Annotated in this window: 386 protein-coding genes, 11 tRNA genes and 11 pseudogenes (1 of these 408 running past the window's edge); 221 read left to right on the forward strand and 187 right to left on the reverse strand. The window is 43.4% G+C overall.

The features are described 5' to 3' along the window. Positions 1 to 37 precede the first annotated feature (37 nt). Complete coding sequence (gene copI, locus OCV30_RS19745) at positions 38 to 607, forward strand: copper-resistant cuproprotein CopI (RefSeq protein ID WP_065679959.1); 570 nt, start codon at positions 38 to 40, stop codon at positions 605 to 607. A gap of 135 nt (positions 608 to 742) precedes the next feature. Further along, positions 743 to 1,228: a hypothetical protein gene (locus OCV30_RS19750; RefSeq protein WP_065679960.1), complete on the forward strand. Its 486-nt coding sequence runs from the start codon at positions 743 to 745 to the stop codon at positions 1,226 to 1,228. Between the two features lie 161 nt (positions 1,229 to 1,389). Here the strand turns inward: OCV30_RS19750 and OCV30_RS19755 are convergent, their stop codons facing one another. The 3 genes from OCV30_RS19755 to OCV30_RS19765 form a co-directional block, all read right to left on the reverse strand. Further along, complete coding sequence (locus OCV30_RS19755; RefSeq protein WP_016788617.1) at positions 1,390 to 1,647, reverse strand: hypothetical protein; 258 nt, start codon at positions 1,645 to 1,647, stop codon at positions 1,390 to 1,392. A gap of 321 nt (positions 1,648 to 1,968) precedes the next feature. After that, positions 1,969 to 2,043: transfer RNA gene (locus OCV30_RS19760), tRNA-Gly, on the reverse strand. Between the two features lie 38 nt (positions 2,044 to 2,081). Next, positions 2,082 to 2,156, reverse strand: a tRNA-Gly gene (locus tag OCV30_RS19765). Positions 2,157 to 2,667: 511 nt separating this feature from the next. Between OCV30_RS19765 and OCV30_RS19770 the strand changes: the two genes are divergently transcribed. From OCV30_RS19770 to OCV30_RS19790, 5 genes are all read left to right on the forward strand, one after another. Continuing rightward, the gene (locus OCV30_RS19770) at positions 2,668 to 3,831 is read left to right on the forward strand and encodes a threonine/serine exporter family protein (RefSeq protein WP_065679961.1); all 1,164 of its coding nucleotides are present in this window, start codon (positions 2,668 to 2,670) and stop codon (positions 3,829 to 3,831) included. Positions 3,832 to 4,010: 179 nt separating this feature from the next. Next, positions 4,011 to 4,349: a zinc ribbon domain-containing protein YjdM gene (locus OCV30_RS19775; RefSeq protein ID WP_065679962.1), complete on the forward strand. Its 339-nt coding sequence runs from the start codon at positions 4,011 to 4,013 to the stop codon at positions 4,347 to 4,349. A 135-nt stretch (positions 4,350 to 4,484) separates the two neighbouring features. Then, positions 4,485 to 4,907: an N-acetyltransferase gene (locus tag OCV30_RS19780; RefSeq protein ID WP_065679963.1), complete on the forward strand. Its 423-nt coding sequence runs from the start codon at positions 4,485 to 4,487 to the stop codon at positions 4,905 to 4,907. A 47-nt stretch (positions 4,908 to 4,954) separates the two neighbouring features. Next, positions 4,955 to 5,449 (forward strand): GNAT family N-acetyltransferase, encoded by a 495-nt coding sequence (locus OCV30_RS19785; protein WP_065679964.1) that lies wholly within the window; start codon positions 4,955 to 4,957, stop codon positions 5,447 to 5,449. 92 nt (positions 5,450 to 5,541) lie between these two features. Continuing rightward, positions 5,542 to 6,012, forward strand: a complete 471-nt coding sequence (locus OCV30_RS19790) for a GNAT family N-acetyltransferase (protein WP_065679965.1) — start codon at positions 5,542 to 5,544, stop codon at positions 6,010 to 6,012. 47 nt (positions 6,013 to 6,059) lie between these two features. Here the strand turns inward: OCV30_RS19790 and OCV30_RS19795 are convergent, their stop codons facing one another. Further along, on the reverse strand, positions 6,060 to 7,169 hold the full coding sequence (locus OCV30_RS19795; RefSeq protein ID WP_065679966.1) for a helix-turn-helix transcriptional regulator: 1,110 nt from the start codon (positions 7,167 to 7,169) through the stop codon (positions 6,060 to 6,062). 20 nt (positions 7,170 to 7,189) lie between these two features. Between OCV30_RS19795 and OCV30_RS19800 the strand changes: the two genes are divergently transcribed. After that, a complete protein-coding gene (locus OCV30_RS19800; RefSeq protein ID WP_065679967.1) occupies positions 7,190 to 9,196 on the forward strand; it encodes a TonB-dependent siderophore receptor in 2,007 nt (668 codons plus the stop codon). Positions 9,197 to 9,413: 217 nt separating this feature from the next. Here the strand turns inward: OCV30_RS19800 and OCV30_RS19805 are convergent, their stop codons facing one another. From OCV30_RS19805 to OCV30_RS19830, 6 genes are all read right to left on the reverse strand, one after another. Then, complete coding sequence (locus tag OCV30_RS19805; protein ID WP_065679968.1) at positions 9,414 to 10,358, reverse strand: ADP-ribosylglycohydrolase family protein; 945 nt, start codon at positions 10,356 to 10,358, stop codon at positions 9,414 to 9,416. A gap of 192 nt (positions 10,359 to 10,550) precedes the next feature. Continuing rightward, on the reverse strand, positions 10,551 to 11,477 hold the full coding sequence (locus OCV30_RS19810; RefSeq protein WP_065679969.1) for an amino acid ABC transporter permease: 927 nt from the start codon (positions 11,475 to 11,477) through the stop codon (positions 10,551 to 10,553). 177 nt (positions 11,478 to 11,654) lie between these two features. Continuing rightward, a complete protein-coding gene (locus tag OCV30_RS19815) occupies positions 11,655 to 12,464 on the reverse strand; it encodes a transporter substrate-binding domain-containing protein (protein WP_065679970.1) in 810 nt (269 codons plus the stop codon). A gap of 12 nt (positions 12,465 to 12,476) precedes the next feature. Beyond that, entirely contained in the window at positions 12,477 to 13,274 is a 798-nt protein-coding gene (locus OCV30_RS19820) for an amino acid ABC transporter permease (RefSeq protein ID WP_065679971.1), read from the reverse strand. Next, positions 13,274 to 14,020, reverse strand: a complete 747-nt coding sequence (locus OCV30_RS19825; protein ID WP_012600470.1) for an amino acid ABC transporter ATP-binding protein — start codon at positions 14,018 to 14,020, stop codon at positions 13,274 to 13,276. The genes OCV30_RS19820 and OCV30_RS19825 overlap by 1 nt, the downstream gene beginning before the upstream one ends. Before the next feature lie 225 nt (positions 14,021 to 14,245). Beyond that, positions 14,246 to 15,394 carry an iron-containing alcohol dehydrogenase gene (locus OCV30_RS19830; RefSeq protein WP_065679972.1) on the reverse strand — a complete coding sequence of 383 codons (1,149 nt, stop codon included), beginning with the start codon at positions 15,392 to 15,394 and terminating at the stop codon, positions 14,246 to 14,248. A 193-nt stretch (positions 15,395 to 15,587) separates the two neighbouring features. Between OCV30_RS19830 and OCV30_RS19835 the strand changes: the two genes are divergently transcribed. The 9 genes from OCV30_RS19835 to OCV30_RS19875 all read left to right on the forward strand — a co-directional run bounded on the left by OCV30_RS19835 (position 15,588) and on the right by OCV30_RS19875 (position 24,998). After that, positions 15,588 to 16,472: an AraC family transcriptional regulator gene (locus OCV30_RS19835; RefSeq protein ID WP_065679973.1), complete on the forward strand. Its 885-nt coding sequence runs from the start codon at positions 15,588 to 15,590 to the stop codon at positions 16,470 to 16,472. A gap of 649 nt (positions 16,473 to 17,121) precedes the next feature. Further along, entirely contained in the window at positions 17,122 to 18,369 is a 1,248-nt protein-coding gene (locus OCV30_RS19840; protein WP_065679974.1) for a RidA family protein, read from the forward strand. 215 nt (positions 18,370 to 18,584) lie between these two features. Further along, positions 18,585 to 18,998 (forward strand): lysozyme inhibitor LprI family protein, encoded by a 414-nt coding sequence (locus OCV30_RS19845; protein WP_065679975.1) that lies wholly within the window; start codon positions 18,585 to 18,587, stop codon positions 18,996 to 18,998. Positions 18,999 to 19,099: 101 nt separating this feature from the next. Further along, positions 19,100 to 19,456, forward strand: coding sequence for a hypothetical protein (locus OCV30_RS19850; RefSeq protein WP_017101361.1), 357 nt, complete (start codon positions 19,100 to 19,102; stop codon positions 19,454 to 19,456). Between the two features lie 94 nt (positions 19,457 to 19,550). Next, complete coding sequence (locus tag OCV30_RS19855) at positions 19,551 to 19,703, forward strand: hypothetical protein (protein WP_017099010.1); 153 nt, start codon at positions 19,551 to 19,553, stop codon at positions 19,701 to 19,703. A 952-nt stretch (positions 19,704 to 20,655) separates the two neighbouring features. Next, positions 20,656 to 22,065 (forward strand): EAL domain-containing protein, encoded by a 1,410-nt coding sequence (locus tag OCV30_RS19860; RefSeq protein WP_083994630.1) that lies wholly within the window; start codon positions 20,656 to 20,658, stop codon positions 22,063 to 22,065. Positions 22,066 to 22,183: 118 nt separating this feature from the next. Then, the gene (locus tag OCV30_RS19865; RefSeq protein WP_244499057.1) at positions 22,184 to 23,644 is read left to right on the forward strand and encodes a hypothetical protein; all 1,461 of its coding nucleotides are present in this window, start codon (positions 22,184 to 22,186) and stop codon (positions 23,642 to 23,644) included. A gap of 210 nt (positions 23,645 to 23,854) precedes the next feature. Further along, entirely contained in the window at positions 23,855 to 24,370 is a 516-nt protein-coding gene (locus OCV30_RS19870; RefSeq protein WP_065679976.1) for a GNAT family N-acetyltransferase, read from the forward strand. 265 nt (positions 24,371 to 24,635) lie between these two features. After that, positions 24,636 to 24,998: a RidA family protein gene (locus tag OCV30_RS19875; RefSeq protein ID WP_009845504.1), complete on the forward strand. Its 363-nt coding sequence runs from the start codon at positions 24,636 to 24,638 to the stop codon at positions 24,996 to 24,998. Between the two features lie 143 nt (positions 24,999 to 25,141). Here OCV30_RS19875 and OCV30_RS19880 read toward each other — a convergent pair whose 3' ends face one another. After that, complete coding sequence (locus OCV30_RS19880; protein ID WP_065679977.1) at positions 25,142 to 26,728, reverse strand: BCCT family transporter; 1,587 nt, start codon at positions 26,726 to 26,728, stop codon at positions 25,142 to 25,144. A gap of 450 nt (positions 26,729 to 27,178) precedes the next feature. Between OCV30_RS19880 and OCV30_RS19885 the strand changes: the two genes are divergently transcribed. Together OCV30_RS19885 and OCV30_RS19890 are read left to right on the forward strand one after the other, a co-directional pair. Next, positions 27,179 to 30,346 carry a chitinase C-terminal domain-containing protein gene (locus OCV30_RS19885; protein WP_065679978.1) on the forward strand — a complete coding sequence of 1,056 codons (3,168 nt, stop codon included), beginning with the start codon at positions 27,179 to 27,181 and terminating at the stop codon, positions 30,344 to 30,346. A gap of 292 nt (positions 30,347 to 30,638) precedes the next feature. Continuing rightward, positions 30,639 to 32,102 (forward strand): annotated as a pseudogene (locus tag OCV30_RS19890) (sensor domain-containing diguanylate cyclase). Positions 32,103 to 32,192: 90 nt separating this feature from the next. Here the strand turns inward: OCV30_RS19890 and OCV30_RS19895 are convergent. Further along, positions 32,193 to 32,447 carry a YgjV family protein gene (locus OCV30_RS19895; protein WP_009845500.1) on the reverse strand — a complete coding sequence of 85 codons (255 nt, stop codon included), beginning with the start codon at positions 32,445 to 32,447 and terminating at the stop codon, positions 32,193 to 32,195. Between the two features lie 268 nt (positions 32,448 to 32,715). Here OCV30_RS19895 and OCV30_RS19900 point away from each other — a divergent pair, with 268 nt between their 5' ends. The 3 genes and pseudogenes from OCV30_RS19900 to OCV30_RS19910 all read left to right on the forward strand — a co-directional run bounded on the left by OCV30_RS19900 (position 32,716) and on the right by OCV30_RS19910 (position 35,146). Then, positions 32,716 to 33,300: a DUF4136 domain-containing protein gene (locus OCV30_RS19900; protein ID WP_009845499.1), complete on the forward strand. Its 585-nt coding sequence runs from the start codon at positions 32,716 to 32,718 to the stop codon at positions 33,298 to 33,300. A gap of 178 nt (positions 33,301 to 33,478) precedes the next feature. Beyond that, positions 33,479 to 34,656 (forward strand): annotated as a pseudogene (locus OCV30_RS19905) (serine hydrolase). A 196-nt stretch (positions 34,657 to 34,852) separates the two neighbouring features. Next, positions 34,853 to 35,146 carry a YkgJ family cysteine cluster protein gene (locus OCV30_RS19910; protein ID WP_083994631.1) on the forward strand — a complete coding sequence of 98 codons (294 nt, stop codon included), beginning with the start codon at positions 34,853 to 34,855 and terminating at the stop codon, positions 35,144 to 35,146. 168 nt (positions 35,147 to 35,314) lie between these two features. Here OCV30_RS19910 and OCV30_RS19915 read toward each other — a convergent pair whose 3' ends face one another. From OCV30_RS19915 to OCV30_RS19940, 6 genes are all read right to left on the reverse strand, one after another. Further along, positions 35,315 to 36,997: an RluA family pseudouridine synthase gene (locus OCV30_RS19915; RefSeq protein ID WP_065679980.1), complete on the reverse strand. Its 1,683-nt coding sequence runs from the start codon at positions 36,995 to 36,997 to the stop codon at positions 35,315 to 35,317. Positions 36,998 to 37,148: 151 nt separating this feature from the next. Continuing rightward, positions 37,149 to 37,769 (reverse strand): glutathione S-transferase family protein, encoded by a 621-nt coding sequence (locus OCV30_RS19920; RefSeq protein WP_065679981.1) that lies wholly within the window; start codon positions 37,767 to 37,769, stop codon positions 37,149 to 37,151. Between the two features lie 34 nt (positions 37,770 to 37,803). Beyond that, complete coding sequence (locus OCV30_RS19925) at positions 37,804 to 38,835, reverse strand: NADP-dependent oxidoreductase (RefSeq protein ID WP_065679982.1); 1,032 nt, start codon at positions 38,833 to 38,835, stop codon at positions 37,804 to 37,806. Positions 38,836 to 38,973: 138 nt separating this feature from the next. Further along, positions 38,974 to 39,564, reverse strand: coding sequence for a TetR/AcrR family transcriptional regulator (locus OCV30_RS19930; protein WP_065679983.1), 591 nt, complete (start codon positions 39,562 to 39,564; stop codon positions 38,974 to 38,976). Between the two features lie 154 nt (positions 39,565 to 39,718). Then, entirely contained in the window at positions 39,719 to 40,192 is a 474-nt protein-coding gene (locus OCV30_RS19935) for a BamJ family beta-barrel-assembly machinery protein (RefSeq protein ID WP_012600489.1), read from the reverse strand. A 42-nt stretch (positions 40,193 to 40,234) separates the two neighbouring features. Further along, entirely contained in the window at positions 40,235 to 40,861 is a 627-nt protein-coding gene (locus tag OCV30_RS19940) for a thioredoxin domain-containing protein (protein WP_065679984.1), read from the reverse strand. A gap of 271 nt (positions 40,862 to 41,132) precedes the next feature. Between OCV30_RS19940 and OCV30_RS19945 the strand changes: the two genes are divergently transcribed. After that, entirely contained in the window at positions 41,133 to 41,726 is a 594-nt protein-coding gene (locus OCV30_RS19945) for an OmpA family protein (protein WP_065679985.1), read from the forward strand. Between the two features lie 108 nt (positions 41,727 to 41,834). Here the strand turns inward: OCV30_RS19945 and OCV30_RS19950 are convergent, their stop codons facing one another. Both OCV30_RS19950 and norR read right to left on the reverse strand, forming a co-directional pair. Then, positions 41,835 to 42,194: a glutaredoxin family protein gene (locus OCV30_RS19950; protein ID WP_065679986.1), complete on the reverse strand. Its 360-nt coding sequence runs from the start codon at positions 42,192 to 42,194 to the stop codon at positions 41,835 to 41,837. Between the two features lie 89 nt (positions 42,195 to 42,283). After that, on the reverse strand, positions 42,284 to 43,876 hold the full coding sequence (norR, locus tag OCV30_RS19955) for a nitric oxide reductase transcriptional regulator NorR (protein WP_065679987.1): 1,593 nt from the start codon (positions 43,874 to 43,876) through the stop codon (positions 42,284 to 42,286). 349 nt (positions 43,877 to 44,225) lie between these two features. Between norR and hmpA the strand changes: the two genes are divergently transcribed. Next, complete coding sequence (gene hmpA / locus OCV30_RS19960; protein WP_012600494.1) at positions 44,226 to 45,422, forward strand: NO-inducible flavohemoprotein; 1,197 nt, start codon at positions 44,226 to 44,228, stop codon at positions 45,420 to 45,422. Positions 45,423 to 45,581: 159 nt separating this feature from the next. On the opposite strand, the gene OCV30_RS19965 is transcribed toward hmpA, so the two are convergent. Together OCV30_RS19965 and clcA are read right to left on the reverse strand one after the other, a co-directional pair. Further along, positions 45,582 to 46,562 (reverse strand): TDT family transporter, encoded by a 981-nt coding sequence (locus tag OCV30_RS19965; protein WP_065679988.1) that lies wholly within the window; start codon positions 46,560 to 46,562, stop codon positions 45,582 to 45,584. A 301-nt stretch (positions 46,563 to 46,863) separates the two neighbouring features. Beyond that, positions 46,864 to 48,270 carry a H(+)/Cl(-) exchange transporter ClcA gene (gene clcA / locus OCV30_RS19970; RefSeq protein ID WP_029225590.1) on the reverse strand — a complete coding sequence of 469 codons (1,407 nt, stop codon included), beginning with the start codon at positions 48,268 to 48,270 and terminating at the stop codon, positions 46,864 to 46,866. 540 nt (positions 48,271 to 48,810) lie between these two features. On the opposite strand from clcA, the gene OCV30_RS19975 reads away from it, so the two are divergent. The 3 genes from OCV30_RS19975 to OCV30_RS19985 all read left to right on the forward strand — a co-directional run bounded on the left by OCV30_RS19975 (position 48,811) and on the right by OCV30_RS19985 (position 52,048). Further along, positions 48,811 to 49,794, forward strand: coding sequence for a CobW family GTP-binding protein (locus OCV30_RS19975; RefSeq protein ID WP_065679989.1), 984 nt, complete (start codon positions 48,811 to 48,813; stop codon positions 49,792 to 49,794). Positions 49,795 to 49,976: 182 nt separating this feature from the next. Continuing rightward, on the forward strand, positions 49,977 to 51,263 hold the full coding sequence (locus tag OCV30_RS19980; RefSeq protein ID WP_012600498.1) for a DEAD/DEAH box helicase: 1,287 nt from the start codon (positions 49,977 to 49,979) through the stop codon (positions 51,261 to 51,263). A 164-nt stretch (positions 51,264 to 51,427) separates the two neighbouring features. After that, positions 51,428 to 52,048: a LysE family translocator gene (locus OCV30_RS19985; RefSeq protein ID WP_065679990.1), complete on the forward strand. Its 621-nt coding sequence runs from the start codon at positions 51,428 to 51,430 to the stop codon at positions 52,046 to 52,048. Positions 52,049 to 52,299: 251 nt separating this feature from the next. Here OCV30_RS19985 and OCV30_RS19990 read toward each other — a convergent pair whose 3' ends face one another. Beyond that, the gene (locus tag OCV30_RS19990) at positions 52,300 to 54,327 is read right to left on the reverse strand and encodes a PhoX family protein (protein ID WP_065679991.1); all 2,028 of its coding nucleotides are present in this window, start codon (positions 54,325 to 54,327) and stop codon (positions 52,300 to 52,302) included. Positions 54,328 to 54,579: 252 nt separating this feature from the next. On the opposite strand from OCV30_RS19990, the gene OCV30_RS19995 reads away from it, so the two are divergent. Next, entirely contained in the window at positions 54,580 to 54,921 is a 342-nt protein-coding gene (locus OCV30_RS19995; RefSeq protein ID WP_004731398.1) for a YggL 50S ribosome-binding family protein, read from the forward strand. Between the two features lie 240 nt (positions 54,922 to 55,161). Here the strand turns inward: OCV30_RS19995 and OCV30_RS20000 are convergent, their stop codons facing one another. Next, positions 55,162 to 55,644 (reverse strand): exoribonuclease R, encoded by a 483-nt coding sequence (locus tag OCV30_RS20000; RefSeq protein WP_065679992.1) that lies wholly within the window; start codon positions 55,642 to 55,644, stop codon positions 55,162 to 55,164. Between the two features lie 158 nt (positions 55,645 to 55,802). Beyond that, positions 55,803 to 56,732, reverse strand: a complete 930-nt coding sequence (locus OCV30_RS20005) for a DMT family transporter (RefSeq protein WP_065679993.1) — start codon at positions 56,730 to 56,732, stop codon at positions 55,803 to 55,805. Between the two features lie 149 nt (positions 56,733 to 56,881). Between OCV30_RS20005 and OCV30_RS20010 the strand changes: the two genes are divergently transcribed. Further along, the gene (locus tag OCV30_RS20010) at positions 56,882 to 57,340 is read left to right on the forward strand and encodes an Lrp/AsnC family transcriptional regulator (protein WP_065679994.1); all 459 of its coding nucleotides are present in this window, start codon (positions 56,882 to 56,884) and stop codon (positions 57,338 to 57,340) included. A gap of 270 nt (positions 57,341 to 57,610) precedes the next feature. Here OCV30_RS20010 and OCV30_RS20015 read toward each other — a convergent pair whose 3' ends face one another. Beyond that, positions 57,611 to 57,853, reverse strand: a complete 243-nt coding sequence (locus OCV30_RS20015; RefSeq protein WP_009845471.1) for a hypothetical protein — start codon at positions 57,851 to 57,853, stop codon at positions 57,611 to 57,613. Positions 57,854 to 58,113: 260 nt separating this feature from the next. Then, entirely contained in the window at positions 58,114 to 58,689 is a 576-nt protein-coding gene (locus tag OCV30_RS20020) for a hypothetical protein (RefSeq protein WP_017097491.1), read from the reverse strand. Positions 58,690 to 58,785: 96 nt separating this feature from the next. On the opposite strand from OCV30_RS20020, the gene OCV30_RS20025 reads away from it, so the two are divergent. Beyond that, positions 58,786 to 59,466, forward strand: coding sequence for an SH3 domain-containing protein (locus OCV30_RS20025; protein ID WP_065679995.1), 681 nt, complete (start codon positions 58,786 to 58,788; stop codon positions 59,464 to 59,466). A 214-nt stretch (positions 59,467 to 59,680) separates the two neighbouring features. On the opposite strand, the gene OCV30_RS20030 is transcribed toward OCV30_RS20025, so the two are convergent. The 7 genes from OCV30_RS20030 to napF form a co-directional block, all read right to left on the reverse strand. Continuing rightward, positions 59,681 to 60,880 carry a cyclic di-GMP phosphodiesterase gene (locus tag OCV30_RS20030; RefSeq protein WP_065679996.1) on the reverse strand — a complete coding sequence of 400 codons (1,200 nt, stop codon included), beginning with the start codon at positions 60,878 to 60,880 and terminating at the stop codon, positions 59,681 to 59,683. A 421-nt stretch (positions 60,881 to 61,301) separates the two neighbouring features. Then, entirely contained in the window at positions 61,302 to 61,439 is a 138-nt protein-coding gene (locus OCV30_RS20035) for a TIGR02808 family protein (protein WP_017097480.1), read from the reverse strand. An 11-nt stretch (positions 61,440 to 61,450) separates the two neighbouring features. Continuing rightward, the gene (locus tag OCV30_RS20040; RefSeq protein WP_009845456.1) at positions 61,451 to 62,032 is read right to left on the reverse strand and encodes a NapC/NirT family cytochrome c; all 582 of its coding nucleotides are present in this window, start codon (positions 62,030 to 62,032) and stop codon (positions 61,451 to 61,453) included. 29 nt (positions 62,033 to 62,061) lie between these two features. Continuing rightward, positions 62,062 to 62,523: a nitrate reductase cytochrome c-type subunit gene (locus OCV30_RS20045; protein ID WP_009845455.1), complete on the reverse strand. Its 462-nt coding sequence runs from the start codon at positions 62,521 to 62,523 to the stop codon at positions 62,062 to 62,064. 125 nt (positions 62,524 to 62,648) lie between these two features. Further along, on the reverse strand, positions 62,649 to 65,138 hold the full coding sequence (napA, locus tag OCV30_RS20050; RefSeq protein ID WP_065679997.1) for a periplasmic nitrate reductase subunit alpha: 2,490 nt from the start codon (positions 65,136 to 65,138) through the stop codon (positions 62,649 to 62,651). Beyond that, entirely contained in the window at positions 65,135 to 65,440 is a 306-nt protein-coding gene (locus OCV30_RS20055; protein ID WP_065679998.1) for a chaperone NapD, read from the reverse strand. Before OCV30_RS20055 ends, napA begins: the two co-directional genes overlap by 4 nt. Before the next feature lie 23 nt (positions 65,441 to 65,463). Continuing rightward, the gene (gene napF / locus OCV30_RS20060) at positions 65,464 to 65,943 is read right to left on the reverse strand and encodes a ferredoxin-type protein NapF (protein WP_017101835.1); all 480 of its coding nucleotides are present in this window, start codon (positions 65,941 to 65,943) and stop codon (positions 65,464 to 65,466) included. Positions 65,944 to 66,196: 253 nt separating this feature from the next. Between napF and narQ the strand changes: the two genes are divergently transcribed. Together narQ and OCV30_RS20070 are read left to right on the forward strand one after the other, a co-directional pair. Beyond that, positions 66,197 to 67,927 carry a nitrate/nitrite two-component system sensor histidine kinase NarQ gene (narQ, locus tag OCV30_RS20065; RefSeq protein ID WP_017097478.1) on the forward strand — a complete coding sequence of 577 codons (1,731 nt, stop codon included), beginning with the start codon at positions 66,197 to 66,199 and terminating at the stop codon, positions 67,925 to 67,927. Beyond that, the gene (locus OCV30_RS20070) at positions 67,914 to 68,546 is read left to right on the forward strand and encodes a response regulator (protein WP_065679999.1); all 633 of its coding nucleotides are present in this window, start codon (positions 67,914 to 67,916) and stop codon (positions 68,544 to 68,546) included. Before narQ ends, OCV30_RS20070 begins: the two co-directional genes overlap by 14 nt. A 219-nt stretch (positions 68,547 to 68,765) precedes the next feature. Here OCV30_RS20070 and dcuC read toward each other — a convergent pair whose 3' ends face one another. Beyond that, entirely contained in the window at positions 68,766 to 70,133 is a 1,368-nt protein-coding gene (gene dcuC / locus OCV30_RS20075; RefSeq protein WP_009845449.1) for an anaerobic C4-dicarboxylate transporter DcuC, read from the reverse strand. Positions 70,134 to 70,699: 566 nt separating this feature from the next. Then, positions 70,700 to 71,416: a GntR family transcriptional regulator gene (locus OCV30_RS20080; RefSeq protein ID WP_004731293.1), complete on the reverse strand. Its 717-nt coding sequence runs from the start codon at positions 71,414 to 71,416 to the stop codon at positions 70,700 to 70,702. A gap of 317 nt (positions 71,417 to 71,733) precedes the next feature. Here OCV30_RS20080 and mngA point away from each other — a divergent pair, with 317 nt between their 5' ends. The 4 genes from mngA (at position 71,734) to manA (ending at position 78,948) form a co-directional block, all read left to right on the forward strand. Then, positions 71,734 to 73,668 (forward strand): PTS 2-O-a-mannosyl-D-glycerate transporter subunit IIABC, encoded by a 1,935-nt coding sequence (gene mngA / locus OCV30_RS20085; RefSeq protein ID WP_065680000.1) that lies wholly within the window; start codon positions 71,734 to 71,736, stop codon positions 73,666 to 73,668. Between the two features lie 238 nt (positions 73,669 to 73,906). Then, complete coding sequence (gene mngB, locus OCV30_RS20090) at positions 73,907 to 76,546, forward strand: mannosylglycerate hydrolase (RefSeq protein WP_065680001.1); 2,640 nt, start codon at positions 73,907 to 73,909, stop codon at positions 76,544 to 76,546. Positions 76,547 to 76,591: 45 nt separating this feature from the next. After that, on the forward strand, positions 76,592 to 77,758 hold the full coding sequence (locus tag OCV30_RS20095; RefSeq protein ID WP_065680002.1) for a glycerate kinase: 1,167 nt from the start codon (positions 76,592 to 76,594) through the stop codon (positions 77,756 to 77,758). A gap of 2 nt (positions 77,759 to 77,760) precedes the next feature. Then, a complete protein-coding gene (gene manA / locus OCV30_RS20100; protein ID WP_017070588.1) occupies positions 77,761 to 78,948 on the forward strand; it encodes a mannose-6-phosphate isomerase, class I in 1,188 nt (395 codons plus the stop codon). A 230-nt stretch (positions 78,949 to 79,178) separates the two neighbouring features. Here manA and OCV30_RS20105 read toward each other — a convergent pair whose 3' ends face one another. Both OCV30_RS20105 and OCV30_RS20110 read right to left on the reverse strand, forming a co-directional pair. Next, complete coding sequence (locus OCV30_RS20105) at positions 79,179 to 79,469, reverse strand: putative quinol monooxygenase (RefSeq protein WP_065680003.1); 291 nt, start codon at positions 79,467 to 79,469, stop codon at positions 79,179 to 79,181. A 253-nt stretch (positions 79,470 to 79,722) separates the two neighbouring features. Beyond that, positions 79,723 to 80,865: an acyl-CoA desaturase gene (locus OCV30_RS20110; RefSeq protein ID WP_009845442.1), complete on the reverse strand. Its 1,143-nt coding sequence runs from the start codon at positions 80,863 to 80,865 to the stop codon at positions 79,723 to 79,725. A gap of 166 nt (positions 80,866 to 81,031) precedes the next feature. Between OCV30_RS20110 and OCV30_RS20115 the strand changes: the two genes are divergently transcribed. Further along, entirely contained in the window at positions 81,032 to 81,577 is a 546-nt protein-coding gene (locus OCV30_RS20115) for a GNAT family N-acetyltransferase (RefSeq protein ID WP_009845441.1), read from the forward strand. A gap of 185 nt (positions 81,578 to 81,762) precedes the next feature. Here the strand turns inward: OCV30_RS20115 and ylqF are convergent, their stop codons facing one another. Beyond that, positions 81,763 to 82,698, reverse strand: coding sequence for a ribosome biogenesis GTPase YlqF (ylqF, locus tag OCV30_RS20120; protein ID WP_009845440.1), 936 nt, complete (start codon positions 82,696 to 82,698; stop codon positions 81,763 to 81,765). A 528-nt stretch (positions 82,699 to 83,226) separates the two neighbouring features. On the opposite strand from ylqF, the gene OCV30_RS20125 reads away from it, so the two are divergent. Together OCV30_RS20125 and OCV30_RS20130 are read left to right on the forward strand one after the other, a co-directional pair. Next, on the forward strand, positions 83,227 to 83,748 hold the full coding sequence (locus OCV30_RS20125) for a hypothetical protein (protein ID WP_065680004.1): 522 nt from the start codon (positions 83,227 to 83,229) through the stop codon (positions 83,746 to 83,748). Between the two features lie 126 nt (positions 83,749 to 83,874). Further along, complete coding sequence (locus OCV30_RS20130) at positions 83,875 to 84,426, forward strand: hypothetical protein (protein WP_065680005.1); 552 nt, start codon at positions 83,875 to 83,877, stop codon at positions 84,424 to 84,426. Positions 84,427 to 84,641: 215 nt separating this feature from the next. Here OCV30_RS20130 and OCV30_RS20135 read toward each other — a convergent pair whose 3' ends face one another. The 10 genes from OCV30_RS20135 to OCV30_RS20180 all read right to left on the reverse strand — a co-directional run bounded on the left by OCV30_RS20135 (position 84,642) and on the right by OCV30_RS20180 (position 94,473). After that, positions 84,642 to 84,956, reverse strand: a complete 315-nt coding sequence (locus OCV30_RS20135; RefSeq protein ID WP_065680006.1) for a c-type cytochrome — start codon at positions 84,954 to 84,956, stop codon at positions 84,642 to 84,644. A 407-nt stretch (positions 84,957 to 85,363) separates the two neighbouring features. Next, positions 85,364 to 86,047: a helix-turn-helix domain-containing protein gene (locus tag OCV30_RS20140; protein WP_065680007.1), complete on the reverse strand. Its 684-nt coding sequence runs from the start codon at positions 86,045 to 86,047 to the stop codon at positions 85,364 to 85,366. Between the two features lie 95 nt (positions 86,048 to 86,142). After that, positions 86,143 to 87,024: a hypothetical protein gene (locus OCV30_RS20145; protein ID WP_065680008.1), complete on the reverse strand. Its 882-nt coding sequence runs from the start codon at positions 87,022 to 87,024 to the stop codon at positions 86,143 to 86,145. Then, a complete protein-coding gene (locus OCV30_RS20150) occupies positions 87,014 to 89,506 on the reverse strand; it encodes a fimbria/pilus outer membrane usher protein (RefSeq protein WP_244499058.1) in 2,493 nt (830 codons plus the stop codon). The genes OCV30_RS20145 and OCV30_RS20150 overlap by 11 nt, the downstream gene beginning before the upstream one ends. Then, positions 89,490 to 90,176, reverse strand: a complete 687-nt coding sequence (locus OCV30_RS20155) for a fimbrial biogenesis chaperone (RefSeq protein ID WP_065680009.1) — start codon at positions 90,174 to 90,176, stop codon at positions 89,490 to 89,492. Before OCV30_RS20155 ends, OCV30_RS20150 begins: the two co-directional genes overlap by 17 nt. Before the next feature lie 2 nt (positions 90,177 to 90,178). Then, positions 90,179 to 90,904, reverse strand: coding sequence for a fimbrial biogenesis chaperone (locus tag OCV30_RS20160; protein WP_065680010.1), 726 nt, complete (start codon positions 90,902 to 90,904; stop codon positions 90,179 to 90,181). Positions 90,905 to 91,019: 115 nt separating this feature from the next. Next, complete coding sequence (locus OCV30_RS20165; protein ID WP_017076027.1) at positions 91,020 to 91,517, reverse strand: hypothetical protein; 498 nt, start codon at positions 91,515 to 91,517, stop codon at positions 91,020 to 91,022. A gap of 77 nt (positions 91,518 to 91,594) precedes the next feature. Further along, a complete protein-coding gene (locus OCV30_RS20170; protein WP_209439705.1) occupies positions 91,595 to 92,119 on the reverse strand; it encodes a hypothetical protein in 525 nt (174 codons plus the stop codon). A gap of 794 nt (positions 92,120 to 92,913) precedes the next feature. Further along, complete coding sequence (gene ltaE / locus OCV30_RS20175) at positions 92,914 to 93,918, reverse strand: low-specificity L-threonine aldolase (RefSeq protein WP_065680011.1); 1,005 nt, start codon at positions 93,916 to 93,918, stop codon at positions 92,914 to 92,916. A gap of 39 nt (positions 93,919 to 93,957) precedes the next feature. Then, the gene (locus OCV30_RS20180; protein WP_065680012.1) at positions 93,958 to 94,473 is read right to left on the reverse strand and encodes an NUDIX hydrolase; all 516 of its coding nucleotides are present in this window, start codon (positions 94,471 to 94,473) and stop codon (positions 93,958 to 93,960) included. Positions 94,474 to 94,760: 287 nt separating this feature from the next. Here OCV30_RS20180 and OCV30_RS20185 point away from each other — a divergent pair, with 287 nt between their 5' ends. The 7 genes from OCV30_RS20185 to OCV30_RS20215 all read left to right on the forward strand — a co-directional run bounded on the left by OCV30_RS20185 (position 94,761) and on the right by OCV30_RS20215 (position 100,777). Continuing rightward, positions 94,761 to 96,416 (forward strand): ATPase RavA domain-containing protein, encoded by a 1,656-nt coding sequence (locus OCV30_RS20185; protein WP_012600558.1) that lies wholly within the window; start codon positions 94,761 to 94,763, stop codon positions 96,414 to 96,416. A 12-nt stretch (positions 96,417 to 96,428) separates the two neighbouring features. Next, complete coding sequence (viaA, locus tag OCV30_RS20190) at positions 96,429 to 97,874, forward strand: ATPase RavA stimulator ViaA (RefSeq protein WP_009845428.1); 1,446 nt, start codon at positions 96,429 to 96,431, stop codon at positions 97,872 to 97,874. A 196-nt stretch (positions 97,875 to 98,070) separates the two neighbouring features. Beyond that, positions 98,071 to 98,144, forward strand: a tRNA-Cys gene (locus tag OCV30_RS20195). Between the two features lie 48 nt (positions 98,145 to 98,192). Further along, a tRNA-Gly gene (locus OCV30_RS20200) sits at positions 98,193 to 98,268 on the forward strand. A gap of 80 nt (positions 98,269 to 98,348) precedes the next feature. Further along, a tRNA-Leu gene (locus OCV30_RS20205) sits at positions 98,349 to 98,435 on the forward strand. Between the two features lie 64 nt (positions 98,436 to 98,499). Further along, positions 98,500 to 98,573 (forward strand) — tRNA-Cys (locus OCV30_RS20210). 314 nt (positions 98,574 to 98,887) lie between these two features. After that, positions 98,888 to 100,777, forward strand: coding sequence for a methyl-accepting chemotaxis protein (locus tag OCV30_RS20215; protein WP_442478153.1), 1,890 nt, complete (start codon positions 98,888 to 98,890; stop codon positions 100,775 to 100,777). Between the two features lie 91 nt (positions 100,778 to 100,868). Here OCV30_RS20215 and OCV30_RS20220 read toward each other — a convergent pair whose 3' ends face one another. Then, entirely contained in the window at positions 100,869 to 101,657 is a 789-nt protein-coding gene (locus OCV30_RS20220) for a lipase family protein (RefSeq protein WP_065680014.1), read from the reverse strand. Between the two features lie 349 nt (positions 101,658 to 102,006). Here OCV30_RS20220 and OCV30_RS20225 point away from each other — a divergent pair. From OCV30_RS20225 to OCV30_RS20245, 5 genes are all read left to right on the forward strand, one after another. After that, positions 102,007 to 102,093 (forward strand) — tRNA-Leu (locus OCV30_RS20225). Between the two features lie 82 nt (positions 102,094 to 102,175). Further along, positions 102,176 to 102,249: transfer RNA gene (locus OCV30_RS20230), tRNA-Cys, on the forward strand. Positions 102,250 to 102,295: 46 nt separating this feature from the next. Beyond that, positions 102,296 to 102,371, forward strand: a tRNA-Gly gene (locus tag OCV30_RS20235). An 80-nt stretch (positions 102,372 to 102,451) separates the two neighbouring features. Then, positions 102,452 to 102,538 (forward strand) — tRNA-Leu (locus OCV30_RS20240). 64 nt (positions 102,539 to 102,602) lie between these two features. Further along, positions 102,603 to 102,676: transfer RNA gene (locus OCV30_RS20245), tRNA-Cys, on the forward strand. Positions 102,677 to 102,755: 79 nt separating this feature from the next. Here OCV30_RS20245 and OCV30_RS20250 read toward each other — a convergent pair. Further along, the gene (locus OCV30_RS20250) at positions 102,756 to 103,943 is read right to left on the reverse strand and encodes a hypothetical protein (RefSeq protein ID WP_065680015.1); all 1,188 of its coding nucleotides are present in this window, start codon (positions 103,941 to 103,943) and stop codon (positions 102,756 to 102,758) included. A gap of 206 nt (positions 103,944 to 104,149) precedes the next feature. Next, on the reverse strand, positions 104,150 to 106,180 hold the full coding sequence (locus OCV30_RS20255) for a hypothetical protein (RefSeq protein WP_065680016.1): 2,031 nt from the start codon (positions 106,178 to 106,180) through the stop codon (positions 104,150 to 104,152). Positions 106,181 to 106,314: 134 nt separating this feature from the next. Here OCV30_RS20255 and OCV30_RS20260 point away from each other — a divergent pair, with 134 nt between their 5' ends. The 5 genes from OCV30_RS20260 to OCV30_RS20280 are packed head-to-tail and all read left to right on the forward strand — an operon-like array spanning position 106,315 to position 112,338. Then, a complete protein-coding gene (locus OCV30_RS20260; RefSeq protein WP_141678307.1) occupies positions 106,315 to 107,388 on the forward strand; it encodes a cytochrome-c peroxidase in 1,074 nt (357 codons plus the stop codon). Next, positions 107,375 to 108,541, forward strand: coding sequence for a cytochrome-c peroxidase (locus OCV30_RS20265; RefSeq protein WP_065680017.1), 1,167 nt, complete (start codon positions 107,375 to 107,377; stop codon positions 108,539 to 108,541). The genes OCV30_RS20260 and OCV30_RS20265 overlap by 14 nt, the downstream gene beginning before the upstream one ends. Beyond that, positions 108,538 to 109,122 (forward strand): arsenate reductase (azurin) small subunit, encoded by a 585-nt coding sequence (locus OCV30_RS20270; protein WP_065680018.1) that lies wholly within the window; start codon positions 108,538 to 108,540, stop codon positions 109,120 to 109,122. The genes OCV30_RS20265 and OCV30_RS20270 overlap by 4 nt, the downstream gene beginning before the upstream one ends. Then, positions 109,123 to 111,885 (forward strand): molybdopterin-dependent oxidoreductase, encoded by a 2,763-nt coding sequence (locus OCV30_RS20275; protein WP_209439706.1) that lies wholly within the window; start codon positions 109,123 to 109,125, stop codon positions 111,883 to 111,885. It abuts the gene before it with no gap. A 9-nt stretch (positions 111,886 to 111,894) separates the two neighbouring features. Then, the gene (locus OCV30_RS20280; RefSeq protein WP_065680019.1) at positions 111,895 to 112,338 is read left to right on the forward strand and encodes a CopD family protein; all 444 of its coding nucleotides are present in this window, start codon (positions 111,895 to 111,897) and stop codon (positions 112,336 to 112,338) included. Positions 112,339 to 112,529: 191 nt separating this feature from the next. On the opposite strand, the gene OCV30_RS20285 is transcribed toward OCV30_RS20280, so the two are convergent. Beyond that, positions 112,530 to 112,985, reverse strand: a complete 456-nt coding sequence (locus OCV30_RS20285; protein WP_065680020.1) for a plastocyanin/azurin family copper-binding protein — start codon at positions 112,983 to 112,985, stop codon at positions 112,530 to 112,532. A 566-nt stretch (positions 112,986 to 113,551) separates the two neighbouring features. On the opposite strand from OCV30_RS20285, the gene nirB (OCV30_RS20290) reads away from it, so the two are divergent. From nirB (OCV30_RS20290) to cobA, 4 genes are all read left to right on the forward strand, one after another. After that, positions 113,552 to 116,110: a nitrite reductase large subunit NirB gene (gene nirB / locus OCV30_RS20290; protein WP_065680021.1), complete on the forward strand. Its 2,559-nt coding sequence runs from the start codon at positions 113,552 to 113,554 to the stop codon at positions 116,108 to 116,110. A 15-nt stretch (positions 116,111 to 116,125) separates the two neighbouring features. Next, the gene (gene nirD / locus OCV30_RS20295) at positions 116,126 to 116,449 is read left to right on the forward strand and encodes a nitrite reductase small subunit NirD (protein WP_065680022.1); all 324 of its coding nucleotides are present in this window, start codon (positions 116,126 to 116,128) and stop codon (positions 116,447 to 116,449) included. A gap of 175 nt (positions 116,450 to 116,624) precedes the next feature. Then, on the forward strand, positions 116,625 to 117,440 hold the full coding sequence (locus OCV30_RS20300) for a formate/nitrite transporter family protein (RefSeq protein WP_065680023.1): 816 nt from the start codon (positions 116,625 to 116,627) through the stop codon (positions 117,438 to 117,440). A 316-nt stretch (positions 117,441 to 117,756) separates the two neighbouring features. Next, entirely contained in the window at positions 117,757 to 118,533 is a 777-nt protein-coding gene (gene cobA / locus OCV30_RS20305) for a uroporphyrinogen-III C-methyltransferase (RefSeq protein ID WP_065680024.1), read from the forward strand. A gap of 144 nt (positions 118,534 to 118,677) precedes the next feature. On the opposite strand, the gene OCV30_RS20310 is transcribed toward cobA, so the two are convergent. Further along, the gene (locus OCV30_RS20310) at positions 118,678 to 119,196 is read right to left on the reverse strand and encodes a DUF4174 domain-containing protein (RefSeq protein WP_241810803.1); all 519 of its coding nucleotides are present in this window, start codon (positions 119,194 to 119,196) and stop codon (positions 118,678 to 118,680) included. Here OCV30_RS20310 and OCV30_RS20315 point away from each other — a divergent pair. The 4 genes from OCV30_RS20315 to OCV30_RS20330 all read left to right on the forward strand — a co-directional run bounded on the left by OCV30_RS20315 (position 119,132) and on the right by OCV30_RS20330 (position 122,046). Continuing rightward, complete coding sequence (locus OCV30_RS20315) at positions 119,132 to 119,293, forward strand: hypothetical protein (protein WP_244499060.1); 162 nt, start codon at positions 119,132 to 119,134, stop codon at positions 119,291 to 119,293. The genes OCV30_RS20310 and OCV30_RS20315 overlap by 65 nt on opposite strands. Positions 119,294 to 119,444: 151 nt before the next feature. Next, on the forward strand, positions 119,445 to 119,918 hold the full coding sequence (locus tag OCV30_RS20320; protein ID WP_009845414.1) for a LabA-like NYN domain-containing protein: 474 nt from the start codon (positions 119,445 to 119,447) through the stop codon (positions 119,916 to 119,918). Positions 119,919 to 119,998: 80 nt separating this feature from the next. Next, positions 119,999 to 120,664 (forward strand): response regulator transcription factor, encoded by a 666-nt coding sequence (locus tag OCV30_RS20325; RefSeq protein WP_009845413.1) that lies wholly within the window; start codon positions 119,999 to 120,001, stop codon positions 120,662 to 120,664. Beyond that, positions 120,661 to 122,046 carry a sensor histidine kinase gene (locus tag OCV30_RS20330; RefSeq protein WP_065680026.1) on the forward strand — a complete coding sequence of 462 codons (1,386 nt, stop codon included), beginning with the start codon at positions 120,661 to 120,663 and terminating at the stop codon, positions 122,044 to 122,046. The genes OCV30_RS20325 and OCV30_RS20330 overlap by 4 nt, the downstream gene beginning before the upstream one ends. Before the next feature lie 200 nt (positions 122,047 to 122,246). Here the strand turns inward: OCV30_RS20330 and OCV30_RS20335 are convergent, their stop codons facing one another. Beyond that, positions 122,247 to 123,551: a dicarboxylate/amino acid:cation symporter gene (locus OCV30_RS20335; RefSeq protein WP_012600580.1), complete on the reverse strand. Its 1,305-nt coding sequence runs from the start codon at positions 123,549 to 123,551 to the stop codon at positions 122,247 to 122,249. A 559-nt stretch (positions 123,552 to 124,110) separates the two neighbouring features. On the opposite strand from OCV30_RS20335, the gene OCV30_RS20340 reads away from it, so the two are divergent. From OCV30_RS20340 to OCV30_RS20370, 7 genes are all read left to right on the forward strand, one after another. Beyond that, positions 124,111 to 126,240, forward strand: a complete 2,130-nt coding sequence (locus OCV30_RS20340) for a TonB-dependent siderophore receptor (RefSeq protein WP_065680027.1) — start codon at positions 124,111 to 124,113, stop codon at positions 126,238 to 126,240. 178 nt (positions 126,241 to 126,418) lie between these two features. Then, complete coding sequence (locus OCV30_RS20345) at positions 126,419 to 127,186, forward strand: DUF3450 domain-containing protein (RefSeq protein ID WP_065680028.1); 768 nt, start codon at positions 126,419 to 126,421, stop codon at positions 127,184 to 127,186. Beyond that, complete coding sequence (locus OCV30_RS20350; protein WP_065680029.1) at positions 127,186 to 128,562, forward strand: MotA/TolQ/ExbB proton channel family protein; 1,377 nt, start codon at positions 127,186 to 127,188, stop codon at positions 128,560 to 128,562. The genes OCV30_RS20345 and OCV30_RS20350 overlap by 1 nt, the downstream gene beginning before the upstream one ends. Further along, positions 128,562 to 129,122 (forward strand): MotA/TolQ/ExbB proton channel family protein, encoded by a 561-nt coding sequence (locus OCV30_RS20355; RefSeq protein WP_065680030.1) that lies wholly within the window; start codon positions 128,562 to 128,564, stop codon positions 129,120 to 129,122. Before OCV30_RS20350 ends, OCV30_RS20355 begins: the two co-directional genes overlap by 1 nt. Next, on the forward strand, positions 129,119 to 129,523 hold the full coding sequence (locus OCV30_RS20360) for an ExbD/TolR family protein (RefSeq protein WP_004731145.1): 405 nt from the start codon (positions 129,119 to 129,121) through the stop codon (positions 129,521 to 129,523). The genes OCV30_RS20355 and OCV30_RS20360 overlap by 4 nt, the downstream gene beginning before the upstream one ends. Positions 129,524 to 129,542: 19 nt before the next feature. Further along, positions 129,543 to 130,163 carry an energy transducer TonB gene (locus OCV30_RS20365; protein WP_009845405.1) on the forward strand — a complete coding sequence of 207 codons (621 nt, stop codon included), beginning with the start codon at positions 129,543 to 129,545 and terminating at the stop codon, positions 130,161 to 130,163. Continuing rightward, positions 130,160 to 131,338 carry a tetratricopeptide repeat protein gene (locus OCV30_RS20370; RefSeq protein WP_065680031.1) on the forward strand — a complete coding sequence of 393 codons (1,179 nt, stop codon included), beginning with the start codon at positions 130,160 to 130,162 and terminating at the stop codon, positions 131,336 to 131,338. The genes OCV30_RS20365 and OCV30_RS20370 overlap by 4 nt, the downstream gene beginning before the upstream one ends. 175 nt (positions 131,339 to 131,513) lie before the next feature. On the opposite strand, the gene OCV30_RS20375 is transcribed toward OCV30_RS20370, so the two are convergent. From OCV30_RS20375 to OCV30_RS20385, 3 genes are all read right to left on the reverse strand, one after another. Continuing rightward, positions 131,514 to 131,834: a hypothetical protein gene (locus OCV30_RS20375; RefSeq protein ID WP_065680032.1), complete on the reverse strand. Its 321-nt coding sequence runs from the start codon at positions 131,832 to 131,834 to the stop codon at positions 131,514 to 131,516. Positions 131,835 to 131,999: 165 nt separating this feature from the next. Then, entirely contained in the window at positions 132,000 to 132,941 is a 942-nt protein-coding gene (locus OCV30_RS20380) for a hypothetical protein (protein WP_065680033.1), read from the reverse strand. Positions 132,942 to 132,947: 6 nt separating this feature from the next. Continuing rightward, a complete protein-coding gene (locus OCV30_RS20385; RefSeq protein ID WP_167351962.1) occupies positions 132,948 to 133,094 on the reverse strand; it encodes a hypothetical protein in 147 nt (48 codons plus the stop codon). A gap of 177 nt (positions 133,095 to 133,271) precedes the next feature. Here OCV30_RS20385 and OCV30_RS20390 point away from each other — a divergent pair, with 177 nt between their 5' ends. From OCV30_RS20390 to OCV30_RS20430, 9 genes are all read left to right on the forward strand, one after another. Continuing rightward, positions 133,272 to 133,901 carry a PepSY-associated TM helix domain-containing protein gene (locus tag OCV30_RS20390; RefSeq protein ID WP_065680034.1) on the forward strand — a complete coding sequence of 210 codons (630 nt, stop codon included), beginning with the start codon at positions 133,272 to 133,274 and terminating at the stop codon, positions 133,899 to 133,901. An 84-nt stretch (positions 133,902 to 133,985) separates the two neighbouring features. Further along, positions 133,986 to 134,504: a DUF2271 domain-containing protein gene (locus OCV30_RS20395; RefSeq protein WP_065680035.1), complete on the forward strand. Its 519-nt coding sequence runs from the start codon at positions 133,986 to 133,988 to the stop codon at positions 134,502 to 134,504. Between the two features lie 113 nt (positions 134,505 to 134,617). Next, positions 134,618 to 135,454 (forward strand): DUF4198 domain-containing protein, encoded by an 837-nt coding sequence (locus OCV30_RS20400; RefSeq protein ID WP_017102108.1) that lies wholly within the window; start codon positions 134,618 to 134,620, stop codon positions 135,452 to 135,454. A 116-nt stretch (positions 135,455 to 135,570) separates the two neighbouring features. After that, complete coding sequence (locus tag OCV30_RS20405) at positions 135,571 to 135,906, forward strand: hypothetical protein (RefSeq protein ID WP_012600589.1); 336 nt, start codon at positions 135,571 to 135,573, stop codon at positions 135,904 to 135,906. Beyond that, on the forward strand, positions 135,903 to 136,499 hold the full coding sequence (locus tag OCV30_RS20410) for a DUF6162 family protein (protein ID WP_065680036.1): 597 nt from the start codon (positions 135,903 to 135,905) through the stop codon (positions 136,497 to 136,499). Before OCV30_RS20405 ends, OCV30_RS20410 begins: the two co-directional genes overlap by 4 nt. Positions 136,500 to 136,548: 49 nt before the next feature. Then, the gene (locus tag OCV30_RS20415; RefSeq protein ID WP_029222760.1) at positions 136,549 to 137,484 is read left to right on the forward strand and encodes a metal ABC transporter solute-binding protein, Zn/Mn family; all 936 of its coding nucleotides are present in this window, start codon (positions 136,549 to 136,551) and stop codon (positions 137,482 to 137,484) included. Further along, complete coding sequence (locus OCV30_RS20420; protein ID WP_065680037.1) at positions 137,484 to 138,218, forward strand: metal ABC transporter ATP-binding protein; 735 nt, start codon at positions 137,484 to 137,486, stop codon at positions 138,216 to 138,218. Before OCV30_RS20415 ends, OCV30_RS20420 begins: the two co-directional genes overlap by 1 nt. Further along, positions 138,218 to 139,093 (forward strand): metal ABC transporter permease, encoded by an 876-nt coding sequence (locus tag OCV30_RS20425; protein ID WP_012600593.1) that lies wholly within the window; start codon positions 138,218 to 138,220, stop codon positions 139,091 to 139,093. Before OCV30_RS20420 ends, OCV30_RS20425 begins: the two co-directional genes overlap by 1 nt. Before the next feature lie 2 nt (positions 139,094 to 139,095). Beyond that, complete coding sequence (locus OCV30_RS20430; RefSeq protein ID WP_065680038.1) at positions 139,096 to 140,016, forward strand: metal ABC transporter substrate-binding protein; 921 nt, start codon at positions 139,096 to 139,098, stop codon at positions 140,014 to 140,016. A gap of 129 nt (positions 140,017 to 140,145) precedes the next feature. On the opposite strand, the gene OCV30_RS20435 is transcribed toward OCV30_RS20430, so the two are convergent. Next, positions 140,146 to 140,376, reverse strand: a complete 231-nt coding sequence (locus OCV30_RS20435; protein WP_065680039.1) for a DUF2986 domain-containing protein — start codon at positions 140,374 to 140,376, stop codon at positions 140,146 to 140,148. A 93-nt stretch (positions 140,377 to 140,469) separates the two neighbouring features. On the opposite strand from OCV30_RS20435, the gene OCV30_RS20440 reads away from it, so the two are divergent. Further along, positions 140,470 to 140,865 (forward strand): nitrous oxide-stimulated promoter family protein, encoded by a 396-nt coding sequence (locus OCV30_RS20440; protein WP_065680040.1) that lies wholly within the window; start codon positions 140,470 to 140,472, stop codon positions 140,863 to 140,865. A 119-nt stretch (positions 140,866 to 140,984) separates the two neighbouring features. Here the strand turns inward: OCV30_RS20440 and OCV30_RS20445 are convergent, their stop codons facing one another. Further along, entirely contained in the window at positions 140,985 to 142,382 is a 1,398-nt protein-coding gene (locus OCV30_RS20445; protein ID WP_065680041.1) for an MATE family efflux transporter, read from the reverse strand. A gap of 50 nt (positions 142,383 to 142,432) precedes the next feature. Between OCV30_RS20445 and OCV30_RS20450 the strand changes: the two genes are divergently transcribed. The 3 genes from OCV30_RS20450 (at position 142,433) to OCV30_RS20460 (ending at position 144,328) form a co-directional block, all read left to right on the forward strand. After that, positions 142,433 to 143,326, forward strand: a complete 894-nt coding sequence (locus OCV30_RS20450; RefSeq protein WP_065680042.1) for a helix-turn-helix domain-containing protein — start codon at positions 142,433 to 142,435, stop codon at positions 143,324 to 143,326. Between the two features lie 144 nt (positions 143,327 to 143,470). Next, positions 143,471 to 143,821, forward strand: a complete 351-nt coding sequence (locus OCV30_RS20455; RefSeq protein WP_065680043.1) for a winged helix-turn-helix domain-containing protein — start codon at positions 143,471 to 143,473, stop codon at positions 143,819 to 143,821. Between the two features lie 171 nt (positions 143,822 to 143,992). Next, positions 143,993 to 144,328 (forward strand): winged helix-turn-helix domain-containing protein, encoded by a 336-nt coding sequence (locus OCV30_RS20460; protein WP_012600601.1) that lies wholly within the window; start codon positions 143,993 to 143,995, stop codon positions 144,326 to 144,328. A 151-nt stretch (positions 144,329 to 144,479) separates the two neighbouring features. Here OCV30_RS20460 and OCV30_RS20465 read toward each other — a convergent pair whose 3' ends face one another. After that, positions 144,480 to 145,631, reverse strand: coding sequence for an MFS transporter (locus OCV30_RS20465; protein WP_017102114.1), 1,152 nt, complete (start codon positions 145,629 to 145,631; stop codon positions 144,480 to 144,482). Between OCV30_RS20465 and OCV30_RS22965 the strand changes: the two are divergent. The 3 genes and pseudogenes from OCV30_RS22965 (at position 145,631) to OCV30_RS20475 (ending at position 147,730) form a co-directional block, all read left to right on the forward strand. Next, positions 145,631 to 145,839 (forward strand): annotated as a pseudogene (locus OCV30_RS22965) (hypothetical protein). The gene OCV30_RS20465 and the pseudogene OCV30_RS22965 overlap by 1 nt on opposite strands. A gap of 88 nt (positions 145,840 to 145,927) precedes the next feature. Continuing rightward, positions 145,928 to 146,050, forward strand: coding sequence for a hypothetical protein (locus OCV30_RS20470; RefSeq protein ID WP_261879051.1), 123 nt, complete (start codon positions 145,928 to 145,930; stop codon positions 146,048 to 146,050). Positions 146,051 to 146,080: 30 nt separating this feature from the next. Continuing rightward, the gene (locus OCV30_RS20475) at positions 146,081 to 147,730 is read left to right on the forward strand and encodes a GMC family oxidoreductase (protein ID WP_065680045.1); all 1,650 of its coding nucleotides are present in this window, start codon (positions 146,081 to 146,083) and stop codon (positions 147,728 to 147,730) included. Between the two features lie 144 nt (positions 147,731 to 147,874). On the opposite strand, the gene trxC is transcribed toward OCV30_RS20475, so the two are convergent. Further along, positions 147,875 to 148,309 (reverse strand): thioredoxin TrxC, encoded by a 435-nt coding sequence (gene trxC, locus OCV30_RS20480; protein ID WP_017097619.1) that lies wholly within the window; start codon positions 148,307 to 148,309, stop codon positions 147,875 to 147,877. A gap of 122 nt (positions 148,310 to 148,431) precedes the next feature. Between trxC and OCV30_RS20485 the strand changes: the two genes are divergently transcribed. The 4 genes from OCV30_RS20485 (at position 148,432) to OCV30_RS20500 (ending at position 151,991) form a co-directional block, all read left to right on the forward strand. Continuing rightward, positions 148,432 to 149,529 (forward strand): ketoacyl-ACP synthase III, encoded by a 1,098-nt coding sequence (locus tag OCV30_RS20485; RefSeq protein ID WP_065680046.1) that lies wholly within the window; start codon positions 148,432 to 148,434, stop codon positions 149,527 to 149,529. A gap of 120 nt (positions 149,530 to 149,649) precedes the next feature. Beyond that, the gene (locus OCV30_RS20490) at positions 149,650 to 150,882 is read left to right on the forward strand and encodes a glycosyltransferase family 4 protein (protein WP_065680047.1); all 1,233 of its coding nucleotides are present in this window, start codon (positions 149,650 to 149,652) and stop codon (positions 150,880 to 150,882) included. A gap of 201 nt (positions 150,883 to 151,083) precedes the next feature. Next, a complete protein-coding gene (locus OCV30_RS20495) occupies positions 151,084 to 151,560 on the forward strand; it encodes a YeeE/YedE family protein (protein WP_065680048.1) in 477 nt (158 codons plus the stop codon). Next, entirely contained in the window at positions 151,560 to 151,991 is a 432-nt protein-coding gene (locus tag OCV30_RS20500; RefSeq protein WP_065680049.1) for a YeeE/YedE family protein, read from the forward strand. Before OCV30_RS20495 ends, OCV30_RS20500 begins: the two co-directional genes overlap by 1 nt. Positions 151,992 to 152,110: 119 nt before the next feature. Here the strand turns inward: OCV30_RS20500 and OCV30_RS20505 are convergent, their stop codons facing one another. Further along, complete coding sequence (locus tag OCV30_RS20505; RefSeq protein ID WP_065680050.1) at positions 152,111 to 152,986, reverse strand: endonuclease/exonuclease/phosphatase family protein; 876 nt, start codon at positions 152,984 to 152,986, stop codon at positions 152,111 to 152,113. A gap of 303 nt (positions 152,987 to 153,289) precedes the next feature. Here OCV30_RS20505 and nrdD point away from each other — a divergent pair, with 303 nt between their 5' ends. Continuing rightward, the gene (gene nrdD, locus OCV30_RS20510) at positions 153,290 to 155,410 is read left to right on the forward strand and encodes an anaerobic ribonucleoside-triphosphate reductase (RefSeq protein ID WP_065680051.1); all 2,121 of its coding nucleotides are present in this window, start codon (positions 153,290 to 153,292) and stop codon (positions 155,408 to 155,410) included. A gap of 171 nt (positions 155,411 to 155,581) precedes the next feature. Continuing rightward, a complete protein-coding gene (gene nrdG, locus OCV30_RS20515) occupies positions 155,582 to 156,052 on the forward strand; it encodes an anaerobic ribonucleoside-triphosphate reductase-activating protein (RefSeq protein ID WP_017090409.1) in 471 nt (156 codons plus the stop codon). A gap of 138 nt (positions 156,053 to 156,190) precedes the next feature. On the opposite strand, the gene OCV30_RS20520 is transcribed toward nrdG, so the two are convergent. Further along, on the reverse strand, positions 156,191 to 157,618 hold the full coding sequence (locus OCV30_RS20520) for an MATE family efflux transporter (RefSeq protein ID WP_065680052.1): 1,428 nt from the start codon (positions 157,616 to 157,618) through the stop codon (positions 156,191 to 156,193). Positions 157,619 to 157,708: 90 nt separating this feature from the next. On the opposite strand from OCV30_RS20520, the gene OCV30_RS20525 reads away from it, so the two are divergent. The 4 genes from OCV30_RS20525 (at position 157,709) to OCV30_RS20540 (ending at position 162,582) form a co-directional block, all read left to right on the forward strand. Next, positions 157,709 to 158,548 carry an AraC family transcriptional regulator gene (locus tag OCV30_RS20525; protein ID WP_065680053.1) on the forward strand — a complete coding sequence of 280 codons (840 nt, stop codon included), beginning with the start codon at positions 157,709 to 157,711 and terminating at the stop codon, positions 158,546 to 158,548. A 251-nt stretch (positions 158,549 to 158,799) separates the two neighbouring features. Continuing rightward, a complete protein-coding gene (locus OCV30_RS20530) occupies positions 158,800 to 159,984 on the forward strand; it encodes an amino acid aminotransferase (RefSeq protein ID WP_065680054.1) in 1,185 nt (394 codons plus the stop codon). An 11-nt stretch (positions 159,985 to 159,995) separates the two neighbouring features. Continuing rightward, complete coding sequence (locus OCV30_RS20535; protein WP_065680055.1) at positions 159,996 to 160,682, forward strand: putative ATP-dependent zinc protease; 687 nt, start codon at positions 159,996 to 159,998, stop codon at positions 160,680 to 160,682. Between the two features lie 292 nt (positions 160,683 to 160,974). Beyond that, a complete protein-coding gene (locus OCV30_RS20540) occupies positions 160,975 to 162,582 on the forward strand; it encodes an ABC-F family ATPase (protein ID WP_080518033.1) in 1,608 nt (535 codons plus the stop codon). A 240-nt stretch (positions 162,583 to 162,822) separates the two neighbouring features. On the opposite strand, the gene OCV30_RS20545 is transcribed toward OCV30_RS20540, so the two are convergent. The 3 genes from OCV30_RS20545 to OCV30_RS20555 form a co-directional block, all read right to left on the reverse strand. Further along, positions 162,823 to 164,709 carry a methyl-accepting chemotaxis protein gene (locus tag OCV30_RS20545; RefSeq protein WP_017098265.1) on the reverse strand — a complete coding sequence of 629 codons (1,887 nt, stop codon included), beginning with the start codon at positions 164,707 to 164,709 and terminating at the stop codon, positions 162,823 to 162,825. A 290-nt stretch (positions 164,710 to 164,999) separates the two neighbouring features. Next, entirely contained in the window at positions 165,000 to 165,524 is a 525-nt protein-coding gene (locus tag OCV30_RS20550; RefSeq protein WP_009845348.1) for a hypothetical protein, read from the reverse strand. Between the two features lie 112 nt (positions 165,525 to 165,636). After that, on the reverse strand, positions 165,637 to 166,044 hold the full coding sequence (locus tag OCV30_RS20555) for a YgiW/YdeI family stress tolerance OB fold protein (protein WP_065680056.1): 408 nt from the start codon (positions 166,042 to 166,044) through the stop codon (positions 165,637 to 165,639). 262 nt (positions 166,045 to 166,306) lie between these two features. On the opposite strand from OCV30_RS20555, the gene OCV30_RS20560 reads away from it, so the two are divergent. Genes OCV30_RS20560 through modC form a run of 4 tightly spaced genes read left to right on the forward strand, consistent with a single transcriptional unit; the run spans position 166,307 to position 170,399 of the window. Next, positions 166,307 to 167,773: a cobyric acid synthase gene (locus tag OCV30_RS20560; RefSeq protein WP_065680057.1), complete on the forward strand. Its 1,467-nt coding sequence runs from the start codon at positions 166,307 to 166,309 to the stop codon at positions 167,771 to 167,773. 56 nt (positions 167,774 to 167,829) lie between these two features. After that, a complete protein-coding gene (gene modA, locus OCV30_RS20565; RefSeq protein WP_065680058.1) occupies positions 167,830 to 168,588 on the forward strand; it encodes a molybdate ABC transporter substrate-binding protein in 759 nt (252 codons plus the stop codon). Then, positions 168,589 to 169,287, forward strand: a complete 699-nt coding sequence (gene modB, locus OCV30_RS20570) for a molybdate ABC transporter permease subunit (protein WP_065680059.1) — start codon at positions 168,589 to 168,591, stop codon at positions 169,285 to 169,287. Between the two features lie 5 nt (positions 169,288 to 169,292). Then, positions 169,293 to 170,399, forward strand: a complete 1,107-nt coding sequence (modC, locus tag OCV30_RS20575; RefSeq protein WP_065680080.1) for a molybdenum ABC transporter ATP-binding protein ModC — start codon at positions 169,293 to 169,295, stop codon at positions 170,397 to 170,399. Between the two features lie 447 nt (positions 170,400 to 170,846). Here modC and OCV30_RS20580 read toward each other — a convergent pair whose 3' ends face one another. After that, positions 170,847 to 171,284: a DUF3069 domain-containing protein gene (locus OCV30_RS20580; protein ID WP_017098271.1), complete on the reverse strand. Its 438-nt coding sequence runs from the start codon at positions 171,282 to 171,284 to the stop codon at positions 170,847 to 170,849. 131 nt (positions 171,285 to 171,415) lie between these two features. Here OCV30_RS20580 and OCV30_RS20585 point away from each other — a divergent pair, with 131 nt between their 5' ends. Then, positions 171,416 to 172,387, forward strand: a complete 972-nt coding sequence (locus OCV30_RS20585; protein WP_198299351.1) for a diguanylate cyclase — start codon at positions 171,416 to 171,418, stop codon at positions 172,385 to 172,387. 101 nt (positions 172,388 to 172,488) lie between these two features. Continuing rightward, on the forward strand, positions 172,489 to 173,475 hold the full coding sequence (locus OCV30_RS20590) for a Solitary outer membrane autotransporter beta-barrel domain (RefSeq protein ID WP_370736706.1): 987 nt from the start codon (positions 172,489 to 172,491) through the stop codon (positions 173,473 to 173,475). A gap of 79 nt (positions 173,476 to 173,554) precedes the next feature. Here OCV30_RS20590 and OCV30_RS20595 read toward each other — a convergent pair whose 3' ends face one another. Continuing rightward, positions 173,555 to 174,796 carry a GGDEF domain-containing protein gene (locus tag OCV30_RS20595; protein ID WP_065680062.1) on the reverse strand — a complete coding sequence of 414 codons (1,242 nt, stop codon included), beginning with the start codon at positions 174,794 to 174,796 and terminating at the stop codon, positions 173,555 to 173,557. Positions 174,797 to 175,172: 376 nt separating this feature from the next. Between OCV30_RS20595 and OCV30_RS20600 the strand changes: the two genes are divergently transcribed. The 9 genes from OCV30_RS20600 (at position 175,173) to OCV30_RS20640 (ending at position 183,854) form a co-directional block, all read left to right on the forward strand. Continuing rightward, positions 175,173 to 175,541 (forward strand): late competence development ComFB family protein, encoded by a 369-nt coding sequence (locus OCV30_RS20600; RefSeq protein WP_009845358.1) that lies wholly within the window; start codon positions 175,173 to 175,175, stop codon positions 175,539 to 175,541. Positions 175,542 to 175,579: 38 nt separating this feature from the next. Further along, a complete protein-coding gene (locus OCV30_RS20605; protein WP_065680063.1) occupies positions 175,580 to 175,861 on the forward strand; it encodes an HlyU family transcriptional regulator in 282 nt (93 codons plus the stop codon). A 299-nt stretch (positions 175,862 to 176,160) separates the two neighbouring features. Beyond that, positions 176,161 to 177,708, forward strand: a complete 1,548-nt coding sequence (gene pntA, locus OCV30_RS20610) for a Re/Si-specific NAD(P)(+) transhydrogenase subunit alpha (RefSeq protein WP_012600628.1) — start codon at positions 176,161 to 176,163, stop codon at positions 177,706 to 177,708. 10 nt (positions 177,709 to 177,718) lie between these two features. Continuing rightward, positions 177,719 to 179,116, forward strand: a complete 1,398-nt coding sequence (gene pntB, locus OCV30_RS20615; protein WP_009845361.1) for a Re/Si-specific NAD(P)(+) transhydrogenase subunit beta — start codon at positions 177,719 to 177,721, stop codon at positions 179,114 to 179,116. A gap of 345 nt (positions 179,117 to 179,461) precedes the next feature. Continuing rightward, positions 179,462 to 180,934, forward strand: a complete 1,473-nt coding sequence (vxrA, locus tag OCV30_RS20620) for a sensor histidine kinase VxrA (protein WP_009845362.1) — start codon at positions 179,462 to 179,464, stop codon at positions 180,932 to 180,934. Then, positions 180,909 to 181,568, forward strand: coding sequence for a response regulator transcription factor VxrB (gene vxrB, locus OCV30_RS20625; protein ID WP_009845363.1), 660 nt, complete (start codon positions 180,909 to 180,911; stop codon positions 181,566 to 181,568). The genes vxrA and vxrB overlap by 26 nt, the downstream gene beginning before the upstream one ends. Then, positions 181,568 to 182,446 carry a DUF2861 family protein gene (locus tag OCV30_RS20630; protein ID WP_017098137.1) on the forward strand — a complete coding sequence of 293 codons (879 nt, stop codon included), beginning with the start codon at positions 181,568 to 181,570 and terminating at the stop codon, positions 182,444 to 182,446. The genes vxrB and OCV30_RS20630 overlap by 1 nt, the downstream gene beginning before the upstream one ends. 59 nt (positions 182,447 to 182,505) lie before the next feature. Continuing rightward, entirely contained in the window at positions 182,506 to 183,660 is a 1,155-nt protein-coding gene (locus tag OCV30_RS20635) for a conjugal transfer protein TraF (protein WP_012600631.1), read from the forward strand. Positions 183,661 to 183,701: 41 nt separating this feature from the next. After that, the gene (locus OCV30_RS20640; protein WP_004731009.1) at positions 183,702 to 183,854 is read left to right on the forward strand and encodes a YoaH family protein; all 153 of its coding nucleotides are present in this window, start codon (positions 183,702 to 183,704) and stop codon (positions 183,852 to 183,854) included. A gap of 764 nt (positions 183,855 to 184,618) precedes the next feature. On the opposite strand, the gene OCV30_RS20645 is transcribed toward OCV30_RS20640, so the two are convergent. Then, positions 184,619 to 185,899 (reverse strand): GGDEF domain-containing protein, encoded by a 1,281-nt coding sequence (locus OCV30_RS20645; RefSeq protein WP_065680064.1) that lies wholly within the window; start codon positions 185,897 to 185,899, stop codon positions 184,619 to 184,621. A 407-nt stretch (positions 185,900 to 186,306) separates the two neighbouring features. On the opposite strand from OCV30_RS20645, the pseudogene OCV30_RS20650 reads away from it, so the two are divergent. The 5 genes and pseudogenes from OCV30_RS20650 to drt2 form a co-directional block, all read left to right on the forward strand. Further along, a pseudogene (locus OCV30_RS20650) lies at positions 186,307 to 186,498 on the forward strand (hypothetical protein); the annotation flags it as partial. Continuing rightward, the gene (locus tag OCV30_RS20655; protein WP_167351961.1) at positions 186,483 to 186,653 is read left to right on the forward strand and encodes a hypothetical protein; all 171 of its coding nucleotides are present in this window, start codon (positions 186,483 to 186,485) and stop codon (positions 186,651 to 186,653) included. The pseudogene OCV30_RS20650 and the gene OCV30_RS20655, both read left to right, overlap by 16 nt. Positions 186,654 to 186,831: 178 nt before the next feature. Then, positions 186,832 to 187,740 (forward strand): BstA C-terminal domain-containing protein, encoded by a 909-nt coding sequence (locus tag OCV30_RS20660; protein WP_141678308.1) that lies wholly within the window; start codon positions 186,832 to 186,834, stop codon positions 187,738 to 187,740. Positions 187,741 to 187,877: 137 nt separating this feature from the next. Further along, positions 187,878 to 188,546 (forward strand): hypothetical protein, encoded by a 669-nt coding sequence (locus OCV30_RS20665; protein ID WP_065680067.1) that lies wholly within the window; start codon positions 187,878 to 187,880, stop codon positions 188,544 to 188,546. A 439-nt stretch (positions 188,547 to 188,985) separates the two neighbouring features. Next, positions 188,986 to 190,269 carry an antiviral reverse transcriptase Drt2 gene (gene drt2 / locus OCV30_RS20670; protein ID WP_065680068.1) on the forward strand — a complete coding sequence of 428 codons (1,284 nt, stop codon included), beginning with the start codon at positions 188,986 to 188,988 and terminating at the stop codon, positions 190,267 to 190,269. Here drt2 and OCV30_RS20675 read toward each other — a convergent pair. Then, positions 190,270 to 190,816: pseudogene (locus OCV30_RS20675) on the reverse strand (transposase family protein); the annotation flags it as partial. It lies immediately after the preceding gene. Between the two features lie 175 nt (positions 190,817 to 190,991). Here OCV30_RS20675 and OCV30_RS20680 point away from each other — a divergent pair. Further along, positions 190,992 to 191,357 (forward strand): phage protein, encoded by a 366-nt coding sequence (locus OCV30_RS20680; RefSeq protein WP_065680069.1) that lies wholly within the window; start codon positions 190,992 to 190,994, stop codon positions 191,355 to 191,357. 65 nt (positions 191,358 to 191,422) lie between these two features. Here the strand turns inward: OCV30_RS20680 and OCV30_RS20685 are convergent, their stop codons facing one another. From OCV30_RS20685 to OCV30_RS20740, 12 genes are all read right to left on the reverse strand, one after another. Beyond that, positions 191,423 to 193,297 (reverse strand): NACHT domain-containing protein, encoded by a 1,875-nt coding sequence (locus OCV30_RS20685; protein WP_065680070.1) that lies wholly within the window; start codon positions 193,295 to 193,297, stop codon positions 191,423 to 191,425. A gap of 289 nt (positions 193,298 to 193,586) precedes the next feature. After that, on the reverse strand, positions 193,587 to 193,832 hold the full coding sequence (locus tag OCV30_RS20690; protein ID WP_065680071.1) for a hypothetical protein: 246 nt from the start codon (positions 193,830 to 193,832) through the stop codon (positions 193,587 to 193,589). Positions 193,833 to 194,378: 546 nt separating this feature from the next. Next, positions 194,379 to 195,746 carry a zonular occludens toxin domain-containing protein gene (locus tag OCV30_RS20695; protein WP_065680072.1) on the reverse strand — a complete coding sequence of 456 codons (1,368 nt, stop codon included), beginning with the start codon at positions 195,744 to 195,746 and terminating at the stop codon, positions 194,379 to 194,381. A 3-nt stretch (positions 195,747 to 195,749) separates the two neighbouring features. Further along, positions 195,750 to 196,091: a DUF2523 family protein gene (locus OCV30_RS20700; protein WP_017103183.1), complete on the reverse strand. Its 342-nt coding sequence runs from the start codon at positions 196,089 to 196,091 to the stop codon at positions 195,750 to 195,752. After that, a complete protein-coding gene (locus OCV30_RS20705) occupies positions 196,091 to 197,866 on the reverse strand; it encodes a hypothetical protein (RefSeq protein ID WP_065680073.1) in 1,776 nt (591 codons plus the stop codon). Before OCV30_RS20705 ends, OCV30_RS20700 begins: the two co-directional genes overlap by 1 nt. Before the next feature lie 128 nt (positions 197,867 to 197,994). Further along, the gene (locus OCV30_RS20710) at positions 197,995 to 198,192 is read right to left on the reverse strand and encodes a hypothetical protein (RefSeq protein ID WP_029222958.1); all 198 of its coding nucleotides are present in this window, start codon (positions 198,190 to 198,192) and stop codon (positions 197,995 to 197,997) included. A 42-nt stretch (positions 198,193 to 198,234) separates the two neighbouring features. Continuing rightward, positions 198,235 to 198,459, reverse strand: coding sequence for a hypothetical protein (locus OCV30_RS20715; protein ID WP_081324601.1), 225 nt, complete (start codon positions 198,457 to 198,459; stop codon positions 198,235 to 198,237). A gap of 3 nt (positions 198,460 to 198,462) precedes the next feature. After that, positions 198,463 to 198,810, reverse strand: a complete 348-nt coding sequence (locus OCV30_RS20720) for a DUF1293 family protein (protein ID WP_065679027.1) — start codon at positions 198,808 to 198,810, stop codon at positions 198,463 to 198,465. Further along, the gene (locus OCV30_RS20725) at positions 198,798 to 199,910 is read right to left on the reverse strand and encodes a replication initiation factor domain-containing protein (RefSeq protein ID WP_017103179.1); all 1,113 of its coding nucleotides are present in this window, start codon (positions 199,908 to 199,910) and stop codon (positions 198,798 to 198,800) included. The genes OCV30_RS20720 and OCV30_RS20725 overlap by 13 nt, the downstream gene beginning before the upstream one ends. Next, on the reverse strand, positions 199,900 to 200,100 hold the full coding sequence (locus tag OCV30_RS20730) for a hypothetical protein (RefSeq protein ID WP_017103178.1): 201 nt from the start codon (positions 200,098 to 200,100) through the stop codon (positions 199,900 to 199,902). Before OCV30_RS20730 ends, OCV30_RS20725 begins: the two co-directional genes overlap by 11 nt. 2 nt (positions 200,101 to 200,102) lie before the next feature. Continuing rightward, positions 200,103 to 200,414: a hypothetical protein gene (locus OCV30_RS20735; protein WP_065679026.1), complete on the reverse strand. Its 312-nt coding sequence runs from the start codon at positions 200,412 to 200,414 to the stop codon at positions 200,103 to 200,105. A gap of 2 nt (positions 200,415 to 200,416) precedes the next feature. Then, positions 200,417 to 200,620 carry a hypothetical protein gene (locus OCV30_RS20740; RefSeq protein WP_065679025.1) on the reverse strand — a complete coding sequence of 68 codons (204 nt, stop codon included), beginning with the start codon at positions 200,618 to 200,620 and terminating at the stop codon, positions 200,417 to 200,419. Between the two features lie 202 nt (positions 200,621 to 200,822). Here OCV30_RS20740 and OCV30_RS20745 point away from each other — a divergent pair, with 202 nt between their 5' ends. Beyond that, on the forward strand, positions 200,823 to 201,191 hold the full coding sequence (locus tag OCV30_RS20745) for a DUF3693 domain-containing protein (protein ID WP_065679024.1): 369 nt from the start codon (positions 200,823 to 200,825) through the stop codon (positions 201,189 to 201,191). A 170-nt stretch (positions 201,192 to 201,361) separates the two neighbouring features. On the opposite strand, the gene yciH is transcribed toward OCV30_RS20745, so the two are convergent. After that, positions 201,362 to 201,673, reverse strand: a complete 312-nt coding sequence (gene yciH / locus OCV30_RS20750) for a stress response translation initiation inhibitor YciH (RefSeq protein ID WP_009845368.1) — start codon at positions 201,671 to 201,673, stop codon at positions 201,362 to 201,364. A 4-nt stretch (positions 201,674 to 201,677) separates the two neighbouring features. Next, entirely contained in the window at positions 201,678 to 202,049 is a 372-nt protein-coding gene (locus tag OCV30_RS20755; RefSeq protein WP_029222765.1) for a DUF3319 domain-containing protein, read from the reverse strand. Positions 202,050 to 202,149: 100 nt separating this feature from the next. Here OCV30_RS20755 and OCV30_RS20760 point away from each other — a divergent pair, with 100 nt between their 5' ends. Next, positions 202,150 to 203,118, forward strand: coding sequence for a tyrosine-type recombinase/integrase (locus OCV30_RS20760; protein ID WP_065679023.1), 969 nt, complete (start codon positions 202,150 to 202,152; stop codon positions 203,116 to 203,118). A 200-nt stretch (positions 203,119 to 203,318) separates the two neighbouring features. On the opposite strand, the gene OCV30_RS20765 is transcribed toward OCV30_RS20760, so the two are convergent. After that, complete coding sequence (locus OCV30_RS20765) at positions 203,319 to 204,314, reverse strand: D-alanine--D-alanine ligase (protein ID WP_065679022.1); 996 nt, start codon at positions 204,312 to 204,314, stop codon at positions 203,319 to 203,321. 179 nt (positions 204,315 to 204,493) lie between these two features. After that, complete coding sequence (locus tag OCV30_RS20770; protein ID WP_009845372.1) at positions 204,494 to 205,057, reverse strand: SPOR domain-containing protein; 564 nt, start codon at positions 205,055 to 205,057, stop codon at positions 204,494 to 204,496. Between the two features lie 216 nt (positions 205,058 to 205,273). Between OCV30_RS20770 and OCV30_RS20775 the strand changes: the two genes are divergently transcribed. Continuing rightward, a complete protein-coding gene (locus OCV30_RS20775) occupies positions 205,274 to 207,955 on the forward strand; it encodes a bifunctional acetate--CoA ligase family protein/GNAT family N-acetyltransferase (protein ID WP_065679021.1) in 2,682 nt (893 codons plus the stop codon). On the opposite strand, the gene OCV30_RS20780 is transcribed toward OCV30_RS20775, so the two are convergent. Then, complete coding sequence (locus OCV30_RS20780; RefSeq protein WP_065679020.1) at positions 207,947 to 208,834, reverse strand: LysR family transcriptional regulator; 888 nt, start codon at positions 208,832 to 208,834, stop codon at positions 207,947 to 207,949. The two genes, OCV30_RS20775 and OCV30_RS20780, sit on opposite strands and share 9 nt — an antisense overlap. Before the next feature lie 224 nt (positions 208,835 to 209,058). On the opposite strand from OCV30_RS20780, the gene OCV30_RS20785 reads away from it, so the two are divergent. Further along, positions 209,059 to 211,197: a TonB-dependent hemoglobin/transferrin/lactoferrin family receptor gene (locus OCV30_RS20785; protein WP_065679019.1), complete on the forward strand. Its 2,139-nt coding sequence runs from the start codon at positions 209,059 to 209,061 to the stop codon at positions 211,195 to 211,197. A gap of 422 nt (positions 211,198 to 211,619) precedes the next feature. Here the strand turns inward: OCV30_RS20785 and galE are convergent, their stop codons facing one another. Continuing rightward, positions 211,620 to 212,633: a UDP-glucose 4-epimerase GalE gene (gene galE, locus OCV30_RS20790; protein WP_065679018.1), complete on the reverse strand. Its 1,014-nt coding sequence runs from the start codon at positions 212,631 to 212,633 to the stop codon at positions 211,620 to 211,622. A 460-nt stretch (positions 212,634 to 213,093) separates the two neighbouring features. Between galE and OCV30_RS20795 the strand changes: the two genes are divergently transcribed. The 3 genes from OCV30_RS20795 to OCV30_RS20805 all read left to right on the forward strand — a co-directional run bounded on the left by OCV30_RS20795 (position 213,094) and on the right by OCV30_RS20805 (position 215,702). Continuing rightward, positions 213,094 to 213,837: a 5-oxoprolinase subunit PxpA gene (locus tag OCV30_RS20795; protein WP_065679017.1), complete on the forward strand. Its 744-nt coding sequence runs from the start codon at positions 213,094 to 213,096 to the stop codon at positions 213,835 to 213,837. Between the two features lie 187 nt (positions 213,838 to 214,024). Then, positions 214,025 to 214,771 (forward strand): 5-oxoprolinase subunit B family protein, encoded by a 747-nt coding sequence (locus tag OCV30_RS20800; protein ID WP_065679016.1) that lies wholly within the window; start codon positions 214,025 to 214,027, stop codon positions 214,769 to 214,771. Beyond that, positions 214,764 to 215,702 carry a 5-oxoprolinase subunit C family protein gene (locus tag OCV30_RS20805; protein WP_065679015.1) on the forward strand — a complete coding sequence of 313 codons (939 nt, stop codon included), beginning with the start codon at positions 214,764 to 214,766 and terminating at the stop codon, positions 215,700 to 215,702. The genes OCV30_RS20800 and OCV30_RS20805 overlap by 8 nt, the downstream gene beginning before the upstream one ends. Before the next feature lie 187 nt (positions 215,703 to 215,889). Here the strand turns inward: OCV30_RS20805 and OCV30_RS20810 are convergent, their stop codons facing one another. The 3 genes from OCV30_RS20810 to OCV30_RS20820 form a co-directional block, all read right to left on the reverse strand. Continuing rightward, positions 215,890 to 217,344, reverse strand: a complete 1,455-nt coding sequence (locus OCV30_RS20810; protein WP_065679014.1) for an FAD-dependent oxidoreductase — start codon at positions 217,342 to 217,344, stop codon at positions 215,890 to 215,892. Positions 217,345 to 217,875: 531 nt separating this feature from the next. Further along, positions 217,876 to 220,314: an ABC transporter permease gene (locus OCV30_RS20815; protein ID WP_065679013.1), complete on the reverse strand. Its 2,439-nt coding sequence runs from the start codon at positions 220,312 to 220,314 to the stop codon at positions 217,876 to 217,878. A gap of 1 nt (position 220,315) precedes the next feature. Continuing rightward, on the reverse strand, positions 220,316 to 220,990 hold the full coding sequence (locus tag OCV30_RS20820; protein WP_009845334.1) for an ABC transporter ATP-binding protein: 675 nt from the start codon (positions 220,988 to 220,990) through the stop codon (positions 220,316 to 220,318). Here OCV30_RS20820 and OCV30_RS20825 point away from each other — a divergent pair. From OCV30_RS20825 to mrdA, 5 genes are all read left to right on the forward strand, one after another. Continuing rightward, positions 220,989 to 221,606, forward strand: a complete 618-nt coding sequence (locus OCV30_RS20825; protein WP_065679012.1) for an arylesterase — start codon at positions 220,989 to 220,991, stop codon at positions 221,604 to 221,606. The genes OCV30_RS20820 and OCV30_RS20825 overlap by 2 nt on opposite strands. A gap of 81 nt (positions 221,607 to 221,687) precedes the next feature. After that, the gene (gene fabV, locus OCV30_RS20830; RefSeq protein ID WP_065679011.1) at positions 221,688 to 222,887 is read left to right on the forward strand and encodes an enoyl-ACP reductase FabV; all 1,200 of its coding nucleotides are present in this window, start codon (positions 221,688 to 221,690) and stop codon (positions 222,885 to 222,887) included. A 178-nt stretch (positions 222,888 to 223,065) separates the two neighbouring features. Further along, positions 223,066 to 224,973 carry a sensor domain-containing phosphodiesterase gene (locus OCV30_RS20835; protein ID WP_065679010.1) on the forward strand — a complete coding sequence of 636 codons (1,908 nt, stop codon included), beginning with the start codon at positions 223,066 to 223,068 and terminating at the stop codon, positions 224,971 to 224,973. 118 nt (positions 224,974 to 225,091) lie between these two features. Beyond that, positions 225,092 to 226,753, forward strand: a complete 1,662-nt coding sequence (locus tag OCV30_RS20840; protein WP_065679009.1) for an ABC-ATPase domain-containing protein — start codon at positions 225,092 to 225,094, stop codon at positions 226,751 to 226,753. Positions 226,754 to 226,993: 240 nt separating this feature from the next. Next, positions 226,994 to 228,892, forward strand: a complete 1,899-nt coding sequence (gene mrdA, locus OCV30_RS20845) for a penicillin-binding protein 2 (protein ID WP_065679008.1) — start codon at positions 226,994 to 226,996, stop codon at positions 228,890 to 228,892. 183 nt (positions 228,893 to 229,075) lie between these two features. Here mrdA and OCV30_RS20850 read toward each other — a convergent pair whose 3' ends face one another. Together OCV30_RS20850 and OCV30_RS20855 are read right to left on the reverse strand one after the other, a co-directional pair. Continuing rightward, positions 229,076 to 229,696, reverse strand: coding sequence for a DNA-J related domain-containing protein (locus OCV30_RS20850; RefSeq protein WP_065679007.1), 621 nt, complete (start codon positions 229,694 to 229,696; stop codon positions 229,076 to 229,078). Between the two features lie 281 nt (positions 229,697 to 229,977). After that, entirely contained in the window at positions 229,978 to 230,817 is an 840-nt protein-coding gene (locus OCV30_RS20855; RefSeq protein ID WP_004730947.1) for an isopenicillin N synthase family dioxygenase, read from the reverse strand. A gap of 200 nt (positions 230,818 to 231,017) precedes the next feature. On the opposite strand from OCV30_RS20855, the gene OCV30_RS20860 reads away from it, so the two are divergent. After that, positions 231,018 to 231,626 carry a DUF2238 domain-containing protein gene (locus tag OCV30_RS20860; RefSeq protein ID WP_065679006.1) on the forward strand — a complete coding sequence of 203 codons (609 nt, stop codon included), beginning with the start codon at positions 231,018 to 231,020 and terminating at the stop codon, positions 231,624 to 231,626. A gap of 79 nt (positions 231,627 to 231,705) precedes the next feature. Here OCV30_RS20860 and OCV30_RS20865 read toward each other — a convergent pair whose 3' ends face one another. The 5 genes from OCV30_RS20865 to OCV30_RS20885 all read right to left on the reverse strand — a co-directional run bounded on the left by OCV30_RS20865 (position 231,706) and on the right by OCV30_RS20885 (position 235,496). Further along, positions 231,706 to 231,957 carry a hypothetical protein gene (locus tag OCV30_RS20865; protein ID WP_065679005.1) on the reverse strand — a complete coding sequence of 84 codons (252 nt, stop codon included), beginning with the start codon at positions 231,955 to 231,957 and terminating at the stop codon, positions 231,706 to 231,708. Between the two features lie 21 nt (positions 231,958 to 231,978). Continuing rightward, the gene (locus OCV30_RS20870) at positions 231,979 to 232,887 is read right to left on the reverse strand and encodes a DMT family transporter (protein WP_065679004.1); all 909 of its coding nucleotides are present in this window, start codon (positions 232,885 to 232,887) and stop codon (positions 231,979 to 231,981) included. Positions 232,888 to 232,917: 30 nt separating this feature from the next. Beyond that, the gene (locus OCV30_RS20875) at positions 232,918 to 234,609 is read right to left on the reverse strand and encodes an SgrR family transcriptional regulator (RefSeq protein ID WP_065679003.1); all 1,692 of its coding nucleotides are present in this window, start codon (positions 234,607 to 234,609) and stop codon (positions 232,918 to 232,920) included. Between the two features lie 154 nt (positions 234,610 to 234,763). Then, positions 234,764 to 234,997 (reverse strand): DUF3389 domain-containing protein, encoded by a 234-nt coding sequence (locus OCV30_RS20880; protein ID WP_009845322.1) that lies wholly within the window; start codon positions 234,995 to 234,997, stop codon positions 234,764 to 234,766. 73 nt (positions 234,998 to 235,070) lie between these two features. Further along, positions 235,071 to 235,496 carry a hotdog fold thioesterase gene (locus tag OCV30_RS20885; protein WP_009845321.1) on the reverse strand — a complete coding sequence of 142 codons (426 nt, stop codon included), beginning with the start codon at positions 235,494 to 235,496 and terminating at the stop codon, positions 235,071 to 235,073. A 184-nt stretch (positions 235,497 to 235,680) separates the two neighbouring features. Here OCV30_RS20885 and OCV30_RS20890 point away from each other — a divergent pair, with 184 nt between their 5' ends. Next, positions 235,681 to 236,469 (forward strand): M48 family metallopeptidase, encoded by a 789-nt coding sequence (locus OCV30_RS20890; RefSeq protein WP_065679002.1) that lies wholly within the window; start codon positions 235,681 to 235,683, stop codon positions 236,467 to 236,469. A 115-nt stretch (positions 236,470 to 236,584) separates the two neighbouring features. Here the strand turns inward: OCV30_RS20890 and OCV30_RS20895 are convergent, their stop codons facing one another. Beyond that, a complete protein-coding gene (locus tag OCV30_RS20895; RefSeq protein WP_065679001.1) occupies positions 236,585 to 237,667 on the reverse strand; it encodes a site-2 protease family protein in 1,083 nt (360 codons plus the stop codon). 357 nt (positions 237,668 to 238,024) lie between these two features. Between OCV30_RS20895 and OCV30_RS20900 the strand changes: the two genes are divergently transcribed. The 4 genes and pseudogenes from OCV30_RS20900 (at position 238,025) to OCV30_RS20915 (ending at position 243,447) form a co-directional block, all read left to right on the forward strand. After that, positions 238,025 to 239,284: an outer membrane protein transport protein gene (locus OCV30_RS20900; protein WP_065679000.1), complete on the forward strand. Its 1,260-nt coding sequence runs from the start codon at positions 238,025 to 238,027 to the stop codon at positions 239,282 to 239,284. A 13-nt stretch (positions 239,285 to 239,297) separates the two neighbouring features. Next, positions 239,298 to 241,740: pseudogene (locus tag OCV30_RS20905) on the forward strand (VolA/Pla-1 family phospholipase). 223 nt (positions 241,741 to 241,963) lie between these two features. Next, a complete protein-coding gene (locus OCV30_RS20910; RefSeq protein ID WP_009845316.1) occupies positions 241,964 to 242,521 on the forward strand; it encodes a PhnA domain-containing protein in 558 nt (185 codons plus the stop codon). 131 nt (positions 242,522 to 242,652) lie between these two features. Beyond that, the gene (locus tag OCV30_RS20915; RefSeq protein WP_065678999.1) at positions 242,653 to 243,447 is read left to right on the forward strand and encodes a hypothetical protein; all 795 of its coding nucleotides are present in this window, start codon (positions 242,653 to 242,655) and stop codon (positions 243,445 to 243,447) included. 258 nt (positions 243,448 to 243,705) lie between these two features. Here OCV30_RS20915 and OCV30_RS20920 read toward each other — a convergent pair whose 3' ends face one another. From OCV30_RS20920 to OCV30_RS20940, 5 genes are all read right to left on the reverse strand, one after another. Further along, on the reverse strand, positions 243,706 to 244,992 hold the full coding sequence (locus tag OCV30_RS20920; RefSeq protein ID WP_065678998.1) for a DEAD/DEAH box helicase: 1,287 nt from the start codon (positions 244,990 to 244,992) through the stop codon (positions 243,706 to 243,708). Between the two features lie 141 nt (positions 244,993 to 245,133). Then, complete coding sequence (locus OCV30_RS20925; RefSeq protein WP_065678997.1) at positions 245,134 to 245,874, reverse strand: DUF1223 domain-containing protein; 741 nt, start codon at positions 245,872 to 245,874, stop codon at positions 245,134 to 245,136. A 214-nt stretch (positions 245,875 to 246,088) separates the two neighbouring features. Next, positions 246,089 to 246,277 (reverse strand): hypothetical protein, encoded by a 189-nt coding sequence (locus OCV30_RS20930; protein ID WP_009845310.1) that lies wholly within the window; start codon positions 246,275 to 246,277, stop codon positions 246,089 to 246,091. 313 nt (positions 246,278 to 246,590) lie between these two features. After that, the gene (locus OCV30_RS20935; protein ID WP_065678996.1) at positions 246,591 to 247,592 is read right to left on the reverse strand and encodes a TerC/Alx family metal homeostasis membrane protein; all 1,002 of its coding nucleotides are present in this window, start codon (positions 247,590 to 247,592) and stop codon (positions 246,591 to 246,593) included. Between the two features lie 609 nt (positions 247,593 to 248,201). Beyond that, complete coding sequence (locus OCV30_RS20940) at positions 248,202 to 249,941, reverse strand: bifunctional metallophosphatase/5'-nucleotidase (protein ID WP_009845307.1); 1,740 nt, start codon at positions 249,939 to 249,941, stop codon at positions 248,202 to 248,204. 238 nt (positions 249,942 to 250,179) lie between these two features. Between OCV30_RS20940 and OCV30_RS20945 the strand changes: the two genes are divergently transcribed. Further along, positions 250,180 to 251,952: an ATP-dependent endonuclease gene (locus tag OCV30_RS20945; RefSeq protein WP_065678995.1), complete on the forward strand. Its 1,773-nt coding sequence runs from the start codon at positions 250,180 to 250,182 to the stop codon at positions 251,950 to 251,952. A 197-nt stretch (positions 251,953 to 252,149) separates the two neighbouring features. Here the strand turns inward: OCV30_RS20945 and OCV30_RS20950 are convergent, their stop codons facing one another. Next, positions 252,150 to 252,644 (reverse strand): DUF1097 domain-containing protein, encoded by a 495-nt coding sequence (locus OCV30_RS20950; RefSeq protein ID WP_012600670.1) that lies wholly within the window; start codon positions 252,642 to 252,644, stop codon positions 252,150 to 252,152. A gap of 203 nt (positions 252,645 to 252,847) precedes the next feature. Further along, on the reverse strand, positions 252,848 to 253,753 hold the full coding sequence (locus tag OCV30_RS20955) for a LysR substrate-binding domain-containing protein (protein ID WP_009845304.1): 906 nt from the start codon (positions 253,751 to 253,753) through the stop codon (positions 252,848 to 252,850). A gap of 273 nt (positions 253,754 to 254,026) precedes the next feature. On the opposite strand from OCV30_RS20955, the gene focA reads away from it, so the two are divergent. Beyond that, the gene (focA, locus tag OCV30_RS20960) at positions 254,027 to 255,478 is read left to right on the forward strand and encodes a formate transporter FocA (RefSeq protein ID WP_009845303.1); all 1,452 of its coding nucleotides are present in this window, start codon (positions 254,027 to 254,029) and stop codon (positions 255,476 to 255,478) included. A gap of 351 nt (positions 255,479 to 255,829) precedes the next feature. On the opposite strand, the gene OCV30_RS20965 is transcribed toward focA, so the two are convergent. The 3 genes from OCV30_RS20965 to OCV30_RS20975 form a co-directional block, all read right to left on the reverse strand. Then, on the reverse strand, positions 255,830 to 256,399 hold the full coding sequence (locus OCV30_RS20965; protein WP_029222775.1) for a YceI family protein: 570 nt from the start codon (positions 256,397 to 256,399) through the stop codon (positions 255,830 to 255,832). After that, a complete protein-coding gene (locus OCV30_RS20970) occupies positions 256,396 to 256,935 on the reverse strand; it encodes a cytochrome b (RefSeq protein ID WP_065678994.1) in 540 nt (179 codons plus the stop codon). The genes OCV30_RS20965 and OCV30_RS20970 overlap by 4 nt, the downstream gene beginning before the upstream one ends. A gap of 184 nt (positions 256,936 to 257,119) precedes the next feature. Further along, complete coding sequence (locus OCV30_RS20975; protein ID WP_017059821.1) at positions 257,120 to 257,365, reverse strand: DUF2164 domain-containing protein; 246 nt, start codon at positions 257,363 to 257,365, stop codon at positions 257,120 to 257,122. Positions 257,366 to 257,654: 289 nt separating this feature from the next. Here OCV30_RS20975 and OCV30_RS20980 point away from each other — a divergent pair, with 289 nt between their 5' ends. Both OCV30_RS20980 and OCV30_RS20985 read left to right on the forward strand, forming a co-directional pair. Next, on the forward strand, positions 257,655 to 258,290 hold the full coding sequence (locus tag OCV30_RS20980) for a hypothetical protein (RefSeq protein ID WP_009845296.1): 636 nt from the start codon (positions 257,655 to 257,657) through the stop codon (positions 258,288 to 258,290). A 570-nt stretch (positions 258,291 to 258,860) separates the two neighbouring features. Then, positions 258,861 to 259,598 (forward strand): EAL domain-containing protein, encoded by a 738-nt coding sequence (locus OCV30_RS20985; RefSeq protein ID WP_065678993.1) that lies wholly within the window; start codon positions 258,861 to 258,863, stop codon positions 259,596 to 259,598. 223 nt (positions 259,599 to 259,821) lie between these two features. Here the strand turns inward: OCV30_RS20985 and OCV30_RS20990 are convergent, their stop codons facing one another. The 3 genes from OCV30_RS20990 to OCV30_RS21000 are packed head-to-tail and all read right to left on the reverse strand — an operon-like array spanning position 259,822 to position 265,021. Further along, positions 259,822 to 262,881 carry an efflux RND transporter permease subunit gene (locus OCV30_RS20990; protein WP_065678992.1) on the reverse strand — a complete coding sequence of 1,020 codons (3,060 nt, stop codon included), beginning with the start codon at positions 262,879 to 262,881 and terminating at the stop codon, positions 259,822 to 259,824. Continuing rightward, positions 262,878 to 263,933 carry an efflux RND transporter periplasmic adaptor subunit gene (locus OCV30_RS20995; RefSeq protein WP_017097948.1) on the reverse strand — a complete coding sequence of 352 codons (1,056 nt, stop codon included), beginning with the start codon at positions 263,931 to 263,933 and terminating at the stop codon, positions 262,878 to 262,880. The genes OCV30_RS20990 and OCV30_RS20995 overlap by 4 nt, the downstream gene beginning before the upstream one ends. Continuing rightward, positions 263,933 to 265,021: an efflux RND transporter periplasmic adaptor subunit gene (locus OCV30_RS21000; RefSeq protein WP_065678991.1), complete on the reverse strand. Its 1,089-nt coding sequence runs from the start codon at positions 265,019 to 265,021 to the stop codon at positions 263,933 to 263,935. Before OCV30_RS21000 ends, OCV30_RS20995 begins: the two co-directional genes overlap by 1 nt. 149 nt (positions 265,022 to 265,170) lie before the next feature. Here OCV30_RS21000 and OCV30_RS21005 point away from each other — a divergent pair, with 149 nt between their 5' ends. Next, positions 265,171 to 265,902: a TetR/AcrR family transcriptional regulator gene (locus OCV30_RS21005; protein WP_065678990.1), complete on the forward strand. Its 732-nt coding sequence runs from the start codon at positions 265,171 to 265,173 to the stop codon at positions 265,900 to 265,902. A gap of 186 nt (positions 265,903 to 266,088) precedes the next feature. Here OCV30_RS21005 and OCV30_RS21010 read toward each other — a convergent pair whose 3' ends face one another. The 3 genes from OCV30_RS21010 to OCV30_RS21020 form a co-directional block, all read right to left on the reverse strand. Then, the gene (locus OCV30_RS21010) at positions 266,089 to 267,360 is read right to left on the reverse strand and encodes a DEAD/DEAH box helicase (protein WP_065678989.1); all 1,272 of its coding nucleotides are present in this window, start codon (positions 267,358 to 267,360) and stop codon (positions 266,089 to 266,091) included. Between the two features lie 57 nt (positions 267,361 to 267,417). After that, positions 267,418 to 268,029, reverse strand: coding sequence for an acyl carrier protein phosphodiesterase (locus OCV30_RS21015; protein ID WP_065678988.1), 612 nt, complete (start codon positions 268,027 to 268,029; stop codon positions 267,418 to 267,420). A gap of 206 nt (positions 268,030 to 268,235) precedes the next feature. Beyond that, positions 268,236 to 268,364: a hypothetical protein gene (locus tag OCV30_RS21020; RefSeq protein ID WP_017059831.1), complete on the reverse strand. Its 129-nt coding sequence runs from the start codon at positions 268,362 to 268,364 to the stop codon at positions 268,236 to 268,238. Between the two features lie 447 nt (positions 268,365 to 268,811). Between OCV30_RS21020 and OCV30_RS21025 the strand changes: the two genes are divergently transcribed. Beyond that, positions 268,812 to 270,035, forward strand: coding sequence for an aromatic amino acid transport family protein (locus OCV30_RS21025; protein ID WP_065678987.1), 1,224 nt, complete (start codon positions 268,812 to 268,814; stop codon positions 270,033 to 270,035). Positions 270,036 to 270,183: 148 nt separating this feature from the next. Then, entirely contained in the window at positions 270,184 to 271,608 is a 1,425-nt protein-coding gene (locus OCV30_RS21030) for a methyl-accepting chemotaxis protein (RefSeq protein ID WP_017100523.1), read from the forward strand. Positions 271,609 to 272,063: 455 nt separating this feature from the next. Here the strand turns inward: OCV30_RS21030 and OCV30_RS21035 are convergent, their stop codons facing one another. The 3 genes from OCV30_RS21035 to OCV30_RS21045 form a co-directional block, all read right to left on the reverse strand. Beyond that, positions 272,064 to 272,792 carry an HAD-IA family hydrolase gene (locus OCV30_RS21035; RefSeq protein ID WP_029222776.1) on the reverse strand — a complete coding sequence of 243 codons (729 nt, stop codon included), beginning with the start codon at positions 272,790 to 272,792 and terminating at the stop codon, positions 272,064 to 272,066. Between the two features lie 208 nt (positions 272,793 to 273,000). Then, positions 273,001 to 274,809 carry an HD domain-containing phosphohydrolase gene (locus OCV30_RS21040; protein WP_017097955.1) on the reverse strand — a complete coding sequence of 603 codons (1,809 nt, stop codon included), beginning with the start codon at positions 274,807 to 274,809 and terminating at the stop codon, positions 273,001 to 273,003. A gap of 60 nt (positions 274,810 to 274,869) precedes the next feature. Continuing rightward, positions 274,870 to 275,364 (reverse strand): hypothetical protein, encoded by a 495-nt coding sequence (locus OCV30_RS21045; protein ID WP_029222777.1) that lies wholly within the window; start codon positions 275,362 to 275,364, stop codon positions 274,870 to 274,872. A gap of 248 nt (positions 275,365 to 275,612) precedes the next feature. Between OCV30_RS21045 and OCV30_RS21050 the strand changes: the two genes are divergently transcribed. The 4 genes from OCV30_RS21050 to OCV30_RS21065 all read left to right on the forward strand — a co-directional run bounded on the left by OCV30_RS21050 (position 275,613) and on the right by OCV30_RS21065 (position 281,725). Beyond that, a complete protein-coding gene (locus tag OCV30_RS21050; RefSeq protein ID WP_065678986.1) occupies positions 275,613 to 276,089 on the forward strand; it encodes a CreA family protein in 477 nt (158 codons plus the stop codon). Positions 276,090 to 276,232: 143 nt separating this feature from the next. Next, positions 276,233 to 277,537, forward strand: a complete 1,305-nt coding sequence (locus tag OCV30_RS21055) for an inosine/guanosine kinase (protein ID WP_065678985.1) — start codon at positions 276,233 to 276,235, stop codon at positions 277,535 to 277,537. Between the two features lie 294 nt (positions 277,538 to 277,831). Beyond that, positions 277,832 to 279,580: a formate--tetrahydrofolate ligase gene (locus tag OCV30_RS21060; protein WP_017100522.1), complete on the forward strand. Its 1,749-nt coding sequence runs from the start codon at positions 277,832 to 277,834 to the stop codon at positions 279,578 to 279,580. A 240-nt stretch (positions 279,581 to 279,820) separates the two neighbouring features. Beyond that, positions 279,821 to 281,725, forward strand: a complete 1,905-nt coding sequence (locus OCV30_RS21065; protein ID WP_065678984.1) for a sensor domain-containing diguanylate cyclase — start codon at positions 279,821 to 279,823, stop codon at positions 281,723 to 281,725. 68 nt (positions 281,726 to 281,793) lie between these two features. Here OCV30_RS21065 and OCV30_RS21070 read toward each other — a convergent pair whose 3' ends face one another. Continuing rightward, entirely contained in the window at positions 281,794 to 282,399 is a 606-nt protein-coding gene (locus tag OCV30_RS21070; RefSeq protein WP_009845180.1) for a beta-phosphoglucomutase family hydrolase, read from the reverse strand. An 87-nt stretch (positions 282,400 to 282,486) separates the two neighbouring features. Here OCV30_RS21070 and arfB point away from each other — a divergent pair, with 87 nt between their 5' ends. Continuing rightward, complete coding sequence (arfB, locus tag OCV30_RS21075) at positions 282,487 to 282,897, forward strand: alternative ribosome rescue aminoacyl-tRNA hydrolase ArfB (RefSeq protein WP_012600691.1); 411 nt, start codon at positions 282,487 to 282,489, stop codon at positions 282,895 to 282,897. 176 nt (positions 282,898 to 283,073) lie between these two features. On the opposite strand, the gene OCV30_RS21080 is transcribed toward arfB, so the two are convergent. Further along, positions 283,074 to 283,391 (reverse strand): helix-turn-helix domain-containing protein, encoded by a 318-nt coding sequence (locus OCV30_RS21080; protein WP_009845174.1) that lies wholly within the window; start codon positions 283,389 to 283,391, stop codon positions 283,074 to 283,076. A gap of 198 nt (positions 283,392 to 283,589) precedes the next feature. Between OCV30_RS21080 and OCV30_RS21085 the strand changes: the two genes are divergently transcribed. Further along, a complete protein-coding gene (locus tag OCV30_RS21085; protein ID WP_065678983.1) occupies positions 283,590 to 283,928 on the forward strand; it encodes a hypothetical protein in 339 nt (112 codons plus the stop codon). Positions 283,929 to 284,068: 140 nt separating this feature from the next. Here OCV30_RS21085 and OCV30_RS21090 read toward each other — a convergent pair whose 3' ends face one another. From OCV30_RS21090 to OCV30_RS21100, 3 genes are all read right to left on the reverse strand, one after another. Continuing rightward, positions 284,069 to 285,223, reverse strand: coding sequence for a S1 family peptidase (locus tag OCV30_RS21090; protein WP_065678982.1), 1,155 nt, complete (start codon positions 285,221 to 285,223; stop codon positions 284,069 to 284,071). 314 nt (positions 285,224 to 285,537) lie between these two features. Continuing rightward, positions 285,538 to 286,671, reverse strand: a complete 1,134-nt coding sequence (gene gcvT / locus OCV30_RS21095; RefSeq protein ID WP_065678981.1) for a glycine cleavage system aminomethyltransferase GcvT — start codon at positions 286,669 to 286,671, stop codon at positions 285,538 to 285,540. 470 nt (positions 286,672 to 287,141) lie between these two features. Next, positions 287,142 to 287,765 carry a helix-turn-helix domain-containing protein gene (locus OCV30_RS21100; protein WP_012600696.1) on the reverse strand — a complete coding sequence of 208 codons (624 nt, stop codon included), beginning with the start codon at positions 287,763 to 287,765 and terminating at the stop codon, positions 287,142 to 287,144. Positions 287,766 to 288,205: 440 nt separating this feature from the next. On the opposite strand from OCV30_RS21100, the gene OCV30_RS21105 reads away from it, so the two are divergent. The 3 genes from OCV30_RS21105 to gcvP all read left to right on the forward strand — a co-directional run bounded on the left by OCV30_RS21105 (position 288,206) and on the right by gcvP (position 292,899). Beyond that, the gene (locus tag OCV30_RS21105; protein ID WP_017097964.1) at positions 288,206 to 289,498 is read left to right on the forward strand and encodes a serine hydroxymethyltransferase; all 1,293 of its coding nucleotides are present in this window, start codon (positions 288,206 to 288,208) and stop codon (positions 289,496 to 289,498) included. Positions 289,499 to 289,549: 51 nt separating this feature from the next. Further along, positions 289,550 to 289,930 carry a glycine cleavage system protein GcvH gene (gene gcvH / locus OCV30_RS21110; RefSeq protein WP_009845137.1) on the forward strand — a complete coding sequence of 127 codons (381 nt, stop codon included), beginning with the start codon at positions 289,550 to 289,552 and terminating at the stop codon, positions 289,928 to 289,930. A gap of 89 nt (positions 289,931 to 290,019) precedes the next feature. Beyond that, positions 290,020 to 292,899, forward strand: a complete 2,880-nt coding sequence (gene gcvP, locus OCV30_RS21115; protein ID WP_065678980.1) for an aminomethyl-transferring glycine dehydrogenase — start codon at positions 290,020 to 290,022, stop codon at positions 292,897 to 292,899. Between the two features lie 174 nt (positions 292,900 to 293,073). On the opposite strand, the gene OCV30_RS21120 is transcribed toward gcvP, so the two are convergent. The 3 genes and pseudogenes from OCV30_RS21120 to OCV30_RS21130 all read right to left on the reverse strand — a co-directional run. Next, positions 293,074 to 293,736 (reverse strand): M23 family metallopeptidase, encoded by a 663-nt coding sequence (locus OCV30_RS21120; protein ID WP_244499036.1) that lies wholly within the window; start codon positions 293,734 to 293,736, stop codon positions 293,074 to 293,076. Between the two features lie 132 nt (positions 293,737 to 293,868). After that, positions 293,869 to 294,306: a hypothetical protein gene (locus tag OCV30_RS21125; RefSeq protein WP_065678978.1), complete on the reverse strand. Its 438-nt coding sequence runs from the start codon at positions 294,304 to 294,306 to the stop codon at positions 293,869 to 293,871. A 565-nt stretch (positions 294,307 to 294,871) separates the two neighbouring features. Continuing rightward, a pseudogene (locus OCV30_RS21130) lies at positions 294,872 to 295,921 on the reverse strand (IS3 family transposase); the annotation flags it as partial. A gap of 163 nt (positions 295,922 to 296,084) precedes the next feature. On the opposite strand from OCV30_RS21130, the gene OCV30_RS21135 reads away from it, so the two are divergent. Next, positions 296,085 to 296,972: a tyrosine-type recombinase/integrase gene (locus tag OCV30_RS21135; protein ID WP_065678976.1), complete on the forward strand. Its 888-nt coding sequence runs from the start codon at positions 296,085 to 296,087 to the stop codon at positions 296,970 to 296,972. A gap of 257 nt (positions 296,973 to 297,229) precedes the next feature. On the opposite strand, the gene OCV30_RS21140 is transcribed toward OCV30_RS21135, so the two are convergent. Together OCV30_RS21140 and OCV30_RS21145 are read right to left on the reverse strand one after the other, a co-directional pair. After that, complete coding sequence (locus OCV30_RS21140) at positions 297,230 to 297,658, reverse strand: helix-turn-helix domain-containing protein (RefSeq protein WP_065678975.1); 429 nt, start codon at positions 297,656 to 297,658, stop codon at positions 297,230 to 297,232. After that, positions 297,655 to 297,966 carry a type II toxin-antitoxin system HigB family toxin gene (locus OCV30_RS21145; protein WP_065678974.1) on the reverse strand — a complete coding sequence of 104 codons (312 nt, stop codon included), beginning with the start codon at positions 297,964 to 297,966 and terminating at the stop codon, positions 297,655 to 297,657. Before OCV30_RS21145 ends, OCV30_RS21140 begins: the two co-directional genes overlap by 4 nt. Before the next feature lie 184 nt (positions 297,967 to 298,150). On the opposite strand from OCV30_RS21145, the pseudogene OCV30_RS21150 reads away from it, so the two are divergent. Together OCV30_RS21150 and OCV30_RS21155 are read left to right on the forward strand one after the other, a co-directional pair. Next, positions 298,151 to 298,387 (forward strand): annotated as a pseudogene (locus OCV30_RS21150) (IS110 family transposase); the annotation flags it as partial. Between the two features lie 53 nt (positions 298,388 to 298,440). Continuing rightward, positions 298,441 to 298,938 (forward strand): annotated as a pseudogene (locus OCV30_RS21155) (IS91 family transposase); the annotation flags it as partial. Between the two features lie 254 nt (positions 298,939 to 299,192). Here OCV30_RS21155 and OCV30_RS21160 read toward each other — a convergent pair. Then, positions 299,193 to 299,966, reverse strand: coding sequence for an NERD domain-containing protein (locus tag OCV30_RS21160; RefSeq protein ID WP_065678972.1), 774 nt, complete (start codon positions 299,964 to 299,966; stop codon positions 299,193 to 299,195). Between the two features lie 226 nt (positions 299,967 to 300,192). Here OCV30_RS21160 and OCV30_RS21165 point away from each other — a divergent pair, with 226 nt between their 5' ends. Continuing rightward, a complete protein-coding gene (locus OCV30_RS21165; RefSeq protein ID WP_261879041.1) occupies positions 300,193 to 301,080 on the forward strand; it encodes a tyrosine-type recombinase/integrase in 888 nt (295 codons plus the stop codon). Continuing rightward, positions 301,077 to 302,129: pseudogene (locus OCV30_RS21170) on the forward strand (IS91 family transposase). The gene OCV30_RS21165 and the pseudogene OCV30_RS21170 overlap by 4 nt, the downstream one beginning before the upstream one ends. 275 nt (positions 302,130 to 302,404) lie before the next feature. Here the strand turns inward: OCV30_RS21170 and OCV30_RS21175 are convergent. After that, positions 302,405 to 302,701, reverse strand: a complete 297-nt coding sequence (locus OCV30_RS21175; protein WP_050650569.1) for a hypothetical protein — start codon at positions 302,699 to 302,701, stop codon at positions 302,405 to 302,407. Between the two features lie 280 nt (positions 302,702 to 302,981). On the opposite strand from OCV30_RS21175, the gene OCV30_RS21185 reads away from it, so the two are divergent. Together OCV30_RS21185 and OCV30_RS21190 are read left to right on the forward strand one after the other, a co-directional pair. After that, positions 302,982 to 303,869 (forward strand): tyrosine-type recombinase/integrase, encoded by an 888-nt coding sequence (locus OCV30_RS21185; RefSeq protein WP_261879042.1) that lies wholly within the window; start codon positions 302,982 to 302,984, stop codon positions 303,867 to 303,869. Then, the gene (locus OCV30_RS21190) at positions 303,866 to 304,918 is read left to right on the forward strand and encodes an IS91 family transposase (RefSeq protein ID WP_261879043.1); all 1,053 of its coding nucleotides are present in this window, start codon (positions 303,866 to 303,868) and stop codon (positions 304,916 to 304,918) included. The genes OCV30_RS21185 and OCV30_RS21190 overlap by 4 nt, the downstream gene beginning before the upstream one ends. A gap of 303 nt (positions 304,919 to 305,221) precedes the next feature. Here the strand turns inward: OCV30_RS21190 and OCV30_RS21195 are convergent, their stop codons facing one another. Then, positions 305,222 to 305,572 carry a cupin domain-containing protein gene (locus OCV30_RS21195; RefSeq protein WP_054776241.1) on the reverse strand — a complete coding sequence of 117 codons (351 nt, stop codon included), beginning with the start codon at positions 305,570 to 305,572 and terminating at the stop codon, positions 305,222 to 305,224. A 323-nt stretch (positions 305,573 to 305,895) separates the two neighbouring features. Here OCV30_RS21195 and OCV30_RS21200 point away from each other — a divergent pair, with 323 nt between their 5' ends. After that, positions 305,896 to 306,783, forward strand: a complete 888-nt coding sequence (locus OCV30_RS21200) for a tyrosine-type recombinase/integrase (RefSeq protein ID WP_261879042.1) — start codon at positions 305,896 to 305,898, stop codon at positions 306,781 to 306,783. Next, positions 306,780 to 307,832 carry an IS91 family transposase gene (locus tag OCV30_RS21205; RefSeq protein ID WP_261879043.1) on the forward strand — a complete coding sequence of 351 codons (1,053 nt, stop codon included), beginning with the start codon at positions 306,780 to 306,782 and terminating at the stop codon, positions 307,830 to 307,832. The genes OCV30_RS21200 and OCV30_RS21205 overlap by 4 nt, the downstream gene beginning before the upstream one ends. 261 nt (positions 307,833 to 308,093) lie before the next feature. Here the strand turns inward: OCV30_RS21205 and OCV30_RS21210 are convergent, their stop codons facing one another. From OCV30_RS21210 to OCV30_RS21225, 4 genes are all read right to left on the reverse strand, one after another. After that, complete coding sequence (locus OCV30_RS21210; protein ID WP_049843906.1) at positions 308,094 to 308,819, reverse strand: hypothetical protein; 726 nt, start codon at positions 308,817 to 308,819, stop codon at positions 308,094 to 308,096. Between the two features lie 147 nt (positions 308,820 to 308,966). Further along, entirely contained in the window at positions 308,967 to 309,662 is a 696-nt protein-coding gene (locus OCV30_RS21215; RefSeq protein WP_065678433.1) for a hypothetical protein, read from the reverse strand. Then, on the reverse strand, positions 309,659 to 310,150 hold the full coding sequence (locus tag OCV30_RS21220; protein WP_065678432.1) for a hypothetical protein: 492 nt from the start codon (positions 310,148 to 310,150) through the stop codon (positions 309,659 to 309,661). Before OCV30_RS21220 ends, OCV30_RS21215 begins: the two co-directional genes overlap by 4 nt. Positions 310,151 to 310,341: 191 nt before the next feature. Continuing rightward, a complete protein-coding gene (locus tag OCV30_RS21225; protein WP_167351942.1) occupies positions 310,342 to 311,550 on the reverse strand; it encodes a hypothetical protein in 1,209 nt (402 codons plus the stop codon). Between the two features lie 399 nt (positions 311,551 to 311,949). Here OCV30_RS21225 and OCV30_RS21230 point away from each other — a divergent pair, with 399 nt between their 5' ends. Continuing rightward, on the forward strand, positions 311,950 to 313,332 hold the full coding sequence (locus OCV30_RS21230; protein WP_065678430.1) for an MATE family efflux transporter: 1,383 nt from the start codon (positions 311,950 to 311,952) through the stop codon (positions 313,330 to 313,332). Positions 313,333 to 313,434: 102 nt separating this feature from the next. Here the strand turns inward: OCV30_RS21230 and OCV30_RS21235 are convergent, their stop codons facing one another. The 9 genes and pseudogenes from OCV30_RS21235 to OCV30_RS21275 form a co-directional block, all read right to left on the reverse strand. Beyond that, positions 313,435 to 314,061 (reverse strand): LysE family translocator, encoded by a 627-nt coding sequence (locus OCV30_RS21235; protein WP_017099433.1) that lies wholly within the window; start codon positions 314,059 to 314,061, stop codon positions 313,435 to 313,437. Positions 314,062 to 314,334: 273 nt separating this feature from the next. After that, a complete protein-coding gene (locus OCV30_RS21240; protein ID WP_017097908.1) occupies positions 314,335 to 315,195 on the reverse strand; it encodes a delta-class carbonic anhydrase in 861 nt (286 codons plus the stop codon). A gap of 359 nt (positions 315,196 to 315,554) precedes the next feature. Beyond that, on the reverse strand, positions 315,555 to 316,034 hold the full coding sequence (locus OCV30_RS21245; RefSeq protein ID WP_065678429.1) for a hypothetical protein: 480 nt from the start codon (positions 316,032 to 316,034) through the stop codon (positions 315,555 to 315,557). 133 nt (positions 316,035 to 316,167) lie between these two features. Beyond that, positions 316,168 to 316,545: a VOC family protein gene (locus tag OCV30_RS21250; protein ID WP_065678428.1), complete on the reverse strand. Its 378-nt coding sequence runs from the start codon at positions 316,543 to 316,545 to the stop codon at positions 316,168 to 316,170. 123 nt (positions 316,546 to 316,668) lie between these two features. Further along, the gene (locus tag OCV30_RS21255) at positions 316,669 to 317,037 is read right to left on the reverse strand and encodes a YbbD-related protein (RefSeq protein ID WP_065678427.1); all 369 of its coding nucleotides are present in this window, start codon (positions 317,035 to 317,037) and stop codon (positions 316,669 to 316,671) included. 288 nt (positions 317,038 to 317,325) lie between these two features. After that, positions 317,326 to 318,154, reverse strand: a pseudogene (locus OCV30_RS21260) (hypothetical protein). Between the two features lie 169 nt (positions 318,155 to 318,323). Then, complete coding sequence (locus OCV30_RS21265; RefSeq protein ID WP_065678434.1) at positions 318,324 to 319,703, reverse strand: D-serine ammonia-lyase; 1,380 nt, start codon at positions 319,701 to 319,703, stop codon at positions 318,324 to 318,326. 124 nt (positions 319,704 to 319,827) lie between these two features. Beyond that, entirely contained in the window at positions 319,828 to 320,607 is a 780-nt protein-coding gene (locus OCV30_RS21270; protein ID WP_065678426.1) for a helix-turn-helix transcriptional regulator, read from the reverse strand. A 98-nt stretch (positions 320,608 to 320,705) separates the two neighbouring features. Beyond that, positions 320,706 to 321,239, reverse strand: coding sequence for a YbhB/YbcL family Raf kinase inhibitor-like protein (locus tag OCV30_RS21275; protein WP_065678425.1), 534 nt, complete (start codon positions 321,237 to 321,239; stop codon positions 320,706 to 320,708). A gap of 243 nt (positions 321,240 to 321,482) precedes the next feature. Here OCV30_RS21275 and OCV30_RS21280 point away from each other — a divergent pair, with 243 nt between their 5' ends. The 4 genes from OCV30_RS21280 to OCV30_RS21295 all read left to right on the forward strand — a co-directional run bounded on the left by OCV30_RS21280 (position 321,483) and on the right by OCV30_RS21295 (position 326,825). After that, complete coding sequence (locus OCV30_RS21280) at positions 321,483 to 322,892, forward strand: ATP-binding protein (protein ID WP_065678424.1); 1,410 nt, start codon at positions 321,483 to 321,485, stop codon at positions 322,890 to 322,892. Then, positions 322,870 to 323,520: a response regulator transcription factor gene (locus OCV30_RS21285; protein ID WP_065678423.1), complete on the forward strand. Its 651-nt coding sequence runs from the start codon at positions 322,870 to 322,872 to the stop codon at positions 323,518 to 323,520. Before OCV30_RS21280 ends, OCV30_RS21285 begins: the two co-directional genes overlap by 23 nt. After that, on the forward strand, positions 323,517 to 324,347 hold the full coding sequence (locus tag OCV30_RS21290; protein WP_065678422.1) for a DUF2861 family protein: 831 nt from the start codon (positions 323,517 to 323,519) through the stop codon (positions 324,345 to 324,347). Before OCV30_RS21285 ends, OCV30_RS21290 begins: the two co-directional genes overlap by 4 nt. Before the next feature lie 144 nt (positions 324,348 to 324,491). After that, positions 324,492 to 326,825 (forward strand): glycoside hydrolase, encoded by a 2,334-nt coding sequence (locus OCV30_RS21295; protein WP_065678421.1) that lies wholly within the window; start codon positions 324,492 to 324,494, stop codon positions 326,823 to 326,825. 106 nt (positions 326,826 to 326,931) lie between these two features. On the opposite strand, the gene OCV30_RS21300 is transcribed toward OCV30_RS21295, so the two are convergent. After that, positions 326,932 to 327,834, reverse strand: a complete 903-nt coding sequence (locus OCV30_RS21300; RefSeq protein WP_065678420.1) for a LysR family transcriptional regulator — start codon at positions 327,832 to 327,834, stop codon at positions 326,932 to 326,934. Between the two features lie 127 nt (positions 327,835 to 327,961). Here OCV30_RS21300 and OCV30_RS21305 point away from each other — a divergent pair, with 127 nt between their 5' ends. From OCV30_RS21305 to OCV30_RS21325, 5 genes are all read left to right on the forward strand, one after another. After that, positions 327,962 to 329,026: an HlyD family secretion protein gene (locus OCV30_RS21305; protein WP_065678419.1), complete on the forward strand. Its 1,065-nt coding sequence runs from the start codon at positions 327,962 to 327,964 to the stop codon at positions 329,024 to 329,026. A 3-nt stretch (positions 329,027 to 329,029) separates the two neighbouring features. Further along, positions 329,030 to 330,580 (forward strand): DHA2 family efflux MFS transporter permease subunit, encoded by a 1,551-nt coding sequence (locus tag OCV30_RS21310; protein ID WP_065112940.1) that lies wholly within the window; start codon positions 329,030 to 329,032, stop codon positions 330,578 to 330,580. Positions 330,581 to 330,867: 287 nt separating this feature from the next. Next, a complete protein-coding gene (locus OCV30_RS21315; RefSeq protein ID WP_065678418.1) occupies positions 330,868 to 332,457 on the forward strand; it encodes a response regulator in 1,590 nt (529 codons plus the stop codon). Then, complete coding sequence (locus OCV30_RS21320) at positions 332,451 to 332,783, forward strand: Hpt domain-containing protein (protein ID WP_009844988.1); 333 nt, start codon at positions 332,451 to 332,453, stop codon at positions 332,781 to 332,783. Before OCV30_RS21315 ends, OCV30_RS21320 begins: the two co-directional genes overlap by 7 nt. Before the next feature lie 394 nt (positions 332,784 to 333,177). Then, a complete protein-coding gene (locus OCV30_RS21325; RefSeq protein WP_065678417.1) occupies positions 333,178 to 334,074 on the forward strand; it encodes a sigma-70 family RNA polymerase sigma factor in 897 nt (298 codons plus the stop codon). 144 nt (positions 334,075 to 334,218) lie between these two features. Here the strand turns inward: OCV30_RS21325 and OCV30_RS21330 are convergent, their stop codons facing one another. Together OCV30_RS21330 and OCV30_RS21335 are read right to left on the reverse strand one after the other, a co-directional pair. Next, entirely contained in the window at positions 334,219 to 334,572 is a 354-nt protein-coding gene (locus tag OCV30_RS21330) for a hypothetical protein (protein ID WP_065678416.1), read from the reverse strand. Positions 334,573 to 334,793: 221 nt separating this feature from the next. After that, positions 334,794 to 355,739 carry a tandem-95 repeat protein gene (locus OCV30_RS21335; RefSeq protein WP_065678415.1) on the reverse strand — a complete coding sequence of 6,982 codons (20,946 nt, stop codon included), beginning with the start codon at positions 355,737 to 355,739 and terminating at the stop codon, positions 334,794 to 334,796. 196 nt (positions 355,740 to 355,935) lie between these two features. Here OCV30_RS21335 and OCV30_RS21340 point away from each other — a divergent pair, with 196 nt between their 5' ends. The 10 genes from OCV30_RS21340 (at position 355,936) to OCV30_RS21385 (ending at position 370,439) form a co-directional block, all read left to right on the forward strand. Beyond that, positions 355,936 to 356,298, forward strand: a complete 363-nt coding sequence (locus tag OCV30_RS21340) for a hypothetical protein (protein ID WP_065678414.1) — start codon at positions 355,936 to 355,938, stop codon at positions 356,296 to 356,298. 3 nt (positions 356,299 to 356,301) lie between these two features. Next, the gene (locus OCV30_RS21345) at positions 356,302 to 357,651 is read left to right on the forward strand and encodes an HlyD family type I secretion periplasmic adaptor subunit (RefSeq protein ID WP_009844977.1); all 1,350 of its coding nucleotides are present in this window, start codon (positions 356,302 to 356,304) and stop codon (positions 357,649 to 357,651) included. A gap of 3 nt (positions 357,652 to 357,654) precedes the next feature. Further along, complete coding sequence (locus OCV30_RS21350) at positions 357,655 to 359,886, forward strand: ATP-binding response regulator (protein WP_065678413.1); 2,232 nt, start codon at positions 357,655 to 357,657, stop codon at positions 359,884 to 359,886. After that, positions 359,861 to 361,285: a TolC family protein gene (locus OCV30_RS21355; RefSeq protein WP_065678412.1), complete on the forward strand. Its 1,425-nt coding sequence runs from the start codon at positions 359,861 to 359,863 to the stop codon at positions 361,283 to 361,285. Before OCV30_RS21350 ends, OCV30_RS21355 begins: the two co-directional genes overlap by 26 nt. Next, positions 361,275 to 362,861: an ABC transporter transmembrane domain-containing protein gene (locus OCV30_RS21360; protein ID WP_065678411.1), complete on the forward strand. Its 1,587-nt coding sequence runs from the start codon at positions 361,275 to 361,277 to the stop codon at positions 362,859 to 362,861. Before OCV30_RS21355 ends, OCV30_RS21360 begins: the two co-directional genes overlap by 11 nt. After that, entirely contained in the window at positions 362,858 to 364,996 is a 2,139-nt protein-coding gene (locus OCV30_RS21365; protein ID WP_017099379.1) for an ATP-binding cassette domain-containing protein, read from the forward strand. The genes OCV30_RS21360 and OCV30_RS21365 overlap by 4 nt, the downstream gene beginning before the upstream one ends. 109 nt (positions 364,997 to 365,105) lie before the next feature. Beyond that, positions 365,106 to 365,480: a hypothetical protein gene (locus OCV30_RS21370; RefSeq protein ID WP_065678410.1), complete on the forward strand. Its 375-nt coding sequence runs from the start codon at positions 365,106 to 365,108 to the stop codon at positions 365,478 to 365,480. Between the two features lie 215 nt (positions 365,481 to 365,695). Next, positions 365,696 to 368,899, forward strand: a complete 3,204-nt coding sequence (locus OCV30_RS21375) for a response regulator (protein ID WP_065678409.1) — start codon at positions 365,696 to 365,698, stop codon at positions 368,897 to 368,899. Between the two features lie 9 nt (positions 368,900 to 368,908). After that, positions 368,909 to 369,385, forward strand: coding sequence for a hypothetical protein (locus tag OCV30_RS21380; protein WP_009844970.1), 477 nt, complete (start codon positions 368,909 to 368,911; stop codon positions 369,383 to 369,385). Position 369,386: 1 nt separating this feature from the next. Then, positions 369,387 to 370,439, forward strand: coding sequence for a porin family protein (locus tag OCV30_RS21385; RefSeq protein WP_065678408.1), 1,053 nt, complete (start codon positions 369,387 to 369,389; stop codon positions 370,437 to 370,439). A gap of 114 nt (positions 370,440 to 370,553) precedes the next feature. Here the strand turns inward: OCV30_RS21385 and OCV30_RS21390 are convergent, their stop codons facing one another. Continuing rightward, the gene (locus OCV30_RS21390; RefSeq protein ID WP_065678407.1) at positions 370,554 to 371,645 is read right to left on the reverse strand and encodes a HEAT repeat domain-containing protein; all 1,092 of its coding nucleotides are present in this window, start codon (positions 371,643 to 371,645) and stop codon (positions 370,554 to 370,556) included. Between the two features lie 87 nt (positions 371,646 to 371,732). Next, entirely contained in the window at positions 371,733 to 373,064 is a 1,332-nt protein-coding gene (locus OCV30_RS21395) for an anaerobic sulfatase maturase (protein WP_065678406.1), read from the reverse strand. Between the two features lie 136 nt (positions 373,065 to 373,200). Here OCV30_RS21395 and OCV30_RS21400 point away from each other — a divergent pair, with 136 nt between their 5' ends. The 3 genes from OCV30_RS21400 (at position 373,201) to OCV30_RS21410 (ending at position 376,737) form a co-directional block, all read left to right on the forward strand. Further along, positions 373,201 to 373,989, forward strand: a complete 789-nt coding sequence (locus OCV30_RS21400) for a formylglycine-generating enzyme family protein (RefSeq protein ID WP_065678405.1) — start codon at positions 373,201 to 373,203, stop codon at positions 373,987 to 373,989. A gap of 217 nt (positions 373,990 to 374,206) precedes the next feature. Further along, positions 374,207 to 374,968, forward strand: a complete 762-nt coding sequence (locus OCV30_RS21405; protein ID WP_102552608.1) for an IS5 family transposase — start codon at positions 374,207 to 374,209, stop codon at positions 374,966 to 374,968. An 86-nt stretch (positions 374,969 to 375,054) separates the two neighbouring features. Further along, positions 375,055 to 376,737, forward strand: coding sequence for an alkaline phosphatase family protein (locus OCV30_RS21410; RefSeq protein ID WP_065679392.1), 1,683 nt, complete (start codon positions 375,055 to 375,057; stop codon positions 376,735 to 376,737). Positions 376,738 to 376,941: 204 nt separating this feature from the next. Here the strand turns inward: OCV30_RS21410 and OCV30_RS21415 are convergent, their stop codons facing one another. From OCV30_RS21415 to OCV30_RS21455, 9 genes are all read right to left on the reverse strand, one after another. Continuing rightward, complete coding sequence (locus OCV30_RS21415) at positions 376,942 to 377,847, reverse strand: LysR family transcriptional regulator (RefSeq protein ID WP_009844964.1); 906 nt, start codon at positions 377,845 to 377,847, stop codon at positions 376,942 to 376,944. A gap of 78 nt (positions 377,848 to 377,925) precedes the next feature. Beyond that, positions 377,926 to 379,320 (reverse strand): BatD family protein, encoded by a 1,395-nt coding sequence (locus OCV30_RS21420; protein WP_065679393.1) that lies wholly within the window; start codon positions 379,318 to 379,320, stop codon positions 377,926 to 377,928. Then, entirely contained in the window at positions 379,317 to 381,041 is a 1,725-nt protein-coding gene (locus tag OCV30_RS21425) for a vWA domain-containing protein (protein WP_065679394.1), read from the reverse strand. The genes OCV30_RS21420 and OCV30_RS21425 overlap by 4 nt, the downstream gene beginning before the upstream one ends. After that, positions 381,034 to 382,113, reverse strand: a complete 1,080-nt coding sequence (locus tag OCV30_RS21430) for a vWA domain-containing protein (protein WP_065679395.1) — start codon at positions 382,111 to 382,113, stop codon at positions 381,034 to 381,036. The genes OCV30_RS21425 and OCV30_RS21430 overlap by 8 nt, the downstream gene beginning before the upstream one ends. Next, on the reverse strand, positions 382,106 to 382,684 hold the full coding sequence (locus tag OCV30_RS21435; protein ID WP_065679396.1) for a DUF4381 domain-containing protein: 579 nt from the start codon (positions 382,682 to 382,684) through the stop codon (positions 382,106 to 382,108). The genes OCV30_RS21430 and OCV30_RS21435 overlap by 8 nt, the downstream gene beginning before the upstream one ends. Continuing rightward, the gene (locus OCV30_RS21440) at positions 382,685 to 383,647 is read right to left on the reverse strand and encodes a DUF58 domain-containing protein (RefSeq protein ID WP_065679397.1); all 963 of its coding nucleotides are present in this window, start codon (positions 383,645 to 383,647) and stop codon (positions 382,685 to 382,687) included. A gap of 12 nt (positions 383,648 to 383,659) precedes the next feature. Further along, a complete protein-coding gene (locus tag OCV30_RS21445; RefSeq protein ID WP_065679398.1) occupies positions 383,660 to 384,643 on the reverse strand; it encodes an AAA family ATPase in 984 nt (327 codons plus the stop codon). Between the two features lie 194 nt (positions 384,644 to 384,837). Then, on the reverse strand, positions 384,838 to 387,225 hold the full coding sequence (locus OCV30_RS21450; RefSeq protein ID WP_065679399.1) for a tetratricopeptide repeat protein: 2,388 nt from the start codon (positions 387,223 to 387,225) through the stop codon (positions 384,838 to 384,840). A gap of 206 nt (positions 387,226 to 387,431) precedes the next feature. Beyond that, positions 387,432 to 388,979, reverse strand: coding sequence for an arylsulfatase (locus OCV30_RS21455; RefSeq protein WP_065679440.1), 1,548 nt, complete (start codon positions 388,977 to 388,979; stop codon positions 387,432 to 387,434). A 346-nt stretch (positions 388,980 to 389,325) separates the two neighbouring features. On the opposite strand from OCV30_RS21455, the gene OCV30_RS21460 reads away from it, so the two are divergent. Both OCV30_RS21460 and OCV30_RS21465 read left to right on the forward strand, forming a co-directional pair. Continuing rightward, positions 389,326 to 390,888, forward strand: coding sequence for an arylsulfatase (locus tag OCV30_RS21460; protein ID WP_065679400.1), 1,563 nt, complete (start codon positions 389,326 to 389,328; stop codon positions 390,886 to 390,888). A gap of 289 nt (positions 390,889 to 391,177) precedes the next feature. Beyond that, positions 391,178 to 391,831: a DUF2057 family protein gene (locus tag OCV30_RS21465; protein WP_065679401.1), complete on the forward strand. Its 654-nt coding sequence runs from the start codon at positions 391,178 to 391,180 to the stop codon at positions 391,829 to 391,831. A gap of 105 nt (positions 391,832 to 391,936) precedes the next feature. On the opposite strand, the gene OCV30_RS21470 is transcribed toward OCV30_RS21465, so the two are convergent. Next, positions 391,937 to 392,431 (reverse strand): GNAT family N-acetyltransferase, encoded by a 495-nt coding sequence (locus OCV30_RS21470; protein ID WP_065679402.1) that lies wholly within the window; start codon positions 392,429 to 392,431, stop codon positions 391,937 to 391,939. 307 nt (positions 392,432 to 392,738) lie between these two features. Here OCV30_RS21470 and OCV30_RS21475 point away from each other — a divergent pair, with 307 nt between their 5' ends. Further along, positions 392,739 to 393,236: a fasciclin domain-containing protein gene (locus tag OCV30_RS21475; protein ID WP_017102596.1), complete on the forward strand. Its 498-nt coding sequence runs from the start codon at positions 392,739 to 392,741 to the stop codon at positions 393,234 to 393,236. Between the two features lie 127 nt (positions 393,237 to 393,363). Here OCV30_RS21475 and OCV30_RS21480 read toward each other — a convergent pair whose 3' ends face one another. The 5 genes from OCV30_RS21480 to OCV30_RS21500 all read right to left on the reverse strand — a co-directional run bounded on the left by OCV30_RS21480 (position 393,364) and on the right by OCV30_RS21500 (position 396,645). Then, on the reverse strand, positions 393,364 to 393,831 hold the full coding sequence (locus tag OCV30_RS21480) for a GNAT family N-acetyltransferase (RefSeq protein ID WP_009844952.1): 468 nt from the start codon (positions 393,829 to 393,831) through the stop codon (positions 393,364 to 393,366). Positions 393,832 to 393,884: 53 nt separating this feature from the next. Continuing rightward, entirely contained in the window at positions 393,885 to 394,199 is a 315-nt protein-coding gene (locus tag OCV30_RS21485; protein ID WP_017098960.1) for a cupin domain-containing protein, read from the reverse strand. Between the two features lie 121 nt (positions 394,200 to 394,320). Next, positions 394,321 to 394,824 (reverse strand): YgjV family protein, encoded by a 504-nt coding sequence (locus tag OCV30_RS21490; protein ID WP_017105975.1) that lies wholly within the window; start codon positions 394,822 to 394,824, stop codon positions 394,321 to 394,323. Positions 394,825 to 394,915: 91 nt separating this feature from the next. Beyond that, positions 394,916 to 395,716 carry a PhzF family phenazine biosynthesis protein gene (locus OCV30_RS21495; RefSeq protein ID WP_065679403.1) on the reverse strand — a complete coding sequence of 267 codons (801 nt, stop codon included), beginning with the start codon at positions 395,714 to 395,716 and terminating at the stop codon, positions 394,916 to 394,918. A gap of 278 nt (positions 395,717 to 395,994) precedes the next feature. Continuing rightward, entirely contained in the window at positions 395,995 to 396,645 is a 651-nt protein-coding gene (locus tag OCV30_RS21500; RefSeq protein WP_065679404.1) for a LysE family translocator, read from the reverse strand. A 370-nt stretch (positions 396,646 to 397,015) separates the two neighbouring features. Between OCV30_RS21500 and OCV30_RS21505 the strand changes: the two genes are divergently transcribed. Together OCV30_RS21505 and OCV30_RS21510 are read left to right on the forward strand one after the other, a co-directional pair. Beyond that, positions 397,016 to 398,047: an ABC transporter substrate-binding protein gene (locus OCV30_RS21505; RefSeq protein WP_065679405.1), complete on the forward strand. Its 1,032-nt coding sequence runs from the start codon at positions 397,016 to 397,018 to the stop codon at positions 398,045 to 398,047. 3 nt (positions 398,048 to 398,050) lie between these two features. Further along, entirely contained in the window at positions 398,051 to 400,483 is a 2,433-nt protein-coding gene (locus OCV30_RS21510; RefSeq protein WP_065679406.1) for a putative bifunctional diguanylate cyclase/phosphodiesterase, read from the forward strand. Between the two features lie 70 nt (positions 400,484 to 400,553). Here OCV30_RS21510 and OCV30_RS21515 read toward each other — a convergent pair whose 3' ends face one another. Together OCV30_RS21515 and OCV30_RS21520 are read right to left on the reverse strand one after the other, a co-directional pair. Further along, positions 400,554 to 401,579: a diguanylate cyclase domain-containing protein gene (locus OCV30_RS21515; RefSeq protein ID WP_065679407.1), complete on the reverse strand. Its 1,026-nt coding sequence runs from the start codon at positions 401,577 to 401,579 to the stop codon at positions 400,554 to 400,556. Positions 401,580 to 401,588: 9 nt separating this feature from the next. After that, positions 401,589 to 402,056 (reverse strand): putative pterin-binding protein, encoded by a 468-nt coding sequence (locus OCV30_RS21520; RefSeq protein WP_370736702.1) that lies wholly within the window; start codon positions 402,054 to 402,056, stop codon positions 401,589 to 401,591. A gap of 367 nt (positions 402,057 to 402,423) precedes the next feature. Between OCV30_RS21520 and OCV30_RS21525 the strand changes: the two genes are divergently transcribed. From OCV30_RS21525 to OCV30_RS21550, 6 genes are all read left to right on the forward strand, one after another. Further along, a complete protein-coding gene (locus OCV30_RS21525; RefSeq protein ID WP_065679409.1) occupies positions 402,424 to 402,819 on the forward strand; it encodes a c-type cytochrome in 396 nt (131 codons plus the stop codon). 15 nt (positions 402,820 to 402,834) lie between these two features. Then, a complete protein-coding gene (ccoN, locus tag OCV30_RS21530) occupies positions 402,835 to 404,259 on the forward strand; it encodes a cytochrome-c oxidase, cbb3-type subunit I (protein WP_065679410.1) in 1,425 nt (474 codons plus the stop codon). Further along, positions 404,260 to 404,874 carry a cbb3-type cytochrome c oxidase subunit II gene (locus OCV30_RS21535; RefSeq protein ID WP_065679411.1) on the forward strand — a complete coding sequence of 205 codons (615 nt, stop codon included), beginning with the start codon at positions 404,260 to 404,262 and terminating at the stop codon, positions 404,872 to 404,874. Beyond that, a complete protein-coding gene (locus tag OCV30_RS21540) occupies positions 404,871 to 407,027 on the forward strand; it encodes a c-type cytochrome (RefSeq protein WP_065679412.1) in 2,157 nt (718 codons plus the stop codon). Before OCV30_RS21535 ends, OCV30_RS21540 begins: the two co-directional genes overlap by 4 nt. A 266-nt stretch (positions 407,028 to 407,293) precedes the next feature. Then, positions 407,294 to 407,521, forward strand: a complete 228-nt coding sequence (locus OCV30_RS21545) for a PAS factor family protein (RefSeq protein ID WP_004730426.1) — start codon at positions 407,294 to 407,296, stop codon at positions 407,519 to 407,521. A gap of 263 nt (positions 407,522 to 407,784) precedes the next feature. Continuing rightward, positions 407,785 to 407,967 carry a hypothetical protein gene (locus OCV30_RS21550; protein WP_065679413.1) on the forward strand — a complete coding sequence of 61 codons (183 nt, stop codon included), beginning with the start codon at positions 407,785 to 407,787 and terminating at the stop codon, positions 407,965 to 407,967. Between the two features lie 167 nt (positions 407,968 to 408,134). Here the strand turns inward: OCV30_RS21550 and OCV30_RS21555 are convergent, their stop codons facing one another. From OCV30_RS21555 to OCV30_RS21585, 7 genes are all read right to left on the reverse strand, one after another. Next, positions 408,135 to 409,427, reverse strand: coding sequence for an alpha/beta fold hydrolase (locus OCV30_RS21555; protein WP_065679414.1), 1,293 nt, complete (start codon positions 409,425 to 409,427; stop codon positions 408,135 to 408,137). A gap of 363 nt (positions 409,428 to 409,790) precedes the next feature. After that, on the reverse strand, positions 409,791 to 410,531 hold the full coding sequence (locus tag OCV30_RS21560; RefSeq protein WP_065679415.1) for a DUF3726 domain-containing protein: 741 nt from the start codon (positions 410,529 to 410,531) through the stop codon (positions 409,791 to 409,793). Beyond that, on the reverse strand, positions 410,528 to 412,339 hold the full coding sequence (locus tag OCV30_RS21565) for a hypothetical protein (protein WP_065679416.1): 1,812 nt from the start codon (positions 412,337 to 412,339) through the stop codon (positions 410,528 to 410,530). Before OCV30_RS21565 ends, OCV30_RS21560 begins: the two co-directional genes overlap by 4 nt. Before the next feature lie 251 nt (positions 412,340 to 412,590). Then, the gene (locus OCV30_RS21570; RefSeq protein ID WP_065679417.1) at positions 412,591 to 414,198 is read right to left on the reverse strand and encodes a BCCT family transporter; all 1,608 of its coding nucleotides are present in this window, start codon (positions 414,196 to 414,198) and stop codon (positions 412,591 to 412,593) included. A 231-nt stretch (positions 414,199 to 414,429) separates the two neighbouring features. Further along, positions 414,430 to 415,425 (reverse strand): membrane dipeptidase, encoded by a 996-nt coding sequence (locus OCV30_RS21575; RefSeq protein WP_065679418.1) that lies wholly within the window; start codon positions 415,423 to 415,425, stop codon positions 414,430 to 414,432. Between the two features lie 208 nt (positions 415,426 to 415,633). After that, complete coding sequence (locus OCV30_RS21580; RefSeq protein WP_004730413.1) at positions 415,634 to 417,094, reverse strand: aldehyde dehydrogenase family protein; 1,461 nt, start codon at positions 417,092 to 417,094, stop codon at positions 415,634 to 415,636. 199 nt (positions 417,095 to 417,293) lie between these two features. Next, a complete protein-coding gene (locus tag OCV30_RS21585) occupies positions 417,294 to 417,692 on the reverse strand; it encodes a RidA family protein (RefSeq protein ID WP_029224053.1) in 399 nt (132 codons plus the stop codon). 157 nt (positions 417,693 to 417,849) lie between these two features. On the opposite strand from OCV30_RS21585, the gene OCV30_RS21590 reads away from it, so the two are divergent. The 10 genes from OCV30_RS21590 (at position 417,850) to OCV30_RS21635 (ending at position 426,443) form a co-directional block, all read left to right on the forward strand. Next, the gene (locus tag OCV30_RS21590; protein WP_017099346.1) at positions 417,850 to 418,731 is read left to right on the forward strand and encodes a LysR family transcriptional regulator; all 882 of its coding nucleotides are present in this window, start codon (positions 417,850 to 417,852) and stop codon (positions 418,729 to 418,731) included. Positions 418,732 to 419,543: 812 nt separating this feature from the next. Beyond that, a complete protein-coding gene (locus OCV30_RS21595; protein ID WP_017098977.1) occupies positions 419,544 to 419,945 on the forward strand; it encodes a hypothetical protein in 402 nt (133 codons plus the stop codon). Position 419,946: 1 nt separating this feature from the next. After that, entirely contained in the window at positions 419,947 to 420,717 is a 771-nt protein-coding gene (atpB, locus tag OCV30_RS21600) for a F0F1 ATP synthase subunit A (protein ID WP_009844934.1), read from the forward strand. Between the two features lie 45 nt (positions 420,718 to 420,762). Further along, entirely contained in the window at positions 420,763 to 420,999 is a 237-nt protein-coding gene (gene atpE / locus OCV30_RS21605) for a F0F1 ATP synthase subunit C (RefSeq protein WP_004730405.1), read from the forward strand. Between the two features lie 54 nt (positions 421,000 to 421,053). Further along, positions 421,054 to 421,524, forward strand: coding sequence for a F0F1 ATP synthase subunit B (locus OCV30_RS21610; protein ID WP_065679419.1), 471 nt, complete (start codon positions 421,054 to 421,056; stop codon positions 421,522 to 421,524). A gap of 11 nt (positions 421,525 to 421,535) precedes the next feature. Next, on the forward strand, positions 421,536 to 422,087 hold the full coding sequence (locus tag OCV30_RS21615; protein WP_004730398.1) for a F0F1 ATP synthase subunit delta: 552 nt from the start codon (positions 421,536 to 421,538) through the stop codon (positions 422,085 to 422,087). A 9-nt stretch (positions 422,088 to 422,096) separates the two neighbouring features. Beyond that, on the forward strand, positions 422,097 to 423,638 hold the full coding sequence (gene atpA, locus OCV30_RS21620; RefSeq protein ID WP_065679420.1) for a F0F1 ATP synthase subunit alpha: 1,542 nt from the start codon (positions 422,097 to 422,099) through the stop codon (positions 423,636 to 423,638). 47 nt (positions 423,639 to 423,685) lie between these two features. Further along, entirely contained in the window at positions 423,686 to 424,555 is an 870-nt protein-coding gene (atpG, locus tag OCV30_RS21625) for a F0F1 ATP synthase subunit gamma (RefSeq protein ID WP_012600781.1), read from the forward strand. Positions 424,556 to 424,599: 44 nt separating this feature from the next. Further along, positions 424,600 to 425,985, forward strand: a complete 1,386-nt coding sequence (atpD, locus tag OCV30_RS21630; RefSeq protein WP_065679421.1) for a F0F1 ATP synthase subunit beta — start codon at positions 424,600 to 424,602, stop codon at positions 425,983 to 425,985. A 14-nt stretch (positions 425,986 to 425,999) separates the two neighbouring features. Then, positions 426,000 to 426,443 carry a F0F1 ATP synthase subunit epsilon gene (locus OCV30_RS21635; RefSeq protein ID WP_004730391.1) on the forward strand — a complete coding sequence of 148 codons (444 nt, stop codon included), beginning with the start codon at positions 426,000 to 426,002 and terminating at the stop codon, positions 426,441 to 426,443. A 192-nt stretch (positions 426,444 to 426,635) separates the two neighbouring features. Here the strand turns inward: OCV30_RS21635 and OCV30_RS21640 are convergent, their stop codons facing one another. The 5 genes from OCV30_RS21640 to OCV30_RS21660 form a co-directional block, all read right to left on the reverse strand. Then, entirely contained in the window at positions 426,636 to 427,184 is a 549-nt protein-coding gene (locus OCV30_RS21640; RefSeq protein WP_065679422.1) for an RNA-binding S4 domain-containing protein, read from the reverse strand. Positions 427,185 to 427,300: 116 nt separating this feature from the next. Next, positions 427,301 to 428,953 (reverse strand): ABC transporter ATP-binding protein, encoded by a 1,653-nt coding sequence (locus OCV30_RS21645; RefSeq protein WP_065679423.1) that lies wholly within the window; start codon positions 428,951 to 428,953, stop codon positions 427,301 to 427,303. Between the two features lie 9 nt (positions 428,954 to 428,962). Next, positions 428,963 to 429,985, reverse strand: a complete 1,023-nt coding sequence (locus OCV30_RS21650) for an ABC transporter permease (protein WP_009844912.1) — start codon at positions 429,983 to 429,985, stop codon at positions 428,963 to 428,965. Between the two features lie 31 nt (positions 429,986 to 430,016). Then, complete coding sequence (locus OCV30_RS21655; RefSeq protein ID WP_004730359.1) at positions 430,017 to 431,105, reverse strand: microcin C ABC transporter permease YejB; 1,089 nt, start codon at positions 431,103 to 431,105, stop codon at positions 430,017 to 430,019. A gap of 12 nt (positions 431,106 to 431,117) precedes the next feature. Next, a complete protein-coding gene (locus OCV30_RS21660) occupies positions 431,118 to 433,013 on the reverse strand; it encodes an extracellular solute-binding protein (RefSeq protein ID WP_065679424.1) in 1,896 nt (631 codons plus the stop codon). Positions 433,014 to 433,416: 403 nt separating this feature from the next. On the opposite strand from OCV30_RS21660, the gene OCV30_RS21665 reads away from it, so the two are divergent. Next, on the forward strand, positions 433,417 to 434,460 hold the full coding sequence (locus tag OCV30_RS21665; RefSeq protein WP_065679425.1) for an endonuclease/exonuclease/phosphatase family protein: 1,044 nt from the start codon (positions 433,417 to 433,419) through the stop codon (positions 434,458 to 434,460). A 150-nt stretch (positions 434,461 to 434,610) separates the two neighbouring features. Here the strand turns inward: OCV30_RS21665 and OCV30_RS21670 are convergent, their stop codons facing one another. Beyond that, on the reverse strand, positions 434,611 to 435,246 hold the full coding sequence (locus OCV30_RS21670; protein WP_065679426.1) for a porin family protein: 636 nt from the start codon (positions 435,244 to 435,246) through the stop codon (positions 434,611 to 434,613). Between the two features lie 391 nt (positions 435,247 to 435,637). On the opposite strand from OCV30_RS21670, the gene OCV30_RS21675 reads away from it, so the two are divergent. The 7 genes from OCV30_RS21675 to OCV30_RS21705 all read left to right on the forward strand — a co-directional run bounded on the left by OCV30_RS21675 (position 435,638) and on the right by OCV30_RS21705 (position 442,614). Further along, positions 435,638 to 435,952 carry a winged helix-turn-helix domain-containing protein gene (locus OCV30_RS21675; protein WP_017099336.1) on the forward strand — a complete coding sequence of 105 codons (315 nt, stop codon included), beginning with the start codon at positions 435,638 to 435,640 and terminating at the stop codon, positions 435,950 to 435,952. A 279-nt stretch (positions 435,953 to 436,231) separates the two neighbouring features. Further along, positions 436,232 to 436,651, forward strand: coding sequence for a D-ribose pyranase (rbsD, locus tag OCV30_RS21680; RefSeq protein WP_009844907.1), 420 nt, complete (start codon positions 436,232 to 436,234; stop codon positions 436,649 to 436,651). 113 nt (positions 436,652 to 436,764) lie between these two features. Further along, on the forward strand, positions 436,765 to 438,270 hold the full coding sequence (rbsA, locus tag OCV30_RS21685; protein WP_065679427.1) for a ribose ABC transporter ATP-binding protein RbsA: 1,506 nt from the start codon (positions 436,765 to 436,767) through the stop codon (positions 438,268 to 438,270). Then, positions 438,267 to 439,259, forward strand: a complete 993-nt coding sequence (gene rbsC, locus OCV30_RS21690) for a ribose ABC transporter permease (RefSeq protein ID WP_009844905.1) — start codon at positions 438,267 to 438,269, stop codon at positions 439,257 to 439,259. Before rbsA ends, rbsC begins: the two co-directional genes overlap by 4 nt. 174 nt (positions 439,260 to 439,433) lie before the next feature. Continuing rightward, on the forward strand, positions 439,434 to 440,312 hold the full coding sequence (rbsB, locus tag OCV30_RS21695; protein ID WP_012600805.1) for a ribose ABC transporter substrate-binding protein RbsB: 879 nt from the start codon (positions 439,434 to 439,436) through the stop codon (positions 440,310 to 440,312). Positions 440,313 to 440,533: 221 nt separating this feature from the next. Next, entirely contained in the window at positions 440,534 to 441,460 is a 927-nt protein-coding gene (gene rbsK, locus OCV30_RS21700; protein WP_065679428.1) for a ribokinase, read from the forward strand. A gap of 152 nt (positions 441,461 to 441,612) precedes the next feature. Further along, on the forward strand, positions 441,613 to 442,614 hold the full coding sequence (locus tag OCV30_RS21705) for a substrate-binding domain-containing protein (protein WP_065679429.1): 1,002 nt from the start codon (positions 441,613 to 441,615) through the stop codon (positions 442,612 to 442,614). Positions 442,615 to 442,677: 63 nt separating this feature from the next. Here the strand turns inward: OCV30_RS21705 and OCV30_RS21710 are convergent, their stop codons facing one another. Further along, positions 442,678 to 443,118 carry a lysozyme inhibitor LprI family protein gene (locus OCV30_RS21710; protein ID WP_065679430.1) on the reverse strand — a complete coding sequence of 147 codons (441 nt, stop codon included), beginning with the start codon at positions 443,116 to 443,118 and terminating at the stop codon, positions 442,678 to 442,680. A 292-nt stretch (positions 443,119 to 443,410) separates the two neighbouring features. Between OCV30_RS21710 and OCV30_RS21715 the strand changes: the two genes are divergently transcribed. Next, positions 443,411 to 444,976, forward strand: coding sequence for a cyclic diguanylate phosphodiesterase (locus tag OCV30_RS21715; protein ID WP_065679441.1), 1,566 nt, complete (start codon positions 443,411 to 443,413; stop codon positions 444,974 to 444,976). A gap of 80 nt (positions 444,977 to 445,056) precedes the next feature. On the opposite strand, the gene OCV30_RS21720 is transcribed toward OCV30_RS21715, so the two are convergent. Further along, positions 445,057 to 445,932 carry a prohibitin family protein gene (locus tag OCV30_RS21720; protein WP_049779392.1) on the reverse strand — a complete coding sequence of 292 codons (876 nt, stop codon included), beginning with the start codon at positions 445,930 to 445,932 and terminating at the stop codon, positions 445,057 to 445,059. A gap of 161 nt (positions 445,933 to 446,093) precedes the next feature. Continuing rightward, on the reverse strand, positions 446,094 to 446,471 hold the full coding sequence (locus OCV30_RS21725; RefSeq protein ID WP_065679431.1) for a hypothetical protein: 378 nt from the start codon (positions 446,469 to 446,471) through the stop codon (positions 446,094 to 446,096). A 465-nt stretch (positions 446,472 to 446,936) separates the two neighbouring features. On the opposite strand from OCV30_RS21725, the gene OCV30_RS21730 reads away from it, so the two are divergent. Both OCV30_RS21730 and OCV30_RS21735 read left to right on the forward strand, forming a co-directional pair. Further along, complete coding sequence (locus tag OCV30_RS21730) at positions 446,937 to 447,062, forward strand: YHYH domain-containing protein (RefSeq protein ID WP_102257609.1); 126 nt, start codon at positions 446,937 to 446,939, stop codon at positions 447,060 to 447,062. A gap of 464 nt (positions 447,063 to 447,526) precedes the next feature. Beyond that, a complete protein-coding gene (locus OCV30_RS21735; protein ID WP_032555003.1) occupies positions 447,527 to 448,015 on the forward strand; it encodes an Sbal_3080 family lipoprotein in 489 nt (162 codons plus the stop codon). A gap of 41 nt (positions 448,016 to 448,056) precedes the next feature. Here OCV30_RS21735 and OCV30_RS21740 read toward each other — a convergent pair whose 3' ends face one another. The 3 genes from OCV30_RS21740 to OCV30_RS21745 form a co-directional block, all read right to left on the reverse strand. Then, entirely contained in the window at positions 448,057 to 448,344 is a 288-nt protein-coding gene (locus OCV30_RS21740; protein ID WP_170962756.1) for a hypothetical protein, read from the reverse strand. Next, on the reverse strand, positions 448,274 to 448,486 hold the full coding sequence (locus OCV30_RS22970) for a DUF2971 domain-containing protein (RefSeq protein ID WP_083783993.1): 213 nt from the start codon (positions 448,484 to 448,486) through the stop codon (positions 448,274 to 448,276). Before OCV30_RS22970 ends, OCV30_RS21740 begins: the two co-directional genes overlap by 71 nt. A 616-nt stretch (positions 448,487 to 449,102) precedes the next feature. After that, complete coding sequence (locus OCV30_RS21745) at positions 449,103 to 451,700, reverse strand: molybdopterin oxidoreductase family protein (RefSeq protein ID WP_065679432.1); 2,598 nt, start codon at positions 451,698 to 451,700, stop codon at positions 449,103 to 449,105. Positions 451,701 to 452,172: 472 nt separating this feature from the next. On the opposite strand from OCV30_RS21745, the gene nirB (OCV30_RS21750) reads away from it, so the two are divergent. The 4 genes from nirB (OCV30_RS21750) to OCV30_RS21765 all read left to right on the forward strand — a co-directional run bounded on the left by nirB (OCV30_RS21750) (position 452,173) and on the right by OCV30_RS21765 (position 458,810). After that, positions 452,173 to 454,755, forward strand: a complete 2,583-nt coding sequence (gene nirB / locus OCV30_RS21750; RefSeq protein WP_065679433.1) for a nitrite reductase large subunit NirB — start codon at positions 452,173 to 452,175, stop codon at positions 454,753 to 454,755. 139 nt (positions 454,756 to 454,894) lie between these two features. Further along, on the forward strand, positions 454,895 to 455,239 hold the full coding sequence (nirD, locus tag OCV30_RS21755; protein ID WP_065679434.1) for a nitrite reductase small subunit NirD: 345 nt from the start codon (positions 454,895 to 454,897) through the stop codon (positions 455,237 to 455,239). Between the two features lie 142 nt (positions 455,240 to 455,381). Beyond that, positions 455,382 to 456,851: a NarK family nitrate/nitrite MFS transporter gene (locus OCV30_RS21760; protein ID WP_065679435.1), complete on the forward strand. Its 1,470-nt coding sequence runs from the start codon at positions 455,382 to 455,384 to the stop codon at positions 456,849 to 456,851. Between the two features lie 168 nt (positions 456,852 to 457,019). Beyond that, positions 457,020 to 458,810, forward strand: coding sequence for a bifunctional protein-serine/threonine kinase/phosphatase (locus OCV30_RS21765; RefSeq protein WP_065679436.1), 1,791 nt, complete (start codon positions 457,020 to 457,022; stop codon positions 458,808 to 458,810). A gap of 56 nt (positions 458,811 to 458,866) precedes the next feature. On the opposite strand, the gene cra is transcribed toward OCV30_RS21765, so the two are convergent. Continuing rightward, a complete protein-coding gene (gene cra / locus OCV30_RS21770; protein ID WP_032499489.1) occupies positions 458,867 to 459,871 on the reverse strand; it encodes a catabolite repressor/activator in 1,005 nt (334 codons plus the stop codon). A 391-nt stretch (positions 459,872 to 460,262) separates the two neighbouring features. Between cra and fruB the strand changes: the two genes are divergently transcribed. Further along, on the forward strand, positions 460,263 to 461,373 hold the 5' portion of the coding sequence (gene fruB / locus OCV30_RS21775; protein ID WP_065679437.1) for a fused PTS fructose transporter subunit IIA/HPr protein. The gene runs 23 nt beyond the window's last position; 1,111 of the gene's 1,134 nt are visible here — the first part of the coding sequence; its start codon is at positions 460,263 to 460,265; its stop codon lies off the right edge, out of view.

Below are 461,373 nucleotides of genomic sequence, written 5' to 3' on the forward strand. Positions count from 1 at the left end.
TAACAAATAAATAACTGAATTAATCTAAGGAACGATCATGAAAAAGACACTTATTGCGATTGCACTGACGTTAACTACTTCAACGGCTTTTGCTGAAATGGACCACTCAAATATGGACCACTCAAATATGGATCACTCGATGATGAAGAGTGGAGAGATGGATCATTCAAAAATGGATCACAGCATGATGAAGGATGGAAAGATGGACCATTCAATGATGAATATGGAAGGCATGTCTGAAGTGGGTATGCCTGCGACAGGCGCAAAGCCGGATAAAGTGGTTCATGTTCTGCTAAGTGACGATATGAAAATCACATTTAAGAATAAGATTGATATTGAGCCGAACGACGTGGTGCAGTTCGTTGTGATGAACACAGGCAAGATAGATCACGAATTCTCGATTGGTTCTGCTTCAGAGCAATTAGAGCACCGTGAAATGATGAAAAGCATGGGTAACCACGCTCATGACTCAGGCAGTACAGTGACGGTAAAGCCCGGTAAAGCGAAGCAATTGCTATGGCATTTTCATGGCGACAACAACGTAGAGTTTGCGTGCAATATCCAAGGTCATGCTGAAGCGGGTATGCTGAAAAAAATTGAGTTGTAGTATCGATTAATAAAGCGCACCAGACTTATATTGATTAGTTTGGTGCGTTTTCTTGTTTTTCTCGTATTAGACGATTAAGTTTAATAGGTAAATAGAAAAAATTTTCAGTTAGAACAAGTAAGTAGGAGTTTAAGGATGAACAAAACAGTACTCGTCGTTGCCGTATCAAGTGCTTTACTATCATGGTCTAATTACAGCATTGCTGCTAAACCTGAGTGGGCTGGTAAAGGTAAGCCCAATTTAGAAGAAGTCAAAACGTTCGCTGAGGCAAAAAAAGTTGAAGGCGAAATTAACGATCGTGAGAAGCAGCTTGATTCAATGATCGAAGAGAAAAAGAAGAAAGCCAAAAAAAGTAAGAATAAAAAAGATAAGCAGAAGCTAGATAAAGAGCTCGACGATTTGGAAGACGAGAAAGAAGCCCTCGAAGAGAGTAAAGAGAAGCTCAAGGATAAGAAAGAAAAGCTTAAAGATGATATGGATAATGACGAAGCAAAGTCGGGATTAGAAAAGCAGAAAGACAAGAAAGCGGAACAAGAGCGTAAAGAAGAAGGAAAAGGGTCAGAGAAAGGCCAACAGCAGCGTGAAGAAAACAGCAAAAAGTGGTGGAACTTCTGGGAGTAATGCGAGGGTCTTACATCACCAATTCATTTCAACCTATCAGCACAGCTTTGTGTGACCGCTAAGTCATTGGTTAAACATTGTGACCAGTTAAAGATAAGTCTCAACCTGTTCAGGAATACATGAACTAACTTGTATTGGCTGAGGCTTATCTGTAGTTAGAATCACTGTAGCAAGATAGAAGTTTCAAGCAGGTGGTGTGCCTCGCCGCTCAGGTGTGGTAGTTCTGACATGATCTTCTTAAGTTTGTCGTCGATTGATTCCACTTCATTCAAAGAACGAAACGCAAGCACGGCCTGTTCTGGTTCGCTGCTCACATAACCTTTCAACGTATTAAGCTGAATCTTGTTCGCATTTTCGACTTTTGACAGTGCAACATTGATTGCTTCGATGTTTATTGTTAACTCATTGCTTTTAAACATTTTTAATTATTTTTGGTTGTTGCTAATGCGCGCACATTAACACAACTGTTTTTTCGGATATTGACCAAGATTATTAAATTGGAACAATTTTGAAAATCGTTCAAAGCTAGACTGCAATATGTGATGGGAAAGGTTTAAGAAATTCGAAGCGATTTATGGAGTTAATAGCGCTAGCTGCTTAATTAACGTTGGTTGATCAATCTAGACTTAACAAAATAGGCTTAAGCTATATGGATTAATGCTTATAGATTTAACGAACGGAGAAGTTTTCTGAATAGGGTGTCGCTGGTGGAAAGCACGTCATGGAGCTTAAGGAGAAGTTGGAGCGTGCAGCGGGAATCGAACCCGCATCATCAGCTTGGAAGGCTGAGGTAATAGCCATTATACGATGCACGCACACTGTCTTAAGAGTAAGACTGAGGCATCAAGAAGACTGGAGCGTACAGCGGGAATCGAACCCGCATCATCAGCTTGGAAGGCTGAGGTAATAGCCATTATACGATGTACGCACATCGTCTTAACGAGTTTGATAATGCCACATCTAACTGAAAACGAAACCTTTTTCTTTCATTTTTATTCTAAGTGCTCGCATAACCACCACTCCGCTAGTTTTTCCATCATGTTCGACGTTTTCAGAATGAATAAAATGTGACTAAACTCTCGTTAAGCATAGGGCGAGAAACAACAAAGAGCCTTCTCCAATGTCTAGGATAAACTCAGTTTGATTTAGAAACCTAGTTAGTGGTGTGCCTCATAACTAATACAGGCTATTTGACTGTTAACATAAACTGATTTCCATGCGTATTGTGACGCTCATTAATAACAATCCGGATGCATGATATTAACTTGGCAAGCCGTCAAAGCATTCACCAAGTCAATCTCAAACCAGTGGCATTATAGACTTATCAAAGTGTTCGAAGGGAAAAGTAACTAATTTAGTTGATAATTCGTGCAAAACTCTCGTCATTACGTCTATCGTTTGGTACATTTGCCGCACATTTTGTCTCCCCAAAAATTCCCATGCCTTCTCAGTTCCGAATTAACAAAATTGTTGAAATTGGTGACACTCTTCATCGCAGTGGTTGTGCTCCTTACAAGCTAGAGAAATACACCCAATTCTATGCAAAAAAGCATGGTGTTGATGTGATGATCCAAGCAACGCCAACCGCGATTAATTATCAATTTCCAGACGATAACAACGCCGTTATTCTTAAACGTCTAAAGCCCGCTTCGATTAACTTGAGTTTGTTGGCCAATACCATCATTCGTATTAACCAACCGAGCAGTGAGCCTGTGCCAGAGCCTGTCGGTTACTCTAAACTTGTGACGGCACTGGCCAATATGGGTATTCCGCCAGCGTATCTGATGCTTATTGGCAGTACGTTAGAAGCGGTTGGCTTTTCTGCGTTACTGGGTCTGATGGTTTGGGTATGCCAGCAAGTTCTTCATTCACGTCGCGCAATAGCGGTTGAATTCATTTCAGCATTATTGACGGGAGTCTTTGTGGCATTTTTGGCAAGCACAGGGTTGCCGATCCCAGTATGGGCGTTATGTATCGCTTCGATCGTCTTGTTTGTCCCCGGGTTATCCATAGCCAACGCACTAGAATGTTTGGCGTTTAATGATCTCGTCTCTGGTACCAGTTTGTTAGGGCAGAGTGCATTAACCCTGATAAAGCTGTTTGTCGGGATTATTATGGGGCTCAACATTGGTGAAGCGATATGGGGACAAGCGGTCTCCATTGACTATACGAATGCGGTTCCGACATGGATGCACATATCTGGTTTGGTGTTGATCTCGGTGTCGATTGGTGTGATGTTCAATGCGCGTCCTAAAGACATCTTGCTTGGCTTGCCAGTGGCGGTTCTGGGTATGTGGGGGCCGTTTTACCTCGGTTTTGATAGTGGTTGGGTTGTGGGTACTTGGGTAACCACGGTTCTTATTACTCTGTACGGAACTTGGATTGCCAAGAAGATGGAGCTCACAGGCTCTATTTATATCGTGCAAGGGATCATCATTTTGGTTCCTGGTAGCCGAGTATTAGTGAGTGCCAGCCAGTCGGTGTTTGAACAATCTATTTTGCCTATTCCAAGTATTGGTTTGTCGGCGTTATTCATGTTCTCTGCAATTGTGGCAGGGCAAATCACCGCTTACTCGATTTATTCGCCAAAAGTCGAACGTTAATCGGTTCCGCTTCCTAGGCCTTTAAACAAACACAGCTTAATGGCTGTGTTTGTTCGTTTTAGGTGCTGTTCTTTTCAACGTTAAGTTACGCTACCGAAAATTGGTTCGATTTGTGCTCGCTAAGCCTAACAAGAGTCATTAAAATGGGGACAAATTCTATTTAAATGAAGTATTAGCGTATGTCTTTACCTCCTTGTCCGCAATGCCAATCTGAATATGTCTACCCAGACCAAAACAACCTAGTCTGCCCTGAGTGTGCCTATGAATGGAACCCAGAAGAAGAGCGTTTAGAAAGAGAAGCTGCACGTGTAAAGGACGTTAATGGCGCAGTGTTAGATACCGGTGATAAAGTCACCTTCATTAAAGATTTAAAAGTGAAAGGCAGCTCTAGCGTACTGAAAATCGGTACCAAAGCGGTAATAAGAAGAATCAATGAAGGCAAAGATCACCAGCTAGATTGTAAGCTTGATGGTGGCGGTGAAATGCTCGTTACGGCGAAGTACGTTAAGAAGCAATAGCGGCCAATGGTATTGACCTATCATTGCCGTTCAATAATTCTGACTGAGACATTGTCGTAAATCTTCAATAACTTTACGTAGCTTCTCGGCATACTGGTTCGCCTATTAAACAGCATTAATTGCCTGAGAATTAAAATGATTAGAGAGTACAACCCAACCGATATTGAAGCCGTTTTAGATATTTGGTTAACCGCCTCGATCAAGGCGCATGACTTTGTGGTTCCTGAGTTTTGGGAGTCGCAAGTGGCTAAAATGCGCGACCTATATATTCCTGCATCAACAACTTACGTGTATCAAGTAGACGGTGAGGTTCGTGGCTTTTATTCGCTTTATGAAGGGATCTTAGCGGCGATCTTTGTCAGTACAGAACATCAAGGCAGTGGTATTGGTAAGCAGCTTATTCATCACGCGAAGCTTGAATGCCCGAACTTGTCATTGAATGTGTATAAAGAGAACCAAGCGACGATTCAATTCTACTTGTCCCAAGGATTTTCTATTGTGAGTGAACAAGTTGATGAACATACAGGGTATCAAGAATACACCATGCACTTAGCTTAGACTTGATAGCTCAACCCGAAAGAGCAGTAACTAGGAATCGAAACTATATGGACATGGTCAAAGCTGATATTTCGCACTCAAGAGCCTTTTATCATTATGTGAATGCTTGCTCTGAGGATGGGTTAGATATTTATACGGGCATTTCTGACAGTAGTGATACGTATTTAAAAAGGCGAGTCGCTTATTCAAAAGGTGAGGAACTGCCAGAAGGTTGGACGCCTGCTTCTACGTATTTTTGTATCGACTATGGTCAAATTCTTGGTGTGATAAGAGTTCGTCATGGTACCAGTGAATACATTCATAACGTTATCGGCCACATAGGCTACGAGACTTTGCCACAAGCGAGAGGGCAAGGTATCGCTAGTCATATGTTGTCTTGGGTTCAACGCCACGTACTGACCGAAAACGCTATAATTACTTGTGAGATAGGCAATATTGCTTCGCAAAAGGTCATTGAGAAGTGCGGTGGACAATTCTTGAATACCTTTTACTCGGAACAAGATAAACACGAAGTCTTACGTTACCAACTAGAACCAAAATGAACATTTAACCGTGGTATTTTTGGTTGTGTCGGGGGCTCTGAATTCCGGCTTAAACGAAAATGAAACCATAGCCAATTATTGTTGGAGATATTTTGAAGTATTCGACAAGACCCGCTCAGTCATCAGATTATGAATTTCTGTTCGAGCTAAAAAAGGCGGCTGAATTTGAGCCAATCAAAGCTGTTTTTGGCTGGGATGAGCAAATTCAACGAGATATACACGCCGAAGAGTGGGCTGAAGAACGGCCCGAGATCATTGAATATCACGGCAAAGCGATTGGTAGTGTTTTGCTGCAAGATAAAGGCGACCACTTCTATTTTTGCCGATTCTTCTTGCTGCCTGAGTATCATGGAAAGGGAATTGGTAGCCAAGTACTGAAAGACTTCTTAACTAAAGCTGATTGCTTAACCAAGGCTGATAGCCTCAATAAGCCTGTCGAACTATGCTATTTACAAGGCAATCGAGTTGGAGATTTGTATCTGAGGTTTGGATTTGAAATTACTTCGCAGAATGACCAGTTTGTTTATATGTGGCGATCACCTGGCCAACATAGCGGATGTTAAATCTAGCCTTTTAAAGTTATAGAACGGATAGTTTTATATCAATGTAACTAAGTCTTAATCGCTATATCTTGTGGCGGCACACCGAAGGTTTTCTTAAAAGCATTGGTGAAATTAGAAGGGTGCTGATAACCCGCTTCATAGGCGGCCTCGGTGATTGAAACCAACCCTCGTTCTAAATGCTGGCGTGCGATCTCTAATCGTCTCAAACGGATGTAACCGTTGATTGTCATGTTGTATGACTGCTTAAAACGCCTTTGAATATTAGATACACTCATCGAAAAGTGCTCCGCAAGCATTTTTAGGCTCAGCTCTTGGTCGAGATGAATTTCAATAAAGCAGATTACAGCCTCAATTCGTTCGTCATAACTTTGATGTTCAATGTTAGTTGCACGTGTCGCTGGTTTTGTTACTTTTGGTTTAGTTTGGTAAGCCAGACAGCAAGTTTGTGGTAGTTGATGCATCGAATTCTCAAGGATCTGTTGAGTTAAGGATTCTATATGTAACTTCTGATGGAAGTTATTGGGTGAAGAGCAAGTCGTCAATTCTTGTGTAAGCTTCCAGATTTCTTCTGTCACTTCTAATTGGAAGTTGGCATTATGTGTATTGATGAAGTTTCGGCATGTACACCCTTCGGTCACTCGAGATTCGAACCATTTTGGTTTAACTAAAATATTAATTTTATTGAGCTGATTATTTGCAGCCAGCACTCGGCGGAAGTTAGCAGGTTTGGTAAGGTTGACCACCACGCCTTGGGGTTGATGAGTGGCATCGAGATTGAATTCGAGATTATCGTAACCAAATGACAGCCTACCTTCCAAAAGAATGGTGATCAGAACTGACGCGTGAGCGGTAGAGATTATCTTGGTATCGACGAGCTCAACACAGCGGCTACCGTGGATAAATATTAGTTCATTATATTGATAAGAAAGAAATTGACCCTCAGCCAATGATGTCTGTGTCGTTTGACCTTGTGTGACAATAATCTGCTTTTCTGTTTGCTCCAATTTTTTAGTCAGAGTGACTTTGCCAATTTTAGCCCGTTTAGACGTTACTTCACTCATTTGACCGTTCCTCATAACAGCTGTGCGTTTTTGCATAAGAAAATCATCTGTGCATTTATAGGTTACAACTCTATCATGATTGATAATTATTATCATTTGTATCTAGGATTAAATCTATGGAAAGCCCAGTCAGATCAACAATTAAGCTTTCAGCCCTCTATATCGCAATCGCCAGCGCGTTTAGTAGCTCTGTTATTGCCGAAGAAAGTACGTCGCACTTCGATGAAATCGTCGTGTGGGGAACGAAAGTATCAAGTAACACTGAATCGATCATTGCTGATGATATGTCACTCAAGCAAGCTGATCATATGTCAGATTTACTGCGTGAAATTCCCGGTGTTGATGTTGGGGGAACGCACTCGATCAACCAGAGAATTACGATTCGCGGCCTAAGCGAAACTGACTTAGACATTCGATTAGATGGCGCTTCTCAGCACGCCAACATGTTTCACCATATCGGTAACTTAACCCTAAACCCAGACATCTTGAAGTCGGCGGATATTCAAGTGGGTAATAACTCGGTGACGCAAAGTGGGTTAGGTGGCTCAGTACTGTTTGAAACCAAAGATGCCAAAGACCTGCTTCGTTATGACGAGAGTTTTGGCGCTCGTGTTTATGGCGGCTACGCAACCAACGCAAGCAAGCAAGGTTCACTCACTGTGTATGGTTTGTTGTCAGATAACGTCGATGCCATGCTTTACAGCCATTACATGAGCCGTGACAACTTTGAAGATGGTGATGGTACTGAAACCTTTGGCTCAGAAGGGGATGTATACAATATTCTAGGTAAGATTGGTTTTGAGCCAAGTGACTTACACCGTTTTGAACTCTCTTATGATATGTACCGTGATAACGGTGATTACAGTCCACGCCCTGATATGTCGGGTGGTACGAACGTGGGTTTGTCTAAAAACATCCTCATTCCCACCGATTACAACCGTGACACCATCACGGCCAGCTATGAGCTGCGCGGTGAAAGTCATCAAGGTAACGTGACTCTATACAACACGGAAACTGAGATTCAGCGAGATGAAAGTGTTATGGCACCACGTTGGCCTGCTAATCGCTTATCCAAAAACACGGCTAAAAACCAAAACTTTGGTCTCAACGCAAAGTTCCAATCCGATTATCGCCTGATGTCGTTTGATAACATCGCGACTTATGGCTTTGACTATATGGACAAGTCATCGAGCAGCTATTACGGCAGCAGCAAGTTTATGGACGAGTCAGCAATCTCTACAGCCCTTTTTGTTGAAGATCAGTTCTACTTTACTCAAGCATTCTCGGTCACGGCAGGGCTTCGTTTTGATGATTACCAACGTAAAGCAGAAGTTGGTAGCGAAGATTTTGACGATGTAACTTGGTCGTTGGCCACTCAATGGGATGTTACTCAAGATTGGACGCTGTTCGCGAGTACACGTTCGTTGTTCAAAGGCCCGGAGTTGATGGAGAGCTTTATTGCTTACCAAGATGTCGCTTATTTGGCTAACGATCTGAAGGCTGAGACAGGGCAGAACACGCAAGGTGGTGTCCGTTTCGATAAGCGCTTGGATAATCACTTTATTGGTGCCAACCTGACAGTATTCCAAACTAATATTGATGACTATATTGCCGAAAAGTATCAACGTGCAAGTAAGAGTTATTTGATTTATAACCTAGGTGACGTTGAGATAAAGGGCTTCGAGGCGAGCCTATCTTATGGCTACGAGATGTTTAACAGTAAGCTGTCCTATGCGCTTTCAGAGACTAAAAATAAAGATACAGGCGGTGCAGTCGCAGGTGGCAATGGTCGAAGTATTGATATGGGTGACAGCATTACGCTGACACTCGATTATCAGTCTGAAGCGCTTGAGACTATCTTTGGTTGGAATTCGATGTTTGTTAAAGACGAAGACAACGTATTTGATGCTCAGCCGATCAAAGAAGGCTATGACGTTCATAACCTGTTTGCTCAGTGGGTGCCTTCGAATCTTGATGGATTGTCTGTCACCTTTGGTATCGATAACGTGTTTGATGAGCAATACACCTCACACGCTTCTCGTTCAGGCACGGCAAGAGGCTTTACCTTGGATGACTATGAACCAGGCCGTAACTACAAGCTTTCAGCTGCGTATCAGTTCTAGAGAAGGCTTTAGCGTTTAGGTTTGGTTAGCGCAATAAACTGGCGGTCGTAGGGATCCGCAAAGTTTAGCGCCCAAAACTGAAGCTATTCCTTTAAGTCAGTCGTTTAAAGCATTCTTTTATTTGATTACTTTAGGTGGCTAGTGAAAAGAAAAGCGTCTTTCGAGCTCTTAAGCAAGAAGCCGAGAGGCGCTTTAGTTTTATTTATTATTGTTTGAATCACTCAATAGGCAAAGACAGCACGCCACCATTGAGTTCGACTTGTTTTAGCCATTCGGTTGGAATTCCACCATCTTCTTCGTAGAAACACGCCGCTAATACCGCGCCAATCACAATCGCACGCCCGCAGCTGTCACCGCCACATAAGATATTGTCTCGAATACCTTGTTTATAGCTCTGAGCACCCGCAATGATGCGAATTAGCAAGGGAAATGCGGCACTCAGTTCACAATGCAATCCGAACTTCTTCGCGGCATCTGTTATTGAAAGTTCGGGATCAGCCAAAGCCATGTTGATTTGGTCGTGTACAAACTTGCTACAGGTTTGTCGCACCATTTCTACCGACTGCAATGGCGAGTTGCCTTGAATCGCCGCTTGAACCAGCAGGGTGATGGCTTGCGCCCATTCCACGGCCTTGTCGTTGTTGTTGGTCACTCGAACTGCGCTCTCGACCATTGCTGGTAAAGTATGAGAGGTGTAAGTACACGCCACCAATGGAATGATCTTTGAGACTGCGGGGAGCTGCGTGTCATCTGCGCCACAGGCCGTAATCGGGGCGTTTGCCAATTCCAATTGATGGATGTTCAGCAAGCTAATACGAGTGGCTTTATCAATGTAGCCTTGCCAACTACCACCGAAATCAAACCACTTGCGGAAATGTTGAATATAGCTCGCTTCATCGTATTTTTGGTTGTCGACTAAGCTTTCGACCATCGCCAATAACTGAGCTCCGTATTGCGATTGGTCGCCAGCGGTTTTTCCTTGGTGCGCAAAGTAGCCCTTGTCTTGATAATCGAACTGATTCGGTGAGCGAAATTCTGGCTCGAAACCAGCCACGTGTAAGATCCTCTCTTGGTCATACAGCCAGTGCAACCCCATGGAAGCGGCGTCTCCAACCAATGCGCCGACAACGGCGTAAAAAGCTCTTTCTTTATGATTGTCCATGTTGAGTGATGTCCTTGAGAAGAATCAACGTAGTTCGATACGTTAAGTATAGTGATTAGACGAGTTTTTTGCTGTGTTTCTAAGAAGAAATATGAAGGGATAAATCCCGATTGGTCAATAGCTTAAGCCAACCAGGTGAACTTGATAAGGGCAATGAATGGTCGGGCGAGTCGGTACTATTAATTAATGACGTTACTGATGGTTAAGGTAAACACTAGAGCGTTGCTCTATCACTTTGAACAGACGCGAAAGCGCAAAGCATAAAGCAAAATATACGAAGCCTACAATCAGCCAGATCTCGAAGATCAAACCTGACGAGTTTGCCATTTCAGTTCCAACAAACGTCATCTCTTGGATGGAAATCAGAGAAACAATCGACGTGTCTTTAACCAAGGAGATTGCTTGGCCAGCCAATGGTGGGGTGATGGCAGTTAATACTTGTGGGCCAACCACAAATCGATACTTAGACAATGCAGACAAGCCAAGTGAATCGGCCGCTTCCCATTGGCCTTTAGGAATACCTTCTAAACCCGCTCGAATCACTTCCGCAATATAAGCCGAAGAGAGCAAACCAATACAAATAACACCAGACGCTAAGTTTTCCCAAAGGTTAGCTGGGCCGAACAGGAAACCTTGAACAGCGTTAATCTCGCCATTATGTTCACGTAAGATACTTTCTAAACCAAGTAATGGAATCAGTTGGTTAGAAACGAAGAAATAGAAGATGAAGACAAACACCAGTGGCGGAATATTTCGAACCAACTGGATAAAAATCAGTGCAGGCGTTCTGAAGAAAGCAATCTTGGAGTGCCTTGCAACACCGAGTAATGTCCCAAAAGAAAGAGCTAACACCATGCTCCAGACACTCAAGCGCAGTGTAGCGATCAAACCTTGAAAAAAGTAGGGGATACTGCCTTGAGAAGGTGGAATGAAAATTAGGGTAAACGCATCTTCCCAGCGCCACTGGTAGTTGATACCAACAGCAGAACGATAATAAAGCCAGCCTGCAAACACACAAATGACAGCGAGTAACACGCCATCTAAAAGAGTAATGCGTTGATACCAAGGCTTCATATGAACGTTGGGCTTAGGTGTTGTTAATGCGCTAGTACTACTCACGTCATTCCTGTTTAAACATTAATTATTATTGGGTTGTTGCTTGGATCTAAAACGAATCAAATAAAGCGACTTAAAAAGGCTACTTAAATCGTCGATGAGAAGGCAGTGCAAACAGTGCACTGCCTTGATTTAGATTCGACAGATTAGCTCATATTAAAAAGTGAGCTCAACTTCAGATTACTGACCTTGAGCAATCTGGTCTTGCCAATCTAAAGTAGAGAACCAGTACTCGTAACGCTCTTTCAACCAACCGTCTTCAGTACGTGCTTTGATCCATTCGTTGAAGAATTCTGCCTTGTCAGCTTCACCTAGGCGAACTGCAAATGCTTCGTTACCTTTTGATAGACGCTCTTCAAATGGAATAAATAGCGTGTCTGCGTTTTTGATCGTTTCGTGTTCTGGTTTTGGGCTAGACGCAATAACCGCGTGTGCGTTGCCGTTCAACACTTCTTGGAATGCTTGAGCATCGTCATCGAACTGAAGTACTTTTGCTTTCGGGAAGGTTTCACGAGCCACTTGAACAGTGAAAGCGCCACGGCGTGCAGCAATTTTTACGCGACGAGAATCAAAATCAGAGATTTGAGTAAAACCTTCCGCTAGCTCTTTATTAGCCGCCAGTTGAACGCCAGAGTGCGAGTAAGGTTCAGTGAACAGTACGCTTTTAGCTCGCGCTTCAGTGATAGACATACCGCCGATGATCACATCAAATTTTTTCGATAATAAAGAAGGGATAATGCCGTCCCATGCTGTCGGTACAAATTCGACTTTCCAACCAGAATCTTCGGCAAGGCGTTTCGCCACGTCGATTTCAAAGCCAACGAGATCTCCTTGTTTGTTACGCATCGCCCAAGGAACAAATGTCGACATACCAACGCGCAGTGAGCCACGTTCGTTGATTTTATCGAGGTTAGGCGTTTCAGAAGCAAGTGCAGGCAAACTTACGGCAAGCGCAAGTAGGGCTGTAATCGCGGTTTTAAATAGCTTCATGCTGATAAATCCTTATTGTGTTCGCCAGTTAGATCCGAGCTTATGCTCAAGCCAAGCAGCAACGGCAGAAAGTGAAAGTGTGAGAGCAAGATAAATGATCGCCACAGAGAACCAAATCTCGAATGGCATCGCGGTTTCAGAAACGATGTTTCTGGCTTCGGTTGTTAGGTCAAAGATAGCCATGACACTCACAATCGAAGAGTTTTTAATAAGAGAGATTACTTCATTGGTCAAAGGCGGCAAGGTGCGTTGCACCACCTGAGGAAGAATCACATCCCAGTAAGTATAGGTCTTTGACAAACCCAAGGATTGAGCTGCTTCAAATTGTCCTCTCGCAATACCATTTAAACCGGCACGAAATATCTCGGCGGTGTAAGCGCCTTGGAAAAGTGCCAAGGCTAAAACGGCTGTGCTAAAGCGATCCAGCCCTAATACGGGGCCAAACACAAAATAGAGCAAATAAATTTGTACTAATAACGGCGTATTACGAATCAACTCAACATAGCTGGTGGCTAAGGTGCGTCCAACTACAGAATTTGAGTTTCTCAATAGCGCTGTCGTTAAGCCAATAATCAGCGTCGCGACCAAAGAAATCAGAGAAATATTGATGGTAACCAGCAGCCCTTCAACTAATTCTGCAGGCCACCATTCACCATCTTCATAGAAAGCAATATAGTCCGGCACACGCTCCCATTGCCAGCTGTATCCCATGGTTTGTGCGCCAGAGTCGAGAATCCAAACAACAGCAGCCACCAGTACAACAATCTGTACCAAAGCAGATAGGGCGGGTTTAATAATTCGAATCAACATCAATAAGTCAGGATCTGATTTAGGAACGCTTGAGTACGTTCATGTTGAGGGTTTTCAAAGAGCGCTTGTGGCGTATTCGATTCCACAATTTGTCCTTCATCCATGAAGATAACGCGGTCGGCCACTTGTTTCGCAAAGCCCATTTCGTGGGTCACACACACCATGGTGATACCTTCGCTCGCCAGTTCAACCATCACGTCGAGCACTTCGTTGATCATCTCCGGATCAAGCGCTGAAGTCGGTTCATCAAAAAGCAGTAATTCAGGCTTCATGCACAGCGAACGGGCGATAGCTACACGTTGTTGCTGACCGCCAGAAAGTTGTACTGGGTATTTGTTGGCTTGTTCAGCGATGTGTACGCGCTCGAGATAGTGCATTGCAAGCTTCTCGGCTTCTCGTTTGCTTTTTTTCAGCGTACGTATTGGAGACAGAGTCAGGTTTTCAAGCACGGTAAGATGGGGGAATAAATGAAAATGCTGAAACACCATTCCGACTTGGCCAGGTGTGTTGAATTTACTCGGAAGTACTTGTTCTAACACGCAAAGCTCGCCACTTTCGAAAGGTTCTAGCTGATTGATACAACGGATTAAAGTTGATTTACCCGAACCTGATGGCCCGCAAATCACCAGTATCTCTCCTTGTTCAATCTTTAAATCGATATCCTTTAGGGCATGAAAATCACCATACCACTTGTTAAGTGACTTAAACTTAACCATTTCCTTGAGATTGTTCAAATCGTTGTTCATACCTAATAAAGAGACAGGTTTACCTTAACAATATAGAAATATGATTGCACATTAAATTAAGGACTTATGAGAATTTAATAGCATCTTGTAGGGCAAATTAAAAAGCAGCGCCCAAAATGAACGCTGCTTTGTTTGTACGAAAGAAATAAGTAATGGGTTCAGTCAGATGTAAAAAATCATCTTTGTGTGAGCATTGTCTTTGCTTTCTCTCTACTTTAGCAATTCTTAGTGAATCGCAGACTCTAAAATCTCACGCGTTTTCTCTGGCGTGATTGCTTGGTTTTCGCCAAGTTGCAGGTAACCGTGTGATTCAAGTTGAGCAACAACGTTGTCGATTGCTGCCGCTTTAGTTGCTTCGTAACCGTCGAACATAGTTGCAACGTCTAGGCTGTGGTAGAAGGCTTCGATTGCAGCAATAGTGCGCTCGGCTAAATCAGCACCCGCTTCTAGGCCAAATACGTTGCGACCCATTTGCTCTAGCTTGCCACGCTTCGCTTCGATTTGATTACGAAGTAGTGAAGGTTGAACAATCGCAAGAGAACGTGCGTGGTCTACGTGCCATAGTGCTGTGAATTCGTGGCCAATCATATGTGTTGCCCAATCTTGAGGAACGCCAGTACCAATCAGGCCGTTAAGCGCTTGGTTTGCAGTCCACATTAGGTTTGCACGCCATGCGTCGTTGTCACGCTCGTCGTATTGCTTACCCAGTACAAGTAGGTTCTTAAGCAGTGTTTCTGCGTAACCGTCTTGAACCATCGCGTCTGTTGGCATTGTGATGTATTGCTCACATACGTGAACCCATGCATCAACTAAGCCGTTGATCAGTTGGCGCTCTGGCAGAGACTTCATTACATCTGGGTCCATAACCGCAAACTTCGGCTGTACCGCAGGGTTCATGAATGCCAGTTTCTCTTGAGTCTCTTTACGAGTGATTACCGCACCCATGTTAGATTCAGAACCTGTCGCAGGAAGTGTCAGTACCGCACCAATTGGTGTCGCTTCTGTTACTTGGTGTTTACCCGCTAGGATATCCCAACCGTCGCCGTCGTATTTAGCCGCCGCAGCAACGTACTTAGAACCGTCGATTACTGAACCACCGCCAACAGCGATAATGAACTCTACGTTTTCTTCTTTAACAAGAGCGACGGCTTTATCTAGTGTCTCTTTCGTTGGGTTAGCTTCAACACCAGCGAACTCAATCCAAGCGTGATCCTTTAGAGATTCGACAACTTGGTCGTAAACACCATTGCTTTTGATTGAACCGCCACCGTAGATGACTAATACTTTCTTCGATGTATCAACCGCTTGGCTGATAGCGTTGATTTGGCCTTGGCCGAAGTGGATAACTGTAGGGTTAACATAAGTGAATTGCATTAGAGATTCCTTGTGTAAAGCTCAATTTGTTATTTTATTTGATTGCTCAATTTCTATATTTGCATATTAGTACAGTAATCTAGGGTGATGAAGAGCTGATCCTCCAAATAAATTGCCTATTTCTACAAACTTGATATTCTTTCTCCGCTTTAGCTTACTTACTCTTAGCACTTGGAATGGAAAGTCGCCACTTATGAAAACACTCGCGCAGTTGTTACAGTCTTATGTAGAACACAAAGGTTGGGATGATCTCGAAGGGATCAGAGAAACTGAAATTGGCGGTGTGTGGTTGTATAGAAGCAGTGGCGGGAATCAGCGTCAGCCATTCACTTACCAGTCGGGTATTATCATGCTAGGGCAGGGTAAAAAGAACATCTATATTGGCGACAGACCCGTTACTTACGCGGCTGGTGATTACCTTGTGGTAGGCGTGCCAATGCCATTGGAGTGCGAAGCCTTGCCTGTAAATGGCGAACCATTGCTTGGTTTGTCGATCAGTATTGACTCTCAGCGCTTGCATAGCTTGGTAAAAAAGTTAGAAGACCAAGGCTTTCTAGAGAGCTACTGCAACAAGCACAAGCAGAATTCGAGCGGCTTAGAGTCGACGCCAATGGAAGAGCAAATGCTGGAGAGCTTTACTCGATTGGTCAAAATGCTGCATTGCGACATCGAAGCCAACATATTGGGTGATGCTATGGTCAGCGAAATTGTCTACCGTGCCTTAACCGGTTCAGAAGGGCGAGTGCTGTTTGATTTGGCTCATCATGACGGTCATTACGCTCGTGTCGCTAAAGCACTATCTAAAGTGCATGAAGAATACGACCAAACCATTACTGTCCAATCGCTTGCCGACGAAGCAAACATGAGCGTGTCTGCCTTCCACAATGCATTCCGTAATGTCACCTTTGAATCACCTCTTCAATATTTGAAGAAGGTAAGACTCAACAAAGCCAAAGAACTGATTCAGCTAGAAGGCCTGCGCATAAGCGATGCTGCACGCCGAGTCGGCTACTCCAGCCCATCCCAGTTCAGTCGCGAATTTAAGCGCCACTTCAATACCACTCCGAGAGCGGCTTAGTTCTTCTTTCAACGAAACTATCTGTTGAGAGCTATGGTGCCAAAAGCTATGGTGTCGATTGCTCATCGTTGACGCCATCGTGATTCCTGAAAGTACCATTTCTTGGTTGAACACCATACTTCTCATGTCATGCCCCTGAGTCTCATATTTGTTGAATTATATGAGTAAATGTATCTAATCATAGGCATTGTCAGATTGTAGGTATTTGATTCTCGAATATATTATTAACGTACTTATATAAAATAAGCTCTCAAAAATAATTAATTAAATAGCCTAAGAATTTATGCATGGGTATAAGAGGTAAAGTTACTAACCTAGCTAGTAACGGAGTTTTAGTGTGAACAACCTATCAAATATCATCTAAATTTTGGAAATTACTCATCGTATTCTCAGAGTGAGTATTCAGGATTATTGAATAGACTTAAAATTAAAGAGAATTTAGCAGTTGATAAAGCCTAGTGGGACGGATAATTAGTCGTTTGATGACTAATTATTCTGTAACCTGCTGATTTATAGTCAACTGAGAGTCTGATGTATATCACGTTTACCCCAAAATAATTCACTTAACATGGCGCTACTTTAATCATTCTTTCCAATACGATTGTTAAATATAAATACGTATTCCTATATTATTAAAAGGATAATTCCGATGAGTAGCGATATCATTAAAATTTCAAGAAATACTGAAAATGCACCAATTAATTCTGTATCTACACAAACGGTCGCTTTTTCTCATTATAATAACTTTTCAGCTCAATTACCTGTTGACCCTAAAACAGGTGAAGTAGTGATTGGTGATATTAAAGACCAAGCAGCACAATGCTTAAATAATATTAAGGCCATTGTTGAAAGCATCGACCATGTTATGGATGATGTTGTGAAGATTAATGTTTTCGTTAAGAATATTTCTGATATCGATGCTATTGATGAAGTTTACAAAAGCTTCTTCCAAAACAGCCTCCCTACACGCACAGTCGTGGGCGTAGCTGCGCTACCGAACAGTGACGCTTTAGTTCAAATGGATGCGCTTATTTCAAACGGCGAAGGCACTAAACCACAAGCACCTTGCGCGCTAGTTAAGGTATCAAGAAATACAGATAACGCGCCTCAAAGAACTGTATCGACGCAGACTGCGGCTTTTTCTCACTACAACAACCTTTCGGCTCAATTGCCTATCGATGTAAATACAGGTGAGTTGGTTTCAGGTGGTATCACAGAGCAAACGGCACAATGTCTATCAAACATTAAAGCGGTTCTAGAGAGTATCGGTCATGTCATGAATGATGTGGTTAAAACGACTATCTACGTGAAAAATATCGCAGATGCGGAAGTGGTAAATGAAGTATGTGCTAAATTCTTCCCAAGCTACGTTCCTGCTCGTACCGTTGTTAACGCCGCTGAACTACCAATGGGCGCTTTAATTCAAATTGATACATCCGTTTCACATGGTGACGGTACACCGCCACAATTACCAGAAGACACTCGCTTACTGGTTATTGAAGCTAATAATACTGTTGCTGCACCATTCATGCCTTATTCGCACACCGTTGCTTTCTCTCACTACAATCATATTTCAGGCCAATTACCTTTAGACCCGAAGACAAATCAAGTGGTTGCTGGTGGTGTAAAAGAGCAAGCTGAACAATGTTTGAAAAATATTAAGGCGATCATTGAAAGTGTTGATCATAGTATGGACGATACAGTGAAAATCAATATTCAGCTTAAAAATGTTTCAGACATTGATACAGTGAACGAGGTCTACACAACATTCTTTAATGCTGAATTACCGGCAAGAACGGTGGTTGGGGTTTCAGAGATTCCTATGAATGCTCTAATTCAAATTGATGCAGTCGTTTCCAACTGCGAAGGTACACCACCACAAGATGTTATTGCTTAAACATAATTAAACCCACTTCAAACTAAGCGGTCAGATTGTCGGTGATGATCTGATCTGCTCCTTCTTTAAATTGTCGGCTTGTGCTGAACACTCTCATACCGTTAGAAATAGTTAGTTAAACGTTTAGCTAGCCTGAGCCCGAAGAAATGATCAATACTGGTGATTCGAACTACTGCTTGTCGAGTAGATATCGCAGATTTTGAACTGTATTGGAGATGCTTTTGAAAAAGTCATTAATTGTACTGGCGTTAGTTACTACATCTTGTTTCGCTGTTGATGATGAAGACCCTTGTAACGTTGAAGGTGGAGGGGTTACTGCGGGTTATCTGTGTGTCGAAGAGAAAATGAAAGTAGCAAACATCGATCTCAATAAAACATACCAAGAAGCCATTATGCGAATAGTCGAGGAAGAAGCCGAATTGCAAAAAATCGAGTTTCACATCGATCTAGAAGAACCTTTCCGAAGAGCTCAACAAGCTTGGTTGAAATACAGAGACGCAGATTGTGAATTTATTGGTCAAGCGTATACGCCTTCTGTTTGGGCCGGGGTTCAAATCGAAGAGTGTAAGCTAAGAATGATTTTAGAGCGTATCGAGTATTTTGAAGGTACATATTCAGTTCCAGATTGAAGAAGCTTAAACTTGATTCTGGGTAATTAAGTTGGGGTTCATAGAAGCGATGTACCAAGAACCGAAAATAGAATTAGAATGTGAGAAAGAAAATTAAGTGTATGCAATTTCGAGTTATTTTATTGTTGTGCCTAGCGATAGTGGGGTGTTCATCTAATCAAGAGCTAACACCTGATCCGACAACTATCACGCTTTTTTATGGTGAGACGTCGATCTCGGCGGGTGTGTTAGAAGATAAAACATTTAATTCGGTTCTAGCCGATAGAAGAGAGAGTGTTACTCTCTCGGGCTCACTATCAAAGCAAAACTCAGGTTACTTAGTTGATATCTTAGTGATCAGAGAAAATAGAGCACCACGTTCAAAGCGCCAATTAAACACCTTACTTCTTATGAAGCCGGGAGAATTAGTGGATGTTGGCGGTGTGAACAATGATGTGTTCAGAGTCATTCTAGAGTAACAATCCCGAAGTAATCAATTAATGTGAAATTTTTCTTTACCTCAACCTAACTTCAAGTCTTAAGCTTCTCTTACCCAATAAGAAGGAGCTTATTATGCAAAATAACTACGTAAAAGAACTCGCCGTTAAAACTTACCAAGAAGAACTTCAGAAAGAGTACGTTAAATCTAAAGCTAGACCATTCCACGGCCCGAGTTTTATCGGCGGCGTACTGTTGTCAGTCGTGTTGGTTGGGTTGTTTTATTGACTTGAAAGCGTACAGGCCATTGAGATAACTTATTACAGGATACTAATAGCCGAATTGTTGTGAAAGCTAAAATAATCAGAGGTATCGAGATAAGCATAGTAACCTTAATTGCGTTATCTTCTACCGATGATTTGGCAAACTCACAGTAATACTGGCCAAATATATCCAGCGACTACACATTCGACAGTAACTTAGTGTAATTACACTAAACTATTCATTACAGCTTGCCTTGACCAGCCTTTATGTAGTTTTACTACCTCAGTGCTGATTTGTACTGGATGATTCTGCTAATACTTACAACAACGTTAGCTGTTGACGACTTTACGTTGCTATGAACTATGACTCTTCGTTAGTTTCTCTATCATCAATTATTGTTCAGTTAATTATACAGAACAGCTTCCTTTTTATTTGGTTTTATCCATCAAAATGTCCTGCTCTCTTTTCAATGGAGATTTCCCATCTATTCAGATGGTTGAGGTTAGGATTAGGTGTTTGCGTTAGGACTTAACTTACTCTCTAGCGTGCATTTGATTACATTTATGGTTTGTTTCACTTCCAAACAGATTGGTTTCATCAAGGGTATGTGGTGATGTAACCCAGATAAAGTTGCTGATTTCAATCCCTCCCCATTAAATATCGCGATCACTGTCAGTTTTTTATAGCGCAAATAAATACTAAAAAAAGCGATGCAATCATTACCCCCTGAAATGGCACTGTGGCGTAATTTGGTGGCTATTATGTTATGAAGTTGTCGGGATATTACGGTATGTATAATATACGGTTAGTAGTGTTTCCGTGCGTGATATTTATAAATGTGCACAATTACACTCAATTCAAGTAGATGACTATTAAGTGGTCAGATTTGTTTTTATTTGTGTGAATCTCATAAGTAAGAATACAATCATTCCGTTGCATCGCAAAATGCGATGCATATCACTTTATTCGGGGTGCCGTGTTGTCTACTGTTAATTTACTTTGTCTGTTTTTTATTACATTACTAATAATATGCACATCATTTCATTTGAAGTCGTCGGAAGGTAAAAAAAAGCTATCTTTTGTTCAGCAAAGACTTGAACGAGAACAAAATAAACAAAGGCTCAAACGTTTTTTCTGTGAAGAAACAGATTTACCTAACATCAACTATATTCAAGAAAAATTATTAAGAACAAACAGAAGTACCTACAAGATCATGCATGTAATCTGTGTTGGGAGATCTGCAGATTTCTATAAGTTTTTCGACTCAAAAACTAGTCGAATAGTTAAAACAGAATTACATCACTACCTAAGTGAGACACTTTCACCAAGGGTTATCGGTTTGTTTGAAGACAAATACATTGTTCTTGTATTTGAAAGCGATACTCCCTGGGAAGAAAAAAAAATCCTTGAGCAGCAACAAAAAATTCAATTCTCTTTGCCTCATGAAAAGAAAGTAGGCGATAAAACCCTAACTTTTGATTATTCTATTGCTAGCATGATCCTGTCTAATTTTGATAAACCCCAAGATAAAAATCAGTTGTTTAGAAGAATGGCTTACAGTGTTAAAAAGTCACTTCAATCTATTGATGGTGTCTACATATATAACATTAATGACTATGAAAAAAACGTTAGAACCCGTTCGGTAATCCAAGCTTTACATCACGATATAAAAAAGGGAGGGACTCAGTTCGAGCTTTTTTATCAACCCGTCGTTTATAGTATGAATACTTCTAAAGAGTACCTTTGGGAAATATTGCTTAGGTGGAAACGCACAGAGTTCGGAGGTCCTGGTGTATTTATGCCATTATTGGCAACGGAGCCGCACCTACATTACTCATTAACCATTATAATTTTTAAAAAAATAATTGAATACGCAAAAAACACTCAAGATACACTTCCTAATATCAGTGTTAACATTAGTCATGCAGATTTAAGTATCGTTGACTTTTATGATGATGTAATGGAATTAACCAAATTAGTTCCAGAGTTAAGAAGTAAGATAATATTTGAAACAGTTGAATATAGTGAGGGTCTTTTACATAGTTATGCTAAAGAAAATATAATTGCTCTTAAAGGGGCAGGTTTTCGATTTGCTATTGATGATTTTGGATGTGGTTACTCCAATTTTAACCTTTTATCAGAAAAATATTTTGATTTTATTAAGCTAGATAAGTCGTTACTACAAAAATGTCAGGAAGATATTGTGGCCAATGAGACACTTAAGTTTATGGTTAAGCTATCTGAGCGTATTGATGTAACCTTGATTGTCGAAGGCGTTGAAAATCCTCAACACCTACGACTACTTCCAAAGAAGTCTAACATATTATTCCAAGGCTTTCATTTTTCCAAACCAAGAAGGTTAATTAGCAATGTGAAAACAGGTTGATATATGTATGGGTAATAATATGTGAAGGCATGTAAACAACATAGAATTCGTTAACTAATTTAAGAGTATTACTATTTTAATATTTTTAAATCTCAACAAATAATAGAGAGCCATTTAAATGAAAATGAAAATGTTGATACCAATTTTGGGCGTTCTGGCCTTATCAGCTTGTGGTGGCGGCGGTGATGGTGGAAGTAACCCGACAATTCACAAAAAAGCTACTGGAAAAGTAATCGATGGTTATATTGTTGGCGCTACCGTTTTTCTAGATATAAATAATGATGGTAAGTATAACGCAAACACTGAACCTAGAGCTTTAACTACAAAAGGTGGTAGTTATGAGCTTGACCTAAATGAAACCCAGGATAAATGTCTTGGTTATGCTCCAACGATAGTAGATGTTCCTGTTGGTGCTATTGATGAAGATTTGGGGCCTGTGAAAAATGCTTATCGTATGGTATTACCCCCTGAATTTAAAGAACAGATCGATTTCAAGAACCGTTTTATCACCCCTTTAACTTCATCGTTATGGGCGACAGTAGAAACCAGTAATGGCAAAAGTAACTATACGTGTCAGGATCTAATGAGCGATATAGAAAAACAAACTAAACAGGCTCAAGCGTTAGAGCATGCTCTTACAGAAACAATTCGCACATATAATATTTCTGAGGCTAAAATTTATGGTGACTTTATTGCATCCGAAGATAGTGACCTTGCCTTAAAGGCCCAAAATATCGTAACAGGTCTAAAGAAATCGTTCACAGATACCAAAGATTTACAACAAACCAACCCCAATAGCTATGTGCAAGTTCATTACTACTTCAAAGATGAAAACGGCGCTAGGAATTGGTATAAAAAGGTTTATATTTCTTCTCTAGGTACTAATCAATCAGCAAAGCAAACAACCACAAAAATGAGCGATGATTTGTTAACAGAGGTGGAAGTGTTGTCTGAGTCCACATCGGTTAACCTTTCAACTCAGTGGGGTGTTTACAACAATACTTTTGATATTGCTAGTATTAACAATTTTAATAGCAGCATCCGTCCGGGGTGTACATTCACAGAGAAAATCATTATTAAAGATGATAAATTTGATAATGTACTATCTAACATTGCCTACGATGGTAATATACATAACTTAGTAAATTGTCAATCTCTGGATCTAACAAATAAAATAGTCTCTAGAACTACTTCAACTTGGAAATATAACAAGAGTATCAAAGAACAATTAAATCGTACTTATGTCGACTGGAATGAGCATACTTTTGGAAAAGGCGATGACTTTGGATTATCGACAGTCGTTAATGTTAAAAGTCATTTAAATAGTTTAGATACTGAAAATATCAAAACAAACATTATGGGTAGATATAAAGATTACTCTAGTAATGAATTAGGTGACGCATCTAAGGTCATACGGTCAAAGATAGTTAATGATCAGAGTAAAGAAATCACCTATTGGAAAACACTCTTTCGTGCATCTCCGACGACATATTCACGAAGAATAACATCGTCAGATCAAACTTCTGTATACGAAAAAAGTACTGACGGAACTAATTGGGTAGTATCGAGTAAACCGTAGTCGTTAAGTATGTATATAATTGATGGGGTGGGTTGCTTAAATGTCACGCCCTATTCACTTCTATTAAAAAATATCTTCCTATGCCCACTAGAACCTCACTTTCAGCTGCTAACTCTGAAATAAGTAGTGACGTACCGTTTACTCAGAGATTTGGGTACTCGAATTTCAATCGTAGGCAAGGCTTTCGAAATAACCATTGGGAGTACTCGTATGGATGTATTTTTGCATTTACTTCAAACAAGTGATGCTAGGGCGCTCTTGGAATTTGAAGTAGACAATAGAGATTGGTTCGAGATGTCTGTACCACCACGGGAAGAAAGTTTTTATTCACTTTCAGGTGTAGAGAAGCAGATTGCTAGTTTTTTAGCGGAATATGAAAGTGATGAGATGATTCCTATGTTGATAAAAGATGAACAAGGGATTATCTGCGGTAGGATTAATGTACGTGACATTGACGAAAACGGAGAGCGAGGAGAGCTAGGCTATCGAGTGAGTCACTTCTTTTGTTCTAAAGGCATTGCGTCTAACGCGGTGAGGAAGTTACTTATCTATTTGGCGGAGCATTCTTCCCTTAAATATGTAGATGCCTATGCGTTAGTGGGTAATGTTGGCTCCAACAAAATTTTATCTAAGGCTGGCTTTGGCTTAGTTGAGCGTGTAGAGAATTACGCGTTATTCAAAGGGCAAAATCAAGACGCTAATTATTATCGTAAGGTGCTAGCCTGAGTAGGTGAGTATCAGTGCCTTACTCATTAGAAGCTGGCAGCGTCCTTCTAGCCAGCTTATAGTTTTATGTTGCTTAAAGAAGATCTTTAGGTTTACGGCTATTTCAAAATTTACAGTGACTTCTGAGGTTTGTTACGTTCGATTACGCTAATAGCGATAGTGCTGTTTAGCAGGTACTACGAGCTTTCTAATTTTTGTTTTCAATGTTAGGAATTTGGATTAGATTACGCTGATGTGCACCCTAATTATAAGAAGAGTATAACCAGTGAAAATCCATAGAATTAACCCGACCAAACGTTGGTCTGATGTGACTGTGTTTAACGGTATTGCAAGCTTTGTTGAAGTACCAGAGACGGATACAACGGCAGGAATTAAGAGTCAGGTTCAGCAAATCTTCGAACAAGCTGAAGAAATGATGAGTTTGGTAGACAGCGATAAATCTCGTGTATTGTCAGTGACTATTTACCTAACGGATTTCGCTAACTTTGATGCACTCAATGAAGTGTGGGAAGAGTGGTTCCCTGAAGGTTGCGCGCCAAGCCGTGCGTGCGTGAAAGCAGAACTCGCTAACCCTGAACTATTGGTTGAGATGTCATTCATGGTTGCTGCTGGTGAAAAGTTTCAATAAGCCGAAATCTCGGTAGATACAAGCGCTAGTAGACATAACTATTAATAAAGTCGACAGCGAACAGATAAAAAAAGCCACTCAGGTGAATCACTTGAGTGGCTTTTTAGTGTTCTACGCTATCCGAAACTAAATCGGATTAGGTATTAAGCGAGACCTTGATCTCTTGCCATCTGCTTCGCGATCTTCGGTGCATGCCATAGACATGGCAGCAAGATAAACGAAACAGGAACGGCAGTGATCACAATGAACGACTGCAGAGCTGAGATGCCGCCAGAGCCCATTGAGATAAGCGCGATAGCCACTGCCCCCATAATGACGCCCCAGAATGTTCTAACTGCTGAGTTAGGTTCTGTTGTGCCAGTCATTACTACACTGATGGTGTAGGTCATTGAGTCACCTGTGGTCACGATGAACGTGGTCGTCAGGATAAGGAACAGGATTGCAATCAGAGTCGGGAACGGTAGTTGCGAAGTAATAGCTAGTAGTACAGCTGGAAGGTTGAAACCTTCGAATGCGCTAGATATTACGCCTGGGTTCTCTAATTCAAACGCTAAGCCACTACCACCAACAATGCTGAACCAAAAACAAGTCACAAGCGGTGCAACGATGCTGATAGAAACGATCATTTGGCGAATAGTTCGGCCACGTGAGATACGAGCAATGAAGATCGCCATCATTGGGCCATAACCTAAGAACCAACCCCAGAAGAATACAGTCCAGCCACCTAGCCACGCAGTATCTTGGCGGTATAGCGCCATTGGGATAAAGTTGTCGACCATTTCACCGATGCCTTGTAGGTAACCATCAATGATAAAGCTGGTTGGGCCAACAAGGAGAATGTAAACGATTAGGCACACCGATAAGATGATGTTGTAACGGCTTACCAGTTGGATGCCTTTACTTAGACCACTTAATGCCGACAGCGTATACATTGCAATAGCGAATAGAATAACGACGCTTTGGGTAGCAAAGCTGTCAGAAATTCCAAACAGCTCGCTCAACGCATAGCTGATCTGTAGGCCAAGGAAGCCGATAGGGCCGATTGTACCTGCGGCTACTGCCACAATGCTGCACGCATCAACGACGTTACCAATCCAACTGCTGATTGCCTTGTCGCCCAGTACTGGGTAAAGCAGGGTGCGTGGCTTAAGAGGAAGGCCTTTTTCGTAGTGCAAGTACATAAGCACAATCGAAGAGAGACCACCTAAGATAGCCCATGCAAGGAAACCCCAGTGCATGAAAGATTGTGATAGTGCATTGAATGCCATCGCTTGAGGGTCTGCATTGCCATACAGCGGTGGAGCTGAAACAAAGTGAGCAATTGGCTCTGCAGCTGCCCAGAACACGCCACCACCCGCAAGGAGTGTACATAGGACGATAGACATCCATTTAAACGTGGTCATTTCTGGTAGGGCAAGCTTCCCTAAACGAACATGGCCTGTGCGACTTAGTGCAAGCACTAAACCGATAATGAAATTGAGTAGTAGTAGGACTTGCCAGAAAGCACCGAACCATTTAGTTGAGTAACTAAAGCCGATGTTGACAAGTTCGGACAATACGGAGGTGTTGGTGAAAGCAAGGATGACAAAGAGGGTCAGGAAACTGCCACTCAGCCAAAAGACTGGGTTTCCGAGTTCCAGTTTTTCACCCAAAGATTGAGCTCTATTGAAATCGATAGAAGTAGATTCTGCGTTGATGTTTTCGTTGGCGACTTGCGTCAAGTTGGACATTATTTCTTCGCTATATTTGGCTCTTTCAAGCCTATGTATTTCTCCCACATTTGGATAAAAATGTGAGGCTCGTCAAAAAAGCCGCTGATACTAACATATTTGTAATCAAAAAGTGGGCGATTTCATAAAATAATCCCAAATCGCCAATAAACTCCTACTTTTTGGTTAGTTTTGATACGAATTTTTCTCAAACTCAAATCACATTTCTGACTTTTGAGACATTATTTTTTTAGCTTTCCGAAATAAATTAATATTAGTTGTTGGTGCAAAATAAGTGTCGAATCATTGCATGCTATAAACAAATTAATGCGAGTCATTTTATAAATAATAAATATTTTAGGTGTTTAATTGGCACTGTTACCTACAGTTGTTTTGCGAAGGAATTTAAGTGGCAAAAAAAGTGTCATTTACTTTAAATATCTTAAAACAACAACTTAAGGGACTGCTAACATGCACCTAAATCAAGGAAGAGTGGCCAAAAAGGTTTTTACACTCAGTACTCTCACTGCGTCATGCTTAATGGCTTTCAATAGCTATGCGGCTGTGGATTGCTCAACGTTAGAAGCGTGGGATCCTGCCACGGTTTACACCGGCGGCGATCAAGTTTCACATGACAGCAGCGCGTACTCAGCAAATTACTGGAATCAGAACAACAACCCAAGTCAATTTGAAGGTGACTACGCACAGTGGAAAAAGCTAGATGTGTGTAGCGGCAATGGAGGTGGAGGTACACCAAATGAAGCACCAACGGCTTCGTTAACGACTCCATCTGCCTCTGACATGTTCACTGAAGGCGATAACGTGGTGTTGAGTGCAACGGCGCTAGATTCCGACGGCAGTGTTACTTCGGTTGAATTCTTCATTGATGGAACTTCAGTCGCGGTTGTTACAGCAGCACCTTTCGAAGCGGTTTGGGCTGCAACGTCTGGTAGCCATCAGGTTTCGGTTGTTGCTACAGACAATGAAGGCGCGGCTAGCTTAGCGAGCGCGGTCTCTATTTCTGTCGATTCAGTTACACCTGGAAATGAAGCGCCGACAGTTTCGGTTGCGCTTTCTGCATCTTCGGTCGATGTTGGTGGTGTGGTGACGCTTACCGCAACAGCAACAGACAGCGATGGCACGGTTGATAAGGTCGATTTTTATGTGGCAGGTTCTTTAGTCGGAACGGCTGCGACAAGCCCATACACGCTTAACTACACAACCACTCAAGCAGGCTCTCTAGCGGTTTACGCGAAAGCGACAGACAATCAAGGGGCAACGGCTGAATCAGCACTGACTTCTTTGACAGTCAATGGCGGCACAACAGTGAGTACATGTCGACCTGATGGCTTGTATCAAACTCAAGGTGTCGATGTTCCTTACTGTACGATTTACGATGATGAAGGCCGTGAGAAAATGGGCGCGGATCATCCACGTCGTGTTATTGGTTACTTCACAAGTTGGCGTGCCGGGGATGACCCACAAGCCGCTTATTTGGTTAATGACATTCCTTGGGAACAACTCACACACATTAACTACGCTTTCGTGAGCATTGGCTCAGATGGCAAAGTAAACGTGGGTGATGTGAACGATCCGAACAACGCAGCGGTTGGTAAAGAGTGGCCGGGCGTGGAAGTTGACCCTGCATTAGGCTTCAAAGGTCACTTCGGTGCATTAGCGACAGCGAAGAAAAAACACGATGTTAAGACTTTAATCTCAATCGGTGGTTGGGCGGAGACCGGTGGCCACTTTGCCACTGATGGTAGCCGAGTGGCTGATGGTGGTTTCTATACCATGACGACCAATGCTGACGGTTCTATTAACCATCAAGGTATCGAAACATTCGCAACTTCAGCGGTTGAAATGCTTCGTAAATACCAGTTCGATGGTCTAGATATCGATTATGAATACCCAACGTCAATGGCGGGCGCAGGTAATCCGTACGATAAAGACTTTATGGAACCACGTCGTCAATACCTATGGGCTTCTTACCAAGTGTTGATGAAAGTGTTGCGTGAGAAGCTTGATGTAGCCTCTGCGCAAGACGGCAATCACTACATGTTAACGATCGCGGCGCCTTCTTCGGGTTACCTACTGCGCGGTATGGAAACATTCGATGTCACCAAGTACCTCGATTACGTAAACATCATGTCTTATGACCTTCACGGTGCGTGGAACGATCACGTAGGTCATAACGCTGCGTTGTTTGATACAGGTAAAGATTCAGAGTTAGCACAGTGGAACGTATACGGCACAGCGGCTTACGGCGGTATCGGTTATCTGAATACGGATTGGGCCTACCACTACTTCCGTGGTTCTATGCCAGCAGGTCGTATTAACATCGGTGTGCCTTACTACACACGTGGTTGGCAAGGTGTAACTGGTGGTGAGAATGGTCTTTGGGGCCGAGCAGCACTGCCAAACCAAGCTGAATGCTCAGCAGGTACTGGTGAAGGCGAGAAGAACAACTGTGGCCATGGCGCAATTGGTATCGATAACATGTGGCACGATACTGATCCGAAAGGCAACGAAATGGGTGCAGGTTCAAACCCAATGTGGCATGCGAAGAACTTAGAGAAAGGCATTTGGGGTTCTTATGCAGCAGCTTACAAGCTTGATCCTGTTAACGATCCTTCAGATGTTCTAACGGGGACTTACACGCGTAACTATGACAGCGTGGCTGTTGCTCCTTGGTTGTGGAACGCAGAGAAGGGCGTATTCCTTTCAACGGAAGATAAAGATTCTATCGATGTGAAAGCCGATTACGTTATCGACAAAGAAATCGGTGGCATCATGTTCTGGGAACTAGCAGGGGATTACAACTGTTACGTACTCGATGCGAACGGTAACCGAACTTCAATCGATACAACCGAACAGGCGTGTAATAGCGGAAACGGTGAGTTCCACATGGGTAACACTATGACGAAAGCTATCTACGATAAGTTTAAGTCAGCTACTCCATATGGAAACAAGGTTGCAACGGGTGCTATCCCAACGGAAGCATTAGATATTACTGTCTCTGTAGGTGGCTTCAAAGTCGGTGATCAAAACTATCCAATTAACCCTAAGATCACGTTTAAAAACAATACAGGTCAAGCGCTTCCTGGTGGTACTGAGTTCCAGTTCGATATCCCAGTGTCTGCACCTGATAACGCAAAAGACCAATCGGGTGGTGGCTTATCCGTTATTGCTTCTGGTCACACTCGTGCCAATAATATTGGTGGTCTAGATGGTCCGATGCACAGAGTAGCGTTTACGTTACCTGCATGGAAAGAGCTTCCTGCTGGTGGTGTGTATGAACTCGATATGGTTTATTACTTGCCAATTTCTGGCCCTGCAAACTATACAGTGAATGTGAATAGTGTCGATTATGCATTTAGCTTTGAGCAGCCGGATCTACCACTGGGTGATATCAGTACTGGTGGCGGTAATCCTGGTGATGGCGGTACCAACCCAGGTACATGCGATACTGCGGGTTTAGCTGTATATCCCGATTTACCTCAGAAAGATTGGGCGGGTAACCCAAGCCACGCAAACACGGGCGACCAAGTGGTTCATAACGGTAGTGTTTACCAAGCAAACTGGTGGACAAGTGCCGAGCCGGGTAGTGACGGCAGTTGGACCAAAGTGTGCTCTTAATTTAAGGCTAAGCAATGTATTTATAGACAATAGAGCGTAGTAATAGGTAATAAATGCGAATGCTTTTAAGTCGATTTATCAGGACGTTAGTATAAATTAAGTTATCAATTTAAACGTAAAATCAAAACGCCGAACTGAATCCAGTTCGGCGTTTTTGCTATAAGTCACAGATTGCACATGAAGGGCGCTATTAATATCGACTATCGTTCAGTAAAATAGATAAATGTGATATAAAACAGTCTGCTTATAAGAACATTAGCGTTACCTAAAATTTAAAAGCTATGAGGTAATTTTGAAAGTAAGACGTAAGTATATCCTCAACTTTTCCATCGTGTTGGCCCTACTATCTCTGGTCCTCTCCGCTATTCAATTTAACCGAACCAAAGAATCACTTTTAGAGTCTAATCAATTCTTCTTCCGTACTATTGTAAACGCAAGCTACGACATTGTAGACAACACAGTCAATGAAGCTATTAAAACCTATCTCAAAGGTGTGACTGATACTGTCGCTTCTCACACATTAGGTGTCACTCAAGAACAAGAAGTTAAAGAAGTCATCCGAATTGCTAACGAATTAGTGATTGGAGAGTCAGGTTATATCTATTTAATGTCACCACAAGGTGTCCACCTGTATCACCCGTTTTTACAAGGGCAAAATCGCGCGCATTTAATCCATATTCAAACGCAACTGACCTCAAAGTCTGGAATGACTCAGTATTCTCATGCTAATCCACATGAAGTCGGCAAGCGTGCGAAGGTCGCGTATTCAGTGAGGCTACCGAGTGGCAATACATTGGTGGCGACCACTTATAAAGATGAACTCATGTACTTGGTTGATCTCGAAGCGCTTAAAGATAAACTAAGGAAGTATTCATATGGCGATAGCGGTTATGTATATATCGTTGATTTACAAGGCGAGCTAGTCCTCCGACCCAATTTTGAACACGAACACTTGAAAGCCTTAATTGGTTATTCATCAGAGTTGCTCATCGATAAGGTCGTTGCTGAGCCTGAAGGGCATTTTAGTTACTCAATTTAAGATGACAACGGTACGACAAACAAAAACATTTTCTATAAGTTCTACCCATATCTGAATTGGATCATTTCTGCTGGAGTTTTGGAGCAAGAGCTCAATAAGAACCACAGTTTATTGCTAGTTAGTTTGATGACCTTGGTTATAAGTTTGCTTAGCATCATCGCCGTTTTGGTGCTTTACCTGCGGCACCGTCATTTAAAGATCTTAGATGTAGCTAGCTTAGATTATCTTACGGGGTTGAGTAATCGGCGGGACTTTATTTCTCAGGTTAAGATGAGAATTTTAGAGTGTTCGCCTTATCCGTTAAAAGGTGTTGGTATCATTCTTCTAGATATTGACCATTTTAAATCGGTAAACGATCTACACGGGCATAATGAAGGCGATAGAGTGATCTGTGCCGTTGCAAAAGTATTGAAGCAATTTGCAAATGAAAATCGTCTAATTGCTCGCTATGGCGGTGAGGAATTTATCTTTGTGACTTTTGATTGCAATGAATATCAATTGTACGAGTTGTCGGAAGAGCTTAGGCGTAGCGTCGAAAAAATTGAGGGGTTAGTGTTACCTGTAACGGTCAGTGTTGGGTGTCGCTATGCAAATGCACTGTTCCACATAGAAGGCACGATAGACCAAGCTGACAAAGCACTTTATCAAGCGAAAAAGAATGGACGCAATAACACACAGGTATACAGAGAGAGTCAATATCGTATTGTCTGTCATTGAAGTTTTCTAAAACTGATAAGCATGAAAAAGCCCAAATAGAACGTTCTATTTGGGCTTTTTTAGAATTGTTTGAAAGTGCTAGCCGTTAATCTAAGCTTTTGCTGCTTTCATCGCTTCATTTTTTTTTTCCTTTTGCATTTTTGCAAGGAAGTAGATGTTCACACAAGCGATGAAACCGTTGGTTGCAACCACTGGCCATGCATCAATCATAACGCCGTATGCTGTGAATAGAGTACAGCCAACAAAGTTAAGGACACGCAGACGCACGATATCTTTCATTGTTAATGAAATTGCGACCATAATAGATGCCGCGTAACCTAAAATTTCAACCATATTGAATTCCATTGTGTGACCCTCTTAAATTTGCCGATGCTTTATCGGTACCAATTCTTCTCTTCATGAGATGATTGAGGAAGCTCCGTGCCCCGAATGGTTTGGTTATGTTTAACTAAGTTTACTATACCGAGTCTATTTCTGTGGTTAAACCCCCAAAATGAGTAGAAGTGAAGGTTAGCGATTACGCAAACGTTTAATGATCTTTCTATTAATATAATTACTGTTTATGTTGAAGGTCAAATTGATAATTATTCTTGTATAGGAAAGGAAGCCGCGAATGATAAAACGATTCATATGTGCAACAAAAGGCGTAAATAAAGTCGCGTTGTTGGCTTTGATAGCGATTGGACTGACAGCGTGTACAACCAATGAAACGACTCCAACTCACAATTATGGCGTGGTGACCAGTGGTGACTTTGATTTCATGAAGCATGGGGTAGTCACGTACTCATGGCATCCCGAATCAGAGCAAGTGTACCTTTCTGAAAAATATGACAAGACGGTCGTCACTGATCTTGTACGCGAAGCGATTAAAGAACAACTTTCATTGAAAGGTTATCAGTTGAAATCCGGGGCTGGTGATGTCGTAGTGGGTTTTGGATTAGCTGAAGAATCTGAACTGAACGATGAATCGATCTTTGATGCGATTCAGCTATCTACAGGTGTGCCATTTTATAGTGATGATGGAAAGGTAAGCGAGAAAGGATCTTTGTATATTGCTTTTTTTGTTCCTAATTCGGAAGTTATACAGTGGCAAGCACTGGCGCAGTCTGGTATCCAACCTGATTTAGAGCCGAGCGAAAGCAAACAGCGGGTTATGGGCTTTGTTGAAATGTTATTTAGACGTATGCCCGAGAGGTAAAGCGAAGTGTTGAATGCATTCATTGAGTCAATCGTTTTTGTGTAAAAAACGGACAGGTCGCAGATTATACTTTTTTATTTGTAACGAACCGTACAAATACGTAAAGCAACGTAAAGTTCGCGCTTCTTTTGCTAGCATTTGTCTATACTGAACAAAACGTTAACTTAGGTTTAATTCAATGAAACGGTTCTCAAAATACTCTCTCCCTCTATTAAGTATGTTCATTGTAAGTAACGCAGCGATCGTAGCAAATACTGCTGTCGCGGCACCTTCTATAGTACCAAGCCCACCTAGCCTAGGCGCAAAAGGGTATGTGTTAATTGATTTTAACTCTGGTGATGTGCTGGTAGAAAAAAACGCACACACTAAGTTGAACCCAGCGAGTTTAACCAAGCTTATGACCAGTTATGTGGCTGGACAAGAGATGAAACGAGGTAACATCTCTGCGGATGATCAGGTGCGAATTAGCGAAAACGCATGGGCGAAAAACTTCCCTGATTCTTCAAAAATGTTCATCGAAGTGAACACTGATGTCGCGATGATGGATCTTTACCGTGGCTTGATTATTCAATCAGGGAACGATGCGAGTGTTGCGATTGCAGAACATGTTGCTGGCTCACAAGATGCATTTGTTGACTTGATGAACTCTTGGGCAGCTTCGCTAAAACTGGAAAATACCCATTTTGCGAATGCACATGGTTTAGATGCGGACGATCTCTATTCAACGCCTTATGATATCGCTCTATTAGGCCGTGCGATTATTCGCGATTTACCGGATGTGTATGGTTTATACAGCGAACGCTCGTTTAGCTACAACAAGATTACACAACACAACCGCAATGGCTTATTACGTGATAGAAGCTTGACGGTCGATGGCATGAAAACAGGCTACACCTCTGGTGCCGGCTACAGTTTAGCGAGTTCGGCGACACAAGGTGAGATGAGACTTATTGCGGTTGTGATGGGCGCATCAAGCGTCGTGAGTCAGACAGCAAACAATTGTTGAGCTATGGTTTTCGTTTCTTCGATACGCTAAACCCTCATCAAGGCGGTGACCAAGTCGCTGAAGAGAAGGTGTGGTTTGGTGCCCAAGATACGTTGAAGCTAGGCGTTGCAGAAGATACGTTTATTACGCTGCCTAAGTCAGACAGTAAAAAGTTAACGGCATCGATTGAACTAATCTCTGAACTGAAAGCCCCGATTTCAGAAGGCCAAACCTTAGGCGTTGTTCATTACACCGTTGATGGTGAAGATGTTCAAACTCAACCTTTGATCGCGTTGGAAGCGGTAGAGCAGGCTGGCTTGTTCAAACGCTTGATGGACTACGTAAAGCTATTTTTCGCTAGTCTGTTCTAAATCGAGGCTAGTCTGTTGTAAAGCGAGATAGTGGCGATAAGTCACGATGGAAAACCTAAATAGTATGGGCGTTGTGAGTAAATCACAGCGCCTATTTTTATTTCTACATCAATCAAAACACTGCGCCGCACTATCTTTATTAGCCGTAGCGGTCGGTTTCGATTACTATACGCAAAATTTAGCAGCGTAGTCACTTATGACGATTGAGATAAAGAACGTAACCGAACCCGAAGTAACATGTGCCAATTGTCAGGCATGCTGTTGTCGTTTAGAGGTTATGATCATCACAGATACCGGTGTTCCTGAAGAGCATATTGCGTATGACGAATGGGGCGGCGAAACGATGTTGCGACTCGACGACGGTTGGTGCTCTGCGGTAGATAGAGAAACACTGATGTGTACTATCTACGAAAACCGACCATGGATCTGTCGTGAGTTTGAAATGGGTTCTTTTGAATGCGTTGATCAGCGTAAAGATGTAATGGGCTAGGCATCTTCAGTATTGAAGTTAGTAACGAAAGTGCGTTACCGAGCTGTGATAAGCACATTAAAAAATTTAAATATCAGGGTTCTATATCTTAAGCAGATGTAGAACCTTGATGCGTTTTACGAAATCGAATATTTAGTGAGATAAGAGTTTTAGTTCGATAAAAATAACTTAGAACTCAGAAGGCACTTCAAACTCCATCCATTCACCGGTTGTTGGGTGAATCAGTTTTAGGTAGCCAGCGTGTAGATGCAAGCGTTCGCGCTTGTATCCGTATAAGTCGTCACCTCGAATCGGAACACCAAGCCCCAATGGATGAGCACAGTGCACTCGCAACTGGTGGGTTCGCCCTGTTTTAGGGTACAAGTGAACCTTGGTTTTCCCATTATGAGTGCCAACCACTTGCCAATGGGTCTCTGCGTTTCGTCCGTGATCATGGCAAACCAATTGTCTTGGTCTATCTGTTATGTCGCCGCGCAAGGGCAGGCTGATATTGCCAGATTTCCCGTCGATTTCACCATCTAACAGAGCTGTATATCGTTTCTCTACGGTTCTATCAATGAATTGCTTCTGGATGTGTTTATTGGACTCTGCGGTCAGCGCCAAGATCAATAAGCCTGACGTCGACATATCTAACCTATGGATAATCAAAGGGCCTGTTGCGTCGGGGTAGCGCGCTTTAATGCGGGTATAAACAGAGTCCTCGATAAACTTACCAGGAACCGATAAGAACTCCTCGGGTTTATTCACCACCACGATCTCGTCATCTTCATAGACAATATCAAACGACTTACCAACCGCAGGGTTCACGATAAGCGGGTTCTCTTCTAATTCGATGCCGTTTAGCTGGTGGTCGAGGATCTCGAAGCTTTTACTTTGGCAAACCGGGTACAGGTTTGCGTGCTGGCGAATGACAGCCGTTGGAGGCAATCCCCACCAAAACTCAGACAATGCTAATGGCTGAAAGCCGTGTTCAAAAGCAAAATTAAGCAGCTTAGGTAGGCAGCAGTCGCCAGAGCCTTCAAGAGCGTCTTTGCCATCTAACAATTCAAGCAGGTTCTTTGATTCGAGAGCTTGGTTGATAAAGCGATAATGAGACAACCGTTGCGCTTCTAATTCGGCTGAGATCGCTTGGTACTCTTGCTTACGGCTCGTGAGTTCGCTTTCGATAGCATCAACTTGCGACTGACGTTCTGCGATCTTTTGTTTCCACTCGATTCTAAGTGCTTTTAAGTCGCGTTTCTCTTGGCTGCTTTGATTGCCCAGTTGTTTGAGCAAAGTCGCTGCTGACTCTAGATTCCCCAATGCCTTTTCTTGATTGGCTTGTTCTCTGAGTTCGTTACGCTGAGCTTTGTTTGCTGCCATGGCTAATTGAAAGGCTTCGATAGATTGTGCTGATTCGATTTTTAACTCTTCAAATTCAGCCAATAATGCGTCTAGGTTGTGCGACTGTTGTAGTTTTTCAATGTCATCCGCTAGTTGCGATTGGCGAGCAAGGGTTGCACTGTTGTGAGATTGAAACTGTTCTGAATCGAAGGCTGATGGAACAAAGTTAATGTTGTTTAACTGAGAGGCCAAAGACGGTTCTAACTGCAAACCTGAAAACGCAGAAAGGTAACCTAGCTCTTGTGTAGTTGGGTTCTGAACAAGAAGCACGGCGTAGAGGTTGCCTTGCGATGTTTCATTCACACCGCAGTCGAGTAACGACTGCTGAAGTTGCTGCATGGCAAACTCACACGTTGGATGTGGTGTGTAGTAGTACGGAAACGTAAAACGAGTCGGTAGCGGTAAGTCTACATTCGTATTGTCGTTTTTTAGGTGCAGTGGCGTGTATTGAGCAAGGTTTGCTGACATGAAGATCAAACTCTATGGCTGTTCAGTTAGAGTTCGGTATTGTTGTCGAAATGAAGGCAAATGAGAAGCCAAAGCGAAAGATAAATCGGCTTTGGCTTCATTTAGTTGCTTGTGCTTATCCTAAGTGCGTCCGAGCTTGGTTGAAACTCGATCAGTTCGAGTGTTCTAGCTCTAGTTGCTCTGCTTTTTGGTAAGCTGGGTGGCTCTTTAAAAGCTCACCGTATTTAGCAATGTTAGGGTAAAGCGCAGTTGCACCAAAGTTACCCACGATTTCTACGATGAACGACATCATGAAATCGGCACCCGTCAGAGCATCTGCAACAAGGTAAGTTTTACCTTCAAGCGCTTCGTTGACAAAGGTTAGGACCTTTTGGTTTTCATCATCAGCGTAGCCGCCAAGGAAATTAGTCTCGCAACCGTCTTTCATCACAAAGATTTTAAGTAGCATTGGCAGAATACCAGAGCTTTCAGCGAAGTGAAGCCACTGTGAGTATTCCACGTAGTCAGCTGTGCCGCGCACTGGTGCGAACTTACCTTGACCGTATTTGTCGATCAGGTACTCGGTGATAGCACCAGATTCGCTGATCACAACGCCATCGTCTTCAATAACCGGAGATTTACCAAGAGGATGAACGGCCTTCAATTCTGGCGGCGCTAGAAACGTTACACTGTCTCGTTGGTATGGTTTGATTTGGTAATCTACTCCAAGCTCTTCCAATAGCCAGATGATGCGTTTTGAGCGAGATTTGTTTAGGTGATGCAAAGTAATCATGATTTTACCTAGTTAACTGGTTCAGTTTTTGAATTTATTTAGCTTCGTTTGTTTTGATAACAAGCTTACCGAAGTTTTGGCCTTCCAATAGACCCATGAATGCTTGTGGCGCCACGTCTAGGCCTTCAACTAGGTGCTCACGGTAATGCATCTTGCCTTGAGACAACCATTCTGTCATTTGAACAGCAAACTCATTGTAACGGTGTGCGTAATCATCAAAGATAATGAAACCTTGCATCTTAATACGCTTGACCAAAAGAGTGCCCATAAGGCTAGACATGCGATCTGGGCCTTCAGGAAGTGATGTCGCATTGTATTGTGAAATAAGGCCACAAACAGGAATGCGAGCACCAGTGTTAAGCAACGGCATTACCGCATCGAACACCTTGCCGCCAACGTTTTCAAAATAAACGTCGATGCCGTTGCTACATGCTTTAGCCAGTTGCTCCGCGAAGTCGTCGGCTTTGTGGTCGATACATTCATCAAAACCAAGCACTTCTTTCGCGTACTGACATTTCTCTTGACCACCAGCAACGCCAATGACACGACAGCCTTTTAATATTCCGATTTGGCCAACGGTTGCGCCTACTGCACCTGTTGCAGCCGCAACGACTAGCGTGTCGCCTTCTTTAGGTTGGCCGATATCAAGTAAGCCCATGTACGCAGTAAAGCCTGGCATACCCATGATGCCTAGTGCGTAAGAAGGGTGTGTTGGCTCTTTGCCTAGTTTGATTAATCCTTCACCGTTAGACACTCCAAGGTCTTGCCAACCTGTGTAAGCCAGAACCCATTCGCCAACTTCATAATCGCTGTTGTTTGACTCTTCAACCTGACAAACGGTTGCACCAACCATTACTTCATCAATCGCAACTGGATCAGCGTAAGATTTTGCATCGCTCATTCGGCCACGCATGTACGGGTCTAGAGAAAGGTAAACTGAGCGAAGTAACATCTCGCCGTCTTTAATTGTTGGTGCGGCTACTGTCTCCAAACGGAAGTTATCTTGAGTCGGTGCGCCTACTGGGCGAGAAGCCAATACGATGCGGCGATTGTCTTGTTGAGTCATTGGATATCCTTAATTTTATATTATGTTCATTTAGAATTAGACCAGTCGTCTAGTCTTGTTGTCTAAAAATCCCGCCGTCATCAAATTGATAAGAGGGCGGGTTATCTGTCGTTAATAAAAACTAAACACAGTACGTGGTTAGTTTTTACCTTTTAAAATCTGTTGGGTTAGGTTTAAAGCTGATTCTAAACTGCGTGAACTCTGGCTTAGTTTGCTTAATAAGCTTGCGCCTAACCACATAGAATATAGATTTTGAGCGGTTTCTTGGCTCTCTTCAACCTTTATCGAGCCATCATCAATACCACCGACAATGCACTGCTCGATGGTATGCGTCACTTTCTCAGCACCTTTTAATAGTGCTTGGCGCATAGGATCAGAAAGATCAGAAACTTCGGCGCTGAGCTTAACGACTAAGCATTTATGAGCGTTACAAGTACCGTTTTCAATCTGTGACCATCGAGTGAAGTAACTGATAATTCTCTGGTAATTGTTGCCTTCACCATGAACCAAAAGAGTTTCAACTCTGCTGATGTAGGTCTCAAAATAGTGCTGGATCAGAGCCTCGCCAAATTGCTCTTTAGATTTAAAGTAGTGGTAAAACGATCCTTTTGGGACATCCGCTTCTTTAAGCAATTGCGACAAGCCAACGCCGTTAAAGCCGTTGTTCACTATTAATTGGTAGCCAACATCTAAAACATGCAGGCGTGTGTCGTTCGTTTTATCGTTCATGGGCTTACTATAAGTTAAATTAGACCAGTCGTCTAGTGTTCGATTTTTGAAGGTATATTCCGTCGTTACAAAAGTGGCTTCAACTATTCAAACGTTCACATATAAAAAAGCCCCAACATAGCTCGTATGTTAGGGCTTAAATCAGTCTCTTCAATTATTTGATAGAGATTAACTCAACATCAAAAATCAAAGTTGCTGATGGTGGGATAGGCCCTGAACCACCTTTACCGTAAGCCAATTGGCTTGGGATAAACAGGCGAACTTTTTGGCCTTCGACCATGTAAGTCAAACCTTCTTGCCAGCCTTTGATCACTTGTTTAAGAGCAAATGAGATTGGCTCACCACGATCAACAGAGCTGTCGAAAACAGTGCCGTCGATAAGTGTACCGTGGTAATGAACCGTTACTTTGCTGTTCTTAGTTGGGTGCTCTGTACCAGTACCTTCTTCAAGAACTAGGTATTGAAGACCACTTTCAGTCGTAACAACCCCTTCTTTAGCGCCGTTTTCGATAAGGAATTGTTGGCCTTGTTCGATATTTTCTTCGCCGGATTTATGGTTCATCCAAGTGCGGTAGATCATGAAGCCAGCCAAAATAAAGACAATGACCGGGATGATAAATTTAGACATAGTAAAACCTATTTATTGTTGATTTTTTATAGAGAAAAGCCGTTAAGGCTGAGTCAAAAGGTAGTTGATCGTTTTTGCGATACCTTGAACATCTTGGTGACCTGCTGTCAGTACTTGGTATTTACCGTTGATGATAAATGTTGGTACTGAGTTGATTTGACCTTTAACCGAGATCTCTTCAGCTTTCTTTACGTAGTCAAATAGAGCAACTTGCTGTTCTTTGTTCAGTTGGTATGGGCTAACCAGACCGCGAGAAGTGAAAGCAGTCTCCAGAGCTTGCTGACGTTGTTCTGGCGTTGCATCTGCACCCATTTGAACGGCACCAAATAGGTCGTCCATGAACGCGTGATCTGGTGTCGCATCAAGTTGCATTACTGCTGTGTAGTAGATCATTGCGCTGATTTGAGCACTTTCATTGAACGTAACGTGCATCTTGCCAATAGTTTGGTTCGTTAGAGATTCGATCTCTGGAATTGCACTTTCCATTTGACGACAGTGACCACAATTTAGAGAGAAGATTTCAGTGATCGGAGACAGGTTAAATTCAGTTAGAGCAGTAGGCAGCGCTTCGTATTGAACGCCTTTCTGTGGCTCGTCTGTTTCACTACAACCCGCGATAATCAGTACGGCAGCAAGTGCTGTGATGAATTTAGTAAATGGTTTAAACATAATGTTTGCTCTAGCGTTGAGAAGTCGTGAGATTCTAACTATTTAGTACGAATTGGAAAACAATTATAAGGTAAATAAATGCAAACAGTTGGAACGGGCGGACGATGACAGGCGAGTTGACGGTGAACTGTGATCAAAAACACTTTTTTTGGACGTGCTTTCTTTTTGTGTAAAGTTTTTGTCTAAAGTTTTTCTCTCAGTGCCGATATAGACATTAGTGAATGGTTTATCTGCATAAGTGGTTGGTGAAGTAATGAGATATTTAGCGATAATGTTAAGCATAGCTTTGGCTGGGTGCGAAACTACGTTACCAACAGGGTTATTCGGTGAGGATATGTTACAAACTGCACCGAAAACTGATTATGACATTATGTACCCTGAATGGGGGGTGGTTCAAACCACTCATCAGCAAGGAACTATTACCACTAACTACGGGCGTGGTGTTTCGACCAATGATCCACTGGAAGTCTTTTTAAGACAAAACCGTATCGATTTTGAAGTTTTACCTGGCAACCATGTGATGGTAAAGCTTGTGCAGCATGTGAACTTTAAAACAGGTTCGACATCTCCTGAACCCGCTTACAACAATTGGTTGGACACGTTAGGCAGCTATCTTTCTCGACGCCAAGACATTGATGTCGTCATTGAAGGACACACGGATAATACAGGCAGTGATCGTGTTAATGATCCGCTCTCTGAACAGCGCGCAAAAGAAGTGAAAGCTCGCTTAGAAAGTAACTATGTTTCGAGTCGTACTATTTACACCCGCGGTTTCGGTGAGTACGTTCCCGCGTGTAACAACGCTTCAGCACAAGGTAAAGCCTGTAACCGCCGTGTAGAGTTGATGCTGATTGTGGCGAAATAGATGCGAGAAGCTTGATTCTTTGAATCGAAAGAGCGTATCGATTACAGACATAAAAAAATCCCTCATGAAGAGGGATTTTTTGTATTTAGCTTGTGTTGCTTTTTCCGCTTATGCGAACTGTTTTTCTAAGTAAGATACGATATCCGAAGATTCGTACATCCACTCAGTTTTACCGTCTTTCTCGATACGTAGACAAGGCACTTTCACACGACCGCCGCCAGCTTCAAGCTCTGCACGGTGTTGTTCATTATTTTTTGCATCACGAAGTTCAAATTGAACTGACTGACGTTTCATCGAACGTCGCACTTTTACACAAAATGGACATGCTTCGAATTGGTACAACGTGTGCGTTTTTGCCTGCTCGTTCACTTTGCTTTGTTCTTCTTGAGAACGCTTCACACCGCGTGGGCTGAAAACAAAATTCAACAGCAAGATGACGCGACCTAAGAACCAACGGATAAACTTCATAAATCTCTCTACATCTTTAAAATTAGCGTTACAATTTGCAGCATTATATACACAAGTTTTGTCAGATGCTCGCAACAAACCGCTAATATCTATTTTGTCCGTTCGATCGTGTGAGACTTCGCCACATTTAGCCCTAAACGTTTGGACAGTCGAGTCAGGTTTGCTCGGTCTGTTTTCAGAACTCGCCCTGCTTGCGCCCAGTTAAAGTTGGCATCTTCCAACACCTCAGTGATGATGCTGCGTTGAAAATCATCGGTAGCGCCACGTAAACCTGCAGATAGGTCGATCGTTGGTGTTGATAACGGTGTGTTTTTTACCTGTGTCGTCGCTATAGGCTGATCTTGGTCGAGTGGGCCACAATCTTCTTTAGTGATTGTCACGAGATTTTTGTTAGTGCTACGAGCTAATGCTTTTAGTGCTGAACGACTGATAACGTGTTCAAGCTCACGTACGTTACCTGGCCAACCGTAACGGTTTAGAAATGCCAGTACATCAGAGCGGAATTTAACTTGGTTGATACCGAGTTTACGACGTGCTTGTTCTAGGAAGAAGCCTGCTAGCAAGCTGATATCGTCACCTCGGTCTTTCAGAGCTGGCACTGCGATAGGGTACACACTCAGTCGGTGGTATAAATCAGCTCTGAATCGACCGTCTTCAACTTCTTGCTTTAAGTCTCGGTTGGTTGCAGCTAAAACACGAACATCAATAGTTTGAATGTTGTCTTGGCCTACAGGTTGAATTTCGTTGTTTTGCAGTGCACGCAATAGCTTACTTTGTGCAGCCAAAGGCAACTCACCAATTTCATCTAAGAATAGTGTGCCGCCATCGGCTAAAGCAAATTTACCTAAGCGGTTTTTGTCTGCACCAGTAAACGCGCCACGAACGTGACCAAATAGTTCACTCTCTACCAAGTTCTCAGGAATAGCAGCACAGTTGACGTAGACCAACGGATTACGTTTACGCTGGGATTGGTGGTGCAGGGTACGAGCAACGAGCTCTTTACCAACACCAGTATCACCATGAATCAGAATATTAAATTCAGAGGGTGCGACAACCGCGATATCGTTTTTAAGCGCGACCATGGTGTCACTATTACCAATCAATTCGCCGCCGTCACGTTCCCACGCTTCAACATTCAACTCTTCCAGTAATTGCTTTGACTGTTTTGCTTGATGTTCAAGTTGCGAGAAAGTCATCGCCATTTGCATCGTAGAGGCAGCAATAGCAGCGAGAACTTCTAGGTTCCGAGCAGGAATATTCGCGAAGACATCAGGTTTTAGGCTGTCGAGGGTTAGTACCCCTAACAATTTGTCACCAAATAGAAGAGGCAAACCCATACAGGCATGCATGGGCAAATCGCCATCGTGGTCGATCAGTAAGCCATCGAAAGGATCAGGCAATGAGCTATCCGCATCAAAACGAACTGGAGAACGCGAACCACAAATCGCATCAAAACGCGGATGTTCTGAAATAATAAAGCGGCGACCGAATGTATCTCGACTGAGCCCTTGCATTGCGATGGGTACTAGCGTGTCACCTTGAAGGCTTAAAAGTGCGACACAATCACACGTTATGGTTTTACGAATGGCATCGATTAAGCGATTAAAACGGTCTTGATCGTTCACACCGCTGGCTAAACCAATGGTCATTTCCATGAGAGTGGATGCTGAGATATCTTGCATAAAGGGCTCATACTGTTTGTATTTTTATACATGGTAGAGTCTTTATGACATAAAAAAAAGGTCTTTTTGACTAAAGTTTGAAGAGGTTTTTTGAAGGAATGCTAGGCACAACAAGCTTTCGCATGTTGGCACCGTTTGTGCAATGTGTCCATTGCGTGTTGTCTATATGACTGAATATCTGACCCATCATTGATTTGAATCAATTAATGCGAATTTATCAGTCCACGTAATTCTCATAAAAATAGTAGCCAAAGAGCTCATTGAGAAAGAATTAATATAAAGTCATCTTTAAATAAAATTAGTCAATTTGACATGAAAGGTCAAAAGACTAAGTGTTCGGAGTAAATCAATGCTAAACAATCTACATATCAACATCATCAAATCGACGATTCCTCTTTTAGAAAGCGCAGGCCCTGCTTTAACTCAACACTTCTATCAACGCATGTTCACGCATAACCCTGAATTGAAAGATATCTTCAATATGACTCACCAAAGAACAGGTCGCCAAGGTGTCGCACTGTTTGAAGCTATCGCGGCTTATGCAAAGAACATCGAAAATCTAGCAGCGTTAACCTCAGCGGTTGAGCGTATTGCACAGAAACACACAAGCTTTAATATTCAACCAGACCATTACCAAATCGTTGGTCTTCACCTAATTGAAACACTGCGTGAATTAGCTGCTGATGCATTCACCCCAGAAGTAGAAGAAGCGTGGACTGCGGCTTACCTATTCTTAGCGCAAGTATTCATCGACCGTGAAGCTGAACTTTACCTACAGCGCAAGCAAGCTGTTGGTGGTTGGGAAGCTGCACGTGCATTCGTAATTGCAGATAAAATTGAAGAATCAGCATTAGTAACAAGCTTCATCCTACAACCAAAAGATGGCGGTGACGTTCTGGATTATACGCCAGGACAATATATTGGTATCGAAGTGAAACCTGAAGGTGCTCAGTACAGCGAGATCCGTCAATACTCACTATCAGACAAGCCAAACGGCAAGCAGTACCGAATTTCTGTGAAACGTGAAGGCCAAGGTCAAGAAACTCAAGGCGTAGTATCTAATCACATGCACGATACTGTTGCTGTCGGTGATGAAGTTAGCCTATATGCCCCAGCGGGTGACTTCATGTATCAAGAGCGTAGCAAGCCAGTAACGCTTATCTCTGCAGGTGTGGGTGTAACACCAATGCAATCAATGCTTGAGTTCTTAAACAACCAGCAGAAAAACGAACCTGTACTGTACCTTCACGCTTGTGAAAACGTAGGTCAACACTCTTTCACGACTCGCGTTAAAGATATTGTTGCCGATAAAGGTTGGGAAGCGAAAACGTGGTACATGAACAAAGGCGAGTCTGCGTGTGAGAACACACATGAAGGTCAAATGGATCTAGCGTCTATCTCCGATACTAAAGGCTTTGAAGAGAGTGATTTCTATATCTGTGGCCCTGTTGGTTTCATGAAAAACATCGTAGAGCAGTTAGACGCACTTAAAGTAGATCGCTCACGCGTACACTACGAAGTCTTTGGCCCTCACGCTAATTTCTAATAGCTATCGCTAGTTCTATTAACACTCGCCTGAACTATTGACACCTTGCCTATTCAAAGGCCTCACATTGTGAGGCCTTTTTTCGTTTGGTTTGTCCAGCGAGAGACAATTGGAGATTGGAGTAGGGGGTGATCAGGGTAAGATCTTCTGGTGTTCGTTTTAAGAACGCTTAACCTTTTTGGACATGTAATCAGAATCAAAAAACTCAGGCCAGTACATTTTCACATAACCGCCTGCCACCCAAATCACTAGGATGGTCGCGATGGTTAATTCAAAGAAGCCGAATTTATGCAGCCAATACCATTGTGGGTATTCAGCACCGAAAAATGTGGTTAAGCGGTGCATCGCAATGGCGCTGATCACGGACGGGAAGGTGACGGCTGCAATCGAAGGTTGGAACTTAAGACGCATTAGACGGATGTAACATAAGTAAATCAATAGAGTCATGGTGATAGCAATGCCAGCCAATGCTCCTGTCAGAATCGGATCTGGGTTGTCGAAGTTCACCAAGTAAGCGGCTAAAGATAAGTTAACCGGAGCCGCCATGATTGCGAGTGTTGGTCTTGCTCGACGTGGCAGGTTTCCTTCGAATACCAAGCGGTACAACACCACTGGCAGCATTAGGAAATAGATACCGATACAAGTGGCCGCCAGTGTCTCTGAAAAAACGGTGTGTCCAAACTGTGTACCTGCTAAGGAACTGCTGATTAACCCCACGGGATACAGGAACCAACTCGGCACAATGTTCGACATTTTGAAATTGAGGATCTGGAAACTAAAGAACAACACCATCATGGTAAAATGCAATAACAACGCGCAGAACCAGACTGGGTAAGCAATGACTGGAGAGATTTCGGCTAAATAGTCGCATAGAATCAATAACGCCATGCTCATTGGTGCCATCAAGCTTCCACTAAGCGGGTGACGAATGTCATTGATGAAAGTATTAAAGCTGGTGAGATAACGAAGTAAAACGGGTAGCAATAACAGTGCGCCAAATGCAGCAAGGTAAGGGCGAATGATCTCACCAACCCCTGGCAGATATAATGCCCAAGCTTGCCCAAGCCCTATAACGCCAAGTGCTAAAGATGCCTGAGATGGTGGAACATTCTTTACTTGGGTTAATCTTCTCCAGTTCAACGACTTGCTCCACTCAGTTAAATGTAGAACGTATACTCTAATCAAAACGTTCAGTCATGCTCACCATCGGTGTTGTTAGGCATGTAAATAATTTCGTGGATAATAGCAAGTTTAACGTTTGCTTTTAAGGTTTTGATTCGAAATTGATATATAAAGCGCGATGAAAGTGTTTTTGATTTTCTTGAGTGTTCTATAAATATTGAGCTTGGTTTGCTTATTGTATTAGTGGGATTTGATTGTATTAGTGGAACTCAACGAGTTACGTTTAAGTCCCACATTTGAACTGACGTTTTCAATGTAATTAACGAACTTCCTCTTGCTGAGGGAGATCTTGCTGTCTTAGTTTCTCGTTTTTCAGCGTACGGTTAAGTAGTTGGCTGTAAATTGGCTGACCACCTAACATCTGAGCAATGATTACCGCGCCTAAGCAGGTGATGATCAACGGTAAGATGAGGTAGTAGTTATTGGTCATTTCAATAACCAACAGTATGCCAGTGATAGGCGCTCGCACGGTGGCGGCAAATAAGGCGCCCATGCCGGCAATCGCAAACATACCCGGCTCTATGTTCAGTTCAGGGAAGAATGCAGCCGCGATAAGCCCAAACGCGTAACCAAAGAGTGTTCCTAGAGCAAGCATTGGTGCAAAGATACCACCCGGTGCACCAGAGCCGAAACAAAGTAGCGTGGTGAGCACGCGCCCTAAGAAGATTAACAGCAGCACGTTTGCGCTGTAGTTGCCATTAGTGATATTCGGGATGATACCAATACCACCGCCAGTCAACTCCGGTATATAGAGCAGCAATAAGCCAAAGCAACCGCCCAATAGGGAGCCTGTCATTAAGTAGCGTTTACGGTCATTTTTGTGTATTGCCACAAACAGGTCTTGCGAAAGTGTAATCAGCTTATTGAAAATCACACCAAACAGGCCGAACAACACACCTAACAACAAGAATAACCACAGAGCATCCAGTTCAGGCGGTTGGTATTGAGGCATTGTGATAACGGCAGATTGGCCATTGATCGAACGAAATACAATATTGGCTGAAACCGCCGAGATGATGACGGCTTTGATTGAAATGAGTGAGTAGCGAAACTGTGGTCTCATTTCCTCGACTACAAACATGATTCCGGCGAGTGGTGCGTTGAATGCTGCGGCCAAACCACCTGCGGCACCCGAAGCCAATAGTGAATGTCGGGCGTCGTCATCTTTGACTCGAAAGATATCGGTGACCATGCGACCAATACTGCCGCCCATTTGAACGGTTGGTCCTTCTCGACCTAAAACCATACCAGAACCTAATGCGCCCATACCGCCAAAGAATTTTACTGGCAATACTCTCCACCATCGAACAGGGCGCATACCGTCCATCGCCCCTTCAATTTCAGGGATGCCTGAGCCTGCAGCCTCTGGAGCGAAACGGTGAACGAGGAAGTAACCAATAAAGGCAAATGCAGCACTAATAAGGAAAGCGGCGAGCCAAAGAGGTAAATAGCTACCGATTTCATCTTTAAGCCAATCGGTACGAGTTTCGGTGATGAAATGAACAGCGACTTCGAAATAGGTACCCACCACGCCAGCAAGTACACCTACAATACAAGAAAGAAAGAGAACGGAAGCGGGTGTCTTATCTCTTGAGAGAAATTGATTAATAGCATCCCTTGGCATTTTGGCGAGTAGGGACTGCTTAATTTTCTCTCTTCTGGTCATTGAGATAAGGCTCCTGAATGGGTTGAGGCGGGACTGCAATAAATTATACGCTTCCTCTGCATATCCTATAGCAGCAAAGATGCAAAGTTGAATTTCATTTATGGAATATACGTGTTACATAAATGGAATCTATAGGCAATAGTTGAATCGCCGTCACAATTTTGATCGATTCTCCGGTGGCGGCTTGAATATCCCCAAAAATGAACCATAGTTAAATCGTAAAGCAACATAACGAACCGCAAGGAGAAGTGAGGTTTTACACAAAATTTGGATGGATTCAGAATAAAGTTTTAGTTCCTCGTTAAATGTTCAGGTCGATATTTAAGGCTTCCTGATTCGCGAACTCACGATTGAGTAACGAGGGTGAGGCGTACTGAGTAAGTACGCCTTTAGTTCGTCTGGAGCATTCCTTTTTCATAGTTGCCCCCTTTCTAGTGACACTCATACAACTTCTGGCTTAAATCATTCTCCGTATAAACAAGCGATTGGGGTCAATTTCTCCGTGATTGTGTATATACTCCTAAAAAAAGGAGAACTGATATGACCAAAAAAGTTCCTACAAACATAATTACGGGTTTCTTGGGTGTTGGCAAAACGACAGCTATTTTGAACCTGCTCAAAAATAAACCTGAGAATGAAAATTGGGCTGTTCTGGTTAATGAGTTCGGGGAAATTGGCATCGATGGCGCATTGATGACAGATCAAGGTGCTTTGATTAAAGAAGTACCGGGTGGCTGCATGTGCTGTACCGCTGGTGTGCCTATGTCAGTGGGTATTAATGCTTTACTACGCCAGAAGCCGGACCGTTTATTGATTGAACCTACAGGGCTTGGTCATCCAAAGCAGGTTATTGCGACGTTAACTTCAGAGCAATACACACCTTACGTTGACCTAAAAGCGACGCTAGGTTTGGTTGACCCAAGAAATCTGTCGATTGAGAAATATACGTCTAATCAGAACTTCAATGATCAATTAGATAGTGCTGACGTGATTATCGGAACCAAAGTAGATTTGGTTCACTCTGAAGATATCGACGCATTCAATGATTGGGTGACGGATCAAACACCTGCAAAAGTGTTCCATAAGCTGATTCACGATGGTGAAGTGCCATTGGAAGTGTTGGACATTGAAAGAGTGTATGGCAGTGCTTCTTCTCATATTGAATCGCATCATCATGATCACGCTGAACAAGAGCCTCAATTCCAACTGCCTCCCGGTGAAGCGTTCATCCGTAAAGAGAATAAAGGGCAGGGCTACTTTAGTTGTGGCTGGTTGTTTGGCGCTGAACATAAGTTCGACTTCGATACGCTATTCTCTATGTTATCGGATCTAACGGCTGAGCGTGTAAAAGCCGTAGTGAACACCGACCAAGGTTGCTACGCATTCAATGTGGCGAATCAAGTGGTGTCAGTGAATGAAATTTCCCTTGATGGCTTTGAGTCTCGTCTTGAAGTGATCGACTCGCAGTTAATGCCTTGGGACGATCTCGAGCAGATTCTACTCAAGCTGTGTGGCATCAAATAGCCCTGTTTTTGCTGTTTGAACCAAGGATCTTGGTGTTTGCCTCGTTGAAGGTGGGGTAAACACCAGATTAAATGAGAAAGTTTGCGTTATATCACGATAAATGTGAGATAAATCACTCTAATTACTTTATAGTGCTCGGCTGAAATAAGAATGTAGGCTGTCTGCTTAAGGAACCCGTAACAATGTCATTTTCCTCTCAAGGTTTTGCTCCTGAATTAGTCAAAGCGTTGACTGAGTGTGGTTATGAAAAACTCACTCCAATTCAACAAAAAGCGATTCCAATGGCTCGTAAAGGCCATGATATTTTTGCTACTGCTCAAACCGGTACGGGTAAAACAGCGGCATTTTCATTGCCTGTTATCCAACACCTTTTGAACAGCGGCAAAAAGGCGTCTAGAGGAACGGCTCGCGGCCTTATTCTTGCTCCAACTCGTGAGCTTGCTGCGCAGATCGCTCAAAATATTAAAGACTACGTTAAATACACGGAACTAAGCGTTTCAGCGGTTTACGGTGGTAACAAAATGTCTTCACAAGTTCGTCAATTAGAGCTGGGTGTGGATATTTTGGTTGCAACACCTGGCCGTTTAGAAGAGCACTTAGAAGCGGGTAACGTGTCTATCGCAAACCTAGAATTTCTAGTATTTGATGAAGCTGACCGTATCCTTGATATGGGCTTCATTAATGCCGTTCGCAAGATCATGTTGGATGTGGAAACCTCTCCACAAATCATGATGTTCTCAGCTACAACATCAACTCAGTTAAACCAACTGTCCGTTGATATTCTGCGTAAACCAAAACGTATCAGTGTTGAGCGTGAAAACTCAACGGCTGCAACTGTTGGTCACGTGGTGTACCCAGTGGATCAAGAGCGTAAAACAGAGCTACTTTCTGAGCTGATCGGTCGTAAAAACTGGCGTCAGGTTCTTGTGTTCGTGAACTACAAAGAAACAGCAAACGATGTAGTTAAAGAGCTCAAGCTTGACGGCATTAAAGCGGTACTTTGTCACGGTGATAAAGCGCAAAGCGCTCGTCGTCGTGCATTGGATGACTTCAAAGAAGGCAGAGCACGTGTGATGGTAGCAACCGACGTTGCGGCTCGTGGTCTTGATATCGAAGACTTACCGCACGTAATTAACTACGACATGCCTTTCCTTGCGGAAGATTACGTTCACCGTATTGGTCGTACAGGCCGTGCTGGTAAACAAGGTCACGCAATCTCTTTCGTTAACCGCGAAGAAGAGCTGACTGTTGTTCAAGTCGAAAAACTGATTCAACAACGTATTCGCCGTGTTGAACAACCGGGTTATGAACCGAAGAAACGTGATGCTTACATCGAGAAGCTGAACACTAAATCGGCGTACAAAAACCGTCAGGGTCGTAAGAACAACGCAAACGAAGAGCCACAAGATCAAGCAAGTGCTGAACGTCGTTTGACTATGATGAAGCGAATTAAAAACCGTCGTAAGTAATTACGGATGGTGATTGAAAAGAGCCACTGTTATGTGGCTCTTTTAGTTTGTATTGTTCGCAATATTGGTTATTGTCATCACTACTTCGTTTCAACATCGCTTTATTTAAAGTCCGATCAAGAAGCAAAAGCCACTAAATAAAAATAAGCCAGTAAGGTAATAATATGGATAGCGCACTACTTTGGGCTTTTATTCCCACGTTTTTCTTCGTGTCAATCACGCCCGGAATGTGTATGACTTTGGCGTTGACACTTGGAATGAGTGTTGGATACAAACGTACATTATGGATGATGATCGGTGAACTGGGCGGTGTCGCTGTGGTTTCCATTGCTGCGGTATTGGGTATTGCATCTATTATGTTGAACTACCCGTGGCTTTTTACAGGCTTTAAGTTTGTGGGCGCAGCTTACTTGTTCTATTTAGGCGTTCAGATGTGGCGTTCGAGAGGCAAATTAGCGATCAGCACTGATAACCAAACAACCAAAGTCAGCAATGATTGGGATTTGGTGGTGCAAGGCTTCGTAACGGCAATCGCAAATCCTAAAGGCTGGGCATTCATGATCTCCTTATTGCCTCCTTTTATTAACAGTAATAAAGACTTAGCGCCGCAGTTGTTGATTTTAGTGTCGATTATTCTGGTTTCTGAGTTTGTTTGCATGACCTTATACGCGACAGGCGGAAAGAGCTTAAAGCATATGCTGGGCAAAGCCGATAACGTTAAGTTAATGAACCGTATTGCAGGTACGTTGATGATGGGCGTAGGTGTGTGGTTGTTCGTGAGTTAACTGTGATTAACGGTATTGCGATCAACGATAACGGTTAGAGATCCCCGACTCAGTCGTTTCTCCTTCTCGAGGATGACGAGTACTTGGGAGGATGATGAGCTGAAGGCTCAGATTCTTACTTAAATCCAAGATTGAATTGAATATAAAAAGAGCGATAGGGCATTTAGCCTTATCGCTCTTTTTGATTTTACTTAGCTAGCGAACAGAAACTAGATAACAGTAAGGTTGCTGATCTTAGCTAGATTTGCGTATTAAACCGCGATTTCACCGCCGTCTTCACGACGAATCACAACGGTAGATGCTCTTGGGCGAACATTGCCTTGAGTTTGTGCAGTTGCATCGTCTGATGATGGCCAGTTTGCAGGGTGTTGAATGTTCACGAATAGTGATTTGAAGTCTGGGCTGATGGTAAAGCCAGTTACTTCACATCCGTTTGGACCCACAAAGAAGCGTTTAAGCTGTGCTTGGTTGCTTGCATCAATCACCGCGCTGTTGCCGTTGTCATCCGTTAGCTGAGATGGAACCACCGCTAACATTTGGTCATTTGTGTAGCCCGTTACTTCATCTGCGCCGTTATCTGTCTGAATCCACAAGATGCCACGAGCATCAAACGCTAAGCCGTCAGGGCTAGCGAATTGGTTCATGTCTGTTAGACCTGAGCGGTTGATAGACTTGTCTTCCACTGCTGGAGAACCGAAGACAAAGATATCCCAATCGAACTCGCCTGCTGTCTTGCCTTCATCCCAACGAATAACATGACCGAACTTGTTGTCTACGCGAGGGTTCGCAGAGTTCGCTTCTTTACGCTTGTTGTTATTAGTCAGCGTAAGGTAAGCCGTCCCCGTCATTGGGTCAACAGAGCACCATTCAGGGCGATCCATTGGCGTTGCGCCTACAAGGTCGGCTGCGCCTGCTGTATTGATGATAAGCGCTGCTTGAGAGTCAAATGAATCGCCTAGCTTACCGCCGTTTGTGGTCTTACTGCTCAGAGTCAGTGGTAACCAAGTGCCTGAACCATCATCGTTGAACTTAGCCACATACAGTGTGCCTTTGTCCATGTACTTGTCACCCGCACTTAGACGGTTACTTGGCTCAGCGTCTCGCGGGTCCCATTTCTCTTCAGAAACGAATTTGTACAGGTATTCAAAACGAGAGTCGTGGCCAGAATAGAACACGATTGGCTCGCCTTCGGTCAACTTACCAAACGTACAGCCTTCGTGACGGAAACAACCCAGTGCAGAACGTTTCTTAGCGCGAGAGTTTGCTGTGTATGGGTCGATTTCAACGATGTAGCCGTGACCGTGTACTTCGTTACTGTAATCATCCATTGCTGATTCGCCTGCTGGTGTGACATCAAAGCGAGCAAACTCATCCAAACGTTCTTGTTTATCACCCGAAAGCGTGTCCCAGCCGTAGCGAGTTTTATCAGTTGCGATGCCGATACGCTCTTGAGCTGGTGTTGTTGTCCCTTTATTAACGAAGTAACCCGGCCAGTTCTCTTCACAAGTCAGATAAGTGCCCCATGGCGTGTAACCATTACCGCAGTTATTTAATGTGCCGCGCGCTTGGCTGCCGTCTTGTGAGAATTTCGTTTTGGTAAACTCACTGTGAGCAACAGGGCCAGAAAGATCCATTACGGTCGCGCCCGTGTAGCGGCGGTTAAGTGGATCGTTATCCACCATTATCCATTGATTACCTTCAAGCCTAACGCGAACAACACTCACGCCGTGTGCGTTGATCTCTTTGCGTACTTCATCAAGGCTAGGGCGGTTGCCTTCATCGTATGTTGGACCATTAGCGTGCAGTGCTTTTTGGTCGATGTATTCGTGGTTGATCACCAACAAGCCGTCGTTACTGTTGCCATCAAGCGGGAAGAAGTGCATGCCGTCGTGGTGCATGCCCAGTGAGTTCGCTTGATCTTGTGCGTTGTTGGTTCCATCTTTTAACCAAGCCTTGCCTTGCTTATTCAGTGGGGTACCCCAAGGAACCAATACTTGTGCTGTATAGCCTTTTGGTACAACGACACTGTCTGTCAAAGAGCCTTTAACCGATTCGAAGGCAAGTGTTGCGGTGCTTTTGTGCGCGCCCGTTGCTTGCATTGTCGTAGCGTTAGCCGTGCTGTGACCCGCTAAACCAAATGCGCCAAAGGCGGTCATTGCACTGATGCCAAGACCGCCTTTCAGAACGTTTCTTCTTGAAAGGTTCGCGTCTAGAACTTCTTCGAAGGGCTTGTTGTTACTCTTGTTAAAACGAGTGCTATCAAATGTTTCCTTGCTCATCGGGACTGCTTCCTGTTGGCTGACTTTATTATTCGTTATTCACGTGTAACCAAGCTATTTCTAATGAGTTAATAGCTGGTTCAATGTGTGACCAATCGTGAAGCAGTTAAGTGACGGATTTTTATAGTTTTGATTAAGGTTTTGTTTCTGCAGCACGATTTTTCCCGTTAAGCCTCTCGTGTAATACAAAACTCTTGGGAATTAACGAGGAACTGTGTATAAATGCTTTATCAAACGAAAAGAGAGACAGTTATGAAATTAGATAAAATCGAAAACAAAAATCGTCGCCTACGCAAGAAATTATACCTAGGTGAATTCGCTATTTTAGGTTTTGAAGTAAGCTGCACGACTTCGATTGCTGATTTTGACCAGTACGATGTGTTCATTGACGAATTCATCGATTTCATTGATAGCATCGGTCTGTGCTTTGGTGGTGGTGGCCTTGAGCTGTTTGAAGGTTTCTTATGTTCTATTGAGCGCTACCGTTCAGTAACAGAAGCAGAACAACTGCAAGTTGCACAATGGCTTGAAGCTCGCGCAGAAGTAAGCAAAGTTGAAGTAAGCGAACTTGTTGACGCAAACTACGCATTCTAATTTGGTGGTGTATGGTTCGCTCAGCTGAAATCGATTGAGCTTTCGTGAGAGAACTTTGACACATCAGATAAAAGGCCCAGTCGGTATGTCGATTGGGCCTTTTGCGTTTGGTCAGCTCAACACCAGACCTCGGGTTTCGAGTGTTGTAGGTTTCTTCGATTTAGAACCTGTACGACTTGTCCAAGGGGGAGCGAGCAACTTGTTGGAGTGTTTGAAGTAGAATTGGAAATATGCGCTTTTTCAATTCGTCCCGTGACTTAGTGCTCTGTACTTAGCGTCGTTTTCTTCGTTCACTTTTGCATAGAAGTGCAGCAACTCTGTGAGCTCTTTTACCCAACCAAATGCTTCTGTCGGTGCTTTCAACAAAATCTTCTCGACTTTGTCACAGTGAGCTTCAAGGCTGATCGCTTGTTCAAGGTTGAACGACATTGCATAGAAGTGCCAAAGTAATAGGCGAGTCATGCGCTCGATGTTTTGCTGTGAGTTATCCGACTCACTAAACGCAAGATTCACTTCACTCAGCGCGATTGCTGTCATTCGCAACATCGCATCAAACTTCGCTGATTGCATACGCTCTTCATTGGTCACTTCTTCCTGTTCGAACGTAAACAGTTCCGTCATTGCATCTTCAGGGACAAGGCGATGAATCATTCTTAAACTAAATTCTTCTAGTTCTTCACGAGGCATGTTGTTTAAGCAAGTTAAAGTGTAATCGCGTTGCATGGTGTTCTCTTGGATCTGCAAAAAGGTCAGACAGTTTAATGGAGAAGCGAGTTCAGAAAAAGCAGATTTTAGATAAGCCTACGTTTGTAGGCTTATCTATGTACTACAAGCCCTAAAATTGATGTTTAGGGAAACTGTATTTAGGTTTGAACGCAGTATCAGGCTTTGCTATGGCTTGGCGGTTGATATTGCATAGACTGGTCGTTTCTCATGAAAATGTTGCTCGCGACCAAGCTGCCGATACAAATTGAACCAAGCGCTAACCAAGTCATCGTATCCGGAATTTCGTTGAACAGTGGGATCGCCAACAAGGTTGCAACAGCAGGTGTTGCACTACCAAAAGCGGCTGAGCGTTCTGCTCCTAGTGTATTAACAGCATATAGATAAGTGAATGCTGCTATTAAGCCCGCACCTACACCTTGCACCGCAGAATGCACGGCAAGCTCTGCAACTGGCCATTGAGCAATTGGTGTTTCCATTAAATGGCTAGGGAGGGTTCCTGTAAAGATAAGGATCAGCAACAGCAAGGTGGAACAGAATGAAATAAAACCCGCACTGACAAGCGCATTAAGATTGGCAACACGTGCTGAGATGGTAAACGTCGCCCACATCAAGCTGCCAAACAAAAACAACACGTGACCTTTGGTATATTCAAAGTTGAAGCTGCTTAAGCTACTTCCCAGAAACAACAATATCCCAAGCGAAACCAGACCTAAACCAACGACACGGTGTCGGCTAAGCGGCTGCTTAAAAAAGAGTACCGCGATCCCTGTTACGAACAGAGGAAGCGTTCCCGGAACTAAAGCACTTCCGTGTGATACCGGAACGAACTGCATGGCTGTTCCTGCAACGAGTAAATAAGGTAACCCGCACCCCACAAACATACCGGCCAAGTATCGATTCGGGACAGCAGCGATCGTGCTACGTGCTTTCCACACCAAAGGTAATAACGCCAATGCTGGTATGAGGAATCGAGTCAGTGCGATGTCTGCAGGTGTTAAATCTGAATTTGCGCCGCCTTTAAGAGAAAGGAAAAAGCTCGCCCAGATGAGCAGAGTGACAGTAATTGATAAATAGCCAAGCTTCATAATAAACAAGGAAAGTGAATGATGATTAATTATGGGGTACTTGGTGTGCCATAGGTTGGCAATTTTTGTTCTAACTTGAGTTATCGTTGATGATTTCTGCTAATATCTTGCCAATTGTTAATGAATTTAACCAATAATTGGTATTTGCTATGGATAGGATTGATAGACATCTTCTTGATTTGCTTCAGAAAGACGGCAGGCTAACCACCGCAGAGTTAGCTGATGAAGTTGGCTTATCGGCTTCACCGTGCGCGAGGCGCATCAAAAGACTGGAAGAAAAAGGGATTATTGATGGTTACCGTGTGAGCCTGTCACGGGAACAGGTCGGCATCGCAATGAGCGTGTTTGTTGAGGTGAGCTTGAACAACCACCAAGAAGTGTCGATTGATAAATTTGAAAGTGCGGTTGTCGAGATGGAAGAGGTCATCAGCTGCCACGTTGTATCTGGGGCTTATGATTACTTGTTAGAAGTTGTCAGCCCTAACTTGATGGCTTACGAAGCATTTACCAGAAAGCTACAGCGACTCTCCAATGTAAAAGACATACATACCCATCTTGCGATTAGGCAAGTGAAAGGCAATGCGCCACTTCCGGTTTATACGGACTGACTGTTTATGCGAGCTAACGGTTTATACGAGCTAACGGTTTATACGAACAAACGGTTTATACGAACAAACGGGCTATACGAACTAACAGTTTATACCGACTAAGCCGTAGGTAGGTGACACGCTGCCCGATGACATGAGCTGAAAACGAAATGATTTTATGACTAATAGGAAGTACGGTCGCTATTAACGGCTATCTGACGAATGCGGATACGCAACAATAAAAAACGGAGCACCTCGTGAAAGGTACTCCGTATATGATAGGTGCAAAACTTAGTGATACTTAAAGTTAGAGATTGAACAATCCCCGGTTTGAGCGTTGATTCTGAATGAAAAAGCATGTGAATGATAATCCACACCGTCATTCCAAATCGTCTCTCCAAATATCTTACATAGCTCTAGCTCACTTACTGAACCGAACTCTTCCATGTGTTTAGCGACAGATAAAAGTTTACCTCTTATCTCTGCAGTCCCTTCCGTGTTACTCAAGCAGTTGAAAGCCATAGTTTTTTGCATATTACCTAGCCAAAATATTTCTTGTTATTAAGTTATATGAATAATCATGATAACAATTTTCTGGCGTTTGTAAATCTATTTTGTGATGAATATCTCACATAGTCGCTTGCATTGGTCGGAAATTGAACGTCATTGTTGATAGTTACCACATTAGTTTTACAACTTATTGATAAAGCTTTGATTGATTGTATTTCTGAATGTGTTGGTTTGTTCGAACTATGATTATTGGGATAATCAAGTTAAGCAAGTGAGTAATCATTTTAGTTTTGTACATCGTTTATCGGTTGGTTTGTGTGGCGAGCTTCGTCAATCATCGTCGCTTCTTTACGGTATTTTGAAGAGAGCTGACGAAATTTTTTACTGAGTGTATGAAGATCTTGCGAGAGTGATTGTGAGCTTTGTACATGTACCTGTGCACTTTCTGTTTGACGCGGTAGTCTTGCTTTAGCGCAGTGTTTAGCTATGGTTTGCCACGAATGCGTTAGAGACTCCGCTCCATCTAGTTCTGTAGACACAATATACGCTTGTTTTAATAGAACCTCAGAGACATCATAAGCGGTATGCATATGACTATTGAGCTGCACATTAAATCTTTGTTCGTACTTTGCCCAAAGCCCAATGATCTGCTTTTCGTTGAAATGTTTAGATAGCAACGTTTGTGATTCATAGGTCGAGAGAACTTGGTTAAATTCTTTGGTGTATTGATTATAGCGTTCTTCAAATGATAACTGGCGATCTAACAGTGTTTGCCAGTTTTCACGGTCACAATGGTCTGCTAACGCGATATCGGCACTCAGAGGTACACTTATAATGACAACCTTCACCAAAAAATTCATGATTTACCTCTACTTAACTCGCTCTCTATTAAGAGTATAGATGAGCAGCAACATGAGTTGATGTACACTTGAAACATACCTAAAACGGAAGAGCTGGTGGATTTGATGAAAAAAGCGCTGATCGCTTTACTTGTGTTATTAATATTGGGCGGAGGAGGGGCTGCATACTATTTCTTCGTCATGAAAAAAGACCCCACTCCGCCAGAGAAAGAGGAAGCGCCGGCTGTTGAAGTCGCGGCGCAATCTGAATCTGACCTTGCATCCCTCACTACTCCTCAGCCTGAGCCAGAACAGACTGAGTTCTACGTTTTAGATAGAAAACTAAAAGTAGTCGAGCAGCCCGAAATTGATGGTTTGATAACCGACTATCTTTATAAGGGTGAAAAGGTCGAACTACTAGAGAAGCAAGGCGAATGGGCTCGTATCTCTGACTATATTGTTTTAAAGGAAGGCGGACCACAGACGGCGGAATGGATTTCAATGTCTGGGCTATCTAGTGATGAAGTGATTATCTCTGAGCAAGAAAACAGAGAGATACTAGATTCATACTTATCTAAATCCGATGATCTGAAGCTCCATCAAGAGAAGTTCCGCAACACGGTAGCTAAACTTATCTCTGAAGGGGAGTGCGACCCAAGTGATTTTGAAGAGTTAGGCGGTTGGGTTAAATCAGTTAAATACAGTAACCGAGACGTTTATTTTATTTATTGTGGTGGGTTGTTACGTGAAAACAAAATTTATCTTGATGTAAATACGAATGAAACATTTAGGGAATAGGAGCCAATTTCTATCTAATATAAGTGTGCTGTTAGCGTTTAATTGGTGTTTGGTTATTAATTAAAATTTGATATGAATATGAGCTTGTAAGGTTTATGAAAGAACGGTTGAAAGCAAAGAAGCCACTGGAATCAGTGGCTTTTTTAGAATTGTCCGATTTATCAAACTAGGCCATACATGCAATGACCTCATAACCTTTGGAGAGTCGACTCTATTAAAAGAAGGGGGTTACATCAATTCCCGCTTTTGTTGGAGATACTGCTTTTACAATCGTATGCCAGCTGTGTTTTAAATCCACATACTTGACATCAATGAAACGTTTATTCTTTCTTGAATAGAAGCATTTAACGACCGGCTCAACAGGCGCATCATCATTTGATGACCAAACGATCCCAAGATGCCCATTACTCAGTTCAACAATAGCCCCGATAGGGAAAATACCAATGCAATTGATAAATTTGTACACCAATTGTCGGTCTAAGTGATTAGGTGTCATTGTTAACATGATCTTAAATGCTTCCGCAGGGCTCATCCCTCGTTTGTAGCAACGATCAGCCGTTAACGCGTCATAGACATCCACAATACAAGCCATTCGACCGTGCTGTGGGATTTGCTCGCCTTTTAGTCCATTGGGGTAACCGGTGCCATCTAATTTTTCATGGTGCATTAAACAGATATCACGGCTAACTTGACTTAAGCCTTCGATTTTTTTGATGATAGGTTTAGCAAATACTTGGTGTTGCTTGATGTGTTCAAATTCGTCCTCGGTTAAACGAGAAGGTTTTTGTAAGACATTATCATCGATATGCACTTTACCCACATCATGAATAATCCCACCGATCGCCAATGGTTTTAAATGTTCTTTTCCAAAACCCAAATGCTTGCCAAATGTAACCAAAAGTGTGGCTACGTTGACGGAATGTTCAAGCAAATAGGTATCTTTTTTGCGTAATGCGGAAACACATTGCAAAGCATCTGAATTAACAAGTGCAGATTCAATGAGTTCATCCGCCCAACCATCCAGTTCATCCGCAACAAATGTGTGTGAATCGAAGGTTGCAGTAATAATTTTTTGGGCAAGACCGCGCGCTTCTTTAATGATTCGCTCCGCATTTTTTTGTCTTACTTCTCGAGAGACAAATTTGTTGGGAGAGTTTTTATTACTATTTTGTTGGATCTCTGCCGTTTCATCATCAGGTACTGGATGAAACTCGCAACCTTTGGCTGAGAGTTTTTTGTCAACCCAGACATATTGAATGCCTTTATTAACTAATGTATCAATTCCTTTTTTTGAAGACACGCGTCCAGCGTTGGATAAATAAACACGCTCACTTTTCTGAATTGATGTAACAAACATTCCCACAACCAATGTGTCGATGGAAATTTTTACTGAGTCTTTAAGGTCGAACTGCATTACATCCAATTAAGTGTTGTCAAAAACAGTGTGATTCTAATCCAATTTCTCAGCGAATCTAGTCAAATATTGATTTATTGTTTCTTAATGCCGAAATTTAATGGTAATAGCCGGAAAATTCATCGAGTTATGCTTCGATCTCGACGATATTGTAAGCTCGGCTAAGCAACAGTGTCGTAGTCAATCAAACTAGTTGTTCGTTATTAACAGTGTGATTCTAATCGGAATGTCCAGAAAAGGACTATGTAGAAAGCTACTTTGCATGGTGAGTGTGTTGAAACCGGTGAAGTAAGGGGGAAATTTATTAATAAGAAAACAAAACGTCAGATATTAAAAAGCCACTGAGGTCAGTGGCTTTTTTGAGTTAATCCAATCAAAACGGATTACACATAGATGGCAAAAGTTGATGCAATCTTGGTTCTTAATCGATTTCTTTGTCTTTACCCATAGATAAAATCCAAAGAGAGACAGCAGCAACACCTGCAAAGCCACCAAGAATGATAACTGGCATAGCGCTGTAACCTAGGATGTGCCAAATTACGTTCTCTAAAGTACTCATTCAATCGCTCCTTATTGCCAGCCTTCAACGCCGTGCATGTCTGGTAGTTTGTGTGCGATACCTTTGTGACAGTCTACACACGTTTTTTCACCAGAAGCTAGCGCTGTCGAGTGTTGTTTCGCACTACGAGGGCTCTGCTCTGAGAAGTCCATGTAATCGAACTGGTGACAGTTACGACACTCAAGTGAATCATTCTTTTTCAATCGAGCCCATTCGCGTTCTGCTAAGTGAGCACGACGTGCTTTGAACTTTTCTTCAGTATTGATGGTTTTCGCAATAAAGTGTGCGTATAGCTCTTTAGAAGCCTGAACCTTACGAACAATTTTATCTGTCCACTCATGAGGTACGTGACAGTCTGAACAGATAGCACGAACACCAGAACGGTTAGAGTAGTGAATTGTTTCTTGGATTTCAGCAACGATAGGTGCGTGACAACCAGAACAGAACTCTTCCGTATTGGTTGCTTCCATACCCGTGTTGAATGCACCCCAGAACAAAAGACCACCCGAGAAACCCAAGAACAAAACAACGCCTACCGCTGCTTTACTTGGTGTCGCGAGTCTTTTCCAAAACGCTTTAAGTAATTTTATCATATATAGCCTCTCTTACAGTCCGGCTACGATTAACGCAGTGAATCTACAGGTTTGAACTCGTTCTCAACTAGCGGTTTAGCATTAGCTTGAGGTACGTGACACTGTAGACAGAAGTAACGACGAGGTGAAACATCAGCAAGTACCGCATCTTCGCGGTTCATGTAGTGAGTTACACTCACTTTAGTTGCACCCATTTCTTTTGCGTTTTTCCAGCTATGACAAGCAAGACACTTGTTAGCGTTAAGAGACACTTCATAGCTACGAATAGTATGAGGTACTAAAGGTGGTTGGTATACGTAGTCACTCTCAAGTACTTGGTCACGAGGAAACTTTTTGAAGTCATCTGCTGCGCGAGTTGCTTCAAGTTCACTTGCACCACGTAGAGATTCTACGCCACCAATGCCGCCTGGGTTATCCAGCTCAGCTTGAGCTTGAACTGCACCAGCTAGCAAAAGACCAGCTGATAGTAGGGCAGTAATCAGTTTTTTCATGGTTAATTTCTCCGCCTAAAGGCTAATTCTTTGAGTGGACTACTTCCTTTAAAAAGTAATGAAAAAAGTAGTCGCAATATTAAATACGTTAGATCTTGTATCTAGGTTCGAAAAGCGCTTGGCTCTTAAGAAACCTTAGTGATCTTAACTGGACACTTCTTGTAATCCGTCTGCTTAGACAGAGGATCCGTTGCATCCAAGATCAACTTGTTGATCAGAATTCTTGCATCAAAGAATGGTACGAATACCAAGCCTTGTGGTGGACGGTTACGACCACGAGTTTCAACACGAACGCGTACTTCACCACGTTTGTTTTCGATAAGAACTTCATCACCACGGCGAAGGCCACGAGCTTTAGCGTCAGCAGGGTGGATGTAACAAAGTGCATCCGGTACTGCTTTGTAAAGTTCTGGTACACGACGAGTCATAGTACCTGTGTGCCAGTGCTCAAGAACACGACCTGTACATAGCCACATGTCGTATTCGTCGCTTGGTACTTCTGGTGGCGCTTCGTAAGGAGCATTGATGATAAGAGCTTTACCATCTGGTTTACCGTAGAAATCCCAACCAGAACCTTTCTTAGCGTATGGATCTGAACCTTCTTTAAAGCGCCACAGTGTTTCTTTACCGTCAACAACAGGCCAACGTAGGCCACGGACTTTGTGGTAAGTGTCGTAAGGTGCTAAATCGTGACCGTGATCGCGACCAAAGGCTGCGTATTCTTCGAATAGACCTTTTTGAACGTAGAAACCTTGAGCTTGAGCATCGTCGTTAAGCTCTTGTGCTTCAGACAGTGGGAATGCATCAACGTTGCCGTTTTTGTACAGCACGTCGTACATCGTTTTACCACGATACTCAGGTGCTTTAGCTAGAAGCTCTTCGCTCCAAACTTCTTCAATAGTGAAGCGTTTAGAAAACTCCATGATTTGCCATAGGTCAGACTTTGCTTCACCTACGGTTTTAACTTGTTGGTACCATGCTTGTGTACGACGCTCAGCGTTACCGTAAGCACCTTCTTTTTCAATCCACATTGCTGTTGGAAGGATAAGGTCAGAAGCTTGAGCTGTTGCTGTTGGGTACGGGTCAGAACATACAATGAAGTTATCTGGGTTACGGTAACCTGGTAGACGTTCAGTGTTGATGTTTGGACCAGCTTGCATGTTGTTGTTACACATTACCCAGTACGCGTTGATCGTACCGTCTTTTAACGCACGGTCTTGAGCAACAGCGTGTTTACCCGGTTTAGGTGGGATAGTGCCTTCTGGAAGCTTCCAGATGTCTTCTGCAATCTTACGGTGTTTAGGGTTAGCAACCACCATATCTGCCGGTAGACGGTGAGAGAACGTACCTACTTCACGAGCTGTACCACACGCAGATGGTTGACCAGTTAGTGAGAATGGGCTGTTACCTGGGGTAGAAATCTTACCTGTAAGAAGGTGGATGTTGTACACAAGGCTGTTCATCCATACACCACGAGTATGTTGGTTCATACCCATAGTCCAAAGTGACATTACTTTGATGTTTGGATCTGCGTATTGCTTAGCCAGCTTGATAAGGTCATCTTGAGATACACCTGACATTTCAGATGCTTTTTCAACGGTGTATTCAGCAACAGAAGCTTTGTAGTCTTCGAAGCTGATATCAGTCATTTTACCTGAGTTAGGGTTCGCAGCGGCTTTCTGTAGTGGATCATCGTCACGAAGGCCGTAACCGATGTCTGTCGTTGCTTGCTTGAAGTTCGTGTGTTTGTTCACGAATTCCCAGTTAACCGCATCGTTTTGAATGATGTAGTTAGCGATGAAGTTAGCAATCGCAAGATCTGATTGAGGTTCGAAGATGTAACCTGTGTCTGCAAGCTCGAAAGAACGGTGGTAGTAAGTAGACAGTACGTTTACTTTAACGTGTGGGTGGCTTAGACGACGGTCTGTAATACGAGTCCATAGTACTGGGTGCATTTCTGCCATGTTTGAACCCCACAGCACGAATGCATCTGCGTGTTCAAAGTCATCGTAACAACCCATTGGCTCATCGATGCCGAAAGTACGCATGAATGCACCTACCGCAGATGCCATACAGTGACGAGCATTTGGATCGATGTTGTTTGAACGGAAGCCCGCTTTCATCAGCTTAACCGCTGCGTAGCCTTCCATTACTGTCCACTGGCCTGAACCGAACATACCAACGCCTGTTGGACCGTTCTTCTTCAGAGCGGCTTTCCATTTCTCAGCCATTACGTCGAAAGCTTTGTCCCAAGATACTGGTGCAAAATCACCATCCTTGTGGAACTCACCATCTTTCATACGAAGAAGAGGTTGTTCAAGACGGTCTTTACCGTACATGATTTTTGAAAGGAAGTAGCCTTTAATACAGTTAAGGCCTTTGTTTACCGGTGCTTCTGGGTCGCCTTGAGTCGCGACCACTTTACCGTTTTGAGTACCAACTAGTACCGAACAGCCCGTACCACAAAAACGACAAGGCGCTTTATCCCACGTGATTTTTGTTTGATCAGAGCTAGCAATCAGGTTGGTTGCTGTTGCTGGTAGAGTTACACCTGCAACGGCTGCCGCTGATGCAGCTGCGTTTGCTTTCACAAACGCGCGTCTTGTCATTTTCATACTTCACCCTCAAGTTGAGAATTGTTGCTTCCAGTTTCTAAATCCGTTTCGTCTAGTCCAGTCTCGATTTGGTGATAAACCAAAGCTGTCCCTAAAACGTTCGTAACATTATTAATTTCTTCGATGGTGTCCGTAACAAAACCTTGGTTCTCGGTTTCTAGGACCACGATGATTTTGCCTTCAGGGCTACTGCCGTAGATTTCCGCATTATCGTATTGCTCGATTTGTGCTTTGATCTCGTCTAGATGCTCTGGGCTCACATGCACGACTAAACTTGATATATGCACTTCATTTAGTGCCATAAATTGCTCTCGTTATTTTTGTTTTATGCATTACTCACAAGAATAGCCGAAGTAGGGCAAACTGCTACGCAGGCTCCACAACCGCTACACTCATCTAACTCGATTTTTGGTAGAGCAACACTGCCTGCTCTAAGTTGAAATTGAATCGCCATAGGTTCACACATGTCACCACAGCTTCGGCATTCAACATTTTGTTGGGCCAAGCACTTATCAGAGATAGTTGCTTTTGCCAGCCAAGGCGTTTCTTCCTTGGGTTTAAAAATTGGCTCTGGACAAACGTCTGCACATTGATAACAGAATGTACATTCGTCTTTTGAGAAGTCGACAGTAGGAAAACCACCGTCGCCGACAATGATGATGTGTGTCTCGCAACTTTCGATGCATTTACCACAACGTGTACAATCATCTGCGAAGCTTTCTAGACTTTTAATCCAAGGCAATCGAATCTGGCTTGAATCTACTTTGCGCCTAGAAAATAGGCGGCGTCTCGATAGGTCTACCACTAAATGCCCACTAATGTTGCTAAGATGTTGTAATTGTAGATCATTGTTTCGTTAATATCTTGTCATTTATCCTCACAAGTAGTGTAGTTTTAGAAATATTTGTATAAATACCCCTTAAGGGCTAAATAGGATCCTATATTGTCTTAGATCAATAAATTATGAAGCGTTTGGTCACATATTGAATGGAGCTCTGTTTTTTGATGTGTGACAATAGGTTCCCGACAGCCATTTTTATACCTTCAGGATATTAACTTTGCTTATTAAACCTGTTTCATCTGTAACGAGTACAATAGCTAAATCATTGCTATTTATATTGCTCCTTTCAGTTGCCACCACCGGTTTTGCTATTTTTACATTAGCGTCCAGCCTTAATGATGCCGAGGCGGTTAATGTGGCTGGCTCGATGCGCATGCAAAGCTACCGTTTAGCGCATGATATTCAAATAGAATCAGTGGATTACGATTCTCATATTCGTGAATTTGAAAGTTCCCTTTATTCCACATCGATGACTAATTTGGTGAGTTGGGAAGTGCCAACTGATATTACAAATGATTATTATTTAATAATTGGCCGTTGGCATGAATTGAAGCAGGTCTTAAATAGCGAAGATAGAAAACACTACCTGGTACTTGTTGAAAATTTTGTTATTGAAATCGACCGCTTTGTTTTTAAGTTACAAGAATTTTCAGAAAATAAATTAATTAAATTGGCATGGGCTGGTGGTATAGGTCTAGGTGGAATACTCGTCATATCTCTTTTTGTTGTTCATTTTGTACGTAAACAAGTTGTTAAGCCTCTACACGCTCTCGTTAGAGCTAGCCAGAGAATCAAAAATAGTGATTTCGAGGTTAAGTTAGAGGTTACCAACAATAATGAACTGGGCATTTTGACCAAAACATTTAACTCGATGGCGAAAGATTTAGGCGTGCTGTATCGAAACCTTGAAGATGTTGTCGATGCCAAGACGGTTGAGTTACAAAATGCTAACCAATCATTACAAGCACTCTATTATTCTTCCCAAGAGCTCACGGTAACACGTGTTGCACCGGAAAATTTCCGCGCCATTTTGCAGCACTTGGTCAGTCTAGAAGGGATTGAATCGCTAAGGTTAGAAATCGTCGATAATTCGGGACGTTCTTTGATTATGGATGAAGGTTACGACCCGACTTGCGATTATGAAAAGTTTGAAATGAAACTGGATGATAACGAGCTTGTTTTGGGCTATCTGTATTGCTCATATCATCACGGTCATTCAACTAAGACGCTAATTGAGAGTTTTATCCAACTGCTATCGAGAGCTATCTACTATAATCGTGCTCAAAAGAAAGCTGAGCAGCTTATTATTATGGAAGAGCGAGCGACGATTGCGCGTGAACTGCATGATTCATTGGCCCAATCGCTGTCGTATTTAAAAATCCAAGTGACATTGTTAAAGCGTGTTATTGGTAAACTTCCGGAGCACAAACATCGAGAGCAGTCAGAGCAGATAGCATCTGAGCTAGGGAATGGATTAGCGGGTGCTTATACTCAATTGAGAGAGCTACTCACCACATTTAGGTTATCCATCAAAGAGGGTAGCTTTGGAGATGCTTTGAGCACCATGCTAGAGCAACTCAGTGAAAGAACCGATGCGAAGATTAAATTAACTAATAACCTTTCATCGCTCGAGCTTGATGCACACAGTCAGGTTCACTTGCTTCAATTGATTCGTGAAGCAACAATAAACGCAATAAAACACGCCAATGCCGACTTGATAGATGTATGCTGTATCGATGAGGACGGACAAGTATTAGTCGTGATTAAAGATAATGGAGAAGGCTTTGACCCAAGTAGTTCGAAGATGAACCACTACGGAATGAGTATTATGCAGGAGCGTGCGGCAAGACTGAATGGTGACTTAACGATTGAAGCGGCTCAAGGTGAGGGCTGTACAGTCATATTGAAATATAAAAGTTTAAAGGAAGTTAAAGTTGACGATTTGTAAAGTAATGTTGGTTGATGATCATCCATTGATGCGCAGAGGTATAAGCCAATTACTGAGCTTTGAAGATGAATTTGAAGTGATTGCAGAAGCAAGTAACGGTACTGAAGCGGTCGCTCTTGCCCATGAAGAAGAACCTGATTTGATCCTGTTGGATCTGAATATGAAAGGCATGTCTGGGCTAGATACTCTGAAAGCACTTCGTACTGATGGTTCAAGCGCTAACATCGTTATTTTAACGGTTTCTGATAGCCCTGCGGATATCGAAGCGATTGTTAAAGCGGGCGCTGATGGTTACTTACTGAAAGATACTGAACCCGATGAGCTGATTGAACTGCTTAAGCAAGCACATAGCGGCGATAAGGCATACAGCAGTGTGGTCGCTCACTATTTGAATGATGCTGACAGTCGTAATGATATCTTCGACCAATTGACTGAACGTGAAATGCAAATTCTTCAAGAAGTCGCGAAAGGTTACCGTAACAAGCAGATCGCCGATCACCTGTTTATTTCTGAATCGACAGTTAAGGTACATATGAAGAGTTTGTTGAAAAAGCTGCAAGTGCCTTCTCGTACCGCTGCAACCGTTCTTTATTTAGAACGTTATGGTGATATGAAGTAGGGCTTGTTCTTTTTAAGTAATACTATTTAAAGCTGTGCTGTTTCAATCCCTGTGACATTTTTAGTGTCATACTCCAATAGATAGAGTTTTGAGTTCTCTAAAATAATATGACGTAAAAAAGGCGCTGAACTTGTTGAGTTCAGCGCCTTTTTGTTCGGGCATTTTATATCGGCATCTCTATCTTAATTTGTATCAGTCTAGATAGAGTGTTTCTTAACGTTAAGCAGCCATTGGAACCAATACCAGCGTACCAAAGATAACCGTGATAAGACCACAGATTACTGGAACAGAAGTACGTTTTACAACTTCAAACGGGCTGATTTTACCCATACCAGATGTCGCAACAATTACGCCAGATACTGGAGAAATGGTACGGCCTAAGTTAGATGCTTGAAGCATAGGGATGATTAGGAACGCTGGGTTCAAGCCCATTTTCGCCGCTAGTGATGGAGCCAGTTCTACGAATGCATAGAAAGGCGCGTTACCAGAACCTGTCGCGATAGCTGCAGCAACCGTTAAACCTGTTAGGATAAGCATCAATGCGATACCACCAGCACCTGCCGATTCAGCAAGACCGATTAGGTTATCAATCGCACCGATAGACATTAGACCTTGAGCAAATACGCCCGCCGCAACCAACAACATTACCACGCCTTTGAACGCGTCAGCCATGCCTTGGTAGCAAGAATCTAAGTCTTCTAATGTTTTCTCGCCGTCAAACTTCTTAACAACGTAATCGATAACTGCGCCCACGAAGATAGAACCTACGACAATGGTGTAGATATCAAGTGAAAGTCCCGGAATCGTACGACCGTTGAATAGGAAAACGCCGATGATAGGTAGGAATGGCAGTGCAGCGTAGAAAGCCGGTGCTGTTGTTTCGATTTCAGAAACGTCTACTTTTTCCATTGGCGTGTTTTCTTTTTTATCTAGGTATTTGTTCCAGAAGAAAGCCGCGCCAGCCATCACGATGATTGCACAGATAGAAACAGGCAATACTGTTTGAACAGCAAACACATCAAGAGACATACCTGATTTTTCAGCTGCGATAACCACATCACCAGAGGTTGGTGAAAGAATGATGGCTGCAGGTGATGCACAAACGGCAACCGCTGCTGGGCGTGAAATACCCATCGCCGTCATCATTGGGAATAGGGTCGCCATCAGTAACACACCAAGGCCTGTTGCAGAACTTACTGCTAGAGACATTAGACACGCTACGATGTAAGCCGCAACAAGAAGTACATAGGGAGATTTAATAGCAGCAAGCGGTTTAGAGAACTGTTTCACTACCACGTTGTTTGCGCCGATGTGGGTCATGTAAGAAGCAAAACCACAAAGAAGCATGATTTGCATGCCCAGGCCGCCCCCACGGTACTGAAGCATGTACTTAACAAATTCTAGTGAGTCGGTAACCATGTTACCTGTTGATGCGACTTTAGCTGGTAAGACTGTGTGACCAATAAGGCCGGTAATAAGAAGTAGGGCAAGGCCAGCAGTTAGTAACACGCCCGCTGCTTTATAGCCTTTTACAATAAAGTAACCAACAGCAATGGTAATCACTAATCCGATCAAGAGCTCTAACATAGAAATCTCCACAAAGTTTAAAAAATATAAGAAAGTGTTTCAGAATATGACAATGAATGTACAGAAAACTGAACTGTGGCACGAGACAAACTTGAGTTTGGTATGATCTAAGACAAACATTTTTTTTGATGTTAATTGTGGTTGTAAATATTGATTAACCACTGTTGTTTGGATGTTAATAAACAAATTTTGTGACTCCATAGAATATAACTTGGATCACCTTTGCTTGTTTTAGTTTCATATGACAGGAAGGGTTGGATGACTTTAGCCGTTGATGTGCAAATGGTGATAATAGCGAGAAAAAGAGAGTTATGTGGGGCAAGAGACGAACGGGCGATTTGATGTGAGGAGCACAATCAAAGTGTTACAGCCTTATGATGTTTTAGAGTGGTTTTAATGCTATCGAGCACTACGCGTTGAAGCCTGGAGGGAGATTTAATTCTCGGTGATCAAATCACACAACGCGTATCTGGTGTGTGATTTGGTATTAAAGGCAAAAGAAGCTCTAAGTGTGGAAGAGCTTCTTTGGTGCATTCGTTTAGGTAAACCAAAGCCTATAGTATTGCTTACCTTTGGCGTCTTGCGACCAGAGTAAATCGGTAATCGTTAGACGTGAAGTAGTTACGGCTGTATTCAAACACCGTGTTATTGGCGAGGTAACCGCGAGTACGTTTTTCAATGATAGGCTGAGCTGGGTCAATACCTAACTGTTTAGCAACGTCTTCAGGCGGAAGAATCGGTACCAATTCCTGCTCACTTCTATCAATCACCATGCCTTTGGTGTTCTCAATAAAGTCGTATTTTGATGTCTGCATCACTTGATAGGTGAGATCTGGGAATAGGGCAACAGGTAACCAAGTTTCTTCAACCGTGATTGGATTGTTGTCTATGAAACGAACACGTTTTACGTAGAAAACCAATTCGCCTTCTTTGATATCTAAATGCTCAGACATCGCCAAAGAACACGGCTTCATTTCAAAGGCCAGAACGTCACTGTGTGTAACCACATCCAAATGCGCCCATTTTTCTTGAAAGCTCGACTGTTTGTAGATGTCGTAATTGATCTTGTTCTCTTTGACGTAAGTGCCGCTGCCTTGAACGCTTTCAAGCTCATCGTTTTCGATCAGTAGTTTCAGCGCTTGTCTAACCGTTACACGGCTTACCGAGAATACTTCACGCAATTGCGCTTCTGTTGGGAGTGCTTCTCCAACTTTATATTCTCCAGAACTGATTTTTTCTCTTATTGCATCTGCGATTTGGCGATACATCGGGAGTCTTGCCATTTTTGCCTCATTTGTGCGCTAGAACAACTAGACTTTGATTAACAACCTGTACCTTAAATACGTAAATTTGCTCTATATAAGCCTTGCTTTAAAGGTTAGTGTGAGCGTCGTATCGGCGTTTTGTAGTACATATAATACAAATTAAACGATACATAACAAGCTTTCTTAAAGGATTTGCCAATACTATTTAAATACAAATTAAATACAAATGTGTATTGGTGAGATCGTGATCACGGATTAAATGTCTTGAAGTTGTATTATTATTCTCGTCGACAGGGACGACTGTCGTACTAATCCGTGACTATGGGACAAAGGTTATGAAACTTACTACTCTAACGAATAAGTCGCTCGTAAATCTGCAAACCACGTTTAGCAGTCGAGAAGAAGCGATTTACGCACTTGCTGACCAACTGGATCAGCAAGGCAAACTGCATAACAAGCAAGAGTATCTTGATGCAGTATTTGCTCGTGAAGAGCAAGGCCCGACAGCGCTTGGCGAAGGCCTAGCAGTACCGCATGGCAAGACTGACGCGGTTAAAGAAGCTGGCTTCGCTGTAGCAACGCTTAAAGAAGATATGAAATGGAAAGGCTTGGATGAAGACGAAGATGTAAATCTTATCTTCCTAATTGCGATTCCAAATGCAGAAGCGGGTTCTACCCACATGCATCTGCTCACTGCATTGACAACTACATTGGTTGACGACGATGTTCGCGAAGCGGTATTAAAAGCGACAACGGCTGAAGAAATCTTTGCGCTTCTTGATGGCGACAATCAACAAGAAGAAAAACAAGACAACTTAGATACAAATGCACCGACAATTGTATGCGTTACTGCTTGCCCTGCAGGTATTGCTCATACTTATATGGCGGCAGAATACCTAGAAAAAGCCGGCAAAAAGCTTGGCTACAAGGTTCATGTTGAAAAGCAGGGCGCAAACGGTATTGAAGATCGTTTAACTGCGGAACAACTTAACAATGCTGTAGCGTGTGTGTTTGCTGCTGAAGTTGCGATTAAAGAATCTGAGCGCTTTAATGGCATTCCTCGTGTTGAAACCCCAGTTGCAGAACCGATTAAGCACGGTGAACGCATTCTTAATGAAGCGATTGAAGAGTCGAAAAAAGGTAACGGTGCAGAACGTAAAGTTGCTACCGACGACAAACCGAAAAAACTACCGCTGAAAACTGAGCTTAAACAAGCACTGCTTTCTGGTATTTCTTACGCGGTTCCTCTTATCGTTGCTGGTGGTACTGTTCTTGCGGTTGCTGTTCTTATCGCGCAAATTTTTGACCTGCAAGAGCTCTACGCAACAAAAGATTCTTGGCTATGGATGTATCGCAAACTAGGTGGCGGCCTACTGGGTACATTGATGGTGCCAGTACTGGCGGCTTACACAGCTTACTCATTAGCAGATAAACCGGCACTTGGTCCTGGTTTTGCCGCAGGTATTGCAGCAAACATCATTGGCTCTGGTTTCCTAGGCGGTGTTGTTGGTGGTTTGATTGCTGGTTACGTGATGCGTTGGGTAAAAGAGCATGTTCGCTTAGGCCCTGCGTTTAACGGCTTCCTTACTTTCTACCTTTATCCGGTGATCGGTACTTTAGTGGCAGGTAGCTTGATGCTATTTGTTATCGGTAAACCTGTAGCGTTCCTAAACCAAGGTCTAACGGACTGGTTGAACGGTATGTCAGGCACCAATGCGCTGTTATTGGGTGCGATTCTTGGTCTGTTTGTATCATTCGACTTAGGTGGTCCGGTAAACAAAGCCGCTTACGCATTCTGTTTAGGTGCAATGGCGAACGGTGTTTATGGCCCATACGCAATCTTTGGTTCAGTAAAAATGGTATCGGCGTTCACCGTAACGGCTTCAACCATGATTGCTCCACGCCTATTCAAAGACTTTGAGATTGAAACCGGTAAATCTACATGGCTACTTGGCCTAGCGGGTATTACCGAAGGTGCAATCCCAATGGCGATTGAAGATCCAATCCGTGTAATCGGTTCATTCCTACTAGGCTCTGTGGTTACAGGCGCGATGGTTGGTGCGGCAGGTATCGGTCTATCGACTCCGGGCGCAGGTATCTTCTCTATCTTCTTGTTACACGATTCTGGTTTGGGCGCATTCTCTGCTGCGGCAATCTGGTTCGGTGCTGCGATTGTCGGCACAGTAATTTCAACCATTACTCTTCTGATGTGGCGTGGTCACGCTGTAAAAAAGGGTAAGTTTGAAGCAAGTACTGCAACACAGAACTAACTGAATTTTGAGCTCACTTATAGCTCGTAAGTAAAAACACCATATAAAAAATAACGAACAACTTGGCTGTCCTAAATACCTGTGCTCCTAACGGTTTTATTCACACAGATTCTGGGCGTGGTTTTCTGCACCCTAAATTTAGTGGCAGCCAATTTCACCCCCTTGAAAAACTTTAATTTAGTCGTATTTGAGTGCGAATTTTAGATTTACTCGAAACGACACATTTAGGTAAATGATTATGACTACATCACGCGTACATATTACTCCACACATGCACTGGGATCGTGAATGGTATTTCACAACAGAAGAGTCTCGTATTCTTCTAGTGAACAACATGGAAGAAATCATGAACCGCCTGGAGAGTGATCCAGAATACAAATACTACGTTCTAGATGGTCAAACAGCCGTTCTAGAAGATTACTTCGCAATCAAACCAGAGAACACAGAACGCGTAAGAGCATTGGTTGAAGCGGGCAAGCTAATTATTGGCCCTTGGTATTCTCAAACCGACACAATGCAAGTTTCTGGTGAGTCAATTGTACGTAACATGATGTATGGCATTCGCGACTGCATGAAATTTGGCGATGCAATGAAGATTGGTTACCTACCAGATTCATTCAGCATGAGCTCACAGCTGCCAATGATCTACAACGGCTTCGACATCACACGCGCAATGTTCTGGCGTGGTTGCTCAGAGCGTCATGGCACCAACAAAACAGAGTTCTTATGGCAATCAAACGATGGCAGTGAAGTGACTGCGCAAGTACTTCCGCTGGGTTACGCGATTGGTAAATACCTTCCTCAAGATGAAGAAGGTCTGCGTGCTCGTCTAGATAAGTACTTCCCAGTGCTAGAAAAGCCATCTGTGACTAAAGATATCTTGCTACCGAATGGCCACGACCAAATGCCGATTCAAAAAGACATCTTTGAAGTAATGGACAAGCTTCGCGAAATCTACCCAGATCGTGAATTCTCAATGAGCCGTTACGAAGAAGTGTTCGAGAAAGTAGAAGCGGCGCGCGACCAACTCGACACAATCAAAGGCGAGTTCAACGACGGTAAATACATGCGTGTTCACCGTACGATCTCTTCTACGCGTATGGACATCAAACTGATCCACGCAGAAATCGAAAACAAGATTGTAAATATCTTAGAACCGCTAGCGTCTATCGCTTGGACATTAGGCTTTGAGTACCACCACGGTTTGATTGAGAAAATGTGGAAAGAGAGCATGAAGAACCACGCTCACGACTCGATTGGTTGCTGTTGTTCTGACAAGGTTCACGCTGAGATCCTAAACCGCTACATCCTTGCGGACGACATGGCGACCAACCTGATTCACTTCTACAAGCGTAAGATTGTCGACCATATGCCAGATCGCGAAGGTTGCGACAAACTGGCGATGTTCAACCTTTCGCCATACGAGCGTGAAGAAGTGGTTAACACGACTATCACTATCCGTGCTCAAGAGTTCTCTATTTTTGATGACAACGAAAACCCTGTTGAATACTTCATCCAAGATAAACGCCAAATTGACCCAGGTAAAGTAGACCGTCAAATCGTTCACTACGGTAACTACGACCCGTTCATGGAGTTTGATATTCAGATCAAACGTACTGTGCCAGCGATGGGCTTCACCACGTTACACATCCAAGGTAACGAGAAGGGCGCAGTAAAAGTTGCAGAACAAAAAGACTACTTGCTAGAGAACGAGTACTACCGAATCAATGTAAACGACAACGGTACTCTGACTATTTTCGATAAAGAGACAGAGCAAGTATTCGACCAAGTACTTCGTTTAGAAGACGGTTCTGATGACGGCGATGAGTACGATTACTCTCCATCTCGTCAAGAATGGTTGCTGTACTCAGATGAGTTCCCGGTAGAAACATCGATTGATCACCAAGGCTTTCAATCGGTAGCGAACATCGCTTTTCGCATGAACGTGCCTGCAAACCTTGCAGAGCGTGAAGAACGTACGGGTCAAAACGGATTCGTTGAAGCGCAATGCCAAGTGGTATTGAAGCAAGGTTCTCGCCGCATTGAAGTTCGTATGGAGCTAGACAACCAAGCCGACGACCACCGTGTACGTGTGCTAGTACCAACGCCATTCGTTTCTGAAACTGTGGTTGCAGATAACCAGTTCGGTTGTATTACTCGACCAACCAATGACCCTGCTATGGCGGTTTGGGAAGAAGAGAAGTGGAAAGAAGCGCCAGTTCCTGTGTATCAGTTAATGAACTTTGCTGCGTTAGAAAACGGTAACGCGGGCATGGCAATCATGTCGAATGGTCTACGTGAATTTGAAGTGATTGCATCTCAAGGTGACGAAAACCGAGATACCTTCGCACTGACACTATTTCGTGGTATCGGTGTGTTGGGTAAAGAAGAGCTATTGCTTCGTCCGGGTCGTCCTTCAGGTATCAAGATCCCGACCCCTGATTCACAAGTGCGCGGCAAGCTAGTGTGTGAATTCACGCTGTGTGGCTTCTCTGGCAACCATATTGACGCCAACATCATGGCGCAAGCACGTGACAATGTCACTCAAATCGAATGCTACAACAAGATCCCTTACAACGCGATGAAGCTAAACGTAGGTGAGCAGAACCTACCGTTGAGTTTTAGCCTTTTGTCTAAGCAACAATCAGGCGCTGTGCTGAGTGTGCTGAAGAAAGCGGAAGATGAAGATGCGTTGATCATGCGTGTCTACAACCCGGCAGAAACAGGTTCAGTGTCAGATTCAATCTCCTTCACTCAAACCGTTTCGAGTTGGAAAGAGACAAGCATGGACGAGCGAGTACGCGAAGGTGATGTAGCATCTGAAGACTTCGGCCAGTTGGCATCTTGCCAAGCAAAAACATTCCAAATCAAATTCTAATTTCAATCACCCGCTCACCTTGGTGAGCGGGAATGGTGAACGACAATGAAAATTGTAATTGCCCCCGATTCATTTAAAGAATCACTCGACGCTCATCAAGTTGCGTCTTGTATTGAGCGTGGGTTTGCTGATGTTTTCCCTTATGCAGAGTTCGTCAAACTGCCTCTCGCTGATGGTGGTGAAGGCACGGTAGACGTGTTGCTACAAGCACTCAATGGTAAGAAACAACGGTTACAAACGACGGATCCAATCGGTCGCGAATGTACGGCTTATTGGGCTTCACTTGTACAACAGGTTGATGGCAAAAGCGTAAACACTGCCTTGGTGGAGTTTGCCCAAGCGTCGGGTTTAGATCGATTAATCGTAGAAGAAAGATCACCTCTTACAGCATCGTCTTACGGCACAGGGTTGCTGATTAGAGATGCGCTAGATCAAGGCGTTGAACAAATCATTATCGGCTTGGGCGGTAGCGCCACCAACGATGCAGGTGCAGGCATTTTACAAGCATTGGGAGGCAAGTTATTAGACAAGCAAGGCAACGAGCTATCTGGTGGCGGTACCGAATTAAGTCAGCTAGCAAGCATCGATCTTGATGGGCTGCACCCGAGATGTAAAGAAGTCACGTTCGTGGTCGCGTGTGATGTAAATAATCCACTGTGTGGCGAAAGCGGAGCAAGTGCTGTGTTTGGTCCACAAAAAGGGGCTTCACAAGCTCAAGTTGAACAACTTGATACTGCGATCGGTCACTTTGCCGATATCGCTCAAGCACATACGGGTACTAATCATCGCGACACAGCTGGTTTTGGTGCGGCTGGAGGCACGCCACTGGGGTTAAGTCTTGCATTCAATATCCAAATTAAAGCGGGTATTGAGATGGTATTAGATGCCTTGGGTGCAGATAAGGTTCTTGAAGGTGCTTCACTGGTCGTGACCGGAGAGGGGCAGATGGACAACCAAACCCTGCAAGGTAAAACACCTTTCGGCATCGCTCAGCGAGCTCAAAAGTTGAGTATTCCAACCATTGGAATTGCGGGCTCTTTGGGGCAAGACGTTGAAAAACTTTACGGCTCAATGTCTAGCTTATTTGGAACCGTACGTTCACCTCAGTCTTTAGACCAAGTTTTATCAGAAGCGAATCAAAACCTGACTCGCACTGCCCGTAATATCGCCGCCACGCTCAAGCTTGGCAGCCAGATTTTTAATGAGAAGTAATTATGTCTCTATTTAAACTCGACAACGTTATTCAAAACTACGCATGGGGAAGCAAAGACTCCATCAACCAACTGTTTGGTATTGTGAACCCAAACCAAGAACCGCAAGCAGAAATTTGGATGGGTGCTCATCCTAATGGTTGCTCAAAAGTAGGTGATACCGGTGAGTCGCTTTCTCACATGATTGATGAAAACAAAATCGATGTCTTAGGCGGGTACACGGCGGCACGTTTTGGTGAATTACCTTTCCTGTTTAAGGTGTTGGCCGCTGAAACACCATTATCAATTCAGGTTCACCCGAACAAGCGAAAATCAGAATTAGGTTTTGAGCGAGAGAATGCACTTGGCATCCCTTTGAATGCGTCTAATCGTAACTACAAAGATCCAAATCATAAACCTGAGTTGGTTTATGCGTTGACCTTTTACAAAGCGATGAATGGCTTTCGTCCAATCGACGATATTATTGCCTTGTTCGAAGAAGCGGATATTCCTTCGTTAGCGATTGAACTTAATGTACTAAAAGCCAATGCCGACAGTGATTCTCTAAAGTCTTTCTTTAGCGCAATTATGTCTCTTGAAGGTGACCGCAAAGCGTCTGCGCTTAATGAACTTTATGCTGCACATGCGCGACCAGCAAAAACGGTCATGGGACGTGAAGCTTTGCAATACAGCATTGAATTCAAACAGCACTATCCGGGTGATATTGGTTTGTTTGCACCATTGATGCTCAACACGGTTGAACTGGCGCCCGGTGAAGCGATGTTCCTGTTCGCAGAAACACCTCACGCTTATGTTCAAGGCACAGGTTTGGAGATTATGGCAAACTCAGACAATGTGCTGCGCGCCGGTCTTACACCCAAATACATAGACGTTCCTGAGCTTATCGATAACACGATCTTTGAGCCGATTAAGCCAGAAGATATTCGTCTTAAGCCTGTATTGAAAGAGGGCAAGATGAGCTATCCGATTCCAGTGGATGACTTTGGCTTTGATATCTTGTCTGCGACTGATGAGAGCAAGTCACAGTATCTACGTAGCGCGGAGATCTTGTTCTGTGTGGAAGGAGAGGCGACCGTCACCTCAGAAGGACGGTCAGTTTCTCTTAAGCCTGGAGAGTCGGTCTTTGTAAGTAGTAATTCAAGTGTTTACCAATATCAAGGGAATGGCATTTTGGCTCGTGCTTTTAACTAGTGCCCCCGTGCTAGCGGTCAGCAAAAGAAATGTCAGAGTGCCACTGTAAAGTGGTACTCAATATTGGATTGATGGTTGTTACCTATCTGTCTTTGACAGTCATGATTATTGACCATACCCGCTACTCTTGCGGGTTTTTTTATAAGTAGAATGAGCCGATATAAGTGTGTACAAAAGAGAAACCCTGCGTTGAGAGCAGGGCTTTTATTGAATCAGTAATGAGTGACTGGTTAGGCAATGTGCGTCATTTTATTAAGTACAAAGGTTTCGATACAGTCTTCAGTCGCAGCCATGTACTCAGCGATGTGTTGGCTCGCTAAGTGTTTCTCTAGATGAGCTTCAGATTCCCAGTTCTCATGAAAAATGAAGTGGGCAGGGTTACTGTTATCTTGGTGCAGATCGTAATTAATACAGCCGTCTTCAGCACGGGTTTTATCGATCAATTTAATCATCTCTGATTTAACAAGCTCAGTTTTGTCTTCTTTAGAGACGATCGTTGCAATAATAGTCAGTTTGCTCATTTTCAATTCCTTAGATTTAAACTCAGTAAGTTAAAGTAATATAAGTATAAATTCAGGTTGAAGAAAGAGTTCTGGAATCCAATAACTATGGTGCTGAGCGTCCACAATTTAAATCCGAGATCATAACGTTGGGGCGATCGGTTGCGCTCATAAAAAAGCCCTCATAGAAATATGAGGGCTTCAAATAAGAGTTAAGCAGTGTCGTTACTGGTACATTAAGCGGACTACTAAGCCTTAAGTATATTGTTCTACCTTAAGCATACTGTTCCACTGTCATTGCCCAATTTTTTTTCTGTTGCTCAAAATTCATTTTGATTTGTTGGTAACGAACTTTAAGTAGAGAGTGTTCGTACTTCTTCACAACATCTTCGCGTTTGCTTTCAAGTAGCTGCTTTTTGACTTCGTAATACTCGTTCATGTTTGATACTAGAGCATCGAATTCTTGTTGAAGTTTGTCCGCGATTTGCTGCTTGTCGGCACGATGCATGATCTTTTGCTGCGTGCGTTTAAGTAACATTGATGCTTCTGCTTTTTCGATACGAGCTTGAGGGGTTTTCTTAAGCTTGCTTGCCAATCCCATCAAAGAAGCACTCTTGATCAACCATTTTGTAGGATCGTATTGCCACCAGTAGATGCCGTTGCGGTAATCGTTCTCAAAGATGTGGTGGAAGTTGTGGTAGCCTTCGCCAAAAGTTAGAACCGCTAACACACCGTTATCACGGGCCGTGTTTTTGTCGGTAAAAGGTTGGCTACCCCAGATGTGAGCAAGAGAGTTAATGAAGAATGTCGTGTGATGGTTAAGCACCAAACGAACAGCACCTACGATTAACAACATGCCAAGTACGTCACCGTAAATAACACCTAAAGCGATAGGAACACCGAAGTTCATTAGCAATGCCAACAGAACATAGTGCTTGTGCTGCCACATAACAATTTTGTCTTTCTTTAAATCTCGACAATTTTCATAATTTTCATACATCGAGGTGCTGTAGTTACGAATCATCCACCCGATGTGAGAATACCAAAAACCACGTTTTGCTGAGTATGGGTCTTTGTCGTTGTTATCTACATGCTTGTGGTGCACACGGTGATCAGAAGACCAGTGTAACGCGCTGTTCTGCAGGGCAAATGCGCCACCTAGTGCAAACAGGAATCTTAGGCTTGAATGCGCTTCAAACGCTTTGTGTGACCATAAGCGATGATAACCCGTCGTGATTGAAAGGTTACAGAACGTAAAGCAGATCGCTAGCCATATCCAGTGCTCCATACCATAGCCAAAAAAGTAGCCATAAACGGGAGCTGCAACAACAGCAAGCAGCATACTAAAAGAGAATACAAAAATATTGAGCCAGATTAATGGCGGCTTTTTTGTAGATTGTTTGTCGGCACTATTCATTAGCAAATTTCCATTGAGCTTACATCTGTGCGCTAGAATATCAGCGTACACGTGTAAGTCAATATTGAAAGTGTAAACGTGTATTAGTATGTTTTGCTTAAATATTGTATAAAGGTAGTGTGAAATGTAGTAGCAAGTCATAAATGGAAGTACTAAGGGCTAATAAATGGAAATTAAGGTAGCTGAATATAAAGATTATGAGCGGATTGCCCAATTACACGCGGATAGCTGGAAGCTATATTATCGTGGCATTCTTGCTGATGATTACTTAGAAAATGATGTTTTGGAGGACAGATCTGTTATTTGGCAGACTCGTTTGATTAACCCTCCTTTTAACCAACATGTTTTATTGCTTGAAGAGGGCGGTTTACTGGTTGGTTTCGTCTGCGCGTTTGGTAATCACAACTTTGAGCGTGGCACGTTCATCGATGCGTTACATGTAGATAATGCCTATCGCGGTCGTGGTGTTGGTAAGCGTTTATTGTCTGAATTATCGAAGTGGTTGCAGCAATACTATTCGGATTCAGGTCTGTACCTAGAGGTGATGTCTGAAAATCACCAAGCGATTGCTTTTTATCAAGCGATTGGTGGTAAAGAAGAGCTAGAGCAAGTTTGGAATGCACCATGTGGAAGTCAAGTGAATGAGAAGGTGATTTCTTGGAGCTCTCCCGTTGAACTTGAACAGAAAACAGCAAGCATTGTGTATTCTTAGTCACTTCAAGTTTAATAATGGTTCCTTGCTCAACAGCTGCCTCTTACTGAAGTTGCTTTAAAGCTGAAGAACAAACCAAAAAGCCCCGAGCATTAAATTGTTCGGGGCTTTTTTGATTAGATTAGACACTTCAATTATTTGGCACTTAGTCGCACCATGTGATTTTTTCTTAAAACGAAGAGAGATTAACGCTTGTTCTTCAAGTAACGCTTACGACGCTCTTCTTTTTTCTTAATCTGTTGTTCGGCTTTCAGCGCAGCCGCTTCTTCAACTTCGATCAGTTCTTGTGTGATCATTTCTGGTAGCTCTAACGTTACTTTACCTAAAGTACCATTACGCAGTTCGTGAAGTAGGATTTCCGAACATTTGTGAATGTCGATATGACCACCAGCACGAAGTGCGCCACGCTTACGACCAATCGCTTCCATCAATTCGATATCAGACTCTGGAAGTTCTTCAATTTGGTAGCGTTCTTGCAAAAGGTTAGGGTATTGCTTTGCAAGGTACTCGACTGTGTAGAATGCCACTTCATCGTATTCCATTGCCGTATCTTTTACAGCGCCTGTTGCAGCCAAGCGGAAGCCACTGTGTGGGTTTTCTACTTTAGGCCATAGGATTCCAGGAGTATCTGAAAGGATCACGCCATTTTGTAGATTGATACGTTGTTGACGACGAGTTACCGCAGGTTGGTTACCAGTAACCGCGATCGTACGTCCCGCTAAACAGTTGATGATGGTCGATTTACCCACGTTCGGGATGCCCATGATCATTGTACGAATGTTCTTACCCATCTGTTCACGGTGCGGTGCTAACTTACGCACGAGCTCCATAACGTGGTTCACTTCTTCTTTAGCGCTAGTAGTAATCGCAATCGCTTTAACGCCTTGCTCTTTCTCGAAGTGCTCAATCCAACGCTCAGTAAGCTCAGGATCCGCAAGGTCGCGCTTGTTCAACACTTTTACACAAGGCTTATCGCCGCGCAGTGAAGAGATCATTGGGTTTTCACTACTGAACGGGATACGAGCGTCCAGTACTTCGATGATCACATCAACCTGTGGGATAACTTCTTCGATTTCTTTACGGGCTTTATGCATGTGACCCGGAAACCATTGAATAGACATAGAGATAAACCTTGATAAATATATTTGCTGCACATTGTAAGGGTTCGCTAGGGCGTGTAAAGCGCTATGTTAGTTAGAAGCCTTTCGTTAAAAGCTTAAGACCAAGTTTTTATCGGGTTCTTTTAAAGTTGAGGGCAGTCTTGCTGTGTACGTTTCGTGTGGGGAATCTGTTGTATCGCTGCATTCTAGTGTTGTTACTGCCTCTTAGTTAGTCTGTACACAGACAGTTTATTGCGTATTGAATCAACCATGACCCGAAGAAGAGTAGTTTTTATTTTTGAATGAGCACGAATAAAACGAATAGCTACTTTTAAGTTGTTGATTAGTAATTGGAACAATGGATGGTTGAGAACGATAACGTGCCCTACATAGGCGGCAATGTGTGGGGCACGTTTTCACACTGAATGTTTAGACCCACTTTTATATTAAATGCATAGCATTCAGTTGGTTATAAGTAACCTTTTTGATATATTAACCGGATGAATTCGTGCTTGCACGATATTAAAATGTTGTATTTGAGAGGTTGATTTGAACACACTTGGAAAAGTAGCTTCAGTTGCAACAGTTATTGCAGCTGTATTTACAGTCCTTACCTACTATGAATCTCATTCTTTAGACAACGCTCTAAAGGAGACCGAAAAAGAATCTCAGCGTGAGCATTTACCTAGAGACGATAATCTGGTCTCTGAAACAGTATCACCTACAAAGTTAACCAAAGAAGGAGCTGACGGCTCTATTTGTCAGCAAAGTGACTATACTCGTGACGATTTTCAGGTAAAGTTTGAAATTGCCAAAATGATCCCAGGCAGTACTAGCCAGAATGAAGCTTTAGAGAATCTTGGAAAAAAGGCTGCACAAGTATGTTATTTTGATCTTGCATATACTATTGGAAAATCTATTCGGGGTAGTACAACTAAAAGCGACACTCTGAGTTACATTGCGATTAAGGCAGCCAATTCTGGTAACCTTTCTTTAGCGGCCAAAATTGCTGATAGTATTCCTGGTTCCACAACAAAATCTCGAACTCTCAAAATGATCTCTGAGATTTAAACTACAAATATAACAAGGCGCTTAACCTGACACTCCACGCTTGGCATTTTTGCTACGCAAAAGTGTATGCCAAGGTGTCGTGCAATTTAGCTTAGCGTTAGGTAAATAGAGGAAGTTGTAGGTTCAATGGAAATTCAGTTTAGTATTGGCTTGGCTTTTGGAGCGGTAGTTGCCGCTGCAATTAACATCTACTTCAATTATCGTGCTGATAAGAAAAAACAGTGCCAAAAACGCTTGGATAGTGCGAACGTTGTTATAGGGGAGTTGCTCAATGTAATTGCTCATTATACTCAGTATACTAGGCTGAATCTTCGCATGGTTGATGGCGAAGAACGAGATATTACAAAACTTAAATATGACCTGAAAAATCAGGTCTATGGTGAATTTCTAGCCGTATCAAAGGCCGAATATGTTTCATTTCTTCCACCCGAACAAATCAGAAATTTATACCAATTATCTACACGAATTCGTAATGCCGATATGATGATCAACGAATTTATTTCCGTATGTGAAAATCCTGACATGTGCTCGGACTATGAGTTAGATCTGTACTTCGGCTATGACGTATTTATGGGCTATGTTGAAGATGCAGCTTCAGGTATATTATTTTACATTGAGCAAAAACAGCCAGAGTTTAAGCACTTGATCCCAGAAGATATGGCGAAAGACTCCGTGTAAATTTACCTTACAAATAAGGATTAAGGTGTTGCGCAGCCAACACTAAATCCCGAGTGTTGAACAAGCCCAAAGCCACTTTATTAAGTAAATTGTACGATTGCATTTGAAGGGCACATCGTTTTGGTTCTACTCTACGGACGCGCAATTCGATAATCTTAATTCCATTAACCTTGTACACTGCATTTTCAAAGCTAGGTAACAATCATCGAGGGTGTTTAGGGCTGAGATGAATAAAAAGCCGCAATATCTTTCAAGTCTTGATCATTAAGTTTACTCAGTTGTGTTTGCATCATTTCAGCGTAAGCGCCTTGTCTATCACCGTTTTGGTAAGCTTTCATTGTGTTATAGAGGTAAGTTGAATCTTGGCCAGAAAGTTTTGGGTAAGCAGTGTTACTTGTTTCACCCGTGGGGTTATGACAGAAAATGCAACTTGGTGACTTCATTTTACCCAGTTCAGGATCGCCAAAATTAGAGGCATGAAGGCTAGGGGAAAGAGCGAGTAATAGTAAAGTGAAGGATCGGTAAGTCATGCTTTTTCTCCGGTAAAAACATAACAATAAAGCTTACCCTAAGGGGAAGCTCAAGTCCGAATTGCTTTAGATGCTTTAGATGCTTTAGATGCTTTAGATGCTTTAGATGCTTTAGATATTTTAGAAGCTAATAGTGTTGACAGTTACAACTGACTTCGTTCTGTTAGGCGAGTAGAGGGCTTAAGAAGTGATGTTTTGTGAGTTCAAAAATTCTATTCGTACCTTAGAGGGCAGAATGTAATTAAGTCACTGGTGATATGATTTAAACTTCGTTGTTCAGTCTAACTGTGATTTTATGACGGAGGGGGATAATAGAAGATCACCTTTTCAAGGGCCTAAATTATAATACGATCTGTTGTAAAAATAACTGCAATCCAGTGTCTCTATATTTGTGACTCAAATATTAACTACATGCCTGGTTGTATAATAGTCTCTAAACTATTGATAAAATTTGCTTTTCTTATTGCTTCTTTTCGGTTGGTTACGTTTATTTTTTTATATATATTATATACATGCGTTTTTACTGTACTTTCTGAAATAAATAGTTCACTTGATATCTCTAAGTTTGTATCTCCTCTAATAACTCGTTTAAATATTTGAGCTTCTCTTTTTGTAAGGGTAGATAATATTACCTGTGACTTGAATGTTTGGGAGCGCGCATTGGATAAAATATGCGACATTAACTTCCTCGGTAACCATAGGTCGTCATCACAAACCGTTTTCAAGCAACGTGTAAGGTGTTCTACAGGAGCATCTTGATAGATTATGCCCTTTATATTAAACATGTTGAATAGTTGCATTACGGTAATACTCTGTCCGGTAATATCAGAGGGAACGTCATAGATTACCCATTTGTTGGACTCTACTTTTGATAAGGTGATGTAAACATCTTTGATGTCAGCTAAGAGTAAGTAACTAATGAGAATGACATCAAACGTCTTGCGATGATTCGAACGTTTAATACCTGAAATACATTCACGACTAAAACAAAAGTCACTGTATTTCTCTATTTCTCGTTGAATAAACTGGTTATTTATACCGTTATCGCCAATTAGGAGCATGTGCTTTAAATTGTTTTTACTGTTATGCATACTTTACTCCGAAACTGACAAATCGTGTTGTGATTATATGATACTAGGTTTTATATAATTGCGTTGCATATCTCAGGATTTATATAATTACATATTTAAGGCTGCTGTGAAAGGAGGGGTTCTATAGAAATTTGTAATGTATCGTCATATATTCCTCCCGGTTTGTTCTCTGTTTCCCCAATTACAAAACTCAAAGGAATAGGTTGACCGATCGTAGCCGAAATACGCTGAATTTTTGCATCAAGTTGACCGAGGTTTACTCTATCGTTATCTAGGGAAAGTTCGTATGGAATATCCCATTTTGTCTCATCAGATTCATGACGTAGCATGCCTTGATGGGATGATTCCAATACGATGGTATACGCTGTATTGCTTTGCACCCATAGGTTCGGTGCAGAACGAATAATCTTGTTTGAATATAATGTTCCTAGATCAAGGTCATAATGCTGTTGAGTTAACCCATAAAAGTGAACTTTAGCAGCTGGTGGCACGGTAACGGATACTGGGAGTGAGCTAGGGCTGATCTCTATTTGTTGGTTGTCTGAGTTATAAGAGGGCGACACTTCTAAAAGACCCCGGTAGGTTCCTGACGCTAGCCACTGTTTGCTTGGGAAACGCATTTGTATGGTTGTTGAAGGTTGACTGTCGGTTAATGATACATGCCACTGATTGGCGATTGGCACACCCACTTGTCCACTCCACTCGAAGTTGAGTTTGTCTTGGTTTACCCCTTTTAACGTCCGACTAGTATCATTAAGTTGTAGAACCAAACTCAATTTACAGTCTTCGCCAATTATATTCGCATCGATCCTATAAGTATTAATTGTTGCGTAAGTACCAGTGTTGAAAACGTCGTATTGAGACTGGGATGAGACGGGTTGAATCGTCAATGCACTAGCTTCACATGCTAATACAGAGGATATAGAATTTATGGCGATGAGGAACCATCCTCCCCACCGAAGTTGTTTAATCCACATACACATCTCCTAGTCTGATCAAGTTGTCACTGCGCTCGCTGAGAGTAATGACGGCTGACTCTTGTCCTTTAGTGTCAAGAATCAGTTGATATTTCCCTGGCTTTAACCCAGATATCGCAAATATGCCACTCCGATTGGTAAAGAAGTCAATCGGTAACTGTTTAGCTTCACCAAGGTAATGTGCTACACCAGCGACAAGTGAAATTGGATTGTTACTTTGACGGTCGTATAGCTTACCAATCACGGTTAAGACAGCATCGGAACCAATTTGTAGTTGGAAGCCCCGCTTGTAATCAGGCTTAACCCAAAAAGCACCATCCCCCAAATCATATCCCGGTGGTAAGTTATCGACCTCATAACCGATGACTTGGCTATTATAAGCAACAAGATCAGGGACCATGGCACTGGCATCTCCGTTAAGGTAAACGCGTGCGTACTCTCCATCTTTTGTTGGGTCTAATGCCACGTCATTCTCTGCGAGGCTTTCATGCTTGCTGACAATAGCGAATGCTTCTCGGACTGGTCTGCCGATCGTTACCGATGAACCTGCAAACGCAAGTGCACTGCTGATGGTCACGTCGGTACTGTGGTTTCTTGTGTCACCACTAATGTCGTCAAGTCGCGAGGCATGGGTGGCACTCAATTCGTAACGGTTTGCTGTATAGTTAATACCAGCGTCCATATCGGCGTCCGTTTCTTCATTCGTAATGACACTCGCAAAGCCAGATATCCCTCCGGTGTTACCTATATTATTCTGATAGCTGTAATCTAAGGCGGCTTCTCTTAGCTCTGTACTGTAACGACCGACGACACGAGTTTGTCGGCTAAGAGGCCAACTTATGGTGAGCGTAGTGCTGATGTCATCGTCTTTACTTGCGTGATCTTGATAGCTAACACGGGCACTCCAAGTCGCGTGAGTATCAAACAGTCCGTCCGATAAACTCGGGCTAATTAGCCAATAGTCGTTCTCTTTATCTATTCCTGAACGGTAATTGACTGTCATGGCGGCACGTAATGATCGACTTAGATAAATCGAACCGAATGCAGAAGCATAATGAGTGGTTAAGTTGATGTCTTTGTCGGAGGCGTCAAACCCAGCAACACCAGTAAAATTGTTGCTCAGATACTCATAACTCACACTCAGTTGTGCAGCCAGTGTATTCTTACTGGAAAATTCCGCATCAAATGCAAATTTGTAAGCATCGCCAGTTCCAAATATAGGATGTTCGCTACGTGAAGCATTGAGTTCAGTGACTCCCCATCTAGAAGCGATGAGTGCGGTAGTACCATATTGGTATAAATCTTCACGGGTTTGAAAGTTGGTACCTAACGTTAACCAAGGGTTAATACCCACATCAACATAACCATGGAAAATACGCTCATCGGTTAGGTATTCTAATTGTCCATTTTGGAGTTCAGAGGGTGCTCCGTACATAATGCTATATTCAAACTCACCGCTATTGAGTAAGTCGTTACCAGTCGCAATAGAAAACTCGATACGCTCTTCGTTCCCAGAACGGTCGGTAATGACGAGTACAATATCGTTACTGCCTTGCGCGAGAGGTATATCACTCAGGTTGTAGCTACCAGCGCCTAAAGTTAATCGTTGGACTGCAATTCCATCTATATAGACATCGACATTCGAGGCTCTTTGAAGTGTGAATGATTGATTGGCTCGTGGTCGTGCATTTCTGGTTGGAATCAGTGTGAAATCTCGAGTTAAGCCAATACCAAGTATGTCGGTGCTGTCCTGAAAAGATTGGCCACTGTTGTACATATCGCCGAGCACAAGTCGTGTACCTTGCTGTGCAAAATCAATATTAAGACGAGTTCCTTCTCTCACATATTGTGATTTTTGTGATGAACCATTTTCTAAATAGGATTCATATTCAAAATTGAAAAAACCAATGTTAAGTGCCGAGTCGAATTGACTGCGATAAAGATCTTGCCTTGACGATTTTTGATCGACGTATTGGCTCCCATTGGCGGAAAGGGCCACGTTAACGTATCCGCTTAACAGACTTGGCTCAGCATAGTTATAAAAATCATCTGCGCCGTTCATCGAGAGTTGTTGGGTTAAGCTAAATTCTGGCGGAACCGTCACGATACATTCCAACGAAGAAAAGTCGAAATTAAGTCCCAGCCCTACGCTCTTAAAGTGGTGCTGCGACAGCATCTCATTGTCTGTCGTGTCATGGAGCTTACCAATACCTTCTTGAGTGACGACAGACGAAAGGAGAGACAGCGTACTTTCCTTTGGCAATAGAATTTCGTTGTTTGCGGTAATGATAATATCCGCTTCACCAAGTATGGTGTCACTTATTCTTAGTAAAGAGGTAAGTTGAATATCGCGTCCTGTCGGGTTCAATACCATTTCCTGACCCCAAGCTACAGGGCTTAAGGCGGTACAATAAAACAGTACTAATCCCAAGACATAGAAAACTTGCCACATCTTGTGAGAGGTTTCAGTTTTCATATCCATGATAAGTGCCTACTGGTAAGTAATTTAAAGAAGAAGGCAAAGTAATAGTCGAGCGTGGTGGAATAAATTGTTCACCTAAAGCCTCATGTACCTTTTGGTTCTGAGATTCGAGCCCCTTAAAATGAAGTAACGATGTATAGGTAAATCGCGACCCTGAATTAGTGAGTGTTAGTTTTCCTTGTTCATCTATATGTAAGTTCACGTCAGGCACTAAAGAGGATGAGTGAATGTGCAGCAACGCATTATAGTGAACTTGTAAATTGATACCGGTTGTTAAACCGATGGGTTTATCTATTCTCGCGTTGTTCTGGCCAATATTCACGGTACTGAAACGAACAAAGTAACTTTGGGAAGTTTCGAGTGAGCGGTTTCCCAACCATTGTATACGGAATACTTGACGCTCACCGGGTGCCAACATAGCGGCAGGTGGAAACACAAACATCACCTCACTCGATAGATCTGATGTCTGGAACGTGCCATCAGGTAAGAATTTCAAACGACGAACGTTAGCTTCAAGTGGGAGATCCCGCGTTGAGTTGTTAGTCACAACCAGTTGCGATGTTGCCCTGTGATCGGTATTGAGTTCAATGACGGTTGGAAACAGTGTTATGCCAAACGCTTGTGCACACAGAAAACAAGAAATGAACCCACCCAAAATATAACGTCTCATTGCTACTGATCCTGCTCGATTTCAATCGATAGCGTGTCTACATTGTAATTTTCAAGTGGCTGCATTTCGAAAAAACGAGTGGAATAGGGAAGAACTAAAGTTCCTGGAATACGTTTGGCTATTTCTACGCCTTTTAAATAGGTTGATTTTGTGCCGTCAGAAATTTTCCATGTCGTATTGGTTAACCGACCATAACTATTACCGCTGTTCAGTACTTCAAGGACCCATTTGTTATTCTTGTCATTTGGTTCGATACTTTTAATTTCTAGTTGAGAGGCTGTGTTCTGAGGTCGCACGTTGATAAGCGTATTAAACTGAAGTAACAGACTCACTTGCCCTTGGTTGCTGCTTGCTCTTTGGACTTTCACTTGCTTGACAGCAATACGAAAAGCTTTTGACTCTGTAATAGACGGATCGCCTAAATATCGGACCATAATAGATTGCGAACGCCCAGGCTCTATAATTGCAGTTACTGGAATCACTAATAGCTCGTCATCTGCAGGCGTCGTGGTCTCTTTTCCGTATTCATTCATAGTCATAAATACTGGAGTCAGTTCCACTGTGAGTGGTTCGGTAGACGAATTCTCAACCCTCATCGTCATTTGAGCTCTTTTACCAAGTGGTGTCATCTCCATAGACATCGGCTCTACTTTGAACGCATGAGCTGACAAACAAGTGAGTGACAACAATAAGAGAACAGTCCATTTATGCATGATCCATTTATACATCGCGATGAGCTCCAAATTAAACTAGAGTCGGTAATACAACTGAGGTTAAGTTTTAATACCACTAAGGCTTAGATGAAGTCGGAGGCCAAATAATAGCCCCCGACTTATTTAACCTCTAATTTGAGGTGATATTTACGGTTAATGTATCTGAATAACCACCTGCCCATGGGGAGGTTTCTGTTGTCACAATATCAATGGACGCGGCAACACCAGTCGCCAATACTCCAGAACCACCATAAGAGTTACTGACTGAAACGTCATTTTGACCTGGGCCACCTGGTGCATTGAGCGTGAAAGGTGCTAAGCCTGAAGGGTTAAATGTTGCATCGTAGGTAAGAGCGTAGTCTTCGCTATCATCGGACTCTAGACCACCCTCAGCACTCGTCAGTGTCACAGTTGCACCATCGACGTCATTACACTTCATGTTAAGGCCACTAACAGAAAGATTTTGAATTTGAGATACGTTACCGAAGTCCATCAGTTGTGTTGAAAGACCAGTAACTTCACATACAGGTGAAACAAAACCAACTAACTGGACATCACCAGGAGCGGCTTGAACTTGAGCACCAAAAATAGCAGTGACTGTTGCTGCGTAGAGTGTTAGCTTTTTCATTAGAAATTCCTTTATCTTAAATGATTGGCTCGAATACTGCTGAGCGTATTTTGTTCTGCAGATACATTGCAGAGTTTTTACTTGGTCACGCTATGAATCGAAGGGTAAACTTCGATTTCAATAACGTCTTGATAATAACCCGCGAAACGCAAGCTATTTTCGAGTGCTACCCTAAGGCTCCCCTGTTGAGAGAAAGGAATAACACCAGAACTGTTTATCATTACTGGTGAAGTAAGTTGGCTGCTGTGCCTACTTTCATAAAGACGAAGCTCGTCTATTTGTAATGACAGATTATAAGTTTCAATAATATCAACCCCTTGGTGCTGATATTTTAAGCCTCCATATTTTGAATTAATCGTTATACCCAACGGACGGTTACAATACATATTAAAAGGCAATAGTTGGACATCACGGTGTTCCGTAAACTTCATGACATTGCCAGAAAAGAAATTTATTTCGCATCGATCTTTGATCTGGCCGTTAATTCCTAACGTTAAGGTGTTAGCACTGGTGTAGAATGAAAGTGACAAACTAAAAATTAACGTTGAGACGATGAAGTTGTGAATAATTACGAATGCTCTAATCATCATTTCACCTCTCATTGATAGAATGTAACCTGTTGCTTAACTTTCAAAACTATAAGTGCTTTAAAAAATGGTGAAGTAGTAAAAAAAGTTTATTATTTAGACGAAGTATGAGTTTTAGTATGAGTTTAAGGTAAGGTATAGAGAGTGCATTTTTAGATAATAATTTTGTTTTCAATTAGATAGGCAGATTTTGACCCACAGTTAAATTTACGAGTGAATTTTTCTTAATTGATAAAATTAGAACTATGGTCTACGGCGTGATTTTTGGTAAATTTTTCGATGGATTATTCTTCCAGGAATATTTTATTTTTAGTTTTATTCACTGGCTTATAATTTTAATATGACGATTTTTAATTGTAATAGTGAACAGTGGCTATCTATATTGGTTGGTAATTTTCTATTTAAATTAGCCTATTACGATGTTTTTTTAGAGTTGATGTGTTTTATTTGTTAAATACCGTACGCGTGGTAAATAAAAATGAAATTATTACTGTTAAATTATTTGATTTTATTGGGCACGAAAAATTTAATCTCACAAATGAAAATCGAAATTTAACGAAAATTGAATGCTTAAACGCAGGTTTAATACATAGAGGGTATTCACATAGGCCAAAACAAGATTGCGTTCTGTTGCAGTTAATATAGTGGAGTCTATTAGGCAGATTACTCTGTATAGGTATAGGTATAGGTATAGGTATAGGTGAGTTGGCTATTTTTCTGTGGAAGAGGTGAATGATTTTTTTTGAAAGACTAAAGCTTCGTAAGGGAAGCTCTAGTCTTAACTGCTTTAATGCGAATCTTGTTCAGCGTTAAAGCGCATTTTCCAACTTAGTTAGGAAAGTCGCGATGTCTTTTGAACTGATATCTCTATGAGTAACAAAACGTACAGGGTTACCTGGTGACATAATAATGCCTTCCTCTCCTAACTCCCGTGCGATACGGTTAATATCAACCGACTGATCTAACTTCGCAAACACAATATTAGTCTGAATGAAATCAGGGTTAACAGAGAAACCTTCTAACTTGCTTAGACCAATCGCTAGGTTTTTTGCGTTTTCATGGTCTACTTTAAGTTGAGCCACGTTCTCCGTGAGCGCCATTTTACCTGCTGCAGCAAGAATACCAGCCTGACGCATACCACCACCGACCATTTTACGCAGTCGACGAGCTTTAGCGATGTACGCTTTGCTACCAAGAAGTAGAGAGCCAATTGGAGCACCTAAACCTTTTGATAAACAAATTGTCATCGAATCGAAGTGTTGTGCGATCTCTTTAATGTGAACATCTAGTGCAGTCGCCGCATTATAGACACGCGCGCCATCTAGGTGCATTTGTAGGCCGTGTTGGTTTACGAACTCACGCGCGTCCGCTAGGTAAGAGATTGGCAGCACCTTACCATTGATTGTGTTTTCTAAACTAAGAAGCTTAGTACGAGCAAAGTGGCTGTCGTCTGGCTTAATCGCAGCAGCAAGCTTTTTAAAATCTAACGTGCCGTCAGGGTTGTTCTCGATTGGCTGAGGTTGAATTGAGCCAAGCACTGCAGCGCCGCCAGCTTCGTATTTGTAGTTGTGCGCCTGTTGGCCACAAAGGTATTCGTCACCACGCTCACAGTGCGCCATTAAACCCAGTAGGTTGGCTTGTGTGCCGGAAGAAGTGAACATAGCCGCTTCAAAACCGGTTTCATTTGCAGCCCATTGTTCCAGTTCGTTGACGGTTGGGTCATCGCCATATACATCATCGCCTACTTCTGCATTTGCCATTACATCACGCATAGCTTGCGAAGGTTTAGTTACGGTGTCAGAACGAAAGTCCATGTTTATCTCCTAGAGTACTTTAGGTAGTCATATAATTGGCTATAGATGGCCACATAGTTGGGCTTTGCTTAAACAAGCGATGGTTTTGGTATCGGTAATTTGATCGTTGCGAATTTTATGTTGCAGTTCTTCCAAGCTAAGTTCGATAACCTCTATTACTTCATCTTCATCACATTCAAAGCGGGTAGTAAGGCTTAAGTCTTTTGCGATGAACAAGTGTTGGATCTCATCACAGAAGCCAGCTAAAGGGGTAACTTGTCCTAAGCTCTGGAAATAAGTTGCACTGTAACCCGTTTCTTCTTCGAGTTCGCGTTGTGCACATTGAAGAGGTGTCTCATTAATTTCCATCGTGCCAGCGGGGAGTTCCAAAAGCCACTTCTTAAGAGAAGGACGAAACTGGTTAATGAGGATGATTTTTCCAGACGAAGTGATAGGAAGAATAACGGCCGCGCCGGGGTGGTTTATTGTTGTATGTTTTACCACGACGTTCGTAGGGAGCGTCACGTTCTCTTCTATAAGAGAAATACTTTTCCATTGATGGATAACTTTACTCATGCAGTCTGGCCACTTTCCTTGCCAATTTTTCGGATAACTGAAGACGTGCACCACCATAACGTCTATGGTGTCGAAAATAAAAGAAAAATTAGGCTTAGCAATAGATTTAGTTTCACACCATTCGTGATGTTATTCTCATAATTGGAATCTATGATTGCGCGAAAATTGCAGCTTAACCATCTGATATAAAGGCAACTCAATAATAAAAGATACTTGTAACAAAGTGCTAACAAATGTATAAAAACGTATCTACACTCTCAACTGTTCAAAGATTTTCGGAGTAACGCATGAACCCTTCTATTTCCTCACATGCTGACAAGGCGCTACTCTCTGAAAGAATCAATAAATTAGCGCATGCTCTCTCTGATGGCGTTTATGAAAGAGAAGACACCATTAAGCTTTGTTTACTGGCGGCTCTGGCTGGCGAAAGTGTGTTCCTATTGGGCCCTCCGGGGATCGCAAAAAGCCTTATCGCTAAACGTCTCATCCAGGCTTTTGACAACAGTAGCTACTTCGAATATTTGATGACACGTTTCTCTACTCCTGAGGAAGTGTTCGGCCCACTAAGCATTCAAGAATTAAAAGACAACGGTCGTTACGTAAGGCTGACCGAAGGCTACCTACCAACCGCGCAAGTTGTATTCCTTGATGAGATCTGGAAAGCAGGCCCTGCCATTCTCAATACGTTACTGACTGTGGTTAACGAAAAGACATTTAAAAACGGCGCAGACATTGAGCGCGTGCCGATGCGCTTGTTGGTTTCAGCGTCTAATGAACTTCCTGACGAAGACAGTGGACTAGAAGCACTTTATGACCGAATGTTAGTTCGCGTGTTCGTCAACCGTATTCAAAACAAACAAAACTTCAAATCGATGCTAACGACAGGTACTTCTCAAGAAGCTGTCATTCCCAAAGGGTTAGCGATTACAGACATTGAATATCATCAATGGCAGAAAGAACTCGATAATCTGGAGTTGACGGATAATTCGTTTAACAAGTTATTTGAGCTAAAAACCATGCTTGAAGACACGGTTAAGAAGCAAGGCTCAGCATCCGAGTCGGATTTGTATGTTTCGGACAGACGCTGGAAGAAAGCGGTCAAACTATTGAAAGCGAGCGCATTCTTCAGTGGTCGTGATAGCGTTAACCCGCTGGATATCATGCTTTTACAGGATTGCTTGTGGCATAGCCCTGAATCTCGCGATGTGGTTCGTAGCGTTGTAAAAGATTTTGCGTTGAACCGAGCGTTTGATCAGCAAGAGTCTAAATCTCAAATCGAAATGTCTCGTGAAGAGCTAGAAGAGATTCAAGATGATGTTGAATCGACTCTCTCGGTGTCGCTCTCTGTGGAGTCAACCAGTGGCTTACGACGTAAAGACGTTTATCAACATGATATCAAGAACGCGAAAATGTACAGCGTCGGTAGCGCATACAATCTTATTAAATTGGTTATGCTGCAAAGCAATATGTCGGTGTCTGAATCTGAGAAAGGCGATAGTCGTTGGGTGTATGTAGCCAAAGATGATTTTGACCGCGTTTTAAAAGAAGGTCATGGCGACATTTATGGTTACGTAAACGAAAACAAAAATCTATGCCGCTTAAAGCTCGACTTGGATGCATCGAATCAATTAGTGATCAAAGATATTGCTAATCGTTCTGTATTGGTGAGTGTGGTGACTACTGACGGTTTAGATCAAGAACTGTATAACAAGTGGTTGAACGGCGCTGAGAAAGCCCTAGAACAGTTAACTGCAGCTGAATTCAAGTTAAAAAGAGTACGCACTGAATTCCATGACGCATTACCGCATAACTATATTGACCCTGATTTACCGAAAGCGATGGAATCAAGCTTACAGGCGGTAACACAAGAGCTTGAAACGACAAAAGTGAAGAGTAGCAAGATCGCGCAACGCATTAAGTTCATGAGTCAGTACTTTGAGTAAGAGGGGGAGCATATGTTAGGAGCTGACGGCTTAAACCTCGCTTTGATGGTGGCTGACTCTGGTATCATTGATACCGCGATGAATGATCTTATCGCTCGTTCTCAAGTGATGATGGCTGCTGAGAATAAAGGTGTGAAAACATCAGTCAAAAACCACTTAGTTAAATGGCGCGGTAAAGTAAAAAAACGCGTCACTAAAGTGTGTGAAACCGACCGTTTCCAAGAGGAAATCGCACTTTACCAAGAAGTGATTTACTGGGATGAATCTCAGTTTTTTGACGAGATTGATCGCGTTATTAAGAAGCTGGAGTGGCACTCAGCATTTTATCTACAAGCAAGACGTTTGATGGAAAACAATAAAGGTGTTTATAACGCGATGTTTCCACATTACTTTTGTGATCAATGGTACCAATCGCTGTCAGATGCCATCAAACAAGCTCAAGTCACCGAACTCGAAACAAGCAAAGAAAAAGTCTTAGCTGATCTTTATCAGCGCATGGAAACCATGAAAAACATGGACAAAGTGACAGAGTCAGGCGATGAAGGCAGTGTAGGGCGTTTGTGGGACATGGCATCGGCCAAATTAAGCAAAACAGACCTAACCATCATGAAGCGCCACGCTGAGTTTCTGAATAAGCACAAGGGTTTGCAAGAGATCGCAGAAAAACTAGGACGTATGGCTGGTGAGGAAGATGATCCTTCGCTACACAAAGCTCCTGTAGAAGAACTGCAGATGGTTGAAGAGAAAAGCGATGAAGCGGTCGATGATATTGTTGGGATTCACGAAAGTGATGATCTCAACAAGATGCTGCCAAACGAAACCATGTTCCTCGCTTACCCTGAACTTGAGGTTATCTTTTATAAGCACTTGGCCGACAAGCGTTTATTGAGCTATCGTTCGCAAGGTAAATCACGGACATTACGTAAAGTAAAAGCGCAAAAGCCTGATAGCAAGAATATCGATATTGAAAAAGGCCCGTTTATCGTCTGTGTCGACGCTTCTGGTTCTATGAGCGGTTTCCCAGAGCAGTCAGCCAAAGCTATGGCTTATGCTTTGATGCAGATAGCTCTAGCCGAAGAGAGAGACTGTTACGTGATTTTGTTCTCTTCTGAGCAGATTACCTATGAATTAACAAGGCAAGATGGCCTACGTGAAGCGAGTGACTTTTTAAGCTACTCATTCCATGGCGGTACAGATTTAGAACCTGTTCTGATGAAGTCGATTGATTTGATGACGGGTGACAAATACAAGAACGCAGATTTGATCGTGCTTTCTGACTTTATTGCTCCTAAGCAGTCTGATGAAATGATTGCTCAGGTCGAAAAATTGAAAGAGCACAAAAACCGTTTTCATGCGGTTAGTCTTTCGAAATATGGCAACCCACAACTTATGACGATGTTTGACCATTGTTGGGCTTACCATCCAAGCCTAGTCGGTCGTTTTATGAAAAAGTGGTAACGTCGAATTCCTTAATTTGCTCCATTTTGCTGCGTGTTTATTGATTGAAGAGATCGAACATGCAGCAATTTGATTTAAATGTCAGCAAACGGAATTGAAATTCATTTTTTTGTTTGACTATCTCCCCTCGATCCGTAAAGTAGGCACCCGAACACAGCGGTGCTAACGTTTAGTCGGTGCTAACGTGTTGAAAAATGGCGCCTTGGCAGAGTGGCTATGCAGCGGATTGCAAATCCGTGGACCTCGGTTCGACTCCGGGAGGCGCCTCCATTCTCTTTTTCTCTTATTTAGTTAATGAGAAATTTGACGAATGAAATTGCGATACTAGCTCAGTTGGTAGAGCGCAACCTTGCCAAGGTTGAGGTCATCGGTTCGAACCCGATGTATCGCTCCAAATTTTGTAATGTTGATTCATTTTGACATTAAGATGGTGTTTTACTTTTCAGTAATCGGCATCGCAATAAAGAATTGCGTGCCCTGGTGGTGGAATTGGTAGACACAAGGGATTTAAAATCCCTCGACGTTCGCGTTGTGCCGGTTCAAGTCCGGCCCGGGGCACCATCTATTTGATTGTTACCTGCTTGGTAGTAATCAACAGAGTCGTTCTCTTAAAACACGACTTGAAGGCGCCTTGGCAGAGTGGCTATGCAGCGGATTGCAAATCCGTGGACCTCGGTTCGACTCCGGGAGGCGCCTCCATCATTCAGAAAAACCAGCCCTCTTGGCTGGTTTTTTTCGTTTCTGGCTTCCTATCTTTGAGTTCCCGGTTTCTTCTCTTAAACAACGGGTCTTTCCATAGTTTTATTTGTTTAACGCTTCCAAGCTAAATTAGTATCGCTCAATCTTATGTATGGCTTCTTGTTGATAAACAAGTAAATAAATCAAAGTCACAATTAACCATAATGCTCAATTTGTTTCATGGTTTTATGGGATGACCCAAATTAAAACATGTGTATGAGTGATAGTGTCCCTCTTTTATATTTCTTTAATTGTTCAATAAGAGGTTCTTAAATATGCAATTTAGTCTAAAGAGAAAAATGGTTTTCTCTGTAGTTTTGGCGATTGCTGTTACATCTGCCATTCTTCTTTTTATGGGTTATAAGACGTTTCAAACAAACAGCTGGCAAGCAATAGAAAGTGAAAGTCGTAATACACTTCAAGCCCATACAAAGGGCATCAGTGACTGGTTTTATGATAAGAAACAAGCAGTACACGGACTTAAGCAACAAGTGCAGCTGAACCCTTCAATAGATATCGTTCCTCATTTACGTCAAACCTTGGTATCTGGTGGGTTTGGATTGAGTTATTACGGTAACAAAGAAGGTGAGATGTTCCGTCATGATCCTTCACTGAATAAAGCGGGCTATGACCCAAGAGTCCGAGGTTGGTATAAACAAACCTTAGCTGAGAATCGAGCGGTGACAACAAAGCCGTATGTGAGTGTGACGATGCAAACCTTGGTGGTGACACTGACAGACCCTGTGACCGAGAATGGATCGATCATAGGTGTTGTGGCATCTAACCTTGCATTAGACAAGCTAATTGAAGATGTGTTGGCTATTCAGGTTCCAGGTAATGGACGAGCGATTCTGATTGATAAGCAAGGGACGGTCGTTGCTCATCAAAATAAAGATTTCATTCTGAAACAAGTCAATGATATTGCGCCAGAGCTGAGTGTGTCTGGCTTGAACAGTGCTGCGCAAAACTTGACGACGATCTTTACTCAAGTGGATGGTGCCGAGCGAGTCATCATGGCTGAGCCGATTAAAGGCACTGACTGGTTACTTGTGATTGAAATGGATAAAGACGTACTAGAGCAGCCCCTGTTCGATATGTTGATTAGCCAAATCACCACAGGTTTGATTGTATTGATCGTTATGGCTGTAGCAACCTCATGGTTTGTGGCTCGTCAATTAGTTGAACTAGGGCGAGTGAGTGAAGCATTAGCTGATATTGCGGAAGGGGAAGGCGACCTCACACAAAGACTACAAGTGTCGAGCCAAGATGAGGTGGGTCAACTTGCCGATAAGTTTAATGTCTTCGTTGATCGGCTCCATCAAATGATGCAAAACGTCACTCAAGTTTCTACCGCGATGAACAGCGGTGCCGAGCATGCTAATACCAGTGCGATGAAGCGCAGTGATAGTGTAAGCAGGCAACAAGATGAGATCACGATGGTGGCAACGGCTGTGACAGAAATGGCGACAGCAACAGCGGAAATCGCCACGAATGCTGAGAGTACGGCAAAAAGTGCGACTCATTCGGTGGAGTTGAGCGAGCAAGGCTTCCAACAGATGGCTAAAAGCCAATCATCGATCAATGACCTCGCTACTGAGCTAACAAGCGCTGTGTCTATCATCAGTGAGCTTGAAGAGCATGGTCAGCAAATCGCGTCTATCTTAGCGACGATTCGTGAAATAGCGGAGCAAACGAACTTACTCGCGCTCAATGCGGCCATTGAAGCGGCTAGGGCAGGCGAACAAGGTCGAGGCTTTGCAGTGGTTGCTGATGAGGTTCGTGTGCTTTCTCAACGTACTCATGCTTCAACAGAAGAGATCGAAGACAAGATCAAACGCTTACAACAAGCGACCAATGGTGCGGTGAAAGTGATGACGCAAAGCCATGATATGGCGAAAACAAGCGTACACGATGTGGATATGGCCGGAGAGAGCCTAGCTCAAATCCGTGAAGCGATTCAAATGATCAGTGATATGGCGACTCAGATTGCTTCTGCCGCTGAAGAGCAGTCACTGGTTACTGCCGAAATCAATGCGAATACCGAATCTGTTCGTGAAGTGAGTGATGTGATGGCAGTTGATGCGACCGATGCGGTTTCACAAGCCGATCAGCTAAGTCATTTAGCGAGTGACTTGAAACGAGAGCTGTCACGCTTCAAGCTTTAATCGATATTGCAGAAAACAACATAGGTTTAGAAACTAAAGAGCACAGACAGTAATAGGTCTGTGCTCTTTCTTTAATAGCTTAAAATGAGTCTCAGTGCTTATCAAAGAAATCCTTATTGCGAATATATTTGCTCATTAAGTGGTAAGAAAAAGGTCTGAACAACCAACTGAGAACAGAGCGCCCAAGGCGTATAAACGTCGGTGTGTTTTCGTAGATCCTGCCGTTATAGAGCCAAAGCACTTTCCCTACATGCCAATACAACAGAGGCACGGGCGGCATGAAGGTGACAATATCTATGTCGCAACAGATACGGTAGGTTTTCTTACTCAAACGGTAGTGCTTTCGAAAACTCCAATCACCAATCGCAGGTTGGCCAAAAGTCACGATTCGCTTAACACAGCCTGGATACTTTTGATCTAGGTAATCTGCGAACACGCAGCCAATTGCACCACCAGAAGAGTGCCCGGTGATAGAAATCCTTTTCCCTTGTTTTAACAAAGGCAAGAGTGTCGCTTCTAAACGTTCGATAACGGTTTGCCCAAGCTTGTCTTCGTTACGACTCGGTTGGCTTTCTTGAAACATGAGATGATAGAAACCAGCATGTACACGATAGTTCAGCCCAATCTTTTTACAGCTTCTTGTCCATAGTGCAAAAGTGAGTAGCCAGTCAGAAACACTGTGTGATCCCTTGATAACCACAACCACTTCATCTTTGTCACTACTCCATAAAACTCGAATCATGGTTTTGCCAAACTGGTTCTTTATGATGCGCTGTCCATTAGGGTCAAAACCGTAACGAGTCTGTTTAAAAACTCTCGGGTAGGCGAGGTTACAAAGAACCGCGTAGCGTTCATATTGGTATCGTTTTAGTGACTTCACGTTTTCATTTCGTAATTATAGTTGTGTAAAACTTTAGCCTTTGAATGTGAAAAGCGCATGAAAACGAAGGAGTGTTTCATTCATTCAACTGAATCAGCGGTATTTAGTGAATCTTCAAACTGGACTTCGGCTTATGAGTTCCTGTTAAAACTCAAAATCTACGCATAAGAACCGTACAAGCTGCACTAAATTCATTCTGTAGAGTTCGATAATTAATCACTTGAATTAAATGATAAAATTTATTGTTGACGAATTTTTTTCATCCGTTAAAGTACACCTCGTTCTCACGGCTTAGGTCGCGGAGAGATGGTGTTTTACTCTTCAGTAATCAGCATCGCATGATTGCGTTGCCCTGGTGGTGGAATTGGTAGACACAAGGGATTTAAAATCCCTCGGCGTTCGCGCTGTGCCGGTTCAAGTCCGGCCCGGGGCACCATCTATCTAGTTTCTACTTTTAGTAGAGTGTTGAACAAAGAGTGGTTCTCTTTAAACACTTCAATATATTTTATGTTGATAAAGGCGCCTTGGCAGAGTGGCTATGCAGCGGATTGCAAATCCGTGGACCTCGGTTCGACTCCGGGAGGCGCCTCCATTCTTTCTCTTAGTTTGATAAATTAAGAGGCAATAAGAATGAAATTGCGATACTAGCTCAGTTGGTAGAGCGCAACCTTGCCAAGGTTGAGGTCATCGGTTCGAACCCGATGTATCGCTCCAAATTTTGTAATGTTGATTCATTTTGACATTAAGATGGTGTTTTACTTTTCAGTAATCGGCATCGCAATAAAGAATTGCGTGCCCTGGTGGTGGAATTGGTAGACACAAGGGATTTAAAATCCCTCGACGTTCGCGTTGTGCCGGTTCAAGTCCGGCCCGGGGCACCATCTATTTGATTGTTACCTTGTTGGGTAGTAATCAACAGAGTTGTTCTCTTAAAACACTATTGAAGGCGCCTTGGCAGAGTGGCTATGCAGCGGATTGCAAATCCGTGGACCTCGGTTCGACTCCGGGAGGCGCCTCCATCACTTAGAAAGCCCGATCAGAAATGGTCGGGCTTTTTTACGTCTTTAGGAAAGTGATTTGGCTTTTGAGTGTTGCTAGTTAAAAGGTCCAAAGCTGATCAGTGAACTGTACTTTTTCGATACTGGATAGCACGTTCAAGCCGTCACGCGAAACAACGGTATCATTAAGCTGAAATTTACCATTCCCCAGATCATGAATTTGGTATTCACTTTTAGGGCCATGGGCGATCACGGTATTTACCCCCGCGTTTCCGGTTACGCGGTTGTCATGCTCGTTGATCTCAATATTCGCATCATTGTTACCTGATAGCGTTAGTTTAGTAAGATATTGAGAGTGATGAGTATAGGACGTCGCTGGGTCATACCTCATTTTAAATGTTCCGGTGAATGTATCGGCAATGTATGCATCGTAAGTTAATGTTGGAGAGAAAATCTGCTCCACTATCGCTTGTGCATCGGGGTCTTCTTTTGAGAAATCGTCACGAGTTTTAACTTGATAGAACCCCCACATGCCTTTGTCGTTATAAGCCCCCCAAAGCCCGTAGTAGCTATCAATTACAGCGGCAAAGTACTCTTGATCAACGCTGACTTCTTCTTGCCACTCTTCTAAAATATCACGGGGTGGTGTGTAAGCATGGTGTAATGCTTGTCTCTGTATCGCATTAAATTCTTTTTGAAATTCTGGTAATGCGGTTACTGCATCTTCAGGCGCGTTAAAAACCCCGATGCCATAGTCATGGACTAAATGCAGTATTTCCTCATAAGAGGCGTCACGATGCTCTTCATAATCTTGTTGGACATACCATTTACCGCCTTCAACCTGAATTTCTTCTTCGAATAAGAGCTGCCCGGGCAAGTCATCGTTGTATCGTGGCTCATCGTAATAATTCATTAGCTTTAGTATTGCGCCATTGTTGGCCATCGCGTTTGCAATCTCGCGTTTTGAGTCAGTGCTCCCATACTTAGTGCCATCAACAGGGGTTAGATAGTGGTTGAGAACATTGACGGCTTTGACTATTTGATAATCGCTCAGGCGATCCATAATCAAAATATGGATAGATTTGCCATTCGGGGCATTGACCGCGACATATCGGTTGTAGCCTGCTTGAGAGTATTCAGCGAATTGAGAGGGAACGGCTTCAATCGTGACCCCATGTACAACTGGCGGTGCTGCGTTTGCCTGATTGAATAGCGATTTACTTTGATTTGAACCACATCCAGTGAGAAAGATAGCTGTCGCTAAGGTAGCTAAAGATAGAGTTTTCATGACACACCTTATTATTCATACGAAGTATCAATATACGGAACTGCAGTGCGTTGTTTAGTGACAGAAGTTGCTGTTAGACAAACCCATACAATACCTTACAAATCGAGGCTTAATTCGTTGCTACTAACTTTACCGGCTGCGAGTGAAGTATAAATGAAAGCCTCAAATAAATGGGCTTGATTTTGCTACCAGATTTGAGTTCTTTGTTAGGGGGGATTACTTGTCGTTTCAAGATACGTGAGAGTGGCTTGAAGAGTCGTTGAGGATCGGCGATCGAATTCACTTTCAAGTATTTCATAAACCGTATGTGCTTCAAAGTTTGCCAACTGTGGATAAAGTAACGGCTCTTCCAAAAGCAACCCGATCAGTTTCTTCTGGGGACAAACACCATTAAGCGCAAGTTGATTGAGCGCTGCGTGCTGAATGCCGATATACGAATGTTTGATTAATTCTAATAATTGTTGCTCGTCATTGATGTGTTTTATTAAGCCGACTCTTAAAGATAAGCAGGGTGATGACATCAGTGACAAACGGTTCTGTTGTATCCAATCATCGCCAAGCCAGACGAGGATGTCGCCGATATTTTCGGATTGCTCATCTAGCAAGAGTTCTAACACGAGTAGATTAAAGCGTGATGTTTGTACATCGGAAAAGCTTATGCTGTGTCTACATAAGGCATGAATCAAGGCGTAAAACGCCGCTTTGGTTAGATAACTTATTTTGTCGTCAGAGCAAAGGCTGCGCAGCCATGTTTTGTTTGAGCAAAACTCTAGAGCGATCGCTTGATTTTCTAGAGCCTCTATCTTTGCAGATCTGTTAGAACGCTTCTTTACTGAAGTAGAAGTAGAAGTAGATGCGACGGTAGAGTCAGCGTTAGAGATAGCAGGTGAGTGAGCTTGTTTTAATGCATCAAGTGTTGATGTAATAAGTGCTGGTTGAGCATTAGCGTCAATGATTTCCGCGCCAATCATTTCATTTATAGGGGCTGTGTTCGTTGCTGTTCTACTTTTTACTGAAGAATCCGCAACTATGATACCTGATGTCCCTAAAGTGAGTTCTTTGAAATAGCTCTGGTGGCTAGTTTTTGGGTTTTTCGAAAGGTGTTCAATTAACAGTCGCTTGATAGAGTTACTACAAGCTTCCTGCTGAAGTTGTTGACGAATAAAGGCGACGCTAAGTTGTTCGGAAGTTTCAGTTAATAGGTGGTTTAGGCTGTCGAGTTGTTCTGACTCTTCCAACTTTGAAAACACTTGATAGAAATGGGGTATAAAACGGGCTAGTTGAAGCTGTTTGTGCTGACTCTCCAAACTGCAAATCAGCAGAAAGAGCGTTGTGGTTGAATAAGCAACATTGGGTTTATTTTGAAGTTGGTCAATGACATGCAGTTTATCTTCGTTACTCAGTAGCCCTGTGAGTGAGTAGAGCGGTATACCAGATAGTAGTAACTCAAAATTAAGGTACTTTATATCTACTAGGTAATTCCATTTCGCTAATTGATGTACGGAACTCTTTCTTATTGATGGGTCTGAATGAGACAGGCCGTTTAAAAATACCTGCAGATATTCACGACAATCCATTTCAGATAGACGCTGAAATGCGACTTTTTGGCAGCTAATATCAGGGTGTTGTGTGGCTTTGTACAAGACTATTTTGTCTTGAGTGTTTCTCAAAAAAATCCGAGTATCAGCGGTGCTTTTGAGTACGTTGTTTTCATTTAGCAGAGTAGGGGAGTGACGCGAAAGTAAAGCAATGAGTTTGCCTTTTAGATCTGGCTCGGGGTCATTCTGAAGTCGGTGTAGTAAACGCAGAGACTGTTCGTGATCTAGTTGGTGTTTGTGATTGTCTAAAATCCGCGCAGCAATCAAGCTGATGTCATCTCCGTCATTCCAACCCCCATCCCAGTAGTCATTTTCGTCGCATATTGCTTCTAATAATACAGGAACAGCGAGTAGAGAGTGTTGGTTGTTCTCAATAGCCATTAACGATGCCAATTTAATTTCGCTGTCGTCCCAGTATTGATAGCATTTGAGGATGGGCTCAATAGGCGCTGCATTATCTAAAGCGAGGCATTCAAGACTAGTGAGAACAAGGTCAGGATTCTGGGACTCTAACCTTTTTATAATCAGATATTTAGTGTTTTGAAAACGGCTTAATATTTGTGCTGCCGATACCTGTTCGGATAGGTTTCCAGTCAAGTAGATGTGTTTAACTTTGTGAAGTAATTTATCTAGAGACATTTATTCAAGCACCACTGAATTAACAAGTTTGAATAATAACTCTTATCATTTCTAATTGTATAATCCTAATCATATCTTTAATGTTTCATGTGTTAATAATAGGGGTAGATGATAGTAACCCCGAAGGAATGTCGATGAGCATCGCACTAAAAAGCTTGGTAGGAGTGTGTGCCCTTTTCTCTGCAACTCTATACGCCGCTCTGCCCCCTATGAGTATAAATACGGCGAAGGCAGAACTCGGTAAACGACTGTTTTTTGATACGCGCTTGTCCGGGGACGACTCGATATCGTGCTCCAGTTGCCACATTCCGTCTAATGGTTTTTCTTACCCTGAACCGTTGAGCCCTGCCTATACGGGGAGTGATGGATTTCGCAATGCTCCAACACTTATTAATACGGTCTATAAAGAAGTGTGGTTTCACGATGGTCGTATTGGCACCAACCTAAACGATGTGGTGCGGGAGAATATCACTGAAGACTGGCTGATGAATATGGACATGCGTTTGATGCAGGAACGCCTCAAACAAGATCCAATATACGTCGAGATGTTTAAAGCGGCCAATCTTGGAGAACCGTCAAATGGCGGAGTACGCAAAGCTCTGCCTGAATACCTAAAAACATTGACTTCGAAAAACGTCCCTTTTGACAAGGGTGAGCTTAGCGACTTAGCGAGCCAGGGAGAAAAACTGTTCACAGGCAAAGCGGGGTGCAGCCAATGCCATAGTGGCGCGCTGTTTTCGGACGGAAAGGCACACAATACCGGAGTGCCAGAAAATCATGAGATATTTTTAGACCCCATGCGACATCAATCTTTTCTTGCCTACAACATGTTTATGGGTGTGCAAGATTACTTAACGTTAAAGCGCGATGTTGGTGCGCATGTTCAAACTCATAAAGCGGATGGTAGCGATCGCGGTAAGTTCATAACGCCAACGCTGCGAGAGCTCACTCAAACTGCGCCGTATATGCACAATGGCATGCTTGCCACGCTTGAAGATGTGGTTGAATTTTATAATCAAGGTGGTGGCGAAGACTCAAACAAAGACTCTCGACTCACCACGCTTTCCCTAACGGACTATGAAAAAAAGGCGCTGGTGGCTTTTTTGGAATCGTTATCTGGAGATGCCCTTATAGGCGAAGAATACGAATGGTTAGACTATGACTTCGGCTACGAATACACGGAGGATTGGTCAAATGCTCGTAACTAAGCGCTCTGTATTAAAGGCAGCACTCTTTATTCTTATTGGGATGACGGGGCTTCCCAATGTTGTTAATGCAAAGGTACAGCTTAAGCCTCTAGGGGAGGTGCCTGTGCCTGCGGATAATAAACAAACACCCGAAAAAATAGAGTTGGGAAAGATCTTATTTTATGACGGTCGGCTAAGTGGCGATACGACTAGCCCATGTGCTGGTTGCCATATCCAATCTCAGGGCTGGGGTTTTCCTGATGACTTATCCATGGGATATCCGGGTACGGTACATTGGCGTAATAGCCAAACGATTATTAATGCGGCTTATTATGACAAATTTTTCTGGGCGGGCAGCGCTATGTCATTGGAAGCGCAAGCCAAAGATGCTGCGAAGGGCGCGGTCGCGGGTAATGGTGAAGATGACATCATGGAAGCGCGTTTAGCCTTAGTACCTGAGTATGTTGAACGTTTTAAGCGAGTGTTTGGTGATGATACTCCGAAAATACACAACGCTTGGCGCGCTATAGCCGCGTTTGAACGTACGATGATTCAACGTGACACACCAATAGACAACTATTTACTCGGTGACAAAACCGCTTTGTCTGAGTCCCAATTGAAGGGTAAAGCACTGTTTGAGGGCAAAGCGAATTGCATTGCTTGTCACAACGGGGCTTTGGCATCTGACCAGAAATTCTACAACATTGGCGTGCCGCCAAGCCCTTGGTGGAATGATGATGGACTGGCACAGATAACGTTTCGATTTGAGCTTTATTCTAAAGGTGTCACCGAAGAGATGTACCGCACTACAAAGGCCGATCCCGGTGCTTACTTTCGTGCTAAACGTAAAGAGATGTTAGGTAAGTTTCGCACGCCAAGCCTACGTTATACAAAATACACAGCGCCTTACATGCACAATGGCACTATTCCAACTTTAGAAGCGGTGATTGATTTCTACGACCGAGGTGGTGTGGCGGATGACGGACGTACTACTGGTTACCCTCAGACAAAATCTGCTTTAATTCAACCTCTTGGTTTAACGGAGCAAGATAAAAAGAACTTACTGAGCTTTATCGAAGCATTTTCAGGTGAACAGATTTTTATTGAAGAGCCGACTATTCCAGAGTACCAACCGTTATTTACTAAAGAAGAACTTGCTGGAGCAGAAAAATGATCGCCAACTCAGAGCAAAATTCGAGTAAACGACACAACAAATGCATGATGTCACGACGTGATTTTTTACTCTATTCCGGCGCGGCGACTGCCGTCTCTATGGTTCCTCTTACCTTATTTGCAGGAACGGATTCTGAAACTCAGGTTGAAGGTCGTATTGTTGGCTACCCGCGTAAGAAAATCGCAAAGTTAAGTCAACTCAGTAACCACATTCCGGTTCACTTTCAATATCCAGATGAAGGAAAAAATTCGATTGCGATGCTGGTTAAATCCGACATTGAATGTGGCGGTGGGATAGGGCTACAGCGTGACATTGTGGCCTATTCGATGACGTGTACTCATCAAGGTGGACCATTAACCGGAGCTTATAAAGCAACAGGAGAGCATCGCATTGTCGGACAGTGTCCATTCCACCTGTCTACATTTGATTTACGACGTCATGGCATTATGGTTTCTGGTCAAGCCTTTGAGAGCTTACCTCAAGTACTGCTGGAGCTAGAAGGTGATGATATCTATGCGGTCGGGGTTATGGGGTTGATCTTTGGTCGAATGGAAAACCTGATCGATGTGGAGGTTAGCTAGATGACTCAACTTTCTTTTAACGATAAATTGGCTGTAAACGATAAATCTGCCTTAAACGATCAACCGGCTTTAAACAGCCAGTATCTGCAACCGACCAGTACATTACTGCCACCTGCTAGTGCGGAAGTCATCACAACAGCGTGTGACTATTGTATTGTTGCGTGTGGCTATAAAGTCTATCGTTGGCCTGTGAGTAGCCCTTCCGGTGGGCCTGCTGCAAGTGAAAATGCATTTGGTGTCGATTTCCCGGTTCATGCGCTGCAAGCTTGGGTTTCGCCACAGCAACATAATATTATTTCGCATAATGGCAAACCACACCATGTGGTTGTCGTAGCAGACAAAGACATACAGGTCGTCAATAAAGGCGGTGATTCTTCGGTTCGTGGTGGACTGCTCGCAAGAAAGCTTTATAACCCAGAAACACCAACCAAAGATCGATTGAAGCAACCACTTGTTCGAATTAACGGTCAGTTACAACCGGTAGAATGGGATTTTGCGTTGGATATAGCAGCCCAAGTCGGCCGTCATGTGATTGATATGCACGGTTCAAACAGTTACTGCGTGAAAACCTATTCTTATCAGTATATTGAAAACACCTATGCGATAACAAAGTATTCATTGCGTCATGTCAATACCGCGAATTTTTCGTTTCATGATACGCCGTCAGATGTCACCGCAACCCCAGGATTTCGAGATGCGGGTTTTGATAATTTTGCTCCAAGTTATGATGATTGGGGCGCGGCAGATACTTTGATGATATGCGGAACAGATCCGTATGAGACAAAAACCATCATCTTTACACAGTTTATTATGCCTGCGGTTCATCGTGGGATGAAAACTGTGATTTTGAACCCTCGTGAAACCGCTGGAATAGCGTGGCTTAAAGCTCAAGGTGGATTGCACCTCGATATTAATCCCGGTAGCGATAATCTTGTGATTGGTGCAATTGCTCGAGTGATCTTAGAGCAAGGCTGGCAAGACAATGAGTGGATTGAAAACTGGGTCAATAATAAATGGGAATCGAGCTCAGGTTTTGGTCAGGGTACGCGTAATACGCCATGGCAGTGGAGAACCACTTGGGGCAAATTCCAAACGAATGGCTTTGATGATTATAAGCAATGGAATTTGGAGCAGAAAGAGTACGCACCTGAGTATGCCGCGTCGATAGCGGGTATCGATGTTGAGAAGATCCATAAAGCTGCTGAGATGTTGGCAATGCCAGTCAACGGTCAGCGAGTTAAAGCCTCAATTGGTATAGAGAAGGGCTTTTATTGGTCGAATAATACCGGGAATACCAACGCCATCGCCTCCCTTGCAACGATAATCGGTACTGGTGGCCGAGAAGGGCGTGTGATTGGTCGATTTGGTGGGCATCAACGAGGTGGGCTAGCGGGTGGGAAACTACCAAGGAATAAGTCACCTGAAAAAGTAGCAGGTAGGCGCAGGCGCTCAATAGACACCGATAGATACCTTTATTCCGGGCATACCCGTATGGCCCATGTCATTGGTACGACATGGATTCAAGCTATGTGTGGTAGTTATGGGTTGAAAGAGAAATTCACCGACTTAACAACACGTAACCCTCACCAAGCGACGCGACGTGATAAGCAGCACATTATAGATACACTCAAAAAACGAGCAGATTCCGGTGGAATGGTCGTCATCAATCAAGATATTTATTTACGTGATCCTATTGGTAAACAATTCGCTGATATCATCTTTCCGGCCGCGACTTGGGGGGAAGAGGATTTCATGCGTGCTAATGGTGAGCGTCGTCTACGCCTTTACCAAAAGTTCGCTGATGCGCCGGGTCAGGCTAAGCCAGACTGGTGGATTGTTGCTCAAATGGCTTCGCGAATGGGGTACGACGGGTTTGATTGGCAAAACTCAAATGACGTAGCTGAAGAGTCATCCCGATTTAGCCGTGGTAGCCGTAAAGATTTCAATATGATTAAAGTCGCAGCACATGCTGAAGGAAAAACTCTTCATCAAAAGCTCGCTGAATTTGGTACCGAAGGAATCCAAGGGCCTGTTTTTTATAACTATGACACCAAAAAGCTGATTGGCACTAAGCGCTTGCATGACACTGAAATGAGTTGGGATGATTTGGTCGACAAAGGGCTACAGGATGGGCCTCAAGGCGCCAATATTATGCGTAAACAGCTCACTCAATTTAATAGTCAGACGGGGAAGGTCAATCTTCAAAAACATCCTTGGGATCTGTTTAGTGATTTCCATGCTTGGCTTACTCCCCAAAAGGACGAGTTGTGGTTCTCGAATGGTCGTATCAACGAAATTTGGCAGTCAGGGTTTGATGATACCGAGCGCAGGCCTTACATCACTCATCGCTGGCCTGAAAACTGGATTGAAGTACACCCGGAAGATGCGGAAAAACGGGGCATAGAAGCCGGAGATGAAGTACTGGTGTACTCGGAGCGGGTGGCCAATTTTAAAGATACGATTCTGGGGATCGAGTCAGATGATTTTCAGTTTAGTAACCTAATGAAAAATGGTCACATTCAACTGGATTACGCGGAGATTAAAGCCGTTGCGATTGTCACCTCAGCCACGAAAAAAGGTGTGTTGTATTGCAATATGATGGACATGAAGAACCCAGCGAATGCTTTAACAACAAGGGTCGTTGACCAAATCAGTGGTAACTACAACTACAAAATGGGCGTCGCCAAAATAAAGAAAATTGGTGAATCAAAATATAAGCGTGAGTTTGAAGGGTTCTCCTTTGCACCACGTAACATTGTGTAAGGGAAGTTTATGTTTGGTGTATTATTGGTTTTGCATGTATTGGCTGCCACCATTTGGACGGGAGGGCACATTATTCTCAGCGTCGTTATCCTTCCTAAAGTCTTGAAACACCGTTCTCCAGAAATGTTATTGGAATTCGAGCAAGGGTACGAAAAGGTGGGAATGCCTGCTTTGGTCGTTCAAGTGGTGACTGGGTTGATGCTCGCTTATCACATGTTGCCGGACGTTAACTTATGGTTTGATATGTCGATTCCACTGGCTCATGGCATTGCCGCTAAATTGACGTTGCTGTCTCTGACGGTATTGCTAGCCCTAGACGCACGCTTTCGTGTGATTCCAAAACTATCGAAGGACAACTTGGTTGATATGGCGCTGCACATTGTGCCAGTGACCCTTATTTCAATTTTGTTTGTGGTTGTCGGAGTTTCATTTAGAACGGGTTGGCTAGTTTGATCTGCTTTTACGTTTAGTGCGGAATATTTGACAATGTCTAAGTTAGATAAGTTAGATAAGTTAGATAAGTTAGAAGAAACAGCGCCAATTCGGCGCTGTTTCTTCTTGTTGCTGACCCCTTAGCCTGTCTTCAGGCTAGCATTCCTATCACACATTAACAGAGAGCGGATGCTTCAAGACAGGGACAAAGGTTATTGAATTTTTTGCTCTGCTTGATCGAGCAAGCCTTGCATCTTTTTCTGAGCTCTGCGACTTACACGTTTTTTGGCCGCGGTGCGAGCTTCTTCTAAGTTAACACTTGGATCACCAACAACCACAAGTGCCACCATTCCGTGTCGGTGATGTACTTTACATTTTATGCCATAAACTCCGGGCTTATCAAAAGTGACTTCCTGTGCATTTGACCCGGATATCATAAGAGGTTTAGCTCCGTCAGGAAGCATCCCTTGAATGCTATGAGCAGTATGAGAGCCAACGGTTCCTTTAAAAAGCACCTTGTCACCAGGTTCGATTTCTACGTAATCAGGAATGAATTGGTACATCTTGTCGATGTTTTCAGAATTCATGTCCATCACTTGTTTGATGACCTTTATTTCAGCAAACGCAGGGGCTGCAATAATAGATAGGATTAGTAAAATTAGGCGCATCGTATTCACTCTGTTAAATAAGAATTATTTTCAATAATGCTAATTTATTCAGGGTTTGGTTGGAAGTTGATTTTTACATCACACATGTGAATTAAAAGGGTTCTTGTGTTAGATCAAGCAAACAAACCGATGACCCAAGCTATAAACTGAATTCATCACGACATTAAAGGGCGAACAGCTTTGTTTACATTCCGAATAGGTAGGAGTGGTTTTCACAATTACACATAGTTTTTCACGCAAACGGTGTTCTACATGTATTTATAGTCTTCTATATATATTTGTAAGAACCTAAATGAAAATGATTGTCATTTACTTACGTTATTGGTAACCTATTGTGAAACTTTACAACATTCCGCTCAATGCACTGAAGTGTATATAAAATCCCGCTAAACCCTATCTAAACTGTGGTTATTCGTTTGCTTTGCTTGTTAATTAAGCATATCTACCTCTTTTGTTCTACCCCTTTAGGGTAGTTTGTTTTCGTAATTGATTTACATCATATTTTCATTTTCTTTCATAATTCATTATTCGCTCAGTTAAGAAATATATAACCTTCAGGAATTCTTATGAGCAAGATGAAGCTAGTCGTAATCGGTAACGGGATGGTCGGTCATCGCTATATCGAAGATTTAGTCGAGAAGACAGATGTTGCAAACATGGACATCACGGTGTTCTGTGAAGAACCACGTGTTGCGTATGACCGTGTGCACCTTTCTTCTTACTTTTCACACCATACTGCAGATGAACTTTCTTTGGTAAAAGAAGGCTTCTACGAGAAACACGGCATCAACATGCTGATCGGTGAACGTGCTATCAACGTTAACCGTGAAAAGAAAACAGTTTACTCAAGCACGGGTCGTGAAATTCAATACGACAAACTTGTTCTTGCGACTGGTTCTTTCCCGTTTGTACCGCCAATTAAAGGCCACGAAGGTAAAGACTGTTTTGTTTACCGTACTATCGAAGACTTAAAAGCTATCGAAGCGACGGCTAAGAATTCTAAATCTGGTGTTGTTGTTGGTGGTGGTCTACTTGGTCTTGAAGCGGCTGGTGCACTAAAGGCATTAGGTGTGACGACTCACGTTGTAGAGTTTGCTCCCAAGCTTATGGCAGAGCAGCTTGATCTTGCTGGTGGTAATCAACTTCGTCAAAAAATCGAACGTATGGGCGTAAACGTTCATACAAGTAAGAACACGCTTGAAATTGCTCCTGAAGGCACTGAAGCTCGTAACGTAATGCGTTTTGCAGACGGTACAGAGCTAGAAACTGATTTCATCGTATTCTCTGCTGGTATTCGCCCACAAGACAAACTTGCTCGTCAAATGGGCCTAGGTATTGCGCCTCGCGGTGGTATCGAGATTAACGATCACTGTCAAACGACAGACAAAGATATCTACGCTATCGGCGAGTGTGCATCTTGGAACCAAACATTCTACGGTCTAGTGGCCCCTGGTTACAAAATGGCGACCGTTGCGGTTGACCACGTTGTTGGTAACGAAAGCACATTTGAAGGTGCAGACATGTCTGCGAAGCTTAAGCTTCTGGGCGTGAAAGTAGGTTCTATCGGTGATGCTAACGGCCGCACTCCAGGTTGTAAGAGCTACGTTTACCAAAACGAAGAACAAGAAATTTACAAGCGACTAATCGTTTCTGAAGACAACAAGAAGCTGCTTGGCGCGGTAATGGTCGGTGATACGTCTGACTATGGTGATCTTCTTCAGCTAATGCTGAATGAAATCGACCTGCCAGAGCATCCAGATGCATTGATTCTTCCTGCTCACGCGGGTGCTGAAAAGCCAACACTTGGCGCGGATTCTCTTCCTGAGTCTGCTGTTATCTGTTCTTGTTTCGATGTAACTAAAGGCAAGATTGCACAAGCCGTTGCTGAAGGTCACCACACCATTGGTGATATCAAAGCAGTAACTGGTGCTGGTACTGGCTGTGGTGGTTGTATTCCACTTGTGACTTCAGTACTGAACGCTGAACTTGCTAAAGCCGGTATTGAAGTGAAGAACGACGTATGTGAGCACTTTGCTTACTCTCGCCAAGAGCTTTTCCACTTGATTCGTATCGAAGAAATCAAAACATTCGATGAGTTACTAGAGAAATACGGTAAAGGCTACGGCTGTGAAGTATGTAAGCCTCTAGCGGGTTCTATTCTTGCTTCTTGCTGGGGTGAGCACATCCTTAAGCCTGAGCTAGTGAAACTGCATGATACCAACGATAACTTCCTAGGTAACATCCAAAAAGACGGTACTTACTCTGTTATCCCTCGTATGGCGGGTGGTGAAGTAACGCCTCAAGCACTAAGCGTTCTTGCTGATGTAGCGGCTGAATACAACCTTTACACCAAGATCACAGGTGCTCAGCGTATCGGTCTATTCGGTGCTCAAAAAGATGACTTACCAGCAATATGGAAGAAGTTAGTTGCTGCGGGCTACGAAACAGGTCAAGCGTACGCGAAGGCGCTACGTATGGCTAAGACATGTGTCGGTTCAACTTGGTGTCGTTACGGCGTTCAAGATTCAGTTGGCCTAGGTGTGATGATCGAGAACCGTTACAAAGGCATCCGTACTCCTCATAAGATGAAGTTTGGTGTGTCTGGCTGTACTCGTGAGTGTGCTGAAGCTCAAGGTAAAGACTTAGGTATTATCGCGACTGACGCAGGTTGGAACATGTACGTATGTGGTAACGGTGGTATGAAGCCTCGTCACGCAGACTTACTTGCAAGCGACCTAGACCAAGAAACGCTGATCAAATACATCGACCGTTTCATGATGTTCTACATCCGCTCGGCTGCGCCACTACAACGTACTTCGGTATGGATGGACAACCTAGAAGGTGGTGTCGATTACCTACGTGAAGTGATTGTCGACAACAAGCTTGGCATCAATGACCAACTTGAAGCGGACGTAGCTGGCCTTGTGGGTAACTTTGCTTGTGAGTGGACTGACACTATCAACGACGAAGCTCAACTTAAGCGCTTCTCACACTTCATCAATGCTGATGACCGTGATGAAAACGTTGTGTTTGTTGACGATGGCCGTGAACAACACCGCCCAGCAACATTCACAGAAAAACACCCAGAAGCGAAGGGCGACATCCTTCACGTTGAACTGGTTTAATTGGGAGACGACATCATGGCATTTACCAAAGTTTGTAAGATCGAAGACATTATTCCAGGTACCGGTGTTTGTGCGTTGGTTGGTGGTGAGCAAGTTGCTATTTTCCGCCCAACTAAAGCCGAAGAAGTGTTCGCTATTAGTAACACTGACCCGTTTTTTCAATCAAACGTTTTATCTCGCGGTTTAACGGTTGAGCACAAAGGTGAGCTTTGGGTGGCAAGCCCACTTAAGAAGCAACGCTTTAACCTAGCAACAGGTGTGTGCATGGAAGACGAGAGCTTCAGTGTAAAAGCGTATAAAGCTCGCGTTACTAAAGGTGCTGTAGAAGTTTCAGTATAGTTAGTTCGAAACCATAGCTAGTGCGAAACCATAGCTAGTTCGAAACTTCGACACAGTTACTTAGCAAGATTTGATAGATCAAGGGTTCTAGTTATCGACATTGCCTTAATTCGGCAATTAGAACCTTTTCCTATCCGATTTCAACTTTTAATTTTAACTTTTTAAGGACAATCTTATGTCTACTGATTTTAAACCAGCAGAATTCGTTCAAACAATGATCGATGTAGGTGAAGCGAAAACGAAAACAGGTACTCGCGATCTTCTGATTCGAAGCACAATGGCAGGCATCATTCTTTCTCTTGCTGTTGTTGTGGCAATCACGACTATTGTGCAAACCGGCATTGGTATTGTTGGCGCTCTTGTGTTCCCTGTGGGCTTCGTCATTCTAAGTGTAATGGGCTATGACCTAGTAACAGGTGTATTTGGTCTTGCTCCTTTAGCGAAATTTGATAACCGTCCAGGTATTACTTGGGGTCGTATTTTACGTTGTTGGGGTCTTGTTGGTCTTGGTAACCTTATCGGTTCTTTAATTGTTGCAGTGTTAGTGGCAATTTCACTTACAGGTAACTTCTCTTTAGAACCAAACGCAGTTGCTCAAAAGTTCATTGCTGTTTCTACAGGTCGAAGCCTAGGGTTTGAAAACATGGGCATGGACGGCTGGATCACATGTTTCGTGCGCGGCATCTTCTGTAACCTAATGGTTTGTCTAGGTGTGATTGGTAACATGACTGCACGTACAGTTGCTGGTCGTGTAGCAATGATGTGGTTCCCGATCTTCATCTTCTTCGCACTTGTATTTGAGCATACAGTTGTAAACATGTTCCTATTCCCACTGGGTATGATTCTTGGCGCTGACTTCGGTATCGCGACATGGTTGAACTTCAACCTTATCCCAACAATCTTAGGTAACATCGTTGGTGGCCTACTGTTAACGTGTGTTCCTCTATACCTGACTCATGCTAAAACAGCTCCTTCTCTAGGCGCGAAGTAATACGGTAAACGTAAGTTAGTATGAGATTGAAAGCCCCAACAACGTGTTTGGGGCTTTTTTAGTTTGAAAGCTGTCAGTGTATTCTCGGGCAGACAACATTTTAGTTATCATAGATGCGTTGTTTGCTATTGAGCAAAACATCCGCAATAGATTGTTTTGTTATAATTATTTCTATCTTCGTTAGTATTTAGACTGAATATTTATTTCAACACCTGATAGTCTAAGAGTTAAGGATTTTGATAAGTCATCATGAATACAGTGACTTATCACATAGATTGAAGCTTGAGATAAAACAAGCAAACCTTCGGAGCGCAGAATGTCAGAAGTATCGTCATCGAATGTTAAAGAAGTAAGCAATGGATTTGTTTCATTGGTAGGTGCAGGTCCGGGCGACCCAGACTTACTTACACTAAAAGCCGCACGAGTGATTCAACAAGCAGACGTTTTGGTTTATGACCGCTTGGTATCAAAAGATATCTTAGCGATGGCTAATCCAGAAGCTGAAATGTTGTATGTGGGTAAGAAGCTCGATCATCACTGCGTACCACAAGATCAGATCAACCAACTATTGGTGACCAAAGCCCAAGAACACAAGCACGTTGTGCGTCTAAAAGGTGGTGATTCGTTTATCTTTGGCCGTGGTGGCGAAGAGTGCGAAACGTTAGCTGAGAATGACGTGAGATTTGAAGTGATTCCTGGCATTACTGCAGCCGCAGGAGCGACCGCATATGCGGGAATTCCATTGACTCACCGTGACCACGCGCAAAGCGTACAGTTTATTACGGGTCATTTGAAGAAAGATGGCGAAGATATTGACTGGCGTTCTCTTGCTCAACACAATCACACGATCGTGTTTTACATGGGCTTGAAAGAGAGTCCGAATATTCAGAAGAATTTACTCGATAACGGGATGCGAGAAGACATGCCAGTTGCGATTATCGAAAATGGCACTCGCCAAGAGCAGAAAGTGTTTAGAGGTGGGCTACGTGACCTAGCTGATCTTGCTGGCGTTGCAAAGAGTCCTGCACTGATTGTGGTTGGAAGTGTTGCTCAGCTCCATGAAAAACTGGCTTGGTTTAACAAGCAAGCTTAAGTGATTGATGATCAAGCTTAGCTTGTTAGCTTGTTAGCTTGTTAGCTTGTTAGCTTGTTAGCTTGTTAGCTTGGTTGATGGTTGATGGTTGATGGTTGATGGTTGTTTGCTTGATGGTTAACCAAAGGCTTAGCTGACCAAGAATCAAATACTGCAGCGGCTACTCTGTCGCTGCATTTCTTGTTGGCGCATGGGCATTTCGTCAATAATATTGGTGATTAAACTCCAATCGGTTTTACCACTCCACCTGTGTTTCTCTTTCCCGTCTTTGCCAATCAACACGGCAGTGTGTGAACCTTTGGGTATTCCATAACTGTTAGTCACTGCATCCAAATTAAACTCTTCAACTAACCATGCAGGAACGGTGTAGCCGCTTTCGGCGATGACCATGATAACTACATCTCGCTCGTCCAATTGACAATTGTTAATCAAGACTTCATTGAGAAACTCTTTTACGATCGAATCATCTGTTGGAGCGAAATAAATAACACTGCGGTGTGGCAGAGCTTTGGAATGAGAGTAGGCTGGGTAGGCGTGTAACGAGTTGACTGACAGAATCATAAACATAACCGTGCTTGTTATTAAAGCGTTCAGTGTTTTGGAAATTACGTTTGTTACCGATGCCTTAGTTATCGCTGCCTTAGTTATGGCTGCGTTAGCTATTGCCGCGCAGCAACGTCTCAATACTGAGTCAATGGTGTCGCTGCCAAGGCATGATCTGATTATTTGTCGGTACTGCATGTTCCACCTTCCTCGATAAACCCAAACAAGCTCTAAGTTAATGGCAACTACGTTAAGCCAATAACAACTACGTTAAGCATAGCTAATGAGTTCATTTTTATTAAAGAAAGCGACTCGCATTTTAGAAGTGAATAGAATAGGGTATACGGAAAATCTAAAGGTATGAATTTATGGAAAACATAGCAATTTTGGTCGACGTTCAGAACGTTTACTATACAACACGTGATAAATACCGTTCTAACTTCGACTATAACCAGTTTTGGTATGTTGCCACGGAAGGACGTAACGTTGTCGAAGCCAATGCTTACGCAATCTCAAGCCAAGATCCTAAACAGCGCCAATTCCACCATATCCTTCGTGGTGTTGGTTTTAATGTGAAGCTAAAACCGTTTATTCAGCGTCGTGATGGTAGCGCCAAAGGGGATTGGGATGTCGGTATCGCGTTAGACGCGATAGAGCTTGCGGAGACGGTTGATACGATTGTTTTGGTATCAGGAGACGGTGATTTTGAAATCTTGGTAGAGCGAATCAAAGAGCGTTTTGGAAAGCCTGTTGAAGTGTATGGCGTTCCTGGGTTAACAGCTCAAAATCTTATCGATTCTGCCTCAAAATTTGTACCGATTGAAAAAGATTTTCTTCTATAGAGGAAATCACGCACTTTATAATTGAAATCAATAATAACGATAATTAGAATGCAAACAGTTCTTATTTATCGGTGTGTGAAATGTCTCGTGTTTTAGTTGTTGATGATGATATTCAGTTGTGTGAGTTACTGGGTGAAGTGTTGGAAAATGAAGGGTATCACGTTGATACCGTTCATTGCGGTGAATCAGCTCTAGAGTTTATTCAATCAAATCCTGTTGATTTAGTCTTACTCGATGTGATGCTCCCCAATTTAAGTGGTATTCAAGTCGCTAGACGTATTTGTCAGCGTTTTGCTACTCCTATCCTTATGCTAACTGCGCTTAATGACGATGCCTCCATGCTAGATGGCTATCAAGCCGGGGCAGATCAATACATCGCTAAGCCTTTCAATGTTCCTGAGCTTTTGACCCGGATTAAGGTGATCTTACGCCGGGTTGGGTTTGAGCGACAAAGACAATCAATGGCTTCATCTAATCAAGGTTTGTGCGAGCAACTTACCCGTTTACCTTTAACGGGCACTGAAAAAGAGTTGCTCGATTATCTGATCAAAAATAATGGCATCGTTGTATCAAAATCTGACTTGCAAATACATGTCTTGAAGAAAGAGCTGTGTCCATTCGACCGTAATCTAGATATGCATATCAGCAATATACGTCGAAAATTGGTGCAGGCTGGCTTATCAAAGCAACATATTAAAACTGTGCGCGGTCAAGGCTACAGCTACCTAGAGTCGGTAGGAGTATGAGTAACTGGTTTCTACGGTGCCCTGATTTCGTTATCAAGCGTAAGGATGGCTTAACGTTTCAGCTGTTCAGTTGCCTGACCGTGATTTTAGTCAGTATCCTCATCCTTCAAGGTGTCGCAGAACGAGCGCTGATGAAAGCCTTGTTGAAGGTACCTGAACCTGTCAAAGCTGAAATGTTGGATTTGGCTTATCAAGCTAATGTACTGATCGAAGAAGGGGACATGGATGAGCTTGCCGACTGGGGCAATGCCCAACGTTATTATTTATTCATTATCGATGAAAACAACCGACCTATTACCCACCGAAACATGCATCCGCATTTTGAATTTAAGTTGAAGTACCTGCGTACATTAGACCATCAACTCAGTGATCGTGTGAGTAAGCCTATCTTCGGCTTGCCACTTGATAACGGCAATACACTCGTGATCCAACTGCCAGGGCAGTTTCATCCAGCAAAATCCTTTGCTCCGTATTCCTATGCGCTGAAAGCTGTGATTGCTTTGATCGTGTTATCGCTGTTTTCCATTATTATGGCGAAAAGTCTGCAGCAGCCACTCGATCGTTTAAGGGAGGCCAGTCGAAGGCTCGCACAAGGAGACTTTTCAGTGAGTGTCGTGTCTGAGTTGGATTCAACTACACGTGAATTCAATGAGCTTGCCAATGATTTTGACCATATGACCTTTGAGATTAAGTCTCTGGCTGAAAAGCAGCGTCGTTTGATTCGTGATGTATCACATGAGTTGAGGACACCGTTAGCAAGGCAGAATCTCGCATTACATTTACTACGTAGTAAGGTCGATGAAAAAAGTATGGGTTTACTCGAACGGATGGAAAGTGAAACGGAAGAGATGAATAAGCTGGTGGGTGAAATTCTTGAGTTCAGCCGCCTAGAAACCTCTCGTTATGATTCTAAGTTAACTCCAATGCATCTTGAGCAGTATTGCTCAATGCTCATTGTACAGATGCAAAATGACTTGAAACCTAATCAAACTTTGACTGGTGATTTGGAAACAGCAACATCAATGGTTAATGTTGATGAGAGGCTACTTTTGAGGGTGATCAGTAACCTTGTAGGAAATGCGATCAAATACGCAGGGGGCAATGCGGATATTGTCGTTAAGACCTACGGGCAGGTTAATGATAAGCGTTACAGTGTCATTTCTGTGGAGGATGATGGTGAAGGTATTCCAGATAACAAGATTGCAGATATCTTTGACCCGTTTACCCGCATCGAGTCAGCCAGAGATAAACAGTCTGGTGGTTACGGTCTTGGACTCGCGATCGTTAAGGAAGCTATGGGAGTGATGAATGGGCATGTTACCGCTGAGAACAGAGAAGGTGGGGGACTTAGAGTGAACCTTATGTTTCCTATCGTAGATTAAGCTTTAGGCTCAGCATTCACGCTCAGCCCCTGTAATGAGAAAATAGATGAGAGTTGAATCGTTTCGGCTCAAAGTGAACCCAATAAAAAACGCCACTGTATCAGCAGTGGCGTTTTTGTATACACGCTTTTCATTATCAGGCTAAGGCACAGCCATTAATTGCGCCTTGGCTTGAAAGTAAGAGCACCAGAGAAGCTAGATTATGCCTGTTGGCGTGCTAGCTTTACTTCTTCTTCTTTCTCACCGGCTGCTGGGTCATTGAAGCGAGCTTCGTCAAAAGATCCTTCAGATTTAGCCACAATGATAGTTACGGCACTATCACCAGTGATGTTTACGGCAGTACGGATCATGTCAAGAAGACGGTCAACACCCATGATTAGAGCAATACCTTCAAGCGGTAGACCAACTTGGTTCAATACCATCGCTAGCATAACAAGACCAACACCAGGAACACCTGCGGTACCAACAGACGCCAATGTCGCTGTTAGGATCACCATTAGGTAATCACCCATAGTCAGGTCGATGTTGTACGCTTGTGCGATAAACGCCGTTGCAACACCCTGCATGATAGCAGTACCGTCCATGTTGACAGTTGCGCCTAGTGGAACTGTGAACGAAGCGACTTTGTTGTCTACGCCCATGCGGTTTTTAGCCGTTTCCATTGTCACTGGAATCGTTGCGTTTGAAGATGCTGTTGAGAATGCAAACATGATTGCATCTTCCATCTTACGTAGGAACGTAATTGGGCTAAGGCCTGTAAACCCTTTAAGCATCGCACTGTAAGTTACTAAACCGTGTAACAGTAGAGTACCAGCTAACACTAAGAAATATTCCGCTAGGTTCCAAATTGCGCTTAAACCAAGGCCAGAGAACAGCTTCGCCATCAAGAAGAACACACCGTAAGGCGCAAGGTTCATCAGCAGCGCAACCAGTTTCATTATTACTTCGTTCAAATCAGAGAAAACCGCAGCGATACGCTCACCTGGTTTACCCGCTGCACTGATTGCAATACCAAACAACACAGCAAATACGATAACTTGTAGCGTTTTGCCCTCAGCCATCGCCTGAATAGGGTTGGTCGGGAACATGTCGATGATGACTTGGCCCAAAGAAGGAGCATCAGCTGATTTGAAAGAGCTCGCAGCAGTAAGATCCGCACCCGCTCCAGGTTGGAACAGGTTACCTATAGTCAATGCTAGAGTGATAGCAACGGCTGTAGTACCGATATAAAGTGCAAGCGTTTTGCCACCCATACGGCCAAGAGTTGATAAATCTTTAAGAGAGCTTGTACCGCACACGAGTGAAACGAAGACGAGTGGTACAACAAGCATTTTTAAACTGGCGACAAAGATCTGTCCGCCTACTTCAAAGAGTCCGTTAACGATGTAGTTGTTAACAAATCCGCTGTCTGCAAAAAGGGATTGAATGGCAAATCCCGTTAATATGCCCACGACCATGCCGAGGATAACTCGACCAGTTAGAGACATAGGTTTCTTGGTATTCATTTAGAACACTCCTTATTATTTATAACTTTGATACCTTTCCAAAGTGAGCAGGAGATTAGCAGTCGGTTGTTTAAATCGAAAAACAAAAAATGAGTTTGGAATTACAGATGTGATCATAATCACTGATAATCGTTCAAATAAAACAAATTAAAACAAATTAATTCACCATTCATTTACATTTATCGAGTGTTTTATACAAAAAATCGTCGTTCTGAAGGTAATAAATAAGATAAGAGGATTTTGTTATAGATGTTTGCTTATTACATTGACTGCGCAAATGGCGGTGTTTCAAAAAGTTTGGGGCAGAGAACCGATTTTTAATTCAAGTGCTCGTTAAATGACTGTATTGAAATGGTTTCTTTTAACTGCAGGTTAACGGCTCGTCAGCTCGTCTTTACAAAACTTTACGAATGCAAAGAATGTAAATTTAATGCAAATAGTAATAGTTATCACTTATATTCCCCCTCGAAATAATTCAGTGGTACCGGAAACGGTCTAACGGACACATCGAATAAATAACAAAGTGTTCGTCTAAAAGAATAAAAGTGGAGAAAAGGACATGTTTTCAAAAAAGCCATTGGCTTTAGTGATCGGCGCAGTATTAGCTTCACCAGCAGTATTGGCAGAAGCAGTAAAAACTGACGAGCATATGGTTGTTGAAGGTCGTGATTACGGTTATAAAGCCGACACGAATACAACAGCAATGCGCATGGAGGCGACTCAATTAGAGACTCCAGGACAAGTTACGATTATCAGTGAACAAATCATTGATGAGCAACGCGCAAGCACGCTTGGCGAAGTATTAAAAAATGATGCGTCAATTTCAGCGGGTTCTAAATCAACAAACCGTGAGCGCTTCAACCTACGTGGTTTCTCTCTAGGAAGCAGTTCTGGTTACTTGCGCGATGGCGTTCAACACTGGTCTCATTACCGTCAACCGGTAGAACTACTAGAACGTGTTGAAGTACTAAAAGGTCCTGCAGGTTTGCTCTACGGTAAATCAGCACCTGGTGGCCTTGTTAACATGGTTGCTAAGAAGCCTACGTATGAAACTCAAGTTAACGTAAGCCAAGACATTGGTTCTGACAGCTACACACGTACTACCGCAGATGTAAGCGGTTCATTGAACGATGATCAAACTCTACGAGCTCGTCTTATTGTTTCACAAGAAAACCAAGACTCTTACCGTACACGTTTTGACGGCACAGATGTAGAGACTGACCGCTTTGTTGGTGGCCTATTTGTTGATTACGATATCAACGAAGATGTGATGCTATCTGCGCATTACGATCGTACTCAAGAGTTGGGTGATCTAGATAACGGCTCAAAGATTGATACAAAAACAGGTAAAGCGATTACCCCTAATACGGTTAATGACCAACGCTTCGCACAAACAGACAACGACGTAGCAAACTACGGCGTGGCTGTTACAGCAAACTTGAGCGATACATGGGCAGTTAAATCGGGTATCAGTCGTCAGTTTTACGAGCGTCGCCGTACTGAATCAGATAACGTTATTGATTCAAAGAAAGACAAAAAAACCAAGAAAACACTAGGTTATGGTTACAAAGTGTCAGACCGTCATGATGAGTGGACGTTTGATACGGCTTACGTAGATTTTACTGGTGATGTTGATGCATTTGGTGTGAATCACCGTCTGTTGGTGGGTGCAAATGGGTTGCACTACGATTACAAGCGCCTGTACGTATCAGACTACGCTTGTTTTAACGCTTCAGAAGCAGACACAATGAAAGAGTGTGGCAAAGGCTTTGATATGCCTGCAGACATTCACTATAACAACGATGATTCAGTATCACACTCGAAGAGCCAACACTACGGTCTATATCTTCAAGATTTAGTGACGTTCAATGAGCAGTGGCAAGCACTTGCTGGTGTTCGTTTCGCTTACGATGATACGACGAGCAGTTCTGGTAAAGAAGAGAGCTACAATAACATCCTACCTAAGTTCGGTGCGATTTACTCTCCGGCGCCAAACGGTTCTATTTACGCGGTTTACTCTGAAAGTTTTGAACCTGTAAGTGAGATTTCTGATAAAGATGATGTGAACTTCGGCCAGTCTCAAGATGCGAAGAAAGGTACACTTTATGAGCTAGGCTCAAAGTGGGAACTGTTTGATGAGCGTTTATTCGTATCAGGAGCAGTATTCCAGATCACACAAACGAACATGCAAGTTACAGAAGATCTTCCTGCATCTCATGCAAAAGATACTCGTACTACACAGGTGGGTGAGCAAGTTCACACCGGTGCGGAGCTAGCTGCGACGGGCTACGTAACGGATGCGTTCTCTGTAAGTGCATCAACAATGTTCTTAGATGCTGAATATAAGAATGACCCTGCTCTTAATGGTAAAACACCAGCAGACGTTCCTGAATTTACTGCAAGCATCTGGTCTACTTACGCATTCAACAACGGTACTGACGTTAACCTAGGTGTATATCACGTAGGTGAGCGTTACACTGAAAGTGCTAACACGTTTAAGAAAGACGCATACACTCGTGTAGATGCAGGTGTTGCACATACTATTAAGTACGATGAGAACTTAGATTTTGTTGCACGCTTTAATGTAGAGAACCTGTTTGATACAGATTACCTAGAAGGCGGCAGCACTCGCGGCGTTGTTGTTGGTGAAGGTCGTAACTACATGGCTACGTTACAGGTAAAATACTAATTTGTTAGTAGGGTACTATTGGTAGCTTAAATATTAAGGGGAAGGTTTCGACTTTCCCCTTTCTTGATTCTGCTATTTAGTAAAAATACCCCTAGCAATGCGAGTGGTTTTTAATGATAATGAGACTGCTTATCAATAAAACTCATTTGTTCTTCTTCTAAAGTAAATGACTACAATTATGAATCTTTTAAAAACTAGCCTAGCACTTGCCATCAGTTTGGTTGCAACGTCATCGATGGCAAACAGCTTGGATCAAGCTCAATCAATTCAAAACAAGACCAATAACGCGTCGGCTTCAAGCCAGAAGGTTATTGATAAAAGCTCACAAGCAACATTATTGCTGCAAGCTGAGGTTGAGCGTCTGCAAGAAGAAGTGAAAAATTTAGAAATCTATCACGATCACCTTGCCGCATTGGTTAAGAGCCAAGATCAAGAAGCGCAGAGTATTGAAGGGCAGATCGACGAAATCAAACTAACACGTCAAGGTGTAGTGCCTTTGATGTACAAGATGATCGATGGTCTCCAGGAAGTTATTGAAAGCGATCTACCTTTCAAGACAAATAGCCGTCTGCGTCGCGTTGAAAAGCTGAAAGCGATGATGACTCGTGCTGATGTCAGTGATGCTGAAAAATATCGCCGTATTTTAGAGGCGTACCAAATTGAAGTGGATTACGGTATTAAGCTAAGTTCTTATTCAAGCCGTGTCGAGTTAAGTCAAGATAAAGTGCTTGAAGTTGATATTTTGCATCTTGGCCGCATTTCACTGGTCGCTCGTAACTTAAATGGTACCCAATATTGGTCTTGGGCCCAAAATAGCGATCAATGGCAAGAGTTGGATTCTTCGATGAAATCTGAGTTGGACAAAGCGTACGATATTGCTAATAAGCAAGCGTCTCCAAGCTTAATTACTTTACCTGTTTCTTTAACTGTTGCGGAGGTTAAGTAATGAACTTAAAGCCATTAGCAGCATTGCTTTGCATTACGTCAATTTCATTTTCTGCTTTCTCTGCATCAGACACGACAGCTCAGCTTGTTAACAAAGCAAAATCAGAGAGTCGCACGCAAGCGTCTCATAACGTAATTCGTGAAGCTGACTTTAAAAAGACAGAACAACAACTCAAAGCGATCAAAGCACAGCTTGAAGCTAAACGTAGCTCTATTCAAGGTGCGACCGATGTTCTGACTCAGACATTCAGTGATAACGAAAACAAGCTTGCTCGTTTAGAAGAGCAACTGCGTTTAGAAACAGGTAGCTTAGGTGAGTTGTTTGGCGTTGTAAGACAAAATGCAAAAGACCTTGAACATGAGCTTACGGATACAGTAACTAACGTAGATCGCGCAGCGTATACAGAAACTGTTTATCAAATCGTGGACGCAAAATCATTACCGTCAATGCCCCAGTTAACAGGTCTTTGGTTGAGCATGATGGAGCAAATTCAAGCAAGTTCAGAGATAAGCAAGTCGACAGTTTCACTAGTTAATAGTGAAGGGGTTACTGAAAAGGCAGAAGCTTATCGACTGGGTTCTATTGGCTTAGTTGCTGAGTCAGGTTACGTATGGTGGGATGCTAGACATCAAGATGCAATAGTTTACTTGAAGCAGCCTTCACAAGGTCCAACACTGGCGTCGCTTTCTACTTTAGCGAATGGTGAAGTGTCTAACGTGGTCGTCGATCCCTCTCGTGGATTCATGCTAGAACAATTAGCTTTGGAACCAAGCCTAGCTGATCGCCTGCAAGCAGGTGGCCTAGTTGGTAAAGTTATTCTTGGCTTGTTGGCAATCGGCTTAATCATCGCATTGGTTCGTGGTATTTCTTTGGCTATCGCTCGTCAGAAGATTCGTGCACAGCTTAAGAACCCAAAACAAGCTGGCAATAACCCTCTGGGTCGTGTTCTTGCGGTTTACAGCAAAGAGAAAAATCAAACAGTAGAAGCATTAGAACTGCGACTTTTAGAAGCGGTAGTGGATGAACAAACTCACCTAGAGAAAGGTTTATCAATGCTGAAGCTTCTAGCTGCTCTAGCACCAATGCTTGGCTTGCTAGGTACCGTAACCGGCATGATCGAAACATTCCAAGTGATCACACAGTTTGGTAATGGTGACCCTAAAGTAATGGCGGGTGGTATTTCGATGGCACTTGTTACAACGGTACTTGGCCTTGTTGCTGCAATGCCACTGCTATTGGCACACAACATTCTGAGTACTCAGTCAGAGAACATTCGAAATATTCTGGAGAAGCAGGGCATTGGCCTTGTTGCTGAGCAGGCAGAGAAGTCTATTGAACCAAGCGCTGTTATTTCACAAGTTGGGACTGCCGCGTAATGGATATTTTGTCGGGTTCTCTATTACCAGCGAGTTGGTTAACGAGTAACTGGCTGCTGTCTTTATCAAACTTTATGGAGCAGGGCGGTTTCGTCCTGTGGTGGCTAGCGGCTGTCGTCCTCGTTTTTTGGGTACTTGTGGTAGAACGTGTGCTTTATCTCGCGTTCTACTTTCCAAAGCAGCGTCAAGCTTGGATTAATCAGTGGCATGAAAGAGAAGATCACTCTTCTTGGCATGCTAAAGCCATTCGTGAAGGTTGGTTGGGGCAAGCGAGTATTTTACTTAACCAAAACTTGAACTTTATTAAGCTGTTAGTTGCTATTTGTCCGATGTTGGGTTTGCTCGGTACCGTAACCGGTATGATCTCCGTTTTTGATGTCATGGCGACTCAAGGAAGCAGTGACCCTAAATTGATGGCTTCAGGTATCTCGTTGGCAACGTTGCCAACCATGGCGGGTATGGTTGCTGCACTAGCGGGCATGTTTGTTCACGCTCGCTTAGCGAAAGTGTGTAACCGCTTAGAATTGAAATTAGAAAAATCTTTAAGGAGTCAACGATGAGACTCGGTCGACGTCATTCTAAAAACGAAGAGGCTCAAATAGACCTTACTTCGATGCTTGATATCGTATTCATCATGCTTATTTTCTTCATTGTGACGAGTTCATTTGTTCGTGAATCTGGTGTTGAAGTCAATCGCCCGCAAGCTTCAAATGTAGTGAGCCAAAAAGATGCAGGTATCTTTGTCGCGATTACTTCTGCGAATGACATCTTCATTGACAAACGTGTCGTGGATGTTGAACGTGTTCAAGCGACGTTAGAACACTTGTTGCTAGAACAACCTGATGCTTCTTTGGTTATTCAGGCGGACGAGCATGCTTATAACGGTACGGTTGTTAAAGTGATGGACGCTGCCAAAGGTGCGGGTGTTAAAAATATTGCGCTTGCAGCTGAAAAGCGATGATCTTGGAGGATCTTAATCAATGATTCGCCTATTTCTTGCATTACCTTTAGCGGGAGCGTTGGGTTTAGCACTGTTTTCTTTCATGGCTTGGATGGTCGATAATGGGCACCAACGTTCGCCAGACAACAGTGAGACGTTAAGTTTCAACATGGTGATGGTTGAACAAGAACAAGAAGTACAGAGAAGACAACGTGCAGTCCCGGAACAACCCGAAATGCCAGAGCCGCCACCGCAAGCGCAAACGTCTCAGTCGCAAGCTGAAGTAACGCCTCTGAATTCAATGTCTTCACTGTCTTCACTGGATTTGAATACTTCAATTGAAGGCCTAGCGATTAACGCTCCAACATTTTCTGATTTTGGGTCAAATCAACAGGTAATGCCGCTTTATCGAGTTGAACCTCGTTATCCAGCAAAAGCGCTCAAGCGTGGCGCTGAAGGGTATGTCATTTTGTCTTTTACAATCGATGAAACAGGACGTTCTGTTGATATTCAAGTTACGGATGCAAATCCACGTCGTATGTTTGAACGTGAAGCGATAAGAGCACTTAAAAAATGGAAGTATCAACCCAAAGTCGTCGATGGAAAAGCGGTAGCTCAGGTTGGTCAAACCGTGAAACTAGAGTTTAAGTTGGCAAAATGATGAAACAGATATGGATATTAGTGGGCTTGTTGATACTGCCCCTTACAGTACCGGCAAAAGAGCTAACCCAATACACCGTTATTCGTGTTCAAAAGGCGAATAAACTTGCTCAAGAGGAGCACGTTAAACAGGCGATTGAGGTTTTGGCTAGTTTAGAGTTATCTAAAGGCTATGACAAAGCCTATGTCGCTCGCATGCTTGGTGTGTTTTACTGGCAAGATGGTAAAACAGAGACGGCAATCAAGCAGCTTACTTATGCAGTGGATAGTGGCTTATTGGTCGATGAGCAAGCTTGGGTAACGAAACGTATGTTAGCTGATTTGCTGCTTAGCGAGCAGCATTTTAAAGCGGCATTACCACACTATTATGAGCTCGTTAAAACAGCACCGGAAACTGAAAAGAAAGACACGCTATGGATGCGAATTGCTCAAGCTGAATACCAAATTGAAAACTGGACGAAAGTACTGGCGGCTATAGGTAATCATAACAAGTTTAATTCAAAACCACAGTTGTCGCCTCTCTCGTTAAAGCTGGGTGCTCAACTACAGTTAAAACAATGGAAGCAATCAATTCCTACGTTAGAAAGTTTAGTTGAACTTCAACCCGAAAAAGACAACTGGTGGCGTCAACTGGTCGGGATTCAGTTAAGGCTAGAGCGTAGCCGAGATGCGTTGAATACCTTAGCGCTTGCTGAGCTACAAGGTGTTGAACTGAATAATTCAGACCGTAGGCTACTTGCTCAACTGTACGCGAAACGAGGCATCCCTGAGCGCGCTGCGCAAGAAATTAGCAAGTTAGATGACGCAAACAGCGATGTTCAACTTCTGGCTGAGCAAGCAACCTACTGGCAGCTAGCGAAAGAGTGGGACAATGCTATTGAAGTGTGGACGTTAGCGTCGAACATGAACACTCGATACCATTGGAATGTTGCTCAATTATTGGTTCAGCAAGGTTACTACGAGCGAGCTCTGGTTGTTTTAGACAAAGTGAAAGACAAGAACAAGCAAGCTGACGTTGCGTTAGCGAAAGTACGTTCATGGTATAAGTTGAAGAACTTAGATAATGCTCTCGCTCAAGCTAAGCGGGCGAACAACATTGAACCGTCTCCTGAGGCTAAAGGGTGGATCAAATATTTGACTCAGCTGAGAACGGTAAGCGAAAGTGGAAACGCCTAATCACATATAGTTAGAAGCTAGAAAACAGAGTACTAAATAAGACAGTGAAAGGGTGTCATTTGAATGTTCAAATGACACCCTTTTTTTGTATTCAATAGACTTAAATCGTAAACCTAGGTGCTTGAGCGGTGCTGTTGTTTGACTGAGGTAAGAATAAAGATAAAGAGAATTCAAGTTAAAGGCTGCACATCTCACCACTGTGTGATCCCGCAATGATCACTCCGCTTTGGTCTACAATCCAGTTAATGGTGCAGTCACGATAGGGGTTTTTGAAAGAATGTTGTATTTCACCATTCTCGAGTGAGGTTTGAGTTTCTACCCAAGCAAATGTGCGTGACTCCCAAAATGTAACGGCTTGAGAGTGGGGCGTTAAATACAACGTTTGAGCATCTGCAATATTGGAACCGATGTAACTCTCGATATGTTCGTCAGTACTAACAATCTGGCTAGTACAAGCGCTGATAAAAATCATAGCAATGGGAATATAGATACGCATTAAAAATCCTTTTTAGTGAGTATGATTATTCATATATCTAAATATACAACAGCGTTATTTAAATTTGTAAACACGCCATTGCAGTATCTCTATTTTAGCCATGCTTAATACCAACCTTTGTCTGAAAACGTGACATACCGACGAACAGGAGTGGACATACTTGAGTTATCTCAGTGAAGAGTATTTTATTGCGTCCTTTTCAAATCGAGCGACTTTAGTGCCTACTGATTTTAGTGCTCGTTGATATGCATCAACATCATGCCCGACAACAGATAATGCAGCGTCGTAAGGCGATATTGCTTTTTCGAGTTGTTCTATTTTGTAACCAAGTTGGTCTAAAAGATAAATGACAGAGGCGCCACTGTTATAAAAAACGTAGAATCCAAAGTGCCACTTTACGTCTTTTTTATTTTTTAGATTCAAGCTAAAACTTCTTCCTTTATCGAAGCTCAAGCTATTGTTTTTATATACTTTTCTGGCAGTTAAGACGGTGATGTATTCTGCCGAGCCTTCTATGCGTTCTTGTGCTAGGGCCATGTTTTCAACCAACGATGTATTGTCGTTAAGCATTTGTCGTTGCCTAATTGCCACATATTGTTTCAACAGCTCACGAGCTTCCACCTTAGTCAATTTTCTAGGTAGTCCATCAAACAGCTCGGTGAGTATTAACTCGTTTTGGATAATGCTTTTGGTTGTAGGGTAATTGTCAACGTCCTGTCGCCAATTGCTTTTGTTCGCCCAAGAGGTTTGATAGATGTGGAATACCTCATGAGGCGCAAATAAAAGGTCATTGGTAAATGGGTGTTGATTGTTAGCGACTGCATCCGTGTATTTTTGTGCGTAGTATTTGTGACCATCAATAAGTAAGTCGAAGGTGTACAGGTTATTTGAACCGTTGTTTATCTTAGTTACGGCACTATGCATTTCCTTTTTGTATTCATAGATTTTCATACCACCAGATTCTGCTGAACTGATCTTGGTCGCACTTTTTAGAACTGACTGAGGATTAATAATGAATGCATTTATAGGCTGATCCTTAGCATTGACACGAATGAGGTAGTGGGGTCTTTTGGCGTAATTATATCCATCCCAGTAATTCAATTTCATGTACTCTCAGACCTGTTTGATCATCGCTTTGTCAGCCACATTTTCAACGCTAGCAACGGCCGTCGGTGTCGTGGATTTAGGTGAACTCGAGCTTGAATTTGAATTACAAGCAGACAGTAGAAGAATGGTTACCCCTAGCAATAAACTTTTCATGATGACCCTTATCTAAGCAAATATTGGTTAATACATTAACGGTATTCTCAGGTTCGTTCTGTAATAACTTGTAACTCGGTTACTTACATTAGGAGAACGTAAATAATGTAAATTGAATGCCAATACGAATGATTATCAACTAAATTGTCGCCATAAAATCTATAGGTATTGGTTTGTATGTCGTTAAAAAGTAGGGCAGTTCAATCATGGGCTCGTCGACTCCATGTTTATATTTCTATGGCGCTGCTGTTTGTTGTTCTTTTCTTTTCAGTGACAGGCATCACCCTTAATCGCCCTGAGCTATTCGAATCAAGCCAACCCAATATCCAACGTTCTACGCTAACGCTTCCCACGAGTTTGTTTACGATCCAAGACGGTCGACTGAAAGCCGACGAGTCTGCTTTTGAAAAGTTTTTATTTGAAGAAGCAAACTTATCTGGCGTTCCTTCGGGGTTAGACATCTACGCAGAGATTGAAGACGGTGAGTTACTCATCGGTGAAGTGTCTATGGACTTCAAAGGACCTGGCTACAACGCTTCTGTGTTTGTCGATGTGACTTCTGAAATGGTGGAAGTCGAAACAACGAATTATGGCGTTATCGCATTGTTGAATGACCTACACAAAGGGCGTAATAGCGGTGAAGTGTGGAAATGGTTTATCGATATCACAGCGCTGCTGATGATCTTCTTTGTACTGACTGGCGTGTGCTTACTGTTACCTAAGAAAAAAACGCTCAATACCTCCATTAAATGGACGGTATTTGGGTCTGCAATCTCACTTGCTATCTATTTTGTCGCCGTACCTTAACCCTCCATTAGGTTGATGAGTCTGCTTGATGAATCAGCTTGAAGAACGAACTAAAGGTTAAACGGATTTAAAAGGTTGTTAAACATGAAAAAAATGAATTGGAGTAAGGCTCTTTTGGCTTTGTCTCTTTTGCCTAGCCTTGGAATGGCACAAGCGATTCCTGATACGGCGAAATTGGATGTGAATTTAGAGTTGCCCAAGATTGATACCTCTATGTATGCGCGTCCTTACGTGGCGGTGTGGGTAGAAAACAGTGAACGAAAGTCAGTGAAAACCATTGAGCTTTGGGTCGGTAAAGATGAATGGCTAAAAGACTTACGCAGTTGGTGGAGAAAAGTTGGCCGTTACGATCGTGAACTTGTCGATGCTGTGACTTCTGCAACACGCCCGGCTGGTCAATATCGTTTCGTTTGGGATGGCAAGAGCGACAGCGGTGAAACCCTTGAACAAGGTGAGTACACGGTGCATGTCGAAGTCGTTCGTGAACACGGTGGCCGTAACTACCTTCGCCAAAAAGTATCACTGACAGATTCAAACGCCTCTTATGAATTAAAAGCAACGGAAGAGACGGGGAAAATTATCTTGAGCTACATTGCAAAATAATTAGCACGTCGGATAACACAAGCTGTGCTTTACAAGCGACAGAAAAATCAAAGATTGGAATCGTAGGCGCCATCGAGCGACACGGTTAAAGATTACAAATAATGGAATTGAACATGATGAAACAGACAAAAATAAAGGCGCTTGCTCTTGCAGGTGTAATGGCGTTCGGTCTAGCAGCAACGACGACAGCACAAGCTCACCCTCGTTGGGTTTTGCCTTCTCATTTCACCGTTTCTAAAGAAGGTGGTGACTGGTTAACATTTGATGTGACGGCATCCCACGGTACGTTTGTTTTTGATAAGCCAGCAGGAAGTGATAAAGCATTCGTTATCATGCCTGATGGTCGTAATGAGCGTCCTAACTTCGTTGTAAAAGGCAAGCGTCGCTCAATGTTTGATTTCTATTTTGAGGAAGAAGGTACACACAAAGTAGCAATCAACAACGAACCAACGTACTGGACACAGTACAAAGCGGGTCGTCGTGACACAGTAAAATGGATTAAAGCGACTAAAGCTGAGCGTGATGCATTATTACCTGAAAAATCACGTGACGTGGTAACTCAAGTCGGTTTCACTCGCGCAGAAAGTTACATCACAGTAGGCAAGCCGACGGATTCAGTTTTCAAAATTGAAGGTAAGCTTCTTGAAATGAAGCCGGTTACACACCCTTCAGACATCGTTGAAGGCGAACCAGTGACATTCCAATTCTTCTACAACGGTGAAATCCAGAAAGACGTAAAAGCGGAAATTACTCGTGAAGGTACGCTTTACCGCAATCACCAAGAGCAGATTGATGTAGTGAGCGATGAAAACGGTGAAATCACGTTTACTCCAGACGTAGCGGGTCGTTACGTAATGAAAGCGAACTACAAAGGTGAGTTGGTTGACAACCCACTGGCAGACAAAGCAAGTACGAATGTGCACCTGACATTCGAAGCATTGCTTCAATAGTCGTTTTTATCGGGAGAAAGCTCCTGATTATTAGATAAAAAGAGACAAGGGCTCATTAGAGCCCTTTAACGGTCAGTATACCACTGAAAATTTGTAACGTGGCGAGGGTACGAACGATGAAAATAACAATAAAAGCAAACACCATAATTGCCCCGTGCTTAGCTCTGGGGCTTGGTTTAGCGGCATTACCTGCGCAAGCACACTTTCCATTGATGAGCTGTTGGTTTGAAGGCAAAACGGTTGCCTGTGAGGCGGGTTACTCTGATGGTAGTAAAGCGATAGATTACGCAGTCGCGATGTACGACTATGAAGACAACTTGATAGCGAAAGAGATGACGGATAAACGCTCTATTGTCGAATTTCCAAACCCAAATTCTGAGTTTTACCTTGTGTTTGATTCAGGTCACGAGTTTCCTGTTGAAGTCGACGTTGTAGAGATCAAAGAAAAATGATGATTCAAAGTGTACGCGCTGACACAGGCGGAAGAGAGGGCAAGTGGGTTGGCCTAATCATTATATTCATCCTTTGTTTTGCGACGGTTGCTATTCCGTTTAATCAAGCAGAATCTCATATCGAAGTGACCCTTGATCACCAAGTCTTAGTGACTGATGTTGAGCAAGAAAATTTGGCGATGCTGTCAGAACTCCGTTTGGCTCATGAAGAGATTCGAGATCTTCGTATGGACTTAGACGGCGATTGGCCAAGTGTTGTGTCACTTAAAGATGAATGGGTCGCGCCTTTTGTTGAAGACCAGAGTTGGAAGCGCAAAGGTTCTCATACTTGGTTATTGGACGAGCGTGGTTATTACTTTTCTACGCCAAGTGAATACGCTACACCAAGCGAACAAGCTACGCCAAACACTCATGGCTTCGCGGACTCCTTTATTTTGAACGCGAACAGTGTTTCTCCGGAAATCTGGATTTTCTTTGGTGGTGTCGCAAGCCAACCTACTCAATTTGATGAAAACACATTGGAATCTGCAGGATGGAAAGTGGTGGTGAATGAGTCAGAAGTTGCTGATCAGCATGAAGCTTCTTCACATTAATCCCGGACTCTCGAAAAACAAAATGCTGACTAATAATAAGAGATTTACTATGCGATTCATGACTCTATTGATGTCGTTAATGGCGGTGCTATCGACACCCAATGCATTGGCAAAAGAATACACAGTCGACAGCGATAAGTTGACGATAGGTATTACCCTACAGCCTTACTATAGCTACGTAAAAGCTGTGGTAGGTGACAAAGTGAACATCCTTCCTTTGGTTGATGCTGGCTTTAACCCGCATAACTACTTGCCGCAACCGAATGACTTGAAGCGATTGAGCCAGATGGATGCAATCGTGGTAAACGGTATTGGCCACGATGACTTCGCATTAAAAGTCATTTCAGCTGCGCAACGTGATGATTTAATGGTTATTGAGGCGAACAAAGAAGTACCTCTACTTCCTGCATTAGGCCAGTCTGTTGGTCAAGGCGCAGTGAACCCACATACGTTTGTTGGACTTTCTACAACAATCCAAAAGGTGTACACCATCGCGAGTGAAGTTTCTAAACTCGATCCAGACAATGCAGCTTTTTATCGTAAGAATGCACGTAAGTACGCCAAGCAATTTCGCTTTATGAAGCGTGATGCGATGTTGTCATTAGGTGAACTCGATACATCAGGTATGAAAGTGGCGACCACGCACAATGCTTATGGCTATATCCTTCAAGAGTTTGGTGTGGATGTTGCGGCGGTGATTGAGCCTGCACACGGTGTTGAACCAAGTGCGAGCCAACTGCAAGATACGATCGAGAAGATCCGCGCATCAGGCATTGATGTTCTGTTCTACGAGCTAAACATGCCAAACCGCTTTGTTGACACCATTGAAGCAGAAACAGGCGTTCAGCTTTACCGTTTCTCTCACATGACGCACGGTGAGTATCAAGACGATAAGGTAGAAGTTGAGATGAAGAAGAACTTAGAAACGTTAATCGAAGCCATGAAATTTGCTGCGGCTAACCAGGCTAAAAGCGGGAAGGCGTAATGCAAGGTCCATCGATTTCAATCAACCAACTCGGTCTGCAATACGACAACAACGTGATTCTTGATGATATCACGCTAGATCTTAAAGCGGGTGAGTGCCATGTGATCATGGGGCCAAACGGCGGTGGCAAAACCTCTTTGCTACGTTCAGTTCTTGGTTTGACGCCTTTCTCTGGTCAAATCAACATTCATTGGCCAGAAAAGCCAAGCATTGGTTACGTTCCTCAGAAAGCGACCTTCGAATCGAGTTTACCTCTGACGGTAATGGACTTTGTACTACTCAACCAAACTCGAATTCCGCTGTTTTGGCGTCGTAAGTCTAAGCAATTGGATCTTGCATTAGCGCAACTCGACCGTGTGGGTATGGCGACTCGTAGCGACCGCCGTATGGGGCAGCTATCGGGTGGTGAGCAGCAACGCGTGTTGTTTGCACAAGCATTACTGGATAACCCAAGTTTATTGGTGTTGGACGAACCCACTACCGGCATGGATGAACAAGGCGTTCGTTATTTAGAATCGCTAGTTCGTGAATGCGTTAATGAAGGGCGTACCATTCTTGCTGTTCACCATGATGTAACCGCAGTACGTCGTCTTGAAGCGAATGTACATGTTGTGAATCGATTCTTGGTGGATAGTGGTCCACATGAACAAGTACTACACCCTACTAAAATCGAGAGTCTGTTCCAGCACTATAGCAGTGGATCTGTCATCGCAAAATCGAAGGAGGTTGCGTAATGGAGTGGTTACGACAACTTGCCATTAGTGGCGTTGAAGCGGGTTGGTTATCAGACAGCTTCATGTATGCGTTTATGGTGAATGCACTGGTTGCCGCATTGTTACTTGGCCCGTTATTAGGTGGCCTTGGTACTTTGGTGATTGCTAAGCGCTTGGCATTCTTCTCTGAAGCGGTAGGTCACGCAGCATTAACCGGTATTGCCATTGGTGTTTTGCTTGGCGAGCCACCAGAAAACCCAATTATTGGTCTGTTTAGCTTCTGTATGATCTTTGCTTTGCTTCTCCACTTTGTAAGAAACAGAACCAACGTGCCATACGATACCTTAGTCGGCGTTTTTCTTGCGCTCGCTTTAGCGGTCGGTGCGGCATTGTTGATGTACGTGGCACGTAAGATCAACATTCACATGCTTGAGAATGTGCTGTTTGGTTCGATTCTGACGGTAACAGATCAAGACTTAGCGATTCTCGCAGGCAGCTGTGCACTCATCATTTTGCTCTTGATACCGACGTTCAACCGTATTCTTCTCACTTGTATTAGCCCGGATATTGCCAAGGTGCGCGGCTATAACACCAGCTTCTATGACTACCTGTTTGTGATGATGATTACTTTGGTGACGATTGCTGCGGTGAAGATCGTGGGTGCTGTTTTGGTTGGCGCGTTATTACTGATTCCGGGCGCGACGGCGCGATTGTTGACTAAACGCATGGGAAGCTTTGTTTTGCTTTCTGCGTTGCTGGCAACCATTGCATGTTTAGTCGGAACGGTATTACCGATGGAACTTAAACTGCCTGTGCCGTCAGGCGCTTCAATCATCATCGTTTCTGCAACGTTTTTCCTAGCAGCAACGCTATACCGAATTATAAGAAAGGCTTAACCATGACTCCTTTAATGAATCGTATTTCAAGCTCAGTAAAAACAGCGGCTCAAGTGAGTGCAGTCAGTATGTTGTTAGGTGCCTCAATGGTGTCTTTCAACGTAAATGCAGAGGATATCCTAACCAGCACACCTGTGACTTATGCACTGGCAACAGAGTTAACCAAAGGCACTGACATTACCACTGAGTACCTACCACCAAAACGTTACGGCATTGATCGCTTACCTAACTGGTTTGGCACTAAGGGTGAAAGCAAGGTGCTTAAGTCAGGAGCGAAGGCGACCGTTGCGTTAACGCTGTCATCTATTTGGCAAGCGGATCCTACATTTGTATACGCAAGGCAAGGCAACATCCGCTTGGTTGAGGTGGATGCGGCTCAAGCGATTACACCACGCGCGCAAGGTGTTGCCGCGTTGACGCTATCGAGTGGTGAAGTGTCTAAGTATGCTTGGCTAAACCCAACTAACTTAACGCGCATGGCGGCAATTGTGGCTGACGACTTTAAGTTATTGTGGCCAGCGCAAGCAGAGACGATTGATCGTAATTTGCAGCGTGTGATGCTTGATGTACGTGAACTGATTAACAAGCAACAAGCGGTGTTATTGGATAACGACGTAGATTCAGTATTGTTGCTTTCAGAAAGCTTGGAAGATTTTGCTTCTGGTAGCCAACTGTTTGTTGAAGAACGTATGTTCAAAGCTGAACTGGAATGGACAGAGCAAGATAAAGCGAAGCTCAAAGCGATGTTTTCAGAAGACGATGCGCTATGGTTAGTGACAGCGAAAAAGCCGACGACTTTGATTAAGTCATTGGTGCCTAATGAGCGAATTCTTGTAGTTGACTCGGTAGACCGCTGGGGAAGAGCAGGGATTAATGCAAAAGCGCCGTTCGCACGTTGGGAAGTTAAACCATTCAAAGGTTAATTGAATAGCTAAGTCGCTAGGTTAATACGGTAGGATCAAAAAAGCAGCCCAAATAGAGGCTGCTTTTTTTGTTCTTGTCTACAGGCTCTGATCTGAGCGCTGAGCAAGAGTATCTCGTGAGTCAAAAGCTTACTCTGCAGCTTTTGCCTCTTCAGTTTCGATACCAGCTTCTTCCGATTCAACAGAAGCTTCAACTGTGCCTTCAGCATGCTCTTGAGCGGCTTTCGCTTGTTCTTCAGCTTCCATTTTTGCGCGATCAGCTTTAGAAATATAGCGAGGCTTGTTGCTACCATGCAGTTTAGAATTCGCCTGTTTCTGTCTTTTCTTTAGAATTTGATTGATTTTTTTCTTACGGTTCATTGCTGCATAGCCTTGTATTTAGTTTATGCGGTGGAGGATAATCATTTTAGATCTAGAACTCAACCTGTACGGTCTCTCATTAGGTAATTAATCATGTTCCAACATAACAACATTCTACAAGGCGAACTCGCAACGGAGTACAAAACCGTTATTGCGATGGTGCACATCTACTGTAAAGATCACCACGGTGCGGTTCGTCAGAATAACGCGTTATGTGAAGAGTGTGAGCAACTGTTGCGTTATGCAGAGACACGACTTGATAGATGCCCTTATGGCGAAGCAAAGCCGACCTGTAACAAGTGTCCGATTCATTGTTATAAGCCTGATCCTAAAGAGCAGATGCGTTTAGTGATGCGCTATGCAGGGCCAAGAATGCTACTTAAGCATCCGATTTTAGCAATACGACATTTGATTCATGAGAAACGTAAAGTGCCAGAGAAGCCACTGCCGAATGTGTCTAATCGCCATATCCGAATGAACAAGAAGTAACTGGTGCTTTAAAGTGGTCGCAGAAGAAACGAAAAGGTCTGATTGCTCAGACCTTTTGTGTTTCTGCTAACTGCCTTATCAGAAGGCAGTCTTGTAGAAAGAATACTTTATGTATAAAGCTACGCCGCTTGAGGCTCGTCGTAGGTCACTGTGAGATTGTTGATCCAGCGTCGGCTCAAGTAGCGGTGCGAGCATATTGCCAATTTCACCACTTCTTCTACTAACATCAGACCATAGATGTATTTGAAATCCCATCCAGCGACAAACGCGCCATAAACACACACTGGAATGCCCACCATCCACATCGCGATGAAATCCATGCGAAGGCAAAAAGCGTTATCACCACCAGCACGAATAATACCGTTAATGATCACCATGTTGAGCATACGAATCACCACTGCAAAACACATGATCATCATTGCTGGCGAAGCAAGCGGGTACAATGCATCTGTAGAAAGGTTTAACCATGATAGTACATGCTCTTTACCCATAAACAGTAGCAAGCCAACGACAGCGCCAAAGCCAACGACGGCTTTAATGAATGTTAGACCCATGCTCATAGCATCATCAAATTCATCACGGCCCAGCGAATGGCCAAGCAATACTGAACACGCTACGGAGATACCAAAGAAGATCGAGTAACACAGCGATTCGAACGGCGCGAGCATCGAGAACACCGCAAGTTCAGTCGTGCCCATGTGACCGAAGATCATTTGGTACGCCATGGTACCCATTGCCCACAACACGGCATTCATCGTTAGCGGCAACGCAATACGACGGTAAGAAAGCCACAGTGACGGACGGTGTGGTGAGCTTGGGGTGGTTAGCAGCCAGTGTTTACGCACACGCATGTAGCTATACATTAAGCCCACTTGAATCAATCGCGCTAAGGTTGTCGCCAATGCAGCACCTGCAACGCCCATTGCTGGAATGCCGAAAGCCCCTTTAATTAGAACGAAGTTAAGCGCAATGTTGAGTGCAATAGTAATACCACCTAACAATAGTGGAGTTACGGTGTCACCTGATGAGCGCATGCTTGCTTCTACCACTACAACAATGTGAGTTAGAAGTAGAACAGGGAACCCATACCAAAGGTAAGTCGCTCCAAGCTCAATCACGGTTTGATCGCTAGTTTGCAACATCATTAAAAACTGAGAACCAAGAGTGATGATTGCTGTAACAGGCAGCAGAACTTTTAAACCAAACACCATCGCGATAGATGACACGGTACGTGCACTTTTTCGGTCATTCTTTCCCCAGTATTGAGCAACTAATGTACCGTTTGCTGAGGCCAACCCTGCCATAATCATAATAGCAACGAAGTGCCATTTTGATGCGATTCCCACAGCGGCTGCTGCTTCCATACCAAAATCACTGACCATCAAGACGTCAGCAAGGGCAAGAATAGCAACCAGCGCACTTTGCAAAGCTACAGGTAAACCAAGTTTAACGATACGAGGTAATATGCTCTTTGGCTTGTTATTCATAGATGAGTTAGGGTTGATGTTAGTTGTCATAAGCTCTCCGATTTATGGCAGAACTATAGTGATTTGAGCGAAGTAACAACATGTTTAAAAAACAACAAAACCTGTGCGAATCCGTCATTGATACCATGGAGCCTAAATCAACGTGGCAAGATGATGTTTTTCTCGCGGAATATTGCAAAGAACGTTTTTTGACCGTTGAAGATATCCCAGAGATGAAAAGCTTTGGTGTCTATATGGGCGGTATGGCAAAACTATACGATGGTTATTGGGTTGAGCGAGAATCCGTTAATGTTCATACGTTGATTTTCACTATGGAAGGTGGCGGCATTCTAACAACCACGACATCAGTACAAGCGATTACACCGTATACGCTGGTGGTTCTTCCTGCCGGAACCCCATTTCGTTTTGAACTCGATCCGCAATATAACTATTGGAAAATGGCGTGGATGTTGACCCCCGATACTAAGCAGTGGCAGCACATAGCAAGTTTAGGTCAGGGGATTGTGCCTTTTGGAGAGTGTGAACAGGTTTGGTCACTAATGAACTTGGTTTACTTTGAGATAGGGGGCCGAGCCAGTTACCGTAAGTTACTCTTGAGTGAAATAGTCCGAACGTTGACGGGGTTTGAACCCAAGTCAACAAGCACCACCGCTCGTGTTCAAGCGCTCTATAATGAGATTGAAAGTAGTCTGCATCAACCATGGACAGTAGCTGGTATGGCTCAAAGGGTGTTTATCAGCGAAGAGCAGCTTAATCGAGTCACCAAAACGCTTTTCGACCTATCACCACGCAGCAAGTTGATTCAACTAAGAATGGATAAAGCGACCAGCTTGTTAAAATATCAAGATTGGTCGGTATCGATGATTGCCAACCGTTTGGGTTACAAAGATCCTTATAACTTCTCACATCGCTTTAAAAAGCATTTTGGTTTATCTCCAAGCCAATACCGTAAAAGCCATCGACTTCCCGGGTAGAGTTGGTTGTCCACTAAAAATTCGTTTTTTAGAACAATTCCACAAGATCAATTTTGCAGTAAATGTACGGTATTAAGTGATCTATCAATTTGGTATTTTTGTACCATTCGATAATATTGGAAATATCTTAAAAGACGACTGCTTATGAAACGTGAGGAATCCATACCAAAAATAGGGGATCACGTAGACGATTTTAAACTTCCGTCTAAGTGGGTTCTAAATAAAAAAGAGTTTCAATCTGATACGAGGATCGTCCGAAAGCAGGAGTGTGGCTCGATAATAGGGACGCTTTCAGAGCCTCATCGTAAGGTTCTTTTTTACTTGTATCAAAATAAAGGACATGTGATTAGTAAGCGAGTTTTGAAGCGTGTAGGTTGGGCGGGTAAAGCCGTGACATCTGCGTCAGTTCTGGTTGCGATCTACGAGATAAGAAGGATCTTAGACTGTCGTTGTATAAAAACGGTTTCCAACGAAGGTTATGTACTGGAGGATTAATTACCCTTTATTGATATCCTGTTCATATATTAATAATAAAAATTTAATCTCTTTACCGTATACGCTGCTTTCATTATCTTCGATTTTAAACGTCCACTTATAAGCGACGTTATACAAAAATGACTTAATTTAACTTTGTTGCTGGCTATATCGTAAGGGAACTGTATAAAAATGGACGCCTATCCTGTAATAGATACTCACCACTCTGAACACAACGTAATACTTGAACTCAACGGAAAAATAGTTGAACTCGACACCAAACTTATTCGCAATGTTGAAAATGGCTATGTTCTCGCTACCATGCCTTTAGCGTATCGTAAGATCATTCTGTTTATGAATCAAAACCGAGGGAAATTGTTCAGTGTCGGGCAATTGAAGAAGATTGGCTGGGAGAATGGGTCAGTCACTAACTCGTCAGTGATTGTTGCGATATCTGAGATCAGATCACTATTCGGGGATGGCCTAATCATTACCATTACTGGTGAAGGCTACATATTTCAGCCTTAACCTGAAGAGCACCTCGATTGTTATTATTGATGCTTTTTGTCGACTTTGCTCAGAAGTCATCAAACAAAAGAGCTCTTCGTTAGACGGAAAGTCATAACTAAGAGCTCTAGAGGTAACTATCCTACCTGAGGAGGATAGTTGCCATTCGAACTTACTCGCCTGCAATCTGTAGAGGAGAGCGTTTTAAGCTAGCAATCAACATGTAGATCGTTGTAGCGAGTAAAGACGCGAACAGGTAAGTGAATAATCCCGCCTGTGAATCCATAAAGCTATCTGCAACCAATGGTCCTGCGACTGAACCGATGCTGTAACACAACAGCATAACCTGAGTCACTGACACTAGATAGCTTGGGTCTAAGTTACGACAACCCAAGTTAATCGCAATTGGGTAAAGTGCAAAAGTCGCCATACCTAACACAAACAAGCTCATGCCTAGTACGTAGAAATCATGGTTAATCGTTAGTACACCAATGCTTGCAACCCCTAGTAGGCAGAACAGCGCCATCAATAACACTTGCCCTATGTGGTGAGATAACCATGTCACCATTGGTTGAACGGCCATACCACCCATAATCACCAACGCCATCAAACCACCAATATCTTGGTGTGCGATGTTGCGTTGAGCAAGCTCAACAGGCATCAGCCCGTAAATAGATCCAAGTGTCAATCCAGATACAATACAGCCAATCAAAGCGCTGTGGCTCAGTTTGCTGATTTGCTTTAATGATAAAGACTGCGCATCGTGAATTTGTGGTGCTGTCGCTTGTCCGTACATCAACACAATGATTGCACCAAACAACAAGGTGAACATTGCAATGAAAGGTACGCCACCTGTAATACCAAGGTAACCGATGCCGAGTTGGCCAACGGCAGAGCCGCCGTATAGCGAACACATGTAAACGCCTAAACGTTTCGCGCGCTGAGATTCGTCACCGCTCATTAGCCAAGACTCTACAATCACGAAGATACCTGCAACCGCTACACCAGCGACAAAGCGGGCTAATAACCATACCGCTTGATGTGGGATGAGTGGTAACACAAGGATCGTTGCGATAAAAATAGCCAGAGCGATAACAAACGCATCTCTGTGACCAACACGTGCAATCGCACGTTCAATCAATAACGTACCGGTTAAAAGCCCTGCATAGAATGCACTCGCCAACCAACTCGATAGATTTTTGTCTAAGCCATACTCAGACAACATTAATGGTAATGAACTCATTAAATAGCCTGAAGCGATCGCGTAAAAAGACAATGCAATAACCGGAACAGTTATGCGAGTTGTTGGTTGGATGTTGTCCAATGCAGGAGCCTCTAAATAGTGAAAGAAACGATGAATTTTCCGCGACTATGGGGGAGAAACTGAATTGGGTAAAACGAATAAAAATAGTCGTTAAGATAAAAGAAATTTATCGAGATCTTGAGCTAAAATACCATGGCGGAATTTACGATTTGGCGAGATTTTATGCGGTCAAAAAGCCATTAGGATTATGTTCATTATGGTTTTGTAAGCGATACAATCATCCGCGTAGGTCATCCGTGATGGTTGTTGATCATCACGATAATTCAAGCGAAGAAAGTTAAGCTCATTGGTGCTTCATGAACATACGTAACGTCGTAGAGCAGGCCAGAGAGGAATGGTGTTGTGTTCAACTTGATGATTACAAATACCTGCGTAAAATGTTCATTCGTATGGTGTTATCAATCACGGCAATAGCGTAAACGAGAGTTACACCCAATGGAGATAGGCAAATGGATAGTTATGATTTTATTGTTGTTGGCGGGGGCTCGGCAGGATGTGTAATGGCTGCAAGGCTGTCTGAAGATCCCAATGTTACGGTTTGCCTATTGGAAGCAGGTGGTAAAGACACAAGCCCATTAATCCATACACCCGTAGGTATAGCCGCGATGATGCCAACTAAGCTAAACAACTGGGCCTTTGAAACCGTCGAACAGCCGGGTTTGAATGGTCGTAAAGGTTATCAACCAAGAGGCAAGACACTTGGTGGGTCCAGTTCTATCAATGCGATGATGTACGCTCGTGGGCACCGTTACGACTACGACACTTGGGAAAGTTTGGGTAATGCCGGTTGGAGTTATGAATCGTGCCTGCCTTACTTTAAGAAAGCCGAAAATAACGAAGTTCACCAAGATGAGTATCACGGCCAAGGTGGTCCTCTGAACGTGGCTAACCTTCGATCGCCAAGTCCGATGTTGGAACGTTACTTAACGGCGTGTGAGTCGATAGGGGTTCCTCGTAATGAAGACATCAACGGTGCTGCTCAGTTTGGGGCGATGCCGACGCAGGTAACCCAGCTGAATGGCGAACGGTGCAGTGCTGCCAAGGCTTACTTAACGCCAAATCTTTCGAGACAGAATCTCACGGTCGTAACCAAAGCAACCACACATAAAGTTTTGTTCGAAGGTAAGAAAGCGGTCGGAGTCGAATATGGCTTTAACGGACAGCGTTATCAGATCCAATGCAACAAAGAAGTGATTCTATCCGCTGGCGCGTTTGGTTCTCCTCAACTGCTGTTATTGTCGGGTATCGGCGCGAAAGCTGAACTAGAGATGCATGGCATCGAACCGGTTCAAGAGCTACCAGGCGTCGGCAAGAACCTTCAAGACCATATCGACTTAGTACATTCGTACAAATGCAGTGAAAAGCGTGAAACTTTTGGTATCTCATTGCAAATGGCCTCCGAAATGACCAAAGCCTTACCGCTATGGCACAAAGAGCGTCGTGGCAAGATGACCAGTAATTTTGCAGAAGGGATAGGCTTTCTGTGTTCAGAAGATCATATCGCCGTGCCGGATTTAGAGTTTGTATTTGTCGTCGCTGTGGTTGATGACCACGCCCGAAAAATACATACCAGTCATGGGTTTACCTCTCACGTCACCTTGCTACGACCGAAAAGCATAGGAACCGTAACGCTCAATAGTAGTGATCCTTATGATCCGCCTAAGATCGATCCTGCGTTTTTCAGTCATCCTGAAGACATGGAGATCATGATTAAGGGCTGGAAGAAACAGTATCAAATGCTAGAGAGCTCGGCGTTTGATGACATCCGTGGCAATGCTTTCTACCCAGTGGACGCCAGTGATGACGAGGCTATCGAGCAAGATATTCGCAACCGTGCAGACACTCAGTATCACCCAGTCGGGACCTGTAAAATGGGCCCTAACAGTGATTCATTAGCCGTGGTAGATAACAATCTGAAAGTCTATGGGTTGAATAACTTAAGAGTTATTGATGCTTCTGTGATGCCGACATTGATTGGGGCAAACACAAACGCGCCAACCATTATGATTGCTGAAAAAGTCTCAGATCAAATCAAAGAGGAATACGGGTTAGGTAAGCAAGCATCTAGTATTCAATCGAAAGGCGAAGCTGTGGTTTAATTCAAGAAGTTAAGTGATAAACATAAATAAAACAGTAGGTTAGATAGTCTTGATTTGATAAGACTCTCTAACCAATTTTGTGTGCTTACTTAGAATAAAGCCAAAGCTAATTCAATCGCTTAACCAATAGCTTAAATAATAGTGTTACTTGGTTAGAGCTTGATTAAGCCATTGATCAAATTGACCTTTTGGTAACGCACCGTTAATCGTATCGACACGTTTGCCATCTTTAAACACCATCACCGTGGGAATACTTCTGATTTGGTACATCGCGGCAAGCTGTTGTTGAGCTTCAGTATCAATCTTAACGAATCGAATATCTCCTGAACGCTCTTTAGCAACGTCACTGAACACTGGCGCAAAGCCAACACATGGGTTGCACCATGTTGCCCAGAAATCGACAACCACTGGCTGTGAACTATTCAAAATAGATTGGAAATTAAGTGACGTTCCTTCGATAGGAGCGCCATCGAGTAATGCTGTTTTGCATTTACCGCAGGTTGGGCTTTCTGAAATTCTTTCTGAAGGAACTCGGTTTACGCCATTACAAGAAGGGCAACGTGTGTTGAATGTAGACATAACTTTCTCTTTTTATTGTAACTCCGTGTCTAACGCGATTTACGAATCACGCACGGAGCGCTTATACTGTTTAAAACTAGAATACGATACTTAAATAAAAACAAACAATAAATAGGTAAATGATGACAAAATTTTACGCCGAGATTACGGGCTGGGGAAAGTGTCTGCCACCAGCCGTGTTGTCCAATGATGATCTAAGCACTTTCATTGATACGTCTGACGAGTGGATTCGAACTCGAACTGGTATCGAAAACCGTCGTATCAGTCATGTAAATACCTCTGAGTTAGCGACTGTTGCTGCTCAACACGCCATGGCGTGTGCTGGCCTAACTGCTGAAGATATCGATCTTGTTATCATCGCGACGTGCAGCCCAGACTCCCTTATTCCAAATACCGCATCTAAGGTTCAACAGAACTTAGGCATTAAGAGTGCAGCGGCTTTCGACCTTAACGCAGCGTGTACGGGCTTCATCTACGGCGTTGAAACCGCAACTCGACTGATTCAAGCGGGCAACTACCGCAATGCCATTGTTGTGGGTGCAGAACGTCTTTCATTCTTCATCGACTGGACCAAGCGTGATACTGCGGTTCTATTTGGCGACGGCGCAGGTGCTGTGGTTCTATCTCGCACTGAAGAGCAGGTTGGCTTACAAGAAGCGCAAATCGGTTGTGACGCCGAAGGCCGTGACATTTTAGCGGTACCAAAATTCGGTACTTCTATGGATCGCTTTGCTGCAGATAATGGCTACTGGGACTTTGATTTCGTAGGTAAAGAGATCTTCAAGCGTGCAGTGAAAGGCATGGGCGCTGCGGCACACACAGTATTAAGCCGTACTGGCATCTCAACCGACAATATCGATGTTGTGATTCCGCACCAAGCCAACATCCGAATCATCCAGACTTTGTGTGATATGGCGGGTATTGAGCGCGAGAAAGCGTTTGTTAACATCCAAAACTACGGCAACACATCCGCAGCGACTGTGCCAATTGCACTGTGTGAATCATTAGAGCAAGGTTTTGTTAAACCTAACTCAAACATTCTTGTGGCGGCATTTGGTGCAGGTTTAACTTGGGGTGCTGGCCATATTAAGTGGGGCAGTCGTGTTGAACCGTTAGGTCAATCGGATGCGAAGCTTCCAGAAGCGGATAAATCTGCTTTGGAGCTTCTAGAAAGAGCCATTTTACACTGTAAAACGCGTCCTAACTCAGAAAGTGAGTAGCGGAGTATGGTACGAGTTCGCCTTTTAAGTCGGATTCGCCTCATGATATAAATCGACCACCATAGTGCTCGTTTAATCAGGGACAGATCTCGTCCCTTTTGTTATTTCTTAGGAAGTGTTTTGAAGAAAGTTTTAGCAATTGGCTACGTTTGGCCAGAACCGAATTCATCGGCGGCTGGCAGCCACATGATGTCTCTTTTACGTCTATTCAAGAGACAAGGTTGGTCAGTTGAATTCGCAACGCCAGCTCAAGAAACCGAGCACATGATTGATCTCTCTGAAGAGGGCATCACAAGCCAATCTATACAGTTGAATTGCGACAGCTTTGACCAGTACATCGAAGAGCTGCAACCCGATGTCGTGATGTTTGACCGTTTCATGATGGAAGAGCAGTTTGGTTGGCGCGTGGAGAAGGTATGTCCGAATGCATTTAAGTTATTGGATACCGAAGACTTACAGTTCCTACGTAACGCGCGCCATGAAGCAGTTAAGAAAGAGACTGAACTGACCAAAGCGCATTTGTACAGTGACTTGGCTAAACGTGAAATTGCCGCAATTTTACGCTGTGATCTTTCGTTGATCATTTCAAGTTACGAGATGGATCTGCTTAAATCTGAGTTCAATATCGATCCAAAACTGCTTCACCACTTGCCGTTCATGGTTGATCTTAATACACTTCCTGAAAGCACGAAAAGCTTTGAAGAACGTAAGCATTTCATGACGATAGGTAACTTTAGACACGCACCGAACTGGGATGCTGTGCTTCAGTTACAGAAGATTTGGCCGAAGATTCGCAAGCAGTTACCTGAATCCGAACTTCATATTTACGGATCTTACCCGCCGCCGAAAGCAACGGCTTTGCACAACCCTAAAATCGGTTTCCATATAAAAGGTTGGGCTAAAGACGCTCAAGAAGTGATGGAGCAAGCTCGTGTGTGTGTTGCACCTCTACGATTTGGCGCGGGCATTAAAGGCAAGCTGCTTGATGCGATGAAGCTGAAAACTCCGAACGTGACGAGTGAAATCGGCAGTGAAGGCATGCTACCGCAAGGTGAATTGCAATGGCCGGGCGCGGTTGCTGATGATATCGACGAGTTTGTTGAAGCTGCAGTTGCTCTGTACAAAGATGAAGAGAAGTGGCTTAAGGCACAAAGCCAATGTCATTCAATCCTTGAAGCGCACTACGAGCAAAATCAACTGGGCGACACATTGATTGAGCGATTAACGGCGTTAGAGTCTGATCTTGAATCTCATCGACTGGATAACTTCTTTGGTTCGATGCTTAAGCACCACAGCATGGCGAGCACCAAGTACATGTCGCAGTGGATAGCTGAAAAGAACAAGACTAAGTAACTAACAAAACTACAACCGAATCAAATCATAAGCCCTTAGGTTAACGCCTAGGGGCTTTTTTCATGCAGGGCGCTTGTTAATTTCAGACTTACAAACCGAACATTCTAGCAATACATTAGCATTGACTAATTTATATTTATTAGTAAACTCTAATTTAAATTAAGGGTGATGAGTTAATCGACGTTATGAGAGAGGTCAGTGATGAGTTTAATACCTTGGGATGCATTGTTCGGTGGCATGTTGTTAGGCGCGTCGGCAATTATTCTTATGTTAGGAATAGGGCGAGTAGCAGGTATTAGTGGCATTGTTGGCCGCTTGTTACCGTCGAGAAAGAACAAAAGATTAGAATCAGGACCCGAATCGAACTCGGACTCCAGCATTGAGAAAACCGAAAAACATTGGCGACTTGCTTTTGTTGTCGGAATGGTTGCGAGCGGTTGGTTATTGATTCCGACGGGTTATCAACTTCCACAATTAGAAGAGATCAACTTCGCAGTGGTTATCATAGCCGGATTATTGGTGGGCTTTGGTACCAAGATGGCGAATGGCTGTACTAGCGGCCATGGCATTGTGGGGATGGCTCGTTTGTCCAAGCGCTCAATCATCGCTACTTGTGTATTCATGGGTGTGGCAATCGTAACTGTGTTGGCTAAGAACTTGATCGGTTTGGGGGCGTAATGAAAAACTCTTCACTTACTATCGTTATCGGTTTGGTCGCAGGTATTCTTTTTGGCTCCGGTATGATCATTTCAGGTATGGTTGACCCGAACAAAGTACTTGGGTTTTTAGATATTGCTGGCGACTGGGACATTAGCTTGGCATTCGTCATGGGTGGCGCGTTATTGGTGTTTGCTCCGTTTTATCATTTGGTCATTAAAAAGCGCGTCCAAGCCATCAATGGCGAACTTTTAGAGAGCAGGAATAATCCACTAATAGATAGAAAGTTGATCTTAGGTTCAACTGCTTTTGGTTTAGGCTGGGGGATTGCAGGCTTTTGCCCGGGCCCTGCAGTAACCAGCCTTAGTGGGGGTAATCCAACGGTATGGCTGTTCGTCTTAAGCATGCTGGTGGGAATGTGGTTGGCGGGTCGTACGAACAAAGCCTGTTAGTAGCAAGCTTATCGCTGATTACATTGGCTTTGACGTTATTCGTTCTGAACTGACCAAGCATAGAGGTTGACTCGCTTTTAGCAAAAAAGCCAGTCAGCCTCTTTCTATATCTCTATCTACTATTTAATAGTCGTTGAAACTGGGCAGTGGTCGCTAAGTTTGTAATCAAGCACATCTTGCGTTTCAAATACCTTTTGCTTCGCAGGAGTAGCATCTAAGGACTTGCTTACCACAATATGGTCTATTACTGAACGGAACTGGTGCGTGCGGTGGTTATTACGATTTGAACGAACCTTACAATCTGATCGAGTTTTTCGTGTTGCCAATTGAGCATCGGTGTTTTGCGTCATATCTTTCCACATCCAATCTCTTGTATAGGAGAGGTTGTGGTTAAAGTCGCCCAGAATCGCGTAGTCTTCGCCTTTACGTTCTCTTTGCTGTATCCACTTATTCAGTTGTTGAGCTTGGTCTTTGAGCCTTGAACAGTCACGGGTAGACTTATACGCGCCGCTGCAACCCGCCTTTAAATGCACTGACAACATGTGAATTGGTTTTGTTTCTGTTTCTACAACTATATAGCTGGCAAACCTAAGCTTGCTGTTAGCACTCGACTCTAGAGGAAAGTCAGCGTAGTCAGTGAGAGCAATCCCTTTACGCACCGCGAAGCCCGTATATTGATTCACTTCTTTGAATTGTCGGTTACTGTTTTCTGGTAATGTTCGGTCAGACATTAATATCTTGTATTGATCGCCCGCGATGTGCTGAATGGCATTTACGTCATCGACTTCTTGAAAAGCAACCACATCCGCATCTAAGGATTGGAAATACTGTTCGAGTTTATTGAAGTCCGAGTGGGTTCGTTTGGAAGAAAACTTATTCACAGCCTCGTTGGTTGATAACCATTCGATATTCCAACTGGATATGGTCAAAGGTTCAGCAAATGTCTGACTAGTGAGTAAGCAACCTAACATTATCCAATTTTGAAGTCGTTTCATCCCAAATATCCCTAATTTTGGTGTCCATTATAGTTGAGCCGTTATCCTACAACACTTACCAAAAATTCAACTCTTTTTAGCAGTTTTTTTATTGTTACATTGTTTCTTTTCGACTTGAGAAGTAGCGTAATAATATTGAATTGATCTTAGTCAGCGTGAGAGTTTTATTGATCCAAATCAATACTCAAAGTTGGTGGTTCTCGTTAAATACGCCACAATATCTAGTGTTAGTTAAACGATAAATCGCTCTATATAGTGTGTTTGTGGATAAGTCTGTGAATACCTCAAGAGTAAGGAGAAGTGGTGAAATCAATCGTAATCAAGCGTGATGGCTCAAGAGCTCCATTCAGTAGAGATCGCATCCAAGCTGCAGTGGAAGCAGCATCAGACAAAACCGATAAGGAAATTGCTATTTATGCTCTGAATGTGGCATTAGCAGTTGAGTTGAAGCTCGAAGACTACGATGAAGTTCATATCTCTGAAATTCAAACCATGGTCGAGAACGAGCTAATGCAGGGACCATACAAGTCTCTTGCTCGTGCCTACATTGAATATCGTCATGACCGTGACATCGCACGTGAAAAGCAAAGCGCTTTAACTCGCGAGATCGAAGGTCTGATCGAAGAAAGCAATGTTGATCTGATCAATGAGAATGCCAACAAAGATGGCAAAGTTATCCCAACTCAGCGTGATTTGCTGGCGGGTATCGTGGCTAAGCATTATGCAAAAACTCACATTTTGCCGCGTGATATCGTACAAGCTCACGAGTGTGGTGACATTCACTATCATGATTTAGACTACGCACCGTTCTTCCCAATGTTTAACTGTATGCTTATCGATCTTAAAGGCATGTTAACGCATGGCTTTAAGATGGGTAACGCGGAAATCGACACACCTAAATCGATCTCTACGGCGACAGCGGTAACTGCACAGATCATCGCGCAAGTGGCAAGCCACATATACGGCGGTACAACGATTAACCGTATCGACGAGGTTCTAGAACCTTACGTAATGGCGAGTTACGAGAAGCACCTATCACTAGCGAAAGAGTGGGATATTCACAGCCCAGAAGCTTTTGCTATCTCTCGTACAGAGAAAGAGTGTTACGACGCATTCCAGTCTTTGGAGTACGAAGTAAACACGCTACACACGGCTAACGGACAAACACCATTCGTCACGTTTGGTTTCGGTCTTGGCGAAAGCTGGGGTTCAAAACTTATCCAGCAATCTATCTTGAAGAACCGCATTGCAGGTTTGGGTAAGAACCGCAAAACAGCGGTATTCCCTAAACTGGTATTTGCAATCAAAGATGGCTTGAACCACCAGAAGCAAGATCCAAACTACGACATCAAGCAATTAGCGCTTGAGTGTGCATCTAAGCGTATGTACCCAGACATTCTTAACTACGACAAAGTGGTAGAAGTGACAGGGTCATTCAAAACGCCTATGGGTTGTCGTAGCTTCTTGAATACTTACGAAGAAAATGGTGAGTTAATTCACGAAGGCCGTAACAACTTAGGTGTGGTTAGCCTCAACTTGCCACGTATTGCGATTAACGCAAAGCAAGATATGGTTAAGTTCTACGAACTGCTTGATGAAAAACTGAAGCTGGCTCGTCGTGCACTAGAAACTCGTATCTCGCGTCTAGAAAACGTGAAAGCACGTGTTGCTCCAATCCTATATATGGAAGGCGCATGTGGTGTTCGCTTGAAAGCTGACGACTCTATTGCTGATATCTTCAAGAACGGCCGTGCTTCTGTTTCTCTTGGCTACATTGGTATCCACGAAGCAATGACTGCGCTTTACGGCACAGATGTTCACCTGTATGACGACGGCGAAATGCGTGCTAAAGCGCTTGAGCTGGTGGAATACATGAAGCGTGAAGTGGAATCTTGGACGAAAGAGACAGGTTACGCATTCAGTCTATACGGCACACCAAGTGAAAACCTATGTAGCCGTTTCTGTAGCATCGACACCAAAGAATTTGGTGTGATTGATGGAGTAACAGACCGTGGTTACTACACCAACAGCTTCCACTTAGATGTACAGAAGAAAGTGAATCCATACGACAAGATCGATTTCGAGATGCCTTATCCTGAAATTTCTAGCGGTGGTTTTATCTGTTACGGCGAATTCCCGAACATGCAGAAGAACATCGAAGCGCTAGAAAACGTATGGGATTACAGCTACACACGTGTTCCTTACTACGGCACCAACACGCCGATTGATGAGTGTTACGAATGTGGTTACAACGGTGAGTTCGACTGTACAAGTAAAGGCTTTACATGTCCTAAGTGTGGCAACCATGACTCAACCAAAGTGTCGGTAACGCGCCGCGTATGTGGTTACCTTGGTAGCCCAGATGCACGACCATTTAACTTCGGTAAACAAGAAGAAGTTAAACGTCGCGTGAAGCACCTTTGATCTAACGAAGGATCTTAGTAAGGTCTGCGATTTTTAGCGAGTTCACTTAGAAGAGCTACGTTTCAAGAAATAAGATTGGTATCGGCGCTATGTCGATACCAATTCTTTTGTTTCAGTTGTTACAGCACTTCCTTCAAACTATTAAGCAATAACGAGTTTCAATACTGCCTTATGAATTACCATCAATATCACCCAATCGACGTTGTAAACGGCCCAGGAACACGCTGCACTTTGTTTGTGTCGGGTTGTGTGCACCAGTGTCGCGGGTGTTATAACCAGTCGACGCAACGATTGGACTCTGGGCATTTGTTCACTCAAGAACTACAAGACCAAATTATCGCTGATCTCAATGATCCGCGAATCAAGCGTCGTGGCTTATCGCTTTCTGGTGGTGACCCAATGCATCCGGCAAACGTGTCTGAAGTGCTTAAGTTGGTTCAACGTGTAAAAGCGGAATGCGAAGGCAAAGACATCTGGATGTGGACGGGCTACGAGCTAGATGAGCTTGATGAAAAGCAGAAGCAAGTATTGGAATACGTTGATACCTTGATTGATGGTCGCTTCGAGCAAGATAAAGCGGATCCAATGTTAGATTGGCGTGGTAGTTCAAACCAAATCATCCATCGGTTTACTGACTTATAAGATTTGTTCTGATTCAGTATTCTCGTAAACAGAAACAGAAAAAAGGGCTTCATCGTTAGCGCAATGCTACAAATCAGCCCTTGGGTGTGAGTTCTTTTGAATCTATCGCCCGAACGTAAGTGTCGGTTTGGCGCCTGTCTAAATAGGAATATGCTCAGGCTCGTCGATTAGATTATTTATCCATTTCTTAGATTGAATCCGTTGGCTCGTCAGAACTATTTTGGCTAGCTCTTCGAGTAACACAATCATCAAAACCCATTCTAACGGCCAACCCAACACTAGCGCAGTAAAGTAGGCAAGGGGAATACCAATCGCCCATTGGCCAAACAGGTCGATGAAGATGCTGTAGTTGATGTCTCCACCACTTTTCAACACTCCGCCTATACCAACCATATTGAAGACTCTTAGTACCATACCGAGTGCCATTATTAAGGTAACGTTAACGGCCGTATCTTTGAGCTCTAAGTGAGTAAGACCGATCATGGATACGATCGCGGGTTTGGCGATAAAACACATTAACGCCAGTAAAGCAGCAAGCCCACAACTCACTAACACATAACCCCAAGCTGTATTCTCGACTCGTTGATAGTTCTTCGCGCCGATCTCGTTACCTAGAATGATTGAAGCCGCGACGGCAAACCCCATGAATGCCGAGATCAAGATGCTTTCAACAGGCGATAATAGTGAAATGATCGCAAGCTCTCCAACCCCCATTTGGCCAACAATAACGTTGTAAATAAGAATCCCGCCCGCCCATGCTGTGTCATGAACCAACATAGGTATGGCTATCGTGAAGTACTTCTTTCTATGCTTCGGTAATAACGCATCTCGCCAATTGCTTAACGTCGGGAATAGGTGCGGATAATGTTTTCTTGTCATAACAAGCAATGCAACCGTTTGAAAGAACCTAGACACCGTAGTACCAATTGCCGCACCAACCACACCCAGTTCTGGAAACCCAAACAAGCCGAAGATCAATAGGGCGTTGAGAATTGCATTGACGATAATTGCCCAGATACTGATTTTCGTGGGCAGCTTGGCTTCGCCCACAGAACGAAGTGCACTCTCTAGCGGCACAACTACAGCGGTACCAATAAGGCTGGCTCCTGTTATCCAAAGGTAATCCGTTGCCAAGCGGACGTAATCAGGGTCTGAGGCCACCACAGACACGACTGATTCAGGAGCCAATGTATAGATGAACACAAAGGGAATGATGGCAAAGATCGAAAGTGCCCATGATTGCGCTAGTGTACGTCGAATTCCGTTGAAATCACCGGCACCAAAATATTGCGAAGCTAGCACGCTCACAGCTCCGCTAATCCCCGATACCATGATCAAGTTGAAGAAGAAGATACGGTTGCCAACACCAACAGCGGCGGTTGCAGAATCACCAAGCTGGTTGACCATAAAAATATCGACCACGCCTAGTAATGAAAACAACATGGTTTGCAGTGAGACAGGTAAACCAATGTGTAATAGTTTTTGCCAAAACTCTTTGTCCAAATGACGATATGTCGAGAGCATCGCATTTCCCCGGTAGTGATTATGCGAGAAGTTTATCGGCATTTGTTTTCGCTGTATTCTTCATACTCATCACAAACTTTTGCCAAACTATCCACTTTGATAAGTTGGCCAATTGAATGAGTTAGCAGTGATATGAGTGATAAACAAGAAAGGTATGAGATCTCTGAAAAGACGCATCAAGAGTTTGTCGATCAAAGCCACGTATTGGCATTTGAAGAGCTCGGTATCGTTCAGTGTGGTACGGCGTCGTGCCGCGATTTTTTTTCGGTGTATCGGAAAAACCAACAAAAACACATGTTGCTGTATACCGTGAGAGGTAAGGGATGGCTCGAAAGCGAAGGGTGTCGCTACATTCTAGAACCAGGCTCTTGCATTACTGTTCCTGCAGGCGTTGAGAACGGTTTTGGTATTGAAGAAGAAACATGGCAGATCGCATGGATCTTTCTCTCGCCTAATAAACAATGGGAAAATGTCGTCAGTGATGAAGTGAGTTATACGCTGTCTCCGGCGGCAGAAGTCGTCTCGTCGTGCATTCATACTCTGTTGAGAAGTATTGCCTTGCCCATCGATTTGGGAGGAGCGATTGCGATTCACAGTGTAGCCCAAATAGAGTTCATGATTAATACGCCAGCGCCTCAGCAACAGTCACGCAATTTGATCCGCTTAAGACGCGTTTTCGACAACGTACAAAAGCAGCTCCATAAAGAATGGAACGTTCATGAACTCGCGAGCTTATTCCCGTGCTCAGAACCGCACTTCCATCGTTTGTGCCAGCGCTATTACTCACATAGCCCTATGACTCATGTCATGCGTATGAGAATGGAATACGCTGCGCGGCTACTTAGATCGAGTGATTGGTCGATTCAACACATTGGTGAGATAGTCGGATATCCAAATGCCGCTAACTTTAGCACTCGGTTTAAGGCGTGGTCAGGAATGACACCAAGACAATTCAAACAAAGTGCCCAATAGCGATCTTTAAAGGCGCATGCAAACATAAGACACATAGAAGCATAAGATACATAGAAATACAGCGCTTTGAATTGTGCAATTGGTTATTAGGTGTTTGAAATTCGCACTATTTATCCGTTTGAAATGACCAATCTCTGATTACTTCTAATTACTAATGGTAACTAAGCGCTTCTATTAAAAAATGTTTCTGATTTGTCTACGATAATGTTAACGTGAAACTCATACTTGAATTTCAAAGGGTTGTGACTTTCATGTTTTCACATCTACCAAAACCAACTTTAGATCCAATTCTATCTCTGTCTGTCGCTTACCGCGGCGATACTCGTACTGATAAAGTCGACTTAGGCATTGGCGTTTACAAAAACGACCAAGGTGAAACACCGATCATGAAAGCCGTCTCTAAGGCTCAAGATATCGTTGTTGAAACACAGAAAACCAAAGCTTATGTTGGCCTAGCAGGCTGTGAAGAGTTTAACCAGAGCATGGTTGATCTGTTGCTTAAAGGGACTTCTGCAATAGGTCGCGTTGCTGCGATTCAAACACCAGGTGCAAGTGGTGCACTTCGTATGTTGGGTGACTTGATGAAAGTCTCTCAACCAGACACAACGGTTTGGATTTCAAACCCAAGCTACGTTAACCATAAACCGGTGATGGAAGCGGCGGGCTTAAAAGTTCGATACTACAATTACTTCAGTCCTGAAACGAAGCAAGTTGATACGGCTAAAATGTTGGCCGACCTTTCAAAAGCGGGTCCATCAGACGTGGTACTTCTTCACGGTTGCTGTCATAACCCAACGGGTGCTGACATTGATTTTGAAGCGTGGCAGGAAATTACTAAGTTATCGCAAAAGAATGGTTTCTTACCGTTTGTTGATATTGCCTACCAAGGCTTTGGTGATGGCCTAGAAGAAGACGCAAAAGGTCTTCAACATATGGCGAACAACGTAGAAGAGATGTTGATTACGACGTCATGTTCGAAAAACTTCGGTTTGTACCGTGAAAGAACGGGTGCCGCGATTGTTATCGGTAAGAACAGCGAACACGTAGGCAATGCTAAAGGTAAGCTACTGACACTGGCTCGTTCAACTTACACAATGCCGCCAGATCATGGTGCCGCGTTGGTTAAAACAATTCTTCAGAATCAAGAACTAACGACGGTTTGGAAACAAGAGTTGAGTGAAATGCAGCAACGTTTGTTAAATCTGCGCAAAAGTTTATGTGACGAATTGCGAAATACTTACAACACGTCACAATTTGACTTCATCGAAAGCCATAAAGGCATGTTTAGTGTACTAGGCTTTAAAGAAACTCAAATGAATCAACTACGTGAAGAATATGGAGTCTATGGTGTTGGTGATGGACGCATCAATATCGCGGGCCTTTCTGAATCCCATATTCCTTATGTGGCTAAAGCGATAGCCAACGTTTCAAAATAGAAGGTGACTGAATGTATAATTGGAAAGCGATTGTAGTCTTAATGCTAAGTGGTGGCCTGTTTGCTTGTTCGACAACGACTCAAGTTCCTGTCGAGCCAGAGCAAAAGCCTCAAGTAGAACAACCTGTTGTGGATGAATCTTCCAAGACTGACACAACGGAAGGCGAGAAAGTAACGGAACCTACAGAGAAGCCTCAAGAAGTAAAACCAACGGAACCAGAAGCGAAACCAAAGCCTGAACAAAAACCGACTGCAAAACCAACCAAGACAAGCGATGGCAAACTGATTCTTGGCGAAGAGGAGTGGGTGTTTGTTCCTGGTCTTAAAGAAGCGTTTAAAGCACGAGTTGATACAGGTGCAACAACATCATCAATCAGTGCCGTTGATATTGTTGATTTCGAACGTGACGGTAAAGATTGGGTTAAGTTCAAAATTGAACATGATGGCATCACAACTGAAGAGATCAGCTTGCCGGTAGAGCGTTGGGTTAAGATCAAGCAGTCGAGCGCGGAAGGTACACAACGACGTGCTGTTGTTGTCGCTTCAATTCAAATCGGCGATCTAAAAGATAAGACTGAATTTACGCTAGCAGATCGAACGCATCTTTCTTTCCCAATTCTGTTGGGGAGAAGCTTCTTTAGAGATGTTGCCGTTGTCGATGTTGGTCAAAAATACGTTCAGAAAAAAATAACTAAATAGCGTCAATCGGTATTTATTCGAATTAGAGTCTGATGCTTTTATTGATGAGAAATGGAATCCCTACTAATGGAATTAGTGGGGATTTTTTCTTTTTATGATGTAATAAACGACGAAATACACTTTATTGTGCGTTGTTCTTCATTCGTTCACTGTTTAACCTCGACAATGTGATCCTGATCTCTATATAATCCGCGCTTCGTTTTATGTTTAATCCATACTTTCGTACTTCTTATTTTGGCTAATTGAAATAGCCAAATAATTATCTGTCAGTACACGCTTAGGAATTAGTTCTTTGATATCTACCGCGAACATCACAATGCAATTTGGCGCAGAGCCGCTGTTTGAAAACATCTCTGCTAAATTTGGTAACGGAAACCGTTATGGTTTGATCGGCGCCAATGGTTGCGGAAAATCAACGTTCATGAAAATCCTAAGTGGCGCATTGACGCCAAGCTCGGGCAACGTTTCGATCACTCCTGGAGAGAAACTGGGTGTGCTAAGCCAAGATCAGTTCGCTTTTGAACAGTACAGCGTTATCGATGTAGTAATCATGGGTGACAAAAAACTGTGGGAAGTAAAACAAGAACGTGACCGTATTTACTCTTTGCCTGAAATGAGCGAAGACGATGGTATGAAAGTCGCTGAGCTTGAAAGTGAATTCGCGGAAATGGATGGCTACACAGCAGAAAGCCGTGCAGGTGATATCCTAATCCAAGCGGGTATTGAAGAAGAGTTTCACTTCGGCCTGATGCAACAAGTTGCTCCGGGTTGGAAACTGCGTGTGCTATTGGCACAGGCATTGTTTGCAAACCCAGATATCCTACTTCTTGATGAACCAACCAACAACTTGGACATTCACACGATTAACTGGCTTGCTGAAGAGCTAAACCAGCGTAAATGTACAATGATCATCATTTCGCACGATAGACACTTCCTTAACTCTGTATGTACGCATATGGCGGATATCGACTACGGCGAGCTACGTGTTTACCCGGGTAACTACGAGTACTTCTTAGAAGCGTCGGGTTTGATTCGCGATCAACTTCTAGCGAGCAATGCTAAGAAAGCGGCTGAGATCAGCGAGCTTCAAGATTTCGTAAACCGTTTTGGTGCGAACGCTTCTAAAGCGAAACAAGCAAGTTCTCGCGCTAAGAAAATGGATAAAATCACGCTGGATGAAGTGAAATCATCGAGCCGTATGAGCCCATCAATTGATTTTGGTGAAGGCAAGAAACTGCACCGTCAAGCGCTTGAACTTAAAGAGCTTGGTCACGGCTTCGATGGCGAAACACTGTTTGCTGGTGGTAACTTGCTACTTGAAGCGGGTACTCGTCTTGCCGTTATCGGTGAGAACGGTGTGGGTAAAACAACACTATTGAAGTGCCTAGTTCAAGAGCTAGAGCAAAACGAAGGTATCGTTAAATGGTCTGAAAACGCATCAGTCGGCTACTGCCCACAAGATAGCACGTCTGACTTTGATAACGACCTGAGTATCTTCGATTGGATCTCACAATGGCGTACAGTGAAGCACGATGACCTTATGGTACGTGGTATTCTAGGTCGTCTATTGTTTACTGCTGATGATGCGAACAAGAAAGCGCGTAACTGTTCTGGTGGAGAGAAAAACCGTCTGTTATTCGGCAAGCTAATGATGCAAGACATCAACGTGCTTGTGATGGACGAACCAACGAACCACATGGACATGGAAGCAATCCAAGCCCTGAACGACGCATTGAAGGTTTACACGGGGACGCTTATCTTTGTAAGCCATGACCGTGAGTTTGTTTCTTCGCTAGCAACACACATCATTGATGTAAAAGACCAACAATTAGTGAGCTTCCAAGGTACTTATGAAGAGTACTTGGATCATCAGAAAAAGATGCTGATGGTTAGCTTATAACAGTCTTAGTTGGTCTATAATCGTATTGGTTGACCTATAATTGCATTAGTAAATAGGTAAACGGCTAGCAGCTAACCGTTTATTTGCTAACTATAATAAAAAAGTAATGAGAATAAGAAAGCCCCCGAACACAATAGTGGTCGGGGGCTTTTTGTCGTTCTGATGTTGGTTCTAATTTTAAACGCGGTTAAACAACATTGTTTAACCGCGCTCAAGAGCTAGAACGAATTATCCGTACGTCTAGTATTTAAACAATTGAACTTGAGTATTCAACTGTTGAGCAATGCCGCGCAACTCTTCAGACAAGTGACGAGAGTTATCAGCCTCAGTAGACATGTTTTCTGATACATCATTAACCAACTGAATATTCTTACTGACTTCACCGGTAACCGATCTTTGTTCAGAAGCAGCATTCGAGATATGTGAAGCCATCTCTGAGATCTGTTGAATCGATGTCGCGATCTCTTCCAATGCAATCGTCGCATTGTTTGCATCATCGACACTTGATTGCGCCAAGTCTTGGCTACGTTGCATTGATTCAACCGCACTGACGCTGTTTTTCTGAAGAGTCTCGATCATTTCGCGAATCTCGTCTGTAGAACTGTGAGTTCGTTGAGAAAGAACACGAACTTCATCTGCCACAACCGCAAAGCCGCGACCTTGTTCACCCGCACGTGCTGCTTCAATCGCTGCGTTTAAGGCCAATAGGTTAGTTTGTTCTGCAATATCAGAAATGGTTGATAGAATAGTGTTGATGTCTAACGCATTCTTCTCAACTTCTTGAATGATTCCTGAAGCGTTCTCAACTTGTTGAGCAAGACTAGTGATGGAATCTTGGTTACGAATGATGACTTGCTTACCTTGTTCACAATTCTCTGTTGAACTGATCGCTGAATCAGCCGTCATTTGCGCGTTGTTTGCTACTTCTTCTGCTGTTGCCGACATTTCATGTACGGCTGTAGCAATCTGAGAAATTTCGTGAAGTTGGACTGATAGACCTTCACTTGTTTGACGAGCGACATTGGTACTAATTTCAGATTGCTGATTAAGCTGGTTCGAAGAGCCCGCAATATCACGCACTATCTCTTGAAGTTTTGCTATGAACGCGTTGACGTGATGCGCTAGGGTGCCAATCTCGTCTTTACTATGAACAGTCATACGCTGTGTTAAGTCGCCGTCACCTTTGGACAATGCTTCCATTGCCGAGCTTAGTGTCGTTAATGGCGACAGTGCTTTCTTGATGATAAACATCGCAACGAATGCGATTACAGCAAGTTGTATTAGACCAAATATTACCGACTGACGAACTAATGAATAGTAAGAAGCAAAAGAGTGGTCTTTATCGATAACAACAGTGAAATACCAGTCTGTATGAGGAACTTTCTGAGCAGAAAGAAGGGAGTCGGTACCTTTAATCGTTAGCTCTTCAAATTCTGGATTTTGCGCAAGTGATTTGATTTTCTGAGCAGAAAGGTTGTTTGAAATATTAGAAACAGGCTTTAGCGTTAGGCTGCGGTCTCTATGGGCAACAATGTTACCTTTACCATCGACAAGAAAAGCGTAAACACCAGGTTGCTCAATACTTACAATATCATTGATGAGGGTGTTTAAGTTCAGGTCTGCACCAATAACGCCAGAGAAACCGTTGGCATTGAATGGGCTTGCAATTGTTACCACTAGGTCATTCGTAGCCACATCAACATAGGGTTCAGTGACGACTGTTTGACCTGCCGCCATAGGCGCTTTGTACCAATCTCGAGTACGTGGGTCGTAATCTTGCGGTACTGGCAAATCACCACCTAGAAGAAAGCGACCGTCAGAAAGTCCTGCGTAGGCAATTTGGAACTTACCAGCACTCGTACTTTGAGTTAAATAGCTGGTTGGGTCATCGGTAAAAGTAAACGAATTTTTCGCTGCATTTACAACGTTGATTCGGCCTTCAATCCATTTTTCTATACCCGATACCGTTGTATCAGTTAGTGTATTTGAATACTGCTGAATGGAACGATAGGTTTCGTTAAGAAGTTGCTTACCTGTTACATAAGTCTGAATCATAGTCATTGCGAAAATAATGACAACAAACATTAATGTTAATTTGTTCTTGATTGAAATATTGCTAACACCCATTTACGGTACTTCACTCTATTAGAAATTTGGAAGAGAGTAGCAGTACGCCGTATTACCGTAAAGATATTTTATTACTGATTTCTATCAATAAGTGAATAGTATAAAAATGAGTTATAAACGGAAGTAACGAGAAAGGGTGATTTTCGAGGATTTTAAGCTAAATGTTTGGTTTTTAGTTGAAAAATCAAGCATTAAGGCCAATAGATCACGAGACTATTAGCCTTTAAGTTACCGTTTAAACAATCGAATTTAACATTTGATCACTGATGGATCATAAGTGCTGAATAGACTTAAAAGCCAAATCGAGCTGACATTAAGAATTGGTGGCCGTAAGTACCGTTATTTCGAAGGTCAATACCTACTGAAAGCTGTTCTGTTGAGTGGAAGCGAGCCCCTACACCGACAATTGAACTCGTGTCGTCGCTGTCTACGAGTTGACCAAGGCGGGCGTTAACTTCAATGTTTGCCAGCAACCAAGCTCTTAAACCAATATTGATTTCAGTTTTAATGTGGTTACCATCATTACGTTCGATGTTGTGCAGTAACATCTGTCCAGTAATATCAGCCAACTGATTAATTGGGCCGTTGAACCCCATACCTACAGCCGCATCCCAATCCCCTTCAAATTCAGAATCGATTCGAGCAACAAAGTGTGAGTTTTGAGTGAACATTGTTGTGACTTCGCCACCAAATGTACTAGGGCTAATACCTGTGCGCAGCTCAAATGTATTGTAGTTAAAGTTGTTTGCATACGCAGAGAATGAACACAGTGTAACCAACCCCAAAAGGACCGTCTTGTTTGCGCTACCTAGCATGGTGACTCCATATTAATTATATTTTTCGGCATTATAATGCAAAAAAGCCTGCAATATGCAGGCCATTTGTTATAAATCATGTCTTAGAAGTCGACGGTACGGAGTTTGTATCTTACAAAACTTGAATATGATCTACTTCGATCTCTGGTGTTTTACCACCTTCGTATTCGCCAAATATACGAACTTTTGTATCTGCGGTGAGCGGTTGCGCTAGAAGGATACCGTCATCCAGTTCGATCTGAATTTCACTCTGACCATCAGAGAATACGAACGTATCGTTCTTTAGTTGACGCACAATCTTGCCATCTACGATTGCCTCTTGCTCTGCGAACATGCTGGTGTCTGCTAGTAGAGTCGCAACTGAAACGGTTTCAATCGGTCCCGTGTACGCAATAGCGCTCTGATGCTTGTGGTTACTGTCGCTATTGTTGTGATTACTGTCGCTGTGATGGTCACTAGCCATTGCGAAAGTAGGAGCGAGGATAATAGTAGATGCGATAGCTAATACAGTTTTTTTCATGGTGAATCCCTTAATGTTGTTTTTAGTAGAAACGTTTTTCTGAATTTGAAACGTTTCTTTTCGTTAGTGTGCTTATTTTGTTTGTAAGCTTCGTTTCGATGGAGCTATTAAACAACACTGGGGTTGAATCCAGAGTGAGTAACACATTCATTTTCCATTCATTTTATTGAGCATCTACACGACAATGACGTTAAGATGGAGGCAGAGAAATATTGCCCACAGCTATAAATTGAAAATTAAGAAATAAAGGATTTAAGTACAGATGCGATCACCGTTAAACGCCCTTATGGTTCAAGGGACAACGTCAGATGCCGGAAAAAGTGTTTTGGTGGCAGGTTTATGCCGTGTTTTGGCAAGGAAAGGCATCAAAGTGGCACCTTTTAAGCCTCAAAATATGGCGCTAAATAGCGCAGTGACAAAAGATGGTGGCGAAATTGGTCGTGCTCAAGCGGTTCAGGCACAAGCTTGTAATATTGAGCCTACCGTCCATATGAATCCTGTATTGCTAAAACCCAATTCAGATACGGGTGCGCAAGTGATTCTACAAGGAAGAGCACTGACGAATATGGAAGCGACCGGATATCACGACTACAAGAAAGTTGCGATGAATTCGGTTATCGATTCGTTTGATCGACTTTCTGAAGAATACCAAAGCGTGATGATTGAAGGTGCGGGCAGTCCCGCAGAGATAAATCTTCGAGAAAACGATATCGCGAACATGGGCTTTGCTGAAAAGGCAGACATCCCAGTGATCATCGTTGCTGATATTGATCGTGGCGGCGTTTTTGCACACCTCTACGGCACATTAGCTCTATTATCTGAATCTGAACAAGCGCGCGTAAAAGGCTTTGTGATAAACCGTTTTAGAGGCGATATTGCGTTACTTCAATCTGGTTTAGATTGGCTAGAAGAGAAAACAGGTAAGCCTGTGATAGGGGTTTTGCCTTATCTGCATGGTTTTAACTTAGAAGCGGAAGATGCCATTACCTCAGCCCAAGAGTCTGATGGAGAAGCTAAACTTAAGGTTGTAGTGCCAGTACTAACTCGAATCAGTAACCATACAGACTTTGACGCTCTGCGACTTAACCCTTCGATTGATTTACGTTACGTAGGCAAAGGCGAGCGCTTGAACAGCGCTGATTTGATTGTGTTGCCGGGAACAAAATCGGTAAGAGCCGATTTGGAATACCTAAAACAGCAAGGTTGGGACAAAGATATTCAGCGTCATCTTCGCTTGGGCGGGAAAGTGATGGGTATTTGTGGCGGTTATCAGATGCTAGGGAATATCATCCACGATCCAGATGGCGTTGAAGGGAAACCTGGAAGCAGTGAAGGGTTGGGGTATCTTGATACTGAAACGACACTAACACAGCAGAAAACTTTAACCAATGTGTGTGGAACCATGACACTTGATGGCAAAACAGCACAAGTAAAAGGGTATGAAATCCATGTAGGTAGGACTGATGTCAATGAAACGGTATTACCGGTTCATTTAGAATCTGGCAGTGTTGATGGTGCTGTGAATCAAGATAACTCAATTTTTGGTACTTATCTGCATGGCGTATTCGATAACAGTGATGCATTGTCGCTTATTTGCGAATGGGCAGGTGCTAATGATGTGACAGCGATTGACCATGAACAGCTTAAAGAGTTGGGTATCAATCGAATCGCTGATGCCATCGAAGATCACTTGAACCTTGACCTGCTTTGGCCTGAATTAACAGCTTAGGCCGCAACTTAGAAGTTAGCTCAAGAATTTAAACGAATAATAGATAAGTGATAACAATGAAAAAGCGAGTCATCCTTTTAACCATAGCCTTAGTTTCAGCACTGAGTTCTACTCACCTTTTGGCTGCTGAAAAACTACGAGTTTATGCTGCATCGTCTATGACGAACGCGGTTAACTTGTTGGTTGAAGAGTTTGAGAAAGATCATTCTGTCGATGTTATTCCAGTGTATGCGAGCACGTCGTCTTTAGTGCGCCAAATTGAACGAGGTGCGCCAGCAGACATTTTTATCTCGGCAAACGAAAAATGGATGACGCATTTAGTCGATCGTCAATTGGTTTCTGGTGACAATGTCACAAACTTGTGCGAAAACGAACTCGTGCTAATTTCCCCGAAAGATACGCCAATATCTTTGGACCTCTCTAACGGTGACCAATGGGCTAAACTTCTAATGAATGAAAGACTTGCAGTTGGCAACACCATGTCGGTTCCTGCGGGTATCTATGCGAAAGAAGCGCTAGAAACGTTAGGTGTATGGGACGATGTGAAGACTCGATTGGCACCAAGTAACAATGTACGTATGGCATTGGCTTTGGTAGAGCGTAGTGAAGCTAAGCTTGGCATTGTTTACAAAACAGATGCATTGCTATCTAAAGAAGTGAACCTAGTGTCGACGTTCCCATCAGATTTACATACGTCAATACGTTACCCTGTAGCTAAATTGAGCGATAAAGTCGTCGCAGAACAGTTCTATACTTTCCTAAAGAGCGAAAAAGCGAAGGACACCTTGAACAGTTTTGGATTTGAAGTGCGTTAAATGATGTATCTATCGGAATACGAATACCAAGCCTTAATGCTGAGCTTGAAAGTCGCTGGTTTTGCCATCTTGTGGCTTATTCCTATCGGCATCGGCTTGGCATGGTTGCTTGCTAAGAAACAATTTGTGGGCAAAAGCATTATAGAAAGTATTGTCCATTTGCCTTTGGTACTTCCACCCGTGGTTATTGGTTATTTGTTGCTAGTGATGATGGGCAGACAAGGCGTTATTGGCTCTTGGCTTAATGACGTGTTTGGTATTGTATTCAGTTTTAGCTGGAAGGGCGCTGCTCTGGCGTGTGTTGTTGTCGCGCTGCCATTGATGGTACGTTCTATACGACTGAGCTTAGAAACCGTAGACAGTAAACTTGAAGAGGCCGCAGCTACATTGGGCGCTTCACCTCTTCGTGTGTTTTTTACCATCACTTTACCGCTGATGATCCCTGGGATCATTACTGGCACCATGCTTTCATTTGCAAGAAGTCTGGGTGAATTTGGTGCGACCATCAGCTTCGTTTCCAATATCCCTGGAGAAACTCAAACCATTCCTTTAGCCATGTATACCTTTATTGAAACCCCTGGAGCTGAAATGGAAGCGGCTCGTTTGTGTGTCATTTCTATTGTGATCGCACTGAGTTCACTGATGCTTTCTGAATGGCTCAACAAAAAGTCAGCAAAACGTTTGGGGGGTAACGCATGAGTCGCATGAGCGCTTTGGTCCTCCAATATCAGCAACAGCTTGGTGAAACATTTTTTGATATTGACTTGGAATTGCCGAGTACTGGTATTACGGCAATTTTCGGTCGTTCTGGTGCGGGTAAAACTTCACTTATCAATGCCATTAGTGGTCTCAAACAACCAGATAATGGCTTGATCAGCGTATCTGGAACTACTTTGTTCGATAGTGATAAGGGCATTAACTTGCCGACGCACAAACGCAACGTCGGCTATGTATTTCAAGAATCACGATTGTTTCCGCACATGAAGGTGTCAGGCAATCTTAAATATGGCATCAAAGACTTCGATAAAACGCATTTCGATCAGATTGTCTCCTTATTATCTCTCGGTCTATTGCTAGACCGTTACCCAGCACGTTTGTCGGGTGGTGAGAAGCAACGTGTTGCGATTGGCCGCGCACTGTTGTCTAAGCCCAGCATTCTATTGATGGATGAGCCATTGGCGTCTCTGGACTTACCTCGTAAGCGTGAAGTAATGCCGTTTCTGGAAAACTTATCTGAAACCGTTCAAATACCGATTATCTATGTAACTCATAGTCTCAATGAAATATTACGCTTGGCAAATCACCTTGTGATCATTGATCAAGGCAAAGTTATTTCATCGGGGATGACGGAAGAGGTATGGGCATCGAGAGCCATGCAACCGTGGCAATCTTTTTCAGAGCAAAGTTCGTTGTTTGAAGCGACATTAGCGGAACATAATGATGATTATGCGTTGTCACGTCTAACGTTAGGTAAATCAACGTCACTTTGGGTTCAAAAGGTGTCGAGCGAGCTTGGCACTACGGTAAGGCTGCAAGTGAGGGCAAATGATGTCTCTATCACGCTACAGCAGCCGCAAGGCACTTCGATACGTAATATCCTTCCTGTCACTATTAAAAGGGTAGAGACGCACCAACAAGGCTCGAATAAGCAGAGTGTCGCTGTCGAGTTAGAACTTGAGGCCGGATGCTACCTATGGGCAACCATTACATTGTGGGCGCTGGATGAGCTGAATTTAGAAATTGGACAACGTGTCTACGCACAAATTAAAGGCGTGAGTGTCGCGCAAAAAGATATCGCGATAACGCACTAAGCTTATGAACTAAGTTTATGCAGCAAGCTCATGCGATAATATATTCAGATCTAGCGGTAATACATTAAGACCCCGCGACGTACTTGGTTTTTGGTTTCATTTTAGAACGGGTAAAACTCGAAGTTGATTCTGTGACTCGATCTTGATTCCATAAATGACTACATGCGTCATTTTTATACGGTATAACTGCCAGTTCTGCGTCATACTATATGGGTGTATGTGCATACTTTCGTGCGATGAGAAAAGTTAGAATTCTAAGAGCCACAATGAGAATCCCTACACTAACAAGACCCCAGACGTTACATTCGAATAATAGAAGAAGCGAGCAGAAAAAGAACGTATAGAAAAAGCTGCTGGTACAAAAAAGCCGCATGTTTTAAATAACATACGGCTTAATCATTAAGTTTTCCTTAAGCATTCAACCTAAATTTAGGTGCTTTGAATGGCTTAGCGGATGAAAACTTCTTTGAAATCACGCTTCAAGATAGCATCACGGCGCGCTTTCTTGATTTGCTTAGCCATGTCTTTTACACAGTTATGTAAAATTTGGTCAAGCAGTTGAGCTCGGTACTCTTCTTTTTCTTCATCAGTCATGCCTTCTGGAAGTTTAAGAGTAGGGAACTCCTCCATCATGTTTACGCCAGCGAAAGCTTGGCTAACAGAGATTAGAGCGTGGAATTGCTCGAAGTTGTCTAAAACATTTTGTGCGCTTGCTGGAAGGCTGCTCCAAGTTTCACGCACTGCTTCTTCAGACACTTCGTGAATAGAAGTAACCATGTTGTGCATCTCTTTAGGCACTTCATCAAATTCGATAACTTGGCGAAGCTCTGGTGAGATAGTGGTTAAATCGATTTCTTGTACTTCGTTGTTTGTAGCGTCTGACATAGTATTTCTCTTTAAAAAGAAACAATGCTAAAAAGATCTGTAAAAAAGTCAATATAATATAGAGATTAGGGCATGATTTAAGCCCAAATTTGAGCTACTTTGAATATTCAACACTAGATAAAGGTGATGTGATGATAGAAAAGGGATCTTCGATGCGCATATTGCTGGTTGATGACGTTCAACTGGATAGGATGCAACTCGCTATTCGACTCAAGCAACTGGGTCACGTTGTAGAAGCTGTTGGTAGCGGAAAAGAAGCCCTGAATGTTTATTCTGATTTTGATCCTGAACTCGTGTTACTGGATATCAGTATGCCAGACATGGATGGTTTTGAGGTCGCTAACGAAGTTCGTCGGCAATTCCCAGAATGGGTTCCGATCATCTTTTTGAGCGGTCATGAAGAGCCTGAAATGATCGCAAAAGCGATTGATGCTGGTGGCGATGATTATTTGATCAAACCGGTAAACAAAGTTGTTTTGAACTCTAAGTTGATTGCGATGCAGCGTATTGCGCACATGAGACGAGAGTTAAAACAGAGTACCGCCAAACTCGAAGAACTGAATATTTTACTGCAACAACAAGCCAACGAAGACGGCCTAACCAAATTATACAACCGTCGATATATGGATACTAAGCTTGAAGAGAGCATTGCGTGGCACGGACGACGTAATATATCCATGACCGTCATACTACTCGATGTTGACTTCTTTAAGCCTTACAACGATAACTATGGCCACATTCAAGGGGATAAGTGCCTACAAGGGCTTGCCAATACTTTGAAAGAGCTCTTTGTTCGAGCTGGAGAGTTTGTTGGACGTTACGGCGGCGAAGAGTTCGTCATCATTCTGAGTGATACCGACAGCTCCGCGGCTAATTTACAGGCCAATCGTGTAAAAGAAGCACTGCATCAAATGAACTACGTCCACGACTACTCAGCAGTGTCTGACAGGGTGACAGCGTCACAAGGCGTGTTGTCATTCGTGCCTGAGGGTGGTGAGGCTATCGCTTCTATTTACGAAAAGGTTGACCAAGCACTGTACCAGGCCAAGCAAAGTGGAAGAAATACCTACATACAACGCGATATTATGGAGCTTGAGCAATAGTTGACGAGCTTCGGTAGTAACCTGAATTATACTTCTAGTAGCTTATAAGCTAGGAAGTGACTTAAGTGATAAAAGAAATGCAGCATTCCAAGTCATTCGTCATGACTAACTCAAACAAAGGTCTTGTATTAACTCTGTTTGTTTCCGTGTCTCCAACTGCTGTTAACGCATCTTCGCTCTCTGAACTGGTCAGGAAAGACATTGAACAAACCTTCGCAACGAGTGTTTTGCTCAATGATACGGATGTGTTTACCTTTGGCATAAATAATTTTGATCCCAACAAAGTCTTTAGTTTGGACAATGAAGATATTGGCTCTAATGACTCAGTAAGTCGCCGACAAAATATCGCGTCCCTCAGCCTTCCTTATACCTTTGAAGTGCCAAGTTATATTGAAGACAACCATCAAGAAGTAACACTTCGTTTATCTGCGTTGCGGATAGAGAAGGATGTTCAATATGCCAGTTCAACGATAAGCGACTTTCAAAAAGAGTCTGTTGTTTCTGGTTACGTTGAGTATGCGAACGTATCCCAGTTGAACGAATACTGGAGTTTTAGTTCTGCAATTGGTAACCATATTTCCTATTATCGAAACGATTTTGAATATCGTTCTTCGTTGCTTGCACCAATTCAAGGTCAACTGGATGGTCTTTATCTGAACACGGATGCTTGGGCATACATAATAGAGCCTAAGATAAAGTTGATGTTTGAAGATAAGAATGACTGGGGTAAATATAAACTCAGTACCAGTTGGCATTACTTTAATGGTATAGGTTGGGGAGAAGCCAATAATGGTAGTATTGGTCACCCAGAAGGTTGGTACATAGCAAATGAAGCTAAGATCTTCTATGACTTAGTTCGTTGGGACAAAAACATCACATCCATGTATTCGAGTATAAGAAGAATAGATATTGGTGGTGATACTGTCGCGTCTATGGGCACTACAGCTTACTACGAAGGTAGTGTAGGTTGGTTGCTTAACCCAAATCTGTTTAATGACTGGGTCGACAATGTAGGAATAGGGTTTACTATCAATTACGGAAGTAGTTTGAAAGGAGGGAGCTTAGTCATCTTCTTTAACCAAGACTAGTCTAAGCACCAACGCTTTCGATGTTCACACCGTTAAATTACGATGTTCAGAGCTTTACATTCCAAGACTTTCAACGTCTTTAACTATCGACACACAGCTTGTTTCGGCCAGTTTCTTTTGCTTTGTACAGTGCGTTATCGGCAAGTTTCAAGACTTCTACGGGTTGTTTAGTGGTTCTACTATCAGACAGCCCAATGCTCACCGTTACGTTTACGACTTCAGTTGATTTGTTGCTCTGACCACGCTTTTTAATGCCGGCTTCATGGTCGTCAGGGCGATCGTTGCTATTTCGAATCGTCATATCGTAGTTTTGTACTTCCGAAATGAGAACTTGAAGGTGCTCTTTAACCTGTTCCGAGTATTTGCCTTTAAAAATAATCGTAAACTCTTCACCACCATAGCGATAAGCTTTTGCACCACCGGTTGTTTCACTCAATATACGTGCTACCAACTTCAACACATCGTCGCCAATGTCATGCCCGTAGGTATCGTTAAATTTCTTGAAGTGGTCGATATCAACCATCGCCATTGAGTATTTTCGCCCTAAGTGCTTCATATCCACTTCTAGTGCGTGTCTACCTGGAATGTTAGTTAAACGGTCATTAAAGGCCATATCGTGGCTAGCAGAGACGACATAGATAATGAATAACGTACCAGACAGCGAGAACATCGTACTAGAGATGTATTGCACATCAAAAAATATGAATGTGCTAGTAGAAAGTAAAATTGCGCTGTATACGACAACATCAATCGCGCGGTTGTATACCAGAACTAAAATCGAAGTAAGGCCAAGTAAACAAAGGCTATACAGCACTAAAACGAAAGGTAGCCTCGAGAATCCGTTAACGATAAACAGGATACCTTCGCTCCATGACTCAAATCCACCTGACTGGAAATGAGAAACAATTAATTGTGCCCATACCGTAAACAGAACGAGAACCAAAGCATATAGGAACATAGATTTCGAGTTAACGCCGTTATCTGGGAAGGCATACACCAGTAAGCATGTTACAGGAACTAAAGCGGTTAACAGAGACAGTTCTAATAGAGTGGTGCCTGTGTTGAGTGGCGTTTGTAAACGAACTTGAATGATGAGGTATGCGACGAGCATGGTTAAGGACACCATGGCCATACGACCTTGCTTAAATGTGTGGCACAGCAAAACCGCAACGCTCAATAGAATGTATGGGAGGTTGCTAGCAAACCCTAAGTTTGAATCCGTCACTAGGATGACGTTGTTCATACCTGCAAGTAATATTGCTAATAGAAGTAAGGGAAAGCAAAATCGAAATATGCTCGACGTGACGAAAGAAGATGTCATTTATGTGGTGAGCCTAACTATAATGATGATCTTATATTTTAATTTTATACGTAGGATACGGGTAAACAAGCAATTGCCAAGCTTTTTCATTAAATTATAGCAAAAACATGATCATAGCTCGCTAATTGTACAACTAAATTTATATGTGTTTCAGTTGCTATTAACCTAAGAACGAGCTAAACAGTATATATGATAAATGAAACAGCCGTTATTGATACTTAACTAAATCAACATAGTTTGTGCTCAAGAGTTAGGTGGTTACCTAAGTAGCAATGAACAGATGTTATACGCCTAGCTGCAGAAGCGGTTAGCAACAACCGCGATTAGTTACAACAACGATTAAACTAGAAACAACCGCTCAACATGGAGGTGTATTATGCAAATCAGTGTCGATGTCCATAACTATATGGAAACTTTGGTGGGAAATGTATTAGCGACAGAAGAGTATGTTTCTGGCTATACCAACGAGCAGTTAGCCGATCTTGCGTGTTTGGCTTTAGGTCAGCTTAAACCCATCTATATTCGCTTCGATGTCGATTTTCTATCGGCATTGCCAGAGGATAAATTGGTACTGTATAAACGAAATAGTGAGATCGCGGTCAAAAATGCAGAAAGCATGATCATTGACGACAGAAGACGCGAGCGTGACGACAATGTACCCGTTATCTTTAGTCAACATAATTTTGATGATGACGTAGAATTGCAATGGTATGAAAAGCCATTGTTGAGCGGTAAACAGTCATGATAGTTTACGGTTAATGCGGTCATTTAAGGAGTAAAAACGTGGGATTCTTTTCTAGATTATTTAGTGGCAAAGAAAAAACCGAACAAAAAGTAGCGATTGAGCCAGTCGAATATAAAGGTTTCAATATCTATCAAGATGCCATTGCTGAATCTGGTCAATACCGTGTAGCTGGGCGAATCGAGAAAGAATTTGATGGTGAAATCAAAACCCATCGTTTTATTCGTTCAGATGTTGTTTCAAACAAACAAGATGCCGATGAACTGATGCTTAAAAAATCGCAGATGTTCATCGACCAAATGGGCGATAGCATTTTTAGCTAACCAAATAGGGTTAGAATTGATGTTGGTCATAATTTAGAGAGCTTTCAGTGTATATGCTGAAAGCTCTTTTTAGTTTTAGGAACAAAGAACAGCTAGTAGGTTGTTATTTAAAGGAATATTTGCAAGTGGTTTGACCTCTTGGCTCAAAAGAGGCGTCATTTCTTCAAATGAAGTGCTCCAATTCCATCCAAATCGTTATAAGTAATAACTTTTCCTGTTCTTTGAATAAAACGCTTGAAGTATTAGTTGTCGTTAGATACAAACGAATAAGTCATTGTGCCAATAGTCAAGGAATAGCTATGCAAATTGGTGTACCAAGAGAAACACTCGCAGGTGAAACGCGAGTCGCTGCTTCACCGAAATCGGTAGAACAGCTTCTGAAATTAGGATTTGAAGTTTGTGTTGAATCACAAGCAGGTGCGTTAGCAAGTTTTGAAGATGCAGTTTATGAACAAGCTGGAGCAAAAATTGTCACCGCAGATGAAGCTTGGAAATCCGATATTATTTTTAAAGTTAACGCTCCGATCGTTGACGAAACTAAAAATGAAATTGATCTTCTTAAAGATGGCGCAACATTGGTCAGCTTTATTTGGCCAGCTCAGAACCCAGAATTAATGGAACAATTGTCCACTCGTAATATCAACGTGATGGCGATGGATTCTGTACCTCGTATTTCAAGAGCTCAAGCGTTAGATGCATTGAGTTCTATGGCTAACATCGCGGGTTACCGTGCTGTTGTTGAGGCGGCGCATGAGTTTGGTCGATTCTTCACAGGTCAAATTACGGCGGCAGGCAAAGTTCCACCCGCGAAGGTACTGGTTGCTGGTGCGGGTGTTGCTGGCCTAGCAGCAATTGGCGCTGCGGGTAGTTTGGGTGCGATCGTTCGTTCGTTCGATGTTCGTCCTGAAGTAAAAGAGCAAGTCGAGTCTATGGGCGCTGAATTCTTGGAAGTGGATTTCAAGGAAGATACCAGCGCGGGCGACGGCTACGCAAAAGAGATGTCTGAAGCATTCAATAAGAAAGCTGAAGAACTGTATGCAGCTCAAGCTAAAGATGTCGATATCATCATTACAACGGCGCTGATTCCAGGTCGTCCGGCTCCTAAGCTGATTACCAAAGAGATGGTAGACAGCATGAGTGCTGGTAGTGTGATTGTGGACCTTGCGGCAGCCAATGGCGGCAACTGTGAATATACCGTTGCGGATCAAGTCATTACAACGGCTAACGGCGTGAAAGTGGTAGGTTACACAGATATGGTTGGTCGACTACCGACTCAATCATCTCAACTGTATGCAACGAACCTCGTTAACTTGCTGAAACTGCTTTGCAAAGAGAAAGATGGCAACATCAATATTGACTTTGAAGATGTCGTGCTACGCGGTGTTACTGTGGTTAAAGAGGGTGAAGTCACTTGGCCTGCACCACCAATTCAAGTTTCAGCTCAACCACAACAAGCTAAGCCCAAAGCGGTCAAACCAGAGCCAAAAGTTGAAGAGCCGGTTTCTCCAATTAAGAAAGTGGCAGGCATGGCGGTTGCTGTAGGTGCATTTGCTTGGGTAGCGTCGGTTGCTCCTGCTGCGTTCTTATCTCACTTTACCGTTTTTGTACTCGCTTGTGTGGTGGGTTATTACGTCGTTTGGAATGTAAGCCATTCTCTGCATACGCCTTTGATGTCCGTAACTAACGCGATTTCAGGAATCATTGTAGTCGGTGCACTGTTACAAATAGGACAAGGAAGTGGCGTTGTCACGTTCTTATCATTTATTGCCGTATTAATTGCAAGTATCAATATCTTTGGTGGCTTTACCGTAACCAAACGTATGCTTGAAATGTTCCGTAAAGACTAAGGAGTGACAGATGTCTGAAGGATTAGTACAAGCAGCTTATATTGTTGCTGCTGTATTCTTTATTATGAGCTTAGCTGGGTTGTCGAAACAGGAATCTGCGCGTGCAGGTAACTATTACGGTATCACGGGTATGGCAATCGCGTTGATCGCGACGATCTTTGGCCCACATTCTGCAGGTATTGTATGGATCATCATTGCTATGGTGATCGGTGGTGGTATTGGTATCCACTACGCAAGAAAAGTAGAAATGACTGAAATGCCTGAGCTGGTGGCAATTCTGCACAGCTTCGTAGGTATGGCAGCAGTACTTGTAGGTTACAACAGTTACATTGATCCACCTGCTACTGTTTCTATCAACCCTGCTGATATTCATGCAGAGCACGTGATCCACTTAGTGGAAGTGTTCCTTGGCGTGTTTATCGGTGCGGTGACGTTCACGGGTTCTATTGTTGCGTTTGGTAAGCTTCGCGGCGTTATCTCTTCGTCTGCATTGAACATTCCTCATAAGCATAAGTGGAACCTAGCGGCGATCGTAGTTTCTACACTACTGATGATCATGTTCGTTAAAGCGGACGGCAGCATGTTCGCGCTAATGGTCATGACTCTTATCGCATTCGCATTCGGTTACCACCTAGTGGCATCGATTGGTGGCGCAGATATGCCAGTGGTTGTCTCTATGCTGAACTCATATTCTGGTTGGGCAGCAGCAGCGGCAGGTTTCATGCTTGCGAACGATCTGCTTATCGTAACCGGTGCATTGGTTGGTTCGTCAGGTGCAATTCTTTCTTACATCATGTGTAAGGCGATGAATCGCTCTTTCATCAGCGTTATTGCTGGTGGGTTCGGCCAAGACGTGGTCGTGTCTGATGGTGATGAAGAGCAAGGTGAACACCGCGAAACATCAGCTGAAGACGTTGCTGACATGCTGAAAAATTCAAAGTCAGTCATCATCACTCCTGGATATGGCATGGCAGTAGCTCAAGCTCAATACCCAGTGCATGAAATCACTGAGAAGCTACGAGCGCAGGGCATCAATGTTCGATTTGGTATCCACCCAGTTGCTGGTAGGTTACCGGGTCACATGAATGTGTTACTTGCTGAAGCAAAAGTACCTTACGATATCGTTCTTGAAATGGACGAACTCAACGATGACTTCAATGAGACCGATACTGTTTTGGTTATCGGTGCAAACGACACTGTGAACCCAGCAGCACTTGAAGATCCAAACAGCCCAATCGCTGGCATGCCAGTACTTGAAGTTTGGAATGCTCAGAACGTTATCGTATTCAAACGTTCGATGAACACAGGTTACGCAGGTGTGCAAAACCCACTGTTCTTCAAAGAGAATACGCAGATGTTGTTTGGTGATGCGAAACAGAGCTGTCTCGGTATTCTAGAGCATCTATAGGAAACACTTTTTAAGTATTTTCTAAGCAAAAGCATTAAGTCGTAACTAAATAAGGAGCTCATTAGAGCTCCTTTTTTTATTCATCTGAAAGTCGCTGTATCCTAAAGCAACAATCTATGACCCATAAGCAGCAATCTATGGCCCATAAGCAATAAGCACAGTCCGATAGACGGCCGTAAAACTCATTGGAATGAAGTTATGACTACTCAAACGATTATTGAGTACAGCTGTGCAACATAGTCCTAATATGATCGTAATTGTCGCTATAACTCGTCATTAGCACGGTTTTTCATGCGGTTATAAATTTATCTTTGATAACGAATGGTATATATTTGATTGATCTATATGAATTTGCGTTGGTTTGTGATCATCAAAAGAACATTTACTCTGCTTATCGCTACATTATCAGTTTCAGTGAACGCGTTTGCTGACTCTTTACCTGAGCGTATCGATAACTTCACTAAACTTTTTGATCATGAAATGGCAATTGAATCTTATGATATTCGACTGCTTCAGGCTGATTACCCGACTCGCTTGATCATGCCGTCTTCTATGCTGCCGCAAACTGCTGAATACCCACTAAAAGACATCCAACGCTTATACCGGTTATCAAAAACATGCAGCGGAAAGTTGCCCTTAAGCCCTCTAATCACAGAGCCTTTGGTCTTTACTCGTGCAATGTGTAAAGGGACTAAACTTTCTGATCGTTGGTTTACTCGAAGTGGTTTGATTCATCCCGGTGGCGGTTCATATGCCGCACGCTACGTTGAGTTATACCCAGAGAAATTTGACTCGTTGAAGCGCTACATGCACATTCAAGAGCGACCGAACACCGAACACGATGAACTACTGTCTCGTCTACAGAAGATGGACAATGAAGCCATAACAGCTTTGTTAGCGGGTGCGAGTATGTTTGTTGAGCTTGATGAAATGTGGGTCAAGCGCGGTGATAGATATTACCTGTATAAAGAATCAGTTTGGAACGAAAACGCTACGCTCGCGGGCTTATCCTTTAGTTTGTCCTCAGAAGGCAACAGCTGTTTCGTCCAACGCGGCAATGTATGTTGGGAAATAGAAGATCATTCAGAACTTCTGCAGATCGCCATGTTTATTTTGGTGATTGCCAATATCCTACTCGTGTTGGGGTGGGCGGTTTACCGTTGGAACAGTAAAAAACAAGAGATGAAGAGCCGCATGCTGGTTCTTCAAATTCTAACGCATGAATTAAGAACGCCGATTGCGAGTTTGTCATTGACGGTTGAAGGGTTTAGGCGAGAGTTCGAACACTTGCCAGAATCGGTATATGATGAATTTCGTAGGTTGTGTGAAGATACACGCCGTTTAAGGCAGTTGGCAGAAGCAAGTAAAGACTATTTGCAATCAGACAACCAACCGCTTGCAACAGAGTGGGTGCCAAGTGTTGAAGAGTGGCTTCAATACAAAGTTGAAGAAGACTTTGCACCGGGCATTGAACTCCGCGTAAACAAAGATATTGCTGCAAAAGTAAACGTATATTGGTTAGGAACGTGTATAGATAACCTGATCAGAAATGCCGTGAAATACGGCGTTGCCCCGGTGATACTAGAACTGAATACTTCTGACAAGAAGCTGACATTCAAAGTTATAGATAATGGAGACTTGTCTCGCAAAGATTGGGGGCAACTAAGAAAGCCATTCGTAAGTAAGAGTGGACTCGGTTTAGGTCTGACGATAGTAGAATCTATGGTCGGAAAAATGGGCGGTCACATGACGCTTATCGGCCCCCCAACAACATTTATTTTGGAGATACCTTGTGAAACAGACATTGCTTCTCGTTGAAGACGATAAAAATTTAGCTGACGGTTTATTAGTTAGCCTTGAGCAAGCTGGATATGAATGTTTACATGCCGAGCTGATCTCTGAAGTTGAAGGCTATTGGGAACAAGCGGATCTTGTGATCCTAGACCGTCAACTTCCTGATGGCGACTCAGTAGATTCACTTCCAGGTTGGAAGAAAAAGAAAGACATCCCAGTTATTTTGCTAACGGCTCTCGTAACAGTAAAAGACAAAGTAGCCGGCTTAGACTCAGGTGCGAACGACTACCTAACGAAACCATTTGCAGAAGCTGAACTGTTTGCTCGAATCCGTGCACAACTACGCCTACCTGATGCTGAAGACCAAGATGCATCAAAAGTGATGGCTCAAAACCTTGTAATTGACAAAGCAACACGTGAAGTGTTTTTTAACGAACTGGAAGTCACGTTAACGCGTACGGAATTTGATTTACTATTATTCTTGGCAAGTAATCTTGGTCGAGTGTTTACTCGCGATGAGCTACTCGACCACGTTTGGGGTTATAACCACTTCCCAACAACTCGTACTGTAGATACGCACGTTCTGCAACTAAGACAGAAGTTGCCAGGTTTAGAAATTGAAACCTTACGTGGCGTTGGCTACAAGATGAAAGCGTAATGAAAAAAGCCTTACTTCCACTACTCATTTTATCAAGTGTCATCAATACTGCACACGCAGCCGATTGGTTTAAGGACAGTGATGCGCTGACACAAGTGCACAAGCACCTGCTAGATAATGATTTAGCGTTGATGTTTGATTCATTGGTGGAAGTTTGGCAAATCAATGCTTCGCAATCTCGCGAAGATCATCTCAATCAGCTGTTCGAGCAAGCATTGAACAAAGATTGTGGGAAAACGCTCACCAAAAACACTTTACCGGATTGGATCAGCTCGGTCGTAGTGAAAAGACACATTATTCAAAGTCCAGGCAGGGAAACATTCCGCGTGGCTATTGATGTTGAATCGGAAAGCAACATCCAAGACATCACCTTTGAGAAGTGGGTCGACAAGGTCGTTTCGTCTGACAGTGAGTTCACCAAAGGCAACCCGGTAATCAATAACACTTCAGTGAGCGTATACAGCAAACGTTATAGCTTAGCGTCTCAACTTGATTCAGGGCTTTATCGCCTGACTGTAAAAGGAAATAGCGGTAACTCCTGGAGCACTTGGGTCATTCTTGGTGAGGTGGTTATGCGTCAACAAGTTCGTTGGGCATCTAAAGACTCTTGGTTGATCGATAAAAAAGCACTGCTGAACCCATACTGCCCATTACCAAAGCTAGACGTCGGTTTATACGATTATGTCGATGAACGATATAAGCAGGTGTGGGGTAAAAGTTATGAATCCGATTATCCGACCAATTTAACGGGTGAAGAACTGCCCAATGATCGTTATGTTTTAGCTGTTTCAATGGTGCATTCGCGCTGGCAAGGTGACATAGCGATAGAGCAAGCACAAACTATCAGTAAAACTTATGATATTTCTAGCGAAGAGTAGCTAAAGTAATTTAGAATTGAGCCGTTAATAATGTAAGGGATCTAACAAAGATAAACGGCATGAAAAATACAACTAAACTACTCGCAGCATCAATTGCATTCGCCAGTCTTCCTCTTTCAGCAGCAAACTACGCCATTGAAGCGCGTGGTGATGCGATGGGTGGTGTTGGTGTTGTTTCAGCAAACTTCCTAACAGCTCCATTCTATAACCCAGCACTTGTTGCTATTTATCGTCGTAACGATGATATGGGTATGATCACGCCAAGTTTTGGTGGTAGTTATAATGACCCCCAAGACATGAAATCAAATATTGATTCCGCTCTGGCTGCGACAAACACTGCAGATTTAGATGCAGCTCTTAAAAAACTCGATGGTAACCAAGCTAATGTTGAACTTGGTGGTGTTGTCGCATTCGCTATCCCAAATCAATTTATAGCGGCGAACCTATTCGGCAAAGCCTATACAGAATCGTTCGCTACACCAAATGTTTACAACGAAGCGTCAGCGACAGATGCCGATAAACTTGAGTTGTCGACGGTAGAAGCCGTTGCTATTGGTGTTACCGAAGTTGGATTAACTCTCGCTAAATATCAAACCTTTATGGGGCAGCATATTTCATTTGGTATCACGCCTAAACTTCAACGTATTTACACATACAACTACGTTGCTTCTGTTAAGAGCTACGATTTGTCTGATGTAAGAGACAATGGTGAAGGTGAAACTTCTTTTAATATGGATGCTGGCGCGCTTTGGTTCACAGGTCCATTTCGAGTTGGCTTTTCGGCTACCAACTTAATATCTAGAGATATCAATACCAAAGATACATCTCAAACTTTAACGAGTACGACCAGCGGTGTGACACACAAAGTCGGTGGCCAATACGCATACAAACTAGAGCCAGTATATACCGTAGGTGCTGGTATCGTAGCGGACTACTTCACGCTTAGTGTCGACTATGACTTAAATGAAACCGAAAAGTTTACTTCGTTCAAAGATAATGAACAGATGATTCGCGTTGGTACAGAAGTTGATGTTCTGCGTCAGCTACAGCTAAGGGCAGGGTACTACAAGAATTTGGCATACTCTGGTTCAGAAGGTACAGTCACTGCAGGTATTGGTTTGTCGCCACTCAATTTGTTCCAGTTAGATTTAAGTGCTAACTACACAAATGAAAATGCAATGGGTGCATCAATCAATTTCCTTGCTAGTTACTAACAGTCCTTATATAGTTCTGCTCCTAAATAAAGGAGCAGACTATGCTAAACGACTTACCAACCCTTTCTCACGAAGAACAACAGAAAGCTGTTGAACGAATTCAAGAAATGATGACCCAGGGCATCAGCACAGCACAAGCTATCAAAATCGTTGCTGAGCAAATTCGTGAAGAAATGAGTAATAAAGAAGAGTAGGGCATTAGCCCTTCTTTTTTAACACCCTAGCGCACTATAACTAAACAAATTACCCTCTAGAATATTATCTCGTACATACCAACTCTTTAGTTACCCTAAATCCCGAGCTATTCAAAACCATTAAATGCTTTTTATTCAGTGAGTTACGTTAGAGTAATCCGCTTATCAGGCTTTTGGGGGCTTCTATTTGTAATTAAATTACAGCAAGATCTAAAAGCAATACAACTATCACTTTGGGTGTCAGTATTTATGTCACCATGTCTAAGTGGTTCAATCTATGGCGTTTTTTAAGGCTAGTGACGTTGTGACTTCCATTTTTAGTGGATAAGAGTGCGTGATTGGAAGCGTGTAGGGAACAGAATAATAAGGATTTCCTCGAAGACCAGCGCGAGATAAGTAACGACGGTAATGTTCAAAACCGATACCGCGAGTGACTTACGACTGCTGAGAGAAAGCTTTTACTAGTCAGATATGTGCGGTTTAGAACAAGTAGTTAGGAAGCTTAGAAACGATACATCTCAACCTGAGAATGCGATTAATGGCGTTACTACAGAATGTGTTATTACCGATGGTGAGAGCGCGCTTAGAGGCGTACGCATCGATTAGAACCCTAATGAGACAGTAAAGCTTTTGGCTTCTTTAGTCTGCGTTGAAAATCTGACGGCAGCTTAAATGGAGAGTAGATATCGACAGGGTATTAATGGCGTCTTGATTGAGTATTGGCAGAGAGTTGAATGTGTAACTGCAGTCTAGTCAAGCGAGTTTTAGTGCAACTTTGCGACTTGGTTTCGTCCGTTGTCTTTCGCTTGGTAGAGTGCCTTGTCTGCACGTTTAATTGCAGAACGTATCGATTCATGTTGCTTAAGCTGTGTTACTCCAGTCGAAGTCGTTACTTTAAGCGCTTTAGGCCAAACGCTTTGGTCGATTGCTAGGTATAGATTATTGATAGATTCGTTACACTGTAGCGCAGTTTGCTCCAGGCAAACTAAAAGGAACTCCTCACCACCCCAGCGATAAAGTAAATATTGCTCACCAAGACTCTCGTTCGCCGTTGCGACAAACTGAATAAGTACTTTGTCACCCACTTCATGGCCATGTTGATCATTGATTTGCTTAAAATGGTCTAAATCAAACAAAGCGATGTGAATTGTTTTTCCTTGCTGGGCTAACCATTCAAAATCATAGAAAGCATCTAAAGCTTCAGTTCTGTTCCTACAGCCGGTTAACGGATCGGTTGTAGCCTTTATCTTTAGCTCTTCAATTTCTTGAGTCAACAAACGTTGTTGCTGTGCGGCATCTGTTCTTGTTCTTCTGGCTAGATATAACGCACAAGATATATAGTAAATCGCATACAGCACCCATAAACTAATTAAGAGTTTTCCTAGTACAAACTTGTCGATCGTCTTGCCGTGAAAAACGATGCTTTGTACTGTCAGTTTATGGTGCCCATCAAGTGTGCTAGCACCAAGCCCTAACTCAACAGACACTGCGTTGGTAACGTCTACGGCGCTATTCGTAATAGGGTGGTTGTAATAGTCGATCCACCACAAAGGGACATTGAAATAATCTAAGTCGATGTGTTTTCTATCGGGTAACGAGAAATCTAAACGATTGAACTTATTAGACATAGCGTCACCTTGAACGCTGTAATTCTCGTCGTAATTTCGAATGTAAAAGCGAAACCTTGGCTGTTCTTGGCCTTCGTAATCTATATTGATGGTCACTGAGTCATACACTGAGAGATCCAGACCTTTACCTTCCGTAGAGATAACGAACTCAATCTCACAGAATGGCGAGCTATAGGTACGCTTAAAGTCACACTGTAACTCAATGGTGTCTTCTGACTTATACAGCACCCCTTTGGTGCCACCATTATGTTCTTGGTCAGTGTTAACGAGTGTAGGGAATCTATCTGGAGTGATAACGTAGTTTTGATCCATGATCATATGGTAAGAGATAAACGACAGTAGAGTGGCAGCGAGGCAAAAAACCGAAAGGAATATATTGATTTGCCTGAATACGTTGTCGCTCAAAATGTTAATCATCCATACATGTAACTTTGTGGTTATGCGTGATGTCACCGCAAACAGAGATTCTATCGAGTATTCACATTCGAACCCAATAGTTAAAATTGAATTGAAGATTATACAGAAAAGTTAATGATTAAACTGATTTTTAGAACAAATTCTGTACGCATGGCGTTGGTTTTGAATGCTATTCACTCGATAAGTGTGGTTTTTGCGGGGGTATCAATTTAACTGTATATTTATACAGTTAAATTTAAAGTGGATCGTTTTGTTGTAATCAGAGTGGTGTGTACGAGTTTTATGGCTTGCTGTGATAACGAGTCACGAGTCCGCTGTTACTGTCCATCAATTAAAGTGGAGGGCAGTTATGTTGCAGTGTCACTTTTTAGGCTCAATTTTATCGAGACACTTTGTTGTCTATGAGAGCGTTTGTACCACTCATCTTGTCTTTCATTCCCAATTACGCGCCATATGTCGAACAAGGCTTCAATGCACTGCAGAACATCCCTAACCCTTATTGGTTTGTAGTCGGTGCTGTTGTAATCGATACGCTAGGCATGCGCGCCATGGTGCGATATCTACTTGAATACTACGCGTCTCGATGGAAAACGAAGTGATGGCGTTCCTTGATGCGTTAATTATTGCATTCATGACAGGCGGAGTCTCAAGCCTTGGCACGATTGCGGCTTTGAAAACAGACGTCAACTGGATAAAGCGAGTGCAACAAGACCAAGAGCAACGGATAGGAAAACTGGAGGACCCTAATGGCTAGAAAGGTTACAAATACCGGGCCTTTGTTCCAAAAAATTATCCTTTTGTATATCAGTGATAATTATAGTAATTGCACTATAATTGGGACCTATAGAACAAAAGTTGCATATCATGCGTTGAGATATGAGTGTAAGGTATCATATTACCCTTAATCCCTTATATCGAGCATGGAGAATGAAGTGAAGCAAGAACCTTTGAATCTTGTTCCTGTTAAAATTCAGGAAGTTGATAATATTAGTATGGGTGTCCTACCTAACGGTGAGACGTTTCTTTCACTTCAAGGTTTAGCCAAATTTTGTGGTTTGGCGCCTAGTTCAGTGATTCAATTGGCACAAGATTGGTCCGCGGGTGAAGCTCAGGGGAAAATCCGAGGTCAACAACTAACAGAATTAATAAAGGAATGGACAGAGTCGGACTTTGTTCCAGACAGTCTTTATGTAGAGATAGACAGTAAGAACTCGATTACTGGCGTGATTCACGCTGTGCCCGAACAAATTGTAATGGCTATTACAGATTATTACGCGCACTATGCTCAGGTAATTAAACCAGAAGCTGTTCGCAACTATCGTAGAGCTGCCAAGCTAGGTTTGCGTAAGTATATATATGATCGTCTTGATTACAATGAACAGGATCTAATATCTGAAAGCTGGAAACTATTCCAAGAGCGAGTCCTAAATAATGAATGCCCTAAAGGGTATTTCACGATGTTTGATGAAGCTACTACGATTATTGCTTCTCTTATTCGCAATAATATTATTGTTGACGACTCTATAATGCCGGACGGTAGTTTGGGCATCCATTGGGCTAAGTTTTGGAAAAATCAAAGCTTAGAGGTTGTTCATGGTGAGCGAATCAAAATCGCTCATAAATATCCAGATTCATATCGACAACTAGATCCCGAGATCAATGCATACCCTGTGGGCGCATTATCAGAGTTTAGAGTGTGGTTTCAAGAGACCTATCTGCCGGAGAAATATCCAGCATACATTAAACGTAAAATTAAAGATGGGACAGTAGCCTTAGAAGCTGTTCCCGTACTTCTATCAGCGGTTATGCCTCCAGAAGTGTCAGAAAGACTATTAAACTAAAGGTCCTTGAAAAAGTAAGAATACACCCAACGTTTTGTATATTTATCTACGTTGGGTTTGTTTTTAGTAACACTGATTTGAGTTAGGTGGGAGCCTTATTCATATATTATCTTGACGTTTCTTTCCCAGGAGAATTTATGGAAAATTTGAATAAATTAGAGTCAATTGTCGATTTGTATTTTAGTAAAAAGTACAAATTATTTAAACCTCAAGATGCAAATGGAGATACCTTGGGGAAATGCTTTGAGTTTGAGAGTCGTGCTGATTTCTTGGATGCATACCTGCAATACTACCGTAATTTACCGAATTTGGACGCTGCTATTGCGAATGGGTGTAGTGCAAAGTTTAAAATCCTATATGAGTCACAAGAATATGAGCTTAAGCATATTCACCAAGAAGAGTTTAAAGACGACAAGGGTAATCTTCGAGGCGTAAATAATACTATATTATCAAGCATGGCAGTTAAGCTTAGATCAAAGTCCTCTCAGTTAAAAAAGGCTAAATCATTTGATGATGTCTACAGTATTGTGAAAGCGACTAAAGTTTCTGGTTTCGGTGAGTTATCAATTTATGATGCCGCGGTAAGAATATCAGCATATTTAGGCTTTAAACCGACGAAGGTATTTCTACATGCTGGCACTCGAATAGGGGCTAGCTATTTGGAGGATAAAGAACTATTGCCGGAAGACTCTTCTCTTGAAGAAACTCTAGAGATCTTTGATTTCCCAAAACCAATTCAAAAGTTAAATGCTATACAATTAGAGAACTTCTTGTGTTCTTTTAAGAGTGACTTAAAAAAAATATAGTAACCACAAGGCTCCTAAAGGTTTGTTATTCCTGTTACGCCGGGTGTCTGGGGCGTTCTAAGTTACACATGGAACTGGATGTTAGATTCTTGAACTGACATCATACTTTATTGATTACATTGCATTTTGTTTCTTATGATCGTATCATTGACTGGCTTTTGGTAGGGGCTTATTAGTTCCTGATCAAAAGGAACTTAACAGGTTGTCAACTCCCAGCGGTATGCCAATAAGGCAAGCTGAGCAGATAGACAGCAGGAACTGGAATAGGGTCTTCATAGATACCTCCACGGTTATAGTTACAGTATAATCCATTTCTAACATGACGCGGCTAGAGTCTTCGGATTCGTGGATGGTTGTTTTAACAACTTGGTTAAGCCGAGGTAAGGCGTAAGGAATTGCCGCAGTTCTAAGTCTGCCTCGGTTTTGCTAGAGTACTCTAATGTCATCAAATATTCCTCTCTGGTATCGAAATCGCGGGTATCTTCATTTCGATTTGCCGATCAGCTTAAAAAAAGCACGCAATCTAGTCACTAACTCAGATCTTGTAGCAAAACATGCGTTCTTTCCCTTAATCAATTATGCGGTTGAATCTAAGAAAATAAGTAAAGATAAGAAAACGCGAAAAATCGATATTGCAGTCAAAGAGCGTCCAATTGCTTATTCAGCACATGTAGATAGCCATATTTATGCTTACTATACCGAAATTTTGAGTAGAAAGTACGAATCTAGATTAAAGCAACTAGGGCTATCAGAGTGTATTCTTGCTTTCCGTGGGTTGGGGAAAAGTAATATCGATTTTGCCTTTGAAGCGTTCGAGCAAATTAAGGATATGGGGGAGTGTAGTGCAGTAGCTTTAGATTTCTCTAAATTCTTTGACACGCTAGATCACTCAATTTTGAAACAAAGTTGGGCTGGTTTACTAAGCAAAGACAAACTCCCACCTGACCATTTCAATGTGTTTAAATCTATCACTAAGTTTGCCCAAGTAAATAAAGTTGATTTGTATAATGAGTTTGGCATTTCGCCTAATAACCCCAAAAATGGACGAAATCGAATTTGTACTGCTAAGGAGTTTCGAGATATCGTTCGGACGAAGAAGCTTATAAAGCCAAACAAAAACTCATTTGGTATACCTCAAGGTTCTCCAATAAGCGCACTTTTATCAAACATTTATATGCTTGAGTTTGATGCAGAAATGAAAAGGTACGTAGATATTCATGGTGGAAAATATTATCGCTACTGTGATGATATGTTGTTTATAGTACCGACACCTCTCAAAGTTAGAGTAGCGGGCTATGCTCAAGATCGAATAAAGAGCTTAAAAGTTACAATTAATCCAAAAAAAACCGAATTAAGAACATTCAAATATAAAAATGGCTCTTTAACTTCGGAGCAAATGCTTCAATATTTAGGTTTCATGTTTGATGGTGAAAATGTTTATATTCGGTCATCTTCACTGGCGAGGTATTCGGAAAAAATGAAACGTGGGATTCGTTTAGCTAAAAGAACAATGGACAAGTATAATTCGGTTCGGATAACTAAAGGTTTGCCTGAGAAAAAACTTTATAAGCGTAAATTGTATAGTCGCTATACTCACTTAGGTGGGAGGAATTTCGTTACCTATGGATTGAGGGCCGCAAAAACTATGCAAAGTAAAACTATCAAACGCCAACTTAAGCCTCTCTGGCGTAGATTTCATGAAGAAATAGAGAGAGAAATATAATAGGTGCTCACGCGTGGTCAGCATGTAATCAAACGCGGATTCTGTCTCACTGAATCTTAGGTTCATCAAGCGGCCAGTCGCATCGTCAATGAACACCAATAGGCAGCATTTGTCGCTGCGGCCTTCAAACCAGTCATGATGGGATCCGTCAATTTGGATAAGTTCACCCAAGCAATCACGACGGTAACGAGGCTGATAGATCCGAGGTTTTCGTTTCGCATGTGGAAGCCACAGTCCGTCGGCGATCATCCATTGACGCAGTGTTTCTTTAGAGACTGATAGATTGTGCAGTTCAGTCAGTTTTTCCAGAGCGAACGTTGGTGAGAAGTCAGAATAATGCTCACGAACAAGTTTCAGTTTTTCAATTCTGAAATGTTCTGAGTAGCGTCGATTACTTGGGCGTCCACGCGAGACTTTGCGCGCCAAGAGAGACAAGTTGGTTCACCAAACGCCGGATATGACGCGCAGATAGATTCAAAATGACAGCAGCGTCAACTTGGCATAGTCGTTTTTCACGTACATCAGTCAGAACCTTGAATCTAAGCATCCAGATAACTCCTAAGCAGACCAATATAGGTAAGCTTAGGAGGACATTTTAAAATGGCTCAAACCGGACATTACTAAATTGCTCTAACAAATTCAGTGCGTATTATGTCTGCTTATGTTCAATAGTGCATATCTTATCATTACAGTGCAACCTCTTGTATTTAGAGGTTTTATCGGTGAAGTATCGCGAAATGAGTAAGAATTACATTTTTCGAGAGTTAGAGTGCCAAATGACCAAGGAAGAGGTCGCGGAACTGTGTTTTAAAACTGTGAGGACTGTCACGGGTTGGGATGAAGGAAAACCGATACCACCTGAATGTAAAAGGCTTATGCGTATGGCTAAAGGCCGGGAACTAAGCGTAAGTAATGATTGGGAACAGTTCAAAATGTTATACGACAGTTTGGAACTGCCGACAGGACAAGTCGTGAGGCCACAACAAATACTAGCAGGGATTGCGTTATTGGGGATTCAGTCAGAGTTAGAGATAAAGACTTCAACCCACTTATTAAAGATCGCTCGTTCTATAGCAAAAATTAGATAAAAATAGTTAGAAAGAACAAGAAAGATTGTGATGAAAACCACAATCTTTCTTACATGAAAAGTAGCTTACATATCAAAGTCTATATCTAATATTCGTGAGACTTGTTCGCTCTTATCGTTAATAGGTTTGTATATTTCTTCATAATAATTAGTAATTTGCTCTTTCACTATACCTTTATAAAAATCTAGCGATCCTTGAAGGTTCAAGTAACTATACATATCTATTGTAATAAACTCATCATCACGACTATTAGTTGAAACCAAAAGGATTTCTTCAGCAGACAGTTCGCGTAATTTAAGTGGGTCTACTCTTTGAGATTTCTCACCAATTTCAAATAAATGTCTAGATATAATGCCTTCAAAATCAGAACTTGATCTTCTAGTTCCGTTCTTTAAAAAACTAAGAGTTGATAGGACATTATTTTGCTCTAATATATGTTGGCTTTCACAAGAGAAACTATTAAGTTCAAAATTCGCTTGAAATACTATTTTTTTTGATTTCAGTATATCGACAACCATTGAATCTAATACTGTATCTTTACTTTCTGTATTGAGGTGATTCAATTTTTTATGTTTAAAGTATTCAAGTACAAGTAAAGTATTGAAGTCATCAGTGTCGATATATTTAAGGAATAGCATAACATTATCAAACTTATCTTCTTTGTCTATTACACTTGAAAGTTTAGAGTAAAACTTTTCCTTATGTTTATGTGGCAAAGAAGCAATAAATTTAGCAGCATGGAACTCTTGTATGGACTTATGTAAGAAAACATACTTGTCGAAACCATCTTTTTGTAAAAGGCATGTTATATTCAAGAGGTCTTGCTGAATTGATTCTGTATGTTCTAATGGCAATTGGGTAAGGTTAATTGCCGACTGTAGGAAGTGATGAAGAGACTCTTCGGAAAACTCTAAAGCATTTTTGTTTATACTATCGAAACACAGCGCGTTAAATACTTTCCCTGCGTCTATAGCACCAATTTGAGAATACTTCTCTCTATTAAAGTTCTTGATTTTATCATGCCTACTAAATAAAGTTATAAATAGCTTGTCATAAAAATCAACTACACTTTCTGGAACTATGTCTAAATAGGGGTAGCAGACATATAGCAAATTTACCAAAATAGGGCTTATTAATGTTTCTTGTAAAGGAATATTTCCTTTTATTAATGATGGTAATTCTGCGATATCTTTGTTTTTGTCGAGCTTAGAAATTATAGAAATAATATCATCTAAATCTAGTTTTTTAACCTTTAAATTTGTAATGTCAACTTCACCACAAATTTCAGTGCCAGGTCTAGTTGTTACTATAACATCACAATCATATCTGGTTTTTAATTGTGTTATTTCAAGTAGCATTCTTAAGCGATTTTTTGATGAAACTTCATCATAACCATCTAGCATCATTACTATTTTATTTGATTGTAATAATAACTCTACATCTCCATCATTGAAGGCTAGCCCTATATCCCGTAATTGTTGTTTGAAATAATCGAGAATAGTATCTTCACCAACACGTCTTAGTTCGATCATAAAAGGAAAACGTTCACCTTTCTTAAGCTCTTCAAGGAACAATTTTCTTAGAATTGTGCTTTTTCCTTGACCTGCAATACCTATGATGTTGATAACTTGACGATAACTAAGTGTAAAATTGTCATCTACAGTTAATTCATCTAAATTTGATTGAACCACTAGTTTCAATGGAGAGTATATTTCATCTAAGTAGATATCTGACTCTGCACTATGAAGCGTACGCATTTTCATAAAACGGCTGACATATTTTTCAGCATATACCTGAGCAGGGTAGTCTTCTGACAACTGTCTTAGCAGTCCTTTTCCTGACTCAGTATCTTGTGTCCATGGTTTATCAAGGATTTTTTTTGCCACATGCGTCACTATCTGTTTTAACGCAACCATCGTTAGAGTAGTAGCTGGTTCCATCGTGTTTAACCTTGTATTTGATGATTTTAGTAGTTTGTCACATACCATCCAGATATAACAAGACGTTTTGCAATGTCGTTGAGTAATGCGATATGAAGATCAAAAGCTTAGTTAGTCAAACGTTTATGGTTAGGTCGAATTTACCCCCGTGATACAACACGGGGGTTGTCCCCATCTTCCGCGCTCGTCGTCCTCAGTCTTCGTCCTCCTTGCTTGTCATCAGGGGAACTCACGTTCTTATTCAGTTAAGCAAAGCAAATCCTCAACATAACTCTGCTAATAATACGAACTATGAGCTAATTTGTTTAAGACCGTCTAAGGCATTGAGAAAATCAGACACCGCCTGATTGTTATCGTAAAGCTTATCCGTTAGCTGCTTATTCTTGTGGCACTCAGAAAGATAAAGCTCTTTATATCTCAAAGCATCATAACCGCCTTTGATAAGAGCTTTGCTCATAGTTGACGTGTTGGTCTGCTCTTTTAAATCTGAAAGCATTTTTTCGTGCTCTGTAGTATCTCGAATTGTTATTGCCATCATTTTTCCTTTCTGCAGAAATTGCCTGGTTCAATTATGATAGCAAAGTTTCATCTCGAGTCCTGGAGCCGGTTAACGTTTTGATAGCAAAAATAAACACCATAATACGTACTTAACGAAAAGTTAAAATCATCTGAAGCCGAGTAATATGAAGCCTAAACTCTAGAAGCTCTGCAAATGTCGGAGCTCCTACACGTTTAAACATTCCAAAAGATGAATTGTAAAAAACTCGATAGATTTCTACCTGTTTAGCCGTCAAATCAACACTTTCCACTTAACACCTCCAGTAAAACTATAACCACCAATTAAGACTCAACAAAGCCTACCCAAGTTTAAAGAGCGCCTAGCAAGATGAAGGGTTTTCGTTTGTCTCTCGAACGCCAGCTGCGCTTCGCTGATTATCGCTCATCAAGCTGAATCGACCCCTTAACATGATCATGTTCGCTTATCCCTGCGGGGCTTGGTTCTGCACACTCTATCAATCAAGTAGAAATAACGACCATTGCGAATAACACATTGAACACTCATAAAAACACCTATTTATAACTAAAATAATTTAACATCAGCTCGTTTTAATTCGGGCTCATCTGAAAGTACATCATGAGGCTTACACGTTATAAATTTGGTTAACTGGCCTCTGTTGAGTTTCAGTAGGCAATCGTCAATAACATCGTAGGTCACATCGTAAGCCCTTAGATAATTCTGATTAAGGCTATAAACCCCATCGGACGCGACTATCTCAATACTGATATGACGTTCAATTTTCTTTGGCTTGATAGCGAAATTAACACCCGTTACAAATGCCTTTTGGATACCGTCAAACGGTAAGATATCCGCTATAGAAATACTCGAAACATCATCATTGTTATCAGCTTGATTGCTATTCCCACCATCAGATACACCGCTAGCACCTTGACCGCTTTCTTGAGCTTTTGAGCTGTCTTTCCCAGTAGGGGAATCTTGATATTGTGGCGTTTCCGCTTCCTGAACTTCCTCAGTAGAATCAAAAACGCGATTGGATATTTCATTGGCCATGTACCCCAAACAACTAATAAAAAGTAAAAACACTGCAATCACTTTAGGACTGCGATAAAGCGTATTCATAGCTCCGGCTTGCTTGGCTATGCCTGTTCCCGTTGACTTATAAAGTAGAAAAGCATCCAACGGTATTTTTTGAGTAGTGGTGTTAACGTCTTTGGATTTTGGAATCACTGGAGTCGATACCGATTTGTCATGCTTCCATATTAACGGTTTGCGTTTAGTCCAAAAAAATTGGTCACGTCCCTTGTGATAAAAGTTCTGCTCACCACATGCTTTGATGCCCGTATCAATCTGTTTCCAGTCAGGCGAAAGCAATTCAATATCCCAGTTATATTTCCTATGACGCATGAATCCCTCATTGAAAGTATGAGGATAGATAATGCGCCCCTGGTCATCGTATTCAGCGACTCCGCGGTCGTCAGTTTCCGATTCGTTTAGCTGTTCCATATCAGCAGGCGTATAGCGAGAATAAAAAAAGGATAGGTAAGACTCAGGCAATAGACCGTCTTGGCCGTCGTTCTTGGTGATGAAGTCCTCGACAGGTTTGTAGGTCACTTTCTTCATATCAAAACCAATGTTCTTGGAATAGATATCCTGACACTCATCGATAACAATCAAAGCACCAATAGGGCACCAACAGAAAAAGTGCGTCCATAGATGAACACCTGCCGAGTCCCTAGACGAGATACGAAACAGTTTTGATGTAGTAGGGAACTCAACACCAAAACGCTCCTGTATGACATTTAATGGTTGCATGCCTTCGATATTCGTCACGACAACCTTACCCGCCTTGAGAGCTCGATAGATTGAGAAGTAGGCCGTGTATGCGGACTTGTATGAGCCGTTTGCTCCGGTTCTTATTGTGATAGCCATGCGTTACCTCGTCATTCTCATTACAAAGCCCGTCGTGAAGAAGTTCGCCACAATGGAAAGCCCTTGAGGAATACCAAACTTAAAGGCATAAAAGCGAATCTCAGACGGCATAGCGTTGAAGGTTGCGGCTAACAAATCGTTAAAACCTATTTCCTGCAATAACATCTGTGCAGTGACGTAAGACATCTTTATAAATTCTATTTGTCCGGCTATTTTCATTTTCAAATAAAACAACTGAATGTAAGAGAAGATATTCGAGAAGATATAAGGCAGCGATTTGATGAAATCGACAACGACTTGAAATTGAGTCGAAACCCAATCAAAGAAAGCAAATATAGTATCCATTAATTAGACCCCATCATTTTGATACCGATAAGAACGAAGATGAAAAGAACGATAGCTTTTATGATTTCGGCGTTGTCTAAAAGGGCAGAGAGAACGCCAGTTTTGAATGACTGTTTGTGACCAGCAACAGTAAGGTCTAATTGATGCTCGACATATTTCCCGTCTTTGAATGCTTTGGTGTCGATAGAGAATAAGGTTTTAAATTGCTCCGTTTCGGTCTTGTAATTCTCCTTTAGAACCTCGATTTCTGCGGTGATATCTTTGAATGAATCCGCATCAAAAATAAACCCACCCATAAAATCGTCAGTAACCACAGGAGCAGAGAAACCACTATCAGCCCCTAGTAAATCACGAATGCCTTTTATCGCGTCTTTGGTTGCATCATCGAGGCCGCCCATACCGTCTAGTTTGTCTGAAAGCCCATCAATTTTCCCTGATAGCTCAGAGCCGGATTGTTCTATTTTGGAAGACAGCCCCGTTGTCGAATCTTCTATGCTCGTTTTCAACTTAGAAACAGCATTGTCTATGTTGGTTTCATTGCGTTTATCTTGATTGTCCATTTTGTCACTTAGGAAACTACGCAACGCAACAAAGTCTTGAGAGATGGAATCATCAAGCGTGCTAAGAGCTCGATTCAAACGCATGAACTCGCGACCAGTTGCTTGTGTTGTCTTCCTTTGAGAGCTTTTTACTTGGTCGATTACTTCCTTTTTTGCATCTGCGAGGTTGTAATCAACATCTTCCACTTTTAAGGTCAAATCTTGAATGAGTTCAGTGTTCATTTGTGCGGAAGCTGCTTTAGCTAAAAAGAGATCTTGTCTTTGAGTTAATCCGGTATCGATGGAGTCGATAGCCTTGATAATCTTGTTGGTTTCTAGCTGTTGTTTCGCTGCTATAGAGGCCGGAATACCATCGATAGCACCAATGATTTTATTGTCTACAAGGTCAGTCAACAGGTCATCAGAGCGTTTAGCTTTATCAACTAGACTGGCCTCAGTTTTGGTCACCTTATCAACCATTTGAGATAACGCACTTCTAATACTGTAGTTAACGTTCTCAACATCAGATTTTGATGCGCTTTTTGAAACCAAATCTTTAACGACTTTGGTTAGCTCTCTGTTCGTAACCGAAACTTTCTCGGAAGCTTTAGCGAGATTTAACAAAGTCATACACTTGCTCTCAGGAACGCCAGCAGGACAACTAATATCGTATTTTATTACCTCGGTACTCTCTAACGTATCGAGGTAAGGCTCTAATTTATCAGGGACATTGTTGTTGTTTTTATCTTCTAGAGTGTTATCAGACTTGTTTGGGTTTTTATCTACGCCATTGGGGATTCCATCACCGTCCCAATCTTCATCAACGTCAAGAATACCATTCATATTATGGTCACCCTCCCAAGGGTAACGCTTTGGAGTACCTCCGGTAAATTGTTGAGGTGTTGAGCAAGTTTTACCCGTAAATTTGAACTTAGCTTGCCAGAACTGAAAATCTGGTGAATCGGTAGAAATAGCCCAAGCACTACGTTCCATATCACACTGAATAGGAGCCCCGTGAGCGCCATTACAAAAACCTGTCGGTTGTTCACCATTGATATAGGCATCCCAACTAATGGTGCGGTTAGTACCCTTTAAAATTTCGCAAGCACTAACACAAACACCGCCACTATCGACAGAGCCTGCGGGACAATCCAAAGCATAGGATTTTGTTACGAAAACCAAGCAAGAGGTCATAAAAAAGAGAATGCGTAGAAGTGCGTTAATGGCTGTTTTCATAATCAAAACCTAGATATAAAAAAGCCCCCGTTAGGAGGCATTAATACCCGTATATACACCGTATATAAAGGATGAGGCCATAGACACACCCAAGAGGATGGTTACGACTTCAGAAACGAGTACAGCCATTAGCCGCGCATAGCTCCCATGATAGCTTTAAGGCCAAAGCCAAGCGCACCAAGGCCAATCAAACCAACCACAACCAGACCGTAGTTAGCTTGACCAGAAGTGACCGCGCCATTGATAGCGGTTTGAACGGGTGTAGCGTCGGCCATTGAAGCACCAGAAAGAACAACAGTAGATAGAGCGATTAAACGAGTTTTCATGTTTTTCATAGTATTACCTATAGATTGTTTTAAAAAATGTACTCAGCCTTTGCCGAGTGTTTTGAGTATTCGTCCGAGTACATGACCCGAAACGAATGAAAGTAAAATCCATCCCGAAACGGTGGTGTAGAGCTCCGTATCGATGTTGAGGGATTGTGGTGTTGACACTAAATTGTTGTATTCAGTGTCAGTAAGCATGACGAGCTTGCAGTCAAAGTCGGTTGACGTTCTTAAATAACCTTGCTGTGTTGTCGTGATGCAGTTCATTGATTAAGCCTTGTTAGCTTTCATGAAGTTATCAAAGTGCTTTTTGATTTCTTCATCGACAGGAACAAGCTTGTTGACCAAGATATCGAGTGGGTCATTTGGGTTAGCACCAAAGCTGAGTTCGTATTCACGGTTAGCAACAAATGCGCGTGATTGGATAAGCTGACGCGCATACTCAACATCGATTTTCAATGCTTGTTTGTTGTAAGGAATATCAGTAGAGAAACCGATACCCGTTTGCTGAAACTTCTCGTTGTCGACTTCCTCAACAGCACGTAGAACAGACAGCTCAGCGAACTCCATGTTTGACTTAGGGAAACGCTTGATTGCAATACCAGTTATTGTAGGCATATTCTTGACTCCAAAATTTCTATTTTCTGTTTAGTGTATTCGTCAGGAATACCCAACGAGGTTTCAAAGTTTGCACGTCTATGATGCGTAGGAATGAGCATGCCGAAGGCTTCACCCAAATCACCTTCAGTCATAGCAACAACTTCAGATAGAGCTTTACCACATTGACGACGAACCCAAGCGATACGAGCGAAGAACTCAAGACCTGCTTTTTTCTTGTTGAGTTCAAGCTTCATTGGTTCAGCAGGGTCGATACTGGCCGAGAAATCACAGAGACCAGCAAAGGCCGAAGCAGGCGAGGCGAGTAGTGATAGATCGCACTTCTTCAATTCCACTTCATTGCGGTACCAAATCACTTCAGGGTCAGCGATGTTTTGCTCAAACTTCTTGTTGTACACACGCCAGTAGATTGCAGAGGTACGAGAGCCAACAAGTACGGCTTCCTCTGATAATTCACCGGATTGTGAAACGCGCTTATGAGGAACCATTGTCGGACCACGTCCACGAGAAGCAGTGCGAAATGCTCCCTCATAAAAACATTTCTCAGCATACTTACAGTCGAAGATTCCGGTGTAGTCATCCACGCAAAGGTCTAAACGGGCGAGGCGAGTGATACCCAAAAGTGATAACCACCAGTGCACCTTCTTGTGTGTGGTGAAGTCGAATAACTTAGCGCAACCAGTACCATTGATTTGCACGTAAACCGTATCGTTGTTACCGCCAACACCAACCAAACCACACTCAACCGTTCCCGTTGAATCGTAAATCACCATTGAATCTTCATAGCCATGTAAGCCACGGCCACGCATAGGAGATATGCGGAAGTTAAAGACTTTAGACATGAACTCATCAAACCTATCGGCCAAAACCTTACGGCATTTGTTACGGTGTGACTCAATTGACTTATCAATGGCTTCTGGTGAGTTAAGGCGACCATTAACGCTTCGCTTTTTAAACTCAGGAAACTGCATATTGATAAAGTCTTGTTCGTTCGAGTTGTCCAAGTGTCTAAGTGAGCCGTACGAAAACGAAAAGGCTAGGTGATCAACTTGTACCGGACGAATCTCGTCATGGAACTTATGTGGTTTTTTAGATGGCATGGAACACACCCTTAACCAAAAGCTCTTGGTAGTTATCATCCGTGATTTCGACAATCTGAAATGACACCATGCCGTAGTGAGCTTCCATGAACTGGAAGAAATCACGCGGAGTCTTGAAGAAGTTATGACCCCACGGAAAATAGGCGTTGATGCCGTGATTGGGTTCGTTGTCGAAGTAGATTGAATCCATGATTAAAGCACCTCCAACAATTTAGCTTTAGGTGAAGTTAATTCGTCATAAGCTCGTTGCAGTTCTGAAGCTTCACAAATATCAATCTGACCATCATCTGACATCAAAGCAGCTGCCAGTACTTTGATTTCCTCAACCTCAAGAGAACCGGCAACAATCTCCGAATAAGTTTTATTTGAAACCTCGAAACTACAAAATTTTGACTTTGCAAAATCAACAGAGACATCAAATAGGAAAGTAAAATAAAGAAAAGCAGCTAAAGAAATAGAAAGCTCGACTTTGCATTTAGACAAAAATGAAAGGACAGGTTTCATGATTAACGACCGACAACGTAAGAAACTTGAGCCAAAGGCCATGAGTTTTGTAAACGTTCAACAATGCTATGAGCATCTGATTCAGAAAGGAATTTACTGTGAAAATGTTGAGCTGTGGTAATCACAAAAGGCTTACCATGAGCTGAAGTACCAAAACCTGCGAAGTAACGAGGTAGACACCCAGAAACTAATAGAACATTAACCATAACAACCACCTTGACTGATTATTGAGAATTGGGAGTGACCATCTAAGCTGAGCTATAAGCGTCAAGGGCAAACAGCCCAAACCTAGACAGCCAAATCAAGTGAGTCCTGATTTGTGCATACTATAGGATGCAAAAAGCAGGACTGTAAAGACCGCTTTTTGGGTACTGACGGTATACAATTAGAAGAAATAGAGGGATGACTATGTACCAAGATAAACTATTAGATGCCTATAAAGAGGCGCAAAACTACGTACAAGATAAGCAAATAGCCCATGATTTAGGGCTAAGTCGTCAGAAGATAAGTAATATTAGACAAGGCGTGCGCTATCTAACTGAAACGGAAGCACTTTTTATAGCTGAAAGGATTGGTTTGTCTGAAGAAGAAGTCTTAGTGTACTTAGCCGCTGACCGCAGCAAAAATCACAAGGCTCAAATGGCTTGGCAGAACATCGCAAAAAAGTTTAACGGGCTTAATATGTCAGGTGTATCAATGGCTTGTGGTAGTTTGGCGTTACTGGCGACCACCCCAGTTGATCCCACGATTCAGTGCGTATTATGTACGTTATGTTAAATTGTGTTTGGTGTTTATAAGGCAGGTATCTTTGTGTGATGCCCTGCCTTTATTTCGTATCTGTACTCTCTGAATTCTACTGTGTATTTAACCATAGTGGCTATTTACCATAAAATACCTAATAACCAGTGATAATAATCTTCGATTTTACCCCCGGCATTAGTTAGAGCTTAACCGCCGGCAAATTTAACTTTGTAGCCTTTCTTTTCAAGATGCGCTTTGAGCTTGTCACGAGCGTCGCCTTGAATCTCGATGTTGCCATCTTTTACTGAGCCGCCACAACCACATACTTTTTTGAGTTCCGCAGCCATGAGTTTTAATGGTGCGTCATCTAGGTCTAAGCCTGTTACGATAGAAACGCCTTTGCCTTTACGGCCTTTGGTTTCTTTTTGGATTCGAACAATACCATCACCTTTAGGGCGCTGGACTTTCTCTTCTTCAGGTTTAATACGACCTGTTTCAGTTGAATATACTAGGCTCATAATTTTACTTCTTTTGCTGTGCTGCTTTTTGTTTTGCGAGTAAGAAAGCCTCTATATGACGCTGGATTGCAATCTTGCCACCTTTAATTAGGCGCCCGTTAAACATGCAATACCAAGCGTTAGGCTCACCGCTATCATTTTTAATTTGGTAACCATGGAAGTTTTCAGCTAAGCCACCACCAGACGCTCTTGACTTGTTTAACGCTGTGAATTCTTTCGGGTCAATAAGGGTCGCAGTATCAATCCACCAATCAATACTCTTTTTCACAGCAGGTAAATTGCCTTGAATAATGTTGTTTTTTAGCTTGGCACGCCAAACGGTGTTGTTTGCATCCGCTGATTGTAGAGGAACGCCTCGGTAAACTGAATTTGCCATATCCATTGATCATCGTTTTGTTTTCATTACGTTAATCATAAGTATACTTCTAATGATATCAAGCATAATATGGCAAAAACACCTGTTGAGGTACGGTAATTTGAGAAAAAAAGTCCCTATTTTATCGGACTCTGTGATAATTAATTCATTTGTTGAAAAATTAAACAGCCACGCGACAATTGAAATTATAGATGAGTTAACAGGATATCAGTACTCTCGAAACTCCTTGTTGGGTATCTACAGTGATTGGAATCGCTACCATGTATTCTGTACTAAAAATCGTATCAACACACTTCCAGCATCCATCACTGCTGTTCGGCGTTTTCTTGAGACTGAATCCAGTGAAAGAAAATTCGCGTCTTTGAAACGTTACACTGCAACACTTAGCTTGTTGCATACTGTGTTGAGCTTTGCTAACCCAATCAAGCATAGGCAAGTTCGTTTTACCCTGCTCCACTTGCAATCTCGAATGGCTGGCGACGCTAAACAAACCAATGCCATGACGTCTGCACACCTCACGGAGTTAAACACGTTACTTTCTCATGAGAAATCGAGCTTAAAAGAGATCAGAGATATCGCGATTTATAATGTGATGTTCGAGTGTGCTTTAAAGCGATCTGAACTAAAGGCGTTGTCGATGGATAATGTGGAGAGCGTTGAGAATGAGTACCAGATTACAATAAAAAATTCAGTGTATAGGCTATCGCGAGTAGCAAGTGCCGCACTTGAGCGTTGGTTTTCGTTTACTGGAACACAAGACGAGTTGCCTGTATTTCGTGCGATAGATAAACATGAAAATATCAGTCTGCAACCTTTAGATGATTCGTCGATCTACAGAATATTGAGAAGAGCAAGTGACTTACTTCAATTGGCTGACAACCACCATTTCTCCGGGAACTCTATTCGTGTAGGTGCCGCACAAGAACTATCGAAACAAGGCCTTAAGGTGAGAGAAATTCAAGATTTTGGTCGTTGGCTCAGCCCTGCAATGCCTGCGCAATATGTGGGTTATTCGGGTACCTCTGAGAGTGAGAAGATGAAGTTTAAAGCACTAATTCCTTGGCAATGAGCTGATGGCTTTGTTAAGAGGCGGCTTGTTTATCTACGGTTTTTTTATAGGCAGATTGTTAATAAACTGCTTAGTCAATCAACTGACTTTAAAAACCAAAAGCTTCCGACTTGAAAACAAATAGCGCCTTGGCAGGTAATCTCAAGGCGCTATTTGTTATCTAATGAGTTATATAAAACGGCTAAGATATTTTGGGTGAACTAAGAAATGCTTGTTCTCACGCAGTTCTCTAAGAACTGGCGGAATTTGTGGCCGTCATGTTCAACCATTTTTGGGAACATGGAAATTGGCGTCATACCTGGGAAGGTATTCACCTCGTTCAGGTAGATCTCATTGTCTTGTGTTAAGAAGAAATCGATACGAGACAAGTGACGAAGCTTCATCTGCGTGAATACCTTGCGGGCGCTGTCTGCAATCAATTCACGCTGTTCATCGGTTAAGTTAGTTGCTTCAACTTCAGTAATTGAGTGGCTGTCTGCACTGTACTTCTCTTCGTAAGAGTAAAATGCGCCATTAGGTGCAATCACCTCGCCTGGCTTGCTTATCTGTAGCTCGCCATCGATTTCATAAGCGGCAACTTCTAGCTCTCTTGGCACCACGGATTTCTCAATAAGCACTTGATCAGAGAAGGTAAATGCCTTGTTGATTGCTCCGCTTAATTCTTCTGCTTGATTGACTTGGTAACAGCCAACGGAAGATCCCTGACGAGCCGCTTTGACGAACACTTTCCCCCAACTTTCAAAGGCTTGTGTCGCCTGTGCATGAGCTAGTTCAGTGTTGTCGGATAAGAACAGATAAGGCGTATTTGGGATACCCAGAGCGTCGTACCAAAGTTTTGATGTGATTTTATTGAAGCTGTTGTTGCTTGCTTCAGAACCACAACCTAGGTACGGAATCTTAGCCATTTCAAACAGTGATTGAATGTCACCTGTTTCGCCCGGGAAACCATGAATACATGGAACAATGAAATCGACTTTTGATTCTAAGTTGTCGCCACGTAAGGTTTGATCGTTAATATCAAGATAAACCAACTCACCTGAATCAAGACACCAGCCTTCGTTTTTAATTTCAACTCTCACAACGTTAAAATCTGCAACGCTATTAAGTTGTTCAAAAAGGTAATTGGCTGAAACGATCGACACTTCATGCTCTGAAGATCCACCGCCGCAAAGTAGAAGGATGTTTGTGGTGTTCATGGGTAAATTCGGTCCTTGAAACTAGGAATACTGACTTCAATGATAAACAAAAGTCGAAATAGGTACAGTGTTTTGAATGCTAAAATCGTCATCTAAGGAGTGAGCGATTAACTATTAAACAAAACTAACCGTCATAAAACAAAAGAAGGAGCATTTGCTCCTTCTTTATGATTTAAAACTTAGTTTAACTTGTTAAGCGTTGGGTATTCAGAGTTCTTGATATCATCAATGCTCTTAACGAATGGCTTTAAGTTTTGAAAACTGCTCGGCAAAGATGAAATCGCCTTTTTAGCGTCTAAGCGTGTCGCGTAGTCACCGTAAAGTACAGTGAACCACTTCGTGCCGTTAACCATTTTGTAGTTTTCCCAAATTGGCTGGGAAGTTGTTGGTAGCATTTTTACAAAAGAATCGACTTTGGCTTGGCTGCCAACAGCAACAACTTGAACTGTGTAACCAAAGCGTTGGTTCATGTCTTGTTGCTTCTTGGTTGGAGCTGTAATTGTTGCAACCGGCTTAGCTCTAGTCGTGTGAGTGATTTTTTGTTCTACAGGTGTGGTTCTGACAACGTTGACCACGTTCTCTTCAACAACGGCAGTCTGCTCAGATTGAGATACAACTGGAGCTTCAACTTTAGCCGTTTTGAACTCTTCTTGATAGCTATCTGACGTTACATTGGTAACGTAGTTGTCAGATACACATGCAGCCAAGAGCAGTGGCAAAGTCACAATTGCAAGTTTTTTCATGGAAAGCTCTATATCCTTAATAATAATTACTATAAATCATGCCGATACGTCGGTTTAGAATCAAGTTAACTTTGAGATTATACACCATTAGTGGGTGACCTATTTCACAAACTTTATGCAGTGTCTGCTTATTCATCTTAATTCGGTGAATTTGCCATCAACCCGTGAATGAAAAGTAAGTTACGATGAACTTACGTGCATTGCTAGGATATGTCTATGAATCATCTTGATCCCCTACTTAAACCCCGTTCAATCGCTGTTGTTGGTGCATCTCAACGAGAAACGCGTGCAGGATATATCGTCATGAACAATCTGTTGCACGGGGATTTTAAAGGTGCGGTGATGCCGGTAACACCAAAATACGATTCTGTCGCAGGCGTCCTCTCTTACAAAAACATCTTGTCGCTACCTATCGTGCCTGACCTTGCTATTTTGTGCACTAATGCGACACGCAATGTGGCTATTTTTGAAGAGTTGGCCGAGAAAGGCATCGCTTCCGTCATTGTGCTCTCCTCCGACATGCAACAGCAAAGTGATAGCGGCGAAACGTTTGATGAGAGATGTATTGCAATAGCCAAAGCAAACAATATTCGGGTACTTGGTTCCAATAGCTTGGGAGTTATTGTCCCGTGGTTAAATTTGAATGCCTCTTTTTCTCCGGTGACAGCGCTGCCAGGTAAAATAGCCTTTGTTTCTCAATCCGCTGCAGTGTGTACAACGATTCTAGATTGGGCGAACGATAAAGAGATCGGCTTCTCGGCGTTTATCTCGATAGGTAATGGCAGTGACATAGAATTCTCAGAGCTGTTGGATTATCTGAGTACCGACTCTCACACCGAAGCAATATTGCTTTATGTTGATAGTATTAAAGATGCGAGGCGCTTTATCTCTGCTGCGCGTGCTGCGTCACGTAATAGACGAATTCTAGTGTTAAAAGGCGGACGAACCGCTAAAGGCCGGGCGGCGGCAATGCTACATACTGGCGGTGCCGATACGTTAGATATTATCTATGACTCAGCGATCCGACGCAGCGGCATGTTGCGAGTTAAGAACTTACACGAACTGTTTGCAGCGGTAGAGACTCTGACTCATTCAGTGCCATTACGTGGAGAGCGCTTGGCTATTGTGACCAACGGCGGCGGCCCTGCGATCATGGCGGTGGATACCCTTTTTGACCGTGGTGGTAAGCTTGCCGAGTTTTCTGAAGATACGCTAGAGAAACTCAATAAGGTTTTACCATTGAGTTGGTCTCACAGTAATCCAATCGATATTGTTGGCGACGCCGGTGAGCAACGCTATATCGATACGATAAACATCTTGCTAGATGGTGATGAAGCGGATGCGATTCTTATCATGCACAGCCCTTCTGCGATCGCACATTCAGCTAAAACCGCTGAGCGAATTATTGAAGCCATTAAAAAGCATCCTCGCCACAAGCGATTTAACATTCTAACGAATTGGTCTGGCGAGCTAACAGCAAAGCCAGCACGAAAGTTGTTTACCGAAGCAGGGTTCCCAACCTATCGAACACCTGAAAGCTCAGTGGTCGCATTCATGCACTTGGTCGAGTACAGGCGTAACCAGCGTCAGTTAATGGAAACGCCAACCACGGCAGAAAAAGTCCATATTGAAGATCTAGCAGATGCAAAAAATTGGATAGAACGACAACTACTGGATAAAGATACAGTTAGCCTTGATACACATCAAAATAGCCAATTTTTCAAGCACTTCAACCTAGATGTATTACCAACTTGGATTGCTTCTGACCCAAGTGAAGCGGTACATATTGCCGAAACGATTGGTTACCCAGTCGCAGTTAAACTACGTTCGCCAGACATTGCACACAAGTCGGACGTGCAAGGAGTCATGCTTAATTTAAGAAACAGCAATGAAGTCGCCAATGCGGCTCAGGCGATTCTCGATCGCTCTCAACTGTCGTTCCCTACTGCGCATATTCATGGCTTGTTAATTCAAGGAATGGCCAAACTCGCCGGCGGGCAGGAGCTACGTGTAAAAGTCACAACGGACGAAACCTTTGGTCCTATCATTTTACTTGGTCAAGGAGGTTCTGAATGGGATGAATCCATTGACGCCGCTGCAGCCTTTCCACCTCTCAATATGACACTGGCGCGTTACTTGATCATTCGGGCGATAAAAAGTGGCAAGATTCGTCTGCAAAAACTACCTAACCCGATTGATATTGAAGGTCTCTCTGAATTGTTGGTGCGTATATCTCAGATGGTAGTGGATTGCCCTGAAATACATGATTTGGATATCCACCCAGTACTGGCCAATGGTGACAAGTTCACGATTTTAGATGCCGATATCATCTTGAAAGCATATCAAGGCGATCCTCAAGAACGTCTTGCGATTCGCCCTTATCCAGTCGAATTGGAAGAGAGTATCGTACTTAAGGACGGCACTGAGGTGTTGTTACGCCCGATCCTTCCTGAAGACGAGCCGCTTCATGCTGATTTTATTCATCGTGTATCCAAAGAAGACCTTTACAAGCGTTTCTTTAGTGATGTGGGTGAATTCAATCATGAGGCGTTGGCTAACTTTACTCAGATTGACTTTGATAGAGAAATTGCATTTGTGGTCGTTCGAAAGGAACAAGGCGTACCCGCGATTATTGGCGTATCGAGAGCGTTGATTAACCCAGAGAACACCGATGCAGAGTTCGCTATTCTGATACGTTCCGATCTGAAAGGCGTCGGATTAGGCCGCATTTTGATGACTAAGGTTATTGACTACTGTCGTACAAAGCAGACCAAGCAGATGTCGGGCATGACGATGCCGACCAACCGAGGGATGCTGACACTAGCCCAGAAGCTGGGCTTTGAGCTAGATATCAGTTTTGAAGACGGTACTGCAGATATGGTGTTGCCGTTACTTTAACGCCCATGTTTTTTTTAGGTGTTGAATACACCAAGACTTGGCGTCGCCCATCTTGTTACGTCGCCAAGCCATTACGATGTCGATAGGCTGTGGTTCAGTACCCGAAATCTGCTGTAGAACGCCAGATTCAATCAAAGGTTTGGCAACACTATTCGGTAAGGTGCCGATCCCTAACCCTGCAGTTAGAGCCTCTACCTTGGCTGGGAAGCTTGTCACGGTCAAACGTGGCTGCTTTTCTAGAATATTGATGCTTAATGCTGGTTGGTCACGCGCTGTATCTGCAATTGCGATAACCCTGTAACTTTCCCTCGCTTTTTGGTCGAAATCACCAGATCGCTTATGAACGTAGTGGTTTGATGCTGCAACCCATACCATTTCCATCTTACCGATAATGTCACTTTTCATATCGTTTGGTATGGTGTCAACCTTTGGGCACACCAATAAATCAGCTCGGCCGTCTGAAAGTGATTCCCAACATCCAGCTAGAATCTCTTCTTGTAATCGAACCCTAGTTTTACTTATTTTTCCGAGTTCATCGACCAATGGGAAGAAATTAGCAATCGGAATAATGCCATCAAAGGCAATCGTTAAATCCAACTCCCAGCCATTAGCGAGAATACTCGCGTCATTAACGAGCTGTTCAGTGGCACCAAGAATGATCCTTCCTTGCTCTAATATTAACTGCCCCGCTTCCGTGAAATTTGCACGGTGGCCTGAGCGATCAAAAATCATAATATCTAAGTCTTGTTCTAGCTTCTGGATTTGATAACTCAATGAAGAAGGTGCTCGGTCCATTTCGTTAGCCGCTGCCGCGAAGCTTCCACGACGATCAATGGCATCTAATATGTGTAAGGCTTCAAGTGTTATTGGGCTATGCATAACTTTCCTACTTTGTAAGTGAGATCTGAATCACAAAAAGAGAAGCATTCACGCAGTGAATGGAACTGAAAAACTCTTTTTAATACATGTGTTTAATGACGCTAATTATTAATTAGTTGATAATATTGAAAATTATTTAAATGCAAATAATAGTAATTATCATTTAGATCCAATATCATCTTTCGCAAATCAAGATGATATTATGGAACTAAGGTAACTATCAGATGTATAAGCAATCCCTACTCTCTGCTTCAATCGTTTTAGCGCTTTCATCAACATCAGCCTTTGCTGAAGATTATGCCCTATTTGACGAGGTTGTTGTATCAGCAACGCGCACTGAACAAAACAAAGAAGACGTTTCAAGCTCAATTGAGTCTGTCTCTGCAAAAGACATAGATAATCAAATGTCTAGCGACATAAAGCAAGCTCTCCAATACACGCCAGGAGTAGAAGCTCAAGGCGGTGGCCGTTTTGGTATTTCAGGCTTTAACATCCGCGGTGTTGAAGGTGATCGCGTTAAACTTATGGTAGATGGAGTTCAACAACCTACACCATATAACCCTGGCGCTTCTGAGCAACGTAAATATTCGAATGCGATCGAAGTCGATACATTAAGTGTCATAGAGGTGAATAAAGGCCCTGCTTCTACGCTTTACGGTTCAGATGCCATTGGTGGTGCAGTACTGCTAAGAACTAAAAATCCAGAGGATATGCTTAGAACTGACGGGGATGAAAACCGTTTTGGCATCAAATCTACCTATACATCTGCAGATGAACAATTCAAGAACACAGTTTCTTGGGCGATGCGTAAAGATAAGTTAGAAACGATCGTTATGGCGACATACGCTCAAGGCCACGAGACAGAAACTCATTCATCAGGAAGCGAAGTTCAAGGTCCAGATCGTGGTGCAGAGAACCCAGCAGATACGGAATTAAGTAATATCCTAGCCAAAGCATTCTACAATGTATCAGATTCAAATAAGGTTGGTATTACGGTTGAGCATTACCAACGTCAATATGATGAAGATGAGCTAAACTACAATGGCTATCAGCTTATGCCGGGCTTTGTATATACTGATAATTACAACAAAGACACCAACAAACGTTTTCGTGCAACATTGGAACAACAGCTTAAGCTAAGCTCTTCAATTGCTGACTCTTTAGACTGGTCTCTAAGTTACCAAGACTCAAGTACTCTGAATAAAAACTACGACACAACTCGCTTCAACGGACGTCGACTTCGTGAGCGTGATGCTTCTGATGTCAACATGCAAGTTGATACACAGCTTTCTAAGCTAGTGAATATTGATGGTGCGGATCACGAGTTCACATATGGTTTCACATACCTGCAGAATGACTTTGAACTAGAAAACTACGACCATAAATTTGATCGAGGCACTGTTACACCGGGTAGCACTGGTATTCCTGATGCAGAAATAACGCAATGGGGTGTGTTTGTTCAAGACCAAGCATTTTTCATGGAAGACAAGTTGATTGTAACTGGCGGTCTTCGTTATGACTCATTTGTTGCTGACCCATCAACGGATGAAGGCTACAAGACTCAATATGAGAAGAATAAAGATGACGCCGTCACAGCTAAGCTAGGTTCAGTTTACCACATCAATGACAACCTATCGGTATTTGGTCAAGTTGGGCAAGGGTTTAAAGCACCTTCAGTTTACGACCTCTACTACTTCTACACTCGAGGTGCCATCATTGAAGCTAACCCTAACTTGAAAGCAGAAAGAAGTATCTCTTACGAGCTTGGCCTTCGTGGCAATAATGAACATGCTCGCTTTGAACTAAGCACTTTCTACACAGATTACTCTGATTTCATTAACCAGACGAAATCGGGTAAACAAGGCGGTAAAGACGTATACACCAAAGAGAACTTAGATAAAGTGACTATCTATGGTGCAGAACTTTCGTCAACGATTAATCTTGACACCCTGTTAGACGCACCATTTGGTACCTACACTCGTTTAGCTGTGGCTTATGCTGATGGTGAAGATAAATCTACAGGTAAATCCATTGATTCAGTAGCACCACTAACGGGTACGCTAGGTCTTGGTATCGAACGCGAGACTTTCGGTTCAGCTTTAAATGTTAAGATGGTTGCTGCGAAAGATGAGTGGAACTCTGATGACAACGTAAACGTGGCTGGATACACAGTTGTTGATTTGACTGCTTATTACCGCCCTGTCACGGATTTAACCTTGCGAGCGGGTCTATTCAACGCATTAGACAAAAAATATTGGCTGTACAATGACATGTCAGGCCGTGGGCACGATTCTAAGTTCAACACCGATATTAAGTCTCAACCGGGTCGTAACTGGGGTATATCTGCAAACTACGAGTTCTAACTGGTTAGAAATCTAGTTCGTTGTAGAGCTAAGTTTTTTAAAGGCCTAGGTCATTAAAGATCTAGGTCGTTCCAGAATAAAGCCATACAAAAAATACTGTAGAAACTAAAAAGCCAGCTCACGATAAGCTGGCTTTTGTTATTTCACTAAAAGTTGTATCAAAAAGGGGTAAGTGAAATTATTTCTCTGCCATTTCTTTCTTTACCATTACTGCTGCAGCAATGATGAAAGTGATGATTAGGCCTAGTTCCATGATTAACTCCAAAGAAAATTAACATTAAACATATAATTCGCGAGCATGATAACAACAACCGATACAGAATGATACTTTTTAACCACCAAATCACTTTTTATTCGATTTAGATCAAAAAAGATGCCCTAGAGCATCTTTTTGTACGTTAACTATTCATGAAATCACTCAATCAACCAGGGAAACCATCAGGATTTGTTGATTGCCAGCGCCATGTATCTTCAGTCATTTCAGCCAGTGTGCGTGTCGCATTCCACCCCAGTTCTTTCTGAGCTTTCGCTGGGTCGGCCCAACACTCTGCGATATCTCCTGGACGACGCTCAACGAGTTTATAAGGTATAGCTTGACCGCTCGCTTTCTCGAAGGCTTTAACCATATCTAATACACTTGAACCGTTGCCAGTACCTAGGTTATAGATATGAAGACCGTCTTTACGCCCTACTTTCTCAAGTGCTGCAATGTGTCCATCAGACAGATCCATAACGTGGATGTAATCACGAACACCAGTGCCATCCTTTGTTGGGTAGTCACTACCAAATACAGATAGGAATTCACGTCGGCCAACTGCAACTTGAGAGACAAATGGCATTAGGTTGTTTGGAATACCACTTGGGTCTTCACCGAGTTCACCACTTGGGTGTGAACCTACGGGGTTAAAGTAACGTAATAACGTAATGCTCCAATCGGGGTTAGCCTTTTGGAAGTCAGTTAAGCACTCTTCAACCATGAGCTTGCTACGACCGTAAGGATTGGTTGCGCTTGTGGGGAAATCTTCTGTGATAGGAACACTAGCAGGATCGCCATAAACCGTTGCTGAAGAGCTGAATACTAATGTTTTTACGTCAGCGTCACGCATTGCATCGACAAGGACTAACGTGCCATTTACGTTGTTGTCGTAGTATTCGAGAGGTTTGGCAACAGACTCGCCAACCGCTTTCAGGCCCGCAAAATGAATAACAGCTTCAATATTGTGTTTCTTCATAGTTTCAGTTAAAAGCGCTTTATCACGAATGTCACCTTCAATGAAATCAGGACGAACGCCAGATACTTTTTCGATACGTTCTAAAACGCTTGGTTTACTGTTGTATAAGTTATCGAAAAGCACAGGTGTCATACCTGCGTTAATCATCTGGATACTTGTGTGGCTACCAATGTAACCCATGCCACCTGTAACTAAAACATTCATGTTTAGCGGACCTTTTAATTAAAAACACTCAACCTACCTCTTATGATACAACAGCTTAGGGTTGAGTCACAAACGCCTATGGCAGATACACCGCACGAGAGAACAAAAATCGACCTTTACCTTGAATTTCACTTAGACGTACACCTCAGCGCCAACCTTCAGAATTACATCAATGTCGCCATATGATTCATCACCTTACGTTTGCTCCCTAAACCGGAAACAAAATAGATGAAGCGCTGTTTGTCGAACACTTGTTTTTCAATTATCTTTAACCATAGTTTCTATACGTCATTGATGAAAGGAAGCATTTTTCACAATCCATTCTTTAGCGGGTTTGATACATGCCGTGACCTCATAGTAAATGCAGTTCTTGGTGTCGAAAATTTGAGTTAGGTCACTGTTTATTTATGGTATTTATAAGACCGTCATTACTCACCTCAACGTAAAGGGTTAGCACCACGTGACAACGAAGATTTTGCTTAATTGCGACATGGGAGAAAGTTTCGGCAATTGGAAGATGGGCGATGATGAATCGGTAATGGAATGGGTCGACATGGCAAACATTGCCTGTGGGTTTCATGCGTCTGATCCTCACGTGATGTCTAAAACCATTAAGCTTGCCGAACACTACCATACTCAGATAGGTGCTCATCCTGGCTATCAAGATCTTGTTGGCTTTGGGCGACGTTCAATCCCTCACACTATGGACGAGATCAGCGAATTAGTTTGCTATCAAGTGGGCGCATTGCAAGCCCTATGTCGTTATCACCATACTACGGTTGGGTATGTGAAACCTCATGGTGCCCTTTACAACGATATGATGGCGAACATTGATGTGTTCAATGCCGTTGCCCAAGCCGTCGCTGAATTTAACATCCCCTTGATGATTCTCTCTTCATCAGACAATCAACAGTATCTAGATATTGCTGACGATCATGACTTACCCCTCTTGTTTGAAGCGTTTGCCGACCGTGCATACTTGAATAATGGGCAGTTATCGCCGCGAACTCAAAAAGGCTCGGTTTACGTTAATCAGGACGATATCTACAACCAAGTCATGCAAATCATTAACTACGGTTCAGTCACGACCATTGAAGGCGAAAGACTGCCTATTGAAGCCGATACCATCTGCGTCCATGGTGATAACCCCCAATCCATCGCATTAATTAGAAAAATCAGACAAGACCTCAACGCTTTTAACTAGTATGAGCGTTTGATTTGTTATGACGCATAGCCTTATCGCTCGCCTTACGAGCACCTTACCAATTGCTCGTAAGATCTAATTACTTTGTATTGGTTTGGACGCGGAAGTTGGAAACGTTAAGCAGGTAAGCAGGTAAGCAGGTAAGCAGGTAAGCAGGTAAGCAGGTAAGCAAAAGTATGGAAACGAAATGACGACGAATCAAATTGAATTTAATATAGCGCCAGTCGCGGAATGCAGCGTTTTGGTGACCTTGACGCTATCGCCAAATAATCAATCTAGCGCCGAATATGCGCAGTACATGGCTCATTTTTCCTATGCCATTCGCCAAAACTTGGCATCTGTATTGATGAATGTGACGTCGGCTTACCAAACAATATTGGTCGATTACCTACCTTATCGAATATCAGAACAGCAGCTCATCGAACAACTCAACTCTTTGTTGAGTCATGCTATTTCGTCCTTCTCTAGTGTTAGTAACACGCGTAACACTATCGAGCTTCCCGCTTATTACTCACCAGAAACAGCACTCGATTTAGACCGATATCAAGCCAAAGGCCTGTCGCTCGACGATATTATTCAATATCACACCTCACAGACATACAGCGTCAGTGCGATTGGATTTACCCCTGGCTTTGCGTTTATGTCTGATGTGGTCAACGAGCTTGCTTTGCCTCGTCATTCAACCCCTCGCTTAAGAGTACCGAAAGGCAGCATCGCCATCGCGGATACGAAAACGGCGGTGTACCCTTCGGACTCACCGGGTGGCTGGAATATTATAGGTAACTGCCCTCTATCTCTGTTCGACTATGGCCAGTTAACCAGTGCAGACATAGCCTCGCAAGGTCTCTCATTATTGAATGTTGGCGATAGCGTGCAATTTAAAGCCATCACTAAAAACGAGTTCATTGAACTAGGAGGCGTGCTTAATGGTTAAGCCAACACTCACAGTACTTAAGCCGGGGCCAATGAGTTTGATTCAAGACTTCGGACGGTTTGGTGTCGCACACCTCGGTTTAACTCAAGGTGGCCCTGTGGATGATTACTCTTACAGTTGGGCGAATCATCTACTGCAAAATCCAGTAAACATCGCCGCTTTAGAAATTACCCTAGGACAATGCGCTTTCAAGATCGATCATGATTGTGAAATGTCGATATGTGGCGGAGATTTACAGGCGTCTTTGGATGGCCACAAGCTTGATAACTGGAGTACTTTCCAAGCTCGAACTGGGCAGGTTTTATCCTTTGGATTACCGAAGAATGGCCTTCGAGCCTATTTAGCGATTAAGGGAGGGTTTGATGTTCCCGTGACTCTAAATAGTCGTTCTACGGTTACACGAGAAAAGATTGGCGGTCTTACCCAAAATGGTGAACCCTGCCAACAAGGTCAGAAGATAGCATTCTCAAAACATCCTCTCACTCAACCTTTCAAACCAGTGAGTGTCACGTTCAGATACAAACCGAACTATAATTTGCCTTTGAATTTACGCATTATTGAAGGTTATCAATGCAATCTGTTTTCCGAATCTGCGAAGGAAACGCTCTATAGCTCCCATTATCGTGTTGACCAGAATTCGAACCGTATGGGTTATCGACTCAGTGGCCAGCCTGTCGCTTCTCCTGATGTTTCTTTGTTATCTGAGGGAATTGCACTTGGGGCAATTCAAATCCCACAAGACGGGCAACCTATCGTGTTGCTTAATGACAGACAGACTATTGGTGGCTATCCGAAGATTGGATGTGTCGCCAGAATCGATTTACCGCGCTTAGCACAAGCCAAACCTGGACATAAAGTCTCGTTTAGTAAAGGCGATCGCTTAGGATTACAAGATGTGTGGTGCCAGTGGGCTCAATTTTTCGGCTATTAGTTTTTGCTCTGTAGCTAAGTAACTCTATTACAAAGAATCTTGAAATCTTTAGCCAGGAAGGTTTCGTTTGGAAGATGTAGTTCAGGCAATTGACAAGATACAAGCAGGCGTTTCAGTTAAAGGTTAGGCTTACCTGTCAAAGTAAGCCGAATTGAAGATGTTTAGCGTAATAGATTATGACTGAGTATTAAGCGTGATCTTGGCCTGATACCTTTGCAAGGGCTTCTGGGTATCCGCGTTCTTGTGTCAAATCTATCGCTTTATTCTCAATATCACTTAGGTTAAATGACATTGTCACTGAGTGCGTATTTTCAATCGATACCGCCTCTGATACATCAAACCATTGCTCAGCGACCTTTTGCGCAGCCTCTAGGGTTGAAGATGCTTTGACGACTTCAAGTCGAGCATAGCGATCACCACAAAATGAAACGTCTGAAGCTCTTAAGCTCGGATCGGTTCCCGGAATCTGCTGTGCACCGAACAAAGGCTTACCACCTACCAGTGCAGAGCTAAAACTTGGGATGAACTGAGACATATGCGTTATCGCAGCGCGAGTTCTTAATTCAAGTTGTTCTTCACTCCAACCCGATACGATTTTCTTAAGAAGCTTAGAAGGCAACTGAGGCTGTGATGAATCTGTTGATGATGAAACAAGCCCACCCTCAAACAGAGTAATCCCTTCTGTCATACCGTGAAGTTGGAATACACCATCAGCGTACGGTGTTAACTGAGCCATGCCTTGCGGTGTGCCTCTCGGGCCATGGAAGATAACCTCTGGCCACTCTTCCTTACATTCTTGCGAATACGGCCACTGCGTAACGTATGCGGCTTTGAACTCAACAAGCCTTTGTTGCTTAGAACCGACAAAGTCATCCACGATGCCCGTTTCAAAGCCACTTGCATTAATCAAGTAGTCGGTCGTTAGGTGACAGCTTTGGTTCTCAGCGTCTGTATAAGTCAAAGACCAACCTTGCTCTAACGATTCAACAGATTGTAATCGGCTGTTGGTTAACACGGTACAATTAGATTGTTGCCCCAAAGAGAGTTGAGCGGTTGCAGATAAGCGGAATACGCTCCAGCCATACTCTTGAACCATAGCAACAGGATACTTAAGGGTTTCTAGATCCGTATGTTTAGCGAAAGGAATACACCATTCATCAAGCGATGTTGGTTTCAGAGGCTGTGTTTGAGCAGCAAGTGCTAGTAACTCTTCTTTACTATACAGCTTGTAATACTCTTCCGGTCTACCAAGCACTTGGTTGCTTTTATCTTGATTAACAAGCTCAGCATAAGCGTTCTTGATTATCTTTAGGCGCGGAAGAAGATCCAACGGCTCTCCACCATCACTGTGTGGAACAGCGATAATTGTCGGACGAATATTGATCGTATGGGGAAACAAGCGGACGGTATCAATTGACTGAGTGAGCAACTGAAGACACTGCTCTACAGAAATATCTCGATACAAATTGCCACCAGCATGCAGATGGCAAATTGGTGGACCATTAACCAAACTCGGTCCTTTTTCCAAAATAGTGACCTTATAACCCAACTCACTAAAATGAATTGCGCTCGTCGTTCCGGCAATACCACCACCAACAATGGCAATAGAAGGCTGATTTGTATCCGTTTTGTTGTGGTTCATCGTGTTCTGTAGAATATGATTAACTGCCTCTATTCTACTTTTGTTCTGCTACGAATTAAAACACATTTTTATCAAGGTCTTAGATAGGCAGTATTTAATATCTATGTAAAAAACCTAAATAATCTCTTGACTCAATAACTCCAGATTGAGTTTTAAAGGTTATTATAACCGTCACATTTGTCCTAAGTGACGCCACATAAAGGCTGCCTCAGTACTCTTAAAACATAGATGTTAACTTATCCCTAAAGTTATCCACCGTTTTTGTGGATAACTGTTGATAACGTTCTTGCTAAGTTGCGCAAACCCTTTGTTTACAGGGACTAACCGCTGTTCATTAAATCGGCATTATTGCGCAATTAGTTTTAAAAAATACTAAAAAAACGGGAAATTAAGGTGCGATGTTCGTAACTTGTGCTACGCATTGGTCAAATAAAAAGCGGTCTAAAGAGACGTCTTATAAATAGTGAACGACTAAGTATAAGTAATGTCACTTTTAGACCGTTTTAAGCATTTGTGAGATCTCGCTAGCGACTAGCCAAAATCCTTGTTTACTGGTGCCAACAAACGTTTGATTAAGCTATTCACTACCGCGGCCAATGTGATAAACGTCAGCACGGGTAGCGCTATCCACAGTATTGGGTGGAGTGAAGGTTCTAACTCAAAGCCAAAGTTCATTACCCCTGCAACACTGAGTTCAGAACCTAGCGCAGCAATTGAGCCAGCTACTAACGCCATCACCCCGTATTCACACCAAATAGTGTTGAGAATACGCTTCTTACTCGCGCCTAAGGTTCGGTACAAGCGTATCTCTTGTTGTCTTTGAGATAAGCTCAGTCGCAACAGAGTGAAGATAAGCAATAGCCCCGCCACTACACCTAACGCGGCAAGTACGGTTATCGACCAAACAATCTGTTTGAGCAACTCTTGGATCTTGCTACCCATTTTACGAATGTCCATCAAACTCACGGTCGGGTGATTTCGAGATAATTCGTTGAGCATTTGGTTGTGTTGCTCTTCTAATCTGAAGCTCACCAACCAAGTAGAAGGAATAGCGCTCAAAACATCGGGAGTAAAAATGAAATAGAAGTTTGGCTTCATTTCACGCCATTCTACTTTTCGGATGCTGTTCACCTTGGCAGAGACGTTCTGGCTGTTGATTGTGAATGAAAGATCATCGCCAATTTTCAAACCAAGTTGCTCTGCGACATCGGATTCCACAGATACGCCCTGCTCTTGTGTCCAGCTGCCTTCTAATACTTCATTGTACTCAGGCAGGCTATCTCCCCAAGTGAAGTTGATCTCGCGACTTAGTGCATCTGTTTCTTCTGAGGTCTCGCTGTATTTCGCCGCCTCAACGCCGTTAATGGTTGTGAGCCTTCCTCGTATAATTGGAAACGCTTGAGTACGCTCTACTTCGTTTGCATCAATCGTCTCGAGATAACTGTCTTTCTCATAGCTCGCAATATTCAGCGCAAACGCATTAGGTGCGTTCTCGGGCAAAGTTTGCTGCCAATCTGACAACAAGTCACTTCTCACTAGCCATATGATCGATAACAGCATCAAAGACAGCGCTAAAGAACCAAATTGAATCCCTGTTGCTAATGGTGTGCGATTAATTCGGCTCAATGCCAAGCGCATAGATGTCGACGTCGGCAGTTGACCCACCAAACGCAGAACAAACGTACTGACAATCGCGAGTACTAAGAACAGGCAAGCGATACCCGCTAGAACTATCCATACCAACAGATTGTCACCGTACATCAGCATCATTGGAATAATAGGTACTAGCAACAACAGGTATTTCTTGTAGCTTTCATTAGACTGGTGACTTGATTGAATCACGCTGATTGCCGAAGTGCTTACCAAGCCAATTAACGGAATACCAAGAGCAGGCACACCAATGAGAATGCTTGATAAAATCGCCAAAATGACAGGTTCAATACCATAGCTAGGAAGTGGTGTTGGTAATAAGTCGCCCAGAGGTATACGAAGCAAAAATTCTAAGCCGATACCGATGGTAATTCCCAGTACAGCACCAATAACCACCAACAGAGACACCTGTACAGACAACCATTTAACGATCCACTGCTTGCTCGCACCTAAACTCTTAAGCATCGCAATAGTTTTACGACGACTCGCAACATAATGTTGGCAAGTGAGTACCAAAGTGGTCGCAGCCATGATCACAACGATAGCAACCGTTAGCGATAAGTATTGAGTCGTACTTTCGAACATCTCGTTGGTACGACTGGCTGAGTCTTGTGTACGCCAGCGATCACTTGGTGTCAGTTCGATACTGTCTTGTGCTGCTTTGAGTTTCGATTCATCACCATTTAAAAACAATCTAAAGCTAACGCGGCTACCTGGTTGGATTGCGCCTGTCGCTTCAACATCATTATTGTGAATCAGAACAGCAGGCATTTGTTGGAAAGGGTTAAAACTCAGGCCCGGTTCTTGAGCGATACGCCCTGTAATTCTTAAATCGGCATCGCCTATCGTGACATTGTCACCTATCTCAACTTCTAGCTGAGCAAATATGCGCTCATCTAGCCACAATTCCCCCGGTTCAACATGATTGCTTACCGCGCTATCTGCTCCTTGCAGTATCATTTCGCCGCGTAAAGGATAATTGCTCTCTACTGCTTTAACAGTAACCAACTGCATCGAGTTATCACTGAATGCCATGGTTGAGAAGCGAGTCAACTGAGAGCTTTCTAACTGTTCAACCTGAGTCAGGTCTAATAAAGGTTGGGGTATTGGGTTTGCCGATACAAATACACTGTCGGCGGTTAACGCATCTTTGCCCTGCTTTACGATCACTTGTTCCATACGCTCAGCTAAAGCTGAAAGCGCGAACACACAAGCTATAATGAGCGTTAGAGCGATGGATACCGGCCATAGCTGACCATGTCGAATCTCTTCGATGCTCCATGAAAACAGTCGTTTATTCAGTCCGTGTGATGAATTCAATTTACACTTCCTCTATGTGACCGACATGCATTTTCAAGGTTCGTTGGCAACGCTGTGCGAGCTTAGGGTCATGCGTGACGAGAACAAGCGTTGTACCGTGCGATGAATTAAGTTCGAACAACAGCTCGACGATTTTCGCTGCCGTTTGTTGATCTAAGTTACCTGTAGGTTCATCAGCAAAAAGGATTTTTGGCTTGATCATAAACGCGCGAGCTAAAGCGACTCTTTGTTGTTCACCGCCTGATAGCTGAGATGGCAGGTGATCAAGCCTGTCTTTCAAGCCCACTGATTCAAGCAAAGCCGTCGCGCGTTCGATGTCTTCGTCTTCACCTTTCAACAAACAAGGCAGCGTGACGTTTTGCAGGGCAGAAAGGCTTGGGATCAATAAGAAGCTTTGGAAAACAAACCCAACGGATTCACTGCGGATTTTGGCTCTCGCTTCGTCATCAAGCTGTGATAGAGGTTGGCCTAACAAACTGATTTCGCCAGAAGTTGGCACATCGAGTCCTGCAAGCAGTGTCATTAACGTGGATTTACCAGCACCTGAAGTACCGACGATCGCAACCGTTTCACCCTCACGAATATCGATATCAACATGCTCTAAGATTGTTAAATGTTCTTGATTAGTAGACACTGTCTTCGAAACAGCTTCTGCTTTAATGATGGATGTATGCATGACTCGACTAATTTCCTTTTTATTCTTAATTATATTTTCAACCGCTTCTTTGGCTCAAGATACCGAGTTAGATTCTAAGTTACTGGTGCTTGGTGATAGCTTGAGTGCTGGTTATAACATGGACATCAAACAGAGTTGGCCAAGCCTGTTACCAAACGCGTTAGCAAAGCATGACAAAACGGTAACCGTGGTCAACGGAAGTATTTCTGGTGACACAACTGGCAATGGCTTAGCTCGTTTACCACAATTGCTTGAAGAACACGCCCCAGACACTGTTCTTATCGAACTCGGTGCGAATGATGGTCTTCGTGGATTCCCACCTAAGCTGATGTCTGCGAATCTTGATCAAATCATTAAGCAGATAAAAGCTGCGGGCGCGAAACCGATTATGATGAAGATTAAAATCCCACCGAATTACGGTAAGCGTTACAACCAACAGTTTGAGTACGTTTTTGCAGCGCTTGCTGATCAACAAAACGTACCACTTTTGCCGTTTTTCCTAGAGCATATCATCCTCAAACCGGAGTGGATGATGAACGATGGACTGCATCCAAAACCAGAAGCTCAGCCTTGGATTGCTGAATTTGTCGCCAAAGAATTATATCAGTATCTTTAGGTTTTAATGGTCTAGCTCAATAAATTTTACACAGCTTTACGTTAGCCTGAGTGCATATCACCGTTAACTGTAAGGTTATTTATGCTGATCGAACCTATTATCAAGGGTGTGGTAGCCAAAAGCGCTCACCCTCTAGGCTGTCAAGAAGCCGTAAAGCAACAAATCAAGTTTGTTAAGAGTGCGCCGCAGATCAAAGATGGCCCTAAGCGAGTACTGATTATCGGTGCTTCCTCTGGCTTTGGCCTTGCCGCTCGCATTGCCCTTACCTTTGGCGGTGCAAAAGCTGACACCATCGGTGTCTCATTCGAGCGCGGTCCTAACGAAAAATCTCTAGGCAGCGCTGGTTGGTACAACAACATCTATTTCAAGAAAGAAGCCGAACGAGAGCAACGCACTGCTATCAACATTGTTGGCGACGCATTTTCACAAGAAACACGTTCACAAGTTGTCGAAGCCATTGAAACCTACTTCGAAGGTGAAGTGGATCTGATTATCTACAGCTTAGCCGCTGGCGTAAGACCCAAACCAAATACCGAAGAATTCTGGCGTTCTGCCATTAAGCCAATCGGTGAAAGCGTGACTGGTGCGACTATCTCATTAGAGCACGACAACTGGGTGACCAACACACTTGATGCTGCAACGGAAGAAGAAGCCGAAAGCACACTCAAAGTCATGGGCGGCGAAGATTGGGAACAGTGGATAGATGAGCTGATCAATGCTGAATCTATTGCCCCAGGTTGCAAAACCATTGCTTTTTCTTATGTTGGTCCAGAAGTCACGCACCCTATCTACTTGGACGGTACTTTGGGCCGCGCTAAAATAGACCTTCATCAAACCAGTCACGCACTTAACCTTGAACTAGCAAACTTTGGCGGTAATGCTTACGCGACCGTGTGTAAAGCATTAGTGACCAAAGCGAGTGTGTTCATTCCGGGGCTAAGCCCTTACCTACTCGCTTTATATAGAGTGATGAAAGAAAAAGAGACCCACGAAGGTTGCATCCAACAAATGCAACGCTTATTCAGCAGTAAGCTGTATGGACAAACCAAAGTACCACTTGATGGCGAGCGCCTAATTCGGATGGATGAATGGGAACTCGACCCAGAAACCCAAGCTCATGTGACTGAACTACTTGAAGCTATGGATGAAAACAACTTCCAATCAATCGGTGACTATCAAGGTTTTAAAGAAGAGTTTTTACAGTTGAACGGTTTTGCTCAATCATCGGTAGACTATAAAGAGAAACTTAACACTGATGATTTTATAAAGTTAAAGCCTTAATCGAAACTTATCTCATTACTGAGACCCAGATTCACATTTGAAAACCTCCGCAAAATTGCGGAGGTTTTTTTGTGCAACATTTCTTATACTTAGTTAATGTAATGTTCACAGTTTATTTGGTTCATCTTAATTAACACAGGATGTGTTGATGCATTTAGCATAATTGACTCGGAGTCATATGAAGAAGATAAAAACGATAGACTTAGATATCCCTGACGATATGGCCTCCAGCTGGCAAAATATTGTCGACCTCTTAGCTCAAATCACTCAAGTGCCTGCTGCACTTATCATGCGTGTTCATACCAACTACATTGAAGTTTTCTCTACCAGCCACAGTCAGGATAACCCTTATAACAAAGGCGATTCTGAAACATTAGGAAATGGGCTTTACTGCGAAACAGTGATGGAGTCTCAGCAGCAGCTTTTAGTACCCAATGCGCTTGCCGATGTTGATTGGAAAAACAACCCCGACACAAAGCTTGGCTTAATCTCTTATTGTGGCATTCCGCTATTTTGGCCTAACGGCGAATTGTTCGGCACCATTTGTATCTTGGACTCGAAAGAAAATCACTACACGCCTACCTATATTAAGCTATTAGAAAGCTTTCGCACCTCGATAGAATCTCAATTAAAAACCTTGTTTCAACACGCGAAGCTCACTCAAATGAATCGTGACTTAAAAAGCCGTGTTGCTACTCGCACAAAAGATCTCGCGAGTCTTAATTATTCATTAAACCAAGAGATTGATAAGCGAAGAGCGGCAGAACAAAAGATAAACTTCCAAAAGAATCATGACATCGGCACCGGCTTTTTAAACCGAACCGCATTCGAGTCTCGCCTAAATAACAAACTGTCGTCACAGCAAAGGCTGACGGACAATTCATTTGCGGTTATTCATATAGGGTTTACGAATGGAAGGCGCATACAGGCTCGATATGGCTATGACGCGTTAGACCAAGTGCTGGTTGAATACCGAAAACGTATCGACAGTATCTCTGATATCGAGGTACTAACTGCACGCCCTACTTCTATCGATCTCGTACTGGCGTTCAGCGTAAAAGATTTGCACCAACGCCTAGAAGAACTTTGCCAGACGCTCGTTAAAGTCGGCCATTCAGAGTTCGATATCGAAAGTGACAAGGTACATTTGCATGCGTTTATCGGGATCGCGATTACTGATAACGAAGATGATGCGGAAAGCATTCTTCAGAAATCATCAGAAGCCATGCTCGCCTGTAAAGATTCCGGACAAAAATTCGCTTACTACTCTCAATCTCATACTGAACAACAAAGTCACATCAATAAGATCGAAGGTTATTTGCTTCAAGCCGTACGTAATGATGACCTCATGCTCTACTTTCAACCTAAGGTATGTCCATTAACGCATCGTTGGGTTGGTGCTGAAGCCCTACTACGTTGGCGCCATCCAGTCTTAGGGGATATCTCCAACGAAACCTTGATACATATGGCCGAGCAAAACGGTTTGATTTTCGAAGTCGGAAGCTTTGTTCTGCGTAATGCGATTGAAAAAGCGAAAGAGTGGTCCGAATACGTTGAAGATTTCAAGATGGCTGTGAATGTGTCCGCAATTCAACTCAAGAATGTGCACTTTGCGGAACAAGTGGTTCACCTACTCGAAACCTATCACCTGGAACCTCATTTCTTAGAACTTGAAGTCACGGAAAGTTGCCTCATTGCAGATGAAGTCGTCGCGAAAAACACATTGGAATCGTTACACAACATTGGCGTTACATTGTCACTGGATGACTTTGGGACGGGCTATGCCTCATTTAGTTACCTTAAGAAATTCCCATTCGATACGATTAAAATTGATAAGAGCTTCATCGACCAAATGCTCAACTCACAGGAAGACTCGGAGATCGTTCGGTCTATAGTCCAAATCGCGAAAAAGCTCGACTTAAAAGTCACAATTGAAGGTATAGAATCGGAGGTTCAGGAGCAATTTATCATCAATGAAGGTTGTGATGTGGGACAAGGTTACCTTTATGGCAAGCCAATGCCGAGCCAAGAATTCGAACACAGCTTAATCAATCAAAACTATTTGGGGACAACTCGTTACGCTTAAAGCGAAAAAGAGCACTTTGTTTTGAATTTAGGCCTACTTTCTCTTTACTCTATAGGTGGTGATTTTTATAATCGCCGCCTTTCTGTTTTATCTTCCCTTTATATAGGCATTCCTCGTTATGGATCAGTTGACTGCAAAGCTTAAAAAGCTCGAAAAACAAAACTTCCGCGCATATCAACAAATTAAAGGTCAATACGACTTTGCTGATTTCGAATTACACATCGACCACGTTCAAGGTGACCCGTATGCATCATCTTCACGTTTTCGCGCAACACGCGCTTGGTCGTTAACAGGGTTAGATTGGCTTAAAGAAAAATCTTACGAATACCAAGTAGCAGCGCGTGATTTTATTGCACGTAGCTTCTCTGAATTTGCTAAGCAAGAAGCGACAGTGTCTATCGCACTAACAGGCCAAACTGTTTTGGATAACACATCTGTGGTTTTCACCGAGCACGGTATCGAAATTCGTTTTCGTATCAACCTACCCGCTGATGGTCGTAGTATTCTTGCAAAGAAAGCAATCAACATCATTACATTCTATTTGCCTAAGTTTATTCGTCGCGCAACGCTTGAACGCGAACTCAACATCGAAGCGATGATTAAGCATTGTGAAACTGTTGAAGACCAAGACGCATTGCGTGCTCAATTGGAAGAAAACAACCTAGCAGCATTCGTTGCAAATGGCAGTGTATTACCTCGTATTGCAGGTAACTGCGACCTGCCAATGAAAGGCGCGGTTCCTTTCCTAGCACCAGAGTCTTTAAGTGTGACGCTAAACGCGCCAAACCAAGGTGATGTGACTGGCCTGGGTATTCCTAAAGGCATCACGCTGATCGTTGGTGGTGGTTTCCATGGTAAATCTACACTATTGAACGCCGTTGAACGTTCTATCTATAACCATATTCCTGGTGATGGCCGTGAAGGTATCGTGACTGCGACCGATACGATGAAGATCCGTGCTGAAGATGGCCGATGTGTACACAACTTGAATCTTTCAAACTACATCAACCATTTACCAATGCAGAAAGACACGTCTAATTTCAGCACACAAGATGCATCAGGTTCTACATCGCAAGCGGCTTGGCTACAAGAATCGATTGAAGCAGGCGTTCAAACACTACTTATTGATGAAGATACGTCAGCGACTAACTTCATGATTCGTGACGAACGTATGCAAGCGCTAGTATCAAAAGGTGCTGAGCCAATCACTCCACTTGTTGACCGTATTGGCCAACTACGTGAAGAGATGGATATCTCTACCATTGTTGTAATGGGTGGTTCTGGTGATTACCTAGACGTGGCTGACACTGTGATTCAAATGCACGACTACCAAGCGGTAGACGTAACTGAAAAAGCACAAGAAGTCATCGCTCAACACCCAACTCAACGAACTAACGAATGTGAGACCGCATTAGAAACGTTTGTTCCTCGCTCGTTAAACCGCGCTGCATTGATGAACATTCTTACTGATGGCAAATTCCGAGTTAACGCGAAAGGCAAAGAGTCACTGCGTTTTGGTAAGGAATTCGCTGATCTTTCTGCATTAGAGCAGTTAGAGTCAACATCAGAAGTTAACGCGATTGGTTGGGCATGGTTCCAGTTTGCACAAACTCCAGGTTGGTCAAATAACCCAGCTAAAGAGTTTAGCGCTATCTTAAGCGATGAATGGCACGTGAACATGCCAAACTACGGTGACTTAGCGAAACCAAGAGTATTGGATGTAATGGCCGCACTAAACCGTATGCGTAAATCTCAGTTCAAACCTTCGAGCTCGAACTAATACCTCGCGTTAAGTTAATCTTTATTGTTACGGCTCTCATTTATGAGGGCCGTTTTTTTGCGTTCAATTCCTATATTTCTATCTGATTCGGCCACTCTTTACGTGACTACATTGTTGGTCAGCGCTTTAATCATAGAAATCCCCAAAATCATGACACAGCTTTTACAAAACTATGGCGATATTCAGATAAAGTTCCGGCTCGATAGGTGTAACTAAATGTAACAGACTCTTGAGGCTTCAATGAATCATAAACGCGTTAAGATGCGTGACCATAAAATCGAAGTAAACCTATTCAAAAACCGTGTAATCGTGGCGTTTTGTGGGATCTTATTGTTCACTCTCGTCTTAGTCGCCAACCTGTACCGACTTCAAGTCGACAATTTTGAAAGCTATCAAACTCGTGCTGATGGCAACAGAATCAAAGTATTGCCTATCGCGCCTACTCGCGGGCTAATTTACGATCGTAATGGTGTGTTGCTTGCCGAGAACAAGCTTGTGTTTAATCTAACGATGATTCCCGAGCAAACAGATGATGTCGATACCATGCTCGCCAAGCTAGACAAATACATCCCGCGTAATGTTGAGCAGATCGCTCGATTCAAAAAACGTTATCACAACACGCGCCGTTTCAAATCTGTCACTATATTAGAGAACCTAAGTGAAGAAGAGATCGCTAAGTTTTCGGTGCACCAGTACCAATTCCCCGGCTTATCGATTGATACGAACTTAAAGCGCTTTTACCCAAATGGAGAGGTGCTGACCCATGTCTTAGGGTATGTGGCACACATTAATGATAGTGACCTAAAGAAGCTAGAAGAAAAAGGCATCGAAGCGAATTATCAAGCGACTACTATTATTGGTAAGCTCGGTGTCGAACGCTATTACGAAGATATCCTACACGGAACCAAAGGCTATCAAGAAGTTGAAGTAAACAGCCGTGGCCGTGTTGTTCGGACTATTGAGTACGTGCCGCCAGTTGCAGGCAAAGACATAGTATTAAATATTGACCTTGAACTGCAAAAATACGTATTTGAGCAACTTGATCACCGAACCGGAAGTGCAGTAATTCTCGATCCGAAAGACAACAGTGTACTGGCGATGGCATCTAGCCCAAGTTATGACCCTAATCTATTTGTCGACGGCATTTCGAGTAAGAACTACCAACGTCTATTGAATGACCCTGGTCACCCGTTGGTGAATCGCACCACACTGGGCGTTTACCCCCCAGCATCCACCATAAAACCATTTATGGCCGTTGCTGGATTACAAGAGCATGTTATATCAGAAAACACCATTCGTGATGATCACGGTTCATGGCAAATTCCCGGTTCCAAACGCAACTCTAAATCATGGCGAGACTGGAAACGCTGGGGTCACGGTCCTGTTGACGTAACTCAAGCGATTGAAGAGTCGGTGGATTCATTCTTCTATCAAACCGCCTTTGATTTAGGTATCGACCGCATCTCAAGTTGGATGAATCGCTTTGGTTTTGGTGAACCTACGGGCATCGATATCTATGAAGAAAGCACCGCCAACATGCCAACTCGAGAATGGAAGATGATGCGTTATCGTACACCTTGGTATCAAGGTGACACCGTCCCTATTGGTATTGGCCAAGGGTATTGGACATCCACGCCAATGCAACTTGCCAAAGCAACCTCGGTACTAGTTAATCATGGGAAGGTAATGCCACCTCATATCTTGAGAGCTACCTTAGATCACGGTGAAGATTTTGATACGCAAAAACTTGTTGAACCTGAGCCGATGCTGTCGATCACTGAAGTACCAGACGAGATATGGGATGTACCTATTAATGCGATGCGACTCGTAAACCACGGCAGTCGAGGTAGCGGCAGACGTGCATTTAAAGGAACTGACTACACTAGCGGCGGTAAATCGGGTACAGCCCAAGTATTTGATCTTGCAAAAGATCAGGTCTACAACTCCAAGAAACTGGCTCGGCATTTACTCGACCACGCGCTTTACACGGCATTCGCACCTTACGAACACCCTGAATATGTCGCGACTGTGGTCATCGAGCACGGTAATGGTGGTTCCAAGGTCGGTGCTCCTTATATCCGTAAAGTACTCGACTATGCATTCGAACATAAGAGTGGAGAAAACAAAGATCACTCATAGCATAATAAATGAAGTTGTAACAACGCATAGCCTAGTAACAACGCATAGCCTAGTAACAATACAAGCATAATGACGACAAAGCCCCACTTGTGTCACTCACAACATGGGGCTTTTCATTTTTATATATAGGGCTTAAATTTCACTCTAAAGAGTCAATAAACAGCGCAGTAAGAGTTACGTCGATCATGAACTTCGTAATACATGCCACGCTTCACAAAGCGTCTGGAATTTTGCCGTATTGCCCTCGTCTCTATCGGGATGCCACCGCAATGCCAGCTGTCGCCAACGCTTTCTTATTTCCTTATGCGTTGCGTCTACAGGGAGATCAAATAACTTCAATGCACGGTTTTTATCTAAATTGAGCGTATCAGCGCCAACAAACTTTCTGTACCGAGTCCAAAACTCGTTCAGCAGCCTTTTGACTTCACCTTCATCCGCTTCATAGTTAGCCCAATTAGTGTAGTAGTCTCGAAGTGGGTCTTGGTGATCAATGCTGTGGCTATTTCCATGATAGCTTCCATTCATCAATTCAATATCCATAGCTTGAACTTGAAGCCAACCATCAGGGTGCAACGTTTCTTGAAGCTGATACAGCGCATTCATAATGAGAAAGTTCTTTTTAAATAACTCCTTCTCAGGTGCTGCATCTAATACAGGCATAAACCCAAGGTCGTTTAGATGAGCCGCCAGTGTGTGTACTTTCCATCCACTTGGTTTTCGCTTAAGCACTTCCATAATGGGCCAAAGCAAAGGGTTCTCCATATGGCTATGAAAGCTTGCTCTCACACCTTGATTATTCGACATAGTTGGCTCGTTTGAGGTGATTAGATTATTAGGCATGATGAATTGCCCTAGGTCAGTAGGCTGACTTCTCTTAATTGAAAGCGATTTTCTGCGATTTGTCGAGCTTAATGGAACACCACAATCAATTGCTTGGCTCAAGAGCCCGTTATCCATCAAAATTACGCGGCTAAGGTGACCAGTAATTGACTATGATCGATGTTGCTCTTTGGAAAAACAAAAAAGGCCAGCAATTTTGCTGACCTCTGATATCTATACCAATTTTAGCACAAGGAACGAGTTAATTAGATAACACCAAGCTCTCTTAGACGTTCCATTAGGTATTCATTTGCGGTGTACTTCTCAGACAGTACAACTTCCGGTTTTGGGTGAAGGAATAGTGGCAAAGAGATACGAGATTTCTCTTGGCGTTCACCTGATGGATTAATTACACGGTGAGTTGTCGATGGGAAGTAACCACCTGATGCTTCTTGAAGCATGTCACCAATGTTTATGATCATATTACCGAAGTCACATGGAACATCTAACCACTCGTCATTCTGAGCTTTAACTTGAAGGCCCGGCTCATTTGCTGCAGGAAGAACAGTCAGTAAGTTGATGTCTTCGTGAGCGGCTGCGCGGATAGCACCTGGCTCTTCATCGCCTTGCATTGGTGGGTAATGAAGGACGCGAAGCAGTGTTTGTTCGCTGCCATTAATCATTTCAGAAAGCGCGATTGAAAACTTCTCTTGTACTTCTTTAGGCGCATGTGCTTCAACCCAACCTAATAGTTCTTGAGCAAAAGCATTAGCACGTTGGTAGTAATCTAGAATCTGTTCTTTTAACTGTTCAGGAATCTGACCCCAAGGGTATACGTGAAAGTATTCTTTGATGTCTTTTACAGTGTGGCCCTTAGCAACTTCAGAAACTGAAGGTGGAAAATATCCATCTTGTGTTTCAACATTGAAGTGGAAGTTCTCTTTCTCTTCAGAAATGAAGAATTGGTACCAGTTCTCGTAAATTGACTCAACAAGCTCTTTTGGGATGGGGTGATTCTTAAGAACACCAAAACCCGTTTCACGTAGAGATCGAACAAATTGTTCTGCTGCGTCGTCAGCAAGGTAATCGACAGTTTCCAGTTTCATGACTTTTCTTTCTTGTTATGTAGTAATGCAATGATTTTAAGGATCACTTTGTTGTAAATCAAACTTTTGTGAAACTCCGCCAACCGTTTGTCTAGATACTGGGCGATAACACTACTTTTCAACAAATCTAGTGATTAGAACACAATTGAACACTGTTCATTATTATGTAACTATACAAAAAACTTATAAAGGATCTGATGATGACAATTACGCCACTTGCTCAAAATAGACCTCTACTCTCACTAACTGCTGTCTATCTTGTTATCTTTCTCTTTTCAGCCTTTGCGCCATCTTCAAGAGCCGTTTGGATCGCTGAGATCGTCCCTGCTCTCGGTATTCTTATCGGGATATGGTGGCTATCCACCAAGCTCACCTTTTCTAAGACAGCTTATGCTCTGATGTTTATCTGGCTTATTTTGCACACGATAGGCGCAAAATATACCTTCTCAGAAGTGCCATTTGACTGGTTCAATAACCTTATCGGCTCTGAGCGCAATAACTTTGACCGAGTAGCCCATTTCTCTATTGGTCTTTATGCCTATCCACTCGCAGAGTATTTGATTCGTAAGAAATTGGCTCAGCCGATACTAGCCTGTTTGTTTGCCCTATTTGCGATCATGAGTGTAGCAGCTGGCTACGAGATTATAGAATGGTGGTATGCAGAGATTGCAGGTGGTGATGAAGGTATCGCGTTCCTTGGCTCACAAGGTGATATTTGGGATGCACAGAAAGACATGCTGTGTGATACAACGGGTGCCATTGTCTCGCTATTACTGTTGCAACTTCAAGGACGAGTTAGAGCTCATTAAGCTCTAACCTTTCTTCTGAATATAAAAAACAATGTGAAATGCCACACGCATGATGTGCTGCGGCATTTATTCTTCTCAACTACTTCATAGTTACCTTGCCACCCACAAATTTGTAGGCAGGCGTACCTCGAACCAAAGTATCTCGCGCAAATTCAATTCCGCATTCAAGGCACACACAAGGGTCTTTTGTGAAATCTTCAACGATCCGTTCCTTGAAACACTTTACGAGCGCTCCTTTGCCGCCTTTTCGATACTTGAAAAGTTGTGTCTTACATTTAGCGCAGAATATCTGAACCGTTTTGGTCGGTTGTTTTTTGTTTGGTTTAGCCATAGAAGTTAATGATTGAACCCTTTATTTCTTAAGTTTAGGTGCGACAAGAACCAAGCTTATCCCAAGTAAGATAACAGTCGATGAGATAATAAATTGCATAGTAACAGGTTCAGATAACAACAAAACGCCACCAAGTGTCGCGATAACGGGAACAGAAAGCTGTGCAATGGATGCGACCACTGTATCCAGTTTTTTCACCACGTAATACCACAAACTATAACCCACACCAGAAGCCACTGAGCCCGACAATATTGCGTAAAGCAAGCCTTGTTCTGTGATGGATATTTTCGATGCCACATTAGGGATGACAACTAACAGGCTTAGTAACACAAGGAGCACTAACGAGCTAAATGCAAAGTTGGCAGTAGTGGATTGCAACGCGTTCGTGGATTTCTTACCCGCCAGTGTATAAATGCCCCACCCAATTCCAGCCAGAGTCATCAATATGATTGAGGTTATATCTGGCGAACTTGTCGATTCCGTCGGCATGAGTAAGTAAACGAGCCCAGAAACTGACAACAAACAACCACACCACTCTAACAATGACATTCTGTTGCCTGCTAACAGGTGTGCGGCAATCATCGTGAATTGAACCGCGACAAACAGGACCAAAGCACCGAGACCTGCACCAAGCTCTAAGTAAGCAAACGAGAAACCAAACATATAAACGAGGAGTGACAATATTGATGTGAATTGAAACTGTAATTTGAGCTTTGTCTCTACCGACTTGTCGTTGTTTACTAGCTCCTCTCTAGACTTAGAGTGGGAAGACAAAGTTAATAAAATCAGAAGTGTAAGGGCACCCGATATGATACGAACGATCGAGAAACTCAAAGGATCAATCGTTTGATCCATCAAAGCCCAACGACACAACACTGAATTGGCAGCAAACGCCACCAGCGTTATAAATGTGATCATCACCGTTTGCATCGTGTTGTCCTAATCAAGTTATCTCTGGTCTTAGTCAACGTCCGGTTTTACCCAAACTTGGCTAAAGTCGAACCAACCGAGTGCATTACACTTTGCGTTCTGCAGCGTACCGCATTGATCTTTGTTAACGCCTAACCAACAGTGGAACATTGGAATCAATTGATTGCTTTGCACCAATTGTTTACCTAACTGTCTTGCTGGGAATTGCTCGAATTCGCCCGAGCGCCAACGATCGATCATGTGACACCATTGATCGAAGTCTTCTGCCGGGCTAGATTCATCGAGAAAGCTGTAATCCATCAACCAGCCTGCTAACGCGTCATCTCTATTGTTAGCGATACCCATTGGATTAATCCAAATATCGACATTATCGGCGTGTGGAGGATCGGTTTCGTAACCATAAAGTTCAACATCGACGTCATATTGCTTCAACACTGTAACAATAGCCTTCGCAAGTGTTGGAAACATTGGGTGTTGGCATTGGTAAGCCAATCTAATGGTTGGTTTCGCATTCGCTGGTGGACAAACCGGCGTGTTCAACTTGATGTCATACCAACCGGGCTTTATCCCATAAGCGTGTAACACTCCCAAATCGATAACAGTTTCTTTCGGAATGTGTACAAACAGATCGGCCGCATTCAAAGTATTAGATAAAAATTGCGCCCATGCAGGATCTTGTGCGATGCCCTTTTTCCGATTCAACAGTAGATAGGTACAGCCGGGATCAAGTTCGACTTCGTCGCTATCGCCGCGATCCGCCATTACAGGCTTAGAAAGACTTGGGTAAACCATTGAAGAGTAAGCCTCATCAACAACCCAAACCTCAACACGATCAATCAATGGCCTAAAGCCAAAATATCCGTTGAAAGCCGTTAATACGAGTTGTTTATCATCATTCTTTTCAATGCGATACGGGCCTGTACCAATCGGTCGAATATCGTAGTCTTCACCACGTAAAATCATCGGTAAGGTGACTTTGGCAACGGATTCAGTCAAAGCGAGTGGGAAGTGTTTATCTGGTCGCGTTAAAAAGACATCAACCACACAGTTTGCCGGAGAAGAGACGTCTTTTATATGTGAGAACATATTGAGAGGTTCGAGTGCTAGCAGCGTATCCACAACATGATTGGTTAACAAAGGTTCTCCGTTATGAAAACGGACTCCGGGTCTCAAGAAGAATCGCCATTGATAATCGCTGATTTTTTGCCATGAATGAGCAAGATCGGGCTGTAATTGATCGTTCTCATCCAAACGTGTTAACCCACTGAATACCTGACAGGTAATATGCTGCTCAGATCGTCGCATCGACTTTGTCGGGTTAAGCATAGAAAGCGGTCGGTAATAAGGCAAACGAATAACCTGCTCACCTTCCTGGTATTGCACACCCAAGTAATTTTGAATAACTTGAGTCAGCTTGGCTGCATTGTGATCAAGCACTGACAGCGCTTGTCCAATTTTACCTTCTTGTAAGTAGCGTCTTGCTAAGTTTTCACTGACATCGCAACGATTCTGCTTAAAAATAAGTTGAGATAACTTGCCTCGCCCAGCCGCAGGTAACCACTCAACCCATCCTTCTTCTTCAAGCTTATTGAGTACCATCCGGGCATTACGACGGGTACAACAAAGCACATCCGTGATGTCGTCGAGCTGAACATCAGAATCTTTACCATCGAAGTATTCAAACAGGGTTTCAAATTGAACGCGAAGTCTTGGGCTGCTCATAAAGAGGAAACCTTATTCAAAGGACATTGAATTCAGTTTCCCTATTTTAAGACTTAAAATCAATCTTACTGATGTGATTTTCTTGCGATTTATTAGGTATGGTGTCCTAAGATTTGATTCAAATAGAAGGTCTAAGTACTTTTGCAGTATACGATTACATCACATCGCAGCCGATTTCATTGGCAATATCTCGAAGCTGCTGTTCGTTGTCTAATTTAATCGACCACTTGCATTCAGAACCATTGGCTGAAATGACATTTGCCCCTTTTCCTATCAGTTGGATTGCATCAACTTGAGCTTGTAGCGTTACTCTGTGCTCACCATCCAAACGAACGACAAGCTCATGTGCGGTTGCGATGATTTTCCCACTTTTAAACGTTATGACCATGGATTTCTCGGACTATTTTTAAATACAGATTACTTCTTATAAATACAAACACAGCTAACTAATGCTTAGCCTATTATCGCTTATGTTTCTTCACGGCAATAGTTAAACGACTTGTACAGACTAAGCGTTGACGCTCATCAGTGATGTTTATCTGCCATACTTGGGTAGACACACCCAAGTGAATAGGCTCAGCAGTACCGACAACATGGCCATCACGCATTGATCTAACGTGGTTTGCGTTGATATCTAGCCCAACGCAATAGTAGCCTTCTGGAACGCAAAAATTAGCAGCCAATGAGCCAAGCGTTTCTGCTAATACAACCGATGCGCCGCCATGGAGCATACCTAAAGGTTGGTGGGTAAAATGACAAACCGGCATGGTTGCCACCAAAGAGTTGTCGTTGACCTCGGTGTATACAATATTGAGGTGTTCAATTAAGGTATTTTTTGAGGTCGCGTTGAAGATCTCTAGGTCAACGGGCTTTTTCCAAATACTCATGTAGGTTCCTTAATTATTGGCTTTGTTATCGCGTGTGCAGTTTTATCATCGTTAACAGGTTGATAAAACCAATAACGTTAGCATTATCGCTGCGCTTATTACCGAAATAGTTATCTTACTGCTACTAGCTATTACACAAGTTGATGTTAACATGCATAAAAACCGAATACACAGAGGATATTGTATGACGTCATGGATGAAGTTTGCCTCGCTTCTTACACTTGCAGGGCTAAGTGCATGCAGCGCTTCGCCAACAGGCAGAAACCAATTACTGCTTTTTTCAGATAAAGATATGTCTCAGCTTGGAGCACAGTCTTTTGAACAAATGAAGAAAGAACAACCCATCAGCAAAGATGCGAAAACGAACGCTTATGTACAGTGCGTTGCAAACAGCATCACGCAATATATTCCTAAGCAAGGTTTTAGTGAATGGGAAGTTGTTGTCTTTGACAGTGACCAAGTAAACGCATTCGCCCTACCAGGCGGAAAAATTGGCGTATATACCGGGTTACTTAAGGTAGCGGTTAATCAAGACCAACTCGCGACAGTTATCGGGCACGAAGTGGCGCATGTTTTAGCAGACCACAGTAACGAGCGCCTATCTCAGTCTCAAATCGCTAACACTGGTTTATCGGTTACTAGCATCGCATTAGGCGCATCAGAATACAGCCAATATCAAGGTATGACGATGGCTGCTTTAGGTTTAGGCGTTCAGTATGGCGTTATTCTACCGTATGGGCGAACTCAAGAGTCTGAAGCCGATGTTGTTGGCCTAGAGTATATGGCTAGAGCTGGATTCGATCCCAACCAAAGTGTCGACCTATGGCAAAACATGGCGAAGGCATCGGGTGGTAATCAGCCGCCAGAACTGCTTTCTACACACCCTTCGCACAGTACGCGTATCAAAGATCTGCAAGCGACGATAAAAACGTTACCTCAATCGGGATCACCAAGGCCAAATTGCAAAACATAGTTTGATGTTCTTTTCTGATCTCGAATGCTAAAACGCCCTATCCATATTGGTTAAGGCGTTTTTAGTGAATCAGCTTAATTAGTTATTCAAACTTCGAACAAAAAGCATTAACTCATTAAGTGCCTAGAATTTGTAATGGTAGGCTTAATAGTTGATCACCCGTTGATGCAAAATACCAGATAACACCTATCAAACTACTCACCAAACCCACATACCAAACAAACGACACGACTTGACCGTATTTGTCTAATGGCAACAAGTGACTGTGGTGACGCCCTTTCCATTCGAACAGTATTTCCACACTACCCATAATCAATAAGAAACCAAACAAGGTCAGATTCAACTGATAACTCAGTACCACACCAGCAACAGCGGCTGCGATACACAATACAATACCAAGCACGCTGTTCATTGAGAAACTGATACTTTTCAGTACATGTCCGCCATCGAGAGGCAGAATTGGCAATAGATTAAACAAGTTCAATAGGGCGTTAAATACCGCAAGCCCAGCAAAGAACATCTCGCCAGTGATCCAGTACAACACCATAAACACCAAAGACAATATCAATCCGAACAATGGCCCCATGATTGAGATAACTACATCTTGCCAGCGCGTATTGATCTTCTCATCGGATAACGCTAAACCACCAAGGAATGGTATCAAATAGATGCCTTTGGTCTTCATACCAAAGTATTTCATCGCTCTAATATGGCCGTATTCATGGAACATAAGGCAAGCGATTAGAGCTAAAGCAAATTGAATTGAAAACAGCCATGAATACGCAGCTAAGCTCGCTGAGGCAAGTACGACTTTGATTAGCTTGGCACTTTTTAATGCTTTCATACCAAGCGACACTAATCCAATTAAGCTAAAACGCTTCTCAGGTTTAGGTGCTACAACGGGGGTTTGTTGCTCGATGTCTTTAGTGTCGCGGTTACCTTCGGCAATCGTTTGACCATTGACGGAGGCTTTGTAGTACATCTCAAATGGCTGCCATTGAACTGACGCTTCGACGTGACACTGCAACGTATCTTCGCCAGATTGCAACATGAATGAGTGAGTTCGAGCATTATCTTGCTCTGAGGTCGCATCCAGTTGAGACACAAGTGTATTATCCCAGAACAGTTGTTGCCAACCAGCCATTGAACCTTCTAAACGAAGCGGTTTTCCAAGAAACTCTATCGCGAGTAATTCCAAACTTAAATTCCAATTTAATGCCATCGTAAATGAAACCGTATTATGCCGATTTAGCGATTAACGGTAAACACAAACGAAGTTGTTACATATTTAAGCAATTGAACACTATTTATTCCGATAATGCGCATAAACATTCTGGTCACACCTCCAACCACGAATAAAGCATTGATTGTATGCATATTATAAATGTTAAAGTCCCGCCCCGTAAAATTATAACTTCACAAAATGATAACTCATTCTTTGACTTTACATGAAACATGAATTTAACATGTCATTTACATTGGAGCATCACAAATAAGAATGCTCAGTGTGTTTTCAACAATAAGAATGAGATTTGATGCCCTAGGAGGGTCAAGGATGAAAACAATACAACGCTCTCTCGTTTCGCTTTCTGTGCTATTTGCATGTAATTCACTTGCGGCTGGTTTCCAAGTTGCTGAGCACTCTGCCTCAGGCCTTGGACGCGCATTCTCAGGTGAAGGTGCAGTTGCCGATAACGCGAGTGTACTTGCGAGAAACCCCGCTGCAATGACCCTATTTGATACAGCCCAATTTTCAGGCGCGGTTTCTGTCGTTGATCCAGAAGTAGACATTACTCAAAACAATGTTCCAGGTTCTGGCGGACAAAGTCAGACATCTAAAGACGTCGCTCCCCTTCAAATTGTACCTGGTGCTTACTACATTAGCCCAATTAATGAGCAATGGGCTTGGGGCATTGGTATGTTTTCCAACTACGGTGTTGCTACCGATTACCCAGATGATATCTACGCGGGTGATCTAGCTGGTGATACATCACTAATGTCTGTCAATTTAAACCCAAACGTAGCGTATAGAATCGACGACCAATTCAGCATTGGTGCTGGCGTAAACCTTGTTTATGCAGAAGCTGAACTCAACCGACACCAAGGTGCTATTTCAAATGTTACTGGTGATCCTTCGTCGACGAAATTAATCAGTATGACTGGCGAAACATTCGCATTTGGTTGGAATGTGGGTGGCTTATATGAATTGAATGAAAACAATCGATTTTCTATCGCTTATCGTTCGGAAGTTGACCTTGATTTTGACGATGGTGATTTCAAAGATTACACCGGTGGAATCGTACAAGGTAGCGCAACTGCAACGACTGGCCGCTTAAAAATCACCTTACCTTCAATTATTGAAATATCTGCTTTCCACCAATTGACCGAACAGTGGGCTGTCCACTACGGTTGGCAACAAACGGGTTGGAGCAGCTTTAAAGAACTTAAAGCGACCAGTCCAGATTGTAAAGATGGTGTGTGTTTTAAAAAGACAGAGCACTACGAGGATAACAACCGCTACTCGTTGGGTGCGACTTATCAGTTGAATAAAGAGTGGACTCTAAGAGCGGGTCTTGCTTATGACGAACAAGCTGGCCAAACGACTTTAAGTATCCCAGACAGCGATCGTTACTGGTACAGCACAGGTTTGACTTACCAGTACAGCCCAGATCTTTCTATTGATGCTGGTTTTGCCCTTGTACAAAGCAAAGGTGGTGACTTCACTGAGACCAATAAATTGGGTCAAAAGCTTGAATTTTCAGGTGATGCAGTAGCTTACCTATCTGCAATTCAATTGAACTACACCTTTAACTAAACGGAATTCAAACATGAAAAAGTTATTTAGTGTTTCGCTGCTTGCTTCGGCGATGTTTCTTGCTGGTTGTGGTGATGACTCTTCGAGTTCAGGTGCCTCAACTGCCGTTAAATATGAGCAGTACATTCAAGATTCACTGGCTCGCACAACGAGTATTAAGTTTCATCTAAGTGGTGCGAACAAAGCGGTTCCACTGCCAAGCTTTGCTCTGATGGACACGACGGATGGCACTCTAGGATTACCAACGGGTGGTAAAGATTCGTTAACGAATCCAATTGCGGCAATGAATACCATGGATGGATGGCTGGTCTACTTCGATGCCAATCGTTATGAATTTCGAAGGTACCGGTCTTGCCGACGGTGTCGCGACTAGCGGCGTTTACATTCTAAAACTTAGCAGTTCACTGACATCCACAACAGCGCCAAAGGTTACAGACGTACTGACTCTAGGTACGCACTTTAATGTGTTATCTAGCGCTGCAACGGATGCCTTTACTATTGTATTTAAAGATTCACTCGATGCTTCAAGCGAATACTTGTTGGCACTGTCGAATGAACTGACGGATGTTAATGGCGACCCGGTCGGAATGTCGTCAAGCTACGCGGCTCTGAAATCAAGTTCAGTAACGTATACTGACGGCAGCTTAGCTCAAGCTCAGAAAGTAACTCAGGGTGTAGAGCAAATCTTTGCAGGGGCAAATGCCGCTGGCAAAGTTAGCCTTGATAGCAAAGACATCATCTACTCGACGTGGTTTACCACCGAATCGGTTGGCGGTTCCCTTTTCGCAACAAAAGCAGCAACAGCGACTGGGTTGGCTTCTGCGAACCTAAACGGTGTATGGAAAGGCAGTGCAAACCCTAATTCGGTTGACCTAAAAGCCGCGTACACTATGTCGTTTCTTCCTGCAGTCACATTCAAAACAGCATTAGCAAATGACACTGATTTTGATAAATACATTGGTGGCGGTGACTCGACTAAGATTGCTAAAGCCAAATTTGCTATTGGGGCGATGTACGATGCATCAAATGCAGATGTCAATGTAAGTCAAGGGTCGGTTAAGTTACCTCACTACTTAGAAACAAGCAGCAGCAAATGGAATTCTCAGCCCTTTGAGTCAGGTATGCCTAGCCTAGCTAAGGTTTCAAATGCCCTCAGTAATAGTGCAGAAAAGGCGAACATGGCCGCTCAGCTTATAGCTGCTGGTATTGATGCAAGTATATTAGCGACGAGTCAAACAGAGCAGCTTAAACTCATTGGTTTAAATTTGACTCTTAAAGATGGTTCAGCACTTGATAGCGAGCGAGTCATCACCAAATACTCACCTGTTCCTCAAGTTAAATCATTAGAAGACGTCGAATTCTTACTGTTTACTCCAAATGGTTCTGATCCTACTAATGTTGTGATCTACCAACACGGTATCACCTCAGCGAAAGAAAACGCTTATGCGTTCGCTTACAACCTTGCAAAAGCGGGTGTAGCAGTATTGGCCATTGACTTACCGCTCCACGGTACACGCAGTTTGGATGATACTCGTTCGGCAAACGCTGACGTTTTAGCTTATCTAAACTTAGCGAACTTACCCGTCGCTCGCGATAACGTACGTCAAAGTGCGCTTGATGTAATGGGCTTACGCGCATCTTTAGCTGTTTCATTAAAAGCTCTCAGACTCGGTACTTCTCCATTGAAGGCCTTTAACCTAGCTACTGGCTCACAAGTGAAGTTCTTAGGCCACTCACTCGGCGGTATTGTTGGAACGACGGCAGTTGCAGCTTCTAACCGCACTTTAGGTACTGCAACGGCAGATGCTCTGTATTCGTTTAGTTCTGCAGCTTTTGAAAACTCTGGTGGTCAAATATCTAACCTTCTACTCGGTTCTACAGAGTTTGGTCCTCAGGTTAAACACAATGTTGCGTTGAGCGCTTCAACGGAATACGCGAGTTTCGCAAGTGCTACCTGTGCCAGCTTATCAGACAAACTCTGCTACGAAACGTTTGAAACTAATGCAACCACAGCCCAACTAGCAGTGATGACGGCTGCATTTCAGCAATTCGCGTATGCAGCTCAAACCGTGTTGGATACCATCGATCCGTTCACTAACGCTGATCACCTGTTAAGCTCTGGTTCACCTGTACTACCTATTTATATGGGACAAGTTAAGGACGATGACACGGTACCTAATTCAGTTGCGAGTGCTCCGTTTGCAGGAACAACTCCGTTGGCGACAAAGCTTGGTTTAACTGTTGTGGATTCAAGCAATACGACACCAAATGGCACCAAAGACTTTGTTAAGTTTAATGATGTTGCTTTTCACAGTACTTTTGTATTACCGAAAGATACAACGACTCCGACACCTCTTGATTCAGCTCATTACGCAGAGATGCAGGCTGAAGCTGTAGATTTTTTGGTGGACAACAAGTTGGATTCAGTATCAAACGCAGGCTCTGTTTTGGAGTAAAATTTACCTTTCTATCAAAAACAAATGCCAGCCTAACCGCTGGCATTTTTGTATCTATCGACACCCCATCGTCCCTAGTTAACCGTTTGCATAGAACCTTAAAACACAAATGGTTGATCTCAGCTAAAATTAATCAAGACAGAATACCGTACGACCTCTTTCTTTATTGTAAATAAAGTGGATAATAGCCCCGTAATTAATACCTAATAAATGTGAGTCCATTATGTCTTCTGAAGCTACTATGCTAGAACGCTGCCAATCTAAATGTGAACTATGTGGTTCTGATTCTTCTCTTACTGCGTACGCAGTACCGCCACACAGCCACGTAACAGTGGATCACGGCATCATGGTATGTGACAAATGCCTTGGTGAGATTGACGAGCCTAAAGATATCAACCACTGGCGCTGCCTAAGCGACAGCATGTGGAGTCAAGAAGCGCCAGTTCAAGTAACGGCATGGCGTCAACTTACTCGTCTTAACACTGAAAGCTGGGCTCAAGACGCACTAGACATGATGTACCTTGAAGAAGAAACATCAGTTTGGGCACAAATCGGCATGTCTGCTGATGATAAACCTCTTGATGTGAACGGCGTTGAGCTTAAAAAAGGTGACGACGTAACAGTAATCAAAGACCTGCCAATCAAAGGTACTAACCAAGTGATTAAGCAAGGTACTGTTATCCGTGGCATCAGCGTTGGTGACGATCCTAAGCTTGTTTCTGGTAAAACAAATGGCGGTCAATCAATGTACGTAATCGCTGAGTTCTGCCGTAAGAAGTAATGACTTTTTACTCGTAGAATTAAGAAAGGCGCTCAATTGAGCGCCTTTCTTGTATTATATTATTCTCTAGTTATCAGTAATGATAATTGATGTATTGTTAGACAAATTAAACAAGTAATTATGGATTTGTAATGACCACTTTTCTGATTGATAGTAGCTCTGGGGCTTGTGATTCATTATGGACCAATCAACAAGGTTTAGAGGTTGCTAAACCACTTGATAAGTATCTCTTTATATCTGATCTCGACGTTTTCGATGAAGATCAGCAAGCTATTATTCAGACAGAAAAAGTTATTTTCTACGCGGGCTGCTACGAACAGATTCTATTACAACAAGCCCTGTCGCTTGGATTAATCAATGACGAAACTTATGCTAAAGCTGCTGCTTATGCTAAAGATCAGGGTTATGGCGCGCTCGCCTATGCGATTGTCACTACTTCAAACTGGACGATCACGCACCGAGGTTGCAATAATGATCAAGGCTTAGTTTACGGCGGCACTGGTGGTAACCATGCAAGGCTCTCCTATACTAACAGCTACCAAACAAAAGCTGCAGTAGAAGAAGCTTGTAAGTTAGACTCCCTATCAGGCCCTCCTGTTAGCCATTACCACTACACCCTAAATGGTGAAGACTATTTCGAGGATATGGAAGATATTGGCAATGATGCAGTGGACAATATATACTCATTAACAGAGAACCTTATCAATTCAATCAAAGCACACAGAGAAGGAGGCACGATGAACGAACATAAAAATGCAGGCTACAGTACCGCCTCCTCACCAGAGGCTCCGCCAGTAGATATCAGCCAAGTGATTGAAAATCATCATGCTTATAAAGGTCATGATAAAAAGAAGAAAACGAAATACGCAAATCACATCAAGCTACACAATGACAAGATTAAGAAGCACAAACAGCTTTCTCTTTAAATTTTTGCCCTATCTTTTACTAAACCGTTCCAATGTGAGCGGTTTTTCTTTGTCCTTAAATAAGAAAAATGTTTTGACGAACAATCGACCTTCAGTAAATGTAATCATTGGTTTAGCTCTCTTTCTTTTGAGAATGATAGTTACCAAGGAAGAGCATTTACTAAGAGCAAACAAATAGGACACAGTACCTACTATAAACGCGAAAAAAGGCGCTCAATTGAGCGCCTTTCTTGTATCTATAATCTAACCATTCTTAATTTAGTTATTTCTCAACCAAACGTCTTGGTTTTTAGGTGCTTTCTTCTTTTTCTTCTTACCAGTTCCTGCTGGTGGCGCAACCGGTTTTAATGCAGCAACAAGTGCAGCGGTTGCCTCTTCATCTACTTCAAAGCCTTCGATTTGCTCACGCTCAAGACGAATTTTGTTCTTCTTCTCGATGATCGTGAAGTGATGGTAGTCTTCGTGATCGATCAAAGATAATGCTAAACCAACCTCTCCCGCACGACCACTTCGGCCAATACGGTGCATGTAGTCTGATGGACTACGTGGTAAGTCAAAGTTGATAACCACTGGAAGCTTCTCAATATCTAAGCCACGAGCTGCGATGTCTGTCGCGATCAGAACGTCAATCTCGCCAGATTTGAAATCTTCAAGAATACGAGTACGTGAACCCTGCCCTTTATCGCCGTGGAATACTTCTGCGATAATACCGCGCTTGTAAAGCTTGTCAGCCAAATGTTCACAGCTGTTCTTCGCATTCACGAAGATCAGAGCTTGGCGCCATTCGTGTTGTTGAATCAGGTGGGCTAGCAATGCGGTCTTACGGCCTTTTTCGACTTCGAATACACGCTGAACTAGCGTGCTCGCATTAGCACTCTGAAGTTGCACTTCAATAGGATCGTTCAGTAGTTCGTGAGTCAGCGTTTTAACTTGCTCAGGGAAAGTCGCAGAGAACAACAAGGTTTGTTTTTTGCTTGGCAGAAGTTTCAAGATCGCGTCTAGTTCTTCTGTAAAACCAAGGCTTAACATTCGGTCAGCTTCATCAAGCACTAACGTTTTTACTTTATCGAGTTTGATAGCGTTGCTTGAGATCAGATCCAGTAAACGACCCGGCGTTGCCACCAAGATATCAGTGCCGCCACGTAGCGCTTGCATCTGAGTGTTTACCGATACACCACCAAATACACAAACGGTTTTGATTGCACCGTTGAAATGTACTGCGTAAGACTTAACGCTATCGGCAACTTGCTTAGCAAGCTCACGTGTAGGAACCAAGATAAGGCCAGAAACATAGTTACCTTTGCCCGAACGACGGTCTAAAGGTGCATCTTCATGGATCTTTTGTAACAGTGGAAGTGCAAATGCTGCAGTTTTACCTGAACCTGTATTTGCGCCTGCAATTAGGTCGCGTCCTGCTAACACACTTGGAATAACTTGCGCTTGGATAGGCGTTGGCTGTTGGTATTCAAGCTCGGTAAGACGAGCCATCAAAGGAGAGATCAAGCCAAGATCAGAGAAGTTGGTTGGTGTTGTGGTGTTAGTCATTAATTGCAGGAACTCAAAGCTAAAATAATAGCGCGCTATATTAACGTATTTCAGCAGTATTACGTAACTAAATCGCCCCTTTCTCTCGTGTTTTAGCAATTAGCCCCAGTACAACACATCCAGTATCAAGTTATCGCAAGTTTAATTCAGCCACCCTGCTACCGTTTGTTCCGGTGTATACGAGTTAGGTTCGGTTAACCACACGGCTACAGCATCTGGCGTGGCGACTAATGGATCAAAATCGACATTGAATTGCCATTCAGACTCACCACGTCGATAGCCGTCATAAACCACGACAAAATCGTGCTCAAGTTTCTTACCTCTGTTCTCGCCCGCTTTAACGCTGGTGACTTCGTTCATCGCCAATAAGGCAATATGAGCGACATAATCACCTTTGCCTTCGTAATGCACGCTGAACGTATCGCCTTTATGGTTCACTGTTAATTTAGGATTAATTTGTTGTTGGAGCGAAGGGAGATTTCTATCGAGCCAATCAAAGTAACCGCGCCACTCTTTTCCATCAACGATAAATCCCGGAGTATAAACGCCACTTGTTACTCCATAAGCTTTGTACAAGCGTTGCTTCTGACTGAATGCCTTACTCGCGAACTTATCTCCCCACCCTAGGTAATCCCAATAATCGACGTGATAGGCGAGCGGAATGACTTGTGTCCAAAGTTTAGGGTGGTCTTCAAAAGTACTAAGGTAGGCATCAGCAGGCGGACAACTTGAACAACCTTCAGAGGTGAACAGTTCGATAACCTGCGCAGGTTGACCTTCATTACTCCAGGTTTGTGCAATCGACACAGAAGAGTAAAAGCCGATCGGTAAGGCAAGTAAACAGAGTTTAATCAATGGTGAGTTGCAGCTGGCGTGTGACATACCGTGATCCTTGTACGAAGCGAATTTACTGGCGCTCAAATACAGACCGTTATGCCTAAATATTTCTTTCAGGTGATGAGTTTCTTTCAGGTGCTTAGTTTATTTCAAATGCTTAGTTTCTTTGAGATACACAGCTTATTGCAGATACAAAAACGCCAGCTTCAGAAGCTGGCGTTTTCTTAAAATTCTTTATTTTTACATGTTAACGCAGAGATTAACGGTTAATACCGATATCGCGTTGCATGTGACCAGATAGGTCGCTTGAGTAGTAACTACGTGGAGAGTTGTCTACAAAAAGAATATCGAAAATGTGTGCAATCAATCCTTTGAAGTTAACCGAGTAGGTCTTCTTATCCATAGAGTTAGGAACAGCGATAGTATTCATTTGCATTGCTTGAGCCATGATTGCCTCTCTATAAATTTGTTTAAGTGGTTCGTTCTGATGACAAGAATAATAGGTGATTTTTTACACGTTAAAAAATGACTAAATTTGGACTTTCAGATTAGTTTTTCTAATAAAACAAACCGTTAACAACGCATGAAAATACATATTCACAAATGGTGACTATAAATTCACAATGGCGTTAAAATCATGCATTTAGTACAAATACCCTTCAAATCACAGTGGCCAATGTCACAAAAAATTTACATAAATAAATTTCCAACTTCATCGGCCACGTACCGATTATAAACTTTTCGATAAGTTATATTTGTTTCTAATTCACTTGTTCAATGTCTGGCTTCTTCGCATAAATCGACGCTATAACCGCAATCGTCATAGTAGAAATCAGCACCGCTAACGACCAATACGTTGGGATAGCCCATTCGCTGTCGACCAGTAGCATTTTCACACCAATGAAGACCATGATGAACGCCAATGCTGGCTTCAAGTAGATGAACTTATCCATCATGCCTTGCAGAACAAAGTACAAAGAGCGAAGGCCAAGTAGCGCAAATACGTTTGCAGCAAGTACCAGGAACGGTTCTTGCGTCACAGCAAAGATAGCTGGGATAGAATCCAGTGCAAACATCACATCCATAACTGCAATCGCACCGATCACCAACATCATTGGAGTGAATGCCCATTTTGCACCCTGTTTAACCAACAATGCAGGACCATGAAAATCCTCTGTTACCGGCATCACTTTACGAAGTAACTTCTCTGGTAGTGTATTTACACTTTCCTCTTCGCCCTTGTCTAACGCCAGTTTAATACCAGTACCAATCAAGAACGCAGCAAACACGTAAAGCACCCAGTGGTATTCAGCCAACAGCTGTGCGCCTAGTGCGATCATAATTGCACGAAGTACCAGTGCACCAATTACGCCCCAAAGAAGCGCACGAGGTCTTAGATGCTCAGGAACTTGGTATTGAGCAAAGATCATCGCGAAAACAAATAGGTTGTCTACACTGAGTGATTTTTCTAGCAAGTAACCCGTAATGAATGACACGGTTGCTTTTTGCGCTGTGTAGTCACTATTTGGCGCATAAATGTCCCAGAATAAGTAAATAGAACCAGCAAACAAAAATGCAAGTACAAACCAAAAAACGCTCCAGATTGCCGCTTTTTTAATTGTGACGTTCCCACCACGAGTCTGATAGATATCAATAGAGACGAGTATCACTGTTAGCAGGAAAAAACCCGCATAAGTCGTCATGATTGGCGATGAAAAAAAGGATTCACTATTTGTAGATAATAGAGATTGAGTTGAGTTCATTATTCCTCCGGGCGGAAGAACTGTACAAAGACCTTCCGCAAACAAAACATATCAAGTTCCACGACGGATCTTGACTGTGATTGCGTTGGTCTCGTTGAAGTGAAATATGGGATTTCACCTTTACATACCGGATAGGCTCTTAGCCTAACGAGATGACGACATGTAAACTTGCGCTAACTACTCCCCAAACGCGTGGATAATATTCCCCTATTTGTGTTTCGTCTATTAAAATTTGCACTAGAAATACAAAAAAGGAGCAAATGCCCCTTTCTTATTGATGCCACCCTGTCAAATAGACACTCGAATTGATTCTAAGAATAAATCCGCTAACCAAATTCACGATGGCACTGCGTAGTTACACTGCAAAACGATCAAGTAATAATTCTGCGCAAATTACAATCTCGCGTAAATTACAATCCTGCAGTCGGTATCAAATACACTAACGCAGACCAAACCGATACCCAACCAACCACCGCTACTGCATCTAACCAATCTTTCTTATCCATGCTTATCTCCACAAGAAGTGTGACCTGCAGGAATAAAGCATAAACAGTGCCAAATTTATAAACAGCTATAACTAATAATGTTAAGTGCAATCATTGATGCTGATTATCTAAAACACTCCATGCAATTCAGCGGTTCATTGTGTTTAAGAGACTCTGGGTATTCTTGTAGAAACTCGATAAAACAGTCGGCCATAGAATCGGTCGTCACCACGCCATCACCTATCATATCTAAGACGGCGTTATAGCCCTCTTTTCCTTTCATGGTGTAGGCTGACGACGCGCCTCGGTAAATTCGGTCACGAGAAACTGGCTGCCAACCGGATGTTTCAGAGTGTATTTCTAAATGGTGAATCCTATGCCCTATAGGCGCTTCTTTGTGGTAGCAGAACCTTAGATTATGAGTATAAGGAAAGCTGCCGGAACCTGTGCCCACGACACCATTATCGATCGCGTTATTGATTGCACCTTCAAGCATGCCAGCGATCGTTTCACCTTTTACTTCATACACACCAATGGGTACGGCAAACGGTAGTAGTTTTCCGGCAATATCGGCAACGGATACATCACCACTATTGAGTGAATTTCGCACTCCACCAGAGTTGTGAATCGCAAATTCAACCTGATGCCCTTTTTTGTTCATTAGGTAGTGAAATGATTGAGCAACCAAGGGCGCAAGCTGACTTGGACCTTTCTCATCCGGGATCCGAATATGGCGCAGTGTTGTGTCTGCATGAGCAATCACTTGTTGCTGAAGCTTTCGAACTCTCGGCTGGTATTTATCCGTCAGAATACTCTGCAGCTCAGGATCTTTTTTACACACTGCAATATTAGGGTGATTATTTAAAAACTCACATGCCATGTCGTGGGCATCGTCTTGCCCTACTTCACTCAATTTCGCGTCTATAAACAGTCGACGGCCTAACAGCAGTTCGTTCTTACCGTTGAAGTGAGTCACTTTGCCTTCAGCATCGAACTCGATTTCGCAGTGTCCTAGGCTCATGGCGTGGAAACCCGCTTGCACAACATAGGTGTCATCGACTTTCACTCCGTAATCATCATCTTTAACTAAGCCAATATCAGAGAAATCACCTTGTAAGCGATGACTATGACCACCAACAATGACACCAATACCTGTTACGTTGGCTGCTAACTCTAAATCAGCTTCGTAACCAAGATGACTAAGTAACACAATCTTGTTGATACCAGCTTTATGAATCTGCTCAATGGTCGCTTTTGCTGTTTCTAAAGCATTTTCAAATGGTGTATCGATATCTGGATTGGCAATGCCTGCCATTTTGTCGATGCTTAAGCCGAATATTGCAACCTTCTCGCCATCAAACTCTTTCGTTATAAAAGAGGCACTTCGCGTTACAGTCAGATAGGGTTTAACAATTTCGTTGTCCGCTAAGGTATGAGTTTTATTGATATCCTCATTCGATAGATTCCAGTTACCGGCCAACAGTGGGAATTTGATTCTTTTCGCGAAAATCGCAACGGGCTCATTACCCATATCTAGCTCGTGATTGCCAAGCGTCATGGCATCTATATTAAGGGCATTCAACAAATCGGCGTTGGCTTTTCCCTTGAATAAAGAAAAGTACAAAGTCCCCTGGAAGCAGTCACCAGCATGCAGGAACAGGGTTCCAACCTTCTGACGCTGGGCATCTTGTTCTATTTGTTTGAAGCGTGTTGAAATTCGAGCAAAGCCACCAGTACTGACATAAGGTTCAATGATGTGGTTGTTCATTTTAAGTGATAGCTGTAACGAGGTTGGTTCAAAGTATGAGTGGGTGTCGTTGATGTGTGCCAACACTATTTTTGTCGGCTTATTCTTTTTAGTCATATTTTCTTCTCTCTTTGTCCCTTCATACTAGGTCGAGAATCATGACAGAATCGTGAATTTTATGAAACTGCACTGCAAAAAAATACTCGAGATAGATCGAAAATCTCATTTTGCACCGTATAAATAAACAACGGGTTTTGTGACAGGTGAGCATACCAGATTTGTGTTTTTCGATTATGATTAAAGATATCTGTTAGCTTTCAAACAATTAGCAGAGCCTTCCGTTAGGAGTAAGCCTATGCAACTAGAAAGAATCGAGATTTCTGGCTTTCGAGGTATTAAGCGCATGTCTCTTGCGTTTGATGAGCTAACCACGCTTATTGGTGAAAATACTTGGGGTAAGTCTTCATTATTGGATGCCCTTTCCGTCGTTCTCCCTTCAGACGGAGTTCCATATCACTTCGAAATGACCGATTTCCATGTCGATTACTCAGTTTCACATCCACAGTCTCAACACCTTCAAATTGTTCTCGCATTAAAAGCCAACGATAAAAGTGAGCTAAATGCAGGACGTTATCGCAAACTCAAGCCGGTGTGGGTTCAAGACGAGTTTGGTGTTTTTCGTATCTATTATCGAATCAGTGCCACGTTAGAGCAGTATGAAACGACAACACACTATGCATTTTTGGGGTTGGACGGAAACCCTCTCAAGCTTCATCACTCAGAAAAGCTCGCTCAAGAATTAATGACGTTACACCCTGTAATTCGTTTGAGAGACGCAAGGCACTTCGATCGCCCTTTCAACGGCAATTCACTTAACCACAATGCTCATCTACCGGGTAATGTTCACACTAACACCGTTCATGCTAGTAACGGGCACGCTAATAATGTGAGTGGAAATGGTAACGGCCAGAGTCAAACAACCAATGGTAATGGCAGCAATGGAAACGGAAATGGGCGTCAGGCAAGGATAGAAAAACGCATCGACAACACCTGCCGTCGCCTTATGGCGATACCCGGACATGTTAATAAAGGTGAAATGCGCAGTAGTCTTGAGTCGATGCAAAGCCTGATAGAACACTACTTTTCTTTCAAGAGTAACTCTCGCCGGAACCCAAGAAAACAGAGGGATGGCCTACTTTATTCAGCGGGTGCCAATGATCAGAGCATTCATCAACTTGTGGAAGAAACCAAGAACAAACAAACTCGTCTGCTGTTCATGGGGCTACTTAACGCATACTTACAAGCCAAAGGACCGACTGACTTAAGACGATGCGCGCGCCCTCTTTTGATTCTTGAAGATCCAGAAGGTCGATTGCACCCAACGCACTTGGCAAGGGCTTGGAGCTTGATGCAAAAGCTGCCCATGCAAAAAATCCTGACCACCAACAGTGGCGATCTACTTGCTGCTGTGCCGCTTCAATCGATTCGTCGTTTGGTACGTCAGTCAGATAAAACCATAGCCAACCAGCTCAATGTGAACCACTTCAGCAAAGATGAACTTCGTCGAATTGGTTTTCATATTCGTTTTCACCGGTCCGGCGCTCTGTATGCTCGCTGTTGGTTGTTGGTAGAAGGTGAAACCGAAGTCTGGTTGTTTAACGAGTTAGCCAACCAATGTGGGTATAACCTTGCTGCGGAAGGCGTTCAAATTATTGAGTTCGCGCAGTCTGGTCTTAAAGCGCTCATTAAAGTAGCGCAAGAGTTTGGTATCGATTGGCACGTGGTGACTGACGGAGACGCTGCTGGTAAGAAGTATGCGGCGACTGTGCTATCTAAACTCGGTAATGATCAAGAACGACATCGCCTCACAGAACTGCCTGACAGAGACATCGAGCACTACTTGTATATGAATGGGTTTGAGAACTTTTTCAGAGACATGGTTAAGATTCCTTATGACCACCCTATTCCAGCGAAAAAAGTTGTGGCTAAAGTTCTCAAGAAACATGCAAAACCAGACCTGGCTTTAGCGATCGTGTCTCATTGTGAGAATCAAGGACAAGACTGTATTCCATTGTTGTTGAGATGGACTTTGAAACGCGTGATCACCATGGCAAACGGAAATACCTAGCTTCTTGCTTATCTGATAAGTGCTATTAGTTCTTCTGTCGATAATTTCTTGAATTGACTAAGGAACCAAAACCAAAAAAGGCACACCAAGTGGTGTGCCTGTATAAATCGATATACAAATTAATTGGGGGTTATCTTGCAAGAGTTCACAGTGACTAAACTAAGGTTAGGTTAACGAATTAAGGCTAGGTTAACGAATTAAGCCTTCGCTTGCTTAGCGTGTTGTTCAACCGCTTCCGAAGATTGAGTCGATTTTTCGTGAAGCCAAAGCCCCGTTGCTTTCATCAAGTATCCAAAGACACCACCAAGCAGTAAAGATGGCACGACAAGTTGCCAATCGCCGCCTGCTGCAAACGTCGCACAGCAACCAATGAAGGTTCCTGGGATATAACCTAGCCACGCTTGTTTGGCTTGAATACACATAAAGAAAGCGACAACAGCGGTAATCATATAGCCTAATATCTCTAACCCTGCGAAGGTTGAGCTTTCGATAATCACCATTGCCCAGAATACACCTGTCATGTTGGTCAGTAAGCTGCCTGCTAGTCCTTTAACACCGCCTGTTGGCGAAGCAAAATAACTGGTGCAACCTAAGAAACCGGCCCATGACAGCAAGCCGAAAGAGATAGCTATCCATCCCCATAGACCTGACAAAATACCTGTTGTTAATGAAATCGCGACTAATGTACTCATACTATTTCTAAAGCCTAATTACGAAATTCATCGCACCGGATTTAGCCTCACTTAAAATCAAGTAAGCATATTATGGGAAGAACGCCTTCTTTTAGCCGATCATGATCACATTAATAATGTACACGAATGTGCATTTATCACCAGATAGAGACCGGAATCGCTTATTCAACACATTGGGTTATCAGCGTATTATCAAATTACCGTTATAGAACCGACGGCTTACCTTTCATCATGCGCTTGCCTTCTCGCTTAATACATTCAGCAAGTGGGTTTTCTGCCATATCAGCACGCCAAATAAACGAAAGCGTACGTTCCATTTCAAGCTCAGGAACATTCAAAGTAACGAGCTGGCCAGATTCAACAAACTGCTCGACATCGAGATAAGGTAAACACGTTAAATATGGGCCGTTTGCTACCAAACTTCTTAAAACAGGAACGTGTTCATATTCTCGCCAAACATCAAGATCACCAATTAAATGATGAATAGAGCTATCAAAAACTTTGCGAGTACCTGAACCATGTTCACGCAATACCCACTTCGCTTGTTCTAGTTGCGCCAAACTGACACGTTCACGCTTTGCAAATGGGTGATGAGCCGATGCAACCACCGTTAAATGGTCGGTACACCACACTTCTTGATGAACTCGGTTATCGTCGCAGCGACCTTCGATAACGCCAAGGTCATATTGGTAATCTAATACGCCATCTATAACCGCATCGGTACTTTGTACACCAAGCGAGATTCGCATCTCTGGAAAGTCGTTATCAATAATACTGATGAGGTCTGGAACCAGGTGTTCTGCCGGGGTTTGGCTCGCACCGAGTTTGAGCTCTCCACTCAATAAATGCTGCTCGTAAAACCCCATTTCAATTTGCTGTGCATCTTGCAGTAAACGCTTCGCTTTTGGCCTCAGCCACATGCCCCAATGAGTGAGCGCCATTTGCTTGCCCTGCCTTTCAAACAAAGGCCTGCCGAGCATTTTTTCCAACTGTGCAAGAGACATACTTGTCGCCGACTGAGTCAATGCAAGCCTATCAGCTGCCTGACTTACGCTTCCCGAATCTGCTACCGCGTCAAAGACGGCGAGTTGCTTTAATGAATAACGCAAAATCTATCCTTAATTCTTTTAATAACTTATGTCCTGCTGCTCGTTTTTTGTTAAGCCGATGAGCAATCAATTTCATTCTACGCCTAACCAAATCTATATCAATATTTTTGATGTGGTTTCTAAAAATTATCAATTTTACCTCTACCCCCCAACACCCTAATCTGGAATGGCAGGACACAACGAGCCCTGCAAAACATTACTGATTAACCATTACGGATTAACCAAGTCATTAACACTAGGAATTACACATGACGGATTGTTTAAGGGGGGGATATGGCAACCAGCACTTCTGAAAATCAGCAACTGTTCTCGCCAACAGAAATGATGGCGGAAGCCGAGAAATTTGCATTAAGCAAAGCAAATAAAACCAGCAGCATGACATTGAGTTTGGCAATCATGGCTGGCGCATTCATCGGGCTTGCTTTTTTATTCTACATCACGGTGACCACAGGTAGCGCTGATGCAGGATGGGGATTAAGTCGCTTAGCCGGTGGTCTTGCATTCAGCATGGGGTTAATCCTGATTGTTATTTGTGGTGGCGAGCTATTTACCAGTTCGGTGTTATCAAGCATTTCATGGGCTAATAAGCAGATAACCTTCACCAAGATGCTGTCTATCTGGGGCAAGGTATATGTAGGCAACTTTATCGGTGCCATGTTCCTACTGGCTTTGGTAAGTGCAGCAGGCTTATATCAACTGGATGGCGGGCAATGGGGCTTAAACGCTCTAAACATTGCTCAACACAAGCTACACCACAGCCCTGTTCAAGCTTTCGCTTTGGGTGTGCTTTGTAACTTACTAGTGTGTTTAGCAATTTGGTTAACGTTCAGCTCAGCTAACGCCATGACTAAAGCAATGATGACCGTATTACCCGTTGCAATGTTCGTTAGCTCAGGCTTTGAACACTGTGTGGCGAATATGTTCATGGTTCCATTAGGCATCACAATTCAAGCATTCGCACCAGAGAGTTTTTGGATGCAAATTGGCGCAACATCAGCCCAGTATGCAGACCTGAACATCATGAAATTTGTCACTGCAAACTTAATACCAGTGACATTCGGCAACATTGTAGGTGGTGCGGTATTGGTCGGCTTAGCCAATTGGAGTATCTACCGTCGCCCGCAGCTTAAAGCGGCAAAAATTACAGCAATAACTCAAACAACAGAAATTACGTCAGTTAAGGAAACCACTATGAACACTACAACTACTATCAAGCAAATCATGAACACTCAACCAATTACACTGAGCGTAGAAATGCCTACTTCAGTGGCGATTGATTCACTTTTAGATGCTCAACTTGTTAGCGCTCCTGTTTGCGATGTTGAAGGCCGCCTAGTAGGTATCCTCTCTGTTCACGACGTAATGGTTGACCTTTGGTGCCAAGACTACATTCCGACTAAAGGTCAGAAAGTGGTAGACCTAATGAGCCGTGACGTAGTGGCTATTGATGCAAACGACAAACTGGTCGATGTTGCTGAGTTCCTATGTATCGATAAAGAACAACTGTACCCGACAACAAGCATGGGCTATGCCACTCGCCTGACCTCTCTTTCTTTAGAAGAGCGTGCAAAAGCGATGAAAGTAAGCCAACCACATATGCTTCCAGTGCTAGAAAATGGCGTAATGGTCGGTGTGATGACTCGTACTGAAGTTATGCAAGCACTACGTCCAATCTATGGCGACCGCCTAAACGTGGTTCCAAAGGCTGAACTAGAAACGGCTTAACTAGCGACTGTATACAAAGCAAGCGTTTCATTAGAAACAAAGTAACGAATCGTAGGCTGAACTATTAGGGATTAGTCGTTCAGCTAGATAACTCAGTCATTGCAACGTTGACTGGCAGAGGTAAATGGTGGCTTAAGACGCAGTAAAAGGTTTGACACAAAACAGACCTAAACGCGTGGCCATTTACCTCAATAAAAAAGGCGCAAAGTGAAAACTTTGCGCCTTTCTCTATATTCTAGCTGCTTTGCTACTTTCCATATTACTATATAACTGGCTAACAGCCGCCCTATCTCGTATCGACTAGATTTTTGATCTTTCTAAATATGTTGATAGCGATTATGGATAGCTAGATTACTTCTTTACACCTTCAACATGCAGATCCATGTCTACATAGCTTGAAGCGCCCATTACTGGGATATTGAAGTCAGCAAGCTCTAGACGAGTTGTACCAACGAAACCAGCACGCTCACCACCCCATGGGTCTTGACCAGCACCGATGAATTCAGCTTCGATAACGATAGGCTTAGTTACACCGTGAAGTTTAAGGTCACCCATAACTTCAAGTTTGCCGTCGCCTTTATCAACCACTTTTGTGCTGTTGAATGTCGCATCAGAAAACTTACCAGCATTGATGAAATCACCGCTACGGATGTGCTTATCACGCTCTGCGTGGTTTGAGTCAAGGCTAGTTGTATCAACCGTTACGTTGATTTTAGACGCTTCAACGTTGCTCTCATCAAATGAGAAGTCACCTGAGAATGTGTTAAAACGACCTTGGATAAAGCTGTAACCTAGGTGGCTAACTTTGAAGTTAACTGAAGCATGCGCACCTTTTGTATCAATCACGTAATCAGCGGCGTTCGCAGCGAAAGGCATTGCCATAGCAAATGCTAATCCTGTAGCGATAATTGACTTTTTCATTTTGAAGCTCCTATCATTTTTCGTAGCGTATCGTCTTTGTCGATAACGTGGTGTTTTATCGCCGCTAAGGCGTGCACTGATGCCATAATGATCAGTACCCATGCAGCATAGTAGTGAACCGTTCCTGCGAGATCAGATTGGTTTACAAATAGTTCACCCATACTTGGTACAGTGAACCAATTGAATACCTCGATCCCACGGCCATCTGATGTCGAAATCAAATAACCTGAAATAAATAAAACCGCTAAGTTAATGTACATAAATCCATGAGCGATCTTCGCCGCTACAACTTCATAGCTTTTACCTTCCACATTAGGTGACGCGGTAACTAGCTTCCAAAGCAAGCGGATAATGGTAACGGCAGCCAAAAGAATGCCTACCGAACGGTGGTAGTCTGGTGCTGTTTTGTACCACTCACTATAGTAAGAAAGATCAACCATCCATAGGCCTACACCAAATAGGCCAAATATTGCGAGTGCTGAGATCCAGTGCATTGCTCTTGCTAGAGGATTGTAATTTTTGACGTTGTTGTTCATGCATCTCTTCCGAATGTTAACGTGTCGTGTAGTTTTGAAAAGCGTACCCTACACCAAGTTTGCGTAACATATTATTTACCAAGTTTTACATTAGTTACATCATTTCAAATGAAACGAGTTATTCAAAAATTTTGAACAAGTTGCTTTATGGACAAATTTCTTTGTCGAACAATCGCTTGCTGAGTTATATTTCAACGATTTGTTCAATTTCATAGAGCTCATCTGATATGTCTAACATCTTACGTTCCATCACTTTTTGAGCGTCTTCTATCCCCTTGTTGTAATACACGGCTCCAAACTTTTTACTGATGAAGTCGACTAAGAATTCAGTGTCGAACTGACCAAGCTCTACATCGAGCTCATCTTGTAGGTACTTTTGAAGTGTATGAGTGAGTTCGGATTTTTGCTTTGAATCTAATTGAATGGTCATGGGTGTTTCCAAATAAAGAGTATGTAGAACAATTGTGATTAGCCGACTAAGCTATAATTTCGTTAGCTCACTGAAACTCTGCCAATCAGTTCAAGTTTTCTAACTAGCTATAATTCCTCATAATTTAGTTTACAGACCAGTAGAGTGCCAGTGCTATCCATAAAATCGCTCAGTAATGGTTAATTTTGATAGAGGGATCAAGAACTCGCACTTTGACAATAGGTAATGCCGCCGAAATTACCGTACTATTGCCCATCAATAAGATAGCAACCGTGTATAAGAGGCTTCATTGTTATTAGATCTGGTGATTAAAAGCGTCAATCAGTTTCAAGACGATTGCTTGAAACTTTGTGAGCGTCATTACCCTACCGTACACAATCAAGGGATCAGTGAACATCACATAGGCAAAGCCTTTGCCCGACGAATGGAGCACACTTTCGTTAGCTTCAATCATGCAAGCAACGTAAGCCCACTAGAAATGCTCTCTTCTGGTGAAACGCCACGACACTTCCGAATCTCTTCTGAAATTGGTACCGTTTGGATGATTAGCCACCATATGGTGAGCGCAGGAAAGACTTGTCGTAAAAAGTTGATGTTGGACATTCATAACTGGCAGCAAGAGTACGGATTTGCCATTCAACCCAATGACCTATTGATCATTGTCTCCGACCATTGGATAAGTCGAAGCAAAAACAGTGGTGAACTCTTGCATTGGTGGATGGGGGAACTCCCAGACCAGATTAGCGACTACAGCCTACAAGGTATCACGCTAAGAGAGAGTGATACTCAATTCGCAGATGATTTAAATAGTAACTTCAAAATCAGTCCGTGTTTTATCCGATTCGCTCACCCGCTAAAACGCTCTGGAAATCAACAACTAGTTCGTAAATACCTGCAACTTTATGCGGTAATACAATGGCAGTAAAATACAAAACAATTTTCAATTTGATATATAACGTAAATAATTATACCTACACTTTTATTTTATAAAATAACACCTGTATTCTACTCATTTATTATCCGGGTTCTCCAGTTTACTAATTAATAACTTAACAACCTCAATATTAATTTTGAGAGACAGACATCATTTTTGTGTAACCACGAAGATCTATTTATTTTATTATTTTGATACTCCCCCAGAATGTAAGCCTTTAACCATATTTATTTCAGGTGTATACGTGTTAAGGCTTTATATTGATAGGGTTGATATGATATAGGTTACTCAGACATCAAATTCACTGAACCCATTAAACAAGCTAAGCAATATATATCCTTGATACATAATGACGTTTATCATCCTTGTTTTTCGCTGACTTTAATTATTTAGATGTTACCGTGACAAATTAATTTTTATTAATTGACAATTTATCAACACCTGTCAATATTATGACAACTGTGACGTATATTCTCGTCACTGAATAAACACCTTTTATTAGCGATTATGATTTTATCAGACAGAAGTGAATTTATTAGTTGTATATCTGTGGATGCCGATATGCAGTTTATTGCGAAATACCAAGACTTAACACTTACAAGTGTCTACCAACCTATATTTGATTCTTCTTTGACTCAGATAGGTGTAGAGGCTTTGGTTCGTATTTCCAATTGTAAAGGTGATATCGTTCGCCCAGATCACTTCTTCCATTCAGACGAAACCTCATACACAGACAAAATCAACGTAGAGAGACTGAGTCGAGCCATTCACATCCGTAACTTCGCACAATCGACGGTCCGTCACTTAAACCTTTTTTTGAACGTTCTTCCAAACGTGGGTGAGTTGTTTGCCTCTGAAAAAGTAAAAGACACTCTGTTAGCTAAACGTCTTCACGAGCTTAACTTATCGTGCGAACAAATCGTCATGGAGTTGGTCGAACTTAATGTAGAAAGTGAAGAACGTTTAAAAAACGCGGCCCACTCACTTGCAGATAATGGTTTTCAAATCGCGGTTGATGACTTTGGAGCACAGGCGTCAACAGAGCAACGTGTTCGCCATATCACTCCTCATATCATCAAAATCGATCGCTCTGTGATGTTGGATTTTGAAAACGGTGATACTCGAAAAATGGAGTTAGTAGTTAAGCTTGCCAACCAAATCGGTGCAAAGACGGTCATCGAAGGGATAGAAACCCAACAGCAACTGACTGCGATGCAAAGTTTAGGCTTCGATATGTATCAAGGCTATCACTTAGCCATGCCAAAGCCGATTGAGTTGGATATCCGCCTAGCAATCTAGAATCTAGACCCTATTCTCTATTATACCGGAAGCCGCTTTACCATTGGCTAACGACTTTTATAATACCTATCTTTTAAAACGATCCTTGTTAAGGCACGCATTGCTATCGCAACGTCCTCTTAGTTCGGACCTATCTTCGTCTTGTTTTATCAAACCATATCCGTAAAAAAGCCCAGTCAAAATTGACTGGGCTGGCTTAAAAGAATCTGTTTTATATCAATCCCTAATAACCCGCAGTGGACGGTTTGATTCTATATAGAATGGCGAACATCACTGGTACTACTATTAGCGTTAGTACTGTAGCAAAGCCTAAGCCTGCCATGATGGTAATCGCCATCGAGCCGAAAAATGCATCGAATACCAAGGGAATCATGCCCAAGATAGTCGTTAGTGCTGCCATAGATACCGGTCGTACACGACTGATCGCGCTGTCGATAACCGCTAGATATGGGTCTTTGCCTGTTGAGAGTTCAGTGTTTATCTGGTCAAGCAGGACGATACCATTTTTCAAAATCATGCCACTTAAGCTCAGTAAGCCTAGGAAAGCCGTGAAACTGAATGGCATATTAGTCCCTAGCAGACCAATCGAAACACCAATGATAGAAAGTGGTACCGTAAACCAAATCACAAGCGGCTTACGAACCGAGTTAAACAAAAGCATGGTAATAATAAACATCAGCAAGTAACCCATTGGTAGTGAACCAAATAGAGATTCTTGTGCATCTTTAGAGCTTTCGTATTCGCCGCCCCAACTGATGCTGTAACCTTCTGGTAGAGCCAATGCTTCTACTTGTGGTTTCACACGAGCAAACAAACTCGCGGGTGTTTCATCACCAAGTACATCGTGGTCAGCCAATACGGTTAGCGTACGCTTTCTATCACGACGTTGAATCAGTGGCTCAGACCATTGAAGCTCAACCCCATCGATCACTTGTTCTACGGGAATGTAGGTTTGCAGTGATGGGCTCCAAATCTTCACATTGTTCAGTGATTCAAAGTCAAAACGCTCTTCTTCAGGTAAACGCGCAACGATAGGTAACATATGAGTACCATCACGCAGTAAACCGATGTTGTAGCCACCAAACGCCATTTGTAACGTTTCAGAAAGGTCAGTTTTTGAAATGCCAAGACGACGTGCCTTTGACTCGTTAAATAGCGGCACTAGCTCTTTAGTGCGTTCACGCCAGTCGTGACGAACATTTCGTGAGCCTGGATCAGCAAGTAAAACGTCTTCGACTTCAACTGCAATACTACGCAATACTTTAGGGTCAGCACCGATAATACGCGCTTCAATTTTTGAAGCTGGTGATGGACCAAACTCAATCAATTTGAACTGGAACGTTGGTTGTTCAAATTCGTTTGCTAAGTCTTTGTCTAACGCCGCTAGAGCCTTAAACATGGTGTCGCGGTCAGTCGTTCTTACTTGCAACTGGCTGTACGCTTCGTAGCTTTTCTCTGGTTGGTATGTCAGCGCGAAGCGTTGCATGCCTTGGCCAACTGTTGTGGTTACAAACTCAACGTCGTCTTGCTGGCGAATGTAGCTTTCAACCTTTTCAGTTTGCTTAATGGTTTCACGAACATCTGTGCCCTCTGGCATCCACATATCGACGTAAAACATTGGCGTGTTTGATGGTGGGAAGAACTGTTGCTTCACCATACCAAAACCAACAATCGAACCAGCTAGCATAGCAATCATACTGACGACAGTTAGCCATCGGAAGCGCAATGCAAATTTCAGAGACGCGCCGAATACAACGAACAGAATACCTTTGTATGGGTCTTCGTTCTCATCGACCTTGTCTTCTTCTTTAAGCAACATCTCGGCAAGGAACGGCGTTAGCGTTAGTGCTGTTACCCAACTCAAAAACAGTGAGAAACACAGTACCCAGAACAGCGAACCCATGAACTCGCCTGTCGCATCTTTCGACAAACCAATCGGTGCAAACGCTGTGATAGCGATAATGGTTGCACCTAACAGTGGCCATTGTGTTTGCTTCACGATGTCTTTCGCTGCTTGAAGCTTAGTCTTTCCTTTCTTTAAACCAACCAGAATACCTTCAACGACAACAATCGCGTTGTCCACCAGCATACCGAGCGCGATGATCAAAGCACCCAGTGAGATGCGGTGCAGTTCGACATCGTTGTAGTCCATAAGAATGAACGTACCGAATACGGTCAGTAGAAGGACTAAACCGATAATCAAACCACTGCGTAAACCCATTGCGAACAGCAGAACAATAATAACGATGGCTACCGCTTCAACTAGGCTGATTAAAAAGTCAGCCACTGATTTGTCTACTTCTTGCGCTTGGTTGTAGAAATAGTTCAGTTCTACACCCGCTGGTTTAATACTTTCTAGGCGATCCAGTTCCGCATCCAATGCTTTACCTATTTCAACCACGTTTACGCCTGAAGAGAACGCAATACCTAGGTTGATCGCTGGTTTGCCGTTGTAAGTTAATACATTGCCCGGTTTTTCTTGAATACCGCGAGTGACCTCAGCAACATCTTTCAAACGAATCAGATTGCCAGTGTCACGACCATGAATGATTAGGTTTTCTAGCTCTTCAACTGTGCTCAGCGTACCGTTAGGTTTGATCGTTAGGCTTTGGCCATTCAACATTACCTCACCTGCCGATACCACACTGTTTTGTTGTGCTAACAGTGACGTTACCATCGACATATCTAAGTTCAGCGCTGCTAAACGCTCAAGCGACATCTCAACAAACAGTTGTTCTTGTTGATCACCTGCAATGCTTACTTTACCGACACCGTCGACCAGTTCGATTTCACGCGTTAGGTAATCTGCGTACTGTTTCAGCTGGACATAATCGTAGCCATCACCGGTCAGCATGATCATCACACCAAATACGTCACCAAAATCATCAATGATCTGAACTGAGTTAACACCACTGGGTAGTGTTGGCTGTAGATCGTTGATCTTACGGCGCATTTCATCCCAGATTTGTGGTAGCTCGTCTGGACCGTAGTCCATCTTCATGCTGACCATAATTTGAGACATGCCATTCGATGAGGTCGATGTGATCTTGTCGATATAAGGGAGCTGTCTTATCTCTTTCTCAAGTGGGTAAGTCAGTTCTTCCTCAACTTCCATTGACGTAGCGCCAGGGTAAGTTGAAATAATCATTGCATCTTTAATGGTAAAAGCTGGGTCTTCTAAACGGGATAGGTTGCCAAAAGACGACACACCGCCAATGGCCAAAATGACTAGAAACAGCCAGCTGATTACTTTGTTTTTTATTGAATATTCTGCGATGTTCATTCTGCTTTTCCTGACAATTCGATTCCGTCACGGAGTTTTCTTAGATTCGAGTTTACGAGTCGATCACCTTGCTCAACACCATGAGCGATTAATGCGCCTTGGCCACTGATTTTGTCGACTTCTACTTCGCTTTTGAATGCTTGTCCGTCTTCCATTTTCCACACATAGAACTGATTAGCTTCAGAGCCCGCTTCTAGCGTTGTCATTGGTAACTGGTAACCTTGAACATCACTCAGACCCGCTTTCGCCATATCCACATTGACCGTAACGCTCGTGCCCGGCAGAATTTCACTTTCAGGCTGCTGCATCTGCATCCAAAACTCGTAGGTACGTGATTGTGGGTGCAATTCGCTAGTGTGCTCTAGATACGTCAAAGGATATTCCCCCGAGTGACCTCCAAAAGTTGCTTGGGGGCGGTAACTGCTCGAACGCATGTCTGGGCTGATCGACGCCAAAATAGAATCTGACACTTGAATTCGCACATACACCTTATCGTTCTGGTACACACTCAGGAGTGTTTCTCCAGGAGTCGTGTTTTCGAATCGTTGCTTATCTACGGTTGAAACGGTTCCTGAGAATGGCGCTAAAAGCTCTGTGTAACTTAACTTGCGTTTTGCTGCCGCCAAATTCGCCGATGCTAGTTTGTAGTTCGCAGTCAGTTGGTCGTGTTCTGATTGCGATAACATCTTGCTGCCAAACATCTCCGTACCACGGGCCAACTGTTTGCTCGCCAGTTTGAATTGAGATTTAGCATCAGTTAGATCTTGAAGGTACGTTGCGTTATCTAAGGTGGCTAATAACTGCCCTTTTTCGACTTTGTCACCGGCTTCAACCAATACTTGTTGAATTTCGCCTGCAAGCTTAAATGCCAACGGTGTAAGTTCTGCAGGCATCACCTGTCCATTAAAACTTCTGAACTGATCAGTCAGCGGCGCGCCAACGTCAAAGGTAGAAACCAATAAAGGCGGTTGTTCACGGTGTACAGCTTCATTGTTACAGGCTTGAAGTAACAAAACCGACGCGACAACAACTGATAATTTTAAAAGGTTCATTAAATACCCCCCTCACGAAGCCAAGCTTTTACTTGCTGTCCGTCAGATAACACATCCACACCTGCTTCAACGATAAGATCACCAGAAGAAAGACCTTCTATAACTTTACCTTGCTCATCAAGCAGGACTTGTACTTTAGAAATCGAACGAGAGTCTGGGTTATAGCGCCATAGCTCGCCATGGTCAGCTTGTTTGGTTAGCCAAGCTGAATCAACAATGCCAATACCGTAGTCTGACTTGCTCTTCTGAACTTCAACTTGCGCTGTCATTCCAGAAAGTAGATTGATGCCTACCGGCTTGTCGATAGATACAACCGCTTGGTAGCTGTTGGTGTCTTCATCTGGTTGTGTAGAGATCTCTTTAAAACGCGTTGGGATACGAATACCGCGGTGGCTATCCATTACAACCCACATGTTTGAGCTCGTTAGGTCTTGAATAGAGCGGTCTTCAAGCTTAGATACCGGAATAGAGAACGTCACATCCATTTCACTGTGATTCAAAATATTAAGAACTGGCTGCTTTTCAGCAATTAACTGATATTGCTTACCAAACACCATCGATACCACGCCATCGAATGGAGCAACTAATGTGGTGTAACCAAGGTTTGTTTTTGCTTGTTCCAACTCAACGTCAGCGGCAGTAAAGGTGTTGACGGCTTGGTCGTAGTAATCGGTACTGACTAACTTTTTCGAATACAGCTCAGAAGCTTGCTTGTATTGGCTGTTCGCCAAGTCAAATTTAGCTTGAGCTGCATCAACGGCAATACGGTAATCCGTCGCGTCTAATACGGCTAGCACCTGACCTTTCTTAACTTCTTGTCCCATACGAACATCGAAAGCTTCGATATCACCACCCACTTGAAATGAAAGCGCAGCACGGTCGGTTGCATCCACTTTTGCGATAAAACTATCAAGCTCGATATCTGCCTGCAGAGGAATCTCAAATAACTTTACAGGCTTGATTACCTTCTCACTTTCCTCTGACTGAACTTTGTTACATCCAGTTAGAGAGCCTGCGAGCAATAGTGCGGCAATAACCACGCCCGTACGCTTGGTCGGTATCGCTTTGATAGACAAATTGGATTGCATGATGCTTCTCCATTTAATTATTATGATTTATTACACAGGTGGGCAGTATATTTATTATTAAAGAATTCTCAAGCTTTACTTTCCACCTGTGCAGTATTTTTTATTTCAAGGAAAACAGTGTAGAATGTGGTAATCAGGTAAATGTAGAAATGAAGATGACTGAAAAGAAACAAGGCAGAAGAAGCGCGAAAGACGCTGAAGAGACGAGATTTTTGATCATGGGTGTAGCTGCGGATATGTTCTGTGAACATGGTTACGACAGCGTTTCTCTTCGTAACATCAGTGAGAAAGCAGGCGTATCTCATAGCCTTATTCGCCACCATTTTGGTAGCAAAGAGACAATTTGGCATGCCATAAGTGATTGTTTACATGATTATTTTCAGTCATACATTGCTAAAATTGTAGAAGAGTTACCAAAAGGCGTCGCGCCAAACATTACTATCTATTTATTCAGTATGCGCCTCTTTAGCAACATGATTCACTCACGCAAACCGATGCAACTTATCACCGACTCTGTTCGCCAAAAAGACAACTTGGTCGATTACTTTATCGACAATGTTGGTGATATCGAAAAACAAATTAATATGTTGGCAGATGAATATAATGATGCGAATCCAGATAATTTGATCAACATTTATGAAATTAAATGGCAAATGATCATGTATGCGCACGGAGCGGTATGCCTTACTCCTTTCATGGAAAGCACATGGAATGAAGGCGACATGCAATCGACACCTGAAGAAGCATTGTTAAATCATTGGCAATTGTTCAACAAGCAAATGATCAGCACCTTCAATATCAGTGATGAATGGGTATTGAATACGAGTTCGATTGAAGAGCTTATTTATGAAGTCCCTTGTGTGTGGAAATGCGAACACTAGCAAAAAAAACTCTAAAATCGCGGCTTCAAGTTTCACGCTTAGTGCTTAATGCTTAATGCTTAATGCTTAATGCTTAGTGCTTAAAACGAAAACGAAAATGCCCCGCTACAGAATATATCAGTAGCGGGGCATTTTTATGTCTGAGTGAGTCTGTTTATGTTTTAAACGATTCAACCAGTAGCAGGTTTAGCGACGCGCTTTACCGCGATTTTGGTGAATCTTAAGTTTCGCTTTCATCTTACGTTTTTCTGATGAACGACTTTTACTGCGACCACCTCGATCGGGGGCTAGATCTTTTTCTAGGCTTGGTTCAAAACCCTCTAGCCACTCTTGAGGCAAGCGAGTATCAAGTAAGCGTTCAATGTCACCCAGAAGATAAGCTTCATCCTGGCTCATCAAAGAGATCGCTAAACCACTGTTGCCAGCACGGCCAGTACGACCAATACGGTGAACGTAGTCTTCCGCTTTAAATGGCATATCGTAATTCACAACTTGTTCTAGCTGCTGGATATCAATACCTCGAGCTGCCACGTCGGTTGCAATTAACGCGCGTACTTTGCCTGATTTGAAATCATCCAGTGCTTTTTGGCGCGCACCTTGGCTCTTATCACCATTGATTGATGCCGCTTTAATGCCATCTAGCTTAAGCTCTTTAACTAGAGCATCGGTACCCTGCTTAGTCTTAGTGAACACCAACACTTGTTGCCAGTTCTTTGAGCCAATCAAATAAGCCAATAATTCACTCTTGCGCGATCTATCAACGGGATAAACCATCTGGGTAACGGTGTCAGCGGTACTGTTTTTAGGCGTCACTTGAATTTCGCTTGGCGACTGCATCATCCGATGTGCCAGAGCTTTAATTTTGTTATCAAACGTCGCAGAGAAGAACAGAGTCTGTCGCACCTCATTCATACGAGAAAGAATGCGTTTGATATCAGGCATGAAACCCATGTCTAGCATGCGGTCTGCTTCATCCAGTACCAACACTTCAGTGTGGCTCAACATGATGTTCTTAGTGAACATATGGTCGATAAGACGGCCAGGAGTCGCGACAAGAATATCAGCTCCCCCGCGTAGGTTTTCAGTTTGAACCTTCATACTAACGCCGCCGTAAGCCACCACGACTTTGATGTCGGTGCCCTTTGCGTAGCTGGTTACGTTATCGAAAACCTGTTGCGCTAGTTCACGTGTTGGTACCAACACAAGCGCACGAACTAGCTTCGGGTTTGGAATAACGTTATCTTTTGTCTCGATTAATCTTTGGATAATTGGCAAACCAAATGCGGCCGTTTTACCTGTACCCGTTTGAGCACCAGCCAATACATCTTTGCCTTCTAATACCAATGGAATCGCTTGCTCTTGAACACTGGTAGGAGCCGTAAAGTTAAGCTCTGACAACGTAGCAAGAAGATGCTCAGATAATCCAAGTTGGTTAAAAGATTTTGTAGATTCAGACATAGTATGATGCTCAAAGATTAAATAGGCGCGGATTGTAGCAAACCTGCATTACGCTGTTTACCTTTCCTTTTGATTTTTCTTCATTTGAAGCGAATTAAACTGCTTCGCTTCTTCTAAAACACTAGGATAAAGCTCATTAAAGTGACACTGCAACGTGTTGTAGTGCTGTTCTAGGTCGTGATAGCAAGACTTAAGCATCCCAAGCTTTGGCCGTCTCAAAGCCATGCGTTGCAATACCACCTCAATGGAAGACATGTCTTGATAACTTAGCAACCAACGTTGTTCTGCCATTTTCTGGTGAACAGTAATGAAGTGCTCAGGCCAATGAGGCTCTTGGTGTTCAAAGATCTGTTGATGGCTGTCTACGCAAAAGCGCTCAAGTGATTGCGTTGAGAACTGAGCCCAATGATTGGCTAAGCAGTGATCCCAAAATACATCGAGTGCGATAGGTGCAAAGCGTCGTGTTTGGTGTGAGAAAAGCGATTTTGCAGAACGAGACACATCATGAAGATCAGTATAGCTATCAACGAATCGATGAAGTCTTATTCCGTCTGAAAGTGAGTTTGAATAGTACTTACTAGGGTCGCCTTTAACGAAGTCACCTAACAGATTACCCGCTAAGTTACTTTTACAATGCTTGGCGATGTGGAGGTGTGCGAGAAAGTTCATTGAACCTCATTAAAGTATCGAGAACTAAGTAACATGGTAAACGTACTCGTTTATCTTCGCGAACTTTAATGAGGATAGTTTTGTTATGACGTGTGAGCGAATGAGGTTTGCTCAGTTTAAGAATTGTTTAATTTGAGAACGTTGAACTACAGAAACCTTTGGTTCCGTAACACTTAGTTTAAAACCTAATTAAAGATCTTAAAAACTTAGTTCGAAGACTTGAAAAGCTCTTCTGCTAATTGTTTAACCGTCTGTTCATAGTCAGATAAATCGATACCAATTTCCATAGCATCTAACAACTCTAGACTTTCGTCATTATAAGATTGGTCACTCATAGTGCCCCCTCTATTCCTTGGTGTGGACATGTTGTCCGATTAACTAGTGCACCATCTTGGACTTATATTATGTCACTTTGATGAACGCACTCTACTCTACCCATTCCATATTTATAGCTTGAAGCTACTCGCGATCATTAGCGCTTGTTTACGCTAAAGGGGCATACGCGAACGACATATGTACTGCCACCTTACACCAATTACAACAAATTACCCTATAAGTTTTGAAGCAAATCACACTCAAACGTTTGCTTAAGCATTTTTAGTTCCTTACGCACCAATCGCCGTACATATTTATATACAGTGGATATTTTTAATTACATTAAACATTGCATTTGGAATTAAACTCAATCAGAATACTTAAAAATCGAGATATTCTTTGGGTTTATGCGCTTAAGCTAGAAGAATCACAATGAAAATACACCCTAACGTAAAGAATTATATACAATGAATAAATCAAAGGTTTTCGGTAGTACTTTGATCATTGCAGGCACCACTATTGGTGCTGGCATGCTCGCTCTTCCACTTGCTTCTGCAGGTATTGGCTTTTCAACCTCACTTTTTCTAATGCTTGGCTTATGGGCTCTAATGGCCTTTACTGCTTTGTTAATGGTAGAACTACATCAATTCGCTGATTCTGACGCAACCCTACACACGCTAGCTGACAAAATTTTAGGGACAAAAGGTAAGTGGATCGCTAGCTTTGCAGTTATGTTCCTTTTCTACGCTCTGTGTGCAGCTTATATTGCAGGCGGTGGTGCGCAGTTTAATCAACGTATCTCGGATATTTCAGGCATTGAGCTTAATGGCCAAATCACAACCCTTCTATTCACACTGTTAGTTGCTGGCGTTGTGACGATTGGTACGCACAGTGTTGATAAAGTTAACCGCGTTTTATTCGGACTTAAACTGATTGCGATGGTACTGGTACTCAGTTTCCTTGCACCAAACATCACCTCTCAATACCTAATGAGCATGCCTTTGCATCAAGGCCTGATTGTTGCTGCGATACCGGTTGTGTTTACCTCTTTTGGTTTCCACGGCAGCATCCCTTCAATTGTTCGATACCTGGATGGTGACGTTCGCTCTTTACGTAAGGTCATGATTATTGGCTCTGCACTGCCTTTGGTCATCTATGTTTTCTGGCAGAGTGTTACGTTGGGTGTGGTTAGCCAAGAGCAATTATTGTCTGATACTAGCTTGGGTGCGCTTCTAGTCTCACTATCGCAAACTGTTCATCAATCAAACTTAAGCTTGATCGTGGGTGTATTTGCTGACCTTGCACTTCTTACTTCTTTTATTGGCGTGAGCTTGGGGTTATTTGAATTCATGGGGGACTCTCTAAGCAAGAAACTAGGCAATGCCAAACGCGTTAAGACGGCCGCTATCACTTTTTTACCACCATTAGGTTTTGCCTTGTTCTACCCACAAGGTTTTATCATGGCTTTGGGTTACGCTGCCATTGCACTTTCAGTGCTCGCAATTCTGCTGCCGACAGTAATGGTATACAAAGTTCGTTACACAGATTTAATAGTAAAACCTCACGCTACAGAATCAACTTACCAAGTGTTAGGTGGAAGCAAAGCGCTGTTTTTAGCGGGTAGCGTTGGCGTGTTTATCATTGCAATTCAAATCCTTATTTCAGTAGGGTTATTACCATCATTAGGCTAATAAACCCATCGAGAGCAAAAATACTTGATTGATGTCTCATGAACGATATATTGCTATCATTAATTTTCATAATTAGTCGATCGAAATCACATTTTTATTGAGGTCGGTTATTTAGAGTCCACGGTAAAGGATTTACCGTGGAGTTTTTATGAAAGAAGTACAATTTAGAACGATAGACAAACTGTTTATTAAAATGTCTATTAACGACAAGTTTTGGGTCATTTTCTTGATCTTTTTTGCCGCTGTGGCAAGCCTCGCTGGCCTCAACTACGTCAACAATATGGAACAAATTGACGCGAGTGCAAAACAGCAGGTTGAATATCAGTTGCAAGGCATTTTATCAGCGTCAGATTCCCCAGCTTCGGTTCGTTCTATTAGCCAACAAACACGCCTTCAAGAAACCACTATTTCAAACACGGGTTCGGTGACTGCTACGGCACTGGCACAAGATGGCAACTACTACTCTCTTACCGTTTCAACTACTGATACACAGAACCAAAAGCAGCAAGCTCTGTACACATTATTACTCAGTCTTTTATGGTGTTTGCCTTTTGGTCTTTTCTGTTACTGGGTTGCAACCTTCCTAGGTGGCGCACTTTGGGTTCTTTACTCAACCACTCAAAAGATTGGTGATGGTGATTTAACATCTCGCCTTGGCTTCCATCCGGGCCGAGATGAGTTTGGTACGATTGGTTGCGCCCTTGACCGTTCAATGGATACGCTAAGTGAACTAGTCAATAACGTAAACCAAAACGCAGCGACACTGAGTGAAACGTCAGCTTCTTTCGAAAAAGAGATGAAGCGCAGTGAAACACAGATTATGAGCCAGAATTCATCTCTAGACTCTGTTGCAACGGCAATGGATCAAATGACGGCATCAGCCAATGAAGTATCTAATATCTCTGCGCGCTCTACAGAGCAAGCAGAGCAAGATGCTCAACAAATCAATGATAGCCATGCTATGGTTCAGCAAGCAATCTCAGAGATAACCACCCTTTCTTCTTTGATTGAGCAAACCTCGTCTTCTGTTACGAGCTTGAATGTAAATACAAGCCAAATCAACGAAGTCATCACCACGATCAACGCAATTTCAGAGCAAACCAACTTACTTGCGCTAAATGCCGCGATTGAAGCAGCTCGTGCGGGTGAGCAAGGTCGTGGTTTCGCCGTTGTTGCTGATGAAGTGAGAACGCTTGCTAGCAGAACTCAATCCGCTACAGTTGAGATCCAAACGATGATTGAACGCTTACAGCAAGAGAGTCAAAATATTGCTAAGATCACGGTGCAAACGGTTGATCAAGCGCAAACCAGTAGCCAACTCATTTCACATATCGGTGATGACGTAAACTCGATTGCAGATTCCGCACAAGCGCTAATTGACATGAGTCTACAAATAGCAACGTCAGCTGATGAACAAAGCAACGTAGCGAATACCATCGCTGCTGAGCTTAATGATATACGAGGCCAATCAGACGTAATCAAAGATGTCGCTCAAAACTCTTCAAAGGGCGTATCTAAGCTGACTGAAGCATCGGTTTCTCTGTCTCAAACTTTGGCAAGATACCGCACTTAGCACTTGGCACTTGGCACTTGGCAAATAACTATCAACTATCAACTATCAACTATTTGCACTTAATGCTTAATGCTTAATGCTCAGAATTAAGAACAAACCTAAGAAGGACTCATATAGAGTCCTTTTTTATTGGTGCTGATTAATAACTATGGTAAAACCATACTCCTCAGTTATTAACATGAAGTAAGTCGCAAAGGAGGGATTAAGAGGAGCCAAAACTGTCTAATAATCGAGCTTAGGGGTAATCTATTTGAACGGGTCTTATTTTCGCTTACCCTTTTGCTGCAGGTGACACATAATGAATAAAACAGATGCACCATACACCGACGACATCACATGCCCTTTATGCCAACATGACGAATATCTACTTTCAGAAAGTGGAGAGAAGTTCACTTGTGCTGCATGTGGTTTCCACACAACACAATTAAGCAAAGTAGTCAGCCTTCAATTAGGCTTTACCCCACCAAAGCTCCAGAGTGCGGTATACCACCACTTGAGCAGCGCTTGCCATTAATCCAAATCGATATTTCTTCCAAACTGTAAATATCCTGAGCCGCTAGCTCTGCTATGTCGGCTTCGGTATTATCACTCAATGAACCTTCAAACGTTGGTCGCAATCTAAAAGATTGAATACCCGCACGAACCCCTGCTTCAATGCCTTTCACCGTGTCATCAACATAAATACATTCGTTTGGTAAAAAGCCCATATTCATTGCGGTATACATGATCAGGTCGGGCTCCGGTTTCCAGCTATTGGCATCAAAAGCTGAAAATACTTTGCCTTTGAAGTCGTCGAGCATTCCTGTCATTGCCAATGAGGATTCAACTCGATATTTAGGCGCATTGGAAGCGATACAAAACTCAATGTCTTGTTGCTTGAGGAATTCAATAAGCTCAATAGCACCATCCATCGGCTTTAAATGGCGTTGGAACAAGGCTTCTAATTCAGTGCGATAAAGCGGCTCGAGTGTATCGATGGAGATAGATAGCCCTAAACGTGCTTGCGTATCCATTAAGATGTCAGCTAGCTTCCCACCTTGAAAGTGCACATAGCAGTCATTAACGCTTAACTTAGCCCCAAAGCCAGAAAACACATTCACTAAGGCTTGGCAACACAGCTTCTCGCTATCGATGAGTGTTCCATCACAATCGAAAATTACACATTTAGTTTGTTCTAACCGCATAGCTCTCTCACTCGCATTGAATTCAAGTTTTATCCTATAGTGTTCTTTCAATACGCGTGATGATTAAGGTAACACTTTACCTATCGCCCCTTATTTCTCTACGCGAAATATGCAGTGGATCACTTTATGCTTAACCATAAGCAACAGCACTCACTAAATTAATATACTTTGAGCGTCACCAATCACGACTTTATTTGCCAATAAACCGTTAATTCACGGCCAATTCTTCAATAACAATAGGTTTATCCGTTAATTCAATGCGACATTCAGCGGTGATGGTATCTGGATACGAATCACGGATAGCAACAAACTCGGGTAAGTGGCTCAGTAGTAACTGAGTAAGCTCAGGGTCGAACTGACAGCCGCATTCTCTCTCGAACAAATCGATAACCATCTCTAATGGCCACGGCTCTTTGTAACAACGGGCACTGAGTAGTGCATCAAACACATCCGCGACGGCCGTAATACGGGCAAACAAGTGAATTTCGTCACCCACTTTGCCATTAGGATATCCAGCCCCATCCCAACGTTCATGATGCTCGTTGGCAATGATAGCAGCCAGATTGGTAATATCACCGGCTCCACTCTTCAGTAAGTTATAGCCTGCCGTTGTGTGAAGCTTCATCACTTCCCACTCTTGCTCGGTCAATTTACCTGGTTTATCCAAGATTGATTCTGGGACTGAAATCTTACCCACATCATGCATCGGACTGATGATCTCTATCATCTCGACCTCGCGATGGCTCAAGCCACGATACTTAGCAAGCAACGCAGACAACTTGGCGACACGTTTAACGTGATTACCGGTTTCGCCAGAGCGAGTTTCAATCGCCTCTCCGAGAACATGAATCATATCTTTTTGAATATTCAGTGTTTGTTTCTGGAGTTTTAAGATTCGTTTGCTCTTTTTAGCCAGTTCTTTCTTTTGGCGTAGAGTGACAAATTGCATCAAAATAATCAGGCTCAAACCTGCAATGACCATCGACAATCCCAATAGCAACTGAAAGTTTTTACGAATAAAGGATGAAGGCTCATTAATGAATACAGCCTCATCAGGTAGCGCACTCTCACGGATACCGAAATTTGTCATCGCTGGATAATTGAAAACAAAACGTTTGTTCTCACCTGGAGTTAAAGGTTCGTCGAAACCAAGAGGTAGGTACTTATCGAGCGCCTTAACCGTCTCTTCACCCATGCTTTGAGAGTGATTCACATAGCCACCAAGTACATCTCCCGAAATATAGAACTGCCACAAAGCAAACACTGGAGCAGCACTTGCTTTAGACAAAGTATCCGAAACCTCTTGATAAGTATGATACACGCCTCGATTCAATTCGGTATTGTAATGACTGAGCAAAACCGCGTCATCAGCAGAGATACCTTCCAAAAACTGACGGGTACGCACTAACGATAAATCGCGTATTTCAACCAATGTGATATTAGGGAACTCAGTCATCACGCGATTCATCTCTTTGCGAATTAACTCAGAAGTGACACTGTAATCATTGATGAAATACAGTATTTTTAGGTTAGGTCTTAACTTCGAAATTAGATCAATATTGACGTCTATCTGATCGTTCTCATAAAGCACGGTTGCTCTATCAGACACCGAATACATGTCGGTACTGAAATCGTTAATACCGGCAGCAACGACAGGTGTGGAGCGATCGATCAAACTAGGCAGAGATTCAAGGAAGTTAGCCGCGTTGTCGTCAGTCGCGATTACACCATCAAACTTATAATCTGCATATTTGGTACGTAAGTAGTTTGCGATAGAATCGTAGTACTCAGGGCTATGGACGCGCTTTGAATCCAAATACTCGATTGAGAGTTTAACTTCGGCTTGAGATTGGCTGAACGCACTGTCTATCCCTTTTTGGAAGTCAGCGGTCCACTGATAAGAAGGTTCGTATGAGTGTAAAACTAGGATGCGTTTGATATCCCAGTCATTAGCAAAACTGAGTGAAGAATAAGCGCTAACACACAATACAGCGATTGAGAACAATAGCTTGTACATACAATACCCTTTAAATAAGACGGGGTATTTTACTTAGATTAACGCTTTCTCAAAGAACCTTTAGTTCTCGACCCACACTTTATCGCGAGAAGCATGATCTTGTGCCCAAAAATCAAGGATCTGCTTAGCAAAAGCGTTGATACTTTGACCACTTCCAACCACAACGTCTGAGATTAGCAGAGAATCCTCCGCTTCTGTAACGATAGCGCTCGCTGCTACATCACCATTTTGAGTCCCTATGTATAAGACATGTTCGTCAGATAACATAATCTGACTCAAAAACTCTAACATGTACGCCCTTTCGGTTTCATCTTGGTAAGCGCTGGCTTGGTTAAGTGAAAAAAGTACGGTCAGTTTATGGAAGTCGACTTTATGCAGTTCATCAATTTGGGAAGGTGTTTGATCTTGGGTGAGGAGTTGGTATGTCTTGGACGGGAGTTTGCTTTGATAAAGTTCTCGGCCTAGCAGGCTCTCTTTTGCGGGGTAGGCAATATCGAGTTGACTAAACAGCCATTGGTTTTTCTTCTGTACAATTTCAGGTATTTCGTTATTCATTCTTTTAGTACCTACGGTTAGTATCCCCAAATGTCACAGCTATTTGGAAGACATATATTCGACTGAGGTGCCGAGCTACAAGCACAGAGCATACAGAGCATGACCAAGGCCAACAAGTACTTTAAATGCTTCATATTTTCCATTATCCAACAACATCCTTTAAGAACTTAACGAAAAGCTCTACACTCGTATTCAAGCTTTCAATATCCTTATAGTAAACAGAACTCTATAAATAAAAAGGACTTCTTATGAAAAAAGCCTTAATAGCAGCGGGTATCATCACAATGTTGGCTGGCTGTTCGGACAACGAGGTTGGCGACGTCTCTCTTGGATTCTTCACAATGAAGGATATCAAAATGTCTTCTTTAGATGATGATAAAATCGCAGGTGTGACTTGTCATATCGCATCAATCGAAGCAAACCTTAGCCTTTCTGATCCAAGCGATAGCTCTATCTCTTGTCGTCAAACCGGTGAAATCACATCAGAAATGATCGCTAAAATTGACAAGAGTAAATCTGGTGAAGTGGTATTCAAGCAATCGAAAAGTATCTTCTTCAAAACGATGAAAGTTCGTCGTATCTACGATGCTGAGAACCAATCGCTGCTTTACTTGTCTTACACAACCAAAGAAACAGAAGGCAGCTTTAAGCATAGCCTTTCAACCGTTCCGCTTTGGGGGACAGAAGCTTACGTTGAACCAGCAACACTCGTTCCTGCCGAATAGTCTCACGCAAATGACCTAAAGCGAAAAGTAAACCGAGTCACCTGTACAGACATCGTACAGGTGATTCAAAATGTAATAAAAATGAAAGAATCAGAAACAAAATGTGATATCATGCGGCAAAATTTTTTCACTGTATTTTTCATATGAAGTTTCCTGGACAGCGTAAATCTAAGCACTATTTTCCAACTCACGCACGTGATCCGTTGGTCAACCAAATGCAACAAACGCCTAAGCTTCACCGCGCAACGATTGTCGGTGTAGGTCAAACAATTGTTGATATCGAAGCCCGTGTTGATAACGCGTTCCTTGAAAAATACGAGCTGAGTAAAGGTCACTCACTGGTATTAGAAGAAAGTAAAGCAGATGCTCTGTATGAAGAGCTAGTTGAGCGCGGTTTGATTACGCATCAATACCCTGGTGATACTATTGGCAACACACTGCACAACTATTCTGTACTTGCAGACAGTAAATCTGTATTGCTTGGCGTTATGTCTAAGAAGATTGAAGTTGGTTCATTTGGTTATCGTTACCTTTGCCGCACTTCTTCTCGTATGAATCTAAACCACCTTCAAACGGTTGATGGACCAATTGGCCGTTGCTATACCCTGATTTCTGAAGATGGTGAGCGTACGTTTGCAATCAACGAAGGCCACATGAACCAACTGCTCCCTGAAAGCATTCCTGAGAAAGTTTTCGAGAAAGCATCAGCATTGGTTGTATCGTCATACCTAATGCGTGGTAAACCTGAAGATCCGATGCCAAAAGCGGTACAAAAAGCGATCGAATACGCGAAAGCGCACAATGTACCTGTAGTACTAACACTTGGTACTAAGTACGTGATCGAAGGTAATGCGGAATGGTGGCAAGAATATCTGAAAGAAAACGTAACCATCGTCGCGATGAACGAAGACGAAGGTGAAGCGTTAACGGGTGAAAAAGATCCGCTTCTAGCTGCTAACAAAGCACTTGAGTGGGTTGACCTCGTTCTCTGTACTGCAGGCCCTATCGGTTTATACATGGCTGGCTACACTGACGAGCCTGCGAAACGCGAAACCACTCTGCCATTATTACCGGGTAACATTCCTGAGTTCAATAAATTCGAGTTCAGCCGTGCTATGCGTAAGCAAGACTGTCAAGATCCGGTAAAAGTCTACTCTCACATTGGCCCTTATCTTGGTGGCCCGCGCGAAATTAAAAACACCAATGGTGCTGGTGATGGTGCACTTTCTGCACTTTTACACGACATGGCAGCAAACAGCTACCACCACGTGAATGTACCAAACTCAGAAAAGCACGAGCACTCGTGTCTAACGTATTCTTCTCTGTCTCAAATTTGTAAGTACTCAAACCGTGTAAGCTATGAAGTGTTGACTCAGCACTCTCCTCGCCTTTCTCGTGCACTACCTGAACGCGAAGATAGCTTAGAAGAAACATACTGGGATCGTTAAGCGACTCTATTAGGTAGTTAACTCTTAGAGGTTAACGCCAAGTTGGATTACCCATTCCTTGAAGGGCTGCTATATGCAGCCCTTTTTGTATTCAACACCAATATAACGGCAGCTGAAGGTAATCAGATCGAATATTTTTCTCGTTTAAGATTTGATCTCGCGCAATGACTCTTTAGATCTGTTATCTTCCAGCACATAATTGATGTGGTTTGCCTTTACTTGGCAAATTTATACAGTACTATCGCCACGCAAACGTTTACGTACCACCTTTCGGTTCTGATATAAGGATCAAATATGCTGTCTGATATTGATATTTGTCGCTCTACTCCCCTTAAAAACATCAGTGAAGTTGCCAAGCAAGCTGGCCTGCACCACAACGAACATCAGCCATTAGGGCAATACAAATCTAAAGTGTCTCTCACATCACTTGAACGCCTCGCTAGCCAACAAGATGGTAAATTAGTCGTGGTTACGGCCATCACACCGACGCCTCTTGGTGAGGGCAAAACCGTCACCACTATCGGACTAGCACAAGGTCTAGCAAAGATTAACCAATCCGCTATGGCCTGCATTCGCCAACCTTCAATGGGCCCGGTATTTGGTGTAAAAGGTGGTGCAGCCGGCGGTGGCTATTCACAAGTTGCCCCAATGGAGCAATTGAACCTTCACCTGACTGGCGACATTCATGCCGTAACAGTCGCTCATAACCTCGCATCTGCCGCTATTGACGCTCGTTTGTATCATGAGCAACGTGAAGGGTTAGAAGCCTTTGAGGCTCGCTCAGGCTTAAAAGCTCTGGATATCGACCCACGCAGAATCGTGTGGCGACGTGTACTTGACCACAATGACCGCGCACTGCGTATGATCACGGTTGGCAAGAACGAAGCAGACAAAACAATTAATGGCTTTGAGCGCGAGGATGGCTTTGACATCTCAGCCGCTTCAGAGCTGATGGCTATTCTTGCTCTCACTGATGACCTCCAAGATTTAAGAAAGCGTATCGGACGAGTGGTACTCGCATACAACAACCAAGGCTTGCCATTAACTGCAGATGACTTCAACGTAGCAGGTGCTATGACAGTCACAATGAAAGACTCCATAGAGCCAACATTGATGCAAACCCTTGAAGGGGTTCCTACCCTAATCCACGCGGGGCCATTCGCTAACATCGCACACGGTAACTCTTCTATTATTGCCGATAAGGTTGCGTTAAAGCTAAGTGACTTTGTCGTGACGGAAGGTGGCTTCGGCTCAGATATGGGTTTTGAGAAAGCATGTAACATCAAAGTGAAAGCATCGAAAAAAAATCCAGATTGTGCTGTTATTGTCGCAACATTACGTGGTCTAAAAGCCAACTCAGGTTTATACGATTTGAGACCAGGAACTCCGCTACCAGATTCAATCTTTAATGATGACCAAGACGCGCTTATTGCAGGGTTTGAGAACCTTAAATGGCACATCAACAGCGTTAAGCAATACCAAGTGCCTACCGTTGTTGCGATCAATCGATTTCCACAAGATTCAGCTCAAGAGCTCGATGCTTTGAAACAGATGATCACCGACTTCGACCCAAGCGTTAGTGTTGAAGTAAGCGAAGCATTTGGTCAGGGTGGCGAAGGGGCGACTAAATTGGCTCACGCCGTAGTAAAAGCTTGCCAAAAACAGAGTGAATTTAAGCCGTTGTATCACTCAAAGCAAAGCCTAGAAGAAAAACTGATGGCCGTCGCTGAAGTTGGCTATGGCGCAGCAAGTATCTCGCTATCTCCACTGGCTAAAAAACAACTGGCCGAATTCAAACTGCATGGCTATAACGACCTATCGGTTTGTTTAGCAAAAACACCACTATCGATCTCGACAGAAGCACACGTAAAAGGTGCACCATCTCAGTTTGACGTACCCGTTAGGGAGCTAAAACTGTGTGCTGGTGCTGGCTTTATTTACGCGCTGTGCGGCAATGTAATGACCATGCCAGGCCTACCGGATAAACCGGCTTTTATGTCGTTGGACATTGATAGCAAAGGAAACATCGTTGGCTTAAGTTAATTACGACCAGACATAGGCTAAAAATCCGCTTTATCTAGAATAACCTGTCCGTACTATGCTCCCCATTATATTTGCGGACAGGTCTCGTTTCTGATACCTAATTGCTCAATTAACACCCCAAGTGCAATAAATTTCATTAAAAACGAAATAATATGCACATCTGATTATAAGTTTTGGGTCAAGATCACATTAATAGGCCTACAAAATATATAGTATTGCGCTGATTTTTCGAGGACAGTGATGAATACGAGTATAAAAAAACTGATCAGCCAATTTCTATGTACCTTGTTTGTCCTAGGATTAGTCCCTGCTCTCTATATAAACTCTGAATTTGAACGGGTTGAAGCCCAGTATGCGCTAAACATCAAACAGTCTAATCAAAACCAAATCGAATACAGCTTCCATCAACTCGCTATTATTGTTGAGCAAATATCAAACGCGGTTCCCTCTATTGCCGCCTCACAGACCCTACTTCGTTCCATTTCCGAGCCTTCAGTTACTAACAAACAAGCACTGCAGGATCTGTGGGTTGTATTGGCACACGGGCAACAATACTACTCTCAACTGCGTTTCCTAGATCTAGACGCTAATGAAGTATTCCGCGTCAACTATAAAGATGGCCACGCAAGTGTCACTCCAGACCACGAGTTACAAAACAAATCCTCTCGCGATTACTACAAAAAGCTACAAGAATTAGAGATTGGAGAAGTTAAAGCTACAGGCATTGATCTAGAAGTTGAAAATGGAGAGTTAGTTCGCCCCTTTTCGCCGACACTTCGCATTATGACGCCTGTCACTGTAGGGGAGCACATTATTGGCTATTTCATTGCTAACCTAAATATGCGCGAGATCTATGATCGCTTACATTACCAGATAGGTACATCAGCGACAGTTCCGGTCATCCTTAATAATACTGGTCATGTCATCATGGGTCCCGACCCTGAGGATTCATTTGGGCATGTGATTGAATCACGTTCAGACAAGACGTATGCAAAACTAGCCCCAGGCCTGTGGCAGAATATTCAAAGCGGCACCTCATCCAGCTATTTTGATGGTAAAAACTGGTATTTTCACTCTGACATCAGCCCTAAGATTAAGCAGTTTGAAGGACCAATTTATATGGTTCTTCATATTGAAGAACATCAATTTAACACTCAGTTTCAACAAGAAAATCACGCCATAGTCGTTCAGATAATCATACTCTCGATATTGATTTCAATGATATCTGCAGGTTTCGTACTGTGGAACAGAAATCATAAAAAGAACAGTATCGAAAGCCAACTCGCCAAAGCGGCAATGAACGGTATGTCTGCCCTATTAATCACAGACAAAAATAACCGAATCATAAAAGTAAACCAAGAGTTCACCCGTGTCAGTGGCTACGAGTTAGAAGATGTAAAAGGTAAACAGCCTTCATTGTTTAACGCTGGCCGATATAATGAAGAGTTCTACACTAAAATGTGGAGCGTCATTAAAGAGACAGGGATGTGGGAAGGCGAAGTGGTGAACCGACGAAAGGATGGCACCTTCATCACGGAAATTCTTCGAATACAAACCATCAAAGACTCAAAAGATGTGATTCAATTTTATGTTGCATCATTTGTTGATATCAGCAAACGCAAAGAGCTCGAGAATAAATTGAGAAACCTTAGCGAAAAAGATGCACTATCTGGCTGTTGGAATAGACGAAAGTTCGACCTGGAGCTTCGTGACGAGTGTTCTCGCGTTAGTCGTTACCCTACTCGCGAGCAATCTTGCTTAGCCATATTGGATATTGACCATTTCAAACGCATTAACGATAGATTTGGACATGATTATGGCGATAAAGCCATACAAACCGTAGCACAGGTACTGCAACGTGAATGCCGAGATACCGATTTCGTGGCTCGTATTGGGGGAGAAGAGTTTGGGGTTATCTTGCCTCACACGACACCACAAGAAGCCGACTATGTGCTTAATAGGCTGAGAATCGCGATCAGTATCGAGTTCGACAACGTCGTTACAATAAGTGGCGGAATAACCAACCTAACAGGTGAACCTGCACTCAATTATAAGTGCGCCGATTTAGCTCTTTACGAAGCAAAAGCAGTAGGTAGAAACAGTGTATGTTTGTTCCTTGATAGCGAAATGAGCGAAATTGCATAGTGGGAGCCTGCATCGCACCACCGCCCCGCTAACTTATTCATTTCACTCTAGAGTCGTTCACTCAACAATCAACTTGGTGCGGGGTAGAACTCCAGCGTATTCCCTTCGACTACCAGAATGCAATCCATATTCGCAGCATGGGCTGCCTGCTTACCAAGGTGAGTATCTTCAAACACAACACACTGCTTTGGCTGTAAACCCATACCAAAACAAGCAGCTAAGAAAGTATCAGGGTTTGGTTTATGATTCTTCACATCTGTCGCTGTCACTAAGATATCCAACTTACTCAAGATATCCGTTTTATCTAACAGTTGTTCTGCGCTCTTGCGTTGACTGCCCGTTCCAACCGCAATCTTCTTGTCACCGAGATGGTCTATCAAAAGAGAATACGTACAAGGGATAATATCTCCTTTGTCTTCAATAGCTGCAAACGAAGCCATTTTAAACGTAGAAACCGCTTGTGGGTCGAGCGATAAACCGTACTTACTATTTACCTCACCAGCGATCTTATAACTCGGCATTCCACCTAAGCTATGCAGCCAAGACGCTTCGAAATAAAAGCCGAACTCTTCCGCCGTTTGTTGCCATGCTTTCACATGTGCTGGCATTGTATCGATCAACGTACCGTCCATATCAAAGATTAATCCTTCATACGCCGTTAAATCAATTTTCATCACTACTACCACTCTTTAAGAAAGTTACTGATACCATACCCAATATTCAGTATCATGACCCCATATTACTGTTCAAAATGGATGTTTATGTTACAAATATCTAACTCTGTTTCAATTCAAGACTGGGAACTCCAGCTAACCGCGATCAGAGCTCAAGGAGCCGGAGGTCAAAACGTCAATAAAGTATCGAGTGCGATACATTTACGTTTTGACATAAAGCACTCAACCCTACCCGATTTCTATAAAGAAAAACTCCTGGCACATAAAGATGGTCGTATCACTAAAGATGGTGTGATTATCATTAAAGCTCAACAGTACAGAACTCAGGAGCAAAACCGAGACGATGCTTTGGTACGTTTGAAAGAGCTGATCTTAGAAGCAACAAAAGTTCAAAAAGTGAGACGAGCAACCAAGCCAACACGCGGCTCTCAAAAAAGACGTTTAGAAAGTAAAAAGCAAAGAAGCACCACCAAACAACTTCGCGGAAGAGTAGACTAATTGTTTCATGTCCGTAGTGAGCACCTCACCATGAAACAATCATTTTAGCTCTAACTAGCTGGACAAAAGACGATACCTGACATTATTTATTCGTAGACAATTTATTCGAAGACTGGTTCTTTGAGGCTACATATTCGCAATACTATTGATTAGAAAGTGTCTATTAGAACAAAACTCTACTTCTGTTTTTTGACCGACAAAATCAGTTTAATCAACAGCATTCGCTCTTCACTGGTTAACAAACGACTAGCAGCAGCTACATCTTCCGCTGCTGCTTCAGACGCTCCTACAACGTCGAGTACGACATCCAAGTCCGTAACTTTCAAGGTTCTCGTGATCGAACGATACTGAGACATTTTGATATCAGCCTCTCCCCGCTCAATTCGTTGATAGGTTTTCAAGCTCATCCCTGCGCTAGCCGCTAATTTTTCTTGAGACCAATTGCCTAGCTTCCTACGCTCAATCAGCGCAATGACTATAGGTTCTTGTGACATAAGCACCTCCAGAATAGACAGTTATGACCTAATTTCAGCAAGAAGCAGACCATATTGACTTAGAACAGTTTACATAAGTGATTAAAGGCATATTATTCGGCCGATAAAAACGTTACGTTTCATGGACTTTCACACTTACAACGGCGTCAACTCGCGGGTAGATAAGTTTGAATTATCAGAGCTAGGAAATAAGAAAAATTGCAAATTGCGAATAATGATAGCGTGAAATTGGAAATTGCGAATCTCTATAAATTGGCATTTCCTTGCATACAACAGGCTTTAGAATCAGAAGATACCCGTAATCAAATTATTGCGGTACAGCATAGATTGTTGACCTACAAAGAAGTGCTATTACACGGAAACATGCTCGAAGATAAAGAATTAAAGCAGGCTTTTTCTGCGTTGAACAAAAGTGAGAAAGGTGTCGCGCAAGGCGGTATCCAAAGTATCAACGATGCAGTAAAACAAATGGATGACATTATCGAAAGGTATAGCAGGAAGGCGAGCATCAATAAGCAGGCTTATCAACAAGTTTGAATCGATAGTACACCGAAATAACCAAGTCGACGCTGATGCTTTTTAGCGTCGACTTAATCTAAGACTTCTTTCATTAATGCTTAAATGAACAACCTGTCGAGGTATAGCCCTCAATCATGCTGATGAACGTCTACTTAACTTTAAATAGATTGTCTTCTTAAAATAAGTAAACCAAGCGCGAATATCGACAAGAAACCCAAAGAACCGCCACTGCTAGAACCTGAGTTGGTGCCTGAATTAGACCCGCCCGATAGACTGATCTTTGGCATTGATGTTTCATCTAACAAAGCAGTAGATGAATCAAGGGTTTCACCATCGCTCACACGTACTAAAACACGAGAGCTCGATGTACTTCTAACTTCAAAAGTTGCGTTTTCTGTGCCTGAAACAACTCGCTGAATCCATCCTGCATAATCATAAACCTCTGTAAAAACGGACGTATATTTTTCAGTAAGGCTGCCACATGTACCCGGCCCGTAACTTGTAATACCAATTTGCTGATAGCTACTCCCATCCCACCAATAGACAGGACCGCCTGAATCACCATTACACGTCGAGTTTTTGTATCCATTGAACTGCGCTCCATCAAAACAAAGCTGTTTGTCTGTTGAATTACAGCTATTCGTTGCATCGAAAGTTAAACTCGTTTGATTGACTATATTTGTAGCAGTTCTAGAAACAGTTTTACCTTGATCATCAGTTACATGACTCGTCAAACCCCGGCCAACTGCTTTAAACGTATCTTTGCCACGATTCAATGCATAGGTGTTGTCAAATGTAGAGTTAAGTAAGGATGAGTAATCTCGTACATTCAACGCAGTCTTCAGCTTTAAGATAGCAATATCGTTCGGCAGTACGTCACCTTGGCTAGGGTCAAGGTTTTCATTATAGTTATTTGGATAATAAATTTTTTCAACTCGTGCGGACTGGTAGCCACCATTATCATACTTAGTTTGGTCGGCCATGCCAGGGACAACCCAAGTGTTAAGCATCCACGCATAACTTCCGTAAACGCAATGGGCAGCTGTCAGCACGTATTGCCCATCTATAACCGTTCCACCACAATAATTAACAAATTTTGAACCATCATGGAAATACAGACTCGTAAACGTCGGGTAGGTCTGAGCAAGTTCTCCATCAGTGATAGGGCTGCCATTGATGATGTAAGGTGAAACACCTACATCATTACCTTCAAGAGAATATTCGGTCGCCATAACACTTGATGTGTAAATCAATGGTGCTAACAGCCCTAAAACGGCTTTACGAACCGGACTCATTGTATGGTTAACATTCATAGATAACTCCTTGTAACCCCTACTACTTATTTACAAAAATGATGAATCGTCACCATAACACGTTACGACTAATATTATAGTAAGCAATTTTAATGATATAGCCATATGTCTCGTTTTAAAAAACGAACTTTCAGGTGACCGGACTTGTAGCGATATAGAAAGTTATACGCTCTTAAAAATAGATACGTTTATAAAAATAGATACGTTCATAAAAAGGGAGATGGGCTTAAACAAAAAAGCCTACCGTTGAACTTCTCTATACAGAGAAGCAAACAGTAGGCTTTGTTTAGCTTAATAGTTTCTCTTAAAAGAGACTAGCCACGGTAGTAACGTTGAGGTACGAATGGCATTTTTTCTACTGTCATTGGTAGCTTCTTACCACGAACTTCAGCGAATACTTCAGTGCCAATTACTGCTAGATCAGTGCGTACGTACGCCATAGAAACAGGCTTGCCTGCATTAGGCCCCGCAGTACCGCTTGTTACAACACCAATCTTGTTGTCTTCAGCATCGAACAACTCAGCGCCTTCACGTACTGGCGCTTTAGTTTGACCAACAAGACCAACACGCTTACGTTGAACATCTTTCGTTGCGATTTGCTCAAGGATGATATCAGCGCCAGGGAAACCGCCTGCACGTTCACCGTCAGTACGACGCACTTTTTGAATGCCCCATAGAAGGCTAGCTTCTACTGGAGTAGTTGTTGTATCTAGGTCATGACCGTATAGACATAGACCACACTCAAGACGAAGTGAGTCACGAGCGCCAAGGCCAATCCACTCTACTTCAGCTTCTGCAGTTAGCTTGCGTGCCAGTGCTTCAGCGTGATCGTTAGGAACAGAGATCTCGTAGCCATCTTCCCCCGTGTAACCACTGCGGCTCACGATGCATTCAACGCCATCGATATCGACTTTTTGAACGTCCATGAACAACATGTCTGCAACGCTAGGTTGGAAACGAGCAAGAACTTCAGACGCTTTAGGGCCTTGAAGGGCTAATAGAGCGCGGTCATCAATCACTTCCATTTCGACGTCAGCTGGAAGGTGCGCCGTTAGATGGTCGATATCTTGTGTCTTACATGCTGCGTTCACAACAACAAACAGGTGATCACCTAGGTTAGCAACCATCAGATCATCCATAATGCCGCCCTGCTCGTTAGTAAAAAACGCATAGCGCTGCTTACCAGAAGGAAGGTCAATAATATCTACAGGAACCAAAGATTCTAAGACAGCAGCTGCGTTTGCACCATGTAGACGAAGTTGCCCCATGTGAGAAACATCAAAAAGACCAGCAGCATCACGAGTATGTAAATGCTCTTTCTTTACACCAAGCGGGTACTGGACTGGCATATCGTAGCCAGCGAAAGGAACCATCTTTGCGCCCTCTTCAACGTGAAGTGCATGCAGTGGTGTTGTTAGTAGGTCTTGATTAGCGTGTTCTTGAGTCATTTTATTCTCCATGAAGCGTTGCAGGCTGTCCAAAATCGAGTCTGCCGCTTATATCTCTATTTAGAGTCGCCTCTAACGATACTGGTTAACGTTAGAAACAGTAGATAGTAAAAAGTGATGTCCTTTACATAGGCTTATATCGTTGGCTCTATAAATTATGAATAACTGTACAGAACCCATACAACTCACTTTCTAAGAATTCACTTCAGTAAACTTCAATCAACATGAGTAAACCATGTTCACTATAATAAACAAGCCTGCGTCAGTTTTACACCCTTAACAATAGCCAAACAGCTCAAAATGTGACATTTAACAATTTAAAAACAATTGTTCGGTACATACAAAAACGCGATATTGATGATTTTCGCATCAATATCGCGTCTATTAGCTAACGTTCAAAACAAAAGCAAACGTTTGCATCCACTATAAGAAATTCAAAACTTGTTAGCTTATTTTGCAGTGACCTACAGTTATTTTGCAGTCACCCACAGAATGAGCGCATCTTCAGCACTCGTTGAAATCAGCATATGACCCATATTCGCATCGTAATACATGCTATCGCCTTCACTCATTGGCACGGGTTCGTAGAATTCTGAGTAGAACATCACATCACCCGAGATGATCATTAAGAACTCTTCACCATCGTGGCGCACCCAATCGTTATACTCTTCAAAAGTACGAGCTCTCACTCGACTCTTAAATGGCATCATCTTCTTATTAGAGAGCTCTGTGGCAAGCAATTCGTGTTCATAAGTGGGTGTTGGGTGTGGTTTACCTTGGCCTACCTTGGTTAAATCGCGACGTCCTGTGGCGACTTTTTTTCTTGGCGGCTCAAAGAGTTGCGGCATATCTATCTGCAAACCCATAGCCAATTTCTGCATCGCTTGAAAGGTCGGAGAGATCTGTTCATTCTCTATTTTACTGAGCGTAGAACGCGCCAAGCCTGTTCTTTGGCTTGCTTCTTCTAGCGTGATCCCAAGCTTACCGCGGATGTCTTTAATGCGCTGGCCAAGCCTAAGTGGTTCAATATTCTGGTCTAACGTTTCCTTCGCCAACGTTAGAGATGGGTACTCATCATAAATGTCTTCTGACATAGGTCCCTCACTAATTTTTTACTTCCTGTCTATTAATTTCATTGTTGCATAAAGCGCTTTGTTGATTAAAGAGCACACAGAGAAATAAAGCGTGCTCCCCGTAGCAAAACAAGAAAATCTGTTTCCTATTGGAAATTTTTGTTGAAAATTGATTTTAACGGAGCTATGTTATCGACTTGTTAGATGAAGAGATGCTACTTCGGCTTGCCGCAAATGATAGATTTAACATTTGTAAGAGCTGTTTTTTACCCGATTTTTTGGGAACCAATTCGTGCTGCATTGACCCTACAACGATCGCTTAGACGCTGTAAGAGTATATTTAATACGCAATCAACGTATGTCTGTACCTATATAGCGCAAACGATACCGATGCAGAAATCAACGTAAGACCTAATGGACTATAAAAACAATCACCATTAGCTTAATGAAAGGTCTCGACAATGAACGCTTACCAAAACCACAGCTTAGACAGTTTTTTCTCTACGAACCTATCAGGCACTGACGACGCCGTATTTGCTGGAATCCAAGCAGAGAACACTCGTCAAAACGAACAAATCGAACTTATTGCTTCTGAGAACATCGTTTCTAAAGCAGTAATGCAAGCTCAAGGCACTTGCCTAACCAACAAATACGCAGAAGGCTATCCAGGCCGTCGCTACTACGGTGGTTGTGAGCACGTAGATACCGTTGAAGCTATCGCAATTGAACGTGCTAAACAGCTGTTCAAATGTGAGTACGTAAACGTGCAGCCTCACTCTGGCGCTCAAGCAAACGGTGCAGTAAAACTTGCCCTACTTCAACCCGGCGACACAATCCTTGGTATGTCTTTAGATGCTGGTGGTCACCTCACACACGGTGCACGTCCTGCAATGTCTGGTAAGTGGTTCAACGCAGTTCAATATGGCGTAGACCGCGACACACTTGAAATCGATTACGAAGCAGTTCGCGCATTAGCTGTCGAAAGCCAACCTAAAATGATTATTGCAGGTGGTAGTGCTATCCCACGCGTTATTGATTTCGCTAAGTTCCGCGAAATTGCTGACGAAGTTGGCGCTATCCTAATGGTCGATATGGCACACATCGCGGGTCTTATCGCGACAGGTGCTCACCCTAGCCCACTACCACACGCACACGTTGTTACCACAACAACGCACAAAACACTTCGTGGCCCACGCGGCGGTATGATTCTGACGAACCACGAAGACATCAACAAAAAGATCAACTCTGCAGTGTTCCCAGGCCTTCAAGGCGGCCCACTAATGCACGTTATCGCGGCTAAAGCAGTGGCGTTTGGCGAAGCTCTTGGCCCTGAATTTAATACTTATATTGATTCAGTGATCGACAACGCAAAAGTTCTTGCTGAAGTGTTGCAAACTCGCGGTTGTGACATTGTGACTGGCGGTACAGACACACATCTAATGCTGGTTGACCTTCGCCCTAAAGGCTTGAAAGGTAACGTAACTGAAGAAGCATTAGAGCGTGCAGGGATCACATGTAACAAAAATGGCATACCATTCGATACAGAGAAGCCTATGATTACTTCTGGTATCCGTTTAGGCACGCCAGCTGGAACCAGTCGTGGTTTTGGCACTGAAGAATTCAAACTTATCGGTGAATGGATCGGCGATGTACTTGATGGCTTAGTTGAAAGCCCTGAAGGCAATGCTGAAGTTGAGCAACGTGTTCGCAAGCAAGTTAAAGAGCTTTGCAAACGCTTCCCTCTTTACCGTTAAACCAATTTTAAGATTTAAATTAAAACCTCATAAATTTTTGGAGAATAAGCAATGGACAATACACTAAAGTTTGCAGACAGCCACGAGTGGGTAAAAGACAACGGTGACGGTACTGTAACTATTGGTATTTCTGAGCACGCTCAAGAGCTACTAGGTGACGTTGTGTTTGTTGACCTGCCAGACACTGAAGACGAAATTGAAGCTGGCGAAAGCTTCTCTCTGGTTGAATCAGTAAAAGCAGCTTCTGATATCTACGCACCAATCTCTGGCGAAATTGTAGAAATCAACGAAGAATTAGAAGATAGCCCAGAGCTAATCAACGAAGAACCTTATGAAGGTGGTTGGATTGTTAAAGTGAAGATGTCTGATGCGTCTGAACTAAACAACCTTAAAGATGCGGAAGAATACCTAAGCTCTGTAGAAGAAGACTAATAGGTAACCTCATTACGATAAAGCTGCTCTTTGGAGCAGCTTAATTTTAGGGGCTAGCTCACGGCTCCAGAGAGAAAGTAGAACATATCATGACTGAATTACTTCAAAGCCAATTACTGAAAGACTTGGGTACGCAAAACGAGTTTGTTGCTCGTCATAACGGCCCTAATAAAGCAGACCAGCAAAAAATGCTTGAAGCGATCAACGCGACTAGCCTAGACGCACTGATCGACGAAACGGTTCCTGCACAAATCCGTCTTGAAAAACCAATGACACTTGCTGCGCCACTGAGCGAAATGGACATGCTGACCTCTCTTAAAGAGATCGCTAACCTAAACCAAGTGAAACGTACCTTCATTGGCCAAGGCTACTACAACACATTCACTCCAAACGTTATTTTACGTAACGTTCTAGAGAACCCAGGCTGGTACACAGCTTACACCCCATACCAACCAGAGATCTCTCAAGGTCGCCTTGAAGCTCTACTCAATTACCAACAAATGGTAATGGACCTAACAGGTATGGAAATCGCGAACGCATCCCTTCTTGATGAAGCGACAGCGGCTGGCGAAGCAATGACATTGTGTAAGCGTGCTGGTAAAAGCAAGAGCAAAGTATTCTTCGTTGCCGACGATGTTCATCCTCAAACACTAGAAGTTGTTAAAACTCGTGCTGAGTACATCGGTTTTGAAGTAATGGTTGGTGCTCTTGAAACACTTCCAGAGCAAGACGTATTTGGTGCGCTTCTTCAATACCCTAGTACAACGGGTGAAGTTCGTGACCTAACAGACATCATTGCGAAAGCTCAAGCAAACAAAACACTGGTAACGGTTGCTACTGACCTACTTGCTTCTGCTCTACTTAAGCCAGCTGGCGAAATGGGCGCAGACGTAGTCATCGGTTCGGCTCAGCGTTTCGGTGTTCCTATGGGATACGGCGGTCCACACGCTGCATTCATGGGTACTCGTGAAAAGCATAAGCGTACAATGCCAGGTCGTGTAATCGGAGTTTCTATCGATACTCACGGTAACCAAGCGCTACGTATGGCAATGCAAACTCGTGAGCAACACATCCGCCGCGAGAAAGCGACATCAAATATTTGTACAGCTCAAGCACTTCTAGCAAACATGGCGTCTTTCTACGCAGTTTACCACGGTGCAGAAGGCCTACGTACAATTGCTCGTCGTACACACCACATGACAGCTATCCTAGCGGCTGGCCTGACTAAATCGGGTTACGAGCTAACGAACAACAGCTTCTTCGATACCATCACGATCAACTCTGAAGAGAAGACAGATGCACTGTACGCGAAAGCGCAAGCAGCAGACATCAACCTTCGTCGACTTGTAGGTAAGATTGGTATCAGCCTAGATGAAACAACAACAATCGACGACGTGAACGCACTGTTCGCAATCTTCGACGTTAAAGAAGACGTTCAAGCACTCTCTTCTGACATTGCATCAAACGAATTTGCAGCAATTCCAGAAAACTGCCGTCGTGAATCAGAGTTCCTAACTCACCCAGTATTCAACACGCACCACAGCGAAACGCAAATGATGCGTTACCTAAAACAGCTTGAGAACAAAGACTTCTCACTAACGCACGGCATGATCCCACTGGGCAGCTGTACAATGAAGCTGAACGCTGCTGCTGAGATGATCCCAGTAACATGGCCTGAGTTTGGTTCAATTCACCCATTCGCACCTCTAGAGCAAGCAGCGGGCTACACAGCGCTAGCGAAAGATCTTAAAGAGAAGCTATGTGAAATTACCGGTTACGACGATTTCTCACTACAGCCTAACTCTGGTGCATCTGGTGAGTACGCAGGTCTAATCGCGATTCAACGCTACCACGCAAGCCGCGGTGAAGCTCACCGTAATGTTTGTCTGATTCCAAGCTCTGCGCACGGTACTAACCCTGCAACAGCATCTATGGTTTCAATGAAAGTAGTGGTTGTTAAGTGTGATGAAGATGGCAACATCGACATGACAGACCTAGCAGCGAAAATCGAGAAGCACAAAGAAAACCTATCAAGCATCATGATCACTTACCCTTCTACGCACGGCGTATACGAAGAGCAAGTGAAAGAAGTGTGTGAACAAGTACACGCAGCGGGCGGTCAGGTTTACCTAGACGGCGCGAACATGAACGCTCAAGTCGGTCTAACTTCACCTGGTTTTATCGGTTCAGACGTATCTCACTTGAACCTACACAAAACATTCTGTATCCCACACGGTGGTGGCGGTCCGGGTATGGGTCCTATCGGTGTTAAATCGCACCTAGCACCTTTCCTACCAGGTCACATCGAAAACGGTGTACAAGGTTCTGACTACGCGGTATCAGCAGCAGATTTAGGTAGTGCTTCAATCTTACCTATCTCTTGGGCTTACATCGCGATGATGGGCGAACCTGGCCTAACAGACGCAACGAAAGTAGCGATTCTGAACGCGAACTACGTGATGGAAAAACTACGTCCTCACTACCCTGTTCTTTACCGTGGCACTAACGGCCGCGTAGCGCACGAATGTATTATCGATATTCGTCCCCTTAAAGAAGACACAGGCATCAGCGAAGAAGATATTGCTAAGCGTCTAATGGACTTTGGTTTCCACGCGCCTACTATGTCTTTCCCAGTTGCTGGCACACTAATGGTAGAGCCAACTGAATCAGAAGATTTAGAAGAGCTAGACCGTTTCTGTGAAGCGATGATCGCAATCCGTCATGAAATGGCAGCAGTGAAAGCAGGTGAATGGCCACTAGACAACAACCCTCTAGTGAACGCACCGCACACACAAGTTGACCTTTCAGGCGCAGAATGGGATCGCCCTTACTCTCGCGAACTGGCTTGCTTCCCATCGAAAGCAACCAAGAACTCGAAGTACTGGCCAACTGTTAACCGTGTAGACAACGTATACGGTGACCGTAACCTAATCTGTTCTTGCCCAAGCATCGACAACTACGAAGACTAATTTTTGTAGATTTTAGATAAAAAAAAGCGAACCACTTGGTTCGCTTTTTTGTTTTTGTAGTTATTTGGTTGCTAGTGCAATTTACTTCATAAAGTGACTTCGGACTTGTTTAACACTCGGGATTTAACGTTGGCTAGGCAACGCTCAATCATTATTTGTTATACGCGAATTGGATTAGTTTCGTGATAATTTAGACTTGGTTAGTAATATGAATTGTTCAGGGTCTATGTACCCTTTAAATATTGGAGGTTCTGTTGTGTATCCCCCCATCCAACGATCGGGACCAGTTTCTGGGTATTCCATACGTGACCCCATTCTTATTGAAAAATGTATATGGGCATTTACACCAATGCCAAAATCCTCTGAAGGGTCAGCTATATAACCAAGTAAATCCCCTTTTTTAATTGCCCCTTTTGAGACTAACCAGCTTTTTAATGACAGATGACCGTACAATGAATAAAGGTTTTCTTTTGGGTGATCAATAATCACAACGCCAGGGTAACCGTTCATATAACCAGAATAACTTACAACACCATCAGCAATAGCGTATACAGGCTCTCCAACTTCAGCAAAATAGTCTATAGCAGCATGATATAAATGAGGAAATCGAGAAGCAGTATTAAATGAGGAAAAACCCTGTAATTCTGAACGTGAATCCAGAGGAAATCTATATGGCTCTTTTAAATTTTCAGCAATCCCCTCTAATATCGGACGGACAAGATTAAGTTCTTCATCAACCAGCCGCTGTTTCGTGTCCATGAGTACTTTTGAACCTAAAAATACTAAAGGCAAAATAGTAAGGGTAATGATTACAATAACTTTCTTTGATATTTCCATCGATTTCCCTTCCATTGACATCGAAGCGTATACGCTGCATTAAGTTGTGAGCGGCGCTTGGCTATACTTTGAGCAAAGCGAAAACGCCAAGCGTTGCGAATCACTCTCAAATGCTTGTTATACGTCTGTGCGTTAAAAATCACAGCGCTTTTCAATTGATGGTATGTGTTTACTTCTAGACCTTCTATCAAGAACCAAATACTTACCATGGTTAATAAGGACTTCATATTGAATGTTCTTGCGGCCGCCACCAAGGTGTTTTTCTGGCCAACTCGGCCAAGACTTATATACGCGACCTGTGAACTTCAGCACGCCCCTATCAGCAAGTGGCTCCATATAAGAGCTAAAATCACGGTCTACAACAAAACCCAAAATTTCATTATCCAGCAAGAAGTCGTCACCCGCATTCTTTCCAATAATTTTCCATACCTGAGGCTCACTTGTTCCAAAATAATCGGTTGCCAATATAGAGAACGATTGAAAGCAGCCATTTTGTATTTCTTGTTTTCGGCTACAACTGTAAATTAAGAGAGTTATACATCCTAAAACACAAATCCATTTGTAAATCATATATCTATCATTCATTGGTTAGCGATGTATGACGCCCGCTTATGTGGTGAGCAACGCAATGCGGTGTACGGCAACTAGCATCGCGTTAAGCAGTGGGTAAACGTTGACCACCAAACCTAAACCATCGTGCCGTAAACACTAAATTCAAAGCAATCCGAAAATGCCAAGCGTTGGGAATCCGTCTTAAACGTCGTTTTGTTAAAACTACGCTTTCCTAATTGGTTGACATATAAACCACAAAAAACAACACGCAAACGTTAATCCTGCGGCATTTAACTCGTTAAGTCCGAATTGATTGACGAAAAGGGAACTACCCGAAGCTGCAACAAAAAAGGTAGCATAATAATAGACCTTGAAGAGCTTTAACTCATGACAACACTTTTTGCATTTTATTAGTTTGCCAGGGATGAATTTAAACTTATCCCTCACAGTCAAGGGCTCTGCGCAGTTTGGGCACTTGAACATATCCACTCCTAATTGGCATTGTAAAGCCAATAGGCTAAGAGCAACTAGTTTACTATGCAAAACAGTAAGAATTTACTTCGAGGGAGTTCAAAAATGCCACGTAGCTATATTTCCTAATTATGTCGCCTTTGAGCGTATGAAAGAACGACTCCACCTCCGCATTATCAGTACAATGACCTGGACGATTCATACTTGGGACAATTCCATTTTTTGATAATAAAGCTTGAACTTCATGTGCTCGATATTCAGAGCCTCTGTCGGTATGAAATAATAACCGCTCTTGTGGTTTTCGATTTCTAATGGCCATTCTCATCTAACTCATCGTTAGCTGTGTACTTTTCTTGCTACCAAGCGATGATTTTACGCGAGTAAAGACTGATAGCGACCGCAAGATACATCCAACGTTTACGTTGCTTTATATACGTTAGATCTCCAGACCATTGTTGATTAACTGCCGTTGGTTTTGGTGTGTCTTTTTTAATATTCTTAATCGATTGATAAAACCGATGTAGCTTGGCCATCCTTAGGTAAATCCGATAACTTCGCGCTCGTAGTCCTTGCTCTCTCATGATCCGAGCCACACGCTTGCGGTTAACCAAAACTCCTTGGCGCTTAAGCTCTGCATGAATCCTTGGACTACCGTAGGTCTCTCGACTCTGAGAAAACACTTTAATTATTAGCTTCTTCAAAGCCTGCTCTTCTTGATCGTAGCGGCTTGGCTCTCTACCAAGACATGCGTAGTAACCCGACTTAGAAACAGATAAAAAACGGCACATCAATACTATGGAATAACGTGTTTTGTAATGGGCTATGAATCGGAATTTTGTCGATTTTCTTGGGCAACGAATCGTTGCCACTTTTTTAGCAAGTCATTCTCGAGCTTAAGTTGTTCATTCTGACGTTCAAGCTCTGCAATTCGACTCGACTCCGTTTTCTGACTCGGGATCTGAGTCCTTTTCTTACGTTTATCTTCCATAATAACCCCTTCTCTATAGTCCTTTCGCCATTTAGAAAGCATATAAGGGTGGATATTTAATGATAGCGCCACGCTTTTAACTGTAGCTCCTTCTCGAAGCGAAAGTCGGACAGCAGTTACCTTAAATTCCGTAAGATATTGTTGAGCTTTTTTACCTGATTTATAAGCTGGCATAATCACCTCCAATTACAATTGAAGGTGTCCACTAGATCGGGTCAACTACAGAATCCCTCTTAAATTGCTTGTTGAACGAAGCCGCTACGCGGCAGAGTAAAACGAGTGCGAACCATACTCTTGTAACACCATCACCCTGATGGTCGTTCACAGGAGTAACCCCATGAAACCCGATGACTTAAAACGCTACAACACCCTTTATGAACAACACCTTACCAACCTTAAACTGCAAGGTAAACGCCCTGCGACTATTGATGCCTATTCTCGTGCGGTTCGTCGGATCACCGATCATTTCGATCGCGTTCCTGACACGTTAACCACGGCCGATCTCAAACAGTTCTTTGCGTCTCTTATCCAAACCCACTCGTGGAGCACCATTAAACTCGATCGTAATGGCTTGCAGTTTTTCTATCGCTACACGCACGATAAACAGTGGGAGTGGCTCAATATCGTGAAGCCGCCACAGGTAAAACGACTGCCTGACATACTCACACCGCAACAAGTCAGCTCGCTGATTAACCACACGCGACAAACCCGTTATCAAGTCTTCTTCTTAACTCTTTACAGCATGGGGTTACGTCTTGGTGAAGGGCTCAACCTTACGGTTCACGATATCGACAGCCAAACGATGCGGGTTCACATACGCGAAGGAAAAGGCGGGAAAGACCGAATGGTGCCGCTTCCGCAGCGAACGCTTAAGGCACTCCGCACGCACTGGCTTACCCATAAGCATCCTTGCTACTTATTTCCTGGACTTGGTACATGTCACGACACCCCCATGGACCGTGGCGGAATTCAAAAAACGATGAAACTTGTACTTAAAGAGTGTGGTATCAAAAAGCATGCGAGTCCTCATTCACTCAGACATTGCTTCGCAACGCACTTACTTGAGCAAGGAGTCGACCTGCGTTCACTGCAATCACTGCTCGGTCATGCAAGCCTCAACACCACGGCACGATACACCCGAATGACTCAGATAAAGCAGCGTGATGCGGCAATGGCCATCAACCAATTAACGGATGATCTAGACTTAACATGGAGCATAAAATGAGTACTTTCATTGAACTGCTTCGCCAGCATCATCGTGCGCTTAAGCATCACTATCATGCGCAGATAAATGGCGATATGCATCGAGCTGATTGATATGATTGCTATCGCAACCTTATCTTAGCTTCGCTCGCTTTGAGAAAAGCCTCAAAGCGATGTGCCCTTCAAGTTCAATAGTACAATTTACTTAATAAAGTGGCTTCGGGCTTGTTCAACACTCGGGATTTAGTGTTGGTTGCGCAACACCTTAATCCTTATTTGTTAAACGCAGCCAAAAAACAATGCAGGGCTGATATTATATTTAGATGAAATAGCTTGAATATGCTCTTTTGTTAGTTTGCGAGAACCGTTAAGGATCATTGAAACCAAACTTTTACCACCAATTACATCTTTTAGGTCATCAGCTTTAAGTTGATACTGATCCATTAATACACGCAGTGTTGCCACTCCATCATCTAAATTCTCAATACGGGAATTAAACTCTGCAAATTCATCTGCACGGTCTTCCCAACGCTCAATAGATACTTCCAAAACCTCAATTAATGGTTTGTAAATATCGTATTCTTCAATAAGATCTTCCATTAACTCCAAGGCTTCAGCATATTCTTCTTCTGTTGAAATATGACCAACAAAACTAGCCATTGAAAATAGTTGTAATGCTGTTGATTTAACTTGATTAAAATTTTTCATTTCGACTCCTTTACGTATTTGGCACATAACTTGTCATATTCTGCATGAGGAACAATATGCTTAACAAACATTCTATTATCTCGAAATTCGATAAAGGTCATTAAACGTAAATTATTCCCACCGATATCAAGAACATACCATTTATCTTTATACTTAAAGTTATCTAAGCTTGGGTAAACATTTTTCATATCCAGTGGATTTGAAAAGTTATTATTTTTTAATGATTTATATAGTGCATCAATTGCCCCAGCATCATTCGGATATTTTTTCGCTGCATCACTAAATGGTTTTCTTGATATTACGTGCATAAACACCTCTAAGTTCACTATATGTGAATATAGCACCTACAAACCAAGTTCACAAGCTGTGAATTTACAAAGAAGCGTTTAGACATAATGACCCCCACGAAAGGTGCTAGCCTCCAATATCGTGGGTTAGCTTAAAACCATAGCCATAATTAGTGTGTCAAACAACTAAATTTTGGAGGCTAGCATGAATAAAGATAGCATAATTTTCATTGGCTTAGATATGCATAAGTCATTTATTCAAATCGCTGTGTTATAAGAACATCGTGAGGCAAATCCACAACACCTTGGCTGTATTAAATCGAATAAGTCCGCATTGATTAAATTGACCAAACAGCTGCAATCCAAGTATCCAAAAGCCACTCTGCACTTTGTCTATGAAACAGGACCATGTGGTTACTGGACTTATCGCTTAATGACGAGCCCTGGACTCGTTCCAACAGAAAACTCCAGTGGAGGTAAAACTCGTCGTGGCAGCTTAACAAAGTGTGGCGAGCAAGAGTGCTAGAGGCCATTAATCAACACCCAACGTTGTGGCTGCCGAGTGGTATTCCCAAACAATGGGTGGTCGATTGTAGACAAGTGGGATACGGTCAGGCTGCGTTGAGCTATTTGGCTCGCTATCTCTATCGCGGTGTGCTGCCTGATGAAGACATCATCAGTATCACAGATGATACGGTCACCTTCCGCTATAAAGAGAGCCAGACCAATGCATGGCGAACGCGCACCTTGCCCATTCTGAAGTTTTTGCTGCTCATTTTGCAGCACGTGCTGCCCAAAGGGTTGCAGAGAGTACGAGACTACGGATTTTTACGTGGTCAGGCGCACGCCTTAAGAGTTCGTATTCAGCTGTTGTTATTGAACTTGGTCTATATGATGCCGCCGCTAACGGCACCGATAAGGACCAAAGCAATACGAATATGCCCTTGCTGTGAGCATGAGATGGCGTGCGTTGGAGTGAGCCGACCCATGTAGCCGAAAGGCATCGAAAATAAGGATAATGGCATTGACGAAAACAAAGGAGATGTGACGACGAAAGAAACGAAAAACAGCTAACTGATTGATAAGAATGCTATCGCAACCTTACCTTGGCCTCGCTCGCCTTGAGCAAAGCCTCAAAGCGATGTGCCCTTCAAGTTCAATCGTACAATTTACTTACTAAAGTGGCTTCGGGCTTGTTCAACACTCGAGATTTAGTGTTGGCTGCGCAACACCTTAATCCATATTTGTTAGTTGAATTCTTCCACGGACCTACATTTAGGAAAAGACGAGCAACCCCAAAACTGTTTACCTTTATTTTCCCCACGCTTTGTTTCACGGACAACCATTTCAGAGCCGCAACGTGAACATTGCTTTAGATTTTCCTTTGAAGCGACCAACTCTCTAACGTGTTTCCTATGCTTTAGGTCAGTAACAACGCCTTTTTTGAGCTTAACTTCGGTTATCGCTTCGATAATTTGAACGTACTCAGTATCTGAAAATACAGGCTGTATATACTGCTTAATGTAATCCAAGCAACCTCGCGCGTAAGTAACATTATTAGGCATATCTGTCTTAAACGTACTATCACCGATAAAAACGATGACCGAATGCAACTTAGATGAATCAATACTCAATAATGACTCTAGGGTTTTGACGTGTTTATAATTTTGATGAAGAGGGTTCTGGAATTTAGACGTATGACGATAGATTTTTTGAGTCCATTGCTTTTGACTTTTTGAGCCAAAGATCCAACCTTTCATATTCTTAGTTTCAACAACGAAAATACCAAACTTAGAGACAACAACGTGATCAATTTGTGTTGTGCCTTCTTCTGTGGGTAAAGTTACATCTTTGATTAATGTGTAATCTGACGCAGGCAACTGCGACAACAATTTGTTTACTAAAAACTCTCCGAATACACCTTTAAACCACCGACTCTTGAATATCGAGACAACAAGTAGCAAAGGTACAACATACCAGACTTGAGCCAAAGCACCTGATAGTAATCCTAATATATCCACGAAACTTCCTTATTCAACTAACGCCCAATTAAGGTGTGAAGCACGCTACCACAATATTTGATTAGATCACCGTAAACACGGAACTAGACCCAAACCAAAAGTGCCAAGCGTGCTGAATCCCACTTTTATTGATAGTTGAACGAAGCCGCTACGCGGCAGAGTAAAACGAGTGCGAACCATACTCTTGTAACACCATCACCCTGATGGTCGTTGACAGGAGTAACTTATGAATCCCACCGACTTAAAACGCTACAACGCCCTTTATGAACAACACCTTACCAATCTAAAGCTGCAAGGTAAACGACCCGCAACCATTGATGCCTATTCTCGTGCGGTTCGTCGGATCACCGCACATTTTGATCGAGTCCCTGATACGTTAACCACCAATGACCTTAAACAGTTCTTCGCTTCTCTCATCCAAACCCACTCGTGGAGCACCATTAAACTCGATCGTAATGGCTTGCAGTTTTTCTATCGCTACACACTGGGTAAACAGTGGGAGTGGCTCAATATCGTGAAGCCGCCACAAGTGAAACGACTGCCCGACATACTCACACCGCAACAAGTCAGCTCACTGATTAACCACACGCGACAAGCCCGTTATCAAGTCTTCTTCTTAACTCTTTACAGCATGGGATTACGCCTTGGTGAAGGGCTCAATCTCACGGTTCACGATATCGACAGCCAAACGATGCGGGTTCACATACGCGAAGGAAAAGGCGGCAAAGACCGAATGGTGCCGCTTCCTCTGCGAACGCTTAAGGCACTCCGCACACACTGGCTCAGCCACAAGCACCCTCGCTTACTGTTTCCCGGGCTTGGAAAAGGTAACGACGCACCGATGGACAGAGGCGGTATTCAAAAAACCATGAAGCTTGTGCTCAAAGAGTGTGACATCCAAAAACACGCCAGCCCCCACTCTCTCAGACACTGCTTTGCAACGCACTTGCTTGAGCAAGGGCTTGACCTGCGTTCACTGCAAACGCTGCTGGGTCACGCAAGCCTTAATACCACAGCCCGTTACACCCGAATGACTGCGCTAAAACAACGCGATGCTGCGATGGCCATCAACCATTTAACTGACGCTCTAGACTTAACGGGGAGCATTACATGAGTACCTTTATTGAACTGCTTCGCCAACACCACTCTACGCTTAAGCGTCACTATCATGCGCAGCTCAATGGCGATATGCATCGGGCCATTGCGGCGATGCTCCGTTGCAAAACAGAGCAACAAGGTCGGTCACAGTGGTTTTGCAGCCACTGCCATCACGACGACCGATTACCGCTTTCTTGTGGTCACCGACACTGCCCTCAATGCCAACAACGCACCACTTCTGACTGGCTACAACGTCAGCAGCAAAAGCGGTTACCTGTTCACTATTTCATGGTGACCTTCACTTTGCCGTATCAACTAAGAGTCTTAGCAAGACATCAACCTAGAGCGACATATAACGGTATGTTTAAGGTGGCATCGGGGGTTTTAAAGGACTTTGCGAAAAGACAGATGCAAGGTGAACTTGGGTTTACAGCCGTGCTGCATACCCACAGCCGACAACGAAACTTGCATCCACACCTGCACATTATTGTGGCGGCAGGCCAATACGACCCATCAAGGCGAACGTAGCACAAAGGCAACAAGCATTACCTTTTTAACGCGTTTGCTTTGGCCAAAGTCTGGCGAGCAAGAATGCTAGAGGCCATTAATCAGCATCCAACGTTGTGGCTGCCGAGTGGCATACCCAAGCAATGGGTGGTCGATTGTAGGCAGGTTGGTTATGGTCAGGCTGCACTGAGTTATTTAGCTCGCTATCTCTATCGTGGTGTGTTGCCTGATGAAGACATCATCCATATCACCGATGATACGGTCACGTTCCGCTATAAAGAGAGCCAAACCAATACATGGCGAACGCGCACTTTGCCCATCCTTAAGTTCTTGCTGCTCATTTTGCAGCACGTGCTCCCCAAAGGGTTACAGCGAGTAAGAGACTACGGATTTTTACGTGGTCAAGCACACGCCTTAAGAGTTCGTATTCAGCTGTTGCTGTTGAACCTACTCTATATGATGCCGCCAGTGACAGCACCGATAAGGAGCAAAGCGATACGAGTATGCCCTTGCTGTGCACATGAAATGGCATGTGTTGGAGTAAGCCGACCCACCTAGCCGAAAGGCATTGGATAATAAGGAGAATGGCATTGACGAAAACAGAGGAGATGTGACAACGAAAGAAACGAAAAACAGCTAACTGGTTGATAAGATTGCTATCGCAACCTTATCTTGACCTCGCTCGCCTTGAGAAAAGCCTCAAAGCGATGTGCCCTTCAAGTTCAATCGTACAATTTACTTAATAAAGTGGCTTCGGGCTTGTTCAACACTTGGGATTTAGTGTTGGCTACGCAACACCTTAATCCTTATTTGTTATAACTCTGAACTCACACCTAGTTCAGCTCATAGCTTACAAAGTTATTCCAGTCATCAATTGCTTCTTCAGCAGCGTTTGAGTGCTTACGTACTGCATCATTTTGTTCTTCAACAAAATCATTGATACATTCTTTATAACGTCGAACATCCTCATTGAAGTTATCTACTTCGTACTGATGATTAAACTGATAAGGTTTGTATGGTTTTGAACACGAATGGCTAGGTTGAAACATATCGGCAAATACTGAGCTACTTGTTAAAGAAAACAAAGCAACCGCGACCAATATATATTTCTGTTTTAAAAATGAACTCATAAATCCCCCTAGAATAATTAAGGGATTATACAGAGTAAAGACCCATAATAATATTAAATTGAACGAGAGTTATAACGCCCTGTTAAGGTGTGAGTAACGCTATACTGAAGCTCCCGCATACCACCTTAAACACTAAACGCAACGCATAGTAAAAATGCCACGCGTTGCGAATCACTCTTAAACAGTTTGTTGAACGAAGCCGCTGCGCGGCAGAGTAAAGCGAGTGCAAGCCATACTCTTGTAACACCATCACCCTGATGGTCGTTGACAGGAGTAACTTATGAATGCCACCGACTTAGAACGCTACAACGCCCTTTATGAACAACACCTTACCAACCTAAAGCTGCAAGGTAAACGACCCGCGACCATTGATGCCTATTCTCGTGCGGTTCGTCGGATCACCGCACATTTTGATCGAGTCCCTGATACGTTAACCACCAATGACCTTAAACAGTTCTTCGCTTCTCTCATCCAAACCCACTCGTGGAGCACCATTAAACTCGATCGTAATGGCTTGCAGTTTTTCTATCGCTACACACTGGGTAAACAGTGGGAGTGGCTCAATATCGTGAAGCCGCCACAAGTGAAACGACTGCCCGACATACTCACACCGCAACAAGTCAGCTCACTGATTAACCACACGCGACAAGCCCGTTATCAAGTCTTCTTCTTAACTCTTTACAGCATGGGATTACGCCTTGGTGAAGGGCTCAATCTCACGGTTCACGATATCGACAGCCAAACGATGCGGGTTCACATACGCGAAGGAAAAGGCGGCAAAGACCGAATGGTGCCGCTTCCTCTGCGAACGCTTAAGGCACTCCGCACACACTGGCTCAGCCACAAGCACCCTCGCTTACTGTTTCCCGGGCTTGGAAAAGGTAACGACGCACCGATGGACAGAGGCGGTATTCAAAAAACCATGAAGCTTGTGCTCAAAGAGTGTGACATCCAAAAACACGCCAGCCCCCACTCTCTCAGACACTGCTTTGCAACGCACTTGCTTGAGCAAGGGCTTGACCTGCGTTCACTGCAAACGCTGCTGGGTCACGCAAGCCTTAATACCACAGCCCGTTACACCCGAATGACTGCGCTAAAACAACGCGATGCTGCGATGGCCATCAACCATTTAACTGACGCTCTAGACTTAACGGGGAGCATTACATGAGTACCTTTATTGAACTGCTTCGCCAACACCACTCTACGCTTAAGCGTCACTATCATGCGCAGCTCAATGGCGATATGCATCGGGCCATTGCGGCGATGCTCCGTTGCAAAACAGAGCAACAAGGTCGGTCACAGTGGTTTTGCAGCCACTGCCATCACGACGACCGATTACCGCTTTCTTGTGGTCACCGACACTGCCCTCAATGCCAACAACGCACCACTTCTGACTGGCTACAACGTCAGCAGCAAAAGCGGTTACCTGTTCACTATTTCATGGTGACCTTCACTTTGCCGTATCAACTAAGAGTCTTAGCAAGACATCAACCTAGAGCGACATATAACGGTATGTTTAAGGTGGCATCGGGGGTTTTAAAGGATTTTGCGAAAAGACAGATGCAAGGCGAGTTGGGCTTTACCGCTGTGCTGCATACCCACAGCCGACAGCGAAACTTGCACCCACACCTGCACATTATTGTGGCGGCAGGCCAATACGACCCATCAAGACAAACGTGGCACAAAGGCAACAAACGTTACCTTTTTAACGCATTTGCTTTAGCCAAAGTCTGGCGAGCAAGAATGCTAGAAGCAATTAATCAGCACCCAACGTTGTGGCTGCCGAGTGGCATTCCCAAACAATGGGTGGTCGATTGTAGGCAGGTTGGTTATGGTCAGGCTGCACTGAGCTATTTAGCTCGCTATCTCTATCGTGGTGTGTTGCCTGATGAAGACATCATCCATATCACCGATGATACGGTCACGTTCCGCTATAAAGAGAGCCAAACCAATACATGGCGAACGCGCACTTTGCCCATCCTTAAGTTCTTGCTGCTCATTTTGCAGCACGTGCTCCCCAAAGGGTTACAGCGAGTAAGAGACTACGGATTTTTACGTGGTCAAGCACACGCCTTAAGAGTTCGTATTCAGCTGTTGCTGTTGAACCTACTCTATATGATGCCGCCAGTGACAGCACCGATAAGGAGCAAAGCGATACGAGTATGCCCTTGCTGTGCACATGAAATGGCATGTGTTGGAGTAAGCCGACCCACCTAGCCGAAAGGCATTGGATAATAAGGAGAATGGCATTGACGAAAACAGAGGAGATGTGACAACGAAAGAAACGAAAAACAGCTAACTGGTTGATAAGATTGCTATCGCAACCTTATCTTGACCTCGCTCGCCTTGAGAAAAGCCTCAAAGCGATGTGCCCTTCAAGTTCAATCGTACAATTTACTTAATAAAGTGGCTTCGGGCTTGTTCAACACTTGGGATTTAGTGTTGGCTACGCAACACCTTAATCCTTATTAGTTATGGTGATTGTCTTGCACCTAACTGAAATGAGCAATATAACAACAATTACTTTAAACTTGCTTGGATGATTAGCAATTCAATGTCTTCGGCAGAATTATTTAATAAGCCATGAGTACCAAAACGTTTATTCACAATCATATCGCCAGCAATAACTCGTTTAGTTTCACCCTCAATAATCATTGAGCCTTCACCTTTGAGGATTATATACATTTCTTCATCATCTTCGTGAGAATGCTCCCCCATTGAACTACCTGGCGGCATAATGACACGAATAGCAAAGTCCCAAGCACCATCAAAATCTTTACGTCTAAAGGCACGGTAAATATCAATAGAGCCAACACCATCATGGCTATTGTTATCAACTTCTTTATCACAGTTGTAGAAATTACGAATCATTGCTATCCCTTTCTATTCTTGTCCAATTAATAATATTTCTTACCGCTAAGAGGTTAAATTAAAAACAGTTTACGCTCTACCAAAACCACACAGAAAATGTCACAAAAATTACCATAACGCCTGCATAACACGTTTGCTACGATACAGACTTAACTGAATTTTACTGCCTTAACCACTGAAACTAAAGGCAAACTGACAACGCCGAGTGTAGCAAATCGTGTTGATGCATTTGTTGAACGAAGCCGCTGCGCGGCAGAGTAAAGCGAGTGCAAGCCATACTCTTGTAACACCATCACCCTGATGGTCGTTGACAGGAGTAACTTATGAATGCCACCGACTTAGAACGCTACAACGCCCTTTATGAACAACACCTTACCAACCTAAAGCTGCAAGGTAAACGACCCGCGACCATTGATGCCTATTCTCGTGCGGTTCGTCGGATCACCGCACATTTTGATCGAGTCCCTGATACGTTAACCACCAATGACCTTAAACAGTTCTTCGCTTCTCTCATCCAAACCCACTCGTGGAGCACCATTAAACTCGATCGTAATGGCTTGCAGTTTTTCTATCGCTACACACTGGGTAAACAGTGGGAGTGGCTCAATATCGTGAAGCCGCCACAAGTGAAACGACTGCCCGACATACTCACACCGCAACAAGTCAGCTCACTGATTAACCACACGCGACAAGCCCGTTATCAAGTCTTCTTCTTAACTCTTTACAGCATGGGATTACGCCTTGGTGAAGGGCTCAATCTCACGGTTCACGATATCGACAGCCAAACGATGCGGGTTCACATACGCGAAGGAAAAGGCGGCAAAGACCGAATGGTGCCGCTTCCTCTGCGAACGCTTAAGGCACTCCGCACACACTGGCTCAGCCACAAGCACCCTCGCTTACTGTTTCCCGGGCTTGGAAAAGGTAACGACGCACCGATGGACAGAGGCGGTATTCAAAAAACCATGAAGCTTGTGCTCAAAGAGTGTGACATCCAAAAACACGCCAGCCCCCACTCTCTCAGACACTGCTTTGCAACGCACTTGCTTGAGCAAGGGCTTGACCTGCGTTCACTGCAAACGCTGCTGGGTCACGCAAGCCTTAATACCACAGCCCGTTACACCCGAATGACTGCGCTAAAACAACGCGATGCTGCGATGGCCATCAACCATTTAACTGACGCTCTAGACTTAACGGGGAGCATTACATGAGTACCTTTATTGAACTGCTTCGCCAACACCACTCTACGCTTAAGCGTCACTATCATGCGCAGCTCAATGGCGATATGCATCGGGCCATTGCGGCGATGCTCCGTTGCAAAACAGAGCAACAAGGTCGGTCACAGTGGTTTTGCAGCCACTGCCATCACGACGACCGATTACCGCTTTCTTGTGGTCACCGACACTGCCCTCAATGCCAACAACGCACCACTTCTGACTGGCTACAACGTCAGCAGCAAAAGCGGTTACCTGTTCACTATTTCATGGTGACCTTCACTTTGCCGTATCAACTAAGAGTCTTAGCAAGACATCAACCTAGAGCGACATATAACGGTATGTTTAAGGTGGCATCGGGGGTTTTAAAGGATTTTGCGAAAAGACAGATGCAAGGCGAGTTGGGCTTTACCGCTGTGCTGCATACCCACAGCCGACAGCGAAACTTGCACCCACACCTGCACATTATTGTGGCGGCAGGCCAATACGACCCATCAAGACAAACGTGGCACAAAGGCAACAAACGTTACCTTTTTAACGCATTTGCTTTAGCCAAAGTCTGGCGAGCAAGAATGCTAGAAGCAATTAATCAGCACCCAACGTTGTGGCTGCCGAGTGGCATTCCCAAACAATGGGTGGTCGATTGTAGGCAGGTTGGTTATGGTCAGGCTGCACTGAGCTATTTAGCTCGCTATCTCTATCGTGGTGTGTTGCCTGATGAAGACATCATCCATATCACCGATGATACGGTCACGTTCCGCTATAAAGAGAGCCAAACCAATACATGGCGAACGCGCACTTTGCCCATCCTTAAGTTCTTGCTGCTCATTTTGCAGCACGTGCTCCCCAAAGGGTTACAGCGAGTAAGAGACTACGGATTTTTACGTGGTCAAGCACACGCCTTAAGAGTTCGTATTCAGCTGTTGCTGTTGAACCTACTCTATATGATGCCGCCAGTGACAGCACCGATAAGGAGCAAAGCGATACGAGTATGCCCTTGCTGTGCACATGAAATGGCATGTGTTGGAGTAAGCCGACCCACCTAGCCGAAAGGCATTGGATAATAAGGAGAATGGCATTGACGAAAACAGAGGAGATGTGACAACGAAAGAAACGAAAAACAGCTAACTGGTTGATAAGATTGCTATCGCAACCTTATCTTGACCTCGCTCGCCTTGAGAAAAGCCTCAAAGCGATGTGCCCTTCAAGTTCAATCGTACAATTTACTTAATAAAGTGGCTTCGGGCTTGTTCAACACTTGGGATTTAGTGTTGGCTACGCAACACCTTAATCCTTATTAGTTAAATTCATTTTTCTAGCGTACCGTAGACCCTTTCATACGATTCAACTAAGTCCAAAGTGGTTTGCCTTAGGACGAAAAAACAATTTGTGAAATCCGAAATATTGTTGCTGCGCCCATTTAAGACTATCGCGACGGTCGGATCAGCGAAGTTGTCAAAAAAATTTGAGTTGAAATGTTTGTAAAATGCAACTTGCATATCTTGGTCAAGAAAGTCGAGATATGCTGACAATGAACTCTGCAAGTGTAACGCCTTTGGAGGAAAGTCATTAAACAGATAAAAGTGAAGGTCACGCTCGTGTACAACACCATTTCCGTCAATATATCGCGTACCTTTAACTTTGGTAACAAACGTTTTGTTGTTCAAGTAACCTGATAACTCATCTTCGGAGGGAAAAGTGGTGAACTTTTCATGAGGTTGCTCAGCTAAGACTCGAAACATTAAAACAGTTTGGTTTCTAACTGAACCAACAATCTTCTTCGCTATTTCTTTCGATTTGTTAATTCTATCTGCTTCAAGTTTAACCGATGTCATTATATAAAAAATATACCCAGCAACGACCGACATAGATAAGTTACTGATAATATCTGCAAGCTCTGCACCTCCAGGAAAGAGCTCTGTGACATCAAAAAACACAACATCCAACAAAATTACGACTGCAAGCGCTATAAAGGCAAGTAAGCTTACTAGCATATTTTGCTTTAGCGCATACCAAAATGCTTGAGATACCACGATATTCCTCTATGAATTTAACGCCTGCATAACACGTTTACTACTATGCAATTATACTTAATATTGACGCCTTAAAACGAGAAACACCCGACAACCTGAGATGCCGAGTGTAGTAAATCGTGTTGATGCATTTGTTAGCTGCTAATACTAACTAATTTTGGACTCTAGAGTAGAAACTAACCACTCATCGATCGATGAGGATAATTGTTCTTCGGTATTAAATATAATTATTTGTGATGAAGATAGATCAAATGTAATATCATCGACAGATCTAGAAATTAAGATAACATCTTTTCCAAGGGCGTGTGCTATACCTAGTTCATAAAATACATTAGGGTTACGCCCACCAATATTAGCAACTACAAATTTAGATGCTAACATCTCCTTTATTATATGTGAGAGTAAATTACTTTGTACCTTAACATCATTCCCCTTCGAACAGACATATTTATGCTTTCTAAAAGCATTTTCAACCCACTCAAAATCTTCGTTAAAATCAGGGTTTAAAGGTGTTAATACGAACACTGACTTGTCTTTAATTGACATATTCTTGTCAGCACCAATTCTTTCTAAGAAATCAGTACCTGCAATACTAGATTTAGTATTACCCTCTATAATAAGTTTATTTGCGCTGTTAAATCGTTCTTCTGTGGAAGAGATTTTTTTGTTTAACTTATAAATTTCACTTTCTAAGTCAAGTCTATACTTGTCGCTTTCATACGATTTCATCTTTATATAACTATGAAATGCATTTTTAAATAGAAAATAAAAAATCAAAGCCACAGCAATGATTGGTATAGATGTAATAAAACTTGTCACCAATATCTCATAGGAATCAATCATTGACTTAGCTCCTCAACTTTCGATGTTAACTCTTTTACGATAACTGTATCTGCTTTTTTTTCGTATGCTTGCATTACTGATATAGACACTACAAGCATTAAAATTGATGCAATTAAAGAAAAAATAAAGTACGCATGTACTTTTCCATTTAAACAAGAATCTAAACCGTCGATATCTAAATGGTTATAAAAACCAATAGATACCATAAGTGCGATAATACAGAATACGAATATTGCATTAAATCCAAATGATTCATTTGGATTTAATATTAAAGAAGCTAAAATAAACGTACACGACGTTAACTTAATTTCTATTGGCAATGTCATTAATAATTTATAAAAATTTAATGAAACCGCTTTTCTACACCAACACCACTTAACCATGAAGCTAGCTGCAAGCAGGCATACAGGAAAGAGCCAACTGCCATTTGCGAGAACAGATTGAGAAAGGCTTGAAATACCACCTTTTATTACTTCTGATGAAATCATAATCAATACATAATAAATACAAACAGTTAGTATCATACCATTATTATTTTTTAACTAAAAGATATTAGTAGCAGCTAACGCCTGCATAACACGTTTGCTACTATGCAGATTAAGCCCAAATTTACCACTTAACACGGTAAACTCAAAGAAACCTAGAATGCCGAATGTAGCAAATCGTGTTGATGCATTTGTTATATTTTTTTTGCTCGTAAAACTAACGTTGGCAATAAATTATCAGCTATTACATTATTTATCATATGTTTACTGTGTGGGTAGACTTGTATTATAGATCTCAATTCTTCAAGCGTAATTATTGAACTCCCAATGATATAATCAACATCAGCAATATCTTTTGCCTCTTTACCCAAATGTTTCAACGTATCTCCACAATCAGAACATATTGTGTGTCTCGTACTTTGCCCTCCTTCGTGGAACATTTCTTTAGACACATAGTAATTAAATGACCATTCACCTTTATTCGATTTTCTTACACATTGAAATTTTGAGCGCCCACAACCTTCACAAAACCAGTTTAAACTAGCCTCATTCCAATTTTGCCCCCTAACCGCAGCAAGATGTGCAACTTGCCCTTCAGTCGGTGGATTTAAATATTTAAATTCTCTATTCCTGCGCCATGAATCTGAATTTCCAGAAAATTTATTTGTTGAGTATAGTACTTGTTCATGAGGGAGGACTCCCATTTTATTAATACCCCAAACTTTCATCTTATTCTCAGCACAAGACTCGATATATCTCGATGTTTGTTCCGATGGTTGATACCAATGGGTGTTTGTTGCCGCTAGACTCGCTATTTCTGATACTAATCTCTGGCGAGCTTTAAACATAGGTTCACATTGCTGCCAAGCTAACATAGCCTTTTCTTTATTTATAATATGTTTCTTATTTGGCACAACGTGAATAAATGATGATATTTCATTTGGTGAAAATGAAAATTCCTTCGGTAAACACAATTCCTTTTTTGCATCTCCATCAGATGAATTACAGTCAGAACAAATAACAGTTCGATCATAAGCAGTAAGTGCAAAAGCTGTTCTTTTAATAAATCTCTCTGCCATTCTATCTGCAACGACAGTTTCCATTGATTCAGATATCTCAGTAAACTTCTGTTCAACATAATCAGACATATGGTCATGATGTTCATGTAAATGCCCAGTCAGGTAATTATGTTTATTTAACCTTACTAATTTTTCTTTATTACGCTTACAACAAGGACAAGTCCAATCATGTCCTGTCATAACCCACCATCTATTTAGATCAAGACCTCGAGCACTAAATTTTTCAACTAATATCCTGCTTCTATAAGAATATTCACTATCTAGGCCGAAAAGGTCACTATGCGATAAATACTCGTAAAGTTCCTCTTTACTATCAAATAACAAACTCATACTCCCTTAAAAAATATAACAGTTCTTAGACAGAAAAATTCTGCATTTAAATATAGAATTTTTCTATCTAGTTTCTTATGCCATCAATTGTACTAAATTTAGTTCATCCATAACAGTGACTTATGATGTGTACATTGAAATTCAACAAGCAAATATAGAAACTTTCTATCTAGCATGATTCACATTAAAATCATCAGGTTATGTACATAGAAACAGTATCTAACACCATGCAAATCTAGCGTTCTTCCAGAGCAAATTAGCCCCTATAAATCCAATGCTTGACCCTATACGGTAAGGTGTTTATATTGTCGCCCGCCCAACGGGGCACATCCTAAAATGCACACCGGCCATCCTGCCATCATTCGTGTATTTATATTGATGTTGTGAACTTCCATGCTAACGAAACTTCGTCCTTTTACTCGTGAATCGGGTGCGCTTATGCATCTTTCGGTTCCTATCATTTTGACTCAAATAGCGACCCAAGCGATGGGATTTGTCGATACGACAATGGCTGGCCAAGTAAGCCCTGCCGATCTCGCCGCTATTGCACTGGGTACTAGCCTTTGGATTCCTGTGTTGCTGCTACTTCGTGGCGTGATTATGGCGCTAACGCCTGTAGTCGCTTACCACCGCGGCGCACGTGACTTTCAAAGTATCTCTATTGAGTTCTTCCAAATGGTTTGGTTGGCATTAATTGCTAGCGTCTTGCTCATCGCTTACTTAGTGAGTGCGAAACCGATCTTAGAGTGGATTGGGGTTGCCTCTGAGATCATTCCAATTGGTAGCGACTATGCGTTTGCCCTAGCCTTCGGTGTGCCGGGTATTGCCCTGTTTTACACCTTGAATGGCTTTTGTGAGGGTATGAACAACACCAAAGTACCGATGATCATTTCGGTGGTTGGTTTGTTGGTGAATATTCCGGTCAACTACGTGCTTATCTACGGCAAGTTTGGCTTCCCTGAAATGGGCGCTGTAGGCTGTGGCTGGGCGACTAGCTTAGTGTATTGGCTAATGTCGGGAATGCTGTATTCCTACATTAAAGGTCATCACCACTACAAGACCATCATCAACTTTTCAGATGCAAAGCCAAAAGCAAAAGAGATGCTTCACCTTCTAAGATTAGGTTTACCTATCGGCATGAACATCGCGGTGTGCGGCAGTATCTTTGCGGTTATCGCGTTGATGATTGGTCGTATTGGTGCAGAGAACGTGGCAGCCGCGCAAATTGCACTTAACATTTCGAGCCTGACTTACGTGATTCCGATGAGTATCTCGTTTGGTATTACGATTCGTGTTGGTCACGCTTTGGGTGAGAAAGACGAACTAGGCGCAATTGAGCGCAGTAAAGTCGGTATCCTAGTGGCAGCGTTCATATCGTTGCTTTCGGTTGCGGTGTTCCTGTTATTCCCTGAGTGGATCATTAGGCTCTACACTACCGACCCTGCAATAAGTGCGACAGCAGCGGTATTGTTGACCTTTACTGCTATGTATCAATTCAGTGATGCTCTGCAAACCTCTGCTAACGGCGCACTGCGTGGCTATAAAGATACTAAGATCCCGATGATGTTAGCCATCGCTTCATACTGGGGCTTGGCACTGCCACTGGGCATGGTGCTCGGGCTAACAGACCACATTGTTCCAGCAATGGGTGAAGAAGGCTTTTGTATTGGTATTCTAACGGGCTTGAGCGTTTCAGCGACGCTGATGTTAATTCGCTTACGATACGTGATTAAGAAGCGCGATTTACTGCCTTCAATTAACGCAGTAATTCGATAATACTGGACTTGTAAGCCAATACCACACCGGAAAGTAAATACAAAAAAGCGCGTTACTGCCACTAGGCAATAACGCGCTTTTTCTTTTTAAATTGGACTGTATTTATCTGTTTATCGCCAAATATGAACCAGCCGCAATCATTATTCCACCAGCACTTTGATTTAGTCGTTTATGTGCGCGTGGCGTTTTAAGTAAACTCGCCATTCTGCCAGCCCCCATCGCAATCAGCATTAAACCGGACATCAGAGCAACCGCCGCTAAAACAGAAACCAAGACGATATCTTGTGAACGTAAAACCGTCAGGTCAATGAACGTCGGCAAGAATGAAATATAGAACAGAATCACTTTCGGGTTTGAGGCTGAAATCAAAAAGCCTTGCGCGAAACTAGCGAGTTCTGATTTCTGACTTTGTTTGGCAGCGAGCTCCGCTGAACCTTGCACTTCAGGTAGGCTCTTAAACATCTTGTAGCCCAAGTAAATCAGATAAGCAGCACCAAGGTAACGAATCACCTCAAAAGCAAACGACCAGTTCTCAGCAATCGTCGCTAGGCCAAAACAGGCAAGCGCAAGATAAATAAGGTCACTGCAAATCATACCTAACGATAGCGTGATGCACTTTCGCCAACCATTAACCATGCCTCGAGCTAAAATGGCAAATACGCCAGGCCCCGGAGTAATACCAAATATAAACATGGCAATAAAGAATGTAATCGCACCTTCTAGTGACATTAGACTGTCCTTATCTATAACCGAACATAATTGATCATGAACGTATCATGGAGTTTCGATTCGGGTAAAGAACATTTTTGACTAAGCGCGTTTAACACAACTCATGTTTTGAATAAGTGTGACACGTAATTTCCCCACCAGCCCCACCAGCCCCAAACATAAACTTAAACTTGAACTTGAACCAGTCACCAAAGTGTTTTTCGTTAAGACACAAAAAAGGCGAACCTAGAGGCTCGCCTTCGAAAACAATGATAGAAAATCAACGTGACAAGATTAGTTAGCGATTGGAGACAGTAACTCTGGGTTTACGACTATATTTCTTACACCGTGGGCGTGGTCTTCGTTAAAGTCATTACCTTCACACCAGCTACCCACTGTCGCGATATTTACTTTCGCGACTTGTGGTCTAACGCTCCATGTTACTTGGAAAGGTGAACCTTTCTCATTGTAACCAGGACCCGTTGTAGAACCTGCATATTGAATCGCTGAACCCGTATTTTGTGGAATGTTGGTTGCTTGGTGCAAACCATCCACTTTAGAGTGCTTAGTCAATGCTTCGAAATCGAGTGCTTTGTCATCATTTACTAATACATAAACTTGGGTTTCTACACGCAGTTGCGGGTTGGTAATTGCATCGTTAAAACAAGCGCCCAGTGTTTCACCCGGTTCAACTTGCGCCGTTGAATAAACATAGTGAACTTCAATGGTGTCGCCGGAATGCAAAGAGCCATGATCGCTCGGACAAACCTTGCCCTCAAATGGTTTCAGCTCAGCTGAACTCAACTTACCAGTGTACTTAAAGCCACTTTGGAAGCCCTTTCCATCACCATTACCAGCGTATTGGGTAAACTCACCACCTTTGTGCTCAGCGTTTTTATGGAAGTGAATATTACATAAATTCATGGCTGTTGAATCTGGTGCATCCGAAAACAGTCTGGTATTTGTTCCTTTCAATGAACCCAAATCTCGTGGGGCTTGCGGGCCAAAACCTTGCCCTTGGGTATTTTCAGAAAGCTTCGCTCTTTGTTTTGCGATAACACCATCTGAGACAGCTTCATGGATTACGTCAGATGCATTTGCTTGAGCAGATAACATCACCATCGCGACGCTTAAAAACACACTCTTGTTGTTCATATTTCTTCCCTAGAATATTGATAATAAAACCTAAACACCGGATGTAGCGGCAAATATATTACTATGCTCACAAGTGAGTATAAGAGTTGTCTTTGTAAGATTAGATTTCATTGCTTACTTTGGGATGAGTATTAGAACCCTCGATGTATAGAACAAGTCAAACACAGTAAATACGGCTACTCCCTTCCAGAACGAGTAATTTCCTACTTTGTTAACTGTCCCCTGACTCAGCGGCTTGATAAGCGATCAATGCATATAAAATGCAACAACGACAAGGTTTGTAAGATCAAAAAGGCGAACCACTTGGCTCGCCTTCACGTCTCATTCTATCTATTAGATTGGTGTTCTTGGTTAACGGTTTAACCATTACCGGTGGCAAATATCCCAAACGTCATGACGTTTAATGCATCTGTCACGCCCTCTAGTGATTTAATCACGGTCTTAGTCGGTTGGTTATGACGAATAAAATAGCTTCCGATGCCTTTTTCACCGCTACTGTTAGCATCGCTTTCAGTTGTTTCCGTCGCTGCTATTTGAGAGGGTTCCACAGATTCTGGCTCTGCATTGGCGCGAGTTATCATGTCTTTATTTGAATCAAGGTTTGAGTTTGATTCATGATCAGTTATTGGTTGATGATTAACGAACGATTCATGGGAAGGTTCAACGTTGGTCTCAGCACTTGTATCAATTGCGACATCGATATTACTCTCTTCTTCCAAGCTTTTCGACATTGCGTCTTCGTTGCTCAATGTATTGTCGTCTAGCTGATTATTACTCGTTGAAGAGCAAGCGGTTAAAAAAAACAGGCTAACGATGAATGTGAGTAAGTGTCTCACCATAATGATAAATATGACTTCAATAAAACATTGTTCGATTGTAGTTTATTTGAATTCCCATATCCAGTGCCAGAGATTAAGGATTAAGGATTAAGGATTAAGGCGATCGTAAGCGGAAGCAATTTAAGACTCAAATCTAGTAATTTGAAATCTCAATCAAGTTACCGTCAGGGTCTCGAATATAAATAGATTGAATCTTTCCCATCGCACCTGTTCTAGCTATTGGGCCTTCCTCTATTACAACGCCTTGGCTCTCAACGAGCTCAATAACTTCAACGAGAGGCGTGTTAGATATAAAACATAGATCCGCACCGCCGACTTGCACACATCTAGCCTTTGGTTCGAACTCATTACCGAATTGGTGAAGGTTTATCTTTTGATTGCCGAACGACAACGCCAAGCGGCCTTCACCGAATTGGATGGGTTTCATGCCTAACACGCGCTGATAAAAATCCACCGTCACGGTTAAGTCTTTAACGGTTAATACCAAATGATCCAACTGACTGATTTCCATCATTACCTTCCTGTAACTAAAAGTGATAAGGGCTTATTGGCGGTGGCTAGGGCGTGTTGATGAACAATGTCATTCGACAACCCACATAACTCATAACAGCAATGTAGGTTGGAATTACTGAACTTAGCCTTCGCGCTTACTGAGCGTGTAGGAAACTAAACTATCATCACCTACCTTAAACACCCATATATTCTCGCCTTCGATGAAGTGAAATTCATCGGTCGATTTCGTCGGCTTTAGCGTCGCAATGAATTCCGATAACGCAGGTTCATTGATGATGAAACTCCCTTCTGACGTATTACTATCAAGATCGTTGCTGACTTTAATATTCAAAGTGGATTCAGGCAGAATATCGGGTAACCAGCCTCTGTCGAACAAGCGCTCTTCTTTGGCTTTTTCATACGTCGAATATTCACTGCTTACCACATCTGAACAACCAGACAACAAGACCAAAGCTGGAAGTAGCAAAGGGAGTAAAACGTTAATTTTCATTCAATTACCATGACTTTAATATAGGTTTTGAGACCGAGCTTAGCTACACAAGTCTCAAAAATCATTCATAAAAATGATTTTATAAATCAATTGCAATTTCCATTCAAATCAATTGACTTTATTTACATCCAAGCCAGTAATTAGTGGCTAAATTCCTTAGTATTGTAAACTTTTTATAATCAAGTAATTGCCCTTTCATATACTCGATGTTTGGCCTGTTGAAAGTATCGCTATCGGCCAAATAATACGGGGGATCTACACCCGGGAATAGAGCTTAGGATTAGCGCGTTATAGGCGCGTACACAGGCCGATGATTCGGTCACACATGGCTTGATTGACTGAAAAGTGCGTATTCAAAAACGCCAATTGCGCGAGTGCCGATTCCGCCGTTCTGTCATAGCCTTGTGTGAACGTTGGCAATAACTTAGCAAATTGAGGGAAACGCGCCTCTAGCCTTCTGTCCGACATAAATTCATCAACGAATTCTGGCTCAGACGTTTCAGTTTGATCGACAAGATCGATTAGACGATCAAGCGCGTAAGATTGAACAAAGCGAGAGCCAGAAAGCTTCTCACCGCGATTATATCGGCTCATGCCCACATAAAGATTGGTTAACGCCTCGCCGATGATCCACTCTTGAGAATTCGCTTCAGCGACACCTTTTTCAAGTGGCGCACAGCACTGAGTATCAAAGTCGGCTTCCTGCCAAACAATGCGACCTTCAGCAAATGGAATATGCGCTAATTCGTGTGGTTCGAATACCGCAAACTCACAGAATATTCCATCGGCATAAAGTACTTTGTAGCCATCGATGGTGTTCCTTACGGCATAGTCGATTGGAAGAATGTCGCACTTATTATCTGAAATCGGGCCAATGCAAGCTGTCTAAGAAGTATTGTTTGTGCCCTTCTTGGACTATCGCAAAGAAATCAACGTCGGAATATCGATCCAATCGCTCCGTTTCAATGCCAACAGAACCTAACCCCAATAAGGCATGCGCCTTACCAGAAGCTTTCAAAGATTCCCCAATGGCATCTAAACGCTGTAAGAGTTTTTCTGGTGTGTTTGGAGTTAGTGTATTTGGCTGTAGCGTTTCTACTTGTTTATCAGATTGAATCGTTTTATCTGCTTGCATCACTCTATCCCTATCAAATTGAATGCCACTCAACCTAACTGATAGTTAGAACACCTATGAAGCCTAATTTATAAAATCTGTGTTTGAGATAACGATCTGCGTAACTTATTGCTTCGTTTCAACTCATCAATCATCCGTCTTTCTATCCAATTTACACCGATGACTTAGCTAAATACGCTGCCATTTCTTGCTCTGGCACCATGCCTCCGCCAGTCGCCCATACAAGATGTGTGGCATTGGCTAGTACCGACTCATCAATATCTAGACGAGCAAGGTATTCTCTATTCTGTTCAACATGAATCACACCCGGCATACCCGCGAGTGCTGAAGGCTCCAATTGAATACCCTCCACTTGGTTCAGTTCACCTAACAATTGATACATACGTTCGTCGGTTAACGTGTAATAGCCGTCGAGTAAACGTTCCATAGCTCGACCAACAAAACCAGAAGCACGGCCAACTGCAAGCCCGTCTGCTGCGGTTAGATTATCAATACCGAGATCTTGGACTGCGATTTCGTCATGCAAGCCGGTATGGACACCCAACAACATACAAGGCGAATGGGTCGGCTCAGCAAAAATACAGTGTACATGGTCACCAAAAGCCACCTTCAAGCCAAATGCCACACCACCGGGGCCGCCACCGACTCCACATGGCAAGTAAACGAATAGTGGATGGTCTTCATCGACCAGAATCTGCTGCTGTTCAAACTGTTGCTTTAGTCTTTGCCCCGCCACCGAGTAGCCAAGGAACAGGGTTTGTGAGTTTTCATCATCAATGAAAAAGCATCGTGAATCTTGTTCTGCTTCTTTGCGACCTTGTTCTACTGCAACGCCATAATCTTGCTCGTATTCGACCACATTGACACCATGCTCACGCAGTTTGTTTTTCTTCCACGCTCTCGCATCAGCAGACATGTGAACCGACACTGTAAAGCCTAACTTGGCACTCATGATGCCAATCGACATGCCTAAGTTACCCGTGGACCCTACCGCAATACTGTATTGTTTAAAGAAGTCACGAAATTCAGGTTCGAGTAACTTACTGTAGTCATCGCTCTCACACAGTAACCCAGCTTCAATGGCAAGCTTCTCGGCATGCGTTAGTACTTCATAAATACCACCACGGGCTTTGATTGAACCTGAAATCGGCAAGTGACTGTCTTTTTTCATCATCAAACGCCCTTTGATAGGCTGCTGATAATGCGCTTGCAATACTGATTTCATCGCTGGAATTTCAATAAGCTCAGACTCAATAATGCCATTGGTCACTTGTGTTTCAGGGAATGCCTTCGCCAGATAAGGGGCAAACCTTTGTAATCGCAAGCTTGCATCTTGAATGTCTTGTTCGCTTAACCCCACATAAGGTAAACCTTGCTCCAACGTCGTGATGTTTGGGTTAAACCAACTCACTTCTTCTAGCGCTATAAGTTGTTTTAACAACGGGAAATCGTTGGTAAGCTTGTCTATATTTAATTCACTTTTGGCGTTCAATTCAGTCATGGGTGACCTTCTCTGGTATAGCGCCATCATCTCTGGTACACAGCAATCTACGCTCTTACAAACATTTGGTTTTGAGCCTATTAAAACGGTATTCATTTAATTATTCAATGACCTGTAATTAACTAGGCTTACTTTGCTCGATACGTCTTACGACTTAATTGCTGACCACTGTCTTGATGTATTCACTAGGCGATAAACCAAATTTTCCTTTAAAGCGCTGACTAAAACGTCCTTCCGATTGATAACCGCAAGACTGGGCCAACATCGCCACATTCTGCTGTCCGTTTTGCATCAGATAAAGCGCGTGACTCAACCGAACTTCAGCCAACACCTCTCGATATTGCATACCTTCCAGTTTGAGCTTTCGGATAAGCGTGGCGCGACTCATCGCAAAGCGCTCTGCTACCGACTCTAACGGATGTTTCTCGTCCGGTGAATGCGAAAGGTAGTGGCTAAGTTTCTGGCTAAACGAAACGTTTGAGCTAATAAACAATCGATGCAACACGCCCTTCTCGGCTAATTGCTGATACAAACCCTGCAACCAAAATTGTTGGGTTTGTTCACTCATGCTCTGACGATCAAACGAAAACAACGCATTGAGCGAATCTTGCAAACCTCGATCTGCCTCTAAAGTGGGTAAATCCAGTTCATTTGCTCGATCCTCACTCAGAGCGAGCATTGCTTGCGTCGGTTGGAAATGAAAACTGAATACACGCGAAAGGAAACGCCCTTTGTGGGGCATGTTCTCAAAACTCAATGACGCTGATGCCTCACACAACAGCAGCTCAGAATGTGAGAGTTCTGCCGCTGAGTCTTTCCAAAACAGGCGCTTACTGCCTGAAATGATCTGAATAATACTAGGGGATAGAATCCTCACATTACGCAGTTTTTGTAACTGCTCTGCACGAAAGATCGTCACTTGATATTGATTCATCTCATCCCCTTATTTGCTTATTTGCTTATTTGCTTATTTGCTTATTATGTACGTGTATAAGCTTTTAACGAACATAAATTATTAACGTACATAAGCTATTAACGTGTATAAGTTGCCGTCAGTTTCGCTTTGTCTAAAGCCATGCTGTTCAACGTGAATCCAACCACTGCCGACGGCGTGTTTTCGTCTAGGTTAAGTTTGTCCGTTGGTAATGCCCAAACCGTGAATTGATAACGGTGCATACCATCTTTTTCTGGAGGACAAGCGCCACCGAAACCTACCGTTCCATAATCTATGCGGCCTTCTTTGCCACCCACTTTAGAGATATTGACACCGCGAGGTAGCTCGCTCACTGTTGCTGGAATATCAAACGCGACCCAGTGCCAAAAACCACTTTCTGTCGGAGCATCTGGATCATAAGCCGTGATTGCAAAGCTTTTGGTTCCTGCTGGAGCATCTTTCCACATCAATTGTGGTGATAGGTTACCGCCGTCACAGCCCCAACTTGAGTATTCAAAGGTCTTCGCCATTGGGTGACCTTCTTGAATATCGTTGCTGATTAATTCGAACGCTTGAGCAGAGCTTGCCGCCAAAATACTAATTGCTAATACTGATTTGATGATGAGTTTCATGATAGTTCCTCTTATTAGGTATGAGTCCAGTATAGTTCCCTCCATACGCCCAGCAATGACAATAAGTATACAATTATCTAATTTAACCCAAACAAATGATACTTACTGTATTTTTACTTTATTATTTAAAAGCATGACCCACTCGACAATTTGTTGTTAAAAGAACACTTGTTGACATTCAGGTTACAAATCGCGTCCAAAACTCTTTAGACTCTCCCCACGACTTTTAACGAGAATGATTGGATGCACAGGTTTACATTGGCTCTTTGCTTAACCTTTTGGCTCCCTACGCTAGCCAATGCCCAAAGTTTGCAAGACAAGTGGCAAACTCTGTATCAATTGAGCTGGCAATCGTCTCCTATCTCAGTTTCTCAGAAAGAGTTAACCCAATACCCGAAAGTACTTCTTCAGGAAAGCAGTCGTTACCCGGATTTCAACCAATTCAGTTGGGAAGACATCGCCGCACTCGCCTCGATACAAGATCACTGCCGAGCGATTGAAAATGCCAACCCTTCTTTGAACGATGCCATCGAATTCGAACTCGCTGTGTGTCAACAACAACCCTTGGATTCAATCTGGTTCACGGCACACTCAAAACGACACCCTGCTGGTGGTAGCTTCGCTGATCGTTATTTAGCCGCTTACCCAGATGTGACCGAGCAGATACGCCCATTTTTGAGTCTTACCAACCCTCAGCACCCTTTATATAGCAAGCTAGAAAACCTAAGTGCACAAGGCAGAGAAGCACTGCTCAGTGGATACCGAGCTTGGCAACAGGACGATGTGCTTTGGTTAAGTGGCGAGCAAGGTTGGAAAGCAATTCCATCGAAGGTTTGGAAGCCTATTGCCGAGCAACAAGAAGTGACCTTGTCAGCCGAAAGCTGTTCTTTTCGTTACAGCAACGTGTGCTTAAACGAGCCTAGCAACGACAACCTGATCATGAAAACGTTGATCTTTACATTGCTGTTTACATTGTTATCCGGGCTCGGCAGAGTCTTGTACCTAAGAACAAAACAACGAAAAGAGAGGCAGTTCGTTTTACAGCTTCTTACTCATGAACTGCGCACGCCAATTACTAGCCTTGGCTTAACCGTCGAAATGTTCAGAAACCGTTACGATGATTTTCCCGATGAGATCCAAGGGGCAGTTTGGCGTTTAATTTCAGACTATCAAAGGCTTTCTCAGCTCACCGAAAACAGCAAAGTGTATCTAAGTTCGGATCAGTCGGAGCCTTTGTTGAAGCAAAAGGCATCATTGGAAGAGTGGCTCGACCATGTCTGCGAAAAGCACAATATTACTTATCAGTGTGAAGCAAGAGATGTTGAACTTAACCTGCCTTATTACTGGCTGACTATCTGTCTTGATAACTTAATCAAGAATGCTAAGCAGCATGGACAAGGTAAGGTTTTAGTTAAAGTCATCCTCGCAGATAAACTGAGAATAGAAGTACAAGATGAGGGTCACTTTCCCTCTTTGATACAACGACTTATTTCAAGAACAACACGGTGCGCCAATCACAAACAAGATAATATGGGCATTGGCCTGACTATTGTCGAACACTTGATGAAACAAGCGAATGGCCGTCTCATCATTCTCCGTAATCCAACCCGATGTATTTTGGAAATCGCTTATGAACACCCTACTACTGATTGAAGACGACCAACTGCTTGGGCAAGGCCTCGTCAGCTTCTTTGAGTCCAATGGTTATCAATGCCTTTGGGTGCAAGATGCTCAGAGTGCCGGTAAGATGTGGTTACGAGCCGATCTCGTGGTGCTTGATCGCCAACTTGAAGACGGCGACAGCTTGCGACACTTGCCTAATTGGTTACTGATCAAAGCGCTACCTGTGATTGTATTGACCGCCAAAGTTGAAGTTCAACAACGTGTTGAAGGTTTAATGGCAGGTGCCAAGGATTACGTGACTAAGCCATTTTCGAACGATGAATTGCTTGCTAGAGTCATTACGCAGCTTCGGCCGTTAGGTGTTAGCCACTTAAATTACGCAAATATCCAAATCAACTTGTCGGAACGGATCGCTTATCTGGATGAAAATCCAATCACGTTGAAACCTAAAGAGTTTCAGCTATTGGTACTGTTTGTTCAGAACCAAAGTCGTGTGTTTCACCGAGATGAGTTGCTCAATAAAATTTGGGGGTATCAAGCCTTCCCAAGCACAAGAACCGTTGATAACCACATACTGCGTTTACGTCAAAAGCTTCCAACGCTGAAACTAGAAACGCATCGTGGGGTTGGTTATCGTTTGGCTGGGGAATCCCAATGAAAGTAAGCTCTCTAACAGCACTGTTCTGCACATTACCCTTTACATTGCCCTTTGCGTGTAATGCGGCTTGGTTTACTGACACGCCATTGCAACACACCTATCAATCACTGCTCGATGATCAACCGCAAGTGGCATGGCAAGAACTGCAAATCGCGCTTGATCAGGCAGAGCTTAATAGTCAGCTTTGGCTGCCCGTTAAACAAGAAATACTGAGTCGAACTCAATGTGGAAGCACTCTTGAACAAAATGCTACACCCAACAACCACATCCAAGTGAGCTTTATCAAGCGCCACGGTCTTTCATCACAAGGCTATCAGATTAAAGTGTCTGCAGAGCAGTTGAATGAAGCAGTAGAAGATCAAATACGAAGCATCTCTTTGATTTCACCAGAAGGAAAAGTGGTTATCGATGGACAACTCAATTCTGATGTCGAATATCAAGAGATTGAAACCAGTGAGATGTTCATCAAACCGGAATCGGGCGTTTATCAGTTAACGATAGATTCGAACAACTACCCTATTATTGTTGCTTTAGACGACAACAAGCGGTGGCTAACACTCGAAAGCAAACTCAACGACCCTCACATTGTGGTAACACCGCCTGAGATAATCGACAGCTGCCCAGACGCCAATGTCAGTTGGCAGTGGTTTGACGAAAACTACGATATGCTAGGTTTCAAGGTGCCAATCAAAACAACGCAAGCATCTCTTCCTACAGAAAGCCCAATCGGATCTGAAGCTAAACACTTGAGTGCATCGGTTGAAATGTTTGAATACCAAGGTGCGATTGAAATCCAATATGTACAGCGTGTCGCGATGCCTTTCTAAGTTAAGCTCGCATCTCACAGACATTCGTAACAAGCTGCAAAACCTGTAATAAGCTAATGGCGCTTCGAATAGAGACATATAGGTGACAAAACACCAACGCGATTTGGGTGTAATGACCGTACTTACCCTTTACGGAATCTAGATATGGTCAACGTTCGTCATCAACTTAATTTTACGTCTTTTGCTATTGCAGCTCTATTCACGACTTGTGCGCTCTCGGCAAACGCACAAGATAATCAAGTCACTCTTACCAACAAAAACCACGTCAGTAACAGTAACGCTAGTCACATAGTGTCGATTTCAACAAAAACATTAGCGATAGATTGGAATGGCTTAAGTGTTAATAGCACTGCTTTGACCGTTGATCGTCAACCTCAAAAAGTTACTCACCTAGTCATAGACTCAAAAACCAAGGCATCTTGGACACTCATGCCGAGTGGAATCAATGTTGAAGCTGAGTTGAAGGAACATAATCTTCTTGTCCAATTCACCTTACCTGAAAACACACAAGTAAAACGAAACCAACCCATTGAACTCGTTTGGTTTGACCTAGCAGAACAACAAACTCAGACTCTATTTCTGCCCTTTAGTGAGGGGATGCGCGTACCGACCAACAACAAGCAATGGGCCAATTACTTAGTCGACAACCATTCAGGAAGTAACACCACTCAAGACTTAAAAATGCCTTTTTGGACTGTACAGCAAAACGATCAATTCATCAGTTATCAGATGATTACCCCAACCAACAACCAATTGTTCTTTTCTGATGCATCGTCGGATACGTCCTCTGATGAGAAGACCAAGATTGATATGAGCGCTTCACACCAATTTACAACGCTGAATCAATCACAGCCTTTTACGGTTCGGATAACACTTGGAGACTCTTGGTTACATGGCGCCAAACACTATCGCGATTGGCGAATTGAAAATGGTCTCTCTGAATCGCTTGTCGAAAAGCAAAAGCGTAATCCAGATATAAATAAGCTAATCGGCGCAAGCCACGTCTACTTGTTTGGTAAAGACCCATTAAGCATCCAAGATGTGAGCGACTGGTGGGGATTAAACGCTTGGTATCTAGAGGACTATCAATTAAACATTTCAAGTGAAGCGAAGCGTGAGTTATCCCCTCTGTCTAAAGGCAAAGATTGGTTTAGCCAGTATCACAAACAACTGTTGTTGGACTCTATTAACCAGTCATTACAAAGCTTGTATCCTGTTGCAACGCCAACACTGTCTGATAACACCATAAAAGCTCAACACACCGCTGCTCAGAGCAAGAAAAGCTGGTTGATTAAGCATGCCTCTTCTTATCTCAATGCACCGGATACTTGGGGACAAGCCTTGTCATCAGGCATGGTCAACAATCTAAACAAAGCGGGCTTGAATAAGCTTTGGTTAGGTTTTGATAACTGGATGCCAGCATTCTATCAACCGAATGCAGTAGAACTGGCTAAACAATCTGGTTATCTGGTTGGAACCTATGACTCCTACAACACAGCCATTCCTGCGAAGCTCAATGACAACTGGCTAACCGCACAATTACCAAAGCCGATGCGTGAAAGTTGTGCGATTGAAATGGCGGATGGCAGCCTAAAAAAAGGGTTTCGAGGAAACGGTTTTTACTTGAACCCGAATTGCCATTTGGATTATGTAAAACAGCGCGCCGTAGACATCATGCGTTTTGGTCACTTCAATAGCCTGTTCCTAGATGTTGATGCGACTGCGATGGCGCGTGAGGACTACAGCGATAATAGCAGTGAGACGGATATGCTTTCTGCCTTCAATAACCGAATGCAGTGGTTAAGCGATCAACCAGACTTGGTGCTTGGTTCTGAAGATGGTAATAGCCTGACGACAAAAGGCATCGCTTTTGCACACGGCTTAGAAACAGTCGGCTTTGGTTGGTCAGACAAAGAGATGAAAGAAAACCGCAAGTCACCTTATTACTTGGGTCGTTGGTATCCAGACCATAAACCTGACTTTTTCTTCAAGTCCGCTAAGGTCAAAGACCCCTACAAGTCATTGCTGTTTTCACCTCAATACCGAATTCCACTATACCAAACCGTATTTCATGACGAAGTGATTAACACCCACCACTGGCATTCAGACAGCTTGAAATTCACCAATGTGAAAGCCTATCGTGATTTGACTGCCATGCTTTACAACACGCCAGCGATGGTTCACTTAACACGAGATGAAGCGCTATCGAGCTCAAGCCCAAGGCTTGAGGCATTGAAGCACTATCAAGATGGATTTGAGCCAATACATGAGCAGCTATGGGATAAACAATTAGTCGACTTCATATGGTTAGACAATAGCGGTAAGGTTCAACAAACCGTGTTTGATGATGGCAGTAAGATCATCGCGAATTTCTCTGAACAAGCGTTTCACCAAAACGGTGTCGATGTTGCGGCAACGTCTATCAAAGCCGTATTAAGTAATGGACAAATCGTAGAGTGGAAACCAGAGCTCAATTGATCGAACTCTTATTGTTTCGCTAGTGAGTTCTTCAGTTCTTTAGCTTTCTATTTCGGACTAAAGAACTGAATACTTGTGTCGCGACTTAAGAGTGGTTAGAAAAAAGCTACTCATGCTTGCGGCTTTGAAATGCCGTGAGTAGATAATCAATGAATACCTTTTTGCGCTTGGGCATCAGTTGTCTGTCAGCATACACCAAGCTTACTGAAACTTCCGGCATCTCATATTCTGGCAATAGGCGAACTAACCTACCCGTCTTAAAGTGCTCTCTACAAATAAACTCTGGTAATACCGCTAACCCAAGCCCATCCACACAAGCAGTAAGACACGCTGTAATCGTATTTACCCTCAACTGATAAGGTAAATCGATCAATACCGACTCGCCTCCCTCCAGCTGCAAATGCCACTTAGGTAAACGAGCGGCTTTATTGACCACTTCAATCAGACGAAATGGAGATTTTAAGTCTGAGGGTGTTTTGATTTCTCCAAACTGTTCTAGATATTCAGGGCTCGCCACAAGCGTTCTTTTTGAAGTCGTGAGATATCGAGAAACCAGACTCGAATCCACCAGCTCACCAATTTGCGCGTAAAGGTCGATCCCCTCAGCGATTATATCGACTTCGCGGTTGGTTAATTCTAAATTCATCGTCACATTCGGGTGTTCTTTTAAGAAACTGTGAATGTATTGCGCTAATACTTGGTGGCCTAATTCTACGGGGAGCACCACGTTTAAAGGGCCACGAATCAGGTCTTGATTTGCTGAAACTTCTAATTCTGCTTGGTTCATAATCTCTTGCATCTGCATGCTCGATTGGTAAAAACGCTCGCCCTCCGGTGTTAACACTAAACTTCGTGTCGAACGAGTGATCAATCTCACACCTAAATGCTGTTCCAACTCGTCCAGCTTTCGGCTGACAGTCGACTTGGTCATATTCAATGCTTCAGCTGCATGCGTAAAACTACCACAATCAACAACTTGCGTAAAAACAGTCACAGCATTTAAGTCCATCGTACTTCTCCCAAAACCAATTAGTCAGATTTTTGCAACAGTGTTTCCCTTTTTTCCTATCTTATCAATCAATCGAATTCATTTACAATTCGTTACATCTAAACAAAGACAAAATGAGAAAAAAGAAATGACAGAGAACAACAACGCTTCGCAACCAGTAAGCACAAAAAAACGTAAAAAAGCACCGCTTATTGCTACTGCGATCATGCTGTCATTGGGTTTAGCTGGCGCTGGATATTGGTACGGCTATGGCCAGTACTTTGAATCTACTGATAACGCCTACCTACAAGGCGACATTACCAATATTAGTCCTAAAGTAAGTGGCTATATCGTTAAGTCTTATGTGAGTGATAACCAATCGGTTAAAGAAGGTGATTTGTTGGTTCAAATCGATGACCGTGATTACCAGTCAGCACTCGCTCAGGCCAATGCCCATTTAAGCGTGGTGCAATCAGACGTAAAAAATCTAGTGGCACAACAAACATTACAACGTAGCAAAATTAACCAAGCAGAAAGCCGTGTCGATTCCGCACAAGCTGAATACGAACGTGCTATTCAGCAAGTGGTACGTTCTCGTAGCTTACTAAAACGTAACTACGCGTCTCAAGATGAAGTCGATAGCATGGCTGCACAACAAAAAGTCACTCAAGCAGATCTCGAAGAAGCAAAAGCAAACCTCGTTGCGACCAACGATCAATTAACCGTTATTGCTAGCGAGATAGAACAAGCAAACGCATCGGTGACTGAAGCTCAAGCGCAAAGAGATCAAGCTCAACTTAACCTTGATTACACCAAGGTCTACGCGCCAGCAGATGGTGTAATTGGCAAACGCAGCGTACGTGAAGGCTTGTTGATTCAAGCAGGCGCGCCATTGATGAGTTTGGTACCAAACAACCAAGTGTGGATCGAAGCTAACTTCAAAGAGACACAGCTAAGCGGCATTCATAAAGGTCAATCCGTAGAGGTGGAACTGGATGCCTTTCCGGGTCAACCACTTGAAGGCGTGGTAGACAGCTTCTCCCCTGCGACTGGCGCTAAGTTTGCGCTCCTACCACCAGAAAACGCGACCGGTAACTTCACTAAAATCGTTCAGCGTGTACCGGTGAAAATTACGATTCCAGATCAGCAAGAGTTGAAAGGTCGACTGCTTCCTGGTTTGTCTGTGGTAGCGACCATCGATAAACGAGGCTAGACCATGAGTAACGCTGGTGTTGTCACCCACACTAATGATGATGGCGAGGTTTCAAGACGTCATTGGATCGCCCTATTTGGCGGTTTGATTGGCGCGTTCATGGCGATTTTGGATATTCAGATCACCAACTCGTCTCTTAAAGATATTCAAGGTGCGCTATCTGCCACCTTAGATGAAAGCTCGTGGATCTCTACGTCTTATCTTGTCGCAGAGATGATCGCTATCCCACTCAGTGGTTGGCTTTCTAAAGCGCTCGGCAAACGCCGTTATATCACGTGGACGACGGCCATTTTCACCATTTCATCTTTGTTGTGTTCGTTCTCTTGGAACATGACCTCGATGATCGTATTCCGAGCTATGCAAGGCTTCAGTGGTGGCGCTTTAATCCCGCTTGCTTTCTCGTTAGTGATTCAGTTATTGCCTGTTAACAAACGTGCTGTGGGTATGGCACTGTTTGGCGTAACCGCGACCTTTGCTCCATCAATTGGCCCAACGTTTGGTGGCTGGTTGACCGAAAACTTCTCGTGGCACTATATTTTCTATATCAATATCCCACCCGCTCTGCTCGTGATCACCATGATCCGATATGGCTTGGATGATGAAAAGCTCGACCTTGGCACGCTGAAAAAAGCCGATTGGTTTGGTATCGCCACCATGGCGTTAGGATTGGGCTGTCTAGAAGTAGTGTTAGAAGAAGGTAACCGTGAAGAGTGGTTCAGTTCGAGCTTCATCATAGGCTTGAGTATCGTCTCGGCGGTCAGCTTGGTTTACTTCGTGATAAACGAACTGCAACACAAAAAGCCATTGGTTAACCTGCGCCTATTGCGGGATGGGCAGTTTGCGATGTCCTGTATCGCCTATTTGATTCTAGGGATGGCATTGCTTGGCTCTATCTATGTTCTGCCGATGTATCTCACTCAAATTCAGCAATATAACGCGATGGAAATTGGTGAAGTGCTAATGTGGATGGGTTTCCCACAGCTTCTGATATTCCCGATTGTGCCTAAGCTAACACAGATCATTAAGCCTAAGTACTTGGTGACCTTTGGCTTCGCAATGTTCGGTTTCAGTTGTTACGTGAATACGCACATGACGATTGATTTTGGCGGGCAACAGCTGATTTTATCTATGGTTCTGCGTGCTATTGGTAGTCCGTTTATCATGGTTCCGCTCTCTTTGGTTGCGATGAAGAACATCAGCAAGATGGATACGCCAGACGCATCAACGTTAACCAACGTGATGCGAAACTTAGGTGGTGCTTTCAGCATCGCGATTATCGCTACGCTGCTCGACAACAAAACGCGCGAGCATTTGGCGCATATCAAAGAATCGCTGCCTTCAGTTAGCCAATTGGGTTGGCAAACGCTCAAAGATCAACAAGCGTTCTTTATTCAATCAGGAAGTGATGCCGCAACGGCGATGCAACAAGCACAAGCTAGCCTACTTGGCACAATGCAACGTGACGCCGCTATCATGGCTTACAACGATGTGTTCTTAATGATGACGGCGTTCTTGGCTTTAGCTGCAGTATTGATTCTAAATATGCGTGATTAGCGCTAGAGTGTTGTTTAATAAAGCTTCAAGAAAAGAACAACATTTCGAATAAAAATCGAACAATTAAACTGAGAGGTAAGCTTATCGGCTTGCCTCTTTTTTATTTCTAAAACACGTATAACCCAACGAAAATCAGGTAAAAGTAACCTGCGTTTGAAGACTTTCATAAATGTTATCGAATACTCCTTAATTACCAATAGTTTATTGAGTGTTTGCCTGTGATATTGGCACCTTGACAATGTGCAACTTGACGCCTAAATTAAAAATAACATTTGGTATTGAGGAAAATGGATTTGACCTTACCACCTGACCTACGAGTTTTAATTGTCGACGACTCCAAGAGTGCAACTATTCTTATAAAGCAGCAACTCTCGAGCTTGGGCATTGCACATGATTGCATCTTTATTGCGACCGACTATCGACAAGCAATTAAAGCGGTCGAGACTCACTCTTTTCATGTACTCCTCATCGATTACCACCTAGAGCAATTCTTCACGGGCTTTGAACTATTAGGAATTCTGTATCGAAATAGGCTCATCGACCATACGGTTGCGACAATTTTACTCTCCGGGGATATGCGTCAAGAAACGGTATTAACTGCCCTGTCAGGCGAGGCACACCATTTCGTTTCTAAACCGATTCATACTCAGAGGTTAGGTAAAAAGATCCAAAGTGCTGTGTCCGTCTCGAAAAAGCTGACACAACTGAACGAGTTATATCCAATCACCAGTCAGGATAAATTGGCTCAAGCATTAGCAGTCTCGCCTAATGGCACTAGCGTTCAATTCGAAGCGACACTGATTGAACATTTAATTTCAGGTAAGAATTGGCAATTGCTCTCTAGCGTCATTAACAACTCGAAAACCAACATGCACCCGACAAAACTGGTTGCTGAAGCTCTGATTCTCGACAGTTTAGGCAAACAGGATCTAGCCATAGATAAGCTCCACAACTTTCTGATCGCGCAGCCACTCTCATTGAGCGTCATTGATTGCTTAAGCTGTATCTACGAAAAACATAAGATGCTGCTTCCTGCTCTGAAATTAGCGATTCGTGCATTTGAGATGACACCAAGTATCAGCCATCGTGCAATCAGGGCGATTGACTTGGCTGAGAACGCAGACAACACACGTATGATCATAAAGTTAGGTGAGATGTATGCTACCCATATTTCAGCTGCTGACATTGATGTCATTCACTCCATTTGTGCGCACTTTAATTCGTTAAAAGCGACTTATCAGCGCGAGACGCAACTAAAGTACAAACGTATTTTGCTTGAGCACGCCAACCAATTCACCGAGTTAGTAAACCTGAAACTTCCGGTAAAACAACAGCAGCAGGTTTTGGCCAGCCTTGCCCTGTTTCAGAGCAGTATCTTGCTCATCGAAAATAGCCCTCAGGTTGCCCACAAAAAAGTGATTAGAGCTTCAACGCTGTTAGCGAATAATTTCCACAGCCAACCAACTTACTTGCTCGCTCAACTATTACCACTGCTCGTCCATTTTGGGGAGTACTCTCTTTATCACTTAGCAGTGGAATGTCTAAAATCTCGTGGAGAAGCAGTAAACCACAAACTTGAGTCCAAAAATGTCGACCCTTCAACTTGTATAAACATTGAAAACTTTGGGTCAATACAGGAATTAAAAGACTATATTCACAGTTACCCATATTCAGTTGCCGCCAAACTTGACTATATATATGCCGTTCATAAAGCTCATATAGATGAAAAACTTAGCGACGACTATTTAAGAGAAATTTTACAGTTAGAACTTCCTCCAAAATGGAATCAATGGATTAGTGATTCATTAAGATCTGGTTTTTCGAGTAAGCCGCCTAGCCCATTTTCAACATACAGCCAACAGGAGTCTATATGCTAGATATCGATGCCTTAAATGCCTACTTAGATAATGACAGAGAAATAATCTTCGCTGTATTGTCTGTGTATCAAGAAGACCATGGCAATTCATTAGAAGAGATACAAGAACTGGTACAGCAACAAGATTGGGGCAAGCTTCATTTTATCGTACATACATTAAAAGGCATATTAGCCAGCTTCGGCGAAGAAACAGCTACAGCGGCCTTAGAAAGAGTCGAGCAAAACACATCCAATAAGCTAGCACCTCAAACGGACGACCTTTCGGTTATCTACAGCGAAGTAAAAATCATCAATCAGCAAATCGATGATGTGCTCAGCACTTATTAGTCGATAGAACTAAGAGTTACGTGGTGAAACTTAGTAGCCAAAGGAGTTGAGGTACTTGGAAACATTGAACCTCGACTCTTGTCATTTTCTCTCTCAATTTTATAGCTAATCCACACCTATAAATTCATGGTATTTATCTAGATAAACTCAAACATAGCAACACTTTATAGACCACCTACATACATGTCTTGAACGAAAAACCGACACAGTCGATGAGATGCAAAACAGTTAAATATTTGTAGAATTTTTTGTGACATAAACATACGAAATTGCATTTTATTTATTGGTAAAGAAGAAACTGTTACCTACACTTTAATGAAACCAAGCGTTATTCACCTGGTAACATAATAATAAAATAAATAAAACGTTCAGTCGGCTAGATAAGGACAAGGAAATGAACAATGACAGTTTTGCTGCGTTTCAGGGGCTCACGAATGAAACTCCCATTAAAGAATCATTTACTACTGCTACAGAACCTTACGCTCACTATCTAAAGGATATCGTGGGCATTGATCTGTTATCGCGTGAAGATGAATTGTATTACGCAAAGTTGAATCGTGCGGGTGACAAACATGCACGTGACATCATGATCGAATCGAATCTACGCCTCGTTGTAAAAATCGCAAAACGTTATCTAAAACGCAAAGGCAACAACTTCACACTGCTCGACCTTATCGAAGAAGGGAATATTGGCTTAATCAAGGCCATCGATAAGTACGATCCAGAACCCGGCTATCGTTTTTCCACTTATGCTGTGTGGTGGATTCGCGAAAATATTGAAGCGGCCTTAATGAATAAAGGTCGTACCGTTCGCTTACCTGCTCATGTGTGCAAAGAAATTAATAGCCTTGCATCAAAGAAGCTCGATGTAAGCAAAAAAATGCGTAAAGAAATCTCGATCTCAGAATTATCGAATAGCTCAGGTGTAAAAGCTAAACGTGTCGATCAACTGGTCGCGTTAAGCGGGTTTATTGATGTAACAACAACGGTTGGTATCAGCCACGCACCACTCGTATTGGATCAGTGCGAAAGTGAATACATCCCCGATCCTCAACAAGACTGTGAAGACCAATCATTTACACATGCGCTAGAGCAGATCATAAACACACTGCCACCTAAATTGCAGAAGGTTCTTATTCACCGTTTTGGTTTCTTCGACAACAAGGTGAAAACACTGTCTGAGGTTGGACAAATGTTGGATGTGAATGTCTCTAATGAGCGAGTTAGACAGATGCAGAAAGAAGCGGTCGAGAGGATTCAAAAACGACTGAAATTTGATGGTTGGGTCTAAATAGCTAAATAGACATTTAAAGAACAATCACAAGGGTGAGCCTCAAAAGCTTGCCCTTTTTGTTTGCCTGCTTTCTTAGCAAACTTGAGTCATCATAGCTCTCAAAACAAGCAATCATGTTCAGCGAACCCAGGCTGCGTTGAATCACCTTAACGAAGTGGCTCTTTCGCTGCGTAGAATGAGGTAACTAACATAGGTGGTTTCAAGGCAATCTTGCTCCCACAAAGATAGGATACGCTTAGTGGCAAAGTAATAGTCTTTGTTCCTCAATAACATGCCAACCGTGCGGCTGAGTTTCTCAAATCGAACTTGATCGCTTGCCGCAATGTAATCGTCATCACTTTGAATAATGGGAGCCAAACCATCAGTAAACCAATTATTTAGAATTTCTCGCATCTCCAATTCAGACTCAGGCACATCCACACTCGACAACTCACGATGTTGAGGTGGTGGTACGATGTATTTCGACGCTTGTGGCGAACTGACATATCGATACATGTCGCCCCTCCTTTTAATTAACTCTTCTAATAATTAAGGACATTTTTATCCATTCACAAGTTTTAGTTGCTAGCTTTTAAGGGCAGCTTATAAAGACAAGAAATGAACAATAAACGACAAATAAAAAAGCCACGCAAAGGCGACTCTGCATGGCTTTAACGAGGGCAACATTACGCTGCCCTGTCTGATTGTAAGTTCAAAGGAGAACTGAACTCGTTAGGTTAAATTGAGCTTTGGTCGAAGTCGTTGCCTTGATCAGTTCCAGTTTGAGAATCTGAATCGAAGCTTCCAGAGTCGTCCGTGAAGTCAACACCTTGATCTTGACCACCTGAACTTGTCCAGTCGCTGCCACCAGATTCCATACCCGCCATGTCCGGTTGCTGTTCTTGCGTAGAACCTTGCATGGTGTATTGATCATCGACCTCAACTTCAACAGAACCGCTAGCACCGTCTATTGAGCTACCCAATTCGTCGTAACCTTGGAATTGGATCTCGCTAGTACCTTCATAACCTTCTGGAAGTTCAACTGATACAGGCTGCTCTAGGTTGCCACTGATTGTGAAGCTACCATCACCGTTATCCAGTGCGTTGCTCACAGTAGCGCCTTCAGGTAAGCCAGACATATCAGCGTAATCAACCGATTCGTTACCACTCACCTCATCAGGAATCGAGATAGAGATGGTATCGCCCGGTGCCGCTGTTACATCTGCTGTGCTGTCTTCAGTTTCAGCATCTTGAGCTTGTTCATCAGCTTGTTGAGCCACTTCCACTTGTTGCTCTTCTGTTGCTTGAGCAGCTTGAACTTGTGGTTCATCACTTTGTACTGAATCATCTTCAACTTGGACACTTAAGCTGTGACTTGATACTTCACCGCCGTCGTTAACTTCAACATTCATCGCTAAGTTGCCGTCAAAGTCTTCATTTGGCCAGTAAGTCCACTCACCTTCGCCAGATTCAGCAAAGAAGCCAGCATCGTTCGCGTCTGCAACATCAACAACTTGTGCAGAATCACTCACACCCAACTCATCCACCAGCTGTGCATCCGTGATAGTTAGTGAACCATCATCAGCTAAGGTATAACCTTCGCTTGCCGCTGCTTCATCGCCACTTTGGATATCCACATTGAAGAAGCTTTCGATGCGATTTTCGCCATCGGTCGCTATAAACCCAACTTGAACATCGCCGGTGTAGTCTTCTGCAGGAGTGAATTGATAGTTACCTTGGTTATCGCTCTCAATTACGCCCTGACCTTCCATCAAGCTTACTGACTCAATGCTCAAACTATCGCCTTCTGCATCGCTTAGGTTCGCTAACATGTCTTCATCAGTGAACGACAAGGTGGCATCCGCTGCGATTTCCGTCGTTGTGATGCTGTTAACTTCTGGTGCTGCATTCTGTTGTGAGTCGCCTTCTTTCACGACTACGCCAGTTTGCTCATCATGAAGCACACCATCTTTATCAACTACGTACGCAATGTCTGCTTCGCCAGTGAAGCCTGGTGCTGGTGTGAACGTCCAAGTGCCATCGCCATTATCGACAATCTCACCTTGGCTGCGGTCAGCAAGATGAACCAGTTTCACTTCATCATCGCTGTCAGCATCCACATTCTCAGCCAAACCGATTAGGTCGTCCGCCGTTAGGATGATGGAATCACCCGCTACGGTTTCGAAATCACCAGAATCGATGCCATCTTCAAACGCTTCCGGCTCATCTCCGTAATCAACCGTTGTTGCACTTACAGTTACGAAGAACTCACCATGGAAGTCTTCAGGAGGCGTCATTTGAATGTTTGAGATATCCCAATCGAACAGGTCGATGTATTGACCCGGCTCGGTGATCATCACGGTATTCACACCATCTGTTACCTCGAATCCAACAGGGAAACCCGTCATCACCAAGTTACTCAAGGTCTCTGAGTCATCGACTAGGCCAACGTTCAGTCCTAAGTGACCGGTTTCATCCTCACCGAACACCAATGGACCGTCATGGTCAGTTGAAATAACCGCGCCATCTGCGACAGGACGTACGAACACAGGAACATCGAGAACGGTTTCAAACTCACCGTCACTCACGACAACTTGTAGGTCAGAAACACCCGCAAAGTCGCCTGTTGGTGTGAATGTCCACGTACCATCACCGTTGTCTGTTACTTCTCCGCCATCTTCACCGTCTGCGGTGATAATGCGAGAAACAACAAGGTCAACGGTATCAATGTCACCGAACAAGTTCATCAAGTCGCCAGCATCGAAGGTGAACGCGCCATCTTCGTCTGTGGTCATCATTGCGTTGCCGACATTGAATGGTGCGTCGTTAACCGGAATGACATCCACATTCAGCGACCCATCAACCACTTCTTCACCGTCAGTCGCTTGATAACCCAGTTCCACTAAGCCATTAAAGTCTTGAGTAGTCACTAAGTGATACATGCCGTCTGGTTGCTGAGTTAAGGTCGCGTTCGCTGGAGCTCGAACTGTGATGCTTTCAATGCTGATCTCGTCACCATCAAGGTCTGTTACTTGATCCGCGATGTAAGCTGGGTCAATCACCATGACCACATCTTCTTCGCCTTGCATCTCAATCATTGGCGCTTCAGGTGCATCATTCACTGGCGTAACATCGATGTTGCCGTCGACTGAAATTGTCTCTTGGCCATCGCTAACATTAAACGTCATTGGCACATCGCCATTGAAGTTTTCGTTTGGTGTAAATGACCAAGTACCATCTTCGTTATCTAGCAACTCACCCAAGCTAGGGTCGATTTGTAGACCAGATGCCGACAGCTCGTCTGCGGTGTTATCGATGTCGGTAGCTTGAGCTAACAACATGTCTTGTGTGATAAGAATGGTGCTGTCTTCGGCTGTGGTTAGTTTCACATCCTCAGATTCAGGTCCATCGTTCACAGCCAGAACTTCGATTCCTGCCGTTGTTGTTGCAGTTGCACCGTCATCATCGGTCACAACCACATCTAGGCTGATATCACCATTAAAGTTCTCGTTTGGCGTGAAGGTCACAGACCCATTATCGTTTTGAACCAAGGTGCCGTCAGAGCCTGAGTAAGTCACGCTTTCAAGCGACACTTCACCATCAACGTCAGAACTATTAGCAATTAACTGCTCAGGGCTGATTGTGATGGTGCCATCTTCGTTCATTTGGTAAGACGTAGAACCCGCTACCGGCGCATCGTTAACATCCGTTACCGTCACACCAATATTGGCATCGACTGTCTCAGTGCCATCAGTCACTGTGAAGCCAAGATTTACATCGCCATTGAAGTTCTCGTTTGGAGCAAAGCTGTAAGTGCCATCACCGTTGTCAGTGAACACACCCTCTGCGCCCGTGTAAGACACACCCGTGATAGACAAGTCATCGCCGTCAATATCCGCAGCGCCTGCTAGTAGGTCTGCATCCGTGAAGATTAGCGTTCCATCTTCCTCAACGGTAAAGTTTTGGTCTTCTGCTGTTGGTAGGTCATTGACTGGATTAACCGTTAGGTCGACGTCAGCTTGGATTGTCTCGATACCGTCTGAAACATCGAAGCTTAGGTCTATGTCGCCGTTGAAGTCAGCATCCGGAATGATAGTAAATGAACCATCATCGTTCGCTGTTACGGTCGCATTGTCACCTGCAGATAGGTTGCTTGCGGTCAGTGCATCACCATCAACATCGGATGCGTTAGCCAGCAATTGCTCTTGCGATAGCGTAATTGAACCGTCTTCATCAACCGAGTAAGCCACGTTTCCGGCTACTGGAGCGTCGTTAACAGCAATGACTTCAATACCAGCGGTAGTTTGAGCCGTTGCACCGTCGTCATCAATAACCGTCACATCAAGGTTGATGTCGCCGTTAAAGTTTTCGTTTGGTGCGAACGTTACCGAACCATCTTCATTTTGAACCAAGATACCGTCTGCACCTGAGTAGCTCACGCTATCAAGCGACACCTCACCGTCCACATCGGAGCTATTAGCAATCAACTGCTCAGGGCTCAATGTGATGGTACCATCTTCGTTCATTTGGTAAGACGTTGCGCCTGCCACTGGAGTATCATTAACGTCTGTTACCGTTACGTCGATATTTGCATCAACCGTCTCTGTACCGTCAGATACTGAGAAGTCCAGACTTACATCACCGTTGAAGTTCTCGTTTGGTGCAAAGGTGTAAGTGCCATCGCCATTGTCGGTAAACACACCCTCTGCGCCAGTGTAAGACACATCGGCAACTGAAAGCTCATCACCATCAATATCAGAAGCACCCGCTAGCAGTTGCTCGTCTGTAAAGGTAAGTGAACCGTCTTCTTCAATGGTGTAAGCGACATCTTCTACAACCGCGATGTCATTTACTGGATTCACAGTAAGGTCGGCCGTTGCCACAACCGTTTCAGTACCATCAGAAAGGTCGAAGCTTAGATCAATGTCGCCATTAAAGTCGGCATCCGGGATAATGGTAAATGAACCATCGTCGTTTGCCGTTACTGTTGCGTTATCACCCGCGCTTAGGTTCGCAGCGGTGAGAACATCGCCGTCAACATCAGAAGCTTGAGCAAGCAGTTGCTCTTGGCTAAGCGTGATTGAACCATCTTCATCCACTGAGTAAGCCAAATCGCCAGATACTGGAGCATCGTTAACCGCGATAACTTCAATACCCGCAGTTGTTTGAGCGGTTGCACCGTCTTCATCCGCAACGGTGACATCTAGGCTGACATTGCCGTTGAAGTTTTCATTTGGTGCGAAGCTGTAAGTACCATCGCCATTGTCAGTAAAGATACCGTCTGCGCCTGAGTAGGAAACGTCGCTAACGGATACATCACCTTCAATGTCTGAGCTGTTCGCAAGAAACTGTGCTTCAGAGATGGTAATCACGTTATCTTCGTCAACGCTGTAGGTCGTTGAACCTGCAACCGGCAAGTCATTAACAGCAATGACGTCGATACCTGCGGTTGTTTCAGCGGTTGCGCCATCTTCATCCATAACAGATACATCAAGACTGATGTCACCGTTAAAGTTTTCGTTTGGAGCAAAGGTGTAAGTACCATCACCATTATCAGTGAATACACCATCAGTGCCGCTGTAGCTTACATCGCTGACAAACACTTCCCCTTCAACATCCGAGCTATTCGCTAGAAGTTGTGCATCGCTTAGGGTAATACTGCCGTCTTCTTCAACGCTGTAAGAGGTTGTGCCTGCAACTGGTACGTCATTGATTGGAACCACTTGAACATCAATGTTCGCCGATACAACATCAGTACCATCACTCACATCGTAAGTTAGGTCGACATTACCATTGAAGTTCTCGTTTGGAGCAAAGGTATAAGTACCGTCGCCGTTATCCGTGAACACACCGTCGGTGCCTTCGTAATTAACCGACTCGACAGAAAGATCATCGCCATCAATATCCGTTGCACCAGCCAATAGCTGTTCATCGGTAAAGGTCAGCGAGCCATCTTCATTAATGGTGTAGTCGTGGTCGTAAATAACCGAAAGGTCGTTAACTGCTGTTACAGTAACGTCTAGTTCCGCAGGCGTAACCCCGCCGTTGCCATCGTCCACGTTGTAACTAATCGAGAATTCACCATTGAAGTTCTCTTCCGGTGTAATGGTGTAAGTACCATCACCATTGTCAGTGATAAGAGCGTTCTCAATGGAAACATCTCCAACACTTGGTTCGTTTCCACCCGTCTCACCAGAGTCATCACCTTCATCGCCAGTTAGCAATTCAGAGATATCAATGCCGTTTTCATTCGCGAGTGCTTCTTCTGCTGTTGGCAAGTCGAATGCATTTTGAGTGCCTACATCTTGGCTTGGAACAATAACGCCGTTCACGATATCGAATACATGCCAGTGGTCACCCGATGGGTTTTCAGATAAATCAGGGCTAAAGGTTTCAACCAATGTATCGCCAACAAACACCTGAACCTGTACATCTTCAACACCATCCACATCCCAACTTCTGCTGGTGTAGTTGTGTACTGAATAGTGCATGTCAGCATCTTGATAATTTGGAATAGTGATGGTTTCAGGACCACCGCCATTCGTGTCATCCACATCTTGCTGAACGACACTACCTTCGCCCAAATCGTGGCTCATGTCGCGATAGTAAATATGGTCTAGCTCATTGCCATTTTCTGTATCGTAGAGCCATAGATGGTTGTCCATATCACGTGGACTTTCACCCCATGTGACCACGATACGCATATCTGTTTCTTCAAGTACTTCAGATATTGCAGTTACGCCACCGTTGGTATCTTCACCAGCTGGAACTAGGAAGCTGCTAGTAATAGAGCCTTCTTGTTCAATAGTAACGGTACCTTGGTCAACAACAGGACCGCTCACAGAGTAGTTACCGGATTGATCCGTCACTGCGGTGTAAGAGTGACCTGCGTTGTCGGTTAACGTCACATCCGCGCCTGTGATTGGGTTGCCGGTTTCAGCATCCAACACGGTACCGGTTACGGTTGTTTCATCACCCGGCTCTCCGATAATTGCGGTCATGTCATCGTCTTCGATGTCAGTTGCGAATTGTAGGAGCTCTTCTTGAGTAATGGTGTATGAACCATCTTCTTCAATGGTTATCGCCACATCAGCAGAAACAATTGGCGCGTCGTTAACTGGGTCAACGGTTAAGCCCAAGTTAGCGGCAATTGGAGTATCGCCATCGCTGATACTGTAGGCAACATCGATGTAGCCATTGAAGTTTTCGCTTGGAGTGATTGAGAACGTGCCATCGCCATTGTCGACAATCGTTGCATCGTCACCCACTAAGGTTAAGCTAGAAGCGACAAGGTCGTCGCCCTCAATATCAGCGGCATTCGCAAGTAGCTGCTCCTGCGTGATAGTGATGACATTATCTTCATCAACGTTCGCGTAAACATCAGATGTCGTTGGCAAGTCATTGACTGGGTTTACCGTCAGATCGGCGTTCGCCACAATTGACTCAGTGCCATCCGAAATATCAAAGCTTAGGTCGATATCGCCATTGAAGTTAGCATCTGGCGTTACCGTAAAGGTGCCATCGCCATTATCAACAACGGATGCATTATCGCCTGCGCTTAGGTTGCTTGCGGTCAGGTCATCGCCATCCACATCAGATGCTTGAGATAGCAACTGCTCTTGAGTCAGAGTAATAGAACCATCTTCATCAATGCTGTATGCCAAGTCACCCGATACTGGTGGATCGTTAATTGGAAGAACATCAATGCTTGCCGTCGTGACCGTCGTTGCACCATCTTCATCGGTCACCACCACATCGAGGCTAACATCTCCGTCGAAGTTTGCGTTCGGCGCGAAGCTGAATGTTCCATCGCCATTATCAGTAAAGATGCCGTCAGCGCCTATGTAGTTAACGCTATCAATCGCCACTTCACCTTCAATATCAGAAGAGTTCGCCAACAGTTGCTCGGCACTGATGGTGATAACTTCATCTTCGTTCACTGAGTAGCTGGTAGAACCTGCGATTGGCGGATCGTTCACCTCAAGTACGGTGATTCCTGCTGTGGTCGCTTCTGTTGCCCCTTCTTCATCGGTAACAACAACTGCTAAGCTCACATCACCATTGAAGTTCTCGTTTGGCGAGAAAGTGTAAGTGCCGTCACCGTTGTCTTCGAACACACCGTCACTGCCAGTGTAAGTCACACTATCAATCGCAACCTCACCTTCAACATCTGAAGAGTTGGCTAATAGCTGTTCGTTACTGATCGTGATTGAGTTATCTTCATGCACAGTGTAAGACGTGCTGCCCGCCACTGGTGGATCGTTCTCAGGCGTCACGCTCACATCGATGTTCGCTTGAACCGTATCTGTGCCATCTGACACATCAAAGCTGAAGTTCACATCACCATTGAAGTTCTCGTTTGGCGCAAAGCTGTAGCTTCCGTCGCCATTATCAGTAAGAACACCATCAGCACCCGTGTATGTCACACCTTCTACCGTCAGGTCATCACCTTCAACATCAGTTGCACCTGTTAACAGGTCAGCGTCAGTGAAGTTAAGAACCCCATCTTCACCAATAGTGAATGCTTGGTCTTGTGGCTCTGGCGCATCATTGACAGGTGTTACTGTCAAGTCTAGGCCAGCCACGACCATGTCTTCCCCATCGGTTACATCGTAACTAAATTCGATATTACCGTTGAAGTTTTCACTCGGAGTAATGGTGAAGCTGCCATCGTCGTTCATTTCAACGGTCGCATTTTCGTCATTAGTGGTTAGATTGATTGCTGATAGGTCATCACCATCAATATCGACAGCGTGCTCTAGCAACTGCTCTTGAGTTAGCGTGATACTGTTGTCTTCGGCCGTAACGGCACTGATATCACCATCAACTTCTGGCGCATCATTCGCTGGCGAGATATGAATCGTCACATCTTGCGTTGCCGTTGCGGTTGTTCCTGTATCAACATCCGTTGATGTCGCATTGACCGTTAGTACCACATCACCATTGAAATCACCTGAAGGGATAAACTCAAGTCCTGCAAGTTCTTCTGGCTGTAGTGACCACGTGCCATCGCCGTTGTCGGTACCTGCAGAAAGCGAACTTCCCTCTGGTACATCTTCAATCAAGATAGCGAGATTTTCTGAACCATCGGTATCGGTTAACGCCGCATCAATATCCAGTGGTACTGGCGTATCTTCGGTACCAATAATTTGGTAATCCGCATCAGACACTGTGATTTCAATGTTGTCGATGCCAAACGACTCATCACTCACACCTTGGTTCAAGGTTGAACCGAAGCCTAACTCAAGTTGGCCGTCTTCAACGGGTACCGTTAGGTTGATTTGGTGTGCTTGGTCGTTCCAACCACTGAAGCCTTCACCTTGCGACACGCCGTGAACAACTTCACCCACTTCATTGCCCGCTGAATCGTACAACGTTGTAGTGCCATCTTGAGTTTGGAACGCCGAGTTGTCTAACGAAGTAAGCTCTTCGCCGCCGACAAAGATTTGGAACGACTCACCATCCCAAGAATCAATTTCATAGAAGCTAAACGAGATATTAACTTCGCTCACATCACTTGGAATGTCGTAAGTTTTGCTGACAGCTTCATCGCCACCAGTGCCACCAATACGACCTAGCATGTCACCTGATTCGAAGCCTTGTGAGCTTTCAGTACCGGTATTCCAACCGTTTGAGCCAGACTCGAAGTTGTCTGAAGCAATCACTAGGTCAGACGCAATCGACAGCTCTGGCATATCAACCACAGATTGAACATCAATCGTCGCTTCTGCTGGTACTGTCGCTGTACCGTCATTCACGTCGAACGTCACATTCACATTGCCGTCGAAGTTTTCATTCGGTGCGAATGTATAAGTACCGTCGCCGTTATCAACCAAAGTACCGCTATCTGAAGCCACATTTTCAACCGATAGGTTATCGCCATCAATGTCGCCCGCATTTTGCAGCAGTTGCTCTTCTGTAAAGGTAAAGCTCGTGTCTTCTTGAGTCACAAACTGTGGCTCACCGACAGTTGGCAAGTCATTGACAGGGTTAACGGTAAGATCAGCCGTTGCTTGAAGCGTCGCATCACCATCGGTAATGTCGAAGTTCAAATCAATGTCGCCATTGAAGTTAGTATCTGGCGTGATAGTGAAACTACCATCATCGTTTGCAGTGACGGTCGCATCACCACCAACAGTTAGATTAGCCGCTGTTAAGTCATCGCCGTCAACATCGCTCGCTTGAGCAAGTAATTGCTCTTGGCTCAAGGTAATTGAACCATCTTCGTCCATGCTGTACGCCAAGTCGCCCGATACCGGAGCATCGTTAACAGGCAGAACATCAATGCTTGCAGTGGTAGTTGCGGTTGCGCCTTCTTCATCAGTAACGACAACATCAAGGCTTACATCGCCATCGAAGTTAGCGTTAGGTGCGAAGCTGAATGTTCCGTCACCATTGTCGCTAAAGATACCGTCTGAACCTGTGTAGTTAACGCTATCAATCGCCACTTCACCTTCGATATCAGAAGCGTTCGCCAACAGTTGCTCTGAACTGATGGTGATAACTTCGTCCTCGTTGACTGAGTAGCTCGTTGAACCTGCGATTGGTGGATCGTTCACCTCAAGTACAGTAATACCCGCGGTGGTCGCTTCAGTTGCACCCTCTTCATCGGTAACGACAACATCTAGGCTAACTTCACCGTTGAAGTTTTCGTTTGGCGAGAAGGTGTAAGTACCGTCACCATTGTCTTCAAAGACACCATTAACGCCAGTGTAAGTCACGCTATCAACTGCCACATCACCTTCAATATCCGAAGAGTTAGCTAGAAGCTGCTCATCGCTGATGGTAATTGAGTTGTCTTCATGAACGGTGTAAGACGTGCTACCTGCAACAGGCGGATCGTTCTCTGGTGTCACGCTGACATTAATGTTGGCTTGAACCGTATCCGAGCCATCTGACACATCAAAACTGAAGTTCACATCACCATTGAAGTTCTCGTTTGGCGCAAAGCTGTAGCTTCCGTCGCCATTATCAGTAAGAACACCGTCCGCACCTGTGTAAGTAACACCTTCAACCGATAGGTCATCTCCATCAATGTCGGTCGCACCTGTCAGCAAGTCTTCATCAGTGAAGCTCAAGACGCCGTCTTCGCCAATGCTGAACGTTTGATCTTGTGGTTGTGGAAGGTCATTAACTGGGTTAACGGTGAGGTCAGCCGTCGCAACAAGCGTATCTGTACCATCGCTAATGTCGAACGTTAGGTCAATGTCACCATTGAAGTTCGCATCAGGGGTAATGGTAAAGCTGCCGTCATCGTTAGCAACAACCGTCGCGTCTCCATCAACAATCAAGTTAGAAGCAGTAAGGTCGTCGCCATCTACATCGCTTGCTTGAGAAAGAAGCTGCTCTTGGCTCAAGGTAATCGAACCGTCTTCCTCAACACTGTATGCAAGGTCGCCTGATACTGGTACGTCGTTGATTGGTAATACATCAACCGTAATAAACGTATCAACTTGAGCGCCGTCTTCATCTTGAATGGTCACATCCAACTGCACTTGACCGTTGAAGTTTTCATTCGGTGCGAAGCTACATGTACCGTCACCATTGATTGAGAAGATGCCGTCTGGACCATCGTAGTTAATCTCAACAAGCTCAACATCACCTTCAATATCAGAAGCGTTAAGCAGAACTTGAGACTCATTGAAAGTCAGTACTGAATCTTCATCAATGGTGTATGACGTTGGGCCAGCAATTGGCGGATCGTTCACCTCAAGGACAGTTATACCCGCCGTTGTTGCTTCAGTCGCGCCATCTTCATCCGTCACGACAACATCTAGGCTAACTTCGCCATTGAAGTTCTCGTTTGGAGAGAAGGTATATGTGCCGTCACCGTTGATTTCCAGAACACCGTCGCTACCACTGTAAGTCACGTTATCAATTGCGACTTCCCCTTCAATATCTGAAGAGTTCGCTAACAATTGTTCGTTACTGATCGTAATGGAGTTGTCTTCATGAACCGTGTAAGACGTGCTACCTGCAACAGGCGGATCGTTCTCTGGCGTCACGCTGACATCAATGTTAGCGGTTACCGTATCGGTACCATCTGATACATTGAACGAGAAGTTTACATCGCCATTGAAGTTTTCGTTTGGCGCGAAGCTGTATGTGCCATCGCCATTATCGGTTAGAACACCATCTGCGCCAGTGTAAGTCACACCTTCAACGCTTAGGTCGTCCCCTTCAATGTCCGTCGCACCTGTTAATAGGTCTTGGTCTGTGAAGGTTAATACACCATCTTCGCTGACTGTGAATGCTTGGTCTTGTGCTTCTGGACCATCGTTCACTGGTGAAACAGTTAGCTCTAGATTGGTAGAGACAACATCATCACCATCAGACACATCAAACGTAAAGCTAACATCGCCATTGAAGTCAGCATCTGGCGTTAATGTGTAAGTACCATCACCGTTATCTGTGATAGTTACGCTGTCGTCATCAGTCGCTAAGTTAAGCGCTGTGAGTTGGTCGCCATCTAAATCGCGAGCATTGGCTAACAAGTCTTCTTGCGTGATGATGATAGAACCATCTTCCTCCACTGTTGCGGCAACAGGAAGTGCTTCAGGTGCGTGCTCAATGTGCGCGCCTGTCGCATTAATGTAGATGGTTTGAGAGACCGTTTCAGAATCATCATTCGATAGCTCTGTTGCGGTTGCGGTTACATGAACTTCAAGCTGCTCATTGAAGTCTTCTGGTAACTGGATCTGTAGAGCATTTTCGATGGCCGTTGTTGGTAAGTTCACCGTACCATCAGGGCCAACCGTCACTTCACCACTGTAGATTTGGCTGTTCACTTCACCGACATCGATTGTGAAGTTGAAGTCTGAATAGTCAGCATCACCGCCGCCATACAAATCTTCAAACCCGTAAACAAGCTCGCCGTCTTCATTAACCGTCGTGCGAGTATGCTCGATACCATCTTGGTTTAGCTGAGAGCTTGAACCACCATGGAAGATCGCATCACCATTCTGGCCTTGAACGACAGTTTCAGTGCCATCGGCAGCAACAAATACAAGTTGAGGATCAACCGTGTCCATGTTTGCAGGCGAACCATCTTCAGCACGGAACTCGTACTGACCTTCCTGCATCGCGTCAAAGTCATTGTGCTGATGTCCGTTTGGAATCAAGAACAGATTGAAACTTTCACCTTCTTCAACTTGGAAGCTGAACTGGTCTTGTCCTGGAACAAGGTCACCGCCGCCGCCAACTTGTGACGCGTTTTCGTAAACAACTTCAACACCCGTGATATTACCGTCTTCATCAACTTTGTAGTAACCCGCTGCGTTTTGGTAACCTGCCGTTTCACCTTCAAACGTTACTGTAATTTCTGTGTCGTTGTAACTGGTGATACCGTTCTCTTGGTCATTCAGAACGCCTTCGTTATCGTATTGAATAACCGAACCTTCTGGCACACCATCTACAGTTACGGTAAGTGTTTCAGACAAGTCTTGATCGACAAGCGCCGCCGCAATATTAAGCTCAACAATGCCGCCTGGCTCAACCAAAATAGCTTGGTCATCAACGTTAACACCGTCTCCATCGGTTATCACAAGATCCGGTGCATCCGCGACTGCTTCAATATGAACGTTAAGGTCTTGTTCAACCTCATCCGTACCGTCTGTCACAGTAAAGCTGAACTGCAGATCACCACTGAAATGCTCTTCAGGAACGAAGCTAAACGTGCCATCACCGTTGTCGGTGACTGTACCTTCATCACCAGAGTAATTGATGCTAGTAACACTAAGGTCATCGCCATCAATATCAATCGCACCACTCAACAGATCCTCTTGAGTGAACAGGATGCTGCCATCTTCTTCAATGTGGTACATGCCTGGAGCAACAATTGGAATGTCATTCACCGGATTCACGGTCAATGTCATATCATTAGACGTGCTCAGCTCACCGTCGCTCACCTCATAAGTGAATGCAATATCACCATTGAAGTTTTCAGAAGGTGTCACTGTGTACGTGCCATCACCATTGTCTACAATGCTGGCGTTCGGATCATTGGTTTCAAGTGAAGAAGCAAATAGCTGATCGCCATCTTGGTCGCTCGCATTCTCCAACAGCATTTCTTGTGTAACGAGGATTGAACCATCTTCGTCGACATCAGCCACCATTGGCGTCGCTTCTGGTGCATCGTTGACGAACTCAACTTTTAGGTCGATGTTTGCGGCCACCACGTCGGTGCCGTCACTCACATCAAACGTTAAGTCAACATTGCCGAAGAAGCCCTGCTCTGGCGTTAATGTGTATGTTCCATCGCCATTATCTGTGACTTCTACCGTGTCGCTTGCGCTCGTCACATTCACAACAGACAGTTCATCGCCTTCAACGTCTGTCGCTTGTGCCAGTAATTCAGCTTCGGTAATAGTAATCGCTTGACCATCTTCCGTAGCGAAAGACATGTCTGGAACGTCTGGCGCATCGTTGATTGGATTTACGGTTAAGTTGAGGTCGGCAGCCACGGTCTCAATCGCGTCAGTGACATCGTAAGTAAATTCAATCTCACCAAAGAAATCTGCACTTGGTGTAATCGTGAAGCTACCGTCTGGGTTTTCTACAACAACCGCATTTGGATCGTTGGTCGCAAAGTTAACCGCTTCAAGGTTATCGCCATCCACATCGGTTGCATTCGCTAACAGATCCTCTTGAGTGATAGTGATTGACCCATCTTCATCAACAGCGGCTTCAATTGGACCACTCACCTCAGGGCCTTCGTTGACAATTTCAACGTCGACTCTTGCTGTACTTGGTGCGCTTGCTTGCCCGTCACTGATATCGAAGGTCAGATTCACTTCACCGTAGAAGTCCTCTGCAGGTTCGAATGTGAAAGTATTGTCTCCATTGTCTGTTAATGTACCTTGTGATTGGTCAACAAGCAGTAGATTCTCAACATGCAGGATCTCGCCATCAACATCGGTCGCGCCAGACAATAGGTCTTTCGCTTCGATGATCATAGAGCCGTTTTCAAGCATTTGGGTGTGCAATGGCTCGCCCGGAACCGGCACATCATTAACAGGTACAACGGTCAGATCTAGATGGGTTGCAACTTCATCGGTGCCATCGAATACCTTGTAATCAATGTCGATTTCACCATTGAAGTTTTCATTCGGCATGAAGGTAAATGTACCATCACCATTGTCGACTAAATCACCGTCATCACCACCGTAAGTGATGTCAGAAATAGACAGCGCATCACCCTCTACATCTGTGGTGTTCGCCAGTAAATCATCAGCACTGAACGTAATACCTTGGTCTTCGTCTGTCGATAAAACCATTGGACCAGAAACGATTGGCGCATCATTCACCGATTCGAAGTTGATGTTGATGATGTTGCTGTCTGTTAGCTCACCATCGGTAACTTGGTAACCGAGTTCGATTTCACCATGGAAGTTTTCATCCGGTGTTACCGTCCAAGTACCATCACCATTATCGATGAGTGTTGCATGCTCTGAGTTTTCACCCACCAGCTCGAGATTTTCAATATCAAGGTCGTCGCCATCAATATCAGATGCTTGCGCCAGTAGTTGCTCTTCGGTAATCACAACTGAAGCAAACTGGGCAGAACCATCGGTATCGACAGTAATATTCGGAAGATCAGCCGTTAACTCGATTTCGTTGTCACCCGCATGGATGTTCAACTCAACCGTTTCGGTGATTTCTGAACCGTCTACACCAATCGATGTAAACACCGCTTCATCATGACAAGTTTGTGACACTGTCATGTTTTGAACGACGTAAGTACCATTACCTTGCACGGTACCAAGCTCAAAGTAAGACACCGGTTGATCAACCGTTAGCGTGTAGTCTGTCTCGAAAGTACCACGGTCTTCTTTGTGGTAAGTCATCGAGTCAATTAGGTCGCCATCCTCATTGAACGCTTTGATTTCTACTTCGGTAAAGTGACGAGACTCTTCCATGAACCAGCCACCCAAACCATCTAGGTGGAAACTGATTTCATTGATGTCTTGACCTTCAACCGAAACAGTCAGTTTCTCATCACCACTTAGGCCTTGGCGGTCTGTATCACCAAGTCCGTGACCAATGTGGGTGTTACCATTCCAGGCACCAAGCGGATCATCGTTACTTTGAACGGTTACCGTTAAGTCACCATCCGAGAACTCACGCGTATAAGGGTCAACTTCTGTACCCCAATCATCCACACTCGCGTTATCGTCAAATGTACCGATTTGTGTGGTGTGCGTACCTTCAGCAAGAGCATCTTCACTTGGAACAAAGCGCACTTCGGTATCTGCAGGAACTTCTTGTCCTACTTCCAGTACCACCCACTCATCATTAACATTCGCTTCAATGATCCCGTTTTCTGGCGCTTGGTCTAAACGTAGTGCAGGTTCTTCACGAAGCGTCACACCAACCGTTTGATCTTCTTGCGCTTGGATGAAGATCTCTTCGCCCGCTTCTGGCGCATCATTAACTGGATTAACCGTTAGATCGAGTGTGGTCAGAACTTCGTTGTCACCATCACTGATGCTGTATGTGAAGTCTAACTCGCCATTGAAGTTTTCAGTGTGCGTGATGGTGAATGAACCATCGTCGTTAGCAACAATTGTCGCGTCAGGGTCGTTGGTTTGAAGGTTAGACGCCGTTAACTCATCACCTTCAACATCGGTTGCATTCGCAAGCAGCTGTTCTTGAGTAATAGTGATTGAATTATCTTCGTCGACTTCGGCTTCAATACCGGACGTTTCAGGGCCGTCATTGACAGCAATGACATCAATGCCCGCTGTCGTTATCGCCGTTGCACCGTCTTCGTCAACGACGACAACATCTAGTGAGATGTCTCCGTCGAAGTTTTCATTTGGCGTGAAGGTGTAGGTGCCATTACCGTTATCAACGAACGAACCATCGTCACCAGCGTAAGTAACGCTCGATAGAGCAACATCACCCTCTACATCTGAAGAGTTCGCTAATAACTGCTCATCACTGATCGTGATTTGGCCATCTTCCTGAACTGTATAAGCTGTCGAGCCCGCTACAGGAGGATCGTTCTCCGGCGTTACACTTACATCAATATGGGCGGCTGTTGAACCCGTGCCATCAGAAACATCAAATGAGAATTGAACATCACCATTGAAGTTCTCGTTTGGTGCAAAGCTGTAAGTGCCGTCACCGTTATCACTAAGAACACCATCAGCGCCCGTGTAGAGCACGTTTTCAATCGACAGCTCATCACCGTCAATATCCGACGCGCCTGCAAGCAGATCAGCATCGGTGAAGAGTAACGTACCGTCTTCTTCAATCGTGAACTGTTGATCTTCCGCTTGTGGCAGGTCATTAACCGGATTCACAGTAACGTCTAGGCCAACTTGAACTGAACCACCATCGTTATCGATGATATCGAAGTTCAAATCTAGGTCACCGTTGTAGTCTGCGTTAGGTGTAATGGTGTAGCTGCCATCATCATTGTGTTGGATGATTGCGTTTTCATCAGTAGAAAGGTTAATAGCTTCTAGGTTTTCGCTATCAATATCACCAGCTCGCGCCAATAACTGATCTTGGCTTAGCGTGATTGAGCTGTCTTCGTTGATGGTGTAAGCCAAATCGCCCGATACTGGTGGATCGTTAATTGGTAGTACATCGACATTAATCTGTGTCTCTACCGTCGCACCATCTTCATCTTGAATGGTCACACCCAGTTGAACCTGACCATTGAAGTTTTCATTGGGTGCAAAGCTGCATGTGCCATCACCATTTACAGTGAAGATACCGTCAGAGCCATCGTAGTTAATGCCAACAAGTTCTACATCGCCTTCGATATCCGAAGCATTCACAAGAATCTGAGATTCACTGAACGTCAGTACCGAATCTTCGTCAATGGTGTATGACGTTGGACCCGCAACCGGTGGATCATTCACTTCTAGTACGGTAATGCCCGCAGTGGTTTCATCAATCGAACCGTCTTCATCGGCAACAATAACGTCAAGGCTGATATCGCCACTGAAGTTTTCATTAGGAAGGAAGGTGTAACTGCCGTCACCATTATCTTGGAACACGCCATCTGTGCCGCTGTAAGTTACGCTGTCAATCGACACTGCACCTTCAACGTCAGAAGAGTTTGCTAGCAACTGCTCATCAGAAATTGTGATGGCATTGTCTTCGTTGACCATGTATGAGGTTGAACCCGCAACTGGCGGATCGTTCTCAGGAGTCACACTGACGTCAATGTTAGCGCTGACCGTTTCTGTGCCATCAGACACATCGAAACTGAAGTTCACATCGCCATTGAAGTTTTCATTTGGCGCAAAGGTATAAGTACCATCACCGTGGTCGCTCAGTACGCCATCACCACCTGTATAGCTAATACCTTCAACGGTTAAGTCGTCGCCATCAACATCGGTGGCACCGGTAAGTAGGTCGGCATCTGTAAATTGCAGCGTACCGTCTTCTGCGATACTGAATTGTTGGTCTTGAGGAACCGGCAAGTCATTAACTGGGTTAACAGTAAGATCGGCGGTTGCTTGAACGGTATTGGTGCCATCTGAGATATCAAAGCTGATATCGATGTCACCATTGAAGTTCTCATCTGGCGTAATCGTGAAGCTGCCGTCATCGTTTTGAGTAACGGTTGCATCACCACCAACTGTTAAGTCGCTCGCGGTTAGATCTTCGCCTTCAACATCGGACGCTTGAGACAACAGCTGATCTTGGCTCAATGTGATTGAACCATCTTCGTTAACGTTGTAAGCCAAATCACCCGATACTGGCACATCATTGATTGGCAGTACGTCAACATTGATGACGGTTTCAACCTCTGCACCATCTTCATCACGAATGGTGACATCAAGCTGAACTTGGCCATTAAAGTTCTCATTTGGAGCGAAGCTACAAGTGCCGTCACCATTTACTGAGAAGATACCCTCAGGGCCATCGTAGCTAATACCAACAAGCTCAACATCACCTTCTACATCTGAGGCATTAAGCAACACTTGAGACTCACTGAAGGTCAGTACTGAGTCTTCATCAATGGTGTAAGACGTTGGGCCTGCAACCGGCGGATCGTTCACTTCAAGAACATTGATGCCCGCGGTCGTTGCATCGGTCGCACCCTCTTCATCAGCAACAACCACATCAAGTGCAATTTCACCGCTAAAGTTCTCATTTGGCGAGAAGGTGTAAGTGCCGTTACCATTGATTTCAAGGACACCGTCACTACCCGAGTAAGTCACGCTGTCTATCGATACATCACCTTCAATATCTGAAGATGTTGCCAATAGTTGTGCATCAGAAATGGTAATCGAATTGTCTTCATTAACAGTGTAAGACGTAGAGCCAGCAACTGGCGGATCGTTCTCTGGAGTCACGCTAACATCAATGTTTGCAGACACCGTATCGGTGCCGTCTGAAACATCGAAGCTAAAGTTTACGTCGCCATTGAAGTTTTCATTTGGCGCGAAGCTGTATGAGCCGTCACCATGATCTGTCAGTACCCCATCAGTCCCTTCATAACTGATGCCTTCAACCGTTAAATCATCACCCTCAATATCGGTTGCACCGGTTAGCAGATCTGCATCAGTAAACTGCAGCGTGCCGTCTTCTTCAATACTGAACTGTTGATCTTGAGGGACTGGCAGGTCATTAACTGGGTTAACGGTTAGGTCAGCTGATGCTTGAACCGTATTGGTACCATCTGAGATATCGAAGCTGATATCGATTTCACCATTGAAGTTCTCATCTGGCGTGATGGTAAAGCTACCATCATCGTTTTGAGTAACGGTCGCATCGCCACCAACCGTTAGGCCACTAGCAGTTAGATCATCGCCTTCTACATCTGACGCTTGAGAAAGCAGTTGTTCTTGGCTTAGACGAATAGAACCATCTTCATCGACTGAGTATGCAAGGTCGCCTGATACTGGTGCATCATCGACTGCTGTTACGCTTACATCGATGTTTGCCGCTACCGTATCGGTACCGTCTGATACATCGAAGCTGAAGTTGACGTCGCCGTTGAAGTTCTCGTTTGGCGCAAAGGTGTACGTGCCATTACCGTTGTCGGTAAGAATGCCGTCGCCGCCATCGTAGGTCACACCTTCAACCGTAAGGTTGTCACCTTCAATGTCTGTCGCACCTGTGAGTAGATCAGCGTCAGTGAAGATAAGTGTGCCGTCTTCTTCAACACTGAACTGTTGATCTTGAGGAACTGGCAGATCATTGATTGGGTTAACGGTTAAATCGGCAGAAGCTTGAACCGTGTTAGTGCCATCTGAGATATCAAAGCTGATATCGATGTCACCATTGAAGTTCTCATCTGGCGTGATGGTAAAGCTGCCATCGTCGTTCTGAGTAACTGTCGCATCGCCACCAACCGTTAGGCCACTAGCAGTTAGATCATCGCCTTCTACATCAGATGCTTGAGACAGCAATTGCTCTTGGCTTAGACGAATCGAACCATCTTCATCGACTGAGTAAGCAAGGTCGCCTGATACTGGCGCATCATCGACTGCTGTTACGCTTACATCAATGTTTGCAGCAACCGTGTCTGTACCGTCTGATACATCGAAGCCGAAGTTTACATCACCATTGAAGTTCTCGTTTGGCGCAAAGGTGTACGTGCCATTACCGTTGTCGGTAAGAATACCGTCGCCGCCATCGTAGGTCACACCTTCTACAGTCAGGTTATCACCTTCAATATCGGTTGCACCCGTTAGGAGGTCTGCATCCGTAAAAACCAGTGTGCCGTCTTCTTCTATTTCAAACGTTTTATCTTCTGGTACAGGTGCGTCATTAATAGGACGAACCGTTAAATCAATTGCGCTACTTATGGTTTCTTGGCCGTCACTGATATCAAAAGTAAGGTCTAGCTCGCCATTAAAGTCAGCGGAAGGTACAACTGTGAACGTACCGTCACCATTATCTTGAACCGTTGCATCTGCGCCGACTTGAACGTTTGAAGCAATAAGCTCATCACCATCAACATCACTTGCGTATTCGAGTAATTGTTCTTGAGTAAATGTTATGGAGCCATCTTCATCCATGATGTAAGCCAGATCTTGTTCAGCTTCCGGAGCATCATTTTCACTTTCTACTTTGATTTTGAACGTTTCACTTGTTGTCTCAGAATCAAAGTCATCCTCTACTTCACTGATGGTCTCTTCATCTGAAGCTTGAACATCAACGGCGAATGTCTCTTCGACTGTCTGTGAATCAAGGTCATCACCGACTTGTTGCTCATCCGATTCAGAAGATGTAGAACTCGGCGCTGCAGATGTACGTGCTGCTTGGCCTTGTTCTTCATTACCCTCAGCGTCGGCTCCACCTGTCGCAGCCTCTGCGTTATCGCCACCTACGGCTTGAGCGCCAGCACCTGCTCCGCCACCACTGCCAGCAGCATTATCCGAGCCAGCTTCCGAAGCCGCACCACCGACTACATTAGATTGAGCTGCATCTGAATCTCCATCGCTTTCTGGCGTCTCTTCTTGAACAGCAGCACCAGAAGCTGCTGCTTCTTCTGAATTACCAGCACCACTTGGATTGTCTTCCAACGCTTGGTTCACTTCGTCTGCCGCGTCGGTATTTTCAGCACCCGTCGCTACCGTCGACGCAATCGTGTTCTGTTGATTTTGTTGATTCTGCTGTTGGGAGGGCGTACCCGCGTCGTTCGTGTCCGTCTGTTCTACCGCGTCATTGAGATCTTCATTTTGGTTGTTTTGGTTATTTTCGCCTGCCATTACAGCCTCCGTTGCTACTAGCTAACTGATCGTATTTAGAGGCATTAAAGGACACCATTTTAAAAAACCAAGTTTTTATACAACTTTTTTCATATTGTCTTTTTTATGCATAAAGAAGTGAAAAGAAGCAAAAAAAAATTGAAAACTGCCTTTAAAGATCCTTAGTTATTGTGATTAAAGCAATTAAGGCAGTGGAATGATGATAGACATGACGAATTTGTTGCGTTCAATCGACAACAACCACAAAGGGCTGCAATTGCTATTAGGCGACTTTTATAAGGACTTTTCAGACGCAGCAATCAACATAGAGACGCTTCATAAGAGTAATCGCTTTGACGAACTCAACAACTACTCAAAAAAATTGAAGACCATCTTAACCTTGCTGTGTGACCAAGACCTACCGCCCAAAATGGCCAAATTGGAACATTTGAGTAAACACAAATTCCCTGCGCCGGAAGCGCTTTTAGAGGATGTAAAAACTGAACTACAAAACGTCAATAGACAAATCCATCACTTGTTGGATATTAAGGAAGTTGTAGATGACGAGTCATCGAGGTAGGTCATGAGCAATAACCAAATAGAGCATCACCTAAGAAAAGCGCTTGTTTCTAACAACGAGGCTTCCAAGGTCACAGCAGATGACACCATCGTGCTTGCAAGTGCGATGACTAGCGTTCACAAGACGTTACTCATCATTTTTCTACTTGCTTTGGTGGCTATCGCCGTAGCGTCACAAGCACGTATCGACATTGTCGTTTCTGTGCGTGGCGAGCTGTTGCTAGAGTCTGATGTTGAGAAAGTTCAACATCTAGAAGGCGGTATTTTAGAAGAGCTGTTAGTGAGAAAAGGGGAAGTTGTGTATGAAGGCCAACCTATTGCTCGAATCCGCTCACTCGACCGTAACACCCAACTCGATACAGTGAACACCGAAATCATTCAGCTGGAACTCGATAAAATCCGTTATGAAAGCTTGCGTGACATGGTCGAACCAAACTTTGCTTCTTACATCGAAAAGTACCCAGAACAAGTTCAAGTCAACATGAATACGTGGCAGCAAGAGTTCTCGAAGAACCGCTCTAACGAAGAGCTGATCACTCACGATATTAAACACAAAAACTCTCTAATTGGATCAATGCTAAAGCGTCGCAAAAGCTCAGAGAACCAACTCTCACTCATTCGCAAACAACTCAACATCAAAAACACGCTTTATAAAGAAGAGATGGCGTCCTATGTCGACGTTCTAAATATGAAAGTACAAGAATCCAATATGGTTCGTGAGATTGAAAACCTTGATGAGTCCGTCATGAATGAACGTTTTCAACTCGATAAGCTGGAAAAGCAACATCGCGATTTGGTTGAGAATCGTAATTCTGAATATCAAGCACAAATCATTCAGGCTAATAAAGACCTCAAACTGAAACGGATCTTACAACCACAACATTCCGATAAGGTAGATCGCTTAATCGTCTACTCACCAGTGGATGGTGTGGTCGACAAATTACACTTCAACTTCCGTTCTGCGGTAATACCACCCGGCGAGAGTATCGCTGATATTGCTCCAATCAATAACTCCCTACACGGTGAAGCGAAAATTCCGCGTAAAGACATGGGGTTTGTCGAAATTGGCCAAGCGGTAAAAGTAAAAATGGATACTTATAACTTCGCAAAATATGGATTTGTTGAGGGAACCATCGCCTCAATTAGCCGTTCATCATATGAAGAAGAAGATGCCGAATTCTATTTGGCAGAGATTGAGATTGATCGAAACTTTCTTGAACGAGGAGGCACTCAATACAAATTATCACCTTATATGGAATTTACCGCCGACGTAAAAACAGGCTCGCGTCGCGTGATCGAATACGCAGCAAAACCTGTGATGTCAGCCATCGAAGATGCATTCGATGAGAGGTAATTAATGAGCGGAAAACCTTCTTATAACATTTCCGTACCAGCTCTACGTCTGAGCATATTGTTCAGCGTAGTACTAGCGGCGCTCGCTTTCTATTTATACTTTTCTTGGTCAAAAGTAGATTCGGTTGCTCAAGTGCAAAGTGCCCCACTGCTCATACAAGCTCAGAAGCTTAATCAGACCATCGAACAAGATATTCAAACTCTACAGCAGTGCTTAAGTACCGACACTTGTGTTACTAACGAATTCAATCTAGTTAACTTGAAGCGTGAAATAGATGAATTTAGATCGCTAGCCTCTTTGAACAAAACTGAATTTAGCTTGGTTGGCGCGACTGAATACACCCAACTTGAATTAGCTATCAATCGCTTTTCCGACAGCACTAAAACACGCAACGACGTACTCGACTTATACCTGTCACTGACGAACAACTACCTACAAATGGACGACAACTACCGCACCATGTTCAACAACCATGCGAGCGACTTGATGTCAGAGAAAAACGAGTTCTTTATCTGGTTGTTTATGGTGGTCGTGATACTGGCAGTAATCACGGTTCTATCGAATTCAGTTGCTATGTTGAAGCTGAAGAAATCCAGCTCTAATGAACGAGAAATCGACTATGAGTTCGATGCTCTCTATCAAGAGCTGAAACAACTCGACTTGCAAAGACTCGAAGAGCTTCTGAATGAAGTGAGCATCAACCCGAAACAACGCCAGATCTACTCTCACCTCAAACTGATCTTCAGTAAATTGGAAGACCAAAAGCGCAATAACGATCTCTACAAACAGTTGTATGCACTGATCGGGTATGAGATTCGTGGAATCACCAACACCATCAACGGTGGTGTCCAATATCTGGTGCAAGAAACCGATGAAAACGGCGTATTGATGGCGAAGGATATTACCTCTGCGTGTAGTACCTTATCTGAGTTAGCAGAAAACTATAACCGTTTGATTTCACAGGGTACGGAAAGTAAGTCGAAGGAATTCTCGCTACTGAGCGTGTTGTCTGAATTGATGATTCATATCAGCGCCAAAGTTCAGAGGAACGAAGGTCAACTCGACTGCTTTATCTCTGACAATTTGCCGAACCGTGTTGAAGGCCAATCCACCAGCTTGTTCTGGATTTTGTTCCTACAGCTTTCTAACGCCATCCAACTTAAATCAAACAAGAAGTTATTCGTGACAATAGAGTCTGGCGCAGCTTCGGATATGGAAAATACACGTGTCACCATCAATCTCAACTTCCTTTCAACGTTAGATGTCTCTGTTGCCAAGCTCAATAAGCTCCATTGGAGCGATCATAAACACCATACCGCTAACACAGACGACTTAGCGAAAAGCGTATTAAGAGATTACGGGTATTACGAAAGTCACTGGTTTCAATCGGGTACACAGGAACGTTTTCAGATCGAGCTTGATCTCAAGGCGAAGAATTTCCATACAGAGAAAACACGCTTCGACGACAAGCGTTTACTGCTTTGCGCCAATACACAAGTTCGTATCGATGTAATGAAGAAAATGCTCTGTAACTTGGGGCTTGATATCACTGAAATCCGCACTGCAAATGAGTTGTTTTCAGCGGCGAAGACCTTTGGTGAATACGATGCCATCATGCTGACCGATACCTTTGAATCTAACAAGCTGCCATCACTGAGCAAAACGGTGAAATCTCAACTTAAGAATCACCCAAATACCAAGCTGTTGCTGTCAGTAACCAATACTCAGCATGCACAAGAGTGTCACAGCTTCGTCGATAAGATCATCAACTCCCCTGCGATTCCTTATGAGTTTATTCCGAACTTACTCACCATTATGGAAGCAGAAGCATCAGAAGAGCAGATGGAGAACAGCTCATTCCTTATCGTAGAGGATGACCGAGTTCAACAAATCTTACTTAAACGAATCCTCACCAAGCAAGAGTATGAACCAGACACGGTTGGCGATGGCGCTGACGCAGTGGAGCACTTCATGAATAAACGTTCTGACATCATCTTCATGGACTGCATCATGCCGGGTATGGGCGGTATTGAGGCGACCAAACGCATTCGCCAATTCGAACAAGAAAACGAGAAAAACCCTTGTACCATCATAGGGGCAACCGCATTGACCAGCAGTAACGAACACCAGGCTTGTATTGAAGCCGGAATGGATTACGTGATCAGCAAACCTTACAAAAGCGACCAAATCATCAAGGTGATCAACAAGTATGTGGCTGTACAGAAACTTAACTAGCAGCGTTTTGGCTGCACTTGCATTCAGCACGATACCTTCAGCATCGGCGACGACCCTGCTTGAGGCGGTAGAACTCGGCCTGCAAAACAGCCTATCTCTTCGTGCCAGTGATAAAGGTGTGGAAGAGAACGAATACAATATTGGGATCAGCCGATCTAAGTTTCTACCTTCGCTTAATGGCGCTGCCGATACCACATGGAATGAGAATGAAACCTTGTTATCGAGCGTGCCCGACGAAACCTCTAGCTATAACTCAAACAGCTACAGCCTTTCCCTTTCCCAATCGATATTCAATCTTGGTGATATTTTCAAATATGGCACGGCAAAACTCGACTTCAATATTGAAGAAATTAAACACGAGAACAAAATCCAGAGCACCATCTCTGAAATCGGCTCTCAATACTTCGAGTATTTGAAAAACAATGCGCAGATAAAAGCGACAAAGGTCGAGCTTAAATCGTCTGAGACTCGTGAACATCAGATGCGACGCAACGTAGAGTTGGGGAACACAGCCGCCAGCGAGCTGTACGAAGTTATCGCTCAGAAAGAAGGTGTGTCGAATCGATTAAGAACCTTGCAGAAAGATCGCCGTGTCATTCTCAACGGGCTATCCATTCAGATTCAGTACCCTATCACTCCGTCACAAGACATATACGAAAGTGTGCCTTTAAAAGAGATAAACGAAAGCGAACAACACTCAATCATGGATCAAGCGTTAAAGCTCAATAACGACTTGTTAGTGGCGAAGAAAAACGTCGAGAGAAGCCGTAGAAGCTTAAAAGAGAGCGGTACAAACTTCTTACCTACCGTGTCGCTTTCAGCCAGCTATCGTCACGATGACGCCAATAACTACGATAAAACCGACATCACAGCAACAGGCGAAAGCAACTCAACTAGCGTTGGCTTGAGCCTAGCCTTGCCTATCTTGTCTGGTGGCTCTGATTACTACGGATATCAAAAATCCTCGACGGCGATTGAACGTACCGAGCTGCTTTATCAAGACTCGCTTTACACCACGCGCAACAGCGTGAACACCTCAGTGCTCAACATTAACGATTTTTCGCAATCTATCGGCAGTTACGAGAACATCATTCGCGCCAACTATGCCTCTTACAAAGGTATTCAAAGGGCATACCAGTTAGGCAGCCGTACGATCACCGATTTACTTGCCGCAGAAAGTAAGCTTTTCAGCGCCTTAAGAGATTATGAAAGCGCACGATACGACTACATCATCGAAACCATCAAGCTTGAGCAAGTTAAGGGTGTGCTGTCGATTCAATCGATAGAAAGCATCATGCAATTGATGAGTGATATCGAAGGGCGAAACAATCAAGAATTAGTGCCTAAACACCTTCTCTCAACTGAGTCGTTGAAAACAGGAGGTCGCAATGCAAACTGAGCAGTTTTCTCAAAAGATCAATATGGCAGATAAGTGTTATCTGACTTTCTCTACGATAATTTCCACTCTATTTGGCTTGGTACTGCCCTTCTCTATTCTGATCATTTTCGACCGAGTATTACCCAACCAAGCACAAGACACGTTGTTCTTGCTGTTCGCGATTATCTTGATTTCTATCTTCCTCGACTACCATCTGAAAAGTCAGGAAGAGAAGATATCTTCGGTCATCATGAGGCAGTTTGAGACCAACTTAACCAACAAGGTCTTCCAATCCATCTGTTTGGCTGAGATCTCCAAATTCCGCCGTTTAGAACCGGGGGAATACCTCGAACGAATCTCAACCATTCCAGAGCTTAAAACCTTCTTTGGTGGCGAATCAGTTCGAGCGCTGATTAACCTAGCCGTCAGTGTGATTACCATCCTCATCATAGGCCTAATTAACATATGGGCTGGCGTGACACTTCTTATTGCCTCTCTGATCTTAGCCATTTTCGCTTGGAGCCTTTCTAAGCAAAAGATTGGCAGCTTACAGAACAAGTCCGATATAGAGGGCTTAACGACGTCCAAGATCATTGAAATCATTTCAAGCCCGCTGGATATCAAAGCGCGAAACATGGAATACCGCGTTGAAAGCCTGATGACACAAATGGTCGAGGAACGTGAAGTTGAAAACATCAAATACGAACAGATTGAATCGAATTTTGGCTTGATCTTAGCGCTCATCCAACAACTCTCGATTGCTTGTGTTGTTGTGGTATTGGCAACAGCCGTTATCAATATGGAGTCAAGCCAAGGCATCATGGCCGCGATAATCATGTTGACCAACCGTTACTTTGCGCCCTACCAACAAGTGATGCGTACCGCGAGCCGCTGGGAACTAAACAAGCTTCATATACAACGTATCGCCGAACTTCTTGAACTGGCCGCGTCGGTTGAACATCAACATGAGACGACCGAAGTAGAACGTATTTCTGTTAAATATTCTGAAAAGCAGCGTATCGAATTTGAACTCGGACAAACCTATTTGCTTACCGGGAAAAGTGGCTCGGGTAAAACCCACCTTGCCAACTGCATTACACGTCAGAACAATGATAACAAACTGGACATCGTGATTAATGACACGCCTCTGAGTGACGTAAACTACAACGTTTGGCGTAACAGTGTACTGATGGTTGATAAGACCAGCTCGTTCGTAGAAGGGACGATTATCGATAACCTCACCTGTTTCCGCCCAAGCTTGAACAATACGGCTTTCGCCTTATGTGAAACCATGAACATCAAGGCTCAAATTGACGGGTTGCCTGCAGGTTTCTATACCGAGCTCAAAGGTCACATGCGTAACCCATTCTCACGCCAAGTTGGCTATGCGCTGTTACTCGTCCGAGCCCTGCTCGCCAGTAAACGTGTATTGATATTCGATGACATTGATTGTGTCTTTGATGAAGAGTTCGCACGCGTCGTCCTCACGAGTACCGCCTATCGTGCCAATGACAAGATCTTAATTATCGCTAGCAACAAGATGGATAAACTTAACCACCGCCTCAAACGCGTAAAACTTACCGGAGGTGACCAATGAGTATCCTAGTAGACTTCAATAATGTGCCGCAACGTGTCTTAGATTTTGAATCTAGTGGATACGACGAACGTTACAGTCAATCGCCACTTATTCGTGGTTTGGCCTACACCTTGATAGCGCTCGAATGGGAAGGCACGCCCGCTATACTCAGCGATGCTTTTATTCCAAAACCCAAAGACGGCGATAGCTTTACAGCAACCATAGAACGCCTTGGATACCGCTGTGATGTGACCAAACTAAAGACACTCGAGAATATCGATAAATATCCTCACCCGTGCTTTATTGAGATAGAAAACCTCAGTGCCATCTTCTTAGGGACAAAAGATGGGAAGTTGCTGCTGTTTGATTACACGAACAACAACACCATTGAATACCCAATGTGTAAAAAGCCCTGCTTGCTGATTTCTATTAGCGAATATTCTCGTCTGTTCCGCGAACCACCGCCGGAGTCGCAAGACAGAAGCAATTGGATTAAATACGCGTTCTACCGTTACAACAATGAACTTAAAAGCCTGATTATTCTTAGCTTCGTCATCAGTATTCTCGGTGCATTGCAGCCATTCTTCATCATGAGTGTCTATAACTTCGCACTGACTTCGAGCTCTCAAGCCACGCTCTATTGGTTGACCCTATTTGCCGTGATCGTCGGCTTCTCGGAATACTTCTTCAAAAAGATGCGAGTCAACATCATTGCCACCTCCGGTAAAGATCTCGCGGTTCACATATCCCAAGCCGTAATATCGAAACTGCTTTGGCTGCCCTACGCAATGACTTCAACCGCAGGGGTTTCGTCTCAGTTGGCTCGTTTGAAAGATATCGATACCTTCCGCCGCTTAGTGACCGCAGAATCGACCCTTAGTTACTTTGATATGCCGTTTGTGATTGTATTTATCATCGCGATTGCCCTGATGTCTGGTACAGCGGCATTAGTGGTGATGGGTGGTTTAATATTGATGTTGGTGTTCTGTGTGTACTCTCGTTACATCTACTCACAAGCCACATCTAAAAGCTCTCGCGCCAATGCGATGGTCTCTTATCAATGGAATGAAATCCTTCGTGGTATCAAGACCATTCAAGGCTTGCCTTTGTTGCGCGTGGTTCAATCTCGTTTTAGTGCCTCCCATATGCAAAGCACAAGTGATGCGGAGAATGTTGCTGTAACCAACAGTAAAATTCAGGCTGCAGGCGGTAGTTTGATTCAGGTGATTGGTACTGCAAGTATCGTGACCGCAGTAATCGGAGTCATGGAAGGCACTTCTGATGCGGGTGCGATGCTTGCAACCGTTATTCTCGTTTGGAAAGCACTAGGCCCGATCATGGGGATCTATAACTCAATTTCTAAGTTTCAATCCATCAAGGCGTCATCGGCACAGATAAACAATTTAATGTCGATGAATGACGACAAGCTAACGCTAGAAAAAAGCCCGCCTATTCGGCTGTTCCAAGGAAATATTGTGGGCAGTGGTGTCAGCCACCGTTACACAGGGGCAGCAACAGGGTTAACCAACCTTGGTTTCAAGATACCTCCCAGTGCAAAAGTCGTCATATGTGGCCCGACTGGCTGTGGAAAAACCACGCTCATTTCAATCATGGCTGGTTTAGAAGATCGTTATCAGGGCGCGGTGTCTGTCGATGGCTATAACATTAAGCAATTCAACAGTTATCGCTATCGCACGTCGATTAACTACATCCCTTTCAATTTGCACATTTTCGAAGGTTCTTTGGAGACCAATTTCATTTTACACAATGGATTGATTCCGACAGAGAAAATGCAGGAGATGGTGAGCTTCTTCGAGCTAGACGAATGGCTGCCAGAAGGCTTGGCGACTCAATTGAGTGTCGATAAATGCAAAGGTCTTCCCAATGGCATTCAACAAAAGCTGCGTTTGGCACTTGGTTTAGGCAACTGTGAGCAATCTCTGATAATCATTGATGAACCGTTCAACGGGGCTGAAAATGAAAACGCCCAGTATTTTAACCGACTGTTCAGCGATAAGTTGCTGAATAAAACCGTCATTTTTTCGACCAATGATCCCGGTTTGATCGCTACTTCCAATATGAGTTTGGTTCTAGAACCTGATGGCAACTTGAAATATTTTGGCTTAACAGACAAATACTTAAACAGCTTGAGTTAAACACGACGATGCTTATTCACAAATTACTCGTTAGATAAATGGATGTAATTGACAAAAACATAAGTGAGAGAGATGATTCGCTCTAAAATCACCGATAAAAAGGAAGCAAATGTACACATTCGTTGCAGACAAGCTTGATGTAGCTTACTTATCCGCAATTCCTGAAAACCATCAACTTCAGGGCTGCGATGTGCCTGAAGAGGAAATCGAACTTCGAGAGATCATAGAAGTTTGGTATGAGTGTGCCTTTCTACCCGCTTTCAATCTTCAGAAAATCGATATCGAGAACAAAGCTGAGTTAACCGTCGTACAATCAAATGTTCTGAGCAACGATACGCGTACGCTCGCTTTCCTACTCAAAAACAGAGTGTACCGCGCTGCACTGAACAGAATGCTCGGTGTTTGGGCACTAGAACCTTCTGCAAAAACGATGTTAGAGCAACTTCTATTTGAACTAAGTCTCGATAAAAATCACCCTAATTAACTCGCTTTTTAAGATACTCATCAATAAGCATCAAAATCAAACCGACCGCCAAACGCTATAAATTGCTAGCAAGAGAAGCCATTTCAAAATAAGCTGTGGAATCACAAGAACTTATACCCCTCCCACACTTCCATTAAATTTACAGTTTCAAAGTTTCCATATCGGCATTTTTATTCTACTGTTTTTATATAAAACCAGTTGGATGGATCCTTAATATGTCGACACTTACGGTCTGGAATAACCTTTCAGTTAAACATAAACTCTTTGGCTTAGTTCTACTACCAATCTCATTGCTCCTTTTCTTAGCCGGTAGACAAGCTTACTTTCTGACGACGCAGTTAAACGATTTTGAGCGAACCAATCAGTTAGCAATTTACCTTGAAGATATCTCTGTCTTGTATCGAAGTACTTTGGCACCAAACACTGAAGAGTTCGTTAATCGAAGTGCTAAGGTAAATGCCGAGCTCAAAGCACTTTCACCTAGCATATTTCTAAACAGTTCCGAAGAAGTGAACCAACTGCTGGCCGACTTCAGTGAGGCAACCTTGTCGACTATGAAAACGACCGACAGTTTCGATAAGCTGGATGCGATTGAGTGGCAAAGTGACTTGTACCAACAATTGTTGCTAGCCATTGAGAAAGTCCCTTTTGATATCACCAAGCGTGAGATTCAACAGCACCTCACCGCCTTGCATCAACTAGAGTGGTTGATGTTTTGGTCAAATGAAGAATTTAAGCTCAGCGCTTCACTCTTCGATATTTACCAAAATCATCAAGAGTATGATTCTGAACTAGCCGAGTTGGTTGAAAGCCTCAATGCTAGGCAAGTTTTGTTCTTAGAAAGATTTGTGTCCTTGAATGCCAATACACATCAAGTTTCACTCATGATTGAAGTGTTTAAAGATGAGGCTTTTATGAAAAGCCAAGAGATACGTCACGCACTTCATAGTTCATCCACAATAAGCGCATTGACTCCACAAGAGATCACTACCGGACTCAATGCGATGAGTGCTCGCCTAAGCCTGTTGCAGAATTTAGGTGACGTGATCAAACAAGAGTTCCAAGCCGAAGTAGCTCAAGCGATCTCAGATGCTCAAACAGAAAGAACGCTATTTATTTCCATCGTCACGTTGCTTGCAGCAACTGTTATGGGATTAACCCTCAGTTTAGCGAAACAAGTCACCAACAATCTTGGGCTAGTTCTTAGGTTCTTAAAAAGTGAAAATGATGATACCCGCCCTTCTTTGGACAAACTGATTCAAGGCAAAGACGAACTCAGCCTATTTGCTCAGCAAGTAGAGCGACTGACCATCGAACGAGAACATGCAAAAGAGAAGTTAACGATAGCGAAAGAAGACGCAGAGCGAGCTAAAGAAGACGCCGAAGAAGCCAAAGACCACGCGATACAAGCTAGCAAAGCGAAAAGTAGCTTCTTGGCCAATATGTCTCATGAAATTCGAACCCCACTGAATGGCGTTATCGGTATTTCGGAGATTCTGTCAGACACACCACTTACACCAACACAACGTGATTATGTAGATACGATCGAGACCTCATCTCAACTACTGCTAAGCCTGATCAACGACATCTTAGACTTCTCTAAGATTGAATCTGGCATGCTATTAATCAGCCCGCATTCGGCATCGATTAGAGAATCCATTTACGACATCGCATCTATTGTCGCGCCAAAAGCTAAAGAGCAAAAAATATCAGTGAACGTTGATATCAGCCCAGACACACCTGCACGCGTGATGATCGATGATCACCGATTAAGACAGATCTTGATGAACTTTATGTCGAACGCGGTGAAGTTCACAGCAGAAGGTGGCGTTACCCTGTCAATCCAAACGCTAAACAAAGCAGAAAACAATGTCACCCTAAGGTTTTCTGTGCGAGACACGGGGATTGGTATCGATAAACAGCAACAGAAACAGATATTCGAACCGTTCGCTCAAGAAGATGATTCAACGACCAGACAATTCGGTGGTACTGGTCTTGGCCTTGCGATCAGTACTCAGCTTGTTGAACTTATGGGTGGTCAGATCCAACTCGACTCCGTCAAAGGTGAAGGCAGTTGTTTCTACTTCGATCTAGAATTACCCATTGATTTAATGTTGCCAAAACCAAGCACAGCAACCGCCGACATTTATGTTCTAGGTAACGCGAACATGCTCTCTAAACGAATAGAATGGGACCTTAACCTCTATGGTTTAGAAATAACCCAACGAACGAGAGATACAGTTGAGCTTACACAACAACTCACGATTAAAAAGCACACTAACCCAATCACAGTTGTCTTTGCTGAAGATGACACATTCCAAGCCAGTGACTATACCAGTGACTTAGATAAGCTCCACCAAAACGGCATCACTATCTGCTTGATTCGATCATTTTTGAGCGAGCCGGCTGACATCGGCAATTGTGTTACGGCTCAAGTATCACAGCCCCTACTCGGTTTACGTTTGATTAAAGCGGTTGAGCTCTGTGATACACAAGGTCGGGTTGAGCTTTCAGAGGCGAACCAGCCTTCTCTAGAGATACAACACAAAATTCTGATCGTCGAAGACAACAAGGTCAACCAAAAAATTGCCGGACTTCATGTTGGTAAAAGTGGTTTTGAATTCGAGTTTGCGAATAATGGCCAGGAAGCCGTGGACATGTTCAGCTCGAACCCTCACTACGCAGCAATACTCATGGACTGCATGATGCCGGTTATGGATGGCTTTGAAGCGACAAGTAATATTCGCCGCGTTGAAAAAGAGACCAATGCCACGCGTCGTATCCCTATCATTGCCCTGACCGCCAGTGTGATTGATGACGATATTCAAAGGTGTTTCGACGTAGGCATGGACGACTACGTGCCAAAACCATTCAAATTTGAAATGTTAAAAGAAAAAGTACTTGCCGCCGTTGAAGCAATGCCACTTCCTGTTGCCTACAAAACTAAACCTACGAAAAAACCTGCGACCGTAACGCCGACTCTTAATGCTGCAGCTAAGCGGACAGTGCCGGAGGAAATAGAACAAAACGCGGTTCCGAGCAAATCTGAAAGAATACTGCTCGTCGAAGACAATCGAGTTAACCAAAAAGTCGCTTCGGTCATGCTAACAAGGGCTGGTTACGCTTTTGAAATTGCAGAGAATGGTCAAATTGCCGTTGATATGTACCAAAACGACAGTAGTTTCGACATTATATTAATGGATTGCATGATGCCCGTTATGGACGGCTTCACAGCAACTAAGGAAATTCGGGAGCATGAGAAAAATCTAGGCTTAAGCAAAACTCCTATCATCGCGTTAACCGCCAGTGTTATCGATGATGACATTCAAAAGTGCTTTGATTCAGGCATGGATGGATACGTAGCGAAGCCCGTAAGAAAAGAAAAGCTATTCCATCAAATAGAAAGTGCGACTTGTTAGGAGAAACCCATGGATTGGATTAAAACAATAAAAACACTTCCACGCAGAGTCATATTGCCAGTCGCGGTAGGGCTATTAGGAAACTTGCTTCTTCTCAGCCCAGCTCATGCCGCAGAAGATTACGCCATATTCTCTTTAGATTCAGGATTTGAAGAAATATCGATAAACAAAGCAAGGAAGCTGTATAGAGGAAAAACAAAACGACTCGATGGTAAACGTGTAGAACTTTCTGATTGGCCTGAAAACAGCAGCGAACGTGAAGTTTTTTACCAACAACTGCTTGGAAAAAACGCAGCTCAAATGAATGCCCATTGGGCGAGCTTATCCTTCTCTGGTAAGGCTCGTTATCCAAGAGAGATTAAATCGGCGTCCACCGAAACCTTGGTTGACTGGCTTGATGACAAGCCCAATCGAATTGGGTACGCCCCGCTCTCGACGCTCCCTGAAAATGCCAATGTTCTATACGTTATAAGCTCGGAGAAATAATATGAAAAAAATAATCACGTCAGTGCTATGTGCTTCAATTGCCTCTCCGGCTTTCGCTATTATTGAACTTACAGATAATTTTTCGTTAAGCGGATTTGGTTCTACTTCTTGGGCAACATCAGATAATGATTCCCCTTTAATCATCAACCGTGGTTTTACCGATGAAAATTGTTATGACTGTGATACCACCTTTGGGGTCCAGCTTGACTACTTCTACAACTCATTTAAGGCTTCCGTGCAAGTTGTCAAACCGCCCCAATATGATTGGAGTGACCCACAACTCGAGTGGGCTTATCTTGGCTATGAGTTTAATAACTTTGATGTGAGTATTGGTCGTCTAAGGCTTCCCCTGTTTCTAGCTTCTGAATACTATTATGTTGGCCAAGCCTATATGACGGCAAGACCACCAACAGAGGTGTATAACAGCGTTCTTGGTATTACCGCTTTCAACGGTGTCAAAGTGAGTTGGACTCATGATGTAAGCGATGAAGCTACCCTACAACTCTCTCCATTTGTCGGAATCAAAGATAAGAATGAAGTCGACTTCAATTCGACAACCGAGCTGGAATTTGAAACGAATCGAATGTTCGGAGCCAATCTACAATTGAGTGGTGATGACTATCGTTGGAACTTATCTTTCCTTGATTCAAATTTCGATCAAACGACAAAAATTAAAAACGTTGGCACGCTTCCAACAGCAGACAACCAACACATCCAACTTTGGTCGCTAGGCGCTGAATATGAATTTGGCCAAGCTGTATTGGCGAGCGAAGGTCAAATCAGTGACGTTTCTTCATCCATGTACGCGAGCCTAGGTTACCATTTAGGAGCATTCACACCTTACGTAGTATACGGCGCGCAATTTAACGCCAATGAGCACTTAGAAGGGAATAGCTACTTAGTTGGTGTAGATTACGACTTGATGTCAAATATATCTATCAATGGTGAAATGCAATTCTTCGAAGCTCGTAGGTCAAACGGTGCCTTTATTGACGCCCCTAAAACCGATAAAGATGCATTGCTCTACACCATCATGTTGAGTTTTGTTTTTTAGCTCGAATTCAAATCGATGGTCACTTGCAGCAATTAAGATCAAAAAAAGCCAGTCGAATATTCGACTGGCTTTCTCAATAACGGTTTATCAGCTTACCATTAACCCATCTAAAGCTTACGAGCTTGGCGCAACTCGTTTCTCTTTCAACTGTTCAATAACATAATCAGGAGCCACTTTACCTAGCTCACCCAAGCAATCATCGGTTTTTTCATTGCCATAGCGTACATAAATATCGCATACCGCGTATAACTGTTCTGGAGAGCCAGAGATCAAATACGCTTTCTCGAACGATTTAGTCGACTTGTCGATATCCAACTCTTCTTGTAGTACCCCATTGAGATACCAGTAATAGCTGTTATCTTTTGCAAGTTCTGCTGCTACTTCAATCTCTTTGGCTGCTGCTGCCTTATCTTCAAGGCGAACCAAAGTTAATGATTTAGAATAGTGCATCGCTGCATTGTCCGGCACGTTCTTCAAACCACGATCCAACACCTCGACCGCTTGTTGATCTTTATTCTGAGCTCGGAAGTTATCCGCGTAGCTCAGCCAAACTTGAGGGTCTTTCTGGTGAGTATTAATCAACTCAAGATAAATCGTTTCCGCTTTATCCCATTCATTGTGCCAACGGAGCACGTCAGCGAACAACAATTGAAACTTTTCAGATTCTTGTGATTCCAAGAATGTTATTAACTCAGCGACAGGTTGTTCGATTTGTGCTTTCTGTTCTTTATCTAACGTATTGTAATCACGAACTAAGTTCGATGTTGCTGAATGACGAACCATAGAGTCTGTATCGCTCAGCAAAGGCGAAACTAACGCCCAACGATGCTCAAGTTGATATGGCGAAGAACCGATAATCGAAGCCTCACGAACTTCAGGGTTTTGATCTTTCAAACCTCTTGCCACCGCCACCAGCGCATTCTGGCTTGGATATGAAGCAAGCTCTTGCAGTGCACCAGTACGATTTTCAACAGATTGATTTTGATCTTGTGCCATGTAAGACAACTGTTGAATGCGGGTTTGAGTGTCCGTCATTTCGAGCACTTGATTGATATTTTGTGCCGGTGCGTCAACGGTTTGTTGAACGCTATTGGCAGCCATTGCTGACGTTGAAATCAATGCAGACGTTGAAATCAATGCAGACGTTGAGATCAATGCGGACGTTGAAACCAACAAAGCAACAGCCGTCGCTAAACTCTTCTTCATAGTATTACCTTAAACTGGAGAACTTAGCCTGTCCTTAGACTCGTATCTGATTAAATTTGTCTTGGTCCTGTTGACCCAAAAAACGAGTTAAAACTTGGTCTCGAACGTAGTTTGTTGCGCCTGTTTTGCACGATGTGCCATTAATACTGAATCACTGAATTTGCCATGAGCAACCGGATGCCCCATCGCACGAGCGATATAAGCCATCGACTTGTCGACATGAGAAAAGAACTTGTGCCAACCTGCACATAAGTAGTTCAAGCCCGGTTCGCCTGCGCGAGTTTTGATAAAGCGGTTTTTAGGACATTCACCATGACAAGCAAACTTGTAATCACACTGCTGACATTGACTGGTCATTGTACGTGATTTAGCGAAACCAAACTTTTGCTGTGGTGCGCTGTACGCCAAATCATCAAGCTTCTCGTGGTGGATATTGCCAATTTTGTATTCAGGGTAAACGTAGTGGTCACAAGAGAACACATCACCGTTTGGCTCCATCGCGAGGCCTTTACCGCATATCTCATTCAAGGTACAAAGCGGGTTAGGACGCCCTATCCATGTTTCTAAACTTGCTTCAAAATACTGAACGAACACTTTACCGATGTCGTTCTTCGCCCACTCATCAAATACAGAAATAAGGAAGTTACCCCAAGCCAAGTCCGACACACACCACGATTCCATGATCGAATCTTTATGGCCGGGGATCAGGCGTTTGTCGCCTTGTTTTAGCTGCTCACTCACTTGGGATGTTTGTGGCGCAACCGTTCTAAAGGTTTTCTGTTCAACGATAGGAATAAACTGCATTTGTGGAGACTTCACCACATCACGTAGGAAGCGATACACCTCAAGTGCATTTTGACTGGTGAGGTTATTCACACAAGTCAACGTTGCAAATTTAACTTGATGTTTGTGCAGCAACTCAACCGCCGCCATCACTTGTTTGAATGTGCCACGGCCTGCTCTGTTAACACGATACGCATTGTGCAGCATTTCAGGGCCATCAATACTCAAGCCGATCAGGAAGTTATTCTTTGCTAAGAATCGGCCCCAATCGTCATTCAGCAGTGTGCCGTTGGTTTGTAGGTCATTTGAAATCAACACACCTTCAGGCTGGTACTTTTTTTGTAGCTCAACCACTCTTTCAAAGTACGCTAAACCCAGCATAGTCGGCTCGCCGCCCTGCCATGAGAAGATAATTTCAGGCGTGTTTTGACCTTCGATATATTGTCGGATGTAGGTTTCTAACGTCTCATCATCCATTCTTGGAGAACTGCCTTTCTTGTACTCCAACAAATCTTGCTTACTTAGGTAATAACAATATTTACAGTCGATGTTGCACGCTGCGCCAATTGGCTTAGCCATAACATGCAAGCGTTTAGACGCTTTACCATTGTATTGTGGACCTTGAGTAATGTGCATGATTTATCTACCTATCTTAGTGTCTGTAGCCATCATAATGCCTATTTCAATCAGTGGCATGTTATACCCTTTATAACCAATAGGAATGACCTTAAACGTTAAAATTGCCCTCTATTTCGAACATTCGAGGCACGTGATGAAATTTTTTAATTACAAACAAATAGCGGCGATCAGCAGCGTCACCATGACTATTTTCCTAAGCGGCTGTGCGAGCGTGCCTACACACCCCATCGCCCAACAAATTGACCAAGAAATGGTGCTAGTTGAAGGTGGTACATTCACCATGGGTTCGAACGATCCTGAAGCGACCAAAGCAGAACGACCAGCACGAAATATAACTGTAGATAGTTTCTACATTGCGAAGTTTGAGGTGACTCAAGAATTGTTCGAATCAGTGATGGGTTCATCTCTCAGTTATTTCCAAAACCCACAAGTTCCAGTCAATAACCTTAGCTGGCAGCAAGCGAACTACTTCGTTGATCAATTGAACGAACTTACTGGTGAAGAATACCGCCTGCCGACTGAAGCTGAATGGGAATTTGCTGCGAAGGGTGGCAACAAAAGCAAAGGCTATACTTACAGTGGTTCCAATAACTTAGATGATGTTGCGTGGTACTCAGCAAATTCTAAAAATAGCGCACATCCAGTCGGGCTAAAGAAGCCAAATGAACTAGGCTTATATGACATGACCGGAAACGTGGGTGAGTTTGTGATTGATGCCTTCGATGACACCTTCTACCGATTCGGTCCAACAGACAATCCTAACAACGCAAAACACAGCGACGTTGGTTTATCACACAAATCAGTGCGCGGTGGCAGCTTTGCTTATGACGAAGATGAATCTGAAAGTTACCGTCGCGACTTCGCAAGCCAATCGATCACTATGTCAGATATGGGTCTGCGTTTAGTTAAAGACACGAACTAGCTAAAGCTGTGAGCTAGTTAAAGAGATGAACTAATTAAAGGTGCCAACGGTTATGAATCAACAATCTTCACTAGCGATACTAAATACGACTTGCACTATACACACATTAAAAATCTGACCAAACATTAGGGCGTGTTGATCTTTCGTGAGTGTTTTTTGAACAGCATGGTAAAGAGTTATAATTTGCTTCGCCAAAAGTAAAACCATAACCAATACCATGCCAAGAACAATGCTAACTGATATTCGCTGGGAACTGCTACTCCAAGTTATGAAAAGTACAGGTCGTATTTACGATAAAACTGAACATCGAATGACATTTGAAGGAATACTTTATCGAATGAGAACAGGTATTCCTTGGCGAGATCTACCCTCTGAGTTCGGAGAGTGGAGTACCGTTTACAGACGATTTAATCTTTGGTCAAAGAAAGGGATTTTAGATAAACTTTTCAAAAGCTTATCTAGCATGGCTGATTTTGAATGGGTCTTTCTTGATGGCTCTATAGTTCGAGCGCATCAGCATAGTACAGGTGCAGCTACTGAAAGCTCAGAGCAAATAGGAAAAAGTCGCGGGGGCAACTCAACCAAAATTCACTTAGCCGTAGATAGTGGTGGTCTGCCGATTTGCTTTGATTTATCAGAAGGACAACGCCACGATATAGTGCATGCCGAAAGCTTAGTTGAACAACTCGATGAAGTTAATACTATCGTTTGTGATAAAGGATATGACAGCGAACCTTTCCGTACTTTTGTTAAGGAACGTGGCGGAGAAACGGTAATTGCTAAACGCAATTACGGACAAGATATAGACAAAGACAGTATGGATTGGTGTCTATACAAGTATCGTCACTTGGTCGAAAATGCCTTTGGGAGAATTAAGCATTATCGAGCTATTTCAAGTAGATATGACAAGCTAGAAAGGAATTATGCCAGCATGTTATCGCTGGCATTCATGTTAATGTGGCTACCGATGTATTGTTGAACACAAAATGTACAGCAAAGATCAACACGCCCTAGAAATTTGAACAAACGTTAGAACTCTGCGGCAACGCTGAATAAGGAACTTCTATGCAATACACCAAGCTTTCAGGAGTAACACTCGCGTTACTCTGTGCTCTCCCAACTTCGGCTTCGGAAAAGCCAGATCTAGTTCTTCAAATCACGGTAGATGGCCTGCGCGCAGATCTTATCGAACGATATAAGCACAACTTCGGTGAAGGTGGCTTCCGCTACTTAATGGATGACGGCACTTACTACACCAACGCGAACTACCAACATGGCAACACGGAAACGATCGTGGGCCATGTGTCGCTTGCAACCGGTGCTCCACCGAGCGTACACGGCATGGTAGGTAACGTTTGGTATGACCGTAGCGAAGAACGTTTGGTGTATAACGTAGAAGATGGCAACTACAAAATGTTGACCTCTGGCGCGGGTGTCGACAAAGCAACTGAGATCGACCCAACGCAGAAGACAGCACAGGGCGATGGCCGTTCTCCTGAGCCAATACTCTCCACCACGTTTGGTGACGAGCTGACAATTTCCAATAGTGGCAAATCAAAAGTGTTCGGTGTGTCTGTGAAAGACCGCGGCGCAATCTCATTGGCAGGACACAGTGGTAAAGCCTTCTGGTTCTCCAAAGCGCAATCTGAGTTTGTCACCAGCAATTATTACTACGGCGAGTATCCAGATTGGGTATCACGTTGGAACGAGAAAGCGATTGCTGCAGAGTACTCGAAACAGAAATGGGAGCTCTCATTACCACGTGAAAACTACACGCTGCAAGAGCACGATACCGAACACAAAGTGAAACTCGGTGATTTCCAACGCACCTTCCCTCACCCTTATGGCCCCGCGAGTTACAAGTACTACAGCACAACGCTAACCGTTAGCCCGGCTGGCGATGAAATCACAGAAAACTTTGCAAGCACACTGTTGATGCAAGAGAAGCTAGGTCAAGGTGACGTGACCGATTACCTGTCTGTAAGTTTTTCATCAAACGACTACGTGGTGCACTTATACGGCCCTGAAAGCCTAGAGACAGAAGACAACCTAATTCGACTCGATAAGACGATCGCCAAGCTTCTTAAAACCGTTGATCACCAAGTCGGACTAAAGAATACACTAATTGTGTTGTCTGCCGACCACGGTGTACCTGAATCTTCACCTGCGGCAAATGCGCTTGGCTTCAATCAAGCTCAATACTTCAATAAAGACACACTGCTCTCGAGTGGCGTAGAGCAAAGGTTGAAGGATGAGTTTGGTTTATCCAAAGACGCAATACGCTTGTACGCACAGCCTTATATTTATCTGAATCACGATTTAATCGCAGAAAAGAAACTTGACCTAGCGAAAGTGCAGGAAGCGATTGCTGATGAGATTGCCAAAGTAAAAGGCGTTGCGTTTGCCGTATCGAGCAGTGATATCGCGGCAAACCGAGTACCTGATACTCATGTAATGCAGCTCATTAAGAACAACTACCACCCAGCTCGTTCTGGCGATGTGTATGTGGTATTTGCTCCACGTAGCTACATTAACGACATGGAAGGCCTTCAAATCGCCTCGACTCATGGCTCGCCATGGAAGTACGATACACATGTCCCTGTCATCTTCGCAGGCTACGACGTTGAAGCTCAGAAAATCTCACGTCCAGTCACGCCATACGACATTGCACCAACGCTTTCGAACAAACTGGGTATCACTCAACCAAGTGGTTCAATTGGAGAAGTTCTGCAAGAAATTACCGAATAATAGATGTCATTGAGGTTTCTTAGTTTTAATGTCGAAACCCACACCAAGTAAAAGAGCCACTTATCAATTCAGACTGACTCAGTCAAAACAGATAAGCGGCTCTTTTTGATTGCCTGTAGTTAGGTCGAAATCCAATCAACGTATGTCAGCGCTGGGAATAACGGCTATTCGCACAAACATTTTCCATTAATCCCCCTTTAGAGGCTAACTTGATATGTCTTTTGCTGCCGCTTTGATCTTAGCGCGCAACCACTTGTGGCTAGGTTCATTAGTGCGACTCGGGTGCCAAATCATACACATATCGAGGTCTTCCAATTCGAATGGTAGTGGTAGTGTTTTAACCGAGTACTTTTCAGAAAAACAACGCACCGATGACATAGGTAACACTCCGATGTAATCAGAGCCCTCAATAACTGGCAGCATCTCAACAACACCCGCAGCGCGATAGACTATTCTGCGCTTTTCAAGGTCACTGTAGTGTTCAGAACTCAATAAGCTTTTACGTGCATGCCAACGAGATACAACCACATGCTCAACTGATAGGAACTGCTCCATATCGATCGTATCACCAATTGTAGGATGGTCCTTACGGCACACCACCACCAGTTCCTCTTTAGAAATCACCTCATGCTTGAGCATGGTTCTTCCTTTAGGTGTCATATCGATAATAACATCGTGTCTTTGAAGCCTTAAATCAGACTCGTAATCTTCCGTAAATAGAGGGTGAACTTCTAATGCGATACCAGGTGCAACTTGGCTGATTAACTGCATCACTCTTGGCATCATTTCGTAGCTTGCCGCCGAGACGCAGGCAATTGAATACACGCGCCCTGAAGTTTTGGGGTCGAAATCTCTTGATGCAGATAAGGTAGAAGTAAAATTTTTAAGCGCAGCGGCCATTGCCGGATAGATATCAATAGCGAATGTGGTTGGCTCTACGCCTGATGTGGTGCGGTGAAACAGTGGCTCATCATAAATATCACGAAGCCTAGCAAGCGCTTTGCTCACAGCAGGTTGGCTTATATCCATGCGATTGGCAGCCCTAGATAAGTTCTGCTCTTCATAGATAGCAACAAATATAGGAATTAAATTGAGTTCGGTGCTTTTCATACAGTTCCATATTAAAGAAGCAGGTTCCCTATAGTAGAGAGCCTGCCGATTTTGTTCGATGCGAATGACTAAAGTTTGCTACTTAGTTCTATCTTTTAAGTCTGGCAAGGCTTTAGGGATTTTCAAGCGGTCGAAAATTGAACGAGAATTGTTATGGCTTGCTTTGTCGCTAGGTAAGTTACGTAAGCCTTTCCATAAACGAGTGAATACGTTTCTATCTTCACTTCCTTGTTGAAGGGCTTCGCTATCTTCTAGCCAACGCTTTTGTTCGTTCGCTTTACCCAGTTGCTCTTTACTTAGCTGCGCTTTATCCAGCTCTAGCTGAGAGGTTTGGTTTCTTAATTGACGATAGATAAAGGTTCTCAATGCAGGCCAATTACCTTGCTTGAGTAAACGACGTAATACCAACCAACTTGGTGTTGGACGATTTGCGTAGTAACGCTTAACGGAAACAATCAACGCAATGCAGACTAATAACGCCAAACCAACAGTAATAAACACCGACATGTAGGCTTTGATGAAAGATTGGACTGTGTGTTTGGCTTCAAATACTTCTCCTTTTATCACCACGTTTTCAAGCCGTTGATTTTTGCTGTCCCACCACTGAAATGAAAACTCTGGCAACGTAAATTCACCACCCTGCTGAATAACATATACCGTCTCTTCAACTCGGCTTGAGCGATAATCACCACGTTCTTGTGTATCATCCAAACGGTTGGGCTGTGGGTAAGCTTGGAACTGCTGAGTGGACTCATTGGTTAGCACGTTTGGCAGCAACACAGAAAGGCTGTCTTTTGCCTTAATCGTGATAGTTCGAGTAATGGCATCGCCAACTTTTAGCTCTTCATTTGAACGTTGCCATTGCTGCTCTACATCTACTTCTGTCGCAGAAAACCAAGGCGTTTCATTATCGAGTAAGCCTGAAGGCAACGAAGCTTCAAACTTAATCGGCTGCGTGTAAAGCGTGCCGCCAACGTTTGAACCATCAGGAGCAGAAACTTGGATACGAACCGGCACGGTTGGAATCACAAATTCACCCGAGGTCATCGGATAAAGCGTCACTTCCCAACGCTGGCGTGACCATGTCGTGCCATCCACTCGTTCAGTGTAATTCGTCGCCAATTGGTTACGCTGCTTTGCAATTACATTGGGGATTTCGATGCTCCCAATTCGCGTACCACCCGTAAGCCAACGAGGGGTCGCAACCTCAATGTTCAAAATCACTTGCTCATTAACGCTGACTTTCGCTGGCGTTATCTTATCGCCTGACTTCGGTTTTTCTCCAACCCAAGCGATCAGTTCAACATCACCACTCTTCTGCAGATCATAGATATCAGCCGCAGAAGCAAGAGTAGGGAAAACAGTGCTAATCAATAGAACCATCGACACAAGCAAGGTCTTGGTTAGTTTAAAGGACTCTGAACATCCTAACTTTACTTGAATCGATTCAAGAGCTAAATCATGTCGACTCATTGTGTTTGCTCCTGTTTTGGCGTCTGTTCTTGTTTTCGCATCTGCTCTATCGAAGGCGCAGGATCTCTTAACTGAATTTGGAATTTGGATTTCAAGAAGAACTTAGGATCCGCTTCAACGCGTTTTAACCACTTGTCGGCAAGCTCTTGGCTGCCCAAGATTTCATTGGCGTTAAGCGTTTCCTTGAGCATCAATTCCGCTACCGTTTCTTCTTCGGCGCCATCACCCGTTCGCGGCTGATCGTCTTCGAGTTCTAAAGATTCTTCAGGGCCATCTGTGGTTCCAGACTGGCTTTCGCTGGTTCGGTTTACCTCTTCGACAATCCCGCTAAGCACTGCAAGGTTATTTTCCACATCCGTTTTTAGTTCTGGTGACAGATCCTCTTTCTCGCTTAGGGATTTCAAGAGGTCTCGCGCCGCAAGGTATTCACGCTGCCTAGCTAACGCACTGGCTGCATTGTACAAACCAAGGTCAGTTTTGGTTTGCAGGAACGCACTGTGAGCGAGCTTAAAATCACGAGCATAGTAATAAGCCGCGCCCTTTCGCATCGGGTCAGTAAAATGTTTTGCAGCTTGAAGGTACTCCTTCTGGTTCAACAAACGTTGACCTTGTTGGTCGGGCGTTAGCCATAAGTCCCACCACCATTGAGTGGTCTTATCCCAAGCTGTAAGAGACTCCACCACAACGGGTTTCTCAGCAGTTAAGTTGACTGTTTTCGCCAAAGTGTTTGGTGAATAAATGCTGCCCGAAATCACTAAACCAACGACACACCACTGCACCAACCATCCTTTTCTGAACCACAACAACATGATGATCACCATTGGAATAAGCAGGCCATAGCCCATGTCTTTCCAAGGCATTGAAGATTCGCCGTTAAGCTGCATGTTTCTTTCAACCGCTTGATTCAGTTGTCGAATATCCGAATCATCAACGGTCACCTCAATTACTCGACCACCGGTCTTGTTTGCTAAATTGCGCAATGAATCGAGGTCGACAGGATTATCGCTCACCACATTACTGTTTCCTGCGGCTAGAATAAACAACTGATACGGGTTGTCGTTAAAGAAGTTCTCGAACGCTCTGATGGTACTTGGATTTACACCATCCGATACCAACAACACTGACGAACCTAACTCGCCAGACAGTTGCTGATTAATCAATGGCAGTGCTTCTTCTGCTGACTTACCTGATACCGGCATGATATCGGGTGTGATAGCCGCTAGAAACGGTTCGAATACCTTGCTGTCTTGAGTGACGGGCATCGCGACGTGTGCGCTGCCTGCATAAACCACTAAGCCCGTATTACCACCTTTCCGAGCTGCTAATAAGTCTCTAATCTTCTGCTTAGATCGTTCCAAGCGACTCGGTGGTAAGTCTTTAGCGAGCATAGATTCACTGTTATCAAGCACAACCAACATCGACGCTTTGTCTTCACCAAAAGGCGATGCTTCACGTTGCCATGTTGGGCCCGAGCAGATAATGATGGCGATAGTCACAATCACTACCAATAGCTTCAACGGCAGTTGCTTGCGCCAGCCTGTTTCGCCAATCGTCAAAGCATCACGTAAGTGTGAAGGTAGAATGTCTTTCCACGTTGGTTTGGTCTCTTCTCTCCAACGAACCCATAACAGGAAGAACATCGGAATAAAGGCCAACAACCACAAAGGTCGGATAAAATGAAACTGGGTAAAGAACTGTTGTAGAGTGAGAGAATCAGGCATCATCCTCTCCTTTCAATTTTTTAGTTTTAGAAGCCAAAAGCGACCTTCTACGTAAAGTCGCCAGACTAAAGGCAGTCAGATACATCACAACAACAATCGCCATTAAGTAATGGTGCAGCCCCTGTTTAGGACGATAAGTGGTACTTTCATATAACTGTGGTTCTAGTTCACCGATTTGAGCGTAGGCTTTAGTCAATTCATCGCGGTTAAGTGCTTCAAAAGATTCACCACCAGACTCTTGCGCCACACGATTGATGGTTTCCATATCCAAAGCCACTTCACCAATGGTTTGTGGGTCACCCATGGCGATCACGTGAATACGAACGCCTTCCGCCTTCGCAACTTTGGCTGCATCAATCGGTTCAACAAAGCTTCCCGTATCATTACCGTCGGTTAGTACGATCACGACCTTCTCTTTTTCGTGGGCATCAACACTTGAATCTTGAACGGCAGCACTTTGCTTTTCGCTTTGTTCAAACACCTTAATCGCCAAGCCAATTGCATCACCTAAGTGCGTGCTTTGCCCTGCCATAGCGACATCGGTTTGATTAAGCAGTTCAAGCCACACATCTTGGTCAGCTGTAAACGGTGTTTGTACAAACGCTGCATCACCAAAAAGAATCAAACCGAGTCGATCCCCTTTTCGGGTAGTCGCAAAATCAGCCAGCACTTCTTTGGTCGCGTCCAAACGAGATATTTTATCGCCCCGCTTAGAGGTAAAGTCTTGTTCTGCCATTGAGCCAGATAAATCGACCACTACCATCACGTCACGACCTAATTGTTCGCGAACTTGCGGCTCACCAAGAATGGTTGGTTTAGCGAGCGCGCACACCACTAATGCCCAAGTAATAATGAGCGTGGTTCGTTGCCACCAGCTTGGTGTTAACTGGCTTGCTCCTTCTGATGGAGCCTCGCCAATCGCTTCAACCAACTCACTGAAAAATGGCACCTTGATGGCCATTTGTTTAGTGCGATAAGCAGGTACGGCAAAATAAACAAGTAAAGGCAAAGGTAGAGCGATAAACCACAGTGGGTGCGCAAATTCAAAGCTGGCAGATAAACTATCAAACATTATCTTGCCCCTCTGGTTTTGCTTGTACATCCGGTTTTGCTTGTACATCCGGTTTCGCTTGTAGATCTGGTTTGTGAAGTTTTAGCCACATCATCGCGGTTTGAATTACCTCTAAACGCTGTTCAAAGCTCAAACGCACATTAGGGTCAATTAGGCTTTGCATCCATAATTCCGAAACTTCATCGGCAAAGAACGCATTGCTGTTTTCACTTGTGTTAGCGCTAACAGGCAGATAAGCGTTCAGACGGTTTACATAGGCTTGTCCAAACAGCTTTGCATTACTGCTGTCTAGGTAACGAAGCACCACTTTCAGTACTTTGAAGGTTCGTTCTGTTGAATTTTTGTCTCGTGCATCCAATATCATGAGCTCTTGAAGCGCTTCTTTGCGATAACGGTTATTCCACCATTTCTGCGCCAAACGATAAGCCAGATAGATAGCGACCAATAACAAAATAACGCCAAGGATCTTCCAGCCGATCGTTTGAGGAGCCCAGGTCACACTGTCAGGAATCGCTACATCGTGCAATTCACGAAGGATATAAGTGCTTGGGGGAGTATGTTCAACAGCCATTTAGCGCCCTCCCACTAGCTTCTGCAGCTGTGATATGTGATTGCCCGACGTGTCTAATTCAATATAAGGGAGGTTTTTCATCGCCATCAATTTAGCAAGGGACTGTTTCTGAAGTGCCGCTTTCTGAGCAAGACTTTCACTCGCGAGGTTTACCTTAGATTGGCTATCCAGATTAAGTTGAAAGCGACCATCACCCACCACCCAGTTTGCGCTGGCAAGATCTTGAGGCAATGACTGTTCTAATGGGTCGGTGACCATAATGGCCAAGATATCGTTGTGTTGCTGTAACTGCTTTAGTCGATCGAGATGTTGTTCTCGGCAGTCTCGCCAGTCACTAATGAATATCAAGGTTGATTGCTTGAGTCTCATTCGCTTGATCAGTTCAATCCACTGGCTAAAACCAACACCCTCGCTGTCACTCACACTCACGTCTAAGCTTTGATTAGCCTTGGTAAGATGCTTTAACTGAGCCAGTAAATCAGACTGTGAACGCTGCGCTTTGGTATGAAAGAGCTTTTGATGTGAGGCTAAAACGAAGCCGACACGGTCACCATCTTTCAGCACTCGCCATCCACACAATGCTGCGACTTCAGCGGCCACAACGGATTTCATGGTATTTTGAGACGCAAAGAACATCGAGCTGCGCTGATCAACACAGATCATCACATTACGGTCTTTCTCTTCGGTATAACTACGAACATGAGGTTTACCTGTTCGCATCGTGACTTTCCAATCGAGGTTACGAATATCATCACCGAGTTGGTAGTGACGTAGCTCCTCGAAATTCAAACCTCGACCTCGGAACAATGAATTGTGCCTCCCCGACAGCACGCTGCCCGCCTTTAGGTGAGGCAATAGAGAAAACGACTCAGCTTGAGCCTGAATTCGCACTAACCTTGAATAGTCACAATACAGTCGAGGATCAAGGCCTTGCGATTTGGGAGCTTGTGTTGGCTTCGCCATAACGCCCCCTAGTTATCCAATCTCAACATTATCAAGCAGTTCTTCAACCACTCTTTGATGGTCAACACCATCGGCCAATGCGTCGTAAGACAGCGAGAATCGGTGGCCTAATACGGTTGGCAACATGGCACGCACATCGTCTAACGTGACATAGTCACGCCCTTGCAGCCACGCATAAGCGCGAGCACATTTATCCAATGAAATAGAAGCGCGAGGACTTGAACCAATTTCAATCCATTTCGATAAGTCTGATTCTGGATAACGCTCAGGTTTTCGTGTAGCCATTACCAAAGCCACGATGTAGTTCTCAACTAAATCGGAAACGGCAATGTCTGGAAGTTGGCGGCGCGCTTCAAGCACCAATTCAGGTTCAATATGTTGTGGAGTGACTAATTCTGAACTCGTTTCGCTACCCAACTCTTCACTGCGCACGAGTCGAATGATGTCGCGTTCAGCTTCATCTTCTGGATAGTCGACCGTGACTTTCATAATGAAGCGGTCCATCTGTGCTTCAGGCAGTGGATACGTGCCTTCTTGCTCAACTGGGTTTTGCGTAGCGAGCACCATGAATAGATCAGGTAGGATATGAGTTTGACCACCCACCGTAATCGTTCCTTCCGCCATGGCTTCAAGCAGAGCCGCTTGTACCTTTGCAGGAGCACGGTTCACTTCATCGGCTAAAACAATACTGTTGAAAATAGGACCCGGTTGAAAGTGCAACTGAGGCTTTCCATCAAGCTCTTGATACACTTCTGTACCGGTTACATCTGATGGCAGCAGGTCAGGCGTAAACTGAATTCGACCAAAACTGGTGTTCAGTAGGTTCGCCAGCGATTTCACTGAACGAGTTTTCGCTGTACCGGGAAGTCCCTCTAAAAGCACATGCCCATTAGTCAATAACCCTATCACCAGAGCCCGAACGACGTGGCCCTGACCGATAACACTTTTCTCTGTTTGTTCAATCAGTTGGTTAATTGCTTGTTGCGCATGGTTCATAGGTCTTCCCTTAATTCAATCTGGCTGCGTACATCCTACTCACAAGCCCCATAACTATTAGTTATAAGCACCATAAATTATAAGCGCCATAGCCACGTCAATTCTGGCGCTCTATTTCAGCCCAGCTTTCTACTTACTAATGGCTTTCTTCTTGCTAAGTGCTTTTTACTGACTAACGGCTTGCTAATTGCTCTCTACTGGACAATTGCTTTCAACTGGTTAACTGCCTCCGGTTGTGCGACTTTGCTCAATGACAAAACACATTGTTCAAACGCTTTAGGTACATCGGGTTGTTTGTAATTTCGCGCTAAGATTTCACACTGGGCATACAGATGCTGTGGGTTACGGCTAAATTGGTAAGCCTTGTGCAGTGATTTACTTGCCGCAAGCACATCGGATTTCTCCAAAGCCAATCCGTACACATACCAATATTGTGGGTCGGTTTGCGCAGTTTCAGCGGCTTGTTTAAGGTAATCGGTTGCTTGGTCGTAATCTTTCACACGAAGCAGAGATAATCCTGCGCTGTATGGCAATACACTCGATTTCGGCTGAGCTTCAATACCATGCTTCAACGTCGACAACGCTTTTGCTTCGTTACCTTGCGCTCGATACAAATCAGCCAAGTTGGCATAACTGTTCTCGAAGTAAGGTTCAATGTCGATAGCACCTTTGTAAAACTCAATCGCTTTATCGTGCTGACCTAAATCTCGGTAAACGTTGCCTAGGTTCGTACGACCAAACCCTCTGTCGGCATTAAATTGTTGTATCTCAATGTACTCTTGCAATGCAGGTTTGATTTGATCTTTCTGCAGAGGGTTCATTTCTCCCCAATAACGTACCAATGCACCTGCGGTTTCTGAACGAATCGATAATACAGGGTCTTTCAGTAGCGGCTCTAGAATCTGCCAACGATCAGTAAATGGAAAACCAGACGAGCCTTGCACAACGCCTAAACGGATCATCTCATCGTCGTGTTTCACCGCTCTTGCTAGCGAGATAAGCGTATTCTTACCCGTATTGCCGCCCAAACGTTCTAAGCTCGATGCACGAATGATATTGCTTAAGCTGGAGTCCTGAGCCAAGTATGCCAACGCATCCTCTGCACCTCGGTGCCCTATTGAGTCAGCATAAAAGGCAACGGCAAAATGCTGCTGATTACGATACTTAGAATCTGGGAACCACTCACCGATTTGCTTATCTGCCCACTGGTCGGTTTGATCTTCATGACAGCTAGTACACACGTTCGGCGTTTTAATGTGTTGGCTAATATCAGGACGCGGGATATGCCAACTGTGGTCGCGTCTTGGGTCGACCTCCATGTAAGTCGTCTCAGGCATGTGACAAGTGGTACATTGTGAAGCTTCGGTATTCGCCTCGTGGAAGGTGTGCTTTTCAGGCGTGTACTCTGATGCAATGTGACATTGGCTACACACAGCTTCTTCCGCAATTTTTAGTTCAGCGGTATGGGGATCGTGGCAGTTAGTACATGTGACGCCTTTTTCAGCCATCACTGATTGAAGGAAAGATCCGTAAACGTAATCTTCATCGTAGATTTGACCATCGTTATGGTAAAGCTCAGGAGTAATTAAGCTCAGGCGATACTTATCAAAGAATGACCCGTTCACGTGGTCACCCGTTTCATTCAACTGAGTACGTCGGCTGTGGCATTGAGCACAGGTTTGAACTTGATTGGTATGGATGATGTCTTTTGGTTGCAGGGTTGAATTACCCTCTTGATAGATCCACTCTTTCACCGATTTCGACAAGTCACGGTCAAAACCATAATGCGCCGAGACTTGAGCATCCTTTCCACCGTTAGCTTTGGCTAGCTTGGCCTGTTCAACGTGCTCACTCGCAGGGCCATGACACGCTTCACAACCGACATTAATCTCGGACCATGTGGTGTTGTAGGTATTACTCGCGCTGTCGTAGTTTTTTTCTAGATTCGTTGAATGGCAATCGGCACACATGAAGTTCCAGTTTTGACCGCTATTGGTCCAGTAGAATTCATCGGTATTGGTGGTATCAGGATAGAGGTGAAACCAGCGTTGACCGCCTTCGCCTTCAGTGCGAGAGTCCCAAGCGAATGGAATCAACTGTACACGGCCATCTTCAAATTCAACCATGTATTGTTGTAGTGGTTCAAAGGCAAAGGTATAGCTGATTTTGTAATCTTTAAACTGGCCGTCTGGCCCTTCGATATTGACCCAGAACTCTTCGCCCTTGCGGAAAAAACGGTTGGGCTTTCCTTTATGAGTCACGGTTTGATCGTTGAAGTCGCCCAAAATGGACTCATCGGTAGCGTGTTTCATCGCCATATCATGATGAGAGCCTTGCCACGCTTCCACTTCTTCGCTGTGACAGTCAACGCATGCTTCAGAACCGACATACGTAGCCTTGGGAGAGCTGGCATCTAAAGTTCCTGAACCAATAAGCGTAGCTTCAGTGATCGTTGGAGCTTGTTCATTAGCATTCACACTGATACTGAGTGTCGACAACATAGGTAAAGACAACATTGCGGATAATACTGCAACTCGCTGGTGTTTCAATCCGTTCACTAGTGAGCACAACCATGCAGACATAACATTCCTTGTTTTTATACATCCTTATGCTTAATAAGGTAGACGTAAAAACAATGAAATTACAATTATTTAGTGGCAGTGGGCTCGATAGTTGTGATTCATATTCACGACTGATATCTACTCATCGATATGCTCATAAAAAAGAGCTCCGAAGAGCTCTTTCGTGTTACCAGTTTCATCAAACATCAGTTTCAATAAACCAAAGCTTACTTATTATGGTTCTCTTGAAGTTTCTCCATAACCTGATCCAAGCTAAAGCTCGCTGCTTTTTGGCGTGGTGGATATTCAGCAAAGGTTTCTAAGAACTTGCCAACATACGCTTGTGCAGGAACGAACATATAAGCATGGTCTAACAACCAATCATAGTAAGTATTCGAAGTGATATCTGCGTTTTCGTATGGGTCCATACGGAGGTTAAACAGCTTAGGAAGACGTAACGTTACAAACGGTTCTGCCCAGATTTGCATGGTACCCGTTGCACGCTGCTCCATGAACACCGCTTTCCATTGGTTGTAACGAAGTGCCGCAAGGTCACCGTCATCGGTAAAGTAGAAGATCTCCGAACGACGGCCTTTCTCTTCTTCACCAGTTAAGTAAGGAAGGAAGTTGTAACCATCTAGGTGAACTTTAAATGTTTTATCACCCGCAGTATGACCTTTCAGTAGTTTCTCTTTGATCTGATCATCACCGGCGGCTGCAACGAAGGTTGGCATCCAGTCCATGTGGTGCATGATTTCGTTGGATACAGTGCCCGGTTCAATCTTTCCTGGCCAACGAACCATTGCTGGTACACGGTATGCACCTTCCCAGTTGGTGTTTTTCTCACCACGGAACGGCGTTGTACTGGCATCAGGCCACGAGTTCATGTGTGGACCGTTATCCGTTGAGTAGAAAACGATGGTGTTGTCTTTGATTCCCAACTCATCCACTTGCTTCAATAGTTGTCCAACGTGTCGATCGTGCTCAACCATACCATCAGCGTAATTACTGATACCGGTTACGCCTTTGCTATCTGGCTGCACATGCGTTCTAAAGTGCATTCGTGTTGCGTTCCACCAAACGAAGAATGGTTTATCTGCTTTCACTGCGCGATCCATGAAATCAAGTGCCGCGTCTAGTGTTTCTTCATCGACCGTTTCCATACGCTTACGCGTTAGTGGGCCTGTATCTTCAATCTTGCCATCGGCGAATGATTTGATCACACCACGAGGGCCAAATTTCTTATGAAACTCTGGATCAGTTGGGTAATCTTCATTCTCCGGTTCTTCTTCAGCATTCAGGTGGTAAAGGTTGCCAAAAAATTCGTCAAACCCGTGTGCTGTTGGAAGGAATTCATCTTTATCGCCAAGGTGGTTTTTACCAAATTGACCTGTCATGTACCCCATAGGTCTAAGCATTTCTGCAATCGTTGCATCCTCCGCTTGCAAACCAATGTCTGCACCTGGAAGGCCTACTTTACTTAAACCCGTTCTAAGAACACTTTGACCCGTGATGAACGTTGAGCGACCTGCGGTACAAGACTGCTCAGCATAATAATCGGTAAACATCATGCCTTCTTTGGCGATGCTATCAATATTTGGAGTTTTGTAACCCATGAGACCGAAGGTGTATGCACTCACATTAGATTGACCAATATCGTCCCCCCAAATGACCAATATATTTGGCTTTTCTGCTGCAAAAGTGGCGCTAGACGCGGCCATCATTGCTGTACCCAAAATCGCTAATCGACGTTTAGCGCCATACTTCGCTGTCATAGAAACCTCTTCGTAAGTTATTTGCATCCTGCCCTACAACGTATAGTTCATTTTTTGCGCATACGCGAGATTACCTAAGCTATTAATCTTTTTGTCATTTTCATCGAGATATGGATACAGAAGTCATCGATAAGGTTTACGGCAACAAACATGATAAGGATCACACATACAAACTAAGAGGCTGTTCTGGCAACACACTGAAAATGATATGAATCAATAAGTTAACTAGACATCATAACGATTGGTTATAAGCACTATAAAAGGACGGAACGGAATTTTGAGAATAACATTTGCTCATCGATGTGTTGTTCTAACGCATTAATCTTAAAAGTGAATCGGAGTCCTTATGGGTACTAAAATTAATAAACTAGCATTAGGTGTTGGCTTATTAGCAGCTTCTTCAGCAGCAACAGCAGCAGAAAAACCAAACATTCTTGCTATCTGGGGTGATGACATTGGTGTATTCAACATCAGTGCATACAACAACGGCATGATGGGTTATGAAACACCTAACATCGACCGTATTGCTAACGAAGGCGCACTATTTACTGACCATTACGGTCAACAATCGTGTACTGCTGGCCGTGCTGCATTCCTAACCGGTCAAGAACCTTTCCGTACAGGTCTACTGACTATCGGTATGCCGGGCTCTGACCACGGTATCCCTGATTGGGCTCCAACTATCGCAGACCTTCTTAAAGAACAAGGCTACATGACAGCTCAGTTCGGTAAAAACCACATGGGTGACCAAGATAAGCACCTCCCAACGAACCACGGTTTCGACCAGTTCTTTGGTAACCTTTATCACCTAAATGCGGAAGAAGAGCCGGAAACATACTACTACCCTAAAGACCCAGAATTCCGTAAGAACTTTGGCCCTCGTGGTGTAATCAAGTCGACTTCTGACGGTAAGATTGAAGATACAGGCCCTATGACGCGTAAGCGTATGGAGCACGCGGATGAAGAGTTCCTAGAAGAATCTTTAGCATTCATGGAAAAAGCAGTGAAAGCTGACAAACCATTCTTCATCTGGCACAACACGACTCGTATGCACGTGTGGACTCGTCTACAAGAAAAATACCAAGGTAAATCTGGTATCAGCATCTACGCTGATGGCATGTTAGAGCACGATGACCAAGTCGGTATCCTTCTAGACAAGCTTGATGAGCTTAAGATCGCAGACAACACCATCGTAATCTACTCTACCGATAACGGTGCAGAGACAGTATCTTGGCCTGATGGTGGTGCAACTTACTTCCACGGTGAAAAAGGTACAACTTACGAAGGTGGTATGCGTGTTCCTCAGTTAGTTCGCTGGCCTGGTACGATCAAACCGGGAACTAAGATCAACGACATCATGAGCCACCAAGACTGGATCCCGACTCTTCTAGCAGCCGCTGGTGATGATAAAGTGGTTGAGAAACTGGCTTCTGATAAAGGGGCGACTTACAACGGCAAAAATTGGCGTGTACACCTAGATGGTTACAACTTCCTACCTTACTTCGAAGGTAAAGAAGAAAAAGGCCCTCGTGACAGCATGCTTTACTTCTCTGCAAACGCTGAGTTAAACGCGGTACGTTGGAATGACTTCAAGATTTCTTTCGCAGTAATGGACGGGAACATTGTTGATGCAGTTCGCTTCCAACCAAACTGGCCTCAAGTCGTTCACCTACGTGCTGACCCATTCGAAAAAGCACCACACGAATCGGGCATGTACCTACGCTGGATGGCAGACAATATGTGGCTATTCGTACCAGTAGGCGGCAAAGTACAAGAGTTCATGAACACACTACCTGACTACCCAATGCAGCAAAGCCAAGTGTTGAACCCTGGTAACTTCAACCAGAATGCGTACATGCTTCAAGGTAAACTTAAGCAACTAGAAGCGGCAGCAGCGCAAGCTAAATAATTAGCTAAAGCTTAACCAACCCTAGGAAAGCGAAACAAAGCCGTGATAGCTCAAGTGCTATCACGGCTTTTCAGTATATCAACAATGAAAACTGTCCCACATAAGCCTTTAACAAACGAGTGACGAACAAGGTTATCCGCATACATTTACTCGCATAGCCTTGTAACTCGCCTCGTTTATGACCGTTACGTTAAGATTACGCAAATTTTTTCAAATCCCACGGACATCACTTGAAATACAGAGATATGCGTGCGATTGTATTTTAACTCACCCTAACAACTGTATGATTATGAAGACAATCCAAAGCATTGCCCTACTCTCAGCTATCGTTGCTGCACCTTCAGTATTAGCTGACGTTGAAATCCAAGTTCCATCCAGTGTTGATATTCTAGCGGTTAACGAAGCTAAGCCTGACTTAGACGGCGGCTTATTCTCTTCTCATAAAACACTGACGTTACCAGATGGCCAAAACCAAATTGTATTCCAATATCAACTTGCATTTGATAAAGGTAACGATCGTGAATTCGTAGACAGCGACGCTGTTATCGCAACATTCGATGCGACTGATACCACACTGACTTTCGACCTGCCAAAATACCGCAACACAGCAGAAGCAAAATCTGGGTTTAAAAACTTAGAGTGGAGCCTTGTTGATGAGAACCAGAATGAAATCAGCGTTAAGCAAGACAAGCTAGTTAAAGACGGTATGCAAATTGGACGTAAATACCCTCAAGAAGCAAAAGAATACAACCAGAAAGGCGGCATTGCTGCGCTAGCTATAGGTACAACAGCAGGCGCAACAGCGGCGGTTGTTCAACCTGTAAAACTTCCAGCAAAAATTGATGGAAATGCGGCTAACACAGCTGAAGAAATGTTGTATTTTTGGTACGAAAAAGCCGATGCTGAAACGAAGCAGAAATTCAAAGATTACGTGAACAAGTAGATTCGATTACGAACAAGTCTATAAAATATCTCGTTCAAACCAAAGAAGCTGGCACACTGCCAGCTTCTTTGATTTCATCTAAATAGGACGTTATAGGTCTAACAATCAACGATAATCAGGTCTAATCCTCGACATCAACAACATATCAATGTATTTCCCGCCTTTGAATGTACTCAGCCTTTTAGTGCCTTCTAACTGAAAACCCACTCGTTCATACAAAGCAATCGCAGCATGGTTATCTGCATGAACCTCTAGCTCCAAACGAACAAGATTAAGCCAATTATCAGCCTGATTAATCGCTTCTTTCATTAAGGCCTTTCCAACCCCTTTGCCGTGTGCATCAGGGTGAATCGCAATTCCAAGGCCAGCACAGTGTCGGTCTCTCACCTTAGTCGTCATGAATAAAGTAATGTGCCCGACGACTTTACCTGACACTTCTGCGACTAAAGTAAAATGGTCTGAATGACCAAACAATCGCTCCACTTGATCTGAGCTTAGGAAAGGCTTTTGTGAGGTGTTTTCTGATACTGATGGATGACGATAAATATCAAAAATATCTTGGTTGTCGGTTATTTCAAGGTGTCTCATTTGTATTTCCAAAGTGCTTCCTTACTGTCTAATTCTATCCTTAAGCTAATTTTCATATTACGGATAGCAACGAGCAGCTACAACCGTAAGTGACAGAAATAATTGAACAATCGTTATTGTCCATCAAGCAGTCATCATAGCCCATTAAACAATCAAACTCATATCCTATAAATGCACCATAGAGGCCCCTCGTGCGCCTATTCATAGAGTAAAATTCGCTCTCGAAGTAAATAGCTCAAAGGTATAATAAATTGATCCATCGCTTTGAGCCCTTCGTAATACCTGACGAAAATAACGGACAAACTCAAAGGATTCCAACATGATTAATAAAATTAGCAAGTCTCTATCTCTTCTTGTCGCTGCACTTTTTTTTAGTGCATTCGCTAACGCCAATCATCATGAGATGAAAAAAGATATCGTCGATGTCGCAGTAGGAAATGGCTCTTTCAATACACTTGTAGCTGCTGTTAAAGCGGGTGGACTTGTAGATACTTTGAAAGGAGAAGGACCTTTTACCGTTTTCGCTCCAACCGATGAAGCATTTGCCAAGTTGCCAGATGGTACTGTCGATATGCTTTTGAAACCGGAAAACAAAGACAAATTAGTCGCCGTGCTAACTTATCATGTAGTCGCAGGGAAAGTGATGGCGGCAGACGTTATGAAAATAGACAAAGCGACAACAATTCAAGGTCAAAACGTGATGATAAGCGTAAGCGATGGCACGGTTATGATTAACAATGCGAAAGTGATTGCGGCTGATGTGGAAGCAAGCAATGGTGTAATCCACGTAATTGATACGGTCTTGCTCCCGAAGTAATCAAATAGAAATAAAGTCTGAGGCAAACCAAACTCTTTGAGGGTGTGACAATTCACACCCTTTTTAACCAACTGGGCTAAGCGTTGAGCATATCCAAGTTTACCTACACTAGACATAACGTTAATGGCTACTTAGTGGTTTTCTCCATCACGTAATTAGTCAGCTTAACGCCACGTATTTCGACTTCCTGTTCATTCACTAACTTAAAGCCAAGGTGCTCATAGAAAGGCCTAGCGGTAATACTCACCTCAGAGAAGTATCTCGATACACCACGAAATCGACCAATCTCGAATACATGCTCCATCAAAGCTCGCCCTACACCTTTACCTTGATATTCATGATGACAAAAGAAGTGGTCAATCAACCCATTTGGTTGCAGGTCAGTATAGCCAACAATGTGGCCATCCAACTCCGCAACAAAAGGTTGGATACGATGCAGACACTTTTCCCACACCTCGGAGTCAAAGTCACTTGGAGCCCAAGCCTCAACTTGTTCTTGAGAATAGTCACGAACATTAATATTCCGGACAGTATGGAAATAGATCTCCCATAATGCTTTGGCATCACTAACTTGGTAATTTCGAATTCTAACCACGACACAGTCCTTTCATGTATTGCTGATTGTCTATTCACTACTTGATAGCAATACTAACGATAAAACACAGCCAGCCAAATAGTCACAACGTCTCTATCCGTACCAACAACCTTGTGCTTCTCTCTCGCGGCAATATTGATGTAATCCCCTTTAGACAAGGTAACGACACGTCCGTCTTCGAACTCAATAACACCTTGCCCCTCTAGCACCATAACCCATTCGTTTTCATCTTGGTCATACCAACCTTGTTCTGGAGAACTGTGCCCATGAGATATTATTCTTTCAATCCGCACATTCTCAGTAGTAATGATGTCGTTGAAGATTTCGTCGGGTATTGACGAAGGCACATCCGAGTAGATATTTGACATCGCTCTCTCCTAATCCTTGTTAGATGAATATGGTGCAGTGTTTTATCGTTTTATCGTTTTATCGTTTTATCTAAAGCCTAGCTTCCTGAGCTCCTAAGCTATAAGCTATAAGCCCTAAACCCTAAGCCACAGCACTTTTTCTGAAATAGAAACGGTAATAGCCTACTAAGTTACTGCAGATAAACAGCGCTTCCATCAGAACCGCTGTTGGCGAGCCAACTAAATAATTGTGAACCAACCAAAAGCTAGTTCCGATGATCATCAACTCTCTTAATCGACGGTCATCTTTATTAAACGCCGCAAACGTTTGAAACATCGACGCACAACAACTTAAGACACTGATCAGCCCTGAGTAAGTAAAGGCTGTTGCAACCAGCGACATTGAGCAGAACAAATATTTAAATTTGGGTGACGTAGAAAACACGCTCGTTAAATATCGAATGGTCGCGATGATCATCAAACTTGCCGCTGTCCATTGCTCGAGCAAAATGAAATGGCTAGAGATAAGAACGCCCGCAAAAAACAAGCATGTGACGATTTTCTTCCTTTCCTTAAATTGGAATGACAACAAATCGAAACAAATAGCGATCGCGACGAGTACTTGAGACAGATAAAAGGCTGACACGATTATTCCTTAAGTAGTGACCTAGCAGGTTTAAATTATGACGTTTCCGTTCTAAATAACGACATTGCTATTTTATGAATGATATTGAAGTTTAGACTTTTAAAGAACCACTGATTACGGTGGTTGCAGACCCTATCAGTTTTATACGACCATTCGGCAATAGCTCTGTCGATACATACCCACCGCGGCGCGACGCTTGGTAAGCATTGAAATGCGCTTTGTTTAGTTTCTCGGACCAGTACTGTGTGAGAGCGCAATGCGCTGAACCCGTAACGGGATCTTCGTTAACACCCACCCACGGCGCAAAATAGCGCGAAACAAAATCAAGTTCAGAGTTCGACGATAATGCCGTCACAACGACGCCTCGACCTTTAATACGCTTTAGAGCATCAAAGTTTGGTGCTAAATCTAATAAAACTTGTTCGCTGACAACCTCAATAAACTGCTTGGTATCGAACTCACTGTATGACACGACTTGGTCTTCATACAGCCCTAAATATTCCAGCAAATCTTTATTAGCATCCAATCCAAGATCAAGCACAGTACTTGGGAAGTCAAGCTCGATTGTGGAGTCACAAACTGTGGCAGATAGCTTCCCTGAAAGCGTATCAAACGTCACAACCTCACCCGCATTGACTAACCCTCTTTCCTTCATCACATGCGCTGTTGCCAACGTACCGTGGCCGCATAATTTGACTTCAACTTCTGGTGTGAACCATTTCAACGTCATCGTATTGAGGGCTAAGAATGCCGTTTCTGATACTGCCATCTCTTCAGCAATCGAATACATCAATGACTCTTCTAAAGGTTCTTGTGAAATACAAACCCCAGCTGGGTTTCCTTTAAAAGCTTGAGTTGTGAACGAGTCAACTTGATATATATCTAAATTCACAATAGTTCCTAGCTCTTATATTGGATCAATATTGTTGCCTACAATAAACACAAACACCCCGTGCTACAAGTGTTCAACAGCAACATAATTAATACTTATTTGAGAAGTAAGGAATGATAAACAAAGAGTTACGAAAATAATAGGCGGATTAAGCAGAAGGTTTAATATCGGGCAGATAAGAACTAAGACGTATCAGCCTGGTAGGTAACAAGCACACATTCGCGGCACATAGGTATTGTATCGTGCCACAAACGTGAGGTTACTCAGCAATGGTGAATCTACTGACGTACCAGAGCAGATTTCACAATGGTCAAGCCAAGCAGACCCAGCATGACTCCTGTCACTTTATCAATATAGTAAGCAACACGTGTAAACTCTTGACGCACTTTAGGCGTTGATAACAGGAAGATGATCGCCGCATCCCAGATAAAGACAACCACCGTCATCCAAATACCTAGGCCTAGCTTAAACATGAAGCCAATGTCATTGTTCAACACAACCGTGAATAAGCTCAAATAGAACAATAGGTTTTTGGGATTAAGGATTCCAGATAGAAAACCCGTGACGAATTCTTTAAGAAAAGTCGTTTGATTGAAGCTATCTCCTTCGGAAACATCCATATTACTGTAATTACATTTCTTCGCTCTTATCGCTTGAACGGCAAGATAAACAAGAAATACACCACCAATTATCTTAAGTGCAATCATAACGGAAACGGATGCCGCTAGAATCGAGCCGACACCAACCAAACATAAAGCAATATAAACCGCATTGGCACTGGCAATTCCGAATGCAACGCCGAGTGCTTTTCTTCCCTTATTTTTAACAGCACTCTTTACCACAATCACAAAATCTGGTCCGGGGCTCAATAGCGCCAAAAAGTGAGCAATCGCCACGGTAACAAAAATCCCAACTAAACCTGCATCCATAAACCAACCTCCTGTCGTTCAATTAATGCTCTACTATTGCATAACTAACGAAAAAATGCTCAAGTAGATGAATATATATTTACTAACAACCTAATGATCAAACAAATCCCGTGTTTTCGTCGTGCCAAATCGGAAGTAGATGAGTCATTCGTGCACTTCTTCAGGCGTTCGTCGGTCAAAGGTTGATACCCCCTTGATTTAACATAGTGATTTTGTGCTCAAAGCTTACTTTTAGTTCCAATTAGGTCATAGGATTTTCACACCTAGATGCATTGCGTTAGGTTGAACTGAAATTAGAGACCTAAATTTGAGCTATGTCGCAAAATTTGGGCTACGATTTAGTTAAGCAAAGTAGGAAAGGAATCCGTCAGTGAAAGCATTTTATGTTTCAGTTCTTGCGTCATCATCCTTTTTAACTGGCACAGCGTTTAGCCAACAGAATGATATTTATCTCTACAATTGGGATGAATTTTTATCCGATAGTGTGATTACCCAATTAAGCGATACCTACGGTATTTCTTTGAAACAACAATATTTCTCTGACGAATCAATTAGAGATGAAGTGTTACTAAGCGAACGTCGAGGGGCGTTTGAGCTCGTTATTATCGAAAGCGTAAAGCTCAGCGCATTAGCCAAACACAACCTGTTCCATAACCTAAGTGAGTTACAACAATCCATTGCTGGTAACATAGATTCACGGTGGGTTGAAGGATGTGGCGAGTATGGCATTCCCTACGCTTGGGGGACTGCGGGAATCTTATATCGCAGTGACAAAGTAAACACTCCCACCTCTTGGAACGCTATTCTCGAACCAGACACCAACAGCAGTGGCCGCATAAGTATGTATTACGAACCTACGGATTTGGTGAGTACTGCACTGTTAGCAAATCAATTTGATCCATTCACCAATAATGAGCAGGAACTTCGCGTTGCCTATAAAACCCTGCAAGCTCAAAAGCCACACCTAGAAAGCAACGAATACGTCATCGACTATATTCGCCAACCCGAACGTCTTGCTCACATCGACCTTGCCTACGGTTATTCTGGTGACAGTTATGTACTCAATGATTTGGAGCCTGATGCCTCTTGGGTTTACATCGTACCTCAAGAAGGCACAACGTTGTGGTTAGAGTGCATTGCTGCGATTAATAACGGAGAGTTGTCTGCACAAGCAACAACGATTCTATCATTCTTGTCGCAACCCGAGATCGCCGCTCAAAACGCGATGGATTCATGGTTTGCAACTCCAAGTTCAAAAGCAAAAGCCTTAACAACACAAGAGTACCAAAATGATCCGGAGCTTTTCCCTAGCAAAGAGGTTTTAGAACGCAGCTATCTGTATCAGCAACTCGAACCCAATAGCATTCAAATTCGTAACCGCATTGTCGACAGTTTGAGATAATTAATGCCAGTATTAAAGAAGCTCTACTTTGTGCTCATTCCTACTTTATTGTTCGTATTTGCAATAGGCGGAATGGTTACTTACCACTTAGCCTCTAACCACGCGAAACACATGTACTTAGACGAAGTACAATCTGATGTGAACACCGCGCTCGTGGCGGCTGAATACGAGCAACTTGGTCTATCTTTACTTGTAAAAGATATAGGTTCATCGCTACAGTTCTTGCGATATATTCAAAACCCTAGTGACTACACAACCTTGTCCCTGCTGGAAAAAAGAGTGCTTCGTGTCTTAAACCAAAGTCACGTTAATCAATTTGGTCAACGTAACATCTATATCGTTGATCCTAAGTTTCAGTTAACGCTATCTACGTTACGAGCAGACCCTTTCGAAGGGTTAAAGATCCCCGATAACATCTATGAAAAAATCTTCGATATCTATACCTCGTTAATCAATAAAAACGAGCTGTCTCATAAAGGCTTCTCATATATCTCTGTGAGTGGTGAACTTAGATACGCTTACGTTATTGCAATCGACCCTTACTTGCTCCCACAAGACAAACGTGCAAACGACAGCTTAAATCGATACATACTAATTGCAGATGGTCCATTAAAACAACTATCCAACTTACTAATAAAATACAACGATGATGACAATATGCAGCTTCTGATTGAGCCATCATCGAATACTGCACACATAGAGAATACGCAGTTTGTTATCAAATCGTTTGAACAAACCAAAGACAGAATCAAAGTTGAGATGAACAGCCGTCACTTCCTCGCTCAGGTTAATATTCGCGAAAAGAAATTCAATCAGGAAAAATCTATCATAGCTCAGCAGACCTTACTTGGCGGTTTGACGACACTATTCATTATTATGCTCATCGTACACATGGTGGTGCGCTACCAATTAGTACGTCCACTCAAAGATCTACTACACGAGATATCCATTGGCGGACTTAAACTGAGGTATTTCAAACGTTCATCCGGGCACAGTGAAATTGATGGTCTAAAAAACGCCTACATTGATTCATTAACAGAATTGAAATTCGAAGCTGAATTTGATCAATTAACCAAATTAGCCAACCGACGCTCGTTCATCCGACACCTCGATGTGCGTCTAAAAAGCTCGATAAGTCCTCATTGCTATCTGGTTTGCTGGGACATTATCGACTTCCGTAAAATCAATGACTTATATGGTGCGAAAGTAGGTGACAATGTACTCGTTAGTCTGGCCAAAACACTAAGAGAAACCCTGCAGAATCAACAATCCTCTTTCGGTTTCAGTTGCAGCGACTATTCAGTTGCAAGGCTAGGAGGAAACCAATTCATTGCCATATTGGAAATGGGTGAGCACCAATCAATAAACGAAGAAATTGAGAACATTAACAACACCCTAACGGGTACGACTTTCCTCGATTACTATGGTTTCAGGCTTTCAATTGCAACAGGTGTACTACCCGTCGATACCCCTAAGTTCGAGGAGATATGGCACCGATGCATCGATGAGATGCTGATTAATGCCAAAGCGCACAGTGATGGAGAAAGCCGAATCGTTTACGGCGAAGAACTACTTCATTCACTAGAAAGACATGACGTTATCGAAAAAAGGCTATTGGAGTGTTGTGAAAGCGACAACTTTGAACTTCGCTTTATGCCTATTTTCAATGCTAAGACACTTCAGATTGACGGAGCAGAATGTCTGATTCGCTGCCCTGCTCTATTTGATATAAAGGCTGGCCCGGATGAGTTTATTCCGGTCGCCGAAAGAAGTAACTTGATATCCAAACTCGACATGTGGGTCATTAGTACCGCAATAAAAAGCTATAAAGAGCTCTCTGAAATTCACAAGTACACAGGTAGCTTATCAATAAATATATCAGCAATGGAACTTTACAATCGTAACTTTGCAGACAATATTCGAAAGGTAATCGAGCGTTATCAAGTACCACCAGCCAACATCATTATAGAAATTACCGAAACCAGTTACGTTAAAAGCAGTAAACTTACAGTGCAGACTATCGAAAGTATCAGGAGCTTAGGTTTAAAAGTGTCTCTTGACGATTTCGGTACTGGCTATACAGCTTTTAACCAACTTCTTCACTACCCTGTCGATGAGCTTAAAATTGATAAAAGCTTTATCGATAATATCGTCGACGACAAAGCTGACCGAAAGATGGTCGAATCCATGGTTAACTTAGGACACTCTTGTGACACCTTCGTTGTTGGCGAAGGTGTCGAGTCTCTCGAACAATATCATCACCTTAAAAAAGCCAACTGCGACCTAATACAGGGTTATTTTTTCAGCCAACCACTCACTTACATTGAGTTCATTGAATTTGTTCGTGACCACAATCCGCAAACGATTCTGGATCAGCAAGCCCTTTTAGAACCAAGCTCTAACGAAAGGATTGTGGCACTTAATCAGAAACAGTAGTCGTATTTCGGAAAGCATGACTAGTTAATAACCACGACCAAACCTTACCACGACCAAACCTTTTAGATGCTTAGCCTTGCATCGAGGTCAACAGCTCCATCATGTCTTTAGAGCTTATGTTCTTCTTGTGCCTCACTACGGCGTCAATCATCAATTCTAAGTTACCTGCAGAGATGTAATCACTAAGGACGTCGTTAAACTTGTCCTGAATTTCGTCACTCGCGTACAAATGATCAGGAATGAAGAATAAGAACTGGCTTCCACTGCTACGGAATGAAATGGTGCTTTCAGGGATCTTGGTGGTCAAAGACTTAGCAGCCGAGCTCACCACAAGGTCCCCATATTCAAGGCCATATTTTTGATTAATCTCGGTAAGATTTCTGATTCGGACAAAATAGAGATCAAAGTTTTTGTCCTTCGAGTAGCTATTCTTAACAAATTTCATCAACGAAATTCGATTGCGAAACCCTGTAATAAAATCCGTAGAGTAGAGCTTTCTTTTGATAGAAAAATCCATATAAAAAATAATCCCAGTCAATAACAAGATGCCAACAAGAAAAACGCTACTGATCCGATGAACGGTAACCAAGTTATCAACCATTGAGGTATTTTCTTCAATTACAGGGCTTTGTAATCGAAACTTGTCGTTAATAAAATCGACGAGAGTGTGGTAGCAAATATCGATTTTTTTCTGCAGAGATTCCTTGGGCAACAACCCTTGGCTGACCAGTTTAATTGAGGATTCCAAGCTCTTAAATTTATCAAATTCCGCACTAAAATAAGGTTTAAAGTTTGCTGACTTGATGAAATTGGAGGACTCAGTACTGTTAATTAATATGTCAAAACGGCTCCACGTAATATCGTACGCTAACCATAACTCATCATAATCAATAGTTTCAGAACGGCTTACCATTAAGAAATTGGCGTATTCTTTCACCAATTGAAAAACGAACCACGTTGCCTCATTTTGTCGGGTGGAAAAACTCTTGTTGATATCGTTAATGCGGGTCACACTGTAGATATTAATGGTGAGTACCACTGCCGCTAAAGATAACACGACGACTTTAATTGCAGTCAATGACAACAGCTTTTTCATACTAAGTCCTTACAAATGAATATCGCGTATCTGCCAGATCATCTTGGCATGGAAGTCAGTGTTATCAATGTCTGGAGTCGAAGAAAGTGGATATATCAACCAGTACGGACCTTTTTCTCTGACTGACATAAATTGGCCATTTTGTTTAATCGCAATGATCGGCTGGTAGTCGTCAAAGTCTTCTTTGGGCACCACTATTTTATAGTCGTTTAGTGCAACAAAAGTCACCTGCGAGGCCATGGGTAAATCCATAGTTTCAAGCACCGTTTGTAAGGCCACACCGCTATAAACCAACTCTCCATCCAGCCAAGGTAATGACGTGGTGATTTCTTTTTGAGGAAGCAATAACAGTTGTTCTCGACTGAATTGATGCTTTTGCCCTAAGTGATCGAATATTGTCAGTTCCGATGCTGCAAAAATAGAAAATGAACACAGTGAAAGTATAAACAGAAGTGCAGCTCTCATTTTAAACTCCATTTTAAAAGGTCACTAATTTGAGTCTAGTTCATATTAGTCATTTGACTTGCTTAGACATTGCCTATTTTCTCAATGATGCAGTTCGAATCTTTCTCAAATAATGTTTCATTCCTATAACCAGGTGCGAACAACACCTTCCCCTTATCTCAATAAGACTTTAATTAGCGTTAATACAAGTAATCCCTGCGTTTTAAAGGCAATGAGTAATCCAATCTTGCCACTGAATACGTACTGACTAACAAAATTGACAATAAATATGAGTCAGTAAGTAGCGAGAACGCTTATGCATGCATAACCTTTACACCAAGGTGAGTGTTTTCTGAGGGTCATCAAGCACTCGCTCTTTTCTTCAATAAGGGAATACGTAATGAGATTAAATAAGCAAAAGTTTAACCCCATAACAGCACTTTCCATTCTGCTAATGACGGCTGTCATGAATCCAGTTTACGCAGAATCTAACGACGAGCAGTTCGAGTTAGGAAAACAAAAAGCCAAGGTGTGTATGACTTGTCATGGCGTTGATGGTATCTCAACTCAAGATCCCTACCCGAACCTTCGAGGTCAAAAAGTGGGATACCTAATCTCTTCACTGAAAGATTATCAGACAAGGGAAAGAACCAGTGGCTTAGCGATTCTCATGCAACAACAAGCCGACACACTTTCAGATCAAGACATCCGAGATATCTCCTACTTCTATTCAATGCTCGGCAAGGAATCAAGTTCAGTTAGCGACTCAAAAACAGACAGCAATTCAAAACTGTAGGCAAGGAGCCTTGTTATGGAACAAGTGACAACGCAGTACAGCATTAAGGTCGTGAAGTACTTTATCATCGCCTCTTTAATCTGGGCGATTGTGGGGATGATCATCGGCGTGATCCTCGCCGCTCAATTGTATTGGCCTGTGCTCAATTTCGATTCTCAATATTTCCAATTTGGTCGTCTTCGCCCTCTGCATACCTCAGGCGTTATTTATGGGTTTGTGGTGAACATTTTAATGGGGACTTCACTCTATATTGCCCAACGAACTGGCCATTGCGAGCTGTTCAATAAAAGCCTGTCGTGGATGGTCTTTTGGGGGTGGCAACTTATTCTACTGTTCGCAGTCATCTCCTTGCCTGGGGGCCACACTAGCTCAAAAGAGTATGCGGAACTTGAATGGCCAATCGATTTAATGATTGTACTGGTGTGGGTGCTCTATGCAGTGTTGTTCTTTGGCACCCTAGCCAAGCGTAAGGTGAGCCACATCTTTGTGGCTAACTGGTTTTTCGCTGCTTTCATTATCGTTGTTGCCATGATTTTCATTGTGAACAATCTTGCGATGCCGGTCTCGGCCATGAAGTCCTACTCCGTATTCGCAGGTGCTCAAGATGCGATTGTTCAATGGTGGTGGGGACATAATGCCGTTGGTTTCTTACTGACCGCTGGTGTGATCGGTATGAATTACTATTTCATACCCAAAGCAGCGGACCGACCAATCTATTCGTACCGCTTGTCTGTGATCCATTTCTGGGGCTTGGTCGGCTTTTACACGTGGGCCGGAACGCACCACTTAGTCTACTCTTCCGTTCCCATCTGGATTCAGAACATCGGAATCGTGATGTCATTGATTCTGTGGCTCCCTTCCTGGGCGGGTGCTTTCAATAGCGCAATGACCCTTCTACAAAACAAAGAAAAGCTGAAGTCCGACTACATTCTTTTATTCTTTTTCTCAGCGATTCTTTACTACTGCTTGGCAACATTCGAAGGCCCGCTACTTGCTATTCGCTGGTTCAACATGGTGGCACACAACACCGAATGGATAATCGGCCACGTACATTCCGCAGCACTCGGATGGGTGGGAATGTCAGGGATAGCGGTTTTTTACTATTTCATTCCGCGCTTATGGGGACAAACCGATCTTTGGTCACGACGACTGATTAAGTGGCACTTCTGGCTTGCTCATGCTGGCGTCGCCATTTATGCGATTGCGCTTTGGGTCGCGGGTATCGGTGAAGGTTATATGTGGCTCGCTCAAAATGAAAATGGCGAACTGATATATAGCTTTGTAGAGGCTATGGACTTTAAAGCACCTTGGTTGTTCTTACGATTCTTTGGTGGTGCGCTGTTTGTTCTGGGTTTATTCCTAATGGCATTTAACTTATTTAAAACCGTTCGTATGCCAGTAGCACATAACGCTAAACACGCCGTTAATGAGGGAGCTTAAATGATGAGTAAAGACTTTACACATTCAATCGTCATTTTAATTTTGACCACCGTTGTCGTCGCTTCCTTCTCTCTGTTGGTTTGGGTAGTGCCTAGCATTGTCCGTGGAGACGATATTGCCAAAGGCAGCTTAGCGATGCCACTCACACCTCTTGAGTTGGCAGGACGAGACATTTACATCAGTGAAGGCTGTCATGTGTGTCACACACAAATGGTTCGCCCTCTAGAACCAGAAGTGAAACGTAATGGTCGCCCAAACAAAGAAGCAGACGACATCTATGAATTTCCTAACTTGTGGGGTTCTAAGCGCACGGGGCCTGACCTCACTAACTTAGGAAGAAAGTATTCTGACCAGTGGCATGCTATTCACTTAATTGATCCTCGAAAAGTCGTACCGACATCGATCATGCCCGCCTACCCTTGGTTATTTGAACAGACTCTGTCAGGCGACGACATAAGCGAAAAAATGGAAACCCTCCGCATACTTGGCGTTCCTTATACTGACCAAGAAATAGGTGACGCCCGATTACAAGTAAGAGGAAAAACCAAAGGTGAAGCTCTGATCCGCTATCTACAAAGCCTTGGTAAAGATACGTCACAGGAGGTATCACAATGAGTGCATTTTGGAATCTATGGGCGGTAATTTTAACCTTAATCTTTTTCGTTCTTATGGTGTCTGTTGTTGTTAAATATTGGCGTAGCAATCACCAAGCCGATCACGACCACACCCTTGGCACTTTTGATGGCATTGAAGAAAAAGATGCGCCACCGCCAAAACTACTCTTTGTCAGCTATGCTATTGCCTTTCTATTGTCTGCTGGCTATTTGGTGCTCTACCCCGGGCTTGGTGAATGGGAAGGGTTAGTCGATTGGAAGCAAAGTGACGACAAACTCAGCTCACCCAGCACAACGTTAAACGAGCAATTCTCTCAAACAACGGAAACCTCCCTCGAAGGATTGTCTGGCATACCCGAAATAGTAAACAGCGGACAAATCTTGTTCCAAACTCACTGCGCGGCTTGTCACCGCGACAACGCTCAAGGTCAGAAACACTTCCCTAACCTTATTGACCAAGAATGGCTATATGGCGGTAGTGATGAAGCGATCATTCATTCGATCGCCAAAGGGCGAAATGGCGCGATGCCGGGTTGGAGCGAGATAATGCGCCCCGATGAAGTGGCTAAGGTTTCTTACTACTTAGCTTCGCTCAATCAGCGCCATACCGATGTTCCAGAAGTAAAAGTTAAAGTCGGCAAAGAGCTGTTTGCAAAATATTGTTCATCTTGTCACGCCGATGGTTCTATCGCGAATCCGGCGATCGGCGTCCCTGATCTTTCCGACGATATTTGGCTGCATGGCGGCAGTATTGAAGAGATTCAGCACACTATCAACAAAGGCTTGAACAACCTGATGCCTGCGTTTGATAAACAGCTTACGGAAAACGAGATACTCGCACTGGGTGCTTACATTCGACATGCGGGCTCAGAGCAGCAGCAAAGACTCGCGAACCTAGTGGCTCAGTCTGTTGAACGGGGTGAATACCTCGCTTATGCCGGTGACTGTGTCGCGTGTCATAGTGCCGAAGGTGGCGAACCTTTTGCTGGCGGACTGCCTTTTGTGACACCTTTTGGCACCGTCTATTCAACCAATATTACGCCCCACACAACAGAAGGTATTGGTACTTATGACTTTGATGATTTCCGAGCCGCGTTAGTTGCAGGTCAAGGTAAGAATGGTTACCTGTACCCTGCAATGCCTTACACCTCTTATCAATACCTCACCGACCAAGACATGGTCGATTTGTGGGAATACATGCAGTCAATCACCGCGGTGCCTCGCCGCAATGACAACAACAGCATGATGTTCCCATCGAATATACGTCTAGGTCTGCTCGGGTGGAACATTGTGTTCATGGATACCGACCCGATTGACTATCAAGTGCCCGAAGAGCTTAAGACGGAAGTCGAAAACGTTGAGAAATGGCAGCAAGGGAAATATTGGGTGGCTGGCCTTGGACACTGCTCTGAGTGCCATACCCCGCGAAACATTGCTCAAGCTCTGATACCCGAACGTATTTTCCAAGGTAACTTGATTGACGGTTGGAATGCGCCCGATATCACGGCAAACGAGCTGTATGTCGATGGTTGGGATGAAGCGACACTGACCGATTTCTTACACACGGGTCACTCAGACAAAGGGACTGCTTTTGCGGGCATGGCAGACGTAGTGAAAAACAGTCTAAGCCTGATGACGCGTGAAGATATCGAGTCGATGTCCTATTACCTACTCAGTGGTGACATCAACAACACCATCAGCAGTGACGCCGTTCCGTTGCAACCTAAAGGGTTTGATGAAGACTCTTACGCGACTGACATTTACACCACTTATCGCCAGACATGTGGAGCCTGTCATGGTGACGATGGTAAGGGACGTGACCCTATCGCCCCTACTCTGTTGAATAACGGCATTATCATGCACAGTGACCCATTCAACACCATTGCGGTAACGGTGAGAGGCTTGCAACCCACCTATCTCGACAAAGACAGAAACTTCATGCCAATGGCAAGCTTTGAAGATGTGCTGTCGGATCAAAGATTGGCTGAGTTGATCACCTTCGTGCGATTGCACCTTGGAGATAGAGAGGAACCAGTAACGGCAGAGCACGTTCGAGAGGTAAGAGAAACTCTTGAAGCTGCAGGTTATGCGGGCGGCTTGCACACCACGCCAGACATGTACGATCGCAGAGACAACACGATCAATATTCGATAGGCGCTCTAGCTGTGCGTGGCCGATTGGCTCAACAAGCAGCGAATAGCCCATACTTTTATCGCTGTCTCACAAAGAAAAGGAGACCAATGTGTCTCCTTTTCTATTGTTCAAAGCCTAACTTTCGACAATTTGCCCTACAACACAATTATAACTAACTGATTACACAATTAAGCAGAGCTGCACACAATGCGATCAATCTCGCAGAACAAATACAGTACCAGGTGCATAATACGCAAAATTTTATAAAGGTGCAGCAGAGGACAGATATGGATACAACTACACTCATCTACGATACATTGGAAGGTCTGTCGAGCGCAAAGCCACAGCAACACGCTCAAATCCGCCAAAATCTATATAACCAATTAGATTTATCATTTGAGAAGCAGTTGGCTTTGTATTCATCAGTTCTTGGTCCAGCAAGTGCTGGTAGATTGACCGATTTGGATAGCGCAGTGATGTCTGCACGCAAGATTGTTGGCTTAGAAAACAGCTAAGTAATCTTCAACCGCTCTCAACTTTAACGCTGCCACTGTGCAGCGTTTTTTATGGATGCCATTTACGATAAGTACAAGTGGTTAAGATAGATTCAGTCGATTACGATAAATGCAGTTCGCTACGATAAGTTCAATAAGGTCTGTTTTTCAAGTTACACGCACTTTCATTTTGTTGATCTTATGTTTCATTTTTAACAGATGTGCAACCTTGGCAATAGCGTTAATGTTAGTAGCACGTTAACCACGCATCAGATGGAAGAATCATGAGAGTACTTATTGAATACACACAAACAGGCAAATACCGTGATCAGGCGTGGGAAGCACTAACAATTCGTTCGAAAGGCGAAGTTCAAGCTGTGACTCCCTCTTATGCGGCTCAACTTATCGAACAGAACCGCGCCAGCTTATCGACTACTGAAAATCAAGATATCGTCATCCAACCATAATGAGTTTAGGAACTATCCCTCCCGGTTCTTAAACTCTCTGTTTTACTCGCTTTAGTAATCAATACGATACTGAGTAAAACAGAGTTTGATGACATAAAAAAAAACGCTGCACGGATGCAGCGTTTTCTTGTTTCTAGCGAATCTTATTTCTAACGTAGACAGTTTGACTATTTTGGCAGGTTCTCTAACGCTTCGACCATCGTCATTAATTTATCTACAATTCGTTCACCATCGACTCTCAAGCCATTGTGTTCATACTCGTTAGTGATCCACGCTTTTGAGTTTGGAATGTTCGCTAGCGTTTCACGGCTGTAATCCAGTTCTACGTACATATCGTCCGCGTAAACTGCGCATGCCATTGGAACCGTATTCTTACTCAGCTGCTCTGCGTTGTACAAAGTGCCCCAGTCCGACTTCTCGGCCAACATGTTTGCCGCTTCACGCAGTGGCTGCAGCGTTTCTAGTTGGTCGAACATCCATGGGTACACCATTTCTCCGGTAAACCAAAACTCACTGCCCGATTGGTAGTTAAAGTGCGGATATTGCTCCCGTATTCGGTGTGCAGACCATTGCGAAGCTGTACCCTGGCAGTAAATCGATTCATGCAAAATCGCATAGATAGGATTAGTTAGGTAGCCCTGCTCTTGCTGCATTTGATTTAGGAAGCTGTAGCTCAACTGCCTGTTACCGTTCACTTCAACAAATGCACTCTCTAGTGTGAAGTACATAGGAAGGTTTGCTTCACCGCCACCAAGGTTAATACCAATCAACTGGAACTGCTCAACCGTAAACACCTGACCGTTTGGCAATCTGACATCGTTGTTAAGCAGGTAATCAGAGATCTCACGACACATAGCTTGCGCTTGTGGGAATTGAGCAAAGAACGCTTTGTTCTTGTCTTCGACACGCTTATAAGTCGCACGATAAACGTCGTCAGCTTCGCGCTCGATAGACGGAATTCCGCCCGTGACATAACAGCGCTGTAAGCTTTGTGGAAACAGTGATAAATAGCTCAACGTACAGAATCCACCAAAGCTTTGACCTATCGTTGACCATTGTTTAACACCGAATTGCTCGCGAATCGCTTCCGCATCACGAACGATGTTGTCCGCTCTGAAATGCGTTAAATAGTCGACTTGTTGCTCTGGCGATAAGTGTGCCAACGTTTCATGACTGATAACAGTGCTGTTGCCTGTACCACGTTGGTCAAGAAGCAAAACACGATAGTTTTGTAATGCACGTTTTAGCCAACCAGATTGACCGCTCACTCGTGGAGATGGAAAGCCCGGACCACCTTGAAAGTAAATGAGCCACGGCAGCTCTTGCGCGTCTTTTGCAAGATCAACCAACTCACGTGCGAAAACTTGGATCTGTTGTCCATCTTTAGCTTGGTAATCAAGTGGCAACTCAAAAGAGTGCTGACGATACAGGGTGGTTCCATCAATAAAATTAGTTTGCACGCTTCATTCCTTTTGTCTGTTTCTAAAGTCGTCGGTACGAATAAAACAGCGCCCGTTGGCACCTACAGTGAGCAAGATACGCATACTAGCTTGTAAATGAAACCGTTTGTTTTACATGAATGTGAAGGTGCTTCGTTTAATTGTTCAATTACCTCTCAACGGGTAACAACGTGTGTCAAAACAGTCAATTTAGAATAGGTAAATCCAGCGAGAGATCAAAAGAGTGAAGCAAAAAAAGAGGGACAAATAAAAAGAGCTTAACGAGGTGAGGATACGTTAAGCTCTTTGGTTTTACTTGTGTTGATAAACTAACTGGCTTCTTCGCCGATAATCTATCGATTCTGTTAGTTCGAATAGACCTAGCTACTGCGAAGCAGTCAGTTCACCGGCACCTTGAGTCGAGCGTTCGCTGCTCTGAACTAGGATTGCTGTCGCGGTCTCTTTCAGTGACGCCCACTCACCATCATCAACTTCAATTCCATCGTTCCACGCTTTCTCTTGAGTTTTAAAAAGCGCTTCCGATTCAATGTGTGTTTGGTAGCCATCTGACAAACGTTCGATATCGAAATCCTGGACGGAAAGTTCGATGGTCATGTTGTGGATATGTTCGTCCGATGCCAGTGGCAAATCTGATAAAAACAGTTCTGGTGCAACGCAACCACGGTTAAGCACATACAAGGTGCTCTTAGGGTTGGAGCCATTGTCCCAACGAGCAGTACACGCGATACCTTTCGCGGCCAATTTAACGAGTTCGCTATACGCTAACCAACGGTTATGACAGTTGTTTAACTCTATTTTTAGCGTCTTTTTGCCAACCATTTTTTCAATGGCGTAATCCATGACTACTGGCAGGTGACACGCCAAACTCGCCTTGTGTAGATCCACTTCGACTGTATTGTCACTGCTCACTTGAATATCTACAGGGCAGTCGTCTTCTAAGCCAATGAAGTTGCTTGCATTGTTAAAGTGACGAACACCATCCAAACCAACCATCTGTAAATCTGCCACCATGTTTGCAATCACATCGGCTTCACCACATGTACGACGCATACCCAAAAAGGCTTTATTGACGGCCGCTACCAGTTCATTGTGAGAAACGATCATAACGCTTTACCTCCATGTTGGCTTTTCAAGGTCGTATCGTGAATAGAAACATTTTGCGAATCAGACAGTTCAGATTCACTTGGTAATAGTGGGAACAACCATTCATCTTGATGAATTTCATCAAGCAGTGGCGCACCTTGGAAAAACGTCACTCGAACCCAACGGTCTGAGCGAGGATCAAACTTAGTCGCACCAAATACCGCTAACTTGCAACGTAGTAAGTGCATTGGTAGTGACGATTGGTGCAGCACATTCATTTGAATATCACCCATCGCTTTATTACCTAGTGTCCACACTCGACGTGCAATAGCACGATACTGTGGCTGTTTTACAAGGAACTCAGCCAAAGACAGCTCTGGTGCGAATTGTAATAACGAATGATACAAACGGTAAGCTTGACGGCCGATATCTAACGGCAGTTCACGCTCTTCACCCAGCTCTTCACCTCGGACACCGAGCCTTGGCTCTTCTTTGTCTTGAGAGCGATACCAAAACCAGTAATTGTTCTCTTCTTTCGTAAAGTCAGTCGTTATCGCCCAACGGTACTTTTCTTCTAACACAACCAAAAGATCTTGGATTTTCTTACCACTCGGAAGTGACAGCGTTTCGCTACAATTCATCTGCTCTTGATGGGCGTCCACTAATTCTGGGTACAACTCCATTAAGCATGAGATAAGGATTTCTTGGGCTTCCATACTCATGTGCTTAGATTGTTCGACTAACTGCGCCCATGTATCACACAAGCTGACAGACGCTTCTAGTGATTGTTGTGCGTATTTCAACTCATCAACAGCAGCTTTATTCAAGTCTTGCTGGTGCTCATTGATGGTCACGACTTGCTCTAAATGGCGAATACCTTTATTCATTAAAGCCCGCAATGGTTCAATCAATGACGTATCTGTCGCATTGGCTAATACTTCAGCCAATGCTTGTTCACGAGTTGTCATCCATTGATCGACAATGCTTGGGTGGTTAATAAGGTATGGCGCCATGCCTAACCCTGTCGCATTACCGACACCAAGATAGCGTTGCAATCCACGGTGTAACGTAATCGCTTGTTCACCACCTTGTTGCTCGGCTAGGTAATGAACCCAATCAAGGCTGAATTCACGCAGCATATAAACCGCACACATTTGAGCGCTAAATGACTGATTAAAATCTGCGTTTTTCTCTAAAACTTTAAAGTCAGCAATGCCAAATTTGCCATTGCCATAGACTGCTGTCGTTCGCAGAATATAGCCCACTTCAGCCAGTTCTTTGGCCGTTGGTTGAACGCCTTTAGCCAAGTGACTAACGATATGTTCAAACACACGTACACTTTTATTTGCACGCGCCAAAACAAGCACATTATTTGGGTTACGGCCTGCTTCTTGAAGCGGTACATTCGCACGAAGTTTCTCAAGTAGAGTGACATCCACATCACCAAGAACAAGCGCAAACGTTACATCCCACTTTTCAGCAATTACACGGTCATTTCGTTCGTCATCTGCAATTTCATCGCAAAAAACAACCAAATGATAAACATGGTTTGGCGTCGCTAGCTTATAGATAACATGACCAAAACCTTGAGCATCTAATTGCCACTCATGTTTCGTCACTTGCCATTGCTGTTGCGCCATTTTACGAATCAGAGTTCTAACGAAGCTGATACGTGTTTGGTGCATTGCACCTAGCCTTTCCGGTGCCATGACGACAGTTGCGTCACGTAGTGCTGATTCAGTGTAGGTAGAACGATGTGCATCCATTTTGCTCACCACCTTATAGTTATAGGATTTTGCTAGCCATTCAGAACCGATCGTTGCCGTCATTTGAAGCACTATTGCGACAGTATGTTGGTTAGCTTTCACGTTTTTAATCGTTATTGGTGTTATCGAGGCAAGCGAACTCACCCCTTATTATTTGTCCTGACTAGGTCTCTTCACCTAAATAGTTGCCGTCCGGTGTATCTTCACCAGTACGGGTTTCTCTTCCTTTCGGAATTTTTGCATCAGCCTTCTTTCAAAGGCTGATTTGTTTCTCTTTCATTTTTAGAGAGCGTTTTCTCTACAGGCTCTTTTCTTTAAAGACCCTGCTCTTTCGCCATCTTGACTGCTATTTGAGGCGCGTTCCAAAGTGATGGCAGTAAGATTATGGAAACCGGTACTGCAGTGATAACAATGAACGATTGCAGTGCAGAGATTCCGCCTGACCCTAGGGAAATCAGAATTAACGCTGTTACCCCCATCATCACACCCCAGAACGTACGAATAATTGCATTAGGCTCTGTCTCACCACTGACTACCACACTGATGGTGTAAGTCATTGAGTCACCCGTCGTTACGATGAAGATCGTGGTTAAGATCAAGAACAAAATAGAGATAAGCATTGGCATAGGTAGCTGCTGAGTTACCGCTAGTAGTGCGCCTGGTAAGTTAAAGCCTTCAAATGCCTTACTTACGCTGCCTGGATCGGCAATTTCGAACGCAAGACCAGAGCCGCCAACAATCGTGAACCAGAAGCAAGTCACAAACGGTGCCACCAAGCTGATTGTTGTCACCAACTGACGGATACTACGACCACGTGAGATACGAGCGATGAAGATTGCCATCATTGGGCCGTAACCTAAGAACCAACCCCAGAAGAATACTGTCCACCAGCTCAACCAACCTTCGTCGCCACGGTATGTTGCCATTGGGATGAAGTTATCTATCATGCTGCCTACACCTTGGATGTAGCCATTGAAGATAAAGTTCGTTGGACCAAAGATTAGGATGTAAATCATCAATGCCATTGCTAAAATTACGTTGTAACGGCTTAGCATTTGCATTCCGCGGTTAAGACCGCTTAATGCCGACAATGTGTAAAGCACGATAGCGAACAAGATGATGATTAGCTGTGTTGTGAAGCCATCAGGAATACCAAACAGTTCATTCAGAGCGTAGCTCACTTGCAAGCCCAAGAAGCCGATCGGACCGATAGTGCCCGCCGCTACAGCGACAATACAACATGCATCAATCAGTGCGCCGGTATGGCCTTTCAGTGCTCTTTCGCCCAAAACTGGGTAAAGCAAAATACGAGGTTTAAGAGGCAAGCCTTTGTCGTAGTGAAGGTGCATAACCACGATAGACGTTAAGCTGCCCACAATTGCCCATGCTAGGAAACCCCAGTGCATGAATGATTGTGATAACGCATTCACCGCACCTTGTTGGGCGTTTTCTTGTGCGCCATACAACGGTGGTGGGTTAACGTAGTGTGCGATAGGCTCTGCTGCTGCCCAAAATACACCGCCGCCCGCCAATAGCGTACAGAAGATGATAGCCATCCAACGGAAGCCATCCATTTCAGGTTTCGCGATGCCGCCTAGGATAACCTTGCCTGTTCGCCCTGCCGCTAGGCCAAGACCAATAAGAAAAGTCAGAAGAAGAAGCATTTGCCAATAAGGGCCGAACACTTTTACAGACCACGCAAAGCCCGTGTTTACTAGGGTAGAAAGTAGCTCCCCATCAAACAAAGCAAGTGCTACGAACAGAGCGATAAAACCGCCGCTGTACCAAAGTGCTGGGTTGGTTAGTCCTAATTTGTCTGAAGTCGATTCAGACTGGTTTGTGTTACTTGTTTTGTTGCTTGCTGTGTGTGCTTGACCCGCATTTACGTTTGAAGATTTCACGCTATTGGTTAAATCAGACATACTCTGACTCCAGAGGTTTCTTTGCAGCTGTCATTTTAATGATGACTACAAGAGGTGTATTTAACACCTACCCTATTGTTTTTTGTGTTGGGCAGGCTAATCCATGTTTGGGTTACCGCGTTGCGAAATAGACCGTTGTTCCTTTTGAATAGTTAAATTGGTTACAACAGCACTTCTAAATGAAGGTTAATTAGAAGGCTGCCAATTCGATGATTACTAGTGAGAAAGCACTTAACCCTTGCTTTGAGGTTCTAGGCCATCTTTCAAGAAGTTAAACCAGTTTTCTCCCAAGACTTGCCCAGCTTCAGACTCGCTGAAACCATGGCGCATCAATCCGTTATAAATATTTTCCATACCCGCACTACCACAGAACCAAGGCAACGCATCTGGCCAACCTGAGTTGTTCGCAGAGCCTTCACCGTAGTCCATTGCTTTAGACCAACGACCATTTCTCATCCACTCAAGAACGGCTTGAGGTTGGTTTAAGCATAGGTCACTACCAATACCTAGGTGTTCTACGCCAACCATGTCAGCGGTAGTCGCAACCATTTGGCAGAAATCTTCCAACGTACATTGGCTGCCATTGGGTAGGTGGAATGGGTACAAGCTGAATCCAATTAAGCCACCGCGTGCGGTTAGGGCTTTAATCACATCATTTGATTTGTTTCGTAGTGCATCATGAGCAAACGTTGGGTTCGCATGGCTAATACAAATAGGACGAGAAGACAGGTCAATCGCCTCAAGCGTTGAACGCTCTGCACTGTGAGACATATCGATGATCATGCCCACTCGGTTCATCTCTTCAATCGCTTGCTTACCAAAGCGTGTGATGCCTGTGTCGTTCTTCTCGTAGCAACCCGTCGCCAATAAGCTCTGGTTGTTGTACGTCAATTGCATGATCAAAAGACCTTGCTGACGCATTACTTCGATAAGACCAATCTCATCATCGATTGGAGAACAGTTTTGAGCACCTAGAAAAATGCCGACTTTGCCTGTCGCTTTTGCAGTTTCCACATCAGCCATTGAATGAATCGGCATGATAATGTCTGCATTCTTCTCGAATCTTAAGTTCCATTCTGCAAAGCGAGATAAGGTTTCACGAGCTGTCTCGTGGTAAACCGCGGTAGCGTGAACTGCTGTAATGCCGCTCGCCTTTAGTGTTTGGAAATATTCTCTGTTCCAATTGCAGTATTGCAATCCATCTATAACAATCCGTTGCTGGTACATAACCACTCCTATTGAAAGCTCAGTGTTCTAGCTCGGTTTTGAAAACACGCTCAAATAACATGTTTTCAAAAATGGGTTAAATCACTTGTCTAATTCGTTTGCTGCTTTGGTTGGGATGTTGGCCTGACTCGGTGAATCAGGCCAATTCGATAGCTGGATAGCTAGAGACTTAATATCTTCAGCTATCCAATTCTTATATAGAAGTTGATTAGTAAGGACGCTGGTAAGCTGTCTTCACTACTGTGTAGAACTCTTTCGCGTACTGACCTTGCTCACGAGGACCGAAGCTAGACTCTTTACGACCACCAAACGGTACGTGGTAATCGGTGCCTGCTGTTGGTAGGTTCACCATCACACAACCTGTTTGCGCTTGTTGCTTGAACATTGCGCTAGTACGTAGGCTTTGAGTAATGATGCCGCCCGTTAGACCAAAGCGAGTATCGTTTGTTGTCGCGATAGCTTCTTCTAGGTCAGCTACACGAATCACGCTTGCCATTGGTGCAAACACTTCTTCTTGGTTCACTTCCCAATCGTTCTTAGTATTCAAGAACAGCGTTGGAGACATGTAGAAGCCTTCATGTTTCATGCTTAAGCGTTCACCACCAAATGCTAGCTCACCGCCGCTTTGACGTGCTTTCTCAACCCAACCTAGGTTTGCTTCAAGTTGGTTACCGTCAACAACAGGGCCCATGAATACGCCGTCTTCTAGTGCGTGACCCACTTTAAGCTCGCTCATACGCTTGATCAGTGCTTCAACGTATTGGTCGTGAATGCCATCCATAACTACTAGACGAGAAGATGCTGTACATTTTTGACCCGCGCCAGAGAACGAACCTGCGATAGTCGCATCAACAGCTGTTTGGATATCAGCATCATCAGCAACCACAAGTGCGTTCTTACTGCCCATTTCTAATTGGCAACGAACGAAGTTTGGCGCTGTAGCAGCCGCAACCTTACGACCTGTATCAACAGAACCAGTAAAGCTCACACCGTTCACTTCTTTAGAGTTGATCAGTGCATCACCTACTTTCGAACCGCTACCTAGAACAAGGTTGAACGTGCCTGCTGGCATGCCTTGGCGGTGGATAATCTCAGTTAGCGCAACTGCACTTGCTGGTGTTAGGTTTGCTGGTTTCCAGATAACGCTGTTACCGAAAGCAAGCGCTGGAGCGATTTTCCAAGCAGCAGTCGCGGTCGGGAAGTTCCAAGGAGAGATGATGCCGATAACACCCACCGCTTCACGAGTCACTTCTACAGAAACGCCTGGGCGTACTGATTCTGCGTTGTCGCCAATTTGACGAAGCACTTCAGCCGCAAAGTACTGGAAGAACTGACCTGCACGGTAAATTTCGCCACGACCTTCAGCAAAAGGCTTACCTTCTTCACGAGAAAGTAACGTACCTAGCTCATCACAACGTGCAATCAGCTCATCACCGATTGCTTGAAGTACTGCTTGCTTACGTTCAATAGGCGTTTTTTCCCACTCTGGTTGAGCGTGCTTCGCCGCTGAAATCGCTTGTTGAACTTGGTCAGCACTTGCTTGTGCGAAGTTACCGATGTTTTCAGAAATATCTGATGGGTTAATGTTCGCAACGGTGCTTACACCCGCTTGCCATTCGCCGCCAATGTAAAGTGCGTTTTCTGCTTGAACATTCTGTAATTGAGTCATCATTCTGTCCTTGTAACGGTTAGGTTGCGGTTGAGTCTGGCAACCATCTGGTTAATTAATAAACTGTTAATATTCAGGTAATTAATTGCTAAAATAAGATGTATATTTTGTTTCTAAAGTGAACCAAGTCGCTTGTATCAATAAACCACTTCAATTTAAAAGAGTTTTGATCCGCAAATAGCCTTAGTTCACAGTCGAATTATTCAGGTTGAGACGCCGATGCGTAAACCACGAACTCAACCAACATTTCTTCTCTTGCTAACCCTGCAACGACGACCGCAGCACGATTTGGATAAGGTGCATTGAAGTATTCTCCGTATACGCTGTTGACCGTTTTTAGATATTCACGGTCTGTCACGTAAATCAGAACTTGCAGCACTGAATCCATAGATTCGCCTGCACACTCCAACGTATGAACAAGGTTGTTAAAAGTCTGACGCGTTTGCGCTTCGATACCACCTTCTACTACTGCGCCAGTTTCATCAATTGGAATCTGCGCTGTGTATAGAGTGCCGTTATTAACGATTGCCCACTCTAGTGGTGCTTTTGAAGCGAAAAGCTCGGTTTTTACTGGGTATTTTTTAGTTTGTGCGTTCACGATTCCATCCAACTTTGTAACAACTATGTTTCAAGATGGTTAAATACTGCACCTTGACGACTGATAAATCTAACGGTAAATTTTGTGCATTTGATAAATAAAATCTATCACCTTTAAAAAAGTAAGGTATAGCAAGGCCTAGAGAAGGATTCCTGTCATGAGTATTAAGCTACAACAGTTAAAACATTTTGTTTTAGTGGTCGAAGAAGGCGGATTTAGAGCGGCATCTCACCGAGCAAATCGCTCGCAAGCGGCACTTTCTACGTCGATAAAAGAGCTAGAAAAAATTCTCGGCCAACCACTGTTTGAAACGGGCAACAAATCGACGCTGACACCTTTCGGGGAAATATGCCTGCCAAAAATCATTCAATTCCTGAATGTTTACAAAGCATTAGACAATGACCTACGCGCAGCCGCGGCAGGACAACAAGGAAGAGTTCGAATAGCAAGCGTGCCATCAGTAGCGGCAAAATTAATCCCTAGTGTTTTAGGGGCTTTTTGTGAACAGTACCCGAATGTTGAGGTAAGCTTAATTGATGATAATGCGGCGGGTGTAGAAGCAAGATTACTGTCTGGAGAGGTAGACGTTGCCCTCGGAAATAGCTCCCATTTAGAAGAAGAGAGCATCGACTTCACGCCTTTACTTTCCGATCCTATTGGTGTGGTCTGCCTCAAAGACAACCCTATCGCCTCTCAACGGGAGGGAATAGAATGGCAAACTTTGTTAAAACAACCCTTCATTCGCAACGGGACTTGTACCCTACTTGACCCAACACCTGCAAGAATGCTCAGCGAACAAGCTTTGTATTCAGTAGAGAACATTACTTCCCTGTTTTCGGTGTTAGAGCTTGGGATAGGCGTGACCACGCTGCCTAAGCTGGCTTTTCCAACCAATGAAACTCGCTTGGTGTGGATTCCGTTGATTGACCCACCTTTACAGCGTCAAATCGGTATTTTCAGATTGTCTGATCGTACGATCTCGCCACAAGCGCAGGCTTTTCATGACTTATGTATTCAATATCTAAGTTATGAAGACTAATAGAGGGACATAATTGAGTTTGTTTTCTTAAAAAGCGGTTGATAGAGCAACACATCAAGAAATTCCAGCTCTAATATCCAGACTTTTGACCTTTCTATCTTGAGCTTAGTGCCCTAACCTTCAGATTTTTGCCCTATCTTCAGCTCCTTACATCCATGTGAGGAGCTGAATTTCTTCCATCATATTCATCTTAAACGCCGACTTATTCGTTTCGGATCGCCAGAAAGACGTTAAGAATGAAGTCGTGACAAACTATTTTGAAAAATAATCACTTCCAGATAGAGAACGCCGTATAGATAAATCACTCAATGCACGAAGGCTTTCATCGCTGATTAAAACTGGCTTTATCCACTTGTAAAATGGCACGCAATAATCAACTTATAAGTGACGCTAAGTGTTTGAATATACGTAATTGATAAGATCATAACTTGCCAAATTGGCGTCTAAAATCTTCATACAAAAACTCCCCTTTCCTCTGAAAATAAAGCATTTAAAATTTTCATGAATAAAGTTATACAACTATTACTTTCATAAATGAAAAACATTCATTTCAAAAATGGAATTATTGATGTCGCTTTTTGTCGTTTTGATCACATAATTTTAGGCGTAGTTTATATTTTGTCGAAACGATAGCGAATTAGTTTTTATCGTTTAATTTCGTCAGGAGATATAAAGCCAGAAAGATTATTTCTTTGTTAACAAGTAAAGGTTTATTAACAAGTCAAATTGCTATTAACAAGTAAGTGCTAGTAACAAAACATATTCAAACTGTGTTTTATATTGACTTACACTGTTAAATATAGGGTTTTATTATGAGGCTTAATGGGATAAGTAGCGACATCCTTGTTGCTGCTAAAAGAGTTATTCTCTGCCAAATAGTATTAGCCGTCGGTGTAGTTTTATATGAAGTGTTTTTTGGTAATAAAGTAGATATGGAGTCTTCAGCTTTGGGTGTCGTAATCGCGATGTTACCACCGCTGTTTGGTTTTATATATGCAAGCCTAAAGGTGCACAAGAATCCTAATTATAGTTTACGTGACTTAATGCAAATGAGTCGTGTCGTGAAAATAACCTATACGTTCTTAATGTTTATCTTGGCATTCCAGTTTTTTAAATTGGATAACCCAGTAATATTATACGCGTACATTTTCACAATGATTGGGTACTTCTTAACACCATTTATTACTGCCTCTACAAGATCGGAGTACGTGTAGTATGGATCAAGTCACTACCGCTCACGAATACATAGAGCATCACTTAACCTTCTTAACTACAGGTGATGGTTTCTGGGCGTTCAACATTGACTCAATGTTGGTATCTTGGATTACGGGTTTATTGTTTATTGGAGCTTTTCGATATGTAGTGACCAAGGGCACTAGCGGTGTTCCAGGTCGTTTTCAATGTTTTATCGAGCTTATCTTTGATTTCGTTAACAACCTAGTCAAAGAGATTTTTCAAGCGGAGGATAAATTAATAGGGCCACTGGCATTAACCACTTTTGTTTGGGTGTTGTTAATGAATGCAGTCGACCTATTACCAATTGATTTAATACCAGGGTTAACTCGTGTAATGGGTTTAGAACACTTTAGAGATCTACCGACAGCGGATGTAAATATCCCAATATCGATGGCACTCGGTGTGTTTATTCTACTGTTAACTTATACGTTAAAAAATAAAGGTTTGAAAGGCTTTATCAAAGAGCTCACTACTCAGCCATTTGATAATCCTCTTTTATATCCTGTTAACTTCGTTCTTGAATTAATAACATTAATTTCAAAACCAATATCACTAGGCTTACGATTATTCGGAAATATGTATGCAGGCGAGATGATATTCATCCTTATCGCACTAATGCCTTGGTGGATGCAATGGGCACTCAGTGTTCCATGGGCCTTATTCCACATATTAATCGTATTCTTGCAAGCATTTATATTTATGGTACTGACCGTTGTTTATTTAGCAATGGCAACAGAAGAACACCATTAATTAATAACTAAAAATTAACTAACAAATTATTTATCGGAGATACAAATGGATATCGTAAGCGCAGTTTTATATGTAGCAGGTGCATTACTGATCGGTTTAGGTGCAGCGGGTGCAGCATCTGGTATTGGTAACTTAGCAGGTAAATACCTTGAAGGTGTTGCTCGTCAACCAGACCTTACTCCAATGCTTCGTACTCAATTCTTCATCATGATGGGCCTTGTGGATGCTGTACCGATGATCGGTGTTGGTATCGGTCTATACATCATCTTTGCCGTTGCTTAATTAAAAGCTTTGAAAAGATCGATTTGTAAATAATCAAGATTTAGTGAGGAAGGTATGAATTTAAATGCCAGCATGTTTGGTCAAGCAATCTCATTCGTGATTTTTGTTTGGCTATGCATGAAATATGTATGGCCCCCTCTCACCGCGATGTTAGACGAGCGCCAAAAAGAAATCGCTGATGGCTTACGCCACTCAGAGAATGCAGCGAAAGAGCTAGAACTAGCAAAATCAAATGGCGCACAACTCGTCGCAGATGCGAAAAAAAATGTGACCGAACTGATTGAGCAAGGCAAAAAACGCCGCAACGAAATCATCAACTTAGCTCACCAAGAAGGTGAGCAAGAAAAAGCGCGCATCTTAGAGCAAGGTAGAGCTGAGCTAGAAGGCGAACGTCAAAAGTTACGCCGTGAACTTCAGGCGGATATGGCAGACGCTGTTATTCAAAGTGCACAGAAATTGATCAGCAAAAACCTAGATTCTGAAACGAACCGAGCGTTAGTTGATCAAATGATAAGCGAACTCTAAACGGAGGCAATATGTCAGATTACACCAATATTGCTCATCCCTACGCTAAAGCATCGTTCGACTTTGCTTTAGGTGAAAACAAGTTACAAGAGTGGCACTCAATGCTGTCCATTCTTGTGACGGTAGCGGAAGAAGAAACGATCGCTAAGCAGATTTCATCAGCAGAAGGTGTTCACACACAGCAATCTGAAGAACTGGTCAATCTCATCATTCACGTATGCCAAGGACTCGTTGATGACCACGTCATTAATCTCATTAAAGTCTTGGCTGAGAATGGCCGTCTTGCAGTGATCAGAGACTTGTTTAACTTGTTCAGCGACCTAAAGGACGAACATGAACGTGTAATCCCTGTCACTGTCACCAGTTCAGAATTGCTTACACAAGATCAAGTGACATCACTCACTGCTGCACTTGAGAAGAAATTAGAGCGTCAGGTTGAAATGGAACAGGTTATTGATGACTCGCTGGTTGGCGGGATCGTCATCAAGGCGGGTGAAACCGTCATCGATGGTTCTTTGAACACATCAATTAGCCGATTAGCCCATCAACTTCACGCGAGATAGGTAACAATTATGCAATTAAATTCAAATGAAATCAGCGATCTAATCAAAGATCGCATCTCGAAGTTTAATGTGAGCACCGAAGCTCGCAACGAAGGCACCATAGTCTCGGTTCGTGATGGCATCATTACTATTAATGGCCTTGCGGATGTCATGCAGGGTGAGATGATCGAGCTTCCAGGTGGTAAATACGCTCTTGCTCTTAACCTTGATACCCACTCAGTCGGTGCCGTGGTTATGGGGCCCTACACTGACCTTTCTGAAGGTATGAAAGTGAAAGGGACAGGTCGTATCTTAGAAGTACCTGTAGGTAATGGACTGCTTGGCCGTGTAGTGAACACACTAGGTGAGCCAATCGATGGCAAAGGCCCAGTGAGTTGTGACCGACTCGACCCTGTAGAAGTAATTGCACCCGGCGTAATCGAGCGTAAGTCAGTCGATCAGCCAATTCAAACTGGTTATAAAGCCGTTGATACCATGGTGCCTATCGGTCGTGGTCAACGTGAACTTATCATCGGTGACCGTCAGACAGGTAAAACAGCGTTAGCTATCGATGCGATCATCAATCAGAAAGATTCTGGCATCAAATGTGTGTACGTGGCTATTGGCCAGAAAGCATCCACTATCGCAAACGTTGTTCGTAAACTCGAAGACCACGATGCGCTTAAAAATACCATCGTTGTTGTAGCATCAGCATCAGAATCAGCCGCGCTTCAATACCTAGCTCCTTATGCGGGTTGCACCATGGGCGAATACTTCCGTGACCGCGGTGAAGATGCATTGATCATCTATGATGACCTATCAAAACAAGCCGTCGCTTACCGTCAAATCTCATTGCTACTTAAACGCCCACCGGGTCGAGAAGCCTTCCCTGGCGACGTATTCTACCTCCACTCACGCCTACTAGAACGTGCAGCACGAGTGAGTGCGGAATATGTAGAGAAGTTCACAAACGGTGAAGTGAAAGGCCAAACAGGTTCATTAACCGCGCTTCCGATCATTGAAACTCAAGCGGGTGACGTATCGGCGTTTGTACCAACCAACGTAATCTCAATTACTGATGGTCAGGTTTTCCTACAAACCCAACTATTCAACTCAGGTCTACGTCCTGCTGTTGACCCAGGTATCTCGGTATCTCGTGTGGGTGGTGCAGCACAGTGCAAGATCATCAAGAAACTATCTGGTGGTATTCGTACATCGTTAGCTCAATACCGTGAGTTAGCCGCATTTGCTCAGTTCTCTTCTGACCTAGACGACATGACGCGCAAGCAGCTTGATCATGGTGAGCGTGTAACCGAACTGATGAAGCAAAAGCAATACTCGCCGATGTCTGTCGCTGAACAAGCAACGGTTATCTACGCAGCAGAAAAAGGCTATTTGGCCGACGTAGAGTTGCACAAAGTTGCACGTTTTGAAGAAGAGTTAATTGCTTACGCAAAAGGTCAAAACCCAGAATTGTTCGACACCATCAACGCTAACGGTGACTACAACGACGAGATCGACAGTGCACTTGCAAAACTTCTCGGTGACTTTGTAGCGTTGAAAGCTTGGTAAACGCTCCGGTTTGTTGGCTGGAAATCAAAACAAATTAGGAGCAGATAATGGCAAATACTAAAGAAATTCGCACCAAGATAGGCAGTGTTAGTAACACTCAGAAAATCACTAGTGCAATGGAGATGGTTGCGGCAAGTAAGATGCGTAAAGTTCAAGACAATATGACGCTAACACGTCCATATGCCGAGAACATGCGTAAAGTTATCTCTCATGTCGCATCAGGGTCGCTGGAATACCAGCACCCCTACCTTCAACAGCGTGAACCAAAACGCGTTGCTTACATCATTATTTCGTCCGATCGAGGCTTATGTGGTGGCTTGAACTCGAACTTGTTCAAGAAAGTGTTAGAAGAAATGGAGATGTGGCGTACCAAAGGCGTTGAAGTAGAAACGACCTTAATTGGTTCAAAAGCTATCTCATTTTTCCAACGTAGCGGCAATGTTATCGCGCAAACGTCAGGCCTTGGTGACGCGCCTAAATTAGAAGACATTTTAGGTACGGTTAACGCGATGCTAGGGCATTACGACGACGAAAAAATCGACAGTTTGTATCTCGTGTATAACCAGTTCATCAACACCATGGTTCAAGAACCAACGACCTTGCAGTTGCTGCCCCACCCTTCAGATTCTGAGGCCGATGGAGGCGCGAAAAAAGCACGTCGTTGGGACTACATCTACGAACAAGCACCAAGAGACATCCTCTCTGAGCTGTTACATCGATACATTGAATCGCAAGTGTATCAAGGCATCGTAGAGAGCATTGCCTGTGAGCAAGCAGCCCGAATGGTGGCCATGAAAGCGGCGACCGATAACGCAGGCCAACTCATCGATGATTTGCAGTTGGTATACAACAAAGCGCGACAGGCTGCCATTACCCAAGAGCTGAGTGAAATAGTCTCAGGTGCTCAAGCTGTCTAAGGGCAGAAAAGAGTGGGTTAAGAATAGAATTTGAGGATTTAGAGATGAGTGTTGGAAAAATAGTTAAAGTTATCGGCGCGGTGGTAGACGTCGAGTTCAGCGGCGGCAACAGCCCACGCGTTTATGATGCATTGAAAGTGACGAGCGAGGAAGCAAGCTCTCTCGTATTGGAAGTTCAGCAACAACTGGGTGGCAGTATCGTTCGTTGTATTGCAATGGGTACGTCAGATGGCTTGCGCCGCGGCCTAACTGTTGAAAACACAGGTTCTCCAATCACCGTTCCTGTGGGCGAAGAAACCTTAGGCCGTATCATGAACGTTCTTGGTCAGCCTATCGATGAATGTGGTGAAATCGGTCAAAAAGAAAGCTACGAAATTCACCGTGAAGCACCCTCTTATGAAGAACAAGCAAACAGCACTGAACTTCTTGAGACCGGCGTTAAAGTTATCGACCTTATTTGTCCGTTCGCCAAGGGCGGTAAAATCGGTCTGTTTGGTGGTGCGGGTGTAGGTAAAACCGTCAACATGATGGAGCTTATCAACAACATCGCTAAAGCTCACTCAGGTCTTTCTGTATTTACCGGTGTTGGTGAACGTACTCGTGAAGGTAACGATTTCTACTACGAGATGAAAGAAGCTGGCGTACTAGACAAAGTTGCCATGGTTTACGGCCAAATGAACGAGCCACCAGGAAACCGTCTACGTGTTGCGCTGACTGGTCTTACTATGGCTGAGCGTTTCCGTGATGAAGGTCGTGATGTACTGTTGTTCATTGATAATATCTACCGTTACACGCTTGCGGGAACAGAGGTATCAGCACTGTTAGGTCGTATGCCTTCAGCAGTAGGTTACCAACCAACGCTTGCCGAAGAGATGGGTGTTCTGCAAGAACGTATCACATCAACCAGACAAGGTTCTATCACGTCTATCCAAGCGGTATACGTACCTGCGGATGACTTGACGGATCCATCGCCAGCAACAACCTTTGCTCACTTAGATGCGACCGTTGTACTGTCTCGTAACATTGCTGCATTGGGTCTATACCCTGCGATTGACCCGTTGGATTCGACCTCTCGTCAACTGGATCCTCTCGTGGTTGGTCAAGAGCACTACGACATTGCACAAACGGTTCAAACAACACTGCAACGTTACAAAGAGCTTAAAGATATCATCGCGATTCTTGGTATGGATGAGCTTTCTACGGAAGATAAGCAGATCGTATCTCGCGCTCGTAAGATTGAACGTTTCTTAACGCAGCCTTACCACGTAGCCGAAGTGTTTACCGGTCAGAAAGGTGTCTTTGTACCGCTAAGCGAAACACTAAGAGGCTTTAAAGGTCTGTTAAGCGGTGAATATGACGATATCCCAGAGCAAGCGTTCTTGTACTGTGGCTCTATCGACGAAGTGCTTAACAAAGCAAAATCACTCTAAGAGGTAGGTGCACCATGGCTATCGGAATTACAGATAATACATTTCAACTTAATATTGTAAGTGCGGAAGGTACGCTGTTTTCAGGTCCAGCGTATGCCCTAGCCGTTTCTGGCGCTGATGGTGAACTGGGGATTCGCCCCGGTCACTCCCCGCTTCTCAGTAAGATCAAACCGGGCGTGACCGTGTTTGTTACAGACCCTAAATCAGAAGGCCAAGTGCTGTATGTCTCTGGCGGGATGCTGGAAGTTCAGCCGGATGTAGTAACGGTGTTAGCCGATACTGCCTTGCACGGCCAAGATATTGACCGCGCTCGCGCAGAAGAAGCGAAATATGCAGCCCTAGAGAATATCAATAAGGGCAATGTCGACATCAACTTTGCACAAGCTCAGCTTGAACTAGCAAAAGCCGTTGCTCAGCTTCGCGCATCAGAACTGACGTCTTCTCGCACTCGACACTGAGAATAAGCGTTATTGGCCGTTAGCTGTGCTAGCAAACAAATACAAAAAAGGCTCACTAGATAGTGAGCCTTTTGATATCTGCTTAACGTAAAACCGAGGTCTAACGTTGCTTGATGTTCAAACGAATAGTTTTAAAAGATTCGTTTTAGAAAAGCAGTTTAGAGCTGAACTATAGAACTATAGAACTATAGCTTAGAAGAATTCAATCGAGTTACGGCCGCTTTTGTCGTCACGTTGTGGCTTAGGCGTATCCGCTTTCTTTCTCGGTTTGTTTTCTTTCTTCTTCTCTTTTTTCTCTTTCTTCGGTTCAGCCGTTGCGCTTAGCATTTCTGCTTTGCTTTTCTTAGATTCTTTCTTCTTAGAATCTTTTTTAAACTGACCTTTCTTCGCCTTGTTATCTTTTTTAGGCGCTTCTTTCTTTTTCGGCTTTTCTGATTCTTCTTGTACTGGCTGATCACATACCACTACATAGTATTCTTGGTTGAATTCAAAGAAGTCGCCATCGTACATTTTACGACGTTTACGAGTTTCTAATTCACCATTTACCGCTACGTAGCCTTCAGAGATTATGTGTTTAGCTTCACCGCCACCACTCACTAGGTTAGCAATTTTAAACACTTTGTAGAGTTCGATTGGCTGAGACGATACATCAATACCAATTGCTTCAATCTCAATCTCTTCGCCTTCTTCGCCAAGCTCTTGGCCTTCGTAGTCAGCGTCTTCGTAATGTTCTTGGTCCATGGTGACCTCTACCTAAATATGTACTTCTGAAATATTGGGCGCAGTGTAATCTTAAAACAACGAAATGACCATGTTGAATTCACCAAGCACTCTTTTGTTCTCATTACAAACACACTTTACATCGACCCACCAACATTCGAAAGACTGACAAGTTGCTGCGTATATTCATGCTGCGGATTACCAAACAAAGTCTCAGTGTCACCTTTCTCTATTACCTCGCCTGCTTTCATCACAATGGTGTAATGACACAAGGATTTCACGACATTCAGATCATGGCTGATAAACAGATAGGTTAGGCCATACTTTTCTTGAAGTGACTTCAACAAATCCAGTACTTGAGCTTGGACGGTTCTGTCTAATGACGATGTTAGCTCATCGAGCAAGATAAACTCTGGTTTAAGGATCAAAGCACGAGCAATCGCAATACGCTGCCTTTGTCCGCCAGAAAATTCATTTGGGTAACGGTGGCGAGTTTCTGGGTCAAGGTCGACCTCTTTCATTACATCACAGATGCGTTGGTCGAGTTCGTGCTCATCCAATTGTTGATGCACTAACAAACCTTCGCCAATCACCTGAGCGACTGACATTCTTGGGTTTAGCGCAGAAAACGGGTCTTGGAAGACCACTTGCATACGGCTTCGAAAAGGTAGCATCTGTTGGCGGTTTAAGCCTTGAATTTGTTCATCTGCGTAAGTAATTGAACCTTCACTTTGCACCAATTTGAGTATCGCCATACCGGTTGTCGATTTACCAGAGCCACTTTCGCCAACTAAACCGATTGAGTGCCCTTTCTTCAAAGTGAACTCCATATCGGTCACAGCTTTGACATGAGAAATGGTTCGCTTGAATAAACCGCCCGTAATCGGGAACCAAACACGAAGTTGATTAACATCGAGCAGAGGTTCACTTTCCGGAGAAACTGGAACGGGCAAACCTTTCGGGTCAGAGTTGATAAGCTTTTGCGTATAAGGGTGAGCTGGTGCATTAAACAGGGTATGGCAGTCATTACTTTCAACCAAGCGACCATCTTTCATTACCGCCACTCTGTCGGCAATTTTACGAACGATACTCAAATCGTGTGTGATAAAGAGCATCGCCATACCCAGCTCTTGTTGCAGATCTTTTAACAGGTCGAGAATCTGCGCTTGTACTGATACATCCAACGCAGTCGTCGGCTCGTCAGCGATAAGCAGCTCTGGCTCGTTAATCAGAGCCATTGCGATCATTACACGCTGACGCTCTCCACCTGATAGCTCGTGTGGGTACGCTGATATCTTCTGCTCTGGGTAACGAATACCCACCTTTGAAAGCCACTCTATCGCCAAGGCTTGAGCTTTATTGGTTCGCATACCTCGGTGAATCGCGAGGGTTTCAACCAGCTGCTTACCGACTCGATGAAGTGGATTAAGCGAAACCATGGGCTCTTGGAAGATCATGCCGATGCGGCCACCACGAATCCCTCGCAATTGTCTTTCAGAACAACTCAGAATATCGGTGCCAGAGAAATTAATCTTACCGTTTAAGTAGTGCGATGAGCCTTTAGGTAGCAGTTTCAATACTGAATTAGCGGTAACCGATTTGCCTGAACCACTCTCTCCTACCAGCGCGAGCGTTTCACCTTTGTATATTTCTAAAGAGACATCTTGCGTCACTTGTTCTATTGAGTCTTTACGCCCGAAACCGACAGACAATTTATCTATGGTCAGAACTGGAGATGCATTAGAAACCTCTGCTGTTAACCCTGAAGTAGGAGCTGTATTTGAAGTCATAACTTATCCTTACTTCTGTTGATGTGGGTCGAAAGCATCACGTACCGCTTCACCAACGAAGACAAGTAACGTAAGCATCAGTGAAAGTACGACGAAAGCTGAGATACCAAGCCAAGGCGCTTGCAAGTTAGCTTTACCTTGCGCCAATAGCTCACCTAATGAAGGCGAACCCGCAGGCAAACCAAAGCCTAAGAAATCTAATGAGGTTAACGTAGTGACCGAGCCAGACAAGATAAACGGCATCATGGTTAACGAAGCAACCATCGCGTTGGGTAGCATGTGACGAAGCATAATGCGTTTGTCGTCAACACCCATGGCTTGCGCGGCTCTTACGTAATCAAAGTTTCGACAACGTAGGAATTCAGCTCGCACGATGCCAACCAAACTCATCCAACTGAACAGCACCATAATTCCGAGCAACCACCAGAAATTAGGTTCGATAAAACTGGAAAGGATAATCAGCAAGAACAGAGTCGGCATGCCAGACCAAACTTCAATGAAGCGCTGCCCGAACAAGTCGACCCAACCACCGTAATAACCTTGTGTCGCCCCGACTACGACGCCGACCACGCTCGATACAATCGTCAGAATAAAACCAAATAGAACGGAAATACGGAACCCATAAATGATGCGAGCTAGCACATCGCGCCCTTTATCATCGGTTCCTAGCCAGTTCACTGAATCTGGCTCCGATGGCACCGCGCCTGAAATATCGAAGTTTATCGTATCGTAGCTAAAAGGAATGATTGGCCACACGATGTAACCGTTGTCTTCAATGAGTTCGATAACATACGGGTCTTTGTAGTCGGCTTCGGTTTCAAACTCGCCACCAAACTCTGTCTCGGCGTACTCATTGATAACAGGTACAAACCACTGATTATCATAAGAAACCAAGAGTGGTTTATCGTTGGCAATGATCTCAGCGAACAGGCTCAATCCAAACAAGATGGTAAATATCCAAAGGGAGATAAAACCACGCTTGTTTGCTTTAAAACGTAACCAACGAGCTTCAGCTAAAGGGTTGTTAAACATTTATTATCAATACCTTTTTATTCGTTCGCCATTAACGCGCTTCAAAATCAATTCGAGGATCAACCCAGGTATAAGTCAGGTCGGAGATAATGCTCAGCACCAAGCCAAGTAAGGTCATGATATAGAGAGAGCTGAACACCACGGGATAGTCACGTTGAATAGTCGATTCAAAGCCAAGCAAACCGATGCCTTCGAGTGAAAACATCACTTCAATCAACATAGAACCCGTGAAGAAAATACTAATAAATGCGCTAGGGAAACCGGCAATAATGATCAGCATAGCGTTACGGAAAACGTGCTTGTAGAGAATACTGCTCTCGTCCAAACCTTTCGCTCGCGCAGTAACCACATATTGCTTGTTAATTTCATCAAGGAAGGAGTTTTTAGTCAGCATGCTCAGTGTGGCAAAGCCGCCGATGACCATAGCGAAAATAGGTAAAGCTAAGTGCCAGAAGTAGTCGCCAATTTGCTGATACCAATTGAGCTGGTCGAAGTTACTCGACACGAGTCCACGCAATGGGAACCAACTGAAGTAGTTACCACTCGCGAACAAAATAATCAGGATAATCGCAAACAAAAAGCCCGGAACGGCGTAACCGACAATCACCACCGCGCTTGACCAAATATCAAACCGAGATCCGTGATGTATCGCCTTCATGATGCCTAAAGGTATCGAAATCACATAGATGATTAACGTACTCCACAACCCTAAAGAAATGGAGACGGGCAGCCGCTCGATGATTAAATCAATCACGTTACCGCCCTTAAACAGGCTTTCACCAAAGTTAAAGGTCGCGTAATTTTTCAACATATCGAAGTAGCGAACATGAATCGGCTTATCAAAGCCAAACTGCTTTTTGATCTCTTCAACCACTTCAGGATCAAGCCCGCGTGAGCCTTTATAGCCACTGGCAGAAGCTTGGTCACTTTCGCTTAAATCAACTTCTTGTCCACCACCAGAAAAGCGCTCCATAATTCCAGAGTTATGCCCTTCTAATTGGGCAACAGCTTGCTCCACCGGGCCACCAGGGGCGATCTGAATGATGAAAAAGTTGATGGTGATGATCGCCCACAGCGTGGGGATCACCAACAATAAACGCCGAAATATATACGCGGCCATGCTAACTAACTCCTAGCGACGTTTTTCAGGAAGCAAAGCCGCCTTCTCTTCTGAAATCCACCATGTATCGATACCTAAATCGTATTTAGGCAATACATCTGGACGCTCAAACTTGTCCCACATTGCTACGCGATATTCACCGACGTGCCATTGCGGGATGTTGTAGAAATTCCACTGCAATACACGGTCAAGTGAACGACCTAACGTAAGCAGCTTTTCAGGATGCTGTTGGTTACGCGCAATTTCTTCTGTTAACGCGTCAACCACCGGATCCATCACACCTGCAGTATTGTAAGTAGAATCAATGTAGTTAGAGTTCCAAACGATCATTAAGTTCGGGCTAGGATAAGGGTTTGCGGAAAATGACGACGAAACCATGTCGAAGTCACGATCACGAAGACGCTTGATGTACTGGGTGGTATCGATGGTACGGATCTTCATCTCGATACCCATGCGTTTCAGGTTTTTTTGAACCGGTGTTGCGATACGCTCGGTGGTTGGGCTGTAAATCAGCAACTCAAATGACATCGGCTTGCCGGTCTTTTCGTTGGTCATCACTTTGTCTTTCAGCACCCAACCCGCTTCTTTCAGCAATTTGAAAGCTGTGCGCATTTGGCTACGAATACGGCCACTGCCATCGGTGACTGATGGCTGGAATTCTTCGGTAAACACTCGCGCTGGAATCTGACCTTTGTACTGAGACAGCAATTCAACTTCAGCTGCACTTGGTAAGCCTTTCGCTTCATAGTCGGTGTTCTGGAAATAACTACGAGTACGTTTGTATTGACCGTAGAACATGTTCTTGTTCATCCACTCAAAGTCCATCGCATAGGTTAACGCTTCTCGAACTTTAGGATCAGAGAACACAGGAGATTGAATATTGAAGACAAAACCTTGAGTCGTCTCTGGCTTCTCATGGTTGATCTCTTCTTTAATGATGTAGCCTTTGTCGAAGTTTGCGCCCGTGTATGAATTGGCCCAGAACTTAGCCGAGTTCTCAGTTCGAAGATCGAACTCCCCTGCTTTGAAGGCTTCCAGCATTACCGTGTCATCGCGATAGTAATCGTACTGCACTTGCTTGAAGTTATTACGTCCAACGTTAACGGGTAGATCCGCAGCCCAGTAATTTTCATCTAAACCGTATGTAACGCTTTGACCAGATTTGTAGCTAATGATCTTATAAGGACCACTGCCTACTGGTGGTTCACTTAAAGGCTCAGACAGCTTTCTGTCTTTCCAGAAATGTTTCGGTAGTACACGAGTGCTTTGCGCAAAGCTAAACAGCTTCTCGCGGTTTGGCTTGTTCATCTCAATACGAACAACCGAATCAGAAACAGCCGTTACAGACTCGATTTCTTTGTAATACACGCGATATTGAGGCACACCTTCTTTCGAAAACTTGTCAAAGGTGAAGGCAACATCGTGAGCGGTGATAGGTTTACCATCTTGGAATTTAGCATTTGGGTTGATGTCGATTTCCATCCAAGTGAAATCACTGGCGTAGCGAACCTTTGAAGCGATCAATGGATAATACGCATCAATCTCGTCACTCGGAGAAAACATCAAGGTATCGTAAATCTCCCCCGTATAGCTGGCAGCAACGCCGCGGGAACCGAATCGATTAAAGCTATCGTACGTACCTATGCTGCCATAGGTCACTTTACCCTGCTTTGGCGCATCAGGATTAACGTAATCGAAGTGAGTGAAATCGGCTGGATATTTCGCTTCACCAAAACCAACCAGTTGTGTGGTTTCAATAACGGTAACAGCGGAAGTTGATTCGGTATCAGAGGCGTGTGTAACGGAGGGATATAGAGCAATTAGCGACAGCATGACTGCACATGACTTCAAATTAGACCTGAAAAATTGAGTGCGCTGCGAGGCTTTGCTTCGGAAATCTGTTCCCATTTGACTCTCCCTTCAAATGTTATGAATTCTATATTCAAGTTGATTAATCGGCTTTGAATGCATACCGTTAAAACAAGTATAGGTTCAAATCTAACATCATGTAATAACTAATAAAACCATCAGCACTTCATCTCTGACGGTTTATTTACAAATTACTCGTCACCGCTCGAAACTATTGGATGCAGTTAGCGCTGATTGCTTTGATTCCTTTAATTAGCTTGGTGGCGTTGGAAAGTACGGGGTAAGGCAGAGGCACGGAGATTGCTCTAGCGGGAATGACATAAGCCTCCACGGTTTAGATTCCCTTTGATTCGCTTCTGAAGTGAAATTTAGGTTCTAAATAATCAACAAACTATACTTTACTGGAGTATCCTTGCAGCCTAGGTCTAAATGGAATGACACTTTGAACAAACCAAACCACATAACATTCGCAACGTTCAACCTTCTGAACTATCTCGAACCACCGAATGCTTATTATGATTTTGAGAACATCTACAGCTTCGAAGAATGGCAGAAGAAGCAACATTGGATGGCTGAAGCTATTCGTTCATTAGATTGTGATGTGATTGGCTTTCAAGAGATATTTAGCCCGAAGTCTTTAGAGCAATTGATGAACAAGCTAGGTTATCCATACTTTGCTGTGGTCGATAGCGCACACGTTGAAGATGATTACCTATACACCTCACCTGTCGTTGGTATCGCATCCCGCTACCCGATTGAAAACGTGCAGCCTGTTACGCCAGATTCAGAGCTACTTTCAGCCTTCAACCTTGGCGACAAATTCTCATTCAACCGAACACCTGTTCACGCCACCATTACGTTACCCCATTTAGGTTCAACCGACTGTTATGTTGTGCATTTCAAATCACAGCGTCCGACAGAGCCAAGAACTGAATCTATCGATGTGGATAACGCTCAGCAAGGTGAAAAACCACAAAGTGACACGCTGGTTAAGCTTCATCAAGAACAACTTGGTTCTTGGCTATCGAGTGTGCAGCGCGGCCTTGAAGCTCAGATGCTGCATCAATACATCACCAATCAACGCTACCAAACCGATCAGCCTGTTGTGTTAATGGGTGACTTTAATAAGCCTCTATTCAACGACGAGTTTAAAGGGCTATTAAGTTATTCAATAAACAAAGACGAAAACAGCAAGCATTGGCTTTCCCACTTCCGGTTAAAAGACAGCTGGGATATTTATCATCAATTGCATGAACAAGACTTACTTGAACAACGTAAACCAACCCACTATTACGGTGCCTCTGGTTCTGTTCTGGATTACATTTTAATGTCGAACGAATTTGACTGTCAGAACTCATCAAGCATGATGGAGATCTCTTGCTACACAGTGCTCGACCATCACCTCATCAATCCCAGCTTTGAACACGACCAATTCAGTACTGACCATGCCATCGTTGCTGTCACCGCTCATATCCGTGAAGCCTAGCTATTCGATTACATCTTCAAGCGAGAGTTACCTGAGTAGAACATGAAAAAAACCGCAGTCAAAAACTGCGGCTTTCCACTTTAGCTAAACGGGTTGAGCCAACCGACGCCCCATCTAGAAACCGATTTACCGTTTATCCAATTACGGAACCTAAAAGTTATAGGTTGCGCCAAGGTAGAAAGAAGCCAATACAATATCTTTCTCTACCTTTTTTTGACTCCAAGAGTTGCCTTCGTTAACTTCTGCTGTAAATGCATCAGCTTCATAACCAAGTCTTAGGCTTAATTCAGATAGCTTTTCTGGGGTGTATTCAACGCCAAAACCAACACGTACACCTGCACCAGAATCATCGAACTCAGAACTTGAAGGACGTGAACCGTCTGAATACTTCATATCGAGGTCGATTGAAGATAAGCCAATTGTACCAAATGGGCGAACTCCGTTATCAAACGTATAACCAAGATTTGCAGCAATCGAGAAGACTTGAGGAGTCCATGTAAAACCAGCGTTGCTACTTAATGGGTATTTAGCAACCACATCACCATAATCCGTGTACTGAAGCTCAAGTGAGACAATACGGTTAAACTTATAACCAGCAATGATTCGGTAAGCATTGTCTTCTGCTTCAAACGTCACTGGTTCTCTAACTGATGAAAATAAACCACCATCATCGACGCCAGAAGTACCAATGGCACCACCGAGATACAAGCCACTGTCATCTGCCATTACATTGTTCGCTGCAAACGCTGACATCATTGCGATGCTTAGAATTAATTTATTGTTCATTATTGATTGACCTTACTTATTTCAAATCAAGATCGCTGCGACTTCCACTGCTACACAATCTTGTTAGAGTTATCCGACACCCCGTCGAATTCGCAAGCAGGATAAGCTCACATAAAACAAAAAAATAAATAAAAATATAATCACTTTATAATCCCAGCCAACAGAATCAGTTAAAAAACAACAAACCACTGAATAAAAAAGAAATAAAAAACACCCCGCATTGACTCTAACAATCCATCCCCTTTCAAATCATCCGGTTTTTATGTTTTTTCACCTGGCACTTACGCAAGCTTACTTTCAAGAGTGGCGTGATTTTGCATAATCCACACGCTTTAGTAGCTTGCGACTTAACTCAATCTCAACCATTCAGAATAAGACGAATAGAAACACGATGAACCACACAATAGAGCTCAACGGCTTAATCATTGATACTGACTCTCGAACGATTACTAATGAACAGGGGAATAAAATCACTTTACGCCCTCACCTACTTTCGGTGCTCTGTTTACTGGCAGAAAATCTAGGGGATCCCGTTTCTAGGGAAGATATTATTGATATGTGCTGGGAAGGGGAACTCACCTCTCCTCACATACTTGCTAACGTCATCTATAATCTGCGTAATGTTTTTACGCGCTTAAGAACACCAGACATTCAGATAACCACAATCACCAAGTTTGGCTACATTTTGTCGGTTGACCCCACTTAATTAAATTTAAGCGACACTACATTGTGTCAAAACTGTATGAGCAACACGCCGTAGCGCACTCTTTATATCTCCATTGTGAACGTATTTATGCAATCAATAGCGTTGATTAAGATCACTAAAAAACGCCCCATCGAAACGTTTCGATGATCGTTATCACACTCTAGGAAAGCGAAGAGTGCAAATGATAAATCAGACACTATTATCACTATCGAAACGTTTCGATGGTTTTTCTTGAGTTGTTCTCAACCCATTAAACGTTATTTTTCGATAGGTCGTGATATGAAAAAAAGTACTCTAATTAATTCTGAACTCTCTTACTTAGTGGCGACTCTTGGCCACACAGATGAAATCACGATTTGTGACGCGGGCTTGCCGATTCCAGATCACGTAACTCGTATTGATCTTGCCTTAACTCATGGTGTTCCGAGCTTTCAGCAAACAGTAAAAACCATGCTGGATGAATCTCAGATTGAAGGCGTTGTGATTGCAGAAGAGTTTGCGAAAGTAAGCCCAGACCATCACGCTGCACTGATTGATTTAGTTAAGACAGAAGAAGCGCGTTGCGGCAAATCGCTTTCGATTACTTACATCACTCATGAAGAATTCAAAGAGCGAACGCATGACAGCCGCGCGGTTATTCGCACTGGCGAATGCACGCCATACGCAAATGTTATTTTCCAAGCTGGCGTAACCTTTTAGCTCAAGCTCAGCGTTTGAACCTAAGCGCAACGACAGCTCAGTGTCATCACTGAACCAAAACAATATTTATGCAGAACAATCAAATACAACTGGCCCCGAGTAAAGGAACCGACATGACTCAAGCCATTTTAGAACTTAGCTCAATTGAGAAAGCCTTCCCAGGTGTGAAAGCACTAGATAAGGCAAGCCTCAACGTTTACCCAGGGCGCGTAATGGCGTTAATGGGGGAAAACGGTGCAGGTAAATCAACGTTGATGAAAGTGCTTACCGGCATTTACCACTTGGACGGCGGCACTATCGCATACCAAGGTAAACCCGCAGCATTTAAAGGACCACGTGATTCACAACAAGGCGGCATTAGCATCATTCACCAAGAGTTGAACCTAATTCCTGAGCTAACCATCGCCGAGAACATCTTCTTAGGTCGTGAAATCACAGGCACCATGGGACGTATCTTGTGGAACGAAATGTACCAAGAAGCGGACAAGCTACTTAAACGCCTTAACGTAAAACACAGTTCAAAAACTCCTTTAGGTCAGCTAAGCCTTGGTGAGCAGCAAATGGTAGAGATAGCGAAAGCCCTATCGTTTGAATCTAAGGTCATCATCATGGATGAGCCAACGGATGCACTAACCGATACCGAAACTGAGTCTCTATTTAAAGTAATTAACGAACTACGTGATGAAGGCTGTGGCATTGTTTACATCTCTCACCGTTTGAAAGAGATCTTTGAGATTTGTGATGACATCACCGTGCTTCGTGACGGTAAGTTCATTGGACAATGTGAAGTAAAAGACACCGACGAAGATGGCCTAATCGAGATGATGGTTGGCCGTAAACTGGACGAGCAATATCCACGTATCGGACAGAGCCACGGTGAAACCTGCCTTGAAGTGATTGGCCTGACTGGTTCTGGTGTTCATGACGTGAGCTTTACTCTAAAGCGCGGCGAGATCCTTGGTGTATCTGGCCTAATGGGTGCAGGTCGTACCGAACTGATGAAAGTGATTTACGGTGCCCTTCCAAGTGAACGCGGCGTCATCAACCTAGAAAACAAAACCATCAACCCTGTAAGCCCGAAAGATGGCTTGGCGAATGGCATTGCTTACATCTCTGAAGACCGTAAAGGCGATGGCTTAGTTCTAGGGCTTTCAGTGAAAGAGAATATGTCTTTATGTTCACTTGACCTACTGACAAAGAGCGGTCAAATCCAACATAAAGACGAAGTGATTGCCGTGGATGACTTCATCAAGCTCTTCAACATCAAAACCCCGACTCGCGAGCAAATCATTGGCAACCTTTCTGGTGGTAACCAACAGAAAGTGGCTATCGCTAAAGGCTTGATGACAAAACCAAAAGTATTGATTCTCGATGAGCCAACGCGTGGTGTCGATGTCGGTGCTAAGAAAGAGATTTACCAACTCATTAATAAGTTTAAAGCCGATGGCATGAGCATTATTTTGGTCTCATCCGAAATGCCAGAAGTGTTAGGAATGAGTGACCGCATCATGGTGATGCATGAAGGCCGTGTAAGCGGTGAATTTGATGCTAAAGAAGCAAACCAAGAATTATTACTGGCGTGTGCGGTCGGTAAAAAGATCAACGAGGACGCAGCATGAGTACTAAAACCATGAGCAAAACAACTGAAACTGAAGCGCCAAAGAAAAAACCGTTAATCAGCAAAGAATGGCTGATTGATCAAAAGTCATTGATTGCTTTGATCTTCCTGATTGTTGTCGTTTCTTTCTTAAACCCAAACTTTTTTACTGTCGACAACATTCTGAATATCCTGCGTCAAACCTCAGTTAACGCGATTATCGCAGTCGGTATGACACTGGTTATTTTAACCGCGGGTATCGACTTGAGTGTCGGCTCTGTACTTGCGCTTTGTGGTGCATTCGCAGCCAGCATGATTGGCATGGAAATCCCTGTGATGATCGCAGTGCCAACCGCTCTAGTAGCTGGTGCAGCATTAGGTGCTATTAGTGGTGTGATTATCGCTAAGGGTAAAGTCCAAGCCTTCATCGCAACGCTTGTAACCATGACACTACTTCGCGGCGTAACCATGGTTTACACCGACGGTCGACCTATCTCAACAGGCTTCACAGACACAGCAGACGCATTCGCTTGGTTCGGTACAGGCTACGCAATGGGCATCCCAGTTCCAGTATGGATCATGGTCGTGGTGTTCGCAGCAGTATGGTACCTATTAAACCACACACGCTTTGGTCGTTACGTTTACGCACTGGGTGGCAACGAATCAGCAACTCGCCTATCAGGCATCGACGTAGACAAAGTGAAAATCGGCGTTTACGCAATCTGTGGCCTGCTAGCTGCAGTGGCTGGCATCATCGTGGCATCGCGTTTGTCATCTGCTCAACCTACCGCAGGTATGGGTTATGAATTAGACGCCATCGCAGCCGTGGTTCTTGGCGGCACAAGCTTAGCGGGCGGTCGTGGTCGCATTATGGGTACATTGATTGGTGCACTGATTATCGGCTTCCTAAACAACGCCCTAAACCTATTAGACGTATCTTCTTACTACCAGATGATTGCAAAAGCAGTGGTTATTCTTCTGGCAGTATTGGTCGACAACAAAAACAAATAAGACTCTAGTTTGAGTCAATGCAACACCCTGCTTTATCTATAGAAAACCCATAGAAAAAGCACCTTTAATGAAAAGATCTATCAGTAACAAACCTATAAACATTAAATCTATAAATAATGTAACAACGAGCTAGGGTTATCCAACCTAGCTCACCCTACATAAAGGACTTACACCATGAAAAAATTAGCGACTCTTATTTCTGCTGCCCTTCTTTCTACAACAGTATCTGTGTCTGCACAGGCGCAAGATACAATGGCAATCGTTCTGTCTACACTGAATAACCCATTCTTTGTAACCATGAAAGATGGCGCAGAAGCGAAAGCAGAAGAGCTAGGCTACAAGCTTATCGTTCTTGATTCTCAAAACGATCCAAGCAAAGAGCTTTCGAACATTGAAGATCTAACCATTCGTGGTGTTAAGGCAATCCTGATTAACCCTACAGATTCAGATGCAGTGTCTAACGCAATTCGCATTGCTAACCGTTCAAACATTCCAGTACTGACACTAGACCGTGGTGCAAGCCGTGGTGACGTAGTGAGCCACATTGCTTCTGATAACGTAATTGGTGGTGAAATGGCGGGTCACTACATCATGGAAAAAGTGGGCGAGAAAGCGAAAGTAATTCAACTTGAAGGTATCGCGGGTACATCGGCTGCTCGTGAACGTGGCGAAGGCTTCATGAACGCAGTAAACGGCAGCGACCTTGAGCTTCTTGCAAGCCAACCTGCTGATTTCGACCGTACTAAAGGTCTGAACGTAATGGAAAACTTGCTTGCTGCTAACCCAGATGTACAAGCGGTATTCGCTCAAAACGATGAAATGGCACTAGGTGCTCTTCGCGCCGTTCAGGCTTCAGGTAAAGAAGTGATGATCGTTGGCTTTGATGGCACTGAAGACGGTATCGCTGCTGTTAACCGCGGCCTACTAGGCGCAACGGTTGCACAACAGCCTGACCTAATCGGTTCTTTAGGTATTGAAATAGCAGACAAAGTACTGAAAGGCGAGACAGTAGACGAGTACGTACCAGTAGCTCTAAAAATCATCGCTAAGTAAGCTTGTTTGTTACTAAGTAATTCAGTTTAACGCTGAAATCTAATTAAGCAGGGAGTCCCCTATCTCCCTGCTCATTAGCTCACTAACTTGCTGACTCAAGAAAAAACAAAAAAACCGACAGTGCATCGCTGTTTCTCATAAGCCGTCTAACAAGGCGAGCAATTTACGTAATGAGAAAGACCCATGCATTTTCAAATACGATATATCATAAGGCTCGTATCATGACTCAACTGATTGTTTTAGGTAGCGTTAACGCTGACCACGTACTGCAAGTTCCTTCGTTCCCTCGTCCGGGTGAAACCTTGATTGGCGGTAACTATCAGGTCATCCCTGGCGGCAAAGGCGCAAACCAAGCGGTAGCTGCAGCGCGATTAAACGCAGATATCGGCTTTATCGCCTGTGTCGGTGACGACCCATTCGGCATCAATATTCGTCAAGATTTTGCCAAAGACGGCATCAACATCGATGGTGTAATCGTTGCAGACAACACGCCGACAGGCATCGCGATGATCCAAGTATCAGCAACAGGTGAAAACAGCATTTGTCTTTCTTCTGAAGCCAATAACAAGCTGACTTGCGACCAAATTGAACCGCATCTAGAGAAGATTCGCGGCGCTAAATATCTTCTAACTCAACTTGAAACGCCAATTGAAGGCATTGAATACGCAGCAAAAGTAGCAAAAGAGAGTGGCACTCAAGTGATTCTAAACCCGGCTCCTGCTCGTCCATTATCGGATTCATTGCTTGCTTGTGTTGATGTGATTACACCCAACGAAACCGAAGCAGAAGTTTTGACAGGCATTACTGTTACTGACAGCGCATCCGCTCATCAGGCAGCTTTAGCTTTGCACGCAAAAGGCATCGAGACGGTAATGATCACGCTTGGCGCGAAGGGCGTTTGGGTAAGTAAAAACGACAAAGGCGAGCTCATTGCAGGGTTCCGCGTTGAAGCAACGGATACAACCGCTGCTGGTGATACCTTCAACGGCGCATTGGTGACAGGCTTGCTTGAAGACATGCCACTTGAGCGCGCGATTAAGTTTGCTCATGCCGCTGCTGCTATTTCCGTAACTCGCTTTGGTGCTCAAACGTCGATTCCAAGCCGTGCTGAAACCGATGCGTTTTTATCAGATCAATTATCTGCCTAACTTTAGACCCATTTGAAGGCTTAACTCCTGAGCTAAACCGTAGTTAACGGATGTTAGCCTTCAAATTCGGTAACAACAAATAACAAGCATAAGCCCCTGTTTTCGGGCAGAATATCGCGCAACGTGGCAAGTTACTCCCACAAGGATTTTTTATGGCAACAATGAAAGACGTCGCTCGGCTAGCAAAGGTTTCAACTTCAACCGTCAGCCATGTGATCAACAAGTCACGTTTTGTCAGTGAAGAGATTGCTGAGCGTGTTAACAGTGCGGCTAAAGAACTCAACTACGCACCGTCTGCATTGGCTCGCAGCTTGAAAATGAAGCAAACCAAAACCTTGGGTATGCTGGTTACTACCTCTACCAACCCATTCTTTGGCGAAGTAGTAAAAGGGGTTGAACGTCGTTGTTATGAGAAAGGCTACAACCTTATCTTGTGTAACACCGAAGGCGACAGCGACCGTATGAAGTCATCTATCGATACCTTGTTGCAAAAGAGAGTCGATGGCTTGATGTTGATGTGTTCAACCCTTGAAGGGCAGCATATTGACGTATTTGAACGCTACCCAGAACTACCTGTTGTGGTCATGGACTGGGGTCCAATGCTGTTCGCGAGTGATAAGATCCAAGACAACTCGCACCAAGGTGGCTATATGGCGACCAAGCATTTGATAGACAACGGCCACTCTCAGATTGGTTGTATCACCGGCCCACTTCACCGCAATCAAGCCTCTTCTCGTTATCAAGGCTTCAAGCAAGCAATGGAAGAAGCAAAGCTAGAGATCAATGCTAAATGGATTGTTGAATCCAACTTCGAATGCGACGGCGGTTTTGACTCTTACCAAACACTAAAAACCCGAGGCGTAATGCCGTCAGCAATCTTCGTGAGTAATGACATGATGGCAATGGGGGTGATTCACGCTGCCGCACAAGATGGCACGTCGATTCCAAACGATCTTTCGATCATTGGCTACGATGACATCCACTTGTCAAAATACATGACCCCAGCATTGAGCACTATCCACCAGCCAAAGCACCGTTTAGGTAAAGCGGCCGTAGATACTCTCTTGAACCGACTCAAAACACCTGATGCGTATCCGCAGGTTGTTGAGTTAGAGCCAACGTTAGTTGAGCGAAGCAGCGTAAAAGCGATTTAGGGCTCAGCCCTCCACAGACTAAATCACAAAGGGCAAGGTTATCTAACCTTGCCCTTTTCGATTCTATTGCGTTTCACTCTTCGACTTCAGCAGCTTGGGTTCTGGTAAAACTGCTGGCGTGCTGTCCATATAGGTCAAGAAATTCGCCCATACCTCATGTGTACGCTGCTTGGTTAACCTTATCTTGCAAGAAAGCGCCATAACCCCTCGAATGGTACCATCACGCCATTGGGTATACACCGAGTCACAATGTGCCGTGATGTAAGCTTGCCAACTGTCTTGAGCCACCTTGATTGAACTGACCAACTCCGCATCATAAGCATTGTGCTCAAAGCTGGCTTCAAGGTACTGTTCAAGCTCCACTTGTGCGGATTCTAGTTCAATTGCAGCACAGTGATTAATATCCAATGTAGTCATTGCATTCTCACAATCAACAACGTTTTCACCTGCCAGTGCAGAGAATGAAAAGCACACAGATATGAGTGCTGATATAAGTCTTTTCATAAACATCCTTAATCCTGTCACCACCAAAATAAATAGCAATATTATCGATTAGTTTAAAAACGGACCAGTATTCAGCCATTCAACTGAGACCCAATAACAAAAATTCATCACGTCATCATCAAACAAAAGGTACGGCTAACATCCTGATTTCTATAGTGCGACCATGCGTTACGCTATTTATATCAATAACTCAGACTTTTGTTCACACTATTTATGCATAAGCTTGCGTTATTATCGCTAAATTTATAAATTAAGTTGCATGCACACACCAATCGGTCACGCTTCTCTTAATATGGATATCAAGTACCACCATTTTGCCAAAACTTCGTTCTTCTTTGCCATTTCTTTCTTTTTTTTCATGGCATTGCTCATTCCTTTGACACCTTCTCATTACCAAACGTTAACCGAAGACACATCAAGGTTAGTAGAAACGAGGTTAGAAGGGATTCAATCAAGGTTCGACCGTTTTTTATCTGAAATTACCCCAGATCAGCCTTGCGACACGATTGTTAGACAACTTCGACAAAACGTTTTTGAAGCTGATTGGGTGAAAGAAGCCGCGGTGTTCGACAAAGAGAACCGATTTTACTGTTCAACCACCGAGGGTGAAGTTTCATTTCGCCTATACAACACCATCAGGCAGCGGCTCAATGAAGCCCCAAATTTAACCACCTTATCGTATTCAAACTCAGCGATTACTAAGGTGCAATCCATCATGCTAATATTCTCGACTAAGGAAGGCTCAGGAGTGAGCCTGATGATTCCTCCGCACTTCATCTTTGAGCTTGTAGAAGCTAATTTGAATAGCCAGGGCATTAACTCTAAAGTTGAGGTGATCAAAAGAGACATTCACCCTACCGACCTCGGCTCATACAACGCGACAGTACGGATACAGTCAGACATCTACCCATTTACCGTCACCTCATACATTGGTTATCAGTATTATATTAACTTCATGCTGAGTCACTTATGGTTTGGCTTTCTTATGGCGGGAATTACGACCATTATTCGCCTTTCCCTCAAGCATAAAAAACAGAGCCAACGTAGCTTAGAATATTCGCTATCCAGTGCTCTGAAAAACAAACACCTACATGTTCACATGCAACCTATCGTTAATCAAAGCACCAATAAAATCGTAGGCTGTGAGTCATTATTGAGATGGAACGATCCAATTGAAGGTAACGTCTCTCCTGCTATCTTCATTCCATTGGCTGAAAGTTTAGGCTTGATTGAGAAGCTGACCTATTTCGTGCTGCATGAAGTGTTAACGACATTGAAAAGTAATCCAGAGGTGTTTGCATCAAAGTACATCAGCGTCAACATCAGCCGAAACGTTGTATCCAACAGTAACTTCACGAATAAAGTGATTAGCATCTTTAAAAGACACCCTGAGATTCTCAAGCAAGTGGTTTTCGAGGTGACAGAGGATGGTGAGTGTTCTGATGCCGATATGGTCAAAATTAAGGACAACTTGCAAAAGCTCTCTGAGCTTGGTGTAAGAATTGCCATAGATGACTTTGGTACTGGCTACGCAGGACTAGATTTTGTAAGGCAATTTCCGTTCAGTATTCTCAAGGTTGATCGCGTGTTCGTGAAAAACATATCCGACGAATCCAGTTTTGGTATCCCACTATTAGAATCCATGCTTCAGTTATCACGCACCTTAGGCATGCAGGTCATAGTTGAAGGCGTTGAGTACGAGTCACAACTGAAGATCTTGTCGAAACTAGGCGTCGACTACATCCAAGGCTTCTACTTCTATAAACCTATGCCAATAAGCCTCGCCATTAGCTTGATCAAACAGCAAGATTTTGAATCAGATAACGTTGAGGAACTGTACCTCAACGCTGAAGTGTGATTTGGTTTAGATTGGTATAAAGCACAAACCCAACACCGACATGAAGTCTGTGTTGGGAACAACTTTTAGTTTCCTTAACCCTACTTAGCTCTCATGTCCAAAATAGGCATATTTTCACCACCCAACATTGTTGCTGGTAGCTTTCCGTCCCAATTTTGAGCTTCGGTCAGTTTAATAATTAACGGGTTATCCCCAAGAGCTTTGGCCTTTGCATTAATCGCTTCTGCTTCAGCAAAACCTTTTAATTTAATCGCCTTAGCTTCAGCTATAGCGATAAGCTCAATACCATCAGCTTCGGCTTTTGCCGTATTTACGGCTCTTTGAGCTTCTAAGTTTTGTCTAGCCAGTTTATGTTTCTCTGCTGCGGCTAAGTTTTTCTCAGTCTGCTTCGTTTCGATTGAAGTAAGGTATTTTTTGGGTAGGGCTATATTTTCAATCTGTATATTATCTACGCTTACTGGAAACGCGGCCATTTCTTCAATTAAATTGGATTCAATCGCCTGAATAGCACTCGCTCTATCTTGAATTAACTGCTCTGCATCATACTTGGGAATAACATCCTTGGTTGCAGACCTAAACCTAGGGTCAAGAATACGAGCTTCAAATTGCGGAAGACCGCCATACTGTCTAAAAAGATCTAACGCTGCAGATTTATCTACCGTCCAGTTAACGGATACGACGACAGTAACTGGCATCTGCTCCTTTGTACTAGAGGCCATTTTCTCTTCATTCTTGCGTGTTCGAACTTCAATTTCTTCAACGCTGTCGATAAACGGGACTTTGAAGTGTAAGCCTGGGCTTACCTGTGTTTTAGCTTCACTAAAGCGCTTAACAATACCAATGTGCCCCTCATTAACAGTATAAACTGAACTAAAGAGAACAAAAGCAACGGTAATTCCGGCACCTAGCTTTTTAATAGGTAAGTTAAATTTCTTCATTTCTACAGCTTGTTTCATGTTTTTACCAACCAACTTATTATATGTGTAAATAATCTATACTAATCTTTACGCTCGCAAGAAGGTGAGCCCCACAGAACTAGTTAAGTACACGGTACTCTTACTGTAACCATCGAGCGTAACCGCCGAGCGTAACGCATCATATTAATCCTGATTTATTATTACTTGTCTGCTTTATATTCCATCACGAGTCTTACTATTCCATCGAGTTCCTCGCGTTCGTTTGACGAATATAACCCAGACTCTACAACACCAACGTCATCGTTATTGAAAACACCGACACGTAACTCATACTTTTTGGTTAAAAGGTATCCAGCGATGCCAATTATGGAAAACACACCAATACCAGCAAGTGGACGAAAAAGGAAAATAGGTAAACTAAACACAACCGCAATAAAAAACGACCTTGTAATTTTACTTTTAATGTCATGCTCTTTAACGTATATATTTTCTAACGTATTGAGCTTAAGAGGCTTTGGGCTCTTCCTTGTTACAATCGAATCAAACTCAAGCCAAATATTCTTTTTGCCACTTTCCATTGTTCCTCCTCCATAGAGCCAACCAACGGCAATACGATAACCCTTTCTTTAACAACACCTTATCAGTCAAAACTTGCAAGGTAAATAATTAACGCGATTAGTTCTCATTATCACAGATGATGTCAGTTCGTAATTTGATGGTGACTTTAACCTAGCCGAAAGGCATCGATAATAAAGAGAATGGCATTTTCGAAATCAGAGGAGATGTGACGACGAAAGAAACCAAGAACAGCTAACTGGTTGATAAGATTGCTATCGCAACCTTATCTTGGGCTTGTTCAACACTTGGGATTTAGTGTTGGCTGCGCAACACCTTAATCCTTATTCGTTATGTGATGTTTTCCAGGCACTAATAGAAGCCAGACATAACCTCTAATGGTAACGATAAAAATTTTTCATTTCTGTTTTTATGGAAATTCACTAAAATCCGAGCTCTTTAATTTACATGATAAGAAAACAACACCAATGAAACACATCGCACTAGCTTTATTTCTAGCTCTTTCAGCTTTTACTGCTTACGCACACTCTGGTGGCACAGACAGTTACGGTTGTCACGTAGACTCACGCACAGGTGTGCGTCATTGTCACTAATTCTACTAATGTACTCGTTCTTCTACATTGATAAAAAAACAGTTTCAGAAGAGCAGTTAGAAGAATTAATTTCTCAATGCATGACACCGAGTTGTGTTATGTTATGTCTATTTAAAATAAAGTTAGATTGGACGACCACGTCAAAATGAAAAAAACAATCGCAATAATTGCAATTCTTTTCACAGCGAATGTATTTGCTAACACACACACGACTATTATCAATGGCGATCGTGATAATAAAACATGTAGCACTATTGGCGACATTACAATTTGTAACTAACCAAGCCACTATTTGGCGGGGCTAAACCTCGCTATTTTCTACTTCCCGGCATTCTTACCCCATTCAAAATAAAAACGGGAAATGATACTCATCAATCCTTTGCATAATAAGGAATATCGCACCATTTAATTGGTAATTGGTGCATGATAGTATGCACGCGATTTACACCACCCTGGAAATACCAATGTTAAAAAAACTTGTCGCTACTTTTTCAATAATGCTACTTGCAGGCTGCGCTAACAACGCAATTGTTGAGTTACAAAAACTAGATACAACGTATTTAGAAAACAAGGAACTACTGATAATTGACGATGGCCGAACAAAAGACTCAATTAAAAAAATCATTGCTGCAAAATTAGACGAATACGGATATGACTACCAAGTTATTGATATCTCTCAGTCCAACTCAAAAACCACAGACGCCCCAAAACTAACATATTCTGCAAACTGGTGGTGGGATATGGCTACTTATATGCGTTACCTAAATGTTGAGGTTAAAGATAAAGGTCAAACGATTGCACTAGTAAAAATTGACACAGTAAAGTGCGGTGGCATTGATAAATTTGGTTCCGCTGAACGACGTACTCAAGTAACACTAGATCTTTTACTTAGTGATTTGACAAAAGACGAAGCAAACGAACTAATCTGTCTTGGTGGTACGCCAAACAACTAGTTCCTAAGGGCCTCTACTACGAGGCCTTTATAATACACGCTTCAACTAACATTTTTATTATGTGATTTTTTGAACTTAATGCCAAAATCCCCTTGCTTTAACTCAGCGTGGAACAACTTTATTTCCGTGCCCACTATTAATTTCTTGACTATTTCAATGTCTATTGGTGACGCTCTTACGCCAAAAGAGATTGATAAGATTTTTCCGGGTAACGGATAACCTCTATCACCTTGTGGTTTAAAAGTTCGCAACTCTTTTTCATATTTCCATTGCAAATATTTTGTGTATAAAATCTCTTTGCAATGATGCATTAAACCTATCTTTTTCAAGTAAAATTTTTGTATTCAATGACGGATAACTTTTAGTATATTTTACTTTTCTAGTTACCTCATGATTGCCCAATTCATTCTGCTCGTTTCTTTCTAGCTCAATAAAAATTCCATTGTGATTATCAGCATAATGAGACCACATTAGAATATCAGTTGCGTTTTCTGTCAGTAATACGATTCCGAAGTTTTCAAATGATGATGAAACCTATCAATATCTGGAATTACATTTTTGAGTTTGAATGCCATAATGTCTGGCTCATTGGGAAAGGCTCGTGCGATTTTATTTACATTAGTAGATGAAGTCATGGCGGTATTGCTGGGAAACGAGCATTTCGTATCGAAAGGATCATTAAATGACTCAGGTAGTGCATAGTTAATGCGTTCTGAAGCTATAATATCTAGTGTGAATTGATTCAGGGGCTTGTATTTTTATAAGGACGCCACTTCAGAATTTTTCATACATTTTCCACTCTACCTAAACATTCACACCTAATCACATAACAGCTATGTTAGACAGAATAATCCTGAATTTTGTCTCTGAAACAATTCTGTCTAGTTTCCAAGACGCGCTGCACTAGGTCCAATAACCCATTTAATAACATCATCTTACCTACTTATCTTCGTATCAGACATGACGAAAAGCAGAAAACCACCCAATATGTGAGTTGTTCATATCTTGGGAGTCGTGCTTTCAAACAAAAACGCCGACATGATAGTCGGCGTCTACGTTATAAATATGGGTGAATAAGAGGTAGTAACTACTTTGCCATGGCACTCAAAAACTCGGCTTCGAACTCTTCATCGGCTTTTCGGGTTAGGCATTCCACCAGCCATTCGATGCTTTGATGGTCTAGCTTACTGTTCACCACGAAGGCTTGCTTTACACCAGACTGACCCAGCTTGGCGGAGCCGTAGTTCTTGAATGATTTATTGCCGTGGTAATGGAGTGATTTGATCGCCTCCGCGTTAGGTTCTGGTAATGCATCGAGGGTGTTGGCAAGCTGAATCACCAGCTCCATTGGGTTCTTGGATGATGAGATGCGATACAGAAAACCGCCCTCTACTCTTTGGCGTACCCAGTAATCAAAACCGCTGCAATCCATCACCTTGTCACTGACCAGTGCGGCTTCACTGCGATAGCCACACAGCTCTACCACAACAGGTGTGTGTTTGAATTCTGGCTGACCAGATGCAGCATCGGTATGAGGCAAGATCAAGTCACACGGTTTACTGTCTTTGGCGGTGGGTGCGTTCCAGTGGATAGGCATGAAGACTTGTTCGCGGCGCATCTCTTTGGTCACCACTAAGCGCGCTTGGCACTCGCCTTGTGCGCTGCGCACTTTCACCACTGGATTAATAGTCGTGCGGTTGAACGAATCTAGCCCAAATTCATCCAAGTTTAGTTCCGAAACCGTATCTGGGTGCATCGCAACAAAAGGCTCAGGGGTATGCTCACCTAAGCCTGCCGCCAAACCTGTGCGGCTCATGGTGTGCCATTGGTCTCGGATTCGCCCTGTGTTCATGATAAGTGGGAATTCCACGCTGGTATCGGCAATCGGTTTGTCGTGCTCAACTGCAATAAACTGCGCCTTGCCAGATTCGGTAAAGAACTCGCCATTGGTGAACATGCGCTGCTCAATGATCTCGGGTTGATACTCTAACACTGGCCATTGCTGTGGAGTGAGTTCACCATAGCCTTTCTCATCCAGTTGCGTGAGTCCAATTAAGCATAAGTCACGCGCTTTGCCTGTTTCATTGCCGAGCGCTGTCATCTCACAATACTCTTTGAAGATCTCGCCTTCGTGGCGGTAATCAAACTGCTCTTTGAATCCCATTTTTTGTGCGACTTCTTTTAATATCCACCAATCGGGTTTGGCTTCCCCTGGGCTTGGTAATATACGGCGTTGGCGTGAGATTCGACGCTCAGAGTTAGTCACGGTACCCGACTTCTCACTCCACCCTTGCGCGGGCAGCACCACATCGGCCAAGCGAGTGGTTTCAGTATCGGCAATACAATCCGACACCACCACAAACGGGCACTTCTCTAATGCGGTTTTGATTTTTTCGCTATCAGGCAAACTCACGACTGGGTTAGTTGCCATGATCCACACCGCTTTGATTTTTCCCTCATTCATGGCATCAAACAGGTCGATCGCTTTTAAACCCGCATGTGTGGCTAAGCTGTCGGTTTGCCAGAACTCGCTGACGGTTTGGTGTGATTGTGGATCACCAAATTCAAAGTGCGCCGCTAAGGTATTGGCTAAACCACCCACCTCACGCCCGCCCATGGCGTTCGGCTGACCCGTTACAGAGAATGGCCCCATTCCCGCTTTACCGACTTTTCCAGTCGCTAAATGGCAGTTAATAATGGCATTCACCTTGTCACACCCTTGTGTGGATTGGTTTACGCCTTGGGAATAGATGGTGAGCACTTTCTCGTTTGAAGCAAATAACTTGTAGAACTGTTCGAGTTGCTGCTCGGTAAGCCCTGTTAGCTCAGAAATGCTTTTGTCTCCCTTACTTGATTCGGTATAGTCTGATTCGGTATAACGATAATGACTTGCAGAACGAATCGCTTCAGTAAAGCCTTGAGTGTGGTTTTCTATATAGTCTGAATCTAGCTTGTCGTTATCGTCGAGGTAACCCAATAAACCGTTGAACAGTGCCACGTCTGAGCCGGATTCCAACGCCAAGTGCATGTCGGCAATTTCACAGGTATCGGTATAACGCGGGTCAATGACAATCACTTTTAATGCAGGGTTGGCTTGTTTGGCGGCTCTTAACCTTTGGAATAACACAGGGTGACAGCAAGCGAGGTTTGAGCCAGTAATCACGACGAGATCGGCTTGCTCGAGATCTTCGTAGCAAACCGGTACTGTGTCTGCGCCAAATGCTCGCTTATGCCCAACCACGGTTGAAGCCATACACAGTCTAGAATTACTGTCGATGTTGCCACTGCCGATGAAGCCTTTCATCAATTTATTGGCAACGTAATAGTCTTCGGTAAGCAGCTGACCAGATACATAGAACGCAACCGAATCGGCCCCAAACTCTTCGATGGTTTGATTGAATTTGTCTGCGACCAACTGAGTGGCACTGTTCCAGTCCAGCTCTTGTTTTTGCTCATTCTGAATATGAGCAGGCTGTGTTAGGCGTCCTAAAGGCGTGACGGTGTCGCCGAGCGCAATCCCTTTAGTACATAGCTTTCCATAGTTTGATGGATGATCTTTATCACCACGTACTTCTAGTTTTCCTAACGATGTCGGTCTCGCTTCTATTCCACACCCTACACCACAATAAGCACAGGTTGATTTTATCCAGCCGCTGTTTGAATCGGTCATCCGTTTCTCGCTCAATTATCCATAATTGTAATAACTCAAACCAAGCAAATAGCACGCCACTTAACACCACCCGAACAAATTGAAATATTTTTATTTAAAAACAACAACTTAATTAAATGAAAAATATCAACGCTGAACAAAATTGAACTTAACCAAGATAGAAACTTAACTTTTGCACCATCTTGCAGAAAGTTGCACCACAAACGCTCATTTATATAAATCTAACAAAAATTTCACATACCACTTTAGGGGTAATTGCGTGCCACCTTCAATTTTTAAATATCTGAAATATATAGATTAAATTTTATTTAAATGAACAACTCGCAATCTGGCACCCTCCTTGCTCCACTAAAAACCAAGACTTAGAAAAAACATTTTTGTTTTTCTTGATGATTATGAATTGAGTGGAATCTCAACCCGGTATTCATCTGCTAACGACTAGAAATTAGATGCTAGTGATGGTGACGCCGAGAATAAGGAATGGATTATGAGCAAGAAGAAAATCGTCGTTGTGGGTAACGGCATGGTTGGACACAAATTTATCGACAACATCCTGCAATCAGACAGTGATGAGTTTGATGTTATTACTTTTAGTGAAGAGCCAAGGTTGGCCTACGACCGTGTTCAGTTGACCGCTTACTTCAAGCGCGGAAATGCTGATGATTTGGCATTAACCAGCGAAGAGTATTACCAAAGTAATGGCGTCAATTACCTTCTCAACGCGAGAGTCGCTCAACTAGATACTGAAAATAAGTGCGTTGTGACTGAATCGGGACATACCGAGAGTTATGACACCTTGATTCTGGCGACCGGTTCATTCCCTTTTGTTCCCCCAATTCCCGGTAACGACCAAGAACACTGCCACGTTTATCGCACCATCGAAGATCTAGACGCCATTGAACTATCTAGCAAAGGCAGTAAATCTGGCGTGGTGATTGGTGGTGGCCTGCTTGGCTTAGAAGCCGCAAACGCAGTCAAAAACCTAGGCTTGGAAACCCATGTAGTGGAATTCGCACCTCGCCTGATGGCCGTACAGTTAGATGATGGTGGCGGTGCGCTTTTACGCAGAAAAATTGAAGACCTTGGCGTGCAAGTTCACACCGAGAAGGCAACCTCAGAAATAGTCGCGGGTGAGAACGCTCGCTACAGAATGAACTTCGCCGACGGCACCCATCTTGAAACCGATATGATCGTATTCTCTGCGGGTATTCGCCCTCAAGATGCCCTAGCTCGCAGCTCTGATATCGCCATTGGTGAACGTGGCGGCATCGTGATTAACGATCACTGCCAAACCAACATCGACAATGTGTACGCGATTGGTGAATGTGCGCTTTGGGACAACAAGATCTTCGGCTTAGTGGCACCCGGTTATTCCATGGCGAAAGTCGCGGCTTCGCATATTGTCTCCGGCGGTACTAACGATACTGCATTTACTGGCGCCGACATGAGTACCAAGCTCAAACTGCTGGGTGTTGATGTAGCCAGTATTGGCGAAGTACACGGCCAAACAGAAGGCGCTCAATCGTATACCTATAACGATGAAATTGAACAAGTTTACAAACGCCTAATCATATCGGCTGATGGCAAGAAAATTGTCGGTGCGGTATTGGTGGGTGACGCCGAAGCTTACGGTTCGCTGCTGCAAATCAAACAAAATGACATGCCTCTTCCTGAAAACCCATCAGTGCTGATTTTACCTAACGTGGCCGATGATTCAGGCTCTGCAATGGGTGTTGAAGCTCTGCCCGATAGCGCTGTGATCTGCTCATGTTTTGATGTGACTAAAGGCGACATTAAAGACGCGGTATCTGCTGGCTGTACCACGATGGCGGCACTGAAAGAAACGACCAACGCTTCGACAGGTTGTGGTGGTTGTTCTGCCCTTGCTAAACAGGTTCTCGATAGCGAGCTGAGTAACCTAGGTGTCGAGGTTTCTAACGATATCTGTGAGCACTTTGCCTATTCTCGCCAAGAGCTGACTGACATCATTCGCGTCAACAAGATTAAGACATTTGATGAATTGTTAGATTCTCACGGAAACGGATTAGGTTGTACTGTGTGTAAGCCAGCAGTCGGTTCAATTTTGGCTTCGTACTGGAACGATTACATCCTCGAAGATCAACACATCGAACTGCAAGACACCAACGACATTTACCTCGGCAACATGCAAAAAGACGGCACCTACTCTGTGGTTCCGCGCATTGCTGGCGGTGAAATCACACCCGATAGACTAATCGTGCTTGGCGAAGTCGCTAAAGAGTTCGACCTTTACACCAAGATCACAGGTGGTCAGCGTGTCGACTTGTTTGGCGCGCAACTTAACGAACTGCCAATCATCTGGAAAAAGCTCATCGATGCTGGTTTTGAAACTGGCCACGCTTACGGTAAATCGGTACGTACCGTGAAATCGTGTGTGGGTAGCACTTGGTGTCGATACGGCGTAGACGACAGTGTTGGCTTAGCGATTCGACTAGAAAACCGCTACAAAGGCTTACGCTCACCACACAAGATCAAGTTTGCGGTTTCTGGCTGTACGCGCGAATGTGCAGAAGCCCAATCAAAAGACTTTGGCATTATCGCTACCGACAAAGGTTGGAACCTCTACATCTGTGGTAACGGCGGTATGCGTCCTCGCCACGGTGACCTTTTTGCTACCGACCTTGATGAAACCACTCTTTTGCAATACATCGACCGCATTTTGATGTTCTACACACGTACCGCAGATCGCCTACAGCGAACATCAGTATGGATGGAGAACCTTGAAGGTGGTATCGAATACCTCAAGCAAGTCGTGATTGAAGACAAGCTCAATGTTGCTGAAGAACTTGAAGCTGACATCGCCCTTAACATCGAAAAATACCAGTGTGAGTGGAAAACCACCATCGAAAACCCTGAAAAGATGAAACGCTTCCAGCACTACATCAACAGCGAAGAAATGGACACTAGCCTGTCATTCATCAAAGAACGAGAGCAGCGTTTTCCTAAGCCGAGCTTGAGCTCTTCTTCAGATTCACAACGCGATGAAATGCTAACCAAGGCTGACCAAATCGAAGTCACGGAAGTTTCGTAAGCCGAATTGACGGTCAGTGAATCAGTAACAACTAAACCCAATATCGATAGTCGACAGTGGCTCAGCCCAAGAAAACTGCTGTCGGCTATCACCCTAATTAAATTGATTATTAGTTTTATGTTTTGACTAGGAGAAAGTCATGGAAAATTGGACAACCGTATGCAGCACCCGCGACCTAACCCCGAACGGTGGTATTTGCGCCAAAGTAGACGATAACCAAGTGGCTATTTTTTACTGCAAGCGCAGTGACACGCTTTATGGACTCTCTAATTACGACCCTATCGGCAAGGCGAATGTGATGTCACGTGGTATCATTGGTTCATTAAGCGGTGAGCCTTACGTCGCCTCACCCTTATACAAGCAGCATTACCACTTAGAAACTGGCACGTGCCTTGAACAACCAGAACTCAAGCTCGTGAAATTTGAAGTTCGCAAGCAAGGAGAACAGGTTCAGGTTCTCGCACCACTTGCTATCGCCAGTTAACTAAACGCCGACATCATCATTTAAACGCTTTATCAGCGTGAGCAATTTCGGCACAGGGTTTAGCCACATTAATGCGTTCGCATTTCGGAAGTAACGCACGAGCTAAAGCCGGGTAATTTTCCAGATTTAAAGGATTTAAACCATGGATAACACAAAATTTTCGCTGCTTTCATTTACGGGTAAGATGAAAACCTTACACCTAAGTTGGATGGCCTTTTTTATCACCTTTGTCGTGTGGTTCAACTTTGCCCCACTACTGCAAATGGTGAAAACCTCGCTGGGCCTTTCAACTGAGGAAATCAAAACACTCCTTATTCTCAACGTTGCATTGACCATTCCGGCGCGTGTCGCCATTGGTATGTTAACCGACCGATACGGGCCAAGATTGGTCTACTCTTCGCTACTCGCGGTCTGTTCAATCCCTTGTTTTATGTTTGCTATGGCAGACTCTTTCATTCAAGCGGCGATTGCTCGTTTCCTATTAGGCTTCATCGGTGCAGGCTTCGTCGTTGGTATTCGCCTTGTGTCTGAGTGGTTCCCACACAATGAACTGGGTACAGCAGAAGGTATTTATGGAGGTTGGGGTAACTTTGGTTCAGCTGCAGCGGCATTTACACTTCCAACTCTGGCTTTAGCATTTGGTGGTGAAGACGGCTGGCGTTATGCGGTCGGTATTACTGGCCTTATGAGCTTAGCGTTCTCGTTTATCTTCTACAAAAATGTAACGGATACACCAAAAGGTTCGACTTACTTCAAGCCTGCTCAAGTAACGGCAATGGAAGTGACATCAAAGGGTGACTTTTTCTTCCTACTCATTATGAAGATCCCGATGTATGCCGCACTAGCGCTACTGACATGGAAGCTATCACCAAGCAACATCAACATGCTGTCTGACATGGCGGTTTACTCTGTGTATGCAGGTTTGGCTGCGCTTTACGTGTACGAAGTGTCGCAAGTTTGGAAAGTAAACAAGAACGTATTTAAAGAAGAAGTACCAGAGATTCACCAGTACAAATTCAAGCAAGTTGCGGTACTTAACGTATTGTACTTTGCGACATTTGGTTCTGAACTGGCTGTTGTTTCTATGCTGCCACTGTTCTTCTCTGACACCTTTGAATTAACACCGGTTCTTGCAGGTATGGTTGCATCGGCTTATGCCTTTATGAACCTCATGTCTCGCCCAGGTGGTGGTTGGATTTCAGACAAATTCGGTCGTAAACCAACACTGCTTATTCTAACGATTGGTCTTGCTGTGGGTTACTTCGCAATGGGTCAAGTCGACAGTACATGGCCTGTATGGCTAGCGGTTGTCGCAGCGATGGCGTGTTCTTTCTTCGTGCAAGCGGGTGAAGGTGCAGTATTCGCAACAGTTCCTCTAATCAAGCGTCGTATGACAGGTCAGATTGCAGGTATGACCGGGGCTTACGGTAACGTGGGTGCGGTAGTTTACCTAACTGTGTTGTCATTCGTGAGCTACCAAACGTTCTTCTTAGTGATTGCTGCAACAGCGGTACTTGGCTTTGTAACTCTACTGTTCATGGAAGAGCCTAACGGTCAAATCGCCGAAGTAAACGACGACGGCAGTGTCACACTGATTAATGTTTCAAGCTAGGGTCTGTACTAAGAAGCATTGATATTATTGAATCGGGAGAGGCACCTTAGCGGATATATCAACGCTAGGTGCTTCGTTCAAAGGCTCTACGTTCACTAGAGCTTTTGTTCTTCCTAGGATGTTCTGCCAAGGAAGCGGGAAGAAGAACAGTTAAGAAGAAGATCAGTTATGACAATTTCATTCAGCCAAGGGCAAGTCGTCACGCCAGAATCCAATAACCAACTGACTTTGAAGTTTGGTGGCTATTCGAATAAAGGCATACGTGATGAAAACCAAGATGCCATCATCGTAAAACACCCTAAGACTCGTGCAGAGCAAGAGCTAAAAGGCAGTGTTGCCTGTATAGCCGACGGCGCGAGTTGCAGTGAACACGGCCAGAAAGCCAGTCACACCAGCGTGATGCAGTTTATAGACGACTATTACGCAACTCCCCAAAGCTGGAGCATTCAGCGTTCAGCGCAAAAGGTCTTAACCTCGCTCAATTCTTGGCTGTTCAACACGTCTGTTTCTAACATTCACCCCGCTCAACAAGTGAACCACAACGCCCTAGTTTCTACATTCAGCAGTGTGATATTGAAATCCAACACAGCGCATATATTCCATGTCGGTGACAGTCGAGTTTACTTATTAAGAGATGGAGAATTACGCCAACTGACCCGTGACCACACTCGTAAGAACATGGGGCAGAAGCATTACCTAACACGCGCCTTAGGCATGGATAATCAACTCAACGTTGACTATCAAACCCTGCCTATCAAGAAAGACGACTGCTTTATCCTGACCTCTGACGGCGTGCATGAATTTGTTGCTCCCAATACTTTCAAAGAACACATCGATAGACCTGAAGTGGATTTCGAATACGCCGCACAAACGATCTGTAACACCGCTTTAAGCCACAACAGTTCAGACAACGTGAGCTGCTTGATTGTGCAGGTCAGTCACCTACCTACACCTTCGCTCATCGAGTTCCATGAAAAACTGGCTAAACGTGCTATCCCACCCGCTTTAAAGCTCGGGCAAAGTATCGACAACTTTATGGTACTTGAGGTGTTGTATGCAGGCTCTAGAAGCCATGTGTATCGTGTGATGCAGAAAGAGACACAAACCGAGTTCGTGCTAAAAGTCCCTTCCGTTCAATACCACGATAGCCCGTCGCAACTGAGAGCCTTCTTTAATGAACAATGGGCGGGGATCTTACTGAACAATAAGAAAGTAATGAAGGTCTACCCAACGCCAGAGAACTCGCAATTCTTATATCAAATCTGCGAATGGGTTGAAGGCATCACGCTAAGACAATGGATGTACGACAATCCAAAACCGTCACTCAATGAAGTACGCGACATACTAGAAAAGATCACGCAAGGTATTCGAGTATTACAACGCGCAGACATGGTGCACCGAGATTTAAAGCCCGAGAACATCATGCTTCAACGTGATGGTGAGATAAAAATCATCGACCTCGGCGCTGTATTAGTGAGAGGACTTGAAGAAGGAGAGCTCGCAGACAAAGACGACACTCCATTAGGGGCGGTCAATTACATTGCACCAGAGACCATCAAGCACAATACCGCGACCACAAGCTCTGATCTGTTCTCTATCGCTGTGATCGGCTATGAGATGTTAACCGGTGAATTGCCCTACTCTGAAATGACCGCACAATCACTTAAGCAATCTCGTCATCATCAGTGGGAATACCAACCCATCACTCAAAAACGAACTGACTTACCAAGCTGGGTGGATTTGGTGTTACAAAAAGCCTGCGCGGAATCGCCGAGCGAACGTCATCAAGTGTTGGGGGATTTTGTGGCAGACCTTTACACGCCAAACCAAAGTTTGGTGAAAAGCAAAGCCAAGCAACCTTTGATAAACCGAAATCCAATCCAGTTTTGGAAGGTGTTGGCTTTGTTGCTCGGCATTGTTGCCATTGTAGAGTTGGGCTTATTGCTTGGTTCGAGTTAACTCCAAGTTCGAGCTAAGTGTCCAAGTCTAACCTAGCTTGTGTAAACTAACTGGAATTAGCCTCGTTTCACTAAGCTTCTCGGCACGAGTTCAATACCCGCTTGGTAACGCTTAGCGGATGCATTTAACGCCAAAGCAAAAGCGCTGTCGGCAATTACTTCAAACTGCTGCGGCAGTGAATGGACTTTAAAAGGCAAGAAGTCGAGCAGTCGGTTATCACCAAAGGTTGCCAGTTTTACTTGATTGATCAGCTCTGGCTTTTCAACCATCACATCCAACACGCCCTCTAACAAAGTGTAAGACATAGTCACAATCGCATCAGGAACTGTGCCTTTAGCTATCCACTCTTCAAAAACCTCTCGTCCAGATTCCCTATCAAAGTGCTCACCATAACCCACAACCATCGGCTTGTTTTCTGCTAGCCCTGTTTGTTGAGTATGTGCTTTATTCGCAGCTTCAAAACCTAGGTGACGTTCACGTGAGATATTTAGATCAGGAAGTGCACCTATCAAACCAACACTATGAATGTTGTCATCGAGAATCGAGTGCGTCAATTCAAACGCGGCTTCGAAATCTTCACTGAGTACGCAAGCAAAGTGCTCATCATCTAACGGACGGTCAATTGCGATCACAGGCGTTCCTGAGTTTTGCAACTTTAAGTAGAACTCGTTGGCGTCTGGCATTGAGCTCGCAACCAGCAAGGCATCAATACGACGACTTACCAAAGCTTCAGCCACTTTTCGTTCTGTTTCAGCATCATCATCAGAACAACCAATCAATATCTGGTAGCCCACTTTGCGTGAATTCTGCTCTATCAATTTTGCCAAACGCGCGTAACTGCTGTTTTCCAGATCCGGAATAATCAAACCAAATGAACGGCTATTACCAGCTCGCAACGACGAAGCGGCGTGGTCTGGACGGTAATTATACTCTTCTACAACCGCCATGACTTTCTGTTGAGTCTTTTCACTGATTCTGTATTTCTGCGCCTTGCCGTTGATGACATAACTGGCTGTGGTTTTCGATACTCCAGCCAACTTAGCGATTTCATCAAGTGTCATATGAGTGACCTGTATTTTGTGCGTAGGATCATATAACGAATGATCTGATCCCTGGATTAGTTGAATTATATGCTGAATCGATTCAGTATAAAAGCTGAAAGGATTCAGCAAAATCTGAAAAGTGACTTCAATCATCCTTTTGAATGAATTGAGCGTCATTTGTTGTTAATAAGCTTTCGTTATTTAGCTTTTCGTTATCCACGAATCAGACCGAATTAACGACACGCAGCAAAACTATTTTGAAAATCGAAATTGGCTTTGCTGAATTTTTTTACACTGAATGCTGAACCGATTCAGCTAAAGTAAAGCAAAGAGTAAAGTTCACTAATTCTTGCTCTAGTTGGAATCGTAGCGACACACAAATTCTCAAGCGATACGCTAAAGAGGCACCATGCTTAAATTATCAAAATCTGACATCACTCTAGGCCAAACGGCCAATGATAAGTTCCAAGCAATCCAAAATATTGCAGGCGACCTAACAGCCAAAGGCTTAGTTGACTCTGGCTACGTTGAAGGAATGCTGAACCGTGAAAACCAGAACTCTACGTTCCTTGGCAACGGTATCGCGATTCCTCATGGAACGACTGACACTCGTGGCCTAGTGAAAGAGACAGGCGTTGCGGTACACCACTTCCCTGAAGGTATTGATTGGGCAGACGGAAACCGTGTTTACGTTGCGATTGGTATTGCAGCTAAATCTGATGAGCACTTAGGCATTCTTAAGCAACTAACGAAAGTGCTAGCGGCTGACGGCGTTGAAGAGAAATTAAAGCAAGCGAAATCAGAAGACGAAATCATCGCCCTACTTAACGGCGAAGTTCAGCTAGAAGCAGACCTAGACGCTTCTTTAGTTCAGCTACTGTTCCCTGCAAGCGACATGGTTCAAATGTCGGCAGTGGCAGGCGGCCTACTTAAGAACACAGGTTGTACAGACAACGCATTCGTTGCTGACCTAGTAACAAAAACACCGACTCACCTAGGCCAAGGCCTGTGGTTGTTGGGCAGCGATAAAGGCGTAACACGTACTGGCGTATCTTTCGTTTCAACAGCGAACCATTGTGAATACGAAGGCACACCAGTGAAAGCATTGGTAGCATTCGCCGCTTGTAACAGCGCACACCAATCTATTCTGGCAAACCTAAGCAAGATGGTTTTCGAAGGTAAACAGCAACAACTGTTAACCGCTGACGCAGCACAAGTGATTGGCCTTCTAAAAGGTGAAGCGGTTTCTACAGCTTCTCAAGACGATGACAACTGCGCGGTATTCAAAATCAAAAATGCACACGGCCTACACGCTCGTCCGGGCGCAATGCTAGTCGCTGAAGCGAAGAAGTTCGAATCAACTATCCGCGTATCAAACCTAGATGGCGATGGAAAAGAAGTGAACGCGAAGAGCTTGATGAAAGTAATCGCGCTTGGCGTTAAACACGGCCATCAGCTTCAGTTTGTTGCTGAAGGTGAAGATGCAGCTCAAGCACTTGAGTCTATTGGCAAAGCTATCG

The sequence above is a fragment of the Vibrio atlanticus genome (assembly GCF_024347315.1).
Classification (GTDB): domain Bacteria; phylum Pseudomonadota; class Gammaproteobacteria; order Enterobacterales; family Vibrionaceae; genus Vibrio; species Vibrio atlanticus.

Bases quoted from the DNA above. Each gene is read 5' to 3' on its own strand.
- copI (WP_065679959.1), top strand. From the start codon at position 38: ATGAAAAAGACACTTATTGCGATTGCACTGACGTTAACTACTTCAACG.
- OCV30_RS19750 (WP_065679960.1), top strand. From the start codon at position 743: ATGAACAAAACAGTACTCGTCGTTGCCGTATCAAGTGCTTTACTATCA.
- OCV30_RS19755 (WP_016788617.1), bottom strand. From the start codon at position 1,647: ATGTTTAAAAGCAATGAGTTAACAATAAACATCGAAGCAATCAATGTT.
- OCV30_RS19770 (WP_065679961.1), top strand. From the start codon at position 2,668: ATGCCTTCTCAGTTCCGAATTAACAAAATTGTTGAAATTGGTGACACT.
- OCV30_RS19775 (WP_065679962.1), top strand. From the start codon at position 4,011: ATGTCTTTACCTCCTTGTCCGCAATGCCAATCTGAATATGTCTACCCA.
- OCV30_RS19780 (WP_065679963.1), top strand. From the start codon at position 4,485: ATGATTAGAGAGTACAACCCAACCGATATTGAAGCCGTTTTAGATATT.
- OCV30_RS19785 (WP_065679964.1), top strand. From the start codon at position 4,955: ATGGACATGGTCAAAGCTGATATTTCGCACTCAAGAGCCTTTTATCAT.
- OCV30_RS19795 (WP_065679966.1), bottom strand. From the start codon at position 7,169: ATGATAATAATTATCAATCATGATAGAGTTGTAACCTATAAATGCACA.
- OCV30_RS19800 (WP_065679967.1), top strand. From the start codon at position 7,190: ATGGAAAGCCCAGTCAGATCAACAATTAAGCTTTCAGCCCTCTATATC.
- OCV30_RS19805 (WP_065679968.1), bottom strand. From the start codon at position 10,358: ATGGACAATCATAAAGAAAGAGCTTTTTACGCCGTTGTCGGCGCATTG.
- OCV30_RS19815 (WP_065679970.1), bottom strand. From the start codon at position 12,464: ATGAAGCTATTTAAAACCGCGATTACAGCCCTACTTGCGCTTGCCGTA.
- OCV30_RS19820 (WP_065679971.1), bottom strand. From the start codon at position 13,274: ATGTTGATTCGAATTATTAAACCCGCCCTATCTGCTTTGGTACAGATT.
- OCV30_RS19825 (WP_012600470.1), bottom strand. From the start codon at position 14,020: ATGAACAACGATTTGAACAATCTCAAGGAAATGGTTAAGTTTAAGTCA.
- OCV30_RS19830 (WP_065679972.1), bottom strand. From the start codon at position 15,394: ATGCAATTCACTTATGTTAACCCTACAGTTATCCACTTCGGCCAAGGC.
- OCV30_RS19835 (WP_065679973.1), top strand. From the start codon at position 15,588: ATGAAAACACTCGCGCAGTTGTTACAGTCTTATGTAGAACACAAAGGT.
- OCV30_RS19840 (WP_065679974.1), top strand. From the start codon at position 17,122: ATGAGTAGCGATATCATTAAAATTTCAAGAAATACTGAAAATGCACCA.
- OCV30_RS19845 (WP_065679975.1), top strand. From the start codon at position 18,585: ATGCTTTTGAAAAAGTCATTAATTGTACTGGCGTTAGTTACTACATCT.
- OCV30_RS19850 (WP_017101361.1), top strand. From the start codon at position 19,100: ATGCAATTTCGAGTTATTTTATTGTTGTGCCTAGCGATAGTGGGGTGT.
- OCV30_RS19855 (WP_017099010.1), top strand. From the start codon at position 19,551: ATGCAAAATAACTACGTAAAAGAACTCGCCGTTAAAACTTACCAAGAA.
- OCV30_RS19865 (WP_244499057.1), top strand. From the start codon at position 22,184: ATGAAAATGAAAATGTTGATACCAATTTTGGGCGTTCTGGCCTTATCA.
- OCV30_RS19870 (WP_065679976.1), top strand. From the start codon at position 23,855: ATGGATGTATTTTTGCATTTACTTCAAACAAGTGATGCTAGGGCGCTC.
- OCV30_RS19880 (WP_065679977.1), bottom strand. From the start codon at position 26,728: ATGTCCAACTTGACGCAAGTCGCCAACGAAAACATCAACGCAGAATCT.
- OCV30_RS19885 (WP_065679978.1), top strand. From the start codon at position 27,179: ATGCACCTAAATCAAGGAAGAGTGGCCAAAAAGGTTTTTACACTCAGT.
- OCV30_RS19895 (WP_009845500.1), bottom strand. From the start codon at position 32,447: ATGGAATTCAATATGGTTGAAATTTTAGGTTACGCGGCATCTATTATG.
- OCV30_RS19900 (WP_009845499.1), top strand. From the start codon at position 32,716: ATGATAAAACGATTCATATGTGCAACAAAAGGCGTAAATAAAGTCGCG.
- OCV30_RS19910 (WP_083994631.1), top strand. From the start codon at position 34,853: ATGACGATTGAGATAAAGAACGTAACCGAACCCGAAGTAACATGTGCC.
- OCV30_RS19915 (WP_065679980.1), bottom strand. From the start codon at position 36,997: ATGTCAGCAAACCTTGCTCAATACACGCCACTGCACCTAAAAAACGAC.
- OCV30_RS19920 (WP_065679981.1), bottom strand. From the start codon at position 37,769: ATGATTACTTTGCATCACCTAAACAAATCTCGCTCAAAACGCATCATC.
- OCV30_RS19925 (WP_065679982.1), bottom strand. From the start codon at position 38,835: ATGACTCAACAAGACAATCGCCGCATCGTATTGGCTTCTCGCCCAGTA.
- OCV30_RS19930 (WP_065679983.1), bottom strand. From the start codon at position 39,564: ATGAACGATAAAACGAACGACACACGCCTGCATGTTTTAGATGTTGGC.
- OCV30_RS19935 (WP_012600489.1), bottom strand. From the start codon at position 40,192: ATGTCTAAATTTATCATCCCGGTCATTGTCTTTATTTTGGCTGGCTTC.
- OCV30_RS19940 (WP_065679984.1), bottom strand. From the start codon at position 40,861: ATGTTTAAACCATTTACTAAATTCATCACAGCACTTGCTGCCGTACTG.
- OCV30_RS19945 (WP_065679985.1), top strand. From the start codon at position 41,133: ATGTTAAGCATAGCTTTGGCTGGGTGCGAAACTACGTTACCAACAGGG.
- OCV30_RS19950 (WP_065679986.1), bottom strand. From the start codon at position 42,194: ATGAAGTTTATCCGTTGGTTCTTAGGTCGCGTCATCTTGCTGTTGAAT.
- norR (WP_065679987.1), bottom strand. From the start codon at position 43,876: ATGCAAGATATCTCAGCATCCACTCTCATGGAAATGACCATTGGTTTA.
- hmpA (WP_012600494.1), top strand. From the start codon at position 44,226: ATGCTAAACAATCTACATATCAACATCATCAAATCGACGATTCCTCTT.
- clcA (WP_029225590.1), bottom strand. From the start codon at position 48,270: ATGACCAGAAGAGAGAAAATTAAGCAGTCCCTACTCGCCAAAATGCCA.
- OCV30_RS19975 (WP_065679989.1), top strand. From the start codon at position 48,811: ATGACCAAAAAAGTTCCTACAAACATAATTACGGGTTTCTTGGGTGTT.
- OCV30_RS19980 (WP_012600498.1), top strand. From the start codon at position 49,977: ATGTCATTTTCCTCTCAAGGTTTTGCTCCTGAATTAGTCAAAGCGTTG.
- OCV30_RS19985 (WP_065679990.1), top strand. From the start codon at position 51,428: ATGGATAGCGCACTACTTTGGGCTTTTATTCCCACGTTTTTCTTCGTG.
- OCV30_RS19990 (WP_065679991.1), bottom strand. From the start codon at position 54,327: ATGAGCAAGGAAACATTTGATAGCACTCGTTTTAACAAGAGTAACAAC.
- OCV30_RS19995 (WP_004731398.1), top strand. From the start codon at position 54,580: ATGAAATTAGATAAAATCGAAAACAAAAATCGTCGCCTACGCAAGAAA.
- OCV30_RS20000 (WP_065679992.1), bottom strand. From the start codon at position 55,644: ATGCAACGCGATTACACTTTAACTTGCTTAAACAACATGCCTCGTGAA.
- OCV30_RS20005 (WP_065679993.1), bottom strand. From the start codon at position 56,732: ATGAAGCTTGGCTATTTATCAATTACTGTCACTCTGCTCATCTGGGCG.
- OCV30_RS20010 (WP_065679994.1), top strand. From the start codon at position 56,882: ATGGATAGGATTGATAGACATCTTCTTGATTTGCTTCAGAAAGACGGC.
- OCV30_RS20015 (WP_009845471.1), bottom strand. From the start codon at position 57,853: ATGCAAAAAACTATGGCTTTCAACTGCTTGAGTAACACGGAAGGGACT.
- OCV30_RS20020 (WP_017097491.1), bottom strand. From the start codon at position 58,689: ATGAATTTTTTGGTGAAGGTTGTCATTATAAGTGTACCTCTGAGTGCC.
- OCV30_RS20030 (WP_065679996.1), bottom strand. From the start codon at position 60,880: ATGCAGTTCGACCTTAAAGACTCAGTAAAAATTTCCATCGACACATTG.
- OCV30_RS20035 (WP_017097480.1), bottom strand. From the start codon at position 61,439: ATGAGTACTTTAGAGAACGTAATTTGGCACATCCTAGGTTACAGCGCT.
- OCV30_RS20040 (WP_009845456.1), bottom strand. From the start codon at position 62,032: ATGATAAAATTACTTAAAGCGTTTTGGAAAAGACTCGCGACACCAAGT.
- OCV30_RS20045 (WP_009845455.1), bottom strand. From the start codon at position 62,523: ATGAAAAAACTGATTACTGCCCTACTATCAGCTGGTCTTTTGCTAGCT.
- napA (WP_065679997.1), bottom strand. From the start codon at position 65,138: ATGAAAATGACAAGACGCGCGTTTGTGAAAGCAAACGCAGCTGCATCA.
- OCV30_RS20055 (WP_065679998.1), bottom strand. From the start codon at position 65,440: ATGGCACTAAATGAAGTGCATATATCAAGTTTAGTCGTGCATGTGAGC.
- dcuC (WP_009845449.1), bottom strand. From the start codon at position 70,133: ATGTTAGAGCTCTTGATCGGATTAGTGATTACCATTGCTGTTGGTTAC.
- OCV30_RS20080 (WP_004731293.1), bottom strand. From the start codon at position 71,416: ATGGCAAGACTCCCGATGTATCGCCAAATCGCAGATGCAATAAGAGAA.
- mngA (WP_065680000.1), top strand. From the start codon at position 71,734: ATGAAACTTACTACTCTAACGAATAAGTCGCTCGTAAATCTGCAAACC.
- mngB (WP_065680001.1), top strand. From the start codon at position 73,907: ATGACTACATCACGCGTACATATTACTCCACACATGCACTGGGATCGT.
- OCV30_RS20095 (WP_065680002.1), top strand. From the start codon at position 76,592: ATGAAAATTGTAATTGCCCCCGATTCATTTAAAGAATCACTCGACGCT.
- manA (WP_017070588.1), top strand. From the start codon at position 77,761: ATGTCTCTATTTAAACTCGACAACGTTATTCAAAACTACGCATGGGGA.
- OCV30_RS20105 (WP_065680003.1), bottom strand. From the start codon at position 79,469: ATGAGCAAACTGACTATTATTGCAACGATCGTCTCTAAAGAAGACAAA.
- OCV30_RS20110 (WP_009845442.1), bottom strand. From the start codon at position 80,865: ATGAATAGTGCCGACAAACAATCTACAAAAAAGCCGCCATTAATCTGG.
- OCV30_RS20115 (WP_009845441.1), top strand. From the start codon at position 81,032: ATGGAAATTAAGGTAGCTGAATATAAAGATTATGAGCGGATTGCCCAA.
- ylqF (WP_009845440.1), bottom strand. From the start codon at position 82,698: ATGTCTATTCAATGGTTTCCGGGTCACATGCATAAAGCCCGTAAAGAA.
- OCV30_RS20130 (WP_065680005.1), top strand. From the start codon at position 83,875: ATGGAAATTCAGTTTAGTATTGGCTTGGCTTTTGGAGCGGTAGTTGCC.
- OCV30_RS20135 (WP_065680006.1), bottom strand. From the start codon at position 84,956: ATGACTTACCGATCCTTCACTTTACTATTACTCGCTCTTTCCCCTAGC.
- OCV30_RS20140 (WP_065680007.1), bottom strand. From the start codon at position 86,047: ATGCATAACAGTAAAAACAATTTAAAGCACATGCTCCTAATTGGCGAT.
- OCV30_RS20145 (WP_065680008.1), bottom strand. From the start codon at position 87,024: ATGTGGATTAAACAACTTCGGTGGGGAGGATGGTTCCTCATCGCCATA.
- OCV30_RS20150 (WP_244499058.1), bottom strand. From the start codon at position 89,506: ATGGATATGAAAACTGAAACCTCTCACAAGATGTGGCAAGTTTTCTAT.
- OCV30_RS20155 (WP_065680009.1), bottom strand. From the start codon at position 90,176: ATGAGACGTTATATTTTGGGTGGGTTCATTTCTTGTTTTCTGTGTGCA.
- OCV30_RS20160 (WP_065680010.1), bottom strand. From the start codon at position 90,904: ATGTATAAATGGATCATGCATAAATGGACTGTTCTCTTATTGTTGTCA.
- OCV30_RS20165 (WP_017076027.1), bottom strand. From the start codon at position 91,517: ATGAAAAAGCTAACACTCTACGCAGCAACAGTCACTGCTATTTTTGGT.
- OCV30_RS20170 (WP_209439705.1), bottom strand. From the start codon at position 92,119: ATGAGAGGTGAAATGATGATTAGAGCATTCGTAATTATTCACAACTTC.
- ltaE (WP_065680011.1), bottom strand. From the start codon at position 93,918: ATGGACTTTCGTTCTGACACCGTAACTAAACCTTCGCAAGCTATGCGT.
- OCV30_RS20180 (WP_065680012.1), bottom strand. From the start codon at position 94,473: ATGAGTAAAGTTATCCATCAATGGAAAAGTATTTCTCTTATAGAAGAG.
- OCV30_RS20185 (WP_012600558.1), top strand. From the start codon at position 94,761: ATGAACCCTTCTATTTCCTCACATGCTGACAAGGCGCTACTCTCTGAA.
- viaA (WP_009845428.1), top strand. From the start codon at position 96,429: ATGTTAGGAGCTGACGGCTTAAACCTCGCTTTGATGGTGGCTGACTCT.
- OCV30_RS20215 (WP_442478153.1), top strand. From the start codon at position 98,888: ATGCAATTTAGTCTAAAGAGAAAAATGGTTTTCTCTGTAGTTTTGGCG.
- OCV30_RS20250 (WP_065680015.1), bottom strand. From the start codon at position 103,943: ATGAAAACTCTATCTTTAGCTACCTTAGCGACAGCTATCTTTCTCACT.
- OCV30_RS20255 (WP_065680016.1), bottom strand. From the start codon at position 106,180: ATGTCTCTAGATAAATTACTTCACAAAGTTAAACACATCTACTTGACT.
- OCV30_RS20260 (WP_141678307.1), top strand. From the start codon at position 106,315: ATGAGCATCGCACTAAAAAGCTTGGTAGGAGTGTGTGCCCTTTTCTCT.
- OCV30_RS20265 (WP_065680017.1), top strand. From the start codon at position 107,375: ATGCTCGTAACTAAGCGCTCTGTATTAAAGGCAGCACTCTTTATTCTT.
- OCV30_RS20270 (WP_065680018.1), top strand. From the start codon at position 108,538: ATGATCGCCAACTCAGAGCAAAATTCGAGTAAACGACACAACAAATGC.
- OCV30_RS20275 (WP_209439706.1), top strand. From the start codon at position 109,123: ATGACTCAACTTTCTTTTAACGATAAATTGGCTGTAAACGATAAATCT.
- OCV30_RS20280 (WP_065680019.1), top strand. From the start codon at position 111,895: ATGTTTGGTGTATTATTGGTTTTGCATGTATTGGCTGCCACCATTTGG.
- OCV30_RS20285 (WP_065680020.1), bottom strand. From the start codon at position 112,985: ATGCGCCTAATTTTACTAATCCTATCTATTATTGCAGCCCCTGCGTTT.
- nirB (WP_065680021.1), top strand. From the start codon at position 113,552: ATGAGCAAGATGAAGCTAGTCGTAATCGGTAACGGGATGGTCGGTCAT.
- nirD (WP_065680022.1), top strand. From the start codon at position 116,126: ATGGCATTTACCAAAGTTTGTAAGATCGAAGACATTATTCCAGGTACC.
- OCV30_RS20300 (WP_065680023.1), top strand. From the start codon at position 116,625: ATGTCTACTGATTTTAAACCAGCAGAATTCGTTCAAACAATGATCGAT.
- cobA (WP_065680024.1), top strand. From the start codon at position 117,757: ATGTCAGAAGTATCGTCATCGAATGTTAAAGAAGTAAGCAATGGATTT.
- OCV30_RS20320 (WP_009845414.1), top strand. From the start codon at position 119,445: ATGGAAAACATAGCAATTTTGGTCGACGTTCAGAACGTTTACTATACA.
- OCV30_RS20325 (WP_009845413.1), top strand. From the start codon at position 119,999: ATGTCTCGTGTTTTAGTTGTTGATGATGATATTCAGTTGTGTGAGTTA.
- OCV30_RS20330 (WP_065680026.1), top strand. From the start codon at position 120,661: ATGAGTAACTGGTTTCTACGGTGCCCTGATTTCGTTATCAAGCGTAAG.
- OCV30_RS20335 (WP_012600580.1), bottom strand. From the start codon at position 123,551: ATGAATACCAAGAAACCTATGTCTCTAACTGGTCGAGTTATCCTCGGC.
- OCV30_RS20340 (WP_065680027.1), top strand. From the start codon at position 124,111: ATGTTTTCAAAAAAGCCATTGGCTTTAGTGATCGGCGCAGTATTAGCT.
- OCV30_RS20345 (WP_065680028.1), top strand. From the start codon at position 126,419: ATGAATCTTTTAAAAACTAGCCTAGCACTTGCCATCAGTTTGGTTGCA.
- OCV30_RS20350 (WP_065680029.1), top strand. From the start codon at position 127,186: ATGAACTTAAAGCCATTAGCAGCATTGCTTTGCATTACGTCAATTTCA.
- OCV30_RS20355 (WP_065680030.1), top strand. From the start codon at position 128,562: ATGGATATTTTGTCGGGTTCTCTATTACCAGCGAGTTGGTTAACGAGT.
- OCV30_RS20360 (WP_004731145.1), top strand. From the start codon at position 129,119: ATGAGACTCGGTCGACGTCATTCTAAAAACGAAGAGGCTCAAATAGAC.
- OCV30_RS20365 (WP_009845405.1), top strand. From the start codon at position 129,543: ATGATTCGCCTATTTCTTGCATTACCTTTAGCGGGAGCGTTGGGTTTA.
- OCV30_RS20370 (WP_065680031.1), top strand. From the start codon at position 130,160: ATGATGAAACAGATATGGATATTAGTGGGCTTGTTGATACTGCCCCTT.
- OCV30_RS20375 (WP_065680032.1), bottom strand. From the start codon at position 131,834: ATGCGTATCTATATTCCCATTGCTATGATTTTTATCAGCGCTTGTACT.
- OCV30_RS20380 (WP_065680033.1), bottom strand. From the start codon at position 132,941: ATGAAATTGAATTACTGGGATGGATATAATTACGCCAAAAGACCCCAC.
- OCV30_RS20385 (WP_167351962.1), bottom strand. From the start codon at position 133,094: ATGAAAAGTTTATTGCTAGGGGTAACCATTCTTCTACTGTCTGCTTGT.
- OCV30_RS20390 (WP_065680034.1), top strand. From the start codon at position 133,272: ATGTCGTTAAAAAGTAGGGCAGTTCAATCATGGGCTCGTCGACTCCAT.
- OCV30_RS20395 (WP_065680035.1), top strand. From the start codon at position 133,986: ATGAAAAAAATGAATTGGAGTAAGGCTCTTTTGGCTTTGTCTCTTTTG.
- OCV30_RS20400 (WP_017102108.1), top strand. From the start codon at position 134,618: ATGATGAAACAGACAAAAATAAAGGCGCTTGCTCTTGCAGGTGTAATG.
- OCV30_RS20405 (WP_012600589.1), top strand. From the start codon at position 135,571: ATGAAAATAACAATAAAAGCAAACACCATAATTGCCCCGTGCTTAGCT.
- OCV30_RS20410 (WP_065680036.1), top strand. From the start codon at position 135,903: ATGATGATTCAAAGTGTACGCGCTGACACAGGCGGAAGAGAGGGCAAG.
- OCV30_RS20415 (WP_029222760.1), top strand. From the start codon at position 136,549: ATGCGATTCATGACTCTATTGATGTCGTTAATGGCGGTGCTATCGACA.
- OCV30_RS20420 (WP_065680037.1), top strand. From the start codon at position 137,484: ATGCAAGGTCCATCGATTTCAATCAACCAACTCGGTCTGCAATACGAC.
- OCV30_RS20425 (WP_012600593.1), top strand. From the start codon at position 138,218: ATGGAGTGGTTACGACAACTTGCCATTAGTGGCGTTGAAGCGGGTTGG.
- OCV30_RS20430 (WP_065680038.1), top strand. From the start codon at position 139,096: ATGACTCCTTTAATGAATCGTATTTCAAGCTCAGTAAAAACAGCGGCT.
- OCV30_RS20435 (WP_065680039.1), bottom strand. From the start codon at position 140,376: ATGAACCGTAAGAAAAAAATCAATCAAATTCTAAAGAAAAGACAGAAA.
- OCV30_RS20440 (WP_065680040.1), top strand. From the start codon at position 140,470: ATGTTCCAACATAACAACATTCTACAAGGCGAACTCGCAACGGAGTAC.
- OCV30_RS20445 (WP_065680041.1), bottom strand. From the start codon at position 142,382: ATGACAACTAACATCAACCCTAACTCATCTATGAATAACAAGCCAAAG.
- OCV30_RS20450 (WP_065680042.1), top strand. From the start codon at position 142,433: ATGTTTAAAAAACAACAAAACCTGTGCGAATCCGTCATTGATACCATG.
- OCV30_RS20455 (WP_065680043.1), top strand. From the start codon at position 143,471: ATGAAACGTGAGGAATCCATACCAAAAATAGGGGATCACGTAGACGAT.
- OCV30_RS20460 (WP_012600601.1), top strand. From the start codon at position 143,993: ATGGACGCCTATCCTGTAATAGATACTCACCACTCTGAACACAACGTA.
- OCV30_RS20470 (WP_261879051.1), top strand. From the start codon at position 145,928: ATGAACATACGTAACGTCGTAGAGCAGGCCAGAGAGGAATGGTGTTGT.
- OCV30_RS20475 (WP_065680045.1), top strand. From the start codon at position 146,081: ATGGATAGTTATGATTTTATTGTTGTTGGCGGGGGCTCGGCAGGATGT.
- trxC (WP_017097619.1), bottom strand. From the start codon at position 148,309: ATGTCTACATTCAACACACGTTGCCCTTCTTGTAATGGCGTAAACCGA.
- OCV30_RS20485 (WP_065680046.1), top strand. From the start codon at position 148,432: ATGACAAAATTTTACGCCGAGATTACGGGCTGGGGAAAGTGTCTGCCA.
- OCV30_RS20495 (WP_065680048.1), top strand. From the start codon at position 151,084: ATGAGTTTAATACCTTGGGATGCATTGTTCGGTGGCATGTTGTTAGGC.
- OCV30_RS20500 (WP_065680049.1), top strand. From the start codon at position 151,560: ATGAAAAACTCTTCACTTACTATCGTTATCGGTTTGGTCGCAGGTATT.
- OCV30_RS20505 (WP_065680050.1), bottom strand. From the start codon at position 152,986: ATGAAACGACTTCAAAATTGGATAATGTTAGGTTGCTTACTCACTAGT.
- nrdG (WP_017090409.1), top strand. From the start codon at position 155,582: ATGAATTACCATCAATATCACCCAATCGACGTTGTAAACGGCCCAGGA.
- OCV30_RS20520 (WP_065680052.1), bottom strand. From the start codon at position 157,618: ATGCCGATAAACTTCTCGCATAATCACTACCGGGGAAATGCGATGCTC.
- OCV30_RS20525 (WP_065680053.1), top strand. From the start codon at position 157,709: ATGAGTGATAAACAAGAAAGGTATGAGATCTCTGAAAAGACGCATCAA.
- OCV30_RS20530 (WP_065680054.1), top strand. From the start codon at position 158,800: ATGTTTTCACATCTACCAAAACCAACTTTAGATCCAATTCTATCTCTG.
- OCV30_RS20535 (WP_065680055.1), top strand. From the start codon at position 159,996: ATGTATAATTGGAAAGCGATTGTAGTCTTAATGCTAAGTGGTGGCCTG.
- OCV30_RS20545 (WP_017098265.1), bottom strand. From the start codon at position 164,709: ATGGGTGTTAGCAATATTTCAATCAAGAACAAATTAACATTAATGTTT.
- OCV30_RS20550 (WP_009845348.1), bottom strand. From the start codon at position 165,524: ATGCTAGGTAGCGCAAACAAGACGGTCCTTTTGGGGTTGGTTACACTG.
- OCV30_RS20555 (WP_065680056.1), bottom strand. From the start codon at position 166,044: ATGAAAAAAACTGTATTAGCTATCGCATCTACTATTATCCTCGCTCCT.
- OCV30_RS20560 (WP_065680057.1), top strand. From the start codon at position 166,307: ATGCGATCACCGTTAAACGCCCTTATGGTTCAAGGGACAACGTCAGAT.
- modA (WP_065680058.1), top strand. From the start codon at position 167,830: ATGAAAAAGCGAGTCATCCTTTTAACCATAGCCTTAGTTTCAGCACTG.
- modB (WP_065680059.1), top strand. From the start codon at position 168,589: ATGATGTATCTATCGGAATACGAATACCAAGCCTTAATGCTGAGCTTG.
- modC (WP_065680080.1), top strand. From the start codon at position 169,293: ATGAGCGCTTTGGTCCTCCAATATCAGCAACAGCTTGGTGAAACATTT.
- OCV30_RS20580 (WP_017098271.1), bottom strand. From the start codon at position 171,284: ATGTCAGACGCTACAAACAACGAAGTACAAGAAATCGATTTAACCACT.
- OCV30_RS20585 (WP_198299351.1), top strand. From the start codon at position 171,416: ATGATAGAAAAGGGATCTTCGATGCGCATATTGCTGGTTGATGACGTT.
- OCV30_RS20590 (WP_370736706.1), top strand. From the start codon at position 172,489: ATGACTAACTCAAACAAAGGTCTTGTATTAACTCTGTTTGTTTCCGTG.
- OCV30_RS20595 (WP_065680062.1), bottom strand. From the start codon at position 174,796: ATGACATCTTCTTTCGTCACGTCGAGCATATTTCGATTTTGCTTTCCC.
- OCV30_RS20600 (WP_009845358.1), top strand. From the start codon at position 175,173: ATGCAAATCAGTGTCGATGTCCATAACTATATGGAAACTTTGGTGGGA.
- pntA (WP_012600628.1), top strand. From the start codon at position 176,161: ATGCAAATTGGTGTACCAAGAGAAACACTCGCAGGTGAAACGCGAGTC.
- pntB (WP_009845361.1), top strand. From the start codon at position 177,719: ATGTCTGAAGGATTAGTACAAGCAGCTTATATTGTTGCTGCTGTATTC.
- vxrA (WP_009845362.1), top strand. From the start codon at position 179,462: ATGAATTTGCGTTGGTTTGTGATCATCAAAAGAACATTTACTCTGCTT.
- OCV30_RS20630 (WP_017098137.1), top strand. From the start codon at position 181,568: ATGAAAAAAGCCTTACTTCCACTACTCATTTTATCAAGTGTCATCAAT.
- OCV30_RS20635 (WP_012600631.1), top strand. From the start codon at position 182,506: ATGAAAAATACAACTAAACTACTCGCAGCATCAATTGCATTCGCCAGT.
- OCV30_RS20640 (WP_004731009.1), top strand. From the start codon at position 183,702: ATGCTAAACGACTTACCAACCCTTTCTCACGAAGAACAACAGAAAGCT.
- OCV30_RS20645 (WP_065680064.1), bottom strand. From the start codon at position 185,899: ATGATTAACATTTTGAGCGACAACGTATTCAGGCAAATCAATATATTC.
- OCV30_RS20655 (WP_167351961.1), top strand. From the start codon at position 186,483: ATGGAAAACGAAGTGATGGCGTTCCTTGATGCGTTAATTATTGCATTC.
- OCV30_RS20665 (WP_065680067.1), top strand. From the start codon at position 187,878: ATGGAAAATTTGAATAAATTAGAGTCAATTGTCGATTTGTATTTTAGT.
- drt2 (WP_065680068.1), top strand. From the start codon at position 188,986: ATGTCATCAAATATTCCTCTCTGGTATCGAAATCGCGGGTATCTTCAT.
- OCV30_RS20685 (WP_065680070.1), bottom strand. From the start codon at position 193,297: ATGGAACCAGCTACTACTCTAACGATGGTTGCGTTAAAACAGATAGTG.
- OCV30_RS20690 (WP_065680071.1), bottom strand. From the start codon at position 193,832: ATGGCAATAACAATTCGAGATACTACAGAGCACGAAAAAATGCTTTCA.
- OCV30_RS20695 (WP_065680072.1), bottom strand. From the start codon at position 195,746: ATGGCTATCACAATAAGAACCGGAGCAAACGGCTCATACAAGTCCGCA.
- OCV30_RS20700 (WP_017103183.1), bottom strand. From the start codon at position 196,091: ATGGATACTATATTTGCTTTCTTTGATTGGGTTTCGACTCAATTTCAA.
- OCV30_RS20705 (WP_065680073.1), bottom strand. From the start codon at position 197,866: ATGAAAACAGCCATTAACGCACTTCTACGCATTCTCTTTTTTATGACC.
- OCV30_RS20710 (WP_029222958.1), bottom strand. From the start codon at position 198,192: ATGAAAACTCGTTTAATCGCTCTATCTACTGTTGTTCTTTCTGGTGCT.
- OCV30_RS20715 (WP_081324601.1), bottom strand. From the start codon at position 198,459: ATGAACTGCATCACGACAACACAGCAAGGTTATTTAAGAACGTCAACC.
- OCV30_RS20720 (WP_065679027.1), bottom strand. From the start codon at position 198,810: ATGCCTACAATAACTGGTATTGCAATCAAGCGTTTCCCTAAGTCAAAC.
- OCV30_RS20725 (WP_017103179.1), bottom strand. From the start codon at position 199,910: ATGCCATCTAAAAAACCACATAAGTTCCATGACGAGATTCGTCCGGTA.
- OCV30_RS20730 (WP_017103178.1), bottom strand. From the start codon at position 200,100: ATGGATTCAATCTACTTCGACAACGAACCCAATCACGGCATCAACGCC.
- OCV30_RS20735 (WP_065679026.1), bottom strand. From the start codon at position 200,414: ATGAAACCTGTCCTTTCATTTTTGTCTAAATGCAAAGTCGAGCTTTCT.
- OCV30_RS20740 (WP_065679025.1), bottom strand. From the start codon at position 200,620: ATGGTTAATGTTCTATTAGTTTCTGGGTGTCTACCTCGTTACTTCGCA.
- OCV30_RS20745 (WP_065679024.1), top strand. From the start codon at position 200,823: ATGTACCAAGATAAACTATTAGATGCCTATAAAGAGGCGCAAAACTAC.
- yciH (WP_009845368.1), bottom strand. From the start codon at position 201,673: ATGAGCCTAGTATATTCAACTGAAACAGGTCGTATTAAACCTGAAGAA.
- OCV30_RS20755 (WP_029222765.1), bottom strand. From the start codon at position 202,049: ATGGCAAATTCAGTTTACCGAGGCGTTCCTCTACAATCAGCGGATGCA.
- OCV30_RS20765 (WP_065679022.1), bottom strand. From the start codon at position 204,314: ATGAACACCACAAACATCCTTCTACTTTGCGGCGGTGGATCTTCAGAG.
- OCV30_RS20770 (WP_009845372.1), bottom strand. From the start codon at position 205,057: ATGAAAAAACTTGCAATTGTGACTTTGCCACTGCTCTTGGCTGCATGT.
- OCV30_RS20775 (WP_065679021.1), top strand. From the start codon at position 205,274: ATGAATCATCTTGATCCCCTACTTAAACCCCGTTCAATCGCTGTTGTT.
- OCV30_RS20780 (WP_065679020.1), bottom strand. From the start codon at position 208,834: ATGCATAGCCCAATAACACTTGAAGCCTTACACATATTAGATGCCATT.
- OCV30_RS20785 (WP_065679019.1), top strand. From the start codon at position 209,059: ATGTATAAGCAATCCCTACTCTCTGCTTCAATCGTTTTAGCGCTTTCA.
- galE (WP_065679018.1), bottom strand. From the start codon at position 212,633: ATGAATGTTTTAGTTACAGGTGGCATGGGTTACATTGGTAGCCACACA.
- OCV30_RS20800 (WP_065679016.1), top strand. From the start codon at position 214,025: ATGACGACGAATCAAATTGAATTTAATATAGCGCCAGTCGCGGAATGC.
- OCV30_RS20805 (WP_065679015.1), top strand. From the start codon at position 214,764: ATGGTTAAGCCAACACTCACAGTACTTAAGCCGGGGCCAATGAGTTTG.
- OCV30_RS20810 (WP_065679014.1), bottom strand. From the start codon at position 217,344: ATGAACCACAACAAAACGGATACAAATCAGCCTTCTATTGCCATTGTT.
- OCV30_RS20825 (WP_065679012.1), top strand. From the start codon at position 220,989: ATGACTCGACTAATTTCCTTTTTATTCTTAATTATATTTTCAACCGCT.
- OCV30_RS20820 (WP_009845334.1), bottom strand. From the start codon at position 220,990: ATGCATACATCCATCATTAAAGCAGAAGCTGTTTCGAAGACAGTGTCT.
- fabV (WP_065679011.1), top strand. From the start codon at position 221,688: ATGCTGATCGAACCTATTATCAAGGGTGTGGTAGCCAAAAGCGCTCAC.
- OCV30_RS20835 (WP_065679010.1), top strand. From the start codon at position 223,066: ATGAAGAAGATAAAAACGATAGACTTAGATATCCCTGACGATATGGCC.
- OCV30_RS20840 (WP_065679009.1), top strand. From the start codon at position 225,092: ATGGATCAGTTGACTGCAAAGCTTAAAAAGCTCGAAAAACAAAACTTC.
- mrdA (WP_065679008.1), top strand. From the start codon at position 226,994: ATGAATCATAAACGCGTTAAGATGCGTGACCATAAAATCGAAGTAAAC.
- OCV30_RS20850 (WP_065679007.1), bottom strand. From the start codon at position 229,696: ATGTCGAATAATCAAGGTGTGAGAGCAAGCTTTCATAGCCATATGGAG.
- OCV30_RS20855 (WP_004730947.1), bottom strand. From the start codon at position 230,817: ATGAAACTGGAAACTGTCGATTACCTTGCTGACGACGCAGCAGAACAA.
- OCV30_RS20860 (WP_065679006.1), top strand. From the start codon at position 231,018: ATGACAATTACGCCACTTGCTCAAAATAGACCTCTACTCTCACTAACT.
- OCV30_RS20865 (WP_065679005.1), bottom strand. From the start codon at position 231,957: ATGGCTAAACCAAACAAAAAACAACCGACCAAAACGGTTCAGATATTC.
- OCV30_RS20870 (WP_065679004.1), bottom strand. From the start codon at position 232,887: ATGCAAACGGTGATGATCACATTTATAACGCTGGTGGCGTTTGCTGCC.
- OCV30_RS20875 (WP_065679003.1), bottom strand. From the start codon at position 234,609: ATGAGCAGCCCAAGACTTCGCGTTCAATTTGAAACCCTGTTTGAATAC.
- OCV30_RS20880 (WP_009845322.1), bottom strand. From the start codon at position 234,997: ATGGTCATAACGTTTAAAAGTGGGAAAATCATCGCAACCGCACATGAG.
- OCV30_RS20885 (WP_009845321.1), bottom strand. From the start codon at position 235,496: ATGAGTATTTGGAAAAAGCCCGTTGACCTAGAGATCTTCAACGCGACC.
- OCV30_RS20890 (WP_065679002.1), top strand. From the start codon at position 235,681: ATGACGTCATGGATGAAGTTTGCCTCGCTTCTTACACTTGCAGGGCTA.
- OCV30_RS20900 (WP_065679000.1), top strand. From the start codon at position 238,025: ATGAAAACAATACAACGCTCTCTCGTTTCGCTTTCTGTGCTATTTGCA.
- OCV30_RS20910 (WP_009845316.1), top strand. From the start codon at position 241,964: ATGTCTTCTGAAGCTACTATGCTAGAACGCTGCCAATCTAAATGTGAA.
- OCV30_RS20915 (WP_065678999.1), top strand. From the start codon at position 242,653: ATGACCACTTTTCTGATTGATAGTAGCTCTGGGGCTTGTGATTCATTA.
- OCV30_RS20920 (WP_065678998.1), bottom strand. From the start codon at position 244,992: ATGACTAACACCACAACACCAACCAACTTCTCTGATCTTGGCTTGATC.
- OCV30_RS20925 (WP_065678997.1), bottom strand. From the start codon at position 245,874: ATGTCACACGCCAGCTGCAACTCACCATTGATTAAACTCTGTTTACTT.
- OCV30_RS20930 (WP_009845310.1), bottom strand. From the start codon at position 246,277: ATGGCTCAAGCAATGCAAATGAATACTATCGCTGTTCCTAACTCTATG.
- OCV30_RS20935 (WP_065678996.1), bottom strand. From the start codon at position 247,592: ATGAACTCAACTCAATCTCTATTATCTACAAATAGTGAATCCTTTTTT.
- OCV30_RS20940 (WP_009845307.1), bottom strand. From the start codon at position 249,941: ATGACTAAAAAGAATAAGCCGACAAAAATAGTGTTGGCACACATCAAC.
- OCV30_RS20945 (WP_065678995.1), top strand. From the start codon at position 250,180: ATGCAACTAGAAAGAATCGAGATTTCTGGCTTTCGAGGTATTAAGCGC.
- OCV30_RS20950 (WP_012600670.1), bottom strand. From the start codon at position 252,644: ATGAGTACATTAGTCGCGATTTCATTAACAACAGGTATTTTGTCAGGT.
- focA (WP_009845303.1), top strand. From the start codon at position 254,027: ATGGCAACCAGCACTTCTGAAAATCAGCAACTGTTCTCGCCAACAGAA.
- OCV30_RS20965 (WP_029222775.1), bottom strand. From the start codon at position 256,399: ATGAAAAAGTCAATTATCGCTACAGGATTAGCATTTGCTATGGCAATG.
- OCV30_RS20970 (WP_065678994.1), bottom strand. From the start codon at position 256,935: ATGAACAACAACGTCAAAAATTACAATCCTCTAGCAAGAGCAATGCAC.
- OCV30_RS20975 (WP_017059821.1), bottom strand. From the start codon at position 257,365: ATGACCATTCAATTAGATTCAAAGCAAAAATCCGAACTCACTCATACA.
- OCV30_RS20985 (WP_065678993.1), top strand. From the start codon at position 258,861: ATGCAGTTTATTGCGAAATACCAAGACTTAACACTTACAAGTGTCTAC.
- OCV30_RS20990 (WP_065678992.1), bottom strand. From the start codon at position 262,881: ATGAACATCGCAGAATATTCAATAAAAAACAAAGTAATCAGCTGGCTG.
- OCV30_RS20995 (WP_017097948.1), bottom strand. From the start codon at position 263,933: ATGAACCTTTTAAAATTATCAGTTGTTGTCGCGTCGGTTTTGTTACTT.
- OCV30_RS21000 (WP_065678991.1), bottom strand. From the start codon at position 265,021: ATGCAATCCAATTTGTCTATCAAAGCGATACCGACCAAGCGTACGGGC.
- OCV30_RS21005 (WP_065678990.1), top strand. From the start codon at position 265,171: ATGAAGATGACTGAAAAGAAACAAGGCAGAAGAAGCGCGAAAGACGCT.
- OCV30_RS21010 (WP_065678989.1), bottom strand. From the start codon at position 267,360: ATGTCTGAATCTACAAAATCTTTTAACCAACTTGGATTATCTGAGCAT.
- OCV30_RS21015 (WP_065678988.1), bottom strand. From the start codon at position 268,029: ATGAACTTTCTCGCACACCTCCACATCGCCAAGCATTGTAAAAGTAAC.
- OCV30_RS21020 (WP_017059831.1), bottom strand. From the start codon at position 268,364: ATGAGTGACCAATCTTATAATGACGAAAGTCTAGAGTTGTTAGATGCT.
- OCV30_RS21025 (WP_065678987.1), top strand. From the start codon at position 268,812: ATGAATAAATCAAAGGTTTTCGGTAGTACTTTGATCATTGCAGGCACC.
- OCV30_RS21030 (WP_017100523.1), top strand. From the start codon at position 270,184: ATGAAAGAAGTACAATTTAGAACGATAGACAAACTGTTTATTAAAATG.
- OCV30_RS21035 (WP_029222776.1), bottom strand. From the start codon at position 272,792: ATGCGGTTAGAACAAACTAAATGTGTAATTTTCGATTGTGATGGAACA.
- OCV30_RS21040 (WP_017097955.1), bottom strand. From the start codon at position 274,809: ATGTACAAGCTATTGTTCTCAATCGCTGTATTGTGTGTTAGCGCTTAT.
- OCV30_RS21045 (WP_029222777.1), bottom strand. From the start codon at position 275,364: ATGAATAACGAAATACCTGAAATTGTACAGAAGAAAAACCAATGGCTG.
- OCV30_RS21050 (WP_065678986.1), top strand. From the start codon at position 275,613: ATGAAAAAAGCCTTAATAGCAGCGGGTATCATCACAATGTTGGCTGGC.
- OCV30_RS21055 (WP_065678985.1), top strand. From the start codon at position 276,233: ATGAAGTTTCCTGGACAGCGTAAATCTAAGCACTATTTTCCAACTCAC.
- OCV30_RS21060 (WP_017100522.1), top strand. From the start codon at position 277,832: ATGCTGTCTGATATTGATATTTGTCGCTCTACTCCCCTTAAAAACATC.
- OCV30_RS21065 (WP_065678984.1), top strand. From the start codon at position 279,821: ATGAATACGAGTATAAAAAAACTGATCAGCCAATTTCTATGTACCTTG.
- OCV30_RS21070 (WP_009845180.1), bottom strand. From the start codon at position 282,399: ATGAAAATTGATTTAACGGCGTATGAAGGATTAATCTTTGATATGGAC.
- arfB (WP_012600691.1), top strand. From the start codon at position 282,487: ATGTTACAAATATCTAACTCTGTTTCAATTCAAGACTGGGAACTCCAG.
- OCV30_RS21080 (WP_009845174.1), bottom strand. From the start codon at position 283,391: ATGTCACAAGAACCTATAGTCATTGCGCTGATTGAGCGTAGGAAGCTA.
- OCV30_RS21090 (WP_065678982.1), bottom strand. From the start codon at position 285,223: ATGAATGTTAACCATACAATGAGTCCGGTTCGTAAAGCCGTTTTAGGG.
- gcvT (WP_065678981.1), bottom strand. From the start codon at position 286,671: ATGACTCAAGAACACGCTAATCAAGACCTACTAACAACACCACTGCAT.
- OCV30_RS21100 (WP_012600696.1), bottom strand. From the start codon at position 287,765: ATGTCAGAAGACATTTATGATGAGTACCCATCTCTAACGTTGGCGAAG.
- OCV30_RS21105 (WP_017097964.1), top strand. From the start codon at position 288,206: ATGAACGCTTACCAAAACCACAGCTTAGACAGTTTTTTCTCTACGAAC.
- gcvH (WP_009845137.1), top strand. From the start codon at position 289,550: ATGGACAATACACTAAAGTTTGCAGACAGCCACGAGTGGGTAAAAGAC.
- gcvP (WP_065678980.1), top strand. From the start codon at position 290,020: ATGACTGAATTACTTCAAAGCCAATTACTGAAAGACTTGGGTACGCAA.
- OCV30_RS21120 (WP_244499036.1), bottom strand. From the start codon at position 293,736: ATGGAAATATCAAAGAAAGTTATTGTAATCATTACCCTTACTATTTTG.
- OCV30_RS21125 (WP_065678978.1), bottom strand. From the start codon at position 294,306: ATGATTTACAAATGGATTTGTGTTTTAGGATGTATAACTCTCTTAATT.
- OCV30_RS21135 (WP_065678976.1), top strand. From the start codon at position 296,085: ATGAAACCCGATGACTTAAAACGCTACAACACCCTTTATGAACAACAC.
- OCV30_RS21140 (WP_065678975.1), bottom strand. From the start codon at position 297,658: ATGAAAAATTTTAATCAAGTTAAATCAACAGCATTACAACTATTTTCA.
- OCV30_RS21145 (WP_065678974.1), bottom strand. From the start codon at position 297,966: ATGCACGTAATATCAAGAAAACCATTTAGTGATGCAGCGAAAAAATAT.
- OCV30_RS21165 (WP_261879041.1), top strand. From the start codon at position 300,193: ATGAATCCCACCGACTTAAAACGCTACAACGCCCTTTATGAACAACAC.
- OCV30_RS21175 (WP_050650569.1), bottom strand. From the start codon at position 302,701: ATGAGTTCATTTTTAAAACAGAAATATATATTGGTCGCGGTTGCTTTG.
- OCV30_RS21185 (WP_261879042.1), top strand. From the start codon at position 302,982: ATGAATGCCACCGACTTAGAACGCTACAACGCCCTTTATGAACAACAC.
- OCV30_RS21190 (WP_261879043.1), top strand. From the start codon at position 303,866: ATGAGTACCTTTATTGAACTGCTTCGCCAACACCACTCTACGCTTAAG.
- OCV30_RS21195 (WP_054776241.1), bottom strand. From the start codon at position 305,572: ATGATTCGTAATTTCTACAACTGTGATAAAGAAGTTGATAACAATAGC.
- OCV30_RS21200 (WP_261879042.1), top strand. From the start codon at position 305,896: ATGAATGCCACCGACTTAGAACGCTACAACGCCCTTTATGAACAACAC.
- OCV30_RS21205 (WP_261879043.1), top strand. From the start codon at position 306,780: ATGAGTACCTTTATTGAACTGCTTCGCCAACACCACTCTACGCTTAAG.
- OCV30_RS21215 (WP_065678433.1), bottom strand. From the start codon at position 309,662: ATGATTGATTCCTATGAGATATTGGTGACAAGTTTTATTACATCTATA.
- OCV30_RS21220 (WP_065678432.1), bottom strand. From the start codon at position 310,150: ATGATTTCATCAGAAGTAATAAAAGGTGGTATTTCAAGCCTTTCTCAA.
- OCV30_RS21230 (WP_065678430.1), top strand. From the start codon at position 311,950: ATGCTAACGAAACTTCGTCCTTTTACTCGTGAATCGGGTGCGCTTATG.
- OCV30_RS21235 (WP_017099433.1), bottom strand. From the start codon at position 314,061: ATGTCACTAGAAGGTGCGATTACATTCTTTATTGCCATGTTTATATTT.
- OCV30_RS21240 (WP_017097908.1), bottom strand. From the start codon at position 315,195: ATGAACAACAAGAGTGTGTTTTTAAGCGTCGCGATGGTGATGTTATCT.
- OCV30_RS21245 (WP_065678429.1), bottom strand. From the start codon at position 316,034: ATGGTGAGACACTTACTCACATTCATCGTTAGCCTGTTTTTTTTAACC.
- OCV30_RS21250 (WP_065678428.1), bottom strand. From the start codon at position 316,545: ATGGAAATCAGTCAGTTGGATCATTTGGTATTAACCGTTAAAGACTTA.
- OCV30_RS21255 (WP_065678427.1), bottom strand. From the start codon at position 317,037: ATGAAAATTAACGTTTTACTCCCTTTGCTACTTCCAGCTTTGGTCTTG.
- OCV30_RS21265 (WP_065678434.1), bottom strand. From the start codon at position 319,703: ATGATGGCGCTATACCAGAGAAGGTCACCCATGACTGAATTGAACGCC.
- OCV30_RS21270 (WP_065678426.1), bottom strand. From the start codon at position 320,607: ATGAATCAATATCAAGTGACGATCTTTCGTGCAGAGCAGTTACAAAAA.
- OCV30_RS21275 (WP_065678425.1), bottom strand. From the start codon at position 321,239: ATGAAACTCATCATCAAATCAGTATTAGCAATTAGTATTTTGGCGGCA.
- OCV30_RS21280 (WP_065678424.1), top strand. From the start codon at position 321,483: ATGCACAGGTTTACATTGGCTCTTTGCTTAACCTTTTGGCTCCCTACG.
- OCV30_RS21285 (WP_065678423.1), top strand. From the start codon at position 322,870: ATGAACACCCTACTACTGATTGAAGACGACCAACTGCTTGGGCAAGGC.
- OCV30_RS21290 (WP_065678422.1), top strand. From the start codon at position 323,517: ATGAAAGTAAGCTCTCTAACAGCACTGTTCTGCACATTACCCTTTACA.
- OCV30_RS21295 (WP_065678421.1), top strand. From the start codon at position 324,492: ATGGTCAACGTTCGTCATCAACTTAATTTTACGTCTTTTGCTATTGCA.
- OCV30_RS21300 (WP_065678420.1), bottom strand. From the start codon at position 327,834: ATGGACTTAAATGCTGTGACTGTTTTTACGCAAGTTGTTGATTGTGGT.
- OCV30_RS21305 (WP_065678419.1), top strand. From the start codon at position 327,962: ATGACAGAGAACAACAACGCTTCGCAACCAGTAAGCACAAAAAAACGT.
- OCV30_RS21310 (WP_065112940.1), top strand. From the start codon at position 329,030: ATGAGTAACGCTGGTGTTGTCACCCACACTAATGATGATGGCGAGGTT.
- OCV30_RS21315 (WP_065678418.1), top strand. From the start codon at position 330,868: ATGGATTTGACCTTACCACCTGACCTACGAGTTTTAATTGTCGACGAC.
- OCV30_RS21320 (WP_009844988.1), top strand. From the start codon at position 332,451: ATGCTAGATATCGATGCCTTAAATGCCTACTTAGATAATGACAGAGAA.
- OCV30_RS21325 (WP_065678417.1), top strand. From the start codon at position 333,178: ATGAACAATGACAGTTTTGCTGCGTTTCAGGGGCTCACGAATGAAACT.
- OCV30_RS21330 (WP_065678416.1), bottom strand. From the start codon at position 334,572: ATGTATCGATATGTCAGTTCGCCACAAGCGTCGAAATACATCGTACCA.
- OCV30_RS21335 (WP_065678415.1), bottom strand. From the start codon at position 355,739: ATGGCAGGCGAAAATAACCAAAACAACCAAAATGAAGATCTCAATGAC.
- OCV30_RS21340 (WP_065678414.1), top strand. From the start codon at position 355,936: ATGATGATAGACATGACGAATTTGTTGCGTTCAATCGACAACAACCAC.
- OCV30_RS21345 (WP_009844977.1), top strand. From the start codon at position 356,302: ATGAGCAATAACCAAATAGAGCATCACCTAAGAAAAGCGCTTGTTTCT.
- OCV30_RS21350 (WP_065678413.1), top strand. From the start codon at position 357,655: ATGAGCGGAAAACCTTCTTATAACATTTCCGTACCAGCTCTACGTCTG.
- OCV30_RS21355 (WP_065678412.1), top strand. From the start codon at position 359,861: ATGTGGCTGTACAGAAACTTAACTAGCAGCGTTTTGGCTGCACTTGCA.
- OCV30_RS21360 (WP_065678411.1), top strand. From the start codon at position 361,275: ATGCAAACTGAGCAGTTTTCTCAAAAGATCAATATGGCAGATAAGTGT.
- OCV30_RS21365 (WP_017099379.1), top strand. From the start codon at position 362,858: ATGAGTATCCTAGTAGACTTCAATAATGTGCCGCAACGTGTCTTAGAT.
- OCV30_RS21370 (WP_065678410.1), top strand. From the start codon at position 365,106: ATGTACACATTCGTTGCAGACAAGCTTGATGTAGCTTACTTATCCGCA.
- OCV30_RS21375 (WP_065678409.1), top strand. From the start codon at position 365,696: ATGTCGACACTTACGGTCTGGAATAACCTTTCAGTTAAACATAAACTC.
- OCV30_RS21380 (WP_009844970.1), top strand. From the start codon at position 368,909: ATGGATTGGATTAAAACAATAAAAACACTTCCACGCAGAGTCATATTG.
- OCV30_RS21385 (WP_065678408.1), top strand. From the start codon at position 369,387: ATGAAAAAAATAATCACGTCAGTGCTATGTGCTTCAATTGCCTCTCCG.
- OCV30_RS21390 (WP_065678407.1), bottom strand. From the start codon at position 371,645: ATGAAGAAGAGTTTAGCGACGGCTGTTGCTTTGTTGGTTTCAACGTCC.
- OCV30_RS21395 (WP_065678406.1), bottom strand. From the start codon at position 373,064: ATGCACATTACTCAAGGTCCACAATACAATGGTAAAGCGTCTAAACGC.
- OCV30_RS21400 (WP_065678405.1), top strand. From the start codon at position 373,201: ATGAAATTTTTTAATTACAAACAAATAGCGGCGATCAGCAGCGTCACC.
- OCV30_RS21405 (WP_102552608.1), top strand. From the start codon at position 374,207: ATGCCAAGAACAATGCTAACTGATATTCGCTGGGAACTGCTACTCCAA.
- OCV30_RS21410 (WP_065679392.1), top strand. From the start codon at position 375,055: ATGCAATACACCAAGCTTTCAGGAGTAACACTCGCGTTACTCTGTGCT.
- OCV30_RS21415 (WP_009844964.1), bottom strand. From the start codon at position 377,847: ATGAAAAGCACCGAACTCAATTTAATTCCTATATTTGTTGCTATCTAT.
- OCV30_RS21420 (WP_065679393.1), bottom strand. From the start codon at position 379,320: ATGAGTCGACATGATTTAGCTCTTGAATCGATTCAAGTAAAGTTAGGA.
- OCV30_RS21425 (WP_065679394.1), bottom strand. From the start codon at position 381,041: ATGCCTGATTCTCTCACTCTACAACAGTTCTTTACCCAGTTTCATTTT.
- OCV30_RS21430 (WP_065679395.1), bottom strand. From the start codon at position 382,113: ATGTTTGATAGTTTATCTGCCAGCTTTGAATTTGCGCACCCACTGTGG.
- OCV30_RS21435 (WP_065679396.1), bottom strand. From the start codon at position 382,684: ATGGCTGTTGAACATACTCCCCCAAGCACTTATATCCTTCGTGAATTG.
- OCV30_RS21440 (WP_065679397.1), bottom strand. From the start codon at position 383,647: ATGGCGAAGCCAACACAAGCTCCCAAATCGCAAGGCCTTGATCCTCGA.
- OCV30_RS21445 (WP_065679398.1), bottom strand. From the start codon at position 384,643: ATGAACCATGCGCAACAAGCAATTAACCAACTGATTGAACAAACAGAG.
- OCV30_RS21450 (WP_065679399.1), bottom strand. From the start codon at position 387,225: ATGTCTGCATGGTTGTGCTCACTAGTGAACGGATTGAAACACCAGCGA.
- OCV30_RS21455 (WP_065679440.1), bottom strand. From the start codon at position 388,979: ATGACAGCGAAGTATGGCGCTAAACGTCGATTAGCGATTTTGGGTACA.
- OCV30_RS21460 (WP_065679400.1), top strand. From the start codon at position 389,326: ATGGGTACTAAAATTAATAAACTAGCATTAGGTGTTGGCTTATTAGCA.
- OCV30_RS21465 (WP_065679401.1), top strand. From the start codon at position 391,178: ATGAAGACAATCCAAAGCATTGCCCTACTCTCAGCTATCGTTGCTGCA.
- OCV30_RS21475 (WP_017102596.1), top strand. From the start codon at position 392,739: ATGATTAATAAAATTAGCAAGTCTCTATCTCTTCTTGTCGCTGCACTT.
- OCV30_RS21485 (WP_017098960.1), bottom strand. From the start codon at position 394,199: ATGTCAAATATCTACTCGGATGTGCCTTCGTCAATACCCGACGAAATC.
- OCV30_RS21500 (WP_065679404.1), bottom strand. From the start codon at position 396,645: ATGGATGCAGGTTTAGTTGGGATTTTTGTTACCGTGGCGATTGCTCAC.
- OCV30_RS21510 (WP_065679406.1), top strand. From the start codon at position 398,051: ATGCCAGTATTAAAGAAGCTCTACTTTGTGCTCATTCCTACTTTATTG.
- OCV30_RS21515 (WP_065679407.1), bottom strand. From the start codon at position 401,579: ATGAAAAAGCTGTTGTCATTGACTGCAATTAAAGTCGTCGTGTTATCT.
- OCV30_RS21520 (WP_370736702.1), bottom strand. From the start codon at position 402,056: ATGGAGTTTAAAATGAGAGCTGCACTTCTGTTTATACTTTCACTGTGT.
- OCV30_RS21525 (WP_065679409.1), top strand. From the start codon at position 402,424: ATGAGATTAAATAAGCAAAAGTTTAACCCCATAACAGCACTTTCCATT.
- ccoN (WP_065679410.1), top strand. From the start codon at position 402,835: ATGGAACAAGTGACAACGCAGTACAGCATTAAGGTCGTGAAGTACTTT.
- OCV30_RS21535 (WP_065679411.1), top strand. From the start codon at position 404,260: ATGATGAGTAAAGACTTTACACATTCAATCGTCATTTTAATTTTGACC.
- OCV30_RS21540 (WP_065679412.1), top strand. From the start codon at position 404,871: ATGAGTGCATTTTGGAATCTATGGGCGGTAATTTTAACCTTAATCTTT.
- OCV30_RS21545 (WP_004730426.1), top strand. From the start codon at position 407,294: ATGGATACAACTACACTCATCTACGATACATTGGAAGGTCTGTCGAGC.
- OCV30_RS21550 (WP_065679413.1), top strand. From the start codon at position 407,785: ATGAGAGTACTTATTGAATACACACAAACAGGCAAATACCGTGATCAG.
- OCV30_RS21560 (WP_065679415.1), bottom strand. From the start codon at position 410,531: ATGATCGTTTCTCACAATGAACTGGTAGCGGCCGTCAATAAAGCCTTT.
- OCV30_RS21565 (WP_065679416.1), bottom strand. From the start codon at position 412,339: ATGACGGCAACGATCGGTTCTGAATGGCTAGCAAAATCCTATAACTAT.
- OCV30_RS21570 (WP_065679417.1), bottom strand. From the start codon at position 414,198: ATGTCTGATTTAACCAATAGCGTGAAATCTTCAAACGTAAATGCGGGT.
- OCV30_RS21575 (WP_065679418.1), bottom strand. From the start codon at position 415,425: ATGTACCAGCAACGGATTGTTATAGATGGATTGCAATACTGCAATTGG.
- OCV30_RS21580 (WP_004730413.1), bottom strand. From the start codon at position 417,094: ATGACTCAATTACAGAATGTTCAAGCAGAAAACGCACTTTACATTGGC.
- OCV30_RS21590 (WP_017099346.1), top strand. From the start codon at position 417,850: ATGAGTATTAAGCTACAACAGTTAAAACATTTTGTTTTAGTGGTCGAA.
- OCV30_RS21595 (WP_017098977.1), top strand. From the start codon at position 419,544: ATGAGGCTTAATGGGATAAGTAGCGACATCCTTGTTGCTGCTAAAAGA.
- atpB (WP_009844934.1), top strand. From the start codon at position 419,947: ATGGATCAAGTCACTACCGCTCACGAATACATAGAGCATCACTTAACC.
- atpE (WP_004730405.1), top strand. From the start codon at position 420,763: ATGGATATCGTAAGCGCAGTTTTATATGTAGCAGGTGCATTACTGATC.
- OCV30_RS21610 (WP_065679419.1), top strand. From the start codon at position 421,054: ATGAATTTAAATGCCAGCATGTTTGGTCAAGCAATCTCATTCGTGATT.
- OCV30_RS21615 (WP_004730398.1), top strand. From the start codon at position 421,536: ATGTCAGATTACACCAATATTGCTCATCCCTACGCTAAAGCATCGTTC.
- atpA (WP_065679420.1), top strand. From the start codon at position 422,097: ATGCAATTAAATTCAAATGAAATCAGCGATCTAATCAAAGATCGCATC.
- atpG (WP_012600781.1), top strand. From the start codon at position 423,686: ATGGCAAATACTAAAGAAATTCGCACCAAGATAGGCAGTGTTAGTAAC.
- atpD (WP_065679421.1), top strand. From the start codon at position 424,600: ATGAGTGTTGGAAAAATAGTTAAAGTTATCGGCGCGGTGGTAGACGTC.
- OCV30_RS21635 (WP_004730391.1), top strand. From the start codon at position 426,000: ATGGCTATCGGAATTACAGATAATACATTTCAACTTAATATTGTAAGT.
- OCV30_RS21640 (WP_065679422.1), bottom strand. From the start codon at position 427,184: ATGGACCAAGAACATTACGAAGACGCTGACTACGAAGGCCAAGAGCTT.
- OCV30_RS21645 (WP_065679423.1), bottom strand. From the start codon at position 428,953: ATGACTTCAAATACAGCTCCTACTTCAGGGTTAACAGCAGAGGTTTCT.
- OCV30_RS21650 (WP_009844912.1), bottom strand. From the start codon at position 429,985: ATGTTTAACAACCCTTTAGCTGAAGCTCGTTGGTTACGTTTTAAAGCA.
- OCV30_RS21655 (WP_004730359.1), bottom strand. From the start codon at position 431,105: ATGGCCGCGTATATATTTCGGCGTTTATTGTTGGTGATCCCCACGCTG.
- OCV30_RS21660 (WP_065679424.1), bottom strand. From the start codon at position 433,013: ATGGGAACAGATTTCCGAAGCAAAGCCTCGCAGCGCACTCAATTTTTC.
- OCV30_RS21670 (WP_065679426.1), bottom strand. From the start codon at position 435,246: ATGAACAATAAATTAATTCTAAGCATCGCAATGATGTCAGCGTTTGCA.
- OCV30_RS21675 (WP_017099336.1), top strand. From the start codon at position 435,638: ATGAACCACACAATAGAGCTCAACGGCTTAATCATTGATACTGACTCT.
- rbsD (WP_009844907.1), top strand. From the start codon at position 436,232: ATGAAAAAAAGTACTCTAATTAATTCTGAACTCTCTTACTTAGTGGCG.
- rbsA (WP_065679427.1), top strand. From the start codon at position 436,765: ATGACTCAAGCCATTTTAGAACTTAGCTCAATTGAGAAAGCCTTCCCA.
- rbsC (WP_009844905.1), top strand. From the start codon at position 438,267: ATGAGTACTAAAACCATGAGCAAAACAACTGAAACTGAAGCGCCAAAG.
- rbsB (WP_012600805.1), top strand. From the start codon at position 439,434: ATGAAAAAATTAGCGACTCTTATTTCTGCTGCCCTTCTTTCTACAACA.
- rbsK (WP_065679428.1), top strand. From the start codon at position 440,534: ATGACTCAACTGATTGTTTTAGGTAGCGTTAACGCTGACCACGTACTG.
- OCV30_RS21705 (WP_065679429.1), top strand. From the start codon at position 441,613: ATGGCAACAATGAAAGACGTCGCTCGGCTAGCAAAGGTTTCAACTTCA.
- OCV30_RS21710 (WP_065679430.1), bottom strand. From the start codon at position 443,118: ATGAAAAGACTTATATCAGCACTCATATCTGTGTGCTTTTCATTCTCT.
- OCV30_RS21715 (WP_065679441.1), top strand. From the start codon at position 443,411: ATGGATATCAAGTACCACCATTTTGCCAAAACTTCGTTCTTCTTTGCC.
- OCV30_RS21720 (WP_049779392.1), bottom strand. From the start codon at position 445,932: ATGAAACAAGCTGTAGAAATGAAGAAATTTAACTTACCTATTAAAAAG.
- OCV30_RS21725 (WP_065679431.1), bottom strand. From the start codon at position 446,471: ATGGAAAGTGGCAAAAAGAATATTTGGCTTGAGTTTGATTCGATTGTA.
- OCV30_RS21730 (WP_102257609.1), top strand. From the start codon at position 446,937: ATGAAACACATCGCACTAGCTTTATTTCTAGCTCTTTCAGCTTTTACT.
- OCV30_RS21735 (WP_032555003.1), top strand. From the start codon at position 447,527: ATGTTAAAAAAACTTGTCGCTACTTTTTCAATAATGCTACTTGCAGGC.
- OCV30_RS22970 (WP_083783993.1), bottom strand. From the start codon at position 448,486: ATGTGGTCTCATTATGCTGATAATCACAATGGAATTTTTATTGAGCTA.
- nirB (WP_065679433.1), top strand. From the start codon at position 452,173: ATGAGCAAGAAGAAAATCGTCGTTGTGGGTAACGGCATGGTTGGACAC.
- nirD (WP_065679434.1), top strand. From the start codon at position 454,895: ATGGAAAATTGGACAACCGTATGCAGCACCCGCGACCTAACCCCGAAC.
- OCV30_RS21760 (WP_065679435.1), top strand. From the start codon at position 455,382: ATGGATAACACAAAATTTTCGCTGCTTTCATTTACGGGTAAGATGAAA.
- OCV30_RS21765 (WP_065679436.1), top strand. From the start codon at position 457,020: ATGACAATTTCATTCAGCCAAGGGCAAGTCGTCACGCCAGAATCCAAT.
- cra (WP_032499489.1), bottom strand. From the start codon at position 459,871: ATGACACTTGATGAAATCGCTAAGTTGGCTGGAGTATCGAAAACCACA.